Origin of the sequence: Sphingopyxis sp. EG6 (assembly GCF_003609815.1) — a bacterium.
GTDB lineage: Bacteria > Pseudomonadota > Alphaproteobacteria > Sphingomonadales > Sphingomonadaceae > Sphingopyxis.
In genome coordinates, this window is the sequence record NZ_AP017603.1 from 2041688 (window position 1) to 2503060 (window position 461373).

The 461373-nt window shown below is 64.2% G+C and carries 401 protein-coding genes, 4 tRNA genes, 18 pseudogenes and 3 riboswitches (1 of these 426 running past the window's edge); of the genes and pseudogenes, 168 read left to right on the top strand and 255 right to left on the bottom strand.

Going from position 1 to position 461373, the window contains the following annotated elements; genetic code table 11:
- Positions 1–166: 166 nt before the first annotated feature.
- A pseudogene (locus SPYCW_RS19295) lies at positions 167–301 on the top strand (transposase); the annotation flags it as partial.
- Between the two features lie 85 nt (positions 302–386).
- Positions 387–1199: an IS110 family transposase gene (locus SPYCW_RS10030; RefSeq protein ID WP_232014665.1), complete on the top strand. Its 813-nt coding sequence runs from the start codon at positions 387–389 to the stop codon at positions 1197–1199.
- A gap of 407 nt (positions 1200–1606) precedes the next feature.
- Here SPYCW_RS10030 and SPYCW_RS10035 read toward each other — a convergent pair whose 3' ends face one another.
- From SPYCW_RS10035 to tnpA (SPYCW_RS10065), 7 genes are all read right to left on the bottom strand, one after another.
- A complete protein-coding gene (locus SPYCW_RS10035; protein WP_120106763.1) occupies positions 1607–2143 on the bottom strand; it encodes a nucleotide exchange factor GrpE in 537 nt (178 codons plus the stop codon).
- Between the two features lie 17 nt (positions 2144–2160).
- Positions 2161–4092: a molecular chaperone DnaK gene (dnaK, locus tag SPYCW_RS10040; RefSeq protein ID WP_120216653.1), complete on the bottom strand. Its 1932-nt coding sequence runs from the start codon at positions 4090–4092 to the stop codon at positions 2161–2163.
- A 60-nt stretch (positions 4093–4152) separates the two neighbouring features.
- The gene (locus SPYCW_RS10045) at positions 4153–4914 is read right to left on the bottom strand and encodes a sensor histidine kinase (RefSeq protein WP_120216654.1); all 762 of its coding nucleotides are present in this window, start codon (positions 4912–4914) and stop codon (positions 4153–4155) included.
- A gap of 105 nt (positions 4915–5019) precedes the next feature.
- On the bottom strand, positions 5020–5952 hold the full coding sequence (locus SPYCW_RS10050; protein ID WP_120216655.1) for a DnaJ C-terminal domain-containing protein: 933 nt from the start codon (positions 5950–5952) through the stop codon (positions 5020–5022).
- A 42-nt stretch (positions 5953–5994) separates the two neighbouring features.
- Positions 5995–6435 (bottom strand): thioredoxin TrxC, encoded by a 441-nt coding sequence (gene trxC, locus SPYCW_RS10055; RefSeq protein WP_120216656.1) that lies wholly within the window; start codon positions 6433–6435, stop codon positions 5995–5997.
- A 44-nt stretch (positions 6436–6479) separates the two neighbouring features.
- Positions 6480–9062 carry an ATP-dependent chaperone ClpB gene (gene clpB, locus SPYCW_RS10060; RefSeq protein WP_120216657.1) on the bottom strand — a complete coding sequence of 861 codons (2583 nt, stop codon included), beginning with the start codon at positions 9060–9062 and terminating at the stop codon, positions 6480–6482.
- Positions 9063–9202: 140 nt separating this feature from the next.
- Positions 9203–9622: an IS200/IS605 family transposase gene (gene tnpA, locus SPYCW_RS10065; RefSeq protein ID WP_120216658.1), complete on the bottom strand. Its 420-nt coding sequence runs from the start codon at positions 9620–9622 to the stop codon at positions 9203–9205.
- 335 nt (positions 9623–9957) lie between these two features.
- Between tnpA (SPYCW_RS10065) and SPYCW_RS10070 the strand changes: the two genes are divergently transcribed.
- The 7 genes from SPYCW_RS10070 to SPYCW_RS10100 all read left to right on the top strand — a co-directional run bounded on the left by SPYCW_RS10070 (position 9958) and on the right by SPYCW_RS10100 (position 14767).
- Positions 9958–10296 carry a DUF5335 domain-containing protein gene (locus SPYCW_RS10070; RefSeq protein WP_041383568.1) on the top strand — a complete coding sequence of 113 codons (339 nt, stop codon included), beginning with the start codon at positions 9958–9960 and terminating at the stop codon, positions 10294–10296.
- A gap of 54 nt (positions 10297–10350) precedes the next feature.
- The gene (locus tag SPYCW_RS10075; RefSeq protein ID WP_120216659.1) at positions 10351–11268 is read left to right on the top strand and encodes a YfdX family protein; all 918 of its coding nucleotides are present in this window, start codon (positions 10351–10353) and stop codon (positions 11266–11268) included.
- Between the two features lie 176 nt (positions 11269–11444).
- The gene (locus tag SPYCW_RS10080) at positions 11445–11987 is read left to right on the top strand and encodes an HdeD family acid-resistance protein (RefSeq protein WP_269461348.1); all 543 of its coding nucleotides are present in this window, start codon (positions 11445–11447) and stop codon (positions 11985–11987) included.
- A gap of 77 nt (positions 11988–12064) precedes the next feature.
- Positions 12065–12718 (top strand): hypothetical protein, encoded by a 654-nt coding sequence (locus tag SPYCW_RS10085; RefSeq protein ID WP_232014666.1) that lies wholly within the window; start codon positions 12065–12067, stop codon positions 12716–12718.
- A gap of 109 nt (positions 12719–12827) precedes the next feature.
- A complete protein-coding gene (locus SPYCW_RS10090) occupies positions 12828–13295 on the top strand; it encodes an NADH dehydrogenase ubiquinone Fe-S protein 4 (RefSeq protein ID WP_172595471.1) in 468 nt (155 codons plus the stop codon).
- 12 nt (positions 13296–13307) lie between these two features.
- A complete protein-coding gene (locus SPYCW_RS10095) occupies positions 13308–14258 on the top strand; it encodes a mechanosensitive ion channel family protein (RefSeq protein WP_120216662.1) in 951 nt (316 codons plus the stop codon).
- A complete protein-coding gene (locus SPYCW_RS10100) occupies positions 14255–14767 on the top strand; it encodes a phosphate-starvation-inducible PsiE family protein (protein ID WP_269461321.1) in 513 nt (170 codons plus the stop codon). Before SPYCW_RS10095 ends, SPYCW_RS10100 begins: the two co-directional genes overlap by 4 nt.
- A gap of 70 nt (positions 14768–14837) precedes the next feature.
- Here SPYCW_RS10100 and SPYCW_RS10105 read toward each other — a convergent pair.
- Positions 14838–15260, bottom strand: a pseudogene (locus SPYCW_RS10105) (TCP-1/cpn60 chaperonin family protein); the annotation flags it as partial.
- A gap of 210 nt (positions 15261–15470) precedes the next feature.
- On the opposite strand from SPYCW_RS10105, the gene SPYCW_RS10110 reads away from it, so the two are divergent.
- From SPYCW_RS10110 to SPYCW_RS10120, 3 genes and pseudogenes are all read left to right on the top strand, one after another.
- Positions 15471–15713, top strand: a complete 243-nt coding sequence (locus SPYCW_RS10110; protein WP_232014929.1) for a MerR family DNA-binding protein — start codon at positions 15471–15473, stop codon at positions 15711–15713.
- Between the two features lie 56 nt (positions 15714–15769).
- Positions 15770–16527 (top strand): annotated as a pseudogene (locus tag SPYCW_RS10115) (IS5 family transposase).
- A 138-nt stretch (positions 16528–16665) separates the two neighbouring features.
- A pseudogene (locus tag SPYCW_RS10120) lies at positions 16666–17621 on the top strand (IS110 family transposase).
- Positions 17622–17874: 253 nt separating this feature from the next.
- Here SPYCW_RS10120 and SPYCW_RS10125 read toward each other — a convergent pair.
- The 4 genes from SPYCW_RS10125 to SPYCW_RS10140 form a co-directional block, all read right to left on the bottom strand.
- The gene (locus SPYCW_RS10125) at positions 17875–18600 is read right to left on the bottom strand and encodes an RES family NAD+ phosphorylase (protein WP_120216664.1); all 726 of its coding nucleotides are present in this window, start codon (positions 18598–18600) and stop codon (positions 17875–17877) included.
- Entirely contained in the window at positions 18597–19010 is a 414-nt protein-coding gene (locus SPYCW_RS10130; protein ID WP_007011065.1) for an MbcA/ParS/Xre antitoxin family protein, read from the bottom strand. The genes SPYCW_RS10125 and SPYCW_RS10130 overlap by 4 nt, the downstream gene beginning before the upstream one ends.
- Positions 19011–19071: 61 nt before the next feature.
- On the bottom strand, positions 19072–23304 hold the full coding sequence (locus SPYCW_RS10135) for a bifunctional class I SAM-dependent methyltransferase/DEAD/DEAH box helicase (protein ID WP_120216665.1): 4233 nt from the start codon (positions 23302–23304) through the stop codon (positions 19072–19074).
- A 103-nt stretch (positions 23305–23407) separates the two neighbouring features.
- Complete coding sequence (locus SPYCW_RS10140) at positions 23408–24316, bottom strand: DUF7146 domain-containing protein (protein WP_120216666.1); 909 nt, start codon at positions 24314–24316, stop codon at positions 23408–23410.
- Positions 24317–24443: 127 nt separating this feature from the next.
- Here SPYCW_RS10140 and SPYCW_RS10145 point away from each other — a divergent pair, with 127 nt between their 5' ends.
- Positions 24444–25103 (top strand): lytic transglycosylase domain-containing protein, encoded by a 660-nt coding sequence (locus tag SPYCW_RS10145; protein ID WP_120216667.1) that lies wholly within the window; start codon positions 24444–24446, stop codon positions 25101–25103.
- A gap of 33 nt (positions 25104–25136) precedes the next feature.
- Positions 25137–25325 carry a DUF5818 domain-containing protein gene (locus SPYCW_RS18990; protein WP_269461349.1) on the top strand — a complete coding sequence of 63 codons (189 nt, stop codon included), beginning with the start codon at positions 25137–25139 and terminating at the stop codon, positions 25323–25325.
- Here SPYCW_RS18990 and SPYCW_RS10150 read toward each other — a convergent pair.
- Positions 25313–26587, bottom strand: a complete 1275-nt coding sequence (locus tag SPYCW_RS10150) for a tyrosine-type recombinase/integrase (RefSeq protein WP_120216668.1) — start codon at positions 26585–26587, stop codon at positions 25313–25315. The two genes, SPYCW_RS18990 and SPYCW_RS10150, sit on opposite strands and share 13 nt — an antisense overlap.
- A 94-nt stretch (positions 26588–26681) precedes the next feature.
- Here SPYCW_RS10150 and SPYCW_RS18870 point away from each other — a divergent pair.
- Both SPYCW_RS18870 and SPYCW_RS10155 read left to right on the top strand, forming a co-directional pair.
- Positions 26682–26763 (top strand) — tRNA-OTHER (locus SPYCW_RS18870).
- Between the two features lie 126 nt (positions 26764–26889).
- Positions 26890–27576 carry an MgtC/SapB family protein gene (locus SPYCW_RS10155; RefSeq protein ID WP_120216669.1) on the top strand — a complete coding sequence of 229 codons (687 nt, stop codon included), beginning with the start codon at positions 26890–26892 and terminating at the stop codon, positions 27574–27576.
- A gap of 33 nt (positions 27577–27609) precedes the next feature.
- On the opposite strand, the gene hemN is transcribed toward SPYCW_RS10155, so the two are convergent.
- The 10 genes from hemN to ccoN are packed head-to-tail and all read right to left on the bottom strand — an operon-like array spanning position 27610 to position 36880.
- Complete coding sequence (gene hemN, locus SPYCW_RS10160) at positions 27610–28917, bottom strand: oxygen-independent coproporphyrinogen III oxidase (RefSeq protein ID WP_120216670.1); 1308 nt, start codon at positions 28915–28917, stop codon at positions 27610–27612.
- A 56-nt stretch (positions 28918–28973) separates the two neighbouring features.
- Complete coding sequence (locus SPYCW_RS10165; RefSeq protein WP_120216671.1) at positions 28974–29201, bottom strand: hypothetical protein; 228 nt, start codon at positions 29199–29201, stop codon at positions 28974–28976.
- Complete coding sequence (gene ccoS / locus SPYCW_RS10170) at positions 29198–29353, bottom strand: cbb3-type cytochrome oxidase assembly protein CcoS (RefSeq protein ID WP_120216672.1); 156 nt, start codon at positions 29351–29353, stop codon at positions 29198–29200. The genes SPYCW_RS10165 and ccoS overlap by 4 nt, the downstream gene beginning before the upstream one ends.
- Complete coding sequence (locus SPYCW_RS10175; protein WP_120216673.1) at positions 29350–31461, bottom strand: heavy metal translocating P-type ATPase; 2112 nt, start codon at positions 31459–31461, stop codon at positions 29350–29352. Before SPYCW_RS10175 ends, ccoS begins: the two co-directional genes overlap by 4 nt.
- Positions 31458–31928, bottom strand: coding sequence for a FixH family protein (locus SPYCW_RS10180; RefSeq protein WP_120216674.1), 471 nt, complete (start codon positions 31926–31928; stop codon positions 31458–31460). The genes SPYCW_RS10175 and SPYCW_RS10180 overlap by 4 nt, the downstream gene beginning before the upstream one ends.
- Positions 31925–33382 carry a cytochrome c oxidase accessory protein CcoG gene (gene ccoG, locus SPYCW_RS10185; RefSeq protein ID WP_120216675.1) on the bottom strand — a complete coding sequence of 486 codons (1458 nt, stop codon included), beginning with the start codon at positions 33380–33382 and terminating at the stop codon, positions 31925–31927. Before ccoG ends, SPYCW_RS10180 begins: the two co-directional genes overlap by 4 nt.
- Entirely contained in the window at positions 33369–34298 is a 930-nt protein-coding gene (gene ccoP / locus SPYCW_RS10190) for a cytochrome-c oxidase, cbb3-type subunit III (RefSeq protein ID WP_120216676.1), read from the bottom strand. The genes ccoG and ccoP overlap by 14 nt, the downstream gene beginning before the upstream one ends.
- Positions 34291–34449: a cbb3-type cytochrome oxidase subunit 3 gene (locus tag SPYCW_RS10195; protein ID WP_120216677.1), complete on the bottom strand. Its 159-nt coding sequence runs from the start codon at positions 34447–34449 to the stop codon at positions 34291–34293. The genes ccoP and SPYCW_RS10195 overlap by 8 nt, the downstream gene beginning before the upstream one ends.
- Positions 34446–35210 carry a cytochrome-c oxidase, cbb3-type subunit II gene (gene ccoO, locus SPYCW_RS10200; RefSeq protein WP_120216678.1) on the bottom strand — a complete coding sequence of 255 codons (765 nt, stop codon included), beginning with the start codon at positions 35208–35210 and terminating at the stop codon, positions 34446–34448. Before ccoO ends, SPYCW_RS10195 begins: the two co-directional genes overlap by 4 nt.
- Positions 35211–35221: 11 nt before the next feature.
- Positions 35222–36880, bottom strand: coding sequence for a cytochrome-c oxidase, cbb3-type subunit I (ccoN, locus tag SPYCW_RS10205; protein ID WP_120218238.1), 1659 nt, complete (start codon positions 36878–36880; stop codon positions 35222–35224).
- 168 nt (positions 36881–37048) lie between these two features.
- Here ccoN and SPYCW_RS10210 point away from each other — a divergent pair, with 168 nt between their 5' ends.
- Positions 37049–37720, top strand: coding sequence for an OmpW/AlkL family protein (locus tag SPYCW_RS10210; protein ID WP_120218239.1), 672 nt, complete (start codon positions 37049–37051; stop codon positions 37718–37720).
- Between the two features lie 9 nt (positions 37721–37729).
- Here the strand turns inward: SPYCW_RS10210 and SPYCW_RS10215 are convergent, their stop codons facing one another.
- Both SPYCW_RS10215 and SPYCW_RS10220 read right to left on the bottom strand, forming a co-directional pair.
- On the bottom strand, positions 37730–38422 hold the full coding sequence (locus SPYCW_RS10215) for a Crp/Fnr family transcriptional regulator (RefSeq protein ID WP_120216679.1): 693 nt from the start codon (positions 38420–38422) through the stop codon (positions 37730–37732).
- 54 nt (positions 38423–38476) lie between these two features.
- Positions 38477–39289, bottom strand: coding sequence for a universal stress protein (locus tag SPYCW_RS10220; RefSeq protein WP_120216680.1), 813 nt, complete (start codon positions 39287–39289; stop codon positions 38477–38479).
- 230 nt (positions 39290–39519) lie between these two features.
- Here SPYCW_RS10220 and SPYCW_RS10225 point away from each other — a divergent pair, with 230 nt between their 5' ends.
- Entirely contained in the window at positions 39520–40605 is a 1086-nt protein-coding gene (locus SPYCW_RS10225; RefSeq protein WP_232014667.1) for a 2OG-Fe(II) oxygenase, read from the top strand.
- 15 nt (positions 40606–40620) lie between these two features.
- Here SPYCW_RS10225 and SPYCW_RS10230 read toward each other — a convergent pair whose 3' ends face one another.
- The 5 genes from SPYCW_RS10230 to SPYCW_RS10255 form a co-directional block, all read right to left on the bottom strand.
- Positions 40621–41037, bottom strand: a complete 417-nt coding sequence (locus SPYCW_RS10230; RefSeq protein WP_120216682.1) for a helix-turn-helix domain-containing protein — start codon at positions 41035–41037, stop codon at positions 40621–40623.
- Between the two features lie 268 nt (positions 41038–41305).
- Positions 41306–43546: a BamA/OMP85 family outer membrane protein gene (locus SPYCW_RS10240; protein WP_145985973.1), complete on the bottom strand. Its 2241-nt coding sequence runs from the start codon at positions 43544–43546 to the stop codon at positions 41306–41308.
- A gap of 60 nt (positions 43547–43606) precedes the next feature.
- Complete coding sequence (locus SPYCW_RS10245) at positions 43607–44971, bottom strand: HlyD family type I secretion periplasmic adaptor subunit (RefSeq protein WP_120216685.1); 1365 nt, start codon at positions 44969–44971, stop codon at positions 43607–43609.
- Positions 44968–46764: a type I secretion system permease/ATPase gene (locus SPYCW_RS10250; RefSeq protein WP_120216686.1), complete on the bottom strand. Its 1797-nt coding sequence runs from the start codon at positions 46762–46764 to the stop codon at positions 44968–44970. Before SPYCW_RS10250 ends, SPYCW_RS10245 begins: the two co-directional genes overlap by 4 nt.
- Positions 46765–46766: 2 nt before the next feature.
- Positions 46767–47966, bottom strand: coding sequence for a helix-turn-helix transcriptional regulator (locus SPYCW_RS10255; protein WP_145985974.1), 1200 nt, complete (start codon positions 47964–47966; stop codon positions 46767–46769).
- A gap of 365 nt (positions 47967–48331) precedes the next feature.
- On the opposite strand from SPYCW_RS10255, the gene SPYCW_RS10260 reads away from it, so the two are divergent.
- The 8 genes from SPYCW_RS10260 (at position 48332) to SPYCW_RS10295 (ending at position 69689) form a co-directional block, all read left to right on the top strand.
- Positions 48332–49903, top strand: coding sequence for a TolC family protein (locus SPYCW_RS10260; protein ID WP_120216688.1), 1572 nt, complete (start codon positions 48332–48334; stop codon positions 49901–49903).
- Between the two features lie 281 nt (positions 49904–50184).
- Positions 50185–52374 (top strand): calcium-binding protein, encoded by a 2190-nt coding sequence (locus SPYCW_RS10265; protein WP_172595473.1) that lies wholly within the window; start codon positions 50185–50187, stop codon positions 52372–52374.
- 463 nt (positions 52375–52837) lie between these two features.
- Positions 52838–53824 carry a M23 family metallopeptidase gene (locus SPYCW_RS10270; RefSeq protein ID WP_120216690.1) on the top strand — a complete coding sequence of 329 codons (987 nt, stop codon included), beginning with the start codon at positions 52838–52840 and terminating at the stop codon, positions 53822–53824.
- A 474-nt stretch (positions 53825–54298) separates the two neighbouring features.
- Complete coding sequence (locus SPYCW_RS10275) at positions 54299–63676, top strand: DUF5801 repeats-in-toxin domain-containing protein (RefSeq protein ID WP_145985975.1); 9378 nt, start codon at positions 54299–54301, stop codon at positions 63674–63676.
- A gap of 100 nt (positions 63677–63776) precedes the next feature.
- Positions 63777–65174 carry a TolC family outer membrane protein gene (locus SPYCW_RS10280; RefSeq protein WP_120216692.1) on the top strand — a complete coding sequence of 466 codons (1398 nt, stop codon included), beginning with the start codon at positions 63777–63779 and terminating at the stop codon, positions 65172–65174.
- Positions 65171–67357, top strand: a complete 2187-nt coding sequence (locus SPYCW_RS10285) for a type I secretion system permease/ATPase (protein ID WP_120216693.1) — start codon at positions 65171–65173, stop codon at positions 67355–67357. The genes SPYCW_RS10280 and SPYCW_RS10285 overlap by 4 nt, the downstream gene beginning before the upstream one ends.
- Positions 67354–68415: a cell wall hydrolase gene (locus tag SPYCW_RS10290; RefSeq protein WP_120216694.1), complete on the top strand. Its 1062-nt coding sequence runs from the start codon at positions 67354–67356 to the stop codon at positions 68413–68415. The genes SPYCW_RS10285 and SPYCW_RS10290 overlap by 4 nt, the downstream gene beginning before the upstream one ends.
- Positions 68412–69689, top strand: a complete 1278-nt coding sequence (locus SPYCW_RS10295; RefSeq protein WP_120216695.1) for an HlyD family type I secretion periplasmic adaptor subunit — start codon at positions 68412–68414, stop codon at positions 69687–69689. Before SPYCW_RS10290 ends, SPYCW_RS10295 begins: the two co-directional genes overlap by 4 nt.
- 82 nt (positions 69690–69771) lie before the next feature.
- Here SPYCW_RS10295 and SPYCW_RS10300 read toward each other — a convergent pair whose 3' ends face one another.
- The 10 genes from SPYCW_RS10300 to SPYCW_RS10345 all read right to left on the bottom strand — a co-directional run bounded on the left by SPYCW_RS10300 (position 69772) and on the right by SPYCW_RS10345 (position 83710).
- Positions 69772–70512, bottom strand: a complete 741-nt coding sequence (locus SPYCW_RS10300; protein ID WP_120216696.1) for a response regulator transcription factor — start codon at positions 70510–70512, stop codon at positions 69772–69774.
- Between the two features lie 545 nt (positions 70513–71057).
- Entirely contained in the window at positions 71058–72224 is a 1167-nt protein-coding gene (locus SPYCW_RS10305) for a transglutaminase-like cysteine peptidase (protein ID WP_120216697.1), read from the bottom strand.
- Between the two features lie 87 nt (positions 72225–72311).
- Positions 72312–73493 carry a dipeptidase gene (locus tag SPYCW_RS10310; RefSeq protein ID WP_120216698.1) on the bottom strand — a complete coding sequence of 394 codons (1182 nt, stop codon included), beginning with the start codon at positions 73491–73493 and terminating at the stop codon, positions 72312–72314.
- Positions 73490–75067, bottom strand: coding sequence for a serine hydrolase (locus SPYCW_RS10315; RefSeq protein ID WP_120216699.1), 1578 nt, complete (start codon positions 75065–75067; stop codon positions 73490–73492). Before SPYCW_RS10315 ends, SPYCW_RS10310 begins: the two co-directional genes overlap by 4 nt.
- Entirely contained in the window at positions 75064–76200 is a 1137-nt protein-coding gene (locus SPYCW_RS10320) for a YkvI family membrane protein (RefSeq protein ID WP_120216700.1), read from the bottom strand. Before SPYCW_RS10320 ends, SPYCW_RS10315 begins: the two co-directional genes overlap by 4 nt.
- A complete protein-coding gene (locus SPYCW_RS10325) occupies positions 76197–77225 on the bottom strand; it encodes a DUF1611 domain-containing protein (protein WP_120218240.1) in 1029 nt (342 codons plus the stop codon). The genes SPYCW_RS10320 and SPYCW_RS10325 overlap by 4 nt, the downstream gene beginning before the upstream one ends.
- Positions 77226–77260: 35 nt before the next feature.
- Positions 77261–79492, bottom strand: coding sequence for a TonB-dependent receptor (locus tag SPYCW_RS10330; protein WP_120216701.1), 2232 nt, complete (start codon positions 79490–79492; stop codon positions 77261–77263).
- A gap of 4 nt (positions 79493–79496) precedes the next feature.
- Complete coding sequence (locus SPYCW_RS10335) at positions 79497–80639, bottom strand: dipeptidase (RefSeq protein WP_120216702.1); 1143 nt, start codon at positions 80637–80639, stop codon at positions 79497–79499.
- A gap of 87 nt (positions 80640–80726) precedes the next feature.
- The gene (locus SPYCW_RS10340) at positions 80727–81719 is read right to left on the bottom strand and encodes a dipeptide epimerase (protein ID WP_232014668.1); all 993 of its coding nucleotides are present in this window, start codon (positions 81717–81719) and stop codon (positions 80727–80729) included.
- An 11-nt stretch (positions 81720–81730) separates the two neighbouring features.
- On the bottom strand, positions 81731–83710 hold the full coding sequence (locus SPYCW_RS10345; protein ID WP_120216704.1) for a serine hydrolase domain-containing protein: 1980 nt from the start codon (positions 83708–83710) through the stop codon (positions 81731–81733).
- A 141-nt stretch (positions 83711–83851) separates the two neighbouring features.
- Here SPYCW_RS10345 and SPYCW_RS10350 point away from each other — a divergent pair, with 141 nt between their 5' ends.
- The 4 genes from SPYCW_RS10350 to SPYCW_RS10365 all read left to right on the top strand — a co-directional run bounded on the left by SPYCW_RS10350 (position 83852) and on the right by SPYCW_RS10365 (position 90460).
- A complete protein-coding gene (locus SPYCW_RS10350) occupies positions 83852–84475 on the top strand; it encodes a helix-turn-helix domain-containing protein (protein WP_120218241.1) in 624 nt (207 codons plus the stop codon).
- Between the two features lie 19 nt (positions 84476–84494).
- Positions 84495–86192, top strand: a complete 1698-nt coding sequence (locus SPYCW_RS10355; RefSeq protein WP_120216705.1) for an N-acyl-D-amino-acid deacylase family protein — start codon at positions 84495–84497, stop codon at positions 86190–86192.
- Between the two features lie 149 nt (positions 86193–86341).
- A complete protein-coding gene (locus SPYCW_RS10360; protein WP_120216706.1) occupies positions 86342–87478 on the top strand; it encodes a sensor domain-containing diguanylate cyclase in 1137 nt (378 codons plus the stop codon).
- Positions 87479–87802: 324 nt separating this feature from the next.
- Positions 87803–90460, top strand: coding sequence for a TonB-dependent receptor (locus tag SPYCW_RS10365; protein ID WP_120216707.1), 2658 nt, complete (start codon positions 87803–87805; stop codon positions 90458–90460).
- Between the two features lie 76 nt (positions 90461–90536).
- Here SPYCW_RS10365 and SPYCW_RS10370 read toward each other — a convergent pair whose 3' ends face one another.
- The 10 genes from SPYCW_RS10370 to coxB form a co-directional block, all read right to left on the bottom strand.
- Entirely contained in the window at positions 90537–91427 is an 891-nt protein-coding gene (locus tag SPYCW_RS10370; RefSeq protein ID WP_232014669.1) for a class I SAM-dependent methyltransferase, read from the bottom strand.
- Complete coding sequence (thrC, locus tag SPYCW_RS10375) at positions 91420–92817, bottom strand: threonine synthase (protein ID WP_120216709.1); 1398 nt, start codon at positions 92815–92817, stop codon at positions 91420–91422. Before thrC ends, SPYCW_RS10370 begins: the two co-directional genes overlap by 8 nt.
- A 27-nt stretch (positions 92818–92844) precedes the next feature.
- Positions 92845–93489, bottom strand: coding sequence for an SURF1 family protein (locus SPYCW_RS10380; protein ID WP_232014670.1), 645 nt, complete (start codon positions 93487–93489; stop codon positions 92845–92847).
- Positions 93482–93877 (bottom strand): DUF983 domain-containing protein, encoded by a 396-nt coding sequence (locus SPYCW_RS10385; RefSeq protein WP_232014671.1) that lies wholly within the window; start codon positions 93875–93877, stop codon positions 93482–93484. Before SPYCW_RS10385 ends, SPYCW_RS10380 begins: the two co-directional genes overlap by 8 nt.
- A gap of 1 nt (position 93878) precedes the next feature.
- Positions 93879–94754 carry a cytochrome c oxidase subunit 3 gene (locus SPYCW_RS10390; protein WP_120216711.1) on the bottom strand — a complete coding sequence of 292 codons (876 nt, stop codon included), beginning with the start codon at positions 94752–94754 and terminating at the stop codon, positions 93879–93881.
- 81 nt (positions 94755–94835) lie between these two features.
- A complete protein-coding gene (locus SPYCW_RS10395) occupies positions 94836–95411 on the bottom strand; it encodes a cytochrome c oxidase assembly protein (protein ID WP_120216712.1) in 576 nt (191 codons plus the stop codon).
- A complete protein-coding gene (locus SPYCW_RS18995; RefSeq protein WP_168453161.1) occupies positions 95408–95557 on the bottom strand; it encodes a hypothetical protein in 150 nt (49 codons plus the stop codon). Before SPYCW_RS18995 ends, SPYCW_RS10395 begins: the two co-directional genes overlap by 4 nt.
- Complete coding sequence (locus tag SPYCW_RS10400; protein WP_232014672.1) at positions 95554–96480, bottom strand: heme o synthase; 927 nt, start codon at positions 96478–96480, stop codon at positions 95554–95556. The genes SPYCW_RS18995 and SPYCW_RS10400 overlap by 4 nt, the downstream gene beginning before the upstream one ends.
- A 44-nt stretch (positions 96481–96524) precedes the next feature.
- Positions 96525–98198 carry a cytochrome c oxidase subunit I gene (ctaD, locus tag SPYCW_RS10405; RefSeq protein WP_120216714.1) on the bottom strand — a complete coding sequence of 558 codons (1674 nt, stop codon included), beginning with the start codon at positions 98196–98198 and terminating at the stop codon, positions 96525–96527.
- Between the two features lie 15 nt (positions 98199–98213).
- A complete protein-coding gene (gene coxB / locus SPYCW_RS10410) occupies positions 98214–99311 on the bottom strand; it encodes a cytochrome c oxidase subunit II (protein ID WP_120216715.1) in 1098 nt (365 codons plus the stop codon).
- 232 nt (positions 99312–99543) lie between these two features.
- Between coxB and pyrE the strand changes: the two genes are divergently transcribed.
- The 5 genes from pyrE (at position 99544) to SPYCW_RS10435 (ending at position 103395) form a co-directional block, all read left to right on the top strand.
- Entirely contained in the window at positions 99544–100128 is a 585-nt protein-coding gene (gene pyrE, locus SPYCW_RS10415) for an orotate phosphoribosyltransferase (RefSeq protein WP_120216716.1), read from the top strand.
- Positions 100125–100856: a pyridoxine 5'-phosphate synthase gene (locus tag SPYCW_RS10420; protein WP_120216717.1), complete on the top strand. Its 732-nt coding sequence runs from the start codon at positions 100125–100127 to the stop codon at positions 100854–100856. The genes pyrE and SPYCW_RS10420 overlap by 4 nt, the downstream gene beginning before the upstream one ends.
- Before the next feature lie 163 nt (positions 100857–101019).
- The gene (gene acpS / locus SPYCW_RS10425) at positions 101020–101421 is read left to right on the top strand and encodes a holo-ACP synthase (protein ID WP_120216718.1); all 402 of its coding nucleotides are present in this window, start codon (positions 101020–101022) and stop codon (positions 101419–101421) included.
- A gap of 7 nt (positions 101422–101428) precedes the next feature.
- Positions 101429–102271: a signal peptidase I gene (lepB, locus tag SPYCW_RS10430; protein WP_120216719.1), complete on the top strand. Its 843-nt coding sequence runs from the start codon at positions 101429–101431 to the stop codon at positions 102269–102271.
- A gap of 11 nt (positions 102272–102282) precedes the next feature.
- Positions 102283–103395, top strand: coding sequence for an AI-2E family transporter (locus SPYCW_RS10435; protein WP_120216720.1), 1113 nt, complete (start codon positions 102283–102285; stop codon positions 103393–103395).
- A gap of 131 nt (positions 103396–103526) precedes the next feature.
- On the opposite strand, the gene SPYCW_RS10440 is transcribed toward SPYCW_RS10435, so the two are convergent.
- Positions 103527–104057, bottom strand: coding sequence for an FKBP-type peptidyl-prolyl cis-trans isomerase (locus tag SPYCW_RS10440; protein WP_120216721.1), 531 nt, complete (start codon positions 104055–104057; stop codon positions 103527–103529).
- Positions 104058–104223: 166 nt separating this feature from the next.
- On the opposite strand from SPYCW_RS10440, the gene SPYCW_RS19000 reads away from it, so the two are divergent.
- On the top strand, positions 104224–104682 hold the full coding sequence (locus SPYCW_RS19000; RefSeq protein WP_172595474.1) for a hypothetical protein: 459 nt from the start codon (positions 104224–104226) through the stop codon (positions 104680–104682).
- Between the two features lie 149 nt (positions 104683–104831).
- On the opposite strand, the gene rpsU is transcribed toward SPYCW_RS19000, so the two are convergent.
- A complete protein-coding gene (gene rpsU, locus SPYCW_RS10455; protein WP_037510267.1) occupies positions 104832–105038 on the bottom strand; it encodes a 30S ribosomal protein S21 in 207 nt (68 codons plus the stop codon).
- Positions 105039–105311: 273 nt separating this feature from the next.
- On the opposite strand from rpsU, the gene SPYCW_RS10460 reads away from it, so the two are divergent.
- From SPYCW_RS10460 to SPYCW_RS10475, 4 genes are all read left to right on the top strand, one after another.
- Positions 105312–106076, top strand: coding sequence for a class II aldolase/adducin family protein (locus SPYCW_RS10460; RefSeq protein WP_120216723.1), 765 nt, complete (start codon positions 105312–105314; stop codon positions 106074–106076).
- A 27-nt stretch (positions 106077–106103) separates the two neighbouring features.
- Positions 106104–106649 (top strand): (2Fe-2S)-binding protein, encoded by a 546-nt coding sequence (locus SPYCW_RS10465; protein ID WP_120216724.1) that lies wholly within the window; start codon positions 106104–106106, stop codon positions 106647–106649.
- Between the two features lie 134 nt (positions 106650–106783).
- Positions 106784–107740, top strand: coding sequence for an RcnB family protein (locus SPYCW_RS10470; protein WP_120216725.1), 957 nt, complete (start codon positions 106784–106786; stop codon positions 107738–107740).
- Positions 107741–108077: 337 nt separating this feature from the next.
- Positions 108078–109349: a metal-dependent hydrolase family protein gene (locus tag SPYCW_RS10475; RefSeq protein WP_120218243.1), complete on the top strand. Its 1272-nt coding sequence runs from the start codon at positions 108078–108080 to the stop codon at positions 109347–109349.
- Positions 109350–109382: 33 nt separating this feature from the next.
- Here the strand turns inward: SPYCW_RS10475 and SPYCW_RS10480 are convergent, their stop codons facing one another.
- A complete protein-coding gene (locus SPYCW_RS10480; protein ID WP_232014673.1) occupies positions 109383–111980 on the bottom strand; it encodes an EAL domain-containing protein in 2598 nt (865 codons plus the stop codon).
- A 189-nt stretch (positions 111981–112169) separates the two neighbouring features.
- Between SPYCW_RS10480 and SPYCW_RS10485 the strand changes: the two genes are divergently transcribed.
- Positions 112170–113198: a fatty acid desaturase family protein gene (locus tag SPYCW_RS10485; RefSeq protein WP_120216727.1), complete on the top strand. Its 1029-nt coding sequence runs from the start codon at positions 112170–112172 to the stop codon at positions 113196–113198.
- A 108-nt stretch (positions 113199–113306) separates the two neighbouring features.
- Here SPYCW_RS10485 and SPYCW_RS10490 read toward each other — a convergent pair whose 3' ends face one another.
- From SPYCW_RS10490 to SPYCW_RS10505, 4 genes are all read right to left on the bottom strand, one after another.
- Positions 113307–113786: an asparaginase domain-containing protein gene (locus tag SPYCW_RS10490; RefSeq protein WP_120216728.1), complete on the bottom strand. Its 480-nt coding sequence runs from the start codon at positions 113784–113786 to the stop codon at positions 113307–113309.
- Positions 113783–114268: a DUF3291 domain-containing protein gene (locus tag SPYCW_RS10495; RefSeq protein WP_120216729.1), complete on the bottom strand. Its 486-nt coding sequence runs from the start codon at positions 114266–114268 to the stop codon at positions 113783–113785. Before SPYCW_RS10495 ends, SPYCW_RS10490 begins: the two co-directional genes overlap by 4 nt.
- Positions 114269–114315: 47 nt before the next feature.
- Positions 114316–115902, bottom strand: coding sequence for a lysine--tRNA ligase (locus SPYCW_RS10500; protein ID WP_120218244.1), 1587 nt, complete (start codon positions 115900–115902; stop codon positions 114316–114318).
- A 78-nt stretch (positions 115903–115980) separates the two neighbouring features.
- Entirely contained in the window at positions 115981–116967 is a 987-nt protein-coding gene (locus SPYCW_RS10505; RefSeq protein ID WP_120216730.1) for an NAD(P)-dependent alcohol dehydrogenase, read from the bottom strand.
- 156 nt (positions 116968–117123) lie between these two features.
- Here SPYCW_RS10505 and SPYCW_RS10510 point away from each other — a divergent pair, with 156 nt between their 5' ends.
- On the top strand, positions 117124–117492 hold the full coding sequence (locus SPYCW_RS10510; protein WP_120216731.1) for a PilZ domain-containing protein: 369 nt from the start codon (positions 117124–117126) through the stop codon (positions 117490–117492).
- Positions 117493–117507: 15 nt separating this feature from the next.
- Here the strand turns inward: SPYCW_RS10510 and SPYCW_RS10515 are convergent, their stop codons facing one another.
- Positions 117508–117942: a DUF4440 domain-containing protein gene (locus SPYCW_RS10515; RefSeq protein WP_120216732.1), complete on the bottom strand. Its 435-nt coding sequence runs from the start codon at positions 117940–117942 to the stop codon at positions 117508–117510.
- Between the two features lie 122 nt (positions 117943–118064).
- Here SPYCW_RS10515 and SPYCW_RS10520 point away from each other — a divergent pair, with 122 nt between their 5' ends.
- Together SPYCW_RS10520 and SPYCW_RS10525 are read left to right on the top strand one after the other, a co-directional pair.
- The gene (locus SPYCW_RS10520; RefSeq protein ID WP_120216733.1) at positions 118065–120797 is read left to right on the top strand and encodes an ATP-dependent DNA helicase; all 2733 of its coding nucleotides are present in this window, start codon (positions 118065–118067) and stop codon (positions 120795–120797) included.
- 58 nt (positions 120798–120855) lie between these two features.
- Entirely contained in the window at positions 120856–121407 is a 552-nt protein-coding gene (locus SPYCW_RS10525; protein WP_120216734.1) for a SixA phosphatase family protein, read from the top strand.
- A gap of 205 nt (positions 121408–121612) precedes the next feature.
- Here the strand turns inward: SPYCW_RS10525 and SPYCW_RS10530 are convergent, their stop codons facing one another.
- The 5 genes from SPYCW_RS10530 to rpmF all read right to left on the bottom strand — a co-directional run bounded on the left by SPYCW_RS10530 (position 121613) and on the right by rpmF (position 124676).
- Positions 121613–122017, bottom strand: a complete 405-nt coding sequence (locus tag SPYCW_RS10530) for a MerR family transcriptional regulator (protein WP_120216735.1) — start codon at positions 122015–122017, stop codon at positions 121613–121615.
- A gap of 14 nt (positions 122018–122031) precedes the next feature.
- Positions 122032–122325 carry an integration host factor subunit alpha gene (locus tag SPYCW_RS10535; protein WP_120216736.1) on the bottom strand — a complete coding sequence of 98 codons (294 nt, stop codon included), beginning with the start codon at positions 122323–122325 and terminating at the stop codon, positions 122032–122034.
- Positions 122326–122477: 152 nt separating this feature from the next.
- Positions 122478–123443 (bottom strand): beta-ketoacyl-ACP synthase III, encoded by a 966-nt coding sequence (locus tag SPYCW_RS10540; RefSeq protein ID WP_120216737.1) that lies wholly within the window; start codon positions 123441–123443, stop codon positions 122478–122480.
- Positions 123440–124474, bottom strand: a complete 1035-nt coding sequence (gene plsX / locus SPYCW_RS10545; protein ID WP_120216738.1) for a phosphate acyltransferase PlsX — start codon at positions 124472–124474, stop codon at positions 123440–123442. Before plsX ends, SPYCW_RS10540 begins: the two co-directional genes overlap by 4 nt.
- 22 nt (positions 124475–124496) lie before the next feature.
- The gene (rpmF, locus tag SPYCW_RS10550; protein ID WP_011541714.1) at positions 124497–124676 is read right to left on the bottom strand and encodes a 50S ribosomal protein L32; all 180 of its coding nucleotides are present in this window, start codon (positions 124674–124676) and stop codon (positions 124497–124499) included.
- Positions 124677–125001: 325 nt separating this feature from the next.
- Here rpmF and SPYCW_RS10555 point away from each other — a divergent pair, with 325 nt between their 5' ends.
- The gene (locus SPYCW_RS10555) at positions 125002–125442 is read left to right on the top strand and encodes an MAPEG family protein (RefSeq protein ID WP_120216739.1); all 441 of its coding nucleotides are present in this window, start codon (positions 125002–125004) and stop codon (positions 125440–125442) included.
- Positions 125443–125566: 124 nt separating this feature from the next.
- On the opposite strand, the gene SPYCW_RS10560 is transcribed toward SPYCW_RS10555, so the two are convergent.
- On the bottom strand, positions 125567–126235 hold the full coding sequence (locus SPYCW_RS10560; protein WP_120216740.1) for an MBL fold metallo-hydrolase: 669 nt from the start codon (positions 126233–126235) through the stop codon (positions 125567–125569).
- Between the two features lie 84 nt (positions 126236–126319).
- Here SPYCW_RS10560 and SPYCW_RS10565 point away from each other — a divergent pair, with 84 nt between their 5' ends.
- Positions 126320–126625, top strand: a complete 306-nt coding sequence (locus tag SPYCW_RS10565) for a YdeI/OmpD-associated family protein (protein ID WP_120216741.1) — start codon at positions 126320–126322, stop codon at positions 126623–126625.
- A gap of 9 nt (positions 126626–126634) precedes the next feature.
- Here SPYCW_RS10565 and SPYCW_RS10570 read toward each other — a convergent pair whose 3' ends face one another.
- The 3 genes from SPYCW_RS10570 to ygfZ are packed head-to-tail and all read right to left on the bottom strand — an operon-like array spanning position 126635 to position 128584.
- Positions 126635–127201, bottom strand: a complete 567-nt coding sequence (locus SPYCW_RS10570) for a retropepsin-like aspartic protease family protein (RefSeq protein ID WP_120216742.1) — start codon at positions 127199–127201, stop codon at positions 126635–126637.
- Between the two features lie 35 nt (positions 127202–127236).
- Complete coding sequence (locus SPYCW_RS10575) at positions 127237–127824, bottom strand: hypothetical protein (protein WP_120216743.1); 588 nt, start codon at positions 127822–127824, stop codon at positions 127237–127239.
- Positions 127825–127855: 31 nt separating this feature from the next.
- Positions 127856–128584 (bottom strand): CAF17-like 4Fe-4S cluster assembly/insertion protein YgfZ, encoded by a 729-nt coding sequence (ygfZ, locus tag SPYCW_RS10580; RefSeq protein ID WP_120216744.1) that lies wholly within the window; start codon positions 128582–128584, stop codon positions 127856–127858.
- Positions 128585–128644: 60 nt separating this feature from the next.
- Here ygfZ and pyrC point away from each other — a divergent pair, with 60 nt between their 5' ends.
- Positions 128645–129667 carry a dihydroorotase gene (pyrC, locus tag SPYCW_RS10585; protein ID WP_120216745.1) on the top strand — a complete coding sequence of 341 codons (1023 nt, stop codon included), beginning with the start codon at positions 128645–128647 and terminating at the stop codon, positions 129665–129667.
- A 143-nt stretch (positions 129668–129810) separates the two neighbouring features.
- On the opposite strand, the gene rarD is transcribed toward pyrC, so the two are convergent.
- Both rarD and SPYCW_RS10595 read right to left on the bottom strand, forming a co-directional pair.
- On the bottom strand, positions 129811–130728 hold the full coding sequence (gene rarD / locus SPYCW_RS10590) for an EamA family transporter RarD (protein WP_120216746.1): 918 nt from the start codon (positions 130726–130728) through the stop codon (positions 129811–129813).
- 29 nt (positions 130729–130757) lie between these two features.
- Positions 130758–130979 carry a hypothetical protein gene (locus SPYCW_RS10595; RefSeq protein WP_120216747.1) on the bottom strand — a complete coding sequence of 74 codons (222 nt, stop codon included), beginning with the start codon at positions 130977–130979 and terminating at the stop codon, positions 130758–130760.
- A 181-nt stretch (positions 130980–131160) separates the two neighbouring features.
- On the opposite strand from SPYCW_RS10595, the gene SPYCW_RS10600 reads away from it, so the two are divergent.
- The 4 genes from SPYCW_RS10600 to SPYCW_RS10615 all read left to right on the top strand — a co-directional run bounded on the left by SPYCW_RS10600 (position 131161) and on the right by SPYCW_RS10615 (position 133554).
- Entirely contained in the window at positions 131161–131550 is a 390-nt protein-coding gene (locus SPYCW_RS10600) for a glycine zipper 2TM domain-containing protein (RefSeq protein WP_120216748.1), read from the top strand.
- Between the two features lie 179 nt (positions 131551–131729).
- Positions 131730–132281: a GNAT family N-acetyltransferase gene (locus SPYCW_RS10605; protein WP_120216749.1), complete on the top strand. Its 552-nt coding sequence runs from the start codon at positions 131730–131732 to the stop codon at positions 132279–132281.
- The gene (locus SPYCW_RS10610; protein ID WP_120216750.1) at positions 132278–132718 is read left to right on the top strand and encodes a DUF1330 domain-containing protein; all 441 of its coding nucleotides are present in this window, start codon (positions 132278–132280) and stop codon (positions 132716–132718) included. The genes SPYCW_RS10605 and SPYCW_RS10610 overlap by 4 nt, the downstream gene beginning before the upstream one ends.
- Before the next feature lie 86 nt (positions 132719–132804).
- Positions 132805–133554: a hypothetical protein gene (locus SPYCW_RS10615; protein ID WP_120216751.1), complete on the top strand. Its 750-nt coding sequence runs from the start codon at positions 132805–132807 to the stop codon at positions 133552–133554.
- 153 nt (positions 133555–133707) lie between these two features.
- Here SPYCW_RS10615 and SPYCW_RS10620 read toward each other — a convergent pair whose 3' ends face one another.
- Positions 133708–133890: a CsbD family protein gene (locus SPYCW_RS10620; protein WP_120216752.1), complete on the bottom strand. Its 183-nt coding sequence runs from the start codon at positions 133888–133890 to the stop codon at positions 133708–133710.
- A 143-nt stretch (positions 133891–134033) separates the two neighbouring features.
- Here SPYCW_RS10620 and SPYCW_RS10625 point away from each other — a divergent pair, with 143 nt between their 5' ends.
- Positions 134034–134483: a hypothetical protein gene (locus tag SPYCW_RS10625; RefSeq protein WP_120216753.1), complete on the top strand. Its 450-nt coding sequence runs from the start codon at positions 134034–134036 to the stop codon at positions 134481–134483.
- A gap of 7 nt (positions 134484–134490) precedes the next feature.
- Here the strand turns inward: SPYCW_RS10625 and SPYCW_RS10630 are convergent, their stop codons facing one another.
- Genes SPYCW_RS10630 through thiS form a run of 3 tightly spaced genes read right to left on the bottom strand, consistent with a single transcriptional unit; the run spans position 134491 to position 136326 of the window.
- Positions 134491–135342 carry an amidohydrolase family protein gene (locus SPYCW_RS10630; RefSeq protein ID WP_120216754.1) on the bottom strand — a complete coding sequence of 284 codons (852 nt, stop codon included), beginning with the start codon at positions 135340–135342 and terminating at the stop codon, positions 134491–134493.
- Positions 135343–135352: 10 nt separating this feature from the next.
- Complete coding sequence (locus SPYCW_RS10635) at positions 135353–136123, bottom strand: thiazole synthase (protein WP_120216755.1); 771 nt, start codon at positions 136121–136123, stop codon at positions 135353–135355.
- Entirely contained in the window at positions 136120–136326 is a 207-nt protein-coding gene (gene thiS / locus SPYCW_RS19460) for a sulfur carrier protein ThiS (RefSeq protein WP_120218245.1), read from the bottom strand. The genes SPYCW_RS10635 and thiS overlap by 4 nt, the downstream gene beginning before the upstream one ends.
- 71 nt (positions 136327–136397) lie before the next feature.
- Here thiS and SPYCW_RS10645 point away from each other — a divergent pair, with 71 nt between their 5' ends.
- The 6 genes from SPYCW_RS10645 (at position 136398) to SPYCW_RS10670 (ending at position 140818) form a co-directional block, all read left to right on the top strand.
- Positions 136398–136622: a hypothetical protein gene (locus SPYCW_RS10645; protein ID WP_120216756.1), complete on the top strand. Its 225-nt coding sequence runs from the start codon at positions 136398–136400 to the stop codon at positions 136620–136622.
- A complete protein-coding gene (locus tag SPYCW_RS10650; RefSeq protein WP_120216757.1) occupies positions 136619–136897 on the top strand; it encodes a type II toxin-antitoxin system RelE/ParE family toxin in 279 nt (92 codons plus the stop codon). The genes SPYCW_RS10645 and SPYCW_RS10650 overlap by 4 nt, the downstream gene beginning before the upstream one ends.
- A 35-nt stretch (positions 136898–136932) precedes the next feature.
- Positions 136933–137373 (top strand): type II 3-dehydroquinate dehydratase, encoded by a 441-nt coding sequence (locus SPYCW_RS10655; protein WP_120216758.1) that lies wholly within the window; start codon positions 136933–136935, stop codon positions 137371–137373.
- A 69-nt stretch (positions 137374–137442) separates the two neighbouring features.
- Positions 137443–137931, top strand: a complete 489-nt coding sequence (accB, locus tag SPYCW_RS10660) for an acetyl-CoA carboxylase biotin carboxyl carrier protein (protein ID WP_120216759.1) — start codon at positions 137443–137445, stop codon at positions 137929–137931.
- 9 nt (positions 137932–137940) lie between these two features.
- Positions 137941–139302: an acetyl-CoA carboxylase biotin carboxylase subunit gene (accC, locus tag SPYCW_RS10665; protein WP_120216760.1), complete on the top strand. Its 1362-nt coding sequence runs from the start codon at positions 137941–137943 to the stop codon at positions 139300–139302.
- Between the two features lie 157 nt (positions 139303–139459).
- On the top strand, positions 139460–140818 hold the full coding sequence (locus tag SPYCW_RS10670) for a L,D-transpeptidase family protein (RefSeq protein ID WP_120216761.1): 1359 nt from the start codon (positions 139460–139462) through the stop codon (positions 140816–140818).
- 335 nt (positions 140819–141153) lie between these two features.
- On the opposite strand, the gene rpoC is transcribed toward SPYCW_RS10670, so the two are convergent.
- The 10 genes from rpoC to SPYCW_RS19005 all read right to left on the bottom strand — a co-directional run bounded on the left by rpoC (position 141154) and on the right by SPYCW_RS19005 (position 157633).
- On the bottom strand, positions 141154–145440 hold the full coding sequence (gene rpoC, locus SPYCW_RS10675; RefSeq protein ID WP_120216762.1) for a DNA-directed RNA polymerase subunit beta': 4287 nt from the start codon (positions 145438–145440) through the stop codon (positions 141154–141156).
- A gap of 55 nt (positions 145441–145495) precedes the next feature.
- Positions 145496–149674, bottom strand: coding sequence for a DNA-directed RNA polymerase subunit beta (rpoB, locus tag SPYCW_RS10680; protein WP_120216763.1), 4179 nt, complete (start codon positions 149672–149674; stop codon positions 145496–145498).
- A gap of 249 nt (positions 149675–149923) precedes the next feature.
- Positions 149924–150337, bottom strand: coding sequence for a hypothetical protein (locus SPYCW_RS10685; protein WP_145985976.1), 414 nt, complete (start codon positions 150335–150337; stop codon positions 149924–149926).
- A 113-nt stretch (positions 150338–150450) separates the two neighbouring features.
- Positions 150451–150987 carry a J domain-containing protein gene (locus tag SPYCW_RS10690; RefSeq protein WP_120218246.1) on the bottom strand — a complete coding sequence of 179 codons (537 nt, stop codon included), beginning with the start codon at positions 150985–150987 and terminating at the stop codon, positions 150451–150453.
- 54 nt (positions 150988–151041) lie between these two features.
- Complete coding sequence (locus SPYCW_RS10695) at positions 151042–151827, bottom strand: polyphosphate kinase 2 family protein (RefSeq protein ID WP_120216765.1); 786 nt, start codon at positions 151825–151827, stop codon at positions 151042–151044.
- A 77-nt stretch (positions 151828–151904) separates the two neighbouring features.
- Complete coding sequence (locus SPYCW_RS10700; RefSeq protein WP_120216766.1) at positions 151905–152843, bottom strand: hypothetical protein; 939 nt, start codon at positions 152841–152843, stop codon at positions 151905–151907.
- Positions 152844–152920: 77 nt separating this feature from the next.
- Positions 152921–153793: an alpha/beta fold hydrolase gene (locus SPYCW_RS10705; protein WP_120216767.1), complete on the bottom strand. Its 873-nt coding sequence runs from the start codon at positions 153791–153793 to the stop codon at positions 152921–152923.
- Between the two features lie 120 nt (positions 153794–153913).
- A complete protein-coding gene (gene aspS / locus SPYCW_RS10710) occupies positions 153914–155695 on the bottom strand; it encodes an aspartate--tRNA ligase (RefSeq protein WP_120216768.1) in 1782 nt (593 codons plus the stop codon).
- Between the two features lie 97 nt (positions 155696–155792).
- Entirely contained in the window at positions 155793–157304 is a 1512-nt protein-coding gene (locus SPYCW_RS10715; protein ID WP_172595475.1) for an FAD-binding protein, read from the bottom strand.
- Positions 157304–157633 (bottom strand): hypothetical protein, encoded by a 330-nt coding sequence (locus tag SPYCW_RS19005; RefSeq protein WP_168453280.1) that lies wholly within the window; start codon positions 157631–157633, stop codon positions 157304–157306. Before SPYCW_RS19005 ends, SPYCW_RS10715 begins: the two co-directional genes overlap by 1 nt.
- 108 nt (positions 157634–157741) lie before the next feature.
- On the opposite strand from SPYCW_RS19005, the gene rnd reads away from it, so the two are divergent.
- Positions 157742–158929 (top strand): ribonuclease D, encoded by a 1188-nt coding sequence (gene rnd, locus SPYCW_RS10720; RefSeq protein ID WP_120216770.1) that lies wholly within the window; start codon positions 157742–157744, stop codon positions 158927–158929.
- A 112-nt stretch (positions 158930–159041) separates the two neighbouring features.
- Here the strand turns inward: rnd and SPYCW_RS10725 are convergent, their stop codons facing one another.
- The 4 genes from SPYCW_RS10725 to SPYCW_RS10740 are packed head-to-tail and all read right to left on the bottom strand — an operon-like array spanning position 159042 to position 164629.
- Positions 159042–160526, bottom strand: coding sequence for a Ppx/GppA family phosphatase (locus SPYCW_RS10725; RefSeq protein WP_120216771.1), 1485 nt, complete (start codon positions 160524–160526; stop codon positions 159042–159044).
- A gap of 4 nt (positions 160527–160530) precedes the next feature.
- Positions 160531–162705 carry an RNA degradosome polyphosphate kinase gene (locus SPYCW_RS10730; protein WP_120216772.1) on the bottom strand — a complete coding sequence of 725 codons (2175 nt, stop codon included), beginning with the start codon at positions 162703–162705 and terminating at the stop codon, positions 160531–160533.
- Complete coding sequence (locus SPYCW_RS10735; RefSeq protein WP_120216773.1) at positions 162696–163355, bottom strand: HdaA/DnaA family protein; 660 nt, start codon at positions 163353–163355, stop codon at positions 162696–162698. Before SPYCW_RS10735 ends, SPYCW_RS10730 begins: the two co-directional genes overlap by 10 nt.
- Complete coding sequence (locus tag SPYCW_RS10740) at positions 163355–164629, bottom strand: heavy-metal-associated domain-containing protein (protein ID WP_120216774.1); 1275 nt, start codon at positions 164627–164629, stop codon at positions 163355–163357. The genes SPYCW_RS10735 and SPYCW_RS10740 overlap by 1 nt, the downstream gene beginning before the upstream one ends.
- Before the next feature lie 85 nt (positions 164630–164714).
- Here SPYCW_RS10740 and purM point away from each other — a divergent pair, with 85 nt between their 5' ends.
- Positions 164715–165821, top strand: coding sequence for a phosphoribosylformylglycinamidine cyclo-ligase (gene purM, locus SPYCW_RS10745; protein WP_120216775.1), 1107 nt, complete (start codon positions 164715–164717; stop codon positions 165819–165821).
- Between the two features lie 141 nt (positions 165822–165962).
- Entirely contained in the window at positions 165963–166910 is a 948-nt protein-coding gene (gene purN / locus SPYCW_RS10750) for a phosphoribosylglycinamide formyltransferase (protein ID WP_120216776.1), read from the top strand.
- Positions 166911–167037: 127 nt separating this feature from the next.
- Here purN and ndk read toward each other — a convergent pair whose 3' ends face one another.
- The 4 genes from ndk to SPYCW_RS10770 form a co-directional block, all read right to left on the bottom strand.
- Complete coding sequence (ndk, locus tag SPYCW_RS10755; protein ID WP_120216777.1) at positions 167038–167460, bottom strand: nucleoside-diphosphate kinase; 423 nt, start codon at positions 167458–167460, stop codon at positions 167038–167040.
- Between the two features lie 100 nt (positions 167461–167560).
- The gene (locus SPYCW_RS10760; protein WP_120216778.1) at positions 167561–168085 is read right to left on the bottom strand and encodes a hypothetical protein; all 525 of its coding nucleotides are present in this window, start codon (positions 168083–168085) and stop codon (positions 167561–167563) included.
- Positions 168086–168157: 72 nt separating this feature from the next.
- Positions 168158–168607, bottom strand: coding sequence for a DNA polymerase III subunit chi (locus SPYCW_RS10765; RefSeq protein ID WP_120216779.1), 450 nt, complete (start codon positions 168605–168607; stop codon positions 168158–168160).
- A gap of 104 nt (positions 168608–168711) precedes the next feature.
- Positions 168712–170181, bottom strand: coding sequence for a leucyl aminopeptidase (locus tag SPYCW_RS10770; protein ID WP_120216780.1), 1470 nt, complete (start codon positions 170179–170181; stop codon positions 168712–168714).
- 132 nt (positions 170182–170313) lie between these two features.
- Here SPYCW_RS10770 and SPYCW_RS10775 point away from each other — a divergent pair, with 132 nt between their 5' ends.
- The 4 genes from SPYCW_RS10775 (at position 170314) to rsmA (ending at position 175947) form a co-directional block, all read left to right on the top strand.
- Positions 170314–172617 carry an LPS-assembly protein LptD gene (locus SPYCW_RS10775; protein ID WP_172595476.1) on the top strand — a complete coding sequence of 768 codons (2304 nt, stop codon included), beginning with the start codon at positions 170314–170316 and terminating at the stop codon, positions 172615–172617.
- 134 nt (positions 172618–172751) lie between these two features.
- Complete coding sequence (locus tag SPYCW_RS10780) at positions 172752–174092, top strand: peptidylprolyl isomerase (RefSeq protein WP_120216781.1); 1341 nt, start codon at positions 172752–172754, stop codon at positions 174090–174092.
- On the top strand, positions 174092–175111 hold the full coding sequence (gene pdxA / locus SPYCW_RS10785; RefSeq protein ID WP_120216782.1) for a 4-hydroxythreonine-4-phosphate dehydrogenase PdxA: 1020 nt from the start codon (positions 174092–174094) through the stop codon (positions 175109–175111). The genes SPYCW_RS10780 and pdxA overlap by 1 nt, the downstream gene beginning before the upstream one ends.
- The gene (gene rsmA, locus SPYCW_RS10790) at positions 175108–175947 is read left to right on the top strand and encodes a 16S rRNA (adenine(1518)-N(6)/adenine(1519)-N(6))-dimethyltransferase RsmA (protein ID WP_232014675.1); all 840 of its coding nucleotides are present in this window, start codon (positions 175108–175110) and stop codon (positions 175945–175947) included. Before pdxA ends, rsmA begins: the two co-directional genes overlap by 4 nt.
- A gap of 329 nt (positions 175948–176276) precedes the next feature.
- Here rsmA and SPYCW_RS10795 read toward each other — a convergent pair whose 3' ends face one another.
- From SPYCW_RS10795 to SPYCW_RS10815, 5 genes are all read right to left on the bottom strand, one after another.
- The gene (locus SPYCW_RS10795) at positions 176277–176804 is read right to left on the bottom strand and encodes a tetratricopeptide repeat protein (RefSeq protein WP_120216783.1); all 528 of its coding nucleotides are present in this window, start codon (positions 176802–176804) and stop codon (positions 176277–176279) included.
- 32 nt (positions 176805–176836) lie between these two features.
- The gene (locus tag SPYCW_RS10800; RefSeq protein ID WP_120216784.1) at positions 176837–178027 is read right to left on the bottom strand and encodes an RsmB/NOP family class I SAM-dependent RNA methyltransferase; all 1191 of its coding nucleotides are present in this window, start codon (positions 178025–178027) and stop codon (positions 176837–176839) included.
- A gap of 102 nt (positions 178028–178129) precedes the next feature.
- Positions 178130–179587 carry an IMP dehydrogenase gene (guaB, locus tag SPYCW_RS10805; protein ID WP_120218249.1) on the bottom strand — a complete coding sequence of 486 codons (1458 nt, stop codon included), beginning with the start codon at positions 179585–179587 and terminating at the stop codon, positions 178130–178132.
- A gap of 119 nt (positions 179588–179706) precedes the next feature.
- The gene (locus SPYCW_RS10810; protein ID WP_232014676.1) at positions 179707–180660 is read right to left on the bottom strand and encodes a winged helix-turn-helix transcriptional regulator; all 954 of its coding nucleotides are present in this window, start codon (positions 180658–180660) and stop codon (positions 179707–179709) included.
- An 86-nt stretch (positions 180661–180746) separates the two neighbouring features.
- Entirely contained in the window at positions 180747–183035 is a 2289-nt protein-coding gene (locus SPYCW_RS10815) for a TonB-dependent receptor (RefSeq protein WP_232014677.1), read from the bottom strand.
- A 114-nt stretch (positions 183036–183149) separates the two neighbouring features.
- On the opposite strand from SPYCW_RS10815, the gene SPYCW_RS10820 reads away from it, so the two are divergent.
- The 10 genes from SPYCW_RS10820 (at position 183150) to SPYCW_RS10865 (ending at position 195363) form a co-directional block, all read left to right on the top strand.
- A complete protein-coding gene (locus SPYCW_RS10820; RefSeq protein WP_120216787.1) occupies positions 183150–184118 on the top strand; it encodes an NAD(P)H-dependent flavin oxidoreductase in 969 nt (322 codons plus the stop codon).
- The gene (locus tag SPYCW_RS10825; protein ID WP_120216788.1) at positions 184115–185611 is read left to right on the top strand and encodes a carotenoid oxygenase family protein; all 1497 of its coding nucleotides are present in this window, start codon (positions 184115–184117) and stop codon (positions 185609–185611) included. Before SPYCW_RS10820 ends, SPYCW_RS10825 begins: the two co-directional genes overlap by 4 nt.
- 1 nt (position 185612) lies before the next feature.
- Positions 185613–187304 carry a class I adenylate-forming enzyme family protein gene (locus SPYCW_RS10830; RefSeq protein ID WP_120216789.1) on the top strand — a complete coding sequence of 564 codons (1692 nt, stop codon included), beginning with the start codon at positions 185613–185615 and terminating at the stop codon, positions 187302–187304.
- 1 nt (position 187305) lies between these two features.
- Positions 187306–188535: an acetyl-CoA acetyltransferase gene (locus tag SPYCW_RS10835; protein ID WP_120216790.1), complete on the top strand. Its 1230-nt coding sequence runs from the start codon at positions 187306–187308 to the stop codon at positions 188533–188535.
- A 1-nt stretch (position 188536) separates the two neighbouring features.
- The gene (locus SPYCW_RS10840; RefSeq protein WP_120216791.1) at positions 188537–189700 is read left to right on the top strand and encodes an acetyl-CoA C-acyltransferase; all 1164 of its coding nucleotides are present in this window, start codon (positions 188537–188539) and stop codon (positions 189698–189700) included.
- A 193-nt stretch (positions 189701–189893) separates the two neighbouring features.
- A riboswitch (cobalamin riboswitch) is annotated at positions 189894–190111 on the top strand.
- 177 nt (positions 190112–190288) lie between these two features.
- Positions 190289–192133, top strand: a complete 1845-nt coding sequence (locus SPYCW_RS10845; RefSeq protein ID WP_120216792.1) for a TonB-dependent receptor plug domain-containing protein — start codon at positions 190289–190291, stop codon at positions 192131–192133.
- Positions 192133–192741 (top strand): cob(I)yrinic acid a,c-diamide adenosyltransferase, encoded by a 609-nt coding sequence (gene cobO, locus SPYCW_RS10850; RefSeq protein WP_120216793.1) that lies wholly within the window; start codon positions 192133–192135, stop codon positions 192739–192741. Before SPYCW_RS10845 ends, cobO begins: the two co-directional genes overlap by 1 nt.
- Positions 192741–193595 (top strand): ABC transporter substrate-binding protein, encoded by an 855-nt coding sequence (locus SPYCW_RS10855; protein ID WP_120216794.1) that lies wholly within the window; start codon positions 192741–192743, stop codon positions 193593–193595. The genes cobO and SPYCW_RS10855 overlap by 1 nt, the downstream gene beginning before the upstream one ends.
- A complete protein-coding gene (locus tag SPYCW_RS10860) occupies positions 193592–194593 on the top strand; it encodes a FecCD family ABC transporter permease (RefSeq protein WP_120216795.1) in 1002 nt (333 codons plus the stop codon). Before SPYCW_RS10855 ends, SPYCW_RS10860 begins: the two co-directional genes overlap by 4 nt.
- The gene (locus tag SPYCW_RS10865; protein ID WP_120216796.1) at positions 194587–195363 is read left to right on the top strand and encodes an ABC transporter ATP-binding protein; all 777 of its coding nucleotides are present in this window, start codon (positions 194587–194589) and stop codon (positions 195361–195363) included. Before SPYCW_RS10860 ends, SPYCW_RS10865 begins: the two co-directional genes overlap by 7 nt.
- Here SPYCW_RS10865 and SPYCW_RS10870 read toward each other — a convergent pair.
- Entirely contained in the window at positions 195360–197915 is a 2556-nt protein-coding gene (locus SPYCW_RS10870) for a family 20 glycosylhydrolase (RefSeq protein ID WP_172595477.1), read from the bottom strand. The two genes, SPYCW_RS10865 and SPYCW_RS10870, sit on opposite strands and share 4 nt — an antisense overlap.
- A 365-nt stretch (positions 197916–198280) precedes the next feature.
- Between SPYCW_RS10870 and SPYCW_RS10875 the strand changes: the two genes are divergently transcribed.
- The 5 genes from SPYCW_RS10875 to nagE all read left to right on the top strand — a co-directional run bounded on the left by SPYCW_RS10875 (position 198281) and on the right by nagE (position 205637).
- The gene (locus tag SPYCW_RS10875) at positions 198281–199018 is read left to right on the top strand and encodes a GntR family transcriptional regulator (protein ID WP_120216797.1); all 738 of its coding nucleotides are present in this window, start codon (positions 198281–198283) and stop codon (positions 199016–199018) included.
- A gap of 201 nt (positions 199019–199219) precedes the next feature.
- A complete protein-coding gene (locus SPYCW_RS10880) occupies positions 199220–200257 on the top strand; it encodes an SIS domain-containing protein (protein WP_197715685.1) in 1038 nt (345 codons plus the stop codon).
- Positions 200254–201414, top strand: coding sequence for an N-acetylglucosamine-6-phosphate deacetylase (gene nagA / locus SPYCW_RS10885; RefSeq protein WP_120216798.1), 1161 nt, complete (start codon positions 200254–200256; stop codon positions 201412–201414). Before SPYCW_RS10880 ends, nagA begins: the two co-directional genes overlap by 4 nt.
- A gap of 54 nt (positions 201415–201468) precedes the next feature.
- A complete protein-coding gene (ptsP, locus tag SPYCW_RS10890; RefSeq protein ID WP_197715634.1) occupies positions 201469–203958 on the top strand; it encodes a phosphoenolpyruvate--protein phosphotransferase in 2490 nt (829 codons plus the stop codon).
- Entirely contained in the window at positions 203955–205637 is a 1683-nt protein-coding gene (gene nagE / locus SPYCW_RS10895; RefSeq protein ID WP_120216799.1) for an N-acetylglucosamine-specific PTS transporter subunit IIBC, read from the top strand. The genes ptsP and nagE overlap by 4 nt, the downstream gene beginning before the upstream one ends.
- A gap of 5 nt (positions 205638–205642) precedes the next feature.
- Here nagE and SPYCW_RS10900 read toward each other — a convergent pair whose 3' ends face one another.
- Both SPYCW_RS10900 and SPYCW_RS10905 read right to left on the bottom strand, forming a co-directional pair.
- Positions 205643–205963, bottom strand: coding sequence for a DMT family transporter (locus tag SPYCW_RS10900; protein ID WP_120216800.1), 321 nt, complete (start codon positions 205961–205963; stop codon positions 205643–205645).
- 93 nt (positions 205964–206056) lie between these two features.
- Positions 206057–206132 (bottom strand) — tRNA-Trp (locus tag SPYCW_RS10905).
- Positions 206133–206224: 92 nt separating this feature from the next.
- Here SPYCW_RS10905 and SPYCW_RS10910 point away from each other — a divergent pair.
- Together SPYCW_RS10910 and SPYCW_RS10915 are read left to right on the top strand one after the other, a co-directional pair.
- Entirely contained in the window at positions 206225–207163 is a 939-nt protein-coding gene (locus SPYCW_RS10910) for a DMT family transporter (protein WP_120216801.1), read from the top strand.
- A complete protein-coding gene (locus tag SPYCW_RS10915) occupies positions 207160–207777 on the top strand; it encodes a glutathione S-transferase family protein (RefSeq protein WP_120216802.1) in 618 nt (205 codons plus the stop codon). The genes SPYCW_RS10910 and SPYCW_RS10915 overlap by 4 nt, the downstream gene beginning before the upstream one ends.
- Positions 207778–207958: 181 nt before the next feature.
- Here the strand turns inward: SPYCW_RS10915 and SPYCW_RS10920 are convergent, their stop codons facing one another.
- The 30 genes from SPYCW_RS10920 to SPYCW_RS11070 form a co-directional block, all read right to left on the bottom strand.
- Positions 207959–209518, bottom strand: a complete 1560-nt coding sequence (locus SPYCW_RS10920) for a fatty acid--CoA ligase (RefSeq protein ID WP_120216803.1) — start codon at positions 209516–209518, stop codon at positions 207959–207961.
- Between the two features lie 101 nt (positions 209519–209619).
- On the bottom strand, positions 209620–210258 hold the full coding sequence (locus SPYCW_RS10925) for a DUF938 domain-containing protein (RefSeq protein WP_120216804.1): 639 nt from the start codon (positions 210256–210258) through the stop codon (positions 209620–209622).
- Entirely contained in the window at positions 210258–210704 is a 447-nt protein-coding gene (locus tag SPYCW_RS10930; RefSeq protein WP_120218253.1) for an ABA4-like family protein, read from the bottom strand. The genes SPYCW_RS10925 and SPYCW_RS10930 overlap by 1 nt, the downstream gene beginning before the upstream one ends.
- Before the next feature lie 101 nt (positions 210705–210805).
- Entirely contained in the window at positions 210806–212320 is a 1515-nt protein-coding gene (gene gcvPB / locus SPYCW_RS10935) for an aminomethyl-transferring glycine dehydrogenase subunit GcvPB (protein ID WP_232014931.1), read from the bottom strand.
- A gap of 32 nt (positions 212321–212352) precedes the next feature.
- A complete protein-coding gene (gene gcvPA, locus SPYCW_RS10940) occupies positions 212353–213711 on the bottom strand; it encodes an aminomethyl-transferring glycine dehydrogenase subunit GcvPA (protein ID WP_120216806.1) in 1359 nt (452 codons plus the stop codon).
- A gap of 3 nt (positions 213712–213714) precedes the next feature.
- Entirely contained in the window at positions 213715–214497 is a 783-nt protein-coding gene (locus SPYCW_RS10945; RefSeq protein ID WP_120216807.1) for a glycosyltransferase family 2 protein, read from the bottom strand.
- 83 nt (positions 214498–214580) lie between these two features.
- Positions 214581–214952, bottom strand: coding sequence for a glycine cleavage system protein GcvH (gene gcvH, locus SPYCW_RS10950; protein ID WP_120216808.1), 372 nt, complete (start codon positions 214950–214952; stop codon positions 214581–214583).
- A gap of 3 nt (positions 214953–214955) precedes the next feature.
- Positions 214956–216122 (bottom strand): glycine cleavage system aminomethyltransferase GcvT, encoded by a 1167-nt coding sequence (gene gcvT, locus SPYCW_RS10955; RefSeq protein WP_120218254.1) that lies wholly within the window; start codon positions 216120–216122, stop codon positions 214956–214958.
- 54 nt (positions 216123–216176) lie between these two features.
- Positions 216177–216281, bottom strand: a riboswitch (glycine riboswitch).
- A riboswitch (glycine riboswitch) is annotated at positions 216282–216383 on the bottom strand.
- A gap of 61 nt (positions 216384–216444) precedes the next feature.
- Positions 216445–217092: an NAD(P)H-binding protein gene (locus SPYCW_RS10960; protein WP_120216809.1), complete on the bottom strand. Its 648-nt coding sequence runs from the start codon at positions 217090–217092 to the stop codon at positions 216445–216447.
- Positions 217085–218257 carry a deoxyguanosinetriphosphate triphosphohydrolase gene (locus SPYCW_RS10965; RefSeq protein WP_120218255.1) on the bottom strand — a complete coding sequence of 391 codons (1173 nt, stop codon included), beginning with the start codon at positions 218255–218257 and terminating at the stop codon, positions 217085–217087. The genes SPYCW_RS10960 and SPYCW_RS10965 overlap by 8 nt, the downstream gene beginning before the upstream one ends.
- A gap of 265 nt (positions 218258–218522) precedes the next feature.
- Positions 218523–220406, bottom strand: a complete 1884-nt coding sequence (locus SPYCW_RS10970; RefSeq protein ID WP_232014678.1) for an SPOR domain-containing protein — start codon at positions 220404–220406, stop codon at positions 218523–218525.
- A 75-nt stretch (positions 220407–220481) separates the two neighbouring features.
- The gene (gene ftsZ / locus SPYCW_RS10975) at positions 220482–221951 is read right to left on the bottom strand and encodes a cell division protein FtsZ (protein ID WP_120216811.1); all 1470 of its coding nucleotides are present in this window, start codon (positions 221949–221951) and stop codon (positions 220482–220484) included.
- Between the two features lie 153 nt (positions 221952–222104).
- A complete protein-coding gene (gene ftsA, locus SPYCW_RS10980) occupies positions 222105–223361 on the bottom strand; it encodes a cell division protein FtsA (protein WP_120216812.1) in 1257 nt (418 codons plus the stop codon).
- 3 nt (positions 223362–223364) lie between these two features.
- Entirely contained in the window at positions 223365–224297 is a 933-nt protein-coding gene (locus tag SPYCW_RS10985; RefSeq protein WP_120216813.1) for a cell division protein FtsQ/DivIB, read from the bottom strand.
- Positions 224294–225217, bottom strand: coding sequence for a D-alanine--D-alanine ligase (locus tag SPYCW_RS10990; RefSeq protein ID WP_120216814.1), 924 nt, complete (start codon positions 225215–225217; stop codon positions 224294–224296). The genes SPYCW_RS10985 and SPYCW_RS10990 overlap by 4 nt, the downstream gene beginning before the upstream one ends.
- The gene (gene murB, locus SPYCW_RS10995) at positions 225214–226113 is read right to left on the bottom strand and encodes a UDP-N-acetylmuramate dehydrogenase (protein WP_120216815.1); all 900 of its coding nucleotides are present in this window, start codon (positions 226111–226113) and stop codon (positions 225214–225216) included. The genes SPYCW_RS10990 and murB overlap by 4 nt, the downstream gene beginning before the upstream one ends.
- A 115-nt stretch (positions 226114–226228) precedes the next feature.
- Positions 226229–227662, bottom strand: a complete 1434-nt coding sequence (gene murC / locus SPYCW_RS11005) for a UDP-N-acetylmuramate--L-alanine ligase (RefSeq protein WP_120218256.1) — start codon at positions 227660–227662, stop codon at positions 226229–226231.
- Positions 227662–228846 carry an undecaprenyldiphospho-muramoylpentapeptide beta-N-acetylglucosaminyltransferase gene (gene murG, locus SPYCW_RS11010; RefSeq protein ID WP_120216816.1) on the bottom strand — a complete coding sequence of 395 codons (1185 nt, stop codon included), beginning with the start codon at positions 228844–228846 and terminating at the stop codon, positions 227662–227664. Before murG ends, murC begins: the two co-directional genes overlap by 1 nt.
- Positions 228843–230081, bottom strand: coding sequence for an FtsW/RodA/SpoVE family cell cycle protein (locus SPYCW_RS11015; protein ID WP_172595478.1), 1239 nt, complete (start codon positions 230079–230081; stop codon positions 228843–228845). The genes murG and SPYCW_RS11015 overlap by 4 nt, the downstream gene beginning before the upstream one ends.
- On the bottom strand, positions 230078–231382 hold the full coding sequence (murD, locus tag SPYCW_RS11020) for a UDP-N-acetylmuramoyl-L-alanine--D-glutamate ligase (RefSeq protein ID WP_120216817.1): 1305 nt from the start codon (positions 231380–231382) through the stop codon (positions 230078–230080). Before murD ends, SPYCW_RS11015 begins: the two co-directional genes overlap by 4 nt.
- Positions 231379–232449, bottom strand: a complete 1071-nt coding sequence (mraY, locus tag SPYCW_RS11025; protein ID WP_120216818.1) for a phospho-N-acetylmuramoyl-pentapeptide-transferase — start codon at positions 232447–232449, stop codon at positions 231379–231381. Before mraY ends, murD begins: the two co-directional genes overlap by 4 nt.
- Positions 232449–233825, bottom strand: coding sequence for a UDP-N-acetylmuramoyl-tripeptide--D-alanyl-D-alanine ligase (locus SPYCW_RS11030; RefSeq protein WP_120216819.1), 1377 nt, complete (start codon positions 233823–233825; stop codon positions 232449–232451). Before SPYCW_RS11030 ends, mraY begins: the two co-directional genes overlap by 1 nt.
- Entirely contained in the window at positions 233822–235261 is a 1440-nt protein-coding gene (locus SPYCW_RS11035) for a UDP-N-acetylmuramoyl-L-alanyl-D-glutamate--2,6-diaminopimelate ligase (protein ID WP_120216820.1), read from the bottom strand. The genes SPYCW_RS11030 and SPYCW_RS11035 overlap by 4 nt, the downstream gene beginning before the upstream one ends.
- Positions 235261–236955: a peptidoglycan D,D-transpeptidase FtsI family protein gene (locus SPYCW_RS11040; RefSeq protein ID WP_120216821.1), complete on the bottom strand. Its 1695-nt coding sequence runs from the start codon at positions 236953–236955 to the stop codon at positions 235261–235263. The genes SPYCW_RS11035 and SPYCW_RS11040 overlap by 1 nt, the downstream gene beginning before the upstream one ends.
- Complete coding sequence (locus tag SPYCW_RS11045; RefSeq protein ID WP_172595479.1) at positions 236952–237545, bottom strand: hypothetical protein; 594 nt, start codon at positions 237543–237545, stop codon at positions 236952–236954. The genes SPYCW_RS11040 and SPYCW_RS11045 overlap by 4 nt, the downstream gene beginning before the upstream one ends.
- A complete protein-coding gene (gene rsmH / locus SPYCW_RS11050) occupies positions 237539–238531 on the bottom strand; it encodes a 16S rRNA (cytosine(1402)-N(4))-methyltransferase RsmH (protein ID WP_120216822.1) in 993 nt (330 codons plus the stop codon). The genes SPYCW_RS11045 and rsmH overlap by 7 nt, the downstream gene beginning before the upstream one ends.
- Positions 238528–239028: a division/cell wall cluster transcriptional repressor MraZ gene (locus SPYCW_RS11055; protein WP_120216823.1), complete on the bottom strand. Its 501-nt coding sequence runs from the start codon at positions 239026–239028 to the stop codon at positions 238528–238530. Before SPYCW_RS11055 ends, rsmH begins: the two co-directional genes overlap by 4 nt.
- Positions 239029–239303: 275 nt before the next feature.
- Complete coding sequence (locus SPYCW_RS11060; protein WP_120218259.1) at positions 239304–240443, bottom strand: Gldg family protein; 1140 nt, start codon at positions 240441–240443, stop codon at positions 239304–239306.
- Between the two features lie 20 nt (positions 240444–240463).
- Complete coding sequence (locus SPYCW_RS11065) at positions 240464–240850, bottom strand: hypothetical protein (RefSeq protein WP_120216824.1); 387 nt, start codon at positions 240848–240850, stop codon at positions 240464–240466.
- On the bottom strand, positions 240847–241827 hold the full coding sequence (locus SPYCW_RS11070) for a cysteine synthase A (protein WP_120216825.1): 981 nt from the start codon (positions 241825–241827) through the stop codon (positions 240847–240849). Before SPYCW_RS11070 ends, SPYCW_RS11065 begins: the two co-directional genes overlap by 4 nt.
- 193 nt (positions 241828–242020) lie before the next feature.
- Between SPYCW_RS11070 and SPYCW_RS11075 the strand changes: the two genes are divergently transcribed.
- Entirely contained in the window at positions 242021–244144 is a 2124-nt protein-coding gene (locus SPYCW_RS11075; protein ID WP_120216826.1) for a TonB-dependent receptor, read from the top strand.
- Between the two features lie 39 nt (positions 244145–244183).
- Here the strand turns inward: SPYCW_RS11075 and SPYCW_RS19420 are convergent, their stop codons facing one another.
- The 5 genes from SPYCW_RS19420 to SPYCW_RS11095 form a co-directional block, all read right to left on the bottom strand.
- The gene (locus tag SPYCW_RS19420) at positions 244184–244318 is read right to left on the bottom strand and encodes a hypothetical protein (protein ID WP_269461322.1); all 135 of its coding nucleotides are present in this window, start codon (positions 244316–244318) and stop codon (positions 244184–244186) included.
- Positions 244319–244435: 117 nt separating this feature from the next.
- Positions 244436–244723, bottom strand: coding sequence for a hypothetical protein (locus tag SPYCW_RS11080; RefSeq protein ID WP_120216827.1), 288 nt, complete (start codon positions 244721–244723; stop codon positions 244436–244438).
- Positions 244724–244757: 34 nt separating this feature from the next.
- Positions 244758–245501: a 3-oxoacyl-[acyl-carrier-protein] reductase gene (gene fabG, locus SPYCW_RS11085; RefSeq protein WP_120218260.1), complete on the bottom strand. Its 744-nt coding sequence runs from the start codon at positions 245499–245501 to the stop codon at positions 244758–244760.
- A 25-nt stretch (positions 245502–245526) separates the two neighbouring features.
- Complete coding sequence (fabD, locus tag SPYCW_RS11090; protein WP_120216828.1) at positions 245527–246465, bottom strand: ACP S-malonyltransferase; 939 nt, start codon at positions 246463–246465, stop codon at positions 245527–245529.
- 45 nt (positions 246466–246510) lie between these two features.
- On the bottom strand, positions 246511–247338 hold the full coding sequence (locus SPYCW_RS11095; protein ID WP_120216829.1) for an LD-carboxypeptidase: 828 nt from the start codon (positions 247336–247338) through the stop codon (positions 246511–246513).
- A 155-nt stretch (positions 247339–247493) separates the two neighbouring features.
- Here SPYCW_RS11095 and SPYCW_RS11100 point away from each other — a divergent pair, with 155 nt between their 5' ends.
- The gene (locus tag SPYCW_RS11100; protein WP_120216830.1) at positions 247494–248876 is read left to right on the top strand and encodes a Mur ligase family protein; all 1383 of its coding nucleotides are present in this window, start codon (positions 247494–247496) and stop codon (positions 248874–248876) included.
- On the opposite strand, the gene SPYCW_RS11105 is transcribed toward SPYCW_RS11100, so the two are convergent.
- Entirely contained in the window at positions 248873–249154 is a 282-nt protein-coding gene (locus SPYCW_RS11105) for a hypothetical protein (RefSeq protein WP_145985977.1), read from the bottom strand. The two genes, SPYCW_RS11100 and SPYCW_RS11105, sit on opposite strands and share 4 nt — an antisense overlap.
- Before the next feature lie 253 nt (positions 249155–249407).
- Between SPYCW_RS11105 and rpsF the strand changes: the two genes are divergently transcribed.
- Genes rpsF through rplI form a run of 3 tightly spaced genes read left to right on the top strand, consistent with a single transcriptional unit; the run spans position 249408 to position 250656 of the window.
- A complete protein-coding gene (gene rpsF, locus SPYCW_RS11110; RefSeq protein WP_120218261.1) occupies positions 249408–249776 on the top strand; it encodes a 30S ribosomal protein S6 in 369 nt (122 codons plus the stop codon).
- Between the two features lie 11 nt (positions 249777–249787).
- Positions 249788–250012 (top strand): 30S ribosomal protein S18, encoded by a 225-nt coding sequence (gene rpsR, locus SPYCW_RS11115; RefSeq protein ID WP_088440322.1) that lies wholly within the window; start codon positions 249788–249790, stop codon positions 250010–250012.
- A gap of 14 nt (positions 250013–250026) precedes the next feature.
- On the top strand, positions 250027–250656 hold the full coding sequence (gene rplI / locus SPYCW_RS11120) for a 50S ribosomal protein L9 (protein ID WP_120216833.1): 630 nt from the start codon (positions 250027–250029) through the stop codon (positions 250654–250656).
- Between the two features lie 588 nt (positions 250657–251244).
- Here rplI and folE read toward each other — a convergent pair.
- Complete coding sequence (gene folE / locus SPYCW_RS11125; protein ID WP_120216835.1) at positions 251245–251847, bottom strand: GTP cyclohydrolase I FolE; 603 nt, start codon at positions 251845–251847, stop codon at positions 251245–251247.
- Between the two features lie 437 nt (positions 251848–252284).
- Here folE and SPYCW_RS11130 point away from each other — a divergent pair, with 437 nt between their 5' ends.
- The gene (locus tag SPYCW_RS11130; RefSeq protein ID WP_120216837.1) at positions 252285–255272 is read left to right on the top strand and encodes a TonB-dependent receptor; all 2988 of its coding nucleotides are present in this window, start codon (positions 252285–252287) and stop codon (positions 255270–255272) included.
- Between the two features lie 112 nt (positions 255273–255384).
- Here SPYCW_RS11130 and SPYCW_RS11135 read toward each other — a convergent pair.
- From SPYCW_RS11135 to SPYCW_RS11235, 21 genes and pseudogenes are all read right to left on the bottom strand, one after another.
- Positions 255385–258023 (bottom strand): annotated as a pseudogene (locus SPYCW_RS11135) (TonB-dependent receptor).
- A 212-nt stretch (positions 258024–258235) separates the two neighbouring features.
- A pseudogene (locus tag SPYCW_RS11140) lies at positions 258236–258433 on the bottom strand (pseudouridine synthase); the annotation flags it as partial.
- A 38-nt stretch (positions 258434–258471) separates the two neighbouring features.
- A tRNA-Phe gene (locus SPYCW_RS11145) sits at positions 258472–258547 on the bottom strand.
- Between the two features lie 96 nt (positions 258548–258643).
- Complete coding sequence (locus tag SPYCW_RS11150) at positions 258644–258826, bottom strand: DNA gyrase inhibitor YacG (protein WP_120216839.1); 183 nt, start codon at positions 258824–258826, stop codon at positions 258644–258646.
- Positions 258816–259799 (bottom strand): ribonuclease E/G, encoded by a 984-nt coding sequence (locus tag SPYCW_RS11155; RefSeq protein WP_120216840.1) that lies wholly within the window; start codon positions 259797–259799, stop codon positions 258816–258818. Before SPYCW_RS11155 ends, SPYCW_RS11150 begins: the two co-directional genes overlap by 11 nt.
- Positions 259792–260364, bottom strand: a complete 573-nt coding sequence (locus SPYCW_RS11160) for a Maf family protein (protein WP_120216842.1) — start codon at positions 260362–260364, stop codon at positions 259792–259794. The genes SPYCW_RS11155 and SPYCW_RS11160 overlap by 8 nt, the downstream gene beginning before the upstream one ends.
- Before the next feature lie 26 nt (positions 260365–260390).
- Positions 260391–260609, bottom strand: a complete 219-nt coding sequence (gene infA, locus SPYCW_RS11165; RefSeq protein ID WP_120216844.1) for a translation initiation factor IF-1 — start codon at positions 260607–260609, stop codon at positions 260391–260393.
- A 72-nt stretch (positions 260610–260681) separates the two neighbouring features.
- Positions 260682–261548 (bottom strand): cupin-like domain-containing protein, encoded by an 867-nt coding sequence (locus tag SPYCW_RS11170; protein ID WP_120216846.1) that lies wholly within the window; start codon positions 261546–261548, stop codon positions 260682–260684.
- A complete protein-coding gene (locus SPYCW_RS11175; protein ID WP_120216848.1) occupies positions 261545–262729 on the bottom strand; it encodes a GNAT family N-acetyltransferase in 1185 nt (394 codons plus the stop codon). The genes SPYCW_RS11170 and SPYCW_RS11175 overlap by 4 nt, the downstream gene beginning before the upstream one ends.
- 235 nt (positions 262730–262964) lie before the next feature.
- Complete coding sequence (locus tag SPYCW_RS11180) at positions 262965–264860, bottom strand: XrtA/PEP-CTERM system amidotransferase (RefSeq protein ID WP_120216850.1); 1896 nt, start codon at positions 264858–264860, stop codon at positions 262965–262967.
- Positions 264861–264870: 10 nt separating this feature from the next.
- Entirely contained in the window at positions 264871–266349 is a 1479-nt protein-coding gene (xrtA, locus tag SPYCW_RS11185) for an exosortase A (protein ID WP_120216852.1), read from the bottom strand.
- On the bottom strand, positions 266346–267551 hold the full coding sequence (locus SPYCW_RS11190; protein ID WP_120216854.1) for a TIGR03087 family PEP-CTERM/XrtA system glycosyltransferase: 1206 nt from the start codon (positions 267549–267551) through the stop codon (positions 266346–266348). Before SPYCW_RS11190 ends, xrtA begins: the two co-directional genes overlap by 4 nt.
- Positions 267551–268633 (bottom strand): FemAB family XrtA/PEP-CTERM system-associated protein, encoded by a 1083-nt coding sequence (locus SPYCW_RS11195; protein WP_232014679.1) that lies wholly within the window; start codon positions 268631–268633, stop codon positions 267551–267553. The genes SPYCW_RS11190 and SPYCW_RS11195 overlap by 1 nt, the downstream gene beginning before the upstream one ends.
- Positions 268615–269475 carry an XrtA system polysaccharide deacetylase gene (locus SPYCW_RS11200; RefSeq protein WP_120216857.1) on the bottom strand — a complete coding sequence of 287 codons (861 nt, stop codon included), beginning with the start codon at positions 269473–269475 and terminating at the stop codon, positions 268615–268617. The genes SPYCW_RS11195 and SPYCW_RS11200 overlap by 19 nt, the downstream gene beginning before the upstream one ends.
- Positions 269476–269520: 45 nt before the next feature.
- Positions 269521–270771: an XrtA/PEP-CTERM system-associated ATPase gene (locus tag SPYCW_RS11205; protein ID WP_120216859.1), complete on the bottom strand. Its 1251-nt coding sequence runs from the start codon at positions 270769–270771 to the stop codon at positions 269521–269523.
- Between the two features lie 33 nt (positions 270772–270804).
- Positions 270805–272517, bottom strand: coding sequence for a hypothetical protein (locus SPYCW_RS11210; protein WP_120216860.1), 1713 nt, complete (start codon positions 272515–272517; stop codon positions 270805–270807).
- Positions 272517–273530 carry a P-loop NTPase gene (locus tag SPYCW_RS11215; protein WP_120218262.1) on the bottom strand — a complete coding sequence of 338 codons (1014 nt, stop codon included), beginning with the start codon at positions 273528–273530 and terminating at the stop codon, positions 272517–272519. Before SPYCW_RS11215 ends, SPYCW_RS11210 begins: the two co-directional genes overlap by 1 nt.
- 14 nt (positions 273531–273544) lie before the next feature.
- Positions 273545–275092, bottom strand: a complete 1548-nt coding sequence (locus tag SPYCW_RS11220) for an XrtA system polysaccharide chain length determinant (RefSeq protein ID WP_120216861.1) — start codon at positions 275090–275092, stop codon at positions 273545–273547.
- 47 nt (positions 275093–275139) lie between these two features.
- Positions 275140–275796 (bottom strand): XrtA/PEP-CTERM system exopolysaccharide export protein, encoded by a 657-nt coding sequence (locus SPYCW_RS11225; RefSeq protein ID WP_120216862.1) that lies wholly within the window; start codon positions 275794–275796, stop codon positions 275140–275142.
- A gap of 173 nt (positions 275797–275969) precedes the next feature.
- Positions 275970–277199, bottom strand: coding sequence for a pyridoxal-dependent decarboxylase, exosortase A system-associated (locus SPYCW_RS11230; protein WP_120216863.1), 1230 nt, complete (start codon positions 277197–277199; stop codon positions 275970–275972).
- Positions 277196–278728, bottom strand: coding sequence for an acyl-CoA ligase (AMP-forming), exosortase A system-associated (locus SPYCW_RS11235; RefSeq protein ID WP_120216864.1), 1533 nt, complete (start codon positions 278726–278728; stop codon positions 277196–277198). Before SPYCW_RS11235 ends, SPYCW_RS11230 begins: the two co-directional genes overlap by 4 nt.
- A gap of 35 nt (positions 278729–278763) precedes the next feature.
- On the opposite strand from SPYCW_RS11235, the gene SPYCW_RS11240 reads away from it, so the two are divergent.
- From SPYCW_RS11240 to SPYCW_RS11255, 4 genes are all read left to right on the top strand, one after another.
- Complete coding sequence (locus SPYCW_RS11240) at positions 278764–279759, top strand: GNAT family N-acetyltransferase (protein ID WP_120216866.1); 996 nt, start codon at positions 278764–278766, stop codon at positions 279757–279759.
- Positions 279756–280022, top strand: coding sequence for a phosphopantetheine-binding protein (locus SPYCW_RS11245; protein WP_120216868.1), 267 nt, complete (start codon positions 279756–279758; stop codon positions 280020–280022). Before SPYCW_RS11240 ends, SPYCW_RS11245 begins: the two co-directional genes overlap by 4 nt.
- A gap of 115 nt (positions 280023–280137) precedes the next feature.
- Complete coding sequence (locus tag SPYCW_RS11250) at positions 280138–280824, top strand: hypothetical protein (protein WP_120216870.1); 687 nt, start codon at positions 280138–280140, stop codon at positions 280822–280824.
- Complete coding sequence (locus tag SPYCW_RS11255) at positions 280809–281609, top strand: hydrolase 1, exosortase A system-associated (protein ID WP_120216872.1); 801 nt, start codon at positions 280809–280811, stop codon at positions 281607–281609. The genes SPYCW_RS11250 and SPYCW_RS11255 overlap by 16 nt, the downstream gene beginning before the upstream one ends.
- 117 nt (positions 281610–281726) lie before the next feature.
- On the opposite strand, the gene trxB is transcribed toward SPYCW_RS11255, so the two are convergent.
- Positions 281727–282692 carry a thioredoxin-disulfide reductase gene (trxB, locus tag SPYCW_RS11260; protein ID WP_120216873.1) on the bottom strand — a complete coding sequence of 322 codons (966 nt, stop codon included), beginning with the start codon at positions 282690–282692 and terminating at the stop codon, positions 281727–281729.
- 93 nt (positions 282693–282785) lie between these two features.
- On the opposite strand from trxB, the gene SPYCW_RS11265 reads away from it, so the two are divergent.
- Positions 282786–283409 (top strand): class I SAM-dependent methyltransferase, encoded by a 624-nt coding sequence (locus tag SPYCW_RS11265; RefSeq protein WP_120216874.1) that lies wholly within the window; start codon positions 282786–282788, stop codon positions 283407–283409.
- Between the two features lie 16 nt (positions 283410–283425).
- Complete coding sequence (locus tag SPYCW_RS11270; protein WP_172595480.1) at positions 283426–284748, top strand: caspase family protein; 1323 nt, start codon at positions 283426–283428, stop codon at positions 284746–284748.
- Positions 284749–284983: 235 nt separating this feature from the next.
- Here the strand turns inward: SPYCW_RS11270 and trhO are convergent, their stop codons facing one another.
- The 4 genes from trhO to SPYCW_RS11290 form a co-directional block, all read right to left on the bottom strand.
- Positions 284984–285712 carry an oxygen-dependent tRNA uridine(34) hydroxylase TrhO gene (gene trhO / locus SPYCW_RS11275; RefSeq protein ID WP_120216877.1) on the bottom strand — a complete coding sequence of 243 codons (729 nt, stop codon included), beginning with the start codon at positions 285710–285712 and terminating at the stop codon, positions 284984–284986.
- A gap of 110 nt (positions 285713–285822) precedes the next feature.
- Complete coding sequence (locus SPYCW_RS11280; RefSeq protein ID WP_120216879.1) at positions 285823–287838, bottom strand: GMC family oxidoreductase N-terminal domain-containing protein; 2016 nt, start codon at positions 287836–287838, stop codon at positions 285823–285825.
- A 220-nt stretch (positions 287839–288058) separates the two neighbouring features.
- Positions 288059–289210 (bottom strand): hypothetical protein, encoded by a 1152-nt coding sequence (locus tag SPYCW_RS11285; RefSeq protein ID WP_120216880.1) that lies wholly within the window; start codon positions 289208–289210, stop codon positions 288059–288061.
- 278 nt (positions 289211–289488) lie between these two features.
- Positions 289489–291582, bottom strand: a complete 2094-nt coding sequence (locus tag SPYCW_RS11290; protein ID WP_120216882.1) for a malate synthase G — start codon at positions 291580–291582, stop codon at positions 289489–289491.
- A 214-nt stretch (positions 291583–291796) separates the two neighbouring features.
- On the opposite strand from SPYCW_RS11290, the gene SPYCW_RS11295 reads away from it, so the two are divergent.
- From SPYCW_RS11295 to SPYCW_RS11330, 8 genes are all read left to right on the top strand, one after another.
- A complete protein-coding gene (locus SPYCW_RS11295) occupies positions 291797–292096 on the top strand; it encodes a WYL domain-containing protein (protein WP_120216883.1) in 300 nt (99 codons plus the stop codon).
- A 192-nt stretch (positions 292097–292288) separates the two neighbouring features.
- A complete protein-coding gene (locus tag SPYCW_RS11300) occupies positions 292289–293413 on the top strand; it encodes a hypothetical protein (protein WP_197715635.1) in 1125 nt (374 codons plus the stop codon).
- Positions 293414–293477: 64 nt separating this feature from the next.
- Positions 293478–294689 carry a hydrolase gene (locus SPYCW_RS11305; RefSeq protein ID WP_120216885.1) on the top strand — a complete coding sequence of 404 codons (1212 nt, stop codon included), beginning with the start codon at positions 293478–293480 and terminating at the stop codon, positions 294687–294689.
- On the top strand, positions 294686–295687 hold the full coding sequence (locus SPYCW_RS11310; protein WP_120216887.1) for an arginine N-succinyltransferase: 1002 nt from the start codon (positions 294686–294688) through the stop codon (positions 295685–295687). The genes SPYCW_RS11305 and SPYCW_RS11310 overlap by 4 nt, the downstream gene beginning before the upstream one ends.
- A gap of 3 nt (positions 295688–295690) precedes the next feature.
- The gene (locus tag SPYCW_RS11315) at positions 295691–296938 is read left to right on the top strand and encodes an N-succinylarginine dihydrolase (protein WP_120216888.1); all 1248 of its coding nucleotides are present in this window, start codon (positions 295691–295693) and stop codon (positions 296936–296938) included.
- Between the two features lie 3 nt (positions 296939–296941).
- The gene (locus SPYCW_RS11320) at positions 296942–297613 is read left to right on the top strand and encodes a spermidine synthase (RefSeq protein ID WP_120216890.1); all 672 of its coding nucleotides are present in this window, start codon (positions 296942–296944) and stop codon (positions 297611–297613) included.
- A 282-nt stretch (positions 297614–297895) separates the two neighbouring features.
- The gene (locus SPYCW_RS11325) at positions 297896–298135 is read left to right on the top strand and encodes a hypothetical protein (RefSeq protein ID WP_120216892.1); all 240 of its coding nucleotides are present in this window, start codon (positions 297896–297898) and stop codon (positions 298133–298135) included.
- Positions 298136–298183: 48 nt separating this feature from the next.
- On the top strand, positions 298184–298939 hold the full coding sequence (locus SPYCW_RS11330) for an alpha/beta fold hydrolase (RefSeq protein ID WP_120216894.1): 756 nt from the start codon (positions 298184–298186) through the stop codon (positions 298937–298939).
- On the opposite strand, the gene SPYCW_RS11335 is transcribed toward SPYCW_RS11330, so the two are convergent.
- From SPYCW_RS11335 to SPYCW_RS11360, 6 genes are all read right to left on the bottom strand, one after another.
- Positions 298890–299930, bottom strand: a complete 1041-nt coding sequence (locus SPYCW_RS11335) for an alpha/beta fold hydrolase (RefSeq protein ID WP_232014680.1) — start codon at positions 299928–299930, stop codon at positions 298890–298892. The two genes, SPYCW_RS11330 and SPYCW_RS11335, sit on opposite strands and share 50 nt — an antisense overlap.
- A 59-nt stretch (positions 299931–299989) precedes the next feature.
- Positions 299990–301654 (bottom strand): MFS transporter, encoded by a 1665-nt coding sequence (locus tag SPYCW_RS11340; protein ID WP_120216896.1) that lies wholly within the window; start codon positions 301652–301654, stop codon positions 299990–299992.
- Positions 301655–301773: 119 nt separating this feature from the next.
- Positions 301774–303153: a DEAD/DEAH box helicase gene (locus SPYCW_RS11345; protein ID WP_120216897.1), complete on the bottom strand. Its 1380-nt coding sequence runs from the start codon at positions 303151–303153 to the stop codon at positions 301774–301776.
- Between the two features lie 234 nt (positions 303154–303387).
- Complete coding sequence (locus tag SPYCW_RS11350) at positions 303388–304167, bottom strand: sulfite exporter TauE/SafE family protein (protein ID WP_232014681.1); 780 nt, start codon at positions 304165–304167, stop codon at positions 303388–303390.
- Positions 304168–304212: 45 nt separating this feature from the next.
- Positions 304213–304746, bottom strand: a complete 534-nt coding sequence (locus SPYCW_RS11355; protein WP_120216898.1) for a rhodanese family protein — start codon at positions 304744–304746, stop codon at positions 304213–304215.
- Positions 304746–305075, bottom strand: a complete 330-nt coding sequence (locus SPYCW_RS11360) for an ArsR/SmtB family transcription factor (RefSeq protein ID WP_120216899.1) — start codon at positions 305073–305075, stop codon at positions 304746–304748. Before SPYCW_RS11360 ends, SPYCW_RS11355 begins: the two co-directional genes overlap by 1 nt.
- A 64-nt stretch (positions 305076–305139) precedes the next feature.
- On the opposite strand from SPYCW_RS11360, the gene SPYCW_RS11365 reads away from it, so the two are divergent.
- Entirely contained in the window at positions 305140–306006 is an 867-nt protein-coding gene (locus tag SPYCW_RS11365) for an MBL fold metallo-hydrolase (protein WP_120216901.1), read from the top strand.
- Between the two features lie 66 nt (positions 306007–306072).
- Positions 306073–307545 carry a glycerol kinase gene (locus tag SPYCW_RS11370; RefSeq protein ID WP_120216903.1) on the top strand — a complete coding sequence of 491 codons (1473 nt, stop codon included), beginning with the start codon at positions 306073–306075 and terminating at the stop codon, positions 307543–307545.
- A gap of 83 nt (positions 307546–307628) precedes the next feature.
- On the opposite strand, the gene rpmE is transcribed toward SPYCW_RS11370, so the two are convergent.
- From rpmE to rpsB, 12 genes are all read right to left on the bottom strand, one after another.
- On the bottom strand, positions 307629–307856 hold the full coding sequence (rpmE, locus tag SPYCW_RS11375) for a 50S ribosomal protein L31 (protein WP_120216905.1): 228 nt from the start codon (positions 307854–307856) through the stop codon (positions 307629–307631).
- Positions 307857–308026: 170 nt separating this feature from the next.
- A complete protein-coding gene (gene fabZ / locus SPYCW_RS11380; RefSeq protein WP_120216907.1) occupies positions 308027–308506 on the bottom strand; it encodes a 3-hydroxyacyl-ACP dehydratase FabZ in 480 nt (159 codons plus the stop codon).
- Between the two features lie 4 nt (positions 308507–308510).
- A complete protein-coding gene (locus SPYCW_RS11385; protein WP_120216908.1) occupies positions 308511–309203 on the bottom strand; it encodes an OmpH family outer membrane protein in 693 nt (230 codons plus the stop codon).
- The gene (gene bamA, locus SPYCW_RS11390; protein WP_120216909.1) at positions 309203–311893 is read right to left on the bottom strand and encodes an outer membrane protein assembly factor BamA; all 2691 of its coding nucleotides are present in this window, start codon (positions 311891–311893) and stop codon (positions 309203–309205) included. The genes SPYCW_RS11385 and bamA overlap by 1 nt, the downstream gene beginning before the upstream one ends.
- 73 nt (positions 311894–311966) lie before the next feature.
- Complete coding sequence (gene rseP / locus SPYCW_RS11395) at positions 311967–313097, bottom strand: RIP metalloprotease RseP (RefSeq protein ID WP_120218265.1); 1131 nt, start codon at positions 313095–313097, stop codon at positions 311967–311969.
- The gene (locus tag SPYCW_RS11400) at positions 313090–314256 is read right to left on the bottom strand and encodes a 1-deoxy-D-xylulose-5-phosphate reductoisomerase (protein ID WP_120216911.1); all 1167 of its coding nucleotides are present in this window, start codon (positions 314254–314256) and stop codon (positions 313090–313092) included. The genes rseP and SPYCW_RS11400 overlap by 8 nt, the downstream gene beginning before the upstream one ends.
- A gap of 1 nt (position 314257) precedes the next feature.
- Complete coding sequence (locus tag SPYCW_RS11405) at positions 314258–314935, bottom strand: phosphatidate cytidylyltransferase (RefSeq protein ID WP_120216913.1); 678 nt, start codon at positions 314933–314935, stop codon at positions 314258–314260.
- Between the two features lie 185 nt (positions 314936–315120).
- Entirely contained in the window at positions 315121–315798 is a 678-nt protein-coding gene (gene uppS / locus SPYCW_RS11410; protein WP_120216915.1) for a polyprenyl diphosphate synthase, read from the bottom strand.
- A 159-nt stretch (positions 315799–315957) separates the two neighbouring features.
- Positions 315958–316512: a ribosome recycling factor gene (gene frr, locus SPYCW_RS11415; RefSeq protein WP_120216917.1), complete on the bottom strand. Its 555-nt coding sequence runs from the start codon at positions 316510–316512 to the stop codon at positions 315958–315960.
- A 26-nt stretch (positions 316513–316538) separates the two neighbouring features.
- Positions 316539–317270 carry a UMP kinase gene (gene pyrH, locus SPYCW_RS11420; protein WP_120216918.1) on the bottom strand — a complete coding sequence of 244 codons (732 nt, stop codon included), beginning with the start codon at positions 317268–317270 and terminating at the stop codon, positions 316539–316541.
- Positions 317271–317500: 230 nt separating this feature from the next.
- Positions 317501–318427 (bottom strand): translation elongation factor Ts, encoded by a 927-nt coding sequence (gene tsf / locus SPYCW_RS11425; RefSeq protein WP_120216919.1) that lies wholly within the window; start codon positions 318425–318427, stop codon positions 317501–317503.
- 133 nt (positions 318428–318560) lie between these two features.
- Positions 318561–319385, bottom strand: coding sequence for a 30S ribosomal protein S2 (gene rpsB, locus SPYCW_RS11430; RefSeq protein ID WP_120216921.1), 825 nt, complete (start codon positions 319383–319385; stop codon positions 318561–318563).
- Between the two features lie 311 nt (positions 319386–319696).
- On the opposite strand from rpsB, the gene SPYCW_RS11435 reads away from it, so the two are divergent.
- The gene (locus SPYCW_RS11435; RefSeq protein WP_120216923.1) at positions 319697–319957 is read left to right on the top strand and encodes a hypothetical protein; all 261 of its coding nucleotides are present in this window, start codon (positions 319697–319699) and stop codon (positions 319955–319957) included.
- On the opposite strand, the gene SPYCW_RS11440 is transcribed toward SPYCW_RS11435, so the two are convergent.
- On the bottom strand, positions 319941–320714 hold the full coding sequence (locus SPYCW_RS11440; RefSeq protein WP_171005300.1) for a CDP-alcohol phosphatidyltransferase family protein: 774 nt from the start codon (positions 320712–320714) through the stop codon (positions 319941–319943). The genes SPYCW_RS11435 and SPYCW_RS11440 overlap by 17 nt on opposite strands.
- A 1-nt stretch (position 320715) precedes the next feature.
- Complete coding sequence (locus tag SPYCW_RS11445) at positions 320716–321450, bottom strand: phosphatidylserine decarboxylase (RefSeq protein ID WP_120216924.1); 735 nt, start codon at positions 321448–321450, stop codon at positions 320716–320718.
- Positions 321451–321600: 150 nt separating this feature from the next.
- On the opposite strand from SPYCW_RS11445, the gene SPYCW_RS11450 reads away from it, so the two are divergent.
- Both SPYCW_RS11450 and SPYCW_RS11455 read left to right on the top strand, forming a co-directional pair.
- A complete protein-coding gene (locus SPYCW_RS11450) occupies positions 321601–322815 on the top strand; it encodes an NADP-dependent isocitrate dehydrogenase (RefSeq protein WP_120216926.1) in 1215 nt (404 codons plus the stop codon).
- Positions 322816–323066: 251 nt separating this feature from the next.
- Positions 323067–324848, top strand: a complete 1782-nt coding sequence (locus tag SPYCW_RS11455; protein ID WP_120216927.1) for a cation:proton antiporter domain-containing protein — start codon at positions 323067–323069, stop codon at positions 324846–324848.
- 108 nt (positions 324849–324956) lie between these two features.
- Here SPYCW_RS11455 and SPYCW_RS11460 read toward each other — a convergent pair whose 3' ends face one another.
- Positions 324957–327893: a M16 family metallopeptidase gene (locus SPYCW_RS11460; RefSeq protein WP_120216929.1), complete on the bottom strand. Its 2937-nt coding sequence runs from the start codon at positions 327891–327893 to the stop codon at positions 324957–324959.
- A gap of 87 nt (positions 327894–327980) precedes the next feature.
- Between SPYCW_RS11460 and SPYCW_RS11465 the strand changes: the two genes are divergently transcribed.
- Entirely contained in the window at positions 327981–328838 is an 858-nt protein-coding gene (locus tag SPYCW_RS11465) for a carbon-nitrogen hydrolase family protein (RefSeq protein WP_120216931.1), read from the top strand.
- 139 nt (positions 328839–328977) lie between these two features.
- On the opposite strand, the gene SPYCW_RS11470 is transcribed toward SPYCW_RS11465, so the two are convergent.
- Together SPYCW_RS11470 and SPYCW_RS11475 are read right to left on the bottom strand one after the other, a co-directional pair.
- The gene (locus SPYCW_RS11470; protein WP_120216933.1) at positions 328978–329205 is read right to left on the bottom strand and encodes a hypothetical protein; all 228 of its coding nucleotides are present in this window, start codon (positions 329203–329205) and stop codon (positions 328978–328980) included.
- A 172-nt stretch (positions 329206–329377) separates the two neighbouring features.
- Positions 329378–330175 (bottom strand): NUDIX hydrolase, encoded by a 798-nt coding sequence (locus SPYCW_RS11475; protein WP_120216935.1) that lies wholly within the window; start codon positions 330173–330175, stop codon positions 329378–329380.
- 102 nt (positions 330176–330277) lie between these two features.
- On the opposite strand from SPYCW_RS11475, the gene SPYCW_RS11480 reads away from it, so the two are divergent.
- Positions 330278–330913: a DUF4126 domain-containing protein gene (locus SPYCW_RS11480; protein WP_120216936.1), complete on the top strand. Its 636-nt coding sequence runs from the start codon at positions 330278–330280 to the stop codon at positions 330911–330913.
- 134 nt (positions 330914–331047) lie between these two features.
- Here the strand turns inward: SPYCW_RS11480 and SPYCW_RS11485 are convergent, their stop codons facing one another.
- The 3 genes from SPYCW_RS11485 to SPYCW_RS19160 all read right to left on the bottom strand — a co-directional run bounded on the left by SPYCW_RS11485 (position 331048) and on the right by SPYCW_RS19160 (position 334278).
- Positions 331048–332277: an NAD(P)/FAD-dependent oxidoreductase gene (locus SPYCW_RS11485; protein WP_120216938.1), complete on the bottom strand. Its 1230-nt coding sequence runs from the start codon at positions 332275–332277 to the stop codon at positions 331048–331050.
- A gap of 124 nt (positions 332278–332401) precedes the next feature.
- Positions 332402–333181 (bottom strand): LytR/AlgR family response regulator transcription factor, encoded by a 780-nt coding sequence (locus SPYCW_RS11490; RefSeq protein ID WP_120218267.1) that lies wholly within the window; start codon positions 333179–333181, stop codon positions 332402–332404.
- The gene (locus tag SPYCW_RS19160; RefSeq protein WP_197715637.1) at positions 333181–334278 is read right to left on the bottom strand and encodes a sensor histidine kinase; all 1098 of its coding nucleotides are present in this window, start codon (positions 334276–334278) and stop codon (positions 333181–333183) included. Before SPYCW_RS19160 ends, SPYCW_RS11490 begins: the two co-directional genes overlap by 1 nt.
- 144 nt (positions 334279–334422) lie before the next feature.
- Between SPYCW_RS19160 and SPYCW_RS11500 the strand changes: the two genes are divergently transcribed.
- Complete coding sequence (locus tag SPYCW_RS11500; RefSeq protein WP_120216940.1) at positions 334423–334866, top strand: helix-turn-helix transcriptional regulator; 444 nt, start codon at positions 334423–334425, stop codon at positions 334864–334866.
- A 243-nt stretch (positions 334867–335109) separates the two neighbouring features.
- On the opposite strand, the gene SPYCW_RS11505 is transcribed toward SPYCW_RS11500, so the two are convergent.
- Positions 335110–336201: a hypothetical protein gene (locus SPYCW_RS11505; protein WP_120216942.1), complete on the bottom strand. Its 1092-nt coding sequence runs from the start codon at positions 336199–336201 to the stop codon at positions 335110–335112.
- Positions 336198–336836, bottom strand: coding sequence for an ankyrin repeat domain-containing protein (locus tag SPYCW_RS11510; RefSeq protein ID WP_172595481.1), 639 nt, complete (start codon positions 336834–336836; stop codon positions 336198–336200). Before SPYCW_RS11510 ends, SPYCW_RS11505 begins: the two co-directional genes overlap by 4 nt.
- A 364-nt stretch (positions 336837–337200) precedes the next feature.
- On the opposite strand from SPYCW_RS11510, the gene SPYCW_RS11515 reads away from it, so the two are divergent.
- Positions 337201–337899 carry a LuxR C-terminal-related transcriptional regulator gene (locus SPYCW_RS11515; protein ID WP_197715638.1) on the top strand — a complete coding sequence of 233 codons (699 nt, stop codon included), beginning with the start codon at positions 337201–337203 and terminating at the stop codon, positions 337897–337899.
- A 121-nt stretch (positions 337900–338020) separates the two neighbouring features.
- On the opposite strand, the gene SPYCW_RS11520 is transcribed toward SPYCW_RS11515, so the two are convergent.
- From SPYCW_RS11520 to SPYCW_RS18825, 6 genes and pseudogenes are all read right to left on the bottom strand, one after another.
- Positions 338021–339706: an ATP-binding response regulator gene (locus SPYCW_RS11520; protein WP_120216945.1), complete on the bottom strand. Its 1686-nt coding sequence runs from the start codon at positions 339704–339706 to the stop codon at positions 338021–338023.
- A 253-nt stretch (positions 339707–339959) separates the two neighbouring features.
- Positions 339960–347033 carry a putative Ig domain-containing protein gene (locus SPYCW_RS11525; protein WP_120216947.1) on the bottom strand — a complete coding sequence of 2358 codons (7074 nt, stop codon included), beginning with the start codon at positions 347031–347033 and terminating at the stop codon, positions 339960–339962.
- 646 nt (positions 347034–347679) lie between these two features.
- Positions 347680–348909 (bottom strand): putative bifunctional diguanylate cyclase/phosphodiesterase, encoded by a 1230-nt coding sequence (locus SPYCW_RS11530; protein WP_232014682.1) that lies wholly within the window; start codon positions 348907–348909, stop codon positions 347680–347682.
- A 47-nt stretch (positions 348910–348956) separates the two neighbouring features.
- A pseudogene (locus SPYCW_RS11535) lies at positions 348957–349738 on the bottom strand (IS5 family transposase).
- Positions 349739–349922: 184 nt separating this feature from the next.
- Positions 349923–350255: pseudogene (locus SPYCW_RS11540) on the bottom strand (transposase); the annotation flags it as partial.
- A 731-nt stretch (positions 350256–350986) separates the two neighbouring features.
- The gene (locus SPYCW_RS18825; protein ID WP_145985978.1) at positions 350987–351226 is read right to left on the bottom strand and encodes a hypothetical protein; all 240 of its coding nucleotides are present in this window, start codon (positions 351224–351226) and stop codon (positions 350987–350989) included.
- Between the two features lie 146 nt (positions 351227–351372).
- On the opposite strand from SPYCW_RS18825, the gene SPYCW_RS19165 reads away from it, so the two are divergent.
- From SPYCW_RS19165 to SPYCW_RS11565, 5 genes are all read left to right on the top strand, one after another.
- The gene (locus tag SPYCW_RS19165; protein ID WP_197715639.1) at positions 351373–353451 is read left to right on the top strand and encodes a phage integrase central domain-containing protein; all 2079 of its coding nucleotides are present in this window, start codon (positions 351373–351375) and stop codon (positions 353449–353451) included.
- A 391-nt stretch (positions 353452–353842) separates the two neighbouring features.
- Entirely contained in the window at positions 353843–354199 is a 357-nt protein-coding gene (gene tnpA, locus SPYCW_RS11550) for an IS66-like element accessory protein TnpA (protein WP_052182212.1), read from the top strand.
- Positions 354196–354543, top strand: a complete 348-nt coding sequence (tnpB, locus tag SPYCW_RS11555; protein WP_006963110.1) for an IS66 family insertion sequence element accessory protein TnpB — start codon at positions 354196–354198, stop codon at positions 354541–354543. The genes tnpA (SPYCW_RS11550) and tnpB (SPYCW_RS11555) overlap by 4 nt, the downstream gene beginning before the upstream one ends.
- A 53-nt stretch (positions 354544–354596) precedes the next feature.
- Entirely contained in the window at positions 354597–356138 is a 1542-nt protein-coding gene (gene tnpC / locus SPYCW_RS11560; RefSeq protein ID WP_120216388.1) for an IS66 family transposase, read from the top strand.
- On the top strand, positions 356135–356746 hold the full coding sequence (locus tag SPYCW_RS11565; RefSeq protein WP_120218190.1) for a plasmid pRiA4b ORF-3 family protein: 612 nt from the start codon (positions 356135–356137) through the stop codon (positions 356744–356746). Before tnpC (SPYCW_RS11560) ends, SPYCW_RS11565 begins: the two co-directional genes overlap by 4 nt.
- 41 nt (positions 356747–356787) lie before the next feature.
- On the opposite strand, the gene SPYCW_RS11570 is transcribed toward SPYCW_RS11565, so the two are convergent.
- Complete coding sequence (locus tag SPYCW_RS11570; RefSeq protein WP_120216951.1) at positions 356788–357312, bottom strand: group I truncated hemoglobin; 525 nt, start codon at positions 357310–357312, stop codon at positions 356788–356790.
- Positions 357313–357322: 10 nt separating this feature from the next.
- Positions 357323–358213: a DUF3034 family protein gene (locus SPYCW_RS11575; protein ID WP_120216952.1), complete on the bottom strand. Its 891-nt coding sequence runs from the start codon at positions 358211–358213 to the stop codon at positions 357323–357325.
- A 93-nt stretch (positions 358214–358306) separates the two neighbouring features.
- On the opposite strand from SPYCW_RS11575, the gene SPYCW_RS11580 reads away from it, so the two are divergent.
- Both SPYCW_RS11580 and SPYCW_RS11585 read left to right on the top strand, forming a co-directional pair.
- Entirely contained in the window at positions 358307–358924 is a 618-nt protein-coding gene (locus tag SPYCW_RS11580) for a methylamine utilization protein (protein WP_120216954.1), read from the top strand.
- On the top strand, positions 358921–359988 hold the full coding sequence (locus SPYCW_RS11585; RefSeq protein WP_120216955.1) for a HAMP domain-containing protein: 1068 nt from the start codon (positions 358921–358923) through the stop codon (positions 359986–359988). Before SPYCW_RS11580 ends, SPYCW_RS11585 begins: the two co-directional genes overlap by 4 nt.
- On the opposite strand, the pseudogene SPYCW_RS11590 reads toward SPYCW_RS11585, so the two are convergent.
- Positions 359956–360737: pseudogene (locus SPYCW_RS11590) on the bottom strand (IS5 family transposase). The gene SPYCW_RS11585 and the pseudogene SPYCW_RS11590 sit on opposite strands and share 33 nt — an antisense overlap.
- Positions 360738–360793: 56 nt before the next feature.
- Between SPYCW_RS11590 and SPYCW_RS11595 the strand changes: the two are divergent.
- Positions 360794–361777 (top strand): TonB-dependent receptor domain-containing protein, encoded by a 984-nt coding sequence (locus tag SPYCW_RS11595; RefSeq protein ID WP_232014683.1) that lies wholly within the window; start codon positions 360794–360796, stop codon positions 361775–361777.
- A gap of 246 nt (positions 361778–362023) precedes the next feature.
- Here SPYCW_RS11595 and SPYCW_RS11600 read toward each other — a convergent pair.
- The 6 genes and pseudogenes from SPYCW_RS11600 to SPYCW_RS11625 form a co-directional block, all read right to left on the bottom strand.
- A pseudogene (locus SPYCW_RS11600) lies at positions 362024–362416 on the bottom strand (integrase core domain-containing protein); the annotation flags it as partial.
- Between the two features lie 99 nt (positions 362417–362515).
- Positions 362516–364098 (bottom strand): annotated as a pseudogene (gene tnpC, locus SPYCW_RS11605) (IS66 family transposase).
- Between the two features lie 70 nt (positions 364099–364168).
- Positions 364169–364522 (bottom strand): IS66 family insertion sequence element accessory protein TnpB, encoded by a 354-nt coding sequence (gene tnpB / locus SPYCW_RS11610; RefSeq protein ID WP_054588704.1) that lies wholly within the window; start codon positions 364520–364522, stop codon positions 364169–364171.
- Positions 364519–364923, bottom strand: a complete 405-nt coding sequence (gene tnpA, locus SPYCW_RS11615) for an IS66-like element accessory protein TnpA (protein ID WP_081997356.1) — start codon at positions 364921–364923, stop codon at positions 364519–364521. The genes tnpB (SPYCW_RS11610) and tnpA (SPYCW_RS11615) overlap by 4 nt, the downstream gene beginning before the upstream one ends.
- A 125-nt stretch (positions 364924–365048) precedes the next feature.
- Positions 365049–366196, bottom strand: a protein-coding gene (locus SPYCW_RS11620; RefSeq protein WP_095385752.1) for an IS3 family transposase whose coding sequence is annotated in 2 segments (ribosomal slippage) — positions 365049–365938 and positions 365938–366196 — 1149 coding nt in all. Because the reading frame shifts where the segments join, the coding sequence is not laid out codon by codon here.
- A 51-nt stretch (positions 366197–366247) separates the two neighbouring features.
- Positions 366248–366598: pseudogene (locus tag SPYCW_RS11625) on the bottom strand (IS481 family transposase); the annotation flags it as partial.
- A 6-nt stretch (positions 366599–366604) separates the two neighbouring features.
- On the opposite strand from SPYCW_RS11625, the pseudogene SPYCW_RS11630 reads away from it, so the two are divergent.
- Positions 366605–366953: pseudogene (locus SPYCW_RS11630) on the top strand (integrase core domain-containing protein); the annotation flags it as partial.
- A 197-nt stretch (positions 366954–367150) separates the two neighbouring features.
- Here the strand turns inward: SPYCW_RS11630 and SPYCW_RS11635 are convergent.
- Positions 367151–367627, bottom strand: coding sequence for a helix-turn-helix domain-containing protein (locus tag SPYCW_RS11635; protein ID WP_081997358.1), 477 nt, complete (start codon positions 367625–367627; stop codon positions 367151–367153).
- Between the two features lie 364 nt (positions 367628–367991).
- Between SPYCW_RS11635 and SPYCW_RS11640 the strand changes: the two genes are divergently transcribed.
- The 16 genes from SPYCW_RS11640 to SPYCW_RS11715 all read left to right on the top strand — a co-directional run bounded on the left by SPYCW_RS11640 (position 367992) and on the right by SPYCW_RS11715 (position 384127).
- Positions 367992–368828 (top strand): DsbC family protein, encoded by an 837-nt coding sequence (locus SPYCW_RS11640; protein ID WP_082665251.1) that lies wholly within the window; start codon positions 367992–367994, stop codon positions 368826–368828.
- Positions 368829–369012: 184 nt separating this feature from the next.
- Positions 369013–369327, top strand: coding sequence for a hypothetical protein (locus tag SPYCW_RS11645; RefSeq protein WP_054588705.1), 315 nt, complete (start codon positions 369013–369015; stop codon positions 369325–369327).
- 137 nt (positions 369328–369464) lie between these two features.
- Positions 369465–369731, top strand: a complete 267-nt coding sequence (locus SPYCW_RS11650) for a type IV conjugative transfer system protein TraL (RefSeq protein ID WP_054588706.1) — start codon at positions 369465–369467, stop codon at positions 369729–369731.
- Between the two features lie 8 nt (positions 369732–369739).
- The gene (locus tag SPYCW_RS11655; RefSeq protein WP_054588707.1) at positions 369740–370381 is read left to right on the top strand and encodes a TraE/TraK family type IV conjugative transfer system protein; all 642 of its coding nucleotides are present in this window, start codon (positions 369740–369742) and stop codon (positions 370379–370381) included.
- Positions 370365–371129, top strand: a complete 765-nt coding sequence (locus tag SPYCW_RS11660; protein WP_054588708.1) for a type-F conjugative transfer system secretin TraK — start codon at positions 370365–370367, stop codon at positions 371127–371129. Before SPYCW_RS11655 ends, SPYCW_RS11660 begins: the two co-directional genes overlap by 17 nt.
- Entirely contained in the window at positions 371126–372418 is a 1293-nt protein-coding gene (locus SPYCW_RS11665) for a TraB/VirB10 family protein (RefSeq protein WP_054588709.1), read from the top strand. The genes SPYCW_RS11660 and SPYCW_RS11665 overlap by 4 nt, the downstream gene beginning before the upstream one ends.
- 29 nt (positions 372419–372447) lie before the next feature.
- Complete coding sequence (locus SPYCW_RS11670) at positions 372448–373056, top strand: TraV family lipoprotein (RefSeq protein ID WP_054588710.1); 609 nt, start codon at positions 372448–372450, stop codon at positions 373054–373056.
- Positions 373053–375581 (top strand): TraC family protein, encoded by a 2529-nt coding sequence (locus tag SPYCW_RS11675; RefSeq protein WP_120216958.1) that lies wholly within the window; start codon positions 373053–373055, stop codon positions 375579–375581. The genes SPYCW_RS11670 and SPYCW_RS11675 overlap by 4 nt, the downstream gene beginning before the upstream one ends.
- A gap of 32 nt (positions 375582–375613) precedes the next feature.
- On the top strand, positions 375614–375910 hold the full coding sequence (locus tag SPYCW_RS11680) for a hypothetical protein (RefSeq protein WP_145985979.1): 297 nt from the start codon (positions 375614–375616) through the stop codon (positions 375908–375910).
- Positions 375911–376195: 285 nt separating this feature from the next.
- Positions 376196–376822 (top strand): hypothetical protein, encoded by a 627-nt coding sequence (locus SPYCW_RS11685; protein ID WP_054590308.1) that lies wholly within the window; start codon positions 376196–376198, stop codon positions 376820–376822.
- A 525-nt stretch (positions 376823–377347) separates the two neighbouring features.
- A complete protein-coding gene (locus tag SPYCW_RS11690) occupies positions 377348–378436 on the top strand; it encodes a TraU family protein (RefSeq protein WP_232014684.1) in 1089 nt (362 codons plus the stop codon).
- Between the two features lie 360 nt (positions 378437–378796).
- Positions 378797–380710 (top strand): hypothetical protein, encoded by a 1914-nt coding sequence (locus tag SPYCW_RS11695; RefSeq protein ID WP_054588713.1) that lies wholly within the window; start codon positions 378797–378799, stop codon positions 380708–380710.
- On the top strand, positions 380707–381816 hold the full coding sequence (gene traN / locus SPYCW_RS11700) for a conjugal transfer protein TraN (RefSeq protein WP_039575491.1): 1110 nt from the start codon (positions 380707–380709) through the stop codon (positions 381814–381816). Before SPYCW_RS11695 ends, traN begins: the two co-directional genes overlap by 4 nt.
- Positions 381788–382681, top strand: coding sequence for a type-F conjugative transfer system pilin assembly protein TrbC (locus tag SPYCW_RS11705; RefSeq protein WP_054588714.1), 894 nt, complete (start codon positions 381788–381790; stop codon positions 382679–382681). The genes traN and SPYCW_RS11705 overlap by 29 nt, the downstream gene beginning before the upstream one ends.
- Positions 382653–383252 carry a S26 family signal peptidase gene (locus SPYCW_RS11710; RefSeq protein WP_054588715.1) on the top strand — a complete coding sequence of 200 codons (600 nt, stop codon included), beginning with the start codon at positions 382653–382655 and terminating at the stop codon, positions 383250–383252. Before SPYCW_RS11705 ends, SPYCW_RS11710 begins: the two co-directional genes overlap by 29 nt.
- Positions 383249–384127 carry a conjugal transfer protein TraF gene (locus tag SPYCW_RS11715; protein WP_082665250.1) on the top strand — a complete coding sequence of 293 codons (879 nt, stop codon included), beginning with the start codon at positions 383249–383251 and terminating at the stop codon, positions 384125–384127. The genes SPYCW_RS11710 and SPYCW_RS11715 overlap by 4 nt, the downstream gene beginning before the upstream one ends.
- A 35-nt stretch (positions 384128–384162) precedes the next feature.
- Here SPYCW_RS11715 and SPYCW_RS11720 read toward each other — a convergent pair whose 3' ends face one another.
- Together SPYCW_RS11720 and SPYCW_RS11725 are read right to left on the bottom strand one after the other, a co-directional pair.
- Positions 384163–384573, bottom strand: coding sequence for a type II toxin-antitoxin system VapC family toxin (locus SPYCW_RS11720; protein ID WP_054588716.1), 411 nt, complete (start codon positions 384571–384573; stop codon positions 384163–384165).
- Positions 384570–384821 (bottom strand): AbrB/MazE/SpoVT family DNA-binding domain-containing protein, encoded by a 252-nt coding sequence (locus SPYCW_RS11725; RefSeq protein WP_039575504.1) that lies wholly within the window; start codon positions 384819–384821, stop codon positions 384570–384572. The genes SPYCW_RS11720 and SPYCW_RS11725 overlap by 4 nt, the downstream gene beginning before the upstream one ends.
- Positions 384822–384915: 94 nt before the next feature.
- Between SPYCW_RS11725 and SPYCW_RS11730 the strand changes: the two genes are divergently transcribed.
- The 3 genes from SPYCW_RS11730 to SPYCW_RS11740 all read left to right on the top strand — a co-directional run bounded on the left by SPYCW_RS11730 (position 384916) and on the right by SPYCW_RS11740 (position 386635).
- Positions 384916–385446: a hypothetical protein gene (locus tag SPYCW_RS11730; protein WP_052208289.1), complete on the top strand. Its 531-nt coding sequence runs from the start codon at positions 384916–384918 to the stop codon at positions 385444–385446.
- Between the two features lie 192 nt (positions 385447–385638).
- Entirely contained in the window at positions 385639–385914 is a 276-nt protein-coding gene (locus SPYCW_RS11735) for a hypothetical protein (RefSeq protein ID WP_232014685.1), read from the top strand.
- Positions 385915–385918: 4 nt separating this feature from the next.
- Complete coding sequence (locus SPYCW_RS11740; protein ID WP_052208291.1) at positions 385919–386635, top strand: nucleotidyl transferase AbiEii/AbiGii toxin family protein; 717 nt, start codon at positions 385919–385921, stop codon at positions 386633–386635.
- Positions 386636–386935: 300 nt separating this feature from the next.
- Here the strand turns inward: SPYCW_RS11740 and vapC are convergent, their stop codons facing one another.
- Together vapC and SPYCW_RS11755 are read right to left on the bottom strand one after the other, a co-directional pair.
- Entirely contained in the window at positions 386936–387343 is a 408-nt protein-coding gene (gene vapC / locus SPYCW_RS11750; protein WP_058804244.1) for a type II toxin-antitoxin system VapC family toxin, read from the bottom strand.
- Entirely contained in the window at positions 387340–387534 is a 195-nt protein-coding gene (locus SPYCW_RS11755; protein WP_058804243.1) for a type II toxin-antitoxin system VapB family antitoxin, read from the bottom strand. Before SPYCW_RS11755 ends, vapC begins: the two co-directional genes overlap by 4 nt.
- Positions 387535–387823: 289 nt before the next feature.
- On the opposite strand from SPYCW_RS11755, the gene SPYCW_RS11760 reads away from it, so the two are divergent.
- Together SPYCW_RS11760 and SPYCW_RS11765 are read left to right on the top strand one after the other, a co-directional pair.
- Complete coding sequence (locus tag SPYCW_RS11760) at positions 387824–389221, top strand: conjugal transfer protein TraH (RefSeq protein ID WP_234178595.1); 1398 nt, start codon at positions 387824–387826, stop codon at positions 389219–389221.
- Positions 389222–389226: 5 nt separating this feature from the next.
- Complete coding sequence (locus SPYCW_RS11765) at positions 389227–392967, top strand: conjugal transfer protein TraG N-terminal domain-containing protein (protein WP_062900423.1); 3741 nt, start codon at positions 389227–389229, stop codon at positions 392965–392967.
- Here SPYCW_RS11765 and SPYCW_RS11770 read toward each other — a convergent pair.
- Together SPYCW_RS11770 and SPYCW_RS11775 are read right to left on the bottom strand one after the other, a co-directional pair.
- On the bottom strand, positions 392964–393485 hold the full coding sequence (locus tag SPYCW_RS11770) for a hypothetical protein (protein ID WP_232014686.1): 522 nt from the start codon (positions 393483–393485) through the stop codon (positions 392964–392966). The genes SPYCW_RS11765 and SPYCW_RS11770 overlap by 4 nt on opposite strands.
- A gap of 173 nt (positions 393486–393658) precedes the next feature.
- Entirely contained in the window at positions 393659–394057 is a 399-nt protein-coding gene (locus tag SPYCW_RS11775) for a MarR family winged helix-turn-helix transcriptional regulator (protein ID WP_082665249.1), read from the bottom strand.
- Positions 394058–394282: 225 nt separating this feature from the next.
- On the opposite strand from SPYCW_RS11775, the gene SPYCW_RS11780 reads away from it, so the two are divergent.
- The 3 genes and pseudogenes from SPYCW_RS11780 to SPYCW_RS19310 all read left to right on the top strand — a co-directional run bounded on the left by SPYCW_RS11780 (position 394283) and on the right by SPYCW_RS19310 (position 395453).
- Positions 394283–394522 (top strand): ribbon-helix-helix domain-containing protein, encoded by a 240-nt coding sequence (locus SPYCW_RS11780; protein WP_058804239.1) that lies wholly within the window; start codon positions 394283–394285, stop codon positions 394520–394522.
- 3 nt (positions 394523–394525) lie between these two features.
- Positions 394526–394954, top strand: coding sequence for a putative toxin-antitoxin system toxin component, PIN family (locus tag SPYCW_RS11785; RefSeq protein WP_120216960.1), 429 nt, complete (start codon positions 394526–394528; stop codon positions 394952–394954).
- A gap of 118 nt (positions 394955–395072) precedes the next feature.
- A pseudogene (locus SPYCW_RS19310) lies at positions 395073–395453 on the top strand (PRC-barrel domain-containing protein).
- Positions 395454–395596: 143 nt separating this feature from the next.
- On the opposite strand, the gene SPYCW_RS19010 reads toward SPYCW_RS19310, so the two are convergent.
- Positions 395597–395785 (bottom strand): hypothetical protein, encoded by a 189-nt coding sequence (locus tag SPYCW_RS19010; RefSeq protein WP_160328055.1) that lies wholly within the window; start codon positions 395783–395785, stop codon positions 395597–395599.
- A 255-nt stretch (positions 395786–396040) separates the two neighbouring features.
- On the opposite strand from SPYCW_RS19010, the gene SPYCW_RS11800 reads away from it, so the two are divergent.
- Complete coding sequence (locus SPYCW_RS11800) at positions 396041–396544, top strand: helix-turn-helix domain-containing protein (RefSeq protein WP_058804235.1); 504 nt, start codon at positions 396041–396043, stop codon at positions 396542–396544.
- Positions 396545–396682: 138 nt separating this feature from the next.
- Here SPYCW_RS11800 and SPYCW_RS11805 read toward each other — a convergent pair.
- Positions 396683–397021, bottom strand: a pseudogene (locus SPYCW_RS11805) (integrase core domain-containing protein); the annotation flags it as partial.
- Positions 397022–397174: 153 nt separating this feature from the next.
- On the opposite strand from SPYCW_RS11805, the pseudogene SPYCW_RS11810 reads away from it, so the two are divergent.
- Positions 397175–398471 (top strand): annotated as a pseudogene (locus SPYCW_RS11810) (IS110 family transposase).
- A 209-nt stretch (positions 398472–398680) separates the two neighbouring features.
- Here SPYCW_RS11810 and SPYCW_RS11815 read toward each other — a convergent pair.
- Positions 398681–399513, bottom strand: a pseudogene (locus tag SPYCW_RS11815) (IS3 family transposase); the annotation flags it as partial.
- 238 nt (positions 399514–399751) lie between these two features.
- On the opposite strand from SPYCW_RS11815, the gene SPYCW_RS19015 reads away from it, so the two are divergent.
- Entirely contained in the window at positions 399752–400252 is a 501-nt protein-coding gene (locus SPYCW_RS19015; protein WP_168707799.1) for a DNA -binding domain-containing protein, read from the top strand.
- A gap of 69 nt (positions 400253–400321) precedes the next feature.
- On the opposite strand, the gene SPYCW_RS11825 is transcribed toward SPYCW_RS19015, so the two are convergent.
- The 4 genes from SPYCW_RS11825 to SPYCW_RS11840 form a co-directional block, all read right to left on the bottom strand.
- Entirely contained in the window at positions 400322–400801 is a 480-nt protein-coding gene (locus tag SPYCW_RS11825; RefSeq protein WP_331852362.1) for a lytic transglycosylase domain-containing protein, read from the bottom strand.
- 80 nt (positions 400802–400881) lie between these two features.
- Complete coding sequence (gene mobF, locus SPYCW_RS11830; protein WP_062900429.1) at positions 400882–403827, bottom strand: MobF family relaxase; 2946 nt, start codon at positions 403825–403827, stop codon at positions 400882–400884.
- Positions 403824–405887, bottom strand: coding sequence for a type IV secretion system DNA-binding domain-containing protein (locus SPYCW_RS11835; protein ID WP_058804223.1), 2064 nt, complete (start codon positions 405885–405887; stop codon positions 403824–403826). The genes mobF and SPYCW_RS11835 overlap by 4 nt, the downstream gene beginning before the upstream one ends.
- Positions 405884–406207 (bottom strand): ribbon-helix-helix protein, CopG family, encoded by a 324-nt coding sequence (locus tag SPYCW_RS11840; RefSeq protein ID WP_058804222.1) that lies wholly within the window; start codon positions 406205–406207, stop codon positions 405884–405886. The genes SPYCW_RS11835 and SPYCW_RS11840 overlap by 4 nt, the downstream gene beginning before the upstream one ends.
- Positions 406208–406409: 202 nt before the next feature.
- Here SPYCW_RS11840 and SPYCW_RS11845 point away from each other — a divergent pair, with 202 nt between their 5' ends.
- From SPYCW_RS11845 to SPYCW_RS11855, 3 genes are all read left to right on the top strand, one after another.
- Positions 406410–407000, top strand: a complete 591-nt coding sequence (locus SPYCW_RS11845) for a hypothetical protein (protein ID WP_120216963.1) — start codon at positions 406410–406412, stop codon at positions 406998–407000.
- A 123-nt stretch (positions 407001–407123) separates the two neighbouring features.
- A complete protein-coding gene (locus SPYCW_RS11850) occupies positions 407124–408074 on the top strand; it encodes a nucleotidyl transferase AbiEii/AbiGii toxin family protein (protein WP_232014687.1) in 951 nt (316 codons plus the stop codon).
- Positions 408075–408329: 255 nt separating this feature from the next.
- On the top strand, positions 408330–408572 hold the full coding sequence (locus SPYCW_RS11855; protein ID WP_062902938.1) for a hypothetical protein: 243 nt from the start codon (positions 408330–408332) through the stop codon (positions 408570–408572).
- Positions 408573–408758: 186 nt separating this feature from the next.
- On the opposite strand, the gene SPYCW_RS11860 is transcribed toward SPYCW_RS11855, so the two are convergent.
- Positions 408759–409727, bottom strand: coding sequence for an SLOG family protein (locus tag SPYCW_RS11860; protein WP_062900430.1), 969 nt, complete (start codon positions 409725–409727; stop codon positions 408759–408761).
- Between the two features lie 429 nt (positions 409728–410156).
- On the opposite strand from SPYCW_RS11860, the gene SPYCW_RS11865 reads away from it, so the two are divergent.
- On the top strand, positions 410157–410585 hold the full coding sequence (locus tag SPYCW_RS11865; RefSeq protein ID WP_095385848.1) for an SRPBCC domain-containing protein: 429 nt from the start codon (positions 410157–410159) through the stop codon (positions 410583–410585).
- A gap of 45 nt (positions 410586–410630) precedes the next feature.
- Here the strand turns inward: SPYCW_RS11865 and SPYCW_RS11870 are convergent, their stop codons facing one another.
- The 4 genes from SPYCW_RS11870 to SPYCW_RS11885 form a co-directional block, all read right to left on the bottom strand.
- Entirely contained in the window at positions 410631–410867 is a 237-nt protein-coding gene (locus SPYCW_RS11870; RefSeq protein ID WP_062900432.1) for a DUF6117 family protein, read from the bottom strand.
- 5 nt (positions 410868–410872) lie between these two features.
- Positions 410873–411883, bottom strand: coding sequence for an SLOG family protein (locus tag SPYCW_RS11875; RefSeq protein WP_062900433.1), 1011 nt, complete (start codon positions 411881–411883; stop codon positions 410873–410875).
- 66 nt (positions 411884–411949) lie between these two features.
- Positions 411950–412135 carry a hypothetical protein gene (locus SPYCW_RS11880; RefSeq protein WP_062900434.1) on the bottom strand — a complete coding sequence of 62 codons (186 nt, stop codon included), beginning with the start codon at positions 412133–412135 and terminating at the stop codon, positions 411950–411952.
- A gap of 69 nt (positions 412136–412204) precedes the next feature.
- Positions 412205–412684: a DUF736 domain-containing protein gene (locus tag SPYCW_RS11885; protein ID WP_062900435.1), complete on the bottom strand. Its 480-nt coding sequence runs from the start codon at positions 412682–412684 to the stop codon at positions 412205–412207.
- A gap of 157 nt (positions 412685–412841) precedes the next feature.
- On the opposite strand from SPYCW_RS11885, the gene SPYCW_RS11890 reads away from it, so the two are divergent.
- Entirely contained in the window at positions 412842–413060 is a 219-nt protein-coding gene (locus SPYCW_RS11890; protein ID WP_232014688.1) for a hypothetical protein, read from the top strand.
- 506 nt (positions 413061–413566) lie between these two features.
- Here SPYCW_RS11890 and SPYCW_RS11895 read toward each other — a convergent pair.
- The 16 genes from SPYCW_RS11895 to SPYCW_RS11975 form a co-directional block, all read right to left on the bottom strand.
- The gene (locus tag SPYCW_RS11895) at positions 413567–414001 is read right to left on the bottom strand and encodes a MucR family transcriptional regulator (RefSeq protein WP_062900437.1); all 435 of its coding nucleotides are present in this window, start codon (positions 413999–414001) and stop codon (positions 413567–413569) included.
- A 121-nt stretch (positions 414002–414122) separates the two neighbouring features.
- A complete protein-coding gene (locus tag SPYCW_RS11900) occupies positions 414123–414410 on the bottom strand; it encodes a DUF5983 family protein (RefSeq protein ID WP_062900438.1) in 288 nt (95 codons plus the stop codon).
- A gap of 95 nt (positions 414411–414505) precedes the next feature.
- Positions 414506–415381, bottom strand: coding sequence for a hypothetical protein (locus SPYCW_RS11905; RefSeq protein WP_232014689.1), 876 nt, complete (start codon positions 415379–415381; stop codon positions 414506–414508).
- Between the two features lie 480 nt (positions 415382–415861).
- Positions 415862–416293 (bottom strand): hypothetical protein, encoded by a 432-nt coding sequence (locus SPYCW_RS11915; RefSeq protein WP_062900439.1) that lies wholly within the window; start codon positions 416291–416293, stop codon positions 415862–415864.
- A gap of 73 nt (positions 416294–416366) precedes the next feature.
- Positions 416367–418052 carry an ATP-binding protein gene (locus SPYCW_RS11920; RefSeq protein ID WP_062900440.1) on the bottom strand — a complete coding sequence of 562 codons (1686 nt, stop codon included), beginning with the start codon at positions 418050–418052 and terminating at the stop codon, positions 416367–416369.
- Positions 418053–418162: 110 nt separating this feature from the next.
- A complete protein-coding gene (locus SPYCW_RS11925; protein WP_062902940.1) occupies positions 418163–418645 on the bottom strand; it encodes a hypothetical protein in 483 nt (160 codons plus the stop codon).
- A 68-nt stretch (positions 418646–418713) separates the two neighbouring features.
- Positions 418714–419076 carry a hypothetical protein gene (locus SPYCW_RS11930; RefSeq protein WP_232014690.1) on the bottom strand — a complete coding sequence of 121 codons (363 nt, stop codon included), beginning with the start codon at positions 419074–419076 and terminating at the stop codon, positions 418714–418716.
- 110 nt (positions 419077–419186) lie between these two features.
- Positions 419187–419831 carry a hypothetical protein gene (locus SPYCW_RS11935; protein WP_062900442.1) on the bottom strand — a complete coding sequence of 215 codons (645 nt, stop codon included), beginning with the start codon at positions 419829–419831 and terminating at the stop codon, positions 419187–419189.
- Positions 419832–419897: 66 nt separating this feature from the next.
- Entirely contained in the window at positions 419898–420167 is a 270-nt protein-coding gene (locus SPYCW_RS11940) for a hypothetical protein (protein WP_062900443.1), read from the bottom strand.
- Positions 420164–420796: a hypothetical protein gene (locus SPYCW_RS11945; protein ID WP_137868952.1), complete on the bottom strand. Its 633-nt coding sequence runs from the start codon at positions 420794–420796 to the stop codon at positions 420164–420166. Before SPYCW_RS11945 ends, SPYCW_RS11940 begins: the two co-directional genes overlap by 4 nt.
- Positions 420738–421214 carry a hypothetical protein gene (locus SPYCW_RS11950; RefSeq protein ID WP_062900445.1) on the bottom strand — a complete coding sequence of 159 codons (477 nt, stop codon included), beginning with the start codon at positions 421212–421214 and terminating at the stop codon, positions 420738–420740. Before SPYCW_RS11950 ends, SPYCW_RS11945 begins: the two co-directional genes overlap by 59 nt.
- A 139-nt stretch (positions 421215–421353) precedes the next feature.
- On the bottom strand, positions 421354–421590 hold the full coding sequence (locus SPYCW_RS11955; RefSeq protein WP_062900446.1) for a hypothetical protein: 237 nt from the start codon (positions 421588–421590) through the stop codon (positions 421354–421356).
- 62 nt (positions 421591–421652) lie between these two features.
- Complete coding sequence (locus tag SPYCW_RS11960; protein WP_232014691.1) at positions 421653–422501, bottom strand: Mom family adenine methylcarbamoylation protein; 849 nt, start codon at positions 422499–422501, stop codon at positions 421653–421655.
- Positions 422502–422520: 19 nt separating this feature from the next.
- Positions 422521–422910 carry a hypothetical protein gene (locus tag SPYCW_RS19315; protein WP_232014692.1) on the bottom strand — a complete coding sequence of 130 codons (390 nt, stop codon included), beginning with the start codon at positions 422908–422910 and terminating at the stop codon, positions 422521–422523.
- A gap of 57 nt (positions 422911–422967) precedes the next feature.
- Positions 422968–424161, bottom strand: a complete 1194-nt coding sequence (locus SPYCW_RS11970) for a hypothetical protein (protein ID WP_062900447.1) — start codon at positions 424159–424161, stop codon at positions 422968–422970.
- A 308-nt stretch (positions 424162–424469) separates the two neighbouring features.
- Positions 424470–425402 (bottom strand): LysR family transcriptional regulator, encoded by a 933-nt coding sequence (locus SPYCW_RS11975; RefSeq protein ID WP_062900448.1) that lies wholly within the window; start codon positions 425400–425402, stop codon positions 424470–424472.
- 99 nt (positions 425403–425501) lie between these two features.
- On the opposite strand from SPYCW_RS11975, the gene SPYCW_RS11980 reads away from it, so the two are divergent.
- From SPYCW_RS11980 to SPYCW_RS12005, 6 genes and pseudogenes are all read left to right on the top strand, one after another.
- Positions 425502–426254, top strand: coding sequence for a 3-oxoacyl-ACP reductase family protein (locus SPYCW_RS11980; protein WP_062902942.1), 753 nt, complete (start codon positions 425502–425504; stop codon positions 426252–426254).
- Between the two features lie 23 nt (positions 426255–426277).
- On the top strand, positions 426278–426880 hold the full coding sequence (locus SPYCW_RS11985) for an NADPH-dependent F420 reductase (RefSeq protein WP_062900449.1): 603 nt from the start codon (positions 426278–426280) through the stop codon (positions 426878–426880).
- A 532-nt stretch (positions 426881–427412) separates the two neighbouring features.
- Entirely contained in the window at positions 427413–427592 is a 180-nt protein-coding gene (locus SPYCW_RS11990; protein ID WP_062900450.1) for a hypothetical protein, read from the top strand.
- Positions 427593–427770: 178 nt separating this feature from the next.
- Positions 427771–430500, top strand: a complete 2730-nt coding sequence (locus tag SPYCW_RS11995) for an HsdM family class I SAM-dependent methyltransferase (protein WP_197715640.1) — start codon at positions 427771–427773, stop codon at positions 430498–430500.
- Between the two features lies 1 nt (position 430501).
- Entirely contained in the window at positions 430502–431218 is a 717-nt protein-coding gene (locus tag SPYCW_RS12000) for a hypothetical protein (RefSeq protein ID WP_062900452.1), read from the top strand.
- Positions 431219–431349: 131 nt separating this feature from the next.
- Positions 431350–431976 (top strand): annotated as a pseudogene (locus SPYCW_RS12005) (transposase); the annotation flags it as partial.
- 438 nt (positions 431977–432414) lie between these two features.
- On the opposite strand, the gene SPYCW_RS12010 reads toward SPYCW_RS12005, so the two are convergent.
- The 7 genes from SPYCW_RS12010 to SPYCW_RS12040 form a co-directional block, all read right to left on the bottom strand.
- Positions 432415–433002, bottom strand: a complete 588-nt coding sequence (locus SPYCW_RS12010; protein WP_062900453.1) for an RES family NAD+ phosphorylase — start codon at positions 433000–433002, stop codon at positions 432415–432417.
- Between the two features lie 2 nt (positions 433003–433004).
- Positions 433005–433568, bottom strand: coding sequence for a hypothetical protein (locus tag SPYCW_RS12015; RefSeq protein WP_232014693.1), 564 nt, complete (start codon positions 433566–433568; stop codon positions 433005–433007).
- Positions 433569–433670: 102 nt separating this feature from the next.
- Entirely contained in the window at positions 433671–434669 is a 999-nt protein-coding gene (locus SPYCW_RS12020; RefSeq protein ID WP_120216964.1) for a hypothetical protein, read from the bottom strand.
- Between the two features lie 102 nt (positions 434670–434771).
- The gene (locus tag SPYCW_RS12025) at positions 434772–435086 is read right to left on the bottom strand and encodes a hypothetical protein (RefSeq protein WP_062902943.1); all 315 of its coding nucleotides are present in this window, start codon (positions 435084–435086) and stop codon (positions 434772–434774) included.
- Positions 435087–435112: 26 nt separating this feature from the next.
- Positions 435113–439408, bottom strand: a complete 4296-nt coding sequence (locus tag SPYCW_RS12030; protein ID WP_062900456.1) for a strawberry notch family protein — start codon at positions 439406–439408, stop codon at positions 435113–435115.
- Between the two features lie 138 nt (positions 439409–439546).
- On the bottom strand, positions 439547–441565 hold the full coding sequence (locus SPYCW_RS12035; RefSeq protein ID WP_062900457.1) for a ParB/RepB/Spo0J family partition protein: 2019 nt from the start codon (positions 441563–441565) through the stop codon (positions 439547–439549).
- A gap of 32 nt (positions 441566–441597) precedes the next feature.
- Positions 441598–442515, bottom strand: a complete 918-nt coding sequence (locus tag SPYCW_RS12040; RefSeq protein ID WP_062902944.1) for a DUF7146 domain-containing protein — start codon at positions 442513–442515, stop codon at positions 441598–441600.
- A gap of 220 nt (positions 442516–442735) precedes the next feature.
- Between SPYCW_RS12040 and SPYCW_RS12045 the strand changes: the two genes are divergently transcribed.
- The gene (locus SPYCW_RS12045; protein WP_062900458.1) at positions 442736–442936 is read left to right on the top strand and encodes a helix-turn-helix domain-containing protein; all 201 of its coding nucleotides are present in this window, start codon (positions 442736–442738) and stop codon (positions 442934–442936) included.
- Positions 442937–443051: 115 nt separating this feature from the next.
- On the opposite strand, the gene SPYCW_RS12050 is transcribed toward SPYCW_RS12045, so the two are convergent.
- The 4 genes from SPYCW_RS12050 to SPYCW_RS12065 form a co-directional block, all read right to left on the bottom strand.
- Positions 443052–443642 (bottom strand): mobile mystery protein B, encoded by a 591-nt coding sequence (locus tag SPYCW_RS12050; RefSeq protein WP_062900459.1) that lies wholly within the window; start codon positions 443640–443642, stop codon positions 443052–443054.
- The gene (locus SPYCW_RS12055) at positions 443639–444103 is read right to left on the bottom strand and encodes a mobile mystery protein A (protein WP_062900460.1); all 465 of its coding nucleotides are present in this window, start codon (positions 444101–444103) and stop codon (positions 443639–443641) included. The genes SPYCW_RS12050 and SPYCW_RS12055 overlap by 4 nt, the downstream gene beginning before the upstream one ends.
- A 135-nt stretch (positions 444104–444238) precedes the next feature.
- Positions 444239–445474, bottom strand: coding sequence for a tyrosine-type recombinase/integrase (locus SPYCW_RS12060; protein WP_062900461.1), 1236 nt, complete (start codon positions 445472–445474; stop codon positions 444239–444241).
- Between the two features lie 172 nt (positions 445475–445646).
- Positions 445647–445733 (bottom strand) — tRNA-Leu (locus tag SPYCW_RS12065).
- 203 nt (positions 445734–445936) lie between these two features.
- Here SPYCW_RS12065 and SPYCW_RS12070 point away from each other — a divergent pair.
- From SPYCW_RS12070 to SPYCW_RS12100, 7 genes are all read left to right on the top strand, one after another.
- A complete protein-coding gene (locus tag SPYCW_RS12070) occupies positions 445937–446875 on the top strand; it encodes a complex I NDUFA9 subunit family protein (protein ID WP_120216965.1) in 939 nt (312 codons plus the stop codon).
- A gap of 75 nt (positions 446876–446950) precedes the next feature.
- The gene (locus SPYCW_RS12075; protein WP_120216966.1) at positions 446951–447751 is read left to right on the top strand and encodes an undecaprenyl-diphosphate phosphatase; all 801 of its coding nucleotides are present in this window, start codon (positions 446951–446953) and stop codon (positions 447749–447751) included.
- A 157-nt stretch (positions 447752–447908) separates the two neighbouring features.
- Positions 447909–449351 (top strand): NAD(P)-dependent oxidoreductase, encoded by a 1443-nt coding sequence (locus tag SPYCW_RS12080; RefSeq protein WP_120216967.1) that lies wholly within the window; start codon positions 447909–447911, stop codon positions 449349–449351.
- Between the two features lie 23 nt (positions 449352–449374).
- The gene (locus SPYCW_RS12085) at positions 449375–450526 is read left to right on the top strand and encodes a DUF2059 domain-containing protein (protein ID WP_232014694.1); all 1152 of its coding nucleotides are present in this window, start codon (positions 449375–449377) and stop codon (positions 450524–450526) included.
- Between the two features lie 111 nt (positions 450527–450637).
- Complete coding sequence (gltB, locus tag SPYCW_RS12090; RefSeq protein WP_120216968.1) at positions 450638–455167, top strand: glutamate synthase large subunit; 4530 nt, start codon at positions 450638–450640, stop codon at positions 455165–455167.
- A gap of 263 nt (positions 455168–455430) precedes the next feature.
- Entirely contained in the window at positions 455431–455862 is a 432-nt protein-coding gene (locus SPYCW_RS12095; RefSeq protein WP_120216969.1) for a hypothetical protein, read from the top strand.
- A 110-nt stretch (positions 455863–455972) separates the two neighbouring features.
- Positions 455973–456644 (top strand): glutathione S-transferase family protein, encoded by a 672-nt coding sequence (locus tag SPYCW_RS12100; RefSeq protein ID WP_120218272.1) that lies wholly within the window; start codon positions 455973–455975, stop codon positions 456642–456644.
- A 98-nt stretch (positions 456645–456742) separates the two neighbouring features.
- Here the strand turns inward: SPYCW_RS12100 and SPYCW_RS12105 are convergent, their stop codons facing one another.
- Both SPYCW_RS12105 and ubiG read right to left on the bottom strand, forming a co-directional pair.
- Positions 456743–457345, bottom strand: coding sequence for a YdeI/OmpD-associated family protein (locus tag SPYCW_RS12105; protein ID WP_120216970.1), 603 nt, complete (start codon positions 457343–457345; stop codon positions 456743–456745).
- Positions 457333–458142 (bottom strand): bifunctional 2-polyprenyl-6-hydroxyphenol methylase/3-demethylubiquinol 3-O-methyltransferase UbiG, encoded by an 810-nt coding sequence (gene ubiG, locus SPYCW_RS12110; RefSeq protein ID WP_120216971.1) that lies wholly within the window; start codon positions 458140–458142, stop codon positions 457333–457335. The genes SPYCW_RS12105 and ubiG overlap by 13 nt, the downstream gene beginning before the upstream one ends.
- Before the next feature lie 160 nt (positions 458143–458302).
- Here ubiG and SPYCW_RS12115 point away from each other — a divergent pair, with 160 nt between their 5' ends.
- On the top strand, positions 458303–459550 hold the full coding sequence (locus SPYCW_RS12115; RefSeq protein WP_120216972.1) for an aspartate kinase: 1248 nt from the start codon (positions 458303–458305) through the stop codon (positions 459548–459550).
- A 156-nt stretch (positions 459551–459706) separates the two neighbouring features.
- Here the strand turns inward: SPYCW_RS12115 and SPYCW_RS12120 are convergent, their stop codons facing one another.
- Entirely contained in the window at positions 459707–460294 is a 588-nt protein-coding gene (locus tag SPYCW_RS12120) for an inner membrane-spanning protein YciB (protein ID WP_120216973.1), read from the bottom strand.
- 183 nt (positions 460295–460477) lie between these two features.
- Between SPYCW_RS12120 and SPYCW_RS12125 the strand changes: the two genes are divergently transcribed.
- Complete coding sequence (locus SPYCW_RS12125; protein WP_120216974.1) at positions 460478–460894, top strand: DUF3703 domain-containing protein; 417 nt, start codon at positions 460478–460480, stop codon at positions 460892–460894.
- A gap of 137 nt (positions 460895–461031) precedes the next feature.
- Here the strand turns inward: SPYCW_RS12125 and katG are convergent, their stop codons facing one another.
- On the bottom strand, positions 461032–461373 hold the end of the coding sequence (gene katG, locus SPYCW_RS12130; RefSeq protein ID WP_120216975.1) for a catalase/peroxidase HPI. The gene runs 1851 nt beyond the window's last position; only the last 342 of its 2193 coding nucleotides appear in the window; its start codon lies off the right edge, out of view; its stop codon occupies positions 461032–461034.

The following is a 461373-nucleotide window of genomic DNA, read 5'->3' on the forward strand; positions in this document are numbered from 1 at the left end:
ATTGTTCGGGTTATCGGAGCATCTGAAGTGGCTTTCGGCGCATGGCGATCCGCTTGAAGTGCTGGCGAGGGTTGTCGATTTCGAGGCGTTCCGGCCGGTGCTGGACGTGTCGCTGGCCTATTCGGACGGGGCGAAGGGCGGGCGGCCGCCCTACGATCCGGTGACGATGCTCAAGGTGCTGGTGCTGGCGGCGCAAAACAACGTGGCCGACGGGCGTATGGAGTATCTGATCCGCGACCGGCTGAGCTGGCTGCGCTTTTTGGGCTTCGACCTCGGCGCGCCGACGCCCGACGCCAACACCATCCGGCTGTTCCGCGAACGGCTGACCCAGGCCGGCGCCTTGGACATGCTGTTCGCCGACTTTGAGCCCGTGGATCGCGCTGGGCTTGCGCGAGTTGGGCGTTGCCATCGTCTGCATCGACGCGCGTCAGGCGCATCAGAGCTTGAAGGCGATGAAGGCCAACAAGACCGATCTGCACGATGCGGCCGGGCTTGCTCAGCTGGCGCGTACCGGCTTCTACAAGGACGTGCATGTCAAGTCGCCGGCCGCGCACGGAGTGCGTTCGGTCATCACCGCCCGCGGCCATCTGGTCGAAGCACGCGTCCGGCTCGACAACACGATCCGCAGCCTCTGCGCCACCTTCGGGATCAGGCTCGGCGCGGGCCAGGGCGAGCGGTTCCTCGCGCGAATGCGAGTGGCTGCTTCTGTCCCCGGCCTCTGCGAAGCGGTGGCGTCGCTCCTTCGGGCCCGCGAGCGCCTCGTGGAGGAGATCGGGCAGATGGATCGCCAGCTCAAAGCGATCAGCCTGGCTTCTCCGGCCAGCCAGGCCCTGATGAGCATCCCTGGCGTGGGTGTGCAGACCTCCGCTGCGTTCGCCGCCGCTGTTGATGATGCCAGCCGGTTCAAGCGATCGCGAACGGCTGGCGCGTACTTTGGCCTGGTTCCACGCCGACACCAATCGGGAGAGCTCGACTGGACAGGACGCATTACCAAACAAGGCGACGGGACGGTCCGCAAGCTCCTCTACGAAGCGGCCAACTCGATCTTGACGCGCACACGCCAGAGCTTTGCGCTGAAAAGCTGGGCGCTCAAGATCGCAAAGCGGCGCGGGCTGCGAAAGGCCCGAGTTGCGCTAGCCCGCCGCCTCGCTGTCATCATGCACGCCATGCTGCGTGACGGGACCTTGTTCGAGGCCTGAGTTGAGGTAGCATCCCGATGCCAGTGGTGATGCTCTCGAGCTGACCCGATGGCGGTGTCCCGCGAGGGAACGCAGGGACGGACGATCTGCGAAGGTCGACAGATGGGCCACCAAGCCCGCTTCGAGTCAATGCAACGTCCGGCCTTGTGAGACCCGATAAAGCACCACCGATCCTCGCATCGGCGAGTGCGGATAATAGATCCTTGAAACCCTCAAGGGACAACCGCCAAGCGACCGCAAATTACAGATATGGACCCTAGTGTGCGATATGTCACTTTCAATCTTAGTGCAGGAGATTCTGGTATCGACCATGTCTTCGCTATCAGCTCGCCGTTATAGCGCGGTCCGTCTCCAGGCATCTTCGCTTGGCCACTGGTTCCGCGCCGAAAGAGGCTGGTCATGTCACGTCAGGAAGCATCCACTTCTCGTGAAACAATGACTCTCGCGGCGCGAACCAGTCTGGGCCCAATCATGTAACCTGACTGCGCGACGCTCACGATCTGGCCTGTATTGGATCCCGGAGTCGGCACGGTGCCGATAATTTCATGCACGTGGGGATCAGGATCTTCGCCAATCGAAGGACGCAGTATTTTTACCCCGGCCTTGAGCAAGGCATCGTTGATTGCTCGCCGCGTCGCCTCCAGCCCCTTGATCAACGATGGCTCGATCTCGTGTGAACCCGCCAAGGCCTCCAAGGCAAGGTCGAGATTGTCGAGCGCTGGTGCGAGTTCGGATAGCAGTTGCGCCATCCCGGCCTGTCGACCTTCGGTTCCCGCTTTTTCTGCGCGCTTTCGCGCATTCTCAGCTTCCGCCAGTGCACGAAGCAATCGATCCTGTAACGCGTCCCCTTCTTCCGGTTCCGGCAGGACCTCCGACTCCACGCTTTTACCAACTGCCGAGGGCGATCCGTCCTCGTTCTCGCCATTCTTTGCATTGTCCGACACGGCCTGTACCCCCGTACTTAGTCTTTCTTGTCGTCATCGACCTCGGAGAATTCGGCGTCGACGACTTCTTCATCATCCGAAGCTTCCGAACCGGCAGCTCTACCGGCATCGGCAGAGCCGGCGGCAGAGGCCTGCTCCTTCTCGTAGATCTGCTGACCCATCTTCATGGCAGCGTCGGTGAGGGCCTGAGCCTTCGCGTTGATCGCATCGTGATCGTCGCCTTCAAGCGCCGTCTTGGTTTCGGCGATCGCAGTTTCGACGGCTGCCTTGGTGTCGGCATCAATCTTGTCGCCATGCTCTTCGAGCTGCTTTTCGGTCGCATGGACCAGGCTGTCGGCCTGGTTGCGAGCCTCGGCGGCTTCACGCCGCTTCTTGTCTTCCTCGGCGAACTTCTCGGCATCACGCACCATCTGGTCGATGTCGGCTTCGCTGAGACCGCCCGATGCCTGGATACGGATCTGCTGTTCCTTGCCGGTGCCCTTGTCCTTGGCCGAAACGTTGACGATGCCGTTGGCGTCAATGTCGAAAGTGACTTCGATCTGCGGCGCGCCGCGCGGCGCTGGCGGGATGCCGACGAGATCGAACTGGCCGAGCAGCTTGTTGTCCGCCGCCATTTCACGCTCACCCTGGAACACGCGGATGGTCACGGCTTGCTGGTTGTCATCCGCGGTGGAGTAGGTCTGGGTTTTCTTGGTCGGGATCGTGGTGTTGCGATCGATCATGCGGGTGAATACGCCGCCCAGCGTCTCGATACCGAGCGACAGCGGGGTCACGTCGAGCAGGAGAACATCCTCGACGTCGCCCTGCAAGACACCCGCCTGGATGGCGGCACCCATGGCGACAACCTCGTCGGGGTTAACGCCAGTGTGCGGCTTCTTGCCAAAGAAATCCTCGACCACTTCGCGTACCTTGGGCATTCTCGTCATGCCGCCTACCAGGATCACTTCGTCTATCGCCCCTTTGTCGATCCCAGCGTCAGCCATGGCCTTCTTGCAGGGTTCGAGCGTCCGCTTGATCAGGCCGTCAACCAGTTTTTCGAGGTCGGAGCGGGTGACTGTCTGGACCAGGTGCAGCGGCGTCGTGGTGCCGCCTTCCATGCGCGCAGTAATAAAGGGAAGGTTGATCTCGGTCTGTGCTGCGCTTGACAGCTCTATCTTGGCCTTTTCCGCCGCTTCCTTGAGGCGCTGCAGGGCGAGCTTGTCGGTTCTGAGGTCCATATTTTCCTTCTTCTTGAAGGAATCGGCGAGATATTCCACCACCGCGCTGTCGAAGTCTTCGCCGCCGAGGAAGGTATCGCCATTGGTCGACTTCACCTCGAATACGCCATCACCGATTTCGAGGATCGATACGTCAAACGTACCGCCGCCGAGGTCGTAAACAGCAATAGTCTTGCCTTCGTCCTTATCGAGTCCATAGGCGAGCGCCGCAGCAGTCGGCTCGTTAATAATGCGCTCGACTTCGAGACCGGCGATTTTGCCGGCATCCTTGGTCGCCTGGCGCTGGGCATCATTGAAGTAGGCCGGGACTGTTATTACCGCCTTCTCGACTTTGTCCCCTAGGTACTCTTCGGCGGTTTCCTTCATCTTTTGCAGGATGAAAGCGGAAACCTGGGAAGGGCTGTACTTCTCGCCGCCCGCTTCAACCCATGCATCGCCGTTGGGCCCCTCGACAATCTTGTATGGAACAAGCTCCATGTCTTTCTTGGTGGTCGGATCGTCAAACCGCCGACCGATCAGGCGCTTGATCGCGAACAAGGTGTTATCCGGGTTGGTCACGGCCTGGCGCTTGGCGGGCTGGCCGATCAGGCGTTCGCCATCCTTGGTGAAGGCGACGATAGACGGCGTGGTGCGCGCACCTTCCGAATTCTCGATCACTTTGGGCTTGCCGCCTTCCATAACGGCAACGCAGCTGTTGGTTGTTCCGAGGTCGATACCGATAACTTTAGCCATGGTTTGGAGCTCCAGAAAACAATAGATTAAGATGTGTTCAGACGTGGGTTCGCCGTTCCCCTAACGCAGAAGGATCACGTCAGCGCTCTGGCGGGACCGGCTGGCAAAATGGTCGTATGCGCGCGGCAGCCACAAGACTGCGCGGACCCCACGGGGTGATCGAGGCATCAGACAAATGTTGCCCCCGGATCTCTGAGCGAACCGCTGCGCATGAGTGAGACCGAGTCCCATTCGGTGATCGCCTCCCCAATTTGAATAGAACGGCTCGAATGCCAGCGCGATGGTATCGCGGCTGAGCCCAGGGCCATTGTCGGCAACTTCAATTTCAATTCGCTCGGGCAGAGCGTCAATCGCCGGGCGATTCCTCAAGCGCAAAGATACTTTCCCACCATTTCCTCCGGCAGCCAGGAATGCATTTTCAAGCAGGGCCGATAAGGCGCTGGCGAAAGAGGCAGGGGCAACCCGAACCGGCCACAAACCCGTTTCAAGTATCTTTTCAAACTCCACTTCCACTGGAATCCCTGACTGGATCTGGTCCATCAAATGCTTGATCAATTCTGGCACATCGACCAATTCCTGAAGCGGCGAATTAGCAGCTGGAACAGACCATTTGCTTACTAATCTGGCCGAATTGAGGAGCGCCATACGCATCTTGCGACGAAGCTTGATCGCCTCCTGCTCATCGGCGAATTCCAACGTTTCAAGGCCCGCAGCCAGCACGGCAAGCATGCTTGTCAGGTCTTCCGTCGATGGCAGAGGGGTCACTGACGACGTTCCTGCTGGCATCATGTCCCGAAAGCTACTTTGGAATTGACGCTTCATGACCGGCCTCCTGTGCCAAAATGTACCTCTAGTCGCTTCTCAGGCAAATCCACTGATCCAGATCAGGCGTTTCGGATCAGCCTTGCCTGTCCCGATGTGATCGCATTAGACACCCAGCTTCGAGCGGGGATTGTATTCATTCTTTTCTCGCCATTCCTTGGCCCACGCTTCCAGGCTTTTATCGTTCTGCGGAAGGTCAACCATCAACCGCACCAGTTGATTGCCGCGCCCACCTTGGCGACGGGCCATTCCTTTACCCTTGATGCGCAGAACTCTGCCCGAGGTGGATCCCTTCGGCACTGTTAGCATGATCGGACCATCGATCGTGGGTACGCGCACCTTTGCGCCGAGTACGGCCTCGTCCCACCGGATTGGCAGGTCGAGGCGAATGTCGTCCTCATCCTGTCGGAAGAAAGGGTGGAGCGTGACGGTCAGTTCAAGAATCGCGTCACCGCGCCCTCCCGGTCCGGGCCGCCCTTTGCCCGCAACGCGCAGGCGATCCCCACTCTGGGTTCCCGGAGGGATCTTGACCTCGATTTGCTCGCCGCCATCGAGGTTGATTGCGAATGGTTTTGCAGTGGCGATATTTTCGAACGGGACATTTACCGCATAGAGCACATCGCTTCCTCGCGGGCGATATTCGCGCCCGCCAGCCCCGCGACCCCGCCCAAAGAGATCGGCGAAGATGTCCCCCAATTCCTCCGAATCGCCAGAGAAATGAAAGGATGTCGCTCCATCCTGCGCCGATCGAAACGGTCCTCCGCCCGAGAACGGCCCATGGCCCTGGAAATCTTCGAAACCGTAAGGTGCGCGCGGGTTGCCGTGCTCGTCGATTTCGCCGCGGTCGTATCGCGCGCGTTGCTCGACATCGCTCAAAAGATCGTATGCTTGCGTGACTTCCGCGAACCGGGCCGCCGCATCTGGCTTGTCCTTGTTGCGATCAGGATGAAGCTCTTTGGCGAGTTTGCGATAGGCATTCTTGATTGCAGACTGATCTGCAGTGCGCGATACGCCGAGTATCGTATAAGGATCTGCCATTAACTAAATCACCTGAAATTGGGATGCGGGGGGTAATGCGGGTCAGCCAATATGTGCCTCCACCCATTGGCGAAGCGCTGAGGGGGGTAAGGCACCGGATCGTTGATCGACCAGCCGTCCATTCTTGAATATTAACAAGGCGGGGACGCCCTGCACGCCGTACCGGGCGGCAAGTTCGGGAGCCTTGTCGATATCGACCTTTGCGAACCTGGCGCGCGGTTCGATTGCAATCGTGACCTGGGCAAATGATGGAGCCATGGCGCGGCAGGGACCGCACCACGTCGCCCAGAAATCCACAACGACAGGTATGTCGGATCGTGTGATATGGCGATCGAACCTCTGGCCCAGCAAGTCGACGGGCGAACCATTGAACAGCGCCTTGTGGCATTTGCCGCATTTTGCGGCCTGAGCTGGCCGATCAGGCGGGATAGCGTTGACCGCTTCACAATGTGGGCAAACTACCTTGATCTTGTCGGCTTCCATTCGCCGCCCTTCCCTTGCTTGTCGTGCGCTCGCGCTGCTCAGATCTAGGATGGAATGACGAAAACGAGACCTTCTTCGCCCTCGTCGACATTGACGGTCGAACCGTCAGGGATTTCGCCGGCCAGCAGCTTTTCCGCCAGCGGATCCTGCAGATATCGCTGTACCGCTCGCTTGAGCGGTCTGGCGCCATATACGGGGTCGTAACCCACCCGACCGAGCCAGTTGCGCGCGCCTTCGGTGAGGTCGAGCGTGATCTTCCGGTCTTTCAGCAGCTTCTGGACGCGCTTGACCTGGATATCGACGATCGGTGCCATGTGTTCCTGGCTCAGGCGATGGAACAGTATGATCTCATCAAGCCTGTTGAGGAACTCGGGGCGGAAGTGGCTGCGCACCACGTCCATCACCTGCGGCTCGACATCTTCCACCTTCTGATCGTCGGTGAGGTTGGAGAGGAACTGGCTGCCGAGGTTGCTGGTCAAGATGATCAGCGTGTTCGAGAAGTCTACCACCCGGCCCTGCCCGTCGGTCAGGCGACCGTCGTCGAGTACCTGCAACAGAACGTTGAACACGTCCTGATGCGCCTTCTCGACTTCGTCGAACAGCACGACCTGGTATGGTCGGCGCCGCACCGCCTCGGTAAGCACGCCGCCTTCCTCGTACCCAACATAACCCGGAGGCGCGCCGATCAGTCTAGCGACCGCGTGCTTTTCCATGAATTCGCTCATGTCGATGCGCACCATGGCGCGCTCGTCGTCGAACATGAACTCGGCCAGCGCCTTGGTCAGCTCGGTTTTGCCAACGCCCGTGGGGCCAAGGAACAGGAAGCTGCCCAATGGCCTGTGCGGATCCTGCAAGCCAGCGCGTGCTCGGCGCACGGCCTTGGAGACAGCCTGTACCGCCTGCTGCTGGCCGATCACGCGACGACCGAGAAACTCTTCCATCTTGAGCAGCTTCTCGCGCTCGCCCTCCATCATCTTGTCCACCGGCACGCCTGTCCAGCGGCTGACAACAGAGGCGATGTCCTCCTCGGTCACTTCCTCGCGCAATAACGCGGTCTTATTTGCACCACGTGCCTCTTCAAGCTGCTTTTCGAGGCTCGGTATCGTGCCATAGGACAGCTCGCCCGCCTTTTGCAGGTCGCCCGCGCGCTGCGCCTGCTCCAATTCGAGCCGGGCCAGGTCGAGCTGTTCCTTGATCTTTGCCTCAGCCTGAATCTTGTCGCGTTCGTTCTGCCAGCGCGTGGTCAGCTCGCTCGATTTCTGCTCGAGCTCGGCCAATTCTTTGCGCAAGGTGGCGAGCCGGTCCTTGCTCGCCTCGTCGCTTTCCTTAGCAAGCGCGCTTTCCTCGATCTTGAGCTGGATAATGCGGCGGTCGAGGTTTTCGATCTCTTCGGGTTTGCTTTCTACTTCCATGCGGATGCGACTCGCCGCCTCGTCCATCAGGTCGATCGCCTTGTCGGGGAGGAAGCGGTTCTGGATATAGCGATCGGATAGCTGCGCAGCGGCCACGATCGCACTGTCGGTAATGTTTACCCCGTGGTGCAGTTCGTATTTTTCCTTCAGACCACGCAGGATGGATATCGTGTCCTCTACGCTCGGCTCGTCGATATAGACCGGCTGGAAGCGCCTCTGGAGTGCGGCATCCTTCTCGACATATTTCTGGTATTCGTCGAGCGTAGTCGCGCCGATCACGTGCAACTCGCCGCGCGACAGCGCAGGCTTCAGGAGGTTCGAGGCATCCATGCTGCCCTCGCTCGCGCCCGCTCCAATCAGCGTGTGCATCTCGTCGATGAACAGGATGATCTGCCCATCGGAATTTTTCACCTCGTCGATCACGGCCTTCAAGCGTTCCTCGAATTCGCCGCGATATTTCGCACCAGCAATCAGCGCGCCCATGTCGAGCGCCATTAGCGTGCGGCCCTTGAGGCTGTCGGGCACATCGCCATTGGCGATGCGCAGCGCCAGCCCCTCGGCGATCGCGGTCTTGCCCACGCCGGGATCACCGATAAGAACGGGATTGTTCTTGGTCCTGCGGGCCAGAATCTGGATTGTGCGACGAATCTCCTCGTCGCGGCCGATCACCGGGTCGAGCTTGCCGTCGCGCGCCGCTTGGGTCAGGTCGCGGGCGTATTTCTTGAGCGCATCGTAGCTCTCTTCTGCGCTTGCGCTATCTGCGGTGCGACCGCCGGTCACTTCCTGAATCACCGCCTCGAGCGACTTCGCATTCACGCCGGCAGCCTGCAAAGCCTTGCCTGCGTCGGTGCTGTCGGAAAGGGCCATGGCCTGCAATATGCGCTGTACAGGAACGAAGCTGTCGCCGGCCTTCTTTGCCAGCTGTTCGGCCTGATCGAGCAGGCGAGCCGAATCATTGTCTAGGGCGGGCGGCGTCTGCGCTCCGGAGCCGGAAACCGCCGGGAATTTATGCAATGCCTTTTCAACCTCGCCAATGGCGGCAGGGGGGCTACCGCCTGCTCGCTGGATGAGCTGCGCGGCCATGCCCTCCTCATCTTCAAGCAATGCCTTGAGAATATGGACTGGCGTGATGCGCTGATGGCTCATGCGGACGGCAACTGTCTGGGCGCTCTGTAGAAAGCCCTTGGCCCGGTCGGTGAATTTCTCGAGGTTCATCGCAAAGGGTCTCCAAGCGTAATTACAATTTCAAATGAGACTTTGAGTAGGTACTAGCAGGAAATCGAATTCCCGTCTGCTCACATATCAACCGCAACGACGCCAGCCTCTGAATGACTGACCGGCTGACGCCGGTAGGATCAAGCGGCGGGGCTGAAGCCATCCTTGTGGGTATGTCGATCGAGATATCGCATGATGATGTCGTCGGTGATGTTGCCGGACGTGGTCGAGAAGTAGCCCCTCTGCCAGAAGCGTTGTCCCCAATAGCGCTTGCGGATGTGTTCGAACTCCTGCTGGATTTTGCGGGAAGAGCGCCCTTTTGCGCGGCGGACGAAGTCGCTGACCGAAACGTGCGGCGGGATTTCGACGAAGATATGGACGTGGTCGCGCGACAGGGCGCCATTGATGATCGTCACGCCCATCTCGTCGCAGACCTGACGGATGATCTCGCGCACCCGGAGCCGCACTTCGCCATGGAGCACTTTGAACCGATACTTCGGCGCCCAGACCAGATGGTAGCGATGGTGAAATGTCGTGTGACAGCCGCTCCGGTAGCCCATAGCAGGTATCCTCGGGGAAGTGAGACCGCCTGGAGGGCGTGAAGTCTCACTTCCCCGAGGATACCTGCTATCGAGCGAGTCGAAGGCTGAAGCCAGTATCCGACTGAAGTCGGAGGGGTTCCTCCCAGTCAGAGGACTCTAAATAGAAAAGCCATTCTCGTCCTGACATAGATCAGTGGGCGGGCCGATCTGCTTCCTATGGTACGCTCGTATCGCCAGATGACTGTCAAGTCGGCGAGGATAGCGGAAACGGCATTGAAATGCGGCTCTCGCGAGTTTACGAACGGAGGCGCAGTCAGCGATTTCACCCGTTCGAAACTTTGATGGAGGTGGTGATGGAGCAAATTGCCAAAAACGAGTGGGCAGAATTGTGCGATCGCATTAGCAAGCGGTTGCTTGGCCTGCGCGCCGAAATCGAGGTCCAATCGCTTGATTTGGGCGATCAGATCGAGGCCGAATTTCTTCCAATCCTCGGTATCACCTATGATCACAAAGACGATGTCGTGGTCATCGCCCTTGAGGGGCTTGCTCACCTGATCCCGCACCCGGTCGATATCCAGACCAAAGGCTACGACGATAATATCGAGGCAGTCCTTATTGTGGACAAGGAAGGTGTGCGGCATCTCACATCATTCCGGGAGCCGCTTAAGTTGCCACCCCCGCCTGCCGAGTAAGCTTCACTTCTATAAGCCAACTTGTAGTCCAACCATCAAAGAGGGAGTTCCGCCATGACATTCAGAAATCTTGCCCATGGCGTTGCCGCCATCGCATTGCTTGCGGCTACGGCCTGTTCCGATAATGCCGAGGAGGCGGCGGACGGACAGGAAGCTTCGGCTAGCGCAACCGATACGGATCAGGCTGCGGGCGGCGCCACGGCCGAGGATCAGGTGCAACTCGGAACTCTGCTGAAGGAAGCGGTTTCCGCTCTCGATGAATCGCAGGCGGCTATCAGCGCCATTGACGCGGGCAATAATCAAGAGGCGATCGACGCTCTGGCCAGGGCCACGGGCAAACTTGAGATCATCCTGGCGCGCGAACCCAACCTGGCACTTGCTCCGGTGGCCAATTCGGTCATCGAACATGATGTTCTTGCAACGCCAGGCGATGTCAAGGCGCTCTCCGACCGGATCGAGGATCTGACTGATGAGGGACGTTTGCAGGAAGCGAGGCGGCTTATGGAAGGCCTCGCAAGCGAGATGGTTATCAGGACCAGCAACCTTCCGCTGGGTACCTATCCTGATGCCATCAAACGCGCGGCCGCACTGCTGGACGAACAGAAGCCTCAGGAGGCCAAGCTCGTCTTGCTAAACGCCCTGAGCACCATTGTCGTGACCGAAACCGTAATTCCGTTGCCGATCGTCCGTGCCGAGGCGAGCGTCGAGGCCGCGCGCGTCGTTGCGGCAAAAAAGAACCGCACGCAAGAAGACAACCAGGCAATCGCTGCGGAACTGCAAAAGGCCCGTGACCAAATCGAGATGGCGCAAGCGCTCGGTTACGCAACCAAGAAGGATCTTGACGATCTGCAGGACGCGATCAAAGAACTTGAGCGAGAGACTGGCGGGGGCAACGCTGCAACTCGCTTATTCGAACGCATCAAGGGGCTTTTCGGTAAGGCTCGCGAAGCAGTACAGCCGACAAAGAATTGAGAGCTATAATTCTGGCGGTGCGTTATGCAATGAAGGCAGCGTGCCGTCAGAAATATTGTCTTCGTTGAATTCCGATCTCAAAGTATGGGGCTATCGATATGGCAACACTGGCACATAGAATCCCTCTCCCGGTCTGTAGTCTAGCAGGAAACTGGTGGACATTCGTTTTGCGCGGTGTGCTTGCGCTGATCCTTGCTGTGCTCGCGGTACTGATGCCTGCCAGCGCCTTGCTCGGGCTGACAATCATCTTCGGTGCCTTCTCGATGGTAGACGGAATATTCTCGCTTATCGCGGCTTTTCGCAACATCCGCGCGGGTGAGAAGTGGGGTTGGCTGGCATTCAACGGCGTGGTCGGCATCGGTACTGGTATTGTTGTGCTGATTACTCCGATGATGGCCAGTTTCGTGCTTTCGCTGTTCTTTTGGTGGATGATCGCATTCTGGTCGTCTGCCTCGGGCATCGCCCAGGTCGTGACCGCCATTCGGCTGCGCAAGGAAATCAAGGGCGAGTTCTGGCTGGGGTTAGGGGGTCTGTTGTCCCTTGCGCTGGCCGGCTTCGTAATCTGGATGCTTTTAACTTCTCCCGTCGAGACATTCCTTGCCTTGGGCTGGGTCCTCGCGTTCTACGCCGCGATGTTCGGAACTGTCATGCTGCTCCTTGGCTTTCGCTTGCGGCGCGCATCGAAGGGGGATGATTCACGGACGCAGTCGGCGAGCTAGGTGGCTTGGCAGCATCATAAAGCGGTTTCTGGCATCAGGATCAATCACATGAGCCTGTCCCGAAGTATCGCCTCGGCGTGGCACTAGATTCGGAGCGGGTCGGCAAGCATCTGACGGCAAGGGGGGCGATGGAGGTAAAATGGCCGCGCATTCGTGAGATCGTATGGCTCGCTGGCATCCTTGCCGCATTGGACTTTGGATATGCGCTCTACCATGAGCTCTATGTCGGCGCGTCCAGATTTCCGTTCGTGCAGGAAACTATCCTTGTCTTCCTTGGCGCTGTCGCGACGATCTTTCTCACCGCGATGCTGCTGAACCGCCAGACCGAACTCGAACTCAGCAAAGAGGCCCGCGTCCATCTGTTCGACCAGAAGAACTCGGTTTACATGGCGGCGATCGAAAAAGTCGCAGACATCGCCGCAAAACGCGACCCCGACCCGGCTCTTATCGATGAATTGCGGGTGATTGGACGCAAGCTGGCAGTGATCGCTAGTCCAGAGGTTATCAAGTCCTTCCAGTCGGTGCTCGACAGGCTGTTGCGCGGACTGAACGACGGAAACCTGACCAATGCCGACGCAGAAGAGGTTATGCATGCCGTCGCCGAGCTGACCCTCGGCATGCGTTGCGACATGCTTGACGAGATCGGGAGCGCCAAGAATGACACCGCACAGGAACTGATCCGTCGGAACTCTCGGCAGATGGAACGGCTCGATGATCTGGACGAAGCGTAACGGGCAGCGACGATAAAGCGTAAAGGACTTGAACATGCACAGAGGCCATAATCGCCCCCCGCGCCTATCGAAGCAGCCCGGCACGAATACTATTTTGGCCGATGTTCCGATGGCAAAGATCTACCAGGAACCGCGCTCCACGCTTCAGGGCGGGCACCGCCCGCAACCGTGGTACCTCGAGTTCGAGGCGAGAAGACCATTGGGCCGCGACGTCTTCACGGGCTGGATTACCAATGATGATCCATATCGCCATATTCGCATTCGGTTTCCTGACCGCGACAGCGCTATCGGCTTTGCCGAAAGGCAGGGTTGGAATTACAGGGTCAACCAAACCTCTGCGTTGCACCATTACGAACCGAAGATCGACGAGCTCTATCGTGGCTTTGAGGCGCCCGGAAACTGGCCGATACGATGGTCTGGAGAGGGCAAAGAGATCTCTCGTCACCGGCTGTATCGAGGCGCGGAGGCTGGCGAGCGGGCTGAGCCTGAAAAGGAGTTCGACCCCGTTGATGAAGCGCTGCTCGAAAGCTTTCCCGCCTCCGATCCGCCAGCATTTACGGGCGCAACAATTGGCTAGGCCGAAAGGTCGATGCAGTCGAAAATAAGCGAGTATAAGGTGTCAAATGTAATCGACGCATTCGAATTGCGAGCTCTCTCCGTTTCCTCATCCCTGCTTGAAGACGCAGTGCGGATCGTGCTGGTGGTGTGTCTCGCTTCGTTGGCGGCAGCTCTGCTTTCGCGCCTGATGCGGCGCATAGAACAGAAGATGACAAGCAAACGAAGTGATCCAGATTCTTTAAGGAGGGTTGCAACTGCATACAGGACTGGTCTGATATTCGGGCGCATCGTGATATGGTCAGTTGCCGGGGTGACCTTGCTCTCGATCATGGGCGTATCCATAGCGCCTTTGCTGACTGCTGCGGGAGTGGCCGGAATTGCAGCAGGTTTTGCCGCGCAGAGCCTGGTGAAAGACTATTTTTCCGGATTTATCATTCTGCTTGAAGGGCAGCTGCGCGTCGATGACATAGTCGAGATCGGTGGCCATATCGGCGTGGTAGAAGAAATTACGCTGCGGAGCGTTCGCCTGCGCGATTACTATGGCAACGTGATTTTCGTGCCATGCGGGAACATTACCAATGTCGTGAACATGACCATGGAATATTCCAGGTCGGTGATCGATGTCGGTATCGCCTATCGCGAAAAGACTGACGAGGCGTTGGACATTATGCACAGCGTTGCCTCGCAGATGGCTCAGGATCGGGCCTTTACAGACCGCATCATTGATGAGCCCGAGATTGTCGGTGTGGAAGCGCTCGGTGACAGTGCCGTCACATTGCGACTGCGCCTCAAGGTGACGCCTGGAGCGCAATGGGAAGTGCGGAGGGAGTTCTTCCGCAGGATCAAGCAGGCATTCGACGAGACTGGCATCGAAATACCATTCCCGCACGTCACCCTGTATCCGGGGCTCCCGAAAGATGGCCCTGCCCCTCCGCTGAATATCCTGCTTGGACAAATTGAGCCCGGGGTGAAGACTGCTTGAAAGACGACCGCAAGGATAAACCAATGCTCGCGAATTTTCTGAGATTGCGCAAAATGACACATGCAGAATGGTCTGCGATGTCTCTCTACGAGAAATTCGAGGACGCGATTGTCATCGTTCTCAGCGGAATAATCGCAATCGTCGTGATTGCGGCGGTTTGGTCATTGCTGCGCGAAGTTGTCACAAGCCTTGTCTTGGGCGCTCTCGATCCGCTCGATTTTGCCACTTTCCAGACTGTCTTCGGAATGATTTTTACTGTTGTGATTGCGCTTGAGTTCAAGCGTTCATTGCTCGTAGCTGCCGAGAGGGGTTTCGGTATCCTGCAGGTGCGCACGATAATCCTGATTGCGCTGCTGGCAATTGTGCGCAAGTTCATCATCCTCGATTTGGCAGACACGAGCGCCGCGAAAGTCGCCGCGCTTTCAGGAGCTGTGCTGGCACTCGGTGCGGTATTCTGGCTTGTTCGCGATCAGGATAGGCATGAGCGGCTTGAGCAGCTACAGGAATAGGGCCTTTCTGAAGCCGAAGCCAGCGCGGTTACAGACCAAAAAAGACCGGCTTCCAAGAGAAATGGCAGCCTTAGGAGTCCATCGCCGGCATCGGAGCGGGCGTGTCTTCTATCGGCAGTTCGGGAACCAGCGTCTCGGTGGTGATCAGCAGCCAGGCAACCGAAGCCGCAATCTGCAGCGCAGTGCGCACCACCTTCGCCGGATCGATCACGCCCGACTTCACCAGGTCTTCATATTCGCCGGTCGCGGCGTTGAAGCCATGGTTGTAGTCGTCGCCTTCGAGCAGCTTGCCGACGATATAGGCACCGTCCTCGCCCGCGTTGTCGGCAATCTGGCGAGCCGGGGCGCGCAGGGCGCGACGCACGATGTCGATACTGGACTGCTGGTCGTCATTGGCGGCCTTGAGGCCCTCGAGCGACTTGAGCGCCCGGAGCAGTGCGATACCGCCGCCCGGCAGAATGCCTTCCTCGACCGCCGCACGGCGGCCCCGAATGCGGCAGCAATGCCGCCGCCGGTCGCCAAACCGTTCCACCATGTGCCGAAGCTGCGCATCACTCGTCCTTTTGCATACCTCGATTCGCGCACCTATCTTCAGTCTGTAGCAACTACAGACTGAAGAGGCTGGATGTGAAAATTGGCGAGGTAGCGAAACGCACCGGATGCAACATCGAGACAATCCGGTTTTTACGAAAGCATTGGCGTTATCAGCTCGCCGGCACGCAAGGGTGCCTACCGCGACTACGGGTCGGAGGACGTCGAGTGCCTCCGATTCGTGAGGCGCGCACGCGAGTTGGGCTTTTCGCTCGAAGAGGTTCAGGCCCTGCTCGATCTCGCGCCGCGACCTGACGAGAATTGCGACCGGGTCCAAGCCATCGCTGCGCAGCACCTTTCGAATGTCCGCGCCAAGCTCGATGACCTTAGGGTCCAAACTCAATCAGCCTCTTGAAAATCTGATCGCACATTGATTCAGGGGTTCTCCGCTGAAGCAGGAGGCCTTTGGAGATGTCGCGTTCGTTGTTCTGGCTGTCGGATGAAGCATGGGGCGCAATCGAGCCCCACCTGCCGCAGAACCAGCCCGGAGCGCGGCGGGTCTATGATCGCAGGGTCATCTCCGGGATCATTCACATGCTCAAATGCGGCGGCCGCTGGGCTGATTGCCCCACCGAATACGGCCCGGCGACAACGATCTACAACCGCTGGAACAGGTAGAGCCGCCGGGGCATCTGGACCCGCATCCTGGCGGCGCTGACCGAGGAAGGCTGGATCGCGGAGACTGGACAGATCGACAGCAGCTACATCAAGGCTCACCGCAGTGCTGGTGGGGCAAAAGGGGGGCGCGAGCCAATGCCATTGGCATCTCGCGTGGCGGCAGGACGACCAAGATCCACGCGCTTGTCGATGTCGTCGGACGCCCGCTTCGCCTCGTCCTGACACCGGGCAACATGTCGGACGTGAAAGGCGCGGACCTGCTGATCGGCGAAACCGTCGGAATGAAGAGGGTGATCGCCGACCGTGGCTACGACGCCAACCGCATCAGGGCTGCCTTGCGCGAACAGGGTACCATCCCTGTCATCCCCGGTCGACGCAACCGCAAGCGCCCTATCCAGTATGACGAACGACGCTACAAAGATCGCTGGCGGGTCGAGGCCATGTTCTGTCGCCTCAAGGACTTCCGCCGCATCGCAACCCGCTACGACAAACTCGCCAGAAACTTCCTCTCAGCCGTAAGCCTCGCCGCAGCCGTGGCTTTCTGGCTATGATTGAGTCATCGTGTAATTTGTGGCTGCTTCCTCGGACCGGCTGAGCGGCGCACCTTCTGGTTGTCAGACCTGAAGGAAGGAACCATGAAACACTATGCCGGAATCGACCTGTCGATGGAAACGTAGCACGTCTGCGTCATCGACGCTGAGGGGCGAAAGATCGGGACACACTGTGTGGACAGTACTCCGGAGGCAATCGCCGCGGTGCTGGAACGCCATGGTCCCATCGAGAACGCGCGGTCATCGAGACGGGCCGGATGAGCCCGTGGATCGCGCTGGGCTTGCGCGAGTTGGGCGTTGCCATCGTCTGCATCGACGCGCGTCAGGCGCATCAGAGCTTGAAGGCGATGAAGGCCAACAAGACCGATCTGCACGATGCGGCCGGGCTTGCTCAGCTGGCGCGTACCGGCTTCTACAAGGACGTGCATGTCAAGTCGCCGGCCGCGCACGGAGTGCGTTCGGTCATCACCGCCCGCGGCCATCTGGTCGAAGCACGCGTCCGGCTCGACAACACGATCCGCGGCCTCTGCGCCACCTTCGGGATCAGGCTCGGCGCGGGCCAGGGCGAGCGGTTCCTCGCGCGAATGCGAGTGGCTGCTTCTGTCCCCGGCCTCTGCGAAGCGGTGGCGTCGCTCCTTCGGGCCCGCGAGCGCCTCGTGGAGGAGATCGGGCAGATGGATCGCCAGCTCAAAGCGATCAGCCTGGCTTCTCCGGCCAGCCAGGCCCTGATGAGCATCCCTGGCGTGGGTGTGCAGACCTCCGCTGCGTTCGCCGCCGCTGTTGATGATGCCAGCCGGTTCAAGCGATCGCGAACGGCTGGCGCGTACTTTGGCCTGGTTCCACGCCGACACCAATCGGGAGAGCTCGACTGGACAGGACGCATTACCAAACAAGGCGACGGGACGGTCCGCAAGCTCCTCTACGAAGCGGCCAACTCGATCTTGACGCGCACACGCCAGAGCTTTGCGCTGAAAAGCTGGGCGCTCAAGATCGCAAAGCGGCGCGGGCTGCGAAAGGCCCGAGTTGCGCTAGCCCGCCGCCTCGCTGTCATCATGCACGCCATGCTGCGTGACGGGACCTTGTTCGAGGCCTGAGTTGAGGTAGCATCCCGATGCCAGTGGTGATGCTCTCGAGCTGACCCGATGGCGGTGTCCCGCGAGGGAACGCAGGGACGGACGATCTGCGAAGGTCGACAGATGGGCCACCAAGCCCGCTTCGAGTCAATGCAACGTCCGGCCTTGTGAGACCCGATAAAGCACCACCGATCCTCGCATCGGCGAGTGCGGATAGATCCTTGAAACCCTCAAGGGACAACCGCCAAGCGACCGCAAATTCCAGATATGGACCCTAACGTCCAGATATGCTTACCACCCGAAACACCGCCCCTGTACCAGCGTCTCGAACCAGATCGACACCTGTTCCGTCCCAGTGGTAATCGAGGTGACGTCCCTGAGTGGGGTCGGATGCACAATCCGGGTAGAACAAGCCGACACACTCACCACCCGGATGCCGGATGCTCGGATAGACAAGACCTTCGGCCCCGCCCCCTTTGAGTTCAACTGCGAGAGCTTGCGATGCAGCATAGTTGTCGGGATCTAGCGCGGGATCGCCTGCCGCAAAGCTCCTGAGATCTTGAAGATCAGCGCTTACCGAAAGGATGATCTCACGGAACTGTGAGGTCCAGCCTGGCGCTTCTACAGTGCGAGCCATGAAGCGGGCATGGTGATGGATTGTCTCGAACAGCGCAGTTTCGAATGCATCCCCCGCGTATAGCACGCCGTAGGTCCCATCGGTGAAGCGACTTGGCCGGTCCGCGCTAACATGCGTGAACGGCGCCATCAGATAGGATGCGCCATTGCCGCCTACCCTGCGATCAGCCGGCACCAGATCGAGATTGCCGATCGTCGCCATAATGCGGGGATTGGTTTTTTGCTCTGCGGAGATCAGCAACGGCCAATCTGCAGGGTCTGCAATGTCTTCGAACAGGTCAATCGGTGGAAAGGCACTGCGGATAATCCGTACAGCACCTTTCCACTCGACCTGGGCAAGCGGAATCGCCTTGGGATCAATCACCAGGCACCACGTTCGGCATCAAGATAGCGACGCACCCGCATGATATCGGTCAGTTCGCCCCCAAGCATGACGTCGAGCGCACTCGCTCCGGCAAAGGCGGCGTTACCTGCCTTGATCCAGGCGTAGCCACGTTGGGCTTCGGAAAAGATGATCCTCAGCGCCTTGTGGATACCCATCAGGTTGGAGAGCCGCGCCGCACCATCGCGCGAGACACGGCCCGCACCCTCAGCCTTCCACCGCCGGTAGGAGCGAACCGGCATGTCGAGCAGAGTCGCTGCCTGCTCGTCTGTGAGTTCCCATTTGCCGAACAGGTTCAGCACGGCGCGGAACATCGCCGCTGCTTCCTCCTGGGTTACAGGATCGGGCCGGAAGGCATGGGGGACGGTATCAACGGGTTGCAGTGCCAACATGAGCATTCTCCATATGGCATCATATATCACTTTGGATGCCAATTGGCAATATAGGAGCGCCTCATCCGACAAGTCGCGCCAAGACCGCCACCGCGTTCGTCGTCGGGACGAAAAGTCGCGTCTGATAGCGTATGATCTCGGTGAAGCACCCATGTGCCTTGTACCAGTCGAGGCGCGACGCCGACCAACCAGCCAGTTCAAGCCGCTGCGCGCCATTCACGAGGCTGCGCTTGAGCGTAAGCGCTTCGCGGCATTTGATTTGCATCGGTCGCCCTGTCCCGAGCACCGCATCGACGATTTGCTCTGCTGAAAAGGCATGTTCGTCTTCCAGCCCAAGCGCCTGGCACAGTTCGGGCACGCAATGGAGCGGAACCTCTCGACCTAAGAGCGAGCGTCCGTCTCGCGCCGAGATCCGGCTGACCCGAACATAGTCGGAAGGAAGTTTGTCCCACACCGGAAGCAGCAGGCCGGTTGCAAGATGCAGGCGCTCGCGCTTGAGATTTGAGGCGGCGTCATCGACCTCAGCCTGCCAGAGGCGCTGAAATTCGGTTGGATCCACCGTTTCCCAGTTGCTCTCCTCGAGTTGATCGGCGGTAATGTGCCCGTGCTTCAAGGGGCGGACAAGCTCGAAGCGGGCCACACGCATACCTTCGTCGGTGAGCAGACTTCGCGCCGGGACAAGCAGCCCGATCCGGCCTGAGCGCGCATTACGCAGAAGTTGCTGACGCGAACCAGAAACGCCGTAGAGTTCCTCGAGCCGTTCGAGACGCAAAGGCTTGAGCGCGCGGGCGATCTCGAGTTCCAGGAGATGCGTAGTCGCACCCGACAGCGCATCGGTGCGCAGTAGCGTGTCGGTCAGCACCTCGTAATGCTCGACCGCAATGGTCTCGACCCCAATGTCGAGCGTGCCCGCCTGGCGTGCTGCATCGATCCGCGCTTCGACGAGGCCGAGAAACTCGTCAAATATGCCGTTTTGCAGAGCAATCGGCAACGCGAGGATGCGATTGAGCCAGCGCTGGATTGTTGGCAGATCATCTACCATCGCGCCGTCGGGCCCTTCGACCCTGAGCCCGCTCAATTCCTCAAACCGAGAAAGCGTAACAGCTTCCAACTTGCCTGCGAACAGCAGGCCGAACCAGCGGTGAAGCGCCTCCTTGGCGTATGTACTCTCGAGATTGTCGGCAGGATCGAAGAGGTTCTGCCCACCCGTCTGGCGTTGCCCGCGGGTCAGTGCCCCGAGGCTATCGAGCCGACGTGCAATGGTCGATATAAACCGACGTTCGCCACGCACATCGGTGGTCACGGGGCGGAACAGCGGGGCCGACGCCTGATTGGTGCGGTTGGTACGGCCAAGGCCCTGAATTGCGGCATCGGCCCGCCAGCCCGGCTCAAGCAGGAAGTGGACCCGGCGCATCTGGTTCTTTGCGGCGAGGTCGGCATGATAACTGCGGCCGGTGCCACCAGCATCGGAGAAAACGAGAATTCGCTTGGTCCCGTCCATAAAATCTTGCGTCTCGGCTACATTGGCGCGCGGAGAGCGCGACTGGAGCACCTGGCGCCCATCGCGTCCGACGATCAGGCGGCGGGTACGGCCGGTGACTTCGGCGACCTGATCGACACCGAACCGTTCGATGATCGCATCGAGCGCCGTCGCGATCGGCGGCAAGGCACAGAGCTGCTCGATCATGCGATCGCGCGCGTCAAGCGCCGAATGACACAGAACAGGGGCACCGTTCTCATCACTCATCGGTTCGGACCGAGCATTGCCGTTCTCGTCCGTAAACACGGACATCAACCGCACCGGAAAGCTTTTGGTGAGGTAATCGACCACGTATTCGCGGGGGGAGAGATCGATTTCGAGTGCTTCGCGTTCCGCATCGGAGAGATCAGCGAGGCGGCGGTTAAGCATGGCTTCGGCGGTCGAGACGAGTTGCACTACAACCGCGTTGCCGTCGGCAAGTGCCGTATCAATCGCAGGCAGCAGGCTCGGCAGCTTCATCGATAAAAGGAGCTGCGCGAAGAAGCGCTGCTTGGTGCCTTCAAACACCGAAAGCGCAGCCGATTTGGCACCTGAATTGAGTGTCTCGCCACTGTCAGTGTCGACGATCCGCGTTGCCTCGAGAGCTTCGCGCAGGTTGGCATGAATGATTGCCCAGGCGTCTGCATAGGCGTCATAAACCGCTACCTGGTCGGGGGTCAGGCAATGCTCCAGAATCTCGTACTCAACTCCGGCGAATGAAAGGGCCCTCGCCGCATACAGCCCCAGTGACTTCAGATCGCGCGCGACCAGTTCCATTGCAGCGATACCGCCATCGCGGATATCTGCGACGAAGGCTTCGCGATTGGCAAAAGCCGTCTCGGGACCCCAAAGGCCAAGACGGGTGGCATAGGCGAGATTATTGATGTCGGATGCCCCGGTCGCCGAAGCGTAGAGCACGCGGGCGCGCGGCAGCAGATTCTGGATGCGAACACCGGCAATGCCCTGCTCCGAACCCTTGACCTTACCACGTGAGCCCTCCCCGCCAGCGGCGTTGGCCATCGCATGGGCTTCGTCAAAGACGATGAGCCCGTCGAAGTCCTCCCCTGCCCATTCGAGAATTTGCTCGAGCCGGGTTGCGTCGCTTCGGCCCGAACGCAGCGTCGGGTAAGTGACGAAGAGTATGCCTTCGCGCATCCCGATCGGGACACCGAGCTTCCATTGGCCAAGGGGCTGGACGTCGATGGGAAGGCCGCCGAGCGCGCTCCAATCGCGGCGGGCATCTTCGAGCAGAGCTTCGTTCTTGGAAATCCAGATGTGGCGCCGTTCGCCCCTCACCCATCGGTCGAGGATGACGGAAGCGACCTGCCGGCCTTTTCCCGCACCGGTTCCGTCACCAAGAAAGTAGCCCATACGGTAGGCGCATCCCTCGGCGCTCGCCTTCAAGGCGCAGCCCTTGTCGTCGGGCTCGAACCGGCCCGGCAGATCGCGGGCATGCGCGCTTGCGGCATAGATCAGGGTCTCGGCCTGTGCAGCGGATAAGACGCCTTCAGCAATGATGCTCGAAGGAAGCTGAGGCATCACTTCGGGCACGGGTGCAGTTATCGAACCCATCGCGACGGATTCGACCAGCGGGGTCGGATGCGGGACCGCATCTGCAATCGAGATCCGGCTCGGTCGGTAAGGCAAATAATGCCCAACCTGGCTTTCGATCGGCGCAGGTGCTTCGAGCGGAGTAAATTCAAGCGGCAGGATCGACGGCAGCGCAACTGCTGGATGGCCCCTAAGTGGAACCGGTTTCGTCCTGTTCGCCACCAGCCGAAGCGGCAATGCCGACTTGATGCCGATGCTGGGCTCGGCGGGCAAGCTTACCCGGTCAGGCAGCATATCGATCAGCAGATGAAGCTCGGCAAAGTTTGCCGGCTGGGCGATGATCGGACTGTGACTATCCTCAGCCTTGTCGAGAACCAGGAGCCGGGTTGAGATCGATGTGCCCTGCTTGACGAAACCGCGCTCGATCGTCGCGTTGAGGCGCAACGAGACGGGACCGGCGATCCCGGCAAGGAACTTCGGAAGCTCGAACCATTCTGGCATCACTGCGACCAGGCGGCCACCGGGCAGAAGGCGCTTCCAAGCAGAACGCAAGTGTCGGTCGCCAGTGCGGCTATCGTGGCCCCTCTCGATACCATGTGAATAGGGCGGATTCATCAGCACCACGCTCGGACCCACGTCGGGCGTGAGAAGTTCGTCGATCAGTTCCCCGTCAAATCCGGTGACTGTCGCTTCCGGAAACACGGCGCCCAGACATTCACGGCGCAGCGGCGATATCTCGTTGAGAGCGAGACGCGCAGTTGCCTTTGCCGCCCATACGCCGAGCATCCCGGTCCCGGCCGACGGCTCGAGAACCAGTTCAGCGGCAGAAATCGCGCATGCCTTTACAGCCATCCAGGCCAGACGGGGCGGCGTTGCGAATTGTTGCCACTCGATCTGCTCATCGCTCCGGTTGGACTGGGTCGGGACCAGACCTTCAAGGCGCGTGAAAGCCTCATCGGCAGCGCTGGATGGCATCGTGAGAGATAATTCAGTTGCCTGCGCCAAGAATAGCACCTGCGCCAATTCAAGTGCGGCATGGGCATCGCGTATGGACCAGCGTCCTTCGGCGTCGCTACCGCCGAAGTGATCTGCCATTGTTGTATTCACAGTGAGCCGTGAAATTGCTTGATCGGCAGCGAGCCGCGCGGCCAGTGCCCTCGCCGCCGCCAACACTTTCGGCTCGGCGGGATCGGAGAATGCAAAAGCGGTATTTGCGTGTGACATGAGAGACCTCCTGAAGAGGCCCTGGGTTTGTCCGGGTGTCCGTTCGGATGGATCCGCCCGGGGGCCTCAAAAGGCCTCAAGCCCGCTTTCCTCTCACCGACATTCAGACCGCAGCTCGGACTGAGCGCATGAGCACATCATTCCAGTCGTCGCCGGTTAGCTCCGGACGCCTGGTGACAATCAGCCGCCCTTCGCAAGCGTAGGCATCTCGCGCACGCTCTTCGGCAAGGCGCCCGCCCGCATCATTGTCGACAAAGAGATACAGCTGGCGCACAGATTCCGGGATTGTGGCCAAGCCGAAGCGTTCGTTTCCCAGCGTCGCCCAGCAGGGAACATTGAACATTTGCATCGCTGAGAGGGCCGTTTCGTTTCCTTCTGCGAGGCCAAGGCGTCCGCCATCCGGGTACGCGAAACGCACCGCGCCAGAACCGGGTCTACCTAACGCACGCCTGGGCTGATCGAAAGAAGCCAAGCTGGTTTTGTCCAGGTCAAGGAAGGAGCGGTGCAGCGCCCGAATTCCGGCATCATTGCGCACGGCCGCCACCATCGCGGGTAGAAACCGGACAGCACCCTTTGGCCCCAGCGGCATACGCGGGTGGAAACGCAGCTCCGGCGAAGAAATCGTGATGCCTCTGGACACGAGGTACTTCTCGGCGGGGCTGCCAGCGATGGTCGACGCCTCACGCCAGAGCCTCAGCGCATTCCGATTGGCGACTTCCTCGCGCGGTTCGGCCACGATCGGACCACTCGTGCCATCGAACAGGTCCGCAATTCGTATTCCGAGCCCGGCCATGGCTTCTATCACTGCCTCGTTCGTGCAGCCGGCAAAGCAATGAACGAGGATTGCGCGCTTTCCGAGTGTGATGCTTAGCGAAGGAGTGCGGTCGTCGTGGGCCGGGCAGCAGCACATTCCGCGCGAACGCGACCAAACACCGCCCAACTGCTCGACTATCTTGCGCGCGCGGGTTTCCAATTGCCCGCCTTGGAATTGGGATGATCGGTGTTGGCGCATGGGGGCATCTCCATCGTAACGTGCCTCCACCCGCGCAGCCTCCGCTCTGCGTCGCTGACGTTTCATTTTCCTACATCAGATGTTCTATATATGTTCTTTCCCGATTCGACCACTAAAGGATTCGGGAATGAGACTGAAATCGGCAGTAGCCGCAGTAGCAACAGCAGGACTTGGGTTCGTCCTCCCCGCCCACGCGCAGGAGTCGGAAGCCCCTCAGATGACAGTTGCCTCGGAGTTGACGACCGACGGCTTCCGCGTTGCAGAAGGAACCGATGGCTTTCGTCTCGTCGAACATGGCATTTGGAGAAAGCCTCCAACGGCCTCGTCCGAGCCGCCGGCTACCGATGCGGGTCGAACCTATCTGCCCTATCGATATCCAAAGCCCCAAGACAGCGCGCCATCGGGCTTCCGTCGGGCAAGCTACCTTCCTCATGTTTACGCTGCTGAGGCTCAATACTCGCTACCAAGCGGCCTTCTCGACGCTCTTGTATGGACGGAATCACGATATAATCCCATGGCCGTCAGCAAGGCTGGCGCCGCAGGTTTGGGCCAATTGATGCCAGGGACAGCGCGGGACCTTGGCGTTTCAAATCGCTTCGATCCCAAGGCGAACATCTTGGGTGCGGCCCGATACCTACGCCAGATGCTGGACAAGTTCGGGGTGGTTCATCTGGCCCTCGCTGCCTACAACGCAGGTCCAGGAGCCGTCGAGCGCGCAGGCGGTATTCCTCGCAATGGCGAGACGCCGGCCTATGTGCGCGAAGTGCTGCGCCATTGGCGTTTTTGAACGGGGGACGTTGTGAGCGCGGGTCGGATACGAGTGTCAGGAACGCTAAGCGGTGGCAGACGCGGAATGATCCTGACTACCACTTCTGACGATGTCTGGATTATCGAAGGCGATGATGTTCGTGAGGACTTCATTGGATATACAGTGACCGTTGAAGGCGTTGTCGCGGGCATGGATCGGATACGCGCCGACTGGCTCGGGGTGGAGAGTCATTCTTCCTGACTATCCTGCGGCGGATATTTCGCGACGATCAGTAGGACCTCCCTGCCCCACAGTGCGAGAGCTTCGCGTTTTTCATTCGTGTACTGATGCCGATGATAAACCCCGGCGACACCAGCCATTGCCGAGCCGGACTGATGATTGAGAACGGCCTCTGAAACGACCAGCGGTATTCCAATCCTCTGCAGTCCGGTCGCCACCGTCCGGCGAATGTCATGCATGGTAAAATGAGCGGCTTCATAGCCGAGTTTCTCGTCCACGCTTGCCCTTATCCGCTTCCAGGCCTTTGACAGCCCACTGACACTGTTTGTGCTGGTCACCTTGGATGCCAATAGAATTTGGGATTGCTTGTGAGCATCTTCAGGCGCGATCCCCGCGGCCGTGAAGATGTCGGTGACGACCTCGAGGGCCTGTGCGGATAAAGGCACCACATTTGCCTTGCCGTTTTTCGCTCTATCTCCTGGTACAGTCCAAACTTTCCCCTTGAAGTCGAACTCGTCGCAAGTGGCGGCGAGCACCTCTCCCCGGCGCTGGGCTGTGAGAATCAACATCTGCACAAGATGGCCAAACGGATAGCCATCCTCGACGGCGGCTTGCCACAGTGCAGCGACCTCTCGATCGCTGAGCACCCGGTCGCGAGGCTCGCTCCGTTTTGGGCGCCAGGCGTCCCGGCACGGATTGGCTGGCAGATTTTCAAGTCTGGTGAGCGCCCATGAGTAAAACGTCGAAAGGTGCCGATAAACGATGCGAGCCATCGTCAGGGTTTCCTTGCCCCGCTCAAATGCGATCTTCTCTACGAAGCGGCTGACGTCGCTTCGGGTGATCGAATCGGCGAGGCGGTCGCCTAGCTCAGGTTCGATGTACTTGCGGAAAACCCGGTCGAACTCATTCGCGCTCCGCTTTTTGCCGACGATCTGTTGAGCCAGGTATGTCTCGTATAGTTCGGCGACGGTGCCGACACCATTCGATCCCTTCCTCTTAGCTCCCGGCTTTCTGGCGATGCTTTTGCCTTGCTCAACGTCGACGAGCAGGTCCCGCGCCTTCCGACGGGCGTGTGCAAGAGTAAAATTCGGGCCATGCCGCCCGATAGTCACGTTCAACCATTTACCTTGGACGCGCTTACGCAAGATATAAGTCTTGGTGCCGCTCGCTCCCATTCGGAGCCGCAGGCCGGTCACGATGCCATCAGCGACCTCAATTTGCCCGCTTGCAGGCGCTTTCAATCCTGCGATCCGAGCATCTGTCAAACCAACCTTGTTCGCCATATGATCCTGCTACCTTAGGTAGCTTTTTGTAGTGGATACTGGCGAACATTTCAAGAACAATGCGGACTATGAATCGCAGATTTCTGCAGTTTTTGGACGCATTCGGAAGCGTAAGGACCCTCTGATTTCAGCTCTTAATCAGCGGGTCCTAGGTTCGAGCCCTAGTGCGTCCACCATTTCTTTGCATCATCTGAGCAACTGACAAGGACTGCGGGCGTTACAGACATGTGACCCTGCCAATGCGTTCCAGCCATTTTTCACAATCCATCCGCGCGCACCGCTACGCGCGTTTAGGGGCATAAATGGAACTGCTCGATCCCGATCTGATTTGGCCGATCGTCGGCGCCATCGGCGCGAGCGCGATCATCGGCGCGGAGCGCGAGTATCGAGCGAGTCCTGCGGGGCTGCGGACGCATATTCTGGTCGGCCTTTCCTGCTGCCTGCTGATGCTGTCGGCGGTGCATCAGATGGCGTGGCTAAACGATGCACCGATCGAGGTTGTCCGCATCGATCCGGTGCGCATGGCGCACGGCATTCTGACCGGCATCGGCTTTCTCTGCGGCGGGGTCATCTTTCGCGAAGGGTTCAACGTCCGGGGGCTGACCACCGCGGCGTCGCTGTGGATGACGGCAACATTGGGAATGTTGTTCGGGATCGGGTTTTATGAACTGGCAATTTTCGGGGCCGCTGCAACCTTGCTGGTCCTGGCCGCGGTCACGATCACCGGTCGACGCGCGCCGCAGCAGCGCATCGTGCATCTGAAGGCCCGTTACCGCCGGTCGGAGGCGACGACGCTGAGCGAATTTGGCGCTCTCCTTGCCGAGCACGGATTGAAATCGATCACCATCGACCAAGTGATGGCCGACGACATCCTCGAATTTGGCGCGATCGCGCATGGGTACAGCGAGGATCATGCCGAGCGACTGGCCGCCACGCTGGCGCGCAATCCGCATGTCACCGGATTTGAAATTCGCCCGCAGCAGGCGTGACCATCGGCGACGGCGCCCGACAGCCGATGGCGATCATTCGGTGGCCCGAACGGCACCGCGAATCCGGTCAAACTGTGCCGCAATGTGGCGGGCGTAGGGGCGACCGGACGCGTCGACGACCAGTTCATCGCCGTGCCAGGCGACAAGGCCGCGCCGTTCGAAATCGCGCATTACGACGTGCGCCGCAGGGGCCAGCGGCCTGTCGATCGATGCCCTGCCGCGGCACAACAGCTCTCGGATGATGGCTGCGCGCTGGCGTTCATGCATATCCACCGCGACGCCGCGCGTCGCAGTCAGATGCCCTCCGCCGATCAGGTCGCGATAAGGACCCGCGCGCTTTTCATTCTGGACGATCAGGTCGGGAAATTTGCTGATCGCGCTGGCACCAAAACCGAGCAGGACGTCGGTGTCGTCGTCGGTGAAGCCCTGGAAGTTGCGGTTCACCCGCCCCTCGCCCGCCGCAATGGCGAGCGTGTCGGTGGGCAGCGCAAAATGGTCGAAACCGACCGGGATATAACCCGCCGCCGTCAGCCGGTCGAAACCGAGCGCCGCCTGTTCAAAGCGGAGCTTTTGATCGGGCAGATCGCTGGCGTCGATCCGGCGCTGGCGCGGGATCATGGCGGGTAGATGCGCGTAGCCGAACAGCGCGACGCGGCTGGGCGCGAGGCGGATCGTCTCGTCGAGGGTTTCGTCAAGATCGGCAAGGCTTTGCCCGGGAAGGCCGTACATAAGGTCGAAATTGATCGCGTCGATCCCGCGCAAGCGCAGGCTGGCCACCGCATTTTCGATGTCGGCGAGCGGCTGGATCCGTCCGATCGCCTGCTGGAGCTGCGGCGCGAAGGTCTGCACCCCCAGACTGACGCGCCCGACCGACGAGGCCGCGAGGACGCGCGCCCAATCGGTAGAAAAACCGCGCGGATCGATCTCGATCGAAATGTCGGGATTGCTGGCGTCGAACACGGTCAGGATACGGTCGAGCAGACGCACAAAATCGACCGGCGCGATGGCGTTGGGGCTGCCCCCGCCGAACGCGATCCGCTGAACCCGCGCGCGGCCGCCGAGACGTTTGGCGACCATGGCGATTTCCGAGCGGAGCGCGGTCAGATAATCGGCGAGGCGCTGGGTCCGGTTCGCGGCCCCGGTGTTACAGCCGCAATACCAGCAGATCTGGTCGCAGAACGGGATGTGGACGTAAAGCGAGACGGGGGTCGCCGAGGCGATCCGGTCGAGCGCCGCCGCATAATCGTCAGCGCCGACGGCGTCGGTAAATTCGACTGCGGTCGGATAGCTGGTGTAGCGCGGAACCGGCGTAGCCAGCAGATCGGGGTGATAACTCCACATAGCGGGCAATTAGGCGGAGGCGCGCGCGACCGCATTGACGCAGATCAACGGCCTCATCAGCAGCAGCCCTTCCGAACGCCTGCCGACTTGCTGCGCCGATCGGTCATTGCGTGACACGCCTTGGCGCAGCTGTCGCTGCCCGGCTTGTCCGATCCGTCCGGCACCAGCAGCATGTGGCGACCACCGCCGCAATCGGGAATGATCAGCATCCGGGCATCGACCGTCAGCGGCGTCAATGCGAGCGCGGTTGCGCCGGCCAGCGACGCGCAGGCGCGGCCGATCATGCCGCCCCCTCCTCTTCATCCTCGACAAAGATGCGCAGCGCCGCGCCATCGAGGTCGTCGAACTGGCCGCGGCGCAGCGACCAGAAAAAGGCCGCAAGCCCGAGCAGCCCCAGCCCGAGCGCGATCGGGATCAGCAGCGCGAGGCCGTTCACCGGATCGCCCTTTTGAGCCGCATCGCATTGCCGACGACGATCAGCGACGAACCCGACATCGCGAGCGCCGCGACGAGCGGGGTGACATAGCCGAGGAAGGCCAGCGGCACCGCGATCACATTATAACCGATCGCGAGGACGAAATTCTGCCGGACGATCGCCTGCGTGCGCCGCGCCATGCGCAGCGCCGCGACGATCGGCATCAACCGGTCACCGAGAAAAATGCAGTCGGCGGCATTTTTGCCGACATCGCTGGCCGAACCCGGCGCCATCGATGCGTGCCCAGCCGCGAGTGCCGGACCGTCGTTCAATCCGTCGCCGATCATCAACACCCTGTGCGCCGCGCTTTGCCGCGCGAGCGCCGCCAGCTTGTCCTGCGGGCTCATGCCGGTTTGCGCGGTCATCGCCAGTTCGCGGGCGACGGGCGCCACCGCGGCGGCGCGATCGCCGCTGAGGATCGACACGTCGATGCCGTCGGCGCGCAGCGCGTCCATCGCGGCGCGCGCATCGGGACGGAGGCGGTCGGCGAAACGGATGGTCGCGGCGAGCGCGCCGTCGATCGACAGCTGCGTTGCGAGGGCGTCACCCTCGACCGGATCGCCTGGGCGGCCAAGGGTGACGATATGGTCGCCCCATTTTGCTTCGACGCCAAAGCCCGGGGTTTCGCGGATCGAATGGACATCGGCGCGCGCGACGTCGAGCGCCTGCAAGCCGCGCGTCATCGCTTCGCTGAGCGGGTGGCGGCTGGCCTGCGCCAGCGCGAGAGCGAGCGACTGAAGCTGCGGGTCGAGGCGTTCGAGATCGCGCGCCTCGGGGCGGCCGAGCGTCAGCGTACCGGTCTTGTCGATCATGGCGCGGTCCACCTCGGCCAATCGTTCGAGCGCGGACCCGTCCTTGATCAGTACCCCGACGCGCATCAACGCCCCCGCCGCGACGATTTGCGCTGCGGGGACGGCCAGCCCAAGCGCGCAGGGACAGGTGATGATAAGCACCGCAACCGCGATCAGCAGGCTGTGATGCCACCCCGCCCCGGCCATCATCCAGCCGATGAAGGCCAGCAGCGCCAGCGCATGAACCGCGGGGGCATAGAGCCGCGCGGCGCGGTCGGCGATGCGAATGTAGCGCGATTTGCCTTGTGCCGCCTCGCCCATCAGGCGCGCGATGTCAGCCAGCGCGGTGTCGCCGCCGACCGCCGAAACCCGGACCTCGATCGGCGCATCGAGGTTGAGCGTACCGGCATGAACGCGGTCGTCGACGCGGACCAGTTGCGGCGCGCTTTCGCCGGTGAGCAGCGACAGATCGAGCCGACTGGTGCCGCGAAGAACCGCGCCGTCGGCGGCGAGCCGCTCGCCCGCGGCCACCAGCATCACCATGCCGGGCTCGAGCGCGGTGGCATCGGTCCAGCGGCTTTTGCCATCGTCGCCCAGCACCATCGCGCCGGTACCCATGTTGCGCAGCAAAGCCGTGACGCCGCCGCGCGCGCGGTCGCGCATCACGCTGTCCAGCCAGCGACCACAGAGCAGGAAAAACAGCAGCATGACGACGCCGTCGAAATAGGCATGCGGGCCGCTGGCCGCGGTCTCGAACAGGCTGAGCCCGGTGGTGATGAGGACGCCGATACTGATCGGCACGTCCATATTCGTCTGACGATGACGCAGCGCGCGCCACGCCGAGCGGAAGAAGGGCCGCCCGGCATAGGCGATCGTCGGCAGCGCGATCATCGCCGACAGCCAGTGGAACAGGTCGCGCGTCGCGCCCGATGCCCCCGACCACACCGATACCGAAAGCAGCATGATGTTCATCATCGCGAAGCCGGAAACGGCAACCGCGCGCAGCAGTTCGCGGCTGTCTGCCGCCGCCGGATCGGTATCGCCCAACGCATCACCAATCGGGTGCGCCTCGAACCCCAGCGTCGTGAACGCGCCGATCAGATCGGGCATTTCGGCATCGGGAACGCAGGTCAGGTGGACGCGCTTTTCGGTGAAATTCACCCGCGCCACGGCAATCCGCCGATCGCGAACAAGCCCCTGCTCCAGCTTGGCGATACATCCCGCGCAGCGAATGTCGGGGACGGCGAAATCGCGTTCGATCAAAGCGGCGGCGGTCATTGCATGTCCATCCGATAGCGCGCCTCGTCGGTCCCCCGACCGACGACGATGTCGAGCCGCTGGCGCCCTATCGCCAGCGGCTCGACCGAGCGCCACGCGCCATCCGCCACCGCTTCGAACCGGAGGATGGCGGGAGCAGTGCGCCCGAGCGGATGGCTGGCGGTCGCGGCGACGCGCGAGGCCGCAAGCGGTCGGTCATCCTTGCGAATTTCGAGGCGGACATGGCGACCGGCATCGAGCGAGACGTGCGGTGTCCATCCCAGCCGGTCCTGCGCCGCGGCGCGCGCCAGCCAGACATTATAGTGCTGGCTCGCGACATAGCTGTTTTCGACCACCTTGCCGCCGAAGGTCGACATCGCGAACCGCGCCATCGTGAAATTGACCGTGATGACGACAGCAAAGAAGCTGACGAGGATCGCGGCCATGTGCCGACCGGTAAAGCCCCCCCGCATCGGTTTGCCTGTCATTGTCCTGCCTCCGGCCGATCGAACTGGATGATATCGCTGTCGCCGCGCGGGTCGCCGTCAAGGCCGCGCGTTGCGATGGTGAAATCCTGCCGCGCCGGACCCTCGCCCGGCGCCGCAACGAACAATTTCATGCGGGTCACGCTGTCGGGTGCGAGCGCGATCTCGACGCGCCGGGTGGCGGTCTCGCGCGATCCGTTTTCGGTCCACACCGCCGCCCCCGCGAGGCCATCGACCATCACCGCCACGCGGCGCGGGCGCGTTTCCATGTTGCGCAATTTCAGCGTGTAATTGTTGCGAATGTGGCCGTTCGACAGCTGGACATAGAGCGGGCTGCGCTCGTGCTGCACCGCGAGGTCGAGCCGCGTGCGCTGACCGAGCGAAAACAGCATGGCAGCGCCGATCGCGCACCAGATACCGAAATAGATTAGGGTGCGCGGGCGGAGCAGCGTCTTCATCACCGGCTTGCCAACACCGCCCGCCTTTTCGACCGCGGCATCGTCGAGCGTGCAATAGTCGATCAACCCGCGCGCCCGCCCGATCTGGCCCATGACATCGTCGCAGGCATCGATGCACAGCGCGCAGGTGATGCAGCCGATCTGCGGCCCTTCGCGAATATCGATGCCCGTCGGGCACACCGCGACGCACTGGTTGCAGTCGATGCAGTCGCCGAACGCGCCGGGATGCGCCTCGGCCTTCTTGACGCTGCCGCGCGGTTCGCCGCGCCAGTCCTTGTACGTCACGAGCAGCGATTTTTCGTCCATCATCGCGGTCTGGATGCGCGGCCAGGGGCACATATAGATGCACACCTGTTCGCGCATGAAACCGCCGAGGACAAAGGTCGTTGCGGTCAGCACCGCGACAGTACCATAGGCAATCGGGGCCGCCTGCCCGGTCCAGAAATCCACCGTCAACATCGGCGCGTCGGCGAAATACATGATCCACGCACCGCCGGTCCAGAAGGCGATGGTCAGATAGATCAGATATTTGACGGTCCGCTTGGACACCTTCTCCAGCGTCCATGGGCCGTTCGCCAACCGTATCTGTGCGTTGCGGTCGCCATCGACCAGCCGGTCGACATGCTGGAACAGGTCGGTCCACACCGTCTGCGGACAGCCATAGCCGCACCAGGCACGCCCCACCGCGCTGGTGACGAGGAACAGCCCGATCCCCGCCATGATGAGCAGGCCCGCGACGTAGTAAAATTCATGCGGCCAGATTTCGATCTGGAACATGTAGAAACGCCGGTTCGCGAGGTCGACGAGCACCGCCTGGTCGGGTGCATAGGGTCCGCGGTCCCAGCGGATCCATGGCGTGCCATAATATATGGCGAGCGTGATCCCCATGACCGCCCATTTGAAGCGGCGAAAGGCGCCATCGACCTTTTTGGGATAGACGCCTTTGCGCGCCTCATAGAGCGGCGCGTTTTCGCCGGTCAGGTCGTCAGGGCTGGCCATTGGCTCCCTGCCCTTCATCGTTCGCCAGCTGTGGCGCAGCTTTTTCGCCGCCACCGAGCGAATAGACATAGGTCGCGAGCATCTTGACCGTCACCGGGTCGATCCGGTGCGCCCAGCGCGGCATCACCCCGTTGCGGGGTTGCACGATCGTCGCGGTCAGGCTGTCGCGATCGCCGCCGTAGAGCCAGACGGCGTCGGTGAGCTTTGGCGCGCCCACGGTGCGATCGCCGGCACCCGTGGCGCCGTGACAGACCGCGCAATTCGCCTGGAACAGCACCTGGCCGCGCGCCGCGGCCGCGCTCGGCTTTTCCTGCTTGCTGATGACACGGACATGGCTGACCACATCGGCGATCTGCGTCGCGTCGAGAATGCCGTCGCGTCCGAAGGCGGGCATCTGGCTGGTCCGCGTCGCCTTGTGATCGGGGTTCCGGATCCCGTGGGCGATCGTATATTCGATGCTCGCGAGGTCGCCGCCCCACAGCCAGTCATCGTCGGTCAGGCTGGGGTAGAGCTTCTTCACCCCCGCGCCGCCCGCACCATGGCATTGGACGCAATGGACGCGAAAGGCCGCGGCTCCGCCCTGCACCGCCGCCTGCATCAGTTCGGGCTTTGCAGGCAGGTCGGTCAGCGCCGTTGCAGCGATGGCGCTGTTGATCGGCGCGCGGCGTGCCGCCTGCGCCTCCATCTCGCGGTCCAGCGCGCCACGGCTGGTCCACCCGAGCATTCCCTGCGTCGCGCTGTTGAGCATCGGCCAGGCGGGGTAGAGGACGACATAGCCCGCCGCCCAGACGATCGAGGCGTAGAAGGTCCACAGCCACCAGCGCGGCAGCGGCGTATTCAGCTCCTCGATACCGTCCCATTCGTGACCGACGGTGCTGGTACCGGTGGCCTCGTCGATACGCCTTTTGTCAGCCATGGTCGTCGTCCTTGAAGATCATCGTTGCGGCCTCTTCGTTGCGGCGGCGTGCGCCCTTGCGGAACGGCCAGGCAATCAGGCCAAGGAACAGAATGGTCATCGCGAGCAGCCCCCAGCTGTCGGCGAAATGGCGGAGATCGTTGTAGTTCACCGCTTCACCTCCTCTGGCGCAGCGCCCTGTTCCTGCGGCGCGGCCTTTTCGACATCGACGAGCGTGCCGAGCATCTGGAGATAGGCGATCAGCGCATCCATTTCGGTCAGGCGGTCGGGATTGCCGTCGAAATCGCGCACCTGCGCTTTCGGGTAGCGTTTCTGCAGCTCGACGCCCGCGGCAGGATCGACCTGCGCCTTCATATCGTCGTTCGCGGCGGCAATCGCTTCCTTGCTGTACGGCACACCGACGCGCGACAGTGCGGTGAGGTCGTTCCGCATATCGCCCACATAAAGGTCGCGCTCGGCGAGAAAGGCGTAGGGCGGCATGATCGATTCCGGCACCACGCTGCGCGGGTCGATCAGATGCGCCTTGTGCCACTCGTCCGAATAGCGCCCGCCAACGCGCGCGAGGTCGGGGCCGGTACGCTTCGACCCCCATTGGAAGGGATGGTCGTACATGTTCTCCGCCGCTAGGCTGTAATGACCATAGCGTTCGACCTCGTCGCGAAACGGGCGGATCATCTGGCTGTGACAGGTATAGCAGCCCTCGCGCATATAGATGTTGCGGCCCGCCAGCTCGAGCGGGGTATAGGGGCGCATGCCGTCGACTTTCTCGATCGTATTGTCGATCCAGAACAGCGGCGCGATCTCGACGATGCCGCCGATGGTGACGGCGATCAGCGAAAAGAAGCCGAGCAGCGTCACATTGCGTTCGAGCTTTTTGTGGCTGAGGCGCTTTTCGGCGGGTTGGGTGGCCATCGTGCGGCTCCTTATGCGGCGGGGGCGGCGACCAGCGGGCGATCCGCGGCGGCGTTGTAAGGGGTTTCGGTCATCGGCTTTTCATCGCGGACCCGTCCGGCCAGTGTCGCCCAGACGTTGACGATCATGATCAGAAACCCGGCGAGATACATCGCCCCGCCCGCGGCGCGGATCAGGTACATCGGGTGCATCGCCGCGACGCTTTCGGCAAAGCTGTAAACGAGGTAGCCGTCGGCACCATATTCGCGCCACATCAGCCCCTGCATGATGCCCGCCACCCACATCGACGCGGCGTAGAAAACGATCCCGACGGTCGCGAGCCAGAAGTGCCAGTTGACCATGCGCAGGCTGTAAAGGCGCGGGCGGCCCCACAGGCGCGGCACGAGATAATAGACGCAGGCGAAGGTGATCATGCCGTTCCAGCCGAGCGCCCCCGAGTGCACGTGGCCGATGGTCCAGTCGGTGTAGTGCGACATGGAATTGACCCATTTGATCGACATCATCGGGCCTTCGAAGGTGCTCATGCCGTAGAAGGCGAGCGCCATCACCATCATGCGGATGATCGGGTCGGTGCGGATCTTGTCCCACGCGCCGTTGAGCGTCATCAGCCCGTTGATCATCCCGCCCCAGCTCGGCATCCACAGCATGATCGAAAAGACCATGCCCAGCGTCTGCGCCCAGTCGGGCAGCGCGGTGTAATGAAGGTGATGCGGCCCCGCCCAGATGTAGAGGAAGATCAGCGACCAGAAGTGGATGATCGACAGGCGGTAACTGTACACCGGCCGCTCGGCCTGCTTCGGCACGAAATAATACATCATCGCGAGGAAGCCCGCGGTCAGGAAAAAACCGACCGCATTATGCCCGTACCACCATTGGGTCAGCGCATCCTGCACACCCGCAAAGGCGGCGTAGCTTTTCGACCCGAAGATGCTCGCGGGCATCGACAGATTATTGACGATGTGCAGCATCGCGATGGTGATGATGAAGCTGAGATAGAACCAGTTCGCGACATAGATGTGCGGCTCGCGGCGCTTGACGATCGTGCCGACAAAGACCGCGAGATAGGCGACCCAGACGATCGTCAGCCACAGATCGACATACCATTCGGGCTCGGCATATTCCTTCGCCTCGGTGACCCCCATGAGGTAGCCGGTCGCGGCGAGCACGATGAAGAGCTGATACCCCCAGAACACAAAGCGGGCGAGTTTGGGGAAAGCGAGCCGCGCGCGGCAGGTGCGTTGGACAACGTAAAAGCTCGTCGCGATCAGCGCATTGCCGCCGAAGGCAAAGATCACCGCCGAAGTGTGCAGCGGGCGCAGCCGCCCGAAGGTCGTATATTCGAGGTTGAAGTTGAGCGCCGGGAACGCAAGCTGGAGCGCGATGAACAGCCCAGCCCCCATGCCGGCGATGCCCCAGAACAGGGTCGCGATAACGCCCCAGCGCACGGGATCGTCATCATAGACGCCCTCGCTGGCGGGCATTTTGAGCAACCCCCGCGCCATCGCGCCATAATCGGCGCCCGAGACGGTTGTCCACAGCACGGCCAGCGCCGCGACGGCGACGATGCCCATATGCACCGCAAAGGGCGCATCGACCGCCAGCGCCGCCATCACCAGCGCCAGCAGCGCCAGCGCCAGCCAGCCGCCCGCCTTGATTACCAGACCGTCCATATGCTTGTCCCCGCTTGGCGCGGCTCTCGCGCCGCGCTTCGGCTCGCTCATGGACGCGGCGGACCGCTGAAACATTGATCGGGATCAACAAATTGCTTGCGCTTCATCAATGCGGCGCGGCGCTCGGCGGCGCAGGGACGGCTCCATCAACAACAGGAGCGAATACCCATGACAACCCGATATCTCTCCCTCGCCGCACTGGCTGTAGCGCTGGCGGTGCCCGGGCAAGCCGCCGCGAAAAGCGGCGACGTCCAATTCAAGCTGCTCGCGACCTATGTGGCGCCCGACGGCAAGATCAAGCATGTGAAGCTCGATGCGATCGGCCTGCCCGCGGGCACCCATACCAAGGCAGACGACAATGTCGTACCGACGGTCGCGGTCGAATATTTCGTCGCCGACAATATCTCGGTCGAAACGATCGCAGGCGTCACCCAGCATGATGTCGTCGGCCGCGGCGCCCTGGCCGGTGCGGGTCTGGTATCGAATGCGAATATCGTCCCCGCTACGCTGACGCTGAAATATCATTTCGGAGCAGACACCGGAATCAAGCCCTATGTCGGCGTCGGTCCCAGCTATTTCATCTTCATCGACGAAAAGCCGGGTGCGACGGCGGTCGCGCTGGGTGCGACAAAGCAAAAGATGAGCGATTCGCTGGGCGTGGCCTTTCAGGCCGGGGTCGATGTCCCGGTGAACGCCAAGGGGCTGTCGGTGACCTTCGACGCCAAACGCTATATCATGCGCTCGACCGCTCGCTGGTTCGCCGGACCGACCGAAGTGTTGCGCACGCGCCACAAGCTCGATCCCTGGGTCGTCAGCGCCGGGCTCGCTTTCCGCTTCTGACGCGGCGGGTCAGCCCGCCATCGCCTCCATCGCCGCGCGATCGTTGATCACGATCTCGCGGCGTGACGGCAGGTCGAGCACGCCTTCACCGCGCATCTTGGTCAGCTGGCGGCTCGTCGTCTCGATCGTCAGTCCCAGAATGTCTGCGATCTGCTGGCGTCCGAAGGGCAGCTCGAAGCCGCCCTTGGGCAGCGTCGCGTCGCATCCCTGCCCCGACAAGCGCTCGGACATTTCCAGCAGAAACGACGCGACCTTCTCCGACGCCGACTTGCGGCCGAGCAGCATCATCCAGTGCCGCGCGCGGTCAAGCTCGTCGAGCGTGCGGCGCAGCAGTTTCTGCTGAAGATCGGGGTGCGAGCTGGCAAACTCGTCAAAATTGTTGCGGTTGAAAATGCACACCTCGGCATCAGTCATCGCGGTGACGCTATAGGGGCTTTCCTTACCGAACGGTCGGCCAATGAAGTCCGACGGGAACACCACCCCGACAATCTGCTCGCGGCCATCGGCGGTCGAAACGACCAGCTTCAACACGCCGGTCAGAACATTGGCGACAACCGGTGCGCCGTCGCCCTCCCACAGCAATGTCTGCCCCTGGCGAACCTTTTGTTTGCGCCCCATTTTGCCGAGCGCCAGAATTTCCGTCGCGTTCAGGCTCGCGCAAATGGCGCGGTTTCGAACGACGCAGGCGGAACAATCGGTCATGCCGCCGCCGTACAACAGCGCGGCGATTTTGGAAAGCCGAGCCGCCTGTAGCGATCAGTGCATCAGCAGCAACGGCGCTGGCGCCGATTCCAGCAAATATCGGGTTACCCCGCCGAAAAACGTCTCGCGAAGCCGGGTATGGCCGAACGCGCCCATCACGATCAGCCCGGCCCCGATGTCGCGCGCGGTCCGTTCGAGCGCTTCCTCGATCGTTTCGACCCCGCGCTCGACATGGCGTAGCTCGGCATGGCGTTCGTGGCGCGACAGGTAACGCAGCGCATCGTCGGCGGCGACCAGCCCCTCCTCCTCACCGACCATGACCATGATCACCTGCGCCGCATCGCGCATCAGCGGCACCGCGGCGCGCAGCGCGTGCGCGGCTTGCGGACTGCCATTCCACGCGATCATCACCGGCGCATCGAGGTCGATCGGACCACAAGGTTCGGGGATGGCAAGCACCGGTGCCGGGACCGCCATCGCGAGATCCCCCGCCATCATCGGCGGCGTAAAGCTCCGGCGCCGATCGGCGGTGCCGAGCGAGACGATGACCAGATCGGCCAGCGTCGCGGCCAGCGTCAGCGTCGCCAGGACGTCGCCATCGGCCAGCGTCACCTCCCATGGCACATCTTCGCGTTCCAGGTCGGCCCGCAGTCGCCGGTCGAGCGCAATGTCGGCCGCCTGTGCCTTGGCCAGCTGCTCGCCCGCCAGGTACATGCCGCCGAACGGGTCGGTCGCGATAAACTGCTGAAACGGCGAGCTGATCACCAGATCCAGATGCGATCGGTGCCGCCGCCCGATCGCCAGCCCGCTCTCCAGTCGCGCGGACATTCCGGGGCCGTCATCGGCGTGAATCAAGATATTGCGCACGTCAGATCTCCTGCTGGAACAGGGACAAGACACGGCGACGGATGCCGCGTCATTGATCGCGGTCAAAATGCGCGGTGCGGCGCAAGTAACGGTGATCCCGACGCGCCGAAATTGGGACAGTCGTGCCGCTTAAGCCTTTGGGATAGCTTGTACGCATTTGTCCCTAATGCTAAAAAATTTCGGCATCGTGCGGGGGCAGGGGCAAGTTCATGTTACAATCTGCAACGACAGTGGATTCAATTCCGAAACCGATTGTCGGATCGGCTGCACCTTGGTTCAAGGCGCATGTTCTGGACGTCAACCCGCAATATACTTTTCACACCGTGGCCGGACGAGCCGTCTTGCTGTTTTTCATGGGGTCAGCGGCCCGTGATCGCGTCCGCGCTGCTCATGCCCAGCTGATGACCGACCCCGAGCGCTTCGACGACGCGCGCAGCTGCTTTTTCGGCGTGACCGTCGATGCCGAAGACCACACGGCAGAACGGATCAAGACGCGGATCCCTGGTATTCGCTATATCCTCGACAGCGATCGGGCGGTCAGCGAGGCTTATGGGGCGAGCCTTTCGGGCAGCGATCATTACGAACCCTATATCATGGTTCTGGACCGGCAGTTGCGCGTCGCGGGACGCTATCATTTGCCCGACGCCGACAAGGCACTCGCGCTGATCGATCGCCTCGCCGAAGAGGTGAAGCCTGAAGACTGGGCGCCAGTGCTGTCGGTGCCGCGCGTATTTGATCGCGCGACCTGTCAGCGCCTGATCGAGCTTTACGACGCCGAAGGCGGACGGGACTCGGGGTTCATGCGCGAAGTCGACGGCAAGACGGTGTCGGTGATCGATCATGGCCACAAGCGTCGTTCGGATGTCACAATTAGGGACCAAGCCTTCTGCCGCGCCCTGAGCGCCCGCGTGAACCATTGCCTGCGCCCGGTGATCCAGCGCGCGTTCAATTTCGACGCGACGCGTATGGAACGCTACATCGTCGCCTGTTACGATGCATCGGTCGCCGGCCATTTTCGCGCCCACCGCGACAACACCACCATGGGCACCGCGCACCGCCGCTTTGCGGTCACGATCAACCTCAATGACGATTTCGACGGCGGCGAGCTGCGCTTCCCCGAATTCGGCACGCGCACCTATCGCCCGGCCCCCGGCGGCGCGATCGTGTTCGGTTGCGGCCTGCTCCACGAAGCGACGCCGGTCACGCGCGGGCGGCGTTACGCCTTTCTGCCCTTTCTCTATGATGACGAGGCGGCGGCGCAACGCGAAGCGAACAACCAGTTCCTGGGTGAAGGGGTCGGTGCCTATCGGCAATAGCCGACGCTAAGCGCTTCAAAGCTCGATCGAAATTTTCACGTTCTGGGCCTTGATCCCGGCGAGCGCCGCAATGCTGAGCTTGGCTGCGTAGATCATGATGCTCAGCCGCTGCGGATTGGCCAGCCCGGCCGGAATTTCGCCATGTTCCCACCCCGTCTCCAGCATCACATCGACTTCGTCATCGGGGACCGCCGCCTCGAGCCCGCCGACCAGTTCGAGTTGCGAGATCCCAAGCACGCTCGCCAGCACCCGCAGGTTGCTGAGCCGCGGCTGCGTCTTGCCCGACTCCCACGCCCAGATCGTCGGTCTGCTGAGGCCGGTCCGCATCGCAAGCTCTGACCGGCTGATGCCGCATTGTTCGCGATAACGGCGAAGCCGCGTCGGCAGGGGCTCGGCCGCGTCATACTCGATGGGGCGGGCCGAGGCGCTCATGGGCGATGCAACGCCCGCAGTTTCCGTGCCGCGGCGGGCGGTTGCGACCCCCGGCTCGGCCCGGCTTCGGCGCGGCTTGAAAAAGCACCGCTCTTACCGATGACGTTCATATCCATTGACGCCCCCTCAAGTCCCGCGCCACGATCGAATTCAAAGTTCCAGAAATCGCGGTTTTTCGTCATTCCCCGATGGGGACATCGAAAAATCGGCCTGTCCCGCGATTGCACAATTTCGGGGGTGATGGGCGTCCGGTTGCGGCGCTCAAGGGTTAGAAAGCGGTTCCCAAAGAAATCGAGAATTTTTTCGAACGATCACCGTCCTGCCTCACAACGGGCTGGGCAATGTTGAAGCGTAGCTTGCCGGGCCCGGCATTGAATGCCAGTCCGAAGCCGACCGCGACGCGCGGCTTGGCCGAATTTCCGATCAGCCGTTCACCCGCGATCAATTCGCTCTTCGACGCGCCGAACACCGATCCGGCGTCGACAAAGACGCTGGGCGAAACGCCGAATTTCTGCATCGCGCCCTCGATCCGAAACGCGACTTCCAACCGACCGACATAATAGGCACGGCCGCCAATCGCCGTCGGGGGTGCAACCGGCGCCTTCAGCGGCACGACCTTAGGTCCGATCCCGCGCAGGTCGAAACCGCGCATGCTGTTGCCGCCGATGTAGAAGCGGTCAAACAGCGGGATCGTCCGACCGCCGATCGCTTCCATCATCCCGCCCTCTAGGCCGAGCGAAACGTCAAACATATCTCCGATGCGGTGATGGAAATTGCCGCTGACCCGGATCCGGGCATAGCGCGAGGTTCCGCCCGGTCCGGCGATCTCGGGGGTCAGGCGAAGCTGGAATCCACGCGTGGGATCGACGGCTCGGTCGCGCCGATCGAGCACAAGGCCGACGCTCAGGACCGAACTGGTCGAGCGGCCCAGGGCGTTGCAAAACGGGCTTCCATGCAGCCCCACGTCGCATTGCGCATTTTTCTGACGGATCAGGAAATCCTCGTCCGAATATCGGTAATTGGCCGCGACCCGCAAGCCGCGCGCCAGCGGTTTGCCGGCATAGAAATTGACCCCCCGCGCGGTCTGCCGAAACACCGATGATTTGCTTTGGGCGTCGAAACCGACCGCGGTCGATCGCGAATAGAAGAAGGTCGGCGCCAGCGACACCTTGCTGCCCATGAAATTGGCGTCGGCCAGACCGAGTTCGAACAGCCGCTGGATTTTCGAATAACGCGCCGACGCGGTGATGTCGCGGCCCGGGGCACCGATGTTGGTGCGCGCGATCTTGACCGTTCCGACCGGACCTTCGAGCGAGGAATAGCCGCCTGAAAAAGCGAGGCCGCCGCGCGGCAGCGTCTCGATCGACAGCAGATCGGTTTCGCTGGCCTGACCATCGGCGCCGTCGATACCGGTCGTGCCATCGACGCCCGTTTCGACGAGACCTTCCTCGCCATATTCAGGCTCGGCGGACGGCATGCCAAGCTTCGATGCATCGGGGCGCCCGTCCAGAGCGGCGCGGCGCGAATCGGCATCGCCCAGCCATGGCGCGGTCGAAACGTCGCCATCGAACGCCGGGAATTTGCGCATCCCCGCCGCCGCTTTGCGGCCGACCCGCTGGACCCCGCCGATCGCGAAGCACGGCGGCCCCATCCGATTCTGCGCTGCCACGACGCACGCCAGATTGACCATGTCGGCGGGCAGTGCGGGCGGGTCGAACGCCGTGATCGTTGCTCGCGGTCCGAAGCGCACCGCAAGGCTCGGCTTCAGATCGCTTGGAACAGCTTTCGCCGCGACATGGGACGGACTGCCGCGCGTCGCGGCCTTCCTGCTGCGCGCAGCGGCGTTCGGCCGCAATGCCGATGCGGTCCGCTTGCCTGCGACCTTTGCTGTCTTGGGAGCAAGGCAATCCGCGCACGCATCCCCTCCCGTCGCCAGCACCGCCGCGGTGTGCGCCATGACCGCCTGCCGCCGAACGCCGGCCTCGCCGAGCCAGAACGCTCGTTCGACATCGACATTCAGCTCGGCGAGCGCTTCGTCGATCGCAGCAGCAGCGATGACACTGGTTTTTGGCGGCACGACCGTCCGCGCCTTGCCGGTTGCGGCGTTCGCGGAAGCGACCGAAGGTGCGATCGGCGCATTCCAATCGATGACGAGCGGAGCGGGCTTCGCCGTTTTCGCGTCAGCGTCGGGTGCAGCAATCGGCGCGCGGGCTTCGACCAGCCCCGGCGCGATCGATGCGGTCAGAATGAGCGCGTCCGAATTGGGCGTCGGCGCCATGTCGGCAAACTCGGCTTGCACCTCGTCGAGCGGGCGCCCTTCCTGGATCGACAGCACCCGCGCCATCGCCGTCGATTGGCGCAGCGTCGCATAGGGCGCGGCCTGGACGATTTCGCGCTCGCGCGCGTAGAGCGGCGCGGTTTCGCCGACACCGAATATCACCGCGACGCCCAGCGCGGTGCCTTGCACCGCCTGGTGAACGCCCCGGAACAATATTCCGTATCCCGCCAACCTCTTCCCCCTGTCATGCCGGCTGGTCCCGGCTTCACCTTCTCCCAAGCCGCGTCGGGGTCATCCCTCGCGGAAGGACCGGTTGAAACTGTCGATCATCGGCTGGAACAGATATTGCAGCAGCGAGCTTGACCCGAGGTCGATATAGACTTCGGCCGGCATCCCAGACATCAGCTGAACGTCGGGATATTTCTTGAGCTGCGCCGCCGATATCTCGACGATCACCTTGTAATAGATTTGCTGTGCGTCCTTGTCGTAGATCGCATCGGGGCTGACTTCCTTGACCGTCCCGATCAGATTGGGGATCACGCGCGCCTTGTACGGCGTCAGCTTGATTTCCGCCTTCAGCCCTTTGTGAACCACGTCAATGTCGATCGGGCGAAGGCGCGCCGACACCACGATCTTTTCGGACGTCGGAACGATGTCGAGGATCGGCTGCCCGGCGCCGATGACCCCGCCTGGCGTAATCAGCCGCAGATTGGCCACGCGCCCGGCGACGGGTGCGACCACCTGTTGGCGGGTGCGAATATCGCTGCTGACCGTCAGTTTTTCACGCGCTTCGGCGATCTGGAGCTGGACCTGACGCTGCTGGCCGGTCGCCTCGAGCACCATCTGACCGCGCAGCGAGACCATCTGCGCGCGCGTCTCACCAATCGTATCGCGCAGCCGGTCGAGATTGTTGGTAAGCTTGCCGCGTTCGCCGTCGACCAGCGCCTTTTGCCGTTGCAGCGCGAGGAGTCGGGACTTGCGTTCCAACCCCTCATCGACGAGCATGTCGACGCCCATCTGTTCGTCGTCGAGCAGCTTCGCCTGATCGGTCAGCGCCGCGATCTGCGCCCCCGAACTGCGAATATCGGCGTTCGACTGCCCGATCCGCTGCGACAAGATCTGCGCCTGTTCCGCCAAGCCGCGACGCCGTGAGGCGAATTCCGCATTGGATGCGGCGATGATCTCCTTTACCTCGGGATCGCCAGCCACCGCCATCAGTTCGGCGGGATAGCGGACCGTGGGCAGCCCCAACCGCTCGGCGGTGAGCCGTGCGTCCTGCGCGAGCAGACCGTAAAAGCTCGTCCGCAAGGCCGCGTCCGACGCCTCGCTTTGCGTCTCGTCGAACAGCACGAGCGGTTGGCCGGCGCGCACCTCCTGCCCTTCCTTGACCAGGAACTGGCGGACGATGCCGCCTTCCAGATGCTGGACCGTGCGGCGGCCACCGCCTTCGGCCTCCAGAAACCCGCTGGCGATCGCCGCGCTATTCAGCGGCGCAGCCCAGCTCCAGACCGCGAAGGCGAGAACAAACAGACCGATCGACAGCAGCGCGAGCCACATCGAGCCGTTCACCCGCGGTCCGGCGACATCATGATCGGGAGATGGCAGCGCGAGACGCACCGGATCGCCATCTTCGCCGAGGCGAAAAGGAATGTTCATGCCTCCATTCCCCCTTGTTTGAACATCGCCGGATTGGCCTTGCCGGGCCCGCCCGGAGGCACTGCTTCGCCGGGGGGGATCGATCGCCGTTTACCAGCCATCTCCTCGACCACCGTCCGGGCATCGCCGAATTTCGCAACCTGCCCGTCCATCATCAGCAAGATCTTGTCGGCCAGTTCGAGCAGATTGGCGCGGTGCGACACGATAATCGTCGTCATGTTGAGCGTTTTCAGTTTCTTGATCGTCGCGAGCAATGCGGCGTCGCCGCGCGCATCGAGGCTGGCATTTGGTTCGTCGAGCACGATCAGCGGCGGTAGCCCGAACAGCGCGCGCGCCAGCCCGATGCGCTGGCGCTGACCGCCCGAAAGCTGATGCCCGCCGTCGGTCAGGACGCAGTCATAGCCGCCATTGAGGTGCAGGATCATTTCATGGCAGTCGGCCAGCTTCGCCGCCGCGATCACGTCGGCGTCGCGGGCATCGGGACGAAAGCGTCCGATATTCTCGCGGATCGATCCAGGCAGCAGTTCGACGTCCTGCGGCAGATAGCCGACATTTGGACCAAAATCGCTGCGCATCCAGTCGAACGTGTCGGCGCCATCCAGCCGCACATGCCCCGACAAAGGCTTCAGGACGCCGACCAGAAGCCGTGACAAGGTCGTCTTCCCAGACGCCGACGGCCCGACGATTGCCAGCGACGTCCCCGGCGCGATCGCGAAACTGACGTTCTTCAGAATCGCCCCCTTCATGCCGGGCGCCGCATAGGTCAGATTCTCGACCGCCATTGCTCCGGACGGTTTGGGCAGCGCCATCTGCGAGGGACGCGGCGTCGGCAGGTCACAGAATCGCGACAGCCGCTGCAGGCTCTCGCGCGCCAGCACAAATTGTTTCCAATAGCTCATCGCCGCTTCGATCGGCGCGAGCAGGCGGGCGATCAGGATCGATCCGGCGATCATCGCGCCGCCGGTCAGTTGCTGGTCGAGCACCAGCAGCGCCCCTATGCCGAGCACGGCAACCTGTACGAGATTGCGGACGAATTTCATCCACGCCAGGATCTTGCTCGATTGAAACTGCGTCCCGTCGACCGCTTCGGTTTCGGCAATGTAGCGCTCGCGCCAATGCGCGATGGTGTCCTTGCCCATCCCCATCGCGTCGATGACTTCGCTGTTGCGTACCAGCGATTCGGCATATTGCATGTTCGCGGTGGCAAGCGCCTGGGTGTCGCGGATCGCCGTGCGCGTGATCCGTTCATTGTACCAGGTCAGGCCGAACAGCATCGCGGCGCCGACGGCCGACAGCAGCCCAAAGACCGGGTGCAGCAAGAAAACGACGAGCAGGTAAAGCGGCACCCACAGCATATCGACGACACTGAACACCGTGGGGGTCGAGATGAAATTCTTGACCTGCGTCAGTTCGCGGAGCGCTTCGAGCCGCACGTTCGGCGCGATCAGCCGTTGCTCGAGCGAACGCAGCAGCAAGGTCGGTCCCAATTGCTGCGCCAGCCAGGTCCCGACCCGATTGGCCACCTGCTGCCGGATGCCGTCGAGCATCGAGCCCAATGCCACGACCAGCGTGATCGCGAGCGCGAGGAAGAACAGCGTATCCTTGCTCTGGCTGGTCAGGACGCGATCAAAGACCTGCATCATGTAAAGCGACATGGCGAGCGCCGCCATGTTGGTGATCGCCGAGAACAGGATGAGCCGGACCGCAATCGGCTTTTGCGGGATCAGGAGCTTTTTGAGCAGATTGTCCGGATTGTCGGACGCCCGCCCCGCGGCGAGAGGATTCCAGGACATGTTTATCGTCCCAGTTGCGCAGCGCTATCCGCAGCGTTCAGCGGCAGCACCAGTCCCGAGATCAATCCGGCCAGTTCCATCTGGCGGTGAACCCCCAGCTTCGCGCGGACGCGCTTGAGATAGGTGCGCGCGGTTTCCTCTGACAGGCCGCACCCTTCCGCCGCATTGCACAGGCTGCTCGATTTCAGGAAATGCCCCAGAAACCGCTGCTCGGAAGGAAGCAAGCCGAGCGCTTCGAGCAGCGAGGTCGGTGCATCGACCTTGCCCGGCCCCATGATGATGACCATGGCGCAGCGCGTCATGCTGTCCCCGGTGCGCGATTTGGCCGAGATGACATAGGCTAGGCGCCATTCGCCATCGCGGCAATCGAGCCGGAAAACATCTTCTACCGGCGCATCGGGCGCCGCGGTGGCGGCGCGGCGGATGCTCTCGCGCAGCTGCTTGGCCTGTGCCGGATCGGCGGCGACGATCGCGCCGTCCGCGGCGCGGATCAGCCATTTTCTTTGTTCAACCAGTCCGGTCGCGGCACTGTTCAGGAACAAGGGCTGCGCGTCGGCCGACAACAGCGCCATCGCCATCGATACCCGGTCGAACATTCCCTCCAGCATGGCGGAACGCTGCGACTGCTGCGCCAGCTGCGCCACGCCGGTCGCCGATTCGGCGAGCAGCGGCGCGATCAGTTGCAGCGATGCGGCATCGCGATCGCCGAAATGCTCCCCGCCGCCCTCGCGAAAGAACAGCGCGCGAATGACTTTGCCCTCGCGCTTCATCTGGATCGCGATGCCATTGTGGAGCGGACTGTCGGCGTCGGCATCGACGGCGCCGTTCGTCGCACCGAAGAGGGCGCCCGAGAATTGGAAATGATGCACCGGCTGCTCACCGATCCGCACCCAGACGTCTTCCACCATCGCCAGCAGGCGCCGGGTGGCGGCGGCGTCGCCGCGCACCTGATCAAAGCCGATCAAAAACGCGTGGCGTTGATGCCCGACGCCCGGCAAGGTGACGGTCATAATCGCCGATGCGACATCAAATTGTGCCAGATAATCGCGCCAAAGCCGCCGGGTGTTCGCGGCGACATCGACCGACAGCGGATGGTCCGCCATGACGTCATGATTTTCGCTTTCCGACACCCCCTCGAACAAATGGGCATCGTCGCGGATTGATTCTGCACACTGCGTCGAAAATTCCATTGTCGCAGACATTATGGCCCCCAAAAAACATCGTCCCCGAAGCAAGGCTCAACCTCGCAACGGGCGTTTCACGCGCGACCATGATGTCTGACGCAATGCTCCGGTTACGGGCCAGAATGCACGCGCCCACCGGGATTGCCTGAAGCCTTTTTTTCCCGGCGTTGGCTGTCGATTGATGCGAATCTCTCGATAGCGTCGCCTGCCGTGACGGATGCTGGCGACGAGCTTTGTCTATTTCGATTCGGCGGATTGAGTCTATTACCCCCTCGGACATATCCGTTAGAGTAGTTTCCCGTTCCGCCACCGCACATTACTCTTTGGTAACTACACAAAAGAGGGGTCGGCACTCGAATCTGTGATGATTCAGGAGGGGTGACGTGCGGGAATCATGGACTTTTTGGGCGAGCGCCCTTGGCGCGCCGGCCGCCGTCGCGGCGTTCGCGATTGCCGCGACTCCGCTGCTGGCGCAATCGGCGTCGCCCGCCGCCGCGCCGTCGAGCACGATGGCCGCGCTCGCGCGTCAGATCGTCATCTCCAACCCCGAAATCGCGGCGCAGCGCCATCAGGTCCGGGTGGCGGCGGCGCGACTCCAGGCGGCAGAGGCAGGCTATCTGCCAACCATCGAAGCGAACGGAACGGTCCAACGGCGCGAGATCGACATCAAGAACGGGAGCAGCACGAAAGACGCGCGATATACCGCCGGACAGGCGGGGATCGAAGCGCGGCTCCGCTTCTATGACGGCGATCGCACCTATAACGGCGTCAAAATCGCCAAGGCCGAACTGGAAGCGACCAGCGCGGGGCTGGACGCGATCACGTCGGACATCCTGCTGGAGCTGCTGACCAGCGCCGCGGACGTCCAGCTCAATCGCAAGATCCTGCAATTCACCGAAGCACAGACCGAAGCCATCGGGGAGCAGCTGCGCGCGACGTCGCGTCGGCTGGAGTTTGGCGAAGCCACCCGCACCGATGAGGAACTGGCGCGCGCACGGCTCGCGACCTCGCAAGCCGGGGTGCTTGCCGCAACCGAAGAATTGGGCGTGAACGGACATCGGTTTCGCAATGTCAGCGGCCAGTCGGGAACGATGGTTCCGCCGCTGCCGCCGCTCGCGCCGGTTCCTTCGTCACTTGCCGCTGCTCAAAAGATTGCACAGGACGCCGCGCCGCGGCTCCGCGCGGCGCGGCTGAATGCCCAGGCGGGCAAGTCGGCGGTGCATTTTGCGACCGGCGCCTTGCTGCCCCAGCTCGATGCCGTGACCGGCTATGACTATCTGACCGGCGGCGCGACGAACACTTTCACGGGCAAATATCCCGACGATCGTTCGTCGCTCTATTACGGGCTGGAACTGCGCGTGCCGATTTTCCTCCCGCGCGACCATGCCGAGGTGCGCCGCGCCCGTGCAGTCCGCGATCAACGCCTCTCGCAAACCGATATGGCAGTGCGAACGGTAGCCGAGGAGGTGGCGAGCGCCTGGACCCGCTGGCAATCGGCAAAGAGCACGATCGCGGCGGCTGAAACGGCAGTGGCCGCTACGCAGGAGGCGGCAGAGGGCATCAAGAAGGAAGCGGTCGGCGGCAATCGCACCCTGACAGACGTGCTGAACGCGCAGAATGAACTGTTGAACGCCCGCGTGACCCTCGAGCGCGCGCATCGCAACGAATTCGTCGCCCACGCAAGCTTGCTCGCAGCGACCGGTCAGCTCAACGCCCAGGCGATTCTCGATGGCCGCTGCTGCGGCGCCGACACGAGCGAGCGCCCGACGATGTCCGCGCTCGGCCGACCTCGCATGACCGAGGTTGGCAAGGCGGTTGTCGATCCCGCAACGGCACCTCGCCCGCAGATGTCATCGCTGGGCCAGACGCCCGATCGCACCCCCGCCGACGCGGCTGCGCCCGCAGGCAGTTCGGGGCGTCCCGCCAGCTCTGCGCTCGGCCGCAAACTTAACTAGCAAGCAAGTTTTCTTTCTGGACTGTTCTGTTTCGGCAATCGCCGAAACGTCGGAAATCCGTGCATTTTCGAAAGCTGGCTGCTTCTATGCGCCGTCGACCTGCCCCAAAATGAACCACTTCATAAAATTATCCGCCATGTCCCCAAGCAGGAATGTCCGGTCCCCCTGCCCCGCCATATCCCATTGTCATGGCCTCGAGTTTTCGGGGTCATTGGGGGGATGAGCAAGCCGAGTCGGCGACCACGCATCCCTTGCGACCCATGAAAGAAGAGGATAGCGAAATGCCTACAGTAGGACCTTCTAGCGCACCGAATAGCGCAAAGCTGCCCACCTCGCGCGGGCAAGTACTTGGAACGAACTCGGTTGATTTCATCGACCTGAATGCGATCACGTCGACCGCAGCCTTGCCGTACAATGCACGCGGCAATGGCGGCAACGACACCGTCTATGGCAACAACTTCGACAACGACCTGTATGGCGATGCAGGCGACGACAATGTCATCGGCCGCAGCGGCAATGATCGCATCGATGGCGGCACCGGTAACGATACGCTGATCGGTGACCAAGCGTCGTTCGTCGTCGTCGGCCCCGGCAACGTCGTCTATACCGGCGATGACAATGGCGGCGCGGACGGCAACGACACGCTGCTCGGCGGTGCCGGCAACGACACGGCCTGGGGCGGCGGAGGAAACGACTTCATCCGCGGCGACGCCGGCAACGACACGCTCAACGGCCAATCGGGCGATGACCGTATCGAAGGTAGTGCTGGCGATGACGTCATCGACGGCGGCTCGGGCAACGACAATCTGTTCGGAGGCACGGAAACCGACGTAATCGTCGGCGGCACTGGCGACGACTATATCGAAGGTGGCACCAACTCCAACGGCATCGACAACATCAACGGCGGCGACGGCAATGATGTCATCTTTGGCGACAATGGCGTGGGCCGCAAGGCTGACGGCGATTTTGCATATAACCAGAGCAATTATAATCGCGGCAATGGCCATGCCGACAGCATCTTTGCCGGAGCGGGCGACGACCAGGTCTTTGGCCAGGGCGGAAACGACTTCATCGACGGCTGGGAAGGCGACGACCTTCTGTGGGGTGACGACGGCGACGACGTCATTCTGGGCTGGACCGGCAGCGACGCACTTGACGGCGGCGAAGGTAACGACACCCTCGTTGGCGAACAAGGTGACGACGAACTGAGCGGCGACGCTGGCAACGACATTATTCGCGGCGGTGCCGGCTTTGACTTTGTTCAGGGCGGTGCCGACGACGATGACATCGCTGGCGGCGACGACGACGATACGCTGAACGGCAATGACGGCGACGATCTGGTCCACGGCGACGCGGGCAATGATCTGATCTGGGGCCAGAGCGGCGATGACGAGCTGTATGGCGACGACGGCGACGACGTGATCCGCGGCAACGGGGATCCCTTCTTCGATCCGCTCGACCCGACGAACACCGATGCCGACTTCATCTCGGGCGGCAACGGCAACGACACCATCAACGGTGACGAAGGCAACGACGTTCTCCAAGGCAATGACGGCGATGACCTGATTGCTGGCGACGCTGGCAATGATAACATTGATGGCGGCGATGGCGACGACAATCTGTCGGGCAATGACGGAGCAGACGTCGTCGCGGGCGGCGCCGGCGATGACGTCATTCAGGGCAACAACGGCGCCGACAATCTGTCGGGCAACGACGGTGATGACCTGATCTATGGTGGCGCCGGCAACGATGTCGTCAATGGCAATGACGGCGATGACCAGCTTGCTGGTGACGCCGGCAACGACAATATGTCGGGCGGCGCCGGTGACGACATCATGTATGGTGACACGCTGTACGAAAACCTGGGCAACCCGGGCGGCGGCAACGACACCATGTCGGGTGGCGACGGCAACGACTATATGTCGGGCGGCTTCGGCAACGACGTGATGAACGGCGATGACGGCGACGACAGCATCCGGGGCGACACCGGCAATGACACCATCAACGGTGGCCTTGGCGATGACAATCTGGAAGGTGAACAAGGCAACGACACCATCACTGGTGGCGAAGGCGACGACCATATGTCGGGCGGCGCGGGCAAGGATCTGTTCCTGTTCGACTCGACCGACGCTTCGCCGGGCTTTGGCAATGATGTCATCGGTGCGCCGTTCAGCCTGGGATCGGGCCGCGACTTCAACCTCGCGAACCGCGACACCTTGGTGTTCGATGTCGATGCCGGATTTGACCCTGCCAATGATGCTTTCGTCATCACCGGCGACTGGGACGGTCAAGGCGACGCGCTCGACGTGTATGTCTTCACAGCAGCCGGTTCGGTGCTGATCGAAGACTTCTGGGAAGGCGCTTCGGCTCCGATCGCGGCGCTCGCTGCACTCGGTGCCTATGACTCGGTTGCCGCGCTCAATGCGTACAGCCAGGGCAATGCGTCCTACGACATGATCACGTTCGTCTGAGGACAAGGCTTCGTACGGGGAGCCACTCCTCGACGGACCTCTGCTAACTGGAGGGCAGGCCGCGGCCTGCCCTCCTTTTTATGTTCTGGAGCCAGGATATTTTCCCGGTGCCGCAATCAAATAGCTCCTCGCCGCTGGCCAATTTTCACAATGTCCCCATCAGGGAATGGCAGGAAACCGCGCTTTCCGCCAATTTTGACACAAGGATGACAGGGCAAGAATCATCCGGACGATGCCTGCTTTAGCCAAGCAGGTCTGCAGAGATTGGGTGTAATAAAAGTAAGAATCCTGCTGACGAACCGGGGGCAATTTCGCCCTACGACAATTGGCAGATTTTATCGTTCGGCCAGCTCCCGCTGGCTAGCCGTGTCCGCCGCCAAGCCCCCTGGCGGCGGCCGGCGTCGAAATTCCATCGATCGTCACTTTTGCGCCGCGAACGCCTGTCCGCAACAAGAGCCCGACCATGATGCACGCGTTCCACCTCTCCTTCGCGCTGGCCATCGCTGCGTTGCAGCCTCCGCCGCCAGACAGCGCCCCTGCCCTTGGTTTTCCGGTCGAGTGTGTCGTCGGCGAATCCTGTCTGATCCAGAAACTGGTCGACCATGACCCGGGACCGGGTCGCCGCGACTATCGCTGCGGGCTGCTGACGACGAACGGGCATGATGGGGTGGATATTCGTTTGCGCACCATGGCCGACATGCGCACCGGCTTTGCGGTCGTCGCCGCAGCGCCGGGAACGGTGCTGCGGACGCGCGATGGCGAACCCGACCGCAGCGTCGAGGATCGGGCCGTCCTGGATGGCAAGGATGCGGGCAACGCCGTCGTGATCGACCATGGCGACGGCTGGCAGACGCAATATAGCCACCTGCGCCAGGGCAGCATCAGCGCTCGTCCCGGGCAGCGCGTCGGCAGCGGTGAGCGGATCGGGCTGATCGGCCTGTCGGGCAACAGCGAGTTTCCGCATCTGCATTTCACTGTTCGTCATCGCGGCGAGGCCGTCGATCCGTTCGTTGGCGGCGCGGCCCCCGCCCCTTGCAACGTCGAAGCCCGCCCGGCGGGTCTCTGGACAGCGGCGGCGGCGCGTTCGCTTGGCTACACGCCCACGGCGGTGATCGCAGGCGGCCTCGCCTCCACCGTCCCGCCCAAGGCCGTTGCCGAGCGCGACCCGCCGCCGGGGCTGGGCGGGCGGCAGGCGCCGCTGATCCTGTGGGTGGATACGATCGGCGCGCGTGCCGGCGACCGTCAGCACTTCTCGATCGCCGGACCCGACGGGCAAATCGTTCATGACCAGCAATCGCTGGTCGAAGGCGGCGGGCTCAGTTGGTTTGCCTATAGTGGCAAACGTGCCCCACCGACGGGATGGCCGGGGGGCCGCTATACCGGACGATATCTGCTAAAACGCGGCGGCGCGACGATCGCGACGATCGAAACGTCAGAAACGATAAAATAAGGTTAAATTAACAACGAAAACAAGACTCAGTTTTTTCCAGAAAAACGCAAATTATTGGTTTATGTGACGATTTATATGTTCGTGATAATTGAATATTGTATCAAACATGCATCACATATGAAAGTCATCATATTCAATTTGTGACAGATAAGATTGCCAAATTTACAAATAATAGGAATTTTAACGAAAAATTAACTCGTAAGATAGTGTTGTTATACAAAGGTATAGGTGCCCATACCGAAAATTGCCATTGCAGAATCACCCCCCGAGGTTTGTATTTCCGGGGTCAGTGACAAGGCACGGGCACAGGTCGCCAAAGAGAACCCAGCACGATCACAAGAGCTTGCATTGCTGCTCTGCGCGACATCCGGCGCGGAAATGCAGTGCCGTTCGCCCGTTTCCGCAGCGGCCCCGTACAGGTCGCTGCCGCATGACCAGCGAACATCGAGGTGCAGGGGGCATTAGGCGATGGAATTGAAGCGGAATGACCAGGTCGGCGAAATCGCCACCATAGCACGCGCCATTCCGCCCGGTGCGACCCCTATCCTGCCTGTCGACGGCGTCATCCAGTTGCCGCCCGGAACGCGGCTCGACGCGATCAAGCTGTCGGGCAACGACTTGCTGGTCACCCTGCCCGACGGGCAAGTGCTGGTGATCGTCGATGGCGCGCTGCGCATCCCGCAGATCAAGGTCGGCCCGATCAATATCCCGGCGCCCACCGTCGCGGCGCTGATCGCCGATCAGGAACCCGAACCCGCCGCTGGCCGTCCGCAAAGTTCGGGCGGCAATTTCGCCCAGACGCCGGGCGACATTGGCGACCCCTTTGCGCTCGGCAACCTGCTGCCGCCGACCGAGTTCGGCTTTCCGAAAATTCTCGACCTTGAAGTCATTCCCAACGCACCCGACGACAAGCCCAAGATCTTGATCACCACGCCCGACCAGCAGGTCGGCGTCACCGCCGCGACCGCCGTGGTCTCTGAAGCGGCCTTGGCCGCGCGCGGCGCGGAACCCGCCGGGACAGACCCCGCATCACCGCGCGAATCGACCAGCGGCACGATCCAGATCACGGCGCTCGACCAACCGGCCGTCGTTGCGGTGAATGGCACCGTCGTCACCACGGTCGGACAGGTCATTACGACCCCGCTGGGCCAAGTGACCATCACCAGCATCACCCCGGGACTGATCGGCTACAGCTACACGCTGACCGACAACAGCACCAACCCGACCGCCACCGAAATCGTGACGATCACCGTTACCGACAAAGACGGCGACATCGGTACCGCTACGCTGACGCTGACCATCGAAGACGATGCCCCGATTGCGCGCGCCGACATCGACGACACATTGCCGGGCAGCAACGCACCGCAGGGCGGCAATGTCATCACCGGTGCCGGTACCGCCACGGGTGCGGCGGGTGCCGATTCGCCTGGCGCCGACGGCGCGCTGGTCACCGGCGTGCGCAGCGCCGCCGCCACCGATTTCAGCCCGACCGGGACGCCCGTACAGGGCCAATATGGCCGGCTGGTGATCGCCCCCGACGGCACCTATGCCTATGTCCGGTCGGCGGGAACGCCGGGCGGCGTCGAAGATGTCTTCACCTATCGGCTGACCGACGGCGACGGCGATGTCACGACCGCGACGCTGACGATCCGGATCGGCGACAGCGCGCCCAGCCTGATCCTGCCCGGTGCAGGCGACGACGGCACCTTTGTCGACGAGGCCGGCCTGCCCGAACGCGACGGGGAAAGCCCCGGCTCGCGGGAGGGTGACGGTTCCGATTTCACGTCGGGGGTGATCCAGTTTGCAGCGGGTGACGGGCCGGCGACCATCACCATCAATGGCGTTGCGATTACCGAAGAGGGCCAGGAAATCGAGCTGGCCAACGGCACCTTCTACATCATCGCGATCAACCCGGACTCGATCGAATATTTCTTCTGGCTGACCGACAACACGATCGGCGACAATATGTCGCAATTGATCACCGTCGGCATCACCGACCTGGACGGCGATACCGTATCGGCGAGTTTCGAGATCGACATCATCGACGATGTTCCCGAAGCCGTCGCCGATTTCGACAGCATCCCTGCGGGTACCTTTGGCCCCGCCACCGGCAATGTCATCACCGACGCCGAAAATGACGGTGGACGCGATTTCCCCGGTGCCGACGGTGCAACCGTGTCGTCGGTTTCGGGCAGCGGTGCCCCCTTCGCAGCGGGAACCCCCGTCGCGGGGCTGTACGGTGTCCTGACGCTGAACAGCGACGGCAGCTACAGCTATGTGCGCAATCCCGGCACCCCGGGGGGCGTTTTCGACACCTTTACCTATCGGCTGACCGACGGCGATGGCGATACGTCGACCGCGACGCTGCGGATTGCGATCGGCGATGGCGGCGTCACCCTGTCGCTTCCGACGGGCAACGGCGATGGCCAGCAGGTGTCCGAGGCGGGCCTGCCGACCGGATCGGCGCCGGGCAGCGGCGCCGACACCACCGCAGGGTCGATCACCTTTGCCGCGACCGATGGCGTCAGCACGGTGCGGATCAATGGCGAGACGATTACGGCGGTCGGCCAGACGATCGCGGGCGAGTTCGGCACGCTCACCATCACCGGCATCACGGCGACCTCGATCGAGTATAGCTACACATTGACCGAGGTGACCAGCGGCGACGATGTCATGGAGAATTTCGGCGTCGTGGTCACCGACCTCGACGGCGACGCCGCCAGCGGCACGCTGAGCATCGTGGTCGAGGATGACGTCCCGACCGCGATCGACGATCTGGACTCGCTGCAATCGGGCATCACCAACACCGCTGACGGGAATGTCCTGACGGGCATTGGCGGCGTCGATGCCAACGACAGCGACGGTGAAGCCGATATCGAGGGTGCGGACGGCGCCAGCGTTACCGCCATCGCGTTCGGCGGCGAAAGCGGCGACATCAACGGCTTTACCGTTGGCGCCTATGGCACGCTGCAAATCACGGCGGACGGCAACTATCTCTACACGCTCGACCCCGAGAACCCGGACGTCGCCGGACTCGATGGCGACGACGAGCTGACCGAGACGTTCGAATATGTGATCACCGACGCCGACGGCGACGAAGCGACCGCCACGCTGACCGTGATCATCCGCGGCCGCGACGACATCGTGACGATCAACGGATTGAACCCCGATGGCGCCGAAGCCACGGTGTCGGAAGCCAACCTGGCCGACGGGTCGGCGCCCGACAGCGACGCGCTGCTCCAGCTCGGCAGCTTTACCTTCAGCGCCGCCGATGGCGTCGCCGCGATCACGCTGGCGGGCGAGACGATCGTCGCGGGGCTGGTGATCACCACCGACCTGGGCATCCTGACGATCACCGATTTCGAACCGGTGTTCGATGCGGCGGGCGATGTCGTCGGCGGGACGATCAGCTACAGCTATGAACTCATCGACAACAGCCTGTTGCACAGCGGCCCGACCGACGCCGCGCTGACCGAAAGCTTTGCGATCGAGATCACCGACAGCGATGGCACTGTCGCGGCGGCAACGCTCGACGTCCTGATCCAGGACGACAATCCGGCAGCGGAAGCTGACGAGGGCGACGTCGGTGAAGGCCAGACGCTGGAAGTCGATGCGGCAAGCGGGCTGCTCGCCAACGACATTCCGGGTGCCGATGGCGGCGAAATCCTGGGCGTGCGCGCGGCGGGTGACAATCTGTCGGCGCCAGCGATCAGTGGGGTCGGCGCGGTCATCGTTGGTCTGTACGGCCAACTGACGGTCGCCGCCGATGGCAGCTACGTCTATGTCGCCAATGCGAACATCGTCCCGCCCGACGGCGCCGAGGATGCGTTTGTCTATACGTTGGTCGATGGCGACGGCGACCGATCGACGACGACACTGACCATTCGCCTGAGCGACGCCGGTCTGTCCGCCGAGGCGGTCCAGTTGCAGGTCAACGAAGCCGCGCTTGCCACCGGCAGCAATCCGGACAGCGATGCGGAAACGGTGTTGGGCGATCTCAACGACAATGTCGCGGGGGGCACTGGTCCGCTGGAATTCAGCCTGGTCGGCAATGGCGTGGGTACGCATGGCACCTTCACGCTCAATCCCGACGGCACCTATTTCTACACACTGACCAGCACGGTGGACGGGGTGACCGCGAACAATGGCACCAACCTTGTCGCCGCGGTCGAAACCTTCACCTATAATGTCACCGACGCATTCGGGAACGTCACCCAGAATGTCATCGTCATCGACGTGATCGACGATGTCCCGGTCGCGCGGTCGGCCCCGTCGATTACCGTCGCCGAAGACGCGCCGGCGATCACGGGCAATCTGCTGACCAATGACACGCAGGGCGCCGACGGGGCAACGGTGACGTCGGTGACGATCGGCAGCACCGTCGTGGCGGTCGCCGCAACCGGCATTACCAGTTTCACCAACGCCAACGGCACCTACACCTTCCAGGCCAACGGTGCCTGGAGCTTTGATCCCGTGCCGCAAATCAGCGTGTTCCCGATCCACGCCGATTTCACTTACACGATCACCGACGGCGACGGCGATCAGTCGTCGGCGGTGCAGCAAATGCGCCTTGCCGACGGCAGCCTGCCGACCGCGAGCGGCCCGATCCAACTGACCGTCGACGACCAGCATCTCGAAAGCGGTTCGACGCCGTCGCCGATGCAGCCGGTCACGTCGAGCGGCAACATCGTGTTCACTCCGGGGTCCGATGCCATCGCATCGATCGGCTTTGGCGACATTTCGACACTCGACGGTGGGCTCAGCTGGACGCTGGAATCCGACAACCAGATCATCGGCTGGGACGCCGACGAGAATCCGGTGGTCGTGATCGACCTCAGCCTGTCGGGCAACGTCGCGACGGTGTCCGTCACGCTGCAATATAATTACGATCTGCATCCCGACACGACGATCGACGATCTGGTCGATCTGGGATCGATCGAGGTGGTGGCGACCGACGCCGACGGCGATCAGGTCGCGGGTACGGTCAATATTTCGGTATCGGACGACGTGCCGTCGATTACCGCCTTGTCGCCGACCGCAGGGCTGCTGACGGTCGATGAAACCAACCTCGCGATGAATGCGACTGCCAATTTCGCCAGCCTGTTCAACATCGTTATCGGTGCCGATCAGGACGGCAGCAGCGTCAGCTATACCTTCGAGGTGACAACGGCCACCGGGCTGGTCGACGTCGCCACCGGGTCGAAGATCATCCTGCAGGCGATCGGTAACGTCGTCGAGGGACGGCTGCAGGATTCGCCGTCGACGGTCGCGTTCCGGCTGACCGTCGCCTCCAACGGACAGGCTACGCTCGACCAGATCCGCGCCATCCGTCACCCCGATGCCACCAACCCCGACGATCCGGTAACCTTGTCGCCGACAATCATCCGGCTGACCGCGACGGTGACCGACGGCGACGGCGACCAGGCGTCGGCGCTGGTCGCGATCGGCAGCACGCTGGTGTTCAGGGACGACGGCCCGTCGATCGACGCGACCAACGCCGATACCAACAGCATCACCCTGACGACGCAGGATGCCGATACACGCGGCAGCGCGTTCGACGTCGCGACCGCCAATTTTTCGGCGGCCTTTTCGACTTCGGTGGTCAATTTTGGCGCCGATGGTCCCGCGGATGCGGGCGCGGTCACCTGGACCTATTCCCTTGCGCTGGGCTCGGCGGCCGCGACCTCCGCCCTGACCAGCAACGGCGTGCCGGTCACGCTGGCCCTTGTCTCCGGCGAGATCGTCGGCAGCGCGGCCGGCACGCCCATTTTTTCCATCGCGGTGAACGCCGCCACCGGCGTCGTCACGCTGACCCAATTTGCCGAGATCGACCATCCGTTGCCGGGTTCGGCCATTAACTATGCCGCCCAGCTCGTCGAGCTGGCGGCCAATCTGGTCGAGCTGCGCGGCACCGCGACGATCGTCGATCGCGACGGCGACAGCGTGTCGGACACCGTTGCCGTCGATCTGGGCGGGAATATCCGCTTTGCCGACGACGGTCCGTCGATCACCGCTGGCGGCACAGGATCGACGCTGACCGTCGACGAAAGCGACTTTGCGACCAATGCGACGGTCAATCTGTCGGGGCTGTTTAACGCAACCACCGATTTCGGTGCCGATGGTCCGGGTTTTGTCACCTACGAATTGGGTGTCACCGCCGGAGCGAGCGGCCTCATCGACTCGCTCACCGGCGAGCCGGTTATCCTGTCGATCGAAGGCGGCGTGATCTTTGGCCGCACATCGACGCACGAGGTGTTCCGCATCTCGGTGGCCCCGGGCGGTCTGGTCACCTTCGACCAGTCGCGCGCGATCCTGCACACGCCCGACAGCGGTCCCGATCAGACGAAATTCCTCTCGGGAAGCAATCTGATCACGCTCACCGCCATCGCGACCGACGGCGACGGCGACACGGCGCGCGCGACGGCCGACATTACCGGGCAGTTCGCGATCCGCGACGATGCCCCGCAGGCGGTGCACGACGAGGACAATGTGTCGCGCGACGGCGAGATTTTTGCCGACGGCAATGTGCTGACCGGCATCGGCGGCACCGATGTCAACGGCATGGACGGATCGCCCGACAATGGGGGTGCCGACGGCGGGCTGATCGTGATCGGCGTGGCATTCGGGGCGACGACGGGAACAATCGGCGCTGCCCTCGCGGGTGACTATGGTTCGATCGTGATCGCCGCCGATGGCAGCTATCGTTACGATCTCGACCCCAATGACCCGGCGGTCATCGCGCTCAATTCCAGCGAGACCCTGACCGATACATTCCAGTACACGGTGCGCGACGCCGACGGCGACACGTCGATCGCGACGATCACCATCTCGATCACCGGCGCCAATGATTTCCCGATCGCGCGTGCCGATACCAATTGGGTGCTCGACGGCGTCAGCGGTTCGGACCCCAGCGCGTCGGGCAATGTGCTGCAGGACATCGCGCATCCCGGGGCGCCGTTTGGCAGCTTTGCTGACGTTGCCGACAACGACCCCGATCTGGAGGCGATCACCGTTACCTCGGCTGGTACCTATGTCGGGCTGTACGGTACGCTCGTCATCAATGGCGACGGCAGCTACACCTATACGCTCGACGAGGACAAACCGGTAGTCAACGCGCTCGACAGCGGCCAGACGCTGACCGAAAGCTTTGCCTATACGATCAGCGACGGATCGCTCTCGGTCGGATCGACGCTGACGATCACGGTGTTCGGCACCAACGACGCGCCGACGATCGGTACAGCGATCGCGCGGATTTCCGAAGAAGGGCTGCCGAACGGTCTGCCCGATACGGCGCCGAACGCGACGCTCGATACGACCAACAGCACGACCTTCAGCGGCACGCTGGCGATCGGTGACGCCGACGCGGGCGAGACGCTGACCGCAACGCTCGGCAATCCGGGTGCGGTGCTGACCGCAGGCGGTGTTCCGGTGACCTGGGCCGGGGTCGGCACCGGAACCCTGATCGGTTCGGTCGGCGGATCGGAAGTCATCCGGATTACGCTGGCGTCCAATGGCGCTTACACCGTGACCCTGTCACGCGCGGTTGATCACCCGACCGTCGCGCTCGAAGACCTCAAGGACTTCTTCGTGCCCGTGTCGGCATCCGACGGCACGACGACGACGACCAATGCGTCGGCAATCCAGATCGTGATCGAGGATGACGCGCCGACCGCCACGGGCGAAACCGGATCGTCGTCGCAGCCAATGCAGGATGTGAACACGCTCTTCATCCTCGATTTCAGCGACAGCATCGACGACAGCGAATTGAACATCATGCTGGAGGCGGTCCAAGGCGCGCTTGCGCAGCTGGATAGCGCGGCATCGGGGGCGCTCACGATCAAGTTCGTGATCTTCTCGTCGGGCTCATTCGCCTCAGAGGCGTTTTCGACCGCAGCCGACGCAAACGCCTATCTCGACTCGCTCAACCCGGCGGCAGGCGGCGAACGCCCGTCGCAGGACGACATCGGGTTCAACACCAACTACACCGGCGCGATCCAGACCGCGCTGGCCAACTTCAGCGCCATCCCCGGCGCAAGCAACCAGGTGTTTTTCCTGAGCGACGGCAACCCGAACCAGCAGACGCAGTTCGGTGGCATCCCGCCGATGGTCACCAATTCGCTGACCGCCGCAACGGCAACGGCGTGGAACAATTTCGTCGACAACAACAATGTCAACGTCACCGCGATCGGCATCGACAACAATCCGTTGCAACCGCTCAACATCCAGCGGCTGCGCGACGTCGACCTGAACGCCGCGCCGAACAACGAGCCGATCCTGGTCGACGATTTCGAAGATCTGGTGGCGACCTTGCTGTCGGTGATCGTCCCGTCGGCGGTGTCGGGCGATCTCGACGCGAACGACTTCTTTGGCGCCGATGGCGGACGCCTGCTGTCGATCACCATCGGTTCAACCACCTATACCTGGGATGGCGCGTCAAGCATCGCGGTGTCGAGCGGCGGCAGCATTGCCGGAACGACGCTGAATGCGATCGCCACGCCGATGGGCGGAACCCTCACGCTGAACTTCGCGACGGGCCAGTATAATTACCAGCCGCCGAGCCCGATCACGGTGACCGCGACCGAAGTGTTCAACTATGTCATCACCGACCGCGATGGTGACACCGCGACCGCGAACCTGTCGGTGACCATCACCGCGCTCGCACCGCCGATTGCGGTCGATCTGGACGGCGACGGGGTCGAGTTCGTGTCGAACGCCGCCGGGGTCAGCTTTGACTATAATGGCGACGGCTTCGCCGAAACCACCGCCTGGGTCGGCGCCGACGACGGCCTGCTGGCAATCGACAAAAATGGCGATGGCAAGGTCAACAACGGCGCCGAGCTGGTGTTCGGCGGCGCGGGCCTGTCCGATCTGCAAGGTCTTGCTGCCGCCTATGACAGCAATGGCGATGGCAAGCTCGACGCTGCCGACGCCGATTTCGCAAAATTCGGGATCTGGCAGGATGCCAACAGCAACGGCGTGACCGACGCTGGCGAATTCCGATCGCTGATCAGCGAAGGCATCATCAGCATTTCGCTGACCTCCGACGGAAAGGCTTATACCGCCGCCGACGGACAGGTGCAGGTCAAGGGTGAAGCGCTCTACACCCGCGCCGACGGCACCACGGGCAAGCTTGCCGACGCGGCTTTCGCCACCAATTTTGCCGACCAGCAACGGATCGCCGCGACCAATGGCGCCGCGGGCATTTCGACCGCGATGCTGGTGGCCGGGCTGGCCGCAGCAACACCGCTGGCAGCCCGTCCCCCCGCGACGCCCGACGGCGACAACGCGGTTGCGAACCAGCAGCTCGGGGTATCGAGCGAAGCCGCCGCGCAATCGGATGCCCTGCCCGCTGCCAAGGCCGACGGACTGGTCCACGAATATTTCTCCGGCCCGGCGACCGCTCGCATCGAGCCTGAAAATACCCAGCGGCAGATGGATGAGGATGATCGCCGCGAAGCGCAGAGCGACCCCGCCGATAGCGCGGCGCCCGACCCAAGCTATTCGGAGCTGCTTGCCGGGACCGAGGTCGACCTGCCGCCCGAACCCGCAACGGCAACCGCCGCGAGCGACCAGACGCAGATGGCGCTGCCGCCGCAGGCCGTCGCCGACCCCGCCGCCGCGCAGCTCGACACCATCGTCGCCGCCGCGCTGGAAGGACCGCAAGTCGAACTCGACGCGCTGCTCGGTCCGGCGACGCCAGCCGAACCGGTACTGGCCCGCATCATGCTGGGCGACGGCGGAACGATCGGCGGGATCGGCGACGGCGCATCGGGCCATTCGTTTATCGCCGACCTCGCGCAGCAGCATGTGGTGGTGCAGCTCGAACAAATGGCGTCGGCCGGACACGCCTGAAACACCGGCGGAAAGGCCGAACATTACGAAACACCGGCGCAGGAGAAAGATCACGCAGAAGGATCTTCGACTTCGACCGGATAAAAGCAGGGGACTGAAAATGCCGAAACTTCGTACCGCAGCCTTGTTGCTCACCGCCGTCGCGCTCGTTGCTACGCACGATGCCGGCTGGACCCAGCGGATCGAACTGAAAACCGCGGTGGAAACCGCGGTCCAGACCAACCCCGAGATCAATCAGGCGGTCGAGAACAAGACCGCGATCGAGTTTGAGCGCGAACAGGCGCAGCGGCTGTTCGCCCCGCGCATCTCGGTTGAAGGGTCTGTCGGTATTCGGCGTCTCGAGAACAGCACCCGCCGGGCACTCGGTATCGCCGACAACGAGCTCTATCCGATGGAGGGTTCGCTGAGCGTCGAACAAACGCTGTTCGACGGGGGCGTTCGGCGCAACGAGGTGCGGCGCCAGGCCGCACGGACCGACGGCGCGGCGTTCCGCGTCGAAGAACGCTCGCAGTTCATCGCGCTCCAGGTCACGCGCCAATATCTCGACTATCTGTTGCAGCAGCGGATCGTCGCGGCGTCCGAGGATAATATCGATTTCCACAGCAAGCTGGTGACCGACCTGCGCGAAGGCGTCGCCAAGGGATCGCTGAGCATTGCCGACCAGCAGCAGGCCGAGGAGCGCCAGCAAGCCGCCCGGGCGCGGGTGACCGAAGCCAATCTCGACCTCGTCAACACCTCGGCCTCGTTCCGCACCCTGACCGGGCTCGATCTGGTCGACGGCGCCGCATTGCCGCCCTCGCTTGCGGGTAGCATTCCGGCGACGCTCGAGGATGCGCTGGCCCGCGCCCGCGAGCGCAACCCGCGCGTGCGCGAAGCGCAGGCGGACCTCGACGCCGCCCATTCGCTCGTTCGCAAGGCGAAGGCCGAAATGTCGCCGACGCTGGCGCTGGAAGGCAATGCACGGATCGGCGACGACATCGACGGCTTCCGCGGCGAGACCAATGACCTGCGCGCCGGACTCGTGCTGCGCTGGGACATTTTCAACGGCGGCCTCAAACGGTCGAAGGTGCAGGAGATGCACCGGCGCGAAAAGGAAGCGCGTTATCGGATGGATCAGATGATCCGCGAAGCCGAAGAGGATGTGCGCGTCGCGTGGAACACCTGGGACGCACAGGGCAAGCTGGTGAAGGAGTTGGAAGAGCAGAGCCGGGTTTCGGACGAATTGCTGCGCTCGTATCGCGCCCAGTTCAACGTCGGGCGTCGCTCGCTGCTCGACGTGCTCGACGCACAAAACACCCGCTACAACGTCCAGGTTCGCACCGAGACGGCAAAATTCGCGCAATTCTATTCCGAATTCAAACTGCTTGCCGCGCTCAACGACCTGCTCGCGGCAATGGATGTCCAGCCGCCTGCCGCGGCCGCGGCGACCGCGCGCGAACGCTTCAAGGTCGGGCCGACCCCGGAAATGAATCCTGAAGCGATGCGGGATCCCACATGAACTATCCGGCCGACGCCCGCGGGGCGCGGCGGTCGCGCCAGCCCTCCCCCGCCACGGGTTTTGAAGCATGGCGCAGCACCCCGGCGCAGGGCGACGAATTGCTCGATGCCGTGGCGGCCATCGCGGCGCTATTCGAACGTCCCTTCTCTGACCTGCGCGTCAAAAAGGGGCTCGCGCTCGACGACGACGGCCTGGTGCCGCTCGATCAGCTCGATCACGCCCTCGACGCCGTTGGCCTCCGCTGCCACCTGGTGCGGCGGCCACTTGCGGCGTGGAATGCGCAGGACGTTCCCGCCATCCTGCTGCTGGACGAAGAACGACCGCTGGTCCTGACCGCGATGGACGATGACAGCTGCTGGGTGCGCTTGCCGGGTGCGCGCAGCGACCTGCAAATCGATCGCCGCCTGCTCGACGCCGCCTATTCGGGACAGGGCGTCATCGTCCGCCACGACCCCGCCAGCGAAACGGCGCGCGAACGTCCGTGGGATGAAGCCACGAAACAGCATTGGTTCTGGAGCGAGGTGTGGAAGGAGCGCAGCCAATATGGCTATGTGATGTTCGCATCGCTGCTGATCAATCTGCTCGCCTTTGCGATGCCGTTGTTCACGATGAATGTGTACGACCGCATCATTCCCAACAAGGCGGCGGCCAGCCTCTGGATGTTGGCGCTGGGTGCGCTGTTCGCGATCGCGGTCGAATATGGGCTGCGGCTGGCACGCACCGGGCTGATCGACGAGGTCGGGCGCGGCATCGACGCGCGGCTGTCGCAGCGGCTGCTCGACAAGGTGCTGAACCTGCCGCTGGCGACCCAGCGCGGCAGCACCGGCGCGCTCGCGCGGCGGGTGACCGACTATGAACAGGTTCGCGATTTTTTTGCCTCGACCACCGTCGTGCTGATCACCGACATCCTGTTCCTTGCGGTGTTCGTCGCGCTGATCGCGGTGCTTGGCGGCTGGCTGGCGGTGATCCCGATCGTCGCGATGGCCGTCATGCTCGCGATGGGCTGGGTTTTGCAGCGCCGGATGAGCGCCGCGGTCGCCGACGCACAGGTCGACGCCAGCATGTTGCAGACGACGCTCGTCGAAACGATCGGCAGCCTCGAAACCGTCAAGGCGTGCCGTGCCGAGGGCCGGATGCTCGGCAAATGGCGGCGACTGTCGGCATCCAATGCCTATACGCAGGAAGAAATGCGCAAGCTGACCGCGACCGCGGTCAACCTCGCAACGCTGTGCCAGCAGGCGACCGGTGTCGCGCTGATCATCGGCGGTTTCTACCTGTTCAATGCCGGCAGCATTTCGATGGGGGCGATCATCGCAATCGTGATGCTGGCCAGCCGTTCGCTCGCCCCGGTCGGGCAGCTCGCCTTTCTGATGACGCGCGGACGGCAGGCGTTTGTCACGCTGAACAGCCTGCAACAGCTGATGGATCAGGATGACGAGCGCGACAAGGGCAGCCGTTCGATCACCCCCGAGATCCGCGACGGGCGGCTACAGCTCGACCATGTCAGCTTTCGCTATCCCGATACCGAACGGGAATCGCTCGCCGATGTCAGCCTGGTCATCGAGCCCGGCGAACGCGTCGGCCTGATCGGCCGTGTCGCGTCGGGCAAATCGACGCTCGGCCGCGTGCTGTGCGGCCTGTATGATCCCACCAGCGGCAGCTACCGGATCGACGGCTTGGAAAGCCGCCAATATGATCCGCACGACTTGCGCTCGACGCTGCGTTTCGTCGGCCAGGATGCCGAGCTGTTCAGCGGGACGGTGCGCGAAAATCTGATGGTCGGTGCCAGCGATGCCGACGACGCGGCCATCATCGATGCGGTTCGCCGGTCAGGTGCCGACGAATTCCTGGGCCGCGACACGGCGGGGTTCGATTTTCATATCGGCGAACGCGGGGCGCGGCTGTCGGGCGGGCAACGCAGCTTTCTGGTCCTCGCCCGGGCGCTGATGACCCCGGCGCATCTGTTGTTCCTCGACGAGCCGACCGGTGCGATGGACAGCCAGACCGAAAAGCATTTCGTCGACCACCTGCAAGCCGCGATCCCGTCCACGCAGACACTCATCATCGCGACGCACCGGATGACGGTGCTCGGGTTGGTCGACCGGCTGATCGTCATGGACAACGGTCGGATCGTCGCCGACGGGCCGCGCGACGAAATCCTTGCCCAGCGAGCCGCGTCATGACCGCCGCGACCGCCCGGCGATATGGCACGGTCGCGCAGGACGACAACCGCCGCACCATCATGTGGCTGGTCATCATGGCCGTGGTGGTCACCCTTCTGACCTCGCGGACGATGTGGGCGCATGTGGCCGACTTTGTTGGCGGCGACGTGCCTGAAACCGCCTACAGCCGCCCCGACGCGCCGGTAATTACCGATCCCGAAATGGTGCGGCTCATCAAGCTGACCGAAGACCCCGCGGCAACGCCGATCCAGGCGCCCGAAACGGCGATGACGCGCAATCAGGCAATCCCCTTCTCCACCGGCCCGGTGGCGTCGGCGCGGCCGTTCCACCCGGTAACGGTCGATCAAAGGGCGGCGCTGACGGCGCTGCGCTGCCTGACCCAGGCGGTCTATTTCGAGGCAGCTTACGAACCGATTGCCGGGCGGCGGGCGGTGGCGCAGGTGGTCATCAACCGCGCGCTGCACCCTGCTTTTCCGAAATCGATCTGCGGCGTCGTCTATCAGGGCGTCAATCGCCCGGTGTGCCAGTTCAGCTTCACCTGCGACGGGTCGCTCAATCGGCGCCCCAACCCGGCGAAATGGCAAGAGGCCGAGGATGTCGCGCGCGCCGCGCTCGCGGGCTATGTCGAACCTTCGGTCGGTCATGCGACCCACTATCACGCCAATTATGTGTCGCCCTATTGGGCGCCGAAGCTGGTCAAGATCGCGCAGCTGGGTGCGCATATCTTTTATCGCTGGCCCGGCAAATGGGGCACGCCGGGGGCGTTTTCGGGTCGCTACAGCGGCGTTGAAGCGATCCCGACGATCCTCGCGCGCAGCGCGGTGGTGCGGCAGCGCGATGGCAGCAACGGGCAAGGCCTGATCCAGGCATCGTCGGGCAACACGCTGGAAGCCTTGCAGGATCGCCGCGCCGACAACGACGCCGGTGGTCGGCTCGACCCGTCGCTCGGCTGGGAATTGGCGATCCCCGAACCCGAAGAAACTAGCCGCGCCTCGCGCATGATGGCGCGCCAGCAAGGCGGCGAGTTTGACGTCGCCACAAAGGAGAGCGGAAAATGATCAGATCGCGGCCCTATGTCGGCACGCGCCGGATCATCCTGGCGTCCGGGGTCGGGATGTTCGTCTTCGTCAGCTGGGCCAGCTTTGCGCAGGTCGACGAAGTCACTCGCGGTCAGGGGCGGGTTATCCCGTCGAGCAAGGCGCAGATCGTCCAGTCTGCCGAACCTGCAACGATTTTGGACATTGTCGTGCGATCGGGGCAAGCGGTTCGCAAGGGCCAGTTGCTAGTCCGCCTTGATGACACCGAATCCTCATCGCAGCTCGGCCAGATCGAAGCCGAAAACCGCTCGCTGGCGGCGCGTGCGGCGCGCCTCGGCCGCGAGGGCAATGGCGGGGCGGCGGCCGACTGCACCCCGAACGCGAGCGGCGTCAGGCCCGCCGAATGCAGCCAGGAAGCCGATTTGCAATCGGTGCGCGCCGCGACCCAGCGCAGTCGCCGGATGGCGCTGAACGCTGCGGTCGAGCAGCGACGCCGCGATTATGGCGAGGCGCAGGCGACGATCGCCTCGCTGCGGTCCAGCCTGTCGCTGGCGCAGAATCAGGTCGACCTGCTGGCGCCGCTCGCCGCCAAATCGATCGTCCCGCAGACCGAGCTGCTCAATGCCCAGCGTGAGGTGACCGAGGTGCGCGGCAAGCTCGCCGCCGCCGAACAGGCCGCGTCGCGCGCCGCCGCGGCGATCAGCGAAGCGCAGGCGCAGGTATCCGCCGCCGGGTTGGAGTTCCGCCAGGAGGCGCTCGACGAACGCAACCAGATCGTCGCCAAGATGGCGGTCAATTCGGAATCGCTGCGTGGTGCCGCGGGGCGCCAGCAGCGCAGCGAAATCCGCTCGCCCGCCAACGGCATCGTCAACGACGTTCAGGTCACCACGGTGGGCGGCTTCGTGCAGGCGGGGCAAAAGATCATGCAAGTCGTCCCGGTCGGCGACAAATTGCTGGTCGAGGCGCGCGTCGCACCGCGTGACATCGCTTTCATCAAGGTCAACGACCGCGCCAATGTGAAAGTCACGGCGTATGATTTTGCGGTCTATGGCGGCCTGTCAGGGCGCGTCGTGCAGATTTCGCCCGACAGCCTGTACGACGAGGCGACGAAGGAAGCCTATTTCACCGTCGTGGTCGAAACCGACGTCGCCTATCTGAAAAATGGCCGCCGCCAGTTACCGATCACGCCGGGGATGGTGTGCGACGTCGAGGTGCTGACGGGCAAGAAGAGCATCTTGAGCTATTTGTTCAAGCCGTTCCTGCGCGCCCGGTCGGAAGCATTTACCGAACGCTGAGCGCGCTCTAGGCGGCCAAAAAAGGGGCGCTGCGGCCGTCGCCGCAGCGCCCCTTTGCATGTCGGCGCGGTGGCGGGCCGCGTCAGGCAGCGCGCCCGGCCAACGGCGGCGGCCTAATCGGTGCGCGAACGGGCCTTACCTCGCGGAGATTTAGCTGCACCGGCTCCCCCAGGCCATTCTTGACCCCCCAGGTTGCCGCTTGGGTGCGGTTCTCCACCCCCAACTTGCGCAGGATCGCCTTGACGTGGACCTTGACGGTGGCTTCGCAGATGCCGAATTGCCGCGCGATCACCTTGTTGGCCATCCCGGCCATGATGCTTTCCAGAATCTCGATCTCGCGGTCGGACAGTCCCACCGATGCCGCGCTGCTTTTCCAGTCGCCGCCGAGCGCGGCGGGCACCCAGCTGGTCAGATTGTTCACCAGCTGCGACGGAAAGACCTTTTCGCCCAGTGCCACCAGCTTGATCGATTCGACCAGCGGTGCGCACAGAATTTCCTTGATGATCACGGCATCGACGCCAATCTGAAACGCTTCGACCACATCTTCAAAGACATAATGGTCGAACAGCAACGCCAAGCGCGCATGATCTTTTTTCACGACGAGCCGACGACAGGCATCAAGGCCATAGCCGGTATCGCCGCCGTCGACGACGATGACGTGGCAATCGACGTCGTCCGCGATCCATCCTTGCGGGTCGAACAACGCCGAAGCATCGGACACCGATGCCTGGATTTGAAAGCTTTCGCCGGAAAGGATGTTGCGTAACCCTTCCCTCGCGATTTCATATTTCGCTAGAAGCGAAATCTTGATCAACTGCGACATTTCCGCCTCCCCTGAACTCTCAGTCAAGGCGACCCAACTTGTCTGGACTTCGGTCTAAAACCCAAATTCCCTTTGATCTTCATCGCGGCGGACCCCTCCCCACGTTGAATATGTTAACCTTTTAGTTTGGTTATCCAATAACTACCCTAAAGGTTATACAACTAAATGACAGAATCTACGAGGATTTTGATACATACCCACAAAGAGGTATGGTCGATTCCGGCGGCGCCAGCGGGAGCTTGCCCCTCGTCGACGACCGAGCGTGCTTAATCGCATCAAATGCAGCACTTTAAGTGTGCATCCCGGAATCGCAGATTTGCTAGCCTTTCGGGTGATGCCTGCTGCCCGGTCCGGCCAAAATTTGGCCGCAACCCCTAACAATTCTGGTTAATCGACGATCGTCAATCGAGAAAGAATCCGATTCGAATGTATCGCCCGCCGCGAGTCGTTGCCGATTCGATGCTGCCAATCTGGCGGCATTTTGGCTCTGTCACAGAAGCTTTTGAAATTCGGCGCTTTGCCGCCGATTGGGCCGATCCCGGCGATCATTTGGTTCCGCGCGATGCCAGGCGCCCGAACAATCGGGGCAGCGCATTGCCGATCGAAACATGCGCCAAAGCGAGCTTGACGCTGGGAGCCGGCAGCAACGCAGTCTTGAAAGACGGACGCCCATTCGCGGCGCGGGCAGCGCTGGCGAAAGCCGTCGCCGACACCTTTGGCGCCGCCACTGCGGCCATCACAACGGGCGCGGCGGCGTCGCGATAGCCGTGGATCCAGCGGCGGTCGCCGCTGAACGACATGATCGGGCGCACCGCATTGGCCTGGCGCCCGTCGTAGATACGGTCGGTCATATTATCGAGGACGACCCAGCCCGCCTGCGACCGCACCATCAGAAAGGCATGATCGGCGTTGATCGCGAGGTCGCGCAGCAGGACAAGTTTCATGCGGTCGCCGTCGATGCCCGCCGCGCGCAGCATGTGCATTTTCAGGATCGCATAATCTTCGCAATCACCGCTGCCCCGCGCGACCGTTTCATCGGCGGTCGCCCAAAAGTCGCGCTGCCGATAATTGCGCTCGTCGTCGGCATAGGCGATCTGGCGATTGACCCACAGGTTGATCCGTTCGAGCGTCGTCGCCTCGCCTAGCCCCGGCGTCACCGCAGCGCGATCGAGCTGCGCCTGCATCAGCCGCACGGCGGGAGCGCGGCGGACGCGCGCCCAGCGATCGTCAAAGCGCGTCGTATCGACGGGAATGGCGAGCGTCCCAAGCTCGCTGTCGGGGTCCGGAGCAGCCGTCGCCAGCACCGCAACGGGCGCGGTGCAATCGACCCGCACCGACACGGCCGCCGGGCGATCGGCATTGAACAGGCGGTCGGCGCCCCGCGAAATCGCGTGGACGACCATTGGATTGGTGGGCGCCGGAGCGGCATCGACCGTCGGCACCGGTTGTTCCTGGCTCATCCGGATCCGTTCGAGCGCGCTTGGCGCCTCCGGTTCGAACGGGGCGACGGCGGCGAAGGTCGACGTCGTCGATGGCGGGGCGACAGCGGCTTGGCAGCTATCACCGATCGCAAATGACTTGGCATTGGCCATCTTCATCGCGGTCGCGTCGGTCGCTGCATGCGCCGTCGCGGGCACCATTGCGGCAAGCGAGAGCGCTGCAACGCTGGCGATGGTTGAAGGATGGAGCCGCGCGAACATAGCGCGAGGCATGCCGAAGCGACGTGAGAATATGCTTCAGCAACATGGTTAACGACGCGTTTAGGAAAGAGCCGCCGCTATGCCGCTACGCCCGATCGATCAGCGAGCCTGCTGCGCGGCCAGCACGCGCAACACATTGCCGCTCCACATTTTTTCGATTTCGGCGTCCGAATAACCCGCGGCCTTCAGCCGCTCGGTGACCTTGGGCAGCGCTGAAATATCCTCGATCCCCTTCAGCCCGCCGCCGCCGTCCCAGTCGGCGCCGAAGCAGATATGGTCCACGCCGCCGACCTCGATCGCGCGCAACACCATTGCCATATATTTCTCGAAATCGGCCGCCCACAGCGGCTCGGTCTTGTCGAGTTCGCGCCATTTGCGGTTGAGCTCGGCCTGCTCGGCGGGCGACAGACTGCCGATGCGTTCATATTGGCCGAATAAATCGCCGCGCGCCGGGGTCATGTTCATGTCCGACATGAAAATCGTCGAGATGCACATCGCGCCGCCCTTTGCGGCCAGCGCTTTCAGACGGCCCTCGTCCAGGTTGCGCGGATGGTTGTTGGTCGAGCGCAGGCTCGAATGCGACAGGATGATCGGATATTTCGACAGCACCAGCAACTGGTCGAACGCCGCGTCCGACGCATGGCTCGCGTCGATGATAATGCCAAGACGGTTCATCTCTGCCACCCACTGCCTGCCCAGCGGGCTGAGCCCCTTCCAGCGCGCCTCGCCCGTCGCGCTGTCGGCGAACTGGTTGGTCCTGCTATGCACTGGCCCCGCCATGCGGACGCCCTTTTGGTGGAACTCGGCGAGCAGCGCGACGTCTTCGCCCAGCGGATAGCTGTTCTCCATCGACTTATAGGCGATCAGCTTGCCTGCCTTGGTCAGCGTCCGTGCGTCGGCTGCGGTGCGTGCGGCATCGATCACATCGCTATGCTTGGTGATCGTCGCGTCGATCAGGTCCGAGCGCGCCCGCGCAAAGGCCAGCGCGTCGGCATAGCCCTTGGCATCGAGCGCGCCCTGCTCGGTGTAGATGACGAAAAAGCCGCCATCGAGGTTGCCGTCCTTCATCCGCGGAATGTCGAGCTGGACCATATCGTCGGTCAGGCCGTGGCGGTCGGCGAAGCTCCACCCCTGCCGCTCGAAATGCAGCGGGGTGTCGAGGTGGGTGTCGAGCACGAGCATCCGGCTGTGCAGCGGCGCTTCGGGCGCCTTCACCGCTTGCTCGCCGGTCGAGCACGCCGACAGTGCCGTGGCGGCAAGCAGGATCGCAAGGTGCTTCACTTCTTGTCCTCCACCGGTTTCAGGTCGAGATCATGATAGTCCCAGCTGAAATCGGCAATCTTGCTCACCGCCTTCATCGTCACCCCCGTGATCTTGCCCTCGGCATCGAGCGCGAAGGTCACATAGGCGGGTTCGATCGCCGGATCATCGAAATCGGTGACGAAGCTGTCATATTGCCAATGTTTCAGCCGTCCCGCCATTCGCGGCGTCGAGGTAAAGTCGATCGTCAGTCCGGTCGTTGCCGAACCGATCACCACATCGCCATACCAGGGATCGCGGTAGCGCCCGGCATAGCCCGCCAGCGAAAGCGAGGGACTGCTCTTCGCTGGCGATGCCTGCGTCTGTTTCAGATATTCGACGCCGCCCGCGAGCCGCGATTGGTACCAATCCTCCCATTTCGCGATCCAGCCATAGTCAGGTTGATCGAGATAATGGTCGAGCAGGTCATAATAGAGGCCGAGGAGCATGCCGCTGTCTTCGCTGTTCATCATGATCGCAAAGCCGACATTTTTGTCGGGGATCATCACGACGCGGGTGATCGATCCGAACACCCCGCCGCTGTGCTGAACGATACGGTGGCCGCGATAATCCTGCACCTGCCAGCCCAAGGCATAGGCTTGCTGGTTCGGCTGCGCCGGTTTCAGGCTGTCGGGCAGCGGGGTGATCGGCATCGGGGTGACCGGTGCCCACATCTCTTTGGCCTGCGCTTCGCTGAACAGCCGCTTGCCATTGGGTAACGCGCCATAAGCGAGCTGGATCTTGAGCCACGCGGCCATGTCATCGGCGCTGAGCGCCAGTCCGCCAGCGGGCGCGCCGTTGCGGCCGAGTTCGTCGCGTTCGTTCAGCGCCTGCTGCGGCCCAAGACCGCGCAGCGGCCCAGACAGACGCGCGTGCGGCCATGACCGGTTGGCGATGCGGAAACGGTCCTCGCTGTCGGTCGTCCCGTCGTTCATGCCGCCGGGGCGCAGCAGGCGGTCGCGCATGAACACTTCCCACGTCTGGCCGGTGACCTCCTCGATCAACTGCCCCGCCACCGCATAGAGGATATTGTCATAGGCGTAGGCCGAACGGAAACTGGTCTGCGGCTTGAGGTAGGCGACGCGCTCGACGGTTTGCTTGCGCGTGAGATTGGTGCGCGGCACGAACATCAGATCGCCCTGCCCCAGCCCCAGCCCGCTGCGGTGGACGAGCAGGTCGCGAATCGTGATCTCGCGCGTCACCCACGCGTCGTGCATGCGAAACCACGGCATGTGCTTGATCACCGGATCGTCCCACGCAATCTTGCCCTCGTCGACCAGAATCGCGAGCGCTGCGGCGGTCATCGCCTTGCCGGTCGATCCGGTCTGGAACAGCGTCTGTTTGTCGACCGGTGTGCGCTCGCCAAGCTTGCGAACGCCCCAGCCGCGCGAGAGCGTCGTCTTGCCGTCCTCGACGATCGCGATCGATACGCCGGGGGCGCCGATCTTCAGGCGCAAGGTTTCGACCGTTTCCACAATGTCCTTCGGCGGTTCGGCCCAAGCGGGCGCCGCAACCGACAGCATCAATGACAGAGCAAGCAGGCGGACGGCTTTCATGGGACTGTCTCCATTCGAACGGGAGCGGGGCGCAGCAGGCACCAGAGGCCGATGGTGAGCAGCGGCGCGACAAAGACGATCAGGAACAGCCAGGCGAGGAAGCGATAACCGCTGGCGATCAGATCGACGAGGCCGATGCGCGCCGCGACGAACATGCAGCCAACTAAAATGACGCCGCCGATCGCGGCGCGCGCGCCGGTGCCGAGCGGTGGGCGGCCGCGCGCCTCGACGACCCCCGACACGCGTTCGTTGATGGCATGGATCGCGCCGACCCCGCTTTCGAGCAGCGCCGCAAAGATCATCAGCTGGAACAGGATATGGAACCCCGGCACCGCCATTTGGCGCAGCAGGAAATCGGACGGCAAGGTCTCGGCACCGATCGCGGGGTAGAATGCCATCATCGCGACAAAGAACAGGATCGCGGGCAGCATCGTCAGCGGTCCCGCGATGATCCCCGCCACCACCGCATCGCGCTGGCTGGTCAGATGACGCAGCACCGGCAGGATAATCACGGCGCCGACGATATTGTAACTGGCGTAGGTCAGCCCGCCGGCGACCCAATTGCCCGACGGCGGCGGCGCATTAGCGAACCCTTCTGCGATCAATCCGCCGAAGCTGGTCAGCGCAAAGATCAGGAACAGCGCATAAACCGCGTAGATCAGCATCGAGGCATATTTGAACAGCGTCTCAACAGTGTCGGTACCGAACGCCGTGAAAGCAACGATGCTGACCGCCAGCACGATGGACCCGGCAAGTTCGGGCCAGCCAAAGGTCGCCGCGCCGATCGCGCCTGCCGCGGCGCCGAACACGGCGAGGATGAGGATCACGAAGACCAGATAGGCCAGCTCGAACGCGATCCAGCCCGGCCCCAGAAGCCGCTGAAAAAACGCTCGATAGTCATAGGCGCCCATTTTCCGGGCGAGCGCAAATGTGACCGCCGCAACGACGCTCCAGATCAGCGTCGCGAGCAGCATCGCCGACAGCCCGCCCCACGGCCCCGACGGCACGAAATATTCGGCAAGCTCGCGCCCGGTGGCATAGCCGCCGCCGATGATCACCGCCTTCAGCGCCAGTCCGGGCAGCAGGAAGCGCTGGAACCAGCTCGACCTGCTGCCCGTCGCGCCCACACTCACGCGAGGATATTTTCGACGAGCGCGTCGAAGGAAGCGCCGCCACGGATCGGGTCGGTCACGGGCAGACCCAGCCGCTCGCGCTCCGCCGCCATCAGCGCTTCGGCAGCGTCGGCGTCATAGCTCGATGTATTGAGGCTGACCCCGCCGCAGCGGATCGCCGGGTTGGTGCGGCTGCCGAGACGGATCGTCAGGTCGATGACCTCCTCGATCGAGGGCAGCGCAAAGCTTTCCATGCCGAGGATCACCTTGCGTGTCGGATCGTGGCAGACGACGAACACATCGGGCTGGCTGCCGTGGAGCAGGCCCAAGGACACCGCGGCATAGGCGGGGTTAAAGATCGACCCCTGTCCTTCGATCAAGTCCCAATGGTCGGCGGGCGCATCGGGGCTCAGAATCTCCGCAGCGCCTGCCTCGAAATCCGACACGACAGCATCCATCGGCATACCGCCGCCCGCAATCATGATGCCGGTCTGGCCTGTCGCGCGGAAATCGGCATCGATGCCGCGTTCGACAAAGGCGCGGTGCAGCGCCAGCGCGGTATATTTCTTGCCGAGCGCGCAGTCGGTGCCGACGGTCAGCAGCCGCTTGCCGCTGCGCTTGCGACCATTGCCGATCGGGATCGACGGCGGCGGCGTGCGCACATCGATCAGCCGCTGGCCGGTGCGTTTCGCCGCCTCGGCCAGCGCGGGCAGGCTCGCCAGCCGGACGTGCAGCCCGCTGACGATGTCGAGCCCCGCCTCCATCGCCTCGACCAGCGCGACGATCCAGCTGTCGCCGATCACCCCGCCCTGGTTAGCGACCCCGATCACCAGCGACCGCGCCCCCGCCGCCCGCGCCTCGGCCGGCGACATCGGCGGCAGGCCGGTGGTGACGGTGCAGCCGCCGATCGCCAGCTCGCCGACGCAGCGATCCGCGGCCCAGTCGGCCAGACCAAAGGCGGTCTTGGCATAACCCGCCTCGGTCGTGTCGCCGAGGAACAGCAGATAGGGGCTAGGGAGCGAATGCCCACCGGCGCGGACTTTCATCCCTTCCGTCACAAGAACGTCCTCCAACTGGCAGCTCAATATTTGAAATCGACGGCGAGGCCGATGGTCCGCGGCTGAATTGGGACCGCCGTTACGTAATTTCGCGTTCCAAACGCACTGGTCGACACGGCGCCGGAGAGAAGCCCCCGATTGTCGGTCAAGTTGCGAACATAGATTTGCGCTGTCCACCGTTCATTGCTGGCGCGCAACGAAAGATCAAACGCCGTATAGTCAGGCAACTTGATTGCATTCGCCGAACTCGGCGTCGCGCTGTACCGGTCTCCGACGAACCGCATCGAGGTCGCAATCGAGCCCGTCCAGTCGCCACCCAGCGGGAAGTCGTATTGCGGCGTAATCGACGCCGAAAATTTCGGCACTGCTGGCAAGCGGTCGCCCGCGAGCCCATTCCCACCCGGCGCGTCGTCAAGCAATTTTGCATGCGTGTAGGCGGCGTTAAGCCCGACCGAAAAACGATCGTCGGGGCGAATGCTGGCGCCGATTTCAACGCCCCGCGCGCGCGCGCTACCCGCGTTGTCAAAGTGGCTGACGCCACCGGTCGATACGCTGAGTTGAATATCGGTCCAGTCCATCTGGAACACCGACGCTTCGATACTGGCACGATTATCCAGAATGTCCGCCTTCACGCCCAGCTCATAGTTGGTCAGTCGATCAGAGCCGACTGACGTCGGAATGTTCGGCAGGATCACGTTGGGACCGCCCGGGCGATAGCCCGTCGCTACGCGTGCATACAGCGACGCTCGCGGCGCGATGGCATAGCGGGCGAAGCCCGACCAGGTCACGACTTCTTCGGACGAAGAACCCGGGTCATCCGCTGTTGGCACCAGACCGGCGGCACTATCGCTGATCTGACGGAAATCCTGTTCGTTGCGCGCCCAGCGCAACCCGCCCCCGATCTCGAAAACATCTGCGAACGTATAGCTGGCCTGCCCGAACACAGCATATTCGTCATAGGTCGACGGCAAACCTGCGGTCGCAAGCGGATCAAGTCCCGCGATCGGCGACCGATCAAGGTTCTGCGCGGTCACCACTTGCTGATTGCCGCTCTTCTCGTGCGTATAAAATCCGCCTATCAGCCATTGGAACGGGGCGCCGCCGTCTGCCGTGCTGAAGCGAAATTCCTGCGTAAACTTTTGAAGATCGAGCGTGATGTAGAAAGCTGACAGCCCGGGGCCGCCGGTCAACAACGGAATCAGCGGGCCGTAAACGTCGGTGAAATCACCATATTGATAGGTCCGGCTGTCCGAATAGCTGGTCGCCGAAACGAAGTCTGCAAAACCCAGATCGGCCTTCGCGGTGGCGGTCAAATAGAGCAGTTCATTTTCGAACAGGCTCGGCAAAGTAACGCTTGTCGATCGTCCGTCACCCAGTGGTTGCAACGCGCCCGGGGGAATCGGGGCGGTGCCCGACAAATAGGGCTCAGGAATCAACAAGCGCGTTTCGCCATAACCATCAGCTTTTACCTTTTGCCACAAGCCTGCAAATTCGAGCGAGAAATCAGGGCTTGCTTGCCACAAGGCGGCGACACGGGCGCTCTGCTGCGAGTAGTCGTTGATGTCACGATCACCGTTGGAAACATTGTCAACAAAGCCCGGGGTCGCGCGGTAAGAATAGCTGGCGCGAAGCGCGAGTTTGCCCTCGACGACCGGCAGGTTCACACCGACACGTCCCGAATAACCGAGATCGCCAGAACTCGCGATGTCAAAAACATCGCCGCCGGCGCGATATTCCGATCGGTTCAGGTCGGGGTCACGCGTCACATATTTCAGCAGCCCACCGATAGAACTTGCGCCGTAGAGCGTGCCCTGCGGTCCTTTCAGAATCTCGATCCGCTCCAGATCATAAGGCAACAGGTCAGCTGCAAACTGGCCGCTACGCGCGTAGATCGAGCTTGATCCTATTGGCGCTTCGTCGATGTAAGTCCCCACCGTCGTCGATGCCCCCAAAGCAGCGATGCCCCGCAACGTGACCGTGGCCTGTCCGGGCGTCCCGCCGCTGTCGACCTGCAAACCGGGTACCTTCGCCGCAATGTCAGTGAGCGATGCCGCCTGGAACTGCTCCAGGTCTTCGGCGCCGACCACGCTGATAGCAGAGGGAACGTCGGTCAGGCGCTGTTCGCGCTTCTGCGCCGTCACAACGATTTCGCCGCCGACCGCGCGGTCGGTTGGATCGACGCCTTCCTGCGCCTGCGCCGATGTGGCTACAGCCAGCGCGACGATGCTACCCGTTAGAAAAAACGCCTTGTTCATTGTCTTACCCCCAGACTTGCGCCAGCAGGCGGCGGAAATTGCCCCCCAACACGGCGGTGATGTTGTCGTTTGAATAGCCGCGGCGGATCAGCTCCTCGGTCAGGTCAAAGACCTTCAGAGGATGATCGAAACCGTCGATGTCGATCTTGTCGCGAAACGCGTAGCTGCCCTTGTACGCGCCCTTGAGCAGCGCATATTCGTCCGGCTTCATGTCGTCATAGCCGTGCAGATCGGCGTCCGATCCGATGCCGACATGGTCGATCCCGACCAGTTTGGCGACATGGTCGATATGGTCGGCCATATGCCCGACGTTGGTCGGGTCGGCGGTGCGGACGAACATCCGCACCCCGGTGATGCCCATCACCCCGCCCTTGGCCGCCAGCGCCTTGATCGCCGCGTCGGTCTTGACGCGCGGATGATCGACCAGCGCGCGCGCGTTGCTGTGGGTGATTGCGATCGGTCCCTTGGCAATCTTGATCGCGTCGAGGGTCGTCTTGTCGCCGCAATGCGACACGTCGACCAGCAGGCGCTGCTTTTCCATTTCGGCGATAATCGCGGCGCCATAGTCGCTGATCCCCCCGTCGATCCGTTCGGTACTGCCCGAACCGATCAGATTTTGGCTGTTATAGGTCAGCTGCGCGCAGCGCAGGCCAAGGCGGCGGAACAGCGCGACATCCTCGATCTTTTCGAAATGCTCGGCATTCTGGATGCCCATGATGACGGCGCATTTCTTGTCGGCCTTCGCACGATCGAGATCGGCGACGCCATCGACCAGCGTGAACACATGGCTGTTACGCCCCGCGAAACCCTGCCACCCCGCCAGAAAGGTCAGCGCCTGCTGCTTCGCATCGGGGCCGCCCAGCCCATAAGCATTGTGAAAGCCAGTGATGCCGCTCGCGCGAAACTCTGCGGCTTCGGCATCGGTCAGCCGGTGCGCGACATAATCCTCGGCCAAGGTGATCTTGAGCGGCGCCAGCATGTCGATGACGAGCGACCGCGCGACGAGGTCGACCGCGCGGCGCGAGTAAGCGCGCCCCGGTGCGACAGCGAACGCATAGCTTCCCCGGTTCACCATCGGCGCAGACAAGGCGGCGCCGAGCGCGCCCGCGATGACCGCGCGGCGCGTTACTGCGAATGACCGTGTCATTCCAGCCTCCCTCTCAACTAAATTTCAATATGACAACTATTGTCCTAATCAGAAAATTGTCAACCCATTTAGGACATAAAATTGTCATTATCCCCAAATTTCTGGCGGGCAATGGATCATCCCGCCGCGATATTCGACGCCGGGCGCCCGATCGCGCGCCAGAAAGGTCGGCCCGTCCAGGTCGACGATGTCGCACAGCTGGCCGAGTACGAACGACGGGGCCATCGACAGGCTGGTGCCCATCATGTTGCCGACCATCACGTCGAGCCCCAGCTTGCGCGCCTGCCGCGCGATCTCCAGCCCCTCGGTCAGCCCGCCACATTTATCGAGCTTGATATTGACGACATCGAAGCGCCCCACCAGCGTCGCGGTATCGGCGAGCGTCACCGCGCTTTCGTCGGCGACAAAGGGCAAAGGCCGTTTCAGCCCGTCGAGATCGGCCTCGCGCCCGCGCTTCAGCGGCTGTTCGAGCTGTGCCACGCGGGTCTGGACCAGCACCGGCAGCAGCTCCGCCAGCGTGGCAATGTCATAGCCCTGGTTGGCATCGACCCCGATCCACGCATGAGGGCGCGCGGTCCGGATCGCGACAATCCGGGCGATGTCGTCGCTGAGGTCGCCGGTCAGCTTGACCTTGATCGGCGCTTCGGGATCGATCGCCAGCGCCGCTTTCGCCATATTGCCCGCGCTGTCGGCGCCAAGGGTCAATGTCGAGGGTAGCGCGCGCGGCGGCTTCAATCCGGCGAGTTCCCACACCGGGCGCCCCGCCTGCTTTGCTTCCAGGTCCCAATAGGCGCAGTCGAGCGCGTTGCGCGCGCCGCCCGGCGGCAGCAGCTGCTGCAAATCGGCGCGCGTCGCGCCGCGCTCGATCACGCCGCGCACCCGCGTCGCTTCGGCCAGCATATGGTCGATTTCGTCGCCCAGATAATAGACCCCCGCCCCCTCGCCGCGCCCGACATGCGTGCCGTCGGACAGCTCGGCGACGAGCAGCGCGGTTTCGGTGAAGACATGCCCCGAAATGCGGAACGGCTGGTGGTAGGGAAACCGCTCGACCCGAAGGTCGAGCGTCAGTTCCTGCGTCATTTGCGTCGCCATCAATACACCATGTCAAAGCCATAGAGGTTGAAGGCGAGCGTTACCCAAACCAGCACCAGCGCCGCGAGCAGCAGCAGCACCGCGCCAAGCTTCATCGTCCAGCGACGCTTGTCCTTGATCGTCAGCCACAGGTGCCAGCCAGCAGTTGCCAACAGCCCGAACGAAGCCACCGGGGTCAGGATGCGCAGCAGGTGGATCAGCCAGTCGAGCGGACCGCCCAGGCTACCGATGTCCGCCGAGAATGCCGCGATCAGTCCGAGCCAGCCCGCGAGCGCCGCGAGGACGAGCCAGGCGAAGAGACGTGACAGGCGGTAGGCGCGGCGCGATTTCCCTTCGAGCGCAAAATCGGCCTTGAAGCTGCGCCGCACCAGCGCCCGCACCGGCCACGCCAGCGCCGCGAGCAGGACAATGCCAAGCGCCGCGATCAGTGCCGGGGTCAGCCAGGCGGCATTGACGCCTGCCGGGGCCGGTTCGAACACCATGAACGGCGATCCGGCATCGACGCTGAAGCGCACCACCCGGCCGTCCTTCACTTCGGCGGCAAGGCGTTCGCCGGTGCCGCGGTCGCGCCATACGAACGGTTCGACCTCGACCCAGTCGCGCGCACCGGCGCCGAGGCCGTCGAGCGCGGGGAAGCTAATCTTGCCGTCTTCGGTCAAGGAGATGGTGGCCTGCCCCAGCAGCCCGATCAGGCTCATGAAGTTGGTGAAGGATCCGCGGCTGCTGACATAATTGCCGACCATCATCTGCGCGTGCTCGCTCGCGGTCTTGGCATCGACCTGGCCCGCCTTGTCCTCGCCCGGCAGGTAGCGATCGGCGAACTTGTGGAACAACGCGCTGCGTATCGCGCCCGCATCGCCCTGCTTCCCGGCGCTGTTCATCGACACATACACGCCGATGTCATCTTCGGGGAACAGCCACAGATAGGAGTGGAACCAGACCGTATCGCCGCCATGCGCGATCGCGCGCCGACCGTTGACCCATTGTTCATAGAAACCAAGCGCCATGCTGTTGAGCGGGCCGACACCAGGCGCCTTGAAATCATGCATTTGCTTCGCGGTCTCGGGCTTTAGCAGACCGGCGCCGTCATTGAGGTGCGCGATCATGAACTTGGCCATATCGGCACCGCTCGCCGACAGGCTGCCCGCCGGTCCGGGGATCACGATTTCGAACGGCTTCGCCTTCTGCGTGATGTCGGGATAGCCCTTGGCCATATGCGGCGCGAGGCGCGCGGGCAGCGGCTGGCGGAACGTCGAATGATTCATCCCGAGCGGCTTGAAGATATGATTTTCGATATAGTTATCGAATGGCTCGCCGCTCACCCGCTCGACGATATAGCCCGCCAGCGCGGTCGCGTAATTGGAATAGGCCGGCGTGGTGCCGGGGGCAAAGACCCGCTCGGGCAGCGCCAGCGGCATCTGCTGCTTCAACGTCATCACCGCCTTGGGATCGCTGCTGATCAGGTGACGCACCGACTCTTCGAACCCCGGGGTATGGGTCATGATGTTGCGCATCGTGACCGGCTTGCCCTCAAAGGGCGGGATCTTGAAATCGAGATAGGCGTTCACGTCCTTGTCGAGGTCGATCTTGCCCGCCTCGACCTGTTGCATCACCGCGGTCCAGGTCAGCAGTTTCGACACCGATCCGGGGCGGAACATCGTCGTTTCGGGGAGCACCGGCGCGCGCTTGGCAACATCGGCAAAGCCATAGCCTTTTTGCAGAACGACCTGATTGCCGCGCACCACGACAACCACCGCGCCGGGGATGCGCGCGCGTTCGAGCGCATAGGGCAGATAGCCGTCCATCCACGCTTCCAGGTCCGCTGCATCGAGCGTAACCGGCGCCTTCGGCGTGGCAGGACTGACCACCGCAGATGTTTCGACTTTCTTCGCCGTCGGTGCGGGCAACGGCCCCTGCGCCGCCAGCGGCAGCGCAGCGAGCGCCGCCAGTCCGATCATCGCCTTGCGGATGAAACGCATCACTTTCCCCTTTTGTCTGGGTCGCCCTGTCTGACCTTGCAGCAAGCGGCGCGACGCCTTACCAAGGGTCAACAACTGTTAACCCAATAGGGACATAATGATCCTGATTAGAAAATTGTCAAACATGGAATGGAAATTTTGATGGCGGCGCGTGCGGCCCCACCCACACTCGGCACCGTGATGAAGAGCATTCGCTCGCGAAACGGCTGGACACTCAAGGAGATGAGCGCGAAATCGGGGATCCCGGTCTCGACGCTGTCGAAGGTCGAGCATGACCGGCTGACGCTGAGCTACGACAAGCTCCAGCAGCTCAGCCAGCGACTCAGCATCCGCATGTCGGACCTGTTTGCCGAGGATGAGGGCGACAGCGCGCCGCGGGTTACCGGCCGCCGCAGCGTCGGGACGATCGATCAGGCGGTGCGCGTCACCACTGACAATTACGACTATCATTACCTGTGCACCGACCTGCGCCAGAAACGGATGATCCCGATCATCACCCGCATCCGCGCCCACAGCGCGCGCGAATTTGGCGAGCTCGTCCGGCATCAAGGTGAGGAGTTCATCTATGTCCTGGAAGGCGAGATCGAGATTCATACCGAGTTCTATGACCCCGTTACGCTCAAGACCGGTCAGGGGATCTATCTCGATTCGTCGATGGGCCATGCTTATGTGGTCGCCGACGGGTTCGACGAGGCGCTGGTACTCGGTGTCTGTTCGAGCGCCGACGACGGGCTGATGGATTCGCTGATGAGCCTGCACGGCTGATCCCATTCGGAGAAAATTGATGACCTCGTCGCGGCGCTTCGTCCCATCGGTCCTGCTGCTCGCCAGTTCGATGCTGCTTTCGGCATCCGTTGTCGCTCAGGCGCCGAGCTATGACCTGATCATCCGTGGCGGCACGATCTACGACGGATCGGGCCAGCCGCCCATCGTCGGCGATGTCGCGATCAAGGATGACCGCATCGTCGCCGTGGGCAAGGTCGCCGGAACCGCGAAAAGCGAGGTGCAGGCCAGGGGTATGGCGGTCGCGCCGGGGTTCATCAACATGCTCAGCTGGGCCACCGAATCGCTGATCGTCGATCCCAGGAGCCAGAGCGACATCCGGCAGGGCGTGACGCTGGAGGTGATGGGCGAAGGCTGGTCGATGGGGCCGCTCAGCCCGGCGATGAAGGCGCAGGAGATTGAACGCCAGGGCGACCTCAAATTCCCGATCGAATGGACCAGCCTCGGCGATTATCTCGGCTATCTGGAAAAACGCGGCGTTTCGACCAATGTCGCAAGCTTCGTCGGCGCGGCGACGGTGCGCGTCCATGAACTGGGCGAAGGCGACGTCGATCCGACCCCGGCGCAGCTCGACCGGATGCGCGCGCTGGTCCGACAGGCGATGAACGAAGGCGCGATGGGCGTCGGCAGCTCGCTGATCTACGCCCCCGGCTCCTATGCCGAAACCGACGAGCTGGTCGCGCTGACCAGCGAGGCCGCCAAATGCGGCGGCATGTACATCAGCCATATGCGTTCCGAAGGCGACCGGCTGGAAGAAGCCGTCGACGAGCTTATCGAAATTTCGCGCCGTTCGGGCGCCCCCGCCGAAATCTACCACCTCAAGATGGCGGGGCGCAGCAATTGGGGCAAGCTCGACGCCGTGGTCAAAAAGATCGAGGCCGCCCGCGCCGCGGGCCAGCGGATCACGACCGACATGTACACCTATACCGCCGGCGCGACCGGGCTCGACGCCGCGATGCCAACCTGGGTGCAGGCCGGCGGGCTGGAAGCATGGATCGAAAGGCTGAAAGACCCCGCCACCCGCGCGCGCGTTGCCGCCGAAATGCAGCAGCCCGGCAGCGATTGGGAAAATCTCTACCTCGGCGCAGGCGCCGACAAAATGATCCTCTCGGGCTTCAAGAATGAGAAGCTCAAACCGCTGACCGGCAAGACGCTCGCCGAGGTCGCGGCGATGCGCGGCAAGTCGCCCGAGGAAACCGCGATGGATCTGGTGGTCGAGGACGGATCACGCGTCGGTACCGTCTATTTCCTGATGTCGGAGGACAATGTCCGCAAGCAGATCCAGCTGCCGTGGATGAGCTTCGGTTCGGACGGCGCATCGCAGGCGGCCGAGGGCGATTTCCTGAAATCGGGCGCGCATCCGCGTACCTATGGCAATTTCGCGCGCCTGCTCGGCCGTTATGTGCGCGACGAAAAGCTGATCTCGCTCGAGCAGGCGGTGTACCGCCTCACCACCCTGCCCGCGACCAATCTGGGGATCAAGGAGCGCGGCGCGCTGAAGCCCGGCTATTATGCCGACGTCGTCGTCTTTGATCCGGCCAAGGTCGCCGATCGCTCGACCTTCGAGGATCCACACCAATATTCGGTCGGTGTGCGCGACGTCTTCGTCAACGGCGTGGCCGTGCTGCGCAATGGCGAACATAGCGGCGCGACGCCCGGGCGCGCGGTGCGCGGGGCGGGCTGGAACCGATGCCGATGACCCCGCACTGGCGGCGCCAAAAAATGCGTATAACTAAGCTGCTGTTTTGACGCTGGTTTGCATGAACTAGTCCATCGACCCGGCGCGAAAGCGCAAATTCCTTCCAATAATCGGCTTAAAAGCGTCGATGCGAGCCCGTTAATTCTCGCATGACCACCAAAGCAACCCCATCGAACGAGCCGGTAGGACGGCTTCTGGATTGGCTGGGACTTCGCCAGGGGCGAAACAATCCCGCGGCAGGACGCCCGGCGCCCCCGGACGGTGGCGGCACGCGCGACCTTGCGCAGTTGGCGCGGCATCAGCTGATCGGCACGATCATGGCCTTTCTGGTCGACAACGACCTCGACGTGTCGCCTGCGAACCTGTTGCTCGCGCATGGCGCCTTTTCGGGGATGAACCCGCCGCTCGCCCGGCAAATTACCGCGCGGTCGCAATCGCCCGAGGGGATCACGCAGCAATGGCTCAACGAGCTCAGCGAACAAAATAGCGCCCCCGCCGACCACGCCGATCTCGACCGCCTGATGACGCGGCTCGAAACCAATCTCGAATCCTTTCATGCCCACGCCAAGGAAGCGCGGAGCGTCACCAGCGATTATGGCACCGAACTCGAACAGCATGTCGACGACCTGGAACAGCTCCAGAAAACCGGGCGGATCGTCTCGAGCCTCGCCGATCTCGCCAAGGTCATGCTGGAGCGCACGCGCAAGGCCGAAGACCATATGCGCAAGAGCGAGGATGAGGCCAAGGCGCTCCGCCGCAGCCTCGAGCGCGCCAAGCGCGACGCCGAGCTCGATTTCCTGACCGGCCTGCCCAACCGCCGCGCGTTCGAAATCCTGCTCGAACGCCATTACAAGGAAGCCCGCGCCGCTTGCGAACCGCTCAGCGTCGCCTTTTGCGACATCGACGAGTTCAAGAAGGTCAACGATCTTCATGGCCATGAAGCCGGTGACCGCGTCATCAAGGCCATCGCCGACACGCTGGCGCGCATTTCCGACGATCGCTGTCACGTTGCCCGTCACGGCGGTGAGGAATTTGTTATGCTGTTCCGCGGCCTGACCCCGACCCAGGCGGCGCAGCGACTCGACGAGGCGCGCGAAGGTCTGGCCGAACGCCGCCTGATCAACCGCAAGACCGACGAGCCGTTCGGGCAGATCACCTTCTCGGGCGGGGTTGCCGACGTCTTTGGCTATGGCGAAACGCGCGGCGCGCTCAAGGCCGCCGACGACGCCCTGTACAGAGCGAAAGCGGGCGGTCGCAACCGCATCGAACTCGCCGAACCCAACTGAACCGGGCTTCCCGCAAGGGGGCGGGACGCCGCGGATCATCGCGCACCAGAGCGCGACGATCCGCGGCGATTTCCGTGCGTGGCGGCGCGACCTGCGCGCAACGACCGCTACCGCCGCCTGTCCCAATGTCGGCAGGTCGCCCGCCGCGCACGCGGCGCTCACGTTAATAAGCCCAATCTAATACCAATATCGATTTTGGCGCCCCGCCGCGGCGCCTCATCGCAAGCATTCGCCCCCGCATAACTCCAATCTTGACAGCATAAGCAGGATTGTTATGACTTATGCATTACCAATAAAGACCAACGGATCTTTGGGAGGATCGACATGCTGAAATCAAACCGCCTTTTTGCCACCGCAAGCATTCTCGCGTTCGCGACCTGCGTTACCCCGGCGGCGGCGCAAGGTACCGACGCGGTGGCCACTGATGAAATCGTCGTCACGGGTTTTCGCGGCTCGGTAGCACAGTCGATCGACGCCAAGCGCGACCTGGCGGTGATCGCCGACGTCGTGACCGCCGAAGACATCGGCAAATTCCCCGACAAGAACGTCGCCGAAGCGCTGCAGCGCGTTCCCGGCATCGTCGTCAATCGCGAATTCGGCGAAGGCGAACGCGTCTCGCTGCGCGGCACCGCCCCCAACCTCACCAAGACGCTGCTCAATGGCCATTCGGTCGCCACCGCCGACTGGTTCATCCTCGATCAGGTCGCCTCGACCCGCAGCTTCAACTATCTGACCCTGCCCGCCGAAATCGTCGGCCGCCTCGAAGTCTATAAGAGCCCGCAGGCCGATATCGAGGAAGGCGGCGTTGGCGGCACGATCAACGTCATCACCCGCAACCCGCTCGACCTCGAACCCTTCGCCGTCTCGGCGTCGCTGCAGGGCGTCTATTCGGACTTGTCGGGCAAGGTCGATCCGCAGGTTTCGGGGCTGGTCAGCTGGAAAAACGCCGACGAGACCTTTGGCGTCATGGTCGGCGGCATTTATCAGAAGCGCCGCACCCGCCGCGACGGCCTGGAAATCTTTGGCTATCGCCCCGCCGGTGGTGGCCAGACCGCGCTTATTCCCACGCTGATCGGTTCGACGATGTTCGAACAGAATCGCGAGCGCTATGGCGCCAATATCGGGATCCAGTTCCGCCCCTCGGACGAGCTCGAGATCAAAATCACCGGGCTTTATTCGCGCTTCAACGCCGACAACTTCAACCAGAATTATCTCGCCTGGGGCGATCAGGCGCTGGGCGGCGGCGGCACGCTGACCAACGCCGTGGTGCAGGACGGCATCGCGGTCGCGGGCACCATCGCGTCGCGGAACAATGGCACCGAGGGATTTGGCGTCGTCTATGACGCGATCGATCGTCAGGCCGTTGCCAAGACCGTTTCGGCCGACTTCGACCTGACCTACCGCCCCAGCGACACGCTGACCGTCCATTTCAAGGCCGGCTGGACCAAGGCGAACGGCGATACGAGCAACGAGAATTTCATCGAATTCGCGGGGCCGGGCCGCTTCACCTATGACCTGCGCAGCGGTCGCCCCGAAGTCAGCTTTGGCAGCCCCAGCCCACTCAATCCGGCAGGCATCCGCCCCGACTTCGCGCGCATCCAGTCGGTGACCAATGATGACGAGGAAAAATATCTTTACCTCGACCTCGAAAAAGAGGTCGAATGGGGTCCGCTGACGGCGCTGAAATTTGGCGTCAAATATACCGACCATGATCGCGTCGCCGAACGCTTTGCCACCAACGGCGGCGTCTTTACCCCCGGCCTGCGTTGCGGCGGGGCGCCATGCACCTCGGCAAGCTTTGCCACCGGCGGCGGCATGCCCGGCGACTTCCTCGACAATATCGCGACTGATGGCACGCTGACCGACTATTGGCGCGTCGACCCGGCCAAGCTGCGGGCGATCTATGCCGCGCAGACCGCCCCGGGGACCGATCGCTTCCTCGTTCCCGGCAACAGCTATTCGATCAATGAAAAGGCCTATGGCGGCTACGGCCTCGCGAAATTCGGCGGCGACAACTGGCGCGGGAATGTCGGCCTGCGTGTGATCACGACCGACCAGACGTCGCAAGGCTTCATCATCGGCGGCGCCAACCCGCAGTTCACCAACCCGTTCGGCGGCTTTACCCCGAGCACGGCGAAGCGGTCGTACACCGACGTTCTGCCGAGCGCGAACCTGTCGCTCGACCTTTCGGATCAGGTGGTGCTGCGCTTCGGTGCGGGCAAGACGGTGACGCGCCCCGACTTTGTCGACATCACCCCCGGCGTCGATCTCAACGGCACCCTGCTCACCGGACGCGGCGGCGACCCGAACCTCGACCCCTATCGCGCCAACCAATATGACCTGTCGATCGAATGGTATCCCGATCGCGAAACGATCGTTGCGCTTGCCGCATTCTACAAGGATATCCAGTCATACATCGTGAATGCGACGTCGGTCGAAACCCTGCCCGGGGTATTCGTCCCGGGATCGCAGCCCGCAGGCTGCGTCGCGGCGGGCGGCGGCAATCCGAACCTGTTCAATTGCCCCTATCAGATCAACCGCCGCAGCAACGGGACCGGCGGCCGCAATCAGGGCTTCGAATTCCAGGTGTCGCGCCCGATCTGGGGCGGCTTCGGCGCGGTGGTGAATTACACCTATTCTGACGCCAAGGCGAACAATGGCGACCCGATCCCGGGCAATTCGAAACACGCGCTCAACCTGACGGGCTACTATGAAAACGACCTGCTGAGCGCGCGCCTGTCGTATAATTATCGCTCGAAATTCTTCATCGACATCGACCGCGCAGCGCCGCTCAATCAGGCCGCCCTGTCGTCGCTCGATGCGTCGGTCAGCGTCAACGTCACCGACGGCATCGCGCTGACCCTCGACGCGGTCAACCTCACCAACGAGCCGATCGAGCAATATTCGGGCACCCGGGCGCAGCCGCGCGCGACCTATGACAATGGTCGCCAATTCTACTTCGGCGTTCGCGCCAAATTCTGACACTGGGCGCAGCGGCCGCACCAGCTCCATAACGGAGCTGGTGCGGCCTTTTTTTTTGCTCGGCCCCGGTCGGGCCTCAGCGGCTCCAGCGCGCGAAGATGGCGGTTGGCAGCAACAGTCCGCGCGTCTCCTCGCGCACCGCTAGTTCGCCACATTCGATCGTGCCGGGCAGATCGGCGAACAGCTGCGCGAGCAGCTCGCCGATCGCGAGCGCCGACATGCGCACGGCATAGACGGTCAGGAACAGCGCGCGGCTGTCGGCGTCGAGCAACTGGCGGCAATCGGCCAGCAGCGGCGCCAGCCCTTCCTCCAGTTGCCAGCGCTCGCCGGTCGGGCCACGGCCGAATTTCGGCGGATCTAGCAGGATCGCGTCATAGCGTTTGCCGCGCCGTACCTCGCGCGCGGTAAATTTGCCCGCATCGTCGAGTATCCAGCGGACCGGCTTGTCCGCCATGCCCGCCAGTGCCGCATTCTCGCGGGCCTGCCCGACCGACTTTTTCGATGCATCGACGTGCGTTACCGATGCACCGACGGCGGCGAGCGCCTGACTGCCGACCCCGGTGTAGCCGAACAGGTTGAGGAACGCCGGGTCGGGCTTGTCGGCAACCTTTGCGCGCAACCAGTCCCATACGGGCGCCATGTCGGGGAAGAAGCCCAGATGCCGGAACGGGGTGCACGACGCGGTAAAGCGCGTTTCGCGCCACGCGAGCGGCCAGCCGTCGGCAGGGACGGGCTTGTTGTAATACCAGCGCCCGCCGCCATCGTCGTCGGACGCCGGAATGAATTCGCCGTCCGCCGCTGCCCACTCGCTGTCGGGCATTGCGGGTGCCCACATCGCCTGCGGTTCGGGGCGAATGAAACGAAAGCGGCCATAGCGTTCGAGCTTGCGCCCGTTTCCGCTGTCGATCAGCCCATAATCGTCCCACGCCTCGCCGACGAGCGTAACGAGGGGGAGCAGCTCAGCCACGCGCGGCTTCCGCCAGGATGAAGGCCTTGACCGCGTCATAGTCGCCGGGGAGCTTGGTGTAGCGCTCCTCGCGTTCGAACAGATTGCCGAGGCGGGCGGGCAGCGCCGGGCGGACACCCGTGGCGCGCTCGACCGCTTCGCGGAACTTGGCGGGGTGCGCGGTCGCCAGCGTGACGACGGGGATGTCGGCGTCCAATTCGAGCTGGCGCGCCGCGGCCAAGCCAACCGCGCTGTGCGGGTCGATGATCTGGCCGCCATGCTCCTGCGCCCAGCGCAGCGCGAGCGCCATCGCGTCGCCATCGATGCTCGCACTCGAAAATAGCCCGCGCGCTCCCGCCAGCATGTCGTCGGGGATGGTCATCGTGCGGTTCTGATCGAAATCGCGCATCATCGCCGAGATCGCGGCGCCGTCGCGGCCCGACAGGTCGAACAGCAGCCGCTCGAAATTGCTGCTGACCTGAATATCCATGCTGGGGGTCGCGGTCGGCGTCACCGTCCCGGCGCTATAGTCGCCGCGGGTCAGCGCGCGGTGGAGGATGTCATTGACGTTGGTCGCAACGACGAGCCGCGCGACAGGGAGCCCCATCTGCGCGGCCACATAGCCCGCGAAAACATCGCCGAAATTGCCCGTCGGCACCGAGAAGGCAATGGCGCGGTCGGGCGCACCCAGCCGCACCGCGGCATAGAAATAATAGACGATCTGCGCCATCAACCGCGCCCAGTTGATGCTGTTCACCGCCGACAAATTGACCTGCCCGCGCGCTTCCGCATCGCCGAACAGCCGCTTTACCATCGCTTGCGCATCGTCAAAGCTGCCGTCGATCGCAATATTGTGGACGTTCGGCGCCAGCACCGTCGTCATCTGGCGGCGCTGGACATCGCTGACCCGGCCCTCGGGGTGGAGCATGAAGATCTGGATATGCTCGCGCCCGGCGACCGCCTCGATCGCCGCCGACCCGGTATCGCCCGACGTCGCGCCGACGATCGTGATGTTCGTTTCACCGCCGCTCAGGAATTTTTCGAACAATTGGCCGAGCAGTTGCAGCGCGACGTCCTTGAACGCCAGCGTCGGACCGTGGAACAGCTCGAGCAGCCAGTGGCGATGGTCGAGCTGGACGAGCGGGGTCACCGCATCATGGCTGAAGCTGCCATAGGCGGCGCGGCAAAGCTGACGCAGTTCGTCTTCGGACAGGACGCCTGGGACGAACGGGCGCATGACGCGCACCGCGGTTTCGACATAGTCGAGCCCGGCGAGCGCCCGGATCTCGTCCGCCGCCATCTGCGGCCAGAGCGCGGGCAGGTAGAGGCCGCCATCACTGGCAAGACCGGCAAGGGTCGCGGCACGAAAGTCGAGGGTCGGCGCGGAGCCGCGGGTGCTGATATATTCCATGGCGGCCCAGCGCCTAGCGGGCCAGCTTCAAGGCCGCAAGCGGCGACGGAGGGCCAGCACGTAGATGATCAGCGCCGCCGCAGCGAACAGGAACCATTGCACCGCATAGGCCAGATGGTTGTTCGGCGTATTGTCGGCCGACGGAACCGCACTGGCGCGCAGGCCCGCGGCGGGCATGTCGGCGATCAGCATGGCGCGCGCGGCCGAACCCTTGCCGGCGGCACGCTCCATCACCGTGGGCTGGTCGGGCCCGGGAACGATCGTCCCCTGAACGATCCCACCGCTCCATTTGGGCGGGGTAAAATCATCACCGATGCCGACATCGACAAGCACCCCCGGCCCTTCGGCGCCGGTGCGGCATTCGGCGATCATGCGAAAGCCCGCCCTTCCCTTCTGGTCGGTGCCGCTGCGCGGATCCCAGCGCACGGGTTCCAGGCACACGACGCTGCTCTTGCGAAACAGCAAACTGTCGGCAACCGGCGGCAGTTCGGGATAAGTGACGAGCGACGACATCGCCATATTGCGCTGATAGAGCGCGACCAGCGCTTCCTTTTCCGCCTTCCGCTGCAACTGCCACACGCCCAGACCGATCATCACCGCCACCGCGATCAGCACCAGGATGGTCGGGATCAGCGGCCAGCGCCGCGCGGAGGGCGTTGCCGCTTCAGTCATTCGGCTTGTCCAGCTGGCGCCCCTCGGCCGCCTGCCGCTGATGCTCGCTCGCCAGCAGCGCGCCCTTGGCGACGCGCAGGCCATAAACCACCGCGGCAGCGGTCAGCGGCACCCACAATATGACATGAACCCACAAGGGCGGCTGGACCGCAGCGTCGAGGGTCAGCGCGATCGCGACAAGCAAGGCGCCGATGATCAGGGTCAGGAAGGCGGCGGGGCCATCGCCGACATTGTAGCGGCTGTAATCGAGCCCGCAGGCACGGCACGTCGGCTGAAACTGCACCGGCCCGTCGAACAGCGTCTTTGCCCCGCATTCGGGGCAGAGGCCAAAAAGGGCAGCGCGCCAGACCGGCGGCTGCCCCTTTGGAATGGAGTCGGTGTCCGGCAACTTAGTGCGCGGCGACCGGCGCGCCCCAGCCGCCCCAGACATAGACGATGATGAAGAGGAACAGCCACACCACGTCCACGAAGTGCCAGTACCAGGCAGCCGCTTCAAAGCCGAAATGCTGCTTCGGGGTGAAGTGGCCCTTGTAGGTGCGTACGAGGCAGACGATCAGGAAGATCGTGCCGACAAGCACATGGAAGCCGTGGAAGCCGGTCGCCATGTAGAAGGCAGAGCTATAGTTGCTCTGTCCGAAACCCCAGGGCGCGTGGGCATATTCATAGGCCTGGATCATCGAGAAGATGACGCCAAGGATGATGGTCAGCCACAGACCCTTTTTCAGCCCTTCGCGGTCGCCATGGATCAGCGCATGGTGTGCCCAAGTGATCGTGGTGCCCGAGCAGAGCAGGATCAGCGTGTTGAGCAGCGGCAGCGAGAAGGGATCGATCACTTCGATGCCCTTCGGCGGCCACATGGTGATCGCTTCGGCGCCTTCCTGACCGAACATCGACGTTACCGCGCCTTCGGCATATTCGATCGGTACCGGGAACAGCGAGAAGTCGAACCAGGCCCAGAACCAGCCGACGAAGAACATCACTTCCGATGCGATGAACAGGATCATGCCGTAACGCAGATGCAGCTGTACGACCGGGGTATGGTCACCGGCGTGCGCTTCGTTGATGACGTCCGACCACCAGCTGAAGAAGGTGGCGATCACCCCCATGAAGCCGAGGCCAAGCACCCATTTGCCGACGCCGCCGAAATAATCGTCGTGCATGTACATGACGAGCCCGAAGAACATCACCATCGCCGCCAACGAGCCGATCAACGGCCAGACGCTGGGGTTTACCAGATGATAGTCATGATGTTTGGCACCGGACATTGCGTGTTTCCCGTTTTGCAGCCCCAGCGTCGCGATTCCCCATCGCTCGCCGGTCCTTGAAATAAGACTCTGATCGCGGCCTTAGCTCGCCTTTTTACCCTCGTCTACAGGGTGAAAGGTGTAGCTGAGGGTGATTTCCTGGATGTCGCGCGCGTCCGGATCGTCCATGATCTTGGGATCGACGAAGAACAGCACCGGCATCCGCATCTGCTGCCCCGGCTCCAGCCGTTGTTCGGTGAAGCAGAAGCATTGGATCTTGGTGAAATATTTGCCCGCCTGCGTCGGCGTGACGTTGAACCCGGCGGTGCCGACGACCGGCCTTGACGAATTATTTTCGGCGATAAAGATCGCCATGTCGCGCGCGCCGATGCTCACCGTGTCGGTCGGATGCTCGGGGTAGAATTTCCACGGCAGCCCCGCCGACACATTAGCGTCGAAACGGACCGAAATGGTTTTCGACAGGATCACCGGGTCGGCCGCCGCCGCAACGGGGTCATAACGCTGCGTCGTGCCACCGAAGCCGGTCACACGGCAAAACAGGTCGTAGAGCGGAACCGCTGCAAAGCCGAGCCCGACCATCGCAAGCGCCAGCGCCGAGGCAAGGCTGGCGGTCTTCGCCTTGGGGGACAGGCGCCCAATTGCGGGAAAAGACCTCATGCGAATATCTGGATCTTGGCGATGGTGATGAAGAAAAACAGGATCGCAAGCGCGCCCAGCATCCACGCCATCATATTGGCGCGGCTACGCTGGCGGCGGCGATATTCCGCCTCGTCGAACGGCGCGGGCTTGGGTTCGTCGGTCATATGGTCCACCAATGGTCGGCAACAACGGCGCCGAACAAAATGAAAAGATAGGCAATTGAATAAGCGAACAGGCGCTTTTCGGGTTGCATCAGATCGCCCTCACCCGTCGTGCGGGTACCGACCTGCACCGACAGCGCCACGAACAGAACCGACAGGATCGTGGCTGTCCAACCATAGAGCGCACCGGTGTAACCAAGCGGCCATGGCGCGATCGCCGCCGCCGCCATGATCAGCGCATAAAACAGGATCTGGCGCCGCGTCGATTTCTCGCCCGCCACCACCGGCATCATCGGGATGCCCGCGGCGGCATAGTCCGAGCGCACGAACAGCGCGAGCGCCCAGAAATGCGGCGGGGTCCAGAGGAAGATCAGCAGGAACAGCATCACCGGCAGCGGTGCAACGCTGCCCGTCGCCGCGACCCAGCCGATCAGCGGGGGAAAGGCGCCCGCCGCACCGCCGATGACGATATTCTGCGGCGTCCGCGGCTTCAGCCACATCGTATAGATGAACACGTAAAACAGGATCGACACCGCCAGCAGCAACGTCGCCTGCCAGTTCGACGCAAACAGCATCAGGAACAGCGAAAAGGCAGCAAGGCCGATCCCGAACTGGAGCGCCGTCTGCGGGTCAAGCCGCCCGGCGGGAAGCGGCCGACCGGCGGTGCGCTTCATCTTGGCGTCGAGCCCCGCCTCATACCATTGGTTGAGCGCGCCCGACGCGCCTGCGCCCAAGGCAATGGCGAGGATCGACGAAAAGGCAAGCACCGGCGGCACCGACACCGGCGCCGCGAGCAACCCGCACAGCGCGGTGAAAACCACCAGCGACATGACGCGCGGCTTGGTCAGCGCGAACAGGTCGCGCCAGTCGGCGGGAAGCGCCGTTTCGCCATGGGTCAGGCTTTGCGCCATGTTAACTCCGGCCATCAGGGAAACGCCCCCTGCCGGTAATCAGCAGGGGGCGAACCTTGTCAGGCGATACGCGGCAGTTCGTTGAACTGGTGGAACGGCGGCGGGCTCGACAGCGTCCACTCGAGCGTCGTCGCGCCTTCGCCCCACGGGTTGTCGGCGGCCTTCTTGCCGGCAGCCAGCGACCACAGGATATTGACGAAGAAGATCAGCACGCCGACCGCCATGATGACATAGCCGTAGGACGAGATCAGGTGCCAATAGGCATAGGCATCGGGATAGTCCGGATAACGGCGCGGCATGCCCTGCTGACCCAGGAAGTGCTGCGGGAAGAACAGGACGTTCACGCCGATGAAGAAGATCCAGAAGTGCAGCTGGCCCAGGAACTCGTTGTACATCCGTCCCGACATTTTCGGGAACCAGTAATAGAAACCGGCAAACAGCGAGAACACGGCGCCCAGCGACAGCACATAGTGGAAGTGGGCGACGACATAATAGGTGTCGTGCAGGTTGGTGTCGACGCCGCCATTGGCGAGCACGACGCCGGTCACGCCGCCGACGGTGAACATGAAGATGAAGCCCAAGGACCAGACCATCGGGGTCTTGAAGCTCATCGAACCGCCCCACATGGTGGCGATCCAGCTGAAAATCTTGATGCCCGTCGGGACCGCAATGACCATCGTCGCCGCGGTGAAGTACATCTTGAGGTTCACAGACATGCCGACGGTGAACATGTGGTGCGCCCACACGATGAAGCCGACGACGCCGATCGCGACCATGGCATAGGCCATGCCGAGATAGCCGAACACCGGCTTCTTGCTGAAGGTCGAGATGATCTGGCTGACGATGCCGAAGCCCGGCAGGATCATGATGTACACTTCGGGGTGACCGAAGAACCAGAAGAGATGCTGGTAGAGAACGGGGTCGCCGCCGCCAGCCGCATCATAGAAAGTGGTACCGAAGTTGCGGTCGGTCAGCAGCATGGTGATCGCCGCCGCCAGAACCGGCAGCGCGAGCAACAGCAGGAAGGCAGTGACCAGGACCGACCACACGAACAGCGGCATCTTGTGGATGGTCATCCCCGGTGCGCGCATGTTGAAAATAGTGGTGATGAAGTTGATCGCGCCCAGAATCGACGCCGCACCCGCAAGGTGGAGCGAGAAGATCGCCATATCGACCGCCGGACCCGCCGACCCACTGGTCGACAGCGGCGCGTAAACCGTCCAGCCGGTGCCGGCGCCAAGCCCGCTGCCGCCCGGAACGAACATCGAGCCGACCAGCATCACGAACGCGACGAAGGTCAGCCAGAAGCTGACATTGTTCATGCGCGGGAACGCCATGTCCGGCGCGCCGATCATCAGCGGCACGAACCAGTTGCCGAAACCGCCAATCATCGCGGGCATGACCATGAAGAACACCATGATCAGGCCGTGCGCCGTGATCATCACGTTCCAGAAATGCTTGCCCTGCACTTCGCTTGCGGCGGGGTCAAAGAATTGCGCCCAGCCGGTCAGATACTGAATGCCCGGCTCGGCCAGTTCCCAGCGCATCATGCCCGAAATCACGCCGCCGACGATACCGGCGACGATCGCAAAGATCAGGTAGAGGGTGCCGATGTCCTTGTGGTTCGTCGACATGAACCAGCGGACGAAAAAGCCCGGCGTATCGTGATCATGGTCGTCATGCGCGTGATCGGCATGGCCATGGGCGGGTGCAGTTGCGGCAATATCGGTCATCTGTCGGACCCCTTATTAATTCTTGGCAGCCGGTGCAGCGGCAGGCGCCGCTGCCGGTGCAGCTTCGGTCGTGGTGGCGGCCGGCGTCGCGGCCGGCGCAGCAGCGGCAGGTGTCGGCGCAGCGACAGCGGGCGCTGCGGCGGCGACAACCGGACCGGCCGGATTGCCGCCCTTCGAGCGGACCCAGGCTTCCCACTTGTCGACCGGCAGAACCTCGACCGCGATCGGCATATAGCCATGATCAACGCCGCAAAGTTCCGAACATTGGCCGTAATAGACGCCAACCTTGTTTGCGGTGAACGTCGTTTCGTTGGCGCGGCCAGGAACCGCGTCCATCTTGGTCCAGAAGGCCGGGATAGCAAAGCTGTGGATCACGTCGGCGCCGGTGATGATCAGCTTCACCTGACGACCGACGGGAACGACCATGCGATTGTCGACGGCCAGCTGGTGCGGTTCGCCGGCGGCATCGGCCTGTTCCTTGGTCAGCATCTTCGACACATATTCGCCGATGCCCTGGTCGGGATAGGCATAGCCCCAATACCATTGGTATCCGGTGACCTTGATCGTCAGCGCTTCCTTCTTCGGCGGCTCATATTGCTGCGCGAGCAGGCGGATCGACGGCACCGCGATCACGGCGAGGATCAGCACCGGAATCGCGGTCCAGATGATTTCGATGAAGGTGTTGTGCGTCGTCTTCGACGGGACCGGGTTCGCCTTGGCGCGGTAGCGGAACACCACCCAGAGCAGCAGGCCGAGAACGAACAGCGTGATCACGGTGATCACCGGCAACAGGATGACATGATTGAACCAATAGGCCTGTTCGCCAACCGGGCTGACCTGCGGCTGGAAATCGATACCGGCATCGATCGGCTGACCAACCCCCGGGGTCGGCTTCATCGGCACATAGGTCGCGTCGCCAGCCGGGACCGCCGCCTCGGTTGCCGCGGGCGCAGCCGCCGGGGCGGCCGCGTCGGCCGAAACCGGCGCCGGATTCGCCACGGGTGCCGCAGCAGGGGCTGCGGCCGGAGCCGCCGCCGGTGCCTGCGCATGACCGGCGCCCACCGCGCCCAGCGACAAAGCCGCCGCAATTACAAGGGTTTTCAAGCTCTTCATAAGACTGGTGCCGCCCGTTGCCTGTTGTTCTTTATCACATTTCACCCCTCTTCGGCGGCGGTCGGACAAGCGTCGCGACAGCCGGAGGATGGGCTGAATCTCGCGGGCGCTATAGACCCGCTTGCCGCTTGCCTCAAGCATCTCTAACACTATTTTGCGGCTGGATAATCTTCGCCGCCAAAACCCGGTCGTCCGCACAGGACGACGCACTGGACAAAAGAACAATTCTCCCATGACTGATGACGAAATCCTGGCCGAATTCCGCGCTGCCGACGCCCTGCTCCAAGGGCATTTCCTGCTGTCGTCGGGCCGCCACAGCGAATATTACCTGCAATGCGCGCGCGTGCTGATGGATACGGAGCGCGCCGGACGCCTCGCGATCGCCCTCGCCGCCAAGCTGCCGCGCGAGCTCAAACAGGCGATCGACATCGTCGTATCGCCCGCGATGGGCGGTGTCATCATCGGCCATGAAATGGGCCGTGCGCTCGGCAAACCCGCGATTTTCGTCGAGCGCCCGACCGGCACCTTCGAACTGCGCCGCGGCTTCACGATCGAAGCCGGCGCCAAGGTGTTGATGGTCGAGGATGTCGTGACCACCGGCCTGTCGTCGCGCGAAGCGATGGCATGCGTCGCCTCAGCGGGCGGCGAAGTGATCGCTGAGGCGGCGCTCGTCGATCGCTCGGCGGGCAGCAACATCGACCTTGGCGTCCCCTTCTATCCCCTCGTCGCGATCAACTTCCCGACCTATGCTGCGGACGAACTCCCCGAACATCTCGCCGGGACGCAGGCGATCAAGCCCGGAAGCCGCGCGAATTGACGGGTCGCCTTCGCCTGGGGGTCAACATCGACCATGTTGCGACGATCCGCAACGCGCGCGGCGGCGAGCATCCCGACCCGGTGCGCGCCGCCGAAATCGTCGCATCGGTCGGCGGCGACGGCATCACCGCGCATCTGCGCGAGGACCGGCGCCACATCCGCGACGACGACCTCGCGCGCATCCAGGCGGCGACCGACCTGCCGCTCAATCTCGAAATGGCGGCGACCGACGAGATGGTCGCGATCGCGCTGCGCCACAAACCGCACGCCGCGTGTATCGTCCCCGAAAAGCGCGAGGAGCGCACGACCGAGGGCGGGCTCGACGCTGCCGGGCAGCATAACCACCTCGCCCCGATCGTCTCGCGCCTCGCCGACGCGGGCATTCGCGTCAGCCTGTTCATCGAGCCCGATCCGCGCCAGATCGAGGCGGCGATGCGGCTGCGCGCGCCGGTGGTTGAATTTCACACCGGACGCTATGCGCATTGCGAAGGCGAGGAACGCGTCGTCGAACTGCGCCGCATCGCCGATGCCGCCGCGCTGGCGTGGAAGAATGGCATCGAACCGCATGCGGGGCACGGCCTGACCTATGAGAATGTCGTCCCCGTCGCCGCAATCCCGCAGCTCGCCGAGCTCAACATCGGCCATTATCTGATCGGGGAGGCGATCTTTACCGGCCTCGAGGATGCGGTGCGCCGGATGCGGGTGCTGATGGATGAGGCGCGCGGGTGAGGATGGGGATGGCTCTCATCCAATCCTCCCTGTGGCGCAGCCATGGGGAGGTGGCAGAGCGAAGCGCTGACGGCGGGGCAAATGGCGCTACGTCGCGGCCCCTCCACCCCGCCCTTCGGGCGTGGTCCCCCTCCCCATCGCTTCGCGACAGGGAGGATTTCAGTTGATCATCGGCCTCGGCTCCGACCTCTGCAATATCGAGCGGATCCAGAACTCGCTCGACCGCTTCGGCGAGCGTTTCGAGCAACGCGTCTTCACCGACGTGGAACGGGCCAAGGCCGCGCGCCGACCGTTCACTCGCGCGGGTACCTACGCCAGGCGCTTTGCCGCCAAGGAAGCCTTCTCGAAAGCGGTCGGCACCGGCTTCAAGCGCGGGGTGTTCATGAAGGACATCGGGGTCGTCAACGCGCCCTCCGGCGCGCCGACGCTGGCGCTGACCGGCGGCGCCGCCGAACGGCTGGCGGCAATAATCCCGGCGGGACACAGCGCCCATATTCATCTCACCCTGACCGACGATCACCCCTGGGCGCAGGCGTTCGTCATTATCGAAGCGATCAAGGACTGACGGCAATATGGCGAAGGACAAGGCAAAGGACGACGGCAGCTGGGGCAAGCTTATCCGCGACATCGTGGTGATCCTGCTGCTCGTGCTGGGCATCCACAGCTGCGTCGCCAAACCATTCTATATCCCGTCCGATTCGATGATGCCGGTGCTGCGCAACGGCGACCGGCTGATCGTGAGCAAATTTCCCTATGGCTGGTCCTACGCCTCGGTCAGCTTTCACCTCGCACCCAAGACGGCGGGCCGCTGGTTCGCCAAGCTGCCCGAACGCGGCGACATCGTCGTGCTCGAACATCCGGTCACCCGGGTCGATTATATCAAGCGCGTGATCGGCCTTCCCGGCGACACCATCCAGCTGAGCAACGGCGAACTCAGCATCAACGGCAAGCCGGTGAAGCGCGAAGTCCAGCCGCTGCTGTCGATCCCGGTCGACCCGAACCTGCCCAGCGGCGACAGCAGCCTCGACCGCTTCATCACCCGCGGCGCTGACGGGCGCGAAACACTCGAACTGCCGATTGTGCGGGAAACGCTGCCCGGCGGCGCGACCTTCGACACGATCGATATGGGCCCGGGGTACACCACCGACGATTATGGCCCGATCAAGGTGCCCGCCGACCATCTGTTCCTGATGGGCGACAACCGCGACGGCAGCGCCGACAGCCGGGTCGACACGTCGCAAAAGGGGTTGGGCGGCCCCGTGCCGTTCGACGTGATCGCGGGGCGGGCCGAGATCATCAGCTTTTCGACCGACGGCACCGCGGTGTGGTACAATCCGCTCAGCTGGTTCAATGCGCTGCGCTCGAGCCGCGCGGGAACCGACTTGCGGCCCGAACGTAGCAGCACAGCAAAATAGGGAGCGCGGGCATGGTGGAGCGGGTCGAGCGAAAAGAACGCGCTCAGGCGCGCGCTAAGGCGACCGCCAACGCCCCCGGCCCCACCGAAATCCGCAGCCATCTGGTCCGCACCGAATTGCTAAAGGCCAGCGTGTGGCTCGGCCTCGCGCTGCTGATCGCGGCGTGCGTCGTGCTCATCCAACCGATCCTGCTGATCTTTGCGGCGATCGTCATGGCGTCGATGCTCGACGGCGGCACGCGCCTGCTCGGCCGCATATTGCCGATCGCGCGCGGCTGGCGGCTCGCGATCGTGTGCCTTTCGCTGCTGGCCTTTCTGGCGTGGACCGCGATGTTTGCCGGATCGCAGATCGCGAGCCAGGCGGCGACGCTGCAACAGGTCATCATGTTCCAGGTCGAACGGATCGCGGCCTGGGCCGCCGATCATGGCATGGGCAATTTCCAGATCGATACGAAGACGATTGCCGACAATATCGCGGGCACCGTGGGCCGCGTCACTGCCGCGGTCGGCACGGTGCTGGGCGCGCTGACCAGCCTGGTGATGATTGTCGTGCTGGGAATTTTCATCGCCATCGAACCGCGACTGTACGAACGCGGGGTCGCCTGGATGCTGCCGATGAAGCATCGCGAGAATTTCTATATCACCACCGCGCGCATGGGTTTCACCCTCCGCCGCCTGATGGCGGGCCGCCTGCTCGGCATGCTGGTCGAGGGTATCGGGACATGGCTTGCGTGCCTCGCGGTCGGCATCCCGATGGCCGCACTGATGGGCCTCCTCACCGGCCTGCTCGCCTTCATCCCCAATATTGGCGCGATCGTGTCGGGGGTGCTGCTGGTCCTCGTCGGCTTTTCCGCAGGGACCGATGCCGGACTATGGGCGATCGTCATCTATCTGGTGGTGCAGACCGTCGATGGCTATCTGATCGTGCCGATGGTCGCGAAAAAGACCGTCGACCTTGCCCCTGCCCTGGTGCTCGGCGCGCAGATCCTGCTCGGCGCGCTGCTCGGCATCATGGGGCTGTTCCTGGCCGACCCGATCGTCGCGATGATCAAGGTCGCGCTGGAGCGCGAGGCGGAGAGGAATGCCGGGGCAGCGCCCAAGGATGTGAAGGCGGCGGCAGTGTGAAAACCGTCGCCCCTCTTTTCAGTTCGTCATCCCGGCGAAGGCCAGGATCTCACCCGATCGTTCTAACGCAACGGGCGAGATCCCGGCCTTCGCCGGGATGACGGGAATAACCGGGATAACGGAAATCAGGGTCAGGGCTGCGGCGCACCCGGCGGCGGACCCGCGGGAGCAGCGCCGCCCGGCGCACCCTGCATCATCTGTTGCTGCTGCATCATCTGCTGCTGCATCGCGCGAACCTCGGCCTCCGACCGGTAGTCGAGCAGGGTCACGGTAAAGTGCAGCGTGCTGTTCGCCGGGATCGGCCCGGTCGCGCGGTCGCCATAGCCAAGCTGCGGCGGAATGGTGATCTTGTACTCGCCGCCCTTCTTCATCCGGGTCAACGCTTCCGAAAAGCCGGGAACGACACCCGCGACCTGCATCGGCGCCTGTTCATTGGCGTCGAAGACGGTGCCGTCGTCCAGCTTGCCCTCATATTTCACCAGCACGACATCGGCGCGGGTCGGGCTCGCACCGGTGCCTTCCTTGACGACTTCGAACCCGATGCGCGGAGTCATGTGCCAGGCAAAGGCCGCGCCCGCGACCAGCAGAGCCGCAAGGCCGAACCACATCAGCCACAGGCCGCCCTTGCTCACCGGACGCAATGGAACCGTCGTTACGCTCATCTTGGATGATCCTTCCGCTGCCCCGGCCGGGGCGAAAATGCTGGCGAGGCCTATAGGCGGAGCGGAGCGCGGCGGTCCAGAGACAATATGCGTGCGTCGTGCTGGTCCGGCTCCTGCCGGCTTCGAGGTGGTTGCAGAACGGCTGCTTTTGGCCCAGCTTTGAAAAATGCGATTACTACCCTGCCTGTTCCTGCTGTCGGTGAGCACGGTAGCAACAGCATCCATACCAACGGGCAAAAACCACGGACAATGGCTTGTAACCAGCATATCCAGTGTGGATGGCGTTCATGGCGGCGATGCTTCGGTGATATTGGCTCAGGGTGATGAGCATAATGACCTGGAGGTTCGCTGGAACGAAGGAAGCGCCTCGGTCAATGTGTCGATGTATATCGACGAGTGTGTGGGAGAGGAGAGCTTCGAAGCATCCTATTCCGTGGCGACAGATAAATGGCTGCAGATGTCGGATAAAGAAGTTCGGACGCGGCTACGCGCGAACATCCTTATCTGGTTGGATCGGGTCAGGCGCACTTGTGCGTCGACCCCGAGATTCAAATTGAGGGCTTTGGACGCGGCCGCCAAAGATTTCACCGACAGATTGCGAGGCTTCGCAGGATATTCTGAATAAAGCTCACCGAACAACTGACTTCGGGAATCCCTGATCGTGCCGAATGGCCGCAATCGAGAGCCGACCACCCCGCCAGCCCCCGAACGAAAAAGGGCGCCGCGTTGCCGCAGCGCCCTTTTCACGATCAGGATCCCGAACGGGAGACGGTCTTACTTGATCCCGTCGCGTTCCATCCGCTTGCGCTCCATCTTGCGGGCGCGGCGGACGGCGGCGGCGTGTTCGCGCGCGCGCTTTTCGCTGGGCTTCTCGTAATGACGGCGCAGCTTCATTTCGCGATACACGCCCTCACGCTGCAGCTTCTTCTTGAGCGCGCGAAGGGCCTGGTCGACATTATTGTCGCGAACGATGATCTGCATGTGCCGTGTCGTCTCCGGTTCGTCCAACGATGAACGGCAACCGGTTATCCGGTCCGCCATAAATCGCCGATATAAGGGCAATAAAAGAAGCGCCGCGAACCCGCGACGTTCCGATGGCTGCGCCGATAAGGGGATTCGCAGTAAAATGCAAGCCCCTGCGCGGCAAAAGCCCCTGCCCCTGTGTCCAGAGCCCTAGCCCGCTTGCGGGATTGTGTCGCCCCCTCGCCTTGTGGCATAGGTAGCAAGACGAAACTAACATCAAAGGGACAGGCCATGGCGACGCAGCTCAAGCGCAACAGCAAATATAGCGAAGCCGAGTGGACGGCGCGGCTGGAACTGGCCGCCTGTTACCGGATTTTCGCGATGATGGGTTGGGACGAGCTGATCTTCAATCACATCACCGTCAAGGTCCCCGACGAGGAGGGTTCGTTCCTGATCAACCCCTATGGCATGCATTTCGGCGAGGTGAATGCGTCGAGCCTGGTCAAGATCGACATCGACGGCAACAAGGTTGACGCGGACAATCCCTGGCACGTCAACAAGGCCGGATTTGTCCAGCACAGCCTGTTCCACCGGGTTTTGGCCGACGCGCACGCGATCATCCACACCCATACAACCGCCACCGTCGCCGTCTGTTCGCTGGAAGGCGGCCTGCAGCCGGTGAATTTTTACGCCTGCAATTTTCAGGGGCAGCTCGCCTATCATGATTTCGAAGGTGTCACGGTTCGCGAGGAGGAAGGCGAGCGGCTCGTCAAGAATCTGGGCGACAAGCGCATCCTGATGCTGAAAAATCACGGCCCGGTCGTGATGGGCAAAAGCTTACCCGAAGCCTTTATAAAATATTGGTCGCTGCAACGCGCCTGCGAGCATCAGATGGCAACGCTCAGCATGGGCAAGCCGATCACCGTCAGCCCCGATGTCATCGCGGTTCACCAGCGCGACCTTTACATGGCATCGCCCCCGGGCGGCGCGGGCCGGATGGAATTCGACGCCATGGTGCGCAAGGTCGACAAGATCGACGCAAGCTGGCGTGACTAATCCAGCGGTGACGCTAAACCGGGCGACATGACACGATTCTCGGTCAACGACCGCCCGGTCGAATATCGCATGGAACCCGACACGCCTTTGCTGTGGGCGCTGCGCGACGCGTCGAACCTGACAGGCACCAAATATGGCTGCGGCACCGGCGAGTGCGGCGCTTGCACCGTCGACATCGACGGCGAGCCGATTCGCAGCTGCATGGTCACCATTGCCGAATGCGAGGGCCGCTTCGTCACGACGATCGAAGGCTTGTCGCGCGACCGTAGCCATCCCGTCCAGCAGGCGTGGGTCGCCGAACAGGTGCCGCAATGCGGCTTTTGCCAGTCGGGGATGATCATGGCCGCGGCCGCGCTGCTGCGCGCGAACAGCAACCCCAGCGACGCCGAAATCGACGCGGCGATGACCAACATCTGCCGCTGCGGCACCTATCCGCGCATCCGCACTGCGATCCGCCGCGCGGGCCGGGTGCTGCGCGGCGAGGAGCGGATCGCCGCCGCGCCGCCGCCCGGTATCCGACCCGACGATGCCGCGCGCGCCGTGCCTGCACTGCGGCTACCCCCCGGCAGCTGAACCCGTCCGTTCATCTAGCTGAACCGCAGGCAACAGCATGGTTCAGCCGCCGATCATCTTGCCGCCGGTAACTAACGATTCATCATCCCGGCTGGCCTCTCCAGCAATCGGGACATGAGTTGGAGAATGGCGAGATGAAAAAAATGTTCGGAGGGTTGCTGATCGCTGCAACGGTCCTGACCCCCATTGCCCCGGCCGCCGCCCAGGCATCGGGCGAGCGTATCCAGTTGGCGCAGCGCGGCGACGGCGATCGCGGCAGCCGCGGCGACCGCGGTCCGCGCGGCCCCGAAGCCCGCCGTGGCAACGGCGGCGCCGAAGCGCGCGTCCAGCGCCAGCAGAGCCAGCAACCGCGCGCCGAGCGCCAGCAGCGCAGCGAAACGCGCCAGCAGCAATGGCAGCAGCGCGGCGATCGCGGGCAGCGCGACGCGCAGCGCCAGCAGTGGCAGCAGCGCAGCGAACAGCAGCGCGCGGTCCAGCAGCGGGAGGTCCGCCAGGGCGGCGCCTATGACCGCAACAACGACGGCCGGATCGACCGTCGCTGGGACCGCAACCGCAACGGCCAGGTCGATCAGCGGTACGACCGCAACGACAACAACCGCGTCGATCGCCGCTATGACCGCAATCGCGATGGTGACCTCGACCGCCGCTGGGATCGCAACAACAACAATCGCATCGACCAGCGCGACCGGCGTTACGACCGCAATCGCGACGGCCAGATCGACCGGCGCTACGATCGCAACAACAACGACCGCGTCGATCGTCGCTACGACAATCGCCGGAACAACTGGAACCGCTCGTGGCGCGACGATCGCCGCTACAACTGGCGCGACCATCGCCAGCGCTATCGCAGCCACTACCGCCTGCCGGCCTATTATTCGCCGTACCGCAACCACCGCTACACGCGGTTCAGCATCGGGTTCAGCCTGGGTTCGCTATTCTATGGCAGCCGCTACTGGATCAACGATCCCTGGTATTACCGCCTGCCGCCGGCATACGACGGCTATCGCTGGATCCGTTATTACAACGACGCGATCCTCGTCGATACGTACAACGGCCAGGTCGTCGACGTGATCTACGATTTCTTCTGGTAAGTCCTTTCGATTACCCGAAGACAAACTTGAGGGGCCGACCTAGTCGGCCCCTCTTTTTGTGCGTAGCGCGTCGCGTGCGCCCGATTGCGGACGTATCTTCTCCCCTCCCTTTTAGGGAGGGGCTGGGGGTGGGTAGCCGCCGAAGGCGGCATTCTGCCTCGGCTCGCTTCGCTCGCACCCACCCCTAACCCCTCCCTGGAAGGGAGGGGAATGGCTTAAAACCACCCCATATCCGCGCCCGTCGATCTACGGCTGGCCCGACCGGTTCACCCACCCTTTCCCCTTGCCGTCCACGGCCCGACGCGTCACGATGCCGGATCAGGACAGGGGAATCTTCATGCGAAAATACGGAATGCTTGCGGCGCTCACGCTGGCGCTGCTTGGCACCGCGGCGAACGCCAAGACCACGGTCATCTATGCCGGGCGCGTCATCACCGATGCCGACAAGCCTGCGCAAGGACCATCGACGATCGTCATCACCGATGACCGCATCACGTGGATCACCGCAGGCCGGAGCGCCCCGCCCGCCGATGCGACCGTCGTCGATCTGGGCGACAAGACGCTGCTTCCCGGCCTCATCGACCTGCACGTCCATCTGACCGGCGACCCCGGCGAAGATTTCCGCAGCGCGGCCGTCGAGCCAGACGAATGGGGCGTCGTTGTCGGCGTGAAAAATGCAGGCATCACGCTGCGCGCGGGGTTCACGACGGTGCGCGAGGCGGGGTCGGCGCAAAATACGGTGTATTCGCTGCGCCGCGGTACCGCCGCGGGCTTCATCACCGGGCCGCGGATCATCGCCGCCGGTCCGGCGCTGTCGATCATCGGCGGGCATGGCGACATCACCGGCTTTCGCGAGGACGTCCATGACGTGCTCGACCAGGGCTATACCTGCACCGGCGCGCTCGAATGCGCCGAAAAGGTCCGCAAGGCATCACGCGCGGGCGCCGACATCATCAAGATTACCGCAACCGGCGGCGTGCTGTCGCAGCAAGGGCGCGGGCTGGAGGGGCATTTCACGAGCCCGGAGTTACAAAGCATTGCCGACACCGCCCACTCGCTGGGACTGAAAGTCATGGCGCACGCCCATGGCGCGCGCGGGATCGAGGCAGCGGCGGCGGCCGGGATCGACACGATCGATCATGGCACCTTTGCCGATGATGCGGCGCTGAAGGTGATGAAGGCGAAGGGCACCTATCTGGTCCCGACCCTGATGGCGTTCGAGGGAATCCGCGAGCGGCTCGGCAAGGGTGTTTATACCGCGACGGTCGAGGAAAAGGTCCGCATGACGCTGGGCAGCGTCGGCAAGGCCGTAACGCGCGCCAAGGCGATGGGCGTCCCCGTCGCCTTTGGCACCGACGCCGGGGTGTTCGAACATGGCCGCAACGGCGGCGAATTTGCGCTGCTGGTCAAGGCGGGTCTGACCCCGCGCGAGGCGCTCGCGAGCGCGACCACCGTCGCCGCCAAGGCGTTGTCGATGGAGGGCGAGATCGGCCGCATCGCGCCCGGCCTGTCGGCGGACATGATCGCGGTCAGCGGTGACCCGCTTGCCGATGTCACGGCGCTGGAAAAGGTCGACTGGGTGATGGTGCGCGGGCGGGTTGCGGATTGATTTGCCATAGATCGTCATCCCGGCGCAGGGTGTTTAAGCAGCCCGCCGCACCCGCCCGCGCGCCGCTACCCCCGTTTTCGGCCCCAGCAGTGCGTCCAGATCGATCGCCTCGGCGAATTTGACTCCGACGCGATTGCCCGCCGACCAGCGCGCCTCGGCATCGAATGCCTGATCGGCGCCGAACTCCAGCGTCAGCGGCGTGCCCGGCGGCACATTCCACAATCCCTCGACCAGCGCGCCGCGCGGCGACATGTTGCGGACGATCGCTTCATATTGATGCCCGCCGCTCGCGACCTGGATCGTCCGAAAGATCGTGGTCCGCGGCTCGCGCGCGCATTTATAGCCCTGCGCTTCGACCCGCCCGCCGCCATCGCGCAGCAGCGCGAGAACCTCGGCCAGATCCATCGGGCGCCCGTAGATATAGCCCTGGACGTGGCTGCACCCCAGCCCGCGGATCAGCACCAGATCGTCATGCGTCTCGACCCCCTCGGCGGTCGTTTCCATCTTGAGTGCGGTGGCCAGCCCGACGATCGACGAAATGATCGCGCCGTTCATGCTGCTCGGATCGGCGGCGCCGAGGACAAAGCTCTGGTCGATCTTGATCTTGTCGAACGGCGCCTTCTTCAAATAGCCGAGCGCCGAATAGCCGGTCCCGAAATCGTCGAGCGCCAGCCGGACCCCTGTGCGTTTCAATTTCTGGAACATTGCGAGATTTTCAGGGCTCTCGTCGAGGAACACCCCTTCGGTAATTTCCAGCTCGAGCTGTTCGGGGCGAATCCCCGCCGCCGACACCGCGCTCAGGATCGTCGCCGGCAATTTCTCGTTGGCGAACTGGCGCGGCGAGACGTTTACCGCGACGCGGTACCCCGGACCGAGCAAGGCGATGCTCGCGCAGGCGGTGCGGATGATCCATTCTCCGATCGGCACGATCAGGTTCGATTCCTCGGCGATCGGAATGAATTTCGACGGGCTGATCATCCCGTCGCGCGCGTGGTGCCAGCGGATCAGCGCTTCGAAGCCGGTGATCCGCTCGCTGCTGACGTCGACGATCGGCTGATACAGCAACCGCAGCTCGTCCTTGACCAGCGCGTCGCGCAGCGCGTCTTCGATCGCCTTTCGCTCGCTCGCCTGATTATGCATCGCGTCGGCATAGAAACGATAGACGCCGCGCCCGGCATCCTTGGCGGCATAAAGTGCGAGGTCAGCGTTGCGGACCAGCGCCGACGCCGAAACCCCCTGCCCCTCCGACACCGCGATGCCGACCGAACAGCCGATACGGACCTGCTCGCCCTCGATTGAAAAGGGCTTGGCGAGGCTCAGGATAATCGCATTGGCGATCCCGGCGAGCTTTTCGGGCTGGCTCAGCTGCGGCACGACGATCTGGAACTCGTCGCCGCCAAGCCGCCCGACCTGCCCCTTGTCGCCGACGATCTGGGTCAATCGTCCCGCGACCTGTTGCAGCAACTGGTCGCCGACCGGATGGCCGAGCGTGTCGTTGACCGCCTTGAACCGGTCGAGATCCATCAGCAGCAGCGCGCACGGCTGCGGCTGGCCGATATGACTCTTCAGCGCGCGTTCGAGCAGATCGGTGATGTGCGGCCGGTTCGCGAGCCCGGTGAGCGTGTCGTAACGTGCAAGCTGGTTGATCTCGCGCTCCGACCGTTTCTTGTCGGTCAGGTCGGTGCCGCTGCCGCGAAACCCCTGGAAATTGCCAAGTTCGTTGCTGATCGGCTGGCCCGAGATCGACCACCAGCGTTCTTCGCCCGCAACCGCCGCCTGCACCGTCAATTCCTTGAACGGGGTGCGCGACGACAGGCTGAAGCCCAGCGTGCGCTCCTCATTTTCGTCGTTGCCGATGCGTTTGCGGATGATGTCGGTGAACGGCTGGCCGAGCAGCTCCGACACCGGACGCCCCAGCCGCGCCGCGACCGTCGCCGAGATATAGACCAACTGGCCATGACGGTCGGTTTCCCAGAACCAGCCGCGTCCGGCGCGTTCGAAATCGCGCATCAGGTTGAGCGCCCGTTGCTGGTCGCTGACCGACACTCGCGCCGCGCGCGTTGCCCGGCGCTGGTGGCGAATATCTTCGCGCATCATCACGATCAGCAGGGCGAGAAAGACACAGCCCGCCATCGCAAAGGGCCACGACGCGATACCGATTGCGCCCCCCAGCGCGGTCGCACCGGCAAAGGCGAAAAAGGCAGGACGTGCAATCGCGGCCGCCGATGCCGCGACGAGCAGCGACCCGATCTGAATCGCGGTGAAGGCGTCAAAGCTGTGGCGACCGTCGGATATCGCGACCGCGGCGAACATCGCGGCGGCGTTGAGCAAACTGCCCAGCAGGATCAGCGCCATGCTCGCCGCCACCAGCCCCCGCAATCTTTGTTGCAGCGCGGGGCTCGGGCGCCGCATCATCTGGCCGACCACCGTCAACACCAGGTCGAAAAACAGTCCCACCGCCATGACCAGCCATTGCAGCGGCTGATCCAGAAACCCGGCGACCCCCGGCACAAATGCAAAAGTGAAAAACGCCAGAACCCGGCCGATGAGGACATAATGCCACAGCTGGGCGACGCGCAGCAGTCGCGTGACGAATTCGGGTGAATCAAAGATCGATTCGCCCGTCGTCACGTCGCCGACCGTTGGCCGGATGATGCTACGCCGATCCCCCAATGTCCCGCTTGTCCTGCTCGTCTGGTCCGTCCGGTGCAGTGGCCGGAGAGGGGTTGCCAATTCCTTACCGCGGGCCGCTCGTTAACCCCGTTACTGTGCCAAAATGGATGCTATTCCGTTTCGCATCGCAACTTGTTATAGAGCCGCATGCCCGCCGTCCGCCTGCTCCCGCCCGACCGTTTTTTCGACCGCAACCAATGGGCGGCGATCACCACCGCGTCGCGCTGGCGCGGAATCTGGCTGGTTGCCCATGCATGGATCGTCAGCATCGCGCTGGTGGGGCTGGCCGCATGGTCGCACAACCCGCTGGCGTGGCTGGCCGCGATCGTCTTCGTCGGTGGGCGCCAGCTTGGCCTCGCGATATTGATGCACGACGCGGCGCACGGCCTGTTGCACCCGGTGCGCAAGACCAACAATTTCCTGGGCCAATGGCTGACCGGCGCCGCGATCGGGTCCGACCTCATCGCCTATCGGACCTATCATCTTCAGCACCACAAATTCACCCAACAGGCCGAAGATCCCGACCTGGCGCTGTCGAAGCCCTTCCCCACCACCCGCGCCAGTCTGGGCCGCAAGATAGTGCGCGACCTGACCGGCCAGACCTTTTTCAAGCAGCGCATCGCACAATTCGGCTTCGCGCTTATCGGGCTGAAGGCGATGCTGCGCGGCGAAACCGCCAAAAAGGGCCGCGCCAGCACCACCGCCGGGACACCGTTCAACAAGCAATCGGACGACGGCGTGACGTCACCGACCGCCGATGTTGCGGGCGCGATGGCGGTGGCGCGCGCGGTTGGGCGGTTCCTGCTGATGCAGGCGGTGCTGCTCGCCGCCTCGCTCGCGCTCTACGGCTGGACTCCCTATCTGCTGTGGCTTGCGGGGCTGGCGACGACCTTCCAGCTTTACCTGCGCATCCGCAATATCGCCGAACATGCCTGTACGACGACCGGTAGCGACGATCCCTTCACCCATGCCCGCACCACGCACGCCGGCTGGCTCGCGCGCGCGACGGTCGCGCCATATTGGGTGAATTATCACGCGGAACATCATCTGTTCATGGGGGTGCCCTGTTATCGGCTGGCGCAGGTTCACGCAAAGCTGGGGCACGCCGGGCGCCATGAAACGATGACGATCGCACCCAGTTACGCCGCGGTGCTGCGGCAGGTTACGGCGGGATAGGCCACGAAAGGGTCAAACCGTAGCCCTGAGCATGTCGAAGGGCGCTTATCGGATAGGCGCCCTTCGACAGGCTCAGGGCTACGGTTCCAAATGCGAAAAGCCTGTCCTCTACTGCGCGACGAAGCGCGCCCCGGCGCGGTCCTTCACCGTCGTCGCCGGGTCAAAGATCATCCCGTTCATCGCGATATAGACCCCCGGCGGCAAAATCTGCGCCGCGGCCAAGGCAAAGCCGACGTTGAATTCGGCGTCGCTGGCGCGCACCGATGCCGGCTGCATCGCGCCGGTCATCACGATCGTCTTGCCCGCGATGCCCGCCAGCATCCGGCCGGTGACGACCATGGTATCGGTGCCATGGGTGACCAGGATGTGCGACGCTTCGCTATTCTCGACCGCCGCCCGGATCGCGGCCCGATCGGCGTCATCAAGTTCCAGGCTGTCCTTGCGCATCAGCTGCGTCACGCGGTGCGGGACATGGACATTATTCTCGCGCAGCAAATCGGGAATTGCCGTCGGCCCGATCTGGAATTCGGACAGCGCGTCAAAATAGACTTTGTCGATCGTCCCGCCGGTGGTGAAGATTTCGATCATGCGCATTCGTCGTGCACCGCCGCCGCCGGGGTGCCGTCGGGCGCGGCAAAGGGCTGTTTGAATGAGAAAGCGGTTGGCGTCGGGCCGTTGGCGGCGAGGCTGTCGATCCGCGCCATGCCTTCGGCCACGGTGGGCCGATGCCCGGCGGGAACCCACCACAGCGCCTGAAACACATCGATGTGATCGAACCACTCCTTGCGCCGACGCATGATTGCCAGATGTTCGGGTGCGCGATAAACGAACGCCGCCAGCGCATCGACGTCGCGCCAAACCGACATGTTGGCGATGACGTGCGGATCGTCGGTCACGGCAACGTCGGTCGCGTCATTGCCTTCACCGACCAGCCGCCAGACAAAGCCGTCGCTTGCCTCGGCAATCGCGTTCACCGCATCGAGCGCGTCCATGAAATCGCGGTTGGCGACATGATCGGCGGGCAGACGAAAACGCGCGATATTGATCTGCGCCAACTCATAAGCCGCCATGCCGTCCTCCCAATAATTCCCGTTCGCATCGAACCGACAGGAAAAGCTTATGCCAGCGCCTCGGCAATCAATCGCCGACTGTTGTCGATCCCGAACAGCGCGATAAAGCTGCCCATCCGCGGCCCGGCGCTCGACCCGAGCAAAGTTTCGTACAGTGCCTTGAACCAATCACGAAGATTTTCAAAGCCATAGGCTTCGTTCTTGCCGATCTCATAAACAATGTTCTGGATGTCGTCAGCGCTTGCGTCGGCGGGCAGCGCTGCGAGCTTGGCGTCGAGTTCGGCCAGCGCCGCGCCCTCGCCACCTTGCGGCTTGCGGCGCTTCAGCGTCGGCGCGACATAGTCGCGGTTATACGCCATGGCGTTGTCGATCAGCCGGTCGAGCTCGGGCCAGGTCGCGGCGTCCGCGCCGTCGACATATTGGCCAAGATAGCGCCAGATCTGCTCCTTCGACGCGTCGGCACCCATCACCCCGACGAGGTTGAGGAGCAGCCCGAAGGTTACCGGCAATTCGGTCGTCGGCACATCCTGCCCGCGCGCGACATGAACATGATGCACAGGATTGCCGAGCTTCTTGTCGGCATCCTGCGCCGGGTAATTGCCGCGCATCTGCAGATATTCATCGACCGCCTTCGGGATCACGCCGATATGCAGCTGCTTTGCCGCCTTGGGCTCGCGATAGGCGAAAAACGCCAGGCTTTCCTCGCTACCATAGGTGAGCCATTGTTCGAGGCTGAGGCCGTTGCCCTTCGACTTCGAAATCTTCTCGCCCTTTTCGTCGAGGAACATCTCGTAGATCAGCCCCTCGGGCTTGCGGCCGCCGAGCGCCTTGGCGATCTTGCCGGACTGCACGCCGCTGTCGGTCAGATCCTTGCCGTACATTTCATAATCGACGCCCAGCGCGACCCAGCGCATCGCCCAGTCGACCTTCCACTGGAGCTTGGCGCCGCCGCCGAGGATGCTGTGGGTGACCGTCTCGCCCTCATCCTCGAACGACACGAGGCCCGCGTCCGCATCGACGACGGTCACCGGTACCTGCAGCACGATGCCCGACGTGGGGCTGACCGGCAGGATCGGCGAATAGGTCGCGGCGCGCTCGGCACGCAGCGTCGGCAGCATGATGTCGAGAATGTCCTGATTATGCCGGAGGACATTCTTGAGCGCGTCGTCGAAGGCGCCCGACGTGTAGCGTTCGGTCGAGCTCACAAACTCATATTCAAAGCCAAACCGGTCGAGAAACTCGCGCAGCATCGCATTGTTATGATGCGCGAAACTCTCATACTTGCCGAACGGATCGGGAATGGCGGTCAGCGGCTTGCCGAGATATTCGCGCAGCATGTCGCCGTTCGGGACATTGTCGGGAACCTTGCGCAGCCCGTCCATGTCATCGCTGAACGCGACGAGCCGCGTCGGCGCCCCGGTCATTTCTTCATAGGCGCGGCGCACCATCGTCGTGCGCAGGACCTCGTTGAAGGTGCCGATATGCGGCAGGCCCGAAGGACCGTAGCCCGTTTCGAACAATATCGGCGCACCGCGCGGCTTGCCGTCGGGATAGCGTTTGACCAGCTTGCGCGCTTCCTCAAAAGGCCAGGCCTTGCACGCGAGGGCGGCAGCACGAAAATCGGTCACGACTATCTTCCGGTACTTGTGTGGCGGGGGCTCCGCCCTTTCCCCTTTTTGCGCGTTTTTGCAAGCGCGATGCACCGGACCGGGCTAGTCGCGCGCCGCCGGATCGAGCAGCACCGCCACCGACCCGCGCTTGCGACCGGTGTCGACATAGGCATGCGCCGCCGCAATCTCGTCGAACGCATAGCTTTTGTCGATCAGCGGACGCAGCACCCCGGATGCGGCGAGGTCGGCCAATTGCTGAACATATTCGGGCTTTTCGGTTGCGGGTCCTGCGATCACCCGCCGCCCTTTGCGGCCCGGTCCCCCGATCGTCGCCAGCATGTCAGGCAACCCCGCGGCGATCGCGACGAAACGGCCGCCGGGACGCAGCAAGGGCAGAGCCTCGCGCGTCACGATGCTGCCAACCGTTTCGAAAATGACGTCATAAGCCTCTGCATCGCTGCGAAAATCGGTCGTTTCATAATCGATCACCGCCGCCGCGCCGAGATCGCGAACCAGATCGGCGTTGCGCGCGCTACAGACGCCGGTGATATGCGCACCGCGGTGGGACGCGAGCTGAACCAGCGCCGACCCCACCGCGCCCGACGCACCAACGACCAGGATGCGGTCGCTGGGCAAAACCGCCGTGACATCCATGAAATGGAGCGCCGTACAGCCGCCAAAACACAGGGTCGCCGCGTCAGCAAAGCTCAAACCAGCGCGTTTGCGCGCAATCGGCCCGTTTTCCGGGAGACAGCGATATTCGGCATGGCATCCCATCTTGCCGCCCGGAAAGGCCATCACCGTGTCGCCAGCGCGGTAGCGGGTGACCCCAGCACCGACGGCATCGACGATCCCGGCGATTTCGGTCCCCAAAATCGGCTGGCGCGGCCCGCGAAAGCCCAGGAACGGCCGCGCAAGCATGGCCATACCCGTGGGAAACCGCGCGGCGCGCAGGCGGCTGTCGCCCGACGTCACCGACGTCGCCATCACTTTGACGCGCACCTCGCCCGCCCCGGGTTCGGGCGTCGGCACGTCGCTAAACTCAAGCACCTCGGGACCACCATAGCGGGGGCAGACAACGGCTTTCATCAGCGAATCCTGACCTTGGGGAGGGGGCGGCGCCCTTCTGCCCGTTTCGGCGCGCCGCGCCAGCCGCGGCCATGTACCGGGGCATCGTCGTCGCGGGTCAGCATTGCCGGACTATCATTACCGGATTGTTTACCATCTTTGGCTTAGCATCATGCCATGGACACGCCCCGCATCCCGCAGCCCCGCCGCCAGACCCGCACGCCCGTCGCGCTCGATGTGACGGTCAATGGCGTTCTCAACTTCGTCGAAGGCCAGATCACCGACCTGTCCGAAGGCGGCGCGCGGATCGACGGTGCCAGCATGCCGGCGCGCTCGCGCTGCGAGATCCATTATGGCGGCCAGGTCACTTATGCCGTCGTCATGTGGTCCGAAGTCGATCGCATGGGGGTGCGCTTCCCCTATGAACTGACCCACGGCCCACTCTACAACGCGTTGAATCGCGCACGAAATGCCATGTTGATCGAACCCGCGCAGATATTCCAGAGCAGTCGGCCGGTCACGTTCGGACGCCGCGGCCTCAACTGATCGCCGGAAGACGCATCAAAAGGGCGCGATCGCTACGCCCTCACGCTCATTGTCCCAGATCATCGCCATGATCCGCCAACCGCGGTCGGGATCCTTGAACAGCTGGATCGAATTGATCCCGCGGCGCTCGGGCGCCGCATCGTCGAGCGCGGTGCGCGCTTCATAGGCGCTCCAGACATGGGCGATATTGCCCATCACATCGATCCGCCGCGCGATCTCGATTTCGAAAAAATCATTCGCGGCAAAAAAAGGCGTCGTGTCGCGGGCATAATCGGCCAGCCCCATGCTGCGAAAGGTCGCGCGCCCATCCTCGCCGATCCAGGTCCGGATCTGCCGCGCGTCGGGATGAAAGCAGTTCGCCTGCCGCGACCAGTCGCGCGGTCCCTTGGGGCCAGAGATCATCGCATACATCTCGTCGACCACTGCACCGATCGCCGCCTCGTCGCTCATTCGGACATCCTTTCCTGCTCGTCGCGTCACGCTTCGATCTTTTCCGCCCAATCGCAAGCAGAAACCGGGCCGACCCCGTCACCCGCCTTGCCGTGTTCGCCTTTTGTCCCTAGGCTGGAACGGTGGCGCCCGATCCTCTCTCCCTCCCCGCGATCCACGCGAGTCACGTCGGCATCTGGATCGCCGATACGCACGGGCGCGTGCAGCGCGTCGGGCGCGGTGAGGCGATTGCGGCGGTGGCCGCGACCCCGCACCTGCTGCTCAATGCGACGCTGACCGGCGACCGGCTGGGCTATCCCGAGCTGTCGGGGCTCGACCTGCTCGAACTTTTCGCGTTCCTTTATCCCGCGCGCTTTGCGGTGCCGACCCCGGCGGGGATTGCGGCGGCAATCGACCTTGCCCCGCCAAAGACCGAGGACGACATCGCCGCCTTTCTGCCACAGGCAACCGCGGCGATGCTTGCGGGGATCGAAGATGCCGCTTGGCCCGAACGCGAGGGTGCGTGGCATGGAATGCAGGCGTTGGCGCGCCAGCGCTGGCCGTGGGCACCGCTGGTCCAGCCGCGGCTGACCACCCCCGACGCCAATGAGCGCTGGCTGTTCGCGCGCCTGCCCGAGTGGGAGGAGGCGCCGCCGCGCGCCGCGCCGCGGCAGGTCCGCGTCAACCCCGACGATGTCACCGCGCGGCTTGACCGCCTGACCGGCGACGGCGCCGAACGGCGGCCGGGGCAACAGGATTATGCGCGCGCCACCGCGACGATCTTCGAACCGCGCGAGCGCAAGGATGCGCCGCAGATGCTCGTCGCCGAGGCAGGAACCGGGATCGGCAAGACGCTCGGTTACCTCGCCCCCGCCAAACAATGGATCGACCAGTCGGCGGGCAGCGTCTGCATCTCGACCTTTACCAAGGCGCTGCAACGCCAATTGTCGCGTGAGACCGAGCGGCTCTATCCCGACGCCGCAACGCACCGCGAAAAGGTCGTCGTGCGCAAGGGCCGCGAAAATTACCTCTGCCTGCTCAATCTGGAGGACGCGCTGCAGGGCGGCTTTTCGGGCCGCGCCGCGATCCTCGCGCAGCTCGTCGCGCGCTGGGCCGCCTACACGCGCGACGGCGACATGGTCGGCGGCGATTTGCCCGGCTGGCTTCCCGCGCTGTTCCGCCGCAACGGGACGACGGCGCTGACCGACCGGCGCGGCGAGTGCATCTATGCAGGCTGCCCGCATTTCCGCAAATGCTTCATCGAGCGCTCGGCGCGCGCCGCGACACAGGCCGACATCATCATCGCCAACCATGCGCTGACGATGGTGCAGGCAGCGCGACCGCGCGATGCCGGCGCCGCGGCGACACGGCTGATCTTCGACGAGGGCCATCATCTGTGGGACGCCGCCGACAGCATGTTCGCCGCCGCGCTGACCGGGCAGGAAGCGGTCGAAATCCGCCGCTGGGTGCTGGGGCCAGAGGGCAAGTCGCGCGGGCGCCGCCGCGGGCTCGCGGCGCGGCTCGCCGATGTCGCGAGCTATGACGAGGCGGGCGACCGCGCGATTCAGGCGGCGATCGCTGCCGCCGCCGAGCTTCCCGGCGACGGCTGGCTCGGCCGCCTGGCCGAAAACGAACCGTGGGCCGCGATCGAGCGCTTGCTCGCCGCGGTGCGCGGACAGGTTTACGCGCGCGCGGTCGACACCCGCACCGCCGACGCGGGCTATGGCCTCGAAACCGAACTCGCCGACCCCGATGCCGCGCTCGTCACCGCCGCCGCGGCGGCGAGCGACGCGGTCGAGGCGCTGCTGCGCCCACTGCTGGCGCTGGGGAAACGGCTCGAGGCCTTGATCGAAGATCCGCCCGACTGGCTCGACGGCCAAGCCCGGGCAAGGGTTGACGGCGCGCGCCACAGCCTCGGCACGCGCGTCGACACGCTCGGCGGCTGGCTGTCACTACTCGGACGCATCGGCGGCCCCGCCGACCCCGATTTCGTCGACTGGCTGGCGATCGATCGCTACGATGGGCGCGAGTTCGATTGCGGGCTGCACCGCCACTGGCTCGACCCCGCACGCCCGATCGCCGATATCGTCTATCGTCCCGCCCAAGGTGTGTTGGTCACTTCGGCGACGTTGCGCAGCGGCCATGGCGCGCAGGGCTGGACCGAGGCCGACATCCGCACCGGCGCCCGCCACATGGACGGCAGCGTTCGGCATTTCGCGGTCCCCAGCCCGTTCGATTACGCCCGTCAGTCGGAAGTCATCATCGTCACCGACCTCGCGCGCGGCGACCTGCCGGCGCTCGCCGGCGCGTATAGTCGGCTCATTGAGGCATCGGGCGGCGGCGCGCTGGGGCTGTTCAGCGCGATCCGGCGGCTGCGCATCGTCCACGCGCGCATCGCCGACCGTCTTGCCCGCGCGGGCCTGCCGCTCTATGCGCAGCATGTCGATCCGCTCGACACCGGCACCCTCGTCGATATTTTCCGCGCCGACCCGCACGCCTCGCTGCTCGGCACCGATGCGCTGCGCGATGGCGTCGATGTGCCGGGCGAATCGCTGCGGCAGGTGATCATGGAGGGGGTGCCATGGCCGCGCCCGACGATCCTGCACGCCGCGCGGCGTGCCGCGCAGGGCGGCAGCGCCTATGACGACATGGTCATTCGCGGCCGCATCGGGCAGGCGTTCGGGCGGCTGATCCGCCGCGCCGACGATTTCGGCCAGTTCGTGATGCTCTCGCCCAGCTTCCCGTCCAGGCTGCTCAGCGCCTTTCCGGAAGGTACCCCCATCCGCCGCCTGCCGCTCGACGAAGCGGTCAATCATGTCGCCGCGGCCAACGTCGAAAGGCGAAAAACCGCCTTTCCAGCCTTTTCACCGTCATAAGTTTGCGGCACAAGGCGGCTCGAACGACGGCATAAGCGCGAACGCGCGGGGGAAGATTTTGAAGACTTTGACGATCCTGCGCCACGCCAAATCGGGTTGGGACGTGCAGGTCGAGCGCGATTTCGACCGCCCGATCAACAAACGCGGCCAGCGCGGCGCCGAAATCGTCGGGCAATGGCTGAAGCGTCAGAAGCTGCCCGTCGACCGCATCATCGCCTCACCTGCGGTGCGCGTGACCGAAACGCTCGACATTTTCCAGCCTGCCGCGGACCTCGACACGATCGAGCCGCATTGGGACCGCCGCATCTATCTCGCCTCCGCCGCGACGCTGATCGACGTCATCCGCGACACCGGGCGCGATGCCAAGCACCTGCTGATTTCGGGGCATAATCCGGGGCTGGAGGATCTGATCCTGATGCTGGTGCCCGAAACGAGCGGCGACGAACTGCGCGGCGAAGTCGAAGAAAAACTGCCCACGTCGGCGCTCGCGCGGCTCGAACTCGACATCGCCGACTGGCATGAGTTGGACACCGGCATGGCGCGCTTCGCCGCCTTCATCCGCCCCCGCGACCTCGACCCGACGCTGGCGCCGGCGATGGATCACGATTAGGCTGCAGCTTCGGTCGCGGAATGGCGGGAATCGATCGAAGTAAGACGTCGCCCCCGCGAAGGCGGGGGCCGCTGGCGGTCTACGCAGCGAAGAAGGACAAGGCCGGTAGCGGCCCCCGCCTTCGCGGGGGCGACCGTTTAGTCGCGTCCGCATCCCACCCCTAAACTGGCGTTCTCAAACTTGCTGATACGCGACGCTGGTCGCGTCAATCCAGCGCTGCCGCCAATCGCTGGCGCAGCGCGACGAGCGCCGCAACCGGTACACCCTGCGTCGGCCCCATCGCGTCATTCTCGGTCGCGCGCTCGGCGCGGACTTCAACGGCTGGTGCCGGAGCAGCCTTCGCTCCCCCCTCCGACAACGCCTTGCGCGCGCCGTCGACCGTGAACCCCTGCACATGCAGCAGATGATGGATCCGCTCGGCCAGCGCCACATCCTCGGCGCGGTAATAGCGGCGGCGGCCCGAGCGCTGGAGCGGCTTCAGTTGCGGAAAGCGCGTTTCCCAGTAGCGCAGGACGTGCGTCGGTACCCCGATGCGGTCGGCCAGCTCGCCGATCGCGAGCATGGCAGCGGGCGCCTTGCCGCTGTCGTCCGGCACGTCAAACCCCACCATGGCCGAGGCCTGGATTATTTACCGGCAACGCGCGCTCGCATCGTCTGGCTGGCGCGAAAGGTCATCACGCGGCGCGGCAGGATCGGCACTTCGATGCCGGTCTTGGGATTGCGACCGATACGCTGCGCCTTGTCGCGCAGGACAAAGGTGCCAAAGCCGGAGATTTTGACATTCTGCCCGTCCGCCAGCGCGTTGGACATATGGTCCAGAATCGATTCGACGATCGTCGCCGATTCGTTGCGCGACAACCCGATCTGCTGGTTGATCCGCGTCGCAATATCGGCTCGCGTAAGCGTCCCTGCGGTCATGACGGTCCCTTCCCCCTCGTGAAGCGAAAATGTTCGAACCGGTCCCGGACAGCCCCCACCGTCACGAGTCCCGTGCCCCTATGTAACAAAAGCGAATTAATCCGCCAAACTGAAATGGATGGGACGAGGAGTTAATGCGGTGAAGCCGCAGCTCAGACGCGCAGGACCGCCGCGCCCCAGGTAAAGCCGCCGCCCATCGCTTCGAGCACGACCAGGTCGCCGCGCTTAATCCGTCCGTCGCGTACCGCGAGGTCGAGTGCCAGCGGCACCGACGCTGCCGAGGTGTTGGCATGCTGGTCGACCGTCAGCACGACGCGCTCGGGGGGCAGGCCCAGCTTTTTGGCGGTCGCATCGATGATCCGCTTGTTCGCTTGATGCGGGACAATCCAGTCGATCTGGTCGGGCGACAGCCCGACGTCGGTCATCACTTCGCCCAGCACCGACGCCAGATTGGTCACGGCATGGCGGAACACTTCGCGGCCCTGCATGCGGACGTGGCCGACGGTGCCGGTGGTCGACGGCCCGCCGTCGACATAGAGCATGTCGCAATATTTGCCCTCGGCGTGCAGTCGCGTCGCGAGGATACCGCGATCGTCAGCGACATCCTCTGCCGACAGCACCACTGCGCCCGCGCCGTCGCCGAACAGCACGCAGGTCGTGCGGTCTTCCCAGTCGAGGATGCGACTGAAGGTTTCGCTGCCGATCACCAGCGCGTGCTTTGCCGCACCGGTGCGCAGCATCGAGTCGGCGACCGATACCGCATAGAGGAAGCCCGAACAGACCGCGGCCACGTCAAAGGCGATGCAATCGGGCGCACCGAGCAGCGCCTGGACCTTGGTGGCGCTGGCCGGGAAGGTGTTGTCGGGGGTCGCGGTGGCGACGATGATCAGCCCGATGTCGGACGGCTCCAGCCCCGCGGCGGCCAGCGCCTGTCTGGCGGCGTCGGCGCCCAGCGTCGCGGTCGTCTCGTCAGGTTCGGCGATGTGGCGGAAACGGATGCCGGTGCGCTCGACGATCCACTCGTCGCTGGTGTCGACCCGCGTCGCAAGTTCGGCGTTCGACACCCGGGTGCGCGGCAGCGCCGAACCAGTTCCGGCCAGGATCGCACGCACGGTCACGCCGCGTCGCCGCTGCGGAAATTCGCCAGATCCTCGGTCACCTGCCGCGTAATGTCCTTTTCGATCAGTTCGGCGCACAGGTGAACGCAATTTGCGACCCCCTTCGCGTCCGCGCTGCCATGGCTTTTGAGCACGACGCCGTTGAGGCCCAGGAACACCGCGCCATTATGGTTGTTGGGGTCGAGATGATGGCGCAGCAACTCGGTCGCGGGACGCGAGATCAGGAAACCGATCTTCGAGCGCGTCGAGCTGGTAAAGGCGCGACGGAGCAGATCGGTGACGAAGCGCGCCGTCCCCTCGATCGTCTTCAGCGCGATATTGCCCGAAAAACCGTCGTGGACGATGACATCGACATCGCCGCGCGACAATTTGTCGCCCTCGATAAAGCCCGTAAACTCCATCGGCAGCCCTTTGGCGGCGCGCAGCAAAGCCGCGGCATCGCGGATCTCGTCGGTGCCCTTCAATTCTTCGGTGCCGATGTTGAGCAGCGCGACGCGCGGGCGTTCCAGCCCCATCGCCGTGCGCGCATAGGCCGCGCCCATCACCGCAAATTGCGTGAGGTTGGTGGCGTCGCATTCGGTATTGGCGCCAAGGTCGAGCATGACCACGTCGTTGGCGCCTAGCGTCGGCAGCAGCGCCGCGAGCGCGGGCCGGTCGATCCCCGGCATCGTGCGCAGCGCGAGCTTGGCCATCGCCATCAGCGCGCCGGTGTTGCCCGCCGACACGGCGCCGCCGGCATCGCCGCGCTTCACCGCGTCGATCGCGAGCCCCATCGAGGTGCTTTTCGCCTTGCGGATCGCCTGGCTCGGCTTGTCCTCGCCCGTCACCACGCCATCGGTGTGGATGATGTCCGACGCCGCGCGCAGATTCGGGTGGTTGTCGAGCGCCGCCTTGATCTGCACCTCGTCGCCGACGAGAATGAAGCGCAGGCCGTCGTGCTTGTGGCGCGCCATCGCAGCGCCGGCGAGCATCATGCGCACGCCGACGTCACCGCCCATCGCATCAATCGCGATTCGCGGTGTCAGTGCCATGTATTCGCGCTCCGGCTAGGGGTCAGGCGCCGACCGACACCACTTCGCGGCCGTTGTAGTGGCCACAGGCATTGCACAGGTTGTGCGGGCGCTTCAGCTCGCCGCAGTTCGGGCATTCCTGAAAGGCTTCGACCTTCAGGCTGTCGTGGCTGCGACGCATGCCGCGCTTCGAGGGCGAGGTTTTTCGCTTGGGAACGGCCATGATATTTCCTGCATTCTCAATAGTGTGTCACGAATCGGCTACCCGGATTTGTCATCGCCGTTGCCGGAAATGACTGGCCCGCCCGCCGTGCGATACTTTGTCCCAGTCTGATAGTGACAGGGAAATCGTCCGCCGAAGGGTGCCTCAACGCCAGAAGGTGTCGGGTGCCGGATCGGGCGGGGCTATAGCGTTTTTGCCCGCAAAGGCAACCCCCGCGCATGACAATCGACGGACGAATGTGACGCTCTTGCCGATCCGTTGGTGCGATGCCACACACGCGGTCAGCGTCCGGCGACAACAGCTGCGGACGAATGGGGGGACGCATATGATAATCTTGCCAATCAGCCTGACGATTGCCGCGGGCGCGGCGCTGCTCAACCTGTGGCTGTCGATCCGCGTCGGCCGCGTGCGGACCAAGGAGAAGGTCTTCATCGGCGACGGCGGCAGCGAAATGGTGACCCGCCGCATGCGCGCGCACAGCAATTTTGTCGAAAACACCGCCTTTGTGCTGATCCTGCTCGCGCTCGTCGAACTCGGCCTCGGCTCGTCGATGTGGCTGTGGGGGGTCGGCGCGCTGTACCTCGTCGGGCGTATCCTGCACGCGATCGGCATGGACGGCTTGATGTGGGGCCGCATGGTCGGCACGATCATCACCATGCTGACCCAGCTAGGCTTGGCGCTCGGCGCGCTGTGGATCGTCTATATGACACCGACCAGCATCACGACGACCGAGATCGAGGAAACGATGGTGGTGGCGCCGAAGTAAACCTCTCCCTTCCCGCTCGCGGGAGGGGCAGCGAGACTTGCGAGCTTGCTCGCTAGTCGCAGCGGGGTGGGCATAGCGAGGTCGCTGCCCACCCCCAGCCCCTCCCGCAAGCGGGAGGGGAGAATTAGGCCGTCCCCAACACCATATCGCCGACAAACGGGTTGGTCCGCCGCTCATGCGCAAAATTGCTGTGCGCGCCATGCCCCGGCAGGAAGGTCGTGTCGCCGCCGAGCGGCCACAGCTTTTGCGTGATCGAATCGAGCAATTGCTGGTGATTGCCGCGCGGAAAGTCGGTGCGCCCGATCGATCCCTGAAAAATCACGTCGCCGACGATCGCCAGCTTCGACGGCGCATGATGGAACACGACATGGCCCGGCGTATGGCCTGGGCAGTGGATAACGTCGATCGTCAGATTGCCGACGGTCACCGTATCACCATCGACCAGCCAGCGATCGGGTTCGAAGGTTTCCCCGACCATGCCGAACCGCGCGCCATCCTCGGCGAATTGCGCGATCCAGAAGCGGTCATCCTCGTGCGGCCCCTCGATCGGCACGCCCAGTTCCTTCGCCAGCATCCCGGCCTGGCCGCAATGATCCATATGACCGTGGGTCACCAATATCTTCTCGACCTCGACCCCCGTCTGCCGCACCGCATCCTTCAGCTTGGGCAGGTCGCCGCCCGGATCGACAAAGGCCGCCTTGTTGGTTTCGGTGCACCAGAGCAGGGTGCAGTTCTGCTGGAAAGCGGTGACCGGCACGATCGCCGCGCGCATCGGAGGTTGGGGAGCGTTCATGCCGGTGATGTGGGGAAAAGCGGTGCAAATGGCAAGCCACCGCCGATTTGACCCGCCGAGCCAGCCCTCCTATTCCTCCGGGCCATGACCGACGCCTTTCTTCACGGCACCGTGCATGTCGCGGGCAACGATATGCAGGCGGCCCTGACCTCCGATGCCGCGGCGCTGGCGCTGTGGCAAAGCCTGACCCCGCTCGGCCGCAACGAGTTTATCTGTTGGGTCGACGACGCGAAACAGGCCAAGACGCGCGCGCGCCGGATCCAGCGGACGATCGAGGAGTTGCACGAGGGCAAGAAGCGGCCATGCTGCTGGGCCGGGTGCATCCACCGCACCGACAAGGCGCCAAGCCGATGGCAACAGGCGGTATTGATCGACAAGAAGGCAAAATAGCGCGGCGCCTCAGCGCAGCGTCATCGTGTCGCCTTCGACATTCACCGCATCGAGCTGCGACAGATAGCTCTGGCCGAGCAGCGACACGCCCATGTCGGTGTCGATCACCGCTGCCTGCACCTGCCGCACTTCCAGTCCGTCGACCTCAACGCTGTCGAGCATCACGGTGCGCATCGGAACCTCGCCGCCCGCGGTGCGCGCCATGCCGCCGATCGGCAGCCGATCGACATCGATCCCGATTGCTTCGGCATCGCGGCGGGTGAGCGCGATGATCGACGCGCCGCTGTCGACCATCATCCGGATATTGGTGCCGTCGATATTGGTGTCGGCGTAAAAATGCGAATCGCCCGATCGGCCGAGCCGCACTTCGCCCCCCGACGAACGCGGCTTGCTGGTCGACGAATCCCAGCCGCCGCTGCGGCTGCGCTGGGTCGTCCAGTTGCTGTTATCATCGGCATCGGCATCGGCATCGGCAGCCGCGCGGGCATCGCTGCCGGGCGCGCGGATGGCGACCCCGGCGATGCCGATCGAAACCGCTGCGATGACCGCGGTCAAACCAAGGAAGCGCCCAAACATGGCGCCGCTTGTCGCAAATTTGGGTTGGAGAATGGTTAAGCGAGCGGCTGTTCGATGAAGGCGCGCCACGTCGGCTTTTCGCCGCGAATGCTATACGCGATCCGCGCGCAAGCATAGGGGCGGCCCGTCCGATTGTCGGCATCGGCGGCGGTTACTGGCCATTGATCGCCAGCGCCACCCGCCGACCAGCACACCAGCGCCTCCGCCTCGGTCCCAGCTTCGATCGCGGCGCGTTCGTCGGCGTTGAGCGACGCCGGCGCGCTCCAGCCAAGGATCGCGCGGTGCGTAAACCCCTTGGAAAACAAGGCGTGCCGAAAGGGGCTGTTGCCGTCGCGGAGCAGTTCCGCGATTTGCGCGCGGTCGGCCGCCGCGAGCCATTGTCCGCCGAGCAGCGGCGCCCAGCGCGCCTCATCACGCGACCGCAGCGCCGTCGCCAATTCGTCGGCGGCCGCGGCAAAGCGCGGCGTCCACGCCGAATCGGCAGCAAGCGGAGCCAGTTGCGCCCGCGGTGGGGCCGCTTCAGTCTCGACCGCGAGCAACGAAGCGGGCGCACCCGCCTCCGTCGCGAGAGCGGGCGTAGCGAAAGCGGCGACCAGCGCCGACGAAATCAGGAAAGCGCGCATGGCTGGATCATAGCAGACATCGCGGCGCGTGTCAGGCGCCCGACGGCACCAGTGCACCGCGCATCCAGGGCGAGGCTACGGCGGGGTCGATGCTCTCGATCCGGCGATGCTCGACCGACCAGCCGAGATCGGGATAGGCGATCACCTGCCGTTTTTCATCGGCTTCGGCGATCGGCACCACCACCAGCCGCCGGTTGATCTTTTGGCGCCAGTTCATCCGCGCGGTATTCTCCTGTCCGACGTAGCAGCCCTTGGAGAAACTGACGCCGTTCAATTCGGCGGCGTTGCATTCGAGCCACAGCGTCGTCCCGTCGCCCAGCTCGGGGCGCCCTTCGGTGACGCCCAGCGCCAGCCGGTGCGCGCGCCATGCCTCGTCCGCGCCCGCATCGCCATCGGCGGGCGCCAGCCAGCGCCGGCCTAGCTCGGGCAGCCGTGGATCGACGACGCCGGCATCGCCCTCGACGGACCAATGGACGCAGAGGTTGGGTTCGTGCTCGATCGTGATCGCACGGCGCAGGCGATAGAGCGTCAGCCGCTTCGCCAGATCGCCCGCCGCATCGCGCTCGCAATCGATCAATATGTCGTCACCATGCCCCCAGATCAGGAAATCGAACAGCGCCTTGCCCTGCGCCGACAGCAGCGCCGCCCAGACCGGCAAATCGCCCGATGTGTCGTTGGTGACCAGACCCTGCAGAAAGCCGCGGACATCGTCCCCTGACAGACGGATCAGGGCACGGTTGATGAGGGTGGTATTGGCCATGGCGATAATCTAGGGACGCCGCAGCCAAAACCAAGCGCCCATTTTACCCGCGAGAGCCGTATGACCGACCGCCTGACCATCCGCCGCCCCGACGACTGGCACGTTCACCTGCGCGACGGCGCGATGCTGACCCATGTCGCGCGCTACACCGCGCGCCAGTTCGCCCGCGCGATCGTCATGCCCAATCTGTCGCCGCCGGTGACCACTGCCGAGGAAGGCCGCGCCTATCGCGACCGGATCAACGCCGCGGTTCCCGCCGATCTCGACTTCACCCCGCTGATCGTCGCCTATCTGACCGACGCCACCGACGCCGACGAAATTGCGCGCGGCCATGCTGAAGGCGTGTTCACCGCCGCCAAGCTCTACCCCGCGCACGCCACCACCGGCAGCGCGCATGGCGTCACCGACGTCGCCAACATCATGGGCGTGCTCGAGCGAATGCAGGCGATCGGCATGCCGCTCCTGATCCACGGCGAAGTCACCGACCATGACGTCGATATCTTCGACCGCGAGGCGGTGTTCATCGAGCGCACGCTGGAACCACTCGTCCGCGCCCTCCCCGACCTCAAGATCGTCTTCGAACATATCACGACGGCCGAGGCGGCGCAGTTCGTCGTCGACGCCCCCACCAACGTCGCGGCAACGATCACCCCGCAGCACCTCCACATCAACCGCAACGCAATGCTGGTCGGCGGCATCCGCCCGCACGCCTATTGCCTGCCCGTCGCCAAGCGCGAGCATCACCGGCTCGCGGTGCGCGCCGCCGCGACCTCGGGCTCGCCGAAATTCTTCCTCGGCACCGACAGCGCGCCGCACGCCGTGCATACCAAGGAAGCGTCGTGCGGCTGCGCGGGGATCTTCAATGCCCCCTATGCGCTCGAAAGCTATATTGCGGCCTTCGACGAGGATGGCGCGCTCGACCGGTTCGAGGGGTTCGCCAGCGAACATGGGCCACGCTTTTACGGCCTGCCGCTCAACGAGGGCACGGTGACCTTGGAGCGTGCCGAGGTCGTCGTCCCCGACCGGATCGGCGAGGTGGTGCCCTTCCATGCGGGCGAAACGCTGGGCTGGCGACTGGTCTAACGATCCTCCCTTTGGCGAAGCCATGGGGAGGTGGCAGCGCGAAGCGCTGACGGAGGGGCTTTGGCGCGACCGTTGCGGCCCCTCCACCATTCGCTTCGCGAACGGTCCCCCTCCCCATGGCTCCGCCACAGGGAGGATCAAACTCAGGCCACCGTCACCATCCGTTCCGCGCGCATCTTGCGCCACATATCAAAACTGAACACCGCGATACTGAGCCAGATCAGCAGAAAGCAAAACAGCTGCGCGGGCTTCAGCGGTTCATCGAACACGAACAGCCCAAGCAAAAAGGCGATGCTCGGCGCCAGATATTGGACGAACCCTAGCGCCGCATAACTCATCCGCCGCGCCGCGGTCGCGAACAATAGCAGTGGTATCGCGGTGACGACGCCCGCCGCCGCGAGCAGCCAGCTGATCTCGGCGCTCGCCCCAAAGCCAAGCCCGTCGTCGATCCAGAGATAATAAACCGCCGCCGCCAGCGACACGGGCAGCAACAAGGTCGTCTCGATCGCCAGCCCCGGGAGCGAACCCACCGGCACCACCTTGCGGATCAGCCCATAGGTTCCGAAACTTAGCGCCAGCGTCAGGCTGATCCACAGCGTGTCGAGTGCCCCGGCGAGCAAGATCGCAACGCCAATCGCCGCGATCACCACGGCAACCGCCTGCAGCCGCGACAATCGCTCACCCAGGAAGATCATGCCGAGCAGCACATTGACCAGCGGGTTGAGATAATAGCCAAGGCTCGCCGCGAGCACATGGTCGGTAAACACCGCATGGATGTAAACGAGCCAGTTGAGCGCGATCAGCAGCGAACTCGCGAGCAGCAGGCGCAGCACACGCCAATCTTTCAGCGCCGCCAGATATTCGCCGATCTGGCGACGAAACGCCATGATCACGAAACACAGCGGCAAGGACCAGATGATCCGCTGCGCCAGCACCTCGACCGGCGGCACCGCCTCCAGCAGCTTGAAGAACAGCGGAACAAAGCCCCAGATCGCATAGGCGCCCAGCGCATAGGGCAGACCGCGCTGCTCGCGCGCCGCGGGGACGGTCGGCTGAACCATGGACAAAAAACCTGCCTTTCGGCCGAAATTCAGATGATGCCGCCGCCCAGCATCAGGCGGACTACGCCGATGACGATCACGACGATGTTCAGATTGCGACCGCTGGTGCTGCTAGACATGGCGCCGAGCGCGAGCCCGACAACGGCAAAAGGAACGATGACCCAATTTGCCCACCCCAACAGCGGAATGAAGGCGAAAACAGCCAGAACCAGAGCGATGGCGCCGATGACGAGCGAGGCAATATTGAGCATTTCGGGACTGTCGCATGCCGCCGCGCAACCAGCAAGTCCCTTTCGGTTCGTCGATGATAGCGCTCACTTCATCTTGTTGCCCCGCGTTCATGCAACGCGATTGGGGCGTGGGTCGTTTTCTCCTCGAAGCGCCCAAAGCCGTCCAGCGGCACAAGGCGCGACGCCAGGAAAGGATTATAAGATGCGTAACTTCAACAAAGGCCTGATGGGCGCCATCGCCGCTGCCAGCGTTGCCCTGACCGCTCCGGCCTATGCCGGGATGACGGCCCCCGCCAAGGCGCCAGGCTTTCATGAACTCGATCAGTCGAGCAGCTTTCACAAGCGTAAAAAGCGTCATTACCATGACCAGCGCGTCCATGCGAACACCCGCGTCTGGCGCGGTGACGATGGTCGTTATCGCTGCAAGCGCGACAATGGCACCACGGGCCTGTTGATCGGTGGCGCCGTCGGCGGCCTCGCCGGTAATGAAATCGCCGGTCGCGGCGACAAGCTGCTCGGTACGGTGATTGGCGCCGCGGGCGGCGCGCTGATCGGCCGCGAGATCGACCGCGACAAATATCGCTGCCGCTAAGCGATAGAGACCCCGTTACGGGTGTGGGTCCGAGACCCCTCCGCCCGCACACGTGATGGAGAGGGCGTCGACCTGGTCGTCGGCGCCCTCAACATCGTGTCTGGCCTTCAGCCGGCGCTTGTCCCGCCGAGCGACTTGGCCCACAAGCACTCTCCCTGATCAACGGGAGAGGATCTACCATGCTCAACGGCCCGCTGCTCGTTACCGAGCGCCTCATCCTGCGACCGCCCGCCGCCGAGGATTTCGACGCGTTCGCCGAAATGTGCGCCGAGCCCGAAACCATGAAATTCATCGGTGGCACCTGCCCCCGCGCCGCGGCCTGGCGCCAGTGGTGCACGCTCGCCGGCGCATGGCATATTCGCGGTTTCTCGATGTTTTCGGTGATCGAACGCGCCAGCGGCGAATGGATCGGACGGCTGGGGCCATGGGAGCCCGACGGCTGGCCCGCGCCCGAGATCGGTTATGGCGTGCGCGCCAAATTTGCCGGCAAAGGCTACGCCTTCGAAGGATCGGTCGCGGCGTGCGACTTTGCCGTCGAATTTCTGAAATGGCCCGAACTGATGCACAGCATCGACCCCGCCAACACGCGGTCGCAGGCGCTCGCTGCACGGCTGGGCGCGACCAACAGCGGCCCGACCCAACTGCCCGCGCCGTTCGAGGATGCACCGGTGGACGCCTGGACGCAAAGCGCCGATGCCTGGCGGATCAAGCGCAAGGAGTTCCTGCCATGACCGACCAGCACATCGACCCCGAACGCGCGCAGTTCGATGCGTTCAAGGCGCTGCCGCGCGATCGCGTGATCCACATGCTCAACCTCGTTCGCTTCAAGGCCACCGCGACCTACCCCGCCGACCATGGGCTGGCCGACAAAGGGCTGAGCGGCGCCGACGCCTATGCCCATTATGGCGCCGACAGCGGACCGATATTCCAGCGCGTCGGCGGCCGGATCGTGTGGCGCGGGACGATGCAGGCGATGGTCATCGGACCCGATGCCGAACATTGGGATGCGATGTTCATCGCCGAATATCCGACCAGCGCCGCCTTCATGGAAATGGTCACCGATCCGGTCTATCGACAGGCGGTCATCCACCGTCAGGCGGCCGTCGCAACCTCGCGGCTGATCCGCTGCGACCCGAAAGCGTCCCTGTCCGAGACAGTTTTCGGCTAACAAAGCGTTACCCGTTAACGCATTTTCTTTGCGCCTTTTTAACCAGGATCGGGCAATCCGGGTCAAAGATTAAGGGAGTGTTAGCGATGATCTTGCGCGGAAAATGGCTGGTCACCGGCCTGCTGATGGCGGCGGCACCGCTCGCCGGTTGCCGGGACAACCCCGAAGCCAAGTCCGAACTCGCCCCGCTCGACGACGGGCTGACCAACGCCGATCCGGCGGTGAAGGGCGCGCTCGAAGACAAGATCATGGTCGATCCCAAGCTCGCGGGTCAGGCGAACCAGAATGCCGTCGGTCCGGGTAACCGGCCCGTCGATGGCGGCGTTCCCGGCGTTGCGGGCGGCAAGGCCGCGACCGTCGCCGAAGCCGCCGCGGCGCTCAAGGCCGGCAAGTTGCTGGCAGCCCCGAAAGCCTTGCCGCTCGAAGCGGGCTGCGACGGCTGCGAGGCGAAGGATCGCCCGGTGACCATCGGCGCGCTCGCGCGCGATCAGTCAAAGGGCGGCTGCGACGCCAAGCTGACCTACGGCAATGCCTGGGCCGATCGCCTGCCCGCCGCGTTCAAAGTCTATCCGCGCGCGACGCTGCGGGAAGCCGCTGGCATCGCAGGCGGCAAGTGCAACATCCGCGTCGTCAATTTCCAGACCGCGGCGTCGATCCAGGGCGTGTTCGATTATTATCACACGATGGCGATCCGCGCCGGTTACACCAGCGACCATCGCGTCAACGGCAATGAGCATATGCTGGGCGGCACCAAGGGCGACCTCGCCTATGTCATCATGGCACGCCGCGACGGCGGCATGACCGACGTCGATCTGGTCGCGTCGGGCGGGCGCTAAAAGGCCGTAGCCCTGAGCCCTGTCGAAGAGCGCTTATCGGCGATAAGTGCCCTTCGACAGGCTCAGGGCTACGGTGGAAGGCGACCAATCAACCACCCAACAAAAAAGGCTCCGGTCTCCCGGAGCCTTTTCCTTTAGCATGACGGCGGATCGTCAGACCTTGTCGCCCAGCGCGCCCTGGACCTTGCCCTTCAGATTCTGGGCTTCGCCCTTGCGCTCCTGCGCAGCGCCTTCGGAGCGCAGCCGCTCGTTGTCGGTCGCCTTGCCGATCGCCTGCTTGGTGTTGCCGACGGCTTCGTTGGCAAGACCTTTGGCTTTTTCGGTGAGTTCACCCATGGAATTTCTCCTTAGCTGATGGCCGAGGCGACGCTGCCTCTTGCCCCACCAACGGGCCACCGTCGCCAATGTTCCGCGCACCCGGCAAAGCGTTCAGAAAAAAGGACGTTTGACCTGCGGCCCAAAGAGGATTGAATAGCGGCATGACAAATCCACGCTGCTTCCTGCTCGCGGCGACCGCTCTCCTGCTCGCCCCCGCTGCCCTTGCACAGCCGACACCGGCCGACGTCGCGGCGCAGCCCCAACTGCGCGGCCTAAACGCCGAAGAGGCTGCGGCGCTGATCGCAAAGATCGCCGACGCGCAGGCCAGGCTCAAGAATGGCGAAAAGGCGTATTTCGAGCTGCTGTCCGGCGCGCCCGCATCCTATCCGATGACGCGCACCGCGCCGCGCGACGCCTTCCTCCGCCTTCCACTCGCCAAGACGTTCCGCGTCGAGCGCAAGGCGACCGACAACAAGCTGTGGCAGCCCTATCGGATCATCGTCCTTCCCGACGGCCCCGGCAAATTGCTGTGGGATGTCGAGGTGGTGCTGGGCATCGACGGTCAGATCGAGCGCATCGCGATGCTCTATCGCTCGCCTGCCCCCTTCTGATTTCGCCTTACGGCTTCAGGCCCAACAGTGCCCGCGCATTTTCGTGGCGGATTTTCGCCTTTTCGGCGGGCGTGATGTCGAGCTTGTCGAGCGCGTCGAGCGTCTGTTTGAGCGAAAACTGCGGATAGTCCGATCCGATGAGGACATGGTCGATCCCGACATTGCGCAGCGTCCAGATGAATTCTTCCTCGATCGGCGCATCGGCGGCCAGCGTCACCGTCGCCGAAATGTCGAAATAGATATTGTCGCCGAACAGCCCCTCGGCGGTGCGCGCCATTTTCAATATGTTCCAGAAACGGAAATTCAGCCCGCCCAGATGGGCAAAGACAAATTTGGTCTTCGGCGCGGACAGCGCCAGATTGAACAGCTTTTCGCTGTCGCCGCCCGGCACGATATTGGCATTGTCCATCACCACGACGACGCCCAGTTCGCCGGCGCGCCGAACCAGCGCCAGTACCCGGGGGTCGGCGGGGTCGAAGCGCTGGGTGTGCGGATGGATCTTTAGCATCTTGACGCCCAATCCCGCCACGCGCTGCAGCTCGTCGAGCGCCGCCGCCGCATCATAGGGGTGGACCGTCGCGATCGGCACCATCGTTGGGTGCCTTTTTGCGAGCGCCAGCAACGCGTCATTATGCGCCCGGATGCTGGCCGGATTGCCCGCCAGCGCCTGGTTCTCCGGCCCACCGAACCACATACCGCCAAAGCCGGTGATCGTCAGCCCGGCACCTTTCACCTGCGCCTCATATTCGCCGATCGACTTGTCGCCATCCCACAGATGGACGTGGCTGTCGAACACCGGCTGCGCGATTGCCACCTGCGGGGCCAACAGCACGGCAGCTAGCAGGGTCAGGATTTTCATGTGAGGCTCCTCAGATCAGCCCTGCCAGCGGGCTCGACGGATCGGCATATTTGCGCAGGCCCATCCGCCCCGCCAGATAGGCGTCGCGCCCCGCCTCGACCGCTTGGCGCATCGCGCGCGCCATGCGGATCGGGTCCTTCGCCTCGGCGATCGCGGTGTTCATCAGCACGCCGTCGCAGCCAAGCTCCATCGCCACCGCGGCATCGCTTGCCGTGCCGACGCCTGCATCGACGAGCACCGGCACCGACGCGCCCTCGACGATCAGGCGGATCGTGACGCGGTTCTGGATGCCCAGCCCCGACCCGATCGGCGCGCCCAGCGGCATCACCGCGACCGCGCCCGCATCCTCGAGCTGTTTCGCGGCGATCGGATCGTCGACGCAATAGACCATCGGCAGGAAGCCCTCTTTCGCGAGCACCTCGGTCGCCTCCAGCGTCTCGCGCATATTGGGATAGAGCGTCTTCGCCTCGCCGAGCACTTCCAGCTTCACCAGATCCCAGCCGCCCGCCTCGCGCGCCAGCCGCAAGGTGCGGATCGCATCGTCAGCGTTGAAGCAGCCTGCTGTGTTGGGCAAATAGGTGATCTTCTTGGGATCAATATAGTCGGTCAGCATCGGCGCGGCCGGATCCGACACATTGACGCGGCGCACCGCGACGGTGACGATCTCTGCCCCCGACGCCGCGACTGCGGCCGCATTCTGCTCGAAATCCTTATATTTGCCGGTTCCGACAATCAGCCGCGACGTGAATGTCCGTCCGGCAACGCTCCAAGTGTCGGTCAACAACCGCCTCCCACAAAATGCACAATTTCCAGCGCGTCGCCCTCGGCGAGCGCCACCTCAGCCAGCGTCGAGCGCGGCACGATTACGCGATTGCGCTCGACCGCAACCTTTTTGACGTCGAGGCCCAGCGAAGCGACGAGATCGGCGACGCTGCCTTCGCGCACCTGCCGTTGTTCGCCGTTGAGCATGATCTTGATAGCCATGGCCCGTTCGCTTACCGGCTTCGCTGGAAAACACCATATCCGCGACACGTTTTTTGCCATATAAAGCGCGCATGACGTCGCTCGAAAAATTCATGTCTTTCGCCCAAGCGCTTCCTGCCGATCAGTTGGAAGCCGTGGAGGCGTCGCTATCCGCATTGATGGAATCGCTGTCGGAGCAGTTCGACCTTTCCCCGCGGGAACTCGCCGAAATCGACCGGCGCGTCGCAAACCCCGCCCCGGAATTTTCGAGCGAGGCAGAGATCGCAAAGCTGTTCGGTCAACCCTTCTCGGCATGAAGGCCATCCTGTTCCGCAAAGAAGCGGAAAGCGATCTGCGATCGATCATCGCTTATTATGACGAGGTCGCGCCGGAAACGACCTCCAACATCCTCGCGGACATCTATCGCTCGATCGATCAACTCGCACATTATCCGCATTCCGGCATGCAAGTCCCCGATCGGGCGTTCCGGCGGATCGTCACGATAAAATTTCATTTCAAAATCGCTTATGCGGTGAAGGAACAACAGGTCGTGATCCTGGGCATCTTTCGCTATCAAGACCGCGAGATATGACGACACACCGCGACCCTGCCTGAAAGGCCAATATCTTGACCGACAAGCCGACCGTCTTTGTCCTCTCCGGCCCCAACCTCAACCTGCTCGGCACGCGTGAGCCGGAGATTTACGGCCATGATACGCTCAACGACATTCACGCGCGGCTCGAAGCGCAAGCGGCTGAGCTGGGATTGCGCGTCGAATGCCGCCAGACCAATCACGAAGGCGTTCTGATCGACTGGCTGCATGAAGCCTATGTCGCTGGCGCCAAGGCGGTGCTGCTGAACGCGGGCGGCTATACGCACACCTCGATCGCGCTCCACGATGCGATCAAGTCGATCAAGGTGCCGGTGATCGAGGTCCATCTGTCGGACCCGATGCAGCGCGAAGCGTTTCGGCACATCAGCTATGTCGGCATGGCCGCCGTCGCGCATTTTGCCGGACACGGCGCAAACAGCTATACGCTGGCGCTGGACGCCGCGGCCCGTCTCTGACAATAGGGCGCATCAAAAAACGGGGTCAGGCGCCCAAATGACGGCGCCGCAACAACAGGAAAAATTCTCATGGGTGACCATAAAGACAATGGCATCAACATTGATCCGGCTTTCGTACGCGCGCTCGCCGAACTGCTCGACGACACGCAGCTTTCGGAAATCGAGGTCGAGGACGGCGATCGCAAGGTCCGCGTCGCGCGCACGCTGACTGCTGCCGCCGCACCTGTCGCCTATGCGCCCGCACCGGTCGCGGCGCCCGCCGCCGCTGCCCCGGCCACACCCGCCGCGGCTCCCGCAGCCGCCGCGCCCGCCGTCGACAGCTTCGCCGACGCGGTGAAGTCGCCGATGGTCGGCACCGTCTATCTGGCGCCCGAACCCGGCGCGCCCAATTTCGCGGCCGTCGGTTCGGCGGTAAAGCCCGGCGACACGATCCTGATCATCGAGGCCATGAAGGTGATGAACCCGATCACCGCGACCGCCGCGGGGACGCTGAAGGCCGTGCATGTCGAGAACAGCCAGCCGGTCGAGTTCGACCAGCCGCTGTTCACCATCGGATAAAGTCAGCCCATGGCCATCGAGAAACTGCTGATCGCCAACCGCGGCGAGATCGCGCTGCGCATCCACCGAGCATGCCACGAAATGGGCATCAAGACGGTCGCGGTCCATTCGACCGCCGACACCGACGCGATGCACGTCCGCCTCGCCGACGAGGCCGTGTGCATCGGCCCACCCGCCGCGAAGGACAGCTATCTCAACATCCCGGCGATCATCTCGGCCGCCGAGATCACCGGCGCCGACGCGATCCATCCGGGCTATGGATTCCTCTCGGAAAACGAGCGCTTCGCCGAAATCATCGAAGCGCATGACATGGTCTTCGTCGGGCCAAAGCCCGAGCATATCCGCACGATGGGCGACAAGGTCGAGGCGAAGCGCACCGCCGTCGCGCTCGGCCTGCCCGTCGTCCCGGGCTCGCCCGGCGCGGTCACCTATGGCGACGAGACGAAACGCCTCGCGAAAGAAATTGGCTATCCGGTGCTGATCAAGGCCGCCTCGGGCGGCGGCGGGCGCGGCATGAAGGTCGTTCCCGACGAGGACAGCCTCGAAAGCCTGATGGGGCAGGCCTCATCCGAAGCGGCGGCCGCGTTCGGCGACCCGACCGTTTACATGGAAAAATATCTCGGCAACCCGCGCCACATCGAATTCCAGGTGTTCGGCGACGGCAACGGCAATGCCATCCATCTTGGCGAGCGCGACTGCTCGCTCCAGCGCCGCCACCAGAAAGTGCTCGAGGAAGCCCCCTCGCCGATCATCTCCGCCGAGGAACGCGCGCGCATGGGCGGCATTTGCGCCGATGCGATGGCCAAGATGGGCTATCGCGGTGCGGGCACGATCGAGTTCCTGTGGGAAAATGGCGAATTCTTCTTCATCGAGATGAACACGCGCATCCAGGTCGAGCATCCGGTGACCGAGATGATCACCGGCTTCGATCTCGTCCGCGAACAGATCCGCATCGCGGGCGGCGCGGGGCTGTCGGTCAAACAGGAGGATCTCGAATTCCGCGGTCACGCGATGGAATGCCGGATCAATGCCGAAGACCCGCGCACCTTCCTGCCCTCGCCCGGCAAGGTCACCAACTATCACGCCGCGGGCGGCATGCACGTCCGCGTCGATAGCGGGCTTTACGCCGGCTATTCGATCCCGCCCTATTATGACAGCATGATCGGCAAGCTGATCGTCTATGGCCGCAGCCGCGAAAGCTGCATGATGCGGATGCGCCGCGCGCTCGAGGAAATGGTAATCGGCGGCGTCAAGACGAACATCCCGCTGCACCAGGCGCTGCTTGCCGATCCCGACGTCATCCACGGCGACTATACGATCAAGTGGCTGGAGGAATGGCTGGCGCAGCAGGATGCGGCGGCGAAAGCCTGATTCACTATCCGACCCCGGCGGAAGCCGGGGTCTCTCCGGCTGTTTCCAACGCACCGCCGACATCCCGGACTCCGCCGGAACGTCGACAGAGCGGATGCGCCCAACTGTGTGCCGCATCACTTTAATTGCCCGAAGATTTTGGCTATGGCCTTTAACCATGGTCAAAAACGCTTCTTTTTCGGCGCGCCGCGCCGCGATCCTCCTCCTCCCGCTGAGCCTGCTGGCGACGCCCACGCTCGCGCAGACCGGCGTCAAGGAAGATTCGGTCGTCCTGCAACCCGACAAGGTCGCCGACGACGCCCCGGTGATCGCGGCGCAGGTCGCCCTGCCAAACTGGTCAGAGGAAAACGCCACCGCTTTGCTGAGCGCGATTGAAAAAATCGGCGCCGAAGGCCTGTTCGCCAAGGACTATAACCCCGATGCACTGGCCGCGGCGATCCTGGCGAACGATCAGGCGCGGCTCGACAAGATCGCGACCGACACCTTCCTGCTGCTCGCCACCCATTTGCGCGACGGACGCACCCCCAATGCAGCGCGCAAGCAATGGTTCATGGTCGACAGCGACGCCGACGCCGAACCGCTGCTCCCGCTGCTCGGAAATGCGCTGAATGGCGGCACGATCGCCGAGGCGCTCGCCAGCCTCAACCCGGTCCACCCTGACTTTGCCGTGCTCAAGGCATCGCTTGCCAAGGCCAAAATACCCGCCGATGCCAATGCGATCCGTGTCAACATGGAACGCTGGCGCTGGATGCCGCGCGCGCTGGGCGATCGTTATGTCGTCAGCAACGTCCCTGAATATATGACCCGCGTGGTCCATGGCGGGACCGTCATCGCCACCCACAAGGCCGTCGTCGGCAAGCCGTCGACCGCGACCCCGCAGCTCAATCCGATGGCGACCGGGATCATCGTCAACCCGAACTGGACGCTGCCGCGCAGCATCATCAACGAAGGCATCGGGGCGACCATCGCGCGCAACCCTGCGTCCGCGCGCGCGCAGGGCTATACCTGGACCGGCAGCGGCAAGACCCTGTCGGTGGTACAAAAGCCCGGCCCGAACAACGCGCTCGGCGTGATGAAGATGGAGATGCTCAACGATCACGCGATCTATCTCCACGATACGCCGTCAAAGGGCGCGTTCAGCGCCGCCGCCCGCGCGTTCAGCCACGGGTGCATTCGGACCGAGCGCGCGCTGCATTTCTCCGGCCTGATGGCAGTGATGTTCGCGGGCCGAAGTCCCGAAGAATTTGGCGCGGCGATCGCCAGCGGCGAAACAACGCGCTTCGGCTTTGACAAGCCCTTCCCGGTCTATGTCGCCTATTGGACCGTCGTGCCCGACGGCAAGGGCGGCACCAGGAAGCTCGGCGACCTCTACGGTCGCGACGCACCCGTGGTAGCTAGCTTTGCCAAGCCCGGCCGCCCGACCGCGACGATCATCGCCCCCGCTGCACCGCCGGTGGTGCCGACGGTCGAAACGACCGCACGCGCCACCACGCCGGGGACGAGCGGGATTTATTGACGAGCGACGGTGGCGGTCGATTGCGGATCGCTAACCCTCGTTATCCCGGACGTAATCCGGAATGCTTCAGCGCTGTGGGTTGGATCCCGGATCAGGTCCGGAATGACGAATGTCAGATTTCGACCGAAACTTCCCGTCGCCCCCGCGCAGGCGGGGGCCGCTGTCGGTTTACGCAGCGACGCAGGGATAGGCAGCTAGCGGCCCCCGCCTGCGCGGGGGCGACGGTCAGTCGGAACGTCCATTTCCCACCCCAACTCGGCCCTTCAGCACCAAAAAAGTCCCGCCGGATCGCTCCGGCGGGGCTCATTTCTGTCAGCCAAAGGCCGAGGTGAAGCTTACGCCTCGCCCTCACCCTCCGGGCGTTCTTCGACCATCACGTCGTCGGTGGTGAAGTCTTCACCCTGCACCTTGCCCAGCGGATCGTCGCCCATCGCGGCTTCCGGACCCTGTGCCAGTTCGGCGGCATGTTCGGCTGCGGCGCTCGCCGGAGCGATCAGGTCGACCTGGCTTGCGGCGCGCATCGATGCACGCAGTGCGGCATCCTTGCTCGACGCGGTCACGCGGACGCGGTTCATCGCAGCGCCGGTACCCGCCGGGATCAGGCGGCCGACGATGACGTTTTCCTTCAGCCCGATCAGCGAATCGACCTTGCCCTGCACCGACGCCTCGGTGAGCACGCGGGTCGTTTCCTGGAACGATGCCGCCGAAACGAAGCTGCGCGTTTGCAGCGACGCCTTGGTGATGCCCAGCAGGACCGGACGACCCTCCGCCGGCACGCCATTCTTCGGCAGCTTGGCGTTATATTCCATCATCTCCAGATAATCGAGTTGCTCGCCCGGCAGCAGCGTGGTGTCGCCGCCGGTCGTGATCTCGACCTTCTGCAGCATCTGGCGAACGATCACCTCGATGTGCTTGTCGTTGATCTTCACGCCCTGCAGTCGGTACACTTCCTGGATTTCGGCGACCAGATATTCGGCCAGCGCCTCGACGCCCATGACGTCCAGGATGTCGTGCGGGTTCGGCGAGCCGCTGATCAGCGCGTCGCCGCGCTTGACCATGTCGCCTTCCTGCACTTCCAGAACTTTCGACTTGGGGATCAGATATTCGATCGGATCGCCTTCTTCCGGAACAATCGCAATCTTGCGCTTCGCCTTGTAATCCTTGACGAATTCAATGCGACCGCTGATCTTTGCGATGACGCTGTTGTCCTTCGGAATGCGCGCTTCGAACAGCTCGGCCACCCGCGGCAGACCGCCGGTGATGTCGCGCGTCTTCGACGCTTCACGGCTGACACGCGCCAGCACGTCGCCCGCCTGCACTTCCTGCCCGTCCTCGACCGACAGCATCGTGCCGACCGCGAGCAGGTAGCGCGCGGCCTCACCCGACGCATCGTCGAGCAGGGTCAGGCGCGGCTGAAGGTCTTCCTTCTTGGCGCGGCCCGCCGAGCGATATTCGATCACGACGCGCTGGGCGATACCCGTCGCTTCGTCGACCTGTTCGATCAGGGTCTTGGTATCTTCCAGATCCTGATATTTCACGACGCCCTGCTTTTCGGTGATCAGCGGCATGGTGAACGGATCCCATTCGGCAATCCGGTCGCCCTTCTTCACCTTGTCGCCATCCTTGAACAGGATGTGCGCACCGTAGGGCAGCTTGTGCGACGCGCGTTCGCGGCCTTCGCTGTCGATGATCGCGACTTCGCCCGAACGGGCAAGCGCCAGGCGGCGGCCGCGCTGGTCGACGATCGTCGGCATGTCACGATATTCGATCGTGCCGTCCGAAATCGCTTCGGCGTTCGACTGCTCGTTGACCTGCGCCGCACCGCCGATGTGGAAGGTACGCATGGTCAGCTGGGTGCCGGGTTCACCGATCGACTGGGCAGCGATAACGCCGACCGCTTCGCCGATGTTCACCGGGGTACCGCGCGCGAGGTCGCGGCCATAGCATTTGCCGCAAACGCCCAGCACCGCTTCGCAAACCAGCGGCGAACGGATCTTGACCGACTGAACCTCGGCGTCCTCGATCTTCTGCGTCGTGGCTTCGTCGAGCAGCGTGCCGACCGGGGCCAGCACATTGCCGTCCTTGTCGAGCACATCTTCCAGCGTGGTACGGCCAAGGATACGCTCGCCCAGCGAGGCGATCGTCGAACCGCCCTGGATGATCGCGCGCATTTCCATGCCGCGGGTCGTGCCGCAATCTTCCTCGATCACGACGCAATCCTGCGACACATCGACCAGACGGCGGGTCAGGTAACCCGAGTTTGCCGTCTTGAGCGCCGTATCGGCCAGACCCTTACGGGCGCCGTGGGTCGAGTTGAAATATTCAAGAACGGTCAGACCTTCCTTGAAGTTCGAGATGATCGGCGTTTCGATGATCTCGCCCGACGGCTTGGCCATCAGGCCGCGCATACCGGCAAGCTGCTTCATCTGCGCCTGCGAACCACGGGCACCCGAGTGCGCCATCATGTAGATCGAGTTGATCGGGGCCAGACGGCCCGTTTTCGGGTCCTTCGGCTCGGCGCGGATTTCGTCCATCATCGCGTTCGCGACCTTGTCGCCGCACTGCGACCAGGCGTCGATCGCCTTGTTGTACTTTTCCTGCTGCGTGATCAGGCCGTCCTGATACTGCTGCTCGAAATCTTTCACCAGGGCGCGGGTTTCGTCGACCAGGCCTTCCTTCGACGCCGGGATGATCATGTCGTCCTTGCCGAACGAGATGCCGGCCTTGAACGCGTTGCGGAAACCCAGCGCCATGATGGCGTCGGCGAACAGCACCGTCTCTTTCTGGCCGGTGTGACGATAGACCTGATCGATCACGTCGCCGATTTCCTTCTTGGTGAGAAGGCGATTGACGACGTCGAACGGCACGGTGTGCGACTTCGGCAGGCATTCGCCGATCAGCATGCGGCCCGGAGTCGTCTCAAAGCGCTTGAGATACTCATTGCCCTGCTCATCGGTCTGCGGAACGCGGCTGATGACCTTGCTGTGCAGCGTCACCGCACCGACGTGCAGCGCTTGATGCACTTCGGCCATGTCGGCGAGCAGCATGCCCTCGCCGGGTTCGCCTTCGCGCTCCATCGACAGATAATAGAGACCCAGCACCATGTCCTGCGACGGCACGATGATCGGCTTGCCGTTCGCGGGCGACAGGATGTTGTTGGTCGACATCATCAGCACGCGCGCTTCCAGCTGCGCCTCGAGGCTCAGCGGGACGTGCACGGCCATTTGGTCGCCGTCGAAGTCGGCGTTGAACGCGGCGCAAACCAGCGGGTGCAGCTGGATCGCCTTGCCTTCGATCAGCACGGGCTCGAACGCCTGGATACCGAGGCGGTGGAGCGTCGGGGCGCGGTTCAGCAAGACGGGGTGCTCGCGAATGACTTCGTCGAGGATGTCCCAGACTTCCTTGCGTTCCTTTTCGACCCACTTCTTCGCCTGTTTCAGGGTCATCGACAGACCCTTGGCGTCGAGGCGCGCGTAGATGAACGGCTTGAACAGCTCGAGCGCCATCTTCTTGGGCAGGCCGCACTGGTGCAGCTTGAGTTCGGGGCCGGTCACGATGACCGAACGGCCCGAATAGTCGACGCGCTTGCCGAGCAGGTTCTGACGGAAGCGGCCCTGCTTGCCCTTGAGCATGTCCGAAAGCGACTTCAGCGGCCGCTTGTTGGCGCCGGTGATCGTGCGACCACGGCGGCCGTTGTCGAACAGCGCGTCGACGGCTTCCTGCAGCATGCGCTTTTCGTTGCGGACGATGATGTCCGGCGCGCGCAGTTCCATCAGGCGCTTCAAACGGTTGTTGCGGTTGATCACGCGGCGATAGAGGTCGTTCAGATCCGACGTCGCGAAGCGGCCGCCGTCGAGCGGCACCAGCGGGCGCAGTTCGGGCGGGATGACGGGGACGACTTCCAGGATCATCCATTCGGGACGATTGCCCGATTCGATGAAGCTCTCGACGACCTTCAGGCGCTTGATGATCTTCTTGGGCTTCAGCTCCGACTTGGTCGTCGCCAGATCTTCCATCAGATCGGTGCGTTCCTGCTCCAGATCGAGGTTTTCGAGCAGGACGCGGATCGCCTCGGCGCCGATGCCGGCGCTGAACGCGTCTTCGCCATATTCATCCTGCGCGTCGAGCAGCTCGTCTTCGGTCAGCAGCTGGAACTTCTCGAGCGGCGTCAGGCCGGGTTCGAGAACGATATAGGCTTCAAAATACAGCACGCGCTCGAGCTGCTTCAGCTGCATGTCGAGCAGCAGGCCGATGCGCGACGGCAGCGACTTCAGGAACCAGATGTGCGCGACGGGTGCGGCGAGCTCGATATGGCCCATGCGCTCGCGGCGGACCTTGGTCACCGTGACTTCGACACCGCACTTCTCGCAGACGATGCCCTTGTATTTCATGCGCTTATACTTGCCGCACAGGCATTCATAATCCTTGATCGGACCGAAAATGCGCGCGCAGAACAGGCCGTCACGCTCGGGCTTGAACGTGCGGTAGTTGATGGTTTCGGGCTTCTTGATTTCGCCGAACGACCACGAGCGGATACGCTCGGGGCTCGCGATGCCGATCTTGATCATGTCAAAGGTTTCGGGCTTCGCGACCGGGTTCATGAAGTTGGTAAGCTGGTTCATATTCTAGCTCCACTCTTCCCCCTTCGCGCCGGGCGAAGGGGGTGAGGAAAAGATCTTATTCGGCGGCTTCGGGAAGGGCGTCGGGCGCCTCGTCGGGATCCTGGTCGGCAAGCGACGACAGTTCGACGTTGAGGCCCAGCGAGCGCATTTCCTTGACGAGCACGTTGAAGCTTTCGGGAATGCCGGCCTCGAAGGTGTCGTCGCCCTTGACGATCGCTTCGTAAACCTTGGTGCGGCCGATCACGTCGTCCGACTTCACCGTCAGCATTTCCTGGAGCGTGTACGCCGCGCCATAGGCCTGGAGCGCCCAGACCTCCATTTCCCCGAAGCGCTGGCCACCGAACTGCGCCTTACCGCCCAGCGGCTGCTGGGTGACGAGGCTGTACGGCCCGATCGAACGCGCGTGGATCTTGTCGTCGACCAGGTGGTGCAGCTTCAGGATATACATATATCCCACCGTCACCTTGCGGTCGAAACGGTCACCGGTGCGGCCGTCGTAGAGGTCGACCTGACCCGACCGGTCGAGACCGGCGCGTTCCAGCATCGCCGACACATCGCCTTCGCGCGCCCCGTCGAACACCGGAGTCGCAAAGGGTACGCCCACCGACAGATTGCCAGCCAACTCGACGACTTCTTCGGCGCTGCGGGCCTTGATCTCGTCCGCATATTCATCGCCATAGGCATGAAGCAAAGCTTCGCGCACCGCTTCGGGTGGCGCGCCCGCCTCGGGGTCGGGATTGGCCATGCGCCAATCCTCGAGCGCCGTCGTGATCTGCTGACCAAAGCCGCGCGATGCCCAGCCGAGGTGCGTCTCGAGAATCTGCCCGACGTTCATGCGCGACGGCACGCCCAGCGGGTTGAGCACGAAGTCGACATGCGTCCCGTCTTCGAGGAACGGCATGTCCTCGATCGGCAGGATGCGGCTGATGATGCCCTTGTTGCCGTGACGGCCGGCCATCTTGTCGCCCGACTGCAGCTTGCGCTTCACCGCGACGAAGACCTTGACCATCTTGAGCACGCCCGGCGCGAGTTCGTCGCCGCGCTGCAGCTTTTCGACGCGATCCTCGTACTTCGCGCTGATCCGTTTGATCGCATCGTCATACTGCGCCTTGATCGCTTCAAGGGCGGTCTGGGCATTGTCTTCGACAACCGCCAGCTTCCACCAATCCGAACGATCAAGGTCGGTCAGCATTTCTTCGGTGACGACGTCACCCTTCTTCAGCCCCTTCGGCACCGCGCTGGTCGTCTGACCGATCAGCAGGTCCTTCAGGCTCGAGAAGGTCGCGCGGTTAAGGATCGCGCGCTCGTCGTCGGCGTCCTGCTTCAGACGTTCGATTTCCTCGCGTTCGATCGCGATCGCACGTTCGTCCTTGTCGATGCCGTGACGGTTGAACACGCGGACTTCGACGACCGTACCCGACACGCCCGGCGGCAGGCGGAGCGAGGTGTCGCGCACGTCGCTGGCCTTTTCACCGAAGATCGCGCGCAACAGCTTTTCTTCCGGCGTCATCGGCGATTCACCCTTGGGGGTGATCTTGCCGGCCAGAATGTCGCCCGGGCCGACTTCGGCGCCGATATAGACGATGCCCGCTTCGTCGAGGTTGCGCAGCGCTTCCTCGCCGACGTTCGGAATGTCGCGCGTGATGTCTTCCGGCCCAAGCCGCGTGTCGCGCGCGGTGACTTCAAATTCCTCAATGTGGATCGAGGTGAAGACGTCGTCCTTCACGATGCGTTCGGAAATGAGGATCGAGTCCTCATAATTGTAGCCGTTCCACGGCATGAACGCGACGAGCACATTCTTGCCGAGCGCCAGTTCGCCAAGCTCGGTCGACGGACCGTCGGCGATGATGTCGCCGGTGCGGACGACATCGCCCACCTTCACCAGCGGACGCTGGTTGATGCAAGTGTTCTGGTTCGAACGCTGGAACTTTTGCAGGCGATAGATGTCGACGCCCGACTTGCCGGGTTCGACCATGTCGGTCGCGCGGATAACGATACGCGTCGCATCGACCTGGTCGATCACGCCGCCGCGGCGCGCGGCGATCGCCGCACCCGAGTCGCGCGCAACGGTTTCTTCCATACCGGTGCCGACGACCGGCGCTTCGGCGCGGATCAGCGGCACAGCCTGGCGCTGCATGTTCGATCCCATCAGCGCGCGGTTGGCGTCGTCGTTTTCCAAGAACGGGATCAGCGAGGCCGCGACCGAAACGAGCTGCTTCGGCGACACGTCCATCAGGGTGATCTGATCGCGCGGCGCCATCAGGAACTCACCCGCTTCGCGCGCCGAGATCAGTTCGTCGATGAAGCTGCCATCGGGGTTCAAATCGGCGTTCGCCTGCGCAACCGTGTGCTTCGACTCTTCCATCGCCGACAGATAGACGACTTCGTTGGTGACCTTGCCGTCGACGATCTTGCGGTACGGCGTTTCGATAAAGCCGTACTTGTTCACGCGCGCAAAGGTCGCGAGGCTGTTGATCAGACCGATGTTCGGGCCTTCGGGCGTTTCGATCGGACAGATGCGGCCATAGTGCGTCGGGTGAACGTCGCGGACTTCGAAGCCCGCGCGCTCGCGGGTCAGGCCGCCCGGCCCGAGCGCCGACACGCGGCGCTTGTGGGTGACTTCGGACAGCGGGTTGGTCTGGTCCATGAACTGCGAAAGCTGCGACGAACCAAAGAATTCGCGCACCGCGGCAACCGCGGGCTTCGCGTTGATCAGGTCGTTCGGCATGACGGTCGACACGTCGACCGAGCTCATGCGTTCCTTCACCGCGCGCTCCATGCGGAGCAGGCCGACGCGATACTGATTTTCAAGCAGTTCGCCGACCGAACGCACGCGGCGGTTGCCGAGGTTGTCGATGTCGTCGATTTCGCCCTTGCCGTCCTTCAGGTTCACCAGCTCCTTGACGACAGCCAGGATGTCGTCGCTGCGCAGCGTGGTGACCGTGTCCTCGGCGTCGAGGCCCAGGCGCATGTTCAGCTTGACGCGGCCCACGGCCGACAGGTCGTAACGCTCGGGGTCAAAGAACAGGCCGCCGAACAAAGCTTCGGCGGTTTCGCGCGTCGGCGGTTCGCCGGGGCGCATGACGCGGTAGATGTCCGACAGCGCCTGATCGCGGTCCTCGGCCTTGTCGGCCTTCAGCGTGTTGCGGATCCACGGGCCGGTGTTGTTGTGGTCGATGTCGAGCAGCACCAGCTTGTCGATGCCCGCGGCGTCCATCTTCTCCAGATTTTCGGCGCTCACTTCGTCGCCGGCCTCGATGTAGATCTCGCCGGTCGCTTCGTTGATCAGGTCATAGGCGCTGTAACGGCCGAAGATTTCCTCGGTCGGGATCAGCAGCGTGTCGAGCCCGTCCTTCGCGGCCTTGTTGGCAAGGCGCGGGCTGATCTTGTGGCCGGCGGCAAAGACGACTTCGCCGGTCTTGGCATCCACCACGTCGAACGCGGGCTTCGCACCGCGCCAGTTTTCGACGACGAACGGAACCTTCCAGCCGTTCGACGCGCGCTCGAACACCAGACGGTCATAGAAATGGTTGAGGATTTCCTCGCCCGACATGCCCAGCGCATAAAGCAGGCTGGTGACCGGCAGCTTGCGCTTGCGGTCGATACGGACGTTGACGATATCCTTGGCGTCGAACTCGAAGTCGAGCCACGAACCGCGATAGGGAATGACGCGCGCGGCGAACAGGAACTTGCCCGACGAGTGGGTCTTGCCGCGATCATGGTCGAACAGCACACCCGGCGAACGGTGCATCTGCGACACGATGACGCGCTCGGTGCCGTTGACGAAGAAGGTGCCGTTCTCGGTCATGAGCGGCATGTCGCCCATGTAAACGTCCTGCTCCTTGATATCGAGCACCGAACGGGTGTCGGTTTCGCTGTCGACTTCAAAGACGATCAGGCGCAGCGTGACCTTCATCGGCGCCGCATAGGTGATGCCGCGCTGACGGCATTCCTCGACGTCATATTTCGGGGCTTCGAGTTCGTAATGGACGAAGTCGAGTTCGGCGGTACCGGCGAAATCGCGGATCGGGAAAACGCTGCGCAGCGTCTTTTCCAGGCCCGAGACATAACCGATCGAGGGGTCCGAGCGCAGGAACTGCTCATAGGATTCGCGCTGCACCTCGATGAGGTTGGGCATTTCCACCGCTTCGTGGATGTTGCCGAACAGCTTGCGGATTCGCTTGCTCGCGGTCGCTTCGAGGGCCGTGCCCACCGACTTCGCCTTAGTCGCCATAAGTGATTGTCTCGCCTGTCAAAAAGTCAAAATCGCGGGCGCATCGACGCGAAAAAAGCCGCAAGCAACCGTTGCCGGTTTACCGCAGCTTTCCAACGCCTGTCGAAATCCCCGCCGACCTATCCGTACAATCCGCTGCGCAAGGCGGACTCTATCTCGGACGATGGGGTGTGGGGGCGATATAGGTTTGGGACGGTCAGGTGTCAACGGGCCGGCTCGCCGTCGCCCGTCCTAAATCGTCGGGCCGCGCTATTCGGACGCGTCGCGCGCCGCGTCAGCGACGAGTAGCGCGCCGCCGATCAGCACCACCCCGGCGCCGATCGCGATCCAGCCGACCGTCGACACATTGTTACGCCGACTGGTATCGATCGGTCGCCCGTTGAGCAGCAGCCGGTTGTCACGCTCCAGCGAAAAGCCGATCCGCGTTTCGTTCGGGCGGTGCCCGCTGCTCGATTGGCGGGTGCCATCGAAACCGACCACGTCGCGGGTCAGGCGGAGTTCGACCCGGGGCGGCGCTTTCGTCCGCTCGCCGCCGATCGGGATGGTCAGACCTACGCCCACGACACCGTCAACGCGCGTCAGCCCATTTTGATAGGCCAGCGGCTCGGCCATGGCCGAGGTCGTCAGTGCCGCGCCAATCAACAGCCCACCCAGAATCCGCATATCCGCCCCCTTTGCCGCTTCGTTTTCCACTCCAGTCGATCGTCGCATCTTAGGCTGGCACCGCAAGACGCAAAAATAGCACCGGTACGCGAAATCGAAAGACCGCGCCGTCGCTATGCCGGTTTCCAGCTCTTGCGATCTTCCGCCTGCTTGAGCACCTCGAACGCCGCCTGCCCTGCCGCAAAGCGCTTGGCGGCGTCGGCGTCGCCGGGTTTGACGTCGGGGTGGGTTTCCTTCGCCAGCGCGCGCCACGCTTTCTTCACCGCCTCGAAATCGGCGTCGGGTTCGAGGTCCAGCACGTCGAGCGCGCGCATTTCGTCGCTGCTGCGCGTGCCGTCGCCGGGGCCGCCCCACGCATAATGCTGCGCTCGCGCATAGCTGCGTGCGCCCTGCGCTTCCTCGGCAGCGCGGGCGGCGGCGTCTTCGGCGCTCAGCCCTTCGAAATAGTCCCAGCCGCGATTATATTCGGCGGCATGGGTTTCGCAGAAATACCAGCGCTCGGGGCTGTTCGGGGACTTCGGCGCGGGGCAGTTGCCGGGATCGCTACAACCATGCCGGTCGCACAGGCGGACCTTCTGCGCCTCATTGTTCGAACCATAGGGGCGCCAGCGGGGGAAACCCCAGTCATCGGATCTTTTGGCGCGGCTCATCAGCCCCATGTAGCCATTGGTCGGCCTGATTGCTAGCCGTCGGCCGCCACAAACCTAGGCTTCAGGCTTGTAGCCGAACGCCTTGCCCGCCAGCTTGACGACCGCGGGGTCCAGATCGGGCGGGGTCATCGGCACGATGGCCTCCAGCGTCTCGGCAATATGGGTCAGCGCCGCGATGCGCGCCGCTTTCTTGTTGTTGCCGTCGATCACCTTCCATGGTGCCCAGCGCGTGTTGGTCTGCGCAAACATCTCGTTGATCGCGGCGAGATATTGTTTGCGCTTGGCGCGGTTGCGATAATCCTCGCTCCCGGTTTTCCAGCGCTTCCACGGATCGTTCAGGCGATCGGCAAAGCGCTTATCCTGTTCGTCCTGCGTCAGGTGGACGAAAATCTTGACCAGATTGGTGCGGCTGCCGGTCAGCTGTGCCTCGAACTCGTTGATCTCGTCATAGCCCTTGCGCCATTCGGCCTCGGTGGCAAAGCCCTCGACGCGCTCGACCAGGACGCGCCCGTACCAGCTGCGGTCAAAGATCGCGATCTCGCGATTGCCGGGCAGCCGTTTCCAGAACCGCCACAGGAAATGGCGCGCCTTTTCCTCCTCGGTCGGCGCGCTGATCGGCCACACATCGAAATAGCGCGGATCGAGCAGCGCGGTGATCCTTTTGATGATCCCGCCCTTGCCCGCCGCGTCCCAGCCTTCGAACATGATGATGCTGCGCTGGCCATGGGTGATATGCGCCGCCTGCACACGTTCCAGCCGCTCCTGCAAGGCCTCGATCGCGTCGGAATGGTCGCCGTCGAATTTGGCGCCGGTCTCATAATCGGAAAGCGAAATGGTCATGCCGCTGTCTAGCGCACTCCCCCCTATCCTACCAAGCGCTCAGGCTGTCACTTTCTGGCACAGCCGGGTCGCCGCGGCTACTCGGCGCCCATGGCCGCCTTGCGCGCGGTCCACGCGCCCAGCGCGCGCCGATAGCGATCAAGCCGCGCCAACGCCTCTGGAACCGCGCCGCCCCGCGCACCCTGTCGCTGCGCATCGCCATACCAGTCCGCCGCCGCGTCGAGATCGCCCTCCATCTCGTTGCAAAGCCCCAGGTTGAATGCGAGTGCTGCGGTCGGCTCGACATCGCGCGTCAGCGCGGTCCACGCGGCACAGGCGCCGCCCTGATCGGTCTTCGTCAGCCGCACCGCTGTCTTAAACGCGGCCTGGGCCAGTTTCGCCAGCCCCTTCGTGCTTTCCTCGACGCGGACGTCGATCAAATAGTCCCGCGGGGCAAGGTCGCCGCGGATCGTCCGCACCTGGTTGCGGAAAGTGGCGGCGAAATAATCCTCGACGCTCGTCGGGGCGCTCCGATCGGGGCAAAGCGTCACCTGATCGCGCGCATTCAGCGGCCGGGTGTAACGGATCGATCCGTCGCCGATGGCAACCAGTCGCACCGTTGTCGCAACGACCGCGGCACGGCGGCGACACCGGATATCGACGTCGATTTCCTTGATGCACTTCTTCTTGTCGGCGGGGTCATATTCAGTGCAGCGGCGGCGCTTTTCGATCACGGGCGTTTCATCGACGCTGGCGCGTACCGTGCCGGTGACCAACGCGTCGGTCGGCGCCCCCGATTCGGGCGCGACGACCCGGTAAAAGCGGCTGCCGTGAAATGTCGCGGCCGCGAGTTCGGCTTCGAGCGCCTGCGCAAAGGCCGCGCCATCCTCGCCCTCGAACCGCTCGATCGATATGCGGAGCAGGTCGGTGACATTAGCCTCGGCGGGATCGCCGGTATTGATCGTCAGCGTTTCGGCGTTCGCGGGGACCGCGAGACTTAGCAAAGCCGCACCCAGCATCCATCGCGCATCGATCATGACCGCCCCCCCATTAGCGAGTTTCCGCCGAGCTATCGCAGCCGTCGGTAGCTGTCAAAACCGCGCGAGGACCGGGGTCAGATTTCGTTGGCGATCAGATCGGCCAGCCGCTGCGGCGCTTCCATCGGGATGAAATGGCTCTGGTCGGCCCATTGCTCGTCGCGCACCGCGCCAAGTGCGGCGCCCAGCCCGGGCCAAGTCGGGCTGACCGAAAAGTCGAGGTTGCCCGCGCGCTCACCGGTTCGGGCGCGGATCACGCTCACCGGCGCGCCGACCGCCCCCAGCCAGTCGTACGGGTTGGTGCGCAGCGCATTCTGATAGACCGACGCTTCGAGAGCGGGCGGACAGGCGAGATCGAAGCCGTCTCCATCCGCGGCAGGCAGCAGGCCGAAGCGACAATAGTCCGCGAGCGCTTGCGGCTGCCAATGCGCATAGGGCGCACGCGAAGCAAAATGCGCGTTCATCGCCTCCCACCCGTCCCAGCGCGCGCGCCGCCGTGCCACCGGATGCTCGACCGGATCGGGGACCGGCACATCGGCGGCGCCGGCGTAAAATTCGGGGGGCATGATGACCGGATCGATCAGGAAGATATGCGCAAAGGCGTCGGGCCGCTCAGCCGCCAGCCGGGTCAGGACATAGCCGCCCATGCTGTGACCGCATCCGATCAGGCGTACCCCGGCGAACCCGTCGATCAGCGGCAACAGTGCGTCGGCGGTGACGGCCCAGTCGGACAGCGAGGCGGGTTTGGCGCTGCGGCCATGACCGAGTTGATCGGGCGCGATGACGTGGGTGCCGGGCGGCAAGGCCGCGACGACCTGATCCCACAATCGCGCGTGAAAGCCGGTCGCGTGCAGCAGCAGCAGCGAGGGCCGGTCGGACGGCTGGCCCCATTCGAACCAGCAAATCTCGCCCGCCGGGGTGTTCAGCCGGTGTTCGCGCAGCTCGCTCACGTCATCCCCCGGATCGTCATCGCGACGAAGGCCGGGATCTCGCCGTCGCGGCTAGACGGGAGGTTGAGATCCCGGCCTTCGCCGGGATGACGGAGCAAGGAGGGAAACAGCAACGAAGGTTTAGCCCTTGGGTCCGTCCACGATACGAATACCGAGTTCCTTGAGCTGCTTGTCGCTGACCGGCGCGGGGGCGCCCATCATCAGATCCTCGGCCTTCTGGTTCATCGGGAAGACGACGACTTCGCGGATGTTCGGTTCGTCGGCGAGCAGCATCACGATGCGGTCGACGCCCGGCGCCGAACCGCCGTGCGGCGGCGCGCCGAATTTGAACGCGTTGATCATGCCGCTGAAATTCGCATCGACGTCGGCCTGGCTATAGCCCGCGATCTCGAACGCCTTGTACATGATGTCGGGGCGATGGTTGCGGATTGCGCCCGACGACAGCTCGACGCCGTTGCAGACGATGTCATATTGCCAGGCGAGGATGTCGAGCGGGTCCTTGGTTTCCAGCGCCTCCAGCTCGCCCTGCGGCATCGAGAAGGGGTTGTGGCTGAAATCGATCTTGCCGGTGTCCTCGTCGGCCTCGAACATCGGGAAATCGACGATCCAGCACATTTCGAACTTGTTCGGATCGATAAGGTCGAGCTGTTCGGCAACGCGGGTGCGCGCGAAACCGGCGAGTTTCGCTGCGGTCGCTTCCTTGCCCGCGGCAAAGAACAGGCCGTCGTCGGGACCGATGCCAAGCTCGGCCGCAAGCGCGTCCATCTTGTCACTACCGTGGTTCTTGGCGATCGGTCCGCCCCATTCGCCGCCTTTGCGCGTCGCATAGCCGAGACCGGCAAAGCCTTCGCCCTGCGCCCAGCTGTTCATGTCGTCGAAGAATTTGCGGCTCTTTTCGGCGGTGTTCGGCGCCGGGATCGCGCGCACGACGTCGCCCGCGGCGACGATGTCGGCGAAGCGGCCAAAGCCCGAGCCGGTGAAGTGCGACGAAACGTCGGTGATGATCAGCGGGTTGCGGAGGTCAGGCTTGTCATTGCCATATTTCAGCATCGATTCGCGGTAGGGAATGCGCGGGAACGAGCCCGCCGGGGTCACCGACTTGCCATTCGCAAATTCCTCGAACACCCCCGCGAGCACCGGCTCGATCGCGTTGAACACATCGTCCTGCGTCACGAAGCTCATTTCGAAATCGAGCTGGTAAAATTCGCCGGGCGAACGGTCGGCGCGCGCATCTTCGTCACGGAAGCAGGGTGCGATCTGGAAATAGCGGTCGAAGCCCGCGACCATCAGCAGCTGTTTGAACATCTGCGGCGCCTGCGGCAGCGCATAGAATTTGCCGGGATGGACGCGGCTTGGCACCAGATAGTCGCGCGCGCCTTCGGGCGACGAGGCGGTCAGGATCGGGGTCTGATATTCGGTGAAGCCCTGTTCGACCATGCGGCGGCGCAGGCTCGCGATGACGTTCGAGCGCAGCAGGATGTTGGCGTGCAGGCGGTCGCGGCGGAGATCAAGGAAGCGGTACTTCAGGCGAATATCCTCGGGATATTCCTGTTCGCCGGCGACCGGCATCGGCAATTCGATCGCCGCCGACTGGACGGTGACGTCGCGCGCGCGCACTTCGATTTCGCCGGTCGGCAGGTTTGCATTGACGGTTTCCGCCGAGCGGGCAACCACGTCGCCGGTGATCGTCACGACGCTTTCTGCGCGCAGGCCGTCGAGCGTCGCGAACACGGCATCGCTCGAGTCCGCAACGATCTGGGTCAGCCCGTAATGGTCGCGCAAATCGACGAACAGCAGCCCGCCATGATCGCGCTTGCGATGCACCCAGCCCGAGACGCGGACCGACTGTCCGACCTGTTCGGCGCGAAGCTGGCCGCAATTATGGGTGCGATAGGCGTGCATGTGATTGTCTTTCAATGGTCGGAAGGACGCGCCAAAAGCGCGCCGTTATGGCCGCGCCTAAGGCAGCGCGGGGAGCGATTTGTCAAGGCTTGGCGCGTCAGCAAGTCAGCCCCAGACCGTCGAGCACGTCGCTGGCGAAGAGTGCGCGGTGCGCCGGATCGGGTATCAGGCGATCGCGCGCGCTGCGCCAGCGGCGGTAATCCTCGCCATAATCCGCCGCGACCCGCCCCGCCTCGAGCTGGCAGCTCTTGGCCCAATGGCGGGTAAAGGCGATCCCTTCGGCATCGAGCCGTTCGACGACGCGGGCGTAGGCGTCGGCGGTCCGTCGGCTACGCGGGCCGTCGAAATCGATCACTGCGTTGGCCGGAAAACGGGCGGGCGCCAGCAGCCCTTCGGCGCGCGCCATGAAACGCACGGTGACGACGGTCGACCCGCCGTGGCGCGCATAAACCTCGCAAATCAGCTCGAATGCATGCGCCAGATCGGCGCGGTCGATCGTCACCGACGCATTGAACAGATCGGCCAGCGGGCGGTGGGTGTCGAGCCCCTCCCCCCAGCTGCCATAGACTGGCGGCGCATCGACATCGGGGCCGCTGGCATAGCCCTGTTTCATCGCAAATTGCAGCAGCGCGCCGCGCGCCCACGGATAATCATCGAGCAACCGCCCGAGCAGGCTGAGCGCGTCATAGCCTGCGCCAAGCTGTCCCGGCGTCGCGCGCGGATAATCGTCGCGCCATGGTTCGCGATAGAGGAAGCGCAGCATCGCGGGGCGCTTGAATGGCTTGTAGGGATTGACGATCATCTGGACGAAATCGGGATCCTGATCGAGCGCATAAGCCGCCGAAAAGCGCCGGAAATCCCCCGCCGCCAGCCAGCCCAGCGCAGCGCGATCGACCTTGCGGAGATTCTGGATCGGGCGAACAAGGAATTTCGGAACGCTGCCGACGACCAGCGCGGTGACGACGCCGAGCGCGCCGACCGGCAATTGCGCCGCCGCAATCACATCGTCATCGCGCAGCGGGGTCGAACCCGTCGCCGCGATAAAGCTGTCGCTCATCAACCCGGCGGCGGGTTCGATCCAGTGAACGCCCGCGGGCGTCACGATCTGCACCGCGCGGATATGGTCCTGAATGCCGCCGCTGGCGATCATCGAACCGTGGGTACCCGTCGCCGCGGCGCCCGCAAAGGTCTGCCCATTGCCGGCGCCGCTGGTCCACAGCGAGCGCCCCTGCGCCTCCAGCTTGTCCGACACTTCGTCGACCAGCGCCCCCGCCTCGACCAGCATCAGGCCGTTGGCATCGACGCCCGCGCGGACGTCGGCGGCATTGATGCGAAAACAGCGGTTGAAACGGCGCGTGTGGAGCAGCCAGCATTGCGATGCGATATTGACGTTCGACGGCGACCAGCCAGCGCCAAGCGGGCGGACGCGGCGGTTCGCCAAGGCAGCCGCGGCGAGCCAATCCTGTACCGCTTTCGCCGCGATCGCGATCTCGTCGCGCCCGCGCGGTGCGTCGCCGCTGCGCAGCGCAAAGCGCGTCGCCGCTTCGCAGGTGCCGGTGCCATGATAATTGGTCCAGCGCCCTTCGTCGCCCAGTTGCACCAACGGCATCAGGCGTCTCCCAACGGCAGGATACCCGCATGGGCGCGCCAGGCGACGGTAACCGGGCGCAGAAAACCGACCGTCGCGATCGCGATCAGCATCTGGCGCCGTGTTGCGAAGACCCGCACGTCGCTGAGGCCGTGATCGGATTCGGGGGTGACGAACGGCTGCGCGGCCTCCGCCGCGAAGCCCCAGCCTTTCAGCGTCACCACCATCGATTCTTCGTCGAGCGGCCGCGGATTGGCGATCGAGACGAAAATATCGGCCTGCCCCGCCAGATACTGGCCGAAAAGCAGCAGAAACGCGAGCGCCGCGAGCGCCCATCCGAGCCACATCATGCCCCAAACCCCTTCGTTTTTCCCCTGACCGGTATTCCGGTTCCACGACCCGAAGAGCACGGACAATTTTTCCTGCCCGTTCCTTTCAACTAGCTGTATAGGCGCGCTATGCAAGTCCATCCGTTGATCGAAACCAACGCCGCGCTGGTCGAATTTTGCGACCGCATTCGGAACAGCGATTTCATCGCGGTCGATACCGAATTCATGCGCGAAAATACCTTCTGGCCAGAGCTTTGCCTGATCCAGGTCGCCGACCGCGAGCATGCCGCGGCGATCGATCCGATGGCGCCCGGCATCGACCTGAAGCCGCTTCTCGACCTGCTGGTCGATAACGAGGATATGCTGAAGGTCTTTCACGCCGGCGGCCAGGATGTCGAAATCATCTTCAACCTGACCGGCAAGACCCCGCATCCGATTTTCGACACCCAGATCGGCCAGATGGCAATCGGTCAGGCCGAACAGGTCGGCTATTCGAACCTGGTCGAGGCGTGGATCGGGCTGCAACTCGACAAGGGCGCGCGCTTTACCGACTGGAGCCGCCGCCCGCTCGACAAGCGCCAGATCGACTATGCGGTGGGCGACGTCACCCATCTGGCCAAGATTTTTCCGATGATGCTCGACAAGCTGGTCAAGACCGGCCGCGGGCATTGGCTGGACGAGGAAATGGAAAAGCTGGCCGATCCGGCGAATTACAGCGTCGATCCGGACAAGGCGTGGCAGCGGATAAAGATCCCGTCGCGCAAACCCGACGTGCTGGGCCGCTTGCAGGCGCTGGCGGCGTGGCGCGAGCGCGAGGCGCGATCGAAGAATTTGCCGCGTGGACGCATCGTCAAGGACGAGACCCTGGCCGACCTGGCCGCGCATCCGCCCAAGGATCAGGACGGCCTCGGCCGCGTCCGCGGGCTGTCGGCGACCTGGCGCAGCAACGACATCGGCGCGCGGCTGATGGACGCGCTGGCGAACGCCCGCCCGATGGACAAGGACGACATGCCCGACCGTGCGCCGCGTGGTCCGGGGTTGGGCAAGGAAGGCGTGCTCGTCGCCGACCTCTTGAAGCTGCTGCTCAAGATCCGCGCCCGCGAACTCAATGTCGCGGCGCGGCTGATCGCGCGCAGCGACGATCTGGAGGCGCTGGCCGCCGGCGCGCGCGAGGGCATCGCGATGATGCGTGGATGGCGCTACGACGTCTTCGGCCACGCCGCGCTCGATCTGGTCGAGGGACGGATGGGTTTTGCGGTCAAGAACGGCAAGCTGGTGATGAGCGAAATCGACGCGGCGGCCGCGAGCGAGGGTTAACGCCGCGGCGTCATACCGTCGCCCCGGCGAAGGCGGGGGCCGCTCGCGTTTTACGCCTCGATCGCCGAACAACGCCGCTTGCGGCCCCCGCCTTCGCGGGGGCGACGGCATATCAAAGCATCACCAGCTCGGCCTTGGCATCCAGCGCATGCGCCAGCGAGCGCAGGCGGCGCTCGACCGACTCGCCCGCCAGATGATGCCAGCCATGGTCGAGGCTGAGCCGCAGCTTGCCATCGACCAGCACGATGTGGCTGGCCTTCAGCGGCGCCTCGACCCCGCCGGTCAGTCGCTGTGCCAGCCGGATCGCCAGCCCCCATTGCCGCGCGCGCGCCAGCCGGTCAGCGGTGACGAGCCTGCCCATGTCGGGGAAATCGCTGTCGGCACCGCCGAACCCCGCGTGCAGCGCGCGCGCGAGCAGGATGCGCCCCGGAATGTCGATGCCGCGCCAGTTGCCGTGCAGCCCGATTTCGGTGCCGCGTTCAGCGCGGAAGTCGGGGTTCGCCGACCAGGCGACGTCGCTGAGCAGGCTGGCGGCGAGCCGGACGCGGCTGTCGGCGGGCGCTTCGCCGGCAAACAGCGGCGCAATCCATTCGGTGATCGCCCGCCCGTGCGGCGCGAAGCGCGCAAGGCGGCGCCCCTCGAATTCGGCGGCGACGATCAGCGGGTCCTGCGCGCGCGTTTCGGCGTCGAGCGCCTGATAGAGCAGCCCTTCGCGCAGCCCCGACGACGACACGGTCATTTCGGGAACGTCGAGGATGTTCACGAGCGCCGCGAGCAACGCCGCCGCATCGGGCAGCGCCGCAGCGCGGTTCGACGCCATGCCGGGAATGGCGCGCAACTCCTCGAAGCTCAGGCGGTTGGTTGCGCGTACCAGACGGCGCAGCGCCGACCGTGGCAGGCTGTGCTGGTCGAGAACCGCGAGCGGGTCTTGCGTCAATTCGAGATCGAGTCGCGACAGCGCGCGCCACGACCCGCCGACCAGATAGAGGGGCAGTCCCGACATCCCGTCGGGCCAGCCGGCGCCGCGCAGCATCTTGCGGACGGCGCGCTCGAACGCCTGTTGCCCCTGCTTGCGCAGCGCGGGCAGGCGCAGCACGCCGAGCGGGAAAGATGCACGGCGCCCGACCTGTCCGTTCGCGACCTCGGCCAGTTCGAGGCTGCCGCCGCCAAGGTCGACCGCGATACCATGCGCGTCGGGGATCGCCGACAGCACGCCATAACCCGCGGCTTCAGCCTCTTCCTCGCCCGACAGCAAGCGGATCGCCAGCCCGGCATCGGCGGCGCTGGCGATGAATTCGGGTCCGTTTTCAGCGTCGCGCACGGCTGCGGTGGCCACGCACAGCAGGCTTTTGACCTCCATATGCTTCGCGAGCAGCGCATAGCGGCGGAGCGCCATGAGCCCGCGCATCGCATCCTCGCTGGCGATCCGTCCGTCGACTGCCAGCCCGCGGCCGAGCCCAGCGGCGACCTTTTCGTTAAAGATCACCGCGGGCGCGCGCGACGGTCCTTCATAGACGACGAGGCGAACCGAGTTCGAACCGATGTCGATCACGGCCGAACGGTGAACCGCCGACTTCGAGGCGCGCAGCAATCCCAAGGCGTCAGACTTCGCGCATCGTGAAAGCGAGCGTCGGGACGTCCTGACGCTTGTGCAGCGCCGTCCCGCGACCCGACAGGGACGGGTTGTTCATGAAATAATGATGCAGGTTGAAAGGCTTGTCGCCAGACGCGGTTCGGACATAGATGCCGTCGGGTTGCAGCACCCAGCTTTGTTCATTGTCGATCAGATTGGCGACCAGCACCTGATCGAGGATCTGGTCGTGCACCGTCGGGTTGTCGATCGGGATCATATATTCGACGCGGCGGTCGAAATTGCGCGGCATCCAGTCGGCGCTGCTGATGTAGAGCTTCGCCGTGCGGTGCGGCAGCGGCGCGCCGTTGGCGAAGGCCCACACGCGGCTATGTTCGAGGAAGCGGCCGACGACCGATTTGACGCGGATCGTCTCGGAGAGGCCCGCGACCCCCGGACGCAGACAGCAGATACCGCGCACGATCAGCTCGACCGGCACCCCCGCCGCACTCGCCTCGTAGAGCTTGTCGATGATGTCGGGATCGACAAGGCTGTTCATCTTGGCCCAGACCCCCGATGGCGCCCCCGCCTTCGCCGCCGCGATTTCGGCGTCGATCAGCTCGCTGAGATGCTGGCGCATGTTGAGCGGCGACATGGTGATGAGGTCGAGCCGTTCGGGTTCGACATAGCCGGTGATGTAGTTGAAGAGCTGCGCCGCATCGCGCCCCGCGCGCGGATCGGCGGTAAAGAAGCTCAGATCGGTATAGATACGCGCGGTGACCGGGTGATAATTGCCGGTGCCGAAGTGGCAATAGGTGCGATACCCTTGCCCCTCGCGGCGCACGACCATCGAAATCTTGGCGTGCGTCTTCCATTCGATGAAGCCGTAAACAACCTGCACCCCGGCGCGTTCGAGCTGGTTCGCCCAGAGCAGATTCTGCTCCTCGTCGAAACGCGCCTTGAGCTCGACGACCGCGGTCACCGATTTGCCCGCCTCGGCTGCCTCGATCAGCGCGCGGATGACCGGCGACTGGTTGCCCGCGCGGTAGAGCGTCTGCTTGATCGCGACGACGTCGGGATCGGCGGCCGCCTGCCGCAGGAAGGACAGCACGACATCGAAGCTCTCGTATGGGTGATGGACGACGATGTCCTTCGAGCGGATCGCCGCGAAACAATCGCCGCCATGTTCGCGGATGCGTTCGGGAAAACGCGGCGAATAGGCCGGGAATTTGAGGTCGGGACGATCGACGTCGACGAGCGCCGACAGCGCCGCGAGCCCGATGAAGCCGCCGATCTTGGCAACGATCGCCTCATGCCCCTGAATGTCGGCATTGAGCAGCGCCGCGATTTCGGCGGGCATGTCGGCTTCCAGCTCCATCAGGATCACGCGACCGCGGCGACGGCGGCGAATCGCGGTGCGGAAGAGGCGGACGAGATCCTCGGCCTCTTCCTCCAGCTCGATGTCGCTGTCGCGGATGATGCGGAACACGCCCAATGAGCGGATCGCAAACCCCGGAAACAGGAGGTCGCCGAACAATTCGATCAGAAATTCGATCGGGACGAAGCTGGTCGCCTGCCCAGGCACCGGCACGAACCGCGGCAGCGAGGCGGGAATCATCACCAGTTCGCGGAGCGTGTCGCCGCTCGCCTTGTGCTGAAGGTCGAAAATGACCCCAAGGCCGCGGTTGGGGATGAAGGGAAAGGGATGCGCCGGGTCGAGCACCTGCGGCGTCAGGATCGGGAAAATCTGGTCGATGAAATATTGGCGCAGCGCGGTGCGCAACGCTTCCTTGTTCGACCCCGCGCCGTGGACGACAATGCCCTGTTCGGCGAGCTGGCGATGGAGCAATTGCCATTCGCTCTGCTGCTGGTCGACGAGGCGGTGGACCTCGGCCTCGATCTCGGCGAGCTGTTGCCCCGGCGAGCGGCCATCCGCCGACGGGTCGTCAATCCCCTGAAGCTGCTGCCCCTTCAGCCCCGCGACGCGGACCATGAAGAATTCGTCGAGATTGCTGCCCGAAATCGACAGGAAGCGGAGGCGTTCGAGCAGCGGGTGCGCGGGGTTGCGCGCTTCCTCCATCACTCGCCGGTTGAAGGCGAGCCACGACAGTTCGCGGTTGAAGAAGCGTTCGGAGCCGAAGCGCGGCGGCGTCGCCGCGGTGTCGGCGTCATTATCGGCGCGTAAGGGGCTGCCAGCTATCGACATGTCGCGTCATCCTGTCTTTCGAGCAAATCGGGATCGATGAGCCCCTGTGACAGTAATGTTTCACGCGTAAGACGAATGCCGATGCCGCCGCCCTTTTCGAGCGAGGCCGCATCGAGTGCCGCGACGACGCGGTGGATCATCGCATAGCTGCGTTCCATGCGCGGCACGATATAGGAGGCGACGCCGGGCGCCAAGGCCATCCCGCGCTGCGCAAAAAGCGTCTCAATCAGGTCGCGCGCAAGGCAATCGTCGGGATCGCCGATCGTCAGCACCGGCACCGCCGCGAGGCGCGAGCGGAGGTCGGGCAAGGCGATATTCCATGCGGTGGGCGACGCGTCGGCGATGATCAGCAGCGGCGTGCCGCTCGCCTGCGCGGCGTTCCACGCGTGGAAGATCTCCTCTTCCGAAACGCTATCGTGACCGTCGATCACGCGCCCGCCGGTGTCAGCGGCGAACAGGCGGCCCATCAGGCTGCGCCCCGAACCATGCGGGCCGGTGAGCACCGCGGTGCGGACGGGCCAGGTCGCCACATGGCGCAAATAGCGCACCGCATCGGCGTTACTGGCCCCGACGATCAGCGGGCCGTCGTTGGCGCCCCCTGCGCTCCAATCCAGCGGCAGGGCGATTTGACCGGAGCTTTTGCGCGCCATCAGCGGCTGATCCGCAGCTGGCCGCCGCCCTCCTGCACCGTAAAGCCGCGCGCGGCGAGCGCGGCGCGGAGCGCGGCGAGGTCGCCGCGGAAGGTCACGCGCATGACCGAGGTGCCGCCGAGCGCGAGGCTGGTCGTCGACGCCGACTGGACCCCCGCGACGCCCGCGACCGCGCGTTCGGTCGCGGTGACCGAATCGACGTCGGGCGAACTATACTGGACGGTGAAGCTTTGCACCCCGGCGGCGGCGGTCACCGGCACGCTGCTGTCGGTTTCGGCGGGCAGCGCATCTTCGTCGGTGGCGAGCGTCTCTTCGGGCAAATCTTCGCGTTCGACCGGCTTTTCGAGCACAAGATAGGTGTCGGTCCGAAGCACGCCCGCGGCGAGTGCGTCGATATAGATGCGGTCCATGCGGGCGACCGCCTTTTCCATCATGTCGGGCAGCGCCGCGGGGCTGGGCCCTGTCATCGTGAAGCTGGAAATCAGCTTGCTATCGGGACCGAAGCGCGCGGTGAAATGGCCTTTGATCGGACCGCCGGGATAGGAATATTCGACGCGCGCGATCGCCGTCAGCACGTCGGCGGCGCCATATTGGTCGAGGATCACGCGCCACCAGACGCGGCCGCGGCGGCCGGTCTGCCCTGCGTTGATCAGCAGCGTATCGGCGCCGGTGCCTGCGGTACGGACATAGTCGATCGCACTTTGCCCCGTATTATATTCGGCCCAAGCGCGCTGCCACGCGCTGCGCTGTTCGAACACCTGCGGGATGCCGTCGATCGAATAGACGGGGATGACAAGCAAGGGCGCCGAGCGGAGCGTACGGCCGCTGACTCCCAAAATCTGACCCGCGCGGACGCGATCGAACTGGACGCCGAGGCGCGCGACGTAGCGGCGCGGGCCGATCTGTTCTTCCTCGACTACGATCGCGGTGACGATGCCGTCGAGCACCGAATCGCCGAGCGCCGGGCCATCGCTGCCATTGAGTTTGCGATAGAGCTGCGCCCAGCCCTTGCGCTGCGCCTCGCGCCAGCCCTTGGTGCGCGCATCGTCGGCATTGTCGCCGGTGACGTCGACGAGGATACCGCTGGCCAAGAAATCGCCGCTGCTGTTGATCGGAGTGATGCCGCGATTGCCGCGGGTGATCTGGCCGTCGACGATCCCCGCGAGCAAAATCGCGAAGAACAGGCCGACAAGCGCAGCCCAGCGCCAGTCACGGGGCGCCAGCGAGCGAGGGAAAAGGCTCGGGGCGAAGCGGGGAAAGGCAGCCGAAGTCATATCTTCTCTATGCTCTGCCCAAAAGCGTGGCCCCGGACAAGGAAATCATGGCATTTCGTGGCCAGAGTCGTTAGTCGCGCTGGCCATGGATTCCAAGCACAACTCACCCGCCTCCTACACATATGCGCAGGCTGGCGTATCGATCGAAACCGGCAACGCGCTGGTCCGTGCCATTGCCCCGCTCGCCCGCGCGACGCGCCGTCCCGGTGCCGATGCCGACCTTGGCGGTTTTGGCGGCTTTTTCGACCTGAAGGCCGCGGGCTTCAACGACCCCCTGCTGGTCGCCGCAAACGACGGCGTGGGAACAAAGCTCAAGCTTGCGATCGAATCGGGCAAGCATGACGGGGTCGGGATCGACCTCGTCGCCATGTGCGCGAACGACCTGATCGTGCAGGGCGCCGAGCCGCTGTTTTTCCTCGATTATTATGCGACCGGCAAGCTCGATAACGACGTCGCTACCGAAGTCGTCGCGAGCATCGCCGAGGGCTGCAAGCAGGCTGGCTGCGCACTGATCGGCGGCGAGACCGCCGAAATGCCGGGGATGTACTCGGACGGCGATTACGATCTCGCTGGTTTCTGCGTCGGCGCGGTCGAGCGCGACCAGGTGCTGACCGCCGACAAGGTGGCCGCGGGCGACGTCATCCTCGGACTCGCGTCGTCGGGGGTCCATTCGAACGGCTTTTCGCTCGTACGCCGATTGGCAACCGACAAGGGCTGGAAACTCGACCGCCCTGCCCTGTTCGACCAGAATATCCTGCTGATCGACGCGCTGATGGCGCCGACGCGCATCTATGTGAAGAGCCTGCTCCCGCTGGTAAAGACCGGCAAGATCCACGCGCTGGCGCATATCACTGGCGGCGGCCTGCTCGAGAATATCCCGCGTGTGCTGCCCAAGACGCTGCACGCGCATGTCGATGCCGATGCGTGGGACCAGCAGCGATTGATGGCGTTTCTGCAGGCGCAGGGGAATATCGAGCCCGAGGAAATGGCGCGGACGTTCAATTGCGGGGTCGGTATGGCGGTGGTCGTTGGCGAGGACGATGTTGCCGAGGTGACCGCAGCACTGGAAGCCGCGGGCGAGACGGTCCACCGGATCGGGCATATCGCCGAGGGCGAAAAAGGCTGCACCGTCACCGGCAGCGCCGAGACGTGGAGCGCGATGGGGGCATGGAGCGCGACGCATAATGGATAATATCCTCCCTGTTGCGCAGCAATGGGGAGGTGGCAGCCCCGCAGGGGCTGACGGAGGGGCCGGTAGCGCGGCGTTTTCGCCCCTCCACCACGCCCTTCTGGCGCGGTCCCCCTCCCCACGCTTCGCGCCGGGAGGATTGGCGTGAAAGCCAGAGTCGCCGTCCTGATTTCGGGCGCAGGCACCAATATGGCGGCGCTGCTTTATGCGGCAAAGGCCGCCGACTGCCCCTATGAGATCGTGCTGGTCGGCAGCAACGACCCTGACGCGCCGGGACTCAAGATCGCCGAAGCCGAGGGCGTCGCTACCTGGGCGCATCCGCACAAGGGCATGGCCCGCGACGCATTCGACGCGCTTGTCGACACCGAACTGCGCAAAACCAAGGCCGACTTCGTCGCGCTCGCGGGCTATATGCGCATCCTGAGCGACGATTTCGTCGCGCGCTGGGCGGGCAAGATGCTCAACATCCACCCCAGCCTGCTGCCGCGCTACAAGGGACTCGAGACCCACCAGCGAGCGATCGACGCGGGCGATAAGTTCGGCGGGTGCAGCGTCCACATCGTCACCCCCGGGGTCGATGACGGCCCGGTGCTGGCGCAGACGCCGGTCGCGATCTTGCCCGGCGACACCGTCGAAACCCTTGCCGCACGCGTGCGGATTGCCGAGCATCAGCTCTACCCGCCGACCCTTGCCGCCTTCGTCACGCGCGAACGATCGCCCGACTATCTGCGCGCCCGCGTGCGCCATCTGGCGATGGCATTGCCCGAGGCGGACGAAGTATTATCCCACGGCATGCCCTGCTTCGGGATCGTGAAGGGCAAGAAATTCGCCTATTTCACCGAGGATCATCACGGCGACGGCAAGATCGCGCTGCTGGTGAAGATCAGCGGCGCCGACGAACAGGCACAGCTGATCGAACTCGACGAAGAGCGTTATTACCGCCCCGCCTATTTCGGCGACGGCTGGGTCGGCATCCGCCTCGACCTCGGCGACACCGACTGGGACGCGATCGGCGAGTGGCTGCGCAAGAGCTGGCTCGCGGTCGCGCCGAAGAAACTGGCTGGGTTAATGGGGATTGCCGACGAATTCTGACAAAAAAGGCCGCCGGAGCAATCCAGCGGCCTTTCTATATCCGTCGTCCCCGCGAAGGCGGGGACCGCTATCGGCGTAGCGTCATGCGGCTTGCGGCCCCCGCCTTCGCGGGGGCGACGCGTTTTTATCAGCCGACGATTTCTTCGGGCTTGAAGAAGTACGCGATTTCGATCGCGGCGTTTTCGTCGCTGTCCGAACCGTGCACGGTGTTCGCTTCAATGCTTTCGGCCAGTTCCTTGCGGATCGTGCCGGGCGCGGCGTCCTTTGGGTTGGTGGCGCCCATGACGTCGCGGTTGCGCTGCATGGCGTCTTCACCTTCCAGAACCTGGACGACGACCGGGCCGCTGATCATGAAGTCGACGAGTTCGCCGAAGAAGGGGCGTTCCTTGTGGACGGCATAGAAGCCCTCGGCCTGTTCGCGGCTCATGTGGATGCGCTTCGACGCGACGACGCGCAGGCCAGCGTCCTCCAGCATCTTGGTGACGGCGCCGGTCAGGTTGCGACGCGTGGCGTCGGGCTTGATGATCGAAAAAGTGCGGGTGACCGCCATGGGGGAAGCTCCTGTGTTGTTATGGTCTGCGATGCGCGCGCCTCTAGCCGCGCTTTCGCGCCGCCGCAAGGTTGGAGAGTGTACCCCGTACGGGCGCGCGTCAGCCGCCGCCGTGGGTGATGGTGCCGTTCACCTGCGATCCCGTTTGCGTGGCCGTGATCTGCACCCCGCCCTGGCCGTCGCCGGATTTTTCGGCACCGATGATCATGGTATCGCCGCTCTTGATCTCGCTGGTGACCTTCATGCCCGCCGCTTCGGCCTGTTTGCGGAAATGCGCGATGACATCGGCGGCCTTGGCATCAACCTCGAAACTGGCCATCCCGCCGGTGCCCTCGGTGCCGCTGGCCGAAAAACCCCCGGTCATCTTCGAGCCTGGATAGGGGGCAAAGCCCGCCGGGAGCTTGGCGTTGTCGGCGCCGCCGCCGAACACCATCTCGCCGTCCTCGGTCTTGATGCTGACCTTGCCGCTCTCGCCGTCGTCGCTGCTGGTAATCTTGTAATCGGCGGTCTGCCCGGTTTCCGGATCGGTGTAAGTGCCGCTGGCAACTTCGGACTCCGATTTCGAACCGCAAGCGGCAAGGAGCAGCGCGCTGGCCGCCAGGGCAATAACGGAAATTCTGGTCATGATCGGCTCCCGTTGCTGATTATCCTGATCCGTGCCACCGCGCGCGCAATCGCGCGGTGACCCTCGTCACACTCACGGCCCCTCCGACCAGCGGCCGTTTTCGTCCTGTTTCCAGAAGCGGTTATCGATGTCGTCGCGCGCGGCAAGCGCGCGCCAGAGTGTACGAGCGTCGTCGATGCGGCTGTTGTCGAACATCAGAAAGCTGCGGTCGAACCCCAGCGCCTCGTCGCGCCATTCGCCGTCGGCGAGCGCGACATGCGTTGCGCCATTGGCGACCGCGGCGTCGAATGTGCCGGAAATCAGGATCGGCTCGATTGCCGCGTCGGGCGAGCCGGCGTGGCCATGCGGCAGGAAGCTGGCCGGCTGCAACGTCCACAGCGCGTCATCGATCGACTGCCGCTGCATCGCAGGCGCGGCAACCACCAGCAGGCGGTCGCCGTTCGCCAAAACGCGCGCCGCGATGGCGGGGAGAACCCGTTCAACCGGGTCGCGGGTCAGCCGGTAGAAGTCGACGCGCGACACATAATTCTCCGCTTAGCCTCTCACCGAAACCCTGAGCCTGTCGAAGGGTGCCTATCTGAAAAGCGCCCTTCGACAAACTCAGCGCTACGGTAGTTACCCATCGATCAACCCTCGTGGTTCTCGGCGATATAACGGTCGAGCAGACGCACCCCGTAACCCGTCGCGCCCTTGGCCCACACCGGCCCGTCCTTGTCCGACCAGGCCGTACCGGCGATGTCGAGGTGCGCCCAGGCAACGCCCTCGTCGACGAAGCGTTTCAGGAACTGCGCCGCAGTGATCGAACCGCCCTCGCGCGGGCCGATATTTTTCATGTCGGCGATCGGGCTGTCGATCAGCTTGTCATAGGCTGCCGAGAGCGGAAAGCGCCACAGCTTGTTATTGCTCGTCTCGCCTGCGGCGATCAGCTTGTCCGCAAGCGCGTCGTCATTGGCGAAGATGCCAGCATATTCATGCCCGAGCGAGATCACCATGGCGCCGGTCAGCGTCGCGAGATCGACAATGACCTTCGGCGAATACATCTTCTGTGCCCAGGTGATCGCGTCGCACAGCACCAGCCGCCCCTCGGCGTCGGTATTGAGCACTTCGACCGTCTGGCCCGACATCGTCGAGACAATGTCGCCGGGGCGCATCGCATTGCCGTCAGGCATGTTTTCGACGAGTCCGACCACGCCCACGACATTCGCCTTGGCCTTGCGGCCCGCAATTGCCTTCATCGCGCCTGCGACGGCACCCGCGCCGCCCATGTCCCATTTCATCATGTCCATGCCGGGGCCGGGCTTCAGGCTGATCCCGCCGGTGTCGAAGGTCACGCCCTTGCCGATGAAGACCACCGGCTTGTCGCCGTCCCTGCCCCCGTTCCAGCGCATCGCGAGCAGCCGCGGCGGACGGGTCGAACCCTGCGCGACGCCGAGCAGCGCGCCCATACCGAGCGCCTGCATCTGGCGTTCATCGAGCACCTCGATTTCGACGCCAAGCTCGGCAAGATGCTGGCAGCGTTCGACGAAGCTTTCGGGATAGAGGATATTCGGCGGTTCGGCGACGAGCGTCTGGGTCAGGGCGACACCATCGGCGATGGCTGCGTTCTCCGCCCAGCGTGCCGCCAGGTCGCGGTGCGGCGACGCGATGGACAGCGACTTGAGGCTGGGCTTTGCGTTGTCGGCAAGCCGCGTGCGATAGGTGTCGATCCGCCAGCTCCGCAGCTTTGCGCCCATGGCGAACGCCAGCACATCCTCTTCATCGACTGCGCCCGCGCTTGCAAAATCGACATGGACCGCCGCGGCGCCGCTGGTCTGCAAGCGCGCGGTCAACGCCCCGCCCGCACGCTCGAGGTCGTGCACCGACCCTTCGCCGATCCCGACGAGCAGCAGGCGCAGCACGCGCCCGCCATCGACCGCGGCGGTTTCGGCAATCCCGCCCGCCGCGCCCTCGAACCGCGCCTGTGCCGCGGCGCCACCCATCAACGCACCGTGCGGCTCGCCCAGTGCTTGGACGAAGGCGTTCAGCTCGCCCTTGCGGACCGGAAACGCGACGACGTCGGCAGACGCATCGATTTGCGCGACAAAGTGAATGTCCATTCGGTAACTCTCTTATGCGAAGATTGATTGCAACGTGCGGGACCGATAGGGGTTTCGCTTGCGAGTTGCAAAAACAAAGCAGCCGGTCCAACCCGGGCGGACGCGATCGATCAAGTGGGACAAAGTGATTAAATGAGCTGGACTTTGTTCCAAAGCGCGCACCGATCGCAGCGGCTGTGGCTGGCCACCGCGAGTGGATTTGCGCTGCTCGCCAGCCCTGCGGCGGGACAGCAGATCGGCGATTCGCGTCCCGCGCAGGAAATTGCTGGCGAGCCCGATCTTCAGACCCCCGATATTGCGCCGGTCACCTCCGACGCCCCGGCGGTCGCCGCCGACGATCAGGTCGGTTTTGCCGCCGACAGCCTGAATTACGACAGCGATACCGAAGTCGTCGTGGCCGAGGGCAATGTCGCGATGAACCGCGAAGCGATTTCGATGCGCGCGGACAAGGTGACGTGGAATCGCAGGACGGGCCAGGTGTTCGCCGAGGGCAATGTCGCAATCAAGAATCCCGAGGGCGACATTGCGTATGGCGACCGGATCGAGCTGACCGATAGTTTGCGCGACGGCGTCGTCGAAAACCTGCTCGTTGTGCTCGACAACGGGTCACGGCTAGCCGCGGTCAAGGGCACGCGGTTCGAGAACGGCAATATTCAGCTGGAAAATGCCGCTTACACCGCCTGCCCGGTCGAGGACGCCGACGGTTGCCCCAAGAACCCGAGCTGGCAGATCCGCGCTGTCCGGGTGACCTATGACCGAGCGAACAACAAGGTCCGCTACAAGGGCGCGCGGGTCGAGATTTTCGGCCTGCCGCTGATCCCGCTCCCCGGGCTCAGCCATCCGGCGAACAGCGAGGCTGGCAGCGGCATTTTGGTACCCGAGATCCGGCTCGACCGCAGCAACGGCTTCGAAATTGCTGTCCCTTATTACCTGCGCCTGGCACCCGATCGCGATATCACCATCACCCCGCACCTCTACACCGGCGCCGCACCGATGCTCGAAGGCGAATTCCGCGCGCTGACCGACATTGGTTCGTTCCGCATCAACGGCTTTGCGACCTACAGCTCTTTGGTCCCGCTCACCGGCGAAGACCCCGACAGCCGCAAACGCTTTCGCGGTTACCTTGAAAGCGCCGGCAAGTTCCAGTTCGACCCGCGCTGGAGCTTCAGCTATTCGGGCCGTATCGCGACCGACCGGACGTTCATGCGCCGCTACGACATCAGCCGCGACGACCGGTTGCGCTCGACCTTCGAGCTCGAGCGGATCGGTGGCAATTCCTACCTCTCGATCGCGGGTTGGGCGACGCAGACGCTGCGCGCCAACGACAGCCAGGGGCAGCAACCCATTGCGCTGCCGATCATCGATTACCGCCAGCGTTTTGCCGATCCGGTGTTGGGCGGCCAGGTCGAGTTGCAGCTGAACACGCTGGCGATCGGGCGCACCGCGGGACAGGATACGCAGCGCGCCTTTGCGGGTGCTCGCTGGGATTTGCGCGGCCTGACGCGGCTGGGGCAGGAAGTCACCTTGACCGCACTGGTACGCGGCGATGTCTATCACAGCGATGAAAATCTGCTGACTGCGATCCCCGGCTATCGCGGCAAGTCGGGCTGGCAGGCGCGCGGCATCGCGGCGGTCGCCGCCGACATGCGCTGGCCCTTTGTCGGGGAGTTTGCAGGCGGCACCCAGACGCTGACTCCGCGCGTCCAGATCGTCGCCACCCCGCCGATCGAAAATATCGACATCCCCAACGAGGATGCCCGCGCCTTTGATCTGGAAGACAGCAACCTGTTCGCGATCAACCGCTTCAACGGCTATGACCGGTTCGAGGATGGCGCGCGCATCACCTATGGCGTAGAATGGAATTTCAGCCGCCCGGGCTTCAACATCAGCAGCAGCGTCGGGCAAAGCTATCGCCTGTCGGACAAGCCCGCCCTGTTCCCCGACGGGACCGGGCTGACCAGCCGCACGTCGGACGTCGTCGGGCGGACGACGATCGCCTATCGCGACTTTTTGCGCCTCACCCACCGCTACCGGCTCGACAAGGATAATCTGGCCATCCGCCGCAACGAATTTGATGCGACGATCGGCAGTCGGTCGACCTATGCGGTACTCGGATATTCGCGGCTCAACCGCGACATCCTGTTGCTCGGCGAAGATTTCCAGGACCGCGAGGAAGCGCGCGTCGGCGGACGGGTCAAGGTGGCACAATATTGGTCGGTCTTTGGTTCGGCGATCGTCGATCTGACCAAGCGAAGCGACGATCCCTTGAGTACCGCCGACGGGTTCGAACCGATTCGCCACCGACTGGGGGTGGCCTATGACGACGATTGCCTGTCGATCGCGCTGACCTGGCGCCGCGACTATGCCGATACCGGCGACGCCCGGCGCGGCAACAGCTTCTCGTTCCGCATTGCTTTCCGCAACCTCGGGTTCTGAACGCGTCGCTCAGCGTAGGTTCAGCGTGCCCGACCTAAAGGCGGGCTCGAAACACGTCCGGATGGCGGATTGCGCTGGACCATCGGGCGCATCCGCTGATACGGAGCGTCCAAACCTTCTCGAATAGGGTAAAGATGACCAAGTTTTCGACCATGATCAGCCTGATCGCCGTGGCCGCCGTCGGCATCACGCCGGTGTTGGCCCAGACTGTCAGCGACAATGAAGTGCCGACGACCAGCCTCAATATCCCGGGCAACGTCCAGATCTTCGGCGATGCCAAGGGCAATGTTTATCGCCCGTCGGCGACCGTGAACGGTGAGATCATCACTGCCACCGACATCGAACATCGCATGGCGCTGATCCGGATCGCCAACAATGATGTCGCGCTGCCCCCCGAAGAGTTGCAGCGGCTGCGCCAGCAGGTTTTCAGCAACCTGATCGACGAGAAATTGCAGATTCAGGAAGCCAAGGCAGCGGACATCACGATCGACGAAAATGTCGTCAACGACCAGTTCGCGCGGCTCGCGCTGCGCTTCAAGCAGACGCCCGAGCAGTTTTCGACCTATCTCGCTTCCAAAGGTTCGTCGGCGGCTGCGGTGAAACAGCAGATCCGCGGCGAATTTGCCTGGGATCGCCTGTTGTCGCGCAACATCCAGTCGACCACGAACGTCTCGACTGAGGAAGTGGAATCGGTCGTCCAGCGGATGAACGATGCCAAGGGACAGGATGAGTTCCATCTTGGCGAAATCTATCTGTCGGCACCGCCCGAAAATGTTGCTGCGGTGGTCGAGAATGCCCGCAAGATCATCCAGGCCTTGCAGTCGGGCGGCAGTTTTGCCGCTTATGCGCGCCAGTTTTCCGAAGCATCGACCGCCGTCGTCGGCGGCGATCTGGGCTGGGTAAAGGCAGGCCAGTTGCCCACGTCGATGGCGGAAGCGGCCGCGACGATGCAGCCGGGCCAGCTGGTCGGTCCGATCGAGGTTCCCGGCGGCGTGTCGATCATGCTGATGGTCGATCGGCGCCAGGTGCTGACCGCCGATCCGCGCGACGCGATCCTCAGCCTCAAGCAGATCTCGCTCGATTTCCCCGCCGGTACCACGCAGGCGCGGGCGTCGGAAATCGCGGGACAATTCGCCGAGGCGACGCGCAATATCGCGGGCTGCGGCGCTGCCGATGCGGTTGCCGCGCAATTGGGCGCCAATGTGGTGTCGCGCGACAATATCGAAATGCGGGTGTTGCCCGCACCGCTCCAGAACACGCTGGTGAATTTGCAGATCGGCCAGACGACCCAGCCGTTCGGCGCTGCCAACGAAGGGATCAGCGTCCTGGTGCTATGCGGCCGCGACATGCCGCAAACGGCGACGGCGCCGAACATCGAGCAGATCGAACAGCGCCTGCTCGAAGAAAAGGTCAACAAGCGGGCTCAGCGCTATCTGCGCGATCTCCGCCGGGATGCCGTGATCGAATATAGCTAATGGCTTACCCTGATCTTCGACAGCCGATCGCGGTCACCATGGGTGATCCGGCCGGCGTCGGACCCGACGTTACCGCCCGCGCCTGGGCCGCGCGCCGCGAACATGGCCTGCCCGCATTTGTCGCGATCGGCGACTCGGCGGCAATCGAAGCGGTTTGGGACGGTCCGATCGCCCGCGTCGGCGACATGGACGAGGTCCAGCGGGTCTTCGACGACGCGCTGCCCGTGTGGCACCTGGAAGACAGCGGACCGCTGACCCCCGGCGCACCGACCGCCGCGGGCGCCACCTGCGCGCTGCACGCGCTTGAGACCGGCATCGGCCTGACCCGCAACCAGGCGAGTTCCGCACTGGTCACCGGTTCGGTGTCGAAATTCGCCCTGCACGGTATCGGCTACACCCATCCCGGCCAGACCGAATTCATCGCCGAACGCTGCGGCGTCACCGCAACCAATGCGGTGATGATGCTGGCGGGGCCATCCCTCCGCGTCGTTCCGCTGACCGTCCATATCCCGCTCGCCCAAGTGCCCGAGCGACTGACGGTCGAGCTGATCGTCGCCAAGGCGCGGATCGTGGCGCGCGGGCTGAAACGCGATTTCGGCATCGAAAGCCCGCGCATCGCGCTCGCAGGACTCAACCCGCACGCCGGGGAAAGCGGCCAGCTCGGCAGCGAGGAAGACCGCGTCATGATTCCCGCGGTGGCACAGCTGGCCGAGGAGGGCATCATCGTCGATGGTCCGCTCGCCGCCGACAGCCTGTTCGCGCCAGCCGTCCGCGCGCGCTATGACGCCTTGCTTTGCGCCTATCACGACCAGGCGCTGACACCGTTCAAGGCGCTGCATTTCCACGACGGCGTCAATCTGACGCTCGGCCTGCCGATTATTCGGACCTCGCCCGACCATGGCACCGCGTTCAACATCGCCGGTACCGGGCTGGCCGATCCCGGCCCGACGATTGCCGCGATCGCCATGGCCGCCACGCTTGCCATCGCACGCGAGCGCAGCTGCGCGCCAGCGAAGTGAGCGCCCGCCCAGCGCCCGACCTGCCACCGCTGCGTGAAACGGTGCGCGCGCACGGGCTCTCCGCCAGCAAGGCGCTCGGGCAGAATTTCCTGTTCGACGAGCAACTGCTTGACCGCATCGCTGCAATCCCCGGCGACCTTAACGGCGCCACGGTATTCGAAGTCGGCCCCGGCCCCGGTGGCCTGACGCGCGCCCTGCTCCGTGCCGGGGCGAAGGTGATCGCGGTCGAACGCGACGATCGCTGCCTGCCGCTGCTCGCGGAGTTGAGTGAGGCGTTCCCGGGGCAGCTGACGGTGATTGCCGACGATGCGATGGCGGTCGACGTTGACGCGCTGACCGGCGGCACGCCCTACCATATTGTCGCGAACCTGCCGTACAATGTCGGGACCGCGCTGTTCACCCGCTGGCTCGAACCCGCCGCATGGCCGCCGCAATGGCGATCGCTCACCCTGATGTTCCAGCTCGAGGTCGCCGAGCGCATCGTAGCGCCGGTCGGGACCGATGCTTATGGACGGCTCGCGGTGCTCGCGCAGTGGCGGTCGAACGCGAAGATTGCGATGAAGGTCCACCGGTCGGCCTTTACCCCGCCGCCCAAGGTGATGTCGGCGATCGTCCATGTGACACCGGGCGACGAACCGGCAGGGGTCGATGCGAAGCGCCTCGCAAAGCTCACCGAAAAGGGGTTCGGCCAGCGGCGCAAGATGCTGCGCCAGAGCCTGAAGGGTGTCGAAGGCGCGGTCACGGCAGCCGAAGCGATCGGGATCGACCCGACCCGCCGCGCCGAAACGGTCAGCGTCGCCGAATGGATCGAGCTGGCGCGGACGCTGGGGGGCTAAGATAGGTCGCCACGACTTGGTGGCGAATGGCATGTCGGCTTTGGGGTGGAGAGCGGTCACAAGCTCCTCTCCCCTTGTGGGAGAGGATAGCGCAGCTTGCTCCGTCAGGAGCTAGCGAAGCTTGGTGAGGGGACGGACGCCAGCCCGCGCAACCCCCCTCTCAACTGCGGCTAGGCAGCAAAGCTGCCAAGCCTTCGTATCTCTCCCACAAGGGGAGAGAGGAAATGACGTACGTCCGCAATCGGTCGTTTCCGGTCATTCGATCCAAACCGACGCGAATGGCAGCTAACGACCGTTAACCGCCGTTCCCAATTGCGCTGGGGCGAGGATCAGTTCTGGTTGCTGGCACCAACCGTCGCGACGACGGGTTTCGGTACCAGCACTTCGGCGGCGACGACGCGCTTCGAGGCGCTCGATGCGATGGTCTTTTCGAGCGCCGCGACTTGCGGGCATTTGTCGCCGCAGACCCGCTGCGCCTCGGCCAGCTTCTCGCGCGCTAGTTCGAGGGCGCCCTTGTCGGCGAGCGCTTCGCCCTGCCCGGTCAGCGCGACGACGTCATTGGGTTCGAGCACCAACGCTTCGCGATAGAGACCGATCGCCTTGCCCGGCAGCCCCTGCGCGCGCGCGACCTGCGCCAGCGCGATGATCGCGGAGCGATTGCGTGGGTCGGCGGCGAGCGCCGATTCATACAGATCGATCGCAAGGTTGAGATCGCCGGCTTCCTGCGCCTTTTGCCCTTCCTGCTGGAGCGCGGTCGAGCGCGGGAAGATGTCATTGTCGGCGCGCTGGGCATCGGATGCCGTGGGCAGGCTGGCCAGGATAAGACCCGCGGACAGAGCCAGAATACCGACGCGCATCGCATTCTCCCATCTATTCATTGGCGAGGATGCTAACATGGCGCTGTCAGTCGTGCGAGAAAAAATCCGTCGCTGCGGTCATATGCCGGGGTGAGCAGAAAACCGGCCCCCGCGGCGCGGCCAATACCGTCCGGCAGATAGCCGGTGTCGGCAGTCCAGCCCGGATGATGATGCAGAAAATCATCCACTTGTGCCCGCCCCTCGCGCGCGATGATCGAGCAGACGGCATAAAGAAGTTTGCCGCCCGGCGCCACAAGATCGGCGCCAAGCTCGATCAGCTTCGCCTGATCGGCGAGATGCCGGTCGAGCCGCGACGGGGTAAGCCGCCAGCGAAGCTCGGGACTGCGCCGCCAGGTGCCGCTGCCCGAACAAGGCGCATCGACGAAAACGCGGTCGGCCCTGCCCTGCCAGTCGGCGAGCATATCATGTTCCTTGCCGGGGTTGAGCAGCCGCGTTTCGATGCGCGTCGCGCCCGCGCGTTCGGCGCGCGGCAAAAGCTGCTGGAGCCGCGCGCGGTTGGTGTCGCAGGCAAGAATATCGGCGGCGTCGCCGGTCGCCGACGCGATCGCCAAAGTCTTGCCGCCGCCGCCAGCGCACAGATCAACGATCGCCTGCCCTGCATGGGCATCGAGCGCCGCAGCGGCATACTGGCTCGCGGCGTCCTGAACCTCGAAACGTCCCTCGGCATAGGCCGCGTGCTGGACGGCGGCGGTTTCGCCCGGCAGACGCCAGCCGTCGGCAAGCCCCGCGATCGGCTCCCCTTCGGGAAAGATCGTCGCGAGTTCCTCGCCGCTCGATCGCAGGCGATTGGCCCGGAGATCAAGCGATGCGCGGACTAGCATCGCATCATGCTCAGCAGCATCGACCAGCGGGTCGAACAGCGCGACGAGTGCGGTCGCGGCAAGCCCGGTTTCGGCGCGCGGTTCGTCGGCGGCAATCGCCGCGGGGCCGTAGGAAGACCCGTCGAACAGCACCGCCAGTTCGGGATTGGTGTCGGCGAGCGCGAGCATCGCGGCGCGGCCCGACGGCGGGGCCGACCGGACGCGGCGGATCGCATCATAGACGAGGCCGCGGATCGCGCGGCGATCCTTCGACCCCGCGTAGCGCCGCGCGCGCATCGCTTCGCCAAAGATCGCGTCGGCAGGCGCCCCGCCCTCGCGCGCCGAGGCAGCGATAGCGTCGAGGATTTCGATTGCGGTCTGGACGCGGGCGGCGGGGGTCATTCAATTCTCCCCCTCCCCTTTAGGGGAGGGCAGCGAGACTGGCCAGCTTGCTGGCATAGTCGCAGAGGGTGGGGTTATCCGGCCTTGCGCATCATCTTACGCTCAACCCGCCGGATAATTCGGCGCTTCGCGCGTGATCGCGACATCGTGGACATGGCTTTCGCGCAGCCCCGCATTGGTGATGCGGACAAATTTGGCGCGCTCGCGGAAGTCGGCGAGCGTGCGGCTGCCGGTATAGCCCATCGCCGCTTTCACCCCGCCAACGAGCTGGTGAATCACGTCCTTGGCGGCGCCCTTGAACGGCACTTGACCCTCGATCCCTTCAGGGACGAGCTTCATCTGGTCCTTGATGTCCTGCTGGAAATAGCGGTCGGCCGAACCGCGCGCCATCGCGCCGACGCTGCCCATGCCGCGATAGCTTTTGTAGGTGCGGCCCTGGAACAGGAAGGTTTCGCCCGGCGCCTCGGCGGTCCCGGCCAGCAGCGAGCCGACCATGACGCACGATGCGCCCGCCGCCAGCGCCTTCGCGATATCGCCCGAGGTGCGCAGGCCGCCGTCGGCGATGACCGGGATATTCTGTTTCGCGGCCTGTTCTACGCTGTCGAGGATCGCGGTCAGCTGGGGTACGCCGACCCCGGCGACGATCCGCGTCGTGCAGATCGAGCCCGGACCGATGCCGACCTTCACACCATCGGCGCCCGCGTCGATCAGCGCCTTGGTCGCGTCGCCGGTCGCGACATTGCCCGCGAGTACCTGGACGCGGTTCGACAGCTTCTTGATGCGCTCGACGGTGTGGCCAACCATCTTGCTGTGCCCATGCGCGGTATCGACAACGATCAGGTCGCATTCGGCGTCGAGCAGCGCTTCGGCGCGCTCGATCCCCGAATCGCCGGTGTTGGTCGCCGCGGCGACGCGCAGGCGGCCGCTACCGTCCTTGGTCGCGTCGGGGAAATTGACCGCCTTTTCCATATCCTTGACGGTGATCAGACCGATGCAGCGATAATCGTCGTCGACGACGAGCAGCTTTTCGATGCGGCGCTGGTGCAGCAGCTTGCGCGCCTCGTCCTGCCCGACGCCGGGGCGAACGGTTGCGAGGTTGTCGGCGGTCATCAGTTCGCGCACCGGCTGGCCGGGATTGTCGGCGAAACGGACGTCGCGGTTGGTCAGGATGCCGACCAGCTTGCCGCCGGTTTCGACGACGGGGATACCCGAAATCCGGTGCTGGTTCATCAGCGCGGTGGCATAGGACAGCGGCGCGTCGGGGGTGATGGTGATCGGGTTGACGATCATCCCGCTTTCAAAGCGCTTGACCTGCCGCACCGCCGCGGCCTGTTCTTCGATCGTGAGGTTGCGGTGGAGAACGCCGATGCCGCCGATCTGCGCCATCAGGATCGCCATATCCGCCTCGGTCACCGTATCCATCGCCGACGACAGGATCGGGATATTGAGGCCGATCTCGCTGGTCAGCTGGGTCGCAAGGACCGCATCGCTGGGCAGAATTTCGGATGGCCCCGGCACCAGCAGGACATCGTCAAAGGTCAGACCGGTTGTGATTTCCATCGGGGCCACTTTCTGGTGCGGGCGGCGCCTGTCCCGCATATCGGGGCGGCGCGCGCGATTCGTTTGGTGGCGGCCCATGTAACCAGTCGGCCCCGCGCGCGCCAGTGGGCGGCGCATGATTATTTCGCGGGCGACGTTTCGGTCGGCTCGACGGTGAAACGGCTGTTTTCCAGCTGCAGTTCGTCCCCGCAATGGCTGCACGCGACGACCATGTTCAGATCGTGACCACAGGGGCGGTGGGTCAACAGCACCGGCGGCCCGCGCTCGTCCGAAAACCAGCGGTCGCCCCATTGCAGCAACGCGAGCAGCACCGGATAAAGGTCGCGGCCCTTGGCGGTCAGGCGATATTCGAAGCGGTCGCCGCGGTCGGAATAGGGTACCGCCCGAATAATCCCCTGCCGGATCAGGCGCTCGAGCCGCCCGGTCAGGATGTTGGTCGCCATCAGCGTGTCGCGCTGGATCTCGTCAAAACGGTTGATCTGCGTGAACATCGCGCGGACAACCAGCGTTGCCCAGCGGTCGCCGAACAGCTCGATCATCGTGTCGACCAGCGGGCAGCCACCCGGGCGCCGCGCGCCGATTTCGCCGTTGAACCGGCGGCGCTCGTAATGCGGGACGATCTGCGCCAGCCCCGGCCCTTCGCGCCAATCGACGTCGCGCGGGTCGATTTCGGCGTGGCAATGACCGCAGGTTGGCACTGGTTCGGTCGCATGGCCGCACGTTGCATGGTGCAGGCGGACCTGAAAGTCGCGGCCGTCCGCCTCCCACTTATGCTGCCAGCGCAGCATCATCAGGCCGTTGGGAAACTGGTCGCGGCCCTTTGGCGTGAGCATATAATGAAAACCGCGGCCGCCCTTGCGCGGCACCTTGGCGAGGCAATCCTCCTCGACCAGTTTCTTGAGCCGCCCGTTGACCACCGAGCGCGCGAGGCCGGTGCGCGCGACAAATTCGTCGAAGCTGTGGATGCCGAGCAAGGCCTGTTCCATGAGCAGCAGCACCGGTACATCGCCGACGACGTCGAGTGCGCGCCAGATCGAACAAGCCCTGATGGTGCGGTCGTGTTTCAAGCTCAAGCCATCCTGCAGTCCGTGCCGCCACTAAACCACGGCCGCTATCCCGACAAGGCTGGCAGGAGGGCAGTACACCGCCCTCCCCCGTGTCAAAAGCGCCCGGTCAACTGGACCGCAATCGTGCGCGGGCGATCGACGATGCCGTTGTACGCATTGCCGGCATTGCGGGTGATCGTCGTCGCCAGCGGCATCGAACTCGCGGTTTGCAGAATGCGCTGGTTGGTCAGGTTGCGACCGATCAGCGCGATCTCCCACCGGTCATCGACCTGCGCCAATGCCAGTCGGGCGCCGAGTTTGACGTAACCGTCCTGATGCGTGCGCGGGTCGAGGTTCGCGGCAGCGATATAGGAGGAGGAGAAGTCGGCATTGACGTTGAACGCCACCTTCATGTCGCTGCTGATCGGGGTCGTATAGTCGAGGTTGAGGTTGCCCGACCATTTCGGCGACAAGGCGTTGCGCAGCCCGGTATAGTCGCAGAAACCTCCCGGTCCCGGCGTTTGCAAATAATAGCATTGGCCCGAGGTGAAGTTGGTGAATTTGAAGTCGAGATAAGCGATCGCCCCGCTGAGCGTCAGCCCGTCTGCAAGCGCGGCGCGGAAATCGGCCTCGACCCCCTGCGTCCGCGCGCCCGCGGCGTTGGCGACGTTGAAGTTCAGCGTGCCGTCGAAGATATTGACCTGCAGATCCTTGTAGGTCGTGCGATAGAGCGACAGGTTGAACGCAACATTCCGCCCCTTGTACTTCAGCCCCGCCTCGAAATTGTCGGCGCTTTCATCCTCGAATTCGAATGCGCCGGGGCGAGCGACGGTGGTCGATCCCGGCAGCGAATTGGAGCGGATGTCGAAGCCGCCCGCCTTTGTGCCGCGTGCAAACGAGGCATAGAGCATCAGATCGTCGGTCGCGTCGAACTGGACGTTGACCATCGGGTTGAAACTGTCTTCGCTGAGTTTGCCCGATATGCTGTGTGCCTCGATATTGAGCGCGCGGAAGGTTCCGGCGACCACCAGCGGGTTGAAGGTGTTGAGCGGCCCGCGCACGATCGCCAGCGTGCGGCTGCCGCTTTTCTTTTCATGGTTGAAACGCGCGCCCGCGGTGATCCGGAAGCGGTCGCTGAGCGCGAGCTCGCCCTGCGCGAACACCGAGATCAGGTCGGATTTCTGCGAATAGACGCGGTCGTTGCGCGTATCGCCGATGGCGTTGAACGGCGGCCCCAGCGCAAGGAAGGTCGAGTTGAACAGCACCTGATCGTCGACATCGAGTTTGGCGTTCTGATAATAGACGCCGGCGATATAGTTGAACGCTTCGCCGCCGGGCGATGCCAGCCGCAATTCCTGCGAGAACTGGCGATAATCCTCCTGCAAGTTGGTGCCGTCGAGGAAGCTGATCCCCGAGAAATCGACATCGACGATTTCGCGGGTCTTGTAATCGAGCAGCGAGGTGACCGAGGTCAGCGTATGCTCGCCGATGTCCAGATCGGCGTTGAGCGTCGCGCCGAACACCTTGTTGCGGCTTTCATAGCCATTGTCCTCGCGGACAAAATCGGGGTTGGTGCTGACGAAGAACGGTCCCTGGAACACCGTATTGTAATTGCCGACCGCGCCGAACACGTCGCGCGGCTGCCCCTTCATTTCAAAATCGGCATATTCCAGCTTGAGCTCGGCGGCGAGCGGCCCGCCCTTGTCGAACTCCAGTTTGCCGCGAACATAATATTCGTCGACATTCGGTTCGTCGCGGTCGAGCTTCTGATTGTAGAAATAGCCGTCCATCGAGCGGTGATAGCCGACGACGCGCGCCTCGATCCCGTCGCTGAGCGGTCCCGACAAGACGCCCGTCAGCTGGAATTCCTTGTGATTGAATTCATAGAGGCCGCTTACCGACCCTTCGAATTCGTCGGTCGGGCTGCGCGTCGTGATGTTCACCGCGCCCGCGATGGCATTTTTGCCGAACAGCGTCGGCTGCGGCCCGCGCAGCACCTCGACGCGCTCCATATCGACCAGCGGCAGGCGCGACAGCTGGTCGCGGCCATAATAGACGCCGTCGACGAACATCGCGACCGACTGTTCGAACCCCTTGTTGTCGCCCGACGCGATGCCGCGGATCGCGATGCGGTTGGCAATCGCGGTCTGGGTGATCTTGAGATTGGGGACCGACGAGGAAATCTGTTCGAGATTGGTCTGGCCGTAATTTTCGACCTGCTTGCCGCTGATCGCCGAGATCGAGATCGGTACGTCGGACAGGCCTTCGGCACGCTTTTGCGCGGTGACGATGATTTCCTCGAGCCCGCCTTGATCGTCAGCGGGGGCCGCATCCTGCGCCCATGCGGCGGCGGGGCTGGCGAGCGCCGATACGGCGAGCAGCGCGGCGAAGTGCTTTTTCATGATATGTCTCCCTCCCACCATCGTCGGGTTTGCCCCGCGATGTTTTTCTGGCCTTGCCACTCTTATCGTCTTTAAGTATCGTTATGCAAGTCAGATAATCGGGAGAACATCATAGTGCCGCAAAACGGCCTTCCACCGGCGTTGACGCGCAATTTGCGGTTGCCCGCGATTGCCGCGCCGATGTTCCTTGTTTCCGGTCCCGAAATGGTGATCGCCGCTTCGCGCGCGGGCGTGATCGGCAGCTTCCCGGCCCCCAATGCGCGCACCTCGGCGGACCTCGAAGATTGGGTGAGCCGGATCGACGCCGCGCTGTCGAACGACCCCGATACGGCGCCCTGGGCGGTCAACCTGGTCGTCCATCCGTCGAACAGCCGCCTCGCCGAAGATCTCGCCTGCGTCGTGCGCCACAAGGTGCCGCTGGTGATCACCGCGCTCGGCAGTCCGGCGCGGGTGGTCGAGGAAATCCACAGCTATGGCGGGCTCGTCTTTGCCGACGTCAACTCGGTCGGCTTCGCACGCAAGGCCGCGGCGGCGGGAGTCGACGGGCTCGTGCTCGTCGCCGCCGGCGCGGGCGGCCACACCGGCGCGACCGCGGGCTTCGCCTTTGTCGAGGAAGTGCGGCAGTTCTGGGACGGGCCGCTTGTGCTCGGCGGGGCGATCTCGACGGGTCACGCTGTACGTGCGGCCGAGATACTCGGCGCGGACCTCGCCTATCTCGGCACGTCGCTGATCGCCTGTGCCGAGAGCATGGCGGTGCCGGGATATAAGGAGATGGTCGTTGCCGCCGGTGCCGAAGACATCGTGCCTTCAAAAGGTATCACCGGTGTGACCGCCAACTGGCTGAAATCGAGCCTGATCGCCGCAGGCTATGACCCCGCGAACATGCCCGAGGACAAGCGCCCGAATTTCTCCGACGCGCAGGACGACGCGAAGGCGTGGAAGAACGTCTGGTCCGCCGGACAAGGCGTCGGCGCGGTACGCGGCGTCGAACCCATCGCGACCATCGTCGATCGCCTGATTGTCGAATATGATGCCGCCGCCGCAAGGCCGCGCTTTACCCCCGCCGAAGGAGTCCTCGCATGACCGCCGAACTCGTCGAGACGATCCAGACTACGATCCAGCCGAACGATCATCCCTACATGAAGGGCGCGTGGCGACCGACGTACAACGAGTGGAACGCGATCTTTGCCAATGGCGATGCCGAGGTGATCGGCAATATCCCGACCGACATCGACGGCGTTTATGTCCGCACCGGCGAGAACCAGATCCACGAGCCGATCGGGCGCTATCATCCGTTCGACGGCGACGGGTTCATTCATGCGATTTCGTTCAAAGGTGGCCGGGCGAGCTATCGCAGCCGGTTCGTCCGCACCAAGGGATTTGCGGCGGAGAAGGAGGCCGGCCGCTCGCTGTGGGCCGGGCTGATGGAGCCGCCGCACAAGTCGACACGCCACGGCTGGGGCGCGCAGGAATGGCTGAAGGACAGCAGCTCCACCGACGTCGCGATCCATGCCGGCAAGATCATCTCGACCTTCTATCAGTGCGGCGAAGCCTATCGGCTGGACCCCTTCACGCTCGAACAATATGGCACCGAAAGCTGGGTGCCGCTCGACGGTATTTCGGCGCATTGCAAGGTCGACCACGCAACCGGCGAACTCATGTTTTTCAATTACTCGAAGCACGCGCCCTTCATGCACTATGGCGTCGTCGGGCCGGATAACAAGCTCAAGCATTATATCCCGGTGCCGCTGCCCGGTCCGCGCCTGCCGCACGACATGGCGTTCACCGAAAATTACACGATCCTCAACGACATGCCGCTCTATTGGAACGAGGAGTTGCTCGAAAAACGGCTGCACGTCGTGCAGTTCCATCCGGACCAGAAGACGCGCTTCGCGATCATTCCGCGGCATGGGCAGCCCGAGGATATCCGCTGGTTCGAAGCGGAGCCGACCTACACGCTGCATTGGCTCAACGCGTGGGAGGAAGGCGACGAGATCATCCTCGACGGCTATTATCAGGAAGAGCCGATGCCGAAATCCTATCCCAACGCCCCCGAGGGCTTGGAGCGGATGATGGCCTATCTCGACCAGGGGCTGCTCAAGCCGCGCCTCCACCGGTGGCGGTTCAACCTTAAAACGGGCGAAACGAAGGAAGAGCGGCTCGACGATCGCGACCTCGAATTCGGCATGTTCAACCACCGCTATGCGGGCAAACCCTACCGCTACGCCTATAGCGCGATCCCCGAACCGGGCTGGTTCCTGTTCCGCGGGTTGGTCAAGCACGACCTCGCGAACCGTACGAGCGAAGAATATGAATTCGGCCCCGGCCGCTTCGGTAGCGAGGCGCCATTTGCGCCGCGGATCAACGCGAAGGACGAGGATGATGGCTATCTCGTCTCTTTCATCGCCGACCTCGAAACCGACAAATCCGAATGCGTGCTGATCGACGCGAAGAATATCGCGGCAGGACCGGTGTGCCGGATCATCCTGCCCGAACGCATCTGTTCGGGAACGCACAGCGTCTGGGCGAGCGGCGACGATATCGGCATGGGCGAAAACAGCGTACTGGCCGCCTGAGATGATTGTCGCGGGAGAGGAAAAGCGGCGGCAGTATCGGGCAAGCGGCTGGTGGGGCGATCAGACTTTCGCCGACCTGTTCGCGGCCAATGCCGCGGCGCATCCCGAGCGGCTCGCGCTGGTCGATGCGCCGAACCGCGCGGATTTCGCATTCGGTGAGCCGCAGCGGCTGACCTACGCCGAGCTGGCGGCAGAGATCGACCGGCTCGCGGGCGCGCTTGTCACCGCCGGGATTGGTAAGGACGATGTTCTGCTCGTCCAGCTTCCCAACATCAGCGAATTTGTCGCGCTCTATTTTGCGGCGGCAAAAATCGGCGCGATCGTCAGCCCGGCGGCGGTGCAATATCGCAGCCATGAGCTGAAGGGCATGATCGGCGTCGTCGAACCCAAGGCCTTCGTCTGCGCGACGCAGGTCAAGGGCTGCGACCATATCGGTGTCGCGGCGCCGTTGCTCGATGGCATTGCGCTGATGACCTTCGGCCCCGATGCGCCCGCAGGCGCGCTCGACCTTTCAACCGCCGACGGCGACGCCGAAGCCCTCGCTGCACATGTTGCCGCGAACCCGGTCGATGCCGACGATATTTTCACCATCTGCTGGACTTCGGGCACCACCGGCGTGCCGAAGGGCGTGCCGCGCAGCCACAATCACTGGATCGCCGTCGCCGCCGCGGGTTACGAGGCGATGAAGGTCGGGCCAGGCGACGTCTTGCTCAACCCCTTCCCGCTCATCAATATGGCGAGCATTGGGGGCATCACCATGTGCTGGCTGACCAGCGCGGGGACGATGGTGCTGCACCATCCCTTTGACCCCGGCATATATCTCAAGCAGATCGCGACCGAGCGGCCGAGCCTAACGATCGCGCCGCCCGCGGTGCTCAACATGCTGCTGCAGAATGAAGCGTTGCTCGCCTCGGTCGATCTCTCCAGCCTGCGCGTCATCGCCTCGGGTTCGGCGCCGCTCGCGCCCGCGATGGTGCGCGGTTTTCAGGAGCAGCTCGGCATCATCATCGTCAACGTCTTCGGGTCGAACGAGGGGATGAGCTTCATCACCGGCGAAGGCGACATGCCCGACCCCGACAAGCGCGCGAGCCTATTCCCGCGCCGCGGCCAATATCCGCCGCCCTATGGCGAGGGCCGCGCCGCGAACATCGAAAGCCGCCTCGTGTCGCCCGGCGGCGGCGACCCGATCGAGGCTGACGGCATATCGGGCGAATTGCAGATCCGCGGCCCCAGCCTGTTCGAGGGCTATCATAACGCCCCCGATCGCACCGCCGAGGCCTTCACCGACGACGGCTGGTTCCGCACCGGAGACCTGTTCGAGATCGCCGAGGGGGGAGACTTCTATCGCTTCGTCGGGCGCTGCAAGGATCTGATGATCCGCGGCGGGGTGAACATCTCGCCCGAGGAGATAGACCAGTTGCTCGGCGGGCATCCGCTGCTTGCCGAAGCCTGCGTTTTCTCGCTTCCCGACCCGACGATGGGCGAGCGGATCGGGCTCGCCTATGTTCCGCGCGGCAGCGACGATATCAGCCTGTCAGATGTGACCGACTATCTGCGCGAAAAGGATTTGGCGGTGTTCAAGCTCCCCGAACGCCTGTTCCGCTTCGACGCGCTGCCGCGCAACGTCACCAACAAGGTGATGCGCAGCGAAGTGCGCGAGCAAGCGCTCGCCACTCTTGAAAAGGAAGCCTGACATGGCGAAAGACGTCTTCATCCTCGGCGGCGCGCAGACCGACTTCTCGCGCAATCTCGAACGCGAGGGCGGCGGGTTGTTCGAGCTGTTCCGCGACGTCGCCGAAGCCGCGTTCGCCGCGACGGGGATCGAACCGAAGGAAGTCGAAACCGCGCATGTCGGCAATTTCGTCGGCGAGCTGTTCGCGGGCCAAGGCCAGCTCGGCGGCTTCTTCGGCCATGTCCACCCCGACCTCGCGGGCATCCCCGCGTCGCGCCACGAGGCCGCCTGCGCGTCGGGCAGCATCGCGATCCTCGCCGCGGCCGCCGAGATCGAGGCCGAACGCTATGGGCTTGCGCTGGTGCTCGGCATCGAGCTGATGCGCAACGTCCCCGGCCAGCGCGCCGCCGAATATCTCGGCGCCGCCGCCTGGGCGGGCCGCGAGGCGCAGGAAGCGCGCTACCTGTGGCCGTGGATGTTCGCACGCGTCGCCGAGGAATATGACGAGCGCTTCGGGCTCGACCGCGCGCATCTTCGCGCGATCTCCGCCAACAACTTCGCCAACGCCAAGAAAAACCCCAATTCGCAGACACGCGGCTGGGCGGTGACCGACGATCATCTCGGCGAGAATGACGAGGTCAATCCGCTGATCGAAGGGAGCCTGCGCAAGTCAGATTGCGGGCAAGTCACCGACGGCGCCGCCGCGATCTTCCTCGCCTCGCGCGATGTCGCCGAAGCCTATGCAAAACGACGCGGTATCCCGCTCGGCAGCATCCCGCGCATCAAGGGCTGGGGCCATGCCACCGCGCCGCTGCTCTATTCGACCAAGGTCGCCGACAGTCGCGGCGGCGACTATGTCTTCCCCAGCGTACGCAAGGCGATGATGGATGCGCTACGCCGCGCGGAGATGCCCGACATCTATGCGTGTGACGGGGTCGAGGTGCATGATTGCTTTTCGATCACCGAATATATGGCGATCGACCATTTCGGCATCACCAAACCCGGCGAAAGCTGGCGCGCCATCGAGGACGGGACCATCGCGCTCGGCGGGAAATTGCCGGTCAATCCATCGGGCGGGCTGATCGGGCTGGGGCATCCGGTCGGTGCCACAGGGGTACGGATGCTGCTCGACAGCTGGCGGCAAGTTACCGGCAACGCAGGCGATTATCAGGTCGAAGGCGCGCGCAACTTCGCGACCTTCAACGTCGGCGGCAGCGCGACGACAGCGGTCAGCTTCGTCGTCGGCACCTGATTTGACTGATGTCTATCTCTACGACGCGGTGCGCACGCCGCGCGGCAAGGCGCGGCCCGACGGTGGGCTCGCCAACCTGAGCCCGCAGGAACTGGTGCGCCAGCAGGCGGCGGCGCTGGCGGCGCGCTGCGGCGACATGGCCGCGCACCCCGACGGCTTGATCCTCGGCTGCGTGACGCAGACCGGCGCGCAGGGAGGGCATCTGGCGATGCTGGCGAAACTGCATAGCGACCTGCCCGACACGATCGCGGTGCAAACGATCAACAATTATTGCGCATCGGGGCTATCGGCGATCGGCCAGGCCGTCGCGCGCGTGGCGAGCGGCCAAGCGTCGCATATTCTGGCCGGCGGCGTGGAATCGATGAGCGCGGTGCCGTTCCTGAGCGATCGCGCCGCTTTCTATGGCAATGACGAGTTGCCGCCGCGCGCGCGCTTCGTGCCGCCGGTCCTTGCTGCCGACCGGCTGGCGAACAGCGAAGGCATCACGCGCGCCGAACTCGACGCCGCGGCGCTGACGTCACAGCAACGGGCGGCGGCGACCGATCGCGATGCAGCGCTGCAACGCTCGCGGATCGCCACCGGCGCGCTCGACGGCGAAGAATGTATCCGGCCGCAAACCAGCGCGGAATCGCTCGCCGCTGCGCCCGCTGCGTTCGGCGAGTTGCAGCGCCAATATACCGGCGCGCTGGAAGATACGACGTTCGAGCCGCTCCACAGCATCGCCCACGCCCCGCCGATCTGTGACGGCGCCGGGATGGCGCTGGTCGGCGCCGCCGGGCTCGGTCCCCCTCCCCGCGCCCGCGTGGTCGCTTTTGCCGAAAGCGGCGGCGATCCCGTCGCCTCCCTGACCGCAGGCTTTGCCGCGATGGACAAGGTGCTGGCGCGCACCGGGCTGGCGCTCGACGACATGGACCGAATAGAATTCATGGAGGCGTTCGCCGTAACGATCGCGAAATTCCTGCGCGACCGCGATGTCGATGGCGCACGAGTCAATGTCAGCGGTGGGCATCTGGCGAAGGGGCATCCGATGGGCGCCAGCGGCGCGATCCTGACCTCGACCCTGCTCGACGCACTCGATGCCTGCGGGGGCCGCTACGGGCTGGTCGTGCTGACCGGCGCGATGGGCGTCGGCGCGGCGATGGTGGTCGAGCGGGTGGAAAGCTGACCTAAGTTTCGTCATCCCGGCGAAGGCCGGGATCTCACCGGCGCGTCTTTGCGATAGGTCGAGATCCCGGCCTTCGCCGGAATGACGAAAAGAAGGAGTACCGCGTTGCCTGAAGGCCCAGACTTACCTCCCCAACAAATCCCGATTGCGCAAAACCGCCATTCCGCTATGGGCGGCGCGTGCGGGGCTTGCCCTGCACATGATCGCACCGGTGCCCGAAAGGGCTTAAAATGGGAACGCGGTGACGGGGTTCTTGCCGAACCCCGGAAGCCGAGGCTGTCCCTGCAACTGTAAGCGGCGAGCGCGATGCACTGATCCGGATTTGCGGATCAGCCACTGGGGCAACCTGGGAAGGCGTGCATCAAGCCCTGACCCGCGAGCCAGGAGACCTGCCGGCGTGGGTCGCTCACTGCCAAGGCCCAGGGAATGGCCGCGGCACGGACACCTCCGTCGAGCGACGACCAAGCGGCTGGAGCCGCTTCGGTGCCGGGGTTGCAGGCCTTTACGCCACTTGCGACGCCGACATCGGTCGATCGCTTTTGCGTTTCGGCAGGCTCCGCCTTCGTTGCCGGCGTGCGGGGGCTTCCCATGTTGAAATTTGCGACCGTTTCCTTGTTAGCACTGACGGCGGCAACGCCCGCCTTTGCGCAATCCGCTGACACCATCGTCGTCACCGCATCGGGGATCGAACAGCCGCGCGACGAGGTCGGACAAGCGATTACCGTCATCGACGCCGCGACCATCGAACGGCGCCAGTCGGTCGATGTCGTCGACCTGCTCGCCACCACCCCCGGAGTCCGCTTCAACCGGACCGGCGGCACCGGATCGGTCGCGGGCATCTCGCTGCGCGGCGCCGAAACGACGCAGACTTTGGTGCTGATCGACGGGGTGAAGGTCAACGATCCCAGCGGGATCGGCGACGGCTATGATTTCGGCCACCTGCTCACCGGCAACATCGGCCGCATCGAAGTGTTGCGCGGTTCGAACTCGGTCGTGCATGGCAGCCAGGCCATCGGCGGCCTCGTCAGCCTGATGACCGCGACCCCGGCAGAGGGCTTCGCGGCGAAGGCTTCGGCCGAATATGGCTATAGCGATACGGTCAATGCCAAAGCCGATGTGTCGGGCACCGCCGGGGCGATTTCGGGCGGGATCGGCGGGGCTTACTTCCGCACCGACGGCATCTCGTCAGCGGCGGGGGGCACCGAGAAGGATGGCTACAAGAATTTCGCCGGCAACGCGCGGTTGAAAGTGGCGTTCAGCGACGCGCTCAGCCTCGATCTGCGTGGCTACTACATCAACGCCGACCTCGATTATGACAGTTTCTTCGGCGCCCCCGCCGACAGCCCCGACGTCGCCAAGCTCGACCAATATGTCGGCTATGCCGGGCTGAACATCGGCCTGTTCGATGGCAATTTCACCAACCGCGCGGCGGTGACGTGGATGCGCAACGAGCGCGATTATTATTTCGTGCGCGGGACCGCGCCCGATTACGGCTATTCGGGTACCAATCTGCGGTTCGAATATCAGGGGGTCGTGACGCCGGTCACCCAAGCGAAGCTGATCTTCGGTTACGAACATGAGCGTCCCGATTATGATTTCTTCGGCTTTGGATCGACTGACAGCCAGAAGGCCAATATCGACAGCGTCTATGCGCTGGGCATCGTCCAGCCGTTCACCGGCCTGTCGGTAACCGGCGGCATCCGCCATGACGATCACAGCCAGTTTGGCGGCGCGACGACACTGGGCGCCAACGCCAATTATTCGCCGAATGCGGGCGCGACCAATGTTCGGCTGAGCTATGGCGAGGGTTTCAAGGCACCGTCGTTGTACCAGCTCTACGACGCGTTCAGCGGCAATGCGGCGCTGCGCCCTGAAGAATCGAAGAGCTATGACATCGGCATAGACCAGTCGCTCGCCGAGGAACGGGCGTTGATCTCGGTAACGGCGTTTCTGCGCAACACCGTCAACCAGATCAATTACGACAATGCGACCTTCACTTACGGCAATATCGACCGCACCCGCGCCAAGGGCGTCGAAGCGACGCTGGCGCTGCGCCCGATCGATGCGCTCAATGTCACCGCGTCGTACAGCTATATCGACGCGCGCGATCGGTCGGGCCGTCCCGCGTTTGACGGCAAGCGCCTGCCGCGCCGCGCCGCGCATGCGGTCAGCCTGTCGGCGGATTATGACTGGTCGTTCGGGCTATCGACCGGCGCGACGATCACGATGGTCGGCGACAGTTTTGACAATGCGGCGAACAATGTGCGGCTCGACGGCTATGCGCTCGCCGGGCTTCGCGCATCCTTCCCGGTGGGTGGCCATTTCGAGATCTACGGCCGCGTCGACAATCTGTTCGACGCCGATTACGCGACCGCCGCGGGTTACGGCACCTACGGCCGCGCGGCCTATGGCGGCGTGCGGGCGCGCTTCTGATGAAAGCGCGCACCGACGCCGAACATACGGCGAAGATGAAGAAAATCCAGGCGGCGCAGAACAAGAAGGTCGCGGCGAAGACGGTCGAAAAGGGGCTGGTGATCGTCCACACCGGCCCCGGCAAGGGCAAAACCTCCGCCGCGCTCGGCATGGCGGTGCGCGCGATCGGCCACGACATGAAGGTCGGCGTCGTGCAGTTCGTGAAGGGTGCGATGAAGACCGGCGAGAAGGCGGTGTTCGACCGCTTTCCCGACCTGATCGAATTCAAGCCGATGGGCGAAGGCTTTACCTGGGACACGCAGGACCGCACGCGCGACATCGCGGTCGCGCGCGCGGCGTGGGACGAGGTCAAGCGCATGATCGCCGACCCAAGCTACAAGATGGTGATCGCCGACGAGCTCAATATCGTGCTGCGCTACGACTATCTGCCCGTCGATGAGGTGCTGGAGGCGCTGGCCGCGAAGCCGCACATGACGCATGTCGTCGTCACGGGCCGCAACGCGCCCGAGGCGCTGATCGAGGTCGCCGATCTTGTCACCGAAATGGCGCAGGTGAAGCATCCGTTCCGCGAACAGAATGTGAAGGCGCAGAAAGGGGTCGAATTCTGATGCGCAAACGCGCGCTTGCGGCGGTGGCGGCGCTGCTCGGCGGCGCGGGGCTGCTGTGGGCGGCTGCCCCTGCCCCGCGCGTCAAGGCACCTGCGGTGCCGCAGCGCATCGTGTCGATCAACCTCTGCGCCGACCAGCTTGTGCTTGCGCTTGCCGACCGGGAACAGATCGCGGGGCTGACGAAAAATGCGACCGACGCCGAAATGTCGGGCGAGGCCGCCAAGGCGCGCGGTATCCCGTTGCTCAGCAATTCGGCGGAGCAGATATTGGCGATCGAACCGGATTTGATCGTCGGCATGCCCGCGAGCCGAAGCGCGGCGCTCCGCGCGCTGCCGCAGCAAGACTATCCGTTGCTCGACCTCGCAACAGCGAACACGCTCGATGAAATCTACACCTCGATCCGCGAGACGGCGGCGGCGGTCGGCCATCCCGAACGCGGCGGCGCGCTGATCGCGCGGATGCAGGGAGAACTCGCTGGGTTGCCCAAGCCGGGTAAGGGCCGCGTCGCAGCCTATTATCAGCGGCGCGGCTATATGACCGGAACCGGGACGTTGATCAACGAGCTGATGGGGCGCGTCGGGCTGGTCAATCTGGCGGGCAAGCTCGGCAAGCCGCCGCTGTCGCAACTGAGCCTTGAGGAAATGGTCGCGGCGCAGCCCGATTTCCTGATCGTCGAAAGCGCAACCGACGTGGTGACCGACCAAGGCAGCGAAATGCTGCACCATCCAGCGCTGAGCGGGATCCCACGCATCAGCATTCCGCAGGCATGGACGGTGTGCGGCAGCCCCGCCTACACAGCGGCGGCGCGGAGCATCACGGCGCAGATTGCGCGCATCGACGGGGACCGCTCATGAACCGTTTTGCCGTGCCCCGCTGGTCGCTGATCGCGTCGCTGCTGTTGCTGACACTTGCCGCCGCGATCGGCTCGATGCTGTTCGGTGCGGTCGATCTGTCGGTCGCGCGATTGCTGGCCGCTGCAAGCGGCAACGGCGACCGGGTGGCGTCGATCATCCTGTTCGACCTGCGCCTGCCGCGGACAATCCTCGCGCTTGCGGTCGGCGCGATGCTAGGGCTCGCGGGCGCGGCATTGCAGGGCTATTTGCGCAACCCGCTTGCTGAACCGTCGGTGCTCGGCACCTCGAACGCTGCGGCGCTCGGCGGGGTCGCGGCGATCTATTTCGGCATTGCCGAGTTGCATCCGGTGATGCTGCCGGTGCTGGCGACAGGCGGCGCACTCGTCTCGCTCGTATTGCTGTTCGTCTTGGCCGGTCGCGCCGAAAGCCCCCTTACCCTGATCCTCGCAGGGATCGCGGTCGGCACGCTCGCCGTCGCGGGGACCAGCCTCGCGCTCAACCTGTCACCCAATCCGTTCGCGGCGATGGAGATCATGACCTGGCTGCTGGGCAGCCTCGAAAACCGGTCGTTCGACCATGTGTGGATCGCGCTGCCGTGCATCGCGATCGGCGGGGCGATGCTGCTGTGGAATGGCCGCGCGCTCGATGCGCTGACGCTCGGCGAGGATGCCGCGCAGGCGCTCGGCACGGACCTTCGGCGAACAAGATTGCGGCTGCTCGTCGGCACCGCGATCGGAGTCGGCGGCGCGGTTGCTGTCGCGGGCGCGATCGGTTTTGTCGGGCTGATCGTGCCGCACCTGATCCGTCCGCTGACCGACCGCAGCCCGTCGGCGATCCTGCTGCCTTCGGCGATCGGTGGCGCCGCGCTGCTGACGCTCGCCGACCTCGGGGTCCGTATCATTCCGACGACGAACGAGCTGAAGCTGGGGGTCGTCACCGCCTTTCTGGGGGTGCCGGTCTTCCTGATCCACCTGATGCGGGAGCGGCGGCTATGGTAAGCATCACTCTCGATCATGTCGGTGTCACGCTTGGTCGCCGCGCGGTCGTGCACGATGTCAGCGCCGAGTTCGGCGCAGGAACGCTGACCGCCATCGTTGGCCCCAATGGTGCCGGCAAATCGACGCTGGCGCGCGCGATGCTCGCGCTGGTGCCCGCCAGCGGGACAGTAACGATCGACGGCATCGACGCGACCGCGATGCCGCGCGGCGAGCTCGCGCGGCACATCGCCTATGTGCCACAGGGGCAGACCTTGCACTGGCCGCTGACTGTCGAACGGCTCGTCGGGCTGGGACGGTTGCCCCACCTTGCGCCGATGTCGCGAATATCTGACGCCGATACCGCCGCGATCGAGCGCGCGATGGCGCGCGCCGATGTGCTGGAGCTACGCGATCGGATAGCGACCGAGCTGTCGGGCGGCGAGCGCGCACGCGTGTTGTTCGCGCGCGCGCTGGCGGTCGAGGCACCCGCGCTGATCGCCGACGAACCGCTCGCGAGCCTCGACCCCGGACACCAGATCGACGTGATGGATATGCTGCGCGCCGAGGCGGCGGGCGGCGGGCTGGTGATCGCGGTGCTGCACGATCTGACCCTCGCCGCGCGCTATTGCGACCGGCTGTTGCTGATCGATCGCGGGCGGATCGTCGCCGATGGCACACCCGCCGAAGTCATGACCGCCGAGCGTCTGCGCGCCGTGTACGGGATCGACGCCGCGGTCGAGACCGGCGGCGACTGGCCCACGATTACGATATTTGGCCGCGCCTCTGGCTAACGAACTGGTGCAGCCACACGCACGGTGCGACTTGTCCGTTTGCCATCGGCCGAGCGACTGCGCAGTTCGATTTCACCACTGACGCCGACTGGCCCCGAATAGCGCGTCCAGTCGCCCCCGCCGATCCGATATTCGATCGCCGTCCTCGGAAAGATGCTGTTCGCCTCCAGCCTGCCGTTGGCGATCCGGGCGCCCGGCGGCGCAACGCGATAGGCAATCGCCATGCGGTCGAGCATCGGCAGCTGTGCCGCGACGCGTCCCGCAAAATCCTGCCAACCCGCCTTGAGCTTCACCGCATCGACGCGCTTGTCACCCCATTCATAAGTGGCGCCCGCACCGTAGGGCGGCGCCCATGTCGCCGGACTCCACGCGCGTTCGGCGAGCGCGAGCAAGCGCGGGAACAGCATATAATCGACCTGGCCATCGGTGCGGATCGTCTCGCTCCACAATTGCGCTTGGACCCCCGCGATCCGGCGTCCCGATTGCAGCACTGGCTCATCCGCGATCGCCTTGCCCTCGGCGTGGGTGTTGCGGATCGTCGCAGCGTTGGCGGGCAGGTTGCCGGGCATGAAGCCGAACACCTGATAGTCGTCGACCCCGCGCGAGGCCCAATGATAGCCGCCCTCGTCGGGATGCGGGGCATAGGGCATGTCGAAATAGCCGAGGTCGGGGATCGACAGCACGACGTCCCAACCGCGGTTCAACTGGTCATGCGCCTCGCGCACCGCGCCGCCGTGCAGCACGCCCCAGATGTTCGTCTGGACATTGCCGGGCATCTTTGCGGCGTCAGTGTGCCCCATGCCGTCGCTCCAGCCGCCGGTGCGCAAGCCTTGGGCGGAGAGACCCTGTGCAACCCGCTCAATAAAGCGCGGGGTGAGCTTGCCCGCGTCGCCGCCATTTTCGGCGATCATCGCCCGGCAGGCTGGCGATTTCACCCAGGCGCCCGCGGTTTCGTCGGCACCGATGTGAAAGATGCGCAGCGGCGTTCCCGCCTGCCGGTGCATGTCGACAAGCGCATCGACCACCGTATCGACAAAGCGATAGGTCGCGGGCAGGCAGACGTTCAGCGTATTGTCGTTATAATGCTGGATGCTGCGATATTCGGTCGTGTCCGCCGGGTCGATCAGGCGATAAGCGTCGGCATCTGCCGCCTTGCCCGCGGCCATCAGCCGCGCGTGGCGAACCTCCATCGCCTTGATCGCGGCGCGGCTGTGGCCTGGCATGTCGATAGACGGGATGACCTCGATCTGCCGCGCCGCCGCGGCCTGAACGATCGCGACATAATCGGCGGTGGTCAGATAGCCGTTGACTCCCCCCTTCCCGTCATGACCGGCGCCGAGCTGGGGCAGCAGGCACGCCTGCTCTTGCAGGTCATGGCATCGTTTCGATCCGATCTCCGCGAGTTCGGGAAGCGCCGGAATTTCGATCCGCCAGCCCTCGTCGTCGGCCAGATGGAGGTGCAGCTTGTTGAGCTTGTACGCCGCCATGGCCTCGACCAGCTTCAATATCTGGTCGCGGCCGTGGAAATTGCGGCCAAGGTCGATGTGCAACCCACGAAAGCCATATTCGGGGGCGTCCACCACGCGCAGCGGTTTCATCCGGCCCTTTTCAAACGCCGCCTGCTGCGCCAGCGAGCGCAGCGCATGGCTGGCTCCCGCCGCGTCGTGCGCGGTGATCGCGATCCCCGACGTCCTGACGTCGAGCATATATCCCTCGGGCTTTACGATTGCGACCGGATCGACCCGGACCGTCAGCGGCAGTGCGCCGCCTTCGGCGACACCGAGCGACGCGAGCGCGGGCGCGACGGCGGCCCTTTCGACACCGTGGAGCGTCAACGCAATCCCCCGGCCAAGATCGACCGACGGCCGATTGCCCTGCACCGCCTCGATCGGTTTCGGCAGGATCGCCACACCGGTTGTCGCAGCGGCTTGGCGCTCCGCCTGTACGGCAAAGGCCCGTTCGGCGGTCAACCAGCGGGTCCGATCGGCGTCGCTTTTGGTCGCCAGCCGTGCCTCGTTCGTCATCGGCGCCGCGAACGGCAGGGCTTCGAGGCCGGTTTCGGGATCGATGACCGCGCGCGTGGCGGCAATCGTCCGTGGGTTTACCCCGTCGGCGACGAGATAGGCATTTGGCATCGCAAATGCCCGCGAGAAATTGGCGCCGATCCCCCATAGCTTGACGACGTGCCGTGCACCGGGGCGCAGCGTCGCGCCGGGCTTCAGCGTCAATTGCTGAACATCGCCGTTGATCAGCCGGTGCGTAAAGATATCGCTTTCGACCAGCGGCAACTGATTGACGAAGCTGAAATAGAGCGAGAGGCCGCGCGTCGGCAGTGCATCGGGCAGGGTTTCAGGGAACGTCAGCGTGATCGTGGTCAGGAAACAACCGGCAATCCCGGTTGGGCATTGGGGCCGGTTGTCGACGGTTTCCAGCTGATAGCCCAGCGTGTCGGCGAATTGGTCGAGTGCCGCCTGCGGCGACGCCTCGGCTGCCGCGGCTTGCGGCGCAATCAGCGCCGCCACCGCCAGCATCGCCCAACCCACCGGCTGCATAATCGTCTCCCATCCTAAATTTGTATTCAATTTGTCATGTCGATGCGAGACGGTCAACGCCTTTCCACGACCCAGGAGATGCAACAAGTCCTCCTAAATCTAACGCAATAGAAACCGATGAGCCCTCGTCAACGGCGTAGGAATTGGTTTTAAATTAGTATTGCTTCTCGCCTACGGGCATGGCAGAGACGTCGATCGCTGCCAGAAGGCCACCCTTCGACTGCCCCAAAACGACGAGCGCGCACCGCCGTGGCATCCGTCGCCACACGCAACAAAGATTGACGCAACGATACCAATGCAACACATATGATCGCGGCGCTGGCTTTATAGCCATTGCGCCGGGGCAATCAGGTGGAGCAAGGTCGTTGTCATTGATCGAACGCGTGGGTCCGCTCCACAAGGACGACCCGACCCCACTTTATCTGCAATTACAGAAGGTTCTGCGCGGCGCGATCGAGGGGCAGCTGGTCAGGCCGGAGGAGGCGATCCCCACCGAGCGCGATCTGGCCGAGGAATTCGACGTGTCGCGCATCACCGTGCGCAAGGCGATCGACGGGCTGGTCGCCGATGGCATCGTCGCGCGGCGCCGCGGCGCCGGGACCTTTGTCACGCGCCCCCGAGACGAGAAAAGCTTCTCCAAGCTCACCTCATTTTCAGAGGATATGGTGTCGCGCGGCCGCAAGCCGCACAGCGAATGGATCAGCAAGACGGCCGGCGCGGTGACGCCCGAAGAGGCATTGTCGCTGGGGCTGTCGCCGGGGTCACTCGTCTATCGCTTCCACCGTATCCGCTATGCCGACGATACGTCGATGGCGCTCGAATATGCGACGATCCCGGCCTATTGCCTGCCCTCGGTCGAAGCGGTTGATGCGTCGCTGTATGAAGCGCTGGAAGCCGCCGGCCATTTGCCCGCGCGCGCGTTGCAACGATTGCGCGCCATTGCCTTTACCGCCGAACAGGCGGACATTCTGGGGATCGAGCCGGGTATGCCGGGGCTGTTCATCGAACGGCGCGGCTTTCTGGCCGACGGGCGCACCGCCGAATTCACCCAAAGCTATTATCGCGGCGACGCCTATGACGTCGTGGCGGAGCTGAACGGCTAGCCCAGCCCCGACATACCGAGGCTTTGATGCCAGCGCGGCGCGCTGATCGACGCCGTGCGCGCCGCGTCGCGCGTACGATCGCGAGAGCCGCCAGATCGGCTGAACCGATTTTTTGAACATACATCTTGATGAGCTATATATAACCTATATAGTACCAATATATCGAGCCGCTGCGAGCCGCTCGACCGGGAGGCCAGATTGATGACGCTGAGCGCCGCGCGAGACGGACGGCACACGCTGATGGAGCAGGAAGCGGGCGAGGCGGCGGCAGCCGTCGCGCGCATGCTGGAGGCGAACCGCGGTGCGTTTGCCGCCATCGCGCGCCGCCTTCACGCCGCGCCGCCGGTCGCCGTCGTCACTTGCGCGCGTGGTTCGTCGGACCATGCCGCGACCTATGCCAAATATCTGATCGAAACGCTGACCGGGACGCCGACCGCATCGGCGGCGCTGTCGATCGCGTCGCTCTATGATGCGCCCTCACTAGTCGGCAACCGCTTGTGTCTGGCGATTTCGCAATCGGGCCAAAGCCCCGACCTGCTGGCGGCGGCCGAACAGCAGCGCGCGTCCGGCGCGTTCGTCGTCGCGCTGGTCAATGCGCCCGACGCCCCGCTCGCCAAGGTCGCCGACGTCGTTATCCCGCTGTCAGCGGGAGTCGAACGATCGGTCGCCGCGACCAAATCCTATATCAGCTCGCTGGCGGCGATCGCGGCGCTTGTCGCGGCCTGGTCGCAAAATGCCGCACTCGATGCGGCGCTCGATACGCTGCCCGCCAGCCTCGCCGACGCCTTTGCTCTCGACTGGTCGGCCGCCGTCACGGCCTATCGCGGCGCGAGCAACCTGTTCGTCCTTGGCCGCGGCTATGGCCTTGGCGCCGCGCAAGAGGCGGCGCTCAAGTTCAAGGAAACGTCAGCGCTTCACGCCGAAGCGTTCAGCGCCGCCGAAGTGCGCCACGGACCGATGGCCATCGTCGGCAAGGGCTTCCATGTGCTGGCGCTGGGCGGCACCGATCGCGCCGCGATCAGCGTCCGCGATACGGTCGCCGAATTTCGCCAGCGCGGTGCGACCGTGCTGCTTGCCGATCCTGCGGTCGGCGACCTGCCCACCATCGCCGCGCATCCGGCGATCGAACCGATCCTGATGATCCAGAGCCTTTATCGCATGGCGAGCGCGCTGGCGCTGGCGCGCGGGTGCAACCCCGACTCGCCTCCGCATCTGAACAAGGTTACCGAGACTTTATGATCTATCGCTTTCACAACGGCCGGGTCGCGCTGCCGGACGGCGCTGTCGGCGCGGCAGATATTGCCGTCGCCGATGGCGTCGTTACCGCTGTCACCCCGGCCGGACCGGCGTCCGCCGACCATGAAGTCGACCTGGAGGATGGCTGGCTGCTCCCCGGCTTCATCGATACGCAGGTCAATGGCGGCGGCGGCGTGCTGTTCAACGATCAAGTCGACGTCGAGGCGATTGCTGCAATCGGCGCCGCGCATGCCCGGTTCGGCACCACCGCATTCTTGCCCACGCTGATCAGCGACACCCCGGCTCAGATCGCCGCCGCGATGGCCGCGGTCGATGCCGCGATCGAACAGGGGGTGCCGGGGGTGGTCGGCATCCATATCGAAGGGCCGTTCATCAACGAGGTCAAGCGCGGTATCCACGAGGCGCATCGCATCCGCCGCCTCGACGCCGAGACGCTCGCAACGCTCACCGCCCCGCATCGCGGGCGCGTGATGCTGACGCTGGCGCCCGAGCTCTGCAACGAAGAGGATATTCGCACCCTCGTCCGCCACGGCGTGATCGTCAGCGCCGGTCACAGCGACGCGACCTATGACGAGGCGCAGCGTGCGATCGGCGCGGGACTTTCCGGCTTTACCCATTTGTTCAACGCGATGTCGCCGCTGCACCACCGCGCGCCGGGTGCGGTCGGCGCCGCGTTCGATTCGGACAGCTATTGCGGCCTGATCGTCGACGACGTCCATCTCCACCCCGCGGTAGTCCGTCTGGCGATCAAGGCCAAGGGTGTCGAGCGCATCATGCTGGTCACCGATGCGATGCCCAGCGTCGGCACCGACGACAGCGAATTCACCCTGCAGGGCAAGCGTATCGCGGTGAAGGACGGCGTCTGCATTTTCGAGGACGGCACCCTCGCCGGCACGCATCTCGACATGGCGGCGGCGCTGCGCAAGACGGTCGAGGTGACCGGGCTGCCGGTGACTGACGTGGCGGCGATGGCCAGCGCGACCCCCGCCGCCTTCCTGTCGCTGCAGGACAGTCACGGAGCGATCGCGCCGGGGCAGCGTGCCGACTGGGCATGGCTGGGCAGCGAACTCGATCCGCGTGCGACGTGGATCGGCGGACGGATTGCGCCCGACACCGTACCGGACCTGTCCCGCGCGTAGAATGATAATCAAGCCGCAAAAAAAAAAGCGGCGGAAGTTTTGGGGATTAGATGGATGAGCCTGATCATCACCTCTCCGCTCAGAGGGTGGGCGACGACGCTGGACAGCGTTCCCGATCCCGTATTCGCCCAGCGCATGATGGGCGACGGCGTGGCGATCGAGCCGCTCGGCGACACGATCGTCGCGCCGTTCGACGGCGAGGTGGTGACGCTGCACGACGCCGGGCATGCGATTTCGCTGCGCAGCGCCGAGGGCGCCGAGGTGCTGATCCATATCGGGCTCGACACCGTAATGCTGAAGGGCGAAGGCTTCACGCCGCTGGTGGCGATCGGCCAGACCGTCGCGCGCGGCGACCCGCTGATTCGCTTTGACCTAGACGCCGTCGCGCTCGCGGCGCCCAGCCTGATCACCCCGGTGATCGTCACCAATGCCGAAGCCTTTGCGATCAGCCGCCGCAGCACCGACTGCGCGATCGGCGCGTGCGAGGCGCTGATGACGCTGGTTCCCGTGCAGGCGAACGTCCGGCGCAGCTCGGACGACGGGATTGTGATCGAACAGACGGTGAAGCTGGCGCTGCCGCACGGCATCCACGCGCGGCCTGCCGCGCGGATCTGCGAAGCCGCGCGCGGATTTCAGGCCGAGCTGCACCTGCTGAACGGCGACAAGCGCGGCGCCGCCCGCAGCACCGTGGCGCTGCTCGCGCTCGGCACGCGGTTCGGCGACGAGGTCGTCGTGCAGGCGCGCGGCGACGACGCCGAGGCAGCGTTGGCGGCCATCGCCGCGTTGCTGGCGACCGACATGGGCGAGACGGCGCCTGCTGCGCCGTCGGCGGCCGCACCCCCGAGGACTACCCTGCAAGCTGGTCAAATCGGCGGCGTGATCGCATCGCCCGGGCTCGCGATGGGACCCGCGGCGCGGCTGCGGCAGGCCGAGATTGCGGTAGCGAGCGAGGGCGTCGGCGCGGCGGAAGAACGCGCCGCGCTGCTGGCGGCGCGCGATACGGTACGCGCGCATATTGCAGCGCGCGCCGACAGCGACGACGCCAGCATCGCGGCGGTCATGCAGGCGCATCTTGCACTGATCGACGATCCCGAACTGATTGCGGGCGCCGGCGCGCGGATCGCCGCGGGACGCAGCGCCGGTTTTGCCTGGCGCGGCGCGATCCATGACCAGATCGACGCGATCCGCGCGACCGGCAACGCGCATCTGATCGAACGGATCGACGATCTGGTCGACATCGAACGGCAGCTGCTGTCGGCGCTGACCGGAACCCCGCTCGAAACCGCCGCGATCGCCGCGGGCGCGATCATCGTCGCCAACGACCTGTTGCCGTCGCAGCTGGTGGCGCTCGCCGCTGCGAATCCCGCCGGGGTCTGCCTGACGCGTGGCGGGCCGACGTCGCACGTCGCAATCCTGTGCGCCGGAATGGGGCTGCCCGCGCTCGTCGCGATGGGCGATGCGCTGGCCGCGATCGAGGATGATACGCCGTTGCTGCTCGACGCCGAACTCGGCCATGTCACGCTGCGCCCCTCCCCCGCCGACGCCGCTGCCTTTGCCGCGCGGCTGGCGAAGCGTGCCGCGCGGCGCGACGCCGCGCAGGCCGCTGCGCAAGAAGCGTGCCGGACCGCCGACGGAACGCGGATCGAGATTTGCGCCAATCTGGGCAGCGCAGCCGACGCGCAGTTCGCCGCTGCACAGGGCGCCGAGGGATCGGGACTCGTTCGCAGCGAATTCCTGTTCCTCGATCGCGAGACCGCGCCGTGGGAGGACGAACAGCACGCCGCCTATCAGGCGATCGCCGACGCGCTGCCCGGCAAGCCCGTCATCATCCGCCTGCTCGACATCGGCGGTGACAAGCCTGCCGCCTATATTCCGATCGCAGAGGAGGAAAATCCGGCGCTCGGCCAGCGCGGCATCCGCGTCGCGCTCGCGCGGCCCGACCTGCTCGAAACCCAGCTCCGCGCGATCCTACGCGTCGATCCCGTGGGCGCGTGCAAGATCATGATCCCGATGGTCGCCAGCATCGACGAGTTGCGGCAGGTCCGCACGCTGGTCGACCGGCTGCGCAGCGACATGGCGATCGCCGACGCCGTCGAGGTCGGGGTGATGGTCGAGACCCCCGCTGCCGCGATGACCGCCGACCTGCTCGCGCTCGAGGCCGATTTCCTGTCGATCGGCACCAATGACCTTACCCAATATGTGCTGGCGATGGACCGCGGCAATCCCGCGGTCGCCGCCGGGGTCGACGCGATGCACCCTGCCGTGCTCCGCATGATCGGAGAAACCTGCCGCCGCGCCACCGCGCGCGGACGCTGGGTCGGGGTGTGCGGCGGGCTCGCATCCGATCCGGCGGCGCTGCCGATTCTGATCGGTCTGGGCGTTACCGAATTGTCAGCGGTCCCCGGCTTCGTCGCCGAGGCAAAGCAGATTGTCCGCGGCCTGACGCTGAGCGAAGCGCGCGCGCACGCCGAACTCGCGCTCCAGTGCAAGTCGGCCGCCGAAGTTCGTGCGCTCTCCCGCGCTTTCGAGGAGACACGTCGATGAGAAAGATACTCGAAACGCTCCAGCCGCTCGGCCGCGCGTTGATGCTGCCGATCGCGGTGCTGCCGATCGCGGGTCTGTTGTTGCGCATCGGCCAGCCCGACCTGCTCGACATCGCCTTCATCTCCGCCGCGGGTGCGGCGATCTTTGACAACCTCGGTATCTTGTTCGCGATCGGCGTCGCGGTCGGGTTCGCGCGCGACGGCAATGGCGCCGCCGCGCTGGCGGGCGTCGTCTGTTATCTGGTCACAACAACGGGCGCGCAGACCTTTCTGATCGCGCCGCCCGATGTTGGCGCGGGGTTGCCCGAAGCCGCCGCGGCACTCGCCGCAAAGACCTGGGCGCTGAGCCAGATCGACAAGTTGGAGGTGCCGATCGGTATCCTGTCGGGGCTGATCGGCGGCAATTTCTACAACCGCTTCGCGACGATCGCGCTGCCCGAATATCTCGCCTTTTTCGGCGGTCGCCGCTTCGTGCCGATCGCCAGCGGGGTCGCCGGACTGCTGCTAGCGGCGGTGCTCGGTTATGGCTATGCACATATCAGCGGCGCAATCGACACCGCCAGCCGCACCGTCGTCGAAAGCGGCGGCATAGGGCTGTTCGTCTATGGCACGCTCAACCGGCTGCTGATCGTCACCGGGCTGCACCATATCATCAACAATGCCGCCTGGTTCCTCGTCGGCGATTTTGCCGGCGCGACGGGCGATCTGCGCCGTTTCTTCGCGGGCGATCCCGACGCCGGCGCCTTCATGTCGGGGTTCTTTCCGGTGATGATGTTCGGCCTGCCCGCCGCATGCCTCGCCATGTATCACGAGGCGCGGCCCGAACGACGCAAAGCGGTCGGCGGCATGCTGCTATCGCTGGCGCTGACGAGCTTTCTGACCGGAGTGACCGAGCCGATCGAGTTCACCTTCATGTTCGTCGCGCCCCTGCTCTACGCGATCCACGCGCTGCTGATGGGCGTGTCGATGGCGCTGATGGACGCGCTCGGCATCCGGCTCGGCTTCGGCTTTTCGGCGGGGCTGTTCGACTATGTGCTCAATTTCAGCCTCGCGACGCGGCCGTGGCTGCTGCTCCCGATCGGCGCCGTCTACGCGGCGCTCTATTACGGGCTGTTCCGCTTTTTCATCCGCCGCTTCGACTTGCCGACCCCGGGCCGCGAAAAAGGCGAGGTCGCCGAGGCCGCGGCGACCACCGCCGGGAGCGCGCGCGGCGACGCCTTTGTCACCGCGCTGGGCGGCGCCGCCAATCTGGTCAGCGTCGATGCCTGTACAACTCGGCTCCGCCTGATCGTCGCCGACAACGACGCGATTGACGACGTCGCGCTGTCGCGGCTCGGTGCGCGCGGCATCATCCGCCCGTCCGACAAGGCGGCACAGGTCGTGCTCGGTCCGATCGCCGATCTGGTCGCCGAGGAAATTCGCGGCACGCTGTCAGGCGGCGCGGCGGTCGCTCCGTCCGCGGATGCGCAACCGGCGAGCCGGGACGTCGAGCCGGTCGCCCTGCCCGACGATATCGCCGCTGCGCTCGGCGGCAACGACAATGTCCGCGCCGTCCGCGCTCTCCATGGCCGCTACCGCGTCGAACTGACCGACGCGGCACGGATCGACGAGGGTGCCTTGGCGCAACTGACGCGCGGAATTGTCCGCCCGCAGCCGGGCGTCTGTCATATCCTGGTCTGAACCGATCAGGCGGGCGCCGACAATTTCATCAGCACGAGGCCGCTGACGATCAGCGCCGCGGCAAATATCCGCATCGCGCTCGCTTGTTCGCCCAGCACGAGGATGCCGACGACAAATGCGCCGACCGCCCCGATTCCGGTCCAGATCGTGTAAGCGGTGCCGAGCGGCAGCGATTTCATCGACAGCGCCAGCAACGCAAAGCTGGCGAAGGCCGCGACCAGCGTGAGCAGCGACGGGCCAAGCTTGGTAAAGCCGTCCGACTGTTTCATCGAAAACGCCCAGACGATTTCGAGCGCACCAGCAATTGCGAGATAGATCCAGGCCATGACAGCCTCCCATTCAAGGCTGCCGGGCCGTCCCGGACTTGGAGGCCTGCCCATGATGCAGGCGAGGACGTGGCCTCTTGGTGATTTATGGCCTGGCAGGGGCAGCAGGACTCGAACCCGCGACCCTCGGTTTTGGAGACCGATGCTCTACCAACTGAGCTATACCCCTAGGCCGGAGTGCGCCCCTAGCCCGATTGCAGAGGCGGGGCAAGGGGGATCACGGCTTGCGTGCGCGCACTCGCCTGATATGCGCAGAGCGACATGACATCCGCCGCCGCCCCCTCCGCCGCCGCGCCGCAAAACTATCTCGGCGGCATCGCGCTCCGCCTCCTCGCGATGGCCAGCCTGTCGCTGATGTTCGTGGTGGTCAAATATATCGACCGGGCAGGCATCCACATCGTCGAAAGCCTGTTCTGGCGACAGGCGCTGGTGTTGCCCTTCCTGCTCCTGTGGGTGAAGGCGACCGGCGGTTTCGCGTCACTCAAGACCCACCGCATCGGGGCGCACACGCGCCGGATGCTGATGGGGCTGACCGGCATGGCGTGCAATTTCGGCGCGATGATCCTGCTGCCGATGGCCGAAGCGACGACGATCAGCCTTTCGGTGCCGATCTTTGCGGTGATCTTTGCCGCGCTGCTGCTCGGCGAAGCCACAGGGTGGCAGCGGTGGAGCGCGGTGATCATCGGTTTTGTCGGCGTCCTCGTCGTACTCGATCCGTTTGCAAGCTTTGCGGGCGGGTTCGATGGCACCCACGCACTCGGCACCCTCGTCGCGCTGGGCGGCGCGATCATGACCGCGCTGATCACCATTGCCGTCCGCGACCTTGGCCGCACCGAAGCCGCCGCGACGATCGTCTTCTGGTTCAGCTTGCTCTCGATGATCCCGCTCGGCATCGCCCTGCCCTTTGTCATCACGCCGCATGACAGCGGGGAGTGGCTGTTGCTGATCGCGCTCGGCTTCCTTGGCGCGGTCGCGCAAATGTCGCTGACCGGCGCGCTGCGCCTTGCCCCGGTGTCGGTCGTGATCCCGATGGATTATTCCAGCCTGCTGTGGGCGATCGCTGCGGGCTGGTGGTTCTTTGGCACCCTGCCCGCCGACACGACATGGGTCGGCGCGCCGCTGATCGTCGCGTCGGGGCTGTTCATCGCCTGGCGCGAGCATCGCCGCCACATCACCCGACCGAAGGAGGTTGCCGCATGACGCGCCCCATATTGTACCACTGCCCCGACGCCCGCTCGCTTCGCTGCCTGTGGGCGGTCGAAGAAGCCGGGATCGACGTCGACCTGCGCGTCCTGAAATTCCCGCCGCGTGCGTTCGAGCCCGATTATCGCGCGGTGAACCCGCTGATGACGATCCCGGGCTGGGTCGAGAACGGTCGGCTGATGACCGAATCGGCGGCGATCTGCGAACGCATCGCCGAAGGCACGCTGCTTGAAGTGCGCCGCGACGAGGGGGATTATTGGGACTATCGCAACTGGCTGCACCGCAGCGACGCGACGCTGACCTTCCCGCTGGCGATCATGATCCGCTACACCCGGGTCGAGGCGCCTGAGCGGCGGCTGGCGCAGGCGGTCGACGACTACAAAGCCTTCTTCGGCGGACGCGCAAAGAGCATCGAGGCGGCTCTGGCCGACGGGCGCGAATGGCTGGTCGCGGGGCGTTTCACGATTGCCGATATTGCGATCGGCTATGCGGCGTTTCTGGCGACGACGCTGGGGGCCGATGACGTGATGGGCGAGGCGACGAAGGCGTGGCTGGCGCGGTGCATGGCGCGGGAGGGGTTTGTGCGGGCGCGTGAGAGGCAGCGGGATTAGCCGCGACGTCTGCTTTGGGGTGGTTTTAAGCCATTCCCCTCCCTTCCAGGGAGGGGTTAGGGGTGGGTGCGAGCGAAGCGAGCCGAGGCGGAATGCCGCCTTCGGCGGCTACCCACCCCCAGCCTCTCCCTAAAAGGGAGTGGAGAAGACATGTCCGCTTCCGTTCGCAAGCTGCCGCCCGTCAATTCACCATCCGCTCATATCCCGCCCAGTATGGCGCGCGCAGATCCTTGCGCAAAATCTTGCCGCTCGCATTCCTTGGCAACGCATCAATCACATCGACGCTGCGCGGGCATTTGAAGGGCGCGATGCGTTCGCGCGTCCAGGCGATGATGTCGGCTTCGTCGATCGTCATCCCGGGCTTGGCGACGCAGACGGCCTTCACCGTCTCGCCCCATTTGTCGTCGGGGATGCCGAACACCGCGACCTCCTGCACCGCAGGGTGACCAAAGATCGCGCTCTCGACCTCGGCGGGATAGATATTCTCGCCGCCCGAAATGATCATGTCCTTCATCCGGTCGTGGATGAACAGATAGCCGTCGGCGTCCATATAGCCCGCGTCGCCGGTGCGGATCCAGCCGTCGGCATCGACGGTCTTTGCCGTCGCTTCGGGCAGGTTCCAATATCCCAGCATGTTGTTCGACGATCGGGTGACCACCTCGCCCACCTCGCCCACCGGAACTTCCGCGCCATCTGATCCCAAAATCCTGATCTCGACCCCCGGCAGCGGCTTGCCCGCCGACCGCATCCGCGCATTGCCCGCGGGATCATGATCCTCGGGCGGCAGCATCGAGATCGTGCCGGTCGTTTCGGTCATCCCATAGGCCTGGATGAACTGCGCCCCGAACATCTGGATGCACTGGCGCAGCAATTCGAGCGGGATCGGCGCGGCGCCGTACAGGATATATTTGAGGCGGCTGTAATCGACGGTCGCGCAGCGCGGGTGCATGAGCAGGAACTGCAGCGCCGCGGGCACCATGAAAAAGCGCGTGACGCCATGTTGCTCGACCGCGTCGAACACCCCGTCGGGGTTGAACTCGGCGAGGATGATGCCGGGCAGCCCTGCGGCGAGCGCCATGATGCCGAGCCCGGTGCCGCCGATATGCGCGCATGGCATAGCGACCAGCACCGCCTCGTCGTCCTCCCATTTGGTGTAGGGCAGGTCGAGGTCGTTCGAATGTTTGCGCAGCGCGAACAGATTATGGTTCGACAGCACCGCGCCCTTCGGATTGCCGGTCGTGCCCGACGTATAGAGTTGCAGCACCGCATCATGCGCCGTCGAAGGCGCGAACGCAGTCCGCGCCGCGCCATCGATCATCGCGCGCGCAGCGGCGGCGTCGATGATCCTGGGGGCGTGGTCGAGCTTGCCAGCCAGCTGGTCGGCGATCGTTTCGAACCCTGGCCCCGCGAACACCAGCTTTGCCTGGGTGTCGTTGACGATGAACGCCCATTCGGTCGGCGACAGCCGCCAGCCGATCGGCGCCATCACGATCCCGGCGCGCGCCGCGCCATAGAAGAGGATGAAATAGAGGTCGCTATTCTTGCCGATCCACGCGATCCGGTCGCCCTTGCCCAGGCCCGCGGCAATCAGCGCCGACGCGACCTTCGCCGTCGCTTCGTCGAGCTGTGCGTAGTTATAAACGCGATCTTCTTCACGCAGCGCGACGCGGTCGGGACGCTCGCTGGCCCAATGGGTCAGGAATTCATCGAATGTGAAAAGCTCCGAAACATCGCGGGGCATGGGTTCTCTCTCCTCGAATCGCATCTTTGGCGCGCAATTGGGGAAAGGCTAGCGGCTGTACGCGGCAGGTAAAGCGCGTATCGGCAACCCTGTCAGCAACGTCAGGTGCGGCGGAACAGGAGCATCAGATTGTTGGCGGGCATGGCGCGTCGTTCGGCAAAGCGCAGTCCGGCCGCCGCAGCGGCGGCCTTGACGTCGTCGAGCTCGCGCAGCCCCCACGCCGGATCGCGGGCGCGCAGGCTGACGTCAAAGGCTAGGTTGCTGCCGGTCGTCGGCACGTGGGGCTCGATATAAGGGCCGTAGAGGATGAGCGGCGCCCCCGGCGCGAGCAACCGCGCCGCGCCCGCCAGCAGCCCCAGCGTCGCCGCCCAAGGGCTGATGTGGACCATATTGATGCACAGGATGGCGTCGGCCCGATCGAGCGGCCAGTCTGCCGCCGCCGCATCGAACGCCAGCGGCGGCGCGATATTGGCCAACGCAGCCTCGGCGCACCAAGCGGCGATAGAGATCCGTCCCGCGGGATCGGGATCGCTCGGCTGCCAGTCGAGCGCCGGGAAGGTTGCGGCAAAATGGACGACATGCTCGCCCGATCCGCTCGCGACCTCCAGCACCGTGCCGCTCGCGGGCAGCCATTCGCTCAGTACCGCCGCAATGGCATCGCGATTGCGCAGCGTCGCCGGGGCGTGGCGTTTGTCGTCCCTGCCGCCGTCGCTCGGCATCCACGTCGGCGATGACGCCATCAGGCCTTGGCCTGCGCCCGCGCGCGCCGGTCGCGCACTATCAGCCAGGCGAACAGTCCGACCGGACCGACCATCAGGGTCAGGAGCAGAAAGGGGAATTGCGCGACCCGGCTGAACCCCTTTTGGTCGGCGTCGCGAGCGATCCACATGCCGGTAAACAGGTCGAACGCCAGATAATGAACCCACCCGAGGGTCGCGCCGCCGGGGCTGTCGAACAGCTTCATCACCCCCGCCAGCGTCGTGAAATCACCGCCGCCAGGCCCACCGGGATCGATGCCGCCAGTCAGGAAACCGACAATCATCACCGTATAGGTAAGGCACAGCAGGAACACGCCGGCATAGAGGATCAACGCCAATATCTTTGGCCCGCGCGGCAGAAAGGCGAGCGCGATCCACGCCGCAACGGCCCAATAATTGGCGATCAGAAAGATTGTGTCCCAGCTCATCGCACCCTCCCCTTTATCGGTCATCCCGGCGAAGGCCGGGATCTCATCCTATCATCATGACGCACCGGCGAGAGCCCGGCCTTCGCCGGGATGACGATCGATTATAGATCACCCTCCCAAGCCAAAACCGGCTTCCGCGCCGCCGCCGTCTCATCCAGCCGCGCGCGCGGCGCGAAATGCGGGGCGGTTTTCAGCGCCGGGTCGCCATTGCGCGCGCGCATCGCGATGCTGCGCAGCGCGCCGATGAACTGGTCGAGCGCTGCCTTGCTCTCGGTCTCGGTCGGCTCGACAAGCATCGCCCCGTGGACGACGAGGGGGAAATAGACCGTCATCGGATGATAGCCCTCGTCAATCAGCCCCTTGGCGATGTCGAGCGTCGAGAAGCCTTCGGCGAGCCCCTTGTCGCTGAACAGCGCCTCGTGCATGCACGGACCCGATGCCGCGAAGGGCGCGTCGAGCACGTCTTCCAGGCTGCGCAGCACATAGTTGGCGTTGAGCACCGCATCCTCGGCAACCTGCTTCAGCCCGTCGGCGCCATGGCTGAGGATGTAAGTCAGCGCGCGGGTGAACATCCCCATCTGGCCGTGGAAAGCGGTCATGCGGCCAAAGGTCTGCGGATGATCCTCGCCGGCGCTTTCCTCTTCGATCAGGCGGAAGCCGTCGCCCTGCTTCGTGACGAAGGGCAGCGGCGCGAAGGGGGCGAGCGCCTCCGACAGCACGACCGGCCCCGAACCGGGTCCGCCGCCGCCGTGCGGGGTCGAGAAGGTCTTGTGCAGGTTGATGTGCATCGCATCGACGCCGAGGTCGCCGGGACGCACGCGCCCGACGATCGCGTTGAAATTGGCGCCGTCGCAATAGACATAGCCGCCCGCGGCGTGGACCGCGTCGGAAATCGCCTTCATCTCGCGCTCGAACAGCCCGCAGGTGTTGGGATTGGTGATCATCACCCCCGCGACATCGGGGCCGAGCCGCGCCTTCAGCGCCTCGAGGTTCACGCGGCCGGCCTCGGTCGCAGGAATGTCCTCGACGGTGAAGCCGGCGAAGGCCGCGGTCGCCGGGTTGGTGCCGTGCGCGCTTTCGGGAACGAGGATCACGCGGCGGTCTTCGCCGCGCGCCTCCAAGGCGGCCTTGATGCAGAGGATGCCGCAAAGTTCGCCGTGCGCGCCGGCCTTAGGCGACATCGCGACGCTGTGCATACCCGTCAGCGTGATCAGCCATTCGGCAAGCTCGTGGATCACTGCATAGGCGCCCTGCACCGTTTCCTGCGGCTGCAGCGGGTGCGCATCGGCGAAGCCGGGCATGCGCGCGACCTTTTCGTTGAGGCGCGGGTTATGCTTCATCGTGCAGCTGCCGAGCGGGAACAGCCCGAGGTCAATCGCGTAATTCTGCCGCGACAGGCGCGTGTAGTGGCGCACCGTTTCGGCTTCGCTGAGGCCCGGCAGGCCGATCGGCGCGGTGCGCGCGAGCGCGCCAAGGTGGGCGGCAGGCGCCGCTTCGTCGAAATCGACCCCGGTGGTTTCGGCCCCGCCGATCTCGAAGATCAGCGCTTGCTCGAGCATCAGCGCGCGGTTTCCGGTAAAGGTCGCGGTGTCGTCGGCGCCGCCAGCGACGTTCATTTCGGGGCGCCAGCCGGCGCGGTTGAGCGCGGTCATGCCAGCACCTCCTTCAGCGCCGCGGCAAAGGCGGCAATATCATCCTCGGTCACCGTCTCGGTGACGGCAACGACGAGGCCGTTCGCGAGCGCCGCATTGTCGGGATAGAGGCGGCCAAGCGAAACGCCGCCAAGGACGCCCTTTTCGGCCAGCTTGTGGACCACCGGGCGCGCCTCCGTCGGCAGCAGCAGGGTGAATTCGTTAAAATAGCTGTCGTTCATCACCGACACGCCCGGCACTTTGGCGAGCTCGGTCGCAGCCGCTTTCGCGCGGCCATGGTTGATCGCGGCAAGCTGGCGCAGCCCCGCTTCGCCGAGCAAGGTCATGTGGATGCTGAAAGCCAGCGCGCAGAGTCCTGAATTGGTGCAGATATTGCTCGTCGCCTTTTCGCGGCGGATATGCTGTTCGCGCGTCGAGAGCGTCAGCACGAACCCGCGCTTCCCATTCGCATCGACCGTCTCGCCGCAGAGGCGCCCCGGCATCTGGCGGACATATTTGGACTTGCAGGCAAACAGGCCGACATAAGGCCCGCCGAATTGCAGCCCGACGCCCAACGACTGTCCTTCGCCGACGACGATGTCGGCACCCATTTCACCCGGCGCCTTGATCAGCCCGAGCGCCACGGGTTCGGTGACCACCGCCACCAGCAGTGCGCCCGCCGCCTGACACGCCGCAGCGAGCGCGGTCATATCGTCGATGCGGCCGAGGATGTCGGGATATTGGACGACAACGCAGCTCACATCCTTGTCGATGCTGGCGGCAAGCGCCGCCCAGTCGGTTCCCGCATCAAGGCCGGGATCGCCATCGACCAGCACGTCGCCAGTATATTTCGCCATCGTGCGCGCGACGCTGCGGTAATGCGGATGCAGACCGGTCGACAGCAGCGCCTTGTTCCGCTTGGTGACCCGCCGCGCCATCACGATCGCTTCCCAGCAGGCGGTCGATCCGTCGTACATCGATGCATTAGCGACATCCGTGCCGAGCAGGCGCGCGACCTGCGACTGGAATTCGAACAGCATCTGGAGCGTGCCCTGTGCGATTTCGGGCTGGTACGGCGTGTAGGCGGTCAGAAACTCGCCGCGCTGGATCAGATGATCGACGCTGGCGGGGACGTGGTGGCGGTACGCCCCGGCGCCCAAAAAGAAGGGACCGTCGCCCGCCGCGCGGTTCTGGCGCGACAGCGCCGCCATGTGGCGTTCGACCGCGAGCTCGCTGGCGTGCAGCGGCAGATCCGCGATCGGGCCGTCGAGCCGGGCATCGACGGGAACATCGGCGAACAGATCGTCGATCGAGGCAGCTCCGATGGTCGCAAGCATCGCGCTGCGGTCATCGGACGTGAGGGGGAGATAACGCATGAACTACTCCACAGAAGAATCTGGTTTTGGGGAGAAAAGCTGAACGGTGTCGGCAAGAGTGCCGGAAAAGATCGCCGGGCCGGCGTGCGTCGTGCGAATCCACGGCGCGAGCCAGATGCGAAAGCCTGCATCGCGCACGCGGCGGCAAAAGGCATAGTCGTCGGAAAGCAGCGCCTGGCTTTCGGGCTCGATATAGGGGCAGAAAAAGGCCGGGACGATTTCACCGACGCCATGCGCCTGTCGCTCGGCGGGGTCGGGCCGGAACACGAGGTCGGGCATTGCCGCCGCCATGCCTTCCAGCACCGCGCGGCGGATCAGCATCATGGCGGTGCCGAGCCGCGTCAATTCGACGAGATCGGTCAGCTTGAAATTCTGCTCGGGATTCAGGAAATGCAGCGCAAAGTCGCCGGTATAGCGCGCCAGGTCCGCCGGGTTACCCTTCGCCAGCCCCTGTTCCACCGCGCGCGCGACATTGGCCCAGTTGATCATCCGCCGCGGATAGGCGCCGCCGAGCACCCCGCAGTCGGGGTTCGCCTCCATCGCACGGACTAGCGAAAACACGTCGTCGGCCGAAAAATCGATGTCGGCATCGATGAACAGCAAATGCGTGCAATCGCTCGCCAGGAACATCGCGGTCAGCATGTTGCGCGCGCGGGTGATCGACGGCTGGTAGAGGATGAACTCGAAGCGCACCGAAATGCCCGCCGCCTGGGCGCGCAGCGCGAGCGCCAGCGCCGCGCGGACATAAGTCCCCTGCGCCCCCTCATAGATCGGGGTCGCCACCATCAGGCGACAATTGGCAAGGGCGGCGTCCGTGGCGATTGCATTTTCTCCATAAAACCCTCCCCCGAAGGGGAGGGATGAAATCGCTACAGCGCGTCGCAGAACGCCTTGTACGCGGCGGCGTCCATCAGGCCGTCAAGCTGGCTCTTGTCGCTCAGCGTCAGCCGGAAGAACCAGCCTTCGCCTTCGGGGTCCGAGTTGACGAGCGCGGGATCTTCCTCGAGCGCGCTGTTGCCTTCGGTCACGGTGCCGTCGACCGGGGCGTACACATCGCTCGCCGCCTTGACCGATTCGACCACCGCGGCGTCGCCGCCTTGGCTGAGCTCGGCGCCGGTGTCGGGGACTTCGACGAACACGATGTCGCCAAGCTGGCCCTGCGCGAAATCGGTGATGCCGACCGTTGCGACGTCGCCGTCAACCTCGATCCACTCATGCTCTTCGGTATAGTAACGCGGCATCGATCAAGCTCCTGTTTTACGAACATAATTATGCGGAACAAAGGGCATGGCGGCGACGGTGCAGGCGACGCGCTTGCCGCGCACTTCGGCCGCGACGGCGGTCCCCGGCGCCGACAATCCGGTCGGCACATAGCCCATCGCGATCGGCGCGCCGACGCTGGGCGCAAAGCCGCCCGACGTCACGACGCCGATTTCGGTGTTGCCATCGAACAATTTTGCGCCCTCGCGCACGGGCATTTTGCCATCGACAAGCAGGCCGACCCGTTTGCGCGGGGCGCCGTCGGCGAGATGGCCGAGGATGCGCGCCGCGCCCGGAAAGCCGCCTTCCTCGCGGCGGCGCTTGCTGATCGCGAACGCCAGATCGCCCTCGACCGGATCGATCGCGGGATCGAGGTCATGGCCATAGAGCGGCAGCCCCGCCTCAAGCCGCAGCGAGTCGCGCGCCCCCAGCCCGATCGGCTTGACCTCCGGCTCAGCGCACAACAGATCGGCCACGGTTGCCGCGGCGTCGGCTGGGATCGAAATCTCGAACCCGTCTTCTCCGGTATAGCCCGACCGGCTGATCGTCGCCGGCACGCCGCCGATCTGAAACGCGCCAAAGCGCATAAAAACGAGCGCCGACAGTGGCCATTCTCCGGTCACGTGGCGGCCCAGCGCCGCCGCCGCGCCGGGGCCTTGCAGCGCCAGCAACGCCTGATCGTCAAGATGATTGATCACGATGTCGTCGGGCAGATGCTCACGCAGATGGGCGATGTCGTCCCATTTGGTGGCACCGTTGACGACCAGATACAGATAGTCGGGCCAGCGCGAGACCATCAGGTCGTCGAGAACGCCGCCGTCCTCGGCCAAGAGCAGCGAATAGCGCTGCATTCCAAGCTGCAGCGTCGACAGGTCGATCGGCAGCAGGGTCTCGACCGCGGCATGGAGCGCTGCCTTGTCGCCGCCCGCGTGCGACAGCAGCAATTGCCCCATATGGCTGACATCGAATAGTCCGGCGTTTTCGCGCACCCACAGATGTTCGGCCATGATGCCTTCATATTGGATCGGCATCCAGTAGCCGGCGAACTCGACCATCCGTCCGCCCTTGGCGCGGTGCCAGGCGTCGAGCGGCAGCACCTCGGTCGCTGCCGCGATCGCGCCGTCGTCATCCAGTTGTTCGGTTTCGGTCATGTCAGTCTCCCGCGGTTGCACGGCGGATGCGCGGCGGGGTGCCGCGCCTTTCGCCATGCCCCCTCTGTCACGGGAACCTGAGAGTTTTCCCCCGGCGCGCCGGGGTTACCCCTTCGGTGGTCCCAGCAATGAGCCGGAACGCTTTCCAGAGTGTCCGTTCCAGCCTGCGCGGTCCTGCTGACCTGAGAGTTTCCGGGGCGGTTGCTCCTTCGGTGGTGAGGCGCCGGTTGCCCTGCCCTCACGCTCTCCCGCGCGGCCGGTCGAATCTCTTTAGGGGAGGTCCGACAGACGCTGCGAGCCTTGGCGCTGCCCCCGGGCGGAGTCAATCGGCGAGCGCGCGGATCGCGTCGTTTTCGTGGGCATGCACGCCCGAACCGCCCTGCCCCGCCAACCGGACGATCGCCGCGGCGACCTTGTCACCGGGAATCGAACGATAGCGACGAAGGGAACCGTGCAGCAACGCATCCATCAGCGGCGCCGCGACCGTCGCCAGCCCCTCGCCAAGCCGCGGCGGCCCGGGCCGATCGCCGGTCAGCAGCCCGGGACGGATCAGGTCGAGCCGGTCGAACCCGAGCGCACGCAGGTCATCCTCGGTCTCACCCTTGGTGCGCAGATAGAAATTGCCTGCTTTTGCCGAGGCCCCAACCGAGCTGACGACGATCATGTGCCCCGTGCCGCCTTGCCGCGCCCCCTCTGCCGCAGCGAGGATGAGGTCATGGTCGACCGCGCGAAACGCCGCCTGCGATCCCGCCTGGCGGATCGTGGTGCCAAGGCAGCAAATCAGGACCGCGGGCCGTTCGGCGGCGATGACGTGGGGCCAGTCGTGTGGCGGTGCGACGCGCGCTACATGATGCGGCGCCAGCCCCTCGACCGGTCGGCGCGCGACGATCGTGATGCCGCGATTCCCGAAAGCGTCGATCACCGCGCGTCCGATCAGCCCGGTCGCACCGACGATCAGCACGTCAGACATGCGCCAGCGCCTCGGGCACCGCTTCGCGGCCAAAAATCTCGGCGTAGCGGTCTATCGCGAACCGGTCGGTCATTCCCGCAATATAATCGCCAATATGCCGCGTTGTCGCGCATTCTTCGCCGGGCAATCGCGCTGACCAATCTTCGCCCATGAGGCCCGGATTGTTGGCGTAGGCGGCAAACAACCGGCCGACGACCTGATTCGCCGCCTCGGCAGCCGCGATCTGTTCGGGATGATGATAGAGATTGGCATACATGAAGCGTTTCAGCTCGCGCTCCTGCGCCGCAAGCTCCGGCGAAAAGCCGCCGAGCGCTCGGCCCGCGGCGCGCACGTCGGCGACGCTCGCGACGCCGGCAGCCGCGACATTGGCGGCGGTCGCGGCGATGACGTCGTTGACCATGACCCCGATCTGATCGCGCACCAATTCGCGCAGCAACCGGTCGCGCGGCGCGCCGGGGAAGCGCCCCTCGACGGCGCCGAAATTGGCGGCAACAAACGGTTGCTCCATCAGCTGATCTAGGTCGAGCAAGCCCGCGCGTAGCCCATCGTCGATGTCGTGATTGTCATAAGCAATGTCGTCGGCGACCGCCGCAATCTGCGCCTCAAGACTGGCATGGCTGCCAAGGTCGAGGCGGAAATCATCGTCGATCGCGGCCAGCGCCCAGCCGGGGTTCGTCACCGGGCCATTATGCTTCGCAAGTCCCTCGAGCGTTTCCCACGTCAGGTTGAGACCGTCGAAACGGGGATAAGGACATTCGAGCTGCGCCAGCGTACGCAGCGTATGGCCATTGTGGTCGAAACCGCCATGCTCGGCCATCGCCGCCTTCAGCGCATCTTCGCCCGCATGACCGAAGGGCGGATGCCCGATGTCGTGCGCCAGGCAAAGCGCCTCGGTCAGATCCTCGTTCAGCCCTAGCGCGCGCGCGATGCCGCGGCCGATCTGCGCGACCTCGATGCTGTGGGTCAGGCGGACGCGATAATGGTCGCCGTCGGGGGCGACAAACACCTGCGTCTTGTGGCGCAGGCGACGAAAGGCGATCGAATGGATGATGCGGTCGCGGTCGCGCTGGAAATCGTCACGCGGGCCGCGAACGACGCGGCCCTGCTCGGCATAGCGTCGCCCGCGACTTTGCGCCGGGTTGCTGGCGCAATCGGCGACGCTCATAAGGGCCAGAATCCGCCATTTGCGCCTTCGAGGCGTCGAAATGGCGAAGATATCGTCTTCGCGTGGCCGCCGCTGATGGTGGTTCCATCCGCAAGGCCGCGCGGGGACGAGATCGAAGCCATTTCGACGTCCCTTCGGGATTTGACCGATTTTGTCCATGGCTGCGTCAGCGAGCCTTGGAATATCTTCATATGCCTGCGTCTCGCTTCCTTGCCCTGAACAAAATCGCTTCAAACCTCGAAGGCGCAAATGGTGGATTCTGGCCCTAAATCGGATCGACGGCCTGGCCCGCCTCGCTGTTGAACAGGAACCCGTCGCCGCCCGCCTTTTTATAACCGGTCAGCCAATCCTGCGCTGCCTTGCGGTCCTTGAACGGCCCCACCAGCAAGCGGCGGGTCCGGCCCCATTCGGCGGTCGCGCCCGATTTGCCCTTGAACAAGTCGGGGCTTTTCTTCGCGAATTTGCCAAAGTCGGCCGCGAGCGCCCGTGCATTGGCACCAGTCGCGACCTGCACCCAGATGCGCGCCGGATTGGCCTTTTTCTCTGCCGCTTCGGCCTTGGCCTTTGCATCGGCCTCAGCCTTGGCTTTCGCCGCAACCGCGTCCTTTTCGCGCTTTGCATCCTCCGCCGCGTCGGCGCGTCGCTTGTCTTCGAGCAATTTTGCGAGCGTGTCGGCACCGATCGCATTGTCGGGCTGGTTCAGTTCCTCCGGCGGAATCTCGATCGACCCGACGATGTCGGCAAGCGACGCCACTGGTGCAACCGCAGCGGGAGCGGGAGCGGGCGCCGAAGAATTGGATACTGCGGCGGGCGTTGGCGCGGATGGCGGGGCATCGCGCGATGTGGTCGCCATGTTCGCTGCCGCGACGGCTCCGCTGGTCCCAACGTCGGCGATCGAGAAGCCCGCAGCGACTTCGCGCGCGCTACTCTGTGCGGCGACGATCGGATCGGGGTTTGCAGCCGCCGGTGACGGTCCTGCCGCGACTGCCGACCCCGCCGCGATATCGGATGCTTTTTCAGGCAAGGGGGAAACGGCGGGCCGAAGCGTCTGGCGCAATGTCGATTGCAAGACCGGCGGCCCCGACGACGCAGGCCCATCCGGCAAGGCGACCGCCGACTTTGCGGTGCGCGTCGTTGGAGCGGGCGTTGGCTTTGGGGGTGATGCAGGCTGCGGCGCGGACTCGCGCGGCTGGGCATAGGCGGGCCCGATTGGCCGCGTGCTGGGCGTCGGGGCCGGCGTCGCAGCGACCGACGCGGCGGGCGGGCGGCTGGTGCCAGCGCTGGGGCGCCGGGTCGACGTCGCGGGCGGTGTCGGGGATGGCGTCGCGGCGGCCACCTGCACCGGCTTGCGCTTCGCCGCAAGCTGGCCGTTCGGGAAGCGCCCGAAATGGGCGGCTGCGGCCTGCTGCGCCGGATTGAGCCGGTCCATCTGGGTCAGATAGGGCAGAATATTCTGCGCCATCGCAGGCGGCATCGTTGCGTTGACGATCTCGGTTGCTTCGCCGTCGCGGCCGTTCATCGCCAGGATCATTGCGCGCAACCGCCAAGCGCCGCGATCCTGCGCCCGCAATTGCGGCGTCAGCATCTGGATCGCGCGATCGGCCTCGCCACTGATCCCGAGCGAAAGGGCATAGCGCCGCGTCAGTTCGTCGTTCGGAGCGATCGACAGCGCCAGCTGGTAATCGCGCTGGGCCGCATCCTGCTGCCCCAGCAAATCGCGGGCTAGCGCACGGTCCGCCAGAAACAGCCGCTCGGGCGCGCCGAGCAGCTGCGCCTCGCCAAAATAATCGAGGGCGCGGGTCGGGTTTTCCATATGAACCACTGCCGATCCCAGCGCTGCCTTGATCGCGCCATCGCGCGGGCTCGCCTGCTCGGCGCGGACCAGAAAGCCGAGCGCCGCACGATAATCTTCCAACTCGATCGATGCCCGCCCGGCGTCGAGCAGCGCGCGCGGATCGCTGTTGTTCGACGCAATCCGCGCGAGCGCCGACGACAGCAACGTCCGCGCCGCGGTACGCTTCTCCATTGCCGCCTTGGTCGCGGCGTCGGGCGGCGTCACCTGCGCGAACGCAGGCGCCGCCAGCAGCCCGAGCAACAGCGCGCCGAATGCGCCGGAACAAAGCCGCGCGCGGGCCGGCCTTGCCGTCATTTTTGCTTGCCGCATGGGCAAATCATCCCGCTTTCCGGCCCGCCGTGCCCGGTGGGCGGCCGTTCGCTAGCCCCGTTACTGGTTGTTCTGACGCCCCAGGAAGCGCGGAATATCAACCCCGTCTTCCTTGTCGACCGCCTCACCCTCGGGCGCGGTGGCGCCGCGCGACAGGCGCGACATACGTTCGAACAAGGTTCCACCACCGATCGCGCGTGCCGGCGATTCCGCGGCAGCTCCAGCACCGCCATCCGATGCTGCGGCAGGCGCTGACCGATAATCGGCCGCAGGCGCTTCGGGTGCATCGAGCACCAGCTCTTCCGCCGTATCGTCATAGCTGGCGGCGACCTGCGACAATTCCATCGGCTCGTCTTCGGCGGCAGGCGCCTCGGCCTCGACCGTATCGCTCAGCGAAAAGCCGGGCGCAGGTTCACTCGCCTCTTCGGCGGTTGCGTCAGCAACGGTCTCTTCCTCGACAACCGGTTCAAAAGCCTCCTCGGCCACCGGCGTCGGAGCCGCGGTGCGCGCCGGAGCAAAGGAGAAGCTGCGCGTCGCGGGCGAAGCCTGCGCTGCCATCTCGCCGTTACTGTCGATGCCGGTGGCGACCACCGACACGCGGATCTTGCCGTCCAGGCTGTCGTTGAACGCGCTGCCCCAGATGATGTTGGCGTCGGGATCGACGAGTTCGCGGATATGGTTCGCGGCCTCGTCGACTTCCATCAGGCGCATGTCCTCGCCGCCGGTGATCGAGATGATGACGCCCTTGGCGCCCGCCATCGACACGCCGTCGAGCAGCGGGTTGGCGATCGCCTTTTGCGCGGCTTCGAGTGCGCGGCCGTCGCCTTCGGCTTCGCCGGTGCCCATCATCGCCTTGCCCATTTCGCGCATCACGCTGCGAACGTCGGCAAAGTCGAGGTTGATGAGGCCGGGCATGACCATCAGGTCGGTGATCCCGCGCACGCCCTGTTGCAGCACTTCATCCGCCATGGTGAAGGCTTCTTTGAAGGTCGTGTTGGGGTTGGCGACCAGAAACAGATTCTGGTTCGGAATGACGATCAGCGTGTCGACATGGTCCTGCAGCTCGGCAATGCCCGAGTCCGCCGACCGCATGCGGCGCGCGCCTTCGAAGGTGAAGGGCTTGGTGACGACGCCGACGGTCAGGATGCCGCGATCGCGTGCCGCCTTGGCGATGACCGGCGCCGCCCCCGTGCCGGTACCGCCACCCATGCCCGCGGCGACGAAGCACATGTGCGCGCCGTTCAAAGCTTCCTCGACCTGCGCGATGCTCTCCTCGGCGGCCGCGCGGCCAACCTCGGGTCGCGAACCGGCGCCCAGCCCCTGCGTGATCTGCGTCCCCAGCTGGATGCGCCGTTCGGCGGGCGATGCGTTCAGCGCCTGCGCGTCGGTGTTCGCAACGATGAAGTCGACCCCCTCGACCCGCGCTGCAATCATGTTCGCGATGGCATTGCCGCCCGCGCCGCCGACGCCGATCACCGCGATCCGCGGCTTCAGTTCATCGACCTGCGGCGGGCCAATATTGATGCTCATCAAAAAGTCTCCCTGCAGCGGCGGACAGGTGCCGCTTCCCCAACCTTGCGACCCAAACGAGCGGGTGTCCCGCCGCCCGGTTTTCTTAACCCGCATTGCACTATTGTGACGTGGGAATCATCCAAAAAATTAACCTTTTTTCGCGTTTCACCGCTAAAAACTGCTTTTTAACGCCGCCATCAACCGGTGGAGGATCGAACTGCTCGCCGGGCGATAGACATCCTGCGACATCATCGGCAAATCGCGCAGATCCACGGGGTCCGACGCGGCATAGAGAACCAGACCGGCGAGCGTTGCAAAAGCGGGGCCGCTGTGCGCATCGGGTAGACCGTGCAGGCCGCGCGGCCGTCCGACACGCGCCGCGCGGCCGAGCGCGCTCTGAGTGTAATCGGCAATGCCCTTGAGGTCGGCACCGCCGCCGACGAGCACCACCTGCCGCCCGATCGGGCCGACGAAATGCAGGTCTTTCAACGTCCTGCCGATCTCTCCCATCATCGCGTCGAGCCGCTGGCGGATCACCGTGACCAATTGCGCGCGCGTGATGCGCGGGGCATCGCCGCCGGTGGGGGCGCCGGGTTCCAGCTCGATAATCTCGTTATTGTCGCGCGGACTGGCCGACGCCGAACCGTAAAAGCTCTGCAGCCGCTGTGCCTGGCTGCGCCTTATGCCAAAGGCCGACGCAATATCGTCGGTGATGTCGCTTGCGCCAAAGGGCAGCGAAGCCATTTCGACGAGCATTCCGCCAGCATAAAGCGAGACCGTGGTGACCGCAGCCCCAAGTTCGACCAGCGCGACGCCAAGGTCGCGTTCCTCGTCAGACAGGCAGGCCAGCCCTGCCGCGATCGGCGACGCGACCACCGCGTTGACGTCAAGATGCGCCTGCCGCACCGCCGCTTCCAGATTGCGCACCGGGGCGCCGTCGGCCATGATGATATGGATGTCGACGCCCAGCCGGTCGGCGTGGAGCCCGATCGGGTTCTTCACCCCCGTCAGGCCGTCGAGCGTGTAAAGCGCGGGCTGCGCGTGCAGGATCATGCGGCCTTCGGGGTCGATCCCGGCGCGGCCCGCGGCAAGCAGGTCGTCGATATCCTCTTTCTCGATCCGATGGCCGCCGAGTTCGCTTTCGATCGGCGCGACGTCGCTGAGCAAACCGCCCGCCGAAAAACTGACCCACACATCGTCGATATTGAGCCCCGCGATGCGCTCGGCCTGTTCGATCGCTTCGCGCACGATATGTTCGGTCTGCTCCATGTCGGCGACATAGCCGCGCTGGACGCCGCGACTTTCGCGCTGCCCGGTACCCAGCACATGCAGCTGGCCGTCGGCGGCCTGCCCCGCGATCAGCGCGCACACCTTCCACGACCCGACATCGAGCGCGGTGATGATCTTTTCGATGCGCGGCGGGGCCATCGCTTACCCCTTCTCTGCCGCCGCGACGTCGGCAACCGCAGCGCGCGCTTCGTCGAGCTTGGCGGGCGCTACCTGTCCTTCATGCGGCAGCCGCAGGACGAACCGCGCGGGGTCGCGCATGTCAAAGCGCAGGATGCCGCGCCCGAGCAGGCGATTGGCACCGTCCATATGCGCGAACTTGGCGAGCGCCGCCTTTGCCTCGGCCTCGCCCTCAGGCAGCGAGAGCGTTTCGCCACTGCGGAAGCGCAGATCCCAACGGCGGTTGCCGACCCACGTCGCCCCCGCCAGCAGTTCCTTGAGGCTGCTTGCCTCGGCGAGCAGCCGGTCGAGATCCTGCGAGCGCTGGTTTGCCTTGGGTCCGATCACCAGCGGTAGGTCGGGCATCGTTGCGACGGTCACCGGTTCGAGCACCACGCCCTTGTCGTCGATCAGCGACAGGCGATTGTTATGTTGCCAGATCGCCGCCGGCGTGCGCTCAACGATATCGACGACGAGCGTGTCGGGCAGGCGGCGCGACACGCGCGCATCCTTGATCCAGCCATATTGCATCAAGTCGCCGCGGACATCTTCCAGATCGACCGCCGCCATCGAACGATCTTTTTGCGCCAGCGCGATGTCATAGACCTTCAGCCGGTCGATCCGGTCGGCACCGACGACTTCGACCTTCTTGACCTGGAACCCGGCGCGGCCGACCGCCTGCGCATATTCCTCGTGGATCTTTGCGGTCACGCCGGTCGCCTGCGCCGCGATGCCCGCGACCGCGACCAAGCTGAGCCCGATTGTCCAGTTGGCGATTTTTTGCAATCGCTGCGGGCTGATCGGCAGCGCGTTGATCACGGCGTTAAGCCGCGACGTCTGCACCTTCCGACGCTTTTTCGGCGCCCGCGCCGGGCGCCGCGGCGGCGCCGCACCGCGCTTGATCCGCGTGTTACTCATAACGCTTCCCCCACGATGCGTTCGACCAGTTCGGCATAATCCATGCCCACCGCGCGTCCCTGTTCGGGAACAAGGCTGAGCGGCGTCATGCCCGGCTGCGTGTTGACCTCAAGCAGATAGATGCCCGCAAGCCCATGCTCGTCGTCCCAGCGGAAGTCCGAACGCGACGCACCTTTGCAACCGAGCAGGCGGTGCGATTTGAGCGCCAGATCCTTCATCCGCTGCGCGACCTCCTCCGGGACATCGGCGGGGCACACATGTTCGGTGAGGCCATCGGTATATTTGGCGTCATAATCGTAAAAGCCCGACTTGACGCGCAGTTCGGTGACGGCGAGCGCCTGATCGCCCAGCACCGCAACGGTCAGTTCGCGACCCTTGATAAAGGGCTCGGCGAGCAGGCGATCGAATTCCTGCCACGGCCCTACCGCGTCGCGCGCGATCGGATTGCCGTAATTGCTGTCGTCCTTGACGATCGCGACGCCGACCGACGAACCTTCATTGACGGGCTTGAGGACATAGGGACGCGGCAGCGGGTCAACTGAAAACAAGCTTTCGCTGTCGACCATCGTCCCCGTCGGCATGGGGATACCATGCGGCACCAGCGCCTGTTTCGTCAATTCCTTGTCGATCGCGATCACCGAGGTGACGAGCCCGCTGTGGCTGTATTTGAGCCCCATCAGGTCGAGCATGCCCTGCACCGTGCCATCCTCGCCGGGGACGCCGTGAAGCGCGTTGAACACGACATCGGGCTTCGCCTCGGCAAGCCGCAGCGCAACGTCGCGGTCCATGTCGATCCGCGTGACCCTGTGCCCGCGCGATTCGAGCGCGTCGGCGACGCCGTTGCCGCTCATCAGCGACACTTCGCGTTCCGCCGACCAGCCGCCCATCAGGACGGCGACATGCCAGGGGCCGCGGCTCACTTCTTCACTCCCACGCGCTGTATTTCCCATTGCAATTCGACGCCGCTCTTGTCCTTCACCCGGCGGCGGACCTCCTCGCCGAGCGCCTCGATATCAGCGCTCGTCGCTTCGCCGGTGTTGATCAGGAAATTGGTGTGCTTCTCGCTGACCTGCGCGCCGCCGACCGCAAGGCCGCGGCAGCCAGCTTCGTCAACGAGCTGCCAGGCCTTGTGCCCGTCGGGGTTCTTGAAGGTCGACCCGCCGGTTTTCGAGCGCAGCGGCTGCGAGGCTTCACGGCTCGCCGAGATGCGGTCCATTTCGGTCTGGATGGCGGCGGGTTCGCCGGGCCGACCGCGGAAGGTCGCACCGATCACCACCGCGCCCTCGGGCAATTCGCTGTGGCGATAAGTGTAGCCGAGATCGGCGAGTGGCAAAGTCTTGCGTTCGCCCGAGCGCAGCACGACGTCAGCGTCGATCAATATGTCCTTCACCTCGCCGCCATAGGCACCGCCGTTCATGCGCACGAAACCGCCGACGGTGCCGGGGATCGAGCGCAGGAATTCCATCCCCGCTATGCCCGCGTCGCGCGCCGTCGAGGAAACGAGGATGCCCGACGCGCCGCCGCCGCAACGCAGCGTCGTGGCATCGATGGCCTCAACCTTGGCAAAGGCTTTGCCGAGCCGGATCACGACGCCCGGAAAACCGCCATCGCGAATGATGAGGTTCGAGCCGAGGCCGAGCGCCATGACAGGCGTAGCCGGATCAAGGTCGCGCAGGAAATCGGTAAGGTCGTCTGCGTCCTTGGGTTCGAAAAGCCAATCAGCGGGACCGCCCGACTTGAACCAGACAAGCGGCGCGAGTGGGGCATGGGCGGTCAGTTTGCCGCGGACTGTCGGGAGGGTGGCAAGGTCGCTCACAACCGCACCCCTTCCCCGTTCGTCCCGAGCGAAGTCGAGGGACGCCTGGCGCTGCGCTGGCGTGTCTCGACTTCGCTCGCCACAAACGGAGGTGGGATGGGAACGGAGAAGTTTGTCACGCCGCGCCCTCCACCGCGCTCGCCAAACCCGCCGCCATCTTGGTGATGTCGCCCGCGCCGAGGCAGATGACCATATCGCCCGCGCCAAGATCGCTCGCCTTGATGCTATCCGCGATGCTCGCAGCCAGCCCCGCCGCATCCGCAACAACGCTCGCCTGCCGATGTCCGCGATCGCGCAGCCCCGCGACCAGCGCATCCGACGACACACCGTCGATCGGCGCCTCGCCCGCCGCATAGACTGGCAACGCCAGCACGATGTCGGCGTCGTTAAACGCCTGCTGGAAATCGTCCATATGGTCGCGCAGCCGGGTGAAGCGGTGCGGCTGGACCACGCCGACGACGCGCCCCGCGCCAACGCCTTCGCGCGCCGCCGACAGCACCGCGCGGATCTCGACCGGGTGGTGCGCATAATCGTCGATCACGGTGACGACGCCGTCCCCTGCAGCAATCTCGCCGACCTTGGTGAAGCGGCGCTTGACCCCGGCAAAGCCATTGAAGCCCGACACGATCTTGTCGTCGCTGACCCCCATGTGCAGCGCCACCGCAATTGCGGCGAGCGAGTTTTGCACATTGTGGCGCCCCGACATCGGCAGGTGAATGCCCTCGATCGTCCGGCTGCCCCCGTCGCGGTCGCGCACGACGACGTCGAAACGGTTGCCGTCGGGGCCGGGCGTCACATTGGTGCCTCGCACGTCGGCTTGGGCTGAAAAGCCATAAGTCACGATGCGGCGGTCGCGAATGCGCGGGATGATCGCCTGCACCTCGGGATGATCGAGGCAGAGCATCGCGGCGCCATAGAAGGGGACATTCTCGATAAACTCGACGAAGGCGTCCTTGATCGCGTCGAAGCTGCCATAATGGTCGAGATGTTCGGGATCGATGTTGGTGACGACCGCGATCGTCCCATCGAGGCGCAGGAAGCTGCCGTCGCTCTCGTCGGCCTCGACGACCATCCAGTCGCTCGCGCCGAGCCGCGCGTTCGAGCCGTAATTGTTGATGATGCCGCCGTTGATCACGGTCGGGTCGATGCCGCCCGCGTCGAGCAAGGCCGCGACGAGGCTGGTCGTCGTCGTCTTGCCGTGGGTGCCCGCGATGGCGACGGTCGATTTCAGCCGCATCAGTTCGGCCAGCATTTCGGCGCGGCGGACCAGCGGGATGCGCTGCGCCAGCGCGGCCTCGACCTCAGGATTGCCGCGCTTGACCGCCGTCGAGGTGACGACCACCGCGACGCCGTCGACGTTCGCGGCGTCATGACCGATCGCGACCTTGATGCCGCGTTTGCGCAGGCCTTCGATGACATATCCGTCGGCGATGTCGCTGCCCTGCACCTGATAGCCGAGGTTGTGCATGACTTCGGCGATGCCCGACATGCCGATGCCGCCGATGCCGATGAAGTGGATGGTGCCGATGTCGGTCGCAACGCCGCGCATCATTCGCCTCCCATGCGCGCCGACGCCATGCCGGTCGCTGCGGCGCGCTGGCCCGACGGGGCGCCGACGCGGATGACATCCATCATCGGCGGGGCGGTGAGCGATTCGACTAGGTCGGCAAGGTCGCGCGTGGCTTCGGGAAGGCCGCAGCTCGCGGCGCGCGCCGCGGCATTTTCGAGCGCACCGGGTTCGAGCGCCATGCGCTGGATCTGCTTGGCGAGTTCGCTGGCGGTGAATTGCGGCTGCGGGATCGAGCGCGCGCCGCCCGCCTCGACCATGTCGACGACATTATAGGTCTGGTGATTGTCCATCGCGTGCGGATAGGGAACGAAGATCGCGGGCCGCCCGGCGCAGGCCAGTTCGGCCACCGTCGACGCCCCGGCGCGCGCAATCACCAAATGCGCCCAGCGGAGCCGATCGGGAAAATCGGCAATATAGGTCGCGCATTCGGCGACGACGCCCAGTGCCGCATATTTGCCGCGCACTTCCTCCAGATCGGCCTCGCGGCATTGCTGGACAACCTGCAACCGGTCGAGCAGCGCGCGCGGCAGCATCGCTATCGCGGCGGGCACGACGTCGCTGAGCACCGTCGCGCCCAGGCTGCCGCCGACCACGAGCAGGCGGAAAATCCCGTCCTCGCTGAACGGCGGGAAGCCTTCCTCGCGGATTGCGATAATCTCGTCGCGCACCGGATTGCCGGTGATATGCTTTTTCAGCTCATGCCCCGCCGGGTAGCGCTGGATATTGTGATAGGCGACCGCCACGGCATCGACGCCCGGCGCCATCATCCGGTTGACCCGCCCCAGCACGGCATTTTGTTCGTGCAGCACGCGCGGCCGCTTTGTCGCGCCCGCCGCGAGCAGGCTGGGCAGCGAGGGATAGCCGCCGAACCCGACGACGACCGCGGGATCGAAGTCGCGGATCAGGTCGACCGCCATCCGCCGCCCTTTGCGGATCGCCAGCGCCGCCTTGATCCAGCCGATGGGGCCACCATGGACGCGCCCGGCGGGGAGGACATGGGTTTCCAATTCGGCGGGCGCGCCCGGAATACGCAGGCCGCGGTCGTCGCTGACCAGCGCGACGCGATGCCCGCGCGCGATCAGTTCGCCCGCCAGCGCATAAGCGGGGAGCATATGCCCCCCGGTCCCGCCAGCAGCGAGCAGATAGTGGCGCGTTGCACTCATTTCTTGTTCCAGTTGCGGGTCATCGACACCCGCGCCGCATAGGGGTTTCGCCGGGTCAGCGACAAGAGCAAACCCATGCCGATCGACAAAGCAATGAACGACGAACCGCCATAGCTGATGAACGGCAGCGTCATGCCCTTCGACGGGAACAGCTGGGTATTCACCGCCATGTTGATCGTCGCTTGTCCGCCGAACTGTGCGATCAATCCCGCGACCGCGAGGATCAGAAAGCTGTCTTCTTCGTCGAGCAGGCGCACGAGCACGCGCACGATGATCGCGAGATACAGGATCGCGATCGCGATACACGCGATCATCCCGAATTCTTCGCCGATGACCGAGAAAATATAGTCGGTGTGTGCCTCGGGCAGCTGGAATTTCGCGAGGCCCGCCCCCGGCCCGGTGCCGATCAACCCGCCCGCGGTCAGCGTCGCATGCGCCTTGTCGACCTGAAAGCTGTCACCCTCGGCGAACAGCCAGATGTTGATGCGCTGCTGCGCCACCGGGTAAAAGAAATAGGCGAGGATGATGCCGACCACGCCGGTTGCGGCGAGCATCCCCATGATCCGCATCGACAGCCCGGCGACGAGCACCAGGACGAGCCAGGTCGCGGCAAAGATCACCGTCTGCCCCAGATCGGGCTGCCCCATCAGCAGCACCGCTATCACCCCGGTCAGCACAAAGCTGAGCGGCACCACGGGCAAGCTCTGGTCGTGCAGGCGCAGTGACAGGATCCACGCGAGCGACACGGCGAAAAAGGGCTTGAGAAACTCCGACGGTTGCAGCCGGAAAACACCGCCGCCGATCCAGCGCTGCGCGCCATTGACCGTCGTGCCAAGCAGCGGGACCATGAAAAGCAGGATAAGGAAGGTGATCGTGCCATAGATCGCAAAGCGCCGTGCCTGCGGTTTGGGCAGCATCGACACGCCGAGCATCACCGGAACCCCGACAATGACCCACATCAGCTGGCGATAGAAATAATAGAGCGGGTCGAGCGACGCGGTGCTGGTCGACAACTTCTGCGCCGCCACCGGCGACGCCGCGGCGACGGCAACCAGCCCGATCGCGACCAGCATCGACACCAGCAGCAACAGCACCCGGTCGATTTCCCAGAACCACAGCCCCAGCGGCGTGCGGTCGGCGCGGCTAAGGCGCGGGCCCCGGCGCTTGACGGTGCGCGTTGCCGCGATCACCGGTCTCTCTGTCGCGCTCTCCATATTGTCCATCCCCCCGCTCATGCCCCAAGCGCCGCGACAAGTCCGCGAAAAACATCGCCACGCTGCTCATAATCCTTGAACTGGTCGAACGAGGCGCAGGCCGGCGACAGCAGCACGATGTCGCCGCGCCGCGCCGCTGCGGCCGCATGTGCGACGGCCGTCGCCATATCGGCGGACCGATCGACCGGGATCGCATCGCCGATTTCTGCGGCAAAGGATTCCATCGCATCGCCGATCAGATACGCCTGTTTCACATGCCCGAACCAGGGACGACACGCCGCCAGCCCGTCGCCCTTCGCTTGCCCTCCGGCAATCCAGTGCAAACGCTGGTCCGGCGCCGGCGGGAATGCCGCCAGCGCCGGTGCAGCGGAAGCCGCGTTGGTCGCCTTGCTGTCGTTGAACCAGCGGACGCCTGCGACTTCGCCGACCAATTCCATCCGATGCGGCAGCGACCGGTAGGTCGCGAGGCCGCGTTCGACCTGCTCGTCATTCAGCCCCAGCAAGCGACACACCGCGATCGCGCAGACGGCGTTCTGCGCGTTGTGCGGGCCTTGCAACGCGGGCCAGCGCGCCTGATCGACCGGGTCGATGTCCTTGCCCGACACGCGGTGCAGGCGGTGATTGATCCGCCCCGCGATCATCTTCGACGGATCGTCGTCGACCGCGACGATCGCGACCTGATCCCGATGCTGGAGCGAAAACAGCCGCGCTTTCGACGCGGCATAGCCGGTGAAGCCGTCATAACGGTCGAGATGATCGGGGCTAAGGTTGGTCAGCACCGCAACGTCGCACGCAAGGCTGTGCGACAGGTCGATCTGGTAGCTCGACAGTTCGAGCACATAGACGCCGCCTTCCTCCAGCGGATCGCGCGACAGGATCGGTAGCCCGATATTGCCGCCCATCAGCGACGGCACTCCGGCGCTTTCCAGCATATGGTGGATCAGCGCGGTGACGGTCGACTTGCCGTTGGTCCCGGTGATGCCGACGACCTTGTGCGGCGGCAGGTCGCCGCGCGCCTCGGCGAACAGTTCAACGTCGCCGATCACCGGGACATGCGCCTCGCGGGCATGCGCGGCGATCGGGTGACGGTTCAGCGGTACGCCGGGCGATACGACGACGCCGGCAAAGCCGATCAGGTCGATATCCAACGGATTGCCGATGTCCGCGCCCAGCGCCATCGCATCGTCGCGCGCTTCCTCGCGGTCGTCCCAGGCGGTAACCCCAGCGCCGCTGGCAACCAGCGCCGCGACCGTCGCGAGCCCCGAGCGCGCCAGCCCCAGCACCGCATAACGGCGACCGGCAAAGGCGCGCGAGGTGATCACCGGAGTTTCAAGGTCGCGAGTCCCGCGAGCGCAAGGACGATCGACACGATCCAGAAACGGATGACGACGGTCGATTCGGGCCAGCCCAGTTGTTCGAAATGATGATGGATCGGCGCCATGCGGAACACCCGCTTGCCGGTGCGCTTGTACCAGAACACCTGGATGATCACCGACAGCGCCTCGACCACGAACAATCCGCCGACCAGGACGAGCACCAGTTCGTGCTGCGCCGTCACCGCGATCGTCGCCAGCGCGCCGCCGAGCGCGAGGCTGCCGGTGTCGCCCATGAACACCGCCGCAGGCGGCGCGTTGAACCACAGGAAGGCGAGGCACGCCCCGATGATCGCGGCGGCGAACACCGCCAACTCGCCGGCGCCCGAAACATGCGGAATGCCTAGATATTCAGCGAATTTCACATTGCCCGACAAATAGACAATGACGAGGAAGGTCAGGCTGGCGATGATCACCGGGAAGGTCGCGAGGCCGTCGAGCCCATCGGTCAGGTTCACCGCATTGCCGAAGCCAACGATTAGCACCATCGCAAAAACATAATAGAGCGGCCCGAGTTCGAGCACGACACCGCTGAAAAAGGGCAGATACAGGTCGGTACCGGTGCGCGACACGATCAGGAACACCGCGACCCCGGCGATCAGGAACTCGATCAGCAGGCGGACGCGACCCGGAATGCCGCGGTGGCTGGCCTTGGTCACCTTGTCGAGATCGTCGAGGAATCCGACCGCCGCGAACCCGCCGGTCACAAAAATACACGCCCAGACAAACCGGTTCGACAGGTCCATCCACAGCAGCGCCGAGATCATCAGCGAGATGAGGATCATCAGCCCGCCCATCGTCGGCGTGCCCTTTTTGGCGAGATGGCTCTGCGGCCCATCGTCGCGGATCGGTTGCCCCTTCCCCTGCCGCATCCGCAGCATCAGGATGAAGCGCGGGCCGATCCAGAGGCCAATGATCAGCGCCGTGGCAACCGCCGCGCCCGAGCGGAAGCTCAGGTAGCGAATGAGGTTCAATACCCCCGGAAAGCCCAGCCATTCCGCCAGCCAATATAACATCAACAGTCCCCGTTGGTCAGCGCGGTCACCAGATGCGACAAGCCGACGCTGTTCGACCCCTTGATCAGCACGGTGTCGCCGGGGTGGATCACGTCGCCCAGCCGTGCCGCTGCGTCAGAGTGGGCGGCCACATGTTCGAAATCGATGCGCCCCTCAAGCGCTTTGGCGAGCGGCGCCATCTCTTCGCCGACAAGCAGGGCGAATTGCACCCCGGCTGCGACGAGCGGAGCCGCAAGCCCGGCATGATAGGCCTCGCCATCCGGACCGAGCTCCTTCATCGCGCCGAGAATCGCAACCTTGCGGTCACCGGATTCGCTGCCGAGCTGTCCGATTGTCGCGGCCATCGAGGCGGGGTTGGCGTTATAGCTTTCGTCGATCAGCAGGATATGTCCGCCGCCCAGCGGCACCCGGTGACGCGCGCCGCGGCCCGCGAGCCCGGCCATTTCGGCAAAGGCCAGCCCCGCAGCTGGCAGGTCGCCGCCGACCGCCTTGACCGCCGCCAGCACCGCGAGCGAATTGGACACCCAATGCACCCCGGCCTGCGCGATCGTGTAGCAGAGCAGCGCATCCTGCACCTGTGCGGTGACCAGCGACCCGCCCTGGCCGTCGGGCAGCCAGTCGACTGCGCGCACATCGGCGTCGGCGCCCAAACCGAAGCTGATGACATGCGCGGCATGTTGTTCGGCCTTGGCGCGCAGCCGGGCATAATGCGGGCTGTCGAAGGGGATGATCGCGGTACCGCCGGGCTCCAGCCCCTCGAAAATCTCGCCCTTCGCGTCGGCGATCGCCTCTTCGCTGCCGAAAAACTCCATATGCGCCGGGGCAATCGTGGTCACGATAGCGACGTGCGGACGGACCATGCGGGTCAGCTCGGCGAGCTCGCCGGCATGGTTCATCCCCATTTCGAACACCCCGAAATCGGCGGTCGAGGGCATGCGCGCGAGGCTGAGCGGCACGCCGACATGGTTGTTGTAGCTTTTAACCGAACGATGCGCCTTGCCGGGGCGAAAGCGGTCGAGCGCCGCGAACAGCGCTTCCTTGGTCCCCGTCTTGCCTGCCGATCCGGTGACACCGATAATCCGGCCATGACTGCGCGCACGCGATGCGGTACCGAGCGCATTCAGCGCCGCGGCACTGTCGGCGACGCGGACATGCGGATGGTCGATGGCGGTTTCGCAGACGATGCCCGCTGCGCCCGCGGCAATCGCTTTGTCGATAAACTTGTGCCCGTCGGTCGCCTCGCCGCGCATCGCGACGAAGAGGTCGCCGGTCGTAACCTCGCGCGAATCAAAGGCGACGCCATGCACGGTGAAATCGGCGCTCGCTTCGCCGCCGGTCGCGGCGGCGATGGCGCGGGCGGTCCACAGCGGGTTCATGCCGCGCACTCGCGCGCGACGGCAACGTCGTCGAAAGGGATGACGCGCATGTCGGCGCCCGCGCCGACGATCTGCCCCTGCTCATGCCCCTTACCCGCGATGCAGACGATGTCGTCGGCGCGCGCTTCGGCAATCGCGGCAGCAATGGCGGCGCGGCGATCGCCGATGACCTGCGCGCGCGGTGCGCCCGCAGCAATTGCGGCGCGGATGGCCGCCGGATCCTCGCCGCGCGGATTATCGTCGGTGATGATCAGCACGTCGGCCTTGGCCGCCGCGACCTTCCCCATCTCGGGGCGCTTCGCCTGATCGCGGTCGCCGCCGGCGCCGAACACAAGGATCAGCCGCCCGCGTGCATGCGGACGCAGCGCGTCGAGCGCCGCCGCGATCGCGTCGGGGGTATGCGCATAGTCGACATAAACGGGCGCTCCCGCCTTCGTGATCGCCGCGCGTTCGAGCCGCCCGCGCACCGGCTGCAGCCGCGCCAGATTACCCAGTGTCTGCGCGACATCGCCGCCGGTCGCGATCACTAGCCCCGCCGACACCAGCGCATTGGCGACCTGATAGGCGCCGATCAGCGGCAGATCGAGCTTATGGGTCCGTTCGCCCGCCGCGATGACGAGCGACTGGCCGAGCTGGGTTGGTTCGCGCGAAATCAGGTGCAGCGCTTCGCCGTGCGCCCCGACCGTCAGCAGGCGGACGCCGCGCGCCTTCACGGCAGTAATTACCTGCGCCGAATATTCGTCGTCGGCCCACACCACCGCCGCGCCGTCCTGGTCGACCACCTCGGTAAACAGCCGCAGCTTGGCCGCCAGATAGGCGTCCATCGTGCCATGATAGTCGAGATGGTCATGGCTGAGGTTGGTGAACGCCGCCGCCTTTACCGGCAGGCCTTCGGTGCGATATTGGTCGAGCCCGTGGCTCGACGCCTCGAACGCCGCATGGCCGACGCCCTCGACGGCCAGCCCCGACATATTGCTGAGGAAGGTCACGATGTCGGGCGTGGTGAGCCCGGTCGCGGCGCTGTCGACCGATGTCGTGATGCCCAGCGTGCCGATCGACGCCGCGTTGAACCCCGCCATCCGCCACAGCTGGCGCGTCATTTCGACGGTCGAGGTCTTGCCGTTGGTCCCCGTCACCGCGACACAGGTCGCCGGAAAACGGTGAAAAAAGCGCGCCGCAATATGCGCGAAAGCGCGGCGCGGATTGGCTTCGGCAATATGCACCGCACCGTCGACGCGGGCTTCGGGCCGCGCGACGACCGCCACCGCCCCGGCCTCGATCGCCGCGGGAATGAAATCCTCGCCGTTGAATTTCTCGCCGACAAACGCGCCAAAGACCGTCCCTGGCGCCACTTTGCGATGATCGATGGCGAGGCCGGTGACGACCGGGTCGGTGCCCGCACCCCCTTGATCCCCCGTCAGCGCGGACAAGCGCATTATTCGTCTTCCCCGTTTCTCCACAGCAGCGGGGTGAGCTCGGAGACATCGACGTCACGGCTTTCATCGGGGAAGACCCCCAGCATCGGCCCGGCGCGCATCACGACCTTGCTGACCACCGGCGCCGCGGTCCAGCCCGCGGTGCGCTGACCCGAGCTATAGGCATTGCCCTTGGGCTCGTCGATCATCACCAGCACGACATAGCGCGGATTATCCATCGGGAAAGCCGCGGCAAAGGTCGCGACGACCGAGCTACGGCGATAGCCGCCGGCGCCGGGTTTTTCAGCGCTGCCGGTCTTGCCGCCGACGCGGAAACCCGGGGCTTCAGCCTTTTTGCCGGTGCCGTCCGACACGATCAGGCGCAGCAGCTGGCGCATCCGCGCGCTGGTCGCCGCCTTGAACACCCGGCGCCCCTTCGGCGGCGCCTGATCGCCCAGTTTGGTGATCGTCGCGGGGCGATAGATGCCGCCGTTGACCAGCGCGGCATAGGCGCTGGCGAGGTGCAGCGGGGTCACCGCGATGCCATGGCCATAGCCGGTGGTCATCGTGGTCAATCGGCCCCAATCCTTCGGCCACAGCGGAAAGGCACGTTCCTTCAGGTCAATCTTGGGCCGCGTGTTGAAATCGAGCTTGCGGAACATCGCCTCCATATTCTCGCGGCCCAGTTCGTCGGCAATCCGCGCGGTAGTGATGTTCGAGCTGTGGATCAGCGTTTCGGGGACGTTGAGCCAGCGGTTCGAGGGATGGCTGTCGCGGATGCGAAAGCCCGCGATCGCCAGCGGCGCCGTTGCGTCGTAACGACGCGCCATGCTGGTCACCGTTCCCGCATCGATCGCGGCAGCCACCGTCAGCGGCTTGAAGGTCGAACCCAGCTCGTACAGATTATGCGTCACCGCGTTGCGCCGCGCCGCCATATTGTCCGGCGCCAGCTTGTTGGGATTATAGGTCGGTAGCGACGTCATGGCGGCGATTTCGCCCGTGTGGACGTCGAGAATGATGCCCGCGCCGCCGATCGCCTCCAAATTGGTGACCGCCGAGCCCAATTCGCTCTCGAGCACACCCTGCACGCGCGCATCGATTGACAGCGCCAGCGGCTCGCCGCGGGTAGCCTTGTCGATCAGGCGGCTGTCGAACGCCCCCTCGGCGCCGGTGACGCCATGTCCCGCCGCATCGGTGAAGCCCAGCACGTGCGCGGCGAGGCTGAGCTGCGGATACAGCCGCTCTTTCTCGCGCGGGAAGTCGAAGCCAACGTCGCCGATCGCGTTTACCGCCGCGACCTGATCGGGCAGCGCGCGGCGGCGGATATAGGTCGGGCGCGGTCCGCTCACCTTGGCCAATAGCTCGGCGCGCGACATGTCGGGGAATATCTTGTGCAGTTCGTCGGCCAGATATTGCCGATTGTTGAGCAGCTTTTCCGGAACGACGCGAATCGAATAGCCGTCGATCGTCCGCGCCAGCGGGATGCCGTTGCGATCGACAATGTCAGCGCGCGCCGGAAGGAACGCTGTCGATGCTGAACCGCCCCGCGACGATGTGTCGAACATCGCAAAATACAAGAGCCGCATCGACACCAGAAAAAATGCCGCCATGAACAGCAGCATCAGGATCATCAGGCGCTGCTGCGCGGTCAGCAAAATCTGTTGCCGCACCCCAGCGGTACGCACCCGGGTCGGACGGACGACCAGCGTGTTCATCGGGTCGGCTTCCCTCCTGCGGCTTCGGCGGCGGCGGCACGCTTCAGATCGGCGAGTGTCGATTCGGCGAGCAACTGGTCCTCGATCATCTTGAGCTGTTCGCGGCGGCGCGTCGGCGCCATGCGAGGCGCGGTGTCGCTGCGAATGCCCGTTTCGGCCTGCGCCAGCACGACTGGCTTTGCCGCAGCGGGCTTTGCTGCGACCGGGCTTTCCTGGGGCGCGGCGGGCACGGCAACCGGCGAAACCATCGCCATCAGCACCGGCGCAACCTCGTTGGCGCCGCGCGCGCGCGGCAGGCGGTCAAGCGACGCCAGCTGGCGCTCGCTTTCCAGATATTGCTCCGCACCCGGGGCCGAATAGCCAAAGGTGTCAGCGTTCCACTGCTCCAGCTGGCGCATCGAGGCGCGCACCGCGAGCTCGGATTCCAGGTAGCGGATATTGTCGCGGCTGCGCTCGATCTCTTTTTCGATCCGCGTCAATTCGCTGCGGGTGGCCGCAACCTTGAGCGACACCGGATAGAGCATCATCGCACAGATCAGCACCAGCAGGACCAGTCCGATCCCTTGAAGTTTGCGCGCCGCCATCAGCATGAGATCGCCTCCTTCATATTGGATTGACCCGGCCAGGCCGGGGCTGCCGTCCGCACCGCGCTGCGCAGCGTTGCCGATCGGGCGCGCGGGTTGCGCGCCTCTTCGGCCTTGCTCGGCCGCACCTTGCGCGCCGGGGTCTCGAAGGTGGCGGCCCGCGCCAGAGGGAGCGGCGCGGGCCGGTGACGCGAACCGGCGGCATCGCTTCCGCTCCGTTCGCGCAGAAAATTCTTCACGATGCGGTCTTCGGTGCTGTGAAAGCTGACCACCGCCAACCGGCCGCCCGGGCGGAGCAACCGTTCGGCGGCGGCCAGCCCCGCGACCAACTCGTCGAGTTCGGAATTGATGTGGATGCGGATCGCCTGAAAGCTTTTGGTCGAAGGATCCTTGGGCGCACCGGGCGGATGGCGCAGCGCCTTGCGGACCACTGACGCCAGTTCGGCGGTGCGCGTCAGCGGCCGCGCGGCAACGATCGCGCGCGCGACGCGGCGCGACTGACGCTCGTCGCCATAATGGAACAGCACGTCGGCGATTTCGGTTTCATCGGCGCGGTTCAGCCAGTCGGCGGCGCTTTCGCCCTCCTGCGCCATGCGCATGTCGAGCGGGCCGTCCTTCTGGAAGGAAAAGCCGCGCTCATCGCAGTCAAGCTGCATCGACGACACGCCGATGTCGAAGGTGATGCCGTCGACGGTATCGATTCCGCGCTCGGCCAGCAGCCGGTCGATCTCGCCGAAGCGGCCGTGGATCAAGGTCAGCCGGCCATTGGCCTCCCCGACCAGCGCCTGCCCTTCGGCAATCGCATCGGGATCGCGGTCGCAAGCGACGACATCGGCGCCCGCGGCGAGCATCGCGCGGGTGTAGCCGCCCGCTCCAAAGGTTGCGTCGACGTGACGCTCGCCCGGCGTGATCGCCAGTGCGGCAAGGACTTCGTCGCGCAGGACCGGGTCATGGCGCGGATCGCGGGGCAGCGCGGCGGAAAGATCGCTCATTTGCGCCCCTTCCCTTTCGTCGCGTCCCACGCCGCGGCAAGCCGCTGCAACACCGGATCGGCGTCGGCGCATTCGACGAGCGTCGGCAACCACCAGATTTCGAACCGACGGCCCGATCCGACAAAGGCGGTTGCACCGACATCGCCAACGCGGTCGCGGTGGGTAAAGCCGGGCAGGAACCGACCGCTGTCGTCGAGTGCATAGGCCTCGGTATAGCTGAAACGCTTCTTGAACTCGGCGTCTTCGTCGAAATCGAGGTTGCGCGCGCGCGCGGTGTCGCGATCACGCTCGATCTCGCTGTTCAACCGGTCATATTGATCGTGGCCATAGGCGACGAGGCAGGGCAGCTTTTCATGGAAACCGACCCAAAGCACGCGCTGGCCGTCCGCAGTAAGGGGCACATTGTTGCGGAACTGTGAGGGGACGGCGATGCGTCCCTTGCCATCGATCGCGGCGAAGCTGGTGCCTGCATATTGGCCGGGCGTCACAATCGCCATCGCTCTGCCCTCCCCCTATGCGCCACCGGGCAATAATTCCCTGGCCCCGAAATCGCATGATTCCAGTTGGTTCGGTGTCGGTGGAGATTGCCCCTCTCCGATTCCTGACTATCAACTATAGATCGGGGTGAAAAGGGGTAATTTGGGGCAAAATAGGGAATCTACTCCCTATTTGCCGCAAAATGCCCGATTCCATGGTCAAAACGCGGTCAGCACCGGTCGGCGGACCGCAAACCGCAGCCTTTTCAGAGCAAGATCGGGTCGAAAAAGGCGCCTCAGTTGGCGCGCGCACGAATCCACAGCGGCTGCAGCGGCGCGACTCCGGCGCCCGGCCACAGCCGTGCCGCCAACCATTCGATGGTGTCGGCCCGTCGCAGATGATGCGCACCAGGCACCAATGGCGACCACAGCGGCGCAAACAGCAGATCGGCATCGCCGACCAGCCAGGCCTCACCCGCACCGATCGGGCATCGTGCAACGCGGCGATCGGCGAAACTGCGGCACCTCGGCGGCAACCGCTCGAACGCCCCGGCGCTCGACAGGCGCAGCCACGCTCCATCGACTGCGATCGCCGACACGGCATTATCGTCCGTTGGTGCAGACCCGAGTAGCACCCCCCAATGATCGAGCAGCGGGGTTAGCAGGCTGGTGACCGGCGGATTGCGCGGATCGCCGAGCGGATGGCGCGCAGGCCAGCCCGACAGCGCGTCGGCCAGCAGCACGGCTTTGCCGCCGCCCCGGACAAAAGCGTCGATCGCCACCAATTCCCGCGGCGCCAGCGCGCGTGGGTGTGCGATCAGCAGCGTTCCGCCGAGCGGCGGCACCTGTTCGGTCAGGCTGTCGACCAGCGCCACCGGCCCCAAAGCCTCCAGCCGGACCAGTGCCGGATCATCCTCGGCGCCGGACGAAATGATCGCGGCGATATCGCCGCTACCCGACCAGCGCAGCGGCAGTCCGGTCAGCATCGTCGCGGCCGGGGTGCCCGCCGCGGCCAACGCGGGCCGATAAAGTGAAGCGAGCAACATATGTCCGGCCGCGAACCAGAGGGTGACCAGCACCAATCCGGCGAACCACGGCAGCCATCGCACCCGCCAACGCCGTTGCACCAGCCGGTCGGCAACCCATGCCGCGGCGGCACCCGACACACCGACCAGCGCCAGTTGCCGCCAGCCCGCCGAACCCGCCAAGGCAACCCCGAGCAGCGCTTGCGCCGCGAGCAACAGGCCGAGCAACGCAAACGCATTCAATCGCCGCGACGCGGTTTCCTCGCCGCGCTGCCAGACCGCGAGCAGCAGCATCGCCAAAGCCAGTATCGGCAGCGCAAGCGCAGGGTCGATCCGGCCGAGCAGCGCCTGTCCGCCGACGATCCACGCCAGTAACAGCGTCAAGGCAGCGATCGAGATAGTGCGCGCCACCGAACGGCGCGTCCAAGTGGTCACGGGGCGGATTTGCGCGCGCGCTGCAATTCGGGGTCGGGTTCCAGGTCGGGGACGGTGGCTGGCGACGGCGCCGCCTGCGGCACCTTGATCTCGGTCGCGGCATTTTCGTCCTTCGTCGAAGGCGATACCGGCTGAACCCCCAATTCTTCGAGCGGCGCGCCGCTGCCCTTTTCTTCCCCGGGCATTTTCACGTCGGCGGAGCCCGCAGCTTCGCTCTCGACATTTTCGCGCGCGCGATCGCCGATCAGCCCCGCCATGCCGACGAGCAGCAGCACGGTGAGCACGCCAGCAATGCCAATCTGCAACCGTCGCATCGTGTCGTTGACCGGCGCGGGCACCACCGGCGGCGGTACCGCCTGTTTGTCGGTGCGGATCTGGTTCATGCTGCGGCCTCCGTCAGACCTTTGCTCGCCAGCCATTCGGGGTTGTAGAGCGTCGACAGATAGCGGAACCCGCTGTCGCACAGGATGGTTGCGATCCGTTTGCCGGGGCCCAACTGCCGCGCGAGCGCCATCGCCCCGGCGACATTGATCCCCGACGACAGCCCCAAGCACAGCCCTTCCTCGTCGAGCAACTGCCGTACGACCTTCAGCCCTTCGGTATCCGAAATGCGGAACTGGGTGTCGATCGGCGCCCCGTCGAGGTTCGCGGTGATGCGGTTCTGACCGATCCCCTCGGCAACACTGCTGCCCTCGGCCTTCAACTCGCCGCACTGGTAATAATTGTAGAGGCCCGCACCGTGCGGATCGGTCAATGCAATGACGATATCGCTGTTCTTGGCCTTCAGCCCCAGCCCGGTCCCCGCGATCGTGCCGCCGGTTCCCGCGGCGCAGGTAAAGCCGTCGATGCGCCCGTCCATCTGCGCCCAGATTTCCTCCGCCGTCCCCATCACATGCGATTTGCGGTTGGCGATATTGTCGAACTGGTTGGCCCAGATCGCATTGTCGGTCTCTTCGGCGATCCGGCGCGAGGTGTGGACGAAATGGCCGGGATTGGCGAAGGGCGCGGGCGGCACAAGCACCAGCTCGGCACCGAGCGCGCGGATCGTCGCCATCTTCTCGGCGCTCTGGTTGTCGGGCATGACGATGATGGTCTTGTACCCCAGCGCGTTTCCGACCAGCGCCAGCCCGATGCCGGTATTGCCCGCGGTCCCCTCGACGATCGTGCCGCCGGGACGCAGGCTGCCGTTCGCTTCGGCGTCGCGGACGATATACAGCGCGGCGCGGTCCTTCACCGAACCGCCGGGATTGGCATATTCGCACTTGCCCCAGATCTCGCAGCCCGTGGCTTCGCTCGGCCCCTTCAGCAGCACCAGCGGGGTGTTGCCGATCAGGTCGAGGCTGTTTGCAGCTATAGTCATGCCCCTGATCTAGGGCCGCGCCCCCGGCCTCGCAAGACAGCTTCGCTTGGCGCCGCCATGATCGGCCTTTGTCGATAAACGGGCGCCCGCTTCCGACAAACGACCGCACAGGCGCGACGACCGGGGGTTGCCACTGTGACAGTATATCATTACTGGAGCCCGCACAGATCGTTTCAGAATAGGACTTTCCCCCATGCGTTTGCTTTGCTCCGCCGGTTTTTCGCTTGCCGTCTTCCTCGCCGCCCCCGCCTTGGCGCAGGACCGTGCCGCTGCGGGCAGCGACGACGATGTGCACACCGGCGACCCGATCATCGTCACCGCACCCTATGTCCGCAGCCTCGACATCCTCGGTAATGTCTCGGTGCTCGAGGGCGACGAGCTGGCACGCGACATCCGCGGCCAGATCGGCGACACGCTGACCCGCCAGGCTGGCGTGTCGGCCACCAGCTTTGCTCCCGGCGCCTCGCGTCCGGTGCTGCGCGGTTTTTCGGGTGAGCGCGTCCGCGTCCTGACCGACGGCATCGGGTCGATCGACGTGTCGAACACCTCCGCCGACCACGCCGTCACCATCGATCCGCTCACCGTCGAGCGCATCGAAATCCTGCGCGGACCCGCCGTGCTGCTGTTCGGCAGCCAGGCGATCGGCGGCGCGGTTAATCTTTTCGACCGCCGCATCCCGCGCAAGGTGCCGGCCGACCACGTCCATATCGATGCGATCGGCGGCTATGCGACCGCCGCCAACGACCGCAACATCGGTAGCTCGATCGACGTCGCGCTGACTCCGCAGATCGTCGCGCATCTGGACGGCAGCTGGCGCAAGACCGGCGATGCACGCTCGGGCGGCTTTGTCTATGCGCCCGGCATCCGCGACGACCTGCTCCATCTTGCGGAACATGAGGTCGAAGAAGGTCATCTGGACGAAGCCGCCGAACTGACCGCCGACGCCAACCGGCGCGGCAAGATCCCGAACACTGCCAGCGAGACTTGGACCGCGGCGGGCGGGCTGTCGCTGATCAACGACGGCGGACAGCTGGGGATTTCGGTCAGCTATTACGATAGCAATTATGGCGTCCCCTCGCGCCCGAACACCGCCCACGACCATGGCGGCGAAGAAGGCGAGGAAGAGGAAGGCCATGACCATGGCGAAGGCCCGGTCACGATCGGCCTGAAACAATGGCGCGCCGACCTGCGCGGTGAGGTCGAAATGGGCGATGGCTTCTTCGACAAGCTCCGCATCCGCGCCGGCTTCGCCGATTACGAACATACCGAATTCGAAGGCGACGAAGTCGGCACCGTCTTTACCAACCAGGGGATCGAAGGTCGGCTCGAACTGGCGCAGAATGATCGTGGCGGCTGGCGCGGCGCCAGCGGCATCCAGTACAGCCACCGCGATTTCAACGCGATCGGCGCCGAAGCGTTCGTCCCGCGCAACCTGACCGACCAGTTCGCACTGTTCACGCTTCAGGAATGGACGCTGGGCTCGCTCGGCGTCGAGGCCGCAGCCCGCTATGAAACGACCGACGTCCGTGCGCCGTCGCTGGGCATATCGCGCAGTTTCGACACTTTTTCAGGCGCACTCGGCGCAAATTACGACCTCAGCGACAGCGCCAAGATCGGTCTGTCCGTCGCCCGTGCCGTCCGCGCGCCCTCGGCCGAGGAGCTTTTTTCCAACGGCCCGCACATCGCCACGCAGGCGTTCGAGGTCGGCAATGTCGACCTGAAGCGCGAAGCGAGCTGGGGCGCCGAAGCGTCGTTCAAGGTCAAGACCGATGCCTTCAGCCTCAGCCTCACTGGCTATGCCAACTGGTTCGACGATTTCATCTATTCCGAGGCCACCGGTGAAGAAGAAGACGAGCTGCCGGTCTTCCAATATTTTCAGCGCGACGCGCGCGTCTGGGGCTTTGAGGCCGAAGCAAGTGCCCGCCTGGCGCAGATCGGCGGCTTCAATATCGTCGGCGACGTCGTCGCCGACATGACGCGCGCCAAGATCAAGGGCGGCGACCATGTCCCCCGCATCCCCGCGATGCGCGTACTGGGCGGACTCGAGGCGCAGGGCGAACGCATCGACGCGCGCGCCGAGGTCGAATGGACCGACGATCAGACCCGCATCGCGCCGTTCGAGACCGCGACCAAGGGCTTTACGCTGGTCAATGCGTCGATCAGCTGGCGGCCGCTGCCCGATACCAGGAACCTGACGCTGTCGCTGGCCGCGAACAACATCTTCGACGTCGAAGCGCGCCGCCACGCCAGCTTTACCAAGGATTATGTGCCGCTCGCGGGCCGCGATTTCCGGATTACGGCACGGGCGAGCTTCTGAGATATCGTCGCCCCCGCCTGCGCGGGGGTGACGATGGTGTCAAAACGGCAATTGCTTGCGCTTGTTCCAGTAGATCGAGGTCGCCGCAGCATAAGCCCCGACCTTTTCCCACACCGCATTGTCCACCTTTTCGATGTCGACGCCGCTGTCGATGTAGGCCTGAACGATCGCCATGATCTGGTCCTCGGACATGTCGCTCGACAGATCGGGATTGGCGCCTGTCGGGCCAAAGTCGAGCGCCTTGTCGACGATCGCCGATGACAGGTTGAGCTTGGCGATATCGCCGACCAGCTACTCGCGCGAAATGCGCGCGAGGCTGTAATCGAAATAGGCCGCCCTTTGGGCTTCGGCGATGCCATGCTTCGCGACGCACCCGTCGGTAACGGTCGACAGTTGCTGAAACAGCGCGTCGCGCGCGGCATCGTCGCCCGCACCCGCCATCGCGGCGCCGATCGACGCCTTGGTATCGGCGGCGACCGAGGTCACTACGCAATCGAATTTTTCACCTTCCTGCGCCGTGGCCGCGGCGGACAGCGCCGCCATCGCCAGCGCGGCGCCCGCAATCAAACCCTTCAGCATGCGCAAATTCCCTTCAACGTCGCATCGCGAACCATCACGACAGCATGGCCATCCCGCCATTTACATGCAATGTCTGGCCAGTGACATATCCGGCCTCTTTCGACGCCAGATAGACGACCGCCGCAGCGATATCGCTGCCCTCACCCATCCGCCCCGCGGGAATACGCTGATTGAGCGCTTCCTTTTGCGCCTCCGGCAAATCGTCGGTCATCGCTGTCGCGATAAAGCCCGGCGCGACGCAGTTCGCGGTCACCCCCCGGCTCGCGAGTTCCTGCGCCAGCGCCTTGGTCATACCGGTGACCCCCGCCTTCGAAGCCGCGTAATTGGCCTGTCCCGGATTCCCCGTCGCGCCGACGACGCTGGTGATCGAGATGATGCGCCCGAAACGCGCCTTCATCATCGGCTTGGCGGCGGCGCGCGCGAGGCGGAAATTGGCTTCCAGATTGATGCGGATGACATCCATCCACTCCTCGTCCTTCATCCGCATGATCAGATTGTCGCGCGTCACCCCAGCGTTGTTGACGAGGATGTCGAGCTTGCCGCCGAGCGCATCGACCGCCGCCGGGATGAGCGCATCGACCGCGGCTGCATCGCCCAGGTTGCACGGCAGCGCGACATGGTCGCCGCCGAGCGTGTCGCGAAAGGCGCTCAGCTTGTCGGCGTTGGACCCCGAAACCGCGAGCCGCGCGCCCTGTGCGGCGAGCGCCTGCGCGATAGCCGAACCGATGCCGCCGCTGGCGCCGGTGACGAGGGCGGTCATGCCGGTGAGATCGAACATCTGCATTTCTCCTGAAATCTGATTCTTAGAGCAACTTGAGCAGCGCTTCGATGTCGTCCATCGAAATCACGCTGACTGTCTCGACCTCACTGCTCGCGCTGCGCTTCACCATCGGCGACAGGACCTTGCCGCCGAATTCGACGAAGTGCGTTACGCCGATGCCTTCCATCGATGCGACGCTTTCGCGCCAGCGGACGCGGCCGGTCACTTGTTGGACGAGCAGGTCGCGGATCGTGTCGCCGTCGCTCACCGGACTGGCGGTGACATTCGCCACGACGGGGACCAGCGGCGCGGCGGGCGGGTTTGCGCCGAGCGCCTCGGCCATCGCGTCGGCGGCGGGCTGCATCAGCGAGCAATGGAAGGGCGCCGAGACGGGGAGCAACACGCCGCGTTTGATCCCGAAATCCTTGACCAGCGCGACCGCACGCTCGACCGCGCCCTTGTGGCCCGAAATCACGACCTGCGACGGGTCGTTATCGTTGGCGACGGTGCAGACCTCGCCCTCCGCCGCTGCATCGGCAAGCTTCTGCGCGGTGTCGATGTCGGCGCCGAGCAGCGCCGCCATTGCGCCAACGCCCACGGGTACCGCCGCCTGCATCGCCTGCCCGCGCGTCTTGAGCAGGCGCGCCGTCGTCGCGAGGTCGAATGCGCCCGCGGCGCAGAGCGCGCTATATTCGCCGAGGCTGTGGCCCGCGACATAGTCGGCCTTGGCGGCGAGCATCACGCCGCCTTCCTTTTCGAGCACGCGCAGCGTCGCAATCGCGTTCGCCATGATCGCGGGCTGGGCATTTTCGGTGAGGGTGAGCTGGTCTTCCGGGCCTTCGGTCATCAGCTGGAACAGCTTTTGCCCCAACGCGTCGTCGACCTCCTGAAACACTTCGCGCGCCGCGGGTGACGCATCGGCGAGCGCCTTGCCCATGCCGACCGACTGGCTGCCCTGACCCGGAAAGATGAATGCGCGCATGTTGCGTCCCCTAGCCTGTTCTTTGATTGGGCCGCGCCTATTCCCTCACCCCGCGCGATGCAAGCCGAAGGGTACGACCTTGTTGGCCGCATCGTGGCCGATGTCGGCACGGCCAAGATAGGGAATGTCGCATCGCGCGCACCACCCCTGCGCGATCTCTTCGGCATCCAGCCCGAACGGCCGGTCATTTTCGCGGACGTCGCTGACGCGCCCCAGCCGGATGCCGGCAAGCCCGCGCGGGCCGAGATAGGTTGCGACGTGGAAAAAGGCGCGGTCAAAGGCGTAGAGATATTCGCTGACTTCCTCGACGAGCAGGACATGCCCCGCCAGATCGGGCTCGAGCGGGGTGCCGAGCAGCATCGACAGCGTCATCAGGTTAAACGCCGCGTGGCGCGCTCCATGTTCGAGCCCGCTCTCGCACGCGCCCGGATCGCGCGCGACGAGCCAGTCGAGCGCGCGGAGCACCGCCGCATCACCGCCCTCGCGCCGGATATCGGCGACCATCGGGCCGTGCGCGACATGGTCGAAACCGTCGCGATAGAGGCAGGCAAGCAGGTTACCCTGATCCGAATAGCCTAGGAAGGCCTTGGCCCTTGCGATGTCAGTCATCGCCGCAACCGCGTCTTCGGCGATCCGGCACGCGCCATAGCCGCCGCGCGCAAACCACAGGGCGTCGATGTCCGGGCGGTTCGCCATTTCGACCAGCGCCGCGAAACGATGTCCGTCCTCGCCCGCGAAATGGCCGTGTGTCGCGAAACATTGCGGATCGAACTCAAGCTCGACGTCGGGGTAGCCGAGGCTGGCGAGCGCGCGCACCGCCTCGGCATCGTCGGGGAGGATCGGGGTCGAGGGTGCAACAATCCCGATACGCATGGACCAAACTTCCCCTCAAACATTCGCATCGAGCGAAGTCTAGATGCCCATCGGCCTTACGTCATCCCCATGGGTGTCTCGACTTCGCTCGACACGAACGGAAATTGGGGTGAGTGCCGGTTGCAAACCCCTCGCCAAGCCCATAACGCCGCGCCATGTCGGAAAACAAATCCTATTTCTTCTGCGGTATCGGCGGGTCGGGCATGTTGCCGCTGGCGATGATCGTCGCGGCGCGCGGCGCCAGCGTGTCGGGCTCTGACCGCAGCCGCGATCAGGGCCGCAGCGCCGACAAGTTCGCGTGGATCGCGGATCAGGGTATCGCGCTGTTCGCGCAGGACGGCAGCGGCGTCGCCGCGGGCCAGACGCTGGTCGCCTCGGCGGCGGTCGAGGACAGCGTCCCCGACATCGCCGCCGCGAACAGGCTCGGCCTCGCGCGCATGACCCGCGCCGACCTTAACGCGGCCCTGTTCAATGGCGCAGGCAAGGCGATCGGCGTCGGCGGGACCAGCGGCAAATCGACCGTCACCGGGATGATCGGCTGGATCCTCGATCGCGCCGGGAAAAAGCCGACGGTGATGAACGGCGCGGTGATGCGCAATTTCGCGAAAGCCGACCACCCCTTTGCCAGCGCACTCGTCGGCGACGACGCGCTGTACGTCAGCGAAGTCGACGAAAGCGACGGGTCGATCGCGCTCTATCGCCCCGACGTCGCGGTGGTCACCAACATCAGCCTCGACCACAAGAGCCTCGACGAACTCCATGCGCTGTTCGGCGATTTCGTCGCCAAGGCGCGGATCGCGGTGATCAACGCCGACGATCCCGAATCGGCGCCGCTGTTCAACGCTGACAATAATCTGCGCTTTGGCTTTGGCGACGGCGCCGCGCTGCGCGGCAGCGATTTCGAGGCGCTGCCCGACGGCTGCCGCTTCAAGGTTCATTTCCTCGCGACCGCGCACGAGGTGCGGCTGCGCATGCCCGGGCGGCACAATGCCATGAACGCGCTCGCGGCGATCGCGGCGGCGCGCGCGATCAACATCCCGGTCGCCGACGCAGCCGCGGCGCTGGCCGATTTCACTGGCCTCGCGCGCCGCTACGAGGTGCTGGGTCAGGCCGGCGGCGTCACCGTGATCGACGATTTCGCGCATAACCCGGACAAGGTCGCCGCGACGCTCGCAGCGGTCAGCGAACTGCCGGGCCGCGCTTTGCTGTTCTTTCAGCCGCACGGTTATGGTCCGCTGCGCCAGATGGGCAAGGAACTCGCGGCCAGTTTCGCGGGCGGCATGCGCGACGGCGACAGGCTGTTCGTGTGCGACCCCGTCTATTTCGGCGGCACCGTCGACCGCAGCATCGGCAGCGAAGCGCTGGTCGCCGACATCGTCGCGGGCGGCGGCGATGCGGTGCATCTGACCACCCGCGCCAATTGCGGCGCCGCGATGCTCGATGAAGCGAAGGCGGGGGACCGCATCCTGATCCTCGGCGCGCGCGACGACACGCTGACCGACTTCGGGTTGGAATTGCTGGAGAAGCTCGGCGCTTAGCCGAACGTGTCCTCGATATTGCTGATCCCGGCCTTGCGCGCGCGATAGCGTCCGATACCGAAGCCCACGAAGAAGACGAGCGTCTGGAGCATCAGTTCGAATGCGATGGTGAAAATCATCGCCACACCAAGGGGAATCCCGTCGACGCCAGCGATCAAGCCGCCGAGACCGCCGAACAGGCTGGCCAGCAGCAGGATGACGCCCGCATGCTTCCACGTCAGCCGGTCGCTGTTCATGCCCCAGCTGAACAGACCGATCAGCGCCGCAATTTCCAACATCGCCATTTCCCCCTAAAGCCCTGCCATGGTGTCGCGCGGCGCGGCCCGCGGAGCAAGCCATTTCAGATGCGGTCGAATATCCGGCCCCAACCCTTGCTTTCCGCCGCCGAATCTGTAAAGGCGCGCTCCATTGGGGCGAGGCGCTTTGCCGTCGCCCCATTTGCTTTGCAGTGATTTCGCAGGGCAAGACGACAGCCGGAGGGGCCTGCGATTGGCGCAGGTCAGCGATCGGCCAAATCGAAGGAAGCGCACCATGCCGTTTTACGAGCATGTCTTTATCGCGCGTCAGGACCTGAGCCAGGCTCAGGTCGATGCGCTGGCGGAAACCGTCACCAACGTCATCGGCGAATTTAAGGGCCAGGTTCACAAGACCGAAACCTGGGGCCTCAAGCAGCTCGCCTACAAGATTCAAAAGAACCGCAAGGGTCATTATGTGATGCTGTCGGCCGAAGTGTCGGGCGAAGCGATCGCAGAGATCGAGCGTCAGGCGGCGATCAACGAAGACATCATCCGCTGGATGACGATCAAGGTCGACGAACTCGAAAAAGGCCCGTCGGTCATGATGCGCAAGCAGGAACGTCGGGGCGGCCGTGGCGGCCGTGACCGCGACGGCGAAGAATAAGGATAAAGACCATGGCACGACCCTTTTTCCGTCGCCGCAAGACCTGCCCCTTCACTGCGAAGGACGCACCGGTCATCGATTACAAGGACGTCCGCCTGCTCCAGGGTTACCTGTCGGAGCGCGGCAAGATCGTCCCGTCGCGGATTACCGCGGTGTCCGCCAAGAAGCAGCGTGAGCTGGCGAAAGCGATCAAGCGCTCGCGCCACATCGGCCTGCTGCCCTACATTGTGAAGTAAGGAGGGCTGGTCTGATGGAAATCATTCTGCTCGAACGCATCGAGAAACTCGGCGGCATCGGCGATGTCGTCACCGTCAAGAACGGCTTTGCCCGCAACTATCTGTTGCCCAACAACAAGGCGCTGCGCGCGAACGACGCGAACCGCAAGCTGTTCGAAGCCAACCGCACCAAGATCGAGGCCGACAACGCCGAACGTCGCGGTGAAGCCGAAGTCCGCGCCAAGGACATCGACGGCAAGCAGATCGTCCTGATCCGCCAGGCGTCGAACACCGGCCAGCTCTATGGCTCGGTTTCGGTCCGCGACATCGTCGACGCCCTCGCCGAAGACGGCGTCACCGGCGTGACCAAGTCGATGGTCGAACTGGAACGCCCGATCAAGGCGCTCGGCCTGGTCGACGTCAAGGTCAAGCTGCACCCCGAGGTCGCCGTGACCGTCGGCGTCAACGTCGCGCGTTCGCCCGACGAAGCCGAAATGCAGAAGCAGGGCATCGACGTCATCGCCGCGATGTTCGAAGAAGAACAGGCCGAAGCCGTCGCTTCGGCGCTGGAACCCGACAGCGAAGACGAATTCGACGACGCGACGCCGCCGTCGGAACGCGCTGCCGAGGAAGCTCCGGCTGCGACCGAGGACGAAGAGGCTTAAGCCCTTCGCTCTCGCGCGAGACAGGAAAGGCTCCGGAACCTGGCGTTCCGGAGCCTTTTTCTTTGGTTTTCCATACGGTTCAATGTCAGCCCATGGGCAGGAAACGAACATTTCGGCTCCCCGGTTACGCGGGCTGGAGCCGCGATCCGCGCGGCGCCTGTCCCGCGCCATCATCCCAAAGTTCAGGAAAGTTCAGCCCATTGCGGCGCCCGGATTGTCGTGCTCGATGGACATAGGGCGGTCGGATCGGGGCCGCGTCAGGAATCCGGGCGGTGACCGCCTTTTTTGCCGACATATGGAAAGAGCTGAGATGAAGGCTGGCACAGCCGAAGATTGTAGGAAAGCGTTTTTGGCGGCGGGTGGCGGCTTTGGGGTGGAGAGCGGTCACAAGCTCCTCTCCCCTTGTGGGAGAGGATAGCGCAGCTTGCTCCGTCAGGAGCTAGCGAAGCTTGGTGAGGGGACGGACGCCAGCCCGCGCAAACCCCCTCTCAACTGCGGCTAGGCAGCAAAGCTGCCAAGCCTTCGTATCTCTCCCACAAGGGGAGAGAGGAAATGACGTACGTCCGCAATCGGTCGTCAGCGCCCCCCTCAATACCCCATCAAACTCAGCACTTCCTTGCGGCTGCGCTGATCATCGAGGAAACAGCCTAGCAACCGGCTCGTCACCATCCCCACCCCGGGGGTACGCACGCCACGCCCGGTCATGCAGCCATGCTGCGCATCGATCACCACCGCAACACCGTGCGGGTGCAGATTGTCCCAGATGCAGCGCGCGACCTCGGCGGTCAGCCGTTCCTGTACTTGCAACCGCCGGGCATAGCCGTTGAGCACGCGCGCCAGCTTGGAAATGCCGACGACGCGGTCGCGCGGCATATAGGCGATCGACGCCTTGCCGGTGATCGGCGCCATGTGATGTTCGCAATGCGACTGGAACGGAATATCCTTCAGCAGCACGAGCTCGTCATAGCCCCCCACCTCTTCAAAGGTGCGCGCCAGGTGGATCGCCGGATCGTCGGCATAGCCGCTGCAATATTCCTTCCACGCGCGCGCCACGCGCTTGGGCGTATCGAGCAATCCCTCGCGCGCCGGATCGTCGCCGGCCCATTCGATCAGCGTCCGCACCGCGTCCGCGACATGGTCGGGAACGACCACCTTGCCGTCCGCTCCCACTTCAACCTTGCTGTCGCTCATCGCCCCACTTTCACTGTTGCATTCTTGCCGCACATTTCGGTGCCCACGCCTAGATAAACAAGGGTCGAACGACAACAATATTGCGGCGTGCGCAAGTTTACGTTGCGGAAACTTGGGATTTTGCATCTTTGCAACTGCCCCATTTCATGTCGCTTTCCAGATCGAACAAGTGGCTTGACGCTCGCGTCAACTAAGCGCACCTTTGGGTTGCATTACAGAACCCGCTCAAGCGGGTCGTGATCCGGAGAGGCCGGCGTTTTTCCCCGACGCCGGTGGGAGAGGACGATGACCAGCACAGCTGGCAAGTGGGATACACCCGGGCATCCGGCCGTTTCGGTCGGACAGCCTTTGCCATGTCTGGTCCTATCCCCTCCCCTTACCACAATTTGAATTTGGGCGGCCCCGCAGTGCGCGGGTTCGAAAAAGGGAGGCTGTAAATGAAGTTCAAGGCACTGATCGGAACGTCGATTCTTGCGATGGCGGTGGCGACACCCGCGTGGGCGCAGGATCCGGCGGAAGAAGTCGAACGCGACGCGTTCGGCGGCGAAATTGTCGTCACGGCACAGCGTCAGTCCGAACGGCTCCAGGACGTGCCGATCGCGGTCAGCGCCTTTTCGTCCGAAGCCCTGGAAGCGCAGCAGATCAAGACGCCGTCGGATTTGCAGCTGACCCTGCCCAATGTGACCTTTACAAAAACCAACTTTACCGGCGCCAGCTTTACGATCCGCGGCATCGGCGACCTGTGCGTCGGCACCACCTGCGACAGCGCGACCGCGATCCATCTGAACGGCGACCCGCTGTTTTCGACCCGCCTGTTCGAAACCGAATTCTACGACTTGGAACGCGTCGAAGTTCTGCGCGGGCCGCAGGGTACGCTGTTCGGCCGCAACGCAACGTCGGGCGTGGTCAACGTGATCACCGCCAAGCCCAAGCTCGGGACGTTCGAAGCCGCCGCCGAGGGCGAATATGGCAATTATAATTCGATCAAGGGCAAGGGGATGGTCAACATCCCGCTCGGGGACAATATGGCGTTCCGCGTTGCGGGCATCTACCTGAACCGCGACGGCTATACTCGCAACGCCTTCCTCAACACCCGTATCGACGATCGCGATCTCTACTCGGTCCGCGGCTCGCTGCGCTGGGAACCCAGCGACGACACGACGATCGACATTCTGGCGTCCTATTTCCACGAAAGGGACCAACGCACCCGTATCCAGAAACAGCTTTGCCAGCGCGATCCGACCGGCATTTTGGGCTGTCTCAACACCCGCCGCGACAACGCACCGTTCAACGGCAACGCCACCTTCACTGCGGCGCTGACATCGCGTGAATTCCTCGCCATCCGGGGGATCCCCACTGCATTCGCGCTAGGCAGCCTTTATGGCCCCGACGTCTATGCCAACACCACCGTTCCCGCCGATCCGCGGGTGGTGAACACCGCTTACACCCCCAGCTATTTCACCAGCGAACTGACCGTTCAGGGCCAGATCGAACATAATTTCGGGCCGGTGTCGCTGCAGGTGTCGGGCCAGTATCAAAAGGTCAAACTGGACGCTTCGCAGGATTATAACAGCAATGTTGGCAACCGCGCGCTCTACGCGGGCGGCCTCGCGACCTTGCAGGCGGCGGCTGGCGGCGCGCTGGGTGCCGCGTTCACCCCCTATTTTGCGCCGGTCGCCGCGGCGATCATTCCCAACGGTCCCACCGGCCAGCTCTGCACCTCGCTCGCAGAGGAGACCGGATATGGCTCCTATGGCGGCAAAAAAATCTGTAGCGATCAGTCGCTGCAATTCGACCGGTCGAACCAGAATAACAGCAGCTGGTCGGTCGAAGGCATTTTGACCAGCGATTTCGACGGACCGTTCAACTTCCTGGTCGGCGGCATCTATGCCGATTATCATCTGACCGAGAACAGCTATTATGTGAACGCCTTCCCCATCGATTATCTGACCGGGGTGTTGGGTGCATTCACCGCGGCGACCAATCCGCCCGCTGCGGGCGGTCCGTTGCCGCCGTCGTTCCTGGCGACGCCCTTTTTCCGCAACAACACCGACGACCTCAAGATCACGTCCTACGGCCTGTTCGGTGAAGCCTATTTCGAGTTCAGCGACCGGCTGAAACTGACGGCAGGCCTGCGTTACAACAATGACAAAAAGGCGGTCACGGCGCGCTCGACGCTCGCCAGCTTCCTGGCCCCGCATGGCGGAACCAGCGACACCGTGTTCGGATCGCCGTTCGTCGGGTCGTTCGATGCCGATCCGGGCACGCCGGGCAATCAGATCATCCAGTCACGCCAGGTCAAGTTCAACAAGCTGACCGGACGCGCCGTCCTCGACTTCAAGGTCACCGACGACAATCTGATCTATGCGTCCTATTCGCGCGGATATAAATCGGGCGGGATCAACCCGCCGCTGCAGCCGATCTTTGCGGTTCCCGAAAGCTTCGCCCCCGAACAGGTCGACGCGTTCGAAATCGGGTCGAAGAACAGCTTCGGCAACGGCGCGCTCCAGCTGAACCTGACCGCCTTCTATTACAAATATAAGGATCTTCAGCTGAGCAAGATCGTCGCCCGCACCGCGGTCAACGACAATGTCAGCGCCAACATTTACGGGTTCGAAGCCGAAGCGATCGTGCGGCCCGACCCGGACCTGGTGATCAACCTGGGCTTCAGCTACCTGCACAGCAAGGTCAGCGACGACAAGTTCACCAGCAATCCGCGCGACTTTGGCGGTGGCCGCTCTGACGCGGTGATCATCAAGGACATCACCAATGCCGCGAACTGCGCCGTGGCGTCGCGGTCGGGCAACGTCGCCGGGGTCAATGCCTTTGTGAACGGGGTGCAGCAGGTCATCAACGGCGGCTTCGTTCCCGGTGTCCAGGGCGGAGCCGGCCTGCAACCCACCACCGCCTTCCCTGCCGACGGCGGCATCGCGTCGACCGGCGCGTTCAGCATCTGCGGCGTCATGGAAGCAGCGGCAGCCGGCGCCTTTGCCGGGGCGGGGCTCAATCCGACCGCTTTCGGCGGGATCGAATATTTCTCCGCCGGGGTTCCCGTCAACATCAAGGGCAACCAGCTGCCGCAGGCACCGAACTACAAGTTCAGCGCCGGCGTGCAATATACCGCGCGGCTGGGCGGCGGCGACATGACGCTCGTTCCCCGCCTCGACCTCGCCTACACCGGCGAAAGCTACGGCAGCATCTTCAACGGCAATGTGAACCGGATCAAGGGCTATGCCCAGGTCAATGCCCAGCTGCAGCTCAACGGCCCCGACGAGAAATGGTATGTCAAAGGCTTCATCCAGAACGTCTTCGACTCGGCCAGCGTCACCGGGCTGTACATCACCGACCAGTCGTCGGGTAACTACACCAACATCTTCACCCTCGAACCGCGCCGCTACGGCATCGCGGCGGGCGTGAAGTTCTAAGCGACCGGCGGCAACGCCGACAAAAAACCCCGGCCTCTCCATCGAGAGGTCGGGGTTTCTTTTGTCCGCTGACCGGAGGGCCGAAGCGTTCGAGCGCCCCAGCCCGCCGCGATCAGAATTTGAAGCGAACGGTGCCGCCATAGGTGCGCGGCTGGCTGGGATAGCCCGACACGCTGCCCGCCTGCGCCACGGCCGGGAAGATCGTCGTCAGATACTCCGCGTTGGTCAGGTTGCGTCCCCACACGCCAACGTCGAGGCCATTGGTCAGGCGAACCGTGAACGACGCGTTGAGCGAGTTCACCTCGCGCTGCAGGCTTTCGGCCACGCCTGCCGGGAAACCGCTCAGGCCTTCGACGATCTGGACCGGGCTTTCATAGCTGTAGTCGACGTGCGCGATCGCCTTCGTCCCGCCCGCAAATTCATGCGTATAGGTGGCGCCCATCGACATCGACAGCGCCGGGATGCCTGCAGGGGTCGTGCCCGAGATGTCGCCGAACGCCGAATTGACGAAGCTGTCGTACTTGGCGTCGAGATAGGTCGCCGCCAGCGTCAGGTTCAGCCCCTCGACCGGCCGCACCGACCCGTCGAACTCGATGCCAAAAGTCGACTGCTTGCCGGCGTTGGCCAGGGCGAAGCCGGTGCCGGTGAACACGTTCCCTTGATCGACTGCTTGAACACCGCGACGTTGACCGCCGCGACGTCCCACTGGCCCTTGATCCCGAATTCATAGACCGTCGATTCTTCGGGCGCCGCAAAGCGCGAGCCCGTCGCCAGGTTCGGGGTGCGCAGGCCCGCAGCGGTGATCGCCGCCAGGTCCGACGCGAGCGGACGGCTGTCGCGCGACAGGTTGACCGAGCTCGCCTTGAAGCCGGTCGCATAAGTCGCATAGACGTTGACGGTGTCGGTCACCTCATAGGCGGCGCGAACGCTGTATGAAAAATCGCCGTCGCTGGTCTTCCCATCCTCGACCGAATTGGGGACGTTCAGGAACGGCGGCAGGAACTGGAATGCCTTCAGCCCATTAAGCGGGTTCGCCGCCGGGTTGTTCTGATTGGCGTTGGCAAAAGCCTGTACCTGTCCCGAAATCCCCGCGAAAGCCGCCGGGTTCGCCGCTGCAAACGCGCCGATTTCAGCCGCGGTTGCCGAACGACCGAGGTTGAGCACGCTCGGGCCGCCGATCGTCTGCGCCAAGCCGCCCTGGAACAGCAGCTGGTTGCGGAACGGCGCATATTGCGGCGCGTCGAGATTGAGCCCCGAGAAGGTGTCGGTGCTGATCACATTGGTCGAAAAATTCTTGCGGTCCTTGGTGTAGTTGCCGCCGAACGACAGGGTCAGCCGGTCGGTCACTTCAAAGTCAAGCGTGCCAAAGATCGAGAACGCTTCGTCCTTCATCCGATAGGCTTCGTCGAGCCCGTCGCCGGCGCGGAAGAAGGTGCCGAGATAGCGGGTCGGGGCGCCCTCGAGCGCGCCGAACGTGCCTTCGAGCAGCGCGACGTTGAGCGCATTGCCGCTCGCGGCGCGGATCAGCTGGTCGCCATAGGGGCGGAACTGGGTGCCGAAGCGGATGTCGTTCTTCTGCCGGATCTTCTCGTTGAAATAATAGCCGCCGAGCAGGAAGTTGATCGGGCCGTCAAAATCCGACGTGACGCGCAGTTCCTGGGTGAAGGTGTTGATCCCCAGGTCCTGGCTGTTTTCACCGATCAGGTCGGCGCCGGTGAAATCCGAATCCTGGTTGGTCAGCGCCTTGACCTTGCGGTACGCGGTGATCGAGGTCAGCGCGAGGTTGCCGAGGTCATAGTCGATCTGACCCGAACCGCCGTAGTTTTCGATCTCGTTCGACGACAGGAAGTTGTTGTACACATTGTACGAAAAGGGGTTGTTCGCATCGACGCTGGGGCCGCCCGCCAGCGCGTTGGTGATGGCAACGGTCGGACCGGCGATGACGTTGCCGGCGATGCAGCAATTTTCGTCGATCTTGTCATAATCGCCGATCAGGCGGATCGACAGCGCGTCGGTCGGTTCGAACAGGAGCTGGCCGCGCACGCCCCAACGGTTGCGGTCGTTGACGTCGGTGCCAAGCTTCAGATCCTGCGCATAGCCGTCGCGGCGATTGTAGCTGCCGCCGATCGAGAAGGCGACCGTCTCGCTGATCGGCCCGGTCACGTCGCCCTTGACGGTGATCGCGTCGAAATTGCCATAGGTCACTTCGGCCGAACCGCCGAATTCATACTGCGGCTTTTGCGTGACGATGCTGATGACGCCCGCCGATGCGTTCTTGCCAAACAGGGTCGACTGCGGCCCGCGCAGCACTTCGATGCGTTCGACGTTCGGAAGGTCGCCGATCTGGGCGGCCGAGCGCGACCGATACACGCCGTCGATGAACACGCCGACCGACGGTTCGATACCGGCATTGTTGGCACCGTTACCGAAACCGCGGATGATGAAGTTGGTGTTGGCGCTCGACTGGAGCTGCGACACGCGGAGGCTAGGGACCGCGGTCTGCAGGTCGATGAGGTCGCGGATCTGCGATTCCTCCAGCTGCGCCGCCGACGTCACCGAAACGGCGACCGGCGTGTCCTGCAACGTCTGCGACCGCTTCGACGCGGTCACGATGATGTCATTGCCATAATCGGCATCGTCGACCGCGACCGCGCTGTCGTCGGCGGGGGCGGCGTCCTGGGCAAAAGCGATGGCGGGGGTGGCGCTGGCGCACAGCATCGTGGCGCCCAGCAAAAGGTTGCGCAAAGTCATGATGTCTCTCTCTCTCCAAACCGGTGCAAGCGCGGCCCTGCGGCCAAAGAGGGAGATGCCCCACCGGAACAGGCCGCTGTAGTTGCCGCGCGCGCCGCGTCAACGCGGCGGCATCAGGTAATTCCGTTTTTCTTCGCATTTGTGTCCGAAAAGCAACAGTTTGCACTGCAACATAAGCGTCGCGCGCGAGCCCCGAAAGCCCTGCAAATGCGCTAGCCCACCGCGCGCCATGCGCCGGGCACCCGATCGCCCAGCGCCCAGGCGCCGATGCCTAACCGCACAAGCCGTAGCGTCGGGTAGCCCACCGCCGCGGTCATCCGCCGCACCTGACGATTGCCTCCATCGGTGATGACGATCTCCAGCCAGCTGTCGGCGACGCTCTTGCGAAAACGCACCGGCGGATCGCCCGGTCAAAGTTCGGGCGGCTTGATTCCAGCGGCTGGGATAGTGGTGCCCGGGGACGGGATCGAACCGCCGACACTGCGATTTTCAATCGCATGCTCTACCAACTGAGCTACCCGGGCAGGGCCGCTGCGACCCGTTGGTCGCGCTGGCGAGCGGCGGCTATAGGCAGGGCTTGTAGTCCTGTCCAGTGGCTTTGTGATGTCCGATTTTCCGCGTCAACTTTCGTCGAAACGATCGCTGTCGGCGGTCCCGTCGGGCGCCTGCGTCGCGGCGACGCGATAGTCTTCGCCGAACCAGTTCAAGAGGTCGCGGTCGCGGCAGCCGCGACTGCAAAAGGGTTTGAACTCCGGCTCGCGCGGCTTGCCGCAGAGCGGACAGCGCGGCGGTTTATTGGGCATGTCCGGTTCCTTTGCTCGCGGCGTCGGCGGTCAGTTGGACCGGACGTCCGGTCCGTCTTTGCAACAGCGCGGTCCACGCCGGATGCGCCGCGATATGGTCGATCACCGCGGGCCGCGCGGTCAGCGTCAACACCCCCGCCCCCACCGCACGCTCAGCCTGCCGCAGCAACAGCGCCGCATCGGTGGCGACCGGATCGAGCACGACCTGTTCGATCAGCGACGGACGATCGCGGCGGCGTATGATCTGCATCAACCCAAAGCCGTTTACCGCGGTGCGCTCATAAGGCTGCGGCAGTGCCGCATCGACTGCGGCGTCGATCATGTGGCGCCCCTTGCGATCGGAGAGCGAGGGGAAATCGATGCCGATCGAACCGCCGATGTCGCAGCAGCGGATCACTGCAGCCGCGGCCTTTGCACCGACCTGGGCCAGCGTCAGCGCATCACCGCCGCCATCAATGTCGATCAGCACCATCGCCGGGGTCGCATCGACCCACAGCGCGCCGCCGTCGAAGGGCCAGTGACCGGTGCGGACATGATCGATCAATTCGGACCAGCCCGCCTGTTCCAGCCGATCGGGATCGGTCGGGCGCAGCTCGGTTACCGGCAGGCCGCTGGCTGCGATCCGCGCGCGCAGGTCGGGACCGTCGCCGGGCGCCGCGCCTGCGTCGGCCAACCGCGCACGCGCCGGCTTGTCGCGCCCGCGTTCGCGCAGCGCCATACGGGTGATCTCGACGGTCAGCGCGGCGCCGATCGATGCCGCTGGCGGCAATCCGGTCAGGGTCGCGGTGGGCGCACCGGGCCAGTCGAGCGTCACCAGCGCCGATCTGCCTGCTTCGACCAGCTGCGCCGCGACCACCGCCCCGACACGCGGCCCGGTCCCTTCGCGTTCGATCCGTGCTTCCAGAATGTCGTCGCCGTCAACCAGCGCCGCGCGCGCTTCGCCGATCCCGGCTTCGTACAGCCATTCAACCAAGGGGGATGCCCGCGCTGGTCAGCAAGGTGCGTGTTTCAAACAGCGGCAGTCCGACGACGTTCGAGTGGCTGCCCGACAGGAAACGGACAAACGTTTCGGCGCGCCCCTGGATCGCATAACCGCCAGCCTTGCCCATGCCTTCACCCGAAGCGACATACCATTCGATCTCGGCGGCACTCAGCACCTTGAACGCGACGACGGTATCTGCCACGCGCACGCGCGCCTTGCCGTCGGTCCCGACGACGCACAGCCCCGAATAGACATGGTGCCGCCGCCCCGACAGCAGGCCGAGCATGCGGCGCAGATCCGCCTCGTCGGCGGGTTTTTCCAAGATGCGGCGCCCGACCGCGACGGTCGTGTCGCCCGCGAGCACCACCTCGTCCGGCGCACGCGCGACCGCCAGTGCCTTGCCCTTGGCCAGCCGCGCGACATAATCACGCGGCAGTTCGGCCTTCAGCGGCGTTTCGTCGATGTCGGGGGACGCGATCCGTGCCGGGATCACGCCGATGCGCGCCAGCAGCTCACGCCGCCGGGGCGAAGTCGAAGCGAGAACCAGTCCCGGCATGGGCGCAGGAGTTTTCGCCGCGCCGCTCACTTGAAGCGATAGGTGATCCGACCCTTGGTCAGGTCATAGGGGGTGAGTTCGACGAGCACTTCGTCGCCAACCAGAACGCGGATGCGGTTCTTGCGCATCTTTCCGGCCGTATGGCCCAGAATCTCGTGGTTGTTTTCCAGTTTGACGCGAAACATCGCGTTGGGCAGCAGTTCGACCACTTGGCCGCGCATCTCCAGAAGTTCTTCTTTCGCCATCAGTCCTCTAGGATCTCACAAAATAAGGATGCGCGCCCATAGCCGCAAAATGCCGCGATGGAAAGCGGTCTGTCACGCGACAAGCCGCAGCTTTCGCGCGATCCGCCAGCCCACCGACCGCGCCCAGGCATAGCTTGGCCAGCGCGGCGGCATCGCCGGGTCCAGCCCCATGCGGCGCAGCGCGGCGTTGGCGGCGTGCGCTTCGGATTCGCGATAGCTCCATTCGCTGCGCCAGGTGATCGACAGCGAGATCGACGGCGCATCGCCATTGGCGACGAAGTGCGGCGCCATCACCGGCATCAGCACGGCGTCGCCGGGAGCGAGCGGCACCAGCTGCGCATCGGCATGGAAATCGTCCTGCCACGGCAGGTTGCGGTGGCCGCCGCCATGATAGCGTTCATGCTCGCGGCGATCGGCAAAACGCTCGTCGCCCGCGGGCCAGACGTTCATGACCTTGGTCCCGCGCAGTTGCAGCAAAATATTATGCTCGGGGTCGAAGTGATAGGGCGTGATCGACCCCGGCGACGAAATGAAGATGAACCCCTGCGGCGTCAGCATCGCGCCCGTCCGCGGTTCGACCACCGACTTGAGTTCGCCGAGCAGGTCCATCAGCAGCGTGCGATAAGCCGGAACATTTTCGATATTCTTGAGCACCGCCCAGCTGCCATTGGTGTCGATGGTGCGGATCGTCTCGCCGATCGACAGGCCGTTAGACGGGACATCCTCGGGACGGATCCCGATCGGGACATTGCCCGGATTATATTCGACCGCGCTCGCCGGCATGCTTTCGGCAAGCTCTGCCAGCGCCTCGATCGACAGCAAGGGATGGTCGGGCAGATGATGGCGCAGCAGCCCCGCCTTCAAAGGATATAGCGCCGCCATCGCCGCCAGCGTGTCGGCGGGGAAAACGGGAGCAGAGATCGGCTGATGCGCAGTCATGTCGGGCTTTCTACTTCATTTTTGACGGCGGCGGGAGCTTTCCAGCGTCGCCAGAGCCGCTCGATCCTGGCGAGCATCGCAAAGCGCAGCCGGTCGGCGGGCGACGACAGCGCGGCGTTGACCCACACCAGCGCGCGGCGCTCGCGCCAGACGCTGTCGATCATCGGATGTCCGGGCGCAGCGCAGCTGTCGACCCACGCAATCGCCGGATCGTCCAGCAGGTCGAGATTTTCCTGTTGCAGCAACACCCCGGGCGAAAAGCGGGCATATTCCTCGTCGAACGCGGTCTTGAACGAAAAGCCCCCGGGCGGCGCCCGAAAATTGATCAGCATCGCCAGCGGTCGCTCGTCGAGGTCCAGCGCACGCATGTCGAGCCGTCCCGCCTCTGCGGCACCGGCGATGATGGCGCGGAACCAAGCCTCGGTATCGCCATGGCTGGCGAGCGCCGATCCGGCGCGGCCTTTCCAGCCGCGCGCCTCCAGGTCCAGAAAGCTGTCGATCCACGGATCGATCGCCTCTCCCGCCTGCCAGCGCCGAAAACGCACGCCCCCCTGCTCGGCGAGCCGATTGGCCTGGCGCCGATGCTCCTTGCGCTTCTTGGCGCGTACCGCGGTGTCCCAATATTCGGCGGGCGACAGGTCGCTGGCGAGCAGCGCGCGCTCTTCACGATGGACGATCTCGGCTTCGCCGCCGCGCACCCGCGCGACATCGACCAGCGCGCGGTGCAGTGGTCCATCCTCGGTCAATCGCGGCACATGCAACAAGGTCCGCGCCCACGGCGCCGCGTCGCACCAGCCGAGCAGGATCGACCAGAACAGGCGTTCGAACCCCGCGCGGACCAGCGGCAATCCCAGAAAATGATTGGGGTGCCCCCAGCCGGTCACATGGCGCAGCGGCAGGCGGCCATATTGCGGCGCAGCGGCGATCGGCATGATGCCGATCACCGGCCCGTCGCTGCCGTCGCGCACCATGACCAGCCGCGCGGTGCGATCGGGGTCGAGCAGGTGCAACGCCGATTGCAGGCACCAGCGTTCGGCAAAGGGATTGGGTTCGCTGGCCTCCGCCGCCAGCCGGTCCCACGCCGCCGCCAGCTCGGGTGAAAGCGCCAGCGGGTCGACGATACGCACCGTCAGCGGATCGGCGGGGGTGGCGTCGGCGGGAAAGGCGGGGTGCACCGTCATCGGGTGGAGGTTAGCAGGGAAGCGTTAAAATGGGGTGGCGATTCGACGCTCCCCTTCCCCCTTAATGGGGGAAGGATACGCAGCCTAATCGCGAAGCGATTAGGCGAAGTTGGATGAGGGTGATGGCGCGTCCTTGCTCCGCCATCTCAGGCCGAGAGCGCCCCCCACCGCTGCGATTAAGCCAGCAAGTTGGCAAGTCACGCAGCCTCCCCCATCAAGGGGGAGGGGCAAAAGCTCAAATCCCGAACAGTTTCGCCAGCGACTTTTCCAGCATGAAAAACTGCCAGATCAACCGCCCATGGTCGCGCCGCCCAGACTGGTGCGCCGCGACGATACGCTCGATCTCGGCCATGTCGAACCAGCCCGACCGCGCCAGAGTCGACGACGTCGCCAGCCCCCTCGCCTGCTCGACCAAAGCGCCGCGGAACCATTGCGACACCGGCGTCACAAACCCCATCTTGGGCCGATACAGGATGTCGTGCGGCAGATAGCGTTCCATTGCCTGCTTCATGATCGCCTTGCCGGTCGATCCCTTGACGCGCATCGACGCGGGCAGGCTCGCGGCGAATTCGATCAGCCGATAATCGAGCAGCGGCTCGCGCGCCTCGAGGCTCACCGCCATACTCATCCGGTCGGTCTTGGTCAGGATGTCGCCGGGCAGCCAGATCATCAGGTCGGCATATTGCGCGCGGTCGAGCGGCTCGCGCGCCGGGGCTTCGGCCATCGCCTTCCAATAGCGCGCCTCGGCGACATGATCGCCCAGCGCATGATGCGCGGCGTCGTTGAACAGGAGCGACCGCTGCGCCTGCCCCGTCACCCCGACCGCTTCGGCATAGCCTTCGGCACCGCTTTTGGACAGGCTGGCGAGCGTTGCGCGCGCGCGCAGCGGGCGCGGTGCCCAGTCCATCTGCGGCCAGATCTTCGCCAGTGGCCCCAGCACCCCGCGGCGCATGAAGCCCGGGATCAACCCGCGCAGCCGCTCCTCCTGATGCTGGAACACCAGCCGCCGATAGCCGGCAAACGCCTCGTCGGCGCCGTCGCCCGACAGCGCGACGGTCACGCTTTCGCGCGCGAGCTCGCACACGCGGTAGGTCGGCAGCGCGCTGGCGTCGGCAAATGGCTCGTCGAAATGATCGGCGATCGTATCGACCAGCCCGAAATCGCCCGACGACACAGTGCGCGTGCGATGATCGGTCGCGAAGCGTTCGGCGATTTGCTGGGCATAGGCGGTTTCGTCGAGCGCCGCCTGATCGAAGCCGATCGTGCAGGTCTTGACCGCCTTCGCGCTCGCTTCCGCCATCAGCGCGACCACCGCGCTGCTGTCGACGCCGCCCGACAGGAACGCGCCGAGCGGCACGTCTGCGACCATGCGGTCGGTCACTGCGGCGCGCATCAGGTGAACAAGATGCTCGGCCGCCTCGCCTTCGCTGGCCTTGATGCGCCTGGAAAAATCAGGCGCCCACCAGCGCGTCGGTGCGGGGACGGGCTTGCCGCGTTCGAGCAGCAAATAATGGCCTGCGGGCAGCTTCTCGACCCCCGCGACAATGCAATTGTCGTCGGGGACATAACCAAAGGCTAGGAAATCCTCGATCGCAGTCAGATTGGCTTCCTGCCGCAGGAGCGGGTTGCGCAGCAGACCCTTCAGTTCGGACGCAAACGCCACCGACCCGTCCGACAGCCGCGCATAGTGCAGCGGCTTCACCCCCAAGCGGTCACGCGCCAGGAACAGGCAGCCGCGCGCATGATCGTGGATCGCAAAGGCAAACATGCCGTTCAGCCGCGACAGGCAATCGGGCCCCCATTGCCGCCACGCCGCGATGATGACCTCGGTATCGCCGCTGGTGCGGAACCGGTGGCCGCGATCCTCCAGTTCGGAGCGCAGCTCGCGGAAATTATAGATTTCGCCGTTATAGGTGAGCGTCACAGCTTCGTCATCGCTCGCCATCGGCTGCGGACTGCCGTCGATGTCGATGATCGACAGGCGCAAATGACCGAGCCCGACGCCGGGAGCGGTCCAGACGCCCGACCCGTCCGGGCCGCGATGCGCCATCGGATGCAACATTGCGCGGAGGCGCGCCGGGTCGACGGGCTTCGCCGTTTCCAGATGATAGATGCCCGCGATCCCACACATGGCGCGATCCCTAACGCAGTTTCAGCGCGCGGTCAGCCATCGCCTTGGCTCCGCCCGACGCGGAAACAAAATCCTCTATCGCATCGCGCCCGCCCTGCCCCGCCTCGCTCGACACGATCAGCGACAGCGCGCGCGGATCGCCGCCGAGCAGTCGCGCCTTCAGCCCCGCGAGTTTGGCGCCCCGCGGATCGCCCATGATTGCCCCGTTCACAAGATACCAGGTCGCCGCATCGCGCAGCACCGGGCCGGGGTGGAGCAACCGTTCGGTCCGCGCGCCCTCGACCGCGGGCAAGGACGCGCTCCACGCCCATTTGCTGTCCGGATCAACCGCCCCCTGTCCGAAGGCAACCACCTCGCGGCCCTCGGCCTGGCGTTCATAGCCGCCAATCGCGACCGTCACCCGGCGTCCGTTCGCATCGACGAAATGCCGCAACAGCCGCTGGTCGGCGCCGTCGAAGCGCGGTGCCCACGCCATGCCCTCGGCGCGCGTTTCGTTCCAGCCGCGCGGTGCCTCGACCGCCATCGTCGCGGGCAGCGGCGCGCTGCGTCCGCCCGCAAGCCATGCCCAGCTGGCAAACATCAGCGGGATCGCCAGCGCCGCGGGCAACACTGCCTTCGCCGCGCCGGCAAAGCGCGGCGCGCCATCAAGCCCGGTGACGTCGACCGCCACATCGTTCGCGGGCCGGTCGAACCAGCGCCGTGCGACCAGCATCACGATCAGGATGACGAGCCCGAAGAAGATCCAGCCGTAGATGATATGATCGATCCCGCCCGCCGCCTCGATCCCCCAGATTTCGGCGGCGACCATCGTGCCATAAGCGCGCAGCGCGTTGGCGAGGATCGTCGTCGCGAGCGCCGCAGCGACAAACACGATGCGCCGCGTCCAGCTTTCGAAACACAAATGCGCCGCGAACACCGCATAGGCGAGCATCGCGATCAGGAAATTGACCCCCGAACATTCCTCCGCAACCTCGAAGAAGCCGGCGGGCGTGGTGATGAAAACCCCCTCCATCTCGGCGGCAATGCCCGACAGGTGGAGCAGGATAACGCTGATATGCGCGGTAAAGGTCTGGAGCAGCGGCACCAGTTCCTCGCCGAACGGCACCAGGAGAAGCGCATAGCAGAGCGGAAAGAGCAGCCCGCGCACCAGCTTTTCACCGAGTGTCGCGCCGACCGCGCCCTGCAGCATCAGGATCAACCCGAGCTGGCGAAACAGCCCAACCCCCGCCGCCTCGCCGACCAGCCACACCAGTCCCGCTCCCGCCATCCAGATGAGCGCGGGCCACCAGAACGCGGGAGTCAGCGGGCGCAGCAGATCGATCCGCTGCGACACCAGCCAGCCAATCATCGGCACGATCAGCAGGCAGTGGGTGAAGGTCGAGCTGTTCCACCAGATGCCCGCCATATCGGCAGCATCGCGCCAGAAGAGCGCGAGAATTATCGCCGACAGCAGCGCAAGCGCGGCGAGATGGCGCTGCCACAGCGTCATGCGGACAGCCCCAGCAGCGCGCCGAGCGGCGCCAGCCGCGCGTCCCAGCCGTAGCGCGCGATCATCTGCGCGCGTCCCGCTTGTCCCATCCGGGCCGCCGCCTCGCGGTCGGCAAACAGCGAACTCACTGCGGCGGCCATACCCGCGCCGTCGTCGGCGACCAGCAGATGCTCGCCGGGGGTCGCGTCAATTCCCGTCGCCGCGGCGGCACTCGCCACCACCGGCCGCGCCATCGCCATCGCCTCGAGCAATTTATTTTGCACCCCGCGCGCCAGCAGCAGCGGCGCGACCACCACAGCAGCGGCGGCAAGCCACGGCTGCACGTTGGGCACCTCGCCGGTCACCAGCACCCCGTGCAGCTTGGCCAGCGCGCGCACCTCGTCGGTCGGCGCGCGCCCGACGATCGCGAACCGCGCGTCCGGGTGCTGCCGACGGATCAGCGGCAGGATGTCGGCGGCGAACCAGCGCACCGCATCGATATTGGGACGGTAGTCCATCTGCCCGGTGAACACCGCCAGCGGCCCTTCGTCGCCAGCGACCGCGTCGAATGTCAGCGCGGGGTCGAACCGGTCGGTGTCGATGCCATTCTCGACGGCATGCACCGTGTCGCCACCCAGGCCACTGCGCGTGCGAAACAATGCCGCCTCGGCCTCGCTGACGAACAGGCTCGCGTCGACGCGCCGCGCCACCGTAGCTTCATAGGCGCCGAGCACGCGTGCCTCGCGGCGGTGGACCCAGTTCAGCGGCTGGCGCTTGTCCTGTTCGGCGTAGGTCGCGAACTTGGCCGAATCAACGTCGACGAAATCCATCAAAACCGGCCCGTCAAAACCTGCGGGCAGATATTGCGCCATCTGGCCGGAGAAGCCGACGATATGGGTGATGCTGCCTTGGTGGACGAGCGCATCGACATGGCGCGCGAGCGCCGAATTCCGGAACAGCCGGTTCGACACCGGCTCGCCGCGCAGCACCGCCGATGCCAGCGCGAACGGGCGCGAGATCTTGCGCACTTCGATCGCCAGGCTCTTGCAATGCGGTGTCATTTTTTCGCGTGCCTGCGCAGCGTCGGATTCATTGTCGGCGAGCGCCGCAACATGCACCGGCGCCAGCTTCGCCAGCGCTTCGAACATATGCCAGCTGCGAATACGGTCGCCGCGGTCGGGCGGCCAAGGCGCGCGGTGCACAAGAAACAGGATTTCGGGCATTACCCCAATCCGCGCGCGATCAGCGGCCCGATCCGGTTCGCCGCCCACAACGGCAATTTCTTCCACAGATCGACCTGCAGCCGGTATTTGGCGCTGTTCGGGTTGGTATCGCGCGGCGCCTCACCCGGCGCCAGCCAGCGCGCATAGACGAGCGGCTGCGGCTCGAAGCCCCAGTTCTTCTTGTAACTATAGGGTCCGGTGCCGACCTTCGACCGGCCAAAGTCGAAGCGCGTACAGCCCTTCTCGCGCGCATGGCGCATCAGCGCGAAATACATCAGTTCATTGGCGCGCAACCGCCGTGCGTCGGCGATCCCGCCGCCCCAATAGGGCATCACGGTGCCGCGCCAATACAGGCTGAGCACGCTTGCGACCGGACTCCCGTCCTGCCGCACGGTCAATATGTCGGCATCGTCGCCGAACGCATCGAGCACCGCATCGAACAGCCCCTTGGGGAATACCGGCGTGCCGAGGTTGCGGACGCTGGTCGAATAGATGCGGTAATGATCGCGCCGCTCGCCTGCATCGCACCCGGTCGTGACGGTCAAGCTGCTCTCCAGAACCTTGCGCACTTCGGCGCGCTGCTTGCGCGGGATCGCGAGCAATTCGGTATCGTCGTCGCTGGCGAGGTCGCGTGCAAAACCGGCATAGACGCCTTCTTCGCGCTGCCAGCCTTCGCCATCCGGCTGCGAACCGCCGCGCAGTTCGACCGACGGGACGCCGAGCGATCTTGCCATCGCCGCAGCACCCTCGGCCAGTGTCGCCGCGACCGTCGGATCATCGGCCAAAATGCCGCCATCGACCGCAAACCCGCTGCCGACCAGCGCCTGCCCGAACAGCGGCGAGCGAACATGGTGCAGCGGCAACAGGCCGGTCAGCGCCCCCTCGGCATCGCGCGCAGTGACCAGATGGCAAAGATGCCCGGTCGCCGCCGTGATCGCTTCGCACCAGGCGCGGCTGTGAAAGGGGGTCGCTTGCGGGTGCGCGGCGACATAGGCATCCCACGCCGCCGCGTCGGACAGCGGCGCGCCGGAAAAGCCCTGCTTCACCGGAAAGCTCGGCGCATTCACGCCGCCGCGCGCCACGGCGCGGCGCGCTGCTGCTGGGCCGGGAGCAGGGCATCGGCGCGCGTCCATTCGAAATCGGCGAGCAGCTTCTTCAGTTTGCCAGCCATGGCCGACAAGCCGCTGTAATGCCGGATTTTCGATTTGATCGGCGCATCGGCAACCCGCGGCTGGCCGGGGTCGATTTCCCACGGATGGAAATAGAGTATCGCCGGATGCCCCTCTTCATTCATCCGCGCGATCGCCCAGCGGGTGAAGCCGTAGGGCAGCAGCCGCATGAAACCCCCGCCGCCCGCCGCGAGCGTCCGCCCGGCGAAGCGCGCGGTCGTCACCGGCCATTCGACGAGGTCGCTATCAGGCAGCGGCCGCCACGCATGGCGCGGGCTTTGCGGCCAGCCATAATGGTCATGAACCACCGGCGCGACGCTCGACGAATAGTCATAGCCCTGCTCGGCGAGCACCAAATGCGCCCAGGGTGTGCGTGTATCGACCGAGAAGCTCGGTGCGCGATAGCCGCGCACTTCGACCCCGCCGAGGTCTTCGAGAATGCCCTGCGTCTTCTTGAGGTCGGCAGCAAATTCGTCCGCGCTCATGTTGAACACGCGCTTATGGTCATAGCCATGGCTCGCGAGCTCATGCCCTGCGGCAACAATCCGCTTGATCAGCGCGGGATAGCGTTCGGCGACCCAGCCCAGCGTGAAGAACGTCCCCTTGGCCCGCGCATCGGCGAAAATCTGCAAGACCGCATCGCAATTCGCCTCGACCCGGCACTCGAGCGTCGGCCAGTCGGCGCGGTCGATCGTGCGCTCAAAGGCGCCGACCTGGAACCAGTCCTCGACATCGACCGACAGGCCGTTCTGCATCTTCTCTCACCTTCGTCGACCGGATAGCCGATTTCGCGACCGCTGTCAGGCCGCCCAGGTCCGCGACGTCGCCGGGTTGGGCGCGTTCTCGGGATCGCGCTCGACCCATTCGATCAGCAGGTCGAGCACGCGGCGCAGCGCGGCGTCCTGTTCGACCAGCCGCGTTTCGAGCGAAGCGATCTGTGCTTCGAGCGCCGCCAGCTGTTCGGGATCGATCGCGGACGCCGTCGGGGCGCCACCATCCGCCGCGGCCATGCGCGCCAGAACTTCGTCGGCGCTCGGGTCGGGCGGAGTCAGTATGACCGCTTGCTCAGGCTCGGCAAAGGGCGGACGCCCATCGGCGGCGCGCTGTGGCCATTCGAGCGCCGTTTCGTTCGCCGCGGTCGGCGCGGCAAAGGGTGCGGGAGTCGGCGCCACCGCAGCTGCGGCCGCCGCCACGACCTCATCCACCGGCAGCGGCGCGAGCGTCGACGCATCGATGCCGCGGTCGGCCTCGATCTCGGCGACCACCGAACGCACATTCTGCGCCGTGATCCGCGTCATCTGCTCGACGGCGCCGTACAGCAGCAAGCGGCTGACCAGCACGTTCAATTTGCGCGGCACGCCCTCGCTATAATCAAAGATTTCCTCGAACGCGTCGGGGCTGAAGCTGGGATTGCCCGTCCAGCCGACCTTGCCGAGGCGGTGGAGGATATAAGGCTCGACCTCCTCGGGCTCCATCGGGTCGAGGTGGTGCGTCGCGATCACCCGCTGGCGCAGCTGCTCAAGCGTCGGCGAATGGAACAGGGTCTGGCGAAATTCGGGCTGGCCGAGCAGGAAAATCTGCAGCAGCGAATGGCCACCGAGCACAAAATTCGACAGCATCCGCAATTCTTCGAGCGCCGAGATCGCGAGGTTCTGCCCCTCGTCGACGATCAGCAAGGTGCGCTTGCCGGCGCGCGCCTGTTCGCGCAGATATTGCTCCATCGACCGCAGCAGTTCGGCCTTGCTCTCGCCTTCCCATTCGATCCCGAACTGTTCGGCGACCAGGCGGAGCAGGTCGTCACCTTCGACCTGCGTCGACACCAGCTTGACGGCGGTCAGCCGGTTCGGATCGATCGTGTTCATCAGATGGCCGACCAAGGTCGTCTTGCCCGCGCCGACATCGCCGGTGATGACGATAAAGCCCTCACCCTGCGCGAGGCCGTAGCCGAGGTAGGACATCGCCTTGCGGTGGGTGCCGCTTTCGAAATAGAAATGCGGGTCTGGCGTCAGCTGGAACGGACGGCCGGTGAAACCATAGAATTGATCGTACATCGCGAATTCCCGTTGCCCAATGGGTCCAGCCCATCAGAAGTTGTAACGCAGTCCCACCAAAGCTGAACCAATAAGCTGGCTGTTGAAGCCGTCCTGATCGAAGGCGTTCAGGCTCGCCGCCGCGGTGCCGGTCAGGCTGCGCCAGAACCGCCGCGAATAGGCTGCCGACAGCCTCGCCGACTGTACGTCGCTGACCCCCGGCGCGCCATTGTCGAAATAATTGAGGTAGCCCGACAGGCTGATGTCCGAGTCGGCGTCGAGTCGGCGCCCAGCCGACAGGAACAGATAATAATTCTCGTCCTTGATCCCGTTCAGGCTGGCGATCGGCGACAGCAAGGGGGCGAGCAGCTTGCGCTGGTCATAGCCGATACCGACCCCGTAATTCCACCCGCCAAAGCGCGAGCCGATTGTCGCCTGCACCCCGCGGCTGCGATATTGCGCCGCCGTCGCGTTGCCCAGCTGGTTGCTGAGGCATCCGCCGCCCGCCTGTCCGAACACGCACGGGTTGATATTGCCGCCGATCGGGTTGCGCGTCGGATCGAACTGGGTCGGCAGCGCCGCCAGCCCCCCCGACAGTCCGCGACCAAGGCTCGACAGCCCGTCATAAACGCCGACCTGGATCGTCGTTGCATGGTCGGCGCGATAGGAAAAGCTGCCGGTATAGATGGTATCGCCGTAGCGGCGCCCGACGCGCGCGGTCGCCGACGTACGGCGGCTTGGCTGCCACATCACACCCGCGTCCCAGATCAGGCCGTCGGTATCGAACGACAGCTGGCGCGGGGTCGATTTGTCGGTCACGAAACGTCCGTTGGCGTCGCGCACCGGCACGCCGCCCGCATCGACCACCGGATTGCGCTGGCCGATTTCGATATCCTCGTAACCGACACCGCCGAGCAGCGCGACGGTCGGCCCAATCGGCATGGTCACGTCGGCCCGGGCATATTTGCCCTCGAAACGCTGGTCCAGCTGGCTGGCATCCTCGCGTTCATAACCGCCCGAAACCTGCCAGCCGAACGGTAGATCGCCGGGGCGCGCGCCGACGCTGGCCCAGACGACATGGTTGGTCGAGCTGTCGAAAATATCCTGCGGCTGCGATCCTGGCGACAGGATCGGGGGCGTATCGACATCGACCTTGGTATAGCCAAAGCGGTAACCGGCGCCGACATCAAGCCCGCCGATCCGCCGCGCCAAGGTCGGCCCGGCATACACCGAATAGAGGTTCGCGACATTGCTGGCGTCGCCGATGAACAAGCCGCTGTCAGCGCCCGCGCCGTCCGCGCGGGTGCGGGTCGCGAGCGCGCCGCCCTCCAGGTTCAGCCCGCGCGCCACCTCGATCCGACCGCGCGCCAGCCCGCTGATCGTATTGGAATCGTCGAGCCCGCCGTTCCACCCGAAACGATGTTCATACCGTACCGTCGCCGCCAGTTCGGCGCGGCTGGTCACGATCGCGGCGTCAACGCCAGCCGCCACCGTGGTATAGGTCAGGACGTCGCCGCCGTTCTTCAGGTCGGCGGTCAGCACTTGGCCGACCTCCAGATAGGGGCTGACATCAACCTGTCGCTGGCTGCGACGCGCTTCGGCGCGCTTGGCCGATCGGCCCGGCTCGGCCGACGGCGCGCTGGCCGGAGCGTCGCTGGCGCCGGATGCGGGATCACCCGAAAATTGCGCCTGCGCGCCGGTCGCGGTTCCCGCCAGCAGCAGCGCCGCCAGCGCGCCCGTGCGGCGCAATGTGGTGGTGGTGCGCATCACGCGCCTCCTTGTCCGTAATAGGTGCCGAAGCGGCGGCCACCCGGCGAAAATTTCACGCCGTTGAGGAGCAGCTGGATATGCGGACACGCGCCCATCAGGCCGATCGCGTCGCGCAGGGCGGATTCCAATGTTTCGTCGGCGCGCACGACCATGATCGTCTGTCCGACATGCCCGGCGAGCACTGCGGCGGGCGACGCCGCCAGCACCGGCGGCGAATCGATGATCAGGATGCGGCCGGGAGCGCCCTGTTCGAGCTGCGCCAGCAACGCATCGGTGCGCGCCGAAGCAAGCAGTTCGGTGTCGTGCATATGCCCGGTGCCCGCGGGCATGACCTTCAATCCCGGAATATCGGTCTGGATCAGGCAATCACCAAGCGGCAGATGCGCATCGGCCAGCGCGTCCATCAACCCCGGACCATCCTCCAGCCCCAGCGCTTCGAGCACGCTCGGCTTGGCGATGTCGGCGTCGATCAGCAGCACGTCATGGTCGGCCTCGACCGCCAGACTCAGCGCCAGATTGACCGCGGAAAAGGTCTTGCCCTCGCCCGGATTCGCCGACGCGATCAATACGCGGTGGCCGCGCGGCAGGATCGGGCGATTGCCGACGCCGCCGAAATTGCGGATCAGCTCGCGCTTCACGATGCGATATTCTTCGGAAATGCCAGTGACTGGGGTGCCGGGTACGATCATCCCGCGCGACGCCAGCCGCTCGCGGTTGATCGTCCCTTGCCGCGTCGGAACGATCGCGGGGGCGGCCTTGGCGATCTCCTTGCGCGGCGATGGCTGCGGCGTCGGGGCGGTTTCGACCGTCGGGCTGGCCGGGGCGATCGCCTCGGGCGGCAAGACTTCCGCAACCGGTTCGGCCTGGGCCTTTTTGGCCTTTTTTGGCGCTTCGGGCGGCAGGTTCGACACGTCGATCGTCGGCGCATTGGCGGCGGGATCGAGGCCGAACATATCGGCGGCGCGTTCGAGGAGCGAGGGCGGGCGCTTGACTTTGCGTTGGTCGTTCATGTCATCGTCCCCCGTCACGCTACCATGCCGCGCTGGATGAATTCGGCGACCAGCAGCAGGGCGTAGAGCCCGACCAAGGCGCCGCCGCCGCTTGCCAGCCACACCAGTTTCTTGCGCCGTTCGACATGGCGCTCGGGGGTCACCACTTCGGTGATCGAACCAATGACGGGCAATCCGCTCGCGCGCTCCAGCTTCGCCGCAGTGGCATAGCTGGCGCGCACCTGGCCGAGGCCAAAGGCAGCGCCGATCCCGCCGCCGATCCCGGCGAGCAGGACGAGGGTCAGGAACAAGGGCCGATTGGGCGCCGCGGGGCTGGTCGGCTTCGTCGGCGGGTCGAGCAGCTCGATCTTGATCGCGTCGGTTTCGGTCTGCACGTCGCCGCGCAGCCGCACCTGTTCGCGCTGTGCCAGCAGCTTGTCATATTGCGCCTTGAACGCGGTATATTCGCCGTTGATCCGGTCATATTCGGCGGCAATGCCGGGGTTCTGGATCTGCTGACTGGTGATCCGCGCGATGTCGCCGCTCAGCTGCGCCTTGCGGGCGTTGAGAGCGCTGACCGTCGCCTGCCGCTCGGCGCGCATCGCGGCGAGCGAGGCATAGGCCGGGTTCTGCGAATTGCCGCCGCCACCGCCGCCCGCACCTTCGCGGTCGGCCATGGCTTTGAGCGACGCAATCTGGCTTTTCAGCGCGATGACGTCGGGATGCGCATCGGTCAGCCCGCGCGCGCGCATCGACGACAGTTCGTTCTGCGCGCCTGCCAGCTGCTGCCGCGCAACCCCGCCGCCGACGCTGCCCATGCCGGGGACGTTGATCGTCGCGGGGGTCGAGGCCAGCTGGCCGTTGGCCGCTGCCAATTGGGCCTGCGCCGCCACCAGCTGCGAATCGATCTGGCCCAGTTCGGCGCGCGCCGCTTCGACGCGCTGCGCCGGCGATCCGGCCCCGCCGGGGATCAGCCCGATATTCTGCGCCTCGAACGCCGCGCGCCGCGCCTCGACTTCGCGCAGCGCTTTTTCGCGGTCGGCGATTTGCGCATCGAGGAATTTCAGCCCTTCGCGCGCGTTCATCCGCCCGCCGCGAAGCTGGTCATCACGAAACACGGTAATCAGGCTGTCGAGCACGCCCGAAGCCAGCTTGGCATTGTCGGCATCGGACAGGCTGCCGACCCCGACGCTCGATGTGATCTCAAAGATATTATCCTGTTGCGGGACCACCTTGATGTTTTTCTGCAGCATCGCGACTGCGCTCGCCTTTTCGCGCTCGCCCGCGCCGGCGGGCAGCAGGCCGGTCGTTGCCGCGACCTTTTCCAGGTTGCGGGCGCTGGTCAGCGTCTCGCGGATCTGGTCGATGCGCTGGCGCCCACCATAGGCACCGCCCTGCGGATCGTCGGGCAGGATTTCGTTGATGTCGACGAGCAGCCGGGCGCGCGAATCGTAACGGTTTGGGATCGACGCGATCGCCAGCCAGCCGAGGATGCAGATGCCCCATGCCACCGCCAGCACGAGCCACCGGCGCGTCCAGACGCTGTGCAGCGCCACCCGGAATTCGTCGTAGAGGCTGGTCATCGGTTGCGGTCAATCCTTGGTATGGGTCGGTTGGCGGTCCGTCGGGATCAGAACATGCTTTCGGGGATGATGATGACATCGCCGGGCTGCAACCGCACATTGGCCTTGATGTCGCCGCGCTTGATCAGGTCGTTCAGCCGCAGGCCAAATTCCTGCTGCTTGCCGCTGCCCTTGTCGAAACGGACGAGTCGTGCCTTGTTTCCAGCCGCATATTCGCCGAGGCCGCCGACTGCAATCATCGCATCGAGCACGGTCATGTTGGCGCGGAACGGGATCGACGCCGGTTTCTCGGTCGCGCCGACGACACGCACCTGCTGCGAAAAGGTGCTGTTGAACGTCGTGACGATCACGCTGACGATCGGGTCGGTGATATATTGGCTGAGCTGGAGCTTGATATCCTGCTGAAGCATCGTCGGCGTCTTGCCGACCGCGGGCATGTCGGTGATCAGCGGCGTCGTGATGCGCCCGTCGGGCCGCACCTGCACCTTGCCGCCGAGTTCCGGATTGCGCCACACAAAGATCTGAAGCTCGTCGAGCGGGCCGATGATATATTCCTCGCCCGGACCTTCCTGATTCTGGACAAAGGTCGCGCTCGGCAGCTGCGGCGCGCCGCCACCCGTGCTGGCGCAGCCCGCGAGCGCCGTCGACGCGATACCGCAAACAAGCGCGGCGCGGGCGACGCGAAGCGAAGGGAACGAAGCCATAATCAATCAACCTTTCGTGCCGCGGGCAGCCGCCACGGCGCAAATCCCCGCGGCAACCGTCAATGCGTCAGCATCCACCCTTGCGCGAAAAGGGTGAACATAGAGTTAGTATTGAGATAGGTTTGACTAGCACATCGGCAAAACTGTCCCGTTAAGGAACAGGTTTTGACGGGTCAGACGAGCATTTCGCGCGCTGGCCCTTGCCCCAGAAAGGTTGCGGGACTGGCGCTCGCTCCATAGGCGCCCGCCTGAAAGATCGCGATCAGGTCGCCGACTTCGGCGCGCGGCAACGCGACCTGATCGCCCAGCCGGTCGAGCGGGGTGCAGAGGCACCCGACCACCGACACCGTTTCGGCGGGCGCATCGCGGAACCGCTTGGCGACCGCGATCGGATAGTTGCGCCGGATCACCGTTCCGAAATTGCCGCTCGCCGCGAGCTGGTGGTGGAGCCCGCCGTCGGTGACGAGGAACGTCTCGCCATGGCTGGTCTTGCGATCGACGACGCGGGTCAGATAGACGCCCGCCTCGGCGACCAGCCAGCGCCCAAGTTCCATTGCAAAGCGGCTTTTCGCGAGCACATCGGCGCGCGCGGCAAGCGTGTCGCCCAGCGCCGCGCCGACTGCCGCGGTATCGACCGCGGTGTCGCCGGGGAAATAAGGCACCCCCATCCCGCCACCCAGATTGACCAGCGGCGGCGTGGCCCCGATCTCGTCCGCCAGCCTGGCCGCCAGCGCGACCGTCTGCGCCTGTGTGTCGGCAATTGCCGCGGCATCAAGTGCCTGCGATCCCGCGAAAATATGGAAGCCCTGCCAGTCGGCGCCCGCCGCGATCAGACGTCGAACCAGCGCCGGAACCTCGGCGGCATCGACCCCGAACGGCTTGGCGCCGCCACCCATCTTCATCCCCGATCCTTTGAGGTCAAAGTCGGGATTGACCCGCACCGCAAGGCTCGGCGTCAGGCCAAGGCGGCTGGCGATCGACAGCGCGCGATCCGCCTCGCCCGCCGATTCCAGGTTGAGCGTCGTCCCCGCGACGATCGCTGCCTCCAGCTCGCGGTCGCGCTTGCCGGGTCCGGCAAAGCTGATGTCGCCCGCGGGCATCCCGGCGTCGATCGCGGCCTTCAGTTCGCCGCCCGACGCAACATCGAACCCGTCGACCAGCCGCGCCATGAAGGCGAGCAGCGGCGCATAGGGGTTCGCCTTCATCGCAAAATGCAGCTGCACGTCGGCGGGCATTGCGGCGCGCCATTCGGCGACCCGCGCGGTCAACATTGCGCTGTCGTAAACGAACAGCGGCGTGTCGCCCGCCATGTCGGCGAGCATATCGGCGCGGTCGCCGCCGATCAGCAGCATGCCGTCCTCGTCGGCGGCAAATCCGGGCGGGATCGGACCGTGCGGCTTCATGCCGCCACCGCCTGCGCCCAATCGGCGGCAATCGCCACGCGGTCGAGCTTGCCGTTGGGGTTGCGGGGCAACGTATCGCGCCATTCGATCGTCTGCGGCTGCATGAAATTGGGCAGATTCTGGCGCAGATGCGCGCTCAGCCCTGCTTCGTCAGCCACTCCGGATTTGCCGCGCACGATCAGGATAATCGCGGCCCCCAGCCGCGCATCGGGCACCCCGAAAGCGACCGCTTCGTAGATCAGCCCCGACGCGACCGCGACATCCTCGACCTCGGTCGGGCTGACGCGGTTGCCCGCGGTCTTGATCATCGCATCGTCGCGGCCGACGAAATAGAGAAGGCCGTTGGCGTCGCGGCGCACCGTGTCGCCCGACCACACCGCCGTTCCGCCATATTCGGACGCGCGCGGCGCCGCTTTGAAGCGCTCGGCGGTCCGTTCCGCATCGCGCCAATAGCCCTTTGCGACCAGCGGCCCGCAATGCACCAGCTCGCCCGGTTCCTCGTCGGCAGTGATCGTCCCGTCGGGGCGGCACACCAGTATTTCGGCATGCGGGATCGCACGGCCCATCGAGGTCGGATGATCGGCGACGAGCTTAGGTTCGAGATAGGTCGAGCGAAACGCCTCGGTCAGCCCGTACATCGGGTAGATGTCGGCATTGGGAAAGGTCGCCCGCATCGCGTCGATCAGCGAGGGTGTGAGCGCACCGCCGCTGTTGGTCAGCCGTTTGAGGCACGCTGCCGCCTCGCCAGGCCAGTCGCTCTCAACCAGCTGCACCCAGAGCGGCGGCACCCCCGCCAGCGTCGTCGCGCGGTGCCGCGCCACCGCCTTCAAGACGTCGCGCGGGGTGAGATAATCGAGCGGCGCCACCGCGGCGCCGGCATACCAGCTCGAAAGCAACTGGTTTTGCCCATAATCGAAGCTGAGCGGCAACACCGCGAGCACGCGGTCTTCGGGCGCGAGTTCAAGATAGGAGGCAACGCTTTCGGCGCCGAGCCACAAATTGGCATGGCTCAGCATCACGCCCTTGGGCCGCCCGGTCGATCCGCTGGTATAGAGGATCGCCGCCAGATCGTCGGGATCAGCTGACGACGGCACCAGCCCGTCCCCGCTCGAATCGATTACTTCCTCGGCGATCTTCAGATCCTGCACCATGCAACCCGCGGGCAAACCTTCGCCGAGCATCTCTGCCCGCGCGCCGTTGGTGAGCAGCAGCTTTGCCCCGCTGTCGGCCAGGATATGCGCGACCTGCGGACCTTTAAGCAGCGGGTTGACGGGTACATGGATCAGCCCCGCGCGCGCCGCCGCGAGCGGCATCAGGCAAGCGAGACGCGTCTTCGCGCTCCAGCTCGCCACCCGCTCGCCCGGCCCGCCCGCCTGCTCGCGCAGCCACGCCGCCAGTCGCCCGACCCCTGCGTCAAATTCAGCAAAGGTTAGCCCGGCGTCACCGATCAGCAAGGCAGCCGCATCGGGCGCGCCGCAGCGGACGAGATGGTCGATCGGCCTGGAAGTTGGGTTTTCGGCTTTGGTCATCGGCTGTTAGGAGTGCAGTGATAGAGGGCGACACTATGCAAGGGAACGGTGAACATCACGCTAATGATGAACGGCTGCCCGCGACGGCGCGCGCGGAAGGCTTTGCCTCGCCCTTCGACCGTGCGGCGTGGTTCGACCTGCTCGAAGCTTATGGCTTTGCCGGCCAGGGCCGGATCGACGCGCATGGCGGCGCGGGCGGCGTCACCGCATGGCTACCGCTGCGCGTCGAAAAGCCTGGCGACGTCGCGGGCCTCACCAACTGGTACAGCTTCACAATCCGCCCGCTCTACACCGGTGACGGCGACCGCGGCGCCGCGCTGCGCGCGCTGTTCCAAAATCTCCGCCGCACCGCCGCGCAGCTGACGCTTTACCCCGTGGCTGCCCCCGACGAGATCACCGCCGCGCTGCGCGCCGTAGGCTGGCGGGTCAAAGCGACGCCCGCCGGCGACCGCCACTGGCTCGACCTTGGCGACATGGACCATGACGCCTGGTGGGCCGACCGCCCCGGCGCGCTGCGCAATACGGTTCAGCGCAAGGCGAAAAAGGGCATCGTCGACATCCAGCTGCTCACCGAATTCGATGACGGCAGCTGGGCGGCCTATGAACAAATATACGCCGCGAGCTGGAAACCCGACGAAGGCCACCCCGCGCTGCTCCGCGCCTTTGCCGAGGCCGAGGGCGCGCGCGGCCACCTGCGGATGGGCATCGCCCGCATCGACGGCATCCCCGTCGCGGCGCAATATTGGACCGTCGAGGACGGCACCGCCTTCATCCACAAGCTGGCGCATGTCGAGGATAGTCTGAAAGCCTCGCCCGGGACGCTGTTGTCGGCGGCGCTGTTCCGTCACGTCATCACGATAGACGGCGTCAAACGCGTCGATTTTGGGACCGGCAACGACGGCTACAAGCGCGACTGGATGAACCGCCACGACCCGTTGTGGCGGATCGAGGCTTTCAATCCGTCGCGCGTCGCGGCATGGGGTCCGGCATTGAAGGCCTTCGGCCGCGCACTACTGAGGAAAGACAAGTGACCGCACCCGATACCGTCGACGCCACCCTCCGCGCCCTGCTCGCCGACGTCCTCGGTTTGGGCGAAGCGCGCGCGGCGGCGCTGATCGACGACAGCGGCCTGTTCGGCGCGCTGCCCGAGTTCGATTCGATGGCGGTGGCGACGGTGCTGACCGAGATGGAAGACCGGCTCGGCATTATCATCGACGATGATGAAATCGACGGCGAGATCTTTGAAACCTATGGCAATTTACTGGCGTTCTCGTTGCGCAAGGTGACCAATTGAAGGTCGCGCCGTCCTCCCTATATCGTCATCCCGGCGAAGGCCGGGATCTCGCCATGGCGTTTTCCGCGACGGTGAGATCCCGGCCTTCGCCGGGATGACGACAGGGAGCATGCGAATGCCTCTCCCCACTCCCGAACATATCCTCCGCATCGCTCCCACCGGCACCCAGCGCGCCACCCTGTTGTTCGTCCCGCCTTTGTTCGAGGAAGCGAACCGCACCCGGCGCACACTGGTACTGGCGATGCGCGCGCTGGCGCGCCATGGGCTCGCCGCCGTTCTCCCCGACCTGCCCGGCCAGAATGAAAGCCTTGTGCCGCTGGCCCAGACCGATCTTCATCGCTGGCAGGAAGCGCTGGCCGAGGTTTCCGCGACGCTTGATGGCCCGGTGATCATCGCGTCGCTGCGCGGCGGCGCGCTGATCGATCATCGCGCGAGCGCCGCCGCGTGGTGGCGGCTTGCCCCGATCGGCGGCGCGTCGCTGCTCCGCACGTTGATGCGCGCCCGCGTCGCCGCCGACCGCGAAGCCGGGCTGACCTCGTCGCTCGACAGCCTGCAAGCTGAAGCCGCCACCGCGCCGTTGCTTCTCGCAGGCAACTTGCTGTCGCCCGCCATGATGGGACAGCTTGGCAGCGCCGCAGTCGAGCCCGTGGCGCCGCTGCGCACCGTCACCCTCGGCAGCGGCGCCGACGCGATCGCCGGAACCCCGCTTTGGCTGCGCGCCGAACCCGGAGAGGATGGCGCGATGGCCGAGGCGATCGCCGCCGACATCGCCGCTTGGAGCCAGACATGCGGCATCAGCTGAATTTCGCCTGCGAAGGCGCCACGCTCGCCGCGACGCTCGACGACGCGCCCAGCACCACCGGGCTGCTCATCGTCTCGGGCGGCAACGAAATCCGCAGCGGCGCGCATCGTGGCATGGCGATGCTGGCACAGCGCATCGCCGACGCCGGTCACCCCGTCTTCCGCTTCGACCGGCGCGGGATCGGCGACAGCGACGGCGCGAACGGCGGCTTTGAAAGCAGCGCCCCCGACATCGCCGCCGCAATCGCCACCTTTCGCGCGGCCGCGCCGCATGTGACGCGCATCGTCGCCTTCGGCAATTGTGACGCCGCCAGCGCGCTGCTGCTCCACCAGCCGCTTGCCTTGGACGAACTGACCCTCGCCAATCCGTGGACCTATGAAGGCGGCGCCGACGATGAGGCCGACGAACCCGCGCTGCCCCCCGCATCGGCGATCCGCGCGCGTTACCTTGCGCGGCTGACCGATCCGAGAAGTTTGCTGCGGCTGCTGAAGGGCGACATCGACTTCAAGAAACTCGCTCGCGGCCTGTCAGCGCTCGGTCGCCGCGCCGCGCCTGCCGCGCCGGACAGCCTGCCCGCGCGCCTCGACGCCGCGCTCGCCAATCTCGCCTACCCGGCCACGATTTTGCTCGCCACCGGCGACAGGACAGCGCAGGCATTTGTGGAGAAATGCCAGCCGGGCGCGGTGCCGGTCGAACGATTGGACAGCACGTCGCACAGCTTTGCGGGGGATGATGGGGATTGGTTGGCAGAGCAGATACTGAAGATTCTCCGCCCTACCCTTTAGGGGAGGGCAGCGAGACTTGGCAGCTTGCTGCCTAGTCGCAGCGGGTGGGGGTGAGCGGCCTTGCGCAAGGTCGCGTGCCCCACCCCAACCCCTCCCCTAAAGGGAGGGGCTTTGAAATTACGCCTCGACCAACGCCTTATATTCCGCCTCGGCCAAAAACCGCTCAGCATCCAGCGCTGCCATGCAGCCCATGCCCGCCGCGGTTACTGCCTGACGATAGACCTTGTCGGTCACGTCACCCGCGGCAAAAACCCCCGGTATCGACGTCAGCGACGTTCCCGGCGTGACTTCCAGATAGCCATCGGCATCCAGCGGCAGCTTGCCCTTGAACAATTCGGTCGACGGGCTGTGGCCGATCGCGACGAAGCCGCCGTCGGTCGGCTCGTGGCTTGCTTCGCCCGTCACCGTGTCGATCAGGTCGACGCCGACGAGCCCCGAAACGCCTTCGCCTGCGACAAAGCGATCCACGCGCTTGTTCCAGAGCACCTTGATCTTGGGATTGGCGTGCAGCCGGTCCTGCAGGATCTTTTCGGCGCGGAGGTGATCGCGGCGATGGATCAGCGTCACATCGTCGCTATGGTTCGTCAGGTACAGCGCCTCCTCGACCGCGGTGTTGCCGCCGCCGATCACCACGACCTTTTTGCCGCGATAGAAAAATCCGTCGCAGGTCGCGCAGGCCGAAACGCCCTTGCCGCCCAGTTCCTGCTCGCCCGGCACGCCCAGCCATTTCGCCTGCGCCCCGGTCGCGATCACCAGCGTTTCGGCCATATAGACATCGCCGCCGTCGCCGGTCAGCTTGAACGGGCGCTGCGACAAATCGACATCGACGATCGTGTCCCAGATCATCGACGTGCCGACATGCGTCGCCTGCGCGGTCATCTGCTCCATCAGCCACGGCCCTTGCACCACTTCGGCGAAGCCCGGGTAGTTTTCGACGTCGGTGGTGATCGTCAGCTGCCCGCCGGGTTGCAGCCCCTGCACCACGATCGGCATCATCCCGGCGCGCGCGGCATAGATGGCGGCGGACAGGCCCGCGGGGCCGGAACCGAGGATGAGCATCTTGGTGTGATGGGTGGTGGGCATGACGATCTTTCTCTGGCTGTGCCGGCAGGCACAGATGGGTGTTGCCAACCGCGCTAGCAAGGGTCACCTTCCGCGCCAAGGGGAGTCCGTTAAATGGCAAGCTGGTGGGAACGTCATGGGGTGCCGCGGCTGATCAAATGCGCCTGTTCGCAGGGGCAGATCATGAAGGTCAGGAGCAAGGTTGTGCCGAACGCCAGCGGTGATGTGCTCGAGCTGGGCTGCGGCGGCGGGATCAACATGGAATTTTACGATCCCGCCCGGATCACCAGCTTCACCGGCCTCGACCCCTCGCCCGAACTGCTGGCGATGAGCCGCGCCGCGGCGCAGGCGCGCGGGATGGATGCGGACATCCGGGGTGGGGTCGGCGAAGCGATGCCGTTTGAGAGTGGCCGGTTCGACACCGTCGTCACCACCTTCACGATCTGCTCGGTCGCCGATCAGGCGGCGGTGCTGGCCGAAATCCGCCGGGTGCTGAAACCCGGCGGCACCGCGCTGTTCCTCGAACATGGCGCCGCGCCCGATGCCGGGGTCGCGAAATGGCAGCGGCGGATCGAACCCGTATGGAAACGCATCGGCGGCAACTGCCACCTGACCCGCCCGATCAGCGAAGCTTATGAAAAGGCGGGCTTTGCCGTCGACCGGCAGGCCGCCGCCTATATCCCCAAAACCCCCCGGCCGTTCGGTTGGTACGAATATGGCGCAGCGCACGCCGCCTGAGAGAGAGGATTGCGAGATGTTGCGATTCTGGCCAGTCATCCTCACCGCATTTTTCCTGCTGGTGCCGAGCGCCGCCGAGGCGCGCAAGGTCGCGCTGGTCATCGGCAACAGCGACTATGCCAACACCAGCCGCCTCGCCAACCCGGTCAACGACATCAGGATCATCGCCGCATCGGCGCGGTCGGCGGGGTTTGACGATGTCACCGTCGTGTCCGACCTGGCGGTCAATGATTTCCAGAAAGCGATGCGCGACTTTCGCGCCAAGGCCGACGGGGCCGAGGTCGCGATGGTCTATTTCGCCGGACACGGGATCGAGGCGCAGGGCAAGAACTGGCTGATCCCGACCGATGCGCAGCTGAAATCGGACCTCGACCTGCCCTATGAGGCGATCAACCTCGACCGTTTGATGGAGTCGGTGTCGGGCGCGCAGATTCGCATGGTCATCCTCGATTCGTGCCGCAACAATCCTTTCGGGCGGTCGTGGCGATCGGGGACGCGCGCGGTGGTGAACGGGCTGGCGGGGGTCGAGGCCGACGATGTGCTCGTCATCTTTGCCGCCGCGCCGGGGCAGACCGCCGCCGACGGCACCGCCGGCAATTCGCCCTTTGCGACCTCGCTCGCCAAGCGCCTGCCCCAGCCCGACGTGCCGGTGCAACTGCTCGGCGGGCTGATCCGCGACGATGTGCTGGCGGCGACCGGCGGCAGCCAGCGCCCCTTCGTCAGCGCCAGCATCACCGGCACCCCGGTCTATCTCGTCCCTCGCGCGTCCGGCGCATCGGGTGAACGCCGCGGGCTGGAGGAATTGCTGTGGAAAGGCGCGATGGCCGAAAATAGTGTCGAGGCATTCAAGGCATATCTCGCGGAATTTCCATCGGGAAAATATGCGGGGCAAGCGAACGAGAATATCAATCGTCTGCCGAAAACGCCCGATGCGATTGCCGCACCGGTAACGATGGTCGCGATGAAGCAGCCCGCGGGAACGGCGCGCCCGGCGACGCGCAAGTTCACGCTGACCAACATCCGCGTCGAATGCATCAAGCTGACCGGGCGATTGGGGCTTGGCCTGCCCGATCAGCTGTTCCTGCGCTTCAACACCGGCCAGCGTTTTCCCGAAGGCAAGGGCGACATTTATTCGATCAAGAAGGGCGAAAGCTGGGTCGTCGACCAGATTTTCGAATTCGACCAGCCGGTGAGTTTCCAGCTGCGCGAATTCGACGACATCGGCGGCAGCGACAATATCGGGACGATCGACCTGGGCGATACGCCGGGGACGTTTACCCGGACGCTCGACGGCGATGCGAGCGACTATCGGGTCACGTACACGTTGGTAGTGAGCTAGCGACCGATTGCTGACGTAAGGAAAAATAGCCCCTCCCCTTCAGGGGAGGGGCAACGAAGACTTGGCAGCTTGCTGCCTAGTCGTAGTGGGGTGGGGGCCAGCAGCCTTGCGCTAGGCCGCTGGCCCCCACCCGCTGCGACTAACGAACAAGTTCGTAAGTCTCGCTGCCCTCCCCTGAAGGGGAGGGCGTGTCTTTGCCGCTACGTCCGCTCCCCACCCCTAAACAACCGTCGGCCTATTCCTTCTCCCCCACCTCGACCAGCCCATGCCCGACGCTCACCCGCTCGTCGAAGACGAAGCAGCTGCCGTGCCAGCGGCTTTCTTCCGCCGGAACCTGTTCCAGATAGGCGAGGATGCCGCCCTTCAGATGCACGACGTCCTCGACGCCCTCGCTGCGCAGGAAAGCGGTCGATTTTTCGCAGCGGATACCGCCGGTGCAAAACATCGCGACGCGCTTGCCAGTAAATTTGTCGGCATTTGCGCGCCACCAGTCGGGGAATTCGCCGAAGCTTTTGGTCGCGGGATCGATGGCGCCATCGAAACTGCCATAGCCCACCTCGAACCCGTTGCGCGTATCGATCAGCACCGTATCGGGATCGTCGACCAGCGCGTTCCAGTCGGCCGGGTCGACATAGGGCGCGGCATCGCGCGCCGGATCGAGCCCCGCGACCTTGAGGGTGACGATTTCCTTCTTCAGCCGTACCTTCATCCGCTGGAACGGCATGGCTGCGGCGGTTGAATATTTGACATCGAGCTCGGCGCAACCGGGCAGTGCGCGGATATGGCCGATCACCGCGGCGATGCTCTCGGCGCTGCCTGCAATCGTGCCATTGATTCCTTCGCGCGCCAGCAGCAACGTGCCCCTCACGCCCCGCTCAGCGCACTGGTCGAGCAAAGGCTGACGCAGCGCGGCGGGATCGTCGAACGGGGCGAAGCGGTAGAGGGCGGCAACGGTGAAGGTCATGATCAACGCCCCTTAGCCGTTCGTGTCGAGCGAAGTCGAGACACGCCAAGCCAACGTTGACGTGTCTCGACTTCGCTCGACACGAACGGGAACAAGCGGATTAGCCCCTTCTACCCAAACGGATCCCCTCGCCCCGTCGCATAATGCGCCATTGCCATCGTGGTCCATTGCGCATTCACCCGGATGCAGCTCGGAAACACGCTGGCGTCGGTGACCAGCACGTTGGTCGTCCCGTGCACCCGGCAGTCGAGGTCGACGATCCCGTGCGCGGGGTCTTCGTTGATCGCGTTGCCGCCATGCGGGTGGCTGCTCGACAGCGTCACATCGTCCTGTTCGCGGATTGCATCTGCGAAAAATTGATCGACGTCCATGTCGGGGGTCACCTTTTGCCCCCGCGCCAGCGCCGGATAGCATTCGATCGCCCCGGCGGCGAAATGCACCTTGGTCAGCGTCGCCATCGCATCGCGCAGCACCGGCAGGTCGTCGATAGGATCGAGGCTGAACTGCAATTTGTCGCCCGTCACCCGCCCGCGCCGGTCGGCAGGGAATAATATGCCCGCCGAATGGACGCGCCCGAAATTCTTCATCCGGCTCGCATGCTCGGCGAACCAGCCGGGCATCAGCGACGCCATCGACATCGGCGGCTGGAAATGGCTTTCGAGCAGATAGGCGCCGACGTCAACATAGCTCGACATCTGGTCCTCGTCCCATGCATTGCCGCCGACCCCGTCGGGCATCAGTGCGACCACGGGCGAGGCGACGTTCAATGACACCTGATAGCCGGTGCCGTCGATGTCGCTGCGGTCGAGCAGTTTCGACGAGGCAATCGTGCCCCCCGCGACCACCACCCCGACGCGGGCGCGCACCATTTTCCGCACATCGCCGGGCAGGATCAGCACCACCGCCTCGGCCTCGCGCCGCCCGTCATAGGCGGTCTGCCAGACGATCCGCTCGGCCTTGGTATCGGGCAGGATGCGCGCGCCATGATCGCGGCACGCCGCGGGCAGATAGGTCTGCGCCACCCCCATGCGCCGGCCATAGGGGCAGCCCGAATTGCAATAGCCGCAATAGGCGCAAGCGTTCGGCGTATTCGGCGGCCCGAAATTCTTGGCAAACCAGTCGGTGACGGCGCGCGCATCACGCGGATTGCCCGACTGCGCGGCATAGGCCTTCCACCCCTCGATCAGATGGGGGCCGTTGTGGCGCCCGCTGCGCGGTTCGATGCGCGCGATGCCCAGCTTTGCCTGCACCGCGTCGTAGCTTGCGTGGAACGCTGCCGCGTCGATCGGCGCACCGATGCTCGCCCATTTCGCCAGCACATCCTGCGCGTCGGGGTGCGTGCGCCCCGCTTCGTTGACGCGCAGACATATCCCATTGTTGATCGTCGACGACCCGCCGACGCAGCGCCCCTGGAACACGACAAAATCGCGGTTGGTCGAGGTCTGTAGCGCGCCATGCTTGTAGAGGCTGGCGATCATGTCGAGTTCGTGGTGGTTGATCTTGGGCGACGGGAAGAACGGCCCTGCCTCGACGATCAGCACCTTATAGCCCTGCGCCGCGATATTATGCGCCGCCACCGCCCCGCCCGCGCCCGAACCGATCACCACGACATCATATTCGTCGGCCAGCGTCGCCGCGTTCAGGATATGAGCATCGTCGATCTCGCGACCGACGACGGGCTTGATCTCGATCTCGCCGCTGCCGCGAACACGGTGCTTGGGCAGCTTGAACCCGATCTGGCGGTGCACCGGATTGGCGACGTTGGCATCCTGATCGCCGGGCTCCAGCCCCGGCTGCCAGTGGCCGTAATAGCAGGCGTAAACGATGCCGCGCAGCCGCGCCATGTCCTGGAATAGGTCGATCTGGCTATTCTGAAGCCGGTTTTTCAGCTTGGCGGCCCGCCCCGCGACATCATCCTCGGTAAAGAACGGCCCGCCCAGCACCAGCTCGGTCGCGGTCAGCGATAGGCTAATCTCGTCGAGCTTGGTCCCGCCGACCTTGGCGAACAGGTCGCAGATATTGTCGACCACCTGATCGGCGGTAATCACCATCTCGGCGCCATGAAACAGCGCCTCGGTCAGCGCCTTCAGAAATTTGAGCTGCCCGAAATTAAACGGTGCCGTCATCGCCCTGCCCCCACATTGCCCTGCGCCCAAGATGGCGCGTTATAGCGAGTGAGGGCAAGGCGTATTGTACGGAAACGGAGGGGATGGGCACGTTCCCCTCCCTTTCAGGGAGGGGTTAGGGGTGGGTGCGCGAGCGATAGCGAGCAAAGCGAAGAACGCCGCCTTTGGCGGCTACCCACCCCCGACCCCTCCCTGAAAGGGAGGGGAGAAAGATGCCCGCTTAACGGCGCGCCAACCATGCCAGCCAGAAAAAGCCCAGATCGGTGTAACGCCCACCCGCCGGATCACCCGCCGCCGCCCGAAACGCCGCCTCCGCCTCGCTGCGCTGTCCGGCGTTCAGTCGCGCCACGCCCAGCCGAACCTGCATCCCCGCCGCGCTCGGCTGCTCGGCCCGCGCCACTCCGGGCCGCACCCGCGCAATCGCCCGCTCGACCTCGGCGATGATTTCGCGCGTCGGCGACGTGGCGGCGTCGAGCAGCCCGCGCTGCGTCCCCTCCGCCAGCACCGCCTTCGCCTCGCGCGGCTCGCCCGCTTCGTTGAGCAGCTGCGTCATCCGTTGATATTCGGCTGCCTGCGTCAGCACACCCACCTCGCGCGTCAGGCGGAACAGGTCGATCTCCAGCGCGCCCTCGGCGGCGACGAGTTGCCGATACGTCACCAGCGCGATGCGCCAGTTTTCGCGGGTCGGATAGGCGCCGACCAACGCGCGCGCCGCATCGACGCCGGGCGCAACCAGCTGCCCCTGCTGCGCAATGCTCAGCCGTTGCCGATACCAACCCTCCGCCACCGGCTGTCCCAGCGCTGTCCGCGCCGCGATCGCGCGCGTGAGCAGGTCCATCGCGCCCGCCGCATCCTGTTGCGCCAGCAGGACCTGCGCCAGATTGGCCAGCGCGTCAGGATCGGCGGGGGTCAATTCGGCCAGCCGCCCCCACAAAGCGCCCGCAGTATCGAAATCGCCGGCGCGATAGGCGATCTGCCCTCGCGCCGCTAAATGCCCGACCAGCCGGTCGGGCCGCGTCAAGGGGCTGGCGATCAGCACGTCGAGCGCCGCGGCGCGCATCACGTCATCGCCGCGCCGATTACCGATCTCCAGCTCATACAGGGCCAATGCAAAGCGTGCGTCGCGGCTGTTCGCCACGCGCCGGGCATCGGCCAGCGCGCGATCCTGCCGCGCCGACTGCGTAGCGCGCGCCAGATTGCCCAGCGCCGACAGTGCGCGCATTTCCTGCGGCGACACGGCGAGCTTGCTGCCGCCGATTTCCATGACGGTGCTGACATTGCCTTGCGCGTGGGCGGCGGGGGATGCGGCGAAACTGGCGCTGACGAACAGCGCAATCGCGGCGGCGAGGCGAGCGCGCGAACGCAACCGCATTTGTAGACTGGCCGCGTTTGACTGAAGCTCGCGAAAGGCTCGGTTCGCCACGATTGCTGCTCACCCCAAGGATCGAATTGGTCTTGAAGGACTACGCTCGTCTCGCAATGCTTACAATGGCTTGTCCGCTTTGGGGTGGGGAGTGGACGCACCTACACCGTCGCCCCCGCGCAGGCGGGGGCCGCTACCGGCCTTGTCCTGCGTTGTCGCGTAAACCGACAGTGGCCCCCGCCTGCGCGGGGGCGACAACTGGTTTCAGTCGAATGCCGCCGTGTCCCTTACCCCGCCTTCTTCGCCAGCCGATATTTGTGCAGCAACGGCTCGGTATAGCCCGACGGCTGCGCCACGCCCTCAAAGATCAGCGCGCGCGCCGCCTGATAGGCGATCCCCTCGGGCGTCAGCTTTTCGTAGAGCGGATCGCCCGCATTCTGTGCGTCGACCTTGGCCGCCATGCGCGCGAGCGCGGCGTCGACCTGATCCGCCGAACACACGCCGTGGAGCAGCCAATTGGCGAGCGCCTGGCTGCTGATGCGCAACGTCGCGCGGTCTTCCATCAGGCCGACGTCGTCGATGTCGGGGACCTTCGAACAGCCGACGCCCTGATCGATCCAGCGCACGACATAGCCCAAAATGCCCTGACAATTATTGTCGAGCTCGCGGGTGATTTCGGCTTCGCTCCAGTTGCGTCCGTTGGCCACGGGGATGTTTAGCAGGCGGTCCAGCGACGGCACCGCCTCGCCCGCGATCTCGCGCTGGCGCGCGAACACGTCGACCTGGTGATAGTGCAGCGCGTGCAGCGTCGCGGCGGTCGGCGATGGCACCCACGCGGTGTTCGCGCCCGATTTCGGGTGCGCGATCTTGGCGTCGAGCATGCCGCGCATCAGGTCGGGCATCGCCCACATGCCCTTGCCGATCTGCGCCTTGCCGCTGAGCCCGCAGGCGAGGCCAATGCGGACGTTGCGGTCCTCGTAGGACGCGATCCAGTCGCTCGCCTTCATCTCGCCCTTGGGGATCATCGGCCCAGCGCGCATGCTGGTGTGGATCTCGTCGCCGGTGCGGTCGAGGAAGCCGGTGTTGATGAAGACGATACGGTCCTTCACCGCGTGGATGCAGGCGGCGAGATTGGCGCTGGTGCGGCGCTCCTCGTCCATCACGCCGACCTTGATCGTGTGGCGCGGCAGGCCCAGCATATCCTCGACCGCGTCGAACAGGCGATCGGTGAAACCGCATTCCTCCGGCCCGTGCTGCTTGGGTTTGACGATATAGATGCTGCCCGCGCGGCTGTTGGTGAGCGTGCCGAGCCCCTTGAGGTCATGGAGCGAGCAGAGGCTGGTGATCACCGCGTCGCACAGCCCCTCGGGCGCTTCGGCGCCGCCGGGTAGCCGGATCATCGGCGTCGTCATCAGATGACCGACGTTGCGCACGAACATCACGCTGCGGCCATGCAGGACGAAGGGGTCGCCGGTCGGTGCGGTCCATTCGCGGTCGGTCTCCATCGCGCGCGTGACGGTCTGACCACCCTTGGCGAATCTTTCGACGAGGTCGCCGCGCATCAGCCCCAGCCAGTTGGTGTAGCCGAGCACCTTGTCTTCGCCATCGACCGCGGCGACGCTGTCCTCGAGGTCGATGATCGTGGACAGCGCGGCTTCCAGCACGACATCGGCGATCCCCGCCGGGTCGCTCTTGCCGATCGCGCTCGCCGAATCGATCACCAGTTCGATGTGCAAGCCGTTGTTACGCAGCAAAATACCACCCGGCTTGCTGCCGACCCATTGCGCCGGATCGGCGAGGGTCAGCTGTCCGCCCTGCCAATCGGCCCAGCTTCCCGACGCCAGCGGCACCGCTTCGTCCAGAAACGCCTTGGCGCGCGCGATCACCGCGGCGCCGCGATCCGGGTCATAGCCGCCGGGCTTTGCGGGCGGTGCGTCGAGCGCGTCGGTGCCGTAGAGCGCATCATAGAGGCTGCCCCAGCGCGCGTTGGCCGCATTGAGCGCAAAGCGCGCGTTGAGCGCCGGGACGACCAGCTGCGGCCCGGCCATCGTCGCGATTTCGGGATCGACATTCTGCGTGCCGATTTTGAACGGCGCGGGTTCGGGGACCAGATAGCCGATATCGCGCAGGAACGCCTGATAGGCTTCCGGATCATGCGCCTGCCCCGCCCGCGCTTCGTGCCAGGCATCGATCTGCGCCTGCAAATCCTCGCGCTTGGCGAGCAAGGCCGCATTCTCGGGCGCGAATCTGCCCAGCAAGGCGGCAAAGTCGGCCCAGAATTTGGTGGCATCGATCCCGGTACCGGGCAGTGCGCGGGCCTCGATAAATTCCGCCAGTCGCGAATCGACGGACAGCCCGGCACGGTCGAGAAATTCGGTCATTTATGCACCCTCTGGTCGGCGCGGCTGCGCCAGTGGACCCGGGGAGGAAAGGGCCAGCGCGCTATGCCGCGATTGGCCCGATATGGCAATGGCGAGGATATCGTGCGCAGGATTTCAGGGAATAAGTTGCGTCTCGACACTTGCCGGGGGCGTCGCCATGTGCATTATGCTGCAACGCACAACAAAACTCTCCTCCCCTCTCCAAGGCTAGATCATGAGCGAAACCCGGCTCACCCTGATGGAAGCGATCGCGCGCAAGCGCGTCGTGACCGCACAATATAACGGCCAGCAAATGAAGCTGGCGCCGCACCAGATGTTCGAACGCCGCGGCGACCTGTTCGTCAGCGCGCTCAACCTCGACAAGAATTGGCGGTCCGACGACGAACGGCGGCTCGGCCATTTCAAGCTCGACGGGCTGGTGGCTCCGGCGATCATCGACGCCGAATTCGACCCCCTCCCCTCGTTCGAGGCCGCCGCGCCGCAAAGCGACGACACGTTGCTCCTCGCGATCTGAGCGCGGGGCTCACGCCAAATTGGCGTGGATTGCCGATTGAGCACACCGTGGCTATGGGGTCGCCGAACGCCAGCCATCGGATGAACGATCATGAAGAACATTTGTCCCCGCACTGTTTTTGCATGGATTATTGTTTCGCTCGCGATCGCATTTCCATCGCTCGTCGCTGCGCAGGAAGCCAAGAGCAGGCTCGTGATTCTGGGCGTCGACCATGCCGCCCAACTCGTTGCCGAGCGGGACCAGCCCGGCATTTACCCGGCCTATTTCGATCTTCTCAAGCCTGCGGCGATTTGCATCGAAAGACCGCCGGAGCAGGCGTCTCGGCAGGATTTTTATGAATTCACCTATGAGGTTCAGGGGATCATCCTGCCCTATGCGACCGACCGGGGCATCGAATTATGTCCGATCGACTGGATGCCCCCAATCGACGACCAGCTATTGGGCTTTGGCATCGATCTCGACACCCCGCTTGAAATACGGCGCCCGCAAGGATTTCAGGGTTTCCTGACGTTTCCCGATGCCAAAATGTTGGATTGGGACTTTTTCGCCGCCGAAAAGCCCGAAACCTTGGCTCCCGCGAAAAAATGGGCGGCGGAGCCCGCGCCGCGCGCCGATCGCGACCTGCCACGCCGCCTCTATCTTTATCGCACTTACATGCAGGCGCAGCGGATTCGCGCCATTGCGCACAAGAGGCGCGGCCAAACCGTTCTTGTCGTTGTCGGCCATTTCCACAAACCCGATATCGAAGCGATCCTGCAGCATGATCCCGCGATCGAACTGGTACCCGCCACCAGCGTTGGTCGGCCGACCGACGCAGCGGTGCGCGCTGCAACCACCGCGGAACATCGCGGTGCGATCCTCGCGTTCAACCTGCTCGGAATGCAGGCGGCGACGGGCAACGTGAACTGGGGTTGGATCGAGCGCGTACTCACCGATTTTGCGGGAGCAACACCCTCACCCGAAGCGAAGCTGTTCCAGACGCGGTACGCAGTGCTGACAGGAAAACTGTCGCTTGCCGATGCCGTGCGGCGTTACGAGTTGATCGCCAACGACGCTGCGGCAGCGGTGCCTTTTACCTGGAATGGCCTCAAGGATCGGTCGCGGATCGATTCGTTCTTCGACCCCTTTGGCAATCTCGATGTGCGGCAACGCGCCCGCGTCGAATTGGCGCGGACGCTGTTTGCGCAGGGTCAGGCACGCCGGGCAGAGCAGGCACTCGCGCCCCTCACCACCGATCTGTCACCGCGAAAGGCGCTACAGCTTCACGGCTATGCTCGGCTGCTGCAGCCGTCGCCGAAGTCCGAAAAGGCTCCCTGACGCGCAGTGCGCCACGCAATCTCTGGGGTCGCCAAACGACTCCACTCGCGGCTATAGCCGCAGCATGACTTCCATCTCGGCCACCGAAACCGCGACGATCGAGCGCGCCGCCGATGCGCCGATGCTGGCGCAGGTCGAACGCTGGGCGGCTATCAACAGCGGGACCGGCAACCTTGTGGGCCTGAAAAATGTTGCGGGCCTGCTCGCCGACGCCTTTGCATCGCTGCCCGGCGACATCCGCCTGATCACCCCCGAGCCGATCGAAAGCGTCGACGCCGCGGGGCTGATCAGGACGACGCAGCGCGGCGACCATCTGCACCTGCACGTGCGGCCCGAAGCGCCGGTCCAGCTCCTCTTCACCGGCCATATGGACACGGTGTTCGCAGTCGATCACCCCTTCCAGTCGCTGCAATGGCGCGAGCCCGGTGTCCTCAACGGCCCCGGCACCGCCGACATGAAGGCCGGGATTTCGGTGATCCTGGCCGCGCTCACCGCGCTCGAAGCCTCGCCGCTCGCGAACCGCGTCGGCTATGACGTGATGATCAACAGCGACGAGGAAACCGGCAGCCACGCGTCCGCGGCGCTGATCGCCGAACTGGCGAAGGGCAAGACCGCGGCATTGACCTATGAACCCGCGCTGCCCGACGGCACGCTCGCGGGCGCGCGGCCGGGCAGCGGCAATTTCTCGGTCATCGTCCACGGCCTGTCGGCGCATGCGGGGCGCAATCCCGACGACGGTCGCAACGCGCTGCTCGCCGCTGCCGACCTCGCGCTGCGGCTCTCGGCGCTGAAATCGCCCGAGCTCAAGGTCAATCCTGCGAAGATCGACGGCGGCGGCCCGAACAATGTCGTCCCCGATCAGGCGATCCTGCGCGTCAACCTGAGGCCTTCGACGCCGGAGGTGATGATCGAGGCCGAAGCCGCGCTGCGCGCTGCCGTCGCCGCGGTGTCGCGCGAGCATGACGTCCATTGCCACATCCACGGCAATTTCAACCGTCCACCCAAGCCGCTCGACGCCGCGGCGACGCGCCTGTTCGAACTGGTGCGCGACTGCGGCGCCGCGCTTGGCCTGCCGCCGATCCGCTGGAACGCCACGGGCGGCGTGTGCGACGGCAATAATATCGCTGCGTGCGGCATTCCCGTGGTCGATACCATGGGGCCGCGCGGCGGCGCGATCCATTCAACCGATGAGTTTCTGATCGTCGACAGCCTTGCCGAACGCGCGCAGCTGTCGGCGCTCGCCATAACCAGAATAGCGGAACGGGGGACTGTGTGAATTATGTGATCCGGGCGGCCAAACCGGGCGACCTGCAAAGCATTTACGAGATGGCGAAGCTGACCGGCGGCGGTTTCACCAATCTGCCCCCCGACAAAAAGGCGCTGCGCGCCAAGCTCGAGCGCGCCGAGGCCAGTTTCGCGTCCGAAAAGGAATATCCCGCCGACGAGCTTTACCTGATGATGCTCGAGGATCTCGACAGCGGCGAGGTGCGCGGTACCTGCCAGATTTTCGGTCAGGTCGGCCAGCGCTGGCCCTTTTACTCGTACCGTATCGGCACCGACAGCAAGCATAGCGAACAATTGGGACGCACCTTTCACGCGCAGGTGCTGATGCTCAGCAACGATCTCAATGGCGCATCCGAGGTGGGCGGGTTGTTCCTGCACCCCGCCGCGCGCGCGGGCGGGCTCGGGCTGCTCCTCACACGCTCGCGCTATCTGTTCATCGCGCGGCACCGCGCGCGTTTTGGCGACCGCATCCTCGCCGAGCTGCGCGGGGTGATCGACGAAGCCGGCGGATCACCCTTCTGGGATGGCGTCGCGGGCAAGTTCTTCGGGATGAATTTCCAGGAAGCCGACCAGTTCAACGCCGTCCACGGCAACCAGTTCATCGCCGACCTGATGCCCAAGCACCCCGTCTATATCGCGATGCTGGGCGAACATGCGCGGAGCGTGATCGGCGTCCCCCACCCCACCGGCCGCGCCGCGATGCGGATGCTGGAGAATGAAGGCTTTGCGTTTGAAAATTATGTCGACATCTTTGACGGCGGCCCGACGATGACCGCGCGCACCGACCAGGTGGCGAGTATCCGCGACGCGAAGCATGTCGAGGTCACCGGCATTGGCGAGGGCGGCGAGGACGCGCTGATTGCGACCGGTCGTCTCGCCGATTTTCGTTGCTGTTTCGGCAAGGTGGGTACGGACGGGTCGATCGACGCGGGCGCGGCGCGCATCCTGCGCGTCGGCAAGGGCGATCAGATCAGCTGGATCGGACGCTGACCGATGCTGACCGAAATCAATTTCGACGGGATCATCGGCCCCAGCCACAATTATGCGGGGCTCAGCCGCGGCAACATCGCTTCGGCGTCGAACGCGGGTGACGTGTCGCAGCCGCGCGCAGCGGCGTTGCAGGGCATCGACAAGATGCGCCACAATCTGGCGCTCGGCCTGCCGCAGGGCTTTTTCATGCCGCTCGATCGCCCCGACACACGCTGGCTGGAAACGCTAGGCACGACCGAAGAAGGCGCCGAGGCCCACCTTCGCGCGCAGGCCTGGTCGGCGTCGTCGATGTGGGCGGCGAATGCCGCGACCGTCTCGCCCGCCCCCGACAGCGCCGACGGCAAATGCCATCTGACCGTCGCCAACCTCGTCACCATGCCGCACCGCAGCCACGAATGGCCGGGGACGCTGGCGCAGCTGCGGCTGGCCTTCGCGAACCCGGCCTTTGCGGTCCACGCGCCGATCCCTGCGCCCTTTGGCGACGAGGGCGCGGCAAACCATATGCGGCTGTGCAGCGGGCACGACGCCGCGGGCGTCGAAATCTTCGTCTATGGGTTGAGCGGCGGACGCTTTCCCGCGCGCCAGCATCTCGACGCATCGAAAGCGATCGCGCGTCACCATCGGCTCGATCCCGCGCGCACGCTGTTCATTCGCCAGTCGGACACCGCGATCCAGGGCGGCGCCTTTCACAACGACGTTGTCGCGGTGGCGAACGAGCATGTGCTGTTCACCCACGAAACCGCGTTCGAGGATCGCGAGGCCGCGCACGCCGAAATTCGCGCCGCCTTTCCCGCCGTCGAGATCGTCGAAGTGCCGACCAGCGCGGTGACGCTGCCCGACGCGATCAAATCCTATCTGTTCAACGCCCAGCTCGTCAGCCTGCCCGAAGGCGGCATGGGGCTGGTGCTGCCGACCGAGGCGCAGGATACACCCGCGGTCTGGACGTGGCTGGAGGCGCATGTCGCGGGGAATGGCCCGATCCGCAAACTGCTGCCGGTCAACGTCCGCCAGTCGATGGCGAACGGCGGCGGCCCCGCTTGCCTGCGGCTGCGCGTCGTCGCCGACCCTGCGACGGTCGATCCGCGCTTTATCGCCGACGCGGCGAAGCTCGACCGGATCGCCGCGGTGGTCGCGAAGCATTGGCCCGAAGCGATCGCGCCGGGCGACCTGACGTCCGCAACGCTGGCGGGCGAGGTTCGCAAGGCGCGCGCCGCGCTCCTCGAAGCGCTCGACCTCAGCATATTGGCCTGACCTGTGAAAATGCGCGAACTGATCGGCACGGCGCTTGTCCCGGGCGGCGACGAACTGCGGCTGTTTCGGCGCGGCGATGATTTCATCATCGCGGTCGAGGGCAATGAGCTCATGAGCAGCCGGATGAGCGGTTCGGAAGAAGCGCTGGCGACGATGACCTGCGACCGGCTACGCAGCACCGATGGCGCACACCTGCTCATCGGCGGCTATGGCATGGGCTTTACGCTGCGCGCCGCGCTGGCGACGCTGGGGCCGGACGCAAGGATCACCGTCGCCGAACTGGTTCCCGGAATCATCGATTGGGCGCGCGGACCGATGGCCGACCTTGCCGCCGGCTGCCTCGACGATCCGCGGGTCGAGCTTGTCCTGCATGACGTCGCGACCGTGATCGGGTCGGCGACGCGCCGTTACGATGCGATCCTGCTCGACGTTGACAATGGCCCCGACGCCCTGACGCGGGCCGCCAACGACCAGATCTACTCGTCGACCGGGTTGGCGATGGCCAGGGCGGCGCTGCGCCCCGGGGGCATATTGGCGATATGGTCGGCCGCGCCCGATCCGCGCTTTACCCGCCGTTTGAGCGCCGCGGGCTTTGCGGTCGAAGAGGTCAGTGTGCGTGCGCGCAGCAACGGCAAAGGTCCGCGCCATATGATCTGGTTTGCGCGGGCGGGTTAGGTGCGTGCCACGCGGTCGGCGGCGAACGACTGAAGTAAGACGTCGCCCCCGCGCAGGCGGGGGCCGCTGTCGGTTTACGCAGCGACGAAGGAAAAGGCCGGTAGCGGCCCCCGCCTGCGCGGGGGCGACGGTTTAGATACGCCCACCTCCACCCCATAGTCGACGCTCGTCGCCACGTCGGCTCTTCCCTCTGCTGTCGGATTAACTTACAGTTTACCATAAGCCCGCGGCGACAAATCCCGCTTTTGCGCCAGTGGCATGGCTCTTGCTGGGTAAACTGCGATGTTGAAAAAAATCGGACGCCTGTTCGTCATCAAGACCCGCTTTGAAGCGTGCCTGATCATCTATGCGCTGGCGGTGGGCGCCATGGCGCGCGGCAGCGCCTATCTCCATGAATATCCCGGCATCGGCGGCCAATTGTTGCTGGTCGCGTGCAGCGGCGCGGTGTTCCTGGCGGGCGCAAAGATTTTCGACTGCCTGCGCTATGAACAGGCGGCGGCGAAGGCAAAACAGGCGGAATAAGCGCCTGCGGCCTTTCGGATGTCATCGCGATATGCCAAGCCCGGTGCCATGAGCAGGATCAGCGGCCGCCCGGCCATCAGCACCGAACATGTCTATGGCCTGACGCTGCGCGTGGCGCGCTGGCGGGCCGATGTCGGCGGCACGCCGCTGTTGTTCCTGAACGGTATCGGCGCGGACATCGCCGCCGCTGCGCCGCTGCTGGCGCAGATGCACGGGCGCGAGGTGTGGACGCTCGACATGCCCGGCGTCGGCGGCTCGCCCGACGCGCTGCTGCCCTATGGCGCCTCGACGATCGCCGCGGTGGTGATGGAGATCGCCGAGCGGCTGGGTCACAAAATGCTCGATATCGCCGGGTTCAGCTGGGGCGGCGCGCTGGCGCAGCAGATCGCGATCCAGTTCCCGGGGCGCGTTCGCCGCCTGGTGCTGATGGCGACGACGCCGGTGATGGGCGCCCCGGGTATCGGCTGGACCGCACTGTTCGACGACGACATGCTGGCGAGCGGGCTGAAGATCCAGACCGCGACGCCGCTCGGCATCGCGTATCAGACCGCCGCCATGGCGGGGTGGAGCAGCGCGGCGTTTCTGCCGGGGCTAAAGAAGGTGCCGACGCTGGTCCTGACCGGCGAACGCGACGGCGTGATGCCCGCCTGTTACGGTCAGATGCTCGCCAGCCTGATCGACGGCGCTGTGCTGGAGGTGGTGCCGGGATCGCACCTGTTCCCCTTTACCCACGCCGCCGCCATCGCGGCGCGGATCAGCGCGTTTCTGGAGCAGCCGGCGGCGGCGCGGCAAGCCGCCGCTTAAGGAAGTCGGCGATCGCCGCAGCGGTCGCATCGGGGTCTTCATCCATCGGCAAATGACCGATATCCTTGAGCAGCACGACCTCCGACCCCGCGATCCGTTCGTGAAAGGTCTGCGCGGCGCTGGGGTTGATCAAGCGGTCCTTGTCACCGAACAGAATCAATGTCGGCGCCTTGATCTGCCCGACCTGCGCCGCCATCGCGGGCTCGCGGTCCAGCCTCGCGCGCAGCACCGTCGCCTCGCGATTGCCCGGAAAGCGCAGCAGTTCCCAATAGCGGTCGATCATCGCTTCATCGACGATCGCCTGCTTCGCGACCGAACCGCGCAGCGACTGTTCGACCAGCGTGCGCGGCGTGATCTGCGTCGCGAGCCAGCGTCCGGCAGGATATTTAAGGATGCGAAAGCCGATATTGGATTCGGGCGCCTTTTCGCCCTTGCGGAGCGGCATCCCCGCGGCGTCGAGCAGGAGCAACGCATCGACTCGTTCCGGTTGCGCCAGCGCATAACGCCACGACACCCAGCCGCCCATCGAATTGCCGCCAAGAATGAAGTGATCGAGTCCCAGCTTGGCCGCGACGACATCGACCGCCGCCGCCATGCCGTCGGCGCCATAGTCCTTGTCAGGCGTCCCGCCGGTCAGCCCATGCCCCGGCAGGTCGAGCGTCACAATGCGATAGCCCCCGCCCAGCCGCTGCACCAGCGGTTCCCACGTATGCAGGCTACTGTTCGAGCCGTGAAGCAGGATGATCGCGGGGGCATCACGTTTGCCCTGGTCGCGGTAATGGATGCGCTGGCCGGCGGGCCCCGCGGCAAAGTTCGCGTTCGGCCCGCCATATTTGGCGATCATCGCATCGCGATCGGTATCGGAGGTGCGCAGCGCGAAGAAGAGCGCGAGAATCGCGACGAGCAGGCCAAGCGGGATGAGCACCCGCTTGCGCCGGAACAACGGGCGCCGCGGCGGCGGCGGGTCAAATTCGTCGTCGTCGATCATCATGTCACGCCCCCCTCAAGGCGGGGCGAACCTAGCGCGCCGACGCGCCGCGTCAATGCGCGCTATTCGTGGATCGGACGGCGAAAGGTTTCGGGCAGGAACAACAGCCCGATGACGACGGTCAGCGCGGCAACGACGACCGGATACCACAGGCCGTAATAGATGTTGCCCGTCGCGGCGACCATCGCGAACGCCGTAGTCGGCAGGAAGCCGCCGAACCAGCCATTGCCGATATGATAGGGCAGCGACATGGCGGTGTAGCGAATGCGGCTGGGGAAGAGCTCGACCAGCAGCGCCGCGATCGGGCCGTAAACCATCGTCACGAGCAGCACGAGGTAGAAGAGGATGGCAACAACGAGCGGCTTGTTGATCGCCGCCGGATCGGCCTTGGCAGGGTAACCCGCGTCAGTCAGCGCCCGTTCGAGGTCCGAGCGGAAGGCCGCGATCGCTCCCGCGCGATCCTCTTCGGCAAGGCGCCAGGGATCGGGCGCGGCGAGGACGCGCGAGCCGATGCGGACGCGCGCGGGATCGCCCGTCATGCGCTCGCGCGTGAACGCCGTATAGGTCGCACCCGCCTTGGCCAGCGTCGACTTGATGATGTCGCAGCCGCTGCCCTCGAACTTGTTGCGCCCAATCGGGTCGAATTGGAACGAGCAGGCGCCGGGGTCGGCGGCCATGATCACCGCGGCATTCTGCTGCGCCTTCGCCATCGCCGGGTTGGCGGCGCTGGTCAGCATCTGAAACGCGGGAAAGTAAGTGAGCGCCGCGAGCGCGCAGCCCGCGAGGATGATCGGCTTGCGCCCAACCTTGTCGCTGAGCCAGCCGAAGAAGATGAAGAAGGGGGTGCCGAGCGCGAGCGCGATGGCGATCAGGATGTTCGCGGTCGCGCCGTCGACCTTCAGCGTCTTTTCGAGGAAGAAGAGCGCGTAGAATTGGCCCGAGTACCAGACGACCGCCTGCCCCGCGACCGCCCCGAACAGCGCGACGAGCACCCATTTGAGGTTCGCCCAGCGCCCGAACGCTTCGGTCAGCGGCGCCTTTGACGTCGTCCCTTCCTCCTTCATCTGCCTGAAGACCGGGCTTTCCTCGAGCTGGAGGCGGATCCACAACGACACGCCGAGCAGGATCACCGAGATCAGGAAAGGTATTCGCCAGCCCCAGTCGGCAAACGCCGCTTCGCCCATTACCGAGCGGATGACGATGACGACGCCGAGCGCCGCGAACAGGCCAAGCGTTGCGGTGGTCTGGATGAAGCTGGTGAACAGGCCGCGTTTGCCCCCGGGCGCATGTTCGGCGACATAGGTCGCGGCGCCGCCATATTCGCCGCCAAGCGCAAGCCCCTGAACGAGGCGGAGCAGCACGAGAAGGATCGGCGCGGCGACGCCGATCGACGCGTAGCTGGGCAGCACGCCGACGAGGAAGGTCGACACGCCCATCAGGCCCATGGTGACGAGAAAGGTGTTCTTGCGCCCGACGAGGTCGCCGATGCGCCCGAATACGATCGCCCCAAAGGGTCTTACGGCAAAGCCCGCGGCAAAGGCGCCGAGCGCGAAGATGAAGCCGGTGGTTTCGTTGACGCCCGAGAAGAATTGCGCCGAAATGACCGTCGCCAGCAGGCCGTAGAGGTAGAAATCATACCATTCGAACACGGTGCCGAGCGACGAGGCGAGGATGACCTTGCGTTCGCTTTGGCGGCTGTCGATGGGCGTAGCGACTTGCTCGGTCATTCTCTTCCCCCGTTCGCCCTGAGCCTGTCGAAGGGCCGTTCTTCTTTCAGCCACGCTAAAGGAAAGAACGGTGCTTCGACAAGCTCAGCACGAACGGAAAGAGAATATTGTTCGGTGCGTCAGCCGACGCGCTTCACTGCGCCCTTATGTGCGCCGACGCTTTTGTTGCGCGGGCGGAAGCGGCGCTTGCGCTGACCTTCGGCGCCTTCGCCCGCTGCACCATCGCGGCGCGGGCCGCGTTCGCCCTGCGGCTTGGCACCGCCGCGGCCGCGATTGGCCTCCTGACGCTGGCGATTGGGATCACGCCCCTGGCTGCCGGTGTCGCGCGGCGGCGCGACGGGCTTGGGCAGGTTGCGCACCAGTTCGTTGAAGTTCTCGGGCAGCGGCATCGGTTCGGACTTCGACCGGGTAACGCGCTCGATGTCGCGCATATAGGGCCGCTCGTCGGGCGCAATGAAGCTGATCGCCTTGCCCTCTGCCCCGGCGCGTGCGGTGCGGCCGATGCGGTGGACATATTGTTCGGGGACGTTCGGGATTTCGAAGTTGATGACGTGCGACACGCCCGACACGTCGATACCGCGCGCGGCAATGTCGGTCGCGACGAGCAGCTTGATGTCGCCCGAACGGAACGCCTGCAGCGCGTGGGTGCGCTGGGACTGGCTCTTGTTGCCATGGATCGCCATCGCCTTGATCCCCGCGCCCGCCAGATGGCGCACGACGCGGTCGGCGCCGTGCTTGGTGCGGGTAAAGATCAGTGCGCGGTCGATATCTTCGCTCGCGATCACCGCATGGAGCAACGCTTGCTTTTCCTTCTGTTCGACGAAGGTCGCATATTGGCTGATCTTTTCGACGGTGGTCGCGGCAGGCGTCACCGAAACCGTCACCGGATCCTCAAGGAACTGCTCGGCGAGATGCGCGATTTCCTTCGGCATCGTCGCCGAGAAAAACAGGTTCTGGCGGCGCGAGGGCAGCAGCTTGGCGATGCGGCGCAGCGAATGGATGAAGCCCATGTCCATCATCTGGTCGGCTTCGTCCAAAACGAAAATTTCCACATCGTCGAGACGCAGCGCGCGCTGGTCGATCAGGTCGAGCAGGCGGCCCGGCGTAGCGACGAGGATTTCGACCCCTTGCGACAGCTCGCGGATCTGCTTGTTGATCGGCACGCCGCCGAACACCGTGGTGACGCGCAGCTTGGTAAAACGGCCATAGTCGCGGCAGCTCTGGGCGATCTGCGCCGCTAGTTCGCGCGTCGGCGCCAGCACGAGCATCCGGCAGCTGCGCGGGTTGGTCTTGTGCGGATAGGTGATCAGGTGATGGATCGAGGGCAAGGAAAAGCCCGCGGTCTTGCCGGTACCGGTCTGCGCGATACCGCACAGGTCGCGGCCCTTCATCAACGGCGGGATCGCCTGCGTCTGGATCGGGGTCGGGACGGAATAATCCTTGGCGGCAAGCGCGCGATTGATGTCGGCGTGCAGGCCAAAGTCATTAAAAGTCGTCATAAAATACTCACATAGGGCGACGCGCAGGCGCATCCGTTCGCATCGAACGGACGGCGCACGGGCCGCGGGTTCGAAACGACCCGCGTGAAAGGGTGCCTCTGGGGACAAAGCGCTGGTCCGGCTCGCCCGCGCCTGAAACTGGGCGGGAAATCACGCTGCCGGTGGTTGCGGCGGATAGGTCCGCCATGCTGCGCTGCACAATATATGGCATGAAAAAGCCCGATTGGCAAGATGCTAGCCAAAAATGATAAATAGATCGACGGCGATCACCAGCAGCGCGAACGCAAGGCGAAGGATGCGCGCGTGCGTTTCGACACGGCGCAGGATCGGCATCGCGGCGAGGGTGCCAAGCGCGCCGCCGGCGACGAGCGCGGCGAACAGCGACCATATGAGCTGACCATGCACGGCATAGGTCGCGCTGGTCGCGCTGCCGAACAAGGTCACCGACACCAGCGATGAAGCCGACGCGTTGGCCAGCGTCATGCCCGTCGCCGCCATCAGCCCCGGCGCGATCAGAAAGCCGCCGCCGATCCCGAAAAATCCCGCCGCGAGGCCCGCGGCAAGGCCCACGGGCGCCAGTTTCCACACCATGACCGGCGTCAGGCGCACCCCCGGATTGCCTTCGTTCTTGCGGGGGATGAGCATGGACAGGGCGATCGCGATCATCGCGGCGCCAAAGGCGCGGATCAGCTGATCGCCGTCGATCGTCATCGCGAGCCGCGCGCCCAGCACCGATCCGAGCAGCCCGGCAACGGCGAACACCGACGCGCAGGGCCATTTCACGCGGCCTGCCTTTGCTTGCGCCAACAACCCCGTCGCGGCGTTGACGGCGACGGCCGCCGCCGACGTCGCGATCGCGGCATGGGTGTCGGCAACCCCGACGACATAGATCAGCCACGGCGTCGCCAGCACCGACCCGCCGCCGCCGAACAGCGTCAGCAGCAACCCGACGAGCAATCCGCCGAGCAGCGCAAGCAGCAGCGCCTCCATCAGCTTTGCGGGCGCAGCCGCCACTGACGACGGTCCAACGCGGCGAGCAAGATCCGGGGGGCGCGCATGTCAGGCCGCCCGTTGTCGGTTCCACGGCGCCAGCATCAGTAGCCGCGCCATGCCGCAAAAGCCGCTGAGCCCGGCGAACAACAGGCCGGCGCCGACAAAAGCCGACAGGCCGAACCAGACGGGGGCGACCAAGGTGCCGAGCAACGCACCGATCAGGATCAGCATACCAGCAGCAATCTGGACCTGCCGCATGATTTCGAGCGGCGCCGAGCGATCGGTCGCCACCGGAAAGCCTGCGCGCTGCCAGCTGTCGAGCCCGCCCTCGAGCACGAACGCCTCGCCGGTCACGCGCGCGGCGAGCCGGTCGCACGCCCCCGCCGTCCGCATTCCCGAGCGGCAGGTGAAGATGACTTCGGCGGCGGGGTCGATCGCGAGATGCGCCTGCTCCCAACCGGAGAGCGGCTGCGACACCGCGCCCGCAATGTGCGACCGCGCAAATTCGTCAGCTTCGCGAATATCGACCAGGACCGCGCCGCGTCCGGTCATACGGGCACGAACCTCCGCCGGAGCGAGGCTGGTGAGTGTTGTGGGCATCAGGACGTCCTCATTTCAGGGGGGCAGAAAAGTTCGGCGAGCGTCTCGATCACCCGCATCGCGGCGGGATCGTCGAGCCGGTAAAAAATCGCCTGCCCTTCTCGGCGCGTTGCGACGATGCCCTCGGCGCGAAGCAGCGCGAGGTGCTGCGACAGCGCCGATTGCGACAGGCCGACGCGCGACTGGATATCGCCGACGGCCAATTCGCCATCGGCCAGCTGGCAAAGGATCATCAGCCTTTTTTCGTTGGCGAGCAGACGCAGCAACGTCGCGGCGCGGCCAGCGCTGGCTTCGAAGAGGCTGAGGTCAAAACGGGTCAGGTCGAACATGGTGCCAATATATTAGTTGATTCTAATTTAGCAAGCACTAATATATTGGCAAAGGAGACTCGCCATGACCCCCGCCCCCGACGTCACCGGCTATTTCGATCAGGACACGAATACGATCAGCTATATCGTCGCCGATCCGCAGAGCGGCACTGCTGCGATCATCGACCCGGTGCTGGGTTTCAGCCAGCGCGACGGGCGCACCTCGACCGCCGCCGCCGACCGCCTGCTGGCCGAGATCGACGCGCGCGGGCTGCACCTGGCGTGGATACTCGAAACGCACGCCCATGCCGACCATCTGACCGCGGCGCATCACATTCACGAACGCACCGGCGCCCCGATCGTCATCGGCCGCCATATCGGCGACGTACAGCGCATCTTCGCGCCGCTGTTCGCCGCCAGCGACGTCGTTCCCGACGGCAGCGCCTTTTCGCGGCTGGTAGACGAAGGCGACAGCTTGTCGCTCGGCGAGCTGACGATCGGGGTGATGCACACGCCGGGGCATACGCCCGCGTGCGTGACCTATAGGATCGGCGACGCGGCCTTCGTTGGCGATACGCTGTTCCAGCCCGACTATGGTACGGCGCGCGCCGATTTTCCGGGGGGCGACGCGGCGACGCTCTATCGGTCGATCCGCAAGATTTTCGCGCTGCCCGCCGAAACACGCATTTTCACCTGCCACGACTATCCGACCGGGGACCGCAGCGAACCCGAATGGGAATCGACCGTCGCCAAGCAGCGCGCGGCGAACATCCATGTCCATGACGGGGTCAGCGAGGCCGATTTCGTCGCGATGCGCAGCGCGCGCGACAAGGGACTGGCCGCGCCGCAGCTGGTCCTGCCGGCGTTGCAGGTCAACATCCGCGCCGGGGAACTGCCGCCGCCCGACCCCGACGGGCGACGCTATCTGCGCATCCCGCTCGACACGATCTGACCCGCGCCTCGCTCTTGAGTCGCCTGCGGCGCTGCGGCAAGGTTGCGGCCAAAGCGGGAGAGCATCATGGCGGACAAGATCATCGTAATCGACGAGGGGACGACCTCGACCCGAACGATGCTTTTCACCGCCGACGGCACCCCGCTGGGCAGCGCGCAGCGCGAGTTTCGGCAGCATTATCCCGGCCCCGGGCTGGTCGAACATGATGCCGCCGAAATCTGGGAGGCGACGCTCACCTGTACCCGCGCGATGATCAAGAAGGCCGGGGGTGCCGACCGGGTCGCCGCGATCGGGATTACCAATCAGCGCGAAACGGTGGTGTTCTGGGACCGCGCCACTGGCGAGCCGCTGGCGCCCGCGATCGTGTGGCAGGACCGCCGCACCGCCGACGATTGCGCGGCGCTGAAGAATGCGGGGCACGAGGCTGCGGTGCAGGAGACGACCGGCCTGCTGCTCGATCCCTATTTTTCGGGGAGCAAGATCGGCTGGGCGCTGAAGCATTGGCCGCAGCTGCACGACGCGGGCGACCGGCTCGCGGTCGGGACGATCGAATCCTATCTCGTCTATCGCCTGACCGGCGGGGTGCACGTGAGCGATGCGAGCAATGCGTCGCGCACCTTGCTCATGAACATCAATGGCGCGGGCGGTTGGGATGCGGGGCTTTGCGATCTGCTTGGTGTCCCGTTGTCGCTACTGCCCGAAATCACCGGCTGCACGACCAGCGTCGGCGCGACCGATCCCGAGCTGTTCGGCGGCGCGATCCCGATCTGCGGCATGGCGGGCGACCAGCAGGCTGCGACGATCGGCCAGGCGTGCCTTGCGCCGGGGCAGACCAAGGCGACCTTTGGCACCGGCGCCTTCATCCTGTCGGCGAGCGGTACCGTGCGCCCGCAATCGGCCAATCGCCTGCTCGCGACGGTGCTGGTGCAGGAAGGCGTCGTACGCTCCTATGCATTGGAGGGATCGGTGTTCGTCGCGGGCAGTCTGATCAAATGGCTGCGCGACGGGCTGGGGCTGCTCGCCAGCGCGGGTGAGAGCGAGGGACTGGCGCGATCGGTCGCGGACAATGGCGGGGTCTATCTGGTCCCTGCCCTCACCGGGCTTGGTGCGCCGCATTGGCGGCCCGATGCGCTCGCGGCGATCTCGGGCCTCAGCTTTGCCAGCACCAAGGTGCATGTCGCGCGCGCTGCATTGGAGGCGCAGGCGTATCAGGCGAACGACCTGAAATCGGCCTTTGCCGCCGATGGGGTCGACTGGGCGGACCTGCGCATCGACGGCGGAATGGCGGCGAACGACTGGATGGCGCAGGACCTAGCCGATATGCTGGACCTGACCGTCGAACGCCCCGATTTTGTCGAAAGCACGGCTTTGGGCGCCGCGATGCTCGCGGCGACGGGCGCGGGGCTTTTTACCGATCTGGCGAGCGCGGCGAAAGCGATGCGCGGTACGACGACGCGCTTCACCCCTGCGCTGGCTGCCGAAAAACGCAAAACGCGCCTTGCCGGGTGGCAAAGCGCGCTTGCAAAGATTTTGGGCTGATTGCCGTCCCCGCGAAGGCGGGGGCCGCAGTCGGCCTTGCGCTATGTCGATAGCGGCCCCCGCCTTCGCGGGGGCGACGGCCATCAACGCTTGAGCGACAGACCGCCGAAACGCTTGTTGAACTTCGCAACCTGGCCACCCGCATCGAGCAGGCGTCCGGTGCCGCCGGTCCAGGCCGGATGCGCGGTGGGATCGATTTCGAGCGTCATGGTGTCGCCCTCTTTGCCCCAGGTCGAGCGCGTCTGATATTCGGTGCCATCGGTCATCTTGACCGTGATCATGTGATAGTCGGGGTGAATGTCTTTTTTCATGTCTTAAGCTCCTGTGCCGCTGGTTACCGACCAGCAGCGTGAGTCTGTGCGTCCGGAAACGCGAAGGTGCGGCCTTTAGTGGCGAAATCCCAATTCCGCAAGTGCGCTTCGCCTTCCCTCTCGTCATCCCGGCGAAGGCCGGGATGACGGGCTGAGGTGAGAGAGTTTTCTTAGTCGCTCGGCGGGTCGGCGATCATCGCGGTGAACTGGCACTCGGCCGCCAGGACGCCGTCGAGCATCGCCTTGCCCTCGAAACGGCAGACGCTGCGCTTGGCCTGGATGATCGTGGCGTGCAGGTCGAGCAGACAGCCGGGTTCGACCGGCTTCCGGAACTTCGCCCCGTCGATCGCCATGAAATAGACGAGCTTGCCGGTCCCGGCGAGCCCCATCGATTCGATAGCGAGGACACCGGCGGCCTGCGCCAGCGCCTCGACGATCAAGACGCCGGGCATGATCGGCCGACCGGGGAAATGGCCCTGGAAAAAGGGCTCGTTCATCGTCACCGCCTTGACCGCGTGGATCGACGTGTCGGGCACGATCGAAACCACCCGGTCGACGAGCAGCATCGGATAACGATGCGGCAGCAGCGTCAGGATCCGGCGGACGTCCGCCGCCCCGATCGCCCCTGCTGCTTTATCCCCGTCGGACACGATATTAACGCGTCGTCGGCGCGGTGCCGGTCGGCGCCGGTGCGGCGGGCGTGGCGCCCGGCTGCGCGGCGCGAGCGGCGTCCATCAGCTGCTGGTTGCGCTGCTGGACCAGCTGGCCCGGCTGGTAACCGGCAGGAACCGCGGTCGAGACGGTCGGCAGGATGCGGTTGAGTTCGGTCACGACGGCGTCGGTGATGTCGACATTGTTTTCGCGCGCCAGCACCGCATCGGGGTTGAGCAGCAGGTCGATCTTTTTCGCGACCATTGCGGCGCGGATCGCTTCGTTCATGCGAATGCTGATCTGGTCTTCGACATAGGCGATCGCGAGTTCGATCGGCGCGCCGATCTGACCGAGTTCGGCCTGCGCCGCCTGGCGCTTGTCCTGAACGGCCTTGCCGGCGGCTTGCAGCGCGGCCTGGTTCTGCGGGGTCTTTTTCGCCTCTTCATTATATTTGGCGATCAGGACGTTGATCTCGGCCTGCAGGGTCTGGCCGCGCGACTGCTGCTGATCGATCTGGGCCTTGTAGGTGGTTTCGATCTGCTGCGAGGCGACGGTAAAGGCGTTCGAGCGCGCAGCGGCGACGCGAACGTCGGCGACGCCGACGCCCTTTGCCTGCGCGATGGCAGGTGCGGAAACGATCGGCGAAACCGACAGCGTGGCAATGGCCAGCGCCGAGGCGACAAGAATTTTCTTCATTAGAATTGGGTTCCTACGTTGAATGAGAAGCGTTTGGTATCATCGCCCTCTTCTTTGCGAAGGGCGTAAGCGAAGTCGATCCGGAAGGGACCGAAGGGGGAGTTCCAGTTGACCCCGGCGCCGATCGCAACGCGCGGCATCCAGCTGTCGCCAAAGAAGCGTTCCTCGAACGGATCGAGGCGCGAGAAGCCGGTCGGACAGCTGGTATATTGGCCGGTGCCCGTCGGCACGCCGCCCGGCGGCGTCGTCGTCGTTTCATCGGCGAACTGGCTGGTTCCCGTCGTCGCGTTGCGGCACAGCGACTTGATCAGGCCAAAGCCCGGCGCGGCGGGGTTGGTTTCGCGGAAATTGGCGAGCGTGGTCAGCGTCGGTCGTTTCACGCTGAACACCGAACCGACGTCGAGGAAGATCGACGGCCGCAGCCCCAGTTCCTTGGCCCCGGTGCCGAGCGGGATGTCGAGTTCCAGGCGGCCCTGATAATAAGCGCGGCCGCCGAGCGCGTCGTCGATCTGACCCCGGTCGCGGTCGCCCTCGGTGATCACGATCGGATTGGCGGGGTCGGTATTGTCGACCGAATAGCGGATCACGCGGGGGCCGACGCCGCGAATGTCGAAACCGCGCATCTGCGGTTCGCCGAGGAAGAAGCGGTCGGTCAGGCGCACCTTGTCGCTGCCCGGGGTCGGGGCGCTGCCGAAGGGATAGATATAGCCGCCCTCGGCCGACACGTTGAGGACGAAACGGCTACCCAGGTTGAAGTGCTTCGACGCATTGGCGCGGGTGCGGACATATTTGACGCTGCCGCCAAGGCCCGCGAAATCCTGGCTCAAGGACAGCGACTGGCCGCGCGTCGGACGGATGCGATTGTCGCGGTCGTCATAGGCGAGCGTGTAACCGATCAGCGAGGTCGTGCGCTTGCCGATCGCGTCGCACAGATAGCGCCCGGCGACGAGCGGGTCGCACTGGTTGCCGAAGAAATAGATGCCGCGGTCGAGCGTCACATCGTCATAATTCAGGCTGTAACGTCCGAAGAAGGACATGAATTCGGTGAGCGGCACGCCGGCGTTGAGCTGGAACCCGGTGGTCACCTGCTGGAACGTCGTCTGGCGATCATTGTTGATGAAGTTGAACGAGTTCAAATCGCGGCGATAGATGCTGCCGCCGACCGAGATATTGCGGTCGAACAGATAGGGTTCGGTAAAGCCGAGCTCCACCGACTTCGAATAGCTCGAATAGTTGACCGAAGCCTGCAACTGCTGGCCGAGGCCGCGGAAGTTGCGCTGGCGGATCGACGCCTGGAGCAGGAAATTCTCGATCGACGAGAAACCCGCGGACAGCGACAATTCGCCGGTCGGCTTTTCCTCGACATTGGTTTCCAGGATGATGCGGTCGGGGGCGCTGCCCTCCTTGCGCTCGATCTCGAGATTTTCCTGGAAATAACCCAGACTGTTGATGCGGTTTTCGGTGCGCTTGATGCCGAAGCTGTTGAAGGCGTCGCCTTCGTTCAGACGGAATTCGCGGCGCACGACCTTGTCGTGGGTCAGCGTGTTGCCGTTGACGTCGATGCGCTCCACATAGGTACGCGGGCTTTCGGCCACGTTGAAGGTGATCTGCATCGTCCGCGTTTCGGCGTCGCGGCGGAATTCGGGATTGATGTCGGCAAAGGCATAGCCGAACAGACCGGCGGTTTCGCTCAGGCTTTCGACCGTGTCCTCGACCAGCTTGGCATCATACCAGTCGCCCGTTTTCATCGGCAGCAGCGTCTTCAGCATCTCGGGCTGGAAATCGCGCAATTCGCTCTTCACATCGACGTCGCCGAATTTGTAGCGTTCGCCTTCCTCGACCACATAGGTGATGATGAAGTCCTGCTTGTTGCTGGTCAGCTCGGCGACCGCCGAAATGACGCGGAAATCGGCATAGCCGTTCTGCAGGTAGAACAGACGCAGCTTCTGCTGGTCATAGGCCAGGCGATCGGGGTCGTAGCTGGTGTTCGACGACAGGATCGTCAGCAGCCCCGATTCCTTGGTCGCCATCTCGTCCTTCAGGTCACCGTCGCTGAACTTTTCGTTGCCGATGATGCTGATCTGGCGAACCTTCGACTTCGGCCCCTCGTTGATTTCGAACACGACGTCGACGCGGTTCTGGTCGAGCGACACCATCTTGGGCTCGACGGTCGCGGCGAAGCGGCCCTGCCGCTTGTAGAGTTCGATGATGCGCGCGACGTCGGCGCGGACCTTTGAGCGGGTGAAGATCTGGCGCGGCGCGAGCTTGATCTCGGGGCGGATCTTGTCTTCCTTCAGGCGCTTGTTGCCTTCCAGGATGACGCGGTTGATCACCGGGTTTTCGGTGACCTCGATCGTCAGCGCACCATTGTTGTCGGTGATCTGGAAATCCTTGAACAGCTCGGTCGCGGCAAGGTCCTTCAAGGCCTGGTCGAGGATCGACCGGTCATAACGCTGACCGACGCGCAGGCGAAGGTACGACAGGATCGTCTGCGCCTCGAGCCGCTGGTTGCCGACGATGGTGATCGACTGGACCGTGGTCGCGGCGGGCGCCGCTTCGGGAACGGGCGCTGGGACGGTCGGCGGCGCGACCTCCTGCGCCATCACCGGCGCTCCGAGCATCGTTCCTGCCAAAAGGAGGGCCGACAGCTGTGTCCGCGCCGAGAATTTGTGTGAAGCCACGCTGTTCATCCCGAAAAAATAACTCAAAAGCGCCAAGCCCGCCTGACCGCGGGTTCGCGCGCAACTCCCTGCCCCAGACTCGCTAGCCAATCAAGCGCGCGATCCCGTCCCACAGGCCCAATGAGCCCAAATCGTTGAAAGTCACGACCAGCATCAGCGTGACGATCGCCGCAAAGCCGAATCGAAACGCCCATTCCTGTGCCTGCGCAGGCGCCGGGCGGCGCCGCACAGCTTCATAGGCGTAGAAAAGCAAATGGCCTCCATCAAGCATGGGCAATGGCAAGAGGTTGATGAACCCCAGATTGATGGAAATCAGCGCGATGAAGAATATCAGCGACGCCAGCCCCAGCGTGGCCGCCTGGCCCGACACTTCGGCAATCTTCACGGGGCCGTTCATGTCCTTGATCGACCGGCGCCCGGTCAGGAACTGGCCGAGCACCTCGCCGGTCTGGCGGACGATCTGCCAGGTCTGGCGCAGGCCGACGGCAGGCGCCTCGAGCAAGCTGACCGACTGGATCTGAACCGGCGGCGGCGCCAGCCCGATGATCGCCCGTTCATATTCCTTGCCGAACGGATCCTTGTCTTTGACCAGCCGCGGGGTCAGCGCGATCGTCCGTTCGCTGCCACCGCTGGCGACGCGGACCTGCATCGTTTCGCCCGGACGGTGCGCGACCGCCATCGGAATATCGCTGAATACGTCGATGCTGCGCCCATCGATCGCGACGATCCGGTCGCCCGGACGCAGGCCAGCGGCGTCCGCCGCCGACCCCGCCTCGATCCCGCCCGCAATGGGCGGCGTCACTAGCGTTCCGCCCACCCAGGCAAAGCCCGCAAGGATCAATATGGCGAAGAGGAAATTGGTCACGGGCCCCGCCGCGACGATCAGCGCGCGTTTCCACACCGGCTGCGCGGGAAAAGTGTGCGATTTCTGTTCGGCGGGCAGATGCTGCCACTCGGCGTCCGGCTGGCTGACGGCATCGCGGTCGCCGGCGAACTGGACGTAGCCGCCGAGCGGCAGCCAACCGATCTTCCATTCGGTGCCGCGCTTGTCGGTCCAGCTGACGATCTTACGCCCGAAGCCGATCGAGAAGGTATCAGCCTTCACCCCGCACCAGCGTCCGACGATGTAATGGCCATATTCGTGCACGAACACGAGCGGGCCGAGCACCGCCAGAAATGCGATCGGATAAAGCCAAAGCGGAACGTCAAGCATGTTCATATTGGTTCACAAAGCGTTGGGCAGCCGCACGCGATGCGGCATCGACGCTGAATATATCTTGAAGCGATGACGGCGCGGCGGGCGCATCGGCGTCGATCACGCGGCGCACCGTATCGACGATTGCCGGAAAAGCGATGCGACCCGCAAGGAAGGCGGCCACCGCCACCTCGTTCGCGGCGTTGAGCTGCGCCGGGCGCGCGCCGCCCGCGGCGATCGCAGCGCGGCAGAGCGCGGTCGCGGGGAAACGCACCTCGTCGGGTGCTTCGAAATCGAGGCGCGCGATCGCCGCGAGGTCGAGCGGCGCGCACGGCGTCGCCATCCGTTGCGGCCAGGCGAGCGCGCTGGCGATCGGGATGCGCATGTCGGGCGAGCCGAGCTGCGCGAGCGTCGAGCAGTCGACATATTCGACCAGGCTGTGGATCACCGATTGCGGGTGGACGAGGATTTCGATGCGGTCGAGGCCGACGGGGAACAGATGATGCGCCTCGATCAGTTCGAGCCCCTTGTTCATCATCGTCGCCGAATCGACGCTGATCTTGGCCCCCATCGACCAGTTGGGGTGCGCGACCGCCTGCGCCGGGGTGACGGCCGCCATTTCATCGGCGCTCATCGTGCGGAACGGGCCACCGCTCGCGGTCAGGATGATGCGACGCACCTGTTCGATCTTGCCGCCAGCGAGACATTGGAAGATCGCATTATGCTCGCTGTCGACCGGCAGGATGGTGGCGCCGGAGGTCCGCGCAACGGCGGTCATCAATTCGCCCGCCGATACCAGTGCTTCCTTGTTGGCGAGCGCAACATCGTACCCGCCGGCCAGCGCTGCCATCGTCGGGGCGAGCCCTGCGGTGCCGACGATCGCCGCCATGACCAGATCGGTCGGGCGCTGCGCGGCCTCGACCAAGGCATCGGCTCCGGCCGCAACGTCGATGTCGGTGTCGGCCAGCGCATCGCGAAGCTCGCCAAAGCGCGCCGCATCGGCGATCACCGCGACATCGGGGCGAAATTCCCGGGCGAGCCGTGCCAGTTCGGCGACGTCGCTGTTCGCGGTGAGCACGGTGACCCGCCACGCCGCGCCGTCGCGCCGCACCAGGTCGAGGGTCGATTGCCCGACCGACCCGGTGGCACCGAACAGCGAAAGGCGGCGCTGCGTCATGTCAGCCCGCCGTCCCGACGCTGAGTTGCCCGAGATACGCCAGCGCGCCGAGCAGCAGCGCCACGGGCAGCACGCCGTCGACGCGGTCGAACAATCCGCCGTGGCCGGGGATGAGCTTGCCCGAATCCTTGACGCCCGCGCGGCGCTTCATCCAGCTTTGCGCGAGGTCGCCGATTTGCGCGAGCAGCCCCACGAACAGGCCGATCCACAGCGGCACGCCGATGATGCCCGCGCGGTCGCCGATGGTGGCGCTGGCGATCAGCGCCGCGACCATGCCGCCGATCAGCCCCGACCAGGTCTTCGACGGGCTGATCTTGGGCGCGAGGCGTGCGCCGCCGAAGGCGCGGCCAGCGAAATAAGCGCCGATGTCGGTCGCCCACACCATGCCGAATACCCACAGCGCCGCGGTCATGCCGAGCTGGTCGCGGATGAACGACAGCCCCGCCATCGCGCCGAGCACGAGGATCGGGCCGAGCGCGTTCAGCGCGGCCTTTGCACCGCCGCCAAGCGTCATGCGCTTGACGAGCTGAAACCATTCGACCAGCACGAGCGCGCCGCCGACGAGCAGGAGCAAGCCGAACGCCAGCCCGCCGAACCACAGCGCGGTGCCCGCGATCGCGAACAGGATGATCGCCGACCCGATCCGGGTCCACAGGTCCGATTTTGTCGCGGTTGTCATGACTTCACACTTCCCCGCCTTGACCAACCAAATCCAAATAAATCAACCCGTTCCCCCGCGAAGGCGGGGGTCCATCACCGATCCCCTCGAAATTCGGCCAGCGGCGGCGAAATAGACAGAGGGCAGGTGATGGGCCCCCGCCTTCGCGGGGGAACGGTGCTTGGTTCGAAGCATGGTCCATCACCTCACAAACCCCCATAACGACGGTCGCGCCGCGCGAAATGGTCGAGCGCCGCCTTCAGGTCGGCGGGCGTGAAATCGGGCCACAGCTTGTCGGTGAAATAGAGCTCGGCATAGGCCGATTGCCAGAGCAGGAAGTTCGACAGCCGCACTTCGCCCGAGGTGCGGATCAAGAGGTCGAGCGGCGGCATGTCGGCGGTGTCGAGGTGTGCGGCGAGCGTTTCCTCGGTGATCGGCCCCTCGGCCGCGGCGGCGGTCGCCGCACGCACCAGTTCATCCTGCGCGCCATAGTTGAGCGCGACCGCCAGCGTCGTGCGCTTGTTGCCCGAGGTGCGTTCGAGCGCATTGTCGATGAGCGCGACGACGTCGGGCGCGAGCGCGCGCCAGTTGCCGATCACTTTGAGCCGGACGTCGTTCGCAGCAAATTCGTCGAGGTCGCTGAGGATGAAGCGCTTCATCAGCCCCATCAGGTCGTTGACCTCTTCCTCGGGCCGTTTCCAGTTTTCGGAGCTGAAGGCGTAGAGCGTCATCGCCTCGATCCCGAGGTCGCCCGCGGCGCGCACGATCGTCCGCACCGTCTCGACCCCCGCCTTGTGGCCAGCGACGCGGGGCAGCAGGCGTTTTTTCGCCCAGCGGCCATTGCCATCCATGATGATGGCGACATGGCGAGCGCCGTGACTCATAGATCCTCCCCGGAACGGGGAGGGGGACCACCGAAGGTGGTGGAGGGGCACGCGAAGCCACGCGCGGCGTATGATAGAGGGTGCCCCTCCACCATGCTTCGCATGGTCCCCCTCCCCGTTCCGGGGAAGATCGCGATGGCGGCACCGTCGCGCATCGGCTTAGCCCAGAATTTCCTTTTCCTTGGCAGCCGCGGCGGCATCGATTTCGGCGATCGTCGCGTCGGTCAGCTTTTGCACCTCGGTCTCGTGGCGCTTGCGCTCGTCCTCGCTGATTTCCTTCTTGTTCTCGTCGGCCTTCAGATTGTCCATGCCGTCGCGGCGGACGTTGCGGACCGCGACGCGCGCCTTTTCGGCATATTGGCCGGCGAGCTTCGACAGCTCCTTGCGGCGCTCCTGCGTCATTTCGGGGATCGGCAGGCGCAGCATCTGGCCGTCGACGATCGGGTTGAGCCCGAGCCCGGCCGAGCGGATCGCCTTGTCGACCGGGCCGACGTTCGATTTGTCCCACACCTGCACCGACAGCATGCGCGGTTCGGGCGCGCTGACCGAGGCGACCTGGTTGAGCGGCATGTGGCTGCCGTAAACCTCGACCGTCACCGGATCGAGCAGCGCGGTGTGCGCGCGCCCGGTGCGCAGGCCCGAAAGGTCGCTTTTTAGCGATTCGACCGCACCGTGCATGCGGCGTTCGAGGTCGGCCTTGTCATATTTCGCCATCGTCTTGTCCTCTCTTTTGCTTTGGCTCAGGCGGTCGCGGCGGCATCGGTGACGACGGTCGAAACCCCCTCGCCCGCCAGCACGCGCGCCAGATTGCCGGCTTCGCGAATGTTGAATACGACGATCGGGATCTGATTGTCGCGGCACAGCGCCACCGCGCTCGCGTCCATCACCTTCAGATTGTCGGCGAGCACCCGGTCGTAGCTCAGCGTGTCGTAACGGACCGCGGACTTATCCTTTTTGGGGTCGGCATTATAGACGCCATCGACACTGGTACCCTTGAGCAGTGCATCGCACTTCATCTCGGCGGCCCGCAGCGCGGCGCCGCTGTCGGTGGTGAAATAGGGGGCGCCCACCCCCGCAGCAAAGATCACGACGCGCCCCTTCTCCAGATGGCGTTCGGCGCGGCGGCGGATCACCGGCTCGCATACCTTGTCCATCTCGATCGCCGACTGGACGCGCGTCTGGACGCCCAGCTGTTCGAGCGCATTCTGCATCGCCAGCGCGTTCATCACGGTCGCAAGCATGCCCATATAATCGGCCTGAGCCCGGTCCATGCCCTTGGCAGCGCCCGCCATGCCGCGGAAGATGTTGCCGCCGCCGATGACGAGGCAGATTTCGAGCCCGCGATCCTTGGCTTCCTTGACCTCGGTGGCCATGCTCGCGACGGTTTCGGGGTCGATGCCGAACGGGGTCGAACCCATCAACGCCTCGCCCGACAGTTTGAGCAAAACGCGTTTCATGCCGGGTAGAGCCATGTCGGGGGGAACCTCTTTGGGAATTAGATACGCGAATGGCGCGCACCCTAGTGAAGGCGCGCGCCATTGCCAAGCGGACTGCCATTTGCTTTCACATCGTCATGCTGAACTTGGTTCAGCATCCATGGCCCGGCCTTGCCTACCGAACCTGCGGAGACCGGGAGGACCGGCCATGGACCCTGAAACAAGTTCAGGGTGACGAGAAAAAGGGCGGCAGTCCCGATTTCGGATCAAACGCCGGCGACCGCCGCGACTTCCGCCGCGAAATCGCTTTCTTCCTTCTCGATGCCTTCGCCGAGCTGGAAGCGGGTGAAGCCCTTGAGCGTGATCGTCGCGCCAACGTCCTTGCCGGCAGCGGCAACGACTTCGGCAACCGGGGTCTTGCCGTCCATCACGAAGAGCTGCGACAGCAGCGCATTTTCCTTGCGGAACTTGGCGATCGCGCCGTCGACCATCTTGGCGACGATGTCGGCGGGCTTGCCCGACTGGGCGGCCTTTTCCTCGGCGATCGCGCGTTCGCGCGCGACGAGGTCGGCGTCGAGATCGTCGCCGTTCAGCGCCAGCGGGTTCGCGGCGGCGACGTGCATCGCGAGCTGCTTGCCCAGCGGTTCGAGCACATCGGCGCCCGCGGTCGATTCGAGCGCGACGAGCACGCCGATCTTGCCCATGCCGGGCGCAGCCGCATTGTGGACATAGCCGGTCACGACGCCCGAGCCGACCGACACGATCGCGGTGCGGCGCAGCGACTGGTTCTCACCGATCGTGGCGATATTCTGGGTCAGCGCCTCGGCGACGGTGCCGCCGGTCGGATAAGCGGCGGCGCCCAGCGCTTCGATGTCGGTGATGCTGCCGGCGAGCGCGACATTGGTGACGTCGCGGACGAAGCCCTGGAATTGTTCGTTCTTGGCGACGAAGTCGGTTTCGCTGTTCACTTCGACCATCGCACCGCGCGTGCCATCGGTGGCAACGCCGACGAGACCTTCGGCGGCGACGCGGCCAGCCTTCTTGGCGGCGGCGGCGAGACCCTTGGTGCGCAGCCAGTCGATCGACGCTTCAATGTCGCCGCCATTTTCGGCAAGCGCCTTTTTGCAGTCCATCATGCCGGCGCCGGTGCGGTCGCGCAGTTCCTTGACGAGAGCGGCCGTAATTTCAGCCATGGGATATTCCTTTCCAAAAGGGCGGGCCCGTTTCGGCCCGCGGGACGTCCGCGCGCATGGCGGGACGACAAGTCAAAACGATGACGGGACAGCGTCGGGCAGAGCCGCGCCGTCCCGTCATGCGCAAAGCGGATTAAGCGTCGCTCTGGCGTTCGGTTTCGGCGGCCGCTTCGGCCGGAACCTGTTCATCTTCGGTCACAGCCGCTTCGACGAGCGTGGGTTCGGCAACGGGTTCGACCGCCGCACCCAGATCTTCGCCGCGATCGGCGCGCGCCTGCTGGCCGCCACGCGTCGCGGCCTGAGCGATCGCGTCGCAGTAGAGACGGATCGCGCGGGCGGCGTCATCGTTCGCCGGAACCGGGAAGGCGATGCCGTCGGGCGAGACGTTCGAATCGAGGATCGCGACGACCGGAATGCCAAGGACGTTGGCTTCCTTGATCGCGAGCTCTTCCTTGTTCGCGTCGATCACGAACATCACGTCGGGAATGCCGCCCATGTCGCGGATGCCGCCAAGGCTCATTTCGAGCTTGTCGCGTTCGCGCGTTTTGTTGAGCACTTCCTTCTTGGTCAGGCCCGAGGTGTCGCCCGAAAGCTGTTCCTCGAGGGTCTTGAGCCGCTTGATCGAGTTCGAGATCGTCTTCCAGTTGGTGAGCATGCCGCCCAGCCAGCGGTGGTTGACGAAGTGCTGACCCGAAGCGCGTGCGGCGTCGGCGATCGGCCCCTGCGCTTGGCGCTTGGTGCCAACGAACAGCACCTTGCCACCCGAGGCCGCCGACGAAGCGACGAATTCGAGCGCGCGCGCAAAGAGCGGCACGGTCTGCGACAGGTCGAGGATGTGGATGCCGTTGCGCGCACCGAAGATGTACGGCTTCATGCGCGGGTTCCAGCGGTGGGTCTGGTGGCCGAAGTGGGCGCCAGCCTCGATAAGATTCTGCATCGTGACGACAGGTGCCGCCATGGTCTTTCTCCTTCCGGTTGGTCCTCTGGAAAGCAAGAACCAGGTGTCGCAAGCGACGATCCCGGCACCGGTTTATGTGCGCCTTCCATGTGGAATGGGCGGCCCGTTAGCGGCCTTGGCGGTCAAAAGCAAGCGTCGAGCACGGCTTTGCGACGAGCCGCGGGCGCGCGCCGTCGATCGATCCGGCGACAATTTGACTCAGTTCGTCGCAAAACAGTTGAGAACAAACCAAGAACATGCAACCAAAAGCCAAGCGAAACCGTCATTCCGGTTGGAAAGGTTTCGTTAACGAAAACCCGGAAGGACAGATCATGGTTCAGGTCGCAGCCGCACTCCTCTTTGCCCTCGCCGCCGGACTCGGCATCACGGTGATCCTGGCGATGCTGAAATCGAACGAGACCGCAATCCTGTCGGCGCTGCTTGGCGAAGGCGCTTTCCCGGTCGCCACGTCACCCGAATCGGACCCCGCCGTTGCCGCGCTGCCGATCCACCGGACAAATGCGCGCCGCGCTGTGCCGCGCCGGATGCCCGTCGCCATGACGGTTCGTCCGCAGTTCAGCCGCGCCGCCTGACCCGCGCATAGCTGGCCAGCCCGAACGGCAGTGTCGCCGCATAGATTGCGCAGACCGCCAGCAGCGTGAGCCACGGCGCCGTCACTAGCGCGGCGCCGAGCAACCCGACCCCCGCCAGCGCGAACAGCCGCCACGACCGGCGCAGACGGATCGAGGCCCAGCTGTAAGTCGGGATTGCCGAAATCATCAGCATCGCGACGGCCAGCGCCCACGGCATCACCACATACCATTCGCGGAAGAATTCATTGCCCGTCGTCAGCCACAGATAGACGGGGACGAAAGACAGGCCGGCGCCCGCCGGGGCGGGAATGCCGGTGTTGAAACCCGCCGATTTATGCGGCTGAAAATCGGCGTCCATGCGCGAGTTGAAACGCGCGAGGCGGAGCGCGCAGCAGACCGCGAGCGCGAGCGCAGCGGTCCAGCCGAATTTGGGGGCGTTGGTTAGCGACCAGAGGAACAGGATCATCGCCGGGGCGACGCCAAATGCTATCACATCGGACAATGAATCAAGCTCGGCGCCGAATTTGCTCTGCGCGCGCAGCAGCCGGGCGATGCGCCCGTCCATCCCGTCGAGCACCCCGGCAAAGATCACCGCGGCGATCGCCAGCTCGAACTGCCCGCCAATCGCGAAGCGTACCCCGGTCAGGCCGAAACAGAGCGCCAGCACGGTGATCGCATTGGGCGCAAAGGCGCGCAGGCTGATGCCGCCGATGCGGCGCCCGGCGGCGTCGGGGGCGATCTGCTGGTCTTCGCTCACCCTATTGCCCGATGCCGTCGATCATTGCCGCCTGGCCAATCCGCGCGATCACGGTTTCGCCCGCCAGCGTCCGCTGTCCGAGCAGCACCTGCGGCGTGGTCCCCACGGGCAGATAGACGTCGACGCGGCTGCCGAAACGAATGAGGCCGACGCGCTGGCCGGTGGCGAGCTCGTTGCCCATGGTGACGAACGGCATGATCCGCCGCGCGACCAGCCCCGCAATCTGGGTGAAGCCGATCCGCACCCCGTCGGCGCGCTCGACGACGAAATGCTGGCGTTCATTCTCCTCGCTCGCCTTGTCGAGATCGGCGTTGAGGAATTTTCCGGGAATATACACCAGCTTGCGCAGCGTTCCTGCCACGGGCGTGCGGTTGATGTGGACATCGAACACGCTCATGAAGATCGACACGCGCAGCATCGGTGCGTCGCCGAGGCCGTCGGCGCCCGCGATCTCGGGCGGCGGCGCGACTTCGGCGATCTGAGTGATCAACCCGTCGGCAGGCGCGATGACGACGTCGCTGCCGGTCGGCGTGACGCGAACCGGATCGCGGAAGAAGGCGCCGACCCACAAGGTCACCCCGAACATCAGCCAGCCGACAATTTCCCAACCGAGCAGCCAGAAGCACAGCGTGACGATCCCGGCGATGAGCAGGAACTTGCGGCCTTCGGGGTGGATCGACGGCCATTGCCACTTGATGCCGCCGCCGGGGCGGTTCGAAGAGATGATATTGGACATGGCCGTTCTTCTAGGGGGCGCACCTGATACTGACAATGGATAAGGCACGTTCCGGGTTCCGGACCGCCGCCACCACGCCCATTGATCAATGGCGCCGCTTTGCCTAAGGCCCGCTGCAACTCCGACTCCCCAAGGATAAAGGCTGAACGCATGGGCAAGATCAAGGTAGCCAACCCGGTCGTCGAACTCGACGGCGACGAAATGACCCGGATCATCTGGCAATGGATCCGCGAGCGTTTGATCCTGCCCTATCTCGACATCGACCTGCATTATTACGACCTTGGCATCGAGGAACGCGACCGCACCGACGACAAGATCACCGTCGAAGCCGCGAACGCGATCAAGAAATATGGCGTCGGCGTCAAATGCGCGACGATCACCCCCGACGAAGCCCGCGTCGAGGAATTCGGGCTGAAGAAAATGTGGAAGTCGCCGAACGGTACGATCCGCAATATTCTGGGCGGCGTGGTGTTCCGCGAACCGATCGTGATGCGCAACGTCCCGCGGCTCGTCCCCGGCTGGACCGACCCGATCGTCGTCGGGCGTCATGCGTTCGGCGACCAGTATAAGGCGACCGATTTCCGCGTCCCCGGCCCCGGCAAATTGCGCCTGGTGTTCGAAGGCGAAGACGGCAAGGTCATCGACGAAGAGGTGTTCCTGTTCCCCTCGTCGGGCGTCGCGATGGCGATGTACAACCTTGACGATTCGATCCGCGACTTTGCGCGCGCCAGCCTCAACTATGGCCTCGCCCGCGAATGGCCGGTGTATCTGTCGACCAAGAACACGATCTTGAAAGCCTATGACGGGCGGTTCAAGGATCTGTTCGAGGAAGTGTTCAACGCCGAATTCAAGGCCAAGTTCGACGCGCTCGGCATCGTTTACGAACATCGCCTGATCGACGACATGGTCGCCTCGGCGCTGAAATGGTCGGGCAAGTTCGTCTGGGCTTGCAAGAATTACGACGGCGACGTCCAGTCGGACACCGTGGCGCAGGGCTTTGGCTCGCTGGGCCTGATGACCAGCGTGCTGATGACCCCCGACGGCCAGACCGTCGAATCCGAAGCCGCGCACGGCACCGTCACCCGCCATTACCGCATGCACCAGCAGGGCAAGGCGACCTCGACCAACCCGATCGCGTCGATCTTTGCCTGGACCGGGGGGCTGAAGCACCGCGGCAAGCTCGATGGCAATGACGCGCTGATCAAATTCGCCGACGATCTGGAAAAGGTCTGCGTCGCGACGGTCGAAAGCGGCAAGATGACCAAGGATCTGGCACTGCTGATCGGCCCCGACCAGAATTGGCTGACCACCGAGGGCTTCTTCGAGGCGATCGTGGAGAATCTTGACGCCAAGATGGGTGGGTGAGCCTGCTTCGCCTTCCCCCTTGATGGGGGAAGGATACGCAGCCTTGCCGCGACGCGGCTAGGCGAAGTTGGATGGGGGTGACGGTGCGTCCATGCACTGCCATTTCAGGCCGAAAACCCACCCCCTCCGCTGCGACTAAGCCAGCAAGCTGGCAAGTCTCGCTGCCTCCCCCATCAAGGGGGAGGATCAGCTTTGGTGAGCCGACATAACCACCTAGCCAATCGGGGCCGGCCTGCATAAGGTCGGCCCTTATGGTATCGGAAACAGAAACATCGGCCATCGGCAACGCTCTGGTGGTTCTCGGCGCCGCGGGCATCGTCATCCCCGCGTTTGCGCGCTTTCGCCTGCCGCCGGTGATCGGGTTCATCCTGGTCGGCCTGCTGGTCGGGCCATCGGGGCTGGGGTCGCTGGCGGGCGATTATCCGTGGCTGAAGCATGTCACGATCGGATCGACCGAGGACATCGCGCTTTTCGCCGAATTCGGCATCATCCTGCTGTTGTTCTCGATCGGGCTCGAACTCTCATTCCGGCGGCTGTGGGCGCTGCGCAAGCTGGTGTTCGGGGTCGGCGCCGCGGAGTTGCTGATCGGCGGGGCGATATTGGGCGGCGGGCTGTGGCTGCTCGGCGATCTGTCGACGCCCGCGGCGTTCGGACTGGGGATCGCCCTCGCCTTATCCTCGACGGCCCTGGTGCTGCCCATGGTCGGAACCAAATCGGCGGTCGGCCGCGCCTCCTTTTCGATGCTTCTGTTCGAAGATCTGGCGATTGTCCCGATCATCTTCGTCCTCGGTGCCCTCGCCCCCAATCCGGCGGGCGACAACACCGAATTGCTGCTGACCACCCTGTGGCAGGGAGCGCTGGTCGTCGCGGTGCTCGCGGTCGCGGGCTGGTTCCTGCTACCCCGAATTTTCGCGCAGGCGGCGCGCGCCAAGGACCCCGAACTGTTTCTGGCCGCCAGCCTGCTGGTGGTCATCGTCGCCGCGCTCGCCACCGCCGCCGTCGGCCTGTCGCCGATCGTCGGGGCGTTGCTCGCGGGCCTGATGATCGCCGAAACCGAATATCATGGCGAGGTGGAGGCGATCACGGCGCCGTTCAAGGGCCTCGCGCTCGGGGTGTTCCTGATCAGCGTCGGCATGGGACTGAACCTCCAGAGCATTGCAGCGCAATGGCCGCTGCTGATCGCCGCGGTTGTCGGCGTTGTGCTGGTCAAGGCGATTGTCACCGCATCGCTGCTCCGCTTTTCCGGCGCACGCCGCGGCACCGCCGCTGAAGTCGGCCTGTTAATGGCCAGCCCGTCGGAAACGACGTTGATCGTGCTGACCGCCGCTCTGACGGCAGGCATTATCGACCCCGAAACGGCCAGTTTCTGGCAGTTGGTCACGGCGATCGGGCTGACCATCACGCCGCTTCTGGCGCGCATCGGGCATGACATGGCGCGGCGGATCGAAATGCGCAGCGACGACACGCCCGAGGACGAGCCTGCCGTGGCGCGGACGGTGATCGTTGGGTTCGGCCGCGTCGGGCGCACCGTCGCCGAGCTGCTGCGCGAGCATGGCCGCTCCTATATCGCCGTCGATGCCAATATCGATAGCGTGGCGGTGGCGCGGCGTGACGGTTTTTCGGTGCGGTTCGCCGATGTCGCGCGGTCGGGCAGCCTCGACAAGCTGGGGATCGAAAGCGCCGACGCGATCGTGCTGACGATGGACGATCCGGTGCAGCAGTTGCGGATGACCAAGCAGTTGCGGCAGAAATTTCCCGAGCTACCGATCATCAGCCGCGCGCGCGACGCCGACCATGCCGCAGCGCTGTATCAGGCGGGGGCAAGCGACGCGGTGCCCGAAACGCTCGAAAGCTCGTTGCAACTCGCCGAAGCGGTGCTGATCGACCTCGGCGTCGCGATGGGCCCGGTGATCGCATCGATCCACGACGTGCGCGCCAAGATGCGGCGCGACATCATGACCAAGGGCGAACTGGACCGCGAACCGCGCATTCGCAAGGTACGCCGTCCGGCGACGGGCGAGGAAGCGGCTTAACGCACTTCGGCTCCCCATATCCGTAGCCCTGAGCTTGTCGAAGGGCGCTTCTCGGAAAGGCGCCCTTCGACAAGCTCAGGGCTACGGATCGTTTGAACGGGTCCGATGTTAACGCCCACCCGCCGATGGCGCTGCGGTCGCCGCGCCCAGCGCCGATGCGTCGGCCAGCGTCATCCCCTTGGGCAGGATCGCCAGCGACCATTGGCGCTGCGGGGTCAGATATTGGCGTGCCAGCCGCTGCACGTCGGCGGCGGTGACCGCGGCAATATCGTCCTGCATCGACAGTGCGGCGGCGGTCACACGCGGATCGCGCGTCGCGCCCTCGAGCAGGAACATCCAATAGACGTTGCCGGTCGACGCGCGCGCGACCTGTTCGCGGATCGGAACGGCGTTACGCGTCAGCTCGTCGGCGCTGACTGGCGTGGCGACCAGATCGGCGGCAATGTCGCGCGCGATGCCATAGAAACGGTCCAAATCTCTGGGCGCGAGCAGGCTGCCGACGAGCAGGTAGCCGCCGCTGTCAAAGCCCGTCGGCCAATGGCTGTCCACGACGGGGCCGTAGCTCGCGCCCTGTTCGGCACGCAGCCGGTCGAACAGCCGATCGTTGAACACCGCGGCGAGCACCTCCAGCCCGCGCGCGTCGCGCGGATTGGCAAGGCCGCCGCCGGTCTGCCACGCGGTCATTGCCGCCGCCTGCCCCTGTTCGCCGCGATGATAGGCGATCTCGGGCGTTTTGGCGGGCTTGGCAAAATCGACGCGCTGGCCGCCGGCGGGTGCGAGTGTCTTTCGCGGCGGCAATGCACCGAGCGTATTCGCCAGAATCTGGCGATAATCGACCGCTTCCAGATCGCCGAAAATCTGCACCTCGATCGGGCCGCTGGCGAGCCGCGGTTCCCAGAAAGCGCGGAAGGCGGCGGGGGTCAGCGCCGCGATCGCAGCCTTGTCGGGCGCCGCCCAGCGGGCGTCATTGCCGGTCAGCCAGCCGCGCAAATTACGGTCGAGCACTGCATTGGGGGTCGCGTCGTTGAGATCATAGCCGGTGAGATAACCGATGCGCAGACGCTCGACCGGCGCCGCATCCCAGCGCGGCAACGCCAGCTTGCCCGCGATCAGCCGCATCTGGTCGGCGAGGTCGGCGGGCTTGCTTTCCGCCGACAATTCGAACGCATCGTCATCGATCGCAAAATTCAGCTGGATCTGGCGGCCATTGGTCAGCTGGTCGATCTCATTCTGGCCCCACGGCCCGATGCCGCTGGCGACGAGCGCATAATCGCCGGTCCACAGCAAGTTCGGCGCGTCGGCGGCGACGCTGCGGTTGCCGGTGCCAAAGCGGACGTTGACGCGCACCTTGCCGGGTTCGACCTTGTTATTCGATACCAGCGCGGTGACGCCATTGGCGAATTCGATCCGTTCGGCGCGCAGCCCCAGCAGGCTGGTGGTCGAGGTGATCGTGCCGGGCGTTCCGAACGCGGGCAGCTGTTTGAAATCGGCCTGGACCGCCGCCAGCCGGTCGTCGCGCGCGGTCACCGGCGCCTTCAGCGCCGCGAGCACCGCAGCATCACCCCCCGCCGCAGTCGGGGTGGTCAGCACCGCGCGGGTGACCGGCGCGGCAAAGATCGCCTTGCTGATGTCGAGCATCACCTGCGGCGTCGCCGAGGCGCGGATCGCCTTGAACATATCGACCTGCCCCTGCGGGCTGGTTACCGTTTCGGCAATGTCGACCGCGCGGACCATGTCATCGGCCAACCGCGCGCCGGGTTCGTTGCGCGCATTTTCCAGTTCCTTTTGCAGGAACGCTTCGATTTCGTTGGCTTCACGGTCGATGTCGGCCTGCGACGGCGGGTTGGTCACCGCGTCGGCGATCACCCCGCGCACATCGGCCAGCGCGGCTTTCCAGTCGCTCAAGGGGACGATCGACGCCATGGTGACGTCGGCGCTGCGGCTGACATATTGCTGTTCGACGGTGGCGACCAGGTAACTGCCGCCGCTACGCGCGCGGTTTTCCAGCCGCCGGTTGACCAGCGCCTGGGCGATGAATTCCAGATACAGCCGCCGGGTGTTCTCCACCGTATCGATGCGCCGCTGCCACGGCCGCACCATCGCCAGTGTCAGCGCGAGCGGCTGGTTCGGCTCGACAATCTCGCGCGCGGCGGGCGCCGCCGGGTCGGGCTTGCCGAAATCGGGATCGGCGGGGTTCGGACCCTCGGCGCGCCAGTCCCCATAATATTTGGCGACGAGCCGCGCCAGTTCGGCGGGTTCGGCATCGCCGACGATAACCACGACCGCACGTTCGGGGCGGTACCAGCGGTTGTGAAACGCCGCGACCGACGTCGCGCTCGCCTTGCCGAGCGATGCGGTGGTGCCGATCGGCGAGCGGTCACCGAGCAGCTGCCCCGCAAACAGATGCGCGTTGGTCGCGTCGGCAATCCGCTTTTGCGGGCCGTCCGATTCGCGCAGTTCGGACATCACCACGCCGCGCTCGGCGGCGACCGCGAGTTCCGAAATTCGCGGTTCGCGGATCATCCCTGACAGCAATTTCATGCTTTCGTCGAGATTGGCGGGCGTCACGCTGGGCAGGTCGAGTTGGTACACGGTCTGCGTCGGCGTCGTTTGCGCGTTGGAATCACTGCCAAAGGTCACCCCGAACCGCTGCCAGATACGTTTGGCTTCGCCGTCGGGAATATGTTCGGAACCGCGAAAGGTCAGATGTTCGAGCAAATGCGCGTAGCCGCGCTCCTGTTCGGTTTCGAACATCGATCCGACGTCCATCCGCACCCGGATCGACACTTGCCCGGGCGGCACGCCATTGTTGCGCACCGCGTAGCGCACGCCATTGGGGAGAACGCCGAACTGCCAGGCGATGTCGCGCGGGATGTCGCTGCCCGCATAGAGCCAGTCGCTGTTGGCCGACTGGCTGGTCGCCATGGTCGGCGCCGCGCTGCCCTGTGCGTTCGCTGCGAGCGGGGCCAGCAGCAGCGCAGCGACGCCGACAAACAAAAAGGATCGAGAAAAACGAAGCGACGCGCGCGCGGGGGCATAGGACATTGCGCCATCTTAACCCGTTCCAACCTTGCTGGCCACTGAACTGTCGCGGCGCTTGTCCTGTCGGCGGCGGCGGCCTAGCCAGTGACGATGACTGCTTCACCGCCATCCCCGCCGATCGCTGCGCTCATCCAGATGACGAGCGGTACCGACCCACAGCACAACCTAGCGACGATCGATCGCGCGATGGCCGATGCGGCGGCGCGCGGCGCGGCGATGGCTTTCCTGCCCGAAATGTCGCTGCTGCTCGACCGCGATCGGGCGCGCTCGGGCGCGCATATCGTCCGCGAGACCGATAGCCCCTGGCCCACCGCGCTGCAGGAAATGGCGCAGAAGCATGGGTTGTGGCTCCATTCGGGGTCGATGCCCCTGCTTGCCGACGATGGACAGCGGCGCGTCAACCGCAGCCATGTGATCGCCGCCGACGGCAGCATCCGCGCGCGCTATGACAAGATCCACATGTTCGACGTGACCTTGCCGTCGGGCGAGAATTGGACCGAATCGGCGGCCTATGCCGGGGGCGATACACTGGCGATCGTCGATACGCCGCTGGGCCGGTTGGGCCTGAGCATCTGTTATGATTTGCGGTTTCCCGAACTTTACCGAGCGCTCGTCGGTCAGGGGGCGACGCTGATCGCAATCCCCGCTGCCTTCACGGTGTCGACGGGCGAAGCGCACTGGCATGTGCTGATGCGCGCGCGGGCGATCGAAACCGGGGGCCATATCCTGGCAGCGGCGCAAAGCGGGCTTCATGACGACGGCCGCGCGACCTATGGCCACAGCCTGATCGTCGATCCGTGGGGGGCGGTGTTGGCGGATGGCGGCACGGTCGAGGGCGAAGCGGGGTATTGCATCGTGTCGGCGCCGATCGACAGCGCTGCGACGGACCGCGTCCGACAAGCGATTCCCCTGGACCGTTCCCGGGAGATGCGCGGCATCACATTATAGGCGATGCGCAATCGCGCTTTCGGGATCCATGCGGCCAGGGTCGGCAAACATCTGCGCCGCTGATACAGCCACTACGGACGCACAAAAGGCCCCGAGCGGAGCTCGGAGCCTTTTGGTATCTTTAGCGATCAGCCGAAAATTACGGGCTGGTCGGCGAGTCGTCGTTGTTGTCCGACGCGATGATGATGCCGCCGATGATGGCAGCCAGCGCGACGATAGCGATGATCCAGCTGGTGCCGCCTTCGAGCTCGCTCTGGCCGTCAACGGCCGAAGCTGCACGGGCTGCGGGAGCGGCCGACGCCGCAACCGGGGCTGCAATCATCGAGGTCGCTGCGAGAGAGATCGCAGCCTTTTTGAGCAGGTTCATTATATTCTCCGTCCACTGGATTAGTCTTGTCGAATCGCACCGGGGAAATCCCCAACACTCATCTGCGAGGCCGTCTTAGGCACAGCGTTCAGCAAATGCAACGACGATTTGCCCTAGTCCGGCAATTCTTACCAAATTGCTAAATAGAGAGAAACTTGTTGCAAAAAGGTCACTAGCCCCGGCGAACACGCTCGAAAGATTCGCTTGTCACCGGGTATCCCAAATGCCCCGGAATGCACAAAAACGCCTGTCCGTCGCGATCCTCGATCCATGGGGTTACCAGATCGATCGGAAACTGCCTCGCATGATCCGAAAATCGAGCAAAATCAGGTTCCTGCGCCAATTTTTCGAGATTGCGACGGGTCGGAAAAATGACCGAGACCTCGCCGCTGTCGGCCATCGCCAGCGTGTTCGTCGCGGTGGCCCAGAAAATATGGCTGTGCTCGGCCTCCTCGACCGTCAGTTCGTGGCTGTGCGGCGGCGCGCTAACGGCATAGAATCGCGTGTCAAATGTCCGCGCCTCCTTGAAGTTCGGACACCAGCGCGCGAAGGGGACCAACGAATCCAACGCGATTCGATCGCCGCGCGCCGCCAGCATGTCCGAGAGCAGCGTGCCGGCGAGCAAGGCGCGGCGCACGTCGGGAACGTCACGGTCCGTCAGCCCCGGCCAGCCGACCGCGAGCCCGGTTTCCTCCAGCGTTTCGCGCAGCGCCGCCACCCGCGCCGCGCCGTCGGCTTCGGCAAGATCGGGCGCGTGCTGGCGCGCCACCAGATAGTCGTCGGGATCGACGCGCCCGCCGGGGAAAACGACCGCGCCGGCAGCAAAGGCCATGTTCGTCGAGCGCTTGACCATCAGGATTTCGTCGGGGCCGCCGTCGTCCGACGGCCGCATGATGACCAGCGTGGCCGCGGGGATCGCGCCGTCTGGCAAATTTTCCGAGGTCGGTGATGATGGGACGGGGCTGCTCATCGACCAAGCGATAACCGGGCCATCGCCCCTTGTCATCCCGGCATTGCGGCGACCGCGATGCGGGTGCAAGATGTCCGCCGACCGACAAAGGGGAGCAGGGCATTGGGAATCGTCGAGATTTTGGGCGTCGCCGGCAGCCTGAGCCTGCTCGCCGGTTGGCGGCTGTACCTGACCATATTGGCCACCGGCACCGCGATGCATTTCGGCTGGCTGCCGCTGCCCGAACATCTCGCGGCGTTGCAGGTGCTGGCGAACCCGTGGGTGCTGGGGGTCGCGGCGATCGGGACGCTCGCCGAATTCCTGGCCGACAAGATCGCGTGGGTGGATTCGATGTGGGACATGGTTCACAGCGTGATCCGCCCGCTCGGCGGCGCCTTGCTTGCGCTTGCGCTGGTCGACGCGTCCGATCCGACCTGGCAGGTGATCGCCTTTCTGCTCGGCGGCGGCGGCGCCTTGCTGAGCCACGGCGCCAAGGCGACGACGCGCGCCGTCGTCAACGCCAGCCCCGAACCTTTCAGCAATGCCGTGGTCTCGACCGGCGAGGATGTTGCGACCGGCGGCCTGCTCGCGCTGGCGATCGCCTTCCCCCCGCTCGCAATCCTGATCGCGGTCGTGATGGCAGTCGCCGCGGTCGTCGTGATCATCGCGCTGCGCCGCCTGCTCCGCAACATCAAGGCGACGCTGAAACGCGCGCTCGGCGATGAGGCTCCGCGCACCGACGGGGGACCGCCCTCCTAGGGACAACTCTGGCCAAACTGAACCGTAGCCCTGCGCTCGTCGAAGGGCGCTTCTCGGATAGTCGCCCTTCGACAAGCTCAGGGCTACGGCGACGAATGATGCCGTCTATTCGGGACGAACCTCTGGGCCAAACCTTAGGCGGCGCCCGGCAACAATTGCTTGAGCGGCGTTTCGGTATCAGCGAGCTGCTCGGCACTTGCCACCAGTCCCGCGGTGACGATCATCCGGCCCTGGACATAATCCTTGGTGGCGTTGACGCAGTCGATCGCGATCACCTTGCCCGCCTTCAGATAGATCACCGAAAAGCTGCGCGTCGCGGGGTCGCCGCGCATCACGGCGCGGTCGTGGCCGGTCGACAGCCCTGCGGTCTGAAGCTTGAGGTCATATTGGTTCGACCAGAACCACGGGATCGCGTGATAGGGCGCTTCGTCGCCGACGATGCCCTTCGCGACGACATTCGCCTGGTCATTGGCGTTCTGAACCGATTCCAGGCGGATCACGACGCCTTCGGCATAATCATTTGCATGCGCGGCGCAGTCGCCGATGGCATAGATATCGGGCAGGCTGGTCTTGCACAGGCGATCGACCAGCACACCGTTGCCCCCCTCGGCCCCCGCGGCGATCAGCGGCTCGACGGCGGGAATGATACCGATACCGACAATGACCAGATCGGCGGCGATGACCTCGCCATCCGCCAGCCGCACGCCGGTTACATGATCGGTGCCCTCGATCGCCTCGACCGCGACCCCGAGCCGCAGGTCGACGCCATGATCGCGGTGTTCGCGCTCGTAGAAGCGCGACAGCTCGGTCCCGGCGACGCGCGCCAACACGCGATCGAGCGCTTCGAGGAGGACGACCTTCTTGCCCGCCTTGCGCAGCACCGCCGCCGCTTCCAGCCCGATATAGCCGCCGCCGATCACGACGATCTGTTTTGCGGTTTCCGATGCGGCCTTCATCGCATCGGCGTCGGCGCGGGTCCGCACGCCCTGTACGCCGGGCAGGTCGCCGCCCGGGATGGGAAGCATCCGGGGCGATCCGCCGGTCGCCCAGACGAGCTTGCCATAGCCGATCGTCTCGCCGCCATCGGTGGTAACCGTATGCGCTGCCGGATCGACCGCGACGACGCGCTTGCCGAGCAGCATCGTCACCTCGCGCTCGTCCCAATATTTGGCGGGGCGCAGCTGGATGCGCTCGAATTCCTTCTCGCCCGCGAAATACTCTTTCGACAGCGGCGGGCGTTCATAGGGAAGCTCGGGCTCGTCGCCGATGATCGCGATGCTGCCGGTGAATTTCTGGGTACGCAGCATGATCGCGACCTGCGCTCCGCCATGGCCAGCCCCGACAATCACCACGTCAAAATGCATCGCTCGCTCTCCCGCTTTTCAAGCGCGTCCCCTTGCACGGCGACGTAACGGAAACAAGGCGGTTCGCCCTGCAACGCGGGCAAGAAAAACTTCGCGCTGCGGAGGCTGGGAACGGATGGCCGCGTCAGGCGCGGCGCGCGAGCCGGGCCCGGATCGCCGCGGTATAGGTGCGGCCAACGCGCAATTCGGTGCCATCGTTCAGCACCGCGATCAGCGAGTGAAACTGCCCGGCCTTGACGCGATCGACCGCGTCGATACGCACCATCGTGCTGCGGTGGATGCGCTGAAACTGGAAGGCCGGCAATAGCCGCTCAAGCGTTGCCAGATTTTCGTTGTACAAATAGCTGTTGCCGTCGACATGGACGCGGACATAGTCGCGTTCGGCACTGATGTGCGAGATGCTCTCGGGCTTGATCCGGACATATTCGCCGCCCGCGCGAACCCATAATTCGCCCAGATGATTGCGCGTTTCAGGCTCTGCCGCGCGCAGCGTCGCGACGACCTCTTCCAGTTCGCGGATGCGGTCGGCGCTTTGTTTTTGCTCGACCGCCATGCGGGCGCGCTCCATCGCGGTCTGGAACCGCCCCGCCTCGATCGGCTTGGTGACATAGTCGACCGCCTGCGCATCGAAGGCGCGCAGTGCCTGATCGCTGAACGCGGTCACAAAGATCACCGCCGGAGCCGGGTCGGGCAAATGGCGGAGCAGGTCGAAGCCGCTGCCCCCGGGCATCCGGATATCGAGCAGGATGATGTGACACGTGGCACTCGCCAGCCACTCGGCCGCCTGCGCGACATTGCCCGCCTGCGCGACGTCGCCGACCCACGGCAGTTGCTGCGCCAGCCGCACCACGCGGCGGCGCGCCAAAGGTTCGTCATCGACGACCAGGATCGCAAAATCCCGCATCAGACCGACCATGGCAGCTTGATCTCGGCGCGAAACAGCGCCGGGGTCAATCTGGTTTCGAAAGAACTGCGCGTCCCGAAGCGCGCCGCGAGCCGTTCGGCGACATTGCGCAGGCCGATCCGGCTCCCCGGTCGCGGCGAGCCCTCATCGATCGAGCAAAGGTCATTCTCGACCCGGATGCACAGCTGGTCGCCGTCGCGCCACGCGGTGATCCGGATGCCGACTTCGCCCGTGCATGGTTCGATCCCGTGCTTTACCGCATTTTCGACCAGCGGCTGGAGCAACAGGTTCGGGACCAGCGCCTTCAACGCCGCCTCCTCTACGTCGATCGTGAAGCGCATGCGGTCGGGAAAGCGTTCACGTTCGATCTCGAGATAATCTTCCTGCAATTCGAGTTCGGCGGCGAGCGTCACATCCTTCAGCGGATCGAGCTCGAGCGTCTGGCGCAGAAAGGTCGACAGCGACATCATCATGCGCTGCGCGCGCGCCGTCGCGCCCTCCTCGACCAGCCCCATGGCCGAATTGAGCGTGTTGAAGAGGAAATGCGGATTAATCTGGTATCGCAGCGCGCGCATTTGCGCCGACAGCGCTTCTTCGCGCGCCAGGGCAAGGCTCCGTTCACGGTCGCGGACCTCGAAGCTGTAAAGGAGCGCAACATACAGGCACGACCAGCCGAAAAACATGCCGGTGGCAGAGATCATCGTATGTCCGAACACCACTTGGTCAAACGCCCAAGTGGCGGGTCGCACGAACGCGATATAAACCAGAATATCGATCCCGCTGAGGATCGCCGCCGCCAGAATCGAAAAGGTGAAGGCGATGGCCACTTTGGCAAAAATCGACACGCGGTGCAGCCGGAACAGCAGCGCCGTGACGATCAATGTCAGCGCGACGCCAAAGCTGTTGGTGATCAATTTGCCGAGCGCCGATTTGATCGGATCGACGCCCGCCAGACCCCACAAGAAGCTGTCGGTGACGAACACGCAGAACCAGAAAAGCGCAGCAAGCTTCACCGTCGTCGCGGTAATCGCCCGGCGCTCCTGCCCCGCGGCGAGCGACGATCCGGCGTGCGGGCGCGCAATTTCGGGCGGTGTCATCGACGATTCCGCCTTTTGCCTCTTAACGCTGGTCGTCGCCGACAAGCCATTGGTAGAAAACCCCACCCGTTCATTGCCCCCAATAAGCCAATCGCCGGTTTCCCCCCTCATCGTTCGCCGACACTGCGATAGCATCGCTGCGCCATGAAACCTATCAATCCGTCAGTCTATCCCGCGCCGATGTCGGCGACGGATAGCTTCGCCCCCGAAGACCGTACCATCGTGCTGGTCACCATATCGCGGCACTGCGGCGACGATGTCATTTCGAGGATAAAGTCCGCGCTTCCCGACTCGGACATCATCAACCTATCGCAGCTCTACGTCGATCGCGACGCGGGTGCGACGACGCCCGGGCCCATGGCATCGCCCTCCCCGCTCACCGATCGGCAGCGCGAGATTCTCGACTATCTGCTCCGCGGCCTGTCGAACAAGGAAATCGGCCGCAAGCTCGGGCTGTCGCATTTCACGGTGCGCAATCATGTTTCGAATATCCTGCGCATTCTGGGCTATCCCTGCCGCCGGGCGATGCGGCGGTCGCTGACACCCGAGCGTACCGCGCCGACATATCCCACCACCCTGGCCGCGTAGCCGCCAGCGGGCTTGGCCGTGACGAACCGCACCGACGGCGCGGCGGCATAGGCCGCGCGCGCCTGCACGTCGGCCATGCTCGCCCGGATCCGGCGCTCGACAGAGCGCAAGATGATGAAATTTCAGCCCCTGCATCGATGCAATCCTGTGGAAATTTATCGACGTCCACACCCTAGCGAAGCGCAGTCCCGAACCCAATCGACCGCGTGAACCGGTACATAAGGCGCCTTCGCGCTGCTCGCATCAGCGCGGCGAAATTCCGCATCGCGGGTCATCGTCGGCGACAAATTCCAGCCGCTCGATCAGCGAAAACCCCAGCGCCGCCTTGTCGCCCGCCGGAAAGCGGATTTGCAGCCTGCTATTCCTGTCCTGACCCAGCTCGACCAGCCAGCTGCCGTCTTCGCGCACCCCCGGCGCCGCATAAGGCGGCCCGACACCGCGGCTGGGGTAAAAGGTGAGCGCGCTGCGGTGCAATTGCCCCGCGGGGTGCTCGACGCGATCGTCGGGATCGATCGGCCGCATCGGCGCGACCGGCCCCCATATTGTCAATGTCACGCCGCCGCTGATCAGATAGGATTGGCGGCCGCGCTGCGACTTCCAGGGACGGCGCAATTGCTCCCCCGCCGCAACCGCAAAACCGATACCGCCTAAGCAATGATAGCCCGGCCCGACATCGGGCTGCGCGGGGTACAGCCCGGCGTAATAGGGATTGTCGAACGATCGTTCAAAACCTGCTGCACGATAATCGGCGTTGCCTGCGCCGAGGTCCGCAGGCCGAACGCAGTCGGGAACGGCAGCGGAACCCATCTGAAATCGCGCCAGAATCGCCTTGTCGGCATCGGTCCCATCGAACGAAGGCGACGCGACGATCAGCATCGACTGCATGTCGGCGGATGATGCCGCGCCGACGCGCGTCTCGACCGCATAACGCACCGCGTCTTTGCCAAAGCCATCGCGCGCGAAAATCGCATAGGGCGCCGCGGCAGGCGGCAAGTCGCCCGAATAGCGAAAGGCGATCGCCGGATTATTCGGCAGACCGCCGGTCGCGAAAATCCCGTGCCTGACCGGCCCATTGAACAGCGAGAGCGCCGAGGGCGGCATCAGCATCGGGGTGGCGGCGATCAGATGATCATCGCCGATGATCCGAAAAATCGGGCCGACCAGATGCACCGCCTCGTCCGCGCGCACCGCGATCGACAGGTCGCCTTCGCAAACGACCCGCGGGCCATAGGCGCCATATTCGGGCGGGGTCGGCGGCGGCAGTGTCGCGTGCGCGGACGCGGTGAACAGCAGGCCGAGCATGACGAGACACGACAGGCCCATTTTTCCGATCATGGCACCTGAACCTCCAACACGATACCGCTTCGCCGCAGCCAGTCCGCGACCGCGCGCCGCGCCCGCCAGTTTTCTTCGGTCAGCAAATGGCCCGGGGTCATGAACAGGTAGCGCTGGAACGTCTGTCCCTGCGCATTTAGCGCTGCGGGGGGACCGCCCGCGCGCAGCAGCGCCAACACATAATGCGGCTGGTTGATCTGCGCCGCGACGTGCAGCGGCGTGTTGCCCATGGCATCGGCCTGAACGAGATCGGCGCCCGCGGCGATCAGCATGGCGAACTGCCGGTCGCGATCTGCCATGATGGCCGACATAATCGGAGTGCGCTGGCTGCGCGCATTACGGACATTGGGACTCAGTCCGCGCGCGAGAAGCAATTCCAGATAGGCGGGATCGCGGGCCATCGCGGCAGCGTGAACTGCGGTATCGCCGTCGCGATCCGGGCGCAGTGGATCGCGCCCGGCATCGAGCAGCACGCGCAATCCTTCGAGGTTCGATCCCGCAGCGATCCACGTCGCGATGCTCGGCTCACCCTGCTCGCTGGCGATCGCGACGGTCGGCGGATCGGCGGGGGCGCGATCGGTCGCCAACGCGGCAATCAGGATGGCGCAGCACTCGAGCGCGGTGCGCGCCGGCATCGCGGCCATCCTGTTCAAAATCGCCATCCCACCGACAAGCGCCTTTGGCCGACCAAAGACAACATTGATCGATGCACTGGTACGCCGCTTTGCCTTCGCAACCCGCCCGTGCCGCCTTGACGTGCTAGCCCATCGCATCGGTTGCAGCGCGCCGCCGTTGGCGGCTATTTGGCGCATCGGCTTGTTGTCCCGCTATTGCGCATTTCTGTTGGCATTTTTTGCATTTGCAAGCGCGGCGGCACCAGAGGCTCAAGTCCGCCAAAGGGTCGCTTGGTGGCGAAGGGGCTTGCAGCAATGCAGGCCCCTTCCTTTTGCACCAAAAAAGGCGAACCGGTACCTAATCGGGCTGGCATCCGCTCCCGCATTGCGCGACCAAGCCGCCACTGCCGCCGTGATCGTGATGGCAGCGGAGTTTCAGCGCCCGATGCAGATGCCAACCGCCGAACGAATATTGGTTGCCGACGACCACCCCATTTTTCGCGACGGGATGTGCCGCCTGGTCGGCGGCGCGTTTCCGCATGCCGAGATCGTCGAAGCGGGCAGCGTCGATGAAATGCTGGCACTGGTCAGCGGCGGCGCAGCGCCGACGCTGTTCATCCTCGACCTGTTGTTTCCCGGCATGGATCCGCAGACGACGATCGCCACGCTGCGCGGCCAGTTTCCCACATCGTCGCTGATCATCATTTCGATGACCGACGACACCGAAACGATCGCGCGGGTGATGCAGCAGGGCGCCGACGCGTTCATCGGCAAAGCGATGCCGTCCGAGACGATGCTGTCGGCGATCAAGGCGGTGTGCGGCGGCGACACGCTGGTGCTGGTTCCCACGACCGCCTCCATCGTTCCGCAGCCCGCATGGCCGCGCCGCATCCAGGAATTCACACCCCGCCAGCGCGATGTTTTGACGCAACTGGCCATGGGCAAAACCAACAAGGAAATCGGACGCCAGCTCGACATATCGCCGTTCACCGTGCGCATCCATGTGTCGGCGCTGCTACGAATATTGGGTGCCCAAACGCGGAGCGAGGCCGCAGCCAAGGCTAGCGCGCTGGGGCTGCACTAGAGTTCTGCCCTGCTCAGGCTGAATCATATCACCGTAGCCCTGAGCCTGTCGAAGGGCGCTTCGCGCCGATAAGCGCCCTTCGACAAGCTCAGGGCTACGGATCAGCCTAAACAGGAAGACTCTAACCCTGCGCACCACGGCGGCGTAACGCTGCGATCGCCGACCGCAACGCGGCGGGTTGCACCGGTTTTTTGAGGATCAGCACCGCGGTGTCGGCGATGATCTCTTCGATCGCCATTTCGTCATGCCCCGTCATCACGATCGCCATCGGCCGCGGCATTTGGTGCCGGTGCAGCGCGATGCAATCGGCACCGGTCAGGCCGCCGCCGATATCGAAATCGGTGACGATCAGGTCGCACGGCTGAGCCTGCGGCGGGACGGTCGACCAGGCCGTCACGGCCGCGCCCCAAGAACGGAGCAGATGCGCGGTGGCATCGAGCACGTCGACATCGTCCTCGACCAGCAGGACGCGCAAATCGTGTAGCGGCGCCGCATAGCCGCTATCGCCGCCCGTCTCGCGCACCGCGACGGACGTTGGTGTCAGCCCGTGGATCGCCACCGCCGTACCATAGCCGGGCCGCGAATGAATTTCCGCAGCCAGTCCCATCAACGCACCTAGCCGCCGAACGATCGAAAGTCCCAAGCCGACCCCTTGGGTGTCGGCACCGCCGAGTTTGCGGATCTGGTAAAATTCGTCAAACAGCCGCGGCAGATGTTCCGCCGCCACGCCGGGGCCGCGGTCGATGACCCAGATCGACATGGAAGCGCCGCGGCGCCGGCAGCCGATCAGCACCGGACTGCGCGGCGCGTATTTGATCGCGTTCGATACCAGGTTTTGCAGCATCGTCAGCAACAGCGCCTTGTCAGCCAAGACGACCTGGTCGGAAGGCACGAAACGCAGATCGACGCCTGCCCATTCGGCACTCGCCTGATTCTGTTGCTCGAGCAGCCGGAACAGCTGGCGGATCGCAACCGGCTCGAGCGTCGGCGTCACCGCGCCGCTGTCGAGGGTCGAGATGTCGAGCAGCGATCGGAACAGTTCGGCGACGCCTTGCAGCGAGCGGTCGATGCGATCGACAATGCTACGTTGTTCCGGCGCCAGCCCGGTCTGGGTCAGGCTGTTGAGGAACAACCCGATCGCATGCACGGGTTGGCGCAAATCATGGCTGGCCTGTGCCAGGAACCGCGACTTGGCGGCGTTGGCCTCTTCGGCGTCGCGGCGCGCCTGTTCGGTGCTGCGCTGCAGGGTCCGGATGTACAGCGGGACGATCAGCGTGGTCAGCGACAATGTGACGACCAGCGGCGGATTGGCCTGCCAATAGGGGGTCAGCATCGTGATGATCGCCAGCGTGACCTGCGCCATGACCGCGGCGACGATCATGTAGCGCGAACCAAAACGCAGGCCGTTGCCGACCGTGACCCACATGATCATAGCATAGATTGGCAGCATCACCTGGCATCCGACGATGATCGCGAACCCCAGTCCGGCATAGTCATTGGCCATCGAAAACAGACGGCGCGCCGGATAATGGCCGGGATAGCGTCGGATGACATAGAGCAGGCCGATCGCGAGCGGCGTATAGCACGCGAAATAGCCCAGCACGGCGACCGCCCAAGGCTCGACCCGGTGATCGGGCGACACGATGATGCTGGCGACGGTGGCGTAGGTCGAAATCAGCACCAGCAGCGCGAGGCGGATCCACGACTGTTTACCTTCCAGCGCGTCTTCGAGCGGCGTGCTGTGCGCGCGTCGGAACAGCCCCCGCACACCTGTACCCATGTCGGCGGCGATTTGCCCGTATCGCATCTACGACCCGTCTCTGAATTTAGTCGCCAAGCGACGCCCGGCCGCAGCGCACGAATGTGCCGGTGGGGGAGCGGCGGGCGCAAGCGTTCCGATGCACCATGACATTTTGCCGCGGCGGTGCGGTGGCGTCCGTCCAGCAGCGTCCTGCATGGCTGCGGGCGCTGACAGGCGGGTGCGATGCGCCTGCACAGCTTGCTCGGGGAAACGGCGCCGCGAGATCATCGCGGCGCCGTTGCGCCATCATGGCTGCGGATCAGAACGCCTGCTTGAGGTTGATCAACACGCCCTGATCGACCCCCGCCCCGCTGTTGTCGCGCCGCGAATATTCGACATCGACCGCGGTCCGATCGCCGATCATCATTTCGACCCCCAGCCCCATCAGGAACCGGCTGCGGGCATAGCCGGTCAGCGGCACAGCGTTGAACGGTCCCGAGAGCTGGTCGAAATAGGCGACCAACGCCTCGCTGTCGCGTTCGATGTCGCGCTGATATTCCAGCCGCAGCCGCGGCAGGAAGAAGCCGTTTTCGACCGCGATGCGATAATCGAACTTGGCCCCGGCCCCGATCGACGTGAAGGCCACGTCCTGATGGCGATAGGAGAGGTCGAACACCGAACCGCTGTTTTCGGTATAGCCGTTCAGCGTGCCGCGCTGCGCATCGATCCGCGCATAGGGCGTAAAGCGCCAGTTGCCGCTTTCGATGTCGGCGCCCGCCGAAACCGAGCCGAACCATTGGCGGCCGCTGCGCGACGAGTTGACCATCGCACCCGACAGCGTGACATAGCGGCGGAGGTCGAAATCGAGCCACTGATAACCGGCGAGCCAGTCGAGATAGAGCCCGCCGCCGAGCAGGTGGCTGCCGTAGATCGCCAGCGTTTTCGCCTCGCCTTCGCTCTGCGACCCGTTGCGGCCGACATCGGTTGTCTCACGCCCGAGGCCGATGCCGATACCGGCGGCAAAGGACGGGTTGAAGCGATAGTCGGTACCGAAGGTCACGCCTTCCGATTCAAAGCGTTCAGAGGGGCGCCCGGTCTTTTCGTCACGGTCGCCCCAGCGGATCGTGCCGCCCGCCCAGATCGTGAGCGGCGATGGGGCGCTGCCCCCCGACCCATTGGCGTTGGCCGCCGCGTCGCTGCCGTCGCCAGTCGGCGCCGCGCCGATCGCCCCGCCGCCGAGCAGCCCGCCGCCCATCGTGCCGCCGGTCACCGGACCGCCGTGCGGGTTGGTGCCAAAGCCGCCCGGTTGACGAGTGCCCCCGCCCATGGCGTTGCCGCCACTATTGGCGCAGATCGGATTGGTCCATGCGGTGACCGTGTCGATGCAATGATCCGATGCGCTGATCCGCAGCGAGTTGCTGAACCCGCCGCTGCCACCGCCGCGGCGCATTCCTTCGAGCCGCCGACTGAAATTGCCGATCTGGATATCGACGAAACGGCGGGCCGAATTGACCTGTGCCTGGACCAGCCCGCGCACTTCGGGATCGTTCGCCGGGTTGGGCCGCGCCACAATACGCAAAGTGTAAGTGATCGTCGCGGTCGATGGCGTGCCGCCGGTGCTGTCGGTGACGGTGATCGCAAAGGTCGCGTCGCCCGATCCGGTCGGCGTCCCGGCGATAACACCCGTGGTCGCATTGATCGCAAGGCCCGCAGGCAGCGCGCCCGAGCTGACCGCGAAGCTGTACGGCGCGATACCGCCCGCTGCGGTGATCCGCTGGCTATAGGCGACCCCCTGCGTGCCGCCCGGCAGCGTGACCGGCGTGACGGTGATCGCGGAATTGGCGACGTTCAGCGTCAGGCTGGCAGCGCCCGTCTGGCCATTGGCGTCGGTGACGTTGACCGTGAAGGCAAAGGCGCCTGCCGCCGTCGGCGTTCCCGACACGATGCCGCCTGGCGACAGCGCCAGCCCTGCGGGCAGCGCGCCGCCGTTCAACACGAAGCGATATGGCCCGACCCCGCCCGCGGCGGTCAGCGTCGCGCTGTACGCGGCGCCGGCGGTTGCGACCGGGAGGGTGGTCGGAGTCACCGCGACCAGCGGCGCCGCGACGGTCAGGCTGTAATTGCCCTGCACGGTGAACGGCGCACCTGCCCCGGTCGATCCGGTATCGGTCGCGGTCACGGCGAAGCTGAAGCTCCCCGACGCCGTCGGCGACCCGGAAAGCAGTCCGGTCGACGAATTGAGGGTAACGCCCGCCGGCAGATTGCCGGTCAGGCTGTAGCTATAGGGACCGACCCCGCCGGTCGCGGTGAGCGCCTGGCTGTACGCCGCCGCATAGGTGGCGGTGAAGCTGCCCATTGCGGGGGTCAGCGCGAGCGTCGGCGCGCTGACAGCCAGGGTGAAGGTCTGGCTGGTGCTGAACGGCCCGCTGCCGGTCGAGGCATCAGTGCCCGACACCGCGAGCGCGAAGCTGCCCGCCGCCGTCGGCGTACCCGCGATGGTCACGCTGTTCGCGCTGCTGCCGCTGATCGCCAGCCCGCTCGGCAGGTTCGTGACCTGATAACCCGAGAAGGGCTGTGCACCGCCGCTGAAGGTGAAGGTCTGGCTGTAGGCCGTCCCCACCGTCGCGGTCAGCGGCCCGTCCGCGGTGATCGCGATCGCCGGATTGGCGACGGCGATCGTCACCGTTGCCGGTGCCGACGTCCCGCCCGCGTTGGTCGCGGTGTAGGTGAAGCTGTCGCCGCCCGCATAACCAGCGTTCGGGGTGTAGGTGATGCTGGCGCCGCTGGCGACCGCGGTCCCGTTTGCGGGCGAGGTCACGATCGCAACGCTCGCTGCCGCGCCGCCGGTCAGGTTGAGCACGATCGGGTTGGCGGTGCTGCCATAAGCGACCGTTGCCGATACGGGGTTGGCGATCGGCGCCGGTTGTTCGACCAGCAGCGTGTAATTCTGCGTCGCCGCATAAGGCCCGCTGCCCGTGCTGCTGTCGGTGGCGGTCACCGCGAAATTGAAGGTGCCAAAGGCGGTCGGCGTACCCGACAGCGTCCCGCCTGCCGACAGGGTCACCCCGCCGGGCAACGCGCCGCCCGTCACGACATAGCTGTACGGCGCGGTGCCGCCGCTCGCGGGATTGAGCGGCGCGTTATAGGCAAAGCCGACCTGCCCGCCCGCGAGCGTCGTCGGGGGCAGCGACACCAGCGCCGCGCCGATGGCCAAGGTATAGGCGCGGCTGCCCGTCTGGGCATTGGCGTCGGTTGCGGTCAGCGTGAAATTGAAGCTGCCACCCGCCGTCGGGGTACCCGCGATGACGCCGCCAGCCGACAAGCTCAGTCCGGGCGGCAGCGCGCCCGCGCTTACCGCATAACCATAGGCCGCAACCCCACCCGACGCGCTCGCTGTCTGGCTGTAGCTGGCACCGACGGTGCCGTTCGGCAGGCTTTCCGGCGAAATCATGATCGTCGGCGCGGGCACGTTGATGATGTAATTCTGCGCGATGGTGAACGGCGATCCGGTGCCTGTCGATCCGGTATCGGTCGCGGTGACGGTTACCGGATAGCTGCCCGGCGCGGTCGCGGTTCCGCTGAGGCTGTTGCCCGCGAAGGTCAGCCCGGCGGGCAATGCGCCGGTGAGCGCATAAGTGAACGGCCCGACCCCGCCGCTGGCGGTAAAGGCCTGCGAGAAGAGGGTGTTATAGGCGGCGGTCAGCGTCCCTGCCCCGGGGGTCATGCTCAGCGTCGGTGCTGCGACGACAAGCGTGAAGACCTGGCTCGTGCTGAACGGCCCCGTCCCGGTCGAGGCATCGGTCGCCGATACGGTGATCGGGAAGCTGCCCGCGCTGGTCGGCGTTCCGATGATCGCAACCGTATTCGCACCGCTGCTCCCGACCTGCACCCCGGCTGGCAGGCCGGTGACCTGATAATTGGTGAAGGGCTGGGTTCCGCCATTGAAGGTAAAGGTTTCCCCGTAAGGCACCCCGACCGTCGCCGTCAGCGGTCCGCCCGCGGTGATCGTGATCGCCGGGTTGGCGACGCTGATCGTCACGGTGGCCGGTGCCGAATTGGCGCCATTGTTGCTGGCAAGATAAGTGAAGCTGTCGGTCCCGGCAAAGCCGGTGTCGGGAATATAGCTGATCGTCATCCGGTCGACGATTGCGCGCCCAGCCGTCGGCGGCGTGACCACCGCGACCGAGTTTGCGGTGCCGGTGATGCTGAGCGGGATCGGGGTGAGCCCCGCGCCATAAGCCACATTGGCCGTGACCGCTCCAACGACGGGCGGCGTGTTGACGATGTTGATCGAATAGCTTTGCTGGACGACCTGCGGCCCCACGCCGCCATCACTGTCGGTCGCCGTGACGACAAAGCTGAACAGATTGGCGGTCGTCGGGGTCCCGGTGATCGCACCCGAAGCCGACATCGTCAGGCCGTAAGGCAGTTCGCCCGAGGTCACGACATAGCTGTACGGGGCAACGCCGCCGGTGGCGGACGCGATCTGCGCCGAATAGGCGACATCGGTTGCACCGTCCGGGAGCGTGGTAGGCGGCAGGACCAGCGGCACTTGGGCAACCGTGATCGAATAGGCGCGCGCACCGGCATAGGGTCCGGGCGCCGCAGTGGCGTCGGTGGCGGTGATCGTGAAGCCCCAGCTGCCGCTGAGCGTCGGCGTGCCCGACAGCGTTCCGCCGGGCGCCAGCGTCAAGCCGGGGGGCAGCGATCCCGAGGTCACCGCAAAGCTATAGGGCGCGATCGATCCGTCGGCGGTAATCGTCTGGCTATATGCCACGCCAAAGGTCGCGTTCGGCAGCGTCACCGGATCGAGCACGATCGTCGGCGCCGCGATCGCCACGGTATAGGCGCGGCTGGCCGTAAAGGGTCCGGGCGCGCCGCTGCTGTCAGTTGCGGTGATGGTGAAGCTGAAATTGCCCGCGGCCACCGGCGTGCCCGAAAGGGTGCCGTTGGGATTGAAGGTCAGCCCGGTGGGAATGGCGCCCGCGGTCACGGCATAGCTGTAGGGCGAGACGCCGCCACTGGTGGTCAGGATCGCACTGTACAGGATGCCGACGGTCCCGCTGGGCAGGTTGACCGGCTGGATGTCGAGCGGCACATCGTCGTTGGTGATCGTGCCCGTGCCGGGGTTGGCGCCGATCGTCGCGTTGGTCACGCCGGACATGGTGACGGTGAAACTTTCGTCGCCTTCCGGGGCGGTGTCGCTGTTGACGGTCACCGGAAACGTCTTGCTGGTTTCGCCGGGCGCGAAAGAGAATCCTCCGCTCGCCGCAACATAGTCGCTGCCTGCGGTGGCGGTGCCGTTGGCGGTCGCCACATTGACGGTCACGCCAAGGCCGCTCGGCGCGTCGAGCGCCATGACGAAGTTTAGCGTCCGCGTGCCGATATTACCCTCGACGATCGACGGGCTGCTGATCGACAGCGTGGGCTGCGCATCGTCATTGGTGATCGTGCCGGTGCCTTGCGACCCGTTGACGAATGCGCCGGTCACATTGGCGATGCGGACGAAGAAGGTCTCGTTCGCCTCGTTCAGCATATCGCCGTTGACGACGACGGTGAACGTCGCCGACGTCGCCCCGGCGGGGATCACGACGCCGGTCTGGCTGTTCGCGACATAGTCCTGACCCGCGGTGGCGGTACCGTTGAAGGTCGCGATATCGAAAGTCACGCCGCCGGTCGCGGCGGGCGCCGACAGGTCGACCGTAAAGGCCATATTCGTCGTGCCGCTGTTGCCTTCATTTGCCGTGACGCTGCTGACAGCGACGCTGGGGAAATCATCGTTCAGTATCGTCCCGGTGGCGCTGTTCGGCGCGCCGATCGTGTAACCGGCGCCCGCCGCCAGGGTGAGGATCACCGTCTCGTGGGGTTCGATGGTGCCGTTGTTGTTGGGATTGACGATGATCGTCTGACTGGTTGCACCCGCGGCGATGACGACAGAAGTTCCTATCGGTCCATAGTCGGCGCCGTTAATCGCGTCCCCGCCGATCGTGTAATTGATCGTCAGCGGCGATACGGCCGCGGAGCTCAGCGCAATCGTGTACACCAGGTTCGGCCCGTCATTTTCCACGACGCTTGCCGGCGAAACTGTAATCGAAGCGGTCGGTAAATCGTCGTTCAGGATGGTTCCGGTCGCCGATGCCGGGACGCCGACCACATAGCCAGCCCCCGCCGCGACGGTCAGTGTGACCGTTTCATCGGCTTCCACCGTGCCATCGACCGTCGGGTCGATGGTGACGGTCGCGGTCGTGGCATTGGCCGGAATCGTGACGGACGCCACGCCGCCGTTATAGTCGGTCCCACTGGTTGCCATCCCTGACGTCGCGAGGTTCACAATCAGTGGACTGGCGCTCCCGGCGCTGCGCGTGACGGTATAGACCAGGTTGGTCGCACCATCTTCGGATACCGATGCTGGCGCTACCGCGATTGAGACGCTAGGCGGCGCAATCACATTGATGGTCAGTGTTTCCAGCTCGAAATATGGAGCCAGACCGGTGCTCCCGTCGGTCACTCGCAACTGGATCGTCGCCGTACCGGTGCTCGACGGCGTTCCAGTGATCAATCCACCCGACGACAGGCTGAGGCCGAACGGCATGGGCGTACCCGGCGGTTCGGTCGCATAGATATGCGGCGACACGCCGCCATTGGTCGCGAGCTGCGCCGATGCCGCCTGCCCCGACACCAGCGTGACCGTCGACGTTGCCAGCGACAGGCTGGGGTTCTGCACCGATCCGGTGTAGCCCTTGTCAACGAATTGCGCTGTCGGCGACGTGCTGTCCGTGGCGCGCACGCTGAACGAATAGGCGCCGCGCTGCGTTGGCGTCCCCGACAATATTCCACCCGTCGTGAGCGACAGGCCAGGCGGCAGGACGCCCGATTGCAGCGTGTAGCTATAGGGAGCAAGTCCGCCGCTCGCGGACAAAGTCTGCGAAAAAGCGGCGCCGGCCGTCAAAGTCGGCAGGGAACCCGGGGTAACGGTGATCGGCGAGGCCGATGCATTGATCGTGATCGTAAACCGAATATCACCGGTACCGCCCAACGAGCCGTCGGCAAGTTCAAAGACGTCGGTCGAGCCAATGCCGGTGGTGCCGTTGTGACTATAATCCAGAAACCATTCACCGCCCGTACGCCTTGTCGTTGCGGTGCCATGATCCTCCAGGTCTGCGGGGCCGAAAGACCCGCCGTCGATATCGCCGAGCCCCCCGTTTCCAGGGAATTCGCAATCGGAGATGTTGATCGTCACGGTGCCGCCGCTCGTTACGGTGGCGCTCTGCGGCGGACATTCCGCCGACGTATGCTGCGCGCTCGCCGACTGTGGCAACAGCGCGCCCAGCACGACCAGCACCGCAATCGCCATCCATCGCGCCATCGCCACGCGCAAAACCGCCAGTTTCATAATATTCCGTCCCCACGGGGTCCATCAAATGACCAAGACCGCCCGCGGCGGACCCTAGGAGCGGGGACGCCGCATCACTAGGAAGGGAAATGTGCTAGTTCATATAAGTTGAGGGATTTAACCGCATAGATTCAGACCGCTTTTGCCAGCCAGAATATAGGGCGTCGAAACGCCCTGCGCGCCCCAACCGGGCGAAAAATCCCGGGTTACTGAAACAAGGAAGCCAACGCGGTGCGCGGCCGTTGACGCACCGCCGCGATCGAGCAGCGACCACGCCGACGAAGGCATTGAACAACGCCCGCAAAAGGAAAATCGATTTTCGGGCTTTTGCGGAATCCCCGCAAAGGAAAAATGGTGCCAGAAGAGGACTCTTTTTCTGCCCTTAAGAAATTGATCAAACAGAGAAAATCAGATTTGGTTTTCAATATGACCCAAGTCGTGGCCCACGAAAAAATTCCCTGTGGCGGTTCGAGTTCCAGATGCGGCGAGAATGACCCAAATCCATCCCGTCCGGAACGGTCGCCAACATCAATCTGACGAGAGCCCGCGACCGATTCTGGCCGGTTGCGGTCAGGCAGCTTTTAGCGCTTCCGACAAAGAAGCGGACATTTGACGTCCGCGCACAGCCTGCCACTCATAGCAACGCTCACGCGCGCATTCGTTCGACCTCGGCAATGTTTTGCATCTCGTCGATGAACTCATGGACGGCGCGTGCATTGATCGGTCTGCTGAGCAGATAGCCTTGAATCTGACGACACCCTTCCTGCCGGAGGATCTCCGCCTGCGCCTCATCCTCGACGCCTTCGGCCAATGTTTCCATCCCAAGGGCATCGGCCAGAGTGGTGATCGCGCGAATGACGGCATTCGCATTGCCGCCCGCCGTTAGGTCGCGAACGAAGCTCTGGTCGATTTTCAGCTTGTCGAACGGGAACGACCGCAGATAGCTGAGCGAGGAATAGCCGGTCCCGAAATCGTCGAGCGCAATCCGGACGCCGAGCTTGCGCAGGCCGTGGAGCGCATCGAGCGTGCGTTCCACGTTGGAAATGAAAATACTCTCTGTGATTTCGAGTTCGAGGCGGGTCGCGGGAAGTCCCGAAGTTGCGAGCGCCGATAAGACGACCGTCGCCAGATTTGGACTGAGGAACTGCTTGGGCGAGATATTGACCGCCACCGCGAGATCGCCCGGCCAGGAAGCTGCCTGCCGGCAAGCTTCGCGAACGACCCACTCACCGATCTGAACGATGAGACCCGTTTCTTCCGCAAGCGGAATGAATTCGGCGGGACTGATCATCCCGCGCTCGGGGTGCGGCCAGCGAATGAGCGCCTCGAACGCCTTGAGCCGCTCCTCCTGGAGGCTGTAGAGTGGCTGGAAGTGGAGTTCGAAACCGCCGTCGCGGATAGCTAGACGGAGGTCGAGCTCCATCTGTCGCCGATAACGCGCCTGCTCGTCGAGGGAGCGTTCGAAGAATTGATATGTCGACTTGCCGTCACGCTTGGCGCGGTAAAGCGCAAGGTCGGCATTCTTCATCAAGGTGATCCCATCGACCCCATCAGCAGGCGCAACCGCGATACCGAGGCTCGCCGAGGCATCCGCCTGCTGACCGTCGATCACGATCGAGCGATCAAAGCAATCCTGGAGCCGATCGGCCAGAGCCGCGAGATTCTCGGTCGCTGGCAGGTCACTGAGCAGAATCGCGAACTCGTCGCCTCCCAGTCGCGCGACAATGGCATCGCCAAGCACATCCTGAAGATGCGCGGCCACGTTGCGAAGCAGCGTATCCCCGGCGGGGTGTCCGAGCGTATCGTTGACGACCTTGAAATCGTCAAGATCGACGTAGACGACCATCAATTGCATATCGTCGCGGCGGCGCAGCAAGGCATGATCCAGCTGTTCGACAAACAATTTGCGATTGGGCAGATTGGTTAGGCCGCGTTGACAAAAGACTTCAGCCATAGCCGCGTGGCGGCGAGGTTTAGGAAGCTCTCGAACGAGAGAAGGGTTTTGTCATATCGAGTGGCGATGCGTCGTTGCTGTTTGAGCTTTCCGAACATGCGCTCGACGCGGTTGCGGTCCTTGTAACGGCGATAGTCGGGATGCTCTGGCACCTTGCGGTTCGAGCGGGGCGGGATGATCGGCAGGATGCCCCGGGTCAGCAGGCTTTCCCGGAAGCGATCACCATCATAGCCCTTGTCCGCGAGCAGCGCCTTGGGTGTGGCGACGGGGATCGCCATCAGCGGTTCGGCAGCGGTGTAATCAGAAGCCTCGCCGCCGGTCAGGATGAAGCCGACAGGCAGTCCTTGATTGTCGCAGCGGGCGTGGATTTTGCTCGTAAAGCCGCCGCGTGATCGACCAAGAGCGTTCGCACAAGCCCCCCTTTTCCGCCCGCTGCCGAAACATGGCCGCGAACGCTGGTGCTGTCGATCATATGTTGCCAGTCGTCGGTCAGACCCAGATCGACCAGCGTTTGCAGCAGGGCATCCCAGACACCCTGTTCGGCCCAGCGCCGGAAGCGGACATAGACCGAGTTCCACTTGCCGTAGCGCTCGTGCATGTCGCGCCAAGGGCAGCCGACCCGCAGCACGTGAAGCATGCCGTTGAGAAAGCGACGATTATCGCCCGACGGCCGCGCCCAGCGACCACGTTCAGGCGGCAGCAGCGGCCCAATCAGGTCCCACTCCGCATCCGACAAATCCCCGCGACCCATGACTGATCCTCAAAAAGCAGTCTTGAATCAGAAGGAGGAGGATTTGGGAATCCCTTTTGTCAACACGGCCTAATCAAGTTGGCGCGCGGTTGAAGCGCATTGAATCAGACGGGTTGGTTTCACCATTGGCTCGATCGTTACTCATCATTGACTGCCACTGCCAATTCGGTTGTTCGGTATTCTGTTAGGTCGTCAGTTGATAGGGCCCATAGGCTTCCTTCCGGGTCAGCACGACCCAGGCGATCCGGGCCAACTTGTTGGCAAGCGCCACGGAGACGACCCTGAACGGCTTTTTCTCCGAGAGTTTCCTGATCCAGTCGGCCATGGGCGTTGGCTTATCCTTGATGTGGCGCATGACGGCGGTGGCGCCGACGACGAGCAGTCGGCGCAGATATCGGTCTCCCTGCTTCGAGATGCCACCCAACCTGGTCTTGCCGCCGGTGGAGTGCTGCTGCGGAGTTAGGCCGAGCCAGGCGGCGAATTGCCTTCCCGACCGGAACTGATCGGGATCGGTTAATCTCTTCCGGGCGATGCTTCTTGCTCGGCATTCTATATCTCCTTCGTCGTCCAAAATATCATCAATTTTGGACCACTCAGAAGGGGGCAGATCAGACACGCGCAGATGGGCGGCAGCAGTTCGGGTAAATCGAAACTCGAAATCGGGATCGCCGGGTGATCCGTATCTGATCGGCGGCATACTCGACCTTGTCGATCACCAATCCTGTTGGCGCAATGGCTTCGCGAAAACCTCTCCCATGCATGGCGATCTCCTCCTTCGGGGAAAAACTCGCCACTATCAACGCACTTGCACCAAAAGTGAGTCAGAGCCCCATTCTGGCGCTAATCCACATCCTAACGCGAAGGGCTCGGGCGCTTTAGCGTACGAAAGCCTCTGATGGGGGAACCCGCGTGGGCTCTGGGATTGAGCTATGGGATTTGTTTTGGCCTGGTCGGAAGGGCACCGTACATAGTTGCAAGACGACCCGGGCGACAGCGCGAGGCGCGAACTCGACCGTTATGATCGACGCTCAAAGCCTCCATTTGTCGTCCTTTGGCGGATGTGCGGCAACTCTCTGAGGCGATCGGCGCAAGGCGGCCCGTTGGCCAGCGCCGGGCGCGCGCGGTCGTTCTTGGGAATGGGGGCAATTGCCGCACTGGCCGAACTCGAACGCGTGGTCTCGACCTTATTGGCCTCGTCAACAGGACTGGGCCGCAATAGCTAGCAAGTTGCCAGCTCGAATTCGACGCTCATAAAATGATTACTCGGTCGGCGATTTTTCTGCCGGCGAGCTTGAAAAGCTGCGACTGCGATCGCGAGCGAATTTGCAACCAAAAATCGGCTTCCGATATCGTCCAGCCCTTGCCAAATTTTGTGATGGTTTCTATGATGGTTTCAGCGGTATCTCGTTGTTGATTGCATCGGATTTCCGCCGCTTTGATGCCCAGTTCAGTTCCTCTTCTGGGCACCATTTGTTCTTTCGAGGACATCGGAGAACGTCCAGAAAACGGCTGATTTCAGCCGTTTTTTTTGCTATGGCCGTCCGGTCAAATCCGGGCGGATGCGGCACCAATCGGGAACAAATCGGGCACCCAGATAGGTATCGCTTTTGCCTCTTCGAGAAGGCGATACCCCTATGAGCAAGCTCTTTGCCACGACCATCGCGAACGCGAAAGCCCGCGAGCGACCCTACAAGATGTTCGATGGCGGCGGGTTGCACCTTTTCGTCAAGCCGAACGGCTCGAAGCTCTGGCGCCTGAACTACAGCTGGCTCGGCAAGCAAAAGACCCAGTCGCTTGGACAGTGGCCGGCCCTCGGCCTCGCGGATGCAAGAGCGAAGCGCGATGAGGCACGGCGCTTGCTGGCGCTCGGGATCGACCCGTCGCATCAGCGAAAGGCCGACCTCGCGAAGGCGCGTGTCGAGGAGGATAACAGCTTCAAATCGGTTGCCCTGGAATGGATCGCCAAGAACGAGCGCGAAGGCATGGCCGAAATTACACTCAGCAAGATCCGCTGGCTGCTCGACAAGGCCTATCCGAAAATCGGGACGCGGCCGATCGCGAAGATCACGGCCCATGAAGTACTCCTCGTGCTGCGTTCGGTGGAAGCGACCGGGCGCTACGAGAGCGCAAGGCGGATGCGTAGCGTCTTGGGGCGGGTGTTCCGTTACGCCGTTGCCACGACACGCGCCGAGCGCGATCCCACAGGCGATCTGCGCGGTGCGCTCACGGTCCCAAAGCCGAAGCGCCTCGCCGCAATCACGACAGCCACGCGTGCCGGCGAGCTTATGCGCGCGATCGACGGCTATACCGGCCATGGCGTTACCTTGTTCGCGCTCAAGCTTTCGGCACACCTGTTCGTGCGTCCGGGAGAACTGCGTCATGCCGAATGGAGCGAGTTCGACTTCGACCGGTCGGTCTGGAATATTCCGGCGGAACAGATGAAGATGCGCCGAGCGCACAAGGTGCCGCTCTCAACGCAGGCTGTGAACATGTTTGAGGAGCTTTGGGATCTTACCGGCACCGGCCGCTATTGCTTCCCGTCCTTTCGTACCGACCGCCGGCCAATGTCCGAGAACACCGTAAATGCCGCCCTCCGGGCGCTCGGCTTCGGTCAAGAGGAAATGACCGCGCACGGCTTTCGCGCGATGGCGGCCACGCTGCTTAACGAAAGCGGGCGATTCAATCCCGACGCGATCGAGCGACAGCTTGCGCATATGGAGAATGACGGTGTGCGGCGCGCCTATACAGCTCCGCCATGGGGACGGGGCAATGAGCCGCCGACGTTCCAGTTCAAGGTCCGACCAGAGTCATCACCTCCGACGAACGTTCACGTCCTTATTGGCAGAAATGGCGTGGGCAAAACCCACGCGGTCAATCAGATGACGAATGCTTTGGTCCGACCCGACGAAGGTAAGTTCGGAGACTTTGTTTGGGAAGAAACCGATGATTTCGGCGAGGCGTTGGCGTTTCCGAATATCATCTCGGTGACATTCAGCGCCTTCGACCCATTCGAGCCGTTACCGAACAAGGAGAATAAGCTTACCTCCGTACGCTATCAGTATATCGGCCTGAAGCACATCGGTAAGGACGAGGACGGAAACCCAAAGCCGCCGAAATCGCCGGACGATCTTGCTGCGGATTTTGGCCAGTCCGTTCAGCTTATCTTGACGCAGAATGCCAAGTGCGAGCGATGGCGTCGGGCGCTGATGCTTCTCGAATCCGACCGGATATTCAAGCGGGCGGAGGTCTGGCGCTTGATCGATGAATATCGCGACCTAATGGAAACGCTGGAGCGTCGCGAGGCGCTAAAAGCGCTGCGTAAGAGCGCGCGCGAACTCTATTCCAAGCTCAGTTCTGGTCACAAGATCGTGCTGCTTACGATTACGCGCGTAGTCGAGACGCTTGAGGAGCGATCCTTGGTTCTGCTCGACGAGCCGGAGGCGCATCTGCATCCGCCACTACTCTCCGCGCTAATTCGTTCGCTTTCCGATCTGCTCATCAACCGAAATGGCGTAGCCATTATCGCTACTCACTCGCCGGTCATCCTCCAAGAGGTCCCAAAATCCTGTGTATGGCGAATTCGCCGTATCGGGCGGCAAGCCAAGATCGAACGCCCAACGACGGAGACATTCGGTGAAAACGTCGGAACTCTTACCCATGCAATTTTCGGTCTGGAGGTTACGGACTCGGGCATCCGCAGCTGCTTGGCTTAATCCGTCAGCACCTTAGTGAAAGTTTGGCCGGGTATGGCAGGCCCGTTGACGTCGACGACTTGATCGCTGCTCCCGGCTTGGGAAAAGCCGCCGGTCCTCTCGGATCGCTCGCGCTTGCTTCCACATGCGTGAAGTAGCGCGTTAATTCGCGACCAGGTCGGCGTCGATCAATTGTGTCCGCTTTCTTGAACGTCCGATTGGAAGCCGACAGTCTGCTGATGGCCATCTCTGATGGGCAGTGCGGTATGCAAGCGTAACCGTGGTGTGAAGGCCGCCTTGCGGGACGGCGTTCCGGGGTGCTGATAGCCGCTCTTTGCGAGGAGCGGTGATGAGCGAGGATATCGGAGCGGCGGGAGCGAGTGCTCTTGTGACTGGTCATATGAGTGATCGTATGAGCAGTCGGATCGCGGTCGTTGGCGGCCGTCGCCGTTGGTCGGTGGATCAGAAGCTGTCGATCCTGCGCGAGGCATTTGGCCCCGACGGCTCGGTCTCGGCGACATGCCAGCGGCACGCGGTCGGCAGCGGGCTGCTCTATACGTGGCGCCGACAGGCCCTGGCTGGCGATCTGACGGGAGCGAAGCGCACGCCGGCACCCTCGTTCGCCGAGGTGGAGGTGTCCGTTCCGGCCCCGGCAACGGCAGGCAGCGGCCAGATCGGGATCGAGCTGCCGTCAGGCGTGCGGCTCACCGTCGACGCGGCGGTCGATGCCGATGCGCTGGCACGGGTGATGTCCGTCCTTGCCCGATGATCCCGTTACCGCCGACGACACGGATATATCTGGCCTGCGGCGCCACCGATATGCGCAAGGGGTTCGACGGCCTCGCGGTGCTAGTGCAGCAGGTGCTGGAGAAGAGTCCGCACTCGGGCGCGCTGTTCGCGTTCCGCGGCAAGCGCGGCGATCTGGTCAAGCTGCTCTGGTATGATGGCCAGGGCCTGTGCCTCTTCTCGAAGCGCATGGACCGTGGCCGGTTCGTCTGGCCGATCACCAAGGCGGGCAAGGTCAGCCTCACCGCGGCGCAGCTTTCGATGCTGCTCGAAGGCATTGACTGGCGGCGTCCCGAACGCACCGCGGCGCCCTTGCTCGCAGGGTAAAAAGTGGCGGATTAGTGAGGGTTTTACTGGCATCGCGGAGCCACTTTTGCTAGATGTTCCGCGTGTCGGAACCAGCCTCTTCCAGCATCGACAAGGACGCCCGGATCGCCGAGCTCGAAGCCGCTTTGGCGGCGCGCGATACGCTGATCGACACCCTCCGCCACCAGCTCGCGCAGCTTCGCCGCATGACCTTCGGCCAGTCCTCGGAGAAGCTCGCGCTCCAGATCGAGCAGCTCGAGCTGGCCCTCGAAGAACTCGAAGGCGAGGCTGAGGTCGCCGACAGCCGAACGAGTGAGCGGGCACCCGCCGAACGGGTATCGCCGGTGCGCGCATTGCCCGATCATCTGCCGCGCGCGGAACGGCGGATCGAGCCCGAGGCCGGCAGCTGCACCTGTCCCGATTGCGGCGGCGCGCTGCGCCCGCTTGGCGACGACAGTGATGAGCAGCTCGATATTGCCCCGGTCCAGTGGCGCGTCATCCGCACCGTGCGGCCCAAGTATAGCTGCCGCGCCTGCGACAGGATTGTCCAGGCACCGGCGCCGGTGAAGGCCATAGCGCGTGGCAAGGCCAGCTTCGCGACGCTCGCCCATGTCGTCGTCCACAAGTTCGATCACCATCTCCCCCTCTATCGCCAGGCAGAGATGATGGCGGCGCAGGGCATCGACATCGATCGTTCAACCCTCGCCGGCTGGGCGGGCCAGGCCGCGCATCTGCTCGATCCCATCGTGAGCCGCATCCGCGAGGAAGGACTGAAGGCCGCCAAGCTCCACACCGACGACACGCCGGTGCCGATGCTCGTGCCCGGCAAGGGCCGCACCGCGCAGGCGCGGCTCTGGGCCTATGTCGTCGATGACCGCGCATCGGGCGCCGCCACCCCGGCGCTCGCCTGGTATCGGTTCACCCCCGATCGCAGCGGCATCCATCCGCAGAGCGAGCTGGGGTCGTTCACCGGCCTTCTTCAGGCCGACGGTTATGCCGGATATGACAAGCTCTACCAGGGCAACGGCATCCAGGAGGTCGCCTGCTGGGCGCACTTCCGCCGCAAGATCTTCGAGTGCCACCAGACGAGCCCGACGCCGCTAACCACCGACCTGCTCGATCGCATCGCCGGGCTCTACCGGATCGAAGAGGACGTCCGCGGCCAGCCGCCTGATGTCCGGCGCCGACACCGGCAAGAGCAAGCAATGCCAAAGATCGACGCGCTTCGTGGCGTGATCGACGACGCCCTGCGCCGCCTATCGCCCAAGTCGGCGATGGCAAAGGCGCTCGCCTATGGTCGCAAGCGCTGGGACGCGCTGACCCGCTACATCGACGAGGGCATGGCGGAGATCGACAACAATATCGCCGAGCGCGCCATCCGAGCGATCGCGATCGGGCGCAAGAACTGGCTGTTCGCCGGATCGAAGGCCGGCGGCGAACGCGCCGCCGCCATCTACTCCGTCATCGAGACGGCCAAGCTCAATGGCGTCGAGCCGCAGGCCTATATTGCCGATGTCATCGAGAAGATCGCCTCAGGCTGGCCCGCCTCCCGCTGGGACGAGCTCATGCCGTGGAACTGGACAGCACAGACCGCACCCGTATGCATGGCGGCATGACCGATCAGATCGCCCGGATTCGCATAACGCTCGAAGACATGAAGCCCGCCATCTGGCGCCGTGTCGAACTTCCCGTCACCAACAGCCTCAAGACCCTGCACCTCGCGATCCAGGCCTGCATGCTCTTCGAGAACTACCATCTGTTCCAGTTCGACATTGGCGATGCCGCCTATGGCATCCGCTTCGATGATGACGATGCTTTCATGGTCCGTACCCGTGACGCTGCCAATATGCGCATCAGCAAGCTCGCCGAGCGCGGCATCACCAGCTTCACCTACACCTATGATTTCGGGGACAACTGGCGACATCGTATCGAGATCGAAGAGATCTCATCCACCATTCCCGGCACCAATTACCCCCGCTTCGTCGATGGCGAACGGCGAGCCCCGCCCGAAGATGTCGGTGGCACACCAGGGTTCGAAGAGTTCCTTGAGGCCATGTCCAAGCCGCGTCATCCCGAACGCAAATCCATGATCGAATGGTATGGCCGACCCTTCGACCCCGCCGATATCAGCCCCGACGAGATCAGCGCACGCATGGCAAAGCTCGCCAAGCGAAGGGCGCAGGGAAAAGCCGCCTACGCCGACGCTAAATCCCGCGACAGCTAATCGATGGCGGTTTCCTGACCACGCTTACATGCAAGCCCGCTCTACCTCGTGATCACTGCCCCCGATATGGGCGCGAGCTTTGCGAGAAATCGGTTCTGCGCAGCAAAGGAGACATTCTCCTCTCGCATCGCACGCTGCAAATTTTCGACGAGGGCATTCATATCTCGCGTCCGCACGCCGAGATCCTTGTGCGAAGCGGTCATGTCGCGCCCCGTATAAATGCAGCCCGCATTGAGAATATAGCAGAACTGCTCGAACAAGGTCCGTTTCAGTCGAACCATGTCGTGTGACGCGAAGATCGCGGCGATGCGCGGGTCGGCTTCCGACAGTTCGACCGTCCGGTTGGCGATCCGGCGGATGCCTGCCTGACCGCCGAAGGCGTCGGCCATCGCCTCGCCGTCGAACGGCTTGGCTCCCGCATTGCCGTCGCCCTGGACATAGGGATCAACCGGAAACTCGCCGGTAACAGGATCGCGCATTTTTTCTTCGACGCCGAATTCCTTGTCCCAGTCCACCGGCGGCTCGGCGACGGACTGCGTCAGTAGTGCGGCGGCAAGGATAAGCATTGGGCGGTCCTCAAAAGGCGAGCTGCGCGGACAGAAATCCGCCACGCTGGTTGTCGAACGTCGCGATCGAACCCAGGTCGACATAGGCGGCGGTGACGGTCAGATTCTTGGTCACGGCATAGGCGGCGAACAGATCCCACCAATCATCCTCCCGCGCGATGGCGAGATTGTCTGGCTTGGTGCGATATTCGGCGCCGATGACCGCGCGGCGCGACAGCTGATAAGCAACCGATCCCTCGAACTGGAGCGAGTAACTATTTTCTCCTGCGCTGCCGAAGCCGAGCAGGCCGCCTTGGTTGGCCTTGGTCAGCCGCGCCGTCGTATTGACGAGGACGCTGTGCGAGAGGAACAATTTTGTTGCCGATAGCGTGAAGTCGGTGCCTTGGCTGTTGGCAGCACCCACCGCGAGAGCGACGGGCGTATCGCTGCTTCGCTTGTGCTGGACGCCCGCTGCGATCTGCGGAACAAGCGGATTGCCATAGACGACATCGCCCGCGATCCGGAGCTTTGCGGCGAACACATCCTGGTTGAGCATATAGCCCTCGCCGAGCCCGAGCGCGGTTCCTACATCGCGCGTATCGAAGTTCTGGCGTGCATAGCTAAGTTCGACGCGGTCAAAGAGCCCGACCGACAGCCCATAACTCGTCCACCCATAGTCGGGGAGTTCGATGATCGTGCCGTGCGCCGACAAGCCGACGCCGACATCGGTTTCGCGACCGCTGATCGTCGCCCATGTCGCAAGGCCGCCGCCGCTGGTGCCCTCGATCGTTGCGACACCGTTCGTCAGCAACAATTTTCCGCCGTCGAGCAGCGCGCTTTCCTGCGCCGCGGCTGGCGAGGCCAGGACGCACGAAAAAGCAAGTCCGGCCAGCAGGCCGCGTATGGGAAGAGGTTGGTCCATAATGGAGACATCACATCAATCGGCTAAGATTGTGTTAACCATGCGCTCCAAATTTTGACGCAAAATTAAATAACTAGCCCTAGTTCGGCGCAAATGAAGGGACCAATCATCCTTGCTGCGTTGCTCGGCCCGGGCATATGGATTGCCGCTGCATGGGCTGCGACGCCTGCGTCGATGCAGGTCCAGGTCGTTGACGAGCGTGGTGTCCCGGTGCGTGACGCGGTCGTCGAACTCGATCCCAGCGGCGGCTGGCGCGGCGGAGCGATCCGCTTTCCGGGGCGTGCCGCCATGGCGCAGAAGAACGTCACCTTCACGCCCGGTACACTCATTGTCGCCAAGGGCGGCAGTGTCGCTTTTCCCAACCTTGATACCGTCCGGCACAGCGTCTTCAGCTTTTCCAAAGCGGCGCGGTTCGAGATCGACCTCTATGGGCGCGATCAGTCGCGGTCGCAGGCTTTCCCGGTCGTCGGCACCGTCGCGCTCGGATGCAATATCCACGATCAGATGCGAGGATATATACGCGTGGTCGACACGCCTTATGCCGCAAAAACCGACCAGAACGGTCTTGTCCGCTTGTCGGGCATGGCGGCGGGCACCTATCAGCTGACCATTTGGCACCCACGTGCCCGGACACCCGGGGGAGAGGTCAAGCGCGCCGTCGTTGTCGGCGCCGGAGCGGCCAGCCAGAAGATCGCGTTAAGGCTGCGATGACGTTATCGCTTTCCATTGCGGCGCGCTTTCGTTTTCGATCACTGAAGCTTCGTATCGCGGTCGCCTATGCGACGCTGTTTGCGCTCGTGCTCGCGGCGGTCGTGCTTCTGGCGGGCAATGGGGTTGCGCGTTTCGGCGAGAATAGTGCATTGCGTGATCTGGCCGCGAACGCCCGCGTCTTTGACGAGATCATTGCCTTGCGGGCCCAGCAAATGCGGGGGTCGACCGATATCCTGTCGCGCGACTTCGGGTTTCGAGAGGCTGTGGCAACGCATGACGACGCGACCATCGAAAGCGCACTGCTCAGCCTGCGGCAGCGTTCGCGCAGCGCCGCGGCCTTCGTCGTTGGCCTCGACGGCAGCATCGTCGGTTCGTCGGATGCGGCATTGCCTGCCGTCGAAGATTTGTGGGACGCGCTCGATGCGGGGCAGGAGCGCGGGGTAATTCGGCTTGGCGAAAAACTTGCCCTGGCCGCCGCTTCGCCTGTGGAGACGCCGGATACAATCGGCTGGCTCGTCATGGCCCAGCCGCTCGATGCCGCCGAGATGAAGCGGCTGAGCCGTCTCGCCGCGGTCGATATCGATGCGCGCGTGCTGCCGGCGTCGCGTCTCCCAGCCGCGCTTGGCAACGCAACTCTAGGGAGTGTTGTCGAAACCGACGATGGCGATCGAATCTTGCATCATGTAACGGCGCTCCCCGCCTTGCAGCAGGGTCTCCGGCCGCGGCTTCTTCTCAACCACTCACTCAGCGAGGCGCTGGCCGAATATTCCGGCCTTCAATGGCTGCTTGCGGCGCTCGCGGCCGCCGGCCTGTCGCTGGTCGTCGTGCTGAGCTGGCGTGTTGCCCGGACCATCACCAGCCCACTGCGCGCTCTTGACAACGCGACGCGGCGGCTTGGAGAAGGCAAGGACGCGAAGGTCGAAATTACGTCGGAGGACGAGATCGGAAGACTCGGTGCGAGCTTCAATACCATGGTTGACGCGATTGCGGAGCGCGAACGGCAGATCACGCACGTTGCGCTCCACGATGGACTAGGTCGTGTTGACAAAAGATTTCAGCCATAGTCGCATGGCGGCGAGGTTGAGGAAGCTCTCGAACGAGAGCAGGGTTTTGTCATAGCGTGTTGCAATGCGTCGTTGCTGTTTTAGCTTGCCGAACATGCGCTCGACGCGGTTGCGGTCCTTGTAGCGGCGATAGTCGGGATGCTCTGGCACCTTGCGGTTCGAGCGAGGCGGGATGATCGGCAGGATGCCCCGGACCAGCAGGCTTTCCCGGAAGCGATCACCATCATATCCCTTGTCCGCGAGCAGCGCCTTGGGTGTGGCGACGGGGATCGCCATCAGCGGTTCGGCAGCAGTGTAATCGGAAGCCTCGCCGCCGGTCAGGATGAAGCCGACAGGCAGTCCTTGATTGTCGCAGCGGGCGTGGATTTTGCTCGTAAAGCCGCCGCGTGATCGACCAAGAGCGTTCGCACAAGCCCCCCTTTTCCGCCCGCTGCCGAGACGTGGCCGCGAACGCTGGTGCTGTCGATCATGTGTTGCCAGTCGTCGGTTAGACCCAGATCGACCAGTGTTTGCAGCAGGGCATCCCAGACACCCTGTTCGGCCCAGCGCCGGAAGCGGACATAGACCGAGTTCCACTTGCCGTAGCGCTCGTGCATGTCGCGCCAGGGGCAGCCGACCCGCAGCACGTGAAGCATTCCATTGAGGAACCGCCGGTTATCGCCCGCCGGCCGCGCCCAACGACCGCGCTCAGGCGGCAGCAGCGGCCCAATCAGATCCCACTCCGCTTCCGACAAATCCCCGCGACCCATGACTGCTCCTCAAAAAGCAGTCTTGAATCAGAAGTCGACGCGATTGGGAATCCCTTTTGTCAACACGGCCTAGGGGTTACAAATCCGGCGGGATCAATCCTCCGCTTTCTCCGATTTTCGCCGTCAGCGAGAGTTTCGGCTCTGAAACGATCGATGCCTTCGAGATCGGCTCCAAGAACGTCTTCGCAAACGGCGCGTTACAACTCAATGCCACCGCATTTTACTACAAATATAGTGGACTGCAGCTCAGCCGCATCGTGGCAAGAACGTCCGTGAATGACACGGTTGACGCCAATATCTGGGGTGTCGAACTGGAGTCTGTCATCAGGCCGGACCCGAACTGGCTTATCAATCTGTCCTTCAGCTATCTCAATGCCAAGGTCGCCGGCGATCAATTCTTCTCCAATCCGCGTGATCCGGGCGGCGGGGATCCTGATGCCGTGATTATCAAGGACATCAGCAATGGTGCGCACTGCGCTGTCACGGGACCTGCGCCTGGCGTTGCTGATGCGTTCGTTGCGGGCGTAAATGCGGCTCTCGGCCTTCGCGCACCGCAGGAATTTCCTTCGGACGGCAATATCGCCTCCAGCGGCGCGTTCGGCATTTGCGGTGTCCTCGCGAGCGCTATCCCTGCGAACAGCGGGATCCAGGTATTGAGTCCTGGCGTCGAGGTTAACATCAAGGGCAACACATTGCCGCAAGCGCCGAATGTCAAGGTCTCGATGGGCGTGCAGTACACGGCAGAGGTCGGGAATGGTATGACACTCGTCCCCCGCGTCGACATTTCCATGACCGGAAAGCAATATGGCAATATCTTCAACGGCAGAATTAATCGCATCCAACCTTTCGTACAGGCTAATGCAGTTTTGCAGTTGAATGGTGCCGACGAGCGCTGGTTTGTCCGGGGGTTCGTTCAGAATATCTTCGATAGCAACTCAGTTACCGGACTTTATGTCACCGATGCATCTTCCGGTAATTTTACAAATATCTACACGCTTGATCCGCGGCGTTATGGTGTCGCGATCGGCGCAAAATTCTAATGCTTTAGCTGTCCCAATCGATCGGGAAAAATTATACCGCATGAAAATCGCGGCGTCGGAGGGCCAGTAGCAGGCCCTCCGACGCCGATTTCATGCGCCAATTGCAGTCTTGGGCGAGGAATGGGTGTGAGATACGTCCGGCGTGCGCACTGCGGAAACTTGCGTCTCGCGCGAGCGATATGGGAGGCACATTGGCTCCTGCCCCTCGAATCTGACCGGCCCCCACCGAGTGGTCCGCGTGGACTGTTAGGTGTTTAGTCCCAGCATGTGATGGAGTGGTTTCATATCGAAGATATCTGGCTTGGATTTCCGGAGCTCTTCGATGGCCTCGTAGGTTGTCTTGAAGCGCAGAGCCTTCAACTGCTTGGCGAAGTTGTAAGCGACGAGCCAGTCGCGGACATGGCGGCGCAGTTCATTGATCGACGTGTAATGGAAGGATTTGACGGTGGCCTCCTTGATGGTGCGCACCATCCGTTCGGCCTGGCCGTTGGTCCATGGGTGATAGGGCTTGGTGAGGCGATGCTCGATGCCGTTCTGCTCGCAGACACGGCCGAAGATATGGCCGATCCATCCCAGTGGGCCGCCTTGGTCCCGCTGCACGAACTGTACGCCGTTATCTGTCAGGATGGTGTGGATCCTGGTAAGTGATAATTTTCCCCCACGCGGGGCGGACGGGCGCGGGCTTCGATTAGAAGCTGGCGCCTAATTTCGTTGTATCTAATTTCGATCGTGCTTTGCTCAGGCGGCGTTGGCGGTGGCACTCGTTTCGAACGTCATTTCGGCGGCCTTTGTATCGACCCAGTTCCCAGGTAGCAGGTCATCGATGGGCTCGCCGTCGCCGCGGGTGACGATGCGGGCAAGGACGTCGGCCAGGTAGGCGGCGGGGTTGATCGCACCCAGCTTGCAGGTCTCGATCAGCGACGCGATCGCCGCCCAGTTCTCGGCGCCCAGTTCGTGGCCCGCGAACAACGCATTTTTCCGTTGGAGTGCGATCGGCCGCATCGACCGCTCCACCGGGTTGTTGTCGATGTCGATCCGGCCATCGTCGAGGAACCGGACGAGCCCGGCCCAGTGGCTCAGTGCATAGTTGATCGCCTTGAGGGTCGGCGAGCCGCTGAACATGCGCCGGCGCTTGGCGTCGAGCCAGTCATGCAGCTCGTCGACGATCGGGCTGGACCGCGCCTAGCGGACGGCAAGGCGCTCCTCGGGCGTGCGACCGTGGATCTCGCGCTCGATGTTGTAGAGCAGCCCGATCCGGTGCAGCGCTTCGGTGGCGATCGGCGCGCCATCGCCCTTGCCGCCGGCGTCGAAGAAGCCGCGGCGAACATGCGCCCAGCAATAGGCCAGCACCGAGGGTCCGCCGGGACGTCCCGCCTTGCCGAACTGGCCATAGGCTTCATAGCCATCGACCTGCAGGATGCCGTGATACTCGCCGAGGAGCTTCGCCGCCCACATGCCGCCCCGGCCCGGCATGTAGCTGTAAACGATCGCGGGTGGATCGACCCCGCCATGCGGGCGGTCGTCGCGGACCATCGCCCACAGGTAGCCCGTCTTCGTCTTGCCGCTGCTCGGCGCCAGCACCATCGCGGTGGTCTCGTCGACGAACAGGCGATCGCTCTTCAGAAGCTCCGCCTTCTGCCGGTCGACGATCGGCTTCAGATAGCCCGCCGCGCGGCCGACCCAGCCCGCGAGCGTCGCGCGATCGATCGTCACGCCCTGGCGCGCCAACATCTGCGCCTGCCGGTAGAGCGGAAGGTGATCAGCGTATTTCTTGACGAGGATATCGGCGAGCAGCGCTTCCCTCGGCAGGCCGCCCGGCACCACATGCGCGGGAGCCTTCGCCTGCGCGACGCTATCGCCGCACGATCGGCACACCATCCTCGGCCGCACCGTCACGATGACGCGATATTGGGCGGGGATGATGTCGAGTCGTTGGGACCGATCCTCGCCGATCCGGTGCAGCGCACCGCCGCAGCCCGCGCAGCAGCCGGCCTCCGGCGCGATCTCGATCTCGTGACGCGGAAGATGCGCCGGCAGCGAGGCGCGGGTTCGTCCGCCGCACGCTTGCGCCGCGGCGGCGCGATGCCGGTGGCTTCCTCGCCCTGTTCGACCAGCAGTTCGGCTTCGGCCATCGATACGTCGCGATCTTCGAGCGCCAGCGCGAGCTGGCCGCTGTCGATCTTCTCCGACCGCTTGCCGAAGTGCATGCGATTGAGGACATCAAGAAGGTGCTGGAGCCGGGCGGAGCGGAGCCGTTCGGCGATGATCATCGCCTTTAGTGCCTCGACGTCGTCGGGCAGCTCTTCCACCCCCTCGCTCATGGTGCGGATGGATACATTATTTCGCGGTTTTCTGCCCGTTTTGTGCGGCAAGACGAGTCATTTTCACGGCCTATAACGCCATCACCGGACGCGCCACACGCGGGGCATGAACACGCGCCCAGTCGAGCCCTTCGATCAGCGCCGAAGCCTGCGCCGCGGTAAGGCTCATCACCCCGTCGCCGAAGCGCGGCCAGCGGAACGTGCCCGTCTCGAGCCGCTTCGTCACCAGCACCAGGCCGGTCCCGTCCCATAGCAGCAGCTTGATCCGATCGGCGCGCTTGCGGCGGAACACGAACATGATTCCGGAGAAGGGGTCGCGGTTCAGCTCGTGCTGCACGAGCGACGCCAGGCCCACCATTCCCTTGCGGAAGTCGACCGGCTTCACCGCCACCAGCACTTTGAGTGGTCCCGGCGGGATGATCATGTCGACACCTGCACCGCGAGCAGCACCCGCTCGATATGGTCGGCAGTCACGCCGTCGGGAATGCGGATCGTCATGCCCTTGATGTTGATGCGGATCTCGGCGCCGCTGCCCTGCGCCTTCGGCTCCTCGACCATTGCCGGAACGAAGGCCGGCGCGTCGTCCGATTCCATCCGTTCGCGCGCTTCCCGGCGCCAGGCGTAGAGCTGCTGCGGCAGGATATCGTTCCGGCGCGCGATATCCGCGACGTTCGCCCGCGGCGCCATACTCTCGGCGATGATCCGGGCCTTCGCTTCCGGCGTCCACTGCCGACGCTCGCGACCCGCCGGGATCACCTCCATCGGGCGAGCACGACCGTTCCCGTTGCTTTCGAAGCTACTTTCGAACGTCGTTACATCGCCCATCGCTAGTTACGCTCCCGATACAGAAGGCGCGCAACATAACGATCTCAGAACATTCGAAAATGTGGGGGTAAATTAGCGCTTACGGTGGCCTGCTGCCGGTTTGGTGGACACCGAGATAAGTTCATTCAGGCTACCCCAGCTTCACGTTCGAAGTCGATAGGACTGAGGTAACCCAAGGTCGAGTGACGCCGGGTCGGGTTGTAGAAGCATTCGATATAATCGAACACGTCGGCCTTCGCCTGCGCCCTCGTGCGGTAGATCTTCTTCCCGATCCGCTCGGTCTTGAGCGAGGAGAAGAAGCTCTCCATGGCGGCATTATCCCATACATTGCCGGACCGGCTCATTGAGCAGGTGACCCCATTGTCGGCCATGAGCCGCTGGAACTGCTCGCTGGTATACTGGCTGCCCTGATCCGAGTGATGCAGGAGAGCATCGGGCTTGCCGCGCCGCCAGATCGCCATGATCAGCGCATCGGTGACGAGCTGGGCTGTCATGTTGGGAGTCATCGACCATCCGACCACCCGGCGCGAGAACAGGTCGATCACCGCAGCAACATAGAGCCATCCCTCGGCCGTCCAGATATAGGTGAAGTCGGCCACCCACTTCTGGTTCGGCCTGTCTGCCGTGAACTGGCGATCGAGCACGTTGCCGGCGATGACCGAACGATCGCCGTGATCCTTGGGAAGCCCGCGTCGCCGCGGCCTCGCTCGCAGACCCTGCGCCCGCATGAGCCGTTCGATCCGGTGCAGGCCGCAGGACACCCCATCGGCCAGCAGGTCGTGCCAGACACGGCGCGCGCCATAAGTGCGATAACTTCCTACATGGCTGGCACGGACCTTCGCACCGATCACCTCGTCGTCGCGGGCACGCTGCGACGGCGGGCGGATCAGCCAGGCATGGAAGCCGCTTCGCGAGACACCGAGCGCCCCGCACATCCATGCCACCGGCCAGATCCCTCGGTGCTTCGCGATGAACTGGAACTTCATATCGAGTCCCTCGCGAAGTAGGCGGCGGCTTTTTTTAGGATGTCGCGCTCCGCCTTCAACTTGGCCAGCTCGCGCCGCAGGCGATCGATCTCCATCTGCTCCGGCTTCATCTGACCGTGACCGGGAAAGGCATGACCCGGATCGGCGGCAAGCTCCCGGACCCATTTACGCAGCACGTTCGCATGCACATCCAGATCGCGCGACGCCTGCGCGATCGTCACCCCGCGTTCGCGGACCATCCTCACCGCCTCAAGCTTGAACTCGCGGCTGAACTTCCTTCTTTGCATTGTGGACCTCCGATAGGTGGAAACACCCTATCTCGGTGTCCACCAAACCGGCAGCAGGCCACGGATCCTGTATGGCACCGTCTTGATAAGCACGCGCAGGAACGCTGCCGCGGCAAGCTTGGTCGCCCGGCGATAGATGCGGGCGAACACCAGCTTCGAGGTGCGGTCCACTTCGACATAGAGGAAGCCTCTTCCGCCTTCATAGCGCAGTTCCGCGATATCGACGTGGAAGTAGCCAATCTCATATTTCTTGAACTTCTTCGGCTTCTCCCGATCGGCTTTGGGCAACCGACTGATCCCGTGGCGTTGCAGGCAACGGTGCAGCGACGAGCGTGTCAGGTGTGGGATCACGTCCTTCAGCGCGATGAACACGTCGTCGAGCGGCAATCGCGCCTGCACCGGACACCGGATGTGTTCGAGGTGCTGGAACGGGGCTGCGCGCAAGTGGGTTATCCCGCCTCGATCAGGGCTGACAATGGCAGCGAATTTTATCTCCCGCGAGCTCGATCTGTGGGCCTACATGAAGGGCGTGACGCTCGACTTCTCGCGGCCTGGCAAGCCCACCGACAACGCGTTCATCGAGAGCTTCAACGGCAAGGAATGCCTTAACGCCCACTGGTTCATGAGCCTGGATGACGCGGTGCGAAAATGCGAGGCTTGGCGTAGGGACTACAACGAGGTACGACCGCACAGCGCGATCGAAAACAAATCACCGATATCGCTCATGTTGGCATCAGCGGCACATGGCCCGCCCTGATGTCAGCACGCTGGAAGGCTGCCAGCAGGGCGGTCCAGAAACGGGTAGCAGCTCAGAAGCCATCGAGTATCTTGGCAAGTTCTGGACGATCCTGGGATGTCGGTTTGCCCCGAACTTCGTCGTTCTGATCGCAATGCAACTCGGGTACGCAAATCCTTGTCCCTGGTTCACTTGACAAATTTTCAGAAGTAGCAATTTTAGCTCCTATCCTGAGTAGCAGGTAAAGATTGTGCTGTTCTTGACTGATTTTCAGCAGGGACTCGAACCTCGGCGCGCAGAGGTTCCTGGGCGCGTTCAAATTCGCCGCGGTGTGCAGCCCATCCTGCTCGTCTGCCGATATGAGTCCAGATCAGATATTCGATGTCGGCCCATTCGAATGGCGCTGGATCGATCGACGAAGCTTGGCTGTAGTCAGGGTCCAACAAGGGAAGAAGGACGAACGCGGGCGCGAGACGGAGCGCCGCTGCGCAACGTAAATGGTCATCGAGCGCCACGGCCGGGTTACCGCTCTCGATCTCTCGTAGCCAACGAACGCTCAATCCAACTCTGCGGGCAAGATGCTCCTGACTCAAGCGACGGCGAAGACGCTCGCTTTCGATGCGCCGCCCAGAGAACTCCTTGAGCTGATCCAGCGAAGCGACGCCGCCCTTCTCGCATGTCCTGGTGTCCGACATGAGCTTCCGTCCGAATAGTATGTGGTGCGCTAGCGCTCCATGCGAGGCTGGCTATCGCTGAGCGACACAGCAAGTAGAGATGCTTTCAGTCTATTAGCTTCGTTCATCTTCAAGGATTTCAGTCTGTGTCGCGCCTGACGCAATTCCCTTCAATTCATTGATTCCAATATGAAAGTTGGAATCACGATGCTCGGCTGCGGCACAATCGTGCCGCCTTGGGGAACGCGCCTGCCCTCACGATTGCCGCTGGCTCACAGCGCGTCCATCTATCCCTCCGTTCCGACCGGCTGACTTATCACTGGCTGCCTCATCGGACGTTCACGCAACCCACATCGAACGGGCGCCGTCGCGCCAGGGAGGACTCATGTCATGCGATTCCGCGAACGATCGTGCTGCGCCTCGATTCCGGTTATCGTCATTATCGGCGAACGGCCCCTTCAAGAAACCTGCCGTCTTACTGGCGGCGGCCGCACTTCTCGCCTCGCCGGTCGTTTGTGCACAAGAGAAGACGGAGAAGGTGTTGCTGGCAAAAGCCGCAGCGGAGGCGGAGCAGCAACTCAAGCAAACCTTCACAAATCTCCAGTTCGATGATTTCGAACCGGCGCCGGTGAAAGGCGCGATCTATCAAGCGAGTGCTGGCGGCCGGATCGTCTATTATGCGCCCGAGAGCGAGCATCTCTTGTTCGCGTCGATCTTCGACAAGAACGGCGTCAATCTGACAGCCCTCGCGCAGGAAGCCGGCATCTCCAACCGTCTGAAATCGATAGACTCCTCACAGGCGCTTGAAATCGGCCCCAAGGATGCGCCGACGGTGATCGAATTTACCGATCCCGACTGCCCCTATTGTCGCGCGCTTAATCGATATTGGGCAGCGAAGGCCGCCGAGGGAAAACCGGTCCGGCGTCTCATATTCTTCGTGAGCGGCATTCATCCGGAAGCCGCGGCAAAGTCCGAGCACATCCTGTGCTCAGTCGATAAGGCGGTAGCCTTTAAAGCCATCTATTCGGGTGCCGCGCCGACAGCGCTGCGAACCTGCGCTGAAGGCCGCGGAAAGGTCGAAGCTCACGCCAAAGTGGTCAGCGCCGCTGGTGTCAGCGGGACGCCGACCTTGATCGCGGGCGGCAAGCTCATCTCCGGATTTCAGCAGGCCGAGATCGAGGCCTTTCTATCCTCGGCGAAGACCAACCGTGTCTCTCGCTGAATTCCATCTCTTCATGGCGGCTGCTCGGACGCAGAGAGCATCATCGCTCTCGGTCCCAACGCACCGGAATGCCGGCGGCGACGCCCCTTCGGGCCGTCCAGCACCGCCGTCGGCCGACAACGATCACCATCGATGCCGGCAGGCAGAGTTCAGGGCGGCCCAATGCCCAAGAAAGCAATCATTCATGGTCAAAAAACTTACCAGAACCGTACTTTCGGCCGCCGATGTCGGCGTACCGGTCCTGCTTCTGTCGCTCCTCGCGGCAAGCGCCCACGCCTTTACCGCGCCCGTGGCGGGGGATCTCGGCTACGACATCTACGACATTGTCGTGAACCAGGGTGTCAAAGGCCCGCTCGGCTTCGTCGGGGGCGTCGCCGCCTTCCTGTTCGGCGTGTCGCGACTGTTCAGCAATATCATGATCGGCATCCCGACGATCGTCGCTGCCGTCTGCCTCATTAAGGCGGACAGCATCCTTCAAACCTTCGGCATGGTGATCTGACGGCATCGGAACGTGGGCAAGCATTCGGGTTCCACGCTCGCCCACGTTCCGGTCACCGGGAGGAAGTGCTCCCGGACCCTCGTCTTCGCTTTCGATTTGCTTCGCTGGTGAGGACCGTAGCAGGAGGAGAAGGGTCGATGGACGAACGCTTGCCCCAATATCTGCACAAGCCGGTTCAGATCCTGTGGTTCGGATCGGACGAGTTCGTGTTGGTGGTCACCACCATCTTCGTCGCCGTCATCGTCGGCGGACTGGTCGGTTGGGCGTTCATCGCGGCCCTTCTCCTTTTCCTGCCATGGAAGCGCGCGCAGCCGCGCGGTTTCCTCGCCCATCTCGCATGGCGCTGGGGGATGCTTCGCTTTCGCCATTATCCGGGTCCGACCCAAACCCGATTTTACGAGTGAGGCCGCAGATGTTCTCGCGTCATCGCAAACCCCGAAGCGCGCCGGTCGACCCGCTGCTCGGTAAACCCGCCAGCTTCGGGATCCATCGGTACATTCAGGGCTCATCGAACCTCTTCGAAGAGAACCGGCTGCTCAAGTTCGCGATCGTCGGGCTGTTCGGCATTACCGCGGTGCTTGGCACGGTCATTTACAGCTCGGACCAGAAAGAGCGCACGGTGGTCGTGCCGTTCGGTTCGGGCGGCGATCTCTATGTGACCGGCTCGAAGCCATCGGCCGCCTATATCCGCACGATGACGCGCAATATCGTCGCGCTCGCCGGGACCTATTCGGCCTACTCGGCCGACCGGCAGTTCCAGGAACTGCTCTCGATCGTCCATCCATCGGCGTACGACAGCATGCGCGACAGCCTGAACGGCATATTGGACGAGCTCGCGGGCAATCCGACGCTGTCGATCGCGACCTACATCCGCCCCGATCAGCCGGTCCAGTGGACCGAGCGTGACATCCTGGTCCCGATCGAGAAGGTCCGCGTGATCGGCGGTGTCATCCGCAAGTTCCGCGGCGAACTTCGCGTCCGCTACGCCGTCGAGAACGGACGCTTCTGGGTCATTTCGCTCACCGAGGAGAAATTCGATGTCCAGCCTCGCTAGGCTCGCGGCGGCGCTGCCCGTTGCCGCGCTGCTGTTGCCCGCGCCCGCATCAGCGCAAGCCATCACCGTCCTTCCCGACCAGATGAGCACGATCCGCCTCTCAAACCGCGACGTCAATCATATCGTCTGCGTCGGCGGCGAGATCGAGGATGTAAAATTCTCGGCCGAGAAGGCGATCGCGGTCGAGCGCGCGGGCTCCGACGCCTGGATCAAGTTTCTCGTCAAGGAAGTCGACGATATGGGTATGGTGACGCGCAGCTATGTGACGACACCCTCTGAGTTCTTCATCAGCTGCAACGGGGCCATCTATCCGCTCTATGCCGAGCCTACGGAAATTCCCGCGCAAACGGTCACGCTTGCTCCCGGACGGCCGCAGCGCGCACGGGCCAATGAGGAGCTGCTCGGGCCGCTAGTCGAGGAAGAGAGGGCAGTGTCGATCACGCTCGCGATGCTTCAGGACCGCGTGCCGGCAAGCTTCACCGAGGTCGCGCCGCGGTCGGGAACGATCACGATTGCCGGCCTCCCCTCGGCGCAGCTCGTCGAGCGCCGGCGTCTCGCGATCGAAGGCTCCGGCCTTTCCGTCTCCGAGTATCGCCTCGGTAGCGACAGCGATGTCGTGCTCGAGGAACAGCAGTTCCTCGACCGCGCGCTTGGCATCGACATCTTCGCAGTCACGCTCGACCGACTGAGCCTCAAGGCGGGCGAAAGCGCGCGGCTGATCGTTATCCGCCGGGGAGACGGCGAATGAACGACACGCCCGAACAAGAGCCGCTCGATCTCGGCGAGGTCGGCAAACCGCTTCCGCCCGAGGCCACTCGCGGCCCCGCTCTTCTCGCATTCAAGGAGCGCTGGGCGACGCTGGGCTCGAAACAGAAGCTGCGCGCCAAGCAGTTGAGTGTCGCGGGCGTCGTCGCGATGCTCGGTACCGGTCTCTACGCGGCGAGTACAGGCGGAGATGAGAAGGCGCCCGAGGCGCCAGCGGTGACCAAGCTCGACATGGGCGCCGGCCTGCGCGGCGACAGCCTCGAGACCAAGCTGCGGGGCGACCTCCAGAAGATTCTCGATGGCCAGACCTTGCTCGGCGACCGCGTCACCGCGATCGAGGAGGGCAAGGTCGTGCCCGGCAGCAAGCCAGGCGCACCTCCCGACGGCGACCCCGGGCTTCCCCCGGCTCTGCCGGGCGCGATACCGGATTATCCACCCGCGCCCGGCGATGCCGAAATCGCGACGGGCGAGATCCCGCCACCTCCTTCACCACCCGCGGCGCCCCCTGCTCCTCCTGCGCCCCCGGTTGAAAAGGCCGTCGGCGCGATCGGCGCCGCGGTGACCGCCCCCGGCACGATTGCCGCGGCCGATGGCAAGGGCGCGCCGTCTGGCGCTAAAAAAAAGACCCGGACGATCTATTTGCCACCTGGTTTCATGAAGGCGCGGCTGCTGACCGGGATCGACGCGCTCGCGAGCCGCGATGCTACCTCGAACCCCGAGCCGCTGATTGCGCGCGTCCAGGCGCCCGCCGTGCTGCCGAATGACGTCAAGGCCAATCTCTCGGGCTGCTTCGTCATCGGCAACGCGACGGGCAGCCTCGCCAAGGAGCGGGTCGAGGTCCAGCTCGTATCGCTGTCCTGCGTCGATTTCGACGAACGCTCGGTGGTCGACCAGCCGATCAAGGGTTTCTTCGTCGACACCGACGGCAAGAAGGGGCTGTCGGGCAAGGTGGTAACGCGCGCCGGCGCGAGTCTCGCGCGCGCCTTCATCGCCGGCACGATCAGCGGGATCAGCCAGACGGTCGAGAACACGGTCGGTGACGTGTCGACATCGGCCTTGGGTTCGGTGCGGACGCTCGATGTCGGCGACGCCGCCAAGGTGGGGATCGCAGGCGGCCTCTCGAAGTCGTCCGACAAGCTCACCGACTTCTATCTCGATCTCGCGCGGCAGGCGGGACCTATCGTCGAAGTGGGCGCCGCCAAGGACGTCGTCGTCGTCATCCAGGAAGGCGTCACGCTCGAGATCAAGCCGACCGCCGGGAGCAAGTTCTGATGCCCCCGCCCATCCTCGGAGGAATATCGATGACCGATATGTCAAACCGGCGCCGCGCGCGCCTCTGCTCAGCCGCACTCTTGCTTGCCGGCGTCTTGCCACTCTCAGGGTGCGCAACGCTCGGCTCAGCGATGTCGCCGTACAGCGAAAAGTTCAGCTGCAAGAACGACGATCACGGCCAGTGCATCCATCCCGAGAAAGCCTATGAGGATGCGGCGGAGGGCCGGGCTTCGCGTTCGGACCCGGCGGTGACACGCGACAAGATATTGCTCAAGGCGAACCAGCGCGGCACCGCGCGCCGAGGACGCAGCGATGCTGATGCCTATGGTGATTACCGCGACAGCGTCTACCGGGAGCTTCAGGGGCTGATCGAGGCGCCCGAGGCGCCGATGCTGCGGCCGGCGCAGGCGGTGCGAACACTGATCCTGCCCTATGCCGATCGGAACCGGCCCGACCGGCTCTATATGCCGCGTTTCGTCTATTCGGTGCTTGAGCCCCCCTCCTGGGTCGTCGGCGGCTATCTCGTGCCGCCGGTCTCAGCCGCGGCGCGCGTGCCGGTGCTCGAGCAGATCCGCGAGGTGCCCGGAAGCGAACTGACGCCGCCGGTTGTGCCCGCGCGCGCGGAGCCGCGGCCATGAAGGCGCCCGGAACCGGCGGTGGTCTTACCTTCTCCGACCTGCACCGCGCCGTTGCGCGCGACCGCTATTCGGATTTCCTCCCGCTCGTCGCCTGGGTCGAGGAAGAGGAAGCCTTTCTCTGCATCGATGATGGCTGGGGCTATGCTTGGGAGTTGACCCCTACCGCCTATATGTTCGCGCATGTTCACCAGGCGCTGCTCGGCCTGTTCAACGCCCAGTTTCCCGAGAACAGCGTCGTCCAGCTTATCAGCTTCGCCGACCCGCTGATTGCGCCAGCGCTCGACGCCTATCTCGACCTCAAGACCCGGCCAGATCCGCTGATCCAGGCATCGGCGCGCCGGACGCACGCTTATCTAAACGAAGGCCGGAACGGGCTTGGCGCGCTCCACGGCATTCCGGTGCGTGATTTCCGGACCTTCCTCGCTGTCAAAACGCGCGCCCCCATGCACAGCGACCTGCGCCGCCAGATCGAAGAGCAGCTTGCCAAGCTCGGCATTCGCCGCGTCGAGCCGCACGAAATGATCTCCTTCTATCGCCGTATCTTCAACGGCGTCTTCGAGGACGCTCCTGGCGTATTCGCCAGCGGTGCAGCCGGGCACCCCGCCCCGCCGATCCGCAAGCAGATCGTCGATGCCGGCCCCGATCTCGCTTTCGACGGACCCGAAGTGTTCCTCGGGGGCCAGGTCGCACGCTGCCTGACGCCGAAAGCGCCGGCGAGGCGGGTTACCGCGGAACACATGAACCGGCTGATGGGCGGGATGCGCGGGAGCGCCGAGGACAGCGACCAGATTGGCGGCCCCTTCCTCTATTGCCTCAACATCCTCTTCGACCATTCGCAGTTCGAAATTCACAAGCGCGCCCAGATATTGTCGGCGCAGAAAGCGGCGGGCAGCTTTGCGGTCGAGGTCGGCAAACAGATCGAGGAAATCGGCTGGGTGCTCGACGAGGCCGGCAACAGCCGTTTCGTCTCGGTCATGCCGACCGTCTGGGTGTTCGGCCGCGATTCCCATCACGCCCGCGAGATGGCCGCGCGCGCCAAGCGCCTCTGGGAAAGTGAACCGCTGCCCTGGATGGTGCAGGAAGAATCCTACCTCAATCCGATCTTGCTGACCGCGAGCCTGCCGTTCGGCCTTTATCCCGAGCGCCGAACGATCAAGATGCTCGAGCGCGATTTCCGGATGCCGGTGAAGGCGGCAGCGCTGATGGCGCCGATCCAGACCGACTTTCGCGGAGGCGGCCGCCCTGCCCTGCTCTATGTGGGCCGCAAGGGTCAGCTCGTCACACTCGACCTCTTCGATCCGCGCATCAACAATTATAATTTTGTGGTCGCGGCCGAAAGCGGCGCGGGCAAGAGTTTCCTCCTCAACGATCTCTGCCGGCAATATTATGCCCAGAACGCCCTCATCCGCATCATCGACATTGGCGGATCCTACCGCAAGCTCTGCACCCTCTGCTCGGGTCGTTATATCGACGTCGGCGAGGAACGGCTGGTTCTGAACCCGTTCGACCTCGGGCTCGCGCTAGACGGCGAGGACAAGCATTCGGCGATCGCGATGGCGGTCGCGATCGTTGCCGAGATGGGGAACGCGGCGACGCGCAAAGGCGTTTCGACCTCAGAATGGAATCTCATCAAGTCGGCCGTCCAGTGGACGATCGATGGGGGCTATGCCGATGAAGGCATCGACTCGGTCCGCGCCTGGCTCGGTGCCTATCCGCAATTTGCCGCAGCCGATCTCGACCGTGTCGAGCATCTGAAGCCGGTCGCGCGCGAGCTCGCGTTCAATCTCAGGGATTTCGGCTCGGATGGCGCTTACGGGCACTTCTTCAACGGGCCGTCGACCTTCGACATCTCCGCCGACGAGTTCGTCGTCCTCGAGCTCGAGCGGCTGAAAGCCATGCCTGACCTGTTCAACGTCATCGTCATGGTGGTGGTAAATGCGGTGACGCAGGAGCTCTACCTCTCGGCGCGCGACCGGCCCCGCTTCGTGCTTTGTGACGAAGCAGCGCAGTTCATGACGAAAAGCGATGGTCAGGATCTGTCGCGGCTGGCTGAAGCCTTCGCACAAGGCTACCGCCGTGCCCGCAAATATCAGGGCAGCTTCGGCATCGTCCTCCAGTCTATGAACGACCTCACGCTGTTCGGCGGCACAGGCCAAGTCATCCTCGAGAATGCGGCGACGCGGTTCCTCCTGCAAGGCTCCACCTATGATCGTGCTGTCGAGAGCAAAATTCTTGACTATTCCGGGTTCGTCCTCGACCTCCTGAAATCGGTCCGCAACAACAAGCCGAACTATAGCGAGGTCTTCATCGACTCTCCGCTCGGGCTCGGGGTCGCGCGGCTTGTCGTCGATCCCTTCAGCTACTGGATCAACACCAGCGCGCCCGGCGAAGTCGCGGCGTTCGAAGCACTGATCCGGGCCGGGCGATCGCCGCTCGAGGCTGTGTGCGAGCTCGCCGACGTCGATCCCCGCGAGATATTGGGCGATAGCCGCGACTTGCCGCGAGCATCGGAGCCAGCGGCATGAAGCGGCCTTCGCTCCATCCCGACGAGCTAGCGATGCAGCTCGACGCCATGTTGCCCGCCGATCGGGCGCTGTTCGACGCGGCCGTTGCGGCAGTGGCCGAGCGGCAGGCACTGGGTTGGCGGTTCCGGCTCGTCATGATCGAATCCGTCATGATGGCTGGCCTCGTTCTCATCGCCGGACTGCTGGTTGACCAGCCGACGTCGCTGTTTACGCAGGCGTCGGTGACGGTCGGAATCGCTTGCTTCGCAAGCGGGCTGGTCCTGATCTGGCTCTCGTCCGTGACGAGCGGTCTGATGCTCCGGTGGCGCGGTCATCGGCGGACACGATGAACGGCCTCCTCTCCCACGCTCCTTCGCCCATCGCGGTCAGGTTGGCCGTCGGTGGCCTGATGCTCGGCCAGGCGCAAGCCCTCATCCTCTTCGCCGCGCCCGGCCCAATCGCGAACTCGCCGCGATCGCTCATCGTCGTGCTGAGCCTTCTCTCGTTGGTTTCACTTGTCGGTGCGATCATCGGTGTTGGCAGCTCCGATCCGCGAGAAAGATGGAGGAGATATCGTCGTGGAACATGATCGCGGTAGCATTCGAGTGGCCGCCTGGCAGTTTGGCACCTCGTTGATGCTCGTGTTTGGGGCATTCGTCATCGCCGCCACGGCGCGTGGACAGACCGCGGCGATCGGGCGCACCTGGGCGATCGCTGAACCCGATGCCCTTTCTGAAATCGAGGCGCGCGTTGCGCAGCAGCCGAAAAGCATCGCGGGTCGTTTCGGTCCGCGTGAGAAGTGGAGCGCAATGCAGTCAGCCGCCCTCGGCGTTGCGCGCGCGAACAGGAAACGAAGCGTCGTGCCGTTCCACACGCTCGATTTTGAGGTCCGGTTGGACGACGGCAAACTGCTCTATCCCAAAGGCTACACCTTCAACCCCCTCACCTATGTGTCGATGCCGCAGCGCCTGATCGTGGTTCATTCGCGCGACCTGAACTGGGCGCTTGGCCACGCGCGGGCGAGCGACTGGATATTGCTCGCCGGAGGCGGCCCGGAGGTGACCGACCCGATCGCACTCGGAGAGAAGGTTGCGCGCCCGCTGTTCATTCTCGAAGAGCGCGTGAAGGAGCGGCTCGATCTTCGCGTTGCGCCGGTCATAGTCGCGCAGGTCGGACAAAAGCTCGAGGTCAGCGAGTTCGCGCTTGAACGAAAAGGCCCGGCTCCCGCGAGCCAAATCCTACGCTCGGCGAGCACGCCGTAATTTCGCCAGCTCTTTTTTGGCGCCTTCATCCAATCGCAAATCCGGTCATCCGCCTATTCGGACGCCGCGACCCAGGGGAGCTCTAATCGGAAACGAAGACAGAGTTCTTCATCTTGACGCCCGCCTGGCTCCGGCTGGACGGGCGTCTTTTTTTACTTCGATGAAGTTCGCAAGATTCCGCAGGGTCCCATTTGGCCCGATCGTCGACTTCGTTGATGCCTGGAGGAACTCGCTTCGCAAGAAGCGAGCTTTGGTGCCTTCCCTTCGCCATGGTCTGGTCCGCAAGGACGCGACGGGACCGCGAGCAGACATCTGATCAGCAAATCCAACCTCAGCGTCACGGAAGCCGGCCCCGCACCGCTGATAGCGGCAACGATGTGCCCATCCGCGGCATATCCTTTCCCATCTGGTTGCGACGAGCATGTCGGCGGGTCCATCTCCGCTTCGGGCAGGCCAATCGCCCATACAGAGCGCCGAAGCCTCATCCAACCTTTTCAGCGCCCTACCTGGCGGAACGGAGAAGTCATGCCAGCTTGCCGACACTTGCGCGCGACTTCCGCATCGGGGAGCAGCGGCGCCAGGCGCCAAGTCGAGCCGAAGAAGACGCGCCGGTCCTTTCGCTGGGCGGTACCCGTCGGGCTCGGCGCAGTTCTCGCTTTCATCCCCGCTCCAGCGCAAGCATCCAAATGTCCGAGCGACACGATCTTCAACCCGATCACCAAGGTGCGTTGGAACTGCATCTTCCCCATCACCATCGGCGGCGTGCGCGCCGGCAGCTACGACAAGCTCGACAAGGCGCTCGACGCACAATCGGCGTCGAAACCGCTGTGTGCGTGCCGCAAAGGTGCAACCTTCTGGTTCGGTGTCAAGGTCAGTTTCTGGACTCCGAACCGGATGATCGACGTGGTGACCGAACCCGGCTGCATGATGGCGCTCGGCACGGACATCATGGCGACCGGCGGCAAGCTCCAGGGCAGCCAGTCGTCGATTTCGGACGGCACGAACACGACGAAGTTGTTCGCGCAGATGCACTATTATGTCGCGCCGGTCTGGAAGATGCTCGACATGTTCAGCGATCTTCCGTGCCTCGAGGATGACGGTTTCGACGTCGCGCTGATGACCGAGGTGATGCCGACCTGGCAGTCGGGGACGCTGGGAGCGATCATCCAGCCCGAAGGCATCCTGTTCGGCAATCCCGCGGCCGGCCTTGCCTGCATGTCCGACAGCGCCGCGGCGGCAGCGGGCAAGGTCATCGACCCGCTCTTCTGGTGCATGGGCAGTTGGGGAAGCACCTATCCTGTCGCCGGCGACATTCACATGGGCGACCGCGTCGAAGCCTGGGCGGGGCTGGCAGCGCGCGGCACGTTCATGATGGGCCGGCTCGGCGCGCTGACCATCCATTCGGCGGACGGCTGCTCGTTCAAGCCGCAGCCGATCTGGACCAAGAGCCGATACAAACTCCAGCTCATGGAGCCGGTGAAGGGCGGCAAGTGCGTCAACATCGGCCGTCCCGGCGCGCTCTGGACCTCCGGCAAACACGCGCCGGGCAAGGACAACGCCCAGTTCATGCTCTTCGAGAAAGCGATCTGCTGTGCCGGCATTTCGACGCCCTGACCCGGCACTTCCCGATCGTCTCGTGCGCAGCCCGGAATCGGCCCGGTCTGCCCGCCACAGCCCCGGTGGCTGCCGGCAGGCGCGCGAGGCGGGAGCGGCGCCCTGCCCCCTCTCGGGCGCCGCTCCACCTGCAGACGATACGGGTAAATTGCCATCGCCACAAGCGAGACCGGCCCTGATCCCGCCGTGTCCTCGGGTAAAAGCGGTGCTCACGGTGTTCGACGGCCAGGCCGTCTATCGGCACCTCTCGCCCGGATCCGATGACTTCCGGGCGGGAGACCTGTTTCGGCTCGCGCATGGATCGCGCACTGTGGACGGTGATCGTTCGTGAAGCGCTCGGTTTCTCTCCTGTTGCTGCCGATGGCGGCAATGGCTTCCGCCAGCACACTGGCGCAGTCAGTCGAGGACCGCGCGCGCGCAGCCGCGGAAGCTTCTCGCGCGAAGTCCTCGACCAGCAAGGCGATCCAGGAGAATTACCTCACCCCCGGCCTCAGCGGACAGCCGATCGCGACGGTCGATCGCAGCCAGAGCTTTACGCCGAGTCTCGCCTGCCAGAAAACATCGAGCCTCCTCGAAATCCTGATCCAGCCTGACGGCACGGGCGACATCAACACCGTCCGCATCGCCCGCGACACCGATCTCGACGGCAGCTTCGACCGCGTGTCCACCTTGCCCGTGCCCGTCTCGGGCATCTGCGCCAACGGCGTCATCGCTTGCCAGCCCGGAAGCTGGAACGCGTGCAACTATCATCGTTGGAACGTCGATGTCTCGGGCGACCTGGGGCTCGCCGCCGCCGAAATGGCCGAACTCGCGGGCTGTTACTGCGTCAACAACAGCTGCGGCGCGAATCTCGTGATGGACAATCTGCCGTCGGTGCTCAAGGATCTCGGCGGCGGCGCGATCGGCGCACTCACGAGCCACGATCCCCGCGTCGGCGTGGCCGAGGCGCGCATCAACGGCCCGCTGATCCAGTATGTCGGAGCGCAATCAACCGCCTGCACGGCTTTGCCGGACCTTCCGCAAACAGCCTATCGCGGCCGTCCGACTTCGATCCTCGGCGACGCCGCGGCGACCGCAGCCGGAAGCTCGCTGTTCCAGAGCCTCAAGGGATCGCCCGCCGGCATCGGCAAGGCCGAACAGGTCCGCGCCTGCACGATCGAACGCGACGTCACACTGCGGCCGCTCGCGTATGAGGATATCGTCTCCGCGACGGGCGTCATCTATTCGGTTCAGGGCTGCGGCGAAGGCTGCCGACGCTTTCGCATCATCGGAGATGGCAATTGCAGTAGCGCGCCGCCGATCTTCACCGCGCGCTTCGAAGTCAGCGACCCCGCGAAGCTCCTGTCGGCGCGGATCGTCGAGATGGGCGCCGACGACTGGGTCCAGGGCCGCATCAACGGCCGCGTCGTCGGCTCCGCGGGGCCGCGTCCGTGGCTGACGACAGGATTGCCTTCAGGCGACTGCCGCACCGATGGCGGCGCGGCGCGCAATTACACCTCCTATGATTTTACCACCGACCTGCGGGCGGGGCCGACGACGGTGTCGGCACGCGTGCGCGGCGGCGGCGGCGGTGCGCCTCTCACGACCGAATGGGGACTGGTTGACGTCGAGATTCGCGTTTCGGACGCATGCGAACCGAGCGACCGGCTCGTCGACCAGTGCGAAGATATTGGCGCCAATCAAAAGTGCCGCCTCGACAGCGAGAGCGTCGATGGCGTCCAGACGTTTCTGAACGGCGTCGGCACCGGCCTTCGCCCCCTCCCGCGGTCGCGCCAGTTCGGCACGGGCAGTTGCACCGCTACCCTTACCCGCGACTTTTTCCTGCGCCAGCGGACCTATAAATGCGCGATCGACACCGGCGCGATGCCCGAACCCGACCTGTCGCGCGGCGCCTATATCATCGATCGTTCGACCGAGACGCTGCTCGCCGACCGCGTTCGGACGGCCGACGGCGGCAGCGCCGCGTCTACGCGCGCCTTCGCGCTTCCCGATCGCGGCTCGGTTCCAGCTTGCGAGGCGGTCTGCAAGACGCGCTCTGCGAAAGCCAATACCGACGCGGCGCCTGCGGGCGTCGTCGGCGCGCAGCAGACCAGCCCGACCGGCTTCGACACCTTCTATCACGCCTGCTCACCGGGCAATGTCTGTCCCGCCGGTCCCGGCGAGACCATCGTCACGCCCTGCGGCTGCCTTGATACCTTTCCCGAGGCGGTGGTCATGATGCAAACGGTCAGGCTCGCTGGCGCCGATCTCGCCTGCACGGCGACAGCGCGATGATGGGCCGCTTTCTCTTCTGGCCGTCGCGCCTCGCGCTGATCCTGTTCGGCATCGTCGCCTTCGCGCTCGCCGTTTACGCGTCGGCAGCGCAGGCGCAGCAGATTTGCGCGGTCGACCTCAATGGCAATGGTGACGCCGACGACGCGGGCGAGACCGCTAGCTGCGTCGGGATGCAAGGTGGTAGCTGGCAGTGCCCGATCGAACGGGCATCGTGCGCGCCCGAGCCCGGCGGCGCGTCGTCCTGCCCGCTTGGTTCGCAATATGCGTGCGAGACGCTGGCGAGCGGCGGCGTGCCGAGTTGCTCGCCGAACGCCTGCATCGATACCGCGGCAAACCCGATCGAGGATGAACCCGTCGTCGACGATCCGGGCGCGCCCGCCGACGGCGAAGTCGACACCGACGGCAATTGTCTCGGGAACATCGAGATATTCGGCGGCCGCGCGCTGCGCTGCCGCCCAGCGGGCCTCAAGACAACCTTTTCCAACTGCTGCAAGGACAAGGGTAAGATCGTCAAGGACGGAATGGGCTCGTCGATCGCGTCGACGCAGACGAAGATCGCGATCGCCAAGGGCGTGTTCACCGGAGCCCAAGCCGCCTATGCCGCCTTCCAGGCGGGCGCGACGGCAAGCCAGGCGGCGAGCGCGGGCGCCAATGCGATCATTGTCGGCATCGATCCGACCTCGATCGCGATCAGCCTCGCGGTCAACGTCATGATCGAGTTCCTCCTCTCCTCCTGCGACCAGCAGGACATGGAGACGGGCATGCTACGCGGCTCGGGCATGTGCGTCGAGGTCGGCTCCTATTGCTCGTCGAAGATCCTCGGCATCTGCGTCCAGAAGTCGCGCAGCCATTGCTGCTTCAATACCAAGCTCGGCCGCATCATCCAGGAACAGGGCCGCCCGCAGCTGAAGTCGTTCGCGGATGGCTGGGGACCGGTGAAGACGCCGAACTGCCGCGGGTTCACGCCCGAAGAGTTCCAAGCGCTCGACTTCAGCCGAATGGACCTCTCCGAATATTATTCGGAAGTTCAGGCCCGCGCGCAGGCCGACATCCAGTCAGACATGAAGGATCGTATCGATGCCTATATGCAGGCCATCGGCCGCTAGGCGCCGCGCCGTACTCGCGGTGGCGCTCGCCGACGTAGCCGGCATCGCCGGCCTTGCCGCAGCGCAAATATCGCCGGGCATCGACGACAACCCGTCGGCGCGCGAGAAGGTAGAACGCGAGGGCGAAGCGGCGATGGACCGGCTGAAGGGCGCGGTGTCGCGCCGCAAAGCCCAACAGCAAAACGGCCCATCTGACCTGCCGAAGCCGAGCGAGGTCGAACGCCGGCGCGCCTTCGAGGCGATGCGCGACCGTGCCAAGTCGCCAGCGATGGAAGCCCGCGCCCGCGATGCGCTTGAGACCGGCAAAGACCGCTTCGCCGCAGAGCGCGAGGCGATGGCGAAGCGGCTCGGCCAGGCACTCGGGCTCGAAGCGCCCGAGATCAAGGCCGTCGCCGATGCCGGTCCGGCGCCGGCGGCGAAAGGCTGGGTGCCTGTGCTGTTCGTCTCCTCGTCGATGCCGTCGTCAACGCTGCGCACCTATGCAGCGCAGCTCGAGAAGGCACGCGGTGTCCTCGCGTTTCGCGGCATGCCGGGCGGGATGGCCAAGGTCGCGCCGATGGCGAAGCTCACCGCCGAGATTCTCCGCCTCGATCCCGGCTGCGAGGGACCGGCATGCGTGATGCGCGACGTGCAGGTGATCGTCGACCCGCTGGTCTTTCGCCAGCACGGCGTCACCCGCGTGCCCGCGCTCGCCATGATCCCGGGCGATCCGGTGCTCCCCTATTGCGAGCGCGAGGAGGAAAGTCCGCGCGGGAGCCATATCGCTTACGGCGATGCCGCCCTTTCCGGTTTGCTCGAAGAAATTGCCCGCCTCGGCGGAAAAGAGGAGGTGCGCGATGCTCAGTCTCGCCTGGAAGGCCGGTAAGCATCTGGCGATCGGTTTGAAGGGACTGCCGCGGCGCGCAGCCGTTGCGCTCGGCAGTCCGGGGCTCGGCGAGCCCGCGCGCCCCGACCGGCTCTGGAAGGCGACGGCGATCGTTGTGCCACTCGGGCTTCTGACGTGCTGGGCGATGCAGCAAGCCATTCTCGTGATGTCGCCGTCGATCGACGCCTGGGCGGTGCGCGCGGCGCCGGGGCCGATCGAGAAGGGCGATTTCGTCCTGTTCATGCTCTCCCATCCGCTGGCCGGCCCCGAACCGGTCAAGGTGACCAAGCGCGCGCTTTGCATGCCCGGCGAGCGCATATCGCTGATCGAGAAACCGTCGACGATGGAGCCCCACGCCATGGACGGGTGGTATTATTGCGACGGCGTCCTGCTCGGCGTGACCAAGCCCTACGGGCGAAATGGCCAGCGGCTCGACTATTGGCGGCCCGATCACGGGCTGATCCCGCCGGGATTGATCTATGTCGGCTCGCTGCACCCGAGCGGGTTCGACAGCCGCTATTACGGACCGGTGCCGATCGCGCGCCTCACCCGCATGGAGAAGCTGCTGTGATCCGCCCTGCCCTCCTCGCGGCGCTCATCACGGCCTTCCCCGCCGCCGCGCAGCCGACCTCACCCACCCGCGAACCGAAGCAGGGCTATTGGTGGTATCAGGCACCGCCGCCGGTCGAAGATGCGGATGCCGAGCCCGACGCGCTGATGAAGCCGGCGATACCGCCGATGGCGGAACTGGCGACATGGACGCCGCCCAAAATCCGCAAGCTGATCGAGCAGCAACGCGACTATGCAGCGACCGTGCTCACCGTCGACGCGGTCGCGGACTTCTGGCGGCTGCAGGACTTCGCGCGGCGCAAGGCACGTGCGTTCGCAGGCGTGACTCAGATCGCCTTGCTTCAGAACCCCGAACTCAATGCCAAGTCCGCCAACCCGATCGTCGGCGACGCGCGCGCGGCGATGGGTGCCGAGAAGGAAGCGGTTCGCCGCCGGTATCTCCGCGCCCACGCAAGCCAGTTCGCGCTCGTCATGTTCTCGCGGAATTCCTGTGGCTATTGCCGGGTGCAATGGCCGATCCTCGAACGGTTCCGCGAGGAGACGGGCTGGCAGGTCACACAGATGGATCTCGAGCGCCGACCGGAGCTCGGACAGCGCTTCGGCGTCGAGGTGACACCGACGACGATGGTGATCCGCCGCGACAGCTCGGCAAGGATGGTGATCGCGTCGGGTGTCGAATCCTATCCCAATCTCGCGCAGACCACATACCAGGCCGTGCGGCTGATGCTCGGCGACATTCGGCCCGAACAGTTCCTGACCGGCGCGGGCGAGGAAGATGGTTTCTTCGACGCACTCGGCAATGGGCCGGTTTCCGCGACCGATCCCCGTGTGTTGGGCGGCGACCTCGTCGGTGCGGGCTTGGAGCCGCGTCGATGACAGCGTCTATTGCCGAGCAGCGCAGCGCAGTTGGATCAAGCTTTCGATTGATCGGGGTTCATCGCAGATTGCCCATGCTTTGCCAGAAGGCCAACAGCGCCTCGATCGAAGCTCACGAAGGTCTCGCCTCCCAGCCATTGGCCATCGTGGGCGATGACCCCATCAGCGAAGTCTCCACCTTGCTCCAGTATTGCAAGCCCCGCTTCAACAGCCTGTCGGTCCGCTGCGACATTGCCGGCGTCGATAAGCAATCTGACCGATGCAGCGACCCTTGCCGCCTCATAGCGATACACTTTTCTGAGCACCCAGCAGAACTCGCACAAGGCCGGAAGCGTCACAGCAACAAGTTCTGCTTCCTTCAGGAGCTTTTTTGCCAAGGGGCTTTGAACGGGATCGTCCAGCGTTGCGGATCGGACGAGGATATTGGTGTCGGCAGTAATTTTCACAGCTGTCCGGCCCAGCCCTTTTCAATGGCCTCATTCATCTCCTCGATCGAGATGGGCCGCTGGCCTTCCCGCTTGAGTGACCCGAAGAAATCCTCAATCTTTCCGGAAGGCCTGATGGCCCGAATCTTGATTTCACCGCCGGGGAGTTTGTCAAAGCTGATCTTGTCGCCTGGATGGACGCCGAGATGCCTGAGCAATTCCTTCCGCAGCGTGACCTGCCCTTTCGCGGTAATGGTAACAGCGTTCATGTGGCGAGTCCTTTCAATAGCACAAGGTAAGAGCAAATCCCCTTACCTGCAAGGCGAGTTCAGTATGTTGGCGCGATGTGCAAGCGCGCTGAGCATGAGCATCCTAGTCATTTCGCCCGGCATGGCGCAGACTGTCAGCCGCGAGGATGCAGCGCGCGCCGCGATCCATCCGGTCGGAACAACTGCGGCGATGAACCACTGGCTCTCGCGCGTTCCGGTGACGCGCGCTTTCCCGCCGGACTTTACCGAGGAACTGCGCGGACGCAGTTCGGCCTTCGTCGTCGAGATGAGCACCGCGCCCGGCTGCGTTCCCTGCGCCGATCTCTGGACCAAGCTCGGAAGTCTGGGAAGGCGATATGGCTGGCAGGTCCGCGCCATTTCCGCGCAGGAAGCGATGCTGCGATCGGGCCGGCTCGGCTTGCCCTGGATCGGGCATCCGGTCGCATGGGTGCGTCCGATGAACGATACGAACCGGATCATTCCAATCGCCGTCGGGACCGATCATGCGCCCAATTTAGCGCGCAACCTCTATCTCGCCGCGAAGATGCTGACGGGCGTTCGCCCAGCGGTAGGCGTCCGCGCACTCTCGAAATTCACTGGAATCGTTGGGGGCCCGTCGCGATAAGCCGGACGGAACTTTCTTAGCTCTGGCGCGGAATCTGCTTGAAACATCAAAGCCATGATGCATGCTTCATAAGCTGAATCTGGTCTTGTCATTATTGCCTCGCGTCGGGCGTAGGACGCGACCTGAGCGAGATTCTTGTTTTGATAACCGCTCGCGACTATATGAAAACAACGATCCAAACAGGATCGTGTTATGAGTGGAATGATGGCAAACGCTGTAACTCAAGTGCTGACGACGGTGAACGCCCCTTATGGGGCGGCCGTTTCCGCACATCAGCTTGCTGCCATGATCGTCGACTTGAAGAGCGCGATTGACTGCAACGCGCCGGTTTTCGCTTTCTTCTCCGAAGTGCCGCTGAACGTCCAGGAACAGTTCATGGCAGCGATGGGCGTAGACGCAAGTCAAGCGAGCCAAGTCGCCGATAAAATCTCCGAACTTTCGGGCTACACGCTACTGCTGGCGGCCTGACGCCGTGTCTGCAAAGCGGCCGAGCGAATGGCCGGTCCTTTTCAATCTCGCCGTAGATATTCTTGACCATTTCAGGAAGGCGAACGGCTTCGCGCCTCAGTGGAGCTTCGGCGGCGGAACCGCACTGATGCTGCAGATCGATCATCGTGAAAGTCACGACATCGACCTGTTTCTGGACGATCCACAAATCCTCCCATTTCTCAATCCGGAAACGCAAGGCATCAAACTCGATCACGCTCCTGACAGCTATCAGGCAGGCACCGATATGCTGAAGCTTGCTTATCACGATCTGGGCGAAATTGATTTCATCTGCTGCGACAGCATCATTCCAGATCCAACACGAGCGCACGACGTTCAAGGTCACGCCATCGCGCTTGAAACGCCAGCGGAAATCATCGCTAAAAAGGTCTTCTATCGCGGTTGGAGTTTCCAGCCGCGCGATATGTTCGACCTTGCAGCGGTCGCCGAGCATTTTGGACCCGACTATGTAGTCGGGGCTATTGAGCATTGCGGCCGCGCGAGGTGCGAAACGGCTCTGGCAGTCATCAACAAAACGAATCCCGCCTATGTTGAAGGGATTATTGGCCAGCTCATGCTTCGCGAAAAGACGCGCAATCTCGTTGCCCACTCCCGAGAAATCAGTCGAGACCTGATCGGACGAGCTTCAGCGAAACAGCCTATCCTGAATCCGGATACCCGGCCGCATGAGTCCGACCGGTGAACGATACGAACCGGATCATTCCGATTGCCGTTGGCACCGAATCATGCGCCCAATATCGCGCGCAATTTATATCTCGCCGTAAAGATACTGACCGGCATGCGCCCTGCAAGCCGGGGTCCGGGCGTTTTCGAAATTCACGGGAATTGTTGCTCAAGGGCCGGACATCTCACCGCAACGCCGAGCAAAGCCATAACTTCGAGCTTATTCCGGTTGGATATCCGTTCAGGGCGAAGAAGCGAAATCGAGCAACGACTTATCCCTGCAAATCTGGAGCTACGATCCAGATTTGCAGGGATCACATCATCGGCGTGCGTCCGACATGGCCGACGAGAGTCCGAGATGTTCCACGAAAGGATCAAAATCGCGGTCGCTGTAGAGCAGTGCTAACCCGTCTTCTATGCAACGGGTGGCGATAAGCGTATCGATGGTCTTGCGAATAGTGGCCCCTTTGCCGCGTAGTGCCCGAAAGTTTCGGGCCGCCTGGATCGCGATATCGCGACCTCCGATATCGATCTGGTCGAGAGACCCCATCAATCTCAGCCCGACGTTGAAGTCGCGGTCGCTGGTGAAACCCTGCAGGACTTCAGCCAGAATGATGTCGCCGGTCAGCAGTGGCTCGGCGCCTAGCAATGCGTCTAATCGTTCCGTCTGCGGTGTGGCATCGCCCCGGAAATAATCGATCCAGACGCTGGAATCGACGAGGATCACCCGTCGGTTCTCATGGCATCAAGATCGCCCGTCCAAGCGAGCTTACCCCGAAACTTCCGAATCTCGTCCTGTTTGCGAAGCCGAAGCAACGTCCGCAAGCCGAGCTCAACGGCCTCACGCTTTGTCTTGAGGCCCGTTGCCCGGAGAGCTTCGCTCATAAGATTATCGTCGATGACGATGTTGGTCCGCATGATGTGTATCCTTTTCTTAGATCATACACATACGAACCTTTGAAAGCGTTTGCAATCCATCACGGCATCTTGCCGACCCTGAAACATGGGACGAGGCGATGATCGACATGGCAGTGGCCCATTTCGCGTGGGACATATTGGCGGAAGGACCTTGCCTCTGAGAGGCGCGTACGTGCCTCTGCCCTTGTCGCGAGAGGTCAACACAAGCGACCCTGAGCGGGTTCAGCCTGCCACATCCCGCCCCTGAGAAAGAACGCTGATGTCCTCGCTTGGCGGCCGCCGCGCCATTATGATCGCCCTCATCCTGTCAACCTGCGGAGCCGGCGCGCCGGGAGCCTATGCCCAAAGCTGGGCCGAGCATTGGTTCGACAATGTGACCTACACGTCGCCCGGCAGTTTCGAGGACCAGGCGCGCGGTTATGTGACCGCGGGCGGCTTCTCGGGCCGCGTCGACGTCCACAACGACTATCTGATGAGCGTGACGCTGCCCAAGGTGCGCGCGGGCTGCGGTGGCATCGACATGTTCCTCGGCGGCATGTCGTTTCTCGATCCCGACTATCTCGTCCAGAAGCTCGAGAGCATCCTGCAGGCCGCGCCCGCCGTCGCCTTCCAGTATCTCCTCGAAACCCTCGACGAGAAGATGGGCAACATCATCTCGAAGATGGAGGCGGCGACCAACTTCCTGAACTCGATCCAGGTCAACGACTGCCGCCTTGCGAACCGCATGGTTCAGATCGCTCGAGGAGACGACAATATGTCGGGGATCATCGAGGAGATGACCGGCTATCGCTCGATCAAGCAGGGTTATGCGAAAAGTTATCAGCAAAGCCGCGAGAAGATTGAGGCGAACAATAATAATCCGACCGAGGATCTGAAGGAAGCGCTCGCCAACTGCCCGCGCGAGGTCACCGACATCTTCCGCACCGGCTCGCTGCTCGCGCACGCCGCCGCGCGCGTCGGCGCCAGCGAATGGACCAGCGTGATGCGTGCGCGGGTCGGCGATGTTTACATGCGTTGGGACGCGACCGACAAGGTGCCGCTCTTTTCGGCCATCCCTGCCTGCCCGCGTCAGGACACCGAAGGCGTCGAGGATTTCCTGACCGGACGTGTCCAGGCCCGGTCGCTCAACGTCCCGCCGACCAGCGCTGACTGCGCGACTGACGGGCCGGGCCGCGGCGCGCTCGTCCTCGCGCGTGAACGGATGCAGACGATCGCGACCAAGATCCGCACCCGCGCCGCGCTGACTGCCGAAGAGCGCCAGTTCGTCGCCAATGTGAAGACGCTCCCCATCTACCGGATGCTCGAATGGGGCGTGCGCGAAGGCGTCGAGGATGCCGTGATCGGCGATACCGACGAACTGGTCGCCCTGACCCTCGCCTACCAGATGCTCAATGATCTCACTCGCAGCATCGATTTCGCGCTGTCGAATGCCGAGCGCGGCACGTCGGCCGCCGGTGCCGCCGACGCAGGCAATGCCAATATCTGCCAGACGCGCATCCTCACCAAGGGGATAGAGCAGCTGCGCGATCTTCGCGAGGAAGTGCTGCGCCAGCGCGCGCAGATGCGCCAGTCCTATATGGCGGCGCTGAACCAGGCCAACCTCTCGGCGAACTATGCCGGGCTCGTCCGCCAGCGCGACCGCGACGCGCGCGACGCCGCCGGTGCCGCCGCTAACCGCAATCGCTGATCGCGATGTGCTCCCGATTCCTTTCCGCGCTGATCGCCGCCCTCGCCGCCACCGTGCCGACCGCTGCGCTAGCGCTCGAAACCAGCTTCCACACCTATGACGGGTTCAACGAGACCGTCGACGCGTTCCGGCTCGTCTCGATGATCTTTGCCGATCCGCGCTACGAAACGCTGGTGCTCATCGTCGCGGTCGCCGGGATCGCGCTCGGCGCGCTACTCGCGAGCGTGCGCGGCAACGGCATGGGGATCGTCGCTTTCGGCTTTCAGACGCTCGTCGGCATCGGGCTTTTCGTCGGCATGGTTGCGACCACGGGCACCGTCCATGTCTACGACCGGGTCCGCAACGCCTATCAGCCCGTTGGCGACGTCCCGAACCTGATCGTTCTCGTCGCGGGCGTCACCAATATGATGGAGCGGGCGATCGCCGAGACGATCGACGATAATACGATCGACCCCAATGCCAAGCTCGAGTTCGGTGCGGGTGGTCACAGCTTTGACTTGTTCCTGAACGCTGTTAGCCCGCGAGGGCCGATGACCGACACCTTCCTCGATGCAACGATCAAGGATTATGTCCGGCAATGCTATCCCGTCGCGCGCGTCTCTCCCGCCTATGGCATCGACGACGATCAACTCTTTCGTACCACGAACGATCTTCCCGCGGCTTTTGCCGCGATGTCTGGGCCGGCGACCTTCAGCACCGTCTTCACTGCCACCGACAAGGGCGGAACAACGGTGAGCTGCACCGAGACTTGGACGCATATCTCGGACCGGCTTTCCGATCCGTCGCTGTTCCACGGTTACAGTCAACAGGTCTGCGAGCGCACCGGCTATGACGTCTCGAACGCGGCTCAGCTCCAGCGCTGCCGGTCGAACCTCGGAGCGCTCGGTGACAAGATGCTCGCGACGCCGCTGACGCTCCAGCAGCTGATGACGAACATCAACCTCGGCAACGCCGTCGGCGACGTGCTGTTCGAAGATAGCCCTGCGACCGCCGCGCGCGTCATGGCGAACCGTGCCGTCGTCTCGAGCGGTCTCGCCACCATGTCGACGGCGAACGAATGGATGCCGACGATCCGCGCCACTGTCTTCGGCATCATGCTGTTCATGATGCCGATCGCGCTGCTCTTCATCCTGACCCCGATCAACCTGCGCGTCGCGAGCTTCGCGCTTGGCCTCTTCGTCTTCGTCGCCATGTGGGGCGTGATCGATGCCGGAATCTACCAGCTCACGCTCGGCCGCGCGATGGACGTGCTTGCCGAGATGCGCTCGAACCATGTCGCGGCGAACGCCTGGATGCTGGCGCCAGGTTCGGCGATGAAGGCGCTCGCAATCTTCGGAAGCTTTCGCACCGCGGCCGCCGGGCTGGCCGGCGCCTTTGTCTTCACCGTGTTCCGCTTCTCGGGCAATGTGTTCACCTCCTTCACCAGCGGCGCGCTCGGCGTGCAGGGCCAGGGCACCGCGGCCGCCACCCCGATCATGACGCATGAAGGCCGCGCGCAGGCGCTCGAGGCGCAGGCCTCGGCGACCGGCACGACCGCACGGCGCAGTGCGGCGTCGAGCTTCGGCGACTTCGGAGAGCGGTCTACCTTCGGTACCAATCGCGCCTTCGGCGCCGCAGGTGGCTATCTCAGCGATCGCACGCCTGGCGCGCCGGGAGCGACCGGCTTCGGGCTCGGCGTCACGGACGCCGCACGCGAGCTCGGGGGGCTCGCCCCTGCCCTCGTCGGCCGCGACCTCACTCATCCCGCGACGGCCGCAGCGGTGCGCGCCAATGCGACGACGTCGGCGATCCACAATTTCGCCGAGAAGGACGCGCTACGTAGTCTCGGCACGAGCTATTTTGGGCCGGGCCAGGCGGGCGAACGCGCCTTCGCCGGCTTCGCGCAGAACATGGTGCAGTGGAAAGCCTTCGGCGATACGCGCGCCTACGACATGATGATGCGGGGCGCGCAGCGGCATTTCGAGCGCAATGGCTATGATCAGAAAGACGCTGCGCTGAAGGCCTCGACCGTGATCGCGCAGGCATCGGCCGACCCGACCTTCGCGAAGTTGATCGCCAACACGTACGACCAGGAGGCAATGCTGCGGAACGATCTCACGGCTGCGCAGGTCAACGTCGGCGCTATGGAAGGCCGACGCGACTATGCGGGCGACAATGTCGCGGGGATCGAACGCCGCAACGTCGCGACCGAGCAGGCGTGGCGCACCGGGAACAACGAGGGGCAGCGCAATTCCGCGTCGATGCTCGGCCTCTCCATCGACGAAACCTCGCGCCGCATCGGCTTCATCAACACCCTCTCGGGCGAGGCGCGCTCGTCGGCGATTACCTCCCTCTCCCGCGCGACGGGCCGCAATGAGGCGCAGGTCATGCGTGCGCTGGAAACCTATAACGCCTCGGTCCAGCTCGGCACCGCCGACGGCGCGACCGCCGAGGCGGCACGCGAAGGCACGAGCGTCTATGGCCGCACGCGCGAGGCCGCTGGTTACGATTTTGCCGAGCGCTCGGGCAAGCTCGATGCCCAGCGCGAAGTCGGCCACGATGGCGTGCGCGGCGCCGCGCGCATCGGCGAGCAGCGACGGCAGAGCGATAATTTCGGGTTTGCGGAAGGTGCGGCGGCTGCCGGCGTATCGACGCGCGAGGCGGCCCGGCTCGACGCCTTCATCCAGGCACTGAGCCGCACGGCGGGCAACCAGGTCGACATGGCCGAGGGTGGCGCGGCCGGAATTGCCGATCGTGCGCGCAACGAGCGGCTGACGCGGATCGTGGACAATGAGCGGTTGACACGCATGCAGGGGCTGCTGCGCAGCGAGGGCATCAACATGACCAAGCGCGAGCTCGCCATGGCGCAGAATGGCGATCTCAATCTCAATGTCTCGCCCGACGTCGCGCGGCAGCTCCGCGCCGCAGGCCTCATCAACGACAGCCAATATGGCACGATCGCCGAGGGAGGCCGCGCCCGGTTCAGCTTCGCGGACAACGACCTGCTCGTGTCGAGCAGCACCGGGTTCACGCAGTCCGCACGCAGCGACACCAGCACCAAATATGAGGCCGGCAAGCAAGCCGGACCCGATACCATCGAAAACATGCTAAGCAGCGGACCCGAGGGTCAGGCGATGATGGCGAACTGGCTGCGCGGTGGCTTCGAAATGGACCGCAACGGCGAGTGGCGGCTCAATCCGCAGGTTGCGGATACGCTTCAACGCGACGTGTCGGCGATCATGGCCCAGACGGGATGGCAGCGGGCTATATCTCGCTCGGCGCAAGACCAAATCTCAATGGGAACTGCGGTTGGCGGCAATGTCGGCGCAAGTGCCCAAAGCAGTGACTATGCGTCGCGTGGTGGTCCGGCCAAGGGTAAGGAACGATCACAGACAGCAACGTCAGGGAGCGTCGGCGGGAGCTTGGGATATAGCAGCAGCGACATGGGCACGAGTAACGAGACAGCTCGGGCCTCGCTCGATATCGTAAACTATGATGTACGCGAGGCGATATCCGCCGCAGAGCGGGCGGCTGCGCGCTCTGCAAACCCTGAAATGACATTTACGAGCGAGCTGAACCGTCAGGTGCTTGGCCCCGAGGGGCTGCGAAATCGCTACCTTGGGCAAGCCGATTCCGCACGTGGAACCGCCGATATTACTGGACCGATGACGTCGCTCGAACAATCCTCGATCTTGAGCAGTGGCCGATTTTCGACCGACCTAGCAAATGGTCCATTCGACGGAGATAGCAGCTACAAGAAGCGCTAATCTCGACGTCCAGGGTGCTGAAGGCTGAGTGGGTTGCCGATATATAGTCCGCCGGAGCGCGGATCATAGATGTCGACCGACCAATGAGGTCGCCCAAGACGCTCCCAGTGCTCGTCCTCCATCCTCATCTGCTCGAGTTCGCCGATTTCCTCGTCCGAGAGAGGCTCGCCAGATAGCGGCCTGTCGAGCCAAGCTTTGACGAACCCGAAACCAAGCACCAGTAGTGCCGTCGGCGGAAAGAACAGCATGTTGAGATAGCCTGCGAGAGCGCTGGTGTAGAACTCCGCCAGTGCCGGGACCTTCAGCGAGGCCACCGCGCCTGTCCAGTAGACCGGGATCGCCGCCCACCAGAGCTTCGCGTACCAAGGCTTCCAGAGCCAATTGCGCGCAACGGGCGGCCGCGCGGTCTCGGCTGTTGATACGTTGGAAGGTTGGCTCGCCTGCATGGGTTTTCTCGGTCGGCAGCCTATCAGAAGATGCCGATTGAAGGAATCGAAAGAGTTTCCGGAAATGGACATATTGCCTTCCCTGATCCGGTGAGCATCCAGCCATCTCCTGTTCCCATTTGCAACTTCACACCAACGTCAGCTTCCCTCCTCCTCCCTTGGACTTGAGGCCGGATTCCCCGTCCCTCGCTTAGGTATGATAGATTGTGTTCTGGACGATCGAGAACGCGGCGGCCAATCAGATTCTATCGGAGCGGCACATTCGCCCGGGACTTCGCATAGTCGTCTAGAATGCACCGCAGGGTCGCTCGACCGCGAGCGGTCAGGGCGATGTTCGTTCGGCGCCCGTCGTGAGGATCGCGCTCGCGAGCCACAAGTTTCCGCGATTCCATCTCAGTTGTCTGCCGCGTCGCCGTCGGAACCGAAACGCCACTCGCATATCCTAGGCTTGAAACCGGCAGCCCTTTACCGACCGTATCCGCGACATAGAGTTCCAGTAGCATGATCCAGCCCGCATGGCTCCAGTCTTGCTTCTTGAGGTACCGCGCAATGATCTGCCGTTCGACAAGTAGTTCACGGCAAAGGCCAAGTCGTCGAGCTTCGACATCGAACGGTGGATCATCTTGTTCGATCCGCGTCGCCATGCGTCCGTTTGCGCCTCGCGTCAGTTTGACGTGGAGAGCCGGAACGTCCGGCGCCGAGGTGGATGCTGCGATCTATTGTGTTCCGTGCAGAGGCTCGAAAATCGGGTAGGCTAAAATCGAGCCCCCCTGTGGTAAAGTCGATCCAGCGCATATGTCGGAATCGAATCTTGGCGTAAAAGATGGTCAGCGCTTATCCGCATAGGCGTCCATGAGGAGTTTTTGATTATGGGTGGTGCGACGCGCTGGACCGTCAATGTCGCGCCCGAAACCGACATTGATGTCCGCACATACCTAGCTCAGCGCGGAATGAAAAAGGGCGACCTATCGCGCTTCATTGAAGAGTCCGTGAAATGGCGCCTGCTCGATCTTACGCTCGCCGAGGCCCGCGCCGGTTTCGATGACGTCTCGCCGGAAGAGATGAGCCAGTTGATCGATGAAGCGATTGCGGATGCGCGTCGGAACTGATCAATGCGCGTTGTCATCGACACCAATGTGCTTGTCAGCGCCCATTTGCACGGGCGGTCGCTTCCCTTTCACCTGATTGCCTTGTGGTGCCAAGGCAAGATCACCTTAATCACCTCTGCTGAACAGCTAGAGGAAATTCGGCGCGGTACGCGCTATCCCAAACTGCGGGCTCGCTTGAATCCAGCCGTTGTCGGCAGACTCGTCAATGAACTCAAGGGCAGCGCCATTGTTATAGAGAATCTGCCCGACGTGTCCGTCAGCCCGGATCCCTGGGACAACTATCTTCTGGCGACGATTGAGGCCGGGATGGCCGAACTTTTGATCACCGGCGATAAGGCCGACTTGTTGAGTCTCGGGCGCCACGGCGGGGCGCGGATTATCACGGTTCGGGAATGCCTGAGGCTGATCACAGGAACCGAGCCTGATATCTAGCGCCTCGTCGGCGCCAGAGCCGGCGTCCCTTCAGCCGAGACGACTCCATCTCATCGGCCGAAACTGTGAGAGCACGGCAAAGGGCCGCTTTGACTTCATCGACGCAGAGCCCGTGACGATGCCGAGTTCGCTATCGCTCGCGTGGTCGACTGGGGAGCCTAAGGAAACTCGGCGCAAGCAGAGGCGCTGGGCGATTGCGAAGCGCCAGGCGGGACTCGACCGCGACCGCGACCGCGAGAAGCTCGGACCGATCTACAATTTCATGGTCACCAAGCGCTAAGGTCGCGTCGAATATGCGGTCCTCCAGTTCGGCGGTCTATTCGGTCTTGGCAGCGACTATTATCCGCTGCCCTGGGACGTCCTGACTTACGACACCGAACAGGGCGGCTATGTCGTCGATCTCGACAAGAAGGTTCTCGAACAGGCGCCGCGCTATGGCGCCGATAGCAAGCCGACCTTTGATCACGACTATGGTCGCGGGATCAATTATCCGTTCTAGTTTCCGGCGCAGGATTCGGATGCGAGGTAACCGCATCGGAGGGCTGCCTCATCGGCGCGGACTGTCCCTGCGCGGCAGCACGAGCGGCAATCCGCCGACCGCCTGCCGCCGGCGATGCATATCATCTGCGACCGCATCAATGATCACGACGAAATGCTGCGGTCGATCGCACGGATGGATTTCACGGTCGCGCCGGGCCGCGGTGACGGGGCGAAGAATGGCGGCGGCCCCGATCCGCGCGATCCGACATGGGCGCCGCGCGGGCGCACATCGGCGTCACGGCCGTTCGGACGACCCCCGAACAAGATGAAATCCTCCGTATCCGCAGCCATGATTTTCACTAACCGGACCTTATCGCAGAGCACCCATACGAGATACTCGGTGAAGAAAAGCAAATCGTTGCCAAGGGTTGCCTGAAAATTCCGGTCCGCCTACTCCCGTGTTAAGTTGAAATTCAGAGAGAGTCGGGAACCGGCTCTGTTGACGGAATGCACGGGGAGCCGCTTGCAGAATCCGTCGGAAAGCAATGCTCGGGTCGAGAAAAAGAGGTGCTGTTTTAGATAGCGTAAGGGACTTGCCGTCCATTGATGGCAAGCAGCGCGCACTTGTCTGCTAGTGATGTAAAAGAGCCGAGCATCGCTCTCTGCGAACGCTTGGCCCCGCGCCAACGCGAGTGCCTCCGCCATGTCTATCGGCTCAAGACCTCCAAGGAAATCGCCCTCGAATTGGGTCTGGGCGTCGGCACCGTCGACACTTACATCAGCGAGGCTGTCGCCATTTTGCGCGCCCGCAATCGCCGGCACGCAGCGGAACTTTTCCACGCCTTCGAAGACGCCGCGATGACCCCCCGCAAAATGCAGTTGGAGAATACGGGGGTAGGCACCGGCCAGGCCGATGAGCCACCGGAGAAGGCGGAACCACCGCCCACCTCCTGGGTCAGGTTGCTTCCTCTACGAACCATGGGAGTATCTGCAAATGACCTCGACCCGTACCTCCGTTACTTCTGGCTCGTCTTCCTTGCGATCGCGCTTGCAGTCGGCTTCGGCATGCTCGCCGTCGGACTCGACGTCCTCTCCCGGCTTCTCGGATAGAAGGTCCGACGATGAAGAGCGCATCAAGCATCTGACCGAATCGCTGTTCGGCTACGAAAAACTGCTGCAGCAGATTTTCGCGGAAGGCGGGCGGCTCGCCACTGTGACCGGCCCCCACCGAGTGGTCCGCTGGGATTGTTAGTGCATTGACGCGTCCATCGCCAGTGTTGGCCGCAGGTGGAGCGAAGCGGAACCGGCGGGCGACACTGGCGATGGAACGGCCTCCGGCGCCGGTGGTCGATATCCCAGCGAGCTGTGCGGCCGGACGGTGTTGTAATGCCGCCGCCAAGCCTCGATCAGGATCCGGGCCTCCGCGAGCGAGTAGAAGATCTCGCCGTTGAGCAGCTCATCGCGCAGGGATCCGTTGAAGCTTTCACAATAGCCATTCTCCCATGGCGATCCGGGCGTGATATACAGCGTCTTCACGCCGATCTGGGCGAGCCATTGCTGCACCGCCGTCGCGATAAACTCCGGGCCGTAGCACATTGGGAAGCAGCCTTTCGAAGGGCCGCGATGCCTTGATGGAGACAAGGGCGCGTAGCGCCCGCCGGCTTCATCAAGGCAGTCATGACCAGCCAGCAGGTCTCTAAAGAGATGTTGTCGACACAACCCTTTGGAGGCTGACCGATCATGACCAAGTTTCATTCTACTCCACCCGACGCCGTGCTGGTAGCTATCGATATGTCCAAGCATCGCCAGGAGGTTCTTCTCGAACGACCGGAGGGCGGCCGCCGGCGCCGCATGACCGTAATGGCGACGAAGGCGGACTATGACCGGCTGGCGGACGATCTGACGACCATCGGTAGGCCCGTGATCGTCGGCTTTGAAGCAACCGGCAACTATCACCGCACGTTGGCGCATCGATTGCTGTCCGCCGGGTGCGAACTGCGCCTGATTTCGTCGGTCGCCTTGGCCCGGACACGCGAAGCGCTGCACAATGGCTGGGACAAGAATGATTCCAAGGACGCGCAAGTCATCCTGCACATGCTGAAGATCGGCGCGACCCAGCGCTATGTCGATCCGCTGGCGGCAGGGATCAACGATCTGCAGGAGATGTCGAAGACGCATGAAGCCATATCGAAGGCGAAGACCCAGACCTGGCATCGGATCCTCACGCATTATCTGCCAATGTATTTTCCGGAGATCGAGCGTTTCGCCGGCAACAGCCGGTCCGACTGGTTCCTGGCGTTGATCGAACGCTTCCCGACGCCGGGCAGCATCACCTCGATCGGACGCGAGGCGTTCACCGAACAGGCCTGGCCGCTGATCGGTCGCAAGGTCTCCAAGGCCCAGGTGGTCAACGATATTTACGAGACCGCCTGTGCATCGATCGCGCTGCCGATCGACGAAGATTCCACGGCGGTCACAATGTTCCGCATGGTCATCTCCCAGGCGCGCACCCTGATTCAGCAGCGTAACGAGATCGAGCGGATCGCCCATGACGCGCTGGCGATGAACAGCGATTATCAGCTCCTGCGCATGATCCCCGGTATCGGTCCGATCAACGCCCTGACGATCCTGGTCGAGGCCGGCGATCTACGCCGGTTCAGCCACCATCGCCAGTTCCTCAAGTTCTGCGGCCTCGACCTCGCTACCTACCAGTCAGGGATATTCCGTGGCCGGACGAAGCTATCAAAGTACGGCAATGCCCGGCTACGACGCACCTTCTGGATGGCAACGCAGGTCGCGATCCGACAACCCAACAACAGCTTCCGTGACAAGCTCTCCCGCTATGTCGATGGCCATGCCGACGACCCCGATCGTCGCCGCAAGGCGATGACCGCTCTCACCGCCAAGATGGCGCGCGTCGTGCACGCCGTCATCAAGACGGGAACCGAGTACCGCCCGTTCGTCGAACGGGCGGACACCAGATGGAAGGACCCCTCTCTGCTGTGCCGTGAGGGCGCTACGGCGACCCTGTAGATAATGTTCGGGCCTTCCATCTGGCATGCGTATCTCATCTTAAGGACGGTGAGGACCACGATCCCGATGATCGATGGATCCTATGTTTGCTATGGCCGAGAGCGCCTTCCTTGACGATGGAAGCCATCTGGATCATAAAATCATCAGCGCCGATCACATTCGGCGCAACGAGATCTGCTGGCCTGTTCCCGCCGCTGCTTCCCAACATAGGACGTTGTCCGACCGGATATGCGCCGGCGGCCCACGCGTGACGAACAGCTCGGCCAGTGCCGCGAGCACGTCGTCGCTCTTGAGCTTACGCGCCACCGGCAACGCCAGGCACTCCCGGCTCGCCTCGTCGATGATCGACAGGATCCGGTATTTGCGACCATCGTGCGTCCGGCCCTCGACGAAGTCGTAGGACCAGACATGGCCGGGATATTCTGGCCGCAGCCGGATGCACGATCCGTCGTTCAGCCACAGACGCCCGCGCTTCGGCTGCCTTTGTGGCACCTTCAGCCCTTCGCGGCGCCAGATACGCTCAACCCGCTTGCGGTTCACATGCCACCCCGCATCGCGTAGCAACGCCGTCACCCGGCGATAGCCATAACGACCATATTGCCGGGCCAGTGCGATGATATCCTCAGTGAGGGCCGCTTCGTCATCCGCCCCGCGTGGCGCCTTGCGCTGCGTCGATCGGTGCTGCCCGAGCACGCGGCACAGCCGCCGCTCGGACACCGGCATCATCATTCTGATGTGGTCGATACAGCGCCTGCGGCGTGCGGGGCTCAGAAGTTTCCCCGGGCAGCCTCCTGCAGGATCAGCTTGTCCAGCGTCAGGTCCGAGATCGCACGACGAAGCCGCGCATTCTCCTTCTCCAGATCCTTCATCCGACGCGCCTGATCGGTCTTCAGGCCGCCATATTCCTTGCGCCACCGATAATAGGTCTGCTCGCTGATCGCGATCCGACGACACGCCTCGGCGGTCGTAGCGCCCTGCGCAAGCACAACCTCCGCCTCACGTAGCTTGCCGATAATCTCTTCCGGGCGATGCTTCTTGCTCGGCATTCTATATCTCCTTCGTCGTCCAAAATATCATCAATTTTGGACCACTCAGAAGGGGGCAGATCAGGAATGGCTACGGCGGAACGGATTCTATCGCAGCCTTTGGAGCGCGCGTGATACACTGCCGTCAGACGCGCCCAAATGTGTTGGCCTCGTCGCATGGGTCGATCCGGCTCTCGCATCTCCCGTGGCGCGACCGATCTGGAGCACAAAACTGGACCCGAAGGTTGTGAGGAGTCACTTGACCGGCCGGCGAGCGGCTTCGAGTGACCTGTTCGATATTCGGGACTTCGCGTCATTCGTCTCGGTTGAAATTGATGCGAGCCAGACGGAACATTGGCTATTCAGTGACGGGCACTGGATCGTCAGGCTGGACGTGCATGGCGGTTCGCTACTCGGCGGCCCGGCAAGACTTGAATATCAATTGAGTGGCGTACGATCGGCAAAACCAAAACTGGAAGCACTACGACAGTTGCTCGCCCTGTTTGAAAATGGCCGCTTACCAAGGTCAATGATTCCCCGCGAACAGCGGGCTGCAAGGTGGATAATGGAACTTCGTATCGGCGATGCAATACTTGCCGGCGCCAGCGAACAAGAGATCGCGAGGGAATTGTTCCCAGATGCAATCGCGCCCAAGCGCTGGCGCCGAGAAAATTCGTCTCATCGCCTGAGGGTGCAACGGCTGGTTCGGACAGCCCGAAGTCGTCTTTCCGATCCGCTGGGAGGGCCATGGTTCGAATAATTTGTCGCAAATAGCCGGTGCCTGGGGGCAATTTGCGGGCTGCACACATGTCATCGCTATCTTGCGCGCTCACCATATTTGGCTGCCGAATCTTCTGCGTAGATGCTGCGAGACGCTCGCCGCGTAGCGCAGTTGCCTCCAACCCGTCGGGCTATGATAGACGCCGATCGCCTTCCAATAATCGCCGGCCGCCGCGAGCCCCGACAGGAATATCCAGCGCGCCGCCTCCGCATTGAAACAGGCATCGTTCTGGAGCCAATGCCGAACATGGGTTTCGGGCCGCCCCACGAGCGTCGCAATTTTGGGCACCCACCAGCTGTTGATTTGCAACGGCCCCAGATCATGAGTGCCATTGCTGTTGACGACAGCGGCGCCGATCCAGCCGCCTTCCTGATCGCGCAGACCCCAAAGCGTGCGTTCGAGCCACGGCTTGCCATGGGCGGCGCTGCGGATGCAGCGAGCGATCTCAGCATCGCCCGTCGCGACTGGCGCGCGAGCCATTGCCGGCAGTGAGATGCCGAATGCCAAGGTGAAGATGGCCGCCGTCACCCCAAACCGCAAACCTTGCGAAGCGCGGACCCCGATAGGCGCGCTGGCGAGTTCGGCTGTCCGTGGAAACGGGAATATGTTCATCGATCATGTCCTTGCTGTCGGGAATGCGGTTGCTCTGCGGGCTCGGGATCAGTCGGTGCTTGCGCGCGCTGGCTCTTCGTCGAGCCAGCGAGAATGCCGTTCAGATAGGAATCGAGCTTCGACATGCCGTCTCTCGCGCGGCCCGCGAGCATTTCCGCAAGCGATGGCGGACGCAGAACCTCGTTCCATTCGCGCTCGCGCTCGGCCCTTCGCTCGGCGCGATCCGCACGCGTGCTCAGCATCAGCTCGCGCGCCCGGTCGAGACTTTCAGCGAGCCGGGCGCCGCGGATGTGGTGGCTGTCGCGCCAGAGACGTCCCAAGCCTTCGAGCGAGGACGTCTTTTCGCCAGAATGCTTCTCGAGCTTCTGCACGAGGCGATCACGGTCCTCGGTCCAGAGTTTCACGCCGTAACGAGCACGAGTGATGGCGGTGTAGTAATTCTGGCCATTGACGAGGCCCGATCCGACCGGGGCAAGGACATAGACGCGGTCATAGGTCTTCGACTGCGCCGAATAGACAGTTTCGGCGTAGCCATAATCCCAGGTGCGATGAACGGAGAGGTCGATCTTCTGCGGCTCGACGCTCCGGTCCCAGCGAATAGTCGCGATCGTCCCGTCTAGACGCTCGATCGTCCCGCGCTCCGCATTTTTGAGGCCGAGCTCCCTGGTCGCAAGCCGCCACTGAATGCGATCGCCCGCGGCGATGTCGCGTTTGTCCTCGACGAACACATTGACTTGCGACGCGCGGCCGAGACGGGGATTCCAGAGGATCGTCCCACCCTTCTCGTCGACAAGCCGCACGAGCTGGCGTCCGCGAGCATCGCGTGCGATACCGTCGACACGATATTCGGCGCCGGCGGCGATACCGAGCCCGGCATTGTCGCGGGCGAAGGTCACGACCTGGCCACCCGAATAAAACCGGGCAAAATGCTTCTCCTGGTCGGTCATACCGGAGGGCGAAAGAATATCGATGCGCGCGTCTTCGGCGGCAACGGCCCCTTCCCGCTTCAGAACTTCGCGGATCTGCGTGTTGACGATCAGCCTGGTCGCGTTGTCGAGAACCAAGATATTGGTCTTGTCGCGGTTCTCGGGTTTGAGCCGCGTCCATTCCGCGACGAGGTTAGCCGCAAGTTTGTCCGCGCCCTCGCCGCTGACGATCTTGTCGAGCGATTGGAGTGACGCGGCATAATCCCCGCTGCGCGCGCTCGCCACCGCGGCCTTCATCGACTGGGTTTGCTGTCGGACCGCCTCCGTCAGTTCAGCCGTCGGCAGGCCCAGCTTCTGCATCAGCCAGAATGGTTTGCCCTGCTCGATCGCCCCGGTCTGCTTGTTGTCGCCGAGAAGAAGAACGCGCGCACCGGTGTCGTGGCTGATCTGCAATATCCGCTGCGCTTGTCGGCTACCGAGTTGGCCAGCCTCGTCGACGACCAGGACATGACGGTCGGTAATATCATGCCCGCCGCCGCCTAGGAGCGCGGCGACGGTACGAGAGTCGATACCCGCGTCCTGGCCGAGTTTCGCGGTCGCCGATGAGGTCGGCGCCAATCCGATGAAGGTCCAGCCCGGATCGGCCGCGGCCTTCAACTGCTTGATGAGAGTCGATTTGCCCGAGCCGGCGACGCCGTGAACACCCATGACGCGGTCACTGGATATCGCGATTTCGGCGAGCACCTGTCGCTGGTCATCATTGAGAATGCTCCCGCGCAGCGACGTGTCGATCCGTTCCCGCGACGCAAGCGGAACCCCATCGCCAAGGCTTAGCGAGATATGCGTCGATAGCGCGATCTCGAGCCGCGCGGCGCGGCGCGAGGTTCTGCCGCGCGTAAGGACTTGGTCACCGGTGGGCTCTCTCGTCTTTAGCAGCTTGAGCCGTGCTTCATGCTCCTCGAAGAGGGGGCGAATGTCTCGGAACCGAACATCGCCCACATGCGACGCGAGCCCGGTGCGGATGAGCCGACCAAGGTTATTGACCGCTTCGCGTGTCTCCGACTGGCGAAGCCCGAACAGCGCAGCGCGGCGCACGGTTGCAGTATCGGCGTCCAGATGCTTCTCCTCTCGCGCATCGGCGGCGTCGCGGACAGCTTCGAGCGCGGGAATGTGAGCCTTCGATCGCTCTGCCCATTGGGCATGGAGCGTGTCGAGATCGACTTTCTGCTTGGGGGGCCGGGTCGCGAAGAAAGAAATCGATCGCTCGGCCTGGCCCTGGAAACCATGTTCCTTCGCGTGCGCATTGATCTGCTCGGCCCGGCGCGACGTCGCATCGATCAGCTCCTTGGGGACACCCCGAATCTCGAACAACCCCCGGCGCGGGTCGAACTCGATCTCGTAACCAATCCCCCTGAGGTCATGGGCGAGGTCGTTGCGATAGATCTGGCCGGCGACCATCTGCTCGGCGAACATGGCGCGGGATTCGAGGCTCACCATCTGCTCGTCACCGGCATGGCGGGTCATGTTGAGGATGACGACATGGGTATGGAGGTGCGGATCGAGCTCGCGCGAGGCATGTTCGGTAAAACGCGCATAGAGAAGCTGGCCCGTCGTCTCGTGGGTAATCTTGCCGTCCATGCGCCGACGGAGTTCGGCATGCTCCTCGATCCAGGCGATGGCCGTCCCGACCGCGCGCTCATGCGCGGCGATGATCCTTTCATCGCCCGTCACCAGTGCCATGATCGACACCGACTTCGGGGCTTTGACGGCAAAGTCCCACCCCGGATGATGCTGAACTTCGCCATTCCGGATACGCCCGAGTTGCTGCCCATCGACCTTGCCGGCGAGCAGCGCCTCGAACGCCTTGCGGTCGACCGGCCCCGAAAGACCGAGGTCGGCCGCAAGCTTCCCGCCCCACTCCGAGGGCTCATCCCCACCCTTGGTGTAATAATCGCCGATCGTATAATAGCGGGCGATATTGCCGGGTTTGCCTCCAAGGCGGCGCGGATGGATCATGCAGGCTTCGCGGGCCGGCGGCGACCGCCCGGACGACCGTGCTGCCGTAGGGTGCGATCCCAGTGCGGGGCGATGATTTCGAGGGGCGTGGCCGGATTATCGGGCGAACCATCGGCGGGCGCGTCCCGGTCGGTTGGCGCCTCCCCATTCGTGTCTTCAGGCGCGGGATCGGACGCGCCCATCGGGAGATCGAGCTTCAGCTCGGGCGCATTCGCATTCGCTTCGCGCTTCCCGGACCGTTTGCGCGCTGGCGCACCGTTCTTCGCCGGTTTCGCCGATGACGGGGCAGCCTCTACCGAACCTGATGGTGACGGCGGCGCGGGCAGAGGCGCGATGCGATGCGGAAGTCGACGGCGTTCGGTAAATGCCTCTCCAATGGATGGCAGGTCGTTGTATCGATCCGCAAAGCGAACGACGGGCAGGTCGCGACCGAACCGCAGATAGCCCGACAGGTTCGGGAGGTTCGTGACCTCGGTGTGCATCACAAGAGGTCGCGTCACCTGGATGCGCGAGAGATTGACCCCGTCGCGCATGTCGTTGACGCCGTAGCTCATCCCCTCGTTCGCCTCGACCTGCTCGACCTGTCCCAAATTCTCGCTGACGTGCTTGGCGGTGGGGGTATCGTTCGCCCGGAGCGCGACCCAGGTCGAGCAATAGCCGGTGATCGCCGCGGCATCCTGGATGCCGTATGTCGCCTCGAGCTGCGGATAAGACTGGAACCCGAGGATGCCGCAGCCGCCATATTTGCGGGCGCGTGCGAGAAAGTCCGAAAGCGATGGCAGTTTCTGGAGCGAGGGTAGCTCGTCGATCACGCAATAGAGGCGGCGCTGCTGATCGGGTTTCAGGCTCATGATCGCGCTGATCGCGATATCGAGCCAGACCGTGATGAGGGGGCGGAGCGAGGGAAGCTGGTCGGCCTTCACGGTGACGAACAGCCAGCTGTCGTCCCCCTCGGTCGCCACCCAGTCGCGGATCGAAAGCCCGTCGTCGGTATCATCGAGATAGGCGAAGCTGCGCATCACCGACGCGAGCTCAGCCTGGACGCCCGCCGACGTGCGTTCGCCCTCCATCGAGATAAACGCCGCCGCATCGGTCCCTGCGGCGAAGGCGGACAAATCCTTCAGCGAGGAGCGGACGATGGTGTGAAGGAGGATCGATATATAGGTGCGTCCCTGCGCTGCGAGCTTGCGCAGCACGGCGACCAGAGTACCGCGCGCGGCCTTAGGCCAGAAAGGATCGCCATGCTTGTCGGGGATCGTCGATTCCGCGATCTGGTCATAATGATAATCGTGCGGAACATCGACCCAGGGCGACCAGATGGCCGACCGTTCGTCGAGGGGGTTGAGCAGGATGTCCTTCCCCTCGCGGTAGAATTTCTCGACGAAGGTGCCGGCGGTGTCGTAAACGATCGCCCGCTTGCCCTTGGCGCGGATGCCCTCGAGCATCTTGACGATCATGTTGGTCTTGCCCGTGCCGGGAGCGCCGCAGATCAGAACATGCTCGGTTTCAAAAGCGTTCGGGACGTTGATGCCCCCGATCGCGAAGCTGCCCTTCGCTTCGCCGCGAAGCGCGCGTCGTACCTGACGGACTGTCCCGAAGTGGGCCCCGCGCAGATATTCATTGGAACCGAGCCCCTTCCCTGTCCGGGTAAAATAGAACCAGGCGAAGACAAGTGCTGCGAGCGCGAACACCCCGGACAGGATCGCCCCGCCGATGAGATCGCTCTCGAGCTTTTCGAGCGCCTGCTTCGCGATCACAGAATCGACCAGCCAGTCGGCCGACGTCCAATATTCGCGGCCATCCGGGGTGCGGAACAGGACCGGGTCGTTCGTCCCCGGCGCGGCGTCGGCCTTGAAGTTTGCCTCAATGAGCTTGGTAAGGACGAAGCGCTGATAGGCATCCGATTTTTCGAAGGCGTACCAGATGGCGCCGATGACCCAGATGCTGAGCCCGGCGAGGGTGGTCTGGAAGAAGACCTGGGTGGTCATCCGGACATTGTGGACGATGGCCTGGCCGCCGCGCGTCCAGCTGCCGAGCGTGTCGTTGCGGAAGATGCTCATGACGACGCGCCTCCCCCCAGAGCGGGAAGGTCGCCAGCGGTGATCAGTCCCCGGTCGAGGAGTAGCCGCTTTGTATCTTCCATCCCCTTTGCGAGCGATTTGGGCGCGCGCGCGCCGACGTCGGACGCGAGGATCGCGAGCACTTGGATGACGGTCGAATGAAGTTCGTCGAAGCGGGCATGGAAGCCAAAGGGGTCGGCGCCGTTCAGCTGTTCGAGGGCGTCACGAACGAAGGCCGCGGTAGAGGCGCCTGCCGCATCCGCATCGGCCGCGAGCCGGTCGTATAGATCGTCGGGAAGACGAATAGTCAGTCTTGCCATGGCAAGCTCCTGGTCTGGAGCTTCGGCAAGTGAGGACGCGTAGCCCCTCTTATATAGCGAAACCGGCTCTGACAGGCAAATCGATGAAGGATATTTCGAGGTTCTGGCCTGTCGCAATCATCTCGATCCAGCTACGGTCGGCTTGAAAAACGGTTCAAACAAAACTATCTGAATGCCGTAAGCGTCGTATTTTGGTGAAGCCATGCCGAGCCTGTCGAAACAGATTCTGGATTATGTCCCCGAGGGGAAAGTCGTCGATCGCGCGCAGATTGCGCTCGACGCCGATTATGATTCCATTGGCCGCGTGCTGCGCAAGCTGGTCGACGATGGTAAACTCGTGCGTGTCGGTCGCGGCCGTTACCGCAGGCGGGCACGCGGCTCGACTATGTCCTCGAACTCGATCGCCGATCGTGTTGCGCGACGCGTGGCTCGTTCAAAGCGCAATTTCTTCCTGCGCCGGGATTTCGAGACGTTTGGCAGCTATGATGCCGTTGGGCGCGCCCTGCGGAGGGTCACCGAGGAGGGCCGCCTCGTCCAGATCGGCTACGGGCTCTATGCGCGCGCCGAACGCTCGCCGGTGACCGGCAAGCCCGCCCCCGTCGTCGGGATCAAGCGGCTCGCGACCGAGGCCCTCAAGCGGCTGGGGAAAACGGTCTCCGATTCCGGCCAGACAAGAGATTATAACAGCGGCCGAACGAACCAAGTCCCCACCGGGCGAACGATTGCCGTCAAGAACCGTGTCCGCCGCCGGATCGGCTATGATGGCGCCTATGTCATTCTCGAACGCGCCTGACGCAAGAACGCTCGGGCGCGTCGCAGGTGCGCTGCGCGTCGACGAAGCGTTCGTCGAGAAAGACTGGTATGTCGTCCAGGCCATTCAGGTCCTTCTCAACTGGCCACGCCCGACCTTACGCCAGTGTTTTCAGGGGGAACGTCGCTCCTAAAAGCGCACGGGCTGATTCAGAGATTTTCAGAGGAGTTAGATTTCAAGCTCATCCTCTCGGACGCATTCTTGGAAAAGTCTCCGGGGCAAAAACGTAGTGCGTTGAGCGCCTTCAAGAACGGACTCGCCGATGCCTGGGCGGCAGCGGGATTCGTCATAACCGGGGTCGAAGCCGGAAGTGGCAACGGGTTCATCCAGATCGACATGGACTATCCAACGATCCTCGATGGGCATGACGCGCTCCGCCCCCATATCCAGGCCGAGATATCCGCCAAGCCCACGCCGCTTGCGACCGGCGAACGGCCGCTGGCATCTTTCGTCCATCAGTATCGTGGATTGGAACCCGAGATCACCGCGATTGCGTGCGTCGATCCGGTCGAGACAGCCGCCGACAAGCTGAGCGCCTTCTGCTGGCGGGTGCTCACCCGCGACCGCGAGAGGGTCGGTGATGACCCGACGATCGTGCGTCATCTTCACGATCTCGCGGCGCTCGAAGCGACCGCTTCCGCAAACGCGCAGTTCCCTGCCCTGGCTGAAGAGACGATTATGGCCGATTCGCATCGCGGTGGCGGCGCACTGGAAGGCATGCTCCCTGCGCAACGCATGGCGGCCCTGGTGGAGCACCTGCAATCAGACACGCTCTATGCGGATGAATATGCCCGCTTCGTAGGCGGAATGGCCTTTGCCACTGAACAGAAATTCCCACATTTCCGGAAGCCGTCGGGGCGCTGGAGCGGCTTTGCAGGCCGGTACCGGCCAAATAGAGTCGGTACCGGCGTTTTTCCATGTGGCAGCTGCGGCAGCCAAAAGATGCCAAATGAAATCAGAAGCTTGCACCCAATGGCTGCCAAACGCGGCCGCAACCGGCAGCCGCGGCTGCCAGATGACGCCATCTTGGTCGAGCCAGGATATCCACATAACTAGCTGAATTAGAATGAGGAACAGATCCGCAGCACCCGTGCGTAGGGTGCATTACAAACGCCAACGGCGTGCGTCCGCCCACCGCAGCGACGTGTCGCTGCGACACCTCGTGCCGGAAGGCGCGGGGGTTCCCCCCGCCGGGGGGGATTTCTTCATCTGCCGGCGGCACGCCGGCCAGGATAATTGACGTTTGATCATGGAGCATTCCTTCGGATAGAATTGGAAGCTGGCGGGCAGACCATTTGAAGGATGATGGTTATGCCCAAGAAGAGTGAACGTGAACGCCTCGCCGATCTCGAAGCGCGTCAGCGCAAGGTCGCCGAGGACGTGGAGAATGCCCGCCGCGCCCTGCGCGGCCGCTATGCGTCGATCATCGGCGAGCTTGCCGTCGAGGAACTGACCGAACGCGAATTTCGAGAGCTTGTAGGCCTTGCTATCCGGTCCGGCGGCGAAGCGGCGGTGGGGGCACTCAAATCCCTGCCGATACGTCCCGCCAAGTAACGCTATCCCGAAGGGATGCCCCTGCGACGAGCACGGCGAAGCCGCGCGCAGGAGGCCGATGGCATCGCCATCGCATCGCCCGCGCGACGGACCCCGCCAGGGGTCCACGAGCGCGGGCGACCTTCCCTTACACCAAAAAGAAAAGGGACGGCCCGGCACTCCGGACCGTCCCTTTGCGCCGCCCGATCAGGCGGCGAGACGCTGGTCGATAAGGCGGAAGAAATGCGCGGGCACGCCCTTCGCGCGGACCAGCCGGGCGAGATGTGACTGAAGCCCCGAGCCTTCGCAGACCAGGGCTTCCACCGGGTTCAGTCCGAGCAGTTGCTCATTGCGCATAAACCCCGCGCGTTGCCCGAACTTGCTGCTGAGGGTGAAAGCGACGAGCGGTGTTGCGGTCCGGGCCGCCCATGCAGCGGCAATGGCATCGCACCCCTTGGACTGCGCGGTCGTCGCCAGCACCATCGCCGGGATGCGCACCTTGATCTGGTCGAGCCGCTCGGTCAGCAGGGCGTGATCTTCCCATTGCTGCCCGCCCGAGAAGATCACCACGGGCCCCTGCGGGGCGTGGGCGTCGATCCGGCGCTGACGCCGCGCGGCGAGGAAATCGGTCGCCGCCACCACCGCGGCGGTGCGCTTGCTCGACACCAGCGACCCCCGGGGTGCCGCCCATGGGCGTCCGGTTTCGGCGGCGAAGGTCTGGGCGGCATAGTCGCGCATGCAGGCCACCGCGTCGCGCGCCTCGTCGAGAGAATGGCAGAAGGTCTGCGCCTCCTCCAGCTCGGCGGTCAGGATCTCGCTGCCGTCGGCGTCGCGGACGAGATCCTTGACCTTCAGCGCGGCCTTGTCGGCTTCGGCATCGAGCTGGTCCGCGACCTTGTGGAAGCTGTGGACGATGCCCCAAGCAATGCGGTCGGCGATCCCTTCGAGGCGGGTGTCGCGGAACAGATCGAAGAAGGTGCGGACCGCCATTTCCGTAGCGAGCTCCGCCGCGTGGGGGAGCGGCATGTCGGCGTCGGTCGGCTCGTCGGCATAGCCCATCCGGAAGCCGCCCGTGGTTTCGGTGAAGGCGTTTTCGAAGGCGGGCGACACGGTTTCCGCGGCGATGAGGTCAGCGATTTCTTGGTCGGTGCGAGTGGTTTGTGTATGCTTCGTCATGAGAACCTCCTTGAAAAAGAGGTCTCCTTCCCTGCACGGGCTCTGAGCGACGGGGTCAAGGATCGGGCGCAGCCCGACCGCGCAGCGGCGATGGGGGTCACGATTTTCTTTGGCGGCCACCGGCACCCGATGGGCTACGCCGCGCCCGCCGCGCCGAAGAAAATGGTGGGGCCCCGTCGTCCTTGAGGCCGGCGCTGCCCCCGTGCCACACTAAAAAGAGTTGAGAGAGAAGAAGAGGCTTGCGAAGCGGGGGCTCGATGCCCCCGATTCGCAAATGGTTGCATCAAACGCGATTATTTGCGGAAGGTCTCCGCCAGACCGGGAGGTGCGCCGCAACGGTGCTGGTCAGCCCTTCGAAGGGGAAGCGAGAGAGGATGAAGATAGTTGGACGCGTGTGAGCAGACCGAACGGGTGGACAGCGCATCGCGGATGATCCTCGCCACGCCGCGGCAGTTGTTCCGTACCTATTTTGACGCCGAGAAGATGAAGAGTTGGCGGGTGCCCGATGGCGCGACGGGCACCTATTCGGTGCTTGAACCGCAGCCCGGTGGGCGTTTCTGCCTAAATCTCCTCTATTCCGATCGGGCGGAGATCGACGGGCCTGAAGCCGCAATCGAAATCATCACCGGCACATTCACCGAGTTCCTACCCGACGAGCGTGTGGTCGAAGCGATTCGCTACACGAACGCCGACGCGGCTTATTCCGGCATGATGACGTTGACCCTCACGATCGAGCCAGCGAAAGTCGGCTCCAAAGTCTCGCTCCACGCGACCGGCATGCCCCCGGCGCTGGAGGTCACCGCCCATCGCGCGACACTTGCCGCAGCGCTACGGCGGCTGGCGCTGCTGACCGAATGAACGAGGAAGGCGGCCGCCTCGCAAGAAAGGCGACCGCTCATTTTCTTAACGTCGTTCGAAGGCTTCTCCGGTCGGCGGCATATAGGCCTCGAACGGATTGCCGTCATGCAAATGTCCGAACGGCGTCATGACATAGCTCGAACCCTCGCGCCCCACCGCGCAGATGACATAACGGGGCTCGCCCGACGCCGCATCGGTACATTCCATCAGGGCGAGGTCGCCTTTTTCCGCCGCACGGCGGAGCGTCGCGAAGTTCCGCCGATAAGCCTCAGGAATCGCCATCGCCGTCACGCCGTCAGGCGGAGGCCGGGGCCCCGCTGTGCCGCCGGGCGCGAAACGTCATCCGGCTTCTTGAAGGCATGAATCGGCACCCCGGCCTTGCGGAGGAGCTGGTAAAGATTGGCCTGAAGCCCCGACCCCTCGCAGAGCAAAGCCTCGACTGGCTTCAGCTCGGCGAGCTTGCGGTTGCGGTTGAAGGCGGTTTTCCGCCCCGAGCCATAAAGGCCATAGGCAACGAGTGGCACGCTGTTCTCGGGACGCGCCGCCCATGCGGCGGCGATCGCGTCGGCGCCCTTGCGCTGGCCGGTCGTCACTAGCGTCATATGCGGCACGCGGGCCTTGATCTGGTCGAGCCGCGCCCACAGCGGTTCCCAGTCGGCCCAGACGGCGGGACCCGAGAAGACGACGATCGGGCCTTGCGGGAGGGTCCGTTCGCGCGCGGCGAGCGCCCGCTCGCGCAGAAAATCTTGCGCCGCGATCTGGCTCGCCATCGAGACGGACGACGCCCGGGTTCCCTTCGCCGGCGACCATGGCCAGCCGGTGAGCGCGCGATACATTTCGGCGGCATAATCGCGCATGCATTCGATGGCGTCGCGCTGTTCCGCGAGCGAGCGGCAGAGGAGCTGCTTCTCCTCCAGGCTCGTCGCATAGACTTCGCTGAGGTCCGGCGTGCGCGCGAGATCACCGAGTTCCTGCGCAATTGAATCTTCGCGGCGCGCAAGCTTTCCGGCCGTGAAATGGAATGAATTGACGAAGCCCCATGCGATGTCCGGAGCGAACGCTTCGAGGCGCGTGTCGGTGAAGAGGTCGAAGATCGCGGCGATCACGCCGCCGCATTCGGCCTGCGCGGCGAAAGGCTCGGGCATGTCGAGATCGCTCGGCTCGTCCCCGGCGGAGACGATCGAGAGCGGGATTGGGTCGCCGAAGGCGGCCTGAAATTCAGGCGTGGCGATGGCCTCGGCGTATAGCTGTTTCAGGTCGGCGAAGCGGTCGACGGACGCGGGGTTGGCGTTGGTCATGATGGGCCTCCAGTCAGCAAAAATGAAAATCGGCCGGAGCGGCTGCGCCGCCCGGCCGCACGAGGATCAGTGGAGCGTTGCGCCCGCAGGCTTCCGCGGCGCCGGGCTGGCAGCGATGCCGTCCAGCGGGCGCAGCCCGTTGACGACCTCCCATGCGAGGACGGGCGCGAGCGGTTCGAGCGCGGTTCCGGCGACGATGTCGAAGACAGCGGCGATGACGGCGCCGCATTCGATGAGACGAATCTGGGCCATGACGGCCTCCCAAGCTGGATGAGAAAAATGGGCCGGGAACCGAAGCCCCCGGCCCGTCAAGCCTGACCGTCAGAACGGGACCTCATCATCGACGTCGGCGCCGGCGCCCGCGCCATTATCCATCAGCGCGCCGTCGGTGCCTGCGGTGCTCTCGCCGAACCCGCCGCCCTGCTCACCGTCGCCATAGTCGCGGCGCGACGAGCGGATCGCGGGACCGAAGTCGTCGCGGCGCTGCGGGCGCCGCCACGCGACGCGGTAGCCATCCTGCTCGGACCCGAAGAGCGCGATCGGGAGCGGTTCCGGGAGGCTCGGGTCGTCGATCGAGCCCTGAAGGAAGACTTCGCCGGTGGTATTTTTGGCGACGGCTTCCCAGAGAGCGCCGAGTTGGACCCAGCGATTGCCGACGTTGAGCGCGACGATCTCATAGGCCGGGGCCCGCTCGTGATCGCTCTCGACCGGACGAAGGCCGAGACGCGGCAGATCGATGGTGCGGGTCGCGATCGACCCCATCAGACGGCCGTTCCGATTGCTGAATTCACCAATATTCATGGGACTTTCCTTTGACGTTCATCGCTCCGGCCAATCCCGAAGCGACACCCGCCAAGGTCCCCCTCTCTTCTCTGTCCCGCCGCCGCCGTCCGGCGCCGCGGCCTGCGGTCGCACCCGCCCTCGCGCCCTCACGCACCCGCTCGCTTCAGGCGCGCGGATGCGCTATGCAGGTCGCATGGATGCCGAGACGATGAGGACGGTTGCGCGGCTCGCGCGGTCGCGCGCGGATCGCGGCAGTTCCGCGGCGCATGGTGACGGGCTCCAGCGGCTCGGGGCCGCGCGGGCGCTGCGCCAGCTCGCGATCGATCTCGAAGTCTCGGCCGATGCGTGCGAGGTCAGTCCCCCGCCATCCCGTCGGCGCGGCCGACCGGCCTAGCTCCACCCGGCCCCCGCGCATTTCCCTTTCGGCAGCCAATCGTTACCCTTCAGGGCCGAGATCCGGCGCAGCCGGAGCTCGGTCGGAGCGGCGCGCAGCGCCGCGGAGATAGAGCGGCGGTGCCCGCGGCAGCGGACAGCCGCCCCGCAGCGACATCCAACCATCTGCGGATCAAGCACAACAGTCCGGTGCCAGGCTATTCCAGGGGACAGAGTCTCGAACGCGCCGCAGGCGCGCTGCCAATGCGGCGCGCCTGCGATCGGTCGGACGGCAGTCTCAAGATAAGAGAGGCGGCGGCCGCTAACGCCGCCGGTAGTGTCATTCCGCGATGCGAGGGGTCAGAGCGAGCGGTAGCTCGCGGTCCGGTGACGGCGCGGTCGCGGTGTTGCGCGTGAAGGTCGCCGGACCGCCCACAGAGCGGCGGCCAACGTCAAGACCAATTTCATTGAGGCGTGCCCAAAGCGCGGACGATCTAAGGGCGGGACCTTCCGGAGGATAAGACCGGGCTATTTTGCCTTGGCGCGGCCACGCGGGGCCTTGCCGCCGCCGCCCCGACCCTTGGTTCCGAGGCCAATGGCCTTGGCGAGAGTGCGGCGGGTCTCGGCATAATTGGGCGCGACCATCGGATAGTCCTTGGGAAGGTCCCACTTCGCGCGATACTCGTCGGGGGTCATGTTATAGGCCGTCATCAGGTGGCGGCGGAGCATCTTGAGCTTCTTGCCGTCTTCAAGGCACACGATGTAATCGGGCTTCACGGAGGCGCGGATCGAGACGGCGGGCTCCTGTTTGACTTCGGGGGGCTCGGTCACGCCAAGACCGGCGAGGGCTTCATGGACGGACCGAATGACGAGGGGAATGTCGGATATCGCGACGCTGTTGTTGCTGACATGAGCAGCCACGATATCGGCGGTCAGCGTTACGAGCGTTTCGGAATCGTCCATGCGTTCACCCTTCGAATGCCAAGCTATCTAACTTTACCAATAGCAGGCATTCCACCGGGAACAAAGGGCAAGTAATCGGCAGTCCGACACCGAACTATCTCATCCAGACACTTACAGGGACCTACCAAGGGAACGTCGGTAGCAAGTCCTCGGTCGGTCCGTCGCTGTCGAGCAGCACATAATCACAGCCGTTGTCGCGGCCGAGCGCCAGGATCGCGGGCAGTTCCTTGGGGAGACAGCGCTGCGCTTCGGGCGGTAGCGTCATCGTATGGAGGAACCAGCCATATTGCGTTGGCGCGACGCACAGCGGCCGCCTGTGCGGCGGATAGTCTGCCCAAGCGGTGAGCAGCTGCCCGGTCGCGCAGCGAATATGGGCGGTGCTGAGCACAAGATATTGTCCGGTTTCCATGGCGTATTCCTTGAAGGGAGGCTCTGGTCGAGGGCAATTCAACGAACCGATTCCTGCTGTTCGATCCGCGAATTCGGATCCGCGGTGCTCGATGGTCACGCCGCGAGCCGCGTGACACCGGCGTTGAACCGGTCGATCCATTCGCGGAGCGGCGGTCGCTCTTCGATCGGGATCTGCGCCGCGACTGCCTGGAATTCGACGAGGGCGACGGGTGCGCCGTTCACGATCGCGGCAATCTCGCGGGGCGGCAACAGGCCGCGGTCCCGGATGAACTCGGTCATCGTACCGGGCCGCGCACGGGTGGACCGCCGCCACAGGCCTTCGACATTGATCAGGCGGGGGGCCGCGCGCGCTTCCATCAGGACGATCAGGCGCAGACACCAAGCGGGCAAGGTCTGAACCTCGTGCGGCTTCATCGCGGCGCAGAAGAAGCAGCTCGACTTGACGGGAACGGGAAGGCCTTCGGCCTTGATGCGAGCCGCGCATCGATGCCGGTCCCAACCCCAGTCGCGTAAGGGGTAACAATAGTCATAGCGCGGGTCGACATGCCCCTCGCGGTGCGCATACCGGCGGCTGTCCGCCGGCGATGCATCGTAGCCAATGAGCTTGATCACCTTGCCGCCGCGTGCCCACGCCTGCTTCGCGGGATCCCAGCTCTCGACCCATTTATCCTGTGGCTGGATCTTCCATTTCTGACTGCAACTGTGACGCCCGAAGCTGATCGAGGGCAGGGTCGCGTTGGTGAGGCAGTTTTCGAGCAGGGAGAAATAGGGCGGCCAATGCTTGAAGCGCTTCGGGGCATAGCGGACGATCTCGTGCGCTATGCCGCGGGCATCCATCCAGCGCTGAAATATCGGGAGATAGTCATAGGTTTCCGGACGCTCGCTGCCGGTGTCGGCCGTCAGCACGAGGTCCAGGGGTCGGCCGCGCGCGATCCATTCGATGATCATCGCCGTGCTATCGAGTCCCATGCCCCATGCGGCGATGACCGGCGGACGTGGCAGCGCAGGATCGTCCGGAAGACCCGGGTGTGGCCGGACATCAGACGAGAGGCGGGCGAGCGCGGTAGCCATATCAACGGCACCGGCAGCCGAGCGATCGCCGAAAGAAGCGGTGCGAATGTTGCGGGCGTGAAGATGTCATCGGCGAATACCTTCCAACGATCCTCGCCGATGCTTCTCCCTTCCCTCCTCCGTATTGGCCGGTCAGGCGACGAGGGTCGTCAACCTTTCGCCATTGCCGGGCGGTCGCGATGAGACCCTGAAAGGCCGCAGCGTCTCTCCAGTGTTCACGATGAACTGGGCGCGACCGCTGGCGGCGCACCGCCTGACGGCAACGGCATAGCAACGCTCGAAGGAGGCGAGTTCCGCGCGCCGCGGCGACAATCGGATCGATGGTTCAGCGTTCGCCATGACAAAGTCCAGTCGAAGTGGATGAGGAGAGGCCCGCCTTCAGGTGCCGACGCGTTTGATCGTGAGCCGGAAGGCATCACCGTCTTCGAACACGACATGAATATGCGCGGCATCGATCCTGGAGCTGGTCGCGATGCTTGCGATATAAGCCTGCGTGCCAAATGCCTCGGAGACGATGTGCGGCGGGCGCTCGTCCGGACCGCCCCCGGCGTTCTCGCATTTGTCGATATGCGTCTCGATCAGTTCGGAAAGGAACGCGGCCATCGTCGAAAGGCGCGTCCTCGCGGAGCCCGCGTCGCCACTCTCGGGAGGGCCGAGGTCGCGCAAGATGGGCGCAAGAGCATCGTTGATCAGGTTCAGGAGATGCGATCTCCCCTCGGCATCCATTCCGGCGAGTAGCGAGGATGGGATCAAATTGTTGACCGCATGGGTCGCGTTGTCGACGAGATCGTCGAATTCGTCTTCCGCCATGGGAGTGACTCCTCGGGAATTGGGCCGGTCAGGTGACCACGGATCGCCCGCTCGGTTCAAGATTCCGGCATCGTCATGCCACAGTGGTTTCAGGGTCGGCGTCATTGGCCGCCAACGCGACCCGCACATTGCCGTGATAGGCCTCGAGCGTGAGCCGCCGCCCGATCGGGATCATCCATTGAACTTCTTCGGCGAAAACGGCGCGGATGTTCTCGGCGAGCGCTTCATCGGCTCCAAGAAGCAGTTCATTTGCAAATTTGCGGGCATCGCGTTCAAAATCGCGGTGCTGGGTGTGCCAACTATCGCTGCTACAATCCTCGTCGTAGGCAAAGCAGCAATCCTCGATCATCTGCGCAAGCGCCGCCGGCGCGATAGTGGCTCCTTCGCGAACGAAGACATGGGTTTCATCAAGACCGCTTCCGCCATTCGCACAGACCAGCATGTCGACGGGAAAGTTCAACGTCGCGATCGGCTCGTCGGACGCGGCGCAGCGGACGACTGGAACTTCGAGCGTGATCATAGGAACGCGGCCAGACAATGTGTCCGAGCAAATCACATCGCCGTCGGCGTAGTGAATCTGACGCCCGTCAATCTCGGTCGCAAAGGACAGGCCCGTGACGCGGGGAAGGTCATCATACCATTTGTAGCCCGCGAACGCGTCCTCGGCGCGGACGGCACGAAAGCCGAGCCTCTCTTCGGTCAGCAGCGATGCCGCGCATTGCTCGATATCGGCGTCATGATCGGGAATCAGGATCATCGGGACGGCCTCGATGCGGGCGCCCTCGGCGCCGCCACGATCGTCCGCCGTGCGTGGGCACCATTCGGAGAGCCAGGCACTGGCTTCGGGAAGTTCGATGCCGAGATCGGCTGCGCGCTGCCAGTTCTGGAATGAAAGTCGGTGGCTGCTCTCGGTTGCAATGGTTCGATAAATGGTGGCCTGAACGGCTACCCGCAGCGAAGCGAGCGCGGCATTATCGACCATTTCCTTGCGCGCAGGGAGCACGAGCTGCAACGATGGCGCGTCGACGATGTCGATCCGGGCCGTCCAGGGATACGAACCATCGACCTCTTTGACCGACGGCAAGCGGCAGGCGACCTTGACCCCGTGAAAGTTGATCCGCGGTTCAGTCGCGAGATCATAATTCGCGCGGAAGATGCCGATCCGGCAACCGTTCCATTCCTCGACCCGATGGGCCCCTTCGAGGAAATCCTCACGCGGCAGCAGTGCGCCGTGGAAGTGGACAGGCAGGGGGAAATGCTTGGCAGCGGCCTCGATCTGGCCCCGAAGATTGCAGAGCCATTCCTTGGGCATGGCGATGATGATCTCTGTGCCCGCCCGGATGCGACAGTTTTCGACAGCCAGGGGCTGCGCTCCTTCCCAGCCGTCCGCGGGGATGGTCATTGTCCAGCCCTCGTCTGCGACCCGCGAGAAGGACCGCACGGTCACGGTCCTGCCGGCCAGGCTGAACACACCCATGCCGGCCGGGTCCTCGCGCTGCGCGATCTCGTCGCTCCAGCCAGAGCGCCCAAGCGTGACGAAGGAAGCAGGGTCGTCGATACCGCGGCCATCGTCGGCGATGTGAAGGCTCGAGCTGCCCTCGTGGTCGCCCAGATGAACGTCGATCCGTCCGGCGCCCGCGCGGCGGGCATTCTGGAACAGCTCGTTGAGAACGTCGGTGATCGTCCCATTGAACAGGCGCGATACCTTCGTGATGAGTTCATCGCCGACCGATGGCCGAATCTCGCGGGGAAGCGTCATGACAGGATCTCCGGTTGCCGGGCAACATCATTGCTGCCGCACCGCCCCGCTCCCCCTTTCCTCCTAGCCCAGGGGAAGCGGGCGCATGGGCCCGTCATCAGGGGCCCCGCTTATCGGCTTCGGCGAATGGCTCGCTCAGCCTCGGTTTCGACATAGACCTGTTGTGAGCGACCGCGGCGGCGCTTGCGGATGCGGCCATCGACATGGGCCTCGGCCCAGCGCCGCGCCTCGGCGGCGCGCATGCCCATCGCGCATTCGTCGGCTTGCTCGAAGATCGTGTAGGCAAGCGCATATTGCTCGCGCTCGGGAAGAGCGAGCAGGGCCGAAGCGACCGGCAGAAGCCCCTCGTAGAATTCGAGAACATGGCGGCCGCCGCCATGGTGCATCAATATGGCGAGGCGGCCCTTCTTGCCGATGCCGGTCGGCCTTGCGATCATCACATTGTGCGAGGCATAGGTGACGCCGGCGCTGCAGCCGTCGGGTTCCGTCGGATAGTAGACGCGATCATCGCGCGCCGGCAGTGGGTGGGCGATGATATCGTAGCCGTCGAACGTTTCGACCTTTCGTATGTGATTATGTCCGATAACGCTCATTTCAGACCCTTTCTTTTTGGGTGGCTTCAGGACGAGGTTGCAGGTTTCGTGGACTCGGCCGACCGACATCAGGCGGCGCGTAAATTGTCGCCCTGACGCAGACCGAGGTCGAAGGCCGTGAGAATGTCGAGGTTGGCCTCAAGGCGATCGAACGCGGCCGTGAGGTCCGCGATTTGGATCCAGACGCACGCATCGCCTGGGTCATGGTCGAGCTCGAATACGATCGGCACCGAGTCCGCTGTCATCTCGGGGAAGATCGAGCGGATGATCAGCAATTCGATCCTGCGGCTGAGCGCCCCGATGCGCGGCGCGAGGGCCGCACGTTCGACGGGGCTCATCATCAAATAGCGCTCGGGCGCTACGATGGGCGCCATGCGAACACATGCGATCCGCCCCGCAATCTTGGGCGCAGCGGACGCACCGCCGATCATGCGTCGTTCTGCCGCGACGCCGTCGGCGGGGACCAGGACGCGGTAGATATAATGGGGCGGCGTCCCCGCGAGGCGGGAACGGGAGACAATGATTTCCATCGATTTGCTCCTCAGGCAACGAGCCGCAGGGGCGGCGATCCGGGGTTGGGGAGATGGAGGTCGCGGCGGATGCGCGCCGCCAGGCGATCGGGCTCGAGCAGTTCGCCAATGGCGGCCCAATGATTGCGGTCGCCGCAATAGTCTCGTCGACCTGCGACACGGCGAAACATCACCTCGCGGCCGGACCCGATGCCGAGGCCGAGCTGGACATAGATGCCTTCGCCATGAAGGACGATCTCGCCGCTGACCGCGATGCCGCCCTTGTTCGAGCGCAGGTCGTAGCTTCCGTCGGCGAGGCAAAGCGCGTCGGCGAGGCGCTTCAGCGCCTTCCGGCCATCGCTATGGAAGAGCTTCTTGGCCTGCTCGTCATAGCTGACGCCCTTTTGCGCGAGCACCGCGAGGGCGGATTTGCCTCGCATGTCGGCAATCCGGTCCATGCAGGCGCGGCGAAGCAGACTGTCACCCTCGCCCAAGTCTCTCGCGATGGCGCCGAGATGGCGTGCCAGCAAAATCACGGCGGGATCGAGATCGTCGGACTTGCCCGCGTTCCGGCAATCCGTGATCGCGGCGGTCAGCGCGTGGAGACAGGCGGGAAGCGTCGACAGCCCCGAGGGATCGAGCGCTTGCTGAAATCGGAACGCGATATCGTAAGCCATGGGATAGGCTCCTGCCTTCGGGCGCCCCATCGCGCCCGCCCCTGCCCATCCCCCTCTCCTCCGGCTTCAGTCGGCCAGTTGCGGTTCGCAATTATCGATTAGCTCGGCACAGCAATCCTCGATCTGGACGCCCAGCGGGCTCGGGCCGGGATCGAAGATCATCTTGAGGCATGCGCAGATATCGGGCTGGCCCTGTGTCCCGCACATCAGTTCAAAATCGGACTGATCGGCGGTTCCGCTCGTCTGCGCATAGGCGGCAAAGGCCGATTGCCGCATGATTTGCTCGTCCCACACATCGACATAGAGCGTCACGCTCGCGCTGGTGATGCCGGTCACGTCCTCAATCCCGGGCGGACCGATCGCAGCGTTTCGTCCATCATCTCGCGGGTCGAGGTGCCGAGAATCTCCGTGCCGGTGATGACGAAATATCCGCCGCCATGCTGGCCCGGCCTGAACTTGTCGCAGGTAGACGCCCACTCGAAACCGAAGGGAAGCGCGCTTTTGCAGACCTTTTGGATCAGCGATGCGAGCGCCTCAACATCGGCTTCATGTCCGCGAATGAACGCGACGCGGCCCGTATCGTCGCGATTGTCGTCGATCGTGATGTCCGCATCGAATGAGGGAATATCAGGATAGGGCCAGAGTTCGAGGAAGGATGCGAACGGATCTTCTTCGTGATCTTGCTTGGGGAAGAATTTGCTGAAGGCATCGCTGCAGGCGGCGTAGAGCGACGCGAGCGCCGCCATCTCCCCGCTCGGTGTTCCCTCGAAATCGCCGGACAGTTTCTCGGCGACAAGAAAGCATTCCTCGAGCAGCGATGCTTCTTCGGGCGTGACGGGCACATTGAAGGCCGTCTCGACATAGTTGTTGGCCATGTTCGGATTCCTTGGCGTTCGTGCTGGTCGCTCATTTCTGCGATAGGTGGATGTCCAGGGCCTGGCGGAGCAGGTCGTCGCGCGCGCCATTGACGATGATCGCATCGGGATTGGTCGCCAGGACCGCACTGATGATCGTGTCGGCCGGGCGCTTACGCAGCGGGTACTGGAAGATCTGACCACGCTCGATCGTAACGACAAAGGTGCGCATCAGCCGCTTCAATCGGCGGCGTTCGAGTTCGCGGGCAAGGAGATCGCCGACTTCGACCTCGAGGTCATGATCGTAGGTGAACTTGCCGAAGGACTGCTGCGGCCGGTTCGCGACCAGCCATTGGTTGACTTCCATCTCGGTCCAGCGGCCGACCTTATGGAAGAAGTCAGCGCCGCCCGTCCCTTGGTTGCGGGCATGGAAGGCCAGTTCGCCATCGATATAGACGTCGGCCGTGTAGGCGCTGGTTTCCTGCGACAGCGCAGCATTATAGGTGATGCGGCGAAGTTCGATTTTCATGGGTAGTATACCTCCTGAGTTGGACGATCACCCGAGCCCCTCTCCCTCTTCTCCATGCAGCGACCACGATGGCTGCGCTGTCGGTCGCTGTTTGTCGGGAATTTCAGGCCGTGCTGGAGTATCGAGCCTGGGCTCAATTCTATGTGCGGAGAGTCGCTGTTCGATCGTACAGGTCGAGGAGAATTCCCAACCCCGCGGCTTCCGTATAGGTGAGATCGCGATGGCCATCCGCATCGAGGCCGCTTGCCAGCTCGATGACAGGGTGAACCGAGATAATTTGCCCTGAGGGAAGCCGAAACTGGTTCTCGATGCCGGGTGAGGGAGTGGTGCCGTCAGGCACGTCCATCCGACCTTGAATCTGGAAAATGATGTGCATGAGCTTTCTCCGTGAACGAGTAGATTTGGGCAGTCGTCGCCGCCGATCACTGAAAGGACCGCCTAGGCAGCGAGGTCGAGGAGCGGGAGCGCTGTGACGTCGCCTCCGGTCGCCGCCCGGTCTAGGATGGGATAAGGCAGGCTCGGCACCTTGCGCGCGGCGATCCGGACCGCCCTCGTCAAGGGAAAGAGATAGGCGTGGCAGCCAGGATGGCGGCGCCGTGTCAAAAAGCCGGTGTGTTCTAGGCTGGCGAGCCATTCGCCACGGTCCTCACCGAGGCGCGGCGCGCGGGCACCGGCTCGGATCAAATCCTCCATCGCATATCTCTGACCGCATTCGGCATTGCGGATCTTGGATATTGCCCGCGACGATATGGGGCGCCCATCGGGAAGGATGAGGTCAACGCGCGGGCTTGATCGGCCGGTGTAGCGACTTCCCATCACCGCGTAGAGGCCGCCGACATGGCCAGGAAGGAACACGTGTCCGTCTGCATCGACGCGCCTGACCGGGTCGGCATAGGATATGACCGACAGAATCTCGGGTTTCTGGCGGCGGAGCAGCCGGAACGCCCGTGCCGCCAGGAACGATTCCGAATTGGCGCCCTGACTGTCGAGTATGACGAGACGTCCAAGGTCGCACGCCGCGCGCGGATCGCCGAGGCCCGCCGTTTTCGGAGCGCTTGCATTATTGACCGGGTGCGAGAAGACGCAAACGCCCACGAGTTCCGATCGTCCGCCGCGGCCATTGGCGAAGAGGCCGACCGAGAGCCGTGCGACCGGCATCGCCCCCGCATAATGATGTTCCCTGACGAACGGCGCGGCCTCACGCCGGGTATCGATTATATCGACGGACAGGGTTCCGGGGTCGATCTCCCAGTGCCCGGCACCCAGCGGCACCGGCGCTCGCGCCACCGCTGGGTCCGGTCGGTGATCATTCGGGATCGCCCGCGCCGTCGTCGGTGGATTTGACTGCGGCCGTCCGAGAAAGGTCGGGAATGCGCGGGTCGTTGTAGATGCTGTCGAGCGACAGCGAGAGCGCGCGGTGCTGGGCGCCTTCGGGCGTCGAAGCGTCGATCGTGAAGACCTCGGTCGCGAAGCGGTCATCGCCGCTATAGAAATCGACGTCGACGACATAGGTGACGATATCTGCCGGAGCGGTCGGCGACAGTGACTTGTCGAGCAGGTCGATGACGGTGGATCGCAGACCGTCGATATCAGGATCGAAATCTTCCCACGTCACATGGTCGGGGCATTCATCGACGAGATAGTTGGACATGAGATCCTGCATCGTCTCAAGCAGCGTGTGGCGTGCGTCGGCCATGGTTTTCCTCCTTCGGAAAATTGGCCGCCGGACGATCGCGTCCGGCGGCGCAGAATGTCAGTGGACGGCTTCGAGGAGCTTGCGGGCCTTGCTCTCGATATCGAGCCTGCTGTCCTGGTGGGTCTTGGTACGGGCGAAGGCGGTGATGCCCTGCACGAAGTCGTAGATGCTCTCGGGCGGGCGGCCTTCCTCGCCCAGCACCGTCGCGACAATCTTGGCGGACTCGGCCTTCGAGAAGCCCCGCTTGCGCAGAAAGTCCTCGCGATCTTCGTCCTTCCGGGCGACGATGCGTTCACGCGCGGTTTTGACGCCACTGACGAAGCGCATCGGCGAGGAGTCCGCGAAACGCTCGAGCGCCGGCGCGGCTTCGTGCGCGAAGCGGTTGGCAGCGAATTTCGAGTGCCGGATCTTGACCTCCTCGAAATTCTCCACGCCCCAGAGGTTCCGGTTCATGCAGACGGCGCGGAGATAGAAGGTCGCCATGCCGAGCGTCTTCGCGCCGACCTCAGAGTTCCAGGTGTAGAAGCCGCGGAAGTAGAGATCGGGCTCGCCGTTCGGAAGCTTGCCCGCCTCGATCGGGTGCGTGTCATCGACCAGAAAAAGAAAGACATCGCGGTCCGAGGCATAAAGCGTGGTCGTGTCGCGGCTGACATCGACATAGGGATTATAGTACATGTTCGACCAGTCGAGCACGCCCGGAACCTTCCACCGCGTCTGCCCGACGCCGTCGCCGGCGATCTTCATCACCGCGGCGACGAGTTCGTGATCGAATATCCGGCCATAGTCAGGACCGGTGGCAGCGCGTAATTCGTTCCGACCATCGTGGGTCTGGTAGAGTTTGACCTGCTCGGCCCGGTGCGCGACGAGCCCGTGCTGGAGGTTGATCCCCGCGAGCGCCGCAGGCAGTTCGCGCAGATAGGATGCGGGCGCACTGACAAGGCTGCAAAGCTGTCCGAACGACCAGTTGGTCGGGGCAACGGGCCGTTCTTCACCGGGAACGATGAGCGAGAGGCGTTCGGGGCTGTCGCTGCGCGCCTCGACGCGAATCTCCTTGCTATCCACGACGCGCGCCGTGGAGCGGTCGGCGCGGGTACGAACGGCCGCGTAAAGCTCGGTCAGCGAAAGATAGCGCTCATCGTCGGGCCGCGAGAACCATTCAGAAGATACGCGCCCGATATTTCGGCCGCGGGAAATATCGACACGATAGGCGCCGGAAACGGGATGATCGGTCGTGGGTGCAAGCGTGGCCATGGTGGCTCTCCTTGATTGGCTGGGTTACGCAGAAGGCCGATCAGCCTTCGGACGCACTCCGCCCTCACCCCCTTTCCACCTCTGAAGCAGGGAAGCCGACGATCAGTCCAGACGGTCGAGATCGATCCGAATTCAGGATAGAGCGTCATTCGATGCCGGGGCGGTAAAGTGGCCGTTCCCGCTGCCACCGCCAAACGGTCAAGCTGGTCAATCGCTCACGGGGCTGCTTTTGAAGCAATTCTGACCGGTTGCGGTCGTGCAGCTTTTATCTAGCCAGCATCGAGAAGCAGACTTTCCGGGACTGAGCGTTAACTACCCAAGCTACCCGCAAACCGTTCGGCCAGCCGCTCGCGTTTGAAAACATCGGCGACCCAATCGACGAACGCGCGCGTCTTGCCGGGAAGCAGCGTGCGCGACGCATAATAGACCGAGATCGCACCCGCGTCGGCGTACCAGCGTGGGACCAGCCGCACCAGCTTACCACTCTCGAGTTCCGGCAGCACATCGGGCATCGCGAGAAGCGCGACACCGAGCCCGAGCCGCGCGACTTCGCGCATCGCGGCGGGATCGTTGACGACGATATCCTCACGCAATGTCGCCGCGCTCTCGTTCCCGACCGCATCGCGCATCATCCAGTGGCGGATGCGCCCCGACTGGAGCGAGCGCATGACGATGCCTTCAAACTCGACCAGTCCGGCAGGATCGCCCGGCGCGACGCGGCCCGCCATATAGGCGGGCGATGCGACCGCGACGATATGCGCGGGCGCCAGGGCCCGCGCCACGACTCCCGGCGACAGGTCGAAGCCGCCCCCGATCGCCGCATCATAACCCTCGGCAACAATGTCGACCGGCCGATTCTCGAAATGCCATTCGGGCCGGATGCGGGGATAACGCGCGAGGAAGGCGGGCAGCATCGGCAGCAGGTGCATAACGCCAAAGGTCGGCGCCATACTGACCTTCAGCACCCCCGCCGGTTCCCCGCTGTCCGAAGCAATCCCCGCGATCGCCGCCTGGATGTCGTCGAGGCTTCCCGCAATCGCGAGGCGAAAGGCTTCCCCCGCCTCGGTCAGCGTCAACCTGCGCGTCGACCGGTGGAAGAGCCGCACCCCCAGATTGCGTTCGAGCATCGTGACGTTGCGGCTCACCGCCGCCGGGGTCAGCGCCAGCCGGCGCGCCGCTTCGGAAAAGCTGCCCAGCTCGGCGCTGCGCACAAAGGATATAAGATTGGCGAGCGTTTCCATTTTCAATCAATGATTGAATATATAGCAAATCATTACCGACTAATCGAGCCATAAACATTGCGCCATCTTGGTCTCACCCCACAACAAGGAGTGCAGACCATGACCAAAGCTAGCCAGAACCTCACGGGCAAAACCGCCCTTGTCACCGGCGGCTCGCGCTCGATCGGCGCCGCCATCGCGCGCCGCCTCGCCGCCGACGGCGCGGCGGTCGCCATCACCTACAGCGCGTCGCCCGACAGCGCGGCGAGCGTTGTCGCCGAGATCGAAGCCGCGGGCGGGAAGGCCATCGCCATTGCCGCCGATGCGGGCGACCCCGACGCCGTTCGCGCCGCGGTCATCCAGACCGTCGAAGCCTTCGGCGGCATCGATATCCTCGTCAACAATGCCGGCGTCGCGGTCAACGCGCCGATCGAAGAGTTCCGGTTCGAGGATTATGAGCGCATGCTCGCGGTCAACGTCACCGGCGTCTTCGTCGCGACACAGGAAGCCGCGCGGCGCATGAAAGTGGGCGGCCGCATCATCCACATCGGTTCGTCGATGACGCGCTACGCCGCCTTTCCAACCGCGTCGGTCTATACGCTGACCAAGGGCGCGATCACCGGCTTCAACCGCAGCCTCGCGCGCGATCTCGGGCCCAAGGGGATCACGGTCAACACCGTCCACCCCGGCCCGACCGACACCGACATGAACCCCGCCGACGGCCCCGTCGCCGCGATCGTCGGTCCCGGCATGGCAATCGGCCGCTATGGCCAGCCGGCTGAAATCGCCAGCATCGTCGCCTTCCTGGCCAGCGACGAAGCCGCCTTCGTCACCGGCGCCGACATCGTCGCCGACGGCGGCTTGACCGCCTGACCCGACCAGAAAGGACTATCGTCATGCCCAGCATCGGCATCATCGGCGCCGGCAACATCGGCCGCGCCATCGCCACCGCGCTCGCGAACAAGGATATCCCGGCGACGCTCGCCAACCGCCGTGGCCCCGAGAGCCTCGCCGAGGTCGTCGCGGCCATCGGTCCGGCGATCACCGCCGGAACGCGCGAGGAAGCCGCCGCGAAGGATATCGTCTTCGTCGCGGTGAACTGGTCGAAGCTTCCGGCCGCGCTCGCCGACCTGCCCGACTTTGGCGGCCGCATCGTCGTCGACACCAACAACCCGATCGAAGCGCCGCTATTCAAGCCTTTCGACCTTGGAGGGCGTGCGTCATCAGAAGTGTTCGCCGACATGGTGCCGGGCGCCCGGGTGGTGAAGGCATTCAACCACCTTCAGCCGCATCTCGTCTCGCGCGATCCGGCCAGTGAAGGTGGCCATCGCGTGCTCTTCTACTCAGGCGACGATGCCCCGGCCAAGGCCAAGGTCGGCGCGCTGATCGACCGGCTCGGCTTTGCCGGGATCGATCTCGGCTCGCTCGCGACCGGCGGACGCCTCGTCCAGTTCCCGGGCGGACCGCTCCCTGCTCTGAATTTGGTCAAATTCGACTGATCAAACCGATCGGCGGCGGATTGAAGTGCAATCCGCCGCCACTGGCCGGTGCACCGAAGACTTTCTGACGCCTGGCGGCGTCCGAAACTCTCAACGTTTGCGGTCAGGCCGCTTTCGGTCACGAATCTTTGAAAGCGGACGCGGAGAAATGCTGAGCGCAGTGCGGCCACCCCAATGCACCTTACTTGCAGCCGTTTGGCGCGCGCGACCCGAGGTAGGCCCCGATGCAGGCGCATTCGCCTCCCCGCCATTCCGCACAGCCGGTGAAAGGAAGAAAACCCAACGCATCCTTAGTCACAATTTGCACCCACGCGGATTGCTTGGTGCATTTGTTCCTTATTTGTTCTATTGCGACATTTGAATCGGAGACCGAATTCGAGGACGACGCGTGCTCACCATTCCCAGGTTCCTGATTTCTGGATATCCAGATTTCTTGCAATCCACATTTGTGGATTGCAAGAAAGGCCGATTTCTGTATTTCTCCACCAGATGCGCACGGCCCACGGCGGTCCGCAGTGGGGAGGTTCGCCTGATGGTCGACAAGCAGATCGTAGACGATGGTGCCACGGATGGCGAAAACAAATCGCTCAATTTCAAGGTGAGCGCCGACTTCAAGAAGGACTTCAAAGGGTTCGCTGTCGCGCAAGGCATGACGATGACAGACCTTCTCAAGGAAGGCTTCGCGCTAACGAAGAAAAAGCGGCAGAAGTGATGCTGACGGCGCCGTCGCGGCTGACCGGACTCCGGCGATGACAGTGCACGCGCCCGATGCGGCGTTCGCTGGCGCCGAATGGCTGTTTTCGATCGGCCGCGGGGACGTCCCGGCCGTCGAAGGATTGGTTCCGGTTGCCTCGTTCGATCGCGAAGGGCAGAATCCGGATGTCGTAGCCATGATCGAGCGTGCGGCCAGTTATGGGGCACGCGCGGTCTTCTTCGAGGCGCAGCGACAAGGACGGACCCCGGTCGCGCAGGCGTTCGTCTTCGACACCAAGGATCATCCCGACGACACAAGATTTGCCGAACTCCACAAGCGACTATGGAGCTGGGGCGGCGTGCCGCTGGTCTATCGCGCAGGACCGGGCGTCATCCAGTTGTTTCGCTGCGCACACCAGCCGGATTTCGTCGGTACGGACGATCGTCCGATATGCAATCCGATCCGCACGCTGGAATTGGGCGCGGCGATCGCGGAGCAAGATGTCTGGTGGGACGCGCAGCGAATCCGCAATGGCGCGATCTGGGATGACCCCGACGCATGCCTGCTCATGCTGTCCGCGACCAAGTCGGCTCACCGCAAACTGGTCGCCGGGGTCCGCGCGCTCGCCATACAGCTTTCGGACAGCGAATTGCTTGACCCGGCGCTGCGCCGCCGGCTGCTCATCCTGTCACTGCTGATCGCATATCTCGAAGAGCGACTGGTCTTGCTCCCCCATGATTTCGCGAGCGCCCTGCCCGGTGCCTCTCGCTTCTTCGAGGTCCTTGCCGACGGTCCGGCGCTGATCAGGCTGCTCGAAGCGCTTGAGGCAAGATTCAACGGCCATGTCTTCCGACTTCGCGACAGCGAACGCGCCGCCTTGGCCAAAACTTCCGATCTCGCCCGCTATGCGCGATTGGTGCAGGGCTATGAAGATGAAACCGGCCAGCTCAGCTTCTGGCGCCTTTATTCGTTCCGAGACCTGCCGGTCGAGCTGATCAGCAACATCTACCAGCTCTTCGTGAAAGACGAGGCCAGCTCCATCTACACGCCGCCGGCGCTTGTTCGACTGATGCTCGAGGAGGTTCTCGATTGGGATCGGATCGACGCGCTGATGGAAAGCGACGGAGTCATCCTCGATCCGGCATGCGGTTCGGGCGTTTTCCTCGTCGAGGCGTACAAGCGGCTCGTGCTCCATTGGCGTTCGCGCAACGGATGGGTGCATCCCGGCGTGGAAACTCTTCGCGGGCTGCTCCAGCGCATTCATGGCGTCGATCTCGAGGAAGGTGCGGTCGAGCTCGCAGCATTCAGCCTCTGCCTCAGCCTATGCGACGCCTTGAAGCCCGAGGATATTCGCGCCAGCGTGAAGCTCTTCCCACGCCTTGCCGGCGAGACGCTCCATTGGAGCTGCTTTTTCGACGCAAAGAAAAATGGCCTTATCGCGCAGAAGGTCGCGATCATTGTCGGCAACCCGCCCTTCGCCTCGTCGCTGACGACCAAGGGTGCTCGCGATTGCGCCGCGTCGTATACGAAGGAGTACGGCCCCCTCGCCGACAAGCAGCTCGCCTACCTGTTCCTCCACGAAGCCATGGCGATGGCGACTAAAGGCGGCATTCTCGCAATGATCGAGCCGTCGGGGTTCCTGTACAACCAGAATGCCCATTCGGTCCGCCAAGCGTTCTTCAAAACCTGGCGTGTCCGCGAGCTATTGGACTTTGTATCCGTCCGGGGACTGTTCAAAAAGGGAAACGCCGATCCGAAGATTGTCGTCGTAATCGCAGAGGCGGAAGATCCCGAAGTCGACGGCCGCCTCCTGCACGCAGCTTTCCGGCGCAACGGCCGGGCGACCGCAGAGCAGGGATTCGACATTGATTATTACGATCTTCACTGGATCAGCAACATCGATGCTCAACAGTCGCGGGACATCTGGCGGGCCAATCTGCTGGGGGGCAGCCGGGCGCACGATCTGATCAAGCGGCTGCGCACCTATCCTACGCTGCGACAATTCGCCGAACAGCGGCAATGGGATTTCGGCGAAGGCTATATTGCGGGACAGAAGGGTATCTCGCGCCCCGCCAACCATCTCATCGGCAAACCGCTCCTTCCCACCAGCGCGCTATCCAGCGCCGGTCTCGACACGAGCAATCTTGCCGTCGTGCCCAAGCAACCAATCAAGGATACGAAGACGGAGCGCCGATTTACGCCGCCGCTCCTGCTCATCAAAGAGCATGAAGATCTGCACCACGGGATGTGGACGGGTCACTATCTAACCTATAAACACGAGATCGTCGGCCTTGCGGCACCACGCGGTCAGCTCCCTCAACTCGCGGCGATTGGCGAATGGCTTGAACGGGAGTCGGTAGCCCTGCGAGCCTATATCGCGGGCATCAGCCCCCGCCTGTTTACGCAGCGTGCGACGGCGATCCTAAACGCAGACGTGCTTGCCCTACCCTATCCCGAAAGCGGGAATCTGGATCTCAGCGATAACGAAAGGATCATTGCTGAAGACATCGTCGAGCATCAGCGCGATTTCATTCGGCTTGGTACGGGTTCCGCCGTCATGCAGGCAGCCCCGCCAGCGGCCCTTGAAGCCTTCGACAAGGTGTTCACGCGGCAGTTGAATGCGATCTATTCGCGCACGCCGCTGCGCCCGCTTCCCGCACAAAAATGGTCCGGCGCTATTTGCCGGGCCTTTGCCTTCGGTGATGGCCAAGTCGATTGGACGGGTGCCGATGAACTACGCATCAAACTCGACAGCTTGTTGCGCGAGCGGCGGGGCTCGAGCCTGACGATCACGCGGATTACGCGACTGTACGACAAGGAATTCGTTTTTCTGCTCAAACCCGACCGGCACCGTTTCTGGACCCGATCGGTCGCGCTCCGCGATGCCGACGATGTTCTCGCCGATCTGCGAGGCCAGGGTTTCTGATATGCTGGCCGACGACGGTGAAAGCGTTGGTCATGCGGGTTCGCTTGACGCCGGCGTGCATCTTCCCGGCGAATGGTTCTCATCCCTGATCCGCTTCCTACGCGATGCCCTTCCGGGATGGCGCGACGATCCTGCGCGCGAAACGGCGACAGGGGAGACGAAGTTGACCGCGCAACTCTGCGCGCGCCTCGCCAGCCTGACACGGCACGCTCCGGGATGGGATTTTCTTCAGTTCCGGCGCGAGGAGCCCGACGAAACCAACGGCAATCGCGCAATCGATCTCGCCGTCGCGCCCTGCGGCGATGTCATATGGATCGAAGGGCGGGCGTACACCGAGTATCAGACCCTACTGCCCGTGGAATGCAAGCGCCTCCCCACGCCTCCTGGCTCTGACCGCGACGAGCGCGAATATCTGATCAGCCGTTTCAGCAGCGCGGGCGGAATCCAGCGTTTCAAGGCGGGCCACCATGGGGCTGCACACAATCGCGCGGCGATGATCGGGTACTTGCAGGCCGAAGATTGTGTCTTCTGGCGAACGCAGCTCGACAGTTGGATCGACGGCATTGTGGCGGAGCCGGTGGAAGGATGGTCCGAAAGCGACAAGATCACATTGCACGACCATGACGCCGGAGCGCGTCTTGCCGCTCTGCAGTCCAACCATGTCCGGAAGCCTGGCCTAGCGCCAATCCTCATCGATCACCTTTGGATCGAAATGTAGGTCACGCGTACCTGCCTGACCAATGCGCCGAAGGGAGGGAGCGAGGCCGATGCAGCGGACCGTGGAGATAGCCGATTTCGAGCTACCGCGCGGCGGCATTGCTATTTCCCAGCTGATGACGATGGACCGGGCGAAGAATGATCGACCGGACGCAGGAGCGCTTCGGCATCTGGCCGCATCGGCTTGTAGCGGACGCAGCCTATGGTTCCGCCGCGAACCTGGCGTGGCTGGTGGAAGAGAAAGGCATCGAGCCGCATATCCCCGTGTTCGAAAAATCCGGTCGCAATGACAGCAGCTTCGAGCGCGTCGACTTCATCTATGATTATGACGACGACAGCTATATCTGCCCGGGTGGCAACCACTTGCGGCGGTCTAATCGCAACTTCAGTACACCGCGCACCGGGATCGATAAGGACGGCTCCATCCGCTACCGCGCGCGTCAGCACGACTGCGAAGGCTGTGCTCTGAAGCCGCAATGCACGCCCAATGCGCCAGCCCGCAAGATCACGCGTTCAATCCACGAAGGCGCGCGCGACATGGCCCGCGATATCGCGACAACCGACGCCTATCTTGTGTCGAGCAGAGAGCGGAAGAAGGTCGAAATGCTGTTCGCCCACCTCAAGCGCATCCTGAAACTGGACCGCTTGCGTCTGCGCGGCCCCAATGGTGCCCGTGACGAGTTCCACCTCGCCGCCGCGGCCCAAAACCTCCGGAAAATGGCAAAGATCTTCCCGATCCAGCACCTCGCCACCGCCTGATCAAGGTGGGGAGGCCGTTCGCCTCCCGTCCGCTTCCACCCTCCGCAGTCCGCCGGGCGACTTCTTCAACAGAATAGGGCGCTAAGCCGACAATCATTCGTCGCCTCTGAGGTCGATTCGGACGGGCGGATCGACATCTTCTCCTCGGCCAGGATAGTCGTCGAAGACCGTGACACTGTTGTCGGAACAATTATCGCGCTGGGCGGTCAGCTTCGATGGTCGCCGCATTTTTTTGCGCTGTCTGGATCGAAGTCGATTGCCCGGCGAGCGCGATACGCCGGCGTGGTGAGGTTCCGGGAACAGGAATGAATTTGAAATGCTGGGTATCCGCCTCGAACGTCCGCGCTCGGCGGTTCATTTCCTGCGCGGTTTCTCGCAAAAGTGAAAAATCCACTGCAAAATATGTAGCTCAACGCGCAACCGGGATCGACGGTGGATCTAGAATTCTATGAGTTCGAATCCACGCGGTTTGAGGATCTTGCGGACCCAGCCCTTGTCGATCTGCAGATTCTCACCGGTCAGGTCGATTGCGGGATCCGCTCGCTCGAACAATGCGATGCAAAGTTCGTCCGTGTCGAAGCGCGACCTATACTGGATGCCATCGAACGCCGTCTCGGTATAAACGATCGCGGAAATCCGTTGCGTAATGTCGTAACCACCAGGATTGGTGACCGGATCGAAATCGGCCGCTACGCCGGCAGCGGTGGTCTGAAACCAGGCGAGACCGGGGCCATGCAGCTTGGCAAGGCGTAGTGTTCGTCTGGTCTTGAACGTAGCCGCGCGCTTCTGCTCGACACGGTCCCATAACAGGTCCCGGTCAGCGGGCTTCCGCAGCAGGCTTTCCGCGAACGGGCCAACCAGTGTTTTCCCAAGATAAAGAACGCCGAATTGTCCGTCGGGATCGTCCCAGCGCCAGGACGCGTCCTTGCGGCCATACCAGCGCGCGTCGACGGATTTGCCATGAACACGGTGCAGCGTCCGTCCGGCAGCGATCGTCGCCACCGGCATCATCGATTTTGCCGCCATTGTCAGTCGTCGAGTGTTTGGGCGACACGCACGACACGATCGACATCGTCTTGATTGCCCCTTAGGAGGTCGATCGGCCGCGCGTCGCCCAGACCGTCGTCGCCGCTCACCAGATACTGGAGGACCGCCCAGCCGCTCGCCCCGGGTGCAGCACCGAGAACGCGGGGAATCGCCGGGAGGATGGCATTGCCATCGAACTGGAATGCCGGAAACAGCTTGGCACCATTGTCATCGATCATGAGGAGGCGACGGTCCCGGGCGGCCTTGTAGACGGCCTGCACTGTCTTGTGTCCGAGCAGATTGCGAACTGCTTCGGCATCGAAAGCTCCACCTGCGGCTTCGATCAGTCGCCGTTTGAAGGCGATGGCCCGGGTAATCTCTTCCGCCTGTTCCGGATCGCCGGCTTCGACCGACGGAATGCCGCGCGCGATATTCAGGACAAGCGCGGGGACGTCGATGCTGCCAATCGCCGCCGTCTTGGCGGCAGCTGGCATCATCTTGATGATCCGGTCGGCGCTTGCCAGGATGCGGTCACGCAGGATGCGATCTACATCGATAGCGGCCATACTGGCTGTGCGAGACATGTCGGCGCTCCTAGTTTAGTGAGTTTCATATAGGGCATATTGGGAACGCTTTCAACCATCCACAGACGCCGAAACGATGAACCTTCAAACATGGACGTCGACGGACGTCGTGCCATCACGCTGGCTCCGTGGCCTTGGCGGCTGCCGCTTCAACTCGCTGGGAGTAGCAGTAAACACCGTCCAGTCGCCGTAGTAGACCCCGTCATGCTCGACATAATCGTTGAAGATGGTGAGGCGCCAATCGCACAGCGGGCCGACGACGTTCGACAATCCTCGCGCCCGCCAATCGGACATCACCGCCGGGAAGTAGCGGTCCATCACTTCAGGTGTGGCAGCAAATTTGACGTCACACATATAGGTGGTGTGGACATAAGCGAGCGGCCCGATGACGGGTCCATCACTGCCCCAGTCTTCGAGGTTCTCATCGGGATCTTTGCGACCATGATAGAGGTGGAGATAGAGTTGCGGAACATCCGGGGCGACGGCTTCGGCTCTTGGCATCGTATCACCGGTCTCATTCGCTTCGCGGGCGGCAATCCAGTCCAGATAGCCGAGACGCGTGTCATCGTTTGAGATCTCGTATTTCCAGTCGGCTAACGGATGACCGGCGCGGCGGCTCCACGGTCCCTGCTCTTCCGGCGCGGAAGCGATCGAAATCGGAGGCGGAACGAATGCGGCAATTTCGAACCAGGCGTCGGCCGCGGCTATGGATCCGAGCCCATTCAACTCGGTCCGGCTCATGAGAACATGGTCCGACCCGTTGGTGTCGAAATATAGCGGATCGCCCTCGCCGGTATAGACGGCACGCTGAGCGCTGAACGCGCCGACACACGGATCCGAATTGCGAACAAAAGGAATGCCGTGGTGGGTGCAGAAATCCTCGACCTGATCGAATTGCCCGCCAACCAGGCCATGGGCGCAGATTTCGAGGGCTTGGCCATCGACAATGTGGGACGCATCGACGGTCGCTCCAACCCAGTCGAGCATTCCATGGTCGCACGCTATGGCGTCGATCAGCGGCTCGATCAGATCGCTCCTGATCGCCCCGCCGATCCGAATGATCGCGGATGCACGGTCTGTCATGGGAACCTCCATCGTCTCGATGGCCCTGCGGACAATTCCGCCGCCACACCGAGCCCCCCCCCACTCCCCCCTTTTCGCCTGTAAATTGGCCCAGCACGCAAACTATGGCGGTGACTGGGGGCCGCATTCGGCAGCGCCGATGAGGCTGCGAAGCTTCGACCATGCGAGTGCTTCGCCGGCGCACCGCCCTTGCCGGACGCCTATTTCGTACAGGCGATAGGTCAGGCTGACGATTTCAGGTGTGGCGTTCGAGGGGACGAGGATCAGGAAATCGCTTTCGTCGTCCAGGAGCTCGAAGACCGTGCCGTCGGTCGGCAAGGTCGTGACTGCAATGCTGGCCGAGCTCCCGAGCGCGGTGAGAGCCGTGTTGAAGCGGTCGACAAAGTCCTGATCGACCAGTGGATAGAAGTCGGACATCATGGCCCCCTTCGTGGATTCGGGATTCACTGCGGCCGCTCGGCGATGATCGCGGCGAGGACCTCGTCGGCCTTCTCGACAGGCAGGAAGAGCCGCGTCTTGTACTGGATCACCTCGCTGAACAGACCGCGCGCCTTCAGCCATTCGCGGTCCTGTGGCTGGAAATCCCGGACCTCGAAGCGCCGGCTACTGTTCACCATCGTGGAAACGAGGCGCGCGCCATGGAGGCCCGGGATCAGTGCGCCATCGCCGCCACGCGCCGCCTCGATCAGTTCATCGGGCGTGAGTTTGATCGAGGACTCAAGACCGAAGGCGGACTCCAGTTTCTCGAGCGCGGTGGGCATCACGATGCGTCCGAGGATGGACGTTCCCGCCGCGTCATCGATCCGCCAGACGCGGACATCGTCTTGCGGCAGCTTGTTCCAGACGGGCAAAAGGAGGCCGGTCGCGACGCTGATCGTGTCAATATCGACCTTATCGAGCGCTTCGGACACCTCTGCTTCCCAGAAGCTTTTGAAGCTATCGTGATCGACCTCTTTCCAGAAGGTGTGCCAAAGTTCGGCGAGTTGGATACGATTGGAACCCGTCGGCCGGACAAGCTCCAGCATCTTGACGGGGCGCCCCTCGTCGTCGGTGATCGACCAGGATGGAACGCAAACGGCGACGCGCCCCGAACGGCTGTTCCGCAGATATCGCACGTCGTCGGAGCTTCCCCAGATCTTGTCGAGGCGCGTCCATCCGGTGACGTGCGGCTTCAGATGAAGCTCGAGGCGGAGCAAACGCGTTTCGGCGCCGGATACCGGGTCTTTCCTGAGCACGCGCTCCGAGATCTGAACGATACGCTCGGCCCGGATCGCTTCGACGCCGAGGTCGAGCGTTCCGGCTTCGCGCGCTGCGTCGACGCGGGCCTGTATGAGCCCCATATATTCCTCGAAAACCGCGTTCTGGGTCGCGATCCTGAGCGCGAGGATGCGGTTGAGCCAGCGCTGGATCGGCGGCAGCTTGTCGAGCAAGGTGCCATGCTCATCGACAAGCTTCAGGCCTGTGATGATCTGGAATTTCTCGAGGCTGACGCTCGCGAGCTTGCCGGCGTGGAGGAGGTGATACCACTGGGTCAGGGCCTCGCGGGCATAGCTGCTTTCGAGATTATCGGCGGGATCGAACAGGTTCTGGCCGCCTGTCTGGCGTTGGCCGCGCGTGAGCGCGCCCAGCGTGTCGAGACGGCGCGCGATCGTGCTGATAAAGCGGCGTTCACCCTTGCAGTTGGTCGTGACCGGGCGGAACACCGGCGGCATGGATTGGTAGGTGCGGTGGGTGCGACCGAGGCCCTGGATCGCGATGTCGGCGCGCCATCCGGGTTCGAGCAGGAAGTGGATGCGCCGCTTGCGCGCGGTCGGGCAGTCCAGGTCAGCGTGGTAGGACCGCCCCGTGCCACCCGCCTCGGAAAAGACGAGGATGGGCTTTCGCCCCGACATGAAGTTGTCGGTCTCGGCGATGTTGGAACTGGACGTGCGACGCTCGACCTTCTGCCGGCCCTGCCCATCAACGACAATCCGCCGCGTGCGCCCCGTGACCTCGGAAACCATGTCGGTGCCGAAATGTACGATGAGAAAGTCGAGCGCAGCCGGAACAGGCGGCATCGAGCAGAGCCGCTCGATCAAATCGTCGCGCGCGGCGACCGCTTCCTGGCACAGGACACCGTTGCCGTCGTCATCGAGCATTGGCTCGGAGCGCATTGACCCATCGGTCGCGCGAAAGGCGCGCATTTGCCGGGTTGGGAAGGCGGTCTTCAGATAATCGACCATGGTGTCGAGTGGGGAGACATCGATCGAGAGGTTCGCCCGTTCTTCGGGTGACAGGTCAGCCAGGCGGCGGTCGAGTATTGCCTCGGCGGTACTGGTGAGCTGAACGACGGCGACATGGCCCGCGGCGAGTTCATCCTCGATCGCGCGAACGAGCGTCGGCATCTTCATCGCGATCAGGACCTGCGAGAAGAACCGCTGCTTCGCGCTTTCGAACCGGCTCAGCGCCGATCCCTTGGCCTGGGCGTTCATCGTCTGCCCCGAAATGCGGTCGACGATGTTCGACGCCTTCAGAACCTCGTCGAGGTTCTGGTGAATGATCGCCCATGCATCGGCATAGGCGTCGTAGATGTCGATCTGGTCCGGCGTGAGCTGATGCTCGAGCGGGTCATATTCGACGCCGGCGAAACTGAGCGCCCGGGCGGTGTAGAGACCCATGGACTTGAGATCGCGGGCGACGATTTCCATCGCGGCGATGCCGCCGTCGGTCATCGCGGCGAGAAAGCCGTCGCGATTGGCAAACGCCGTACCGGGACCCCAGAGCCCGAGCCGCGACGCGTAACTCAAATTTTCGGGCTTGGTGGCGCCGGTCGCCGATTCATAGACAACGCGGGCGCGCGGCAGCGCATTTTGCAGGCGGACCCCGGCGAGGCCCTGCTCGGATCCCTTGGCTTGCCGGTACTCGTCCTTGGTCCCGGCGGCGTTGCCCATCGAATGGGATTCATCGAAGAGGATCACGCCTTCGAACCCGGCGCCCGTCCACTCGAGAATCTGCTGCAGGCGCGAGCATTGGTCGTGGCGCTGGGACCGGAGCGTCGCATAGGTGAGGAAGAGGATGCCACTCGCCATGCCGATCGGCTGACCAAGCGGAAAGGCGTCGAGCGGCTGGACGTCGATTGGAAGCCCGCCGAGCGCGCTCCAGTCGCGCCGGGCATCTTCGAGGAGCGTCGCGCCCTTCGAGATCCACATGGCGCGCTGATTGCCGCAGTTCCATTGGTCCCGGATAATTGCGGCGCCTTCACGGCCCTTGCCGACGCCCGTCCCGTCCCCGATGAAGAAGCCCATGCGATAGGGGCGGCCTTCGGGGTCCTCGATCAGCAAGTCGCCTGCCGTGTTGGTGACGAACCGGCCCGAGAGGTCGCGCGAGAAGGCATCGCCTGCGTAAATGATCGCTTCGAGCTGGGCGTCTGACAGCGCCTCGCTTGCCCGCTTCTGGAAAAGCGGGCGATATTGGGGGATCGGGGGCAGAACCGACGCCATGGCGAGCGATTCCACGAGATCGTCGGGGTGGGGCTTCGCGCCTGGAATATCGATGCGGGCGAGCCGCCAAGGCGCATAGATACCGACCGGATCGCCGACAGGGAGCGGCGCGTCGCGGACCGAATAGGCGAGCGGCTGCGCTAGATCATCGGTCGCGGCGATCCGCGAGGGTGCGATGATCCTGGGGCCAGCGAGGCCGGAGAAGAGTGAGGACGACGAAGGCCTCAGCGCGGGACGCATCGGGATTACCGCCGGGGACGCCGGGGGCGGTTCGTCGGATGGGTCAAGCCGCGCCGGAGCCGCGAGCACGATGGGCAGCGCCGCCGCGATGGTGTCGACCGTGTGGCGCTCGGTTTGGCCGATCCAGCCCTTGTCGAAGACGATCAGGCGGACGGCGACGCTGGTGCCATGCTTCGCATAGGGACGGCCGAGAATCGTGATCTCGACGCGCGGGCGGGCAATTTCGGCGACGGAGACATAGCCGCTCGCGCCGCTCGCATCGTGCGCGAAGGTCGGCGACATGATCGCGACGCAGCGTCCGCCCTCGGCAAGACGCAGCAGCGCGGAGCGAAGATGGCGCGCTCCGGCATGGCGATCTTGGCCGCGCCCCTCGCTGCGGCTGAAGGGCGGGTTGATCAGGACAATTGTCGGCCGAACATCCGTCGGCAGCCGGTCGTTGATGAACTCGGCGTCATGGGTCGTGACTGGGCGGCCCGTCACGAGGGAAAGCAGCGCCGCCCGGCAGGGATCGCGCTCGTTGAGCGAAGCGCTCGCGCCCGCGGCGATCGCGCGCGCCGCAAGCATGCCGGTACCTGCCGACGGTTCGAGCACATGATCGCCAGCAGTGACCGCCGCCGCTCGGGCCGCGAGCCAGGACAGCGCCGCCGGCGTGCTGAACTGCTGCATATCGACCTGGTGCTCGCTGCGATAGGTCTGGGTCGGCAGCGCCTTCTCGAACGCGAGGATATCCGCGAATTCGTCTTCGGGCCCCCAGTCCGGGTTCGGGTCATCATCGGGCACGAGCGTGTCCGATGCCTGCGCGGCTTCGAGCGCGTCATAGGCATCGCGCATCGACCAGCGCCCGTCGGCATCGGAGCCGCGGAACGCTTCCACCATCAGGCGCTTGAGCAGCGAGCGGGTCACGGATTGCGGATCGGCGAGCCGGTCGCGCAGTGCGCGGGCGACGCCATAAAGGCGTTCGGCTTTTTCCCGGGCCTCGGTGCCCGGGGTTTCAGCGAGCTTCAGAAGCGGAAGGGTCATGGCAATTCTCCTGAAGAGGTTCGGGAGCAACACGCCCCCGCTGCCATCGCCCCTCCCCCTCTCCTCCCGACTGGAATGGGGGCATAAGAAAAGGGGCCGCGGCGCAGGACCGCGACCCCATAAAATCGAAGAGCGAGATTAGGCCGCGTCGGAGAGCGGCTCGTCCTCGTGGGTATCATCGGCGGGATCGCCCGCCGCCTCGGGTTCGACGGTGCCGCTCGTTTCGTCTTCGCCATCATCGTTCACCGGCTCGGCGACCGGATGCTCGAAGCGCATGGCGTCAGGCAGCCAGGCAAGCGCCTTTTCCTTGACGTCCGCCTCGACGATGATGTTCCCGGCGAAGAGCTGTTCAGCCGAAGAGGCGAGCAGGTTCTTCTTCGACGCCCCGTAGCGCTGGCTGAGCTCGCTGCCGCCGATCTCCTGAAAGAGGTCGATGATGGAGCTCTTGGTGAGCCGCTTGAAATAATTCTTCGCGGTCGGGCGCCACCAGGCGGCGACATCGATCTTGAGCTTGCGACCGAGATGATCGACGAAACCGCTGGCGGAATCTTTCATGGGCACCGCATGGATCGTCCGGGCGATCGCCCAAGCGAGCCAAGCCGCACGCGCTTCTTCGCCGAGCGCGCAGAAGGCATCGTAGCGCCCGGCGACGCCGATGTTCGGCTGGACCCAGCTTCGATCGAGCCCCTCTTCGAGCTTGGCCCATTCGTCAGCCGCGAGCGATCCGCTTTCGAAGCCAATGACACGCGACGGCGCGGCATCGGCGCGAAGGTCGCTGGCGAGATCGGAAGCGTAGCGCCGTAAAGCCGCATCGACCATCACGAAGGTTCCGAGATCGAGCGCAAAGCGGGGATCGCTTGCGACATGGACACGAAGCAGTTCCGCCTTCATCGTTGCGAGCTCGTCGATGAGTCGTTGGCTCATTGCCGGTTTCGCCGAGACAGAGCCGTCGGTCTCGGCGTCGCTATCATCGTCGCCATCGATGTCTTCGTCGGCCTCGGTCGGCACCATGTAGGCCTGATGGTGCACACGCGGCTGGCCATCTTCGCCGATGACGAGGAAGGCAAGTGCCGCGGCCTTTTGGTCGTCGGTCAAGACCGCCGGTCGATTCTGGATGCCGCTCAGTTCGGATTCAAGTTCGCGATACCGCTGTTCCTCGTCCTCGGTGATGCCGTCATCACTCTCGTCGGCAGATTCGGCGATCATGTTCATCTCAGCTTCGATTTCGGCGCAGCGCGCTACCTCCTCTGCGGTCGGTTCAGGAATCTCGCCGCGGACCGGGCGGAGGCCGTCATAATCCGCGAACGAGATGCGCGTCATCGGGACCGCGCGAATTTCCGCGAAGCCCTCGCGCGCCCGGATCGCTTCGGCTTCCGCAGCCAGCTTCTCATCAGCGAGGCGGTCGAGGACGTCGCCATCGATCCAGTTCTCGGATGCACTGTCGGAAAAGAGGTCAGAGTCGATCCGCCCGCCCGCCTCGACATAGGCATCGCGGCCGACGAGCAGCGCTTTCGGGTCGCCGCCCCGGTAGCTGCCGGCGGCGAGCTCACGCCGGATGGTGTACGGGTCGTTGCGGTAATAGCTGTCGCGATATTGCTCGAAGACGCGGGATTGGCGAGCCGTATCCGAGGTGCTGCCATAGGCCTTTGCAATTTCGAGGGTGATTTCGCCCTTGCGCAGCGCATCGAAGATCGTCTCGTGGAGATCGGCGAGACGGACGCGGCCGAGCACGAAGCGCTCGGTTTTGCCGAAGCGCGCCGCGACCTGGGCCGCAGTCTTGTCCTCCTTCTCGATCATGTTCTTGAACGCCATGCACTCGTCCGCGGCGGTCATCGGGAGCTTGTTATTCTCGGCGTAGCTGAACTCGATGGCACGCTTCGCGTCCGGCATCACCATGACCGGAATCTTGAAGTCGTCCGGGAGCCGCCCCTTTTCGATCAGGACGTGCACGCGCTCGAGGCGCCGACCGCCGCCGAAGATGCTGTAGTGGTCCTTCTTGCGCTTGACTGCCGTACCAATCAAATTCTGGAGCACGAAGCCGGCCTCGCCGATCATCGCCTCCAGTTCTGCGTCGGCATCGGGATCGCTTTCGGTCCTGACGTTGAGCGGCGAAGGGACGCAGTTGCGCGCAGGCGCGTATACGATGGGAAATGACATAATCAGTCTCCTGGCGGCGGAAGCCCGACCATTCAGGCCGCTCGGCGCCGCCAGTCCCCCACTCCCTTCCCTCCTTGCCTGAGGACATCGTTCCAGTCGTTTCGGCCGTTCCATGGCCAGATCGTATCGATGCGTCGTCCGGGCACCGCGTGCGCCTTCACGGCGAGCGGCACGGCGAGGCGGCCGGCACGGTCGTTGTCGGGCAACAGGATGAGACGCGACACCGATTCTGGAATAGTAATTTGTGGGATGCGCTCATTGCCGAGTGCGGCCCAGACCGGGATGCCGAGGAGGATCATCGCCGAGATCGCTGTCTCGACGCCCTCGGCAATTCCGAGTGTATAAGCGGCCGGCGCGAGTCGAACCGCACCTGTGCGGGGGTGACCGAGCAATCTGCGAGGGTGCCGGAGGTCGCGCGCGCGTCGGCCCCTGCCATCAAGGAAGGTCCGTTGGACGGCCAACAATCCCGAGTCATCGGTTACCGCGGCGAGCATCGCCGGTCGAAACACGGCCAGTCGGCCCTTGCCGAGAGGCGTTCGGGGAGCGAACCGCAGGCAGTTAGGTGCAATATCGATCGACCTGTTCCGCAAATAGGTCTCCGCGATTGTCCAGTTTATTGGCCGACCAATGCCCCACAGGTCACGGGCACGCTGCTGTAGCCATTCTTTAGGGAGGGAGGATGGCGCCCCCCTGCCGTCACGTGCGTCGAGGGCGTTCAGACCGTCGCGGCGAAGCGCCCGGAGCACATCGGAAATATCGCAGCCGGCAAAGCATTTGAACAAAAGTCGTGTTTCGCCAATCCTGACCGACAGGCTCGGGGTTTTATCCTCATGAGCAGGGCAGCGGCACATGCCAGAATCGCCAGACCAAGTCCCGCCGAAGCGGCGCACAAGAACGGCCCCGGCGACTTCGAGTTCTGGCTTGCGAGACGTTGAAAACCCTGCAGGCATGGCAAGCCTCTTCATCAGGACGGATACGCAATAACCCCCTCTTTTCCTCCTCGCTCCGCTTGGCTGCGGCATTAGTCTGTGGCCCCGCGGCGCGGGAATGCCGCCGACCGGTAGCTACGTGCCCTCCTCCTTGTGAAAATCGTGCCGCCGACCATGCTTGAGCGGGCGAAAGCTGCGTTGGAACCGCGCGCAAAAATGTCTCGTTGCGAGGACATGAAAGATGCGGGATTCCGATGACACTCCGGTTGAGATCGTATTTATCGAGCCCCTTACGGTACGGATTTCCACTGCCGTCAAGCTCACCGGAATCAGTCGATCCAGGATTTACGAACTCATCGAGTCCGGCGACCTTGAAACCGTCAAGGTCGGCCGATCTACGCTGATCCCATATAAAAGTCTGAAAGCCCTAACCAGCGCATAATCGGTTGCGCCACCGCTCGAAAAGAGGGTCCCAAATTTTCGTTCCCACCGTGTAGCTCGCGTCGGAGCAGCTATTGATCGCTTGGTCCATGCGGAGTCACATGCTGGCTATCTAGCTATGATCGTGCAAAGAGCAACAATGGCCCGATATCATGGCTATCGGCTACTTTAAGTGCGGCAACATAAGCTGCTCTCGTTTCGCTGGCATTGACCAGGCCAACGCTTCCCCATGTAAACGGTGTACATCCGAGTTGGACCGCCAGCATGTCGCCGACCATACGCGAAAAACGGCCATTGCCGTTCGGGAAAGGATGGATGGCAACGAGCCGGTGGCTGAATCGGACGGCAATTTCATCGGGTGGGTAGGTTCCATGCTCGACCCAATATCGCGTGTCGTCGATCAGTTGACGAAGGTCCATGGGGATTCTGTAAGCATCGACGCCAATGTTGCGCGGCGTGGTGCGATACTGCCCGGCCCAACGCCACACGTCTCCGAACATGCGTTTGTGAAGCTGGTTCATGAAATCCTGATCGAGAATATCCCGCTTCCGGCTCATCACCCATCGTAAAGCTTGCCTGATATTGATCTGTTCGGCTTCATTCAGCTCATGCCGCATGGTGATATAGGACGGGATGAGTTGTTCGCGCTCCTCGGCGGTCAGCGGCGTGTTGGCGTCGTCGTCATCGTTAAACAGCTTATCTGTCATTCATCATCCCACAGGCCGCGCAAGGAGCCGGATAGAATGAGTTCGATCATGCGCCGCTGTTCTTCGTCGAGATCGGCTTTGAGCAGGGCCTGATTTTCCAGCCGCATGGTATGGTCCAGCCGCGCAATATCCTTGCTCGCTTTCTGCTTCGCGCGGTCGCGCAGGATATCATCAAGCGGCTTCGTCGGTACGAAGGCATAAACGAAAGTGCAGTTCATTGCCTCAGCCGCCTGACGCAGCGTCTTAATCGTGGTGGATCCGCTGACTTCGGCCTTCTCAATCACGGGAATGCGCGAAATCGATGTTCCCATACGAGCGGCAAGCTGGCGGACCGTCATGCCCAGAGCTTCGCGTATTGCCTTTATCCAGCCTCTTGGGGGCACGGCAAAAGACGTTTCGCGCAAGGGCGCGAAACGTCTTTCGAGTTGCTTGCGGGCAAGGGCGGCCTGATCTTCGTTCATATATATATGTCCTGATGAGCCTAAGATGTATATATAAATATGAACATATCAAGATATTTTGATCGTAAATTTATGATCGTTACCTCATAAAATATACATAAATATATGAACGTACTACCGCAAAACCTGAGCGCGCTAGGCAGTCATTCGGCCGCCCCTCTGAAAAGATGGCCGCACAATCTGTGCGCCATCGCGGAGCTGGTCGAGATAGTCCGACCAGTGCTGCATCATGCGCACACGCTCATCCCAATATTCGCCGCGCGTGTAGATTCGCCGCGTCGCGTTTGCATCCAGATGCGCGAGCTGCCTCTCGATCGCATCGGGATGCCACATGCCCATCTGGTTGAGAAGAGTCGCGGCTGTCGAACGGAAGCCATGCGCCGTCATCTCCTCGCGGCTATAGCCGAGACGCCGAAGGGCCGCGCTCACCGTATTCTCGGACATGCACCGCCGGGAAGTTCGAAATGAGGGGAACAGAAATTGCCCATGGCCCGTGAGGCCGTGCAGCGCTTCAAGCATTTCGAGAACCTGCCTGGACAGCGGGACACAATGCTGACGGCGCATTTTCATCTTGTCGGCCGGGATCGTCCACACCGCGTCCTCGACATCGATCTCCGTCCATTCCGCCTGTCGCAGTTCGCCCGGCCTCACGAAGACATGCGGCGTCAGTCGCAGCGCAATTGCCGTGATTTCGTGACCAGCATATCCTTCGATAGCGCGCAGGAGCGCCCCTGTTTCCTTGCGGGTCGTGATCGCGGCGTGGTGCTTTACCTTCGGAGCCGTGAGCGCGCCGCGCAAGTCAGCCGCAAGATCACGGTCCGCCCTTGCGGTGGCGATCGCGTATCGGAAGACCCTGCTGATCACGCTGCGCATCCGACGCGCACTTTCATACCGTCCATTGGCCTCGACCTTACGGAGTACGGCCAGAACCTCCTGGGGCGTGATTTTCGAGATCGGACGGCTGCCGATCAGTGGATTGGCGATATCGAGGAGCCAGCGAATTTTGCGAAGCGTGACGGCCGCGCGCTCTTCCCGTTCGTTTTTCGCCAGCCATTCCTCTGCGATCGTCTTGAACGTGTTGTCCTCGGCGATCTTTCGGGTGATCCGTTCGACCTTCTTTTCCGCGGCCGGATCGAGCCCTGCAAGAAGCAGCTTTCGCGCTGCGTCGCGCAGTTCCCGAGCGGAAGCAATTCCAATATCAGGCCACGAACCGAAGTAGAGAGTCTTTTGTCGGCCCAGGTGACGATAGTTCATTCGCCAGACCTTTGCTCCGCTCGGTCTGACCACGAGATATAGGGCATCGCTATCGGCCATTTTATAGGCCTTTTCTGCGGGCTTGGCGTTCGAAATCTGGATGTGGGTAAGCGTCATGATGGTTTCACCTGCAAGAGGCTGACCGGAACCATCAAAAACACCATCAAAGCTGATGGTACGCTGATGGTTCCGGCTGGATCAGCCTGGATTCCATTCAGCGATTCTCATCGAAAAACGGTGGAAAACCAGCCGCTTGCTGGACGTTCCCGGACGTTGCCGGAAAGGTCACTGGTGCCCAGAAGAGGACTCGAACCTCCACGACCTTGCGATCGCCAGCACCTGAAGCTGGTGCGTCTACCAATTCCGCCATCTGGGCACGGGGTAGGAGCGGGCGCTTAGCGGCGGGGCTGGCGGCTTGTCAACTGCGCTGCGCGGGTCGCGGCACATTTTATCGCAAAGCTGCCGGTTTCGCGCGATCTGGCTGTCGTCGCCCCTTGCCCCCTCCCCCGCTTCGCGGCATGGGGATGCCGTCGGGCGCGCGCGGCGCCTCCCTTAAAGAATCGATCACAGGCGGATCCCATGCAGAAATTCGACGGGCAATTGATCACGGTGCTGGGCGGCGGCGGCTTTGTCGGCCGCTATGTCGTACAGCGGCTGCTCGCGCGCGGCGCGCGCGTCCGCGTCGCGCAGCGCACCCCGCGCGCCGCGACGTATCTCAAGCCACTGGGCGGGCTGGGCCAGACGCAGTTCGTCGCCGCTGACGTCCGCGATCCCGCCAGCATCGCGCGCGCGGTACAGGGCAGCGACGCGGTGATCAACCTGGTCGGCGCCTTTGCCGACATGCAGGCGGTGCAGGCCGACGGGGCGCGGCATGTCGCCGCCGCCGCGAAAGCCGCCGGGGTCCGCGCGCTGGTCCATGTGTCGGCGATCGGCGCCGACCGCGAAAGCCCGTCGGCCTATGGCCGCAGCAAAGGCGACGGGGAAGCCGCGGTGCGTGCCGCCTTCCCGGTCGCGACGATCCTGCGCCCCTCGATCGTCTTTGGCCGCGAGGACCAGTTCATCAATCGCTTTGCCGCGATGATCCGCATGTCGCCGGTGATCCCCGTCGTGGCACCGCACGCCAAATTCCAGCCGGTCTATGTCGGCGATGTCGCCGATGCGGTCGTCGCTGCGCTCGATGGCGCGGCAGCCGGCCAGACCTTTGAGTTGGGCGGGCCGCAGGTGCTGACGATGGGCGAATTGCAACGCTGGATCGCCGATGCGACCGGCCGGGCGCCGCTGTTCGTCGACGTGCCCGATGTCGTCGCCGGAGCGCTCGCGTCGGGATTCGGCTGGGCACCCGGCGCGCCGATCACCAAGGATCAGTGGCTGATGCTGCAGACAGACAACGTCGTTGCGCCGGGGACGGCGGGGCTGGCGGAGCTTGGCGTCCAGTCGACCTCGCTGGCTGCGGTTGCCGACGACTGGCTGGTGCAATATCGCCGCAACGGCCGCTTTGCGGTCCAGAAGCCCGCTTAAGATCCACGCCTCAGGCCACGGCCTGCCCCCGCCCGATCGCCTTGGTCGCTGGGGTGAACAACCCCAGGACATTTCATGCACGACCTTGCGACCATCATCCTGCTCGGCATCATCGAAGGGCTGACCGAATTTTTGCCGGTGTCGTCGACCGGCCACCTGATCCTGGGCGCCGAACTGCTCGGCTTTACCGGCGAGGGATCGGCGGCGTTCAAGATTTCGATCCAGCTCGGCGCGATCCTCGCGGTGCTCGTCGCCTATCGCCAGCGCTTCTGGAATGTCGGCATGGGATTGCTGCGACAGGATCGCGACTCCATCCTGTTTACGCGCAATATCCTGATCGGCTTTCTGCCCGCAATGCTGATCGGCGCGGTCGCCTATGAGGCGATCCGCGCGCTGCTCCAGTCGCCAACGACGGTCGCCGTCGCGCTGATCGTCGGCGGCGTCGTGATCCTAGCGATCGAGCGCATGGTCAAGGTGGTGAAGGTCGAAAGCGTCGAGGCGATGCCGCTCGGGACCGCGATCGCGATCGGCGCGATCCAGTGCATCGCCATGATCCCCGGGGTCAGCCGGTCGGGCGCAACCATCATGGGGGCGCTGCTGATGGGGGTCGAACGCAAGACTGCCGCCGAGTTCAGCTTCTTCCTCGCCGTTCCGACGATGCTGGGCGCAACCGTCTACTCGCTGTGGAAGGACCGCGACGTGCTGGTCCTCGACGATCTGACCGCGATCGCGATCGGACTGGGTGTCGCCTTTGTCGTCGCGCTGGCGGTGGTCAAGGCGCTGGTGGCCATCGTCGGCCGCTTCGGTTTCGCGCCCTTTGCCTGGTATCGAATCGCGCTGGGCAGTGTTGCGTTGATCTGGCTTGCCCTTCGATAGGACCGATTTGGTACCATTTGCGAAACAAAATTGCGCCGCCTGCGTCGGCGCTCAAAAGAGGTGCGATTTTAGGTCAGTTTTGCTTCCCTAACTGCGATTTCCTTCGTGACAGCGCCGATCCCGCCATGCATCTGCCCCGCTCAGAAGGGGAATTTGCATGGCTGCCGATCGCATGCTCCGGTTTGTGGAGCGTGAACAATCCTATCCCGACAAAAGGTCCGCCGAGGATCGTGCGCAGGATTTCCGCGAAATCGCCGAGCGCTATGCGGCGCCCGACGCCGACGCGCAGGCGGCGCGCTGTTCGCAGTGCGGAGTCCCCTATTGCTCGGTGCATTGCCCGCTCCACAACCATATCCCCGACTGGCTGCGGCTGACGGCGGAAGGTCGGCTGCGCGAAGCTTATGAGCTCAGCAACGCGACCTCGACGATGCCCGAGATCTGCGGCCGCATCTGCCCGCAGGATCGCCTCTGCGAAGGCAATTGCGTCATCGAGTTTTCGGGCCATGGCGCGGTGACGATCGGCAGCGTCGAGAAATATATCACCGACACCGCCTGGGCCGAGGGCTGGGTCGAACCGCTGCACCCCGGCGCCGCAACCGGCCAGTCGGTCGGCATCATCGGTGCCGGTCCCGCAGGGCTGACGGCGGCGGAATATCTGCGCGCCCAAGGGCACGAGGTGCATGTCTATGACCGCCACGACCGCGCCGGCGGCCTTCTGACCTATGGCATCCCCGGCTTCAAGCTGGAAAAGGATGTCGTGATGCGGCGCATCGATCGGCTCGCCGAGGGCGGCATCCAATTTCATCTGGGTTTCGAGGTTGGCGCCGACGCCACGCTCGACCAGCTGCGCCAGAAACATGACGCGCTGCTGATCGCGACCGGCGTTTACAAGGCGCGCGAAATCCATGTGCCGGGCAACGAGGCCGAGGGTGTCGTTGCGGCGCTCGACTATCTGGTCGCGTCGAACCGCAAGGGCTTTGGCGATGCGGTGCCCGCCTTCGACGACGGGCGCCTCAACGCCGCGGGCAAGCATGTCGTCGTCATCGGCGGCGGCGACACCGCGATGGACTGCGTTCGCACCGCGGTGCGCCAGGGCGCGAAGTCGGTCAAATGCCTCTATCGCCGCGACCGCGAAAATATGCCGGGCTCGCTGCGCGAGGTATCGAATGCCGAGGAAGAAGGCGTCGAATTCGTGTGGCTGTCCGCCCCTGCCAGCTTCACTGCCGACAGCCGCGTGAAGGAAGTCGCCGTCGCGGGCATGCGCCTTGGCGCGCCCGACGCCAGCGGCCGCCGCAGCCCCGAGGCCGACCCCGGGCGCACGTTCGACGTACCCGCCGACATGGTGATCAAGGCGCTCGGCTTCGATCCCGAGGAACTGCCCAACCTGTTCGGCGCGCCCGACCTCAGCGTCACCCGCTGGGGTACGCTGCGCGTCGATCACCAGACGATGATGACCAGCCTGCCCGGCGTGTTCGCCGCGGGCGACATCGTTCGCGGCGCCAGCCTGGTGGTGTGGGGCATCCGCGACGGGCGCGATGTCAGCGACCAGATGGCAAAGTGGTTGAAGGCGAAGGCGAAAAGCGAAAAGAAGGCAGCATGACCAACAGGGGAAGGAAATTCATGATGTCGAAGTTCAAAGCCATGCTGCTCGCCGGGACGTTCGCACTCGCGCCGCTGACCGCCGCCGCGCAGGAAGCGCCGGTCGCCGAGGTTGTTGCCGCCGATGAGCAAGGCGACGCCAGCAGCGAAGCCTATGCCGCCGATGCCAAGGCAAAGATGCAGAAGGAAATGGATCAGGCGATCGCGCTGGTCGAAAAAATGTTCGACACCAGCAGCCTGCCGCCGATCGATCCGGCCCGGCTGACGCTGGCGCAGCAGACGATGGGGGCGCTGATCCCGGTCGGCAGCCTCGAAAAGATGATCGACAACATGTATGGCAAGATGCTCAAGACGGTCCTGGGCGAGCTCGGCGGCCAGTCCGACCTGATGCTGTCGATCAAGACCGGGGTCGAAAGCGAACAGATCGCGAAGCTCGACGAGCCGACCAGGGCGAAGATTGCCGACATCTTTGATCCGCATCGCAAGGAACGCGAAGACCAGATCATGCGAGTGCTGCGCCCGCTGATCAGCGAAGCGCTGGCCGACATGGAACGGCCGATGCGCGACGGCATGGCCAAAGCCTATGCCCGCAAGTTCAGCACGCCGCAGCTGGCCGACCTCAATACCTTCCTCGCGACACCCACGGGCAACATCTATGCCAGCGAATGGATGGCGTTGCAGGCCGATCCCGAAGTGATGGTCGCGGTAATGAAGGCGCTGCCGCCGCTGATCACCAAATTCATGGATCGCGGCCCGCAGATCGAGAAGGACATGAAGGAGCTGCCCAAGGAAAAGCAGCTGGCGGACTTCAGCGACAAGGAACTCGCGTCGCTGGCCAAGCTGATGAAGGTCGATGTGCAGGTGCTGAAAGACCAGCGCGACATGTGGAAGACAGAGGCGATGGAGGCGACCGAGGCAGCGGACGCGGTTGCCGCGTCGGCTGACGACTACGCCGTCGATGCCAACACCGATTATGCGGCCGAAGCTATCGCGGCCGCGAAGGCCGCCGAGGATGCGGCCGGTGCCGATGATCCGGCTTATGATCGTAGCAATTGGTCAGACGCCGATCTGAAGCGCGTTGAAGCCTTGGACGAAGCAGCGGATTCTGCGGTCGCCGCTGCGTCGGACGCGAAGTTCGAAGCGATAGAAAATGCGCGCAGGAAGCTGCCGGATTAATTGTCAGCCGTCATCCCGGCGAAGGCCGGGATCTCGCCGGTGCGTCACGATGCGAGGATGAGATCCCGGCCTCCGCCGGGATGACGGCAGGGATAGCATTAGGATTGAGACATGACCCACTACCCCACCCCCGATCACGCGCGGCTCGCAGCCGAAGGCATGTATCGTCCCGATCTGGAATCGGACGCCTGCGGCGTCGGCATGGTCGCGGCGACCGACGGCAAGCCGTCGCGCCGCGTCGTCGAGGCGGCGATCGAAGCCTTGCGGGCGGTCTGGCACCGCGGCGCGGTCGATGCCGACGGCAAGACCGGGGATGGGGCGGGCATTCATGTCGACCTGCCGGTGCGCTTCTTTGACGACGCGATCGCGGCGTCGGGGCACAAGGTGCGCCCGAACCGGCTGGCCGTCGGGATGGTGTTCCTGCCGCGCACCGACCTTGGCGCGCAGGAAGAATGCCGCACGATCGTCGAGGCCGAGATCATCGACGCGGGTTTCACCATCTATGGCTGGCGCCAGGTGCCGGTCGATGTGTCGGTGATCGGCGACAAGGCGCAGCGCACCCGCCCCGAAATCGAGCAGATCATGATCGCCGGACCGCTGCCCGACGAACAATCGCTCGCCGAGTTCGAAAAGCAGCTCTATCTCGTCCGCCGCCGGATCGAGAAAAAGGTGATCGCGGCGCAGATCGCCGACTTTTACGTGTGCAGCCTGTCGTGCCGTTCGATCATCTACAAGGGGCTGTTCCTCGCGGAGAGCCTCGCCGATTTCTATCCCGACCTGACGAGCAAGCTGTTCGAAAGCCGCGTCGCGATTTTCCACCAGCGCTATTCGACCAACACCTTCCCGCAATGGTGGCTGGCGCAGCCGTTCCGCTGCCTCGCGCACAATGGCGAAATCAACACGATCCGCGGCAACAAGAACTGGATGAAAAGCCACGAGATCAAGATGGCGAGCCTCGCCTTCGGCGAGCATTCGGAAGACATCAAGCCGGTGATCCCGGCGGGTGCATCGGACACCGCGGCGCTCGACGCGGTGTTCGAAACGCTGTGCCGCGCCGGCCGCGACGCGCCAACCGCGAAGCTGATCCTGGTCCCCGAGGCGTGGGTCAACGAGCCCGAGATGCCCGACGCGCACAAGGCAATGTACAATTATCTCGCCAGCGTCATGGAGCCGTGGGACGGACCCGCTGCGCTGGCGATGACCGATGGCCGCTGGGCGGTCGCGGGGATGGACCGCAACGCGCTCCGCCCGCTGCGCTACACGCTCACCGCCGACAATCTGCTCGTCGTCGGCTCCGAAAGCGGCATGGTGCTGCTGCCCGAGGCGAGCATCCGCAAGAAGGGCCGCCTCGGCCCGGGTCAGATGATCGCGGTCGATCTGGACGAAGGCACGCTGTACGAAGACCGCGCGATCAAGGACAAGATCGCGGGCGCCGCCGACTATGCCTCGCGCGTGCGCGGTTTCCGCACGATGGCCGACCTGCCAAAAGGCGGCAAGGCGAGCCTGCCCACATGGGACCGTCCCGAACTGCTCCGCCGCCAGGTCGCCGCAGGGCTCACCATGGAGGATATGGAGCTGATCCTCTCCCCGATGGTCGAGGATGCCAAGGAAGCCATCGGGTCGATGGGCGACGACACGCCGCTCGCGGTCATTTCGGACAAGCCGCGCCATGTCGCGCAATTTTTCCGCCAGAATTTCAGCCAGGTCACCAACCCGCCGATCGACAGCCTGCGCGAGCGGCATGTGATGAGCCTGAAGACGCGCTTTGCCAACCTCGCGAACATCCTCGACGAAAAAGGGCAAAGCGACCACGTCCTTGTGATCGATTCACCCGTCCTCGTCGGCGACGACTGGGATCGGCTGCGCGCCTATTTCGGCGATGCGGTCGCCGACATCGATTGTACTTTCGCGGCGGGCGGCGACGCGTCGACGCTGCGCGAAGCGATCGCCCGCGTCCGCCGCGAGGCCGAGGAAGCGGTGCGTGCAGGACGCAGCGAATTGTTCCTCAGCGACCAGAATATCGGCGAAGGACGCGTCGGCGTCGCGATGGTGCTCGCCGCCGCCGCGGTGCACACGCATCTCGTCCGCAAGGGGCTGCGCAGCTATGCGTCGATCAACGTGCGCTCGGCCGAAGTGCTCGACACGCACGCCTTTGCCGTGCTCGTCGGGGTCGGCGCGACGACCGTCCACGCCTATCTGGCCGAAGCTGCAATCGCCGACCGCCATGCGCGCGGGCTGTTCGGCAAGGAGCTGTCGCTGAACGACTGTCACCTGCGTTTCCGCAAGGCGATCGACGACGGGCTGCTCAAGATCCTCGCCAAGATGGGGATCGCGGTAATTTCCTCCTATCGCGGCGGCTATAATTTCGAAGCGGTGGGCCTCTCCCGCGCGCTGGTCAACGACCTCTTCCCCGGCATGCCCGCGAAGATTTCGGGCGAAGGCTATCAATCGCTCTTCATCAACGCGACCGAGAAGCATGAGGCCGCGTTCGACAAGCGCGTCACCACGCTGCCCATCGGCGGTTTCTACCGCCAGCGCGCGGGCGGCGAGACGCACGCTTATTCGGCGCAGCTGATGCATCTGCTGCAAACCGCGGTCGCCACCGACAGCTATTCGACCTATCTGCAATTTTCGCGCGGCGTCGCCGACCTGCCGCCCGTCTATCTGCGCGACCTGATGGAGTTCAACTATCCGGCGCAGGGCGTCGCGCTCGACAGCGTCGAGGCGATCACCGAAATCCGCAAGCGTTTCGTCACCCCCGGCATGTCGCTCGGCGCCTTGTCCCCCGAAGCGCACGAAACGCTAGCGATCGCGATGAACCGCATTGGCGCCAAGGCGGTGTCGGGCGAAGGCGGCGAAGCGAGCGAACGCTATCAGCCCTATGCCAATGGCGACAACGCCAACAGCAATATCAAGCAGATCGCATCGGGGCGCTTCGGCGTCACCGCCGAATATCTCGGCGCGTGCGACGAGATTGAGATCAAGGTCGCGCAGGGCGCCAAGCCTGGCGAGGGTGGTCAGCTGCCCGGCTTCAAGGTCACCGAATTCATTGCCCGGCTGCGCCATGCAACGCCCGGCGTGACGTTGATCAGTCCGCCGCCGCACCACGACATCTATTCGATCGAGGATCTCGCGCAGCTCATCTACGACCTCAAGCAGATCAACCCGAAGGCGCGCGTCTGCGTGAAGCTCGTCAGTTCGGCAGGCATCGGCACCGTCGCTGCGGGGGTCGCGAAAGCCCATGCGGACGTCATCCTCGTCGCGGGCAACACCGGCGGCACCGGCGCCTCGCCCCAGACGAGCGTCAAATATGCCGGCACGCCGTGGGAAATGGGGCTCAGCGAAGTCAACCAGGTGCTGACGCTCAACGGCCTGCGCCACCGCATCCGCCTCCGCACCGACGGCGGGCTCAAGACCGGTCGCGATATCGTGATCGCCGCCATTCTCGGCGCCGAGGAATATGGCATCGGGACGTTGAGCCTTGTCGCGATGGGCTGCATCATGGTGCGCCAGTGCCACAGCAACACTTGCCCGGTCGGCGTCTGCACGCAGGACGAAAAGCTGCGCGCCAAGTTCACGGGATCGCCGGAGAAGGTGATCAACCTGATGACCTTCATCGCCGAGGAAGTGCGCGAAATCCTGGCCAAGCTTGGGTGTCGCAGCCTCGACGAGGTGATCGGCCGCACCGAATTGCTGCGCCAGGTCAGCCGCGGCGCCGAACATCTCGATGATCTCGACCTGAACCCGATCCTCGCCAAGGTCGACGCGCCCGACGAGCAGCGCCGCTCGCAAGGGCCGAGCTTCCGCAACCCGGTACCCGACAGCCTCGACGCGCAGATTTTGAACGACGCGAAGCCCTTATTCGAGCGCGGCGAGCGGATGCAACTGACCTATAATGTCCGCAACACCCATCGCGCGGTCGGCACGCGCCTGTCGGCCGAAGTCACCGCGCGTTTCGGGATGAACGGGCTTGCTGACAATCATGTGCAGGTGCGCCTGCGCGGCACCGCGGGCCAGTCCTTGGGCGCCTTCCTGTGCAGCGGCATCACGCTCGAAGTCTTTGGCGACGCGAACGATTATGTCGGCAAGGGCTTGTCGGGCGGCCGCATCGTCGTACGCCCGACGGTATCGAGCCCGCTGGTCAGCCAGCACAACAGCATCGTCGGCAACACCCTCCTTTATGGCGCGACTTCGGGCACCCTGCTCGCGGCGGGTCAGGCGGGGGAACGCTTCGCGGTCCGCAATTCGGGCGCGAAAGTCGTCGTCGAGGGCTGCGGCGCCAACGGCTGCGAATATATGACCGGCGGCACCGCGGTGATCCTCGGCCCCGTGGGGTCGAACTTCGGCGCCGGGATGACCGGCGGCATGGCGTTCATCCTCGACACCGACGGCCGGTTCGAGAGCCGCGCCAACGACGAGTCGATCGTCTGGCAACGCATCGGCAGCGCGCATTGGGAGGCCGTGGTCCGCGAACTGGTCGAAGATCACGCGCAAGCCACCGGCAGCAAATGGTCCAGCGAAATCCTCGCCGACTGGGACCGCTGGAAGGGCCAGTTCTGGCAGGTCTGCCCGAAGGAGATGCTGTTGCGTCTCGCGTATCCGCTGAGTGATGCGGTCGCCGAGGTGGTTGCGGCGGAATAGTCGGCAAATCCTCCCTGTCGCGAAGCGATGGGGAGGGGGACCGTCGCCGTAGGCGATGGTGGAGGGGCAGCACCGGCAGCGCCATGGCCCCTCCGTCAGCGCTTCGCGCTGCCACCTCCCCATGGCTTCGCCACAGGGAGGATCGTTTACCGCGTCGGTGCCGCGGTTCATCGCAAGCCTCAATCGCGTTCACCGGGGCGAAAGCGTCGATCCGCTACGGACGCCGCTTCGATGAACCATACGTCCTTCGAAAGGATGGAATCATGTCCCGCCTCGCCCTGATCGCCCTACCCTTCCTCGCGCTCGCCGCGCCGCTGCCCGCTGCCGCGGCTGACGGTGAAATGCGCGATGCCGTCGCGACGCTGAACGACCCCGCGACGCAGGACCGGATGGCCGACACGATCACCGCGATCGTCGGCGCGCTGATGCAGATGCCCGTCGGCCCGCTCGCTGAGGCGGTCGCGCGCGTTGATCCCGATTCCGACGCGGCCTATATCCCGCGCGACGCGACGCTGGGCGAGGTCGCGGGCCGCGATCCCGATTATGCCGACCGCATGGGCGCCGATGTGCGCGCCACGAGCCGGATGGCGGGACAGGCCGCCGCGGCGCTGGCGGTTTACGCCCCCGTGCTCAAGGATATGGCGCGCGATATGGCCGCGCAGTGGGAACGCGAACGCGCCGCGCAACGCCGCTAAGTTCACTCTCTTCGTCATCCCGGCGAAGGCCGGGATGACGAGGTAAGTTAAATCCCGACCAGCTCGCACTATGGTTGCGCGCGGCGCCCCGCTGCCGCTATGCCGAAACCATGTGGCAACTCTATCAATTCCCGCTCTGTCCCTTTTCGCGCAAGGTCCGCCTGCTATTGGGCGAAAAGGGCGTCGGTTATGAATTGGTGCGCGAATCGCCGTGGGAACGCCGCGACGAATTCATCGACCTCAATCCGGCGGGCCGCACCCCGGTAATGGTCGATCAGGCGCGCGGCCAGGTGCTGATCGACAGCATGGCGATCGCCGAATATTTCGAGGAAACCGTCGAAGGCAAGGCGATGATCAACGGCACAGCGGCGAACCGCGCCGAGATCCGCCGGCTGACCGCATGGTTCGACCATGACTTCTATTATGAAGTCACCGGGCCTTTGCTGTTCGAACGGATGCAAAAGCGCATCGTCCACCGCCAGCCGCCCGACGGCGGCGCGCTGCGCGAGGCGATGAAGGCGGCGAACAACCATCTCGACTATGTCGATTACCTCATCGACCATCGCACCTGGCTCGCCGGCGCAACGATGAGCCTCGCCGACCTCACCGCCGCCGCGCATATCTCGGTCGCCGACTATCTCGGCGGCATTGACTGGACCGGGCATGAGCAGACGAAGGGCTGGTATTCGGGGCTCAAATCACGCCCGAGCTTTCGCCCGCTGCTGGCCGAGCGGATGGAGATTGTGACGCCGCCGAAGTACTACGAAGATGTCGATTTCTAACCGTCGCCCCCGCGAAGGCGGGGGCCGCTGGCAACTTTAGGCCGCAGCGTCGTGACAAGCCGACTGCGGCCCCCGCCTTCGCGGGGGCGACGCCATGGTCAGCAGCCCTTATATTTCCAGTGCCGATCCTTGCCCTCGGCGACCTGCGCGACGATCGTTTCGATGCGTTTGACGCGCGTTTCCTCGCGCTTCGCCTCGAGCACCCATTCGATATAGTCGCGGCGCTTGCCGGGCGAGAAGGAGTCCCAATGGCCTTGTGCTGCGGCATTGGCTTTCAGCGCGACGCCCAGATCGCCCGGCAGGTCGAGCGCCGCCTTTGGTTTCGGCGCCGCGCGCTTGGGCTTGCCCTCGGCGCACAGCGCCGCGGCCTTCCGGATATAGTCGGCCATCGCCTCGTCGCCCAGCAGGTCGGCCAGCGACGCGAGCCGCCCCATGCTGCCCATCGCCCCGGTGTCGCGCGGCGAGCCGGTGACATCCTCGTCGCGCCAGAAACCGAAGGTCGCATGTTCCTTGAACGCCGCCATGCCCGCCAGATTCTGGCCGTTCAGCACAAAATGCGGGACGCCCCATTTGAGCGTCTCTTCCACGCCCGGCGCATGGCTATGCACCAGTTCGCGCAAATGGGTCAGGATCGGCTGCGCAAAGGGCTGTGCCTTCGCGATATAGGCGTCGACGCGGGGGTCGCGGCTTACGCCGGCCACCTTGCCGCGACCAGATAGTTGAGCGCCTCGCTGCCGCCGAGCTTGAAGCCCTTGGCCGCTGACGGCGACAGGCCGGTGCGGTCGATCACCTCAAGCCCCGCGCTTTCGAGCAGCTTGGTCAGTTCCTCGGGCTTCAGAAACTGGTCCCAGTCGTGCGTCCCGCGCGGCACCGCACCGATGCGCTCGGCCGCCTCGACGAGCAGCAGTTTCGACAGCATCGTGCGGTTCGGGGTCGACAGGATCATCAGCCCGCCGGGTGCGAGCCGACCCGCAAGTTCGGCGATGAAGGCGGCGGGATCGGTGACATGCTCGACGACCTCCATCGAGGTGACGAGGTCGAAAACCGCTCCCCCGTTCGTGTCGAGCGAAGTCGAGACACCCGGAAGGCTGGCATCCCCCAAGCGTGTCTCGACTTCGCTCGACACGAACGGAATGGGGAGGTCGGCGAGTTCGCCTGCAAAATAGGTAATCGAAAGCCCCTGCCCCGCCGCATGACCCCGCGCCGCGGCGATATTCTCGGGCGCCGCATCGACGCCCGTCACCTGCGCGCCCATCCGCACGAGCGGTTCGGCGAGGAGTCCCGCGCCGCAACCGACGTCGAGCGCGCTACGCCCCGCAAGCGGGTGACGTTCACGCGCATCGACATGCCAATGCGCGTCGATCTGGTCGCGGATATAGGCAAGGCGGACCGGGTTCAGCTTGTGCAGCATCGCCGACGAACCGTGCGGGTCCCACCAGTCGGCGGCGAGCGCGCCGAAATGGGCGGCTTCATTCGGATTGATCGTCACAGCGCTCATGCCCCGCGATGTGGCACTCCGCCTTCCGCGGCGCAAGAAATTCTATCGCGCGCATAGGTTCTCATGCTTGCCATTGCACCTCCCCTTCCGTAACGACGCGAGCGCCGCGGAAATGCTTGGAAAAGTCGCGGTTGGAACCAGTTCAGGAAAGCGGGGCGAGATGGCGCGGATCGTGATGAAATTCGGGGGCACGTCGATGGCGGGCACCGAGCGGATTCGCACCGTGGCGAAACTCGTCGCGCGCGAAGTCGCGCAGGGTAACGAGGTCGCGGTCGTCGTCTCGGCCATGGCAGGCGAAACCGACCGGCTCGTCAATTTCTGCCGCGAGGCCAATCCGCGCTACGACCCCGCCGAATATGACGTCGTCGTCGCGGCGGGCGAGCAGATCACCTCGGGCCTGCTCGCGCTGACCTTGCAGGCGATGGGAACCCCCGCGCGCAGCTGGCTCGGCTGGCAGCTCCCGATCCGCACCGAGGAAGCGCACGCGCGCGCGCGCATCGCCGACATCGACACCGGCGCGCTCGGTGCCGCAATGGCGAAGGGCGAGGTCGCAGTGATTCCGGGCTTTCAGGGGCTAATGGACGATGGCCGCGTGTCGACGCTCGGCCGCGGCGGGTCGGACACGAGTGCCGTGGCGGTTGCGGCGGCGCTGAAGGCCGATCGCTGCGACATCTACACCGACGTCGACGGCGTCTATACCACCGACCCGCGCATCGTCGCGCGCGCGCGCAAGCTCGATTATGTCACCTATGAAGAAATGCTCGAACTCGCGAGCGTCGGCGCCAAGGTGCTGCAAACCCGCTCGGTCGGGCTGGCGATGAAAGAGGGCGTGCGCGTGCAGGTGCTCTCGAGTTTCGTCGAGGGCGACGAGGCTCCCAAAAAAGGCACGATGATCGTCAGCGACGAGGAAATAGAGGAACATCAGATGGAACGGCAGCTGATCACCGGCATCGCCCACGACAAGAATGAAGCGAAGATCATCGTCACGCGCGTCCCCGACCGTCCGGGCGGCGTCGCCAACATCTTCGGCCCGCTCGCCGCGGCGGGGATCAACGTCGATATGATCATCCAGAACGTCGGGCGCGACAAGGGCGAGACCGACGTGACCTTCACCGTGCCGGGTGCCGACCTCCTCCGCTCGATCGACCTGCTCGAGGGCGCGAAGGAAAAGATCGGCTTCAACCGCATCATCAGCGACGACAAGGTCGCCAAGATCAGCGTCGTCGGCGTCGGCATGAAGAGCCACGCGGGCGTCGCAAGCACGATGTTCCGCGCGCTTGCGGATAGAGGGATCAACATCCAGGCGATCTCGACCAGCGAGATCAAGGTCAGCGTACTGATCGACGAGGATGAAACCGAGCTTGCGGTGCGCGTGCTGCACACGGCCTACGGGCTGGACGCCGAGTAAGAATTGCCCAAGCCCATTTTTTTGATCGTCATCCCGGCGAAGGGTGTAGGGAGGCACGTGACTCCCTACACGATCTCGCCGTCGCGTTTTGATGCGCCGTTGAGATCCCGGCCTTCGCCGGGATGACGATATAGGCTTTGGGCGACCATCCCGCGCTCACTCGGCAGCAACCGCTATCGCCGCCTCATCCCCCGCCATCCGCCGCAGCCGGGCTTTCATTACAAAATGCACCACCGCGACGTGGACCGCGAACAGGCCGAATTTAGACGTCAGCGGAAAGACGCCGATGAACAACGGCCACCAGGCGGTGAAGAAGATCGCGATGATCAGGTTTAGCCCTGCGCTCGCAAACATCATCGCCGACCAGATCATGCCGAACCGGTCCATCACATCGCCGACCAACGCCAGTTGCTCGGGCGGGATATAGCGATTGAGCCAGCCCTTGCGCAGCATCACGCTGCCGACGATCAGATAGACGATCGTCGGCTTCGCCATCACAAAACGCGGATCGCCGGTAAAGAGCGTCGCGGCCGCAGCGAAGAGTACCGATGCCAGGCTGATCCATTGCAGCGCCGCAACCTTGCGCCCGCGCGCGAGTTCGTAGCCGACGACCGCCAGCGCAACCGCCGTGCCCGCCACCGTCGCAACCAGGATCCCGGCCCCGGTTGCCAGCAGCACCGCAAAAAGGATGACACCCAGCGAATCGAACAGCATCGGGCCGATCGCGTAGAGCAAAGTTCGCATGCCGCATCCTCTTGTCGCGAATCAAATGTTTTCGCCGTAAACATTGATCGACGAGGCCGATGCGGTCAAGTATAAATTTACGCTGTTAACATGGGCGACACGCCATGTACCGGTATGATTAGGTTCTCGATCGAAACCCAATTCCTATGGTAGCCCCAAGCACCCACTTTGGAGGTGTTCGTTATGAAATCGGCGGTCAAAGCAGCCTTTGCCAGCGAAATGGCGTCCGCCCGATCAGCCGAAGCGGCCGGCGACTTTGCCCTCGCTACCCGGCATCTGGAACGCGCCCATATCCTGGGCCAGCGCTGGTATGTGACCCATATCCGAACGCATTATCATATGTTGCGGCTTGCCCTGAAACGGTCGGACGCGAAAGAGGCGCGCGGTCAGCTTGTCCGGTTGATCGGCGCGGGCCCCTTTCACCTCGCGGGTTGGGTGCCCGTCGGCAACACCGGCGGCGCCGACGTATCCGCCACCCGGCCGATGCCGATACCGGCGGACCTGCAATCCCATCTTGAAGGCCATTCGCTCCGCAATGGCTTGATCCTGCGCGGCTTTTTGCTCGCGGCGATTGTCGCGGCCTATCTGATCTATCGGTAAGGAACGCGCTGCCGGGGCTCTGACGCTGGCTGACGCCTGCACGCAAGCCCTGTTGCAACACCAAAGAAAAGACCCGCCCCCAGGCCCATGTCCCCGGGGGCGGGTCCGCGACCCGTCGTCTGTGCGGCTGGTGCCGATCAGGCGAGGTCGAACCGGTCGGCGTTCATCACCTTCGTCCACGCCTTGACGAAGTCCTTGACGAACTTTTCGCCATTGTCGGACTGCGCATAGACTTCAGCGACCGCGCGCAGCTCTGAATTCGAGCCGAACACCAGGTCGGCCCGCGTCGCGCGCCAGGTTTCACCGCCGCCCTTGCGGTCGGTGGCAACAAATTCCTGGTCATCGGACCCGTCGACCGCCTTCCAGACATTGGTCATGTCGAGCAGGTTGACGAAGAAGTCGTTGGTGAGCTGTCCCGACCGCTTGGTGAAGTGGCCGTGACCACGCTCGCCATGATTGGCGCCCAGCACGCGCAGGCC

Excerpts from the sequence above, each read along its gene's own strand:
- dnaK (WP_120216653.1), bottom strand. The coding sequence starts at position 4,092 with ATGGCTAAAGTTATCGGTATCGACCTCGGAACAACCAACAGCTGCGTT.
- SPYCW_RS10045 (WP_120216654.1), bottom strand. The coding sequence starts at position 4,914 with ATGAAGCGTCAATTCCAAAGTAGCTTTCGGGACATGATGCCAGCAGGA.
- SPYCW_RS10050 (WP_120216655.1), bottom strand. The coding sequence starts at position 5,952 with ATGGCAGATCCTTATACGATACTCGGCGTATCGCGCACTGCAGATCAG.
- trxC (WP_120216656.1), bottom strand. The coding sequence starts at position 6,435 with ATGGAAGCCGACAAGATCAAGGTAGTTTGCCCACATTGTGAAGCGGTC.
- clpB (WP_120216657.1), bottom strand. The coding sequence starts at position 9,062 with ATGAACCTCGAGAAATTCACCGACCGGGCCAAGGGCTTTCTACAGAGC.
- tnpA (WP_120216658.1), bottom strand. The coding sequence starts at position 9,622 with ATGGGCTACCGGAGCGGCTGTCACACGACATTTCACCATCGCTACCAT.
- SPYCW_RS10070 (WP_041383568.1), top strand. The coding sequence starts at position 9,958 with ATGGAGCAAATTGCCAAAAACGAGTGGGCAGAATTGTGCGATCGCATT.
- SPYCW_RS10075 (WP_120216659.1), top strand. The coding sequence starts at position 10,351 with ATGACATTCAGAAATCTTGCCCATGGCGTTGCCGCCATCGCATTGCTT.
- SPYCW_RS10090 (WP_172595471.1), top strand. The coding sequence starts at position 12,828 with ATGGCAAAGATCTACCAGGAACCGCGCTCCACGCTTCAGGGCGGGCAC.
- SPYCW_RS10095 (WP_120216662.1), top strand. The coding sequence starts at position 13,308 with ATGCAGTCGAAAATAAGCGAGTATAAGGTGTCAAATGTAATCGACGCA.
- SPYCW_RS10130 (WP_007011065.1), bottom strand. The coding sequence starts at position 19,010 with ATGTTGGCACTGCAACCCGTTGATACCGTCCCCCATGCCTTCCGGCCC.
- SPYCW_RS10135 (WP_120216665.1), bottom strand. The coding sequence starts at position 23,304 with ATGTCACACGCAAATACCGCTTTTGCATTCTCCGATCCCGCCGAGCCG.
- SPYCW_RS10140 (WP_120216666.1), bottom strand. The coding sequence starts at position 24,316 with ATGCGCCAACACCGATCATCCCAATTCCAAGGCGGGCAATTGGAAACC.
- SPYCW_RS10145 (WP_120216667.1), top strand. The coding sequence starts at position 24,444 with ATGAGACTGAAATCGGCAGTAGCCGCAGTAGCAACAGCAGGACTTGGG.
- SPYCW_RS10150 (WP_120216668.1), bottom strand. The coding sequence starts at position 26,587 with ATGGCGAACAAGGTTGGTTTGACAGATGCTCGGATCGCAGGATTGAAA.
- SPYCW_RS10155 (WP_120216669.1), top strand. The coding sequence starts at position 26,890 with ATGGAACTGCTCGATCCCGATCTGATTTGGCCGATCGTCGGCGCCATC.
- hemN (WP_120216670.1), bottom strand. The coding sequence starts at position 28,917 with ATGTGGAGTTATCACCCCGATCTGCTGGCTACGCCGGTTCCGCGCTAC.
- SPYCW_RS10165 (WP_120216671.1), bottom strand. The coding sequence starts at position 29,201 with ATGATCGGCCGCGCCTGCGCGTCGCTGGCCGGCGCAACCGCGCTCGCA.
- SPYCW_RS10175 (WP_120216673.1), bottom strand. The coding sequence starts at position 31,461 with ATGACCGCCGCCGCTTTGATCGAACGCGATTTCGCCGTCCCCGACATT.
- SPYCW_RS10180 (WP_120216674.1), bottom strand. The coding sequence starts at position 31,928 with ATGACAGGCAAACCGATGCGGGGGGGCTTTACCGGTCGGCACATGGCC.
- ccoG (WP_120216675.1), bottom strand. The coding sequence starts at position 33,382 with ATGGCCAGCCCTGACGACCTGACCGGCGAAAACGCGCCGCTCTATGAG.
- ccoP (WP_120216676.1), bottom strand. The coding sequence starts at position 34,298 with ATGGCTGACAAAAGGCGTATCGACGAGGCCACCGGTACCAGCACCGTC.
- ccoO (WP_120216678.1), bottom strand. The coding sequence starts at position 35,210 with ATGGCCACCCAACCCGCCGAAAAGCGCCTCAGCCACAAAAAGCTCGAA.
- ccoN (WP_120218238.1), bottom strand. The coding sequence starts at position 36,880 with ATGGACGGTCTGGTAATCAAGGCGGGCGGCTGGCTGGCGCTGGCGCTG.
- SPYCW_RS10210 (WP_120218239.1), top strand. The coding sequence starts at position 37,049 with ATGACAACCCGATATCTCTCCCTCGCCGCACTGGCTGTAGCGCTGGCG.
- SPYCW_RS10215 (WP_120216679.1), bottom strand. The coding sequence starts at position 38,422 with ATGACCGATTGTTCCGCCTGCGTCGTTCGAAACCGCGCCATTTGCGCG.
- SPYCW_RS10230 (WP_120216682.1), bottom strand. The coding sequence starts at position 41,037 with ATGAGCGCCTCGGCCCGCCCCATCGAGTATGACGCGGCCGAGCCCCTG.
- SPYCW_RS10245 (WP_120216685.1), bottom strand. The coding sequence starts at position 44,971 with ATGAACATTCCTTTTCGCCTCGGCGAAGATGGCGATCCGGTGCGTCTC.
- SPYCW_RS10250 (WP_120216686.1), bottom strand. The coding sequence starts at position 46,764 with ATGTCCTGGAATCCTCTCGCCGCGGGGCGGGCGTCCGACAATCCGGAC.
- SPYCW_RS10255 (WP_145985974.1), bottom strand. The coding sequence starts at position 47,966 with ATGTCTGCGACAATGGAATTTTCGACGCAGTGTGCAGAATCAATCCGC.
- SPYCW_RS10265 (WP_172595473.1), top strand. The coding sequence starts at position 50,185 with ATGCCTACAGTAGGACCTTCTAGCGCACCGAATAGCGCAAAGCTGCCC.
- SPYCW_RS10270 (WP_120216690.1), top strand. The coding sequence starts at position 52,838 with ATGATGCACGCGTTCCACCTCTCCTTCGCGCTGGCCATCGCTGCGTTG.
- SPYCW_RS10280 (WP_120216692.1), top strand. The coding sequence starts at position 63,777 with ATGCCGAAACTTCGTACCGCAGCCTTGTTGCTCACCGCCGTCGCGCTC.
- SPYCW_RS10285 (WP_120216693.1), top strand. The coding sequence starts at position 65,171 with ATGAACTATCCGGCCGACGCCCGCGGGGCGCGGCGGTCGCGCCAGCCC.
- SPYCW_RS10290 (WP_120216694.1), top strand. The coding sequence starts at position 67,354 with ATGACCGCCGCGACCGCCCGGCGATATGGCACGGTCGCGCAGGACGAC.
- SPYCW_RS10295 (WP_120216695.1), top strand. The coding sequence starts at position 68,412 with ATGATCAGATCGCGGCCCTATGTCGGCACGCGCCGGATCATCCTGGCG.
- SPYCW_RS10300 (WP_120216696.1), bottom strand. The coding sequence starts at position 70,512 with ATGTCGCAGTTGATCAAGATTTCGCTTCTAGCGAAATATGAAATCGCG.
- SPYCW_RS10305 (WP_120216697.1), bottom strand. The coding sequence starts at position 72,224 with ATGCCTCGCGCTATGTTCGCGCGGCTCCATCCTTCAACCATCGCCAGC.
- SPYCW_RS10315 (WP_120216699.1), bottom strand. The coding sequence starts at position 75,067 with ATGAAAGCCGTCCGCCTGCTTGCTCTGTCATTGATGCTGTCGGTTGCG.
- SPYCW_RS10325 (WP_120218240.1), bottom strand. The coding sequence starts at position 77,225 with ATGAAAGTCCGCGCCGGTGGGCATTCGCTCCCTAGCCCCTATCTGCTG.
- SPYCW_RS10330 (WP_120216701.1), bottom strand. The coding sequence starts at position 79,492 with ATGAACAAGGCGTTTTTTCTAACGGGTAGCATCGTCGCGCTGGCTGTA.
- SPYCW_RS10335 (WP_120216702.1), bottom strand. The coding sequence starts at position 80,639 with ATGACACGGTCATTCGCAGTAACGCGCCGCGCGGTCATCGCGGGCGCG.
- SPYCW_RS10340 (WP_232014668.1), bottom strand. The coding sequence starts at position 81,719 with ATGACGCAGGAACTGACGCTCGACCTTCGGGTCGAGCGGTTTCCCTAC.
- SPYCW_RS10345 (WP_120216704.1), bottom strand. The coding sequence starts at position 83,710 with ATGCGTTTCATCCGCAAGGCGATGATCGGACTGGCGGCGCTCGCTGCG.
- SPYCW_RS10350 (WP_120218241.1), top strand. The coding sequence starts at position 83,852 with ATGGCGGCGCGTGCGGCCCCACCCACACTCGGCACCGTGATGAAGAGC.
- SPYCW_RS10355 (WP_120216705.1), top strand. The coding sequence starts at position 84,495 with ATGACCTCGTCGCGGCGCTTCGTCCCATCGGTCCTGCTGCTCGCCAGT.
- SPYCW_RS10360 (WP_120216706.1), top strand. The coding sequence starts at position 86,342 with ATGACCACCAAAGCAACCCCATCGAACGAGCCGGTAGGACGGCTTCTG.
- SPYCW_RS10365 (WP_120216707.1), top strand. The coding sequence starts at position 87,803 with ATGCTGAAATCAAACCGCCTTTTTGCCACCGCAAGCATTCTCGCGTTC.
- thrC (WP_120216709.1), bottom strand. The coding sequence starts at position 92,817 with ATGGAATATATCAGCACCCGCGGCTCCGCGCCGACCCTCGACTTTCGT.
- SPYCW_RS10380 (WP_232014670.1), bottom strand. The coding sequence starts at position 93,489 with ATGACTGAAGCGGCAACGCCCTCCGCGCGGCGCTGGCCGCTGATCCCG.
- SPYCW_RS10390 (WP_120216711.1), bottom strand. The coding sequence starts at position 94,754 with ATGTCCGGTGCCAAACATCATGACTATCATCTGGTAAACCCCAGCGTC.
- SPYCW_RS10395 (WP_120216712.1), bottom strand. The coding sequence starts at position 95,411 with ATGAGGTCTTTTCCCGCAATTGGGCGCCTGTCCCCCAAGGCGAAGACC.
- SPYCW_RS18995 (WP_168453161.1), bottom strand. The coding sequence starts at position 95,557 with ATGACCGACGAACCCAAGCCCGCGCCGTTCGACGAGGCGGAATATCGC.
- SPYCW_RS10400 (WP_232014672.1), bottom strand. The coding sequence starts at position 96,480 with ATGGCCGGAGTTAACATGGCGCAAAGCCTGACCCATGGCGAAACGGCG.
- ctaD (WP_120216714.1), bottom strand. The coding sequence starts at position 98,198 with ATGACCGATATTGCCGCAACTGCACCCGCCCATGGCCATGCCGATCAC.
- coxB (WP_120216715.1), bottom strand. The coding sequence starts at position 99,311 with ATGAAGAGCTTGAAAACCCTTGTAATTGCGGCGGCTTTGTCGCTGGGC.
- pyrE (WP_120216716.1), top strand. The coding sequence starts at position 99,544 with ATGACTGATGACGAAATCCTGGCCGAATTCCGCGCTGCCGACGCCCTG.
- lepB (WP_120216719.1), top strand. The coding sequence starts at position 101,429 with ATGGCGAAGGACAAGGCAAAGGACGACGGCAGCTGGGGCAAGCTTATC.
- SPYCW_RS10435 (WP_120216720.1), top strand. The coding sequence starts at position 102,283 with ATGGTGGAGCGGGTCGAGCGAAAAGAACGCGCTCAGGCGCGCGCTAAG.
- SPYCW_RS10440 (WP_120216721.1), bottom strand. The coding sequence starts at position 104,057 with ATGAGCGTAACGACGGTTCCATTGCGTCCGGTGAGCAAGGGCGGCCTG.
- SPYCW_RS19000 (WP_172595474.1), top strand. The coding sequence starts at position 104,224 with ATGCGATTACTACCCTGCCTGTTCCTGCTGTCGGTGAGCACGGTAGCA.
- rpsU (WP_037510267.1), bottom strand. The coding sequence starts at position 105,038 with ATGCAGATCATCGTTCGCGACAATAATGTCGACCAGGCCCTTCGCGCG.
- SPYCW_RS10460 (WP_120216723.1), top strand. The coding sequence starts at position 105,312 with ATGGCGACGCAGCTCAAGCGCAACAGCAAATATAGCGAAGCCGAGTGG.
- SPYCW_RS10465 (WP_120216724.1), top strand. The coding sequence starts at position 106,104 with ATGACACGATTCTCGGTCAACGACCGCCCGGTCGAATATCGCATGGAA.
- SPYCW_RS10470 (WP_120216725.1), top strand. The coding sequence starts at position 106,784 with ATGAAAAAAATGTTCGGAGGGTTGCTGATCGCTGCAACGGTCCTGACC.
- SPYCW_RS10475 (WP_120218243.1), top strand. The coding sequence starts at position 108,078 with ATGCGAAAATACGGAATGCTTGCGGCGCTCACGCTGGCGCTGCTTGGC.
- SPYCW_RS10485 (WP_120216727.1), top strand. The coding sequence starts at position 112,170 with ATGCCCGCCGTCCGCCTGCTCCCGCCCGACCGTTTTTTCGACCGCAAC.
- SPYCW_RS10490 (WP_120216728.1), bottom strand. The coding sequence starts at position 113,786 with ATGATCGAAATCTTCACCACCGGCGGGACGATCGACAAAGTCTATTTT.
- SPYCW_RS10495 (WP_120216729.1), bottom strand. The coding sequence starts at position 114,268 with ATGGCGGCTTATGAGTTGGCGCAGATCAATATCGCGCGTTTTCGTCTG.
- SPYCW_RS10505 (WP_120216730.1), bottom strand. The coding sequence starts at position 116,967 with ATGAAAGCCGTTGTCTGCCCCCGCTATGGTGGTCCCGAGGTGCTTGAG.
- SPYCW_RS10510 (WP_120216731.1), top strand. The coding sequence starts at position 117,124 with ATGGACACGCCCCGCATCCCGCAGCCCCGCCGCCAGACCCGCACGCCC.
- SPYCW_RS10515 (WP_120216732.1), bottom strand. The coding sequence starts at position 117,942 with ATGAGCGACGAGGCGGCGATCGGTGCAGTGGTCGACGAGATGTATGCG.
- SPYCW_RS10530 (WP_120216735.1), bottom strand. The coding sequence starts at position 122,017 with ATGGTGGGGTTTGACGTGCCGGACGACAGCGGCAAGGCGCCCGCTGCC.
- SPYCW_RS10535 (WP_120216736.1), bottom strand. The coding sequence starts at position 122,325 with ATGACCGCAGGGACGCTTACGCGAGCCGATATTGCGACGCGGATCAAC.
- plsX (WP_120216738.1), bottom strand. The coding sequence starts at position 124,474 with ATGGCACTGACACCGCGAATCGCGATTGATGCGATGGGCGGTGACGTC.
- rpmF (WP_011541714.1), bottom strand. The coding sequence starts at position 124,676 with ATGGCCGTTCCCAAGCGAAAAACCTCGCCCTCGAAGCGCGGCATGCGT.
- SPYCW_RS10555 (WP_120216739.1), top strand. The coding sequence starts at position 125,002 with ATGATAATCTTGCCAATCAGCCTGACGATTGCCGCGGGCGCGGCGCTG.
- SPYCW_RS10560 (WP_120216740.1), bottom strand. The coding sequence starts at position 126,235 with ATGAACGCTCCCCAACCTCCGATGCGCGCGGCGATCGTGCCGGTCACC.
- SPYCW_RS10565 (WP_120216741.1), top strand. The coding sequence starts at position 126,320 with ATGACCGACGCCTTTCTTCACGGCACCGTGCATGTCGCGGGCAACGAT.
- SPYCW_RS10570 (WP_120216742.1), bottom strand. The coding sequence starts at position 127,201 with ATGTTTGGGCGCTTCCTTGGTTTGACCGCGGTCATCGCAGCGGTTTCG.
- SPYCW_RS10575 (WP_120216743.1), bottom strand. The coding sequence starts at position 127,824 with ATGCGCGCTTTCCTGATTTCGTCGGCGCTGGTCGCCGCTTTCGCTACG.
- ygfZ (WP_120216744.1), bottom strand. The coding sequence starts at position 128,584 with ATGGCCAATACCACCCTCATCAACCGTGCCCTGATCCGTCTGTCAGGG.
- pyrC (WP_120216745.1), top strand. The coding sequence starts at position 128,645 with ATGACCGACCGCCTGACCATCCGCCGCCCCGACGACTGGCACGTTCAC.
- rarD (WP_120216746.1), bottom strand. The coding sequence starts at position 130,728 with ATGGTTCAGCCGACCGTCCCCGCGGCGCGCGAGCAGCGCGGTCTGCCC.
- SPYCW_RS10595 (WP_120216747.1), bottom strand. The coding sequence starts at position 130,979 with ATGCTCAATATTGCCTCGCTCGTCATCGGCGCCATCGCTCTGGTTCTG.
- SPYCW_RS10600 (WP_120216748.1), top strand. The coding sequence starts at position 131,161 with ATGCGTAACTTCAACAAAGGCCTGATGGGCGCCATCGCCGCTGCCAGC.
- SPYCW_RS10605 (WP_120216749.1), top strand. The coding sequence starts at position 131,730 with ATGCTCAACGGCCCGCTGCTCGTTACCGAGCGCCTCATCCTGCGACCG.
- SPYCW_RS10610 (WP_120216750.1), top strand. The coding sequence starts at position 132,278 with ATGACCGACCAGCACATCGACCCCGAACGCGCGCAGTTCGATGCGTTC.
- SPYCW_RS10615 (WP_120216751.1), top strand. The coding sequence starts at position 132,805 with ATGATCTTGCGCGGAAAATGGCTGGTCACCGGCCTGCTGATGGCGGCG.
- SPYCW_RS10620 (WP_120216752.1), bottom strand. The coding sequence starts at position 133,890 with ATGGGTGAACTCACCGAAAAAGCCAAAGGTCTTGCCAACGAAGCCGTC.
- SPYCW_RS10625 (WP_120216753.1), top strand. The coding sequence starts at position 134,034 with ATGACAAATCCACGCTGCTTCCTGCTCGCGGCGACCGCTCTCCTGCTC.
- SPYCW_RS10630 (WP_120216754.1), bottom strand. The coding sequence starts at position 135,342 with ATGAAAATCCTGACCCTGCTAGCTGCCGTGCTGTTGGCCCCGCAGGTG.
- thiS (WP_120218245.1), bottom strand. The coding sequence starts at position 136,326 with ATGGCTATCAAGATCATGCTCAACGGCGAACAACGGCAGGTGCGCGAA.
- SPYCW_RS10645 (WP_120216756.1), top strand. The coding sequence starts at position 136,398 with ATGACGTCGCTCGAAAAATTCATGTCTTTCGCCCAAGCGCTTCCTGCC.
- SPYCW_RS10650 (WP_120216757.1), top strand. The coding sequence starts at position 136,619 with ATGAAGGCCATCCTGTTCCGCAAAGAAGCGGAAAGCGATCTGCGATCG.
- accB (WP_120216759.1), top strand. The coding sequence starts at position 137,443 with ATGGGTGACCATAAAGACAATGGCATCAACATTGATCCGGCTTTCGTA.
- accC (WP_120216760.1), top strand. The coding sequence starts at position 137,941 with ATGGCCATCGAGAAACTGCTGATCGCCAACCGCGGCGAGATCGCGCTG.
- SPYCW_RS10670 (WP_120216761.1), top strand. The coding sequence starts at position 139,460 with ATGGTCAAAAACGCTTCTTTTTCGGCGCGCCGCGCCGCGATCCTCCTC.
- rpoC (WP_120216762.1), bottom strand. The coding sequence starts at position 145,440 with ATGAACCAGCTTACCAACTTCATGAACCCGGTCGCGAAGCCCGAAACC.
- rpoB (WP_120216763.1), bottom strand. The coding sequence starts at position 149,674 with ATGGCGACTAAGGCGAAGTCGGTGGGCACGGCCCTCGAAGCGACCGCG.
- SPYCW_RS10685 (WP_145985976.1), bottom strand. The coding sequence starts at position 150,337 with ATGCGGATTCTGGGTGGGCTGTTGATTGGCGCGGCACTGACGACCTCG.
- SPYCW_RS10690 (WP_120218246.1), bottom strand. The coding sequence starts at position 150,987 with ATGAGCCGCGCCAAAAGATCCGATGACTGGGGTTTCCCCCGCTGGCGC.
- SPYCW_RS10695 (WP_120216765.1), bottom strand. The coding sequence starts at position 151,827 with ATGACCATTTCGCTTTCCGATTATGAGACCGGCGCCAAATTCGACGGC.
- SPYCW_RS10700 (WP_120216766.1), bottom strand. The coding sequence starts at position 152,843 with ATGATCGATGCGCGATGGATGCTGGGTGCGGCTTTGCTAAGTCTCGCG.
- aspS (WP_120216768.1), bottom strand. The coding sequence starts at position 155,695 with ATGCACGCCTATCGCACCCATAATTGCGGCCAGCTTCGCGCCGAACAG.
- SPYCW_RS10715 (WP_172595475.1), bottom strand. The coding sequence starts at position 157,304 with ATGCCGTTGGTGCAACTGGGCGACGAAGGGCGCTGGACCAATTATCAT.
- SPYCW_RS19005 (WP_168453280.1), bottom strand. The coding sequence starts at position 157,633 with ATGATGTGGCTCGGATGGGCGCTCGCGGCGCTCGCGTTTCTGCTGCTT.
- rnd (WP_120216770.1), top strand. The coding sequence starts at position 157,742 with ATGCAAGTCCATCCGTTGATCGAAACCAACGCCGCGCTGGTCGAATTT.
- SPYCW_RS10730 (WP_120216772.1), bottom strand. The coding sequence starts at position 162,705 with ATGTCGATAGCTGGCAGCCCCTTACGCGCCGATAATGACGCCGACACC.
- SPYCW_RS10735 (WP_120216773.1), bottom strand. The coding sequence starts at position 163,355 with ATGGCGCGCAAAAGCTCCGGTCAAATCGCCCTGCCGCTGGATTGGAGC.
- SPYCW_RS10740 (WP_120216774.1), bottom strand. The coding sequence starts at position 164,629 with ATGACTTCGGCTGCCTTTCCCCGCTTCGCCCCGAGCCTTTTCCCTCGC.
- purM (WP_120216775.1), top strand. The coding sequence starts at position 164,715 with ATGGATTCCAAGCACAACTCACCCGCCTCCTACACATATGCGCAGGCT.
- ndk (WP_120216777.1), bottom strand. The coding sequence starts at position 167,460 with ATGGCGGTCACCCGCACTTTTTCGATCATCAAGCCCGACGCCACGCGT.
- SPYCW_RS10760 (WP_120216778.1), bottom strand. The coding sequence starts at position 168,085 with ATGACCAGAATTTCCGTTATTGCCCTGGCGGCCAGCGCGCTGCTCCTT.
- SPYCW_RS10770 (WP_120216780.1), bottom strand. The coding sequence starts at position 170,181 with ATGGACATTCACTTTGTCGCGCAAATCGATGCGTCTGCCGACGTCGTC.
- SPYCW_RS10775 (WP_172595476.1), top strand. The coding sequence starts at position 170,314 with ATGAGCTGGACTTTGTTCCAAAGCGCGCACCGATCGCAGCGGCTGTGG.
- SPYCW_RS10780 (WP_120216781.1), top strand. The coding sequence starts at position 172,752 with ATGACCAAGTTTTCGACCATGATCAGCCTGATCGCCGTGGCCGCCGTC.
- pdxA (WP_120216782.1), top strand. The coding sequence starts at position 174,092 with ATGGCTTACCCTGATCTTCGACAGCCGATCGCGGTCACCATGGGTGAT.
- SPYCW_RS10795 (WP_120216783.1), bottom strand. The coding sequence starts at position 176,804 with ATGCGCGTCGGTATTCTGGCTCTGTCCGCGGGTCTTATCCTGGCCAGC.
- SPYCW_RS10800 (WP_120216784.1), bottom strand. The coding sequence starts at position 178,027 with ATGACCCCCGCCGCCCGCGTCCAGACCGCAATCGAAATCCTCGACGCT.
- guaB (WP_120218249.1), bottom strand. The coding sequence starts at position 179,587 with ATGGAAATCACAACCGGTCTGACCTTTGACGATGTCCTGCTGGTGCCG.
- SPYCW_RS10815 (WP_232014677.1), bottom strand. The coding sequence starts at position 183,035 with ATGAAAAAGCACTTCGCCGCGCTGCTCGCCGTATCGGCGCTCGCCAGC.
- SPYCW_RS10825 (WP_120216788.1), top strand. The coding sequence starts at position 184,115 with ATGACCGCCGAACTCGTCGAGACGATCCAGACTACGATCCAGCCGAAC.
- SPYCW_RS10830 (WP_120216789.1), top strand. The coding sequence starts at position 185,613 with ATGATTGTCGCGGGAGAGGAAAAGCGGCGGCAGTATCGGGCAAGCGGC.
- SPYCW_RS10835 (WP_120216790.1), top strand. The coding sequence starts at position 187,306 with ATGGCGAAAGACGTCTTCATCCTCGGCGGCGCGCAGACCGACTTCTCG.
- SPYCW_RS10845 (WP_120216792.1), top strand. The coding sequence starts at position 190,289 with ATGTTGAAATTTGCGACCGTTTCCTTGTTAGCACTGACGGCGGCAACG.
- cobO (WP_120216793.1), top strand. The coding sequence starts at position 192,133 with ATGAAAGCGCGCACCGACGCCGAACATACGGCGAAGATGAAGAAAATC.
- SPYCW_RS10855 (WP_120216794.1), top strand. The coding sequence starts at position 192,741 with ATGCGCAAACGCGCGCTTGCGGCGGTGGCGGCGCTGCTCGGCGGCGCG.
- SPYCW_RS10860 (WP_120216795.1), top strand. The coding sequence starts at position 193,592 with ATGAACCGTTTTGCCGTGCCCCGCTGGTCGCTGATCGCGTCGCTGCTG.
- SPYCW_RS10865 (WP_120216796.1), top strand. The coding sequence starts at position 194,587 with ATGGTAAGCATCACTCTCGATCATGTCGGTGTCACGCTTGGTCGCCGC.
- SPYCW_RS10870 (WP_172595477.1), bottom strand. The coding sequence starts at position 197,915 with ATGCAGCCGGTGGGTTGGGCGATGCTGGCGGTGGCGGCGCTGATTGCG.
- SPYCW_RS10880 (WP_197715685.1), top strand. The coding sequence starts at position 199,220 with ATGACGCTGAGCGCCGCGCGAGACGGACGGCACACGCTGATGGAGCAG.
- nagA (WP_120216798.1), top strand. The coding sequence starts at position 200,254 with ATGATCTATCGCTTTCACAACGGCCGGGTCGCGCTGCCGGACGGCGCT.
- ptsP (WP_197715634.1), top strand. The coding sequence starts at position 201,469 with ATGAGCCTGATCATCACCTCTCCGCTCAGAGGGTGGGCGACGACGCTG.
- nagE (WP_120216799.1), top strand. The coding sequence starts at position 203,955 with ATGAGAAAGATACTCGAAACGCTCCAGCCGCTCGGCCGCGCGTTGATG.
- SPYCW_RS10900 (WP_120216800.1), bottom strand. The coding sequence starts at position 205,963 with ATGGCCTGGATCTATCTCGCAATTGCTGGTGCGCTCGAAATCGTCTGG.
- SPYCW_RS10910 (WP_120216801.1), top strand. The coding sequence starts at position 206,225 with ATGACATCCGCCGCCGCCCCCTCCGCCGCCGCGCCGCAAAACTATCTC.
- SPYCW_RS10915 (WP_120216802.1), top strand. The coding sequence starts at position 207,160 with ATGACGCGCCCCATATTGTACCACTGCCCCGACGCCCGCTCGCTTCGC.
- SPYCW_RS10920 (WP_120216803.1), bottom strand. The coding sequence starts at position 209,518 with ATGCCCCGCGATGTTTCGGAGCTTTTCACATTCGATGAATTCCTGACC.
- SPYCW_RS10925 (WP_120216804.1), bottom strand. The coding sequence starts at position 210,258 with ATGGCGTCATCGCCGACGTGGATGCCGAGCGACGGCGGCAGGGACGAC.
- SPYCW_RS10930 (WP_120218253.1), bottom strand. The coding sequence starts at position 210,704 with ATGAGCTGGGACACAATCTTTCTGATCGCCAATTATTGGGCCGTTGCG.
- gcvPB (WP_232014931.1), bottom strand. The coding sequence starts at position 212,320 with ATGAACGTCGCTGGCGGCGCCGACGACACCGCGACCTTTACCGGAAAC.
- gcvPA (WP_120216806.1), bottom strand. The coding sequence starts at position 213,711 with ATGCGTTATCTCCCCCTCACGTCCGATGACCGCAGCGCGATGCTTGCG.
- SPYCW_RS10945 (WP_120216807.1), bottom strand. The coding sequence starts at position 214,497 with ATGGTGGCGACCCCGATCTATGAGGGGGCGCAGGGGACTTATGTCCGC.
- gcvH (WP_120216808.1), bottom strand. The coding sequence starts at position 214,952 with ATGCCGCGTTACTATACCGAAGAGCATGAGTGGATCGAGGTTGACGGC.
- gcvT (WP_120218254.1), bottom strand. The coding sequence starts at position 216,122 with ATGACCGAAACCGAACAACTGGATGACGACGGCGCGATCGCGGCAGCG.
- SPYCW_RS10960 (WP_120216809.1), bottom strand. The coding sequence starts at position 217,092 with ATGTCTGACGTGCTGATCGTCGGTGCGACCGGGCTGATCGGACGCGCG.
- SPYCW_RS10965 (WP_120218255.1), bottom strand. The coding sequence starts at position 218,257 with ATGAGCGTCGCCGATTGCGCCAGCAACCCGGCGCAAAGTCGCGGGCGA.
- SPYCW_RS10970 (WP_232014678.1), bottom strand. The coding sequence starts at position 220,406 with ATGACGGCAAGGCCGGCCCGCGCGCGGCTTTGTTCCGGCGCATTCGGC.
- ftsZ (WP_120216811.1), bottom strand. The coding sequence starts at position 221,951 with ATGAGCATCAATATTGGCCCGCCGCAGGTCGATGAACTGAAGCCGCGG.
- ftsA (WP_120216812.1), bottom strand. The coding sequence starts at position 223,361 with ATGGCCCCGCCGCGCATCGAAAAGATCATCACCGCGCTCGATGTCGGG.
- SPYCW_RS10985 (WP_120216813.1), bottom strand. The coding sequence starts at position 224,297 with ATGAGTAACACGCGGATCAAGCGCGGTGCGGCGCCGCCGCGGCGCCCG.
- murC (WP_120218256.1), bottom strand. The coding sequence starts at position 227,662 with ATGCGCGGCGTTGCGACCGACATCGGCACCATCCACTTCATCGGCATC.
- murG (WP_120216816.1), bottom strand. The coding sequence starts at position 228,846 with ATGAGTGCAACGCGCCACTATCTGCTCGCTGCTGGCGGGACCGGGGGG.
- SPYCW_RS11015 (WP_172595478.1), bottom strand. The coding sequence starts at position 230,081 with ATGAGCGGGGGGATGGACAATATGGAGAGCGCGACAGAGAGACCGGTG.
- mraY (WP_120216818.1), bottom strand. The coding sequence starts at position 232,449 with ATGTTATATTGGCTGGCGGAATGGCTGGGCTTTCCGGGGGTATTGAAC.
- SPYCW_RS11030 (WP_120216819.1), bottom strand. The coding sequence starts at position 233,825 with ATGAACCCGCTGTGGACCGCCCGCGCCATCGCCGCCGCGACCGGCGGC.
- SPYCW_RS11035 (WP_120216820.1), bottom strand. The coding sequence starts at position 235,261 with ATGCGCTTGTCCGCGCTGACGGGGGATCAAGGGGGTGCGGGCACCGAC.
- SPYCW_RS11040 (WP_120216821.1), bottom strand. The coding sequence starts at position 236,955 with ATGAACACGCTGGTCGTCCGTCCGACCCGGGTGCGTACCGCTGGGGTG.
- SPYCW_RS11045 (WP_172595479.1), bottom strand. The coding sequence starts at position 237,545 with ATGCTGATGGCGGCGCGCAAACTTCAAGGGATCGGACTGGTCCTGCTG.
- rsmH (WP_120216822.1), bottom strand. The coding sequence starts at position 238,531 with ATGAGCGATCTTTCCGCCGCGCTGCCCCGCGATCCGCGCCATGACCCG.
- SPYCW_RS11055 (WP_120216823.1), bottom strand. The coding sequence starts at position 239,028 with ATGGCGATTGTGACGCCCGGCCAATATGCAGGCACCAGCTTCGCCGCG.
- SPYCW_RS11065 (WP_120216824.1), bottom strand. The coding sequence starts at position 240,850 with ATGAACCAGATCCGCACCGACAAACAGGCGGTACCGCCGCCGGTGGTG.
- SPYCW_RS11070 (WP_120216825.1), bottom strand. The coding sequence starts at position 241,827 with ATGACTATAGCTGCAAACAGCCTCGACCTGATCGGCAACACCCCGCTG.
- SPYCW_RS11075 (WP_120216826.1), top strand. The coding sequence starts at position 242,021 with ATGCGTTTGCTTTGCTCCGCCGGTTTTTCGCTTGCCGTCTTCCTCGCC.
- SPYCW_RS19420 (WP_269461322.1), bottom strand. The coding sequence starts at position 244,318 with ATGGCGATCGTTCAGGCCTACATCGACAGCGGCGTCGACATCGAAAAG.
- SPYCW_RS11080 (WP_120216827.1), bottom strand. The coding sequence starts at position 244,723 with ATGCTGAAGGGTTTGATTGCGGGCGCCGCGCTGGCGATGGCGGCGCTG.
- fabG (WP_120218260.1), bottom strand. The coding sequence starts at position 245,501 with ATGTTCGATCTCACCGGCATGACCGCCCTCGTCACCGGCGCCAGCGGC.
- fabD (WP_120216828.1), bottom strand. The coding sequence starts at position 246,465 with ATGCGCGCATTCATCTTTCCGGGTCAGGGCAGCCAGTCGGTCGGCATG.
- SPYCW_RS11095 (WP_120216829.1), bottom strand. The coding sequence starts at position 247,338 with ATGCGTATCGGGATTGTTGCACCCTCGACCCCGATCCTCCCCGACGAT.
- SPYCW_RS11100 (WP_120216830.1), top strand. The coding sequence starts at position 247,494 with ATGTCGGAAAACAAATCCTATTTCTTCTGCGGTATCGGCGGGTCGGGC.
- SPYCW_RS11105 (WP_145985977.1), bottom strand. The coding sequence starts at position 249,154 with ATGTTGGAAATTGCGGCGCTGATCGGTCTGTTCAGCTGGGGCATGAAC.
- rpsF (WP_120218261.1), top strand. The coding sequence starts at position 249,408 with ATGCCGTTTTACGAGCATGTCTTTATCGCGCGTCAGGACCTGAGCCAG.
- rpsR (WP_088440322.1), top strand. The coding sequence starts at position 249,788 with ATGGCACGACCCTTTTTCCGTCGCCGCAAGACCTGCCCCTTCACTGCG.
- rplI (WP_120216833.1), top strand. The coding sequence starts at position 250,027 with ATGGAAATCATTCTGCTCGAACGCATCGAGAAACTCGGCGGCATCGGC.
- folE (WP_120216835.1), bottom strand. The coding sequence starts at position 251,847 with ATGAGCGACAGCAAGGTTGAAGTGGGAGCGGACGGCAAGGTGGTCGTT.
- SPYCW_RS11130 (WP_120216837.1), top strand. The coding sequence starts at position 252,285 with ATGAAGTTCAAGGCACTGATCGGAACGTCGATTCTTGCGATGGCGGTG.
- SPYCW_RS11150 (WP_120216839.1), bottom strand. The coding sequence starts at position 258,826 with ATGCCCAATAAACCGCCGCGCTGTCCGCTCTGCGGCAAGCCGCGCGAG.
- SPYCW_RS11160 (WP_120216842.1), bottom strand. The coding sequence starts at position 260,364 with ATGCCGGGACTGGTTCTCGCTTCGACTTCGCCCCGGCGGCGTGAGCTG.
- infA (WP_120216844.1), bottom strand. The coding sequence starts at position 260,609 with ATGGCGAAAGAAGAACTTCTGGAGATGCGCGGCCAAGTGGTCGAACTG.
- SPYCW_RS11170 (WP_120216846.1), bottom strand. The coding sequence starts at position 261,548 with ATGACTGCGCATCAGCCGATCTCTGCTCCCGTTTTCCCCGCCGACACG.
- SPYCW_RS11175 (WP_120216848.1), bottom strand. The coding sequence starts at position 262,729 with ATGACGGTGCACCCCGCCTTTCCCGCCGACGCCACCCCCGCCGATCCG.
- SPYCW_RS11180 (WP_120216850.1), bottom strand. The coding sequence starts at position 264,860 with ATGTGTGGGATCGCGGGCATCTATCATCTGGAAACGGCGAAGCCCGTC.
- xrtA (WP_120216852.1), bottom strand. The coding sequence starts at position 266,349 with ATGACGCTGTGGCAGCGCCATCTCGCCGCGCTTGCGCTGCTGTCGGCG.
- SPYCW_RS11190 (WP_120216854.1), bottom strand. The coding sequence starts at position 267,551 with ATGCCCGAAATCCTGTTTCTTGTGCACCGCGCGCCTTGGCCGCCCGAC.
- SPYCW_RS11200 (WP_120216857.1), bottom strand. The coding sequence starts at position 269,475 with ATGCAGAACGGCCTGTCGGTCGATGTCGAGGACTGGTTCCAGGTCGGC.
- SPYCW_RS11205 (WP_120216859.1), bottom strand. The coding sequence starts at position 270,771 with ATGTACGATCAATTCTATGGTTTCACCGGCCGTCCGTTCCAGCTGACG.
- SPYCW_RS11210 (WP_120216860.1), bottom strand. The coding sequence starts at position 272,517 with ATGCGCACCACCACCACATTGCGCCGCACGGGCGCGCTGGCGGCGCTG.
- SPYCW_RS11215 (WP_120218262.1), bottom strand. The coding sequence starts at position 273,530 with ATGAACGACCAACGCAAAGTCAAGCGCCCGCCCTCGCTCCTCGAACGC.
- SPYCW_RS11220 (WP_120216861.1), bottom strand. The coding sequence starts at position 275,092 with ATGACCAGCCTCTACGACGAATTCCGGGTGGCGCTGCACAGCGTCTGG.
- SPYCW_RS11225 (WP_120216862.1), bottom strand. The coding sequence starts at position 275,796 with ATGGCTTCGTTCCCTTCGCTTCGCGTCGCCCGCGCCGCGCTTGTTTGC.
- SPYCW_RS11230 (WP_120216863.1), bottom strand. The coding sequence starts at position 277,199 with ATGAAGCCGCACGGTCCGATCCCGCCCGGATTTGCCGCCGACGAGGAC.
- SPYCW_RS11235 (WP_120216864.1), bottom strand. The coding sequence starts at position 278,728 with ATGACCAAAGCCGAAAACCCAACTTCCAGGCCGATCGACCATCTCGTC.
- SPYCW_RS11240 (WP_120216866.1), top strand. The coding sequence starts at position 278,764 with ATGCAAGGGAACGGTGAACATCACGCTAATGATGAACGGCTGCCCGCG.
- SPYCW_RS11250 (WP_120216870.1), top strand. The coding sequence starts at position 280,138 with ATGCCTCTCCCCACTCCCGAACATATCCTCCGCATCGCTCCCACCGGC.
- SPYCW_RS11255 (WP_120216872.1), top strand. The coding sequence starts at position 280,809 with ATGCGGCATCAGCTGAATTTCGCCTGCGAAGGCGCCACGCTCGCCGCG.
- trxB (WP_120216873.1), bottom strand. The coding sequence starts at position 282,692 with ATGCCCACCACCCATCACACCAAGATGCTCATCCTCGGTTCCGGCCCC.
- SPYCW_RS11265 (WP_120216874.1), top strand. The coding sequence starts at position 282,786 with ATGGCAAGCTGGTGGGAACGTCATGGGGTGCCGCGGCTGATCAAATGC.
- SPYCW_RS11270 (WP_172595480.1), top strand. The coding sequence starts at position 283,426 with ATGTTGCGATTCTGGCCAGTCATCCTCACCGCATTTTTCCTGCTGGTG.
- trhO (WP_120216877.1), bottom strand. The coding sequence starts at position 285,712 with ATGACCTTCACCGTTGCCGCCCTCTACCGCTTCGCCCCGTTCGACGAT.
- SPYCW_RS11280 (WP_120216879.1), bottom strand. The coding sequence starts at position 287,838 with ATGACGGCACCGTTTAATTTCGGGCAGCTCAAATTTCTGAAGGCGCTG.
- SPYCW_RS11285 (WP_120216880.1), bottom strand. The coding sequence starts at position 289,210 with ATGCGGTTGCGTTCGCGCGCTCGCCTCGCCGCCGCGATTGCGCTGTTC.
- SPYCW_RS11290 (WP_120216882.1), bottom strand. The coding sequence starts at position 291,582 with ATGACCGAATTTCTCGACCGTGCCGGGCTGTCCGTCGATTCGCGACTG.
- SPYCW_RS11295 (WP_120216883.1), top strand. The coding sequence starts at position 291,797 with ATGAGCGAAACCCGGCTCACCCTGATGGAAGCGATCGCGCGCAAGCGC.
- SPYCW_RS11305 (WP_120216885.1), top strand. The coding sequence starts at position 293,478 with ATGACTTCCATCTCGGCCACCGAAACCGCGACGATCGAGCGCGCCGCC.
- SPYCW_RS11315 (WP_120216888.1), top strand. The coding sequence starts at position 295,691 with ATGCTGACCGAAATCAATTTCGACGGGATCATCGGCCCCAGCCACAAT.
- SPYCW_RS11325 (WP_120216892.1), top strand. The coding sequence starts at position 297,896 with ATGTTGAAAAAAATCGGACGCCTGTTCGTCATCAAGACCCGCTTTGAA.
- SPYCW_RS11330 (WP_120216894.1), top strand. The coding sequence starts at position 298,184 with ATGAGCAGGATCAGCGGCCGCCCGGCCATCAGCACCGAACATGTCTAT.
- SPYCW_RS11335 (WP_232014680.1), bottom strand. The coding sequence starts at position 299,930 with ATGATGATCGACGACGACGAATTTGACCCGCCGCCGCCGCGGCGCCCG.
- SPYCW_RS11340 (WP_120216896.1), bottom strand. The coding sequence starts at position 301,654 with ATGACCGAGCAAGTCGCTACGCCCATCGACAGCCGCCAAAGCGAACGC.
- SPYCW_RS11345 (WP_120216897.1), bottom strand. The coding sequence starts at position 303,153 with ATGACGACTTTTAATGACTTTGGCCTGCACGCCGACATCAATCGCGCG.
- SPYCW_RS11355 (WP_120216898.1), bottom strand. The coding sequence starts at position 304,746 with ATGCCCACAACACTCACCAGCCTCGCTCCGGCGGAGGTTCGTGCCCGT.
- SPYCW_RS11360 (WP_120216899.1), bottom strand. The coding sequence starts at position 305,075 with ATGTTCGACCTGACCCGTTTTGACCTCAGCCTCTTCGAAGCCAGCGCT.
- SPYCW_RS11365 (WP_120216901.1), top strand. The coding sequence starts at position 305,140 with ATGACCCCCGCCCCCGACGTCACCGGCTATTTCGATCAGGACACGAAT.
- SPYCW_RS11370 (WP_120216903.1), top strand. The coding sequence starts at position 306,073 with ATGGCGGACAAGATCATCGTAATCGACGAGGGGACGACCTCGACCCGA.
- rpmE (WP_120216905.1), bottom strand. The coding sequence starts at position 307,856 with ATGAAAAAAGACATTCACCCCGACTATCACATGATCACGGTCAAGATG.
- SPYCW_RS11385 (WP_120216908.1), bottom strand. The coding sequence starts at position 309,203 with ATGAAGAAAATTCTTGTCGCCTCGGCGCTGGCCATTGCCACGCTGTCG.
- bamA (WP_120216909.1), bottom strand. The coding sequence starts at position 311,893 with ATGAACAGCGTGGCTTCACACAAATTCTCGGCGCGGACACAGCTGTCG.
- rseP (WP_120218265.1), bottom strand. The coding sequence starts at position 313,097 with ATGCTTGACGTTCCGCTTTGGCTTTATCCGATCGCATTTCTGGCGGTG.
- SPYCW_RS11400 (WP_120216911.1), bottom strand. The coding sequence starts at position 314,256 with ATGACGCAGCGCCGCCTTTCGCTGTTCGGTGCCACCGGGTCGGTCGGG.
- SPYCW_RS11405 (WP_120216913.1), bottom strand. The coding sequence starts at position 314,935 with ATGACAACCGCGACAAAATCGGACCTGTGGACCCGGATCGGGTCGGCG.
- uppS (WP_120216915.1), bottom strand. The coding sequence starts at position 315,798 with ATGAGTCACGGCGCTCGCCATGTCGCCATCATCATGGATGGCAATGGC.
- frr (WP_120216917.1), bottom strand. The coding sequence starts at position 316,512 with ATGGCGAAATATGACAAGGCCGACCTCGAACGCCGCATGCACGGTGCG.
- pyrH (WP_120216918.1), bottom strand. The coding sequence starts at position 317,270 with ATGGCTCTACCCGGCATGAAACGCGTTTTGCTCAAACTGTCGGGCGAG.
- tsf (WP_120216919.1), bottom strand. The coding sequence starts at position 318,427 with ATGGCTGAAATTACGGCCGCTCTCGTCAAGGAACTGCGCGACCGCACC.
- rpsB (WP_120216921.1), bottom strand. The coding sequence starts at position 319,385 with ATGGCGGCACCTGTCGTCACGATGCAGAATCTTATCGAGGCTGGCGCC.
- SPYCW_RS11435 (WP_120216923.1), top strand. The coding sequence starts at position 319,697 with ATGGTTCAGGTCGCAGCCGCACTCCTCTTTGCCCTCGCCGCCGGACTC.
- SPYCW_RS11445 (WP_120216924.1), bottom strand. The coding sequence starts at position 321,450 with ATGTCCAATATCATCTCTTCGAACCGCCCCGGCGGCGGCATCAAGTGG.
- SPYCW_RS11450 (WP_120216926.1), top strand. The coding sequence starts at position 321,601 with ATGGGCAAGATCAAGGTAGCCAACCCGGTCGTCGAACTCGACGGCGAC.
- SPYCW_RS11455 (WP_120216927.1), top strand. The coding sequence starts at position 323,067 with ATGGTATCGGAAACAGAAACATCGGCCATCGGCAACGCTCTGGTGGTT.
- SPYCW_RS11460 (WP_120216929.1), bottom strand. The coding sequence starts at position 327,893 with ATGTCCTATGCCCCCGCGCGCGCGTCGCTTCGTTTTTCTCGATCCTTT.
- SPYCW_RS11465 (WP_120216931.1), top strand. The coding sequence starts at position 327,981 with ATGACTGCTTCACCGCCATCCCCGCCGATCGCTGCGCTCATCCAGATG.
- SPYCW_RS11470 (WP_120216933.1), bottom strand. The coding sequence starts at position 329,205 with ATGAACCTGCTCAAAAAGGCTGCGATCTCTCTCGCAGCGACCTCGATG.
- SPYCW_RS11475 (WP_120216935.1), bottom strand. The coding sequence starts at position 330,175 with ATGAGCAGCCCCGTCCCATCATCACCGACCTCGGAAAATTTGCCAGAC.
- SPYCW_RS11485 (WP_120216938.1), bottom strand. The coding sequence starts at position 332,277 with ATGCATTTTGACGTGGTGATTGTCGGGGCTGGCCATGGCGGAGCGCAG.
- SPYCW_RS11490 (WP_120218267.1), bottom strand. The coding sequence starts at position 333,181 with ATGCGGGATTTTGCGATCCTGGTCGTCGATGACGAACCTTTGGCGCGC.
- SPYCW_RS19160 (WP_197715637.1), bottom strand. The coding sequence starts at position 334,278 with ATGACACCGCCCGAAATTGCGCGCCCGCACGCCGGATCGTCGCTCGCC.
- SPYCW_RS11500 (WP_120216940.1), top strand. The coding sequence starts at position 334,423 with ATGAAACCTATCAATCCGTCAGTCTATCCCGCGCCGATGTCGGCGACG.
- SPYCW_RS11505 (WP_120216942.1), bottom strand. The coding sequence starts at position 336,201 with ATGATCGGAAAAATGGGCCTGTCGTGTCTCGTCATGCTCGGCCTGCTG.
- SPYCW_RS11510 (WP_172595481.1), bottom strand. The coding sequence starts at position 336,836 with ATGCCGGCGCGCACCGCGCTCGAGTGCTGCGCCATCCTGATTGCCGCG.
- SPYCW_RS11520 (WP_120216945.1), bottom strand. The coding sequence starts at position 339,706 with ATGCGATACGGGCAAATCGCCGCCGACATGGGTACAGGTGTGCGGGGG.
- SPYCW_RS11525 (WP_120216947.1), bottom strand. The coding sequence starts at position 347,033 with ATGAAACTGGCGGTTTTGCGCGTGGCGATGGCGCGATGGATGGCGATT.
- SPYCW_RS18825 (WP_145985978.1), bottom strand. The coding sequence starts at position 351,226 with ATGTCCTCGAAAGAACAAATGGTGCCCAGAAGAGGAACTGAACTGGGC.
- SPYCW_RS19165 (WP_197715639.1), top strand. The coding sequence starts at position 351,373 with ATGAGCAAGCTCTTTGCCACGACCATCGCGAACGCGAAAGCCCGCGAG.
- tnpA (WP_052182212.1), top strand. The coding sequence starts at position 353,843 with ATGAGCAGTCGGATCGCGGTCGTTGGCGGCCGTCGCCGTTGGTCGGTG.
- tnpB (WP_006963110.1), top strand. The coding sequence starts at position 354,196 with ATGATCCCGTTACCGCCGACGACACGGATATATCTGGCCTGCGGCGCC.
- tnpC (WP_120216388.1), top strand. The coding sequence starts at position 354,597 with ATGTTCCGCGTGTCGGAACCAGCCTCTTCCAGCATCGACAAGGACGCC.
- SPYCW_RS11565 (WP_120218190.1), top strand. The coding sequence starts at position 356,135 with ATGACCGATCAGATCGCCCGGATTCGCATAACGCTCGAAGACATGAAG.
- SPYCW_RS11570 (WP_120216951.1), bottom strand. The coding sequence starts at position 357,312 with ATGCTTATCCTTGCCGCCGCACTACTGACGCAGTCCGTCGCCGAGCCG.
- SPYCW_RS11575 (WP_120216952.1), bottom strand. The coding sequence starts at position 358,213 with ATGGACCAACCTCTTCCCATACGCGGCCTGCTGGCCGGACTTGCTTTT.
- SPYCW_RS11580 (WP_120216954.1), top strand. The coding sequence starts at position 358,307 with ATGAAGGGACCAATCATCCTTGCTGCGTTGCTCGGCCCGGGCATATGG.
- SPYCW_RS11585 (WP_120216955.1), top strand. The coding sequence starts at position 358,921 with ATGACGTTATCGCTTTCCATTGCGGCGCGCTTTCGTTTTCGATCACTG.
- tnpB (WP_054588704.1), bottom strand. The coding sequence starts at position 364,522 with ATGATCATCCCGCCGGGACCACTCAAAGTGCTGGTGGCGGTGAAGCCG.
- tnpA (WP_081997356.1), bottom strand. The coding sequence starts at position 364,923 with ATGGGCGATGTAACGACGTTCGAAAGTAGCTTCGAAAGCAACGGGAAC.
- SPYCW_RS11635 (WP_081997358.1), bottom strand. The coding sequence starts at position 367,627 with ATGTCGGACACCAGGACATGCGAGAAGGGCGGCGTCGCTTCGCTGGAT.
- SPYCW_RS11640 (WP_082665251.1), top strand. The coding sequence starts at position 367,992 with ATGTCATGCGATTCCGCGAACGATCGTGCTGCGCCTCGATTCCGGTTA.
- SPYCW_RS11645 (WP_054588705.1), top strand. The coding sequence starts at position 369,013 with ATGGTCAAAAAACTTACCAGAACCGTACTTTCGGCCGCCGATGTCGGC.
- SPYCW_RS11650 (WP_054588706.1), top strand. The coding sequence starts at position 369,465 with ATGGACGAACGCTTGCCCCAATATCTGCACAAGCCGGTTCAGATCCTG.
- SPYCW_RS11655 (WP_054588707.1), top strand. The coding sequence starts at position 369,740 with ATGTTCTCGCGTCATCGCAAACCCCGAAGCGCGCCGGTCGACCCGCTG.
- SPYCW_RS11660 (WP_054588708.1), top strand. The coding sequence starts at position 370,365 with ATGTCCAGCCTCGCTAGGCTCGCGGCGGCGCTGCCCGTTGCCGCGCTG.
- SPYCW_RS11665 (WP_054588709.1), top strand. The coding sequence starts at position 371,126 with ATGAACGACACGCCCGAACAAGAGCCGCTCGATCTCGGCGAGGTCGGC.
- SPYCW_RS11670 (WP_054588710.1), top strand. The coding sequence starts at position 372,448 with ATGACCGATATGTCAAACCGGCGCCGCGCGCGCCTCTGCTCAGCCGCA.
- SPYCW_RS11675 (WP_120216958.1), top strand. The coding sequence starts at position 373,053 with ATGAAGGCGCCCGGAACCGGCGGTGGTCTTACCTTCTCCGACCTGCAC.
- SPYCW_RS11680 (WP_145985979.1), top strand. The coding sequence starts at position 375,614 with ATGCAGCTCGACGCCATGTTGCCCGCCGATCGGGCGCTGTTCGACGCG.
- SPYCW_RS11685 (WP_054590308.1), top strand. The coding sequence starts at position 376,196 with ATGCTCGTGTTTGGGGCATTCGTCATCGCCGCCACGGCGCGTGGACAG.
- SPYCW_RS11690 (WP_232014684.1), top strand. The coding sequence starts at position 377,348 with ATGCCAGCTTGCCGACACTTGCGCGCGACTTCCGCATCGGGGAGCAGC.
- SPYCW_RS11695 (WP_054588713.1), top strand. The coding sequence starts at position 378,797 with ATGGCGGCAATGGCTTCCGCCAGCACACTGGCGCAGTCAGTCGAGGAC.
- traN (WP_039575491.1), top strand. The coding sequence starts at position 380,707 with ATGATGGGCCGCTTTCTCTTCTGGCCGTCGCGCCTCGCGCTGATCCTG.
- SPYCW_RS11705 (WP_054588714.1), top strand. The coding sequence starts at position 381,788 with ATGCCTATATGCAGGCCATCGGCCGCTAGGCGCCGCGCCGTACTCGCG.
- SPYCW_RS11710 (WP_054588715.1), top strand. The coding sequence starts at position 382,653 with ATGCTCAGTCTCGCCTGGAAGGCCGGTAAGCATCTGGCGATCGGTTTG.
- SPYCW_RS11725 (WP_039575504.1), bottom strand. The coding sequence starts at position 384,821 with ATGAACGCTGTTACCATTACCGCGAAAGGGCAGGTCACGCTGCGGAAG.
- SPYCW_RS11730 (WP_052208289.1), top strand. The coding sequence starts at position 384,916 with ATGAGCATCCTAGTCATTTCGCCCGGCATGGCGCAGACTGTCAGCCGC.
- SPYCW_RS11735 (WP_232014685.1), top strand. The coding sequence starts at position 385,639 with ATGAGTGGAATGATGGCAAACGCTGTAACTCAAGTGCTGACGACGGTG.
- SPYCW_RS11755 (WP_058804243.1), bottom strand. The coding sequence starts at position 387,534 with ATGCGGACCAACATCGTCATCGACGATAATCTTATGAGCGAAGCTCTC.
- SPYCW_RS11760 (WP_234178595.1), top strand. The coding sequence starts at position 387,824 with ATGATCGCCCTCATCCTGTCAACCTGCGGAGCCGGCGCGCCGGGAGCC.
- SPYCW_RS11765 (WP_062900423.1), top strand. The coding sequence starts at position 389,227 with ATGTGCTCCCGATTCCTTTCCGCGCTGATCGCCGCCCTCGCCGCCACC.
- SPYCW_RS11770 (WP_232014686.1), bottom strand. The coding sequence starts at position 393,485 with ATGTCCATTTCCGGAAACTCTTTCGATTCCTTCAATCGGCATCTTCTG.
- SPYCW_RS11775 (WP_082665249.1), bottom strand. The coding sequence starts at position 394,057 with ATGGCGACGCGGATCGAACAAGATGATCCACCGTTCGATGTCGAAGCT.
- SPYCW_RS11780 (WP_058804239.1), top strand. The coding sequence starts at position 394,283 with ATGGGTGGTGCGACGCGCTGGACCGTCAATGTCGCGCCCGAAACCGAC.
- SPYCW_RS11785 (WP_120216960.1), top strand. The coding sequence starts at position 394,526 with ATGCGCGTTGTCATCGACACCAATGTGCTTGTCAGCGCCCATTTGCAC.
- SPYCW_RS19010 (WP_160328055.1), bottom strand. The coding sequence starts at position 395,785 with ATGGCTGCGGATACGGAGGATTTCATCTTGTTCGGGGGTCGTCCGAAC.
- SPYCW_RS11800 (WP_058804235.1), top strand. The coding sequence starts at position 396,041 with ATGGCAAGCAGCGCGCACTTGTCTGCTAGTGATGTAAAAGAGCCGAGC.
- mobF (WP_062900429.1), bottom strand. The coding sequence starts at position 403,827 with ATGATCCATCCGCGCCGCCTTGGAGGCAAACCCGGCAATATCGCCCGC.
- SPYCW_RS11835 (WP_058804223.1), bottom strand. The coding sequence starts at position 405,887 with ATGAGCATCTTCCGCAACGACACGCTCGGCAGCTGGACGCGCGGCGGC.
- SPYCW_RS11840 (WP_058804222.1), bottom strand. The coding sequence starts at position 406,207 with ATGGCAAGACTGACTATTCGTCTTCCCGACGATCTATACGACCGGCTC.
- SPYCW_RS11845 (WP_120216963.1), top strand. The coding sequence starts at position 406,410 with ATGCCGAGCCTGTCGAAACAGATTCTGGATTATGTCCCCGAGGGGAAA.
- SPYCW_RS11855 (WP_062902938.1), top strand. The coding sequence starts at position 408,330 with ATGCCCAAGAAGAGTGAACGTGAACGCCTCGCCGATCTCGAAGCGCGT.
- SPYCW_RS11860 (WP_062900430.1), bottom strand. The coding sequence starts at position 409,727 with ATGACGAAGCATACACAAACCACTCGCACCGACCAAGAAATCGCTGAC.
- SPYCW_RS11865 (WP_095385848.1), top strand. The coding sequence starts at position 410,157 with ATGATCCTCGCCACGCCGCGGCAGTTGTTCCGTACCTATTTTGACGCC.
- SPYCW_RS11870 (WP_062900432.1), bottom strand. The coding sequence starts at position 410,867 with ATGGCGATTCCTGAGGCTTATCGGCGGAACTTCGCGACGCTCCGCCGT.
- SPYCW_RS11875 (WP_062900433.1), bottom strand. The coding sequence starts at position 411,883 with ATGACCAACGCCAACCCCGCGTCCGTCGACCGCTTCGCCGACCTGAAA.
- SPYCW_RS11880 (WP_062900434.1), bottom strand. The coding sequence starts at position 412,135 with ATGGCCCAGATTCGTCTCATCGAATGCGGCGCCGTCATCGCCGCTGTC.
- SPYCW_RS11885 (WP_062900435.1), bottom strand. The coding sequence starts at position 412,684 with ATGAATATTGGTGAATTCAGCAATCGGAACGGCCGTCTGATGGGGTCG.
- SPYCW_RS11890 (WP_232014688.1), top strand. The coding sequence starts at position 412,842 with ATGCGCTATGCAGGTCGCATGGATGCCGAGACGATGAGGACGGTTGCG.
- SPYCW_RS11895 (WP_062900437.1), bottom strand. The coding sequence starts at position 414,001 with ATGGACGATTCCGAAACGCTCGTAACGCTGACCGCCGATATCGTGGCT.
- SPYCW_RS11900 (WP_062900438.1), bottom strand. The coding sequence starts at position 414,410 with ATGGAAACCGGACAATATCTTGTGCTCAGCACCGCCCATATTCGCTGC.
- SPYCW_RS11905 (WP_232014689.1), bottom strand. The coding sequence starts at position 415,381 with ATGGGACTCGATAGCACGGCGATGATCATCGAATGGATCGCGCGCGGC.
- SPYCW_RS11915 (WP_062900439.1), bottom strand. The coding sequence starts at position 416,293 with ATGGCGGAAGACGAATTCGACGATCTCGTCGACAACGCGACCCATGCG.
- SPYCW_RS11920 (WP_062900440.1), bottom strand. The coding sequence starts at position 418,052 with ATGACGCTTCCCCGCGAGATTCGGCCATCGGTCGGCGATGAACTCATC.
- SPYCW_RS11925 (WP_062902940.1), bottom strand. The coding sequence starts at position 418,645 with ATGAGCGTTATCGGACATAATCACATACGAAAGGTCGAAACGTTCGAC.
- SPYCW_RS11930 (WP_232014690.1), bottom strand. The coding sequence starts at position 419,076 with ATGATCGGCGGTGCGTCCGCTGCGCCCAAGATTGCGGGGCGGATCGCA.
- SPYCW_RS11935 (WP_062900442.1), bottom strand. The coding sequence starts at position 419,831 with ATGGCTTACGATATCGCGTTCCGATTTCAGCAAGCGCTCGATCCCTCG.
- SPYCW_RS11945 (WP_137868952.1), bottom strand. The coding sequence starts at position 420,796 with ATGGCGCGCGCGACGACCTGCTCCGCCAGGCCCTGGACATCCACCTAT.
- SPYCW_RS11950 (WP_062900445.1), bottom strand. The coding sequence starts at position 421,214 with ATGAAAATCGAACTTCGCCGCATCACCTATAATGCTGCGCTGTCGCAG.
- SPYCW_RS11955 (WP_062900446.1), bottom strand. The coding sequence starts at position 421,590 with ATGCACATCATTTTCCAGATTCAAGGTCGGATGGACGTGCCTGACGGC.
- SPYCW_RS19315 (WP_232014692.1), bottom strand. The coding sequence starts at position 422,910 with ATGGCCGACGCACGCCACACGCTGCTTGAGACGATGCAGGATCTCATG.
- SPYCW_RS11970 (WP_062900447.1), bottom strand. The coding sequence starts at position 424,161 with ATGGCCACGCTTGCACCCACGACCGATCATCCCGTTTCCGGCGCCTAT.
- SPYCW_RS11975 (WP_062900448.1), bottom strand. The coding sequence starts at position 425,402 with ATGGAAACGCTCGCCAATCTTATATCCTTTGTGCGCAGCGCCGAGCTG.
- SPYCW_RS11980 (WP_062902942.1), top strand. The coding sequence starts at position 425,502 with ATGACCAAAGCTAGCCAGAACCTCACGGGCAAAACCGCCCTTGTCACC.
- SPYCW_RS11985 (WP_062900449.1), top strand. The coding sequence starts at position 426,278 with ATGCCCAGCATCGGCATCATCGGCGCCGGCAACATCGGCCGCGCCATC.
- SPYCW_RS11990 (WP_062900450.1), top strand. The coding sequence starts at position 427,413 with ATGGTCGACAAGCAGATCGTAGACGATGGTGCCACGGATGGCGAAAAC.
- SPYCW_RS11995 (WP_197715640.1), top strand. The coding sequence starts at position 427,771 with ATGATCGAGCGTGCGGCCAGTTATGGGGCACGCGCGGTCTTCTTCGAG.
- SPYCW_RS12000 (WP_062900452.1), top strand. The coding sequence starts at position 430,502 with ATGCTGGCCGACGACGGTGAAAGCGTTGGTCATGCGGGTTCGCTTGAC.
- SPYCW_RS12010 (WP_062900453.1), bottom strand. The coding sequence starts at position 433,002 with ATGGCGGCAAAATCGATGATGCCGGTGGCGACGATCGCTGCCGGACGG.
- SPYCW_RS12015 (WP_232014693.1), bottom strand. The coding sequence starts at position 433,568 with ATGGCCGCTATCGATGTAGATCGCATCCTGCGTGACCGCATCCTGGCA.
- SPYCW_RS12020 (WP_120216964.1), bottom strand. The coding sequence starts at position 434,669 with ATGACAGACCGTGCATCCGCGATCATTCGGATCGGCGGGGCGATCAGG.
- SPYCW_RS12025 (WP_062902943.1), bottom strand. The coding sequence starts at position 435,086 with ATGTCCGACTTCTATCCACTGGTCGATCAGGACTTTGTCGACCGCTTC.
- SPYCW_RS12030 (WP_062900456.1), bottom strand. The coding sequence starts at position 439,408 with ATGACCCTTCCGCTTCTGAAGCTCGCTGAAACCCCGGGCACCGAGGCC.
- SPYCW_RS12035 (WP_062900457.1), bottom strand. The coding sequence starts at position 441,565 with ATGTCATTTCCCATCGTATACGCGCCTGCGCGCAACTGCGTCCCTTCG.
- SPYCW_RS12040 (WP_062902944.1), bottom strand. The coding sequence starts at position 442,515 with ATGCCTGCAGGGTTTTCAACGTCTCGCAAGCCAGAACTCGAAGTCGCC.
- SPYCW_RS12045 (WP_062900458.1), top strand. The coding sequence starts at position 442,736 with ATGCGGGATTCCGATGACACTCCGGTTGAGATCGTATTTATCGAGCCC.
- SPYCW_RS12050 (WP_062900459.1), bottom strand. The coding sequence starts at position 443,642 with ATGACAGATAAGCTGTTTAACGATGACGACGACGCCAACACGCCGCTG.
- SPYCW_RS12055 (WP_062900460.1), bottom strand. The coding sequence starts at position 444,103 with ATGAACGAAGATCAGGCCGCCCTTGCCCGCAAGCAACTCGAAAGACGT.
- SPYCW_RS12060 (WP_062900461.1), bottom strand. The coding sequence starts at position 445,474 with ATGACGCTTACCCACATCCAGATTTCGAACGCCAAGCCCGCAGAAAAG.
- SPYCW_RS12070 (WP_120216965.1), top strand. The coding sequence starts at position 445,937 with ATGCAGAAATTCGACGGGCAATTGATCACGGTGCTGGGCGGCGGCGGC.
- SPYCW_RS12075 (WP_120216966.1), top strand. The coding sequence starts at position 446,951 with ATGCACGACCTTGCGACCATCATCCTGCTCGGCATCATCGAAGGGCTG.
- SPYCW_RS12080 (WP_120216967.1), top strand. The coding sequence starts at position 447,909 with ATGGCTGCCGATCGCATGCTCCGGTTTGTGGAGCGTGAACAATCCTAT.
- SPYCW_RS12085 (WP_232014694.1), top strand. The coding sequence starts at position 449,375 with ATGTCGAAGTTCAAAGCCATGCTGCTCGCCGGGACGTTCGCACTCGCG.
- gltB (WP_120216968.1), top strand. The coding sequence starts at position 450,638 with ATGACCCACTACCCCACCCCCGATCACGCGCGGCTCGCAGCCGAAGGC.
- SPYCW_RS12095 (WP_120216969.1), top strand. The coding sequence starts at position 455,431 with ATGTCCCGCCTCGCCCTGATCGCCCTACCCTTCCTCGCGCTCGCCGCG.
- SPYCW_RS12100 (WP_120218272.1), top strand. The coding sequence starts at position 455,973 with ATGTGGCAACTCTATCAATTCCCGCTCTGTCCCTTTTCGCGCAAGGTC.
- ubiG (WP_120216971.1), bottom strand. The coding sequence starts at position 458,142 with ATGAGCGCTGTGACGATCAATCCGAATGAAGCCGCCCATTTCGGCGCG.
- SPYCW_RS12115 (WP_120216972.1), top strand. The coding sequence starts at position 458,303 with ATGGCGCGGATCGTGATGAAATTCGGGGGCACGTCGATGGCGGGCACC.
- SPYCW_RS12120 (WP_120216973.1), bottom strand. The coding sequence starts at position 460,294 with ATGCGAACTTTGCTCTACGCGATCGGCCCGATGCTGTTCGATTCGCTG.
- SPYCW_RS12125 (WP_120216974.1), top strand. The coding sequence starts at position 460,478 with ATGAAATCGGCGGTCAAAGCAGCCTTTGCCAGCGAAATGGCGTCCGCC.